Source organism: Haemophilus parainfluenzae T3T1 (genome assembly GCF_000210895.1).
In the GTDB taxonomy this organism is placed as follows: domain Bacteria; phylum Pseudomonadota; class Gammaproteobacteria; order Enterobacterales; family Pasteurellaceae; genus Haemophilus_D; species Haemophilus_D parainfluenzae_A.
On the sequence record NC_015964.1, the window covers coordinates 461,371 to 825,000 of the forward strand.

A 363,630-nucleotide genomic window follows, 5' to 3' on the forward strand; every position below is an offset into this window, starting at 1 on the left:
AAATCGCCTCAAATAAGCTGATATGTTTTTCCTGTGCCAACTCGCCTAATTTTTGTAGAGTTGCTGTACCAATTTCCCGTTTTGGTGTATTCACGATACGCAAAAAGGCTGCATCATCATCTTGATTCACCAACAAACGCAAGTAGGCCATCATGTCCTTAATTTCAGCACGGGAGAAAAAAGATGTTCCGCCAGAAATTTTGTACGGAATGCGGTTTTGCATCAGCACTTTTTCTAATAGACGCGATTGATGATTACCGCGATATAAAATGGCATAATCCTTGAATTTGGTTTTACGGCTAAAACGATGAGCGATTAATTCCGCCACAATCCGTTCGGCTTCATGCTCCTCATTTTTCGCCTCAATCACTTGCAGTTTTTCACCTTCGCCCAAGTTGGAAAAAAGCTTTTTATCGAACACGTGCTCGTTGTTATCAATCAAAATGTTGGCACAATGCAAAATACGATGAGTAGAACGATAATTTTGTTCTAATTTAATGACTTGCAAACGCGGAAAATCATCACGCAAGCGCACCATATTTTGTGGACGAGCACCTCGCCAAGAATAAATGGATTGGTCATCATCGCCTACTACGGTAAAACAAGCCCTCTCTCCAACGAGTAATTTGATGAGTTCATATTGGCTAGTATTGGTATCTTGATATTCATCCACCAATAAATAGCGGATTTTCTCCTGCCATTTTGACCGCACTTCTTCGTTCTGTTTGAAAAGCAAGGTTGGCAACATAATTAAATCATCAAAATCCAACGCATTGTAAGCACGAATTTGCGCTGCATAACGCTCATAACATTTTGCAAAGGTCTGATATTTTGCATCTTTCGCTAAAGCATAAGCCTGTTTTGGTGAAACCAAATCATTCTTCCAGTTGGAAATAACTGAGATTAATTCACGCAGTAAGTCTTTATCTTCCTGTAGCACATCCGCCGTCAGTTCTTTTAGTAAGGCAAGTTGATCGTGCTCATCAAACAAGGTCACATTGGATTTAAAGCCTAAAGCTTTATATTCCCGTTTGATAATGTCGAAACCTAAGGTATGGAAAGTGGAAACAATCAATCCTTTGGATTTTTCTTTACCAATGGAATGGGCTACACGCTCTTTCATTTCACGCGCGGCTTTGTTGGTAAAGGTCACGGCAGCAATCTGTTTAGGCAAATAACCACAGTGTTCAATCAAATGAGCAATCTTATTGATGATCACGCGAGTTTTGCCCGAGCCAGCACCAGCCAGCACCAAGCAAGGCCCACTGACATATTCGACAGCCTGTTGTTGTTGAGAATTGAGTTTCATATCTTAATTCAAATTAATTTGACCACGCATAAGGCAATAATGCGGTATCTAATAAAAATGACAGTGGCAAATCTAAAATAGGTAAGCCCCATTTTTGTGCCATCTCTAAATCATAAGCCGCACCAGCATAAGGTGTGTATTTTTCTGATGGATCGATTAATTTCACCACCGTACCACAACCAGTTAACGCTAAAAGTGCGGTTAAAATCAGAAGTGTTTTTTTCATTCACGACGTGCTTTTAAGGCTAAATAGACAGCTTCCGGCACCAATTCTTTCACATCGCCATGATGCAAATAAATTTCTCGTACAATCGTGGAAGATACAAACGCCCATTTTTCTGTTGGAGGGAAGAACAAACTATCCACACCATCGGTTAATAAACGGTTTAACGCTGCCAGCTGTAATTCATATTCGAAGTCCGTCGTTGTGCGCACGCCACGGATAATGGCGGTAATTTTTTTCGCTTTGATTTCATTTGCGAGTAAATCAGAGAAGCCAAATACTTCCACATTGGGCAAATGAGCGACCGATTGACGCACCAGCTCAACGCGTTCTTCCAATGAGAACAATGGCTTTTTGCTCGGACTATTCGCAACCGCGACAAAAACTTTCGGAAAAATGACCGCACTTCGCGCAATGATATCTAAATGCCCGTTGGTAATCGGGTCAAACGTGCCAGGGTAAATTACGCTTGTCATTTATTGTTCTCCGAAATATGGGTTAAATAAGGATGAAGCAAATCTAAAAGACGCTGTAATGCGCCACGATTTTCGATTAATACCTCGTAACCTGCATTGCCTAAACGTTGACGCGCCCCTTTCGAATTCAATAACTTATCAATAATCTCTGACAATGCTTTTTCTGTTGAGTTGATTTGCAACACACCTTGCACTTCTAAGAGCGAAGTAAAAACTTCAGGGAAATTGAAGGTATGCTTTCCACTCACAACGGGTAATTTAAATGCCAAAGGCTCTAAAGGATTATGTCCCCCATGTTTGACCAAACTTCCGCCAACAAACGCAATATCTGAAATACCATACATCAACATCAACTCGCCCATGGTATCACCCAGAATCACTTGAGTATTTTCTGAAGGAATCTCACCTGTTGAACGACGAATAAAGTTAAAGTTGGCTTTTTCAATTAAATCCGCCACAGGATTAAAACGTTCAGGATGACGAGGCACTAGCAATAACAGCAAGTTTGGATGTTTTTTCAGTAACAAATGATGCGCTTGTAAAATGAGTTCTTCTTCCCCTTCGTGCGTACTCGCGGCAATCCAAATCTGACGATCTTTCGCCCAGCTCTCATGAAGTGTTGCAATGTCTTTGAGTAATTCATCACTGACCACAAGATCATATTTAATATTGCCGGTTAATTGCAGACGATCTTTCTCATAACCTAACTCTAAATAACGTTTTCCGCTGATGCTATCTTGTGGCGCAATCAAGCTGATTTGAGAAAGCATATACTGCAAGTGTTGTTTGACTTTGCCATAGCGTCTGGCTGAACGCGCAGAAAGGCGTGCATTCGCCACAATGAAAGGAATATTTCGACGAGCCAAACAATCAATCAAATTTGGCCAAAGTTCCGTTTCAATGACAATGAATACTTTAGGTTGAATAAAATCAATAAAACGATTGATGACACAAGGTAAATCATAAGGCAAATAACAATGCGTCACAGTTTCCCCGAACGCAGCTTTTACGCGTTCAGAGCCTGTTGGCGTGACCGTTGTAAACGTGATCGGTAAATTCGGGTATTCCTTCTGAATACGTTTTACTAGCGGTGTAGCGGCAATCACTTCCCCTACCGATGCAGCATGAATGACGATCCCATCTTCTGCAGGCTTAACAAGATTCGCATAAATACCATATCGCTCGCCTAAACGCTTGCGATAATTAGGAGCCTTGAGACTTCGTAGCAGCATGAAGAACAGCACAAAAGGCTGAATCAGATACATCAGGCCGGTATAAAAAAAACGCCACATAAAATAAATTCGGTTATACTTACAAAAGTTTCGGCTAGTATAACAAAAAAAGGATCAAAATATGCCAACAATTAGCGTTGCCATGATTGTCAAAAATGAAGCGGCAGATCTTGCTCAATGTCTTGATACGGTAAAAGATTGGGTAGATGAAATCATTATTGTCGATTCAGGCAGTACTGATAACACGCAAGAAATTGCGGAACAATATGGTGCAAAATTTTATTCGCATCCTGATTGGCCAGGTTTTGGCAAACAACGCCAACGTACACAACAATATGTCACCAGTGATTATGTTTTGTGGCTAGATGCCGATGAACGTGTCACACCGAAACTGCGTGAATCTATTCAACAAGCGATTCAACAAGATGCACCAAATACGGTTTATGATATTCCTCGGGTGAGTGAAGTGTTTGGGCGCGAAATTCGCCATTCAGGTTGGTATCCTGATTATGTAGTGCGTTTATATCGCACAAATTATGCAGGATATAATGATTCTCTGGTACATGAAAAAGTGGTTTATCCTGAAAACACGAAAGTACAGAAATTAACTGGAGATCTGGAGCATTTTACCTATAAAAGCATTCATCACTATTTGGTGAAATCTGCGGGCTACGCCAAAGCCTGGGCAGATCAACGCCAAGCCAAAGGTAAAAAAGCGACCTTATGGCAAGGTGTCAGTCATGCCATCGGGTGCTTTGTCAAAATGTACATTTTAAAAGCCGGTTTCTTAGATGGAAAACAAGGTTTCCTGCTGGCGGTACTTTCGGCCCACTCCACCTTTGTGAAGTATGCTGATTTGTGGGAGAGAGAGCAGAAATAAATTATTTCCAATATTGTCGATAATAAAAAAGTTGGATTCCTTTGAAATCCAACTTTTTTACATTTAGAAACTTTTACCGACTTCGATAAAGACTTGGTTTTTATCGTATGAATAAATCGCCATATTACTTTTCGTTTTACTATACGACCAAGTTACTTTTGGTGTAAAACCAGCATAGTGGAATTGTTTATGCCAAAGGGAAACAGAAGCACCATATTCATTATTATGTTGTTTTACACTACTAAATGATTGAGCAAGGTAATGACGTTTGGCGTACCCAAGTGTTGTACTGGTTGTAATACCAAGTGGCCACTCTTGTCCCCAAGTTAAACGCGTACCAATACGATTATAAGCATTCGATCTATCCGCTGCATATTTCTTTGTCAAATCTAATGAAACTGACCAGAATTGAGTTGAGCTAGGAATAAACATCAATGAATTCGTTAAAGAATGAACGGCACCATTATAATTTCGTTTATCGATTTCTTTTTTGTAGCGTTCATAACCAAAATTATAAAGCGCAGAATACTTAAAGTTTTGGCTTAACCAATACCCCATAGATAAACTTGCACCATAAGTATCGGTATACTGCTTTAAACTATCTCCGCCATTTAGACCACCACCATACCAACGTTTGCTGATATATGGTGTCACTTGCACATTAAAACGAGCATCAGAATAACCATACCCTAAGCCAATATGTCCGATTAAATCATTATATTTTTTATTATCCCAGTAATATCTGGAACTCATACTGCTATCAAAAGCAACGTATTTTCCGTTAGATAAACTCCAACGTTTATCCGCACCAACAGACAAACCAAGACCTTGACCTGTTTGACGAGGGGTATTATAGGTTACCTCGCCACTACCAACAGCCATCTTAGTCCCTTATTTCGCAGAGTTTGCTAAGTTTTTATCATTTAAGAAAGTTGTTGAAAAAGAGAAATTCCAGTTTTCTTTGCTATCAATGACTTCAATAAATTTATCAAATACTGCAACATCTTGAGAGTTTTGAGTTGAAGCACGAAGTCTTTCAAACTGTGTTTTTGCTGCTTCGTATTCTTGATTATAGAACAAGGTTTCAGCAAGTTGATAGCGGATAAAATTATTTTCAGGGAAATCAGAAATAAGTTTACGGTATGAAGCAACGGATTTATTCAAATCCTCTTCTCTTTCAAGAATCGCTTTTCCCCAATCAATTAAAGAAAGATCAGCATTAGGAACAGATTCATAAATTTGGATATAAACAGGTAGAACCGCTTTGTTTGGATTCACTAGCGCCTCTAAAAATAAACGTTCTAACAGGGCTGGATTTTCAGCTAATTGCTTTCCTGTAAATCTGGCAACACTATTACCATTAGCTTGATTTTCTTGCGCCATCGCATTTTGCTCAGACAAACGCTGTTTTCTCAGCAAGTCTTCTTTTAGATTTTGTTGATTAATATTTGGCATGCTCGCTTCATTTTGCAATGGATCTCTTTCCTGTACGGGAGCGGGAGAAGTTTGAGCATAAGTCGGTAATGCAATACTTGCAAGTGTCAGTAATAATGTTGATTTTTTCATATTTCCTCAACGATAGAAAAAAACAGCCCATGTAAATGGGCTGTCTAGGTTTAAAATATAACTGAAAAAATTATTTTCTGTTATTTTGGTTTGTACTTTCACCCCAAGCTGGAACTGTAGGTGGAGTAACTACAGCTGGTGCTTGATATGGAGTATTTTGCACTTTAGCACCGAATGATGCACCCCAGTTGTTCGCAGTGTCATTACTTGAAATCACACCACCTAACTCTTGTGCTTGTGCACCGTATAAGCTAGCTTTTAACACACCTTGAGCACCATCGTGTTTAGTTGCACTACCAGAGATGCTACCGTTATTTGCTAATGTACCATTGAAGTTAGCTAACTCAACATTATGCGGTTTAACTTGTTGTTGAGTATTAGTTTCTTCCCATACGTTGTATAGGTTACCAGTTACATTTTTGCTTGCTAAATCAATGTCAGCTGCAACGTGAGTACCACTAATTAATTTGTATTCAGCACCTAAAGCGTTTGGAAGACCTGCATCAATTTTGTAATCTTTATCTAGGTTATAAGTAACTGCGTGACCTTGATAGTGTAATTTACCCGCTGGTGCTTCAGGAGCGAAGTAAATATTTTTAAGATCGCTTGCTAAAGTTGCGCTGTATGGAGTGTTGTTTACACCACGGTAGAAGTAGTTATCTTCTGTACCGTCTTGACCATACAGACCATAGCTAGCTACTTTAGTACCGTATTGAGCAACATCTTTACCATCTTTAAGATCAGCTTCTTTTACTGCGTGTAATTTAGAGGTTACACGACCGTATTGAACATAGTCCAATTTAGAACCTGCAGTATAATATTTATCATTAGCATCTTTTTTTGCTGTGAATGGCGCATTCGCTAAGTTAAGCTCATCATTTGCTGGGTTTGCTGTCTCAGACTCACCCTTAACGAAAGTTCTGTGACCATATACTTCTGCAACAGACTTAGCTAGCGCTGCATTAGTACGAGCTGCGTGGTCAGTATCAGCTACGTTTTTACCCTCTGTACGAGTATAGTTTAAACGACCTTCTTCGTAAACAAATGCTTTACCATCTACATCCTTTTCACCCATAGACGCTGTTTTAGTTGCTGATTCACCATCTACACGACCACGAGTTGTATCTTTTGTAGTACCATTCATGTAGATGTGTTTTAAAACGTGCTCACCAGATGTGTTAGCTTCATTACCACGGAAATCAAAATCTTCTAAATAAGCTTGTTTTGCATCACCCTGTAATGGAATCGCAACAACGATAGTATCTAAGCTTGGGTGTAATTCAACTGTCATGTTAGTTGGAGAAACAGAAGATTTGCTGTTAGTTTCTACACCTTCACCAACGTTTAAGTTAGATTGAGTTTTCTTAACAAATTTAGCACCTACATCTTTTGTTTTTGCAACTAATGCTTCTGCAGCTGCTGCTTTTTCTGCTGCTTTTTCTGCTGCTTGTTGTTTAGCTGCTTCTTCAGCTGCAGCGTTGTTGCTACCACCGCTAGAACCACATGCAGCTAATACTGCTGCACACGCTACTGTTAAACTAAATTTAATGAATTTGTTGTTTTTCATAATGTATGTAACCTTATAAAATTGGTTAGCCAATAGACTTATGCTATTACACGCTTGTGTTATAGCACCTTTTGTATACAAAAGGCTAATAAAAGCCTTTCTGGGCGAGTTCTAGCAAAAGGAAAATAACGTTGCAACCTTGAAATGTCATATTCTTATCTCTTTTATCAACATTTAAGGTAAATTTTTTGTAAATTTACGTAAATTTCTTTAAGTTTACATATAACAATATATCAACACTTCTTCTATATATTATTACCTCGGCACGCCTCTCAATAAAGGGATTGGCTCAAACGGCGCAACTGAAGTTGGCGCAGGAATATCATTAAAAATTAAGATAAATGGTTTAGGTGGCAAGATTTTTTCATTTCTCCACAAGCTTCCCATGCCGACTAATTGAATATCATCGGGTAAATTTTTGATTCCTGATTTTAATACGGCTACGGTATTTGGACGAGGGTGCCCAATAGCAATGGCTGTGCCATGTTTACGTGCATATTGAATGGCATTCTGAAATTGGCGTTGTACATCCACTAAATTATCACTATCATCTAAAAAGATATGGCGATCTAATACGCGTACACCTTGCTCTTTTGCTATTTTTCCCGCGACTGATTTTCCGATAGTACGGCTATCTAAAAAGAATAAATGTTGCTCGCGAAGTGCGGACATTAAATAAGTCATTAATGTGGTATCGGCTGTGGCTGCACTGCCCATATGATTATTCATTCCGATTGCGTTTGGCACAATAGATTTGGCCTTTTTCACTCGCTCATTCACTTGCGCTTCAGATAACCCTAAAGTCAAACCACCTTCCTCAATTTTAATATTGCTGACAGGCTGCATTGGCATATGAATAAGAATATCGTGATTCTGCGCTTTCGCTTGCTGATTGCGAATTTTGGCATAGGGCGCAGCAGGAATGATGGCGACAGAGATTTCTTTTGGCATAGCCAAAATTTCCGCATCTTCTTTCGGATGATAGCCAATATCATCAATCACAATGGCTAGCTTACCTTGTGCAAAAGTCAATGCAGAGAAAAGTGTGATTGAAAAAATAATCGTATTTTTGACCGCACGTTGAAAGAACCTTGCCATTATTTAATCCACCCAGCCGGATTTACAGGCACTCCTTTACGGCTGATACCAAAGTAAAGCGCTGGTTTAGAGAGTTCACCTGTATTCCCCACTTGTGCAATGGTTTGTCCTGCAGACACCAGCTGACCTTGTTTCACAAATACCGCTTGGTTGAAACCATACAGACTCAAGTCGCTGTCGCCGTGCTTCACAATCACCATATAACCATAACCATTAAGATGGCCGGCGAGAATAACACGACCACTTGCAATGGCTTTTACCGCTGTACCCGTTGGTGCGCCGATAACCATACCTTTCCAGCGCACTTCGCCTGCTTGGATTGAGCCAAAGGAATGCAATGTTGGACCGGAAACTGGACGACTGTATTGACGAGCTGCCGTACCTAAACCACTGGTGCTATTAATCAACTTACGCTCTTGATCGGTTGGTTGATAAGGTTTTGAGGTCCGTTTTTCTTCCTCTTGTTTTTTCTGAGCAAGGGCTTCACGCTCACGTTGTTCTTGTTGGCGAGCGGCTTGTTCTGCACGTTGAATTTCTTGGCGAAGGGCATTTTCGTTCGCTTTCAACGTTTCCAGCTTGTTCTGATCTTTGGTTAAGTTTTTGTTGAGTTCATTTAACGTAGATTGGCGTTCTTGTTGCGCTTTTTGTAATTCTTGCTGCTGTTTCTTTTGCGTAGAAAGCTGATCGCGATGATTTTTTTGTTGCCCTGAAATCGCTTCGCGTTGTTTCGCTAAATTATCTTGTGTCGCTTTCAGATTGTTAATCATATCAATGCGAATTTGATTTAAGTGCTGATAATACACTTTCATGCGTTCCGCTTTTTTCGCATCTTCCGAAAGCATTCTTTCCAAGGTAGAAGGATTGACACCTGAGCGATAGATGGCATCTACTTGCTTTGCGAGCTTCGCTTTTTGTACACGTTCTTGCTTTTCTAATTGCTTGATTTGCTTTTCGGTTTCCGCCATTTGCTTGCGAATTTCTTTTAAGCTTAATTCTGTTTCACGTAATTCACCGACAACGCTATTAATTTTGCTTTCTTGATCTTTAAGACTGGCTTGGAGTTTAGCTTGTGCGCGTTTTTGCTCGGCGATCTTCGATTCTTGTTGTTTAATTTGTTTTTGAATTTGAGTGAGGTCGTTGCCTTGCGCGAAAGATGAAAAGCCAAGCAGACCACAAGCCAAAAGTGCGGTCAGTTTTGATAAGATTTTTTTTCTACAATTGCTTTGCTGCATACATCTAAACTTGAGAGAAATTAAGGGGCGAATAAAGCTTAAATACTAGCATTATTTTTGAGTGGCTAAAAGTTTACAGGCGATTTTTTGCGAAAGATCAGTAAATACCGCCTTTTTACTTTTAAACATAACGATTTTTTGCTATAACAGAGCCATTCATTTTTTTATTAATACTTAGGAGATCCTTATGGAATTAGTATTCATTCGTCACGGTTTCAGTGAGTGGAACGCAAAAAATTTATTCACCGGTTGGCGTGATGTGAATTTAACTGAGCGCGGTGTTGAAGAAGCAAAAGCAGCGGGTAAAAAATTGTTCGAGAAAGGCTATGAGTTCGATATCGCCTTCACTTCTGTTTTAACTCGTGCAATCAAAACCTGTAACATCGTGTTAGAAGAATCTCACCAATTATGGATTCCTCAAGTGAAAAATTGGCGTTTAAATGAGCGTCACTACGGTGCATTACAAGGCTTAGATAAAAAAGCAACCGCAGAACAATACGGTGACGAACAAGTTCATATCTGGCGTCGTTCTTATGACATTTCTCCTCCAGATTTAGATCCGAAAGATCCAAATTCTGCACATAACGACCGTCGTTATGCAAACATCCCATCTGATGTTGTACCAAACGCAGAAAACTTAAAATTAACCTTAGAACGTGCATTACCATTCTGGGAAGATCAAATTGCTCCAGCAATGCTTTCTGGTAAACGTGTTTTAGTGGTTGCGCACGGTAACTCACTTCGTGCATTAGCAAAACACATCATCGGTATTTCTGATGCGGAAATCATGGATTTTGAAATCCCAACTGGTCAACCGCTAGTGTTAAAACTTGACGATAAATTAAACTACGTAGAACACTACTATCTTTAATTTATAAATGATTTCAAAGTGCGGTTAATTTTGACCGCACTTTTTGTTTAAGGAGAATAACGGATGAAAAAATTACTCGCGGTGATTTTTGCTTTTTTACCTGTTTTGGCCTTTGCTGCATCGCCAAATCATACGGCAAAATCAACTCAAACTAAGTCAGTGAAAACGGCAGTTAAAAAAGTGGAAGCCAAGAAAGCAACCACACCTAAAGCCGTAGCCAAAACAGCTAATAAAAAAGCGGATGCCAAAAAAGCAGAAGCGAAAAAGCCCGCTAAAATTGTGGAAGCAAAAAAAGCGGTAACAAAAAAAGAAAAAATAAAAAATAAAACGACAACTAAAGCCGCTAAAGCAGAGCCGACAAAAACGAAAGGCAAACAGTCAGTAGAAAAAACGAAGCAAACTGTAGTAAAAGACAAAAAGGCTGCAGCTAAGAGCAAACAGAGTGTAGTTAAAGAATCAGCTAAACCTGAAAAGATGATTGCTAAAAAAACACCCGCAGTTAAAACTGAAGTGAAGAAAGCGGAACCAAAAGCTGTTGAAAAAGTGGCTGAAAAGAAAGTAGATGCTGTCGCACAAAAAACAGCGAGTATGGTGACAAAATCTGTCGTCGTACCAAGATGTAATGATTCAAAAGTTTTTGCGGTATTATCTGATGCCTTCAAAAAACAAGGCGCTGCTACTAACACCCAAATGACAGTGAAACAAATCTCGCAAGCCCGTGAAACGCAATCTTATCCACAACAAGGCATTCGCAGCTGTAATGCGATAGTGGAAACCAACGGCGTTAAATATGTTACCGATTACAGCATTATCTTGAATGATAAAGGCTTCTTCGTGCAAGTGGAAAACGCGCAACCTGCTCAACGTTTCTAATCTTAACGTGCGTTATTTAAATGAAGTTGTTTGAATAACGCACGCATTTCTTCTTTATTTAAACAACGATATTCGCCATTGCCCAATCCATCAAGCGTTAAATGGCTCATTTGATAACGGATAAGTCGTAATGTCGGAAAGCCGATATGTGCCGTCATTCTACGCACTTGTCGATTACGCCCTTCACTGATTTTGATTTCCAACCAACTTGTCGTAATGCTTTGACGTTCACGAATAGGTGGATTGCGAGGCCAGAGAAAATCCGGTTCTGAAATCAACCGCACTTTTGCCGGCTTCGTCATCCCATCTTTCAATTCAACACCTTTGCGGAGTTTGTCTAAGTCTGTTTCTTCAGGAATACCTTCCACTTGCACAAAATACGTTTTTTCTGTTTTAAACTTAGGATCCGCCAAACGATGTTGCACTTCACCATTATTCGTTAAAATCAGTAACCCTTCGCTATCGCGATCCAATCGCCCTGCCGCATATACATTAGGAATGGTAATAAAATCTTTTAACGTCGCTCGGCCGTTTTCATCGGTGAATTGTGTCAGTACATCAAAAGGTTTGTTAAATAAAATAACGATTGTTTGTTCTAATGTAAGTGGCTTCGCTTTAGGCTTAAATGAACGAGTGGGTTTTACCGTTCGTTTGGTCGTAAATGAGCGAGAAGAGAAAGATTTCGACATATTATTTATTCAGTAAAAAGAGAAAAAGGGCGGATTTTACTCCGCCCTTTTATATTACCATTTATTGTAATAACGCTACCAGATGAATAATCCCAAACTTCGTCATAGTCATTCCAAGAACAATCTCTAAAATAGCGAGAAGAAAAATAAAGACTGAACGACGTTCTCGAATTTGCACAGAAAATTGACTGTAATCTACAGGCTTTTTGATTATGATATCAGCAATGGCGGCTTCTGCTTTCTCTATAATATTTCCTTCACCAGCTAGTGAAAGAAGATAGTTTCCTTCTTCTGCTCGGAACCAATATAATTCCATCCGCCCTTTTACAAATCCACTCGATGAAGTTTTCAGAATGCTAACTGACAGGGGAACTGTTTTCCCTGTCTGCAGGTTGATTATTTTGAAACCTACTTTTCCTATAGGGGATTTGGTAAATAATTTTCCGCTAAGCCATATTCCATACATTCCCTTCGGCAAGAAAAAAGTTCCTTCTTTGTCTACACATGGCATTTCATATAACAACTTTGTATTGACTAAACGGGGTATCGTTTTAACGCCAATAATCAGCAGTATTATTCCTGCTACCATCAATAAAAAATATAAATACTGCATTTTGTTCCTTTGCTTATCCTGTCGTCAGGAGAAATTACAAAAATTCAGTTCTGCCCTAGAAATCATAATTTCTATGAACACTATTATTACACCGCAACGCTAATGTCATAACAGTTAAACGATCATGGAAAGTGCGGTCAAAAATTTTCTTGTTTTTATATTACTCTTTTCAATACATAAAAAAAGCCAACTTATTAAATAAGTTGGCTTAGATTTTCTTAATTTAAGTTATTAACCTGCAACAGCGATACGTTTCATATCTGTCATGTAGCCACGTAACTCTTGACCGATTAATTCAACCGGGTGGTTACGGATTGCATCGTTTACATCACGTAAAGTGATGTTGTCGATAGCTACTGCTGGTGTTGGTTCACCTAAATCACCTTTTTGTAAGGTTGGGATGATTTCTTTTGCAAGAATTGGGGTTGCTACGTTAGAGAATAAGTAGTTACCGTATTCTGCAGTATCAGAAATTACCACGTTCATTTCGTATAAGCGTTTACGTGCGATAGTGTTGGCGATTAACGGTAATTCGTGAAGTGATTCATAGTAAGCTGATTCTTCATAGATACCGCTTGCTACCATTGCATCAAAGGCTAATTCAACACCCGCTTTCACCATTGCTACCATTAATACGCCGTTATCAAAGTATTCTTGCTCAGAAATTTTGATGCCGTCTGCTTTTGGTGCGTTTTCAAAGGCAGTTTTGCCAGTTGCTTCACGCCATGCGAATAAGTCTTTATCACCATTCGCCCAGTCAGCCATCATGGTCGCAGAGAAGTGACCGCTGATGATGTCATCCATGTGTTTGTAATATAAGAAACCAAGGCTTTCTTTGATTTGCTCAGCAAGTTCAAATGCACGTAATTTTGCGCTGTTTGATAAGCGATCCATCATTAATGTGATACCACCTTGTTTTAAGGCTTCAGTAATGGTTTCCCAACCGTATTGGATTAATTTACCTGCGTATGCTGGATCTTTACCATCAGCAACAAGTTTGTCGTAACATACGATAGAACCTGCTTGTAACATACCACAAAGAATGGTTTGTTCACCCATTAAGTCAGATTTTACTTCTGCGACGAATGAAGATTCTAATACGCCTGCACGGTCACCACCGGTTGCAGCGGCCCATGCTTTCGCAATTGCCATACCTTCACCACGTGGGTCATTTGCTGGGTGAACCGCGATTAATGTTGGCACACCGAAACCACGTTTGTATTCTTCACGTACTTCAGTACCTGGACATTTTGGTGCACTCATCACCACAGTGATGTCTTCACGGATTTGCTCACCTACTTCAACGATATTGAAACCGTGTGAGTAACCGAATGCTGAATCTTTTTTCATTAATGGCATCACATCAGCTACGACTTTAGAGTGTTGTTTGTCCGGTGTTAAGTTGATCACTAAGTCTGCAGTTGGAATTAATTCTTGATAAGTGCCCACTTTAAAACCGTTCTCGGTTGCACGTTGGAATGATGCACGTTTTTCAGCAATCGCTTCAGGGCGTAATGCATAAGAAATATCTAAGCCAGAGTCACGCATATTTAAACCTTGGTTTAAACCTTGTGCACCACAACCTACGATAACGATTTTTTTGCCTTTTAAGTAGTTGCAACCGTCAGCAAATTCGCTGCGATCCATAAAACGACAACGACCTAATTGATCTAATTTTTCGCGTAAATTTAATGTATTGAAATAGTTAGCCATTTTTCATCCTTAATATGATGTTGATTAATGTGTATGAGGTTGTGTTTGAATATAGTTTTTTGTTGTGTCATGGATTATAAGATTTTTAATTATTGCGTAAAGTGATATTATTGGTACTTAGTGTTGCAATTTTTGCAACTATATTTACATTTTAATGATACATATGAACTTTCAAGACCTTCAAATATTTCTTCATCTTGCTGACACGCAAAATTTTGCTAAAACCGCTACGCAAAATCATATGTCACCGTCTACGCTTTCACGCCAAATTCAACGCATGGAAGAGGAATTAGAACAACCTTTATTTATTCGTGATAATCGACAAGTGCGCTTAACCGAACAAGGCGAGAAATTTCTGCAATTTGCGAAAACAGAATGGCAAAACTGGCAGCAGTTTAAGCGCCAACTGCGAGATAATTCAGCGGAATTAAGCGGAGAGTTGCGCTTATTTTGCTCAGTAACGGCTTCATATAGTCACTTGCCACAGGTATTAGCCAAATTTCGTTCGCGTTATCCTAAAGTCGAAATTCAACTGACGACTGGTGACCCAGCCTCTGCGGTGCAATTCATTCAATCGGAACAGGTGGATCTTGCTTTGGCGGGGAAACCCAATAATCTGCCGACAGGATTGGAATTTTATAAGATTGATGATATTTCCCTTTCATTAATTGCACCACGAGTCGCTTGTTTAGCCACACAATTATTACAGGAAGAACCTATCAATTGGCAGCAAATGCCTTTCATTTTGCCGTTAGATGGAATGGCACGTCAGCGTATCGAACAATGGCTACGTAGCAAACACATTAAACATCCCAAAATTTATGCCACTGTGGCGGGGCATGAAGGTATCGTACCAATGGTGGCACTTGGTTTTGGATTAGCAATGTTGCCCGATGTGGTGATTGATAATAACCCTATGTCAAAAGACGTGTCTCGTTTAAATTTAGACAATTCCGTTGAGACGTTTGATTTAGGTGTTTGTGTGCAAAAAAGAAATTTAGCGAACCCCCTAATTCGTGCATTTTGGGAGATGTTAGACTAAAATAATAAGCAGAATTAACCTAAGGATTTATTATGTTAAGAGGCATACTTATTTCACTTTTAGCCTCGCTTTTATTTGGCTATATGTATTATTTTTCCACGCTACTGAAACCGCTCAGTGGCACGGATATTTTCGGCTATCGAATGCTGTTTACATTCCCTTTCGTTGCCCTTTCCGTCATCATGTTTAAACAAAAACAAGCTTTGGTTGAGCATTTAAAACGCATTAAAAATAGACCGCTCTTTGCCCTTTCCTATATTATTTGTGGCGCATTAATGGGGTATCAAATGTGGCTCTTTTTGTGGGCACCCAATAATGGTAGCTCCTTAAGTGTTTCTTTCGGTTATTTATTATTGCCAATTGTGATGGTGGCTGCGGGGCGGATCATTTTTAAAGAGCGAATTTCAACATTGAAATTTATAGCTGTGGTAATTGCGGCGGTTGGAGTGATTTCTAACATCGTTTTAAAAGGCGGATTATCTTGGGAAGCCATTGTTATCTGTGTGGGGTATACCACCTACTTCTCGATACGAAAAGCCTTAAAAAATACCGATCTTGGTGCCTTTTGCTTAGAAATGATCGCATTATTGCCAGTTAGCGTTTACTTTGCTCTTCAAACCGATTTTGCCACCGTGCAGGAATCGAATCCTAACATTTGGGGATTATTGGTATTGCTCGGGCTTATTAGTGGCTCTGCATTGATTGCTTATGTGATCGCCAGCAACATGCTGCCAATGAATTTACTTGGCCTTCTAGGCTATGTTGAAACCATTTTGATGGTAATTATTTCATTTTTAATTGGAGAGAAAATGGATGCGGACAGCTATCCATTATTCATTTGTTTAGTATTGGCGATGAGCCTGATTATTTTTGATGGCGTGTATAAACAGCGCGTAAAAGGAACAAACCATGTCGTTTAAAGAAATTAGCCCGGAACAAGCTTGGGAAATGGTGCAAAATGGCGCCATGCTTGCTGATGTTCGGGACCCTCAACGTTTTACCTATTCCCATGCGAAAGGGGCGTTTCATTTAACTAACCAAAGCTTTTTACAATTTGAAGAACTGGTGGATTTTGACTCCCCAATTATCGTGAGTTGTTATCATGGCGTGAGCAGCCGAAATGTGGCGACTTTCCTCGTTGAACAAGGCTATGAAAATGTGTTTAGTGTCATTGGTGGATTTGATGGTTGGGTAAAAGCTGGTTTACCGATAGAAACGGCTTATTAGTATTTTTTGATTTAAAGTGCGGTGAAATTCACCGCACTTTTCTTTTTGTCTCGCTATTGCTTATCCACAATCGCTTTCAACATCGTGTAAGATTGAGCTTGTTTTTTCTCATCAAAAATATAGCTTACCGCCATAATTTCATCAAAATGTACCCGTTCACGTAGTTGCTTGAGTTGAAATTCCACGCTTTCAGGACTACCGATAAGCGAACAAGCGGTCATTTGTTCCACCACTGCGCGTTCTTGGTTGTAAATCGGGATTTCCTCGAAATCGACCGGTCCAAAGTGCGGTTTCTTTTGAGCATGCATTTGGGCTTTCCAAACATCTTCTTCTGATGCCATTGGCGGTTGTAAATTTTGTTGCGCATTAGTTACCACGTTTAAGAAAAATAGTGTTTGTGTTGTCGCCAGTTGTTTCGCTTCTTTATCGGTTTCGGCAACGATCGCGTTCACACCTAAGATGACATAAGGCTCAGCAAGATAGGTAGAAGGTTTGAAGTTTTTGCGGTAAATCTCCACTGCCATTTCCATCATTCGTGGCGCAAAGTGTGAAGCAAAGGCATAAGGCAAGCCAAGTTCTGCCGCAAGATAGGCACTTTCGGTGCTAGATCCTAAAATATAAAACGGTATATTCAAGCCAGCAGAAGGATACGCAGAAACCGGGTTGCAATCTTTAAAGTAACCGCGAAGTTCCGCAATTTCCGCAGGGAAATCCAGACTGTTTCGTCCTCGACGAAGTGCTGCAGCCGTTTGCATATCCGTTCCTGGCGCACGCCCTAAACCAAGTTCAACACGGTTTGGATAAAGCGTCTCCAGTGTGCCATATTGCTCGGCTACCACATAAGGCGAATGATTCGGTAACATTACGCCACCTGACCCTACGCGCAAGGTCTTCGTATTGGCTAGCGTATGCTGAATTAAAAGTGCGGTCGCTGAACTCACCAAATTTTTCATATTATGATGCTCCGCAATCCAATAACGCTCAATGCCAATGTTCTCAGCGTGTTTTGCAAGATTGACCATCGATTCAACCGCTTGCAAATAAGTTTGTCCTTCTCGAACAGGGGCGAGATTAAGAATAGAGAGCTTCATTTTATTTCCTCATGATTGATTTGTTGAGCGTCATTATACGTGTTTTTTCGGGCAGAAATATCGATAAAATTGGAATAGACTGTTCCGAGAAAAGGAAAAATATTGCAAAATAGGCACAAATTCAGATGTATTCGAAAAAATGATTGTATTTAATAATATTTCCCTAAAGCGCGGGCAAACCGAATTGCTCGAGAATGCCACAGCAACTATCAATCCGAAACAAAAAGTCGGTTTGGTGGGTAAGAATGGTTGCGGTAAGTCGTCTCTTTTTGCCCTATTAAAAAAAGAATTAACGCCAGAGGGCGGCGAGGTTACTTATCCATCCAACTGGCGGGTATCTTGGGTGAATCAAGAAACGCCGGCATTGGATATTCCTGCCATTGATTATGTAATTCAAGGGGATCGCGAATATTGCCGTTTGCAGCTGGAACTTGAACAAGCAAATGAATGTAATGATGGTCATGCAATTGCGCGCATTCACGGGCAGTTAGAAACCTTGGATGCTTGGACGATCCAATCTCGCGCGGCTTCCTTATTGCATGGTTTAGGCTTTAACCAAGAAGAAATCACTCAGCCTGTAAAATCCTTCTCCGGTGGTTGGCGAATGCGCTTGAATTTGGCGCAAGCATTGCTTTGTCCATCGGATTTATTATTACTGGATGAGCCAACCAACCATTTGGACTTGGATGCAGTTATTTGGTTAGAACGTTGGTTAGTGCAATATCAAGGTACTTTGGTATTAATTTCCCACGACCGTGATTTTCTCGATCCGATTGTGACAAAAATCCTCCATATCGAAAATCATAAGCTCAACGAATACACGGGCGATTATTCTTCCTTTGAAGTGCAACGGGCAACCAAATTGGCACAACAAACGGCGATGTATCGTCAGCAACAACAAAAAATTTCCCATTTACAAAAATATATCGACCGCTTTAAAGCCAAGGCAACCAAAGCTAAACAGGCGCAAAGCCGTATGAAGGCATTGGAACGTATGGAACTGATTGCACCAGCTTATGTGGATAATCCTTTTACTTTTGAATTCCGTCCACCACTATCCTTGCCGAATCCTTTGGTGATGATTGAACAGGCGAGCGCAGGTTATGGCAGAGGTGAAAGTGCGGTAGAAATTTTAAGTAAAATTAAACTGAATTTAGTACCGGGTTCGCGCATCGGTTTGCTCGGGAAAAATGGTGCTGGGAAATCAACGTTGATTAAATTGTTAGCGGGAGAGCTCACGGCGCTTTCAGGTACAGTACAATTAGCTAAAGGCGTGCAACTCGGCTATTTTGCTCAGCATCAGCTAGATACCCTACGCGCAGACGAATCCGCTCTCTGGCACATGCAGAAACTCGCACCAGAGCAAACGGAGCAACAGGTTCGGGATTATCTCGGGAGTTTTGCGTTCCATGGTGACAAAGTTAATCAAGCGGTGAAAGCCTTTTCCGGTGGGGAAAAAGCCCGTTTGGTACTTGCGCTAATTGTTTGGCAACGTCCAAACCTATTACTGCTCGACGAACCAACAAACCACTTGGATTTGGATATGCGTCAGGCATTAACCGAAGCACTGGTGGATTACGAGGGCTCTTTGGTGGTGGTTTCTCACGATCGCCACTTACTACGTAATACCGTGGAAGAATTCTATTTGGTGCACGATAAAAAAGTGGAAGAATTCAAAGGCGATTTAGAGGATTATCAAAAGTGGCTGAATGAACAAAATAGCGCACCAGAAAATAAATCCTCGGAGAAAAATGACGACAACGAAAATTCCATGCAAAACCGCAAGGAACAAAAACGTCGTGAGGCCGAACTACGCCAACAAACCGCGCCTCTTCGTAAACAAATCTCTCAATTGGAGGAAAAAATGAGTAAACATTCCTCCAAACTTGCGGAGATTGAAAACCAATTGGCAGATTCCGAACTATACAGCGCGGAAAATAAAGAAAAATTGACCGCACTTTTGGCACAGCAAGTAGAGATGAAAAAAGCCTTGGAAGAAGTCGAAATGGATTGGTTAGCGGCCCAGGAAGAATTGGAAGCAATGCTACAAGCATAGGGACAGCGTATGACTCAAAGTCTTTTCCAACACACAAAACACGAAGAATACTGCCCACAATGCGGCGCACCTTTGCAAATGAAACAGGGTAAAAAGGGGCTGTTTTTAGGTTGTACCGCATATCCCGCCTGTGATTATTTGCGTCCACTAAATAGGGTGGAACATAAGGTGTTGAAAGAGCTTGATGAAACCTGCCCACAATGTGGCAATCCACTCCAACTCAAACAAGGTGCCTTTGGCATGTTCATCGGTTGCAGCCATTATCCCGATTGTGATTTTGTGGTGCATGAGCAACAGGATGATGAACAATCCATTGACTGTCCGGAATGCCATAAAGGACATTTGGTTGCCCGTCGCGGACGACAAGGAAAAATCTTTTATGGTTGCGATAACTTTCCCCATTGCAAATTTTCCTTACCAGCAAAACCCTATGCCATGCCTTGTCCACAATGCCATTTTCCACTTGCGCTATTAAAAAGTGAAAATGCCGAACAGCAAGTCTGGCAATGCGCGAATAAAGGCTGTCGACATATTTTTGAGAACGAAAAATGAATGTACAACAAATTGCCGCCCGTTTAATGCAAGACGAAGTCGTTGCCTATCCTACTGAGGCGGTATTCGGTCTCGGCTGTAATCCGCTAAGTGAAAGTGCGGTCAGAAAATTGCTTGATTTAAAACAGCGTCCGATTGAAAAAGGCCTTATTTTAGTCGCGCCGAGCTTGCATTTTTTGCAGCCTTTTGTTGATTTTTCCCGTTTGTCTAACGAACAGCTTGCACGCTTACAGGCACAATATGAACATCCAATCACCTGGGTGGTGCCGGCAAAGGCAGAAGTCCCACATTTTCTGACGGGGCAATTTGATAGCATTGCGGTGCGTTTATGTACTCATCCTGCCGTCAAAGCTTTATGCGAAACAACAGGCTTCGCTCTCACCTCGACCAGTGCGAACTTAACCGGTTTATCACCTTGCCGTAGCGCAGATGCTGTGCGTTCCCAATTTGGGGCTGATTTCCCTGTGCTTGATGAAGCTGTTGGTCAAGCACAAAATCCATCGGAAATTCGTGATTTGCTCACAAACCAACTTTTCAGACAAGGATAAAACATGCAGCACTATGCCGTTTGGGGCAATCCGATAGCCCAAAGTAAATCCCCGTTGATTCATAGCTTATTTGCCAAGCAAACCCAGCAAACGATGGAATATGTTGCCAAATTAGGTGACCTTGAGGATTTTGAGCAGCAATTGCAGGCCTTTTTTGCTGAAGGGGCACAAGGTTGCAATATCACCGCACCATTTAAAGAGCGCGCCTATGCGCTCGCCGAAGAACATAGCGAACGGGCGAAACTGGCAGAAGCCTGCAACACACTAAAAAAATTATCTAACGGTAAACTCTATGCGGACAATACCGATGGCATTGGTTTAGTGACGGATTTACAACGCTTAGGTTGGATTCAGCCACAACAACGCATTTTAATTTTAGGTGCCGGCGGGGCAACCAAAGGAGTATTACTGCCTTTATTGGAAGCACAACAGCAGATTGTCTTGGCTAACCGTACCCTAGAAAAAGCGCAACAACTGGCAGATAAGTTCAAGCCTTACGGCACAATTGAAGCTGTCGCGATGGATGCGATCCCCGTACAAACCTATGACTTGGTGATCAATGCAACTTCGGCAGGATTAAGTGGGTATACCGCCGCTGTTGATGGATCAATCTTATCGTTGTCCCGCGCCTGTTATGACATGCAATATGCCAAAGGTAGTGACACGCCTTTTATTGCCTACTGCAAATCCTTAGGTCTGAATAATGTCAGCGATGGTTTTGGTATGTTGGTGGCGCAAGCGGCTCATTCATTCCATTTGTGGCGCGGGGTGATGCCTGATTTTATCGCAATCTATGAACAACTCAAAAAGGATATGGCATGAGTACAAGATGCCCTTGGGTGGGCGAACTTCCGATTTATATCGACTACCACGATAAAGAATGGGGTAAGCCACAATTTGACAGTCAAAAGCTGTTTGAGAAAATCTGTTTAGAAGGGCAACAGGCGGGGCTTTCCTGGATTACTGTATTGAAAAAACGTGAAGCCTATCGGGCTGCATTCCATCAATTTGATCCTGCCAAAATCGCGCAAATGACCGAACAAGATATTGATCGCTGTATGGAAAATGTCGGACTTATTCGCCATCGGGCAAAACTGGAAGCCATCGTGAAAAATGCCAAAGCCTATTTAGCTATGGAAAAGTGTGGTGAAAATTTCAGTGATTTTGTGTGGTCGTTCGTGAATCATCAACCGATTATCAATGATGTACCCGATATTTCTGTGGTACCCGCCAGAACTGAAACCTCAAAAGCAATGTCAAAAGCGTTGAAAAAGCGTGGTTTTGTTTTTGTTGGGGAAACGACATGCTATGCCTTTATGCAATCGGTGGGATTAGTCAACGACCATACAAATAACTGTTGTTGTAAATGATGTTCCAGTATAATCCCCCTAATTTCATCTGAATAAGAGCTGAATTATGAATAAAAAATATACCTTAATTTCAATCTCAATTCTGACCGCACTTTATAGTCAACAAAGTTTGGCAGATCTGCATGCTCAATGTTTACTTGGTGTGCCTCATTTTACTGGTGAGGTCGTGAAAGGAGATGTCAATAATTTGCCGGTTTATATTGAAGCAGATAAAGCAGAGATTAATCAGCCAACTCAAGCGATTTATCAAGGCAATGTGGATTTGAAACAAGGAAACCGCCATTTAGTTGGTAATTCAGTTGAAGTTAAACAAACAGGTGAAGGCAAACAAGTTCAACGTTGGGCTTATTTACGTGGTGGATTTGATTATAAAGACAACCAAATCAATCTATTAGGTAATGATGCGAGTTTTAATTTAGATAGCAAAAATGGTAATGTAACCGATGCAGACTACCAACTTGTAGGACGTCAAGGCCGCGGTAAAGCACAAGAAATTGAGTTAGGTGATGATTACCGCTTAATGAAAAACGCGACATTTACCTCTTGTTTACCCGATGATAATGCTTGGGCGGTAGATGCCTCTGAGATTCGTCAGCACATCAAAGAAGAATATGCCGAATTTTGGCATGCGCGTTTTAAAGTATTAGGTGTGCCGGTATTCTATACCCCTTATCTGCAATTACCGATTGGTGATCGTCGTCGTTCAGGTTTATTAATGCCAACAGTCGGTCACTCTAGTCGAGATGGTTATTGGTATAAACAACCGATTTATTGGAATATTGCACCAAATTACGATGTGACGATTGCACCAAAATATATGTCACGCCGTGGCTGGCAATTAAATAGTGAGTTTCGTTATTTAACACCGGTTGGTGAAGGTAAACTTGCAGGCGAATATTTGGGGCGTGATCGCTACGATGAATACATCAGTGATAACCGTAAACGTCATTTATTCTATTGGAATCACAGTTCTTCTTTTCTTGAAAACTGGCGTTTAAACGTTGATTACACCAAAGTCAGTGATAAACAATATTTCACCGATTTTGATTCTGATTATGGTGACAGTACTGATGGTTATGCGAATCAATATGCACGTATTGCGTACTATCAACCAAACTATAATGTAGCCATTTCCGCACGTCAGTTCCAAATCTTTGACGAAGTGGATATCGGTCCTTACCGAGCCATGCCACAAATCGATTTCAATTATTATAGAAATGATTTAGCAAATGGTTGGTTAGATTTTAAATTATTCTCACAAGCCGCACGTTTTGATAATGACAGCGCATTAATGCCAACGGCTTGGCGTTTCCATACTGAGCCGAGTTTGACGACAGTAATGTCAAATAAATACGGAAACTTGAACATTGAAACCAAACTTTATGCAACGCATTATAATCAGAAGAAAGGGTCTTCTTCTGCGGCGGAAGAAGTGCAAAAATCGGTGAATCGTGTATTACCGCAATTAAAAGTGGATTTGCAAACTGTTTTAGCCACCAACAAAACTTTATTTGATGGCTATACACAAACACTGGAACCACACGCACAATACTTATATCGACCATATAAGGATCAAAGCAATATTGGCTCTAAGTTAGTTAATGACTATCTTGGCTTTGGTTATGATTCTGCTTTAGTTCAGCAAGATTATTATTCATTATTCCGCGATCGTCGTTATAGTGGTTTAGACCGTATTTCATCTGCTAACCAGATAACGCTTGGTGGTACAACTCGTCTTTATGATAAAAATGCCGATGAGCGTTTTAACTTCTCTGCAGGGCAAATTTATTATTTAACCGCCTCCAGAATTGATGATAATCCAAGTAATCGTACACCAAAATCCTCTTCTTCTTGGGCGTTGGAATCTAACTGGAAAATTAGTAATAAATGGAATTGGCGCGGTAGCTACCAATATGATACGTTGCTAGATAAAGCATCATTAGCAAATAGCAGTTTAGAATTTAATCCGATGAAGAACAATCTGATTCAGTTAAATTATCGTTACGCAAGTAAAGAGTATATCAACCAAAACTTGGGAGCTTCCGCAAACCGTTACCAACAAGATATTAAACAGGTCGGTGTCGTAGCAGCATGGGAAGTCTCGGATAACTGGGCGCTTGTCGGAAAATACTATCAAGACATTGCGTTGAAAAAGCCAGTTGAGCAATATGTGGGTGTTCAATATAACTCGTGTTGTTGGTCTGTTGGCGTAGGAGCAAGACGTTATGTAACGAGTCGACAAAATCAACGTGACGATCAAGTGATTTATGACAACAGCATTGGTGTCACCTTTGAATTACGCGGCTTGGGTGAAAATGACCACCAAAGTGGTATCGAAGACATGCTGAAGAAAGGTAAACTGCCTTATATTCAAGCATTTAGCTTATAGTTAAATGAATAAAGGCTACCGAAAGGTAGCCTTTTTGTTTATAGGTGCGGTTAAAAAAGATGACGATTTTTGACCGCACTTTGCTTATTTTTTTCGTTTTGCTCGAGGATGGGCTTGATCATACACTTCCGCAAGATGTTGGAAATTTAAATGCGTATAAATTTGCGTGGTGGATAAATTACTGTGCCCTAAAAGTTCTTGAACGGCACGCAAATCTGAACTCGCTTCCAACATGTGAGTGGCAAACGAGTGACGCAGTTTATGCGGATTGAGATGGCTGTTTAATCCTTGTCGAATGCCCCAGGTTTCCATTCGTTTTTGAATAGAGCGATGAGTAAGGCGATTTCCCTGTTGGCTAACAAAAAGGGCGTCATCCTTTGGATTAAATAAAGGGCGTACTTTTAACCATTGCTGAATTGCATGAGAAGCATAGCGTCCAAAAGGCACAATACGTTCTTTGTTTCCTTTACCAATCACTCTGACTTCACGTACACGCGTGTTAATGCTATTAAGGTTTAATCCTTGTAATTCAGATAAGCGAAGCCCTGAGCTATACATCAATTCCATCATCGCACGATCACGCAAATCAATCGGATCTTTGCTGTCATTTGAAAGTAATTTTTGGACCTGTTCAGCATCAATATTTTTCGGTAAATGCTTGCCTTGTTTCGGCGCTGAGATGCCTGTTGCTGGATTCACTTTCATTTGCCCTTGTTGCACAAGATAGCTGAAAAACTGACGAAGGGCAGACAAACGTAATGCCAAGCTCTTTTCTTTTAAACCTTGCTTTCGACTTTCCGCCAAAATAAGACGAACCACACTTGGATTCACTTGCTGCCAGTGTTGAATGCCTTTTTCTGCTAGAATCGCTAAAATCGCATCCAGTTGATGTTGATAATTGGTGAGAGTATGTGGGCTTACTTGTCGTTCAATTCGCAAGTAATCCCAATATTGATTGAGGAGTGTATGCATTAGAGAGTTAATTCAAACAAACTTTTTTTCGTGTTTAGCTTAAATCCTTCGCGTTCTAAAATGTTCTGTTGCGCTTGGCTTAATTCCGCTACTAAACGGTTAGATTGTGTATAACGGACAAACTCTTTTGCTTTAGAAATAAGGGCTGCATAAATCTCGGCTTGATGTTTATCTTCTTTGACAAAAATATCGGTTAATTGCCAATAGCGTTGTAATTGCAAAGAGGATAAGCGAGGATAAAGTTGAACAAAACCAATCGCTTGTGCATTTTCGTTTACGGCAACAAAAAACATGCTTTCATTAAAACGTATACGATTTGTTAGAAAGGTTAAAGTGCGGTCAGGATTTTCACTCATTCCGTTGGCAAGTCGATAGGCTTCAAAGAGTGGAGCAAGCACGTCTATATTCCATTGTTCGGCTTTGAAAATTTTCATTGTTACCAGACCTATTTTCCGTTTATTTATAAAATTGTTTATTTTTTATCGGTTCCGTACAGTAGATTGTAGCTTTTTAGCACAAAATAATCATCATTTACCCAAAAAAATTTTCAAAATGTGATTTTGCACAAAGAAATCTGCCCAAAGTTTGGTATAGTAAACACACTTTTTATTTATTCAATATGGAGAAACAAAAATGGCACGTCGTCCTTTAGTGATGGGTAACTGGAAATTAAACGGTTCCAAAGCGTTCACCAAAGAATTAATCGAAGGATTAAAAGCAGAATTACATGATGTAACAGGTTGTGATGTGGCAATTGCCCCACCAGTTATGTATTTAGGTACGGCTGAAGCGGCACTTTCCGGTTGTGGTTGCAGCTGTGGCGGTAAAAGTGTGATTCAGTTAGGTGCACAAAACGTAGATATCAATGTGAAAGGTGCATTTACCGGTGATATTTCTAGCGAAATGTTAAAAGATTTTGGTGCAAAATACATCATTATCGGTCACTCTGAGCGTCGTACTTACCACAAAGAAAGCGATGAATTCGTAGCGAAAAAATTTGGTGTATTAAAAGAAGCAGGTTTAGTACCAGTATTATGTATTGGTGAAACTGAAGCTGAAAACGAAGCGGGCAAAACTGAAGAAGTATGTGCGCGTCAAATTGATGCAGTCATCAATGCATTAGGTGTAGAAGCATTTAATGGTGCAGTGATTGCTTACGAACCAATTTGGGCAATCGGCACGGGCAAATCAGCAACTCCAGCGCAAGCACAAGCTGTTCACGCATTTATCCGTGGCCACATCGCAGCAAAATCACAAGCTGTAGCAGATCAAGTGATCATTCAATACGGTGGTTCAGTAAATGATGCTAACGCAGCAGAATTATTCACTCAACCGGATATCGATGGTGCATTAGTGGGCGGTGCTTCACTTAAAGCGCCTGCATTTGCAGTAATTGTGAAAGCAGCGGAAGCAGCGAAAAACTAATTTTTCTTGCTTTAAAAGAAATAAAAAGTGCGGTCAAAATTGACCGCACTTTTTTATATTCTAAATTTGACCTATCGACCATTTCGCTCAAAGAACAAGACAGTTGCCGCAACGCGTGAATGCACGTTGAGTTTACGAAGTAAGTTACGAATATGCACTTTAACCGTTTCTTCAGAAATAAAAAGCTGGCCTGCAATTTGTTTATTCGATAAACCTGTTGCGATTAAACGTAATACATCCATTTCACGATCAGTGAGTGAATCCATTGGATCAACGGTATGTTTGCGTTCTAAAAGAAGATTTTTAATTGAATCACTTAAAATCACTTCACCTTGTGCAATACGTTTAATTTGCTCAAGTAACACATCAGGTTCAGTGTCTTTTAATAAATAGCCATCTGCGCCAGAATCAATCAAAGTGAAAATATCATTTTTCGCATCAGATACGGTTAAGATCAAAATTCGTGCATCAACACCTTCTGCACGCAATCCTTTAAGGGTATCTAAACCAGAAAGACCTTTCATATTAAGATCTAAAATAATTAAATCCGGGGATTCTTGAATCGCAATGGAAATGCCTTCTGTACCGCTTCCTACATCAGCGACAACTTCAAAATTCTCTTCTAATTCAACTAATTGTTTGATACCACGACGCATTAATGGATGGTCGTCGATAATTAATACTTTTAACTTTTCTTGCATAATATTCTCCAAGAGATAAGCGGACACCATTCTATTGCCTGAAGGCAAAACATCCACTGCCTTAGATTACTTTTCAATAGATTTTTGACCGTGGGATTCTATCGGGATTTTGCCCATCTTCCAATGCATATTTACAGATAAACTTGATTTATCTCAAACAATGCTTGTTTTGATTTAGCTATTCGCAAGTCCTTTTGCTTTTAAATTTGAACGGCATAATACGCATGCCGCTTTCAGTTGAGTGCAATTGATAAAATTGCGGATAATTAAAATTCCGTTGCACCATTTTATACGGATTTTCACAATCATTTGAACCAAGCGATTGATAAATACGATTTATTTCGCGTACTTTATCATCTTTTGAACCTTCACATTGACGATAAATTTCAAGACGATTCTTCTCATCTAACAAATAAACGTTAAAGCTATTATCGGCATTATCTTCAAAGAAGAATTGTAAAAAACCTTCACTGGCAAACAAATCAATTTCAGGTGGATACCGACGTGCTTCTGGGATAATCTCTTTCTCTTCCAACTGGGTTGGTAAAACGTCTTCAAAATTGTCCGCACTTTCTTTTCCGCCTTCAATAGGTTGCAAACTGATCCCTTTTTCTTCAAAGAAGAATTGCCAGTTTTTCCCTGCTACACGCAGACGAGAATGGGTTGTTGGGCGACTATCCCCTAATTGAATGCTGATACAACGGTTTACGAGTACACTCACCAAGTTTCGCAATGTGCGGTTGTAATGTTTACTGTAACAGAAAACCTGCACAGAACGAGGCTGATTCACCCCTTGATCAATTTTATTAGAAAGCACTTTTAAGGCAAGCAAAATCGCATTTTGTCCTTCAAAATGTAAGGTTCGAATTTCATTCCACACATTACGGTAAGTGAAATCAATGCTTCCTACCAAACTCTGTTCTAACTGACCAAAACTGAATAAATCACTTGGCGAAATATTGGATTTAAGCTCTTCGACTTGTGCGGTTGGGTCATTCACCAAATTCACCGCAATAAACAAATCACGGATTTCGCACTGCGAAGAAAGTGCCTCATTTGTCGGAACTTGGCTATTTGTATGCGGAAAAAACAACCGCAAATCAGCCACAAAATTACGTAAAGTAAGTTGGTCGATATTTTGGCTGATTAAGTGCAAATGGGTTTCAGCCGTCAACAAGCGATTAAAATAAGCCCACGCAACCACTTTATTTAAACTTTCGCCATATTCAATCACGCGTTCTTTCGAGAACATAATGTGGTGCGGCGGCTGATTTACCATATACCACCCATCTTTAAAGCGCTTATTGCCGTGAACTTCGATGAACGTGAGGTGTTCTTCTGTTAAGTTATAGGAAATTTGTGAATTTAGTAACGTAATTTTACCCGGCAATTCTTCAAAGGCAGTATAAAGTTTGCGAGAAAGCACCGTGATATCTTGTGGAATTACGCTAGAGTTAATTTTATGTTTACGCGCAAAATCCACTAGATTTCGATAACTCATCATCAAGAAATTCACCAAATTATTGTGACTTTCTTTCACCCGTTTAATTTTCCAATTTGGACGCTGATCTAATTCTTCAATACGTTCTTTTGACCAACCCCATTCTTGGGCCATCATTTTCATATAAGAAATACGCCAGTTTGAGGCGTGATATAACGCAAAGTCTTCTGTGGCTTTCACATAAAAACAAGAACGTACAAAATCAAGACGCTTAAATTCTGAATGTGCGGTCAAATATTGGCTAATTCTCTCTAAAATCGCAATATAAGGATCGAAATGATGTATAGCCGTACTGTGACCAGAAAGCAAATCCTCTTTAAATTGGCGAGCAATTAACTGGGCATTTGGGTATTCTTGGGCATAGGTTTCCAACAACAAGATTTTCATCACCGATTTATAAGGAGAATCAATACCTTTATAAAGTTGCCATAAGCTTGCACCAAAATATTCGCTTGCAGAGAATTGCCCTAATCCGCCAAAATCAACCCAATCATTTAAATTAAGCTCACCAGCCGCGACTAAACGCGCAACTTCGGCCTCATATTGCTTTTCATCTTCCACCCACAAGTGCAGCCACAACAATGGTTTACCCGCAAGGCGTACAGCGGAGCGATAAAATTCTTCCAGTAACAGCATATATTGGGCAGAACCACTGTTTTCTTTAGTTAGTGGATCGGAATAACGTTCGTTACGGAAACGTTGTTGTGTCATCAAATAGAAATGCATTTCCACATGATATGTGGATGCCCATTGGCTAATTTTCTTCGTTTTTTCCGCTAAGCGCTGCTGTTCTTGTTCAGATAAATCATCTTGATGGCAGATCCAAATATCCAAATCCGAAGCTGAAGTTTGGCTAATGGAGCCAAAACTCCCCATCACATAAATACCTAAGATCGGTGTGAAAACAGCATCAGAATTGACCGCACTTTGCACATCTTCGACAAGTTCGGGATGTTCTTTTGAGAGAAAATTTTGCTGATAATTGGAAAGGATAAAATCGGCAATGCCTGTAGGGGCATCTTCCACATAACCCGGCAGAGCTGGATGATTAAGATGCAACAACAGCGGCACCAAAGAGACGATGTGTCGGAATGCATCACCAGAGCCCAATAATGCACGATCAAAACGACGTTTATCTAGAGTTTCGATACATTTTCGGGCTTGAGTGAGATCGTATTTCAAGGCTTCCTACCTATGACCATATAACTGATATTACTGTACCACTTAGCTCATCAGAAATCAAAAATTTAAATGATCTGACTTTTTGCCCTAAAAATGGTAGCATAGACCATATTTCTATTTAAAATCAGCGGTATTTATGGCAGCACTTAAAACCTTAAAAATTGCGACCCGTCAAAGCCCTTTAGCGCTTTGGCAGGCGAATTTTGTAAAAGATCAATTAGAAAAATTCCACCCAACACTTTCTGTTGAATTAGTTCCGATGGTGACGAAAGGCGATGTAATCTTAGATTCCCCTTTGGCTAAAATTGGTGGAAAAGGCTTATTTGTTAAAGAGTTAGAAAACGCTTTACTTGAAAAACGTGCTGATATTGCCGTCCATTCAATGAAAGATGTGCCAATGGAATTTCCAGAAGGTTTAGGGTTAAGTGTGATCTGTAAACGTGAGGATCCGCGCGATGCTTTCGTGTCTAATACATACCGTTCATTAGATGAATTACCACAAGGTGCCATCGTTGGAACATCAAGCTTGCGTCGTCAATGCCAATTAAAACAATTACGCCCTGATCTTGATATCCGCTCCTTACGCGGCAATGTGGGAACCCGATTAAGTAAATTAGACAATAGCGAATACGATGCCATTATTTTAGCCTCAGCTGGCTTAATTCGTTTAGGGCTAGCGGAACGTATTGCCTCGTTTATTGAAGTGGAACAGTCGTTACCGGCTGCCGGACAAGGCGCGGTAGGCATTGAGTGCCGTGTTGATGATGAAGAAGTAAAAGCATTACTTGCTCCACTTTCAGATGCCACCACGACGACTTGTGTTTTGGCTGAGCGTGCAATGAATACTCGCTTACAAGGTGGCTGCCAAGTGCCAATCGGTGGCTATGCCATTGAGCAAAATGGCGAAATTTTCTTGCGTGCACTCGTCGGCGAAGCTGATGGCTCTGCGATTATTCGCGCGGAAGGTAAAAGTGCGGTTGAAAATGCCGAAGCATTAGGCGTGACCATTGCTGAACAGCTTCTAGCACAAGGCGCAGATAAGATTCTGACGAAGATTTACTCAGCATAGGAAATCACCATGGCCGTACTAGTCACTCGCCCAGATGAACGAGGAAAAGCCCTCGTTGATCAGCTGAATCAAGCCGGTGTGGTTGCCTTGCATTTGCCTTTGCTTTCTATTGAGGCGGGTGCTGAGTTGGCACAATTACCAACGAAACTTAATCAGCTAAAAAGTGGTGATTATGTGTTTTTGGTATCCAAAAGTGCGGTCGATTTTGCGGATAAAACCCTGAAAGATATTGGCTTTAGCTGGCGTCAAGATTTACAATACTTTACAGTTGGACATAGAACGGCACAGCATTTTTCCTGTCAAACTGAATGTACTGTTCGTTATCCAATCACGTCGGAAAATACTGAAGGCGTACTAAATTTACCGCAAATGGCAGAATTAACAGATAAAAACTTGTTAATTTTACGCGGCAACGGTGGACGAGAATTATTACGCGAACAGACCACACTACGCGGCGCAACTGTTGAGACAGTCGAATGTTACCAACGCACGCCGATTAGTTATAATAACGAAGAGCAAACCAGTATTTGTATTCGTTCTGGCGTGCAAACCCTTGTGGTAACAAGCCTTGAAATTTTGCAGGCGTTAATCGAATTTGTACCTGAAAATGAACAAAATTGGCTAAAAAATTGCTGTTTAGTCACGGTAAGTCAACGCATTGCGGATGTTGCAATACAACAAGGTTGGCATAATGTGGTGGTTTCCGCCGGTGCGGACAATCAAAGTTTACTTAATACCTTACTTCTTAATGAAGTAACTCCCCTTTCTCACTAAGGAAAAGATATGGCGAAAGAGAAATTAACCCCTGAAACGACAGATGAAATCCAAGAAACAGATGCAGTGGAAATTCAAACTGAAGATCGCGAGCCTGTTGCGCCACGTACACAAACCGTTGTGAAGAAAAGTGGTACTGGATTAAGTTTATTGGCTATTCTCATTGCACTTGGCGTGGGTGGTGCAGGTTATTATTTTGGCCAACAAAAAGTGGATGAATTCCAACAAAAATTGACCGCACTTGAAGCTCAAATCAATAATAAAACGGTGGTTTCAGCACCTGCTCAAGAAGTAAAATTTGATACTACACAGCTTGCTCAATTAGAGTCTGCGAATAAAGCAACGCAAAACAAAATTGCGCAAGTAGAAGAGCTAATCAATGCCAAATCACATGAGTTAGTTGGCTTACAATCACAAATCAATAAAGTGAGCGCTCAAGCTAATGCTCAACAACCTACTGATTGGTTATTCTCAGAAGCGGATTTCTTGCTCAACAATGCATTGCGTAAATTAGTGTTAGATAATGACGTGGATACAGCGGTTTCACTCTTAAAACTCGCTGATGAAACTCTTGCTAAAGTGAATAATTCACAATCTGCGGCTATTCGTAGCGCTATCAATCAAGATCTGAAACAACTTCTCTCCGTAGCTGGCGTTGATCAAAATGCGGTGATGCAAAAATTATCGCAATTAGCTAATACGGTTGATGAGTTACCTGTGTTAGATGTGAATTTTGGTGATGATCAAAATGCAACAAAATTATCAGATTCTCTGTCTGACTGGGCGGAAAACGCAGAAAAAAGTGCGACTTCCTTCTTGAATCACTTTATCCGTATTTCACCGAAACATGGTGCGGATCGCAAAGAATTATTGGCGCCAAACCAAGATATCTACTTGCGTGAAAATATTCGTTTACGCTTACAATTAGCGATTATGGCAGTGCCTCGTCAGCAAAATGAACTTTATAAACAATCTTTAGAAGCCGTTGCATCTTGGATTCGTAGCTATTTTGATACCAATGCTGAAGTGACTCAAAGTTTCTTAAAATCAGTGGATGAATTATCTGAAGTATCCATCTATGTGGATGTGCCAAGCCAATTACAAAGCTTAAGCATGCTTGATAAATACTTAAATCGTACACCTTTAGATGTGCAGAAAGTGGAAATTGAAGCAGAAAAAGCGGTTGATAATTCACCAAGAAAAGAAGACGTAAAACCGGCAACTGAAGCGAAAGCGGAAGAGCCAAAAGCTGAAGAAAAACCCGCTGAAGCACCAGCTGTACAACCGGCAACTGAACCCCAACAATAAGGATAGATAATGTTTAGAGTTCTCTTTTTAATGATCGCCTTACTTGCCGGATTAATTGCAGGGCCTTACCTATCCGGTCAGCAAGGTTATGTCAGAGTTGAAACGGCAAACACCGTATATGAAATGTCACTCACCACATTAGTGATTCTCTTTGTGGTCACGCTTGCAGTGATTTATTCGTTAGAGTGGTTGGTGACCCGTTTCTTCCGTTTAAGTAGCAATACCTATAACTGGTTCTCTCGCCGTAAACGTGTGAAAGCACAGCGTCAAACCCTTGAAGGCTTGATGAAGATGAATGAAGGCGATTATGCCAAAGCAGAAAAACTGATTGGTAAAAATGCGAAACATTCTGCAGAGCCAGTATTAAATCTGATTAAAGCGGCTGAAGCTGCACAGCAACGCGGTGATGAATTCAGCGCAAACCGTTATTTAATTGAGGCGACTGAACTTGCAGGTTCAGATAACCTAGTTGTCGAAATTGCTCGCACCCGTATTTTATTACAACAAAATAAATTACCGGCTGCGCGCAGTTCCGTTGACAGTTTGCTTGAAATGTCAGATCGCAACAAAGAAGTATTAAAACTTGCTGCTGAAATTTATAGCCGCTCCAAAGCTTATCAAGCTTTAGATGAAATCTTAGATTTAATCGAAGGTTCAGGCTTATTCTCAGCAGAAGAATTTAAAGCGCTTCAACAAGAAACAGAAAATGGCTTGTTAGATGAAAAAATGAATGAAGAAGGCGTTGAAGGTCTGCTTGCATGGTGGGAAGCTCAACCACGCCGTCGTCGCAATGACTTAGAGTTAAAAACAGCTTTAATTCAGCGTTTAATTGATTGTAACGATCATGAGTCAGCTTATGAATTCACGCTTGAAATCATGAAAAAATTGGGTGATAACACCCCAATTAGTCCTGAACTTTGCACGCAAATCACTCGTTTACAAGCAGAAGATAACAGCAAACTGCTCAAACTAGTGGAAAAACGTGCAAAACGTGCGGATGAAAGCCAACGTTGTTGTCTCAATCGTGCATTAGGCTATCTTTATGTGCGTAATAATGACTTCGCTAAAGCAGCAGAAGCATTTAAAGAAGTTACTGCTTGCCCAACCCAGCTCCAACCAAATGATGTCATGATGGCCTCTTATGTGTTCGAACAAGCTGGCGACAAAGTGGCAGCGGAAAAAATTCGTCAGGACAGTTTAAAATCAGCCATGTCTATTCAAGACAAACCGGCTGAAATACAAAATGAACCAAAAACAGAAGAAGAACCAACCGCACTTATTGCGAAACGTGATTAAAATAAACAACGACGGGGCTGAATAAAGCCCCGTTTTTTAATTCCCCACCGCCACTTATTTTATTTAAAACCCATTTCTTATTACATTTCTTTATAAGTAATAAATTTCCATTCTTTTCTCACCGATTAAAAATTTTTTACTATATCGCCACACAAACGATTAAATCATGAAAAATGAATTGGGATTATATTTTAAGTGTCACACCACGTTTTATTCATGCCACGCTGATGACGCTTCATCTCGCCTTTTGGGGCATTTTATTGTCGCTGGTGATTGGTGTGATTTGTGCGGTGATTACCACCTACAAAGTCAAATCATTAACTTGGCTAGTAAAAGGCTATATTGAGCTTTCTCGTAATACGCCTTTATTAATTCAAGTATTTTTTCTCTATTTTGGGCTGTCTAAAATTGGCCTGAAATTAGATGGTTTTACTTGCGGCATTATCGGCCTGGCATTTTTAGGTGGAAGCTATATGGCAGAAGCCTTTCGTGGTGGTTTGGAAGCGGTATCAAAAGGACAAATTGAATCAGCCTTAAGTATCGGCCTAACTCCTTATCAAGCTTTTCGCTATGTCATTTTCCCACAAGCCTTTGCGATTGCTACCCCTGCAATTGGCGCAAATTGTTTGTTCTTAATGAAAGAAACCTCAGTGATCAGCGCTGTCGCCGTCGCTGAACTCATGTTTGTAGCGAAAGAAGTCATCGGGCTCGATTACAAAACCAATGAGGCCTTATTTTTATTAGTGGTGTTTTATTTGATCATTCTCTTACCGATGTCTCTGTTCATCGGTCATTTAGAACGCCGTACTCGGAGAGCAAAATATGGGGCTTGAGTTATTATTCCAAGGTAGCAACATTGAACGCTTGCTCAACGGTTTATGGGTGACGGCTGAGATTGCGTTTGTTTCTGTCTTCTTCGCTTGTATTTTAGGTGTGATTTTTGGCGTAATCATGACGAGCAGAAACCCAATTATCAATACCATTTGCCGCTTTTATTTAGAATTTGTACGCATCATTCCATTATTAGCGTTACTTTTTCTCGCTTATTTCGGTTTAGCAAAGTGGTTTGATATTCACTTAGATGGCATCTCTGTATGTATTTTGGTGTTTATTTTCTGGGGAACGGCAGAAATGGGGGATTTAGTGCGTGGCGCATTAACTTCCATTGAAAAACATCAAGTGGAATCAGCCTACGCTTTAGGTTTAACGCCGTTTCAAACCTTTGTGTATATTTTACTGCCACAAAGTTTAAAACGTGTGACACCAAGTGCTATTAACCTCTTTACCCGCATGGTAAAAACCAGTTCTTTAGCGATGTTAATCGGTGTAGTAGAAGTCATTAAAGTCGGTCAACAAATTATCGAGCATTCATTATTTAGTAATCAATCGGCGGCGCTTTGGATTTACGGTGTCATCTTCGGCTTATATTTTGTGATTTGTTACCCGCTATCCTTATTTTCCCGTTATTTAGAAACCCGTTGGGAAAGTTAATTGTAATTAGGAAAACACATGGCGTTATTAGAAATTAAAAACCTCGTCAAAAATTACGGTGATGTAGAAGCCCTCAAAGGCATCAATCTTTCTATAGAGAAAGGCGAAGTGGTCGTTATTTTAGGTCCATCAGGTTGTGGTAAAAGTACTTTTTTACGCTGCCTAAATGGACTAGAAGAAATAAAGCACGGTCAGATTTTGCTGCAAAATGCAGGCGAATTAGGCAAAGACATTCCTTGGGTCAAAGCGCGTCAACGCATTGGGATGGTATTCCAAAGTTATGAACTCTTCGCTCATTTATCAGTGATTGACAATATTTTACTCGGCCCTTTAAAAGTACAAAAACGCGATCGTGCAGAAGCTGAAAAACAAGCCGATGAGTTACTTAAACGCGTAGGTTTATATGACCGAAAAAATGCCTATCCACGTGAACTATCCGGTGGACAAAAACAGCGAATTGCCATTGTACGTTCACTTTGCATGAACCCTGAAATTATTCTGTTCGATGAAGTGACCGCAGCCCTTGACCCTGAAATGGTACGTGAAGTACTTGATGTGATCTTAGGTCTTGCCAAAGATGGCATGACGATGCTCATCGTTACCCATGAAATGAATTTTGCCCGTCAAGTGGCTAATCGCATCGTGTTTATGGATAAAGGGCAAATTATTGAACAAGCAAAACCGGAAGATTTCTTCACGAATCCAACCACGGATCGTGCGAAAACATTCTTAAATATCTTAAATTATGAACCGAGAGGGACAAACTATGAAGAAAACATTTAAAACATTGACCGCACTTTTCGCTACTGCCACCTTAGCATTTGGCTTAACCGCATGTAATGATAAAGAACCCGCTAAAGACGGGGCAAAAACAGTTTCAAGCCTTGAGCAAATACAAAAAGATGGCAAAGTGCGCATTGGTGTATTTAGCGATAAACCACCATTTGGTTATGTAGATGCGCAAGGCAAAAGCCAAGGCTTTGATGTTGAAATTGGTAAAGCGATCGGTAAAGATTTATTAGGTGATGAAAACAAAGTGGAATTTGTTTTAGTGGATGCCGCAAACCGTGCTGAATACTTACTTTCTAAGAAAGTTGATATTATTCTCGCCAACTTTACTGTAACCCCAGCACGTAAAGAAGTGGTGGATTTTGCGAATCCATACATGAAAGTAGCACTCGGTGTCGTCTCAAAAGATGGTTCTGTGATTACTGACCTTGAACAATTAAAAGGCAAAACTTTAATCGTAGATAAAGGTACTACTGCTGATATTTTCTTCACCAAAAACTATCCAGATGTGAAGTTATTAAAATTCGAACAAAATACAGAAACCTTTGAAGCCTTACGTGATGGTCGTGGTGATGCATTATCTAATGACAATACCTTCTTATTCGCTTGGGCAAAACAAAATCCAGGTTATACCGTAGGCGTAAAAAACTTTGGTGATCAAGATGTTATTGCACCAGCTGTTCGCAAAGATGCACCTGAATTGTTAAATTGGTTAAACAACGAAATCCAAACCTTAGGCAAAGATGGTCGTTTAAAACAAGCTTACGAAAAAACCTTATTGCCAGTTTATGGTGATACTGTCAGCGAAAGCGATATCGTGGTTGAATATAAATAATTCTCCCACATTCACTTCTCCTTTAGTCCAACTCAAGGAGAAGTGAAAACTTACTAAGTTTTGACCGCACTTCCAATTTTAAATGCGAAATATGTTTTTTCTAGATATATGCCTATTTTACCCTTCAACAGCATTTCTTGTATTATCACTTTATAACATCTAAACTTGATAATAATTCTTATTTATGGTAATGTTCTGATGTTTTATTCAGACAGGAGTTTATATGCAAAAAAAATCAACAATTCGTTTAATTTTGGCCGTTCTATTACTGACTTTTGGTATCACTACTCAAGCAGAAATAAAAACAATCAAAGATGTATTAGGACGAGAAGTTAACGTTGATGTGCCCGTAAAAAATGCCGTGTTAGGCTTTTACTATCCTGATTACATTGCTGTTACGGGTGTTGAAAATTTTAAATATGTTAAAGGTATCTCACGTGAATTTTGGGAAAAATTTAATCCAGGAAGTTGGGCATTGTTTTCTGAAAAAATCCCTGAACTCAAAAATATTGCTGATATTGGTAATGTAAATACAGGAACTTTCTCAACCGAAAAAACCTTGGCATTAAAACCTGATGTATTGATTCTTGCAGAATGGCAATATCAAACTATTGGTTCCGAACTACCAAAGTTAGAACAAGCTGGCGTTCCAATTATTGTTGTCGATTTTAATGCTCAAAGTGTAGAACGACACACCCAAAGCGCAAAGATTTTTGGGCAACTTGCAGGTACCGAAGAACGAGCAAATAAAATTGCAGATGAATATGCTCAAGGCATTACTGATATTCAAAAACGTGTAAAAGAGGCTAACCTACCTAAACCTAAAATCTATGTAGAATTTGGCAATAAAGGTCCTAGTGAATATAGCTTTACCTTTGGTAAAAATATGTGGGGTGCTATTGCTGAAACTGTTGGCGGGAATAACGTAAGCGCGCCTTTTGTCGAAAATTGGGGACCAATTAATCCAGAACAACTTCTTGCCGCACAACCTGAAGTGATCATGATTTCTGGCACAGAAATGGGGCATGAAACTAACGATGAAATGATGGCGATGGGAATAAACATCAATGAACAGGATGCACAAAAACGCCTAAAAGGTTTCTTAACCCGTGCAGGGTGGCAAGATTTACCTGCAGTTAAAAACCACCGTGTTTACGGTATTTATCATACGGCTTCTCGCTCACTAAGTGATCTAGCAGCCGCTCAATTTATGGCAAAAGCACTTTACCCAAAACTTTTTGAAGACATAGACCCACAAAAAACCTTTATGGATTTCCATAAAAACTATTTGCCTATCATACCTAGTGGTACGTTTTTTATTAAATTGAAAGATTAAACAATTCATAAGGTGAGCGATGCTCACCTTTTTTATATTCTCACTGCCTTTCATAAGTGAAAACTCCTTTATTTTTGACCGCTCTTTGAAAGATGCGGTGTAAATCTCGCCTTTAATGGCATTCGTTCCTGAATACGTTCCCGATTAATCTGCAATGCAGCTTCTGTAGCTTCATAGTCTAACCATAAACTTGGGTCATCGGGTAATGTTTCATTCCAAATATACTGCACGTTAAATCCGCGCGCTTTACATTCCGCATGCAATGCATCATACCGTTTCTTTAAAAATGACAATTTATTAAAGAAAAAACGTACATGCCCTTCCCCCAACTTATATTCTGCAGGCTGTCCTTTTAAGTGATATTTACCTTTCGCCACGGCGTTAGGAATACGGGTTAATTCACGATGTTCAGCTAAAAGATGTTGATCACAAAGCTCCTCAGGCGGAACAAGATTAATTCGAGTCATAAGTCATACCAAAGAAAAAGAAACATAGTACGGGGCGTAAAGGTATTTGTCTATTATTTGCCTATCTCTTTAAGAAATATCCTAGTATTTTAGAAAAACATTTATCTGAGCATTTTAATAAAGTATTGATCTATTCTAAATAAACAGTATGATCGTCTTCATATTAACGATTTATTATGGTCCACAAAAGCAATATTTCCCTACTTTTGAGATATTCCAATATGAAATTTTTACTTTTTTTAACGCATTTCATCGTCTTGTTATTTAGTGCTTATTTCTTGTTCAACTTTGGCGTGCGTTGGGTGCAAGTCATTGGTTATAATTTAGCATTCAACGAGCCTGTGGCTAATAGTCTACATCATTCTATTAATATCTATTTTAAACTTATTGCCATTACCACTTTTAGCTATCTCTTTTTTGCTATTTTTCAACGTTTTTATCGTCGCTTTGCGATGTTACTATGGATGGCGGAAGCTGGAGTATTCGGGAAATATTTATTTAATTTGAATGGGCTACAAGGCACCAATTATGATGGCATATTCCAAACCTCATCGGTTTATATTTATTTTTTATGCCCATTATTGTTAAGTTTATTATCCTACCTTTATTGTAAGAAACAAAACAAGTAAACTCATAACCTAGCAATTCAAAAGGGGTTGCAAGCGGTTAAATTTTGTAGGCATTTTACCAATCTCTCCATTCAATAAGGATTCATCATGAAAAAATTATTTGTATTCGCTTTATGTACGTTCTCTATTTCTAGCTTTGCCTTAACCCCGCAAATAGAAACAGCATCAAACTCAGACTCTTTCATCAGTTTCCGCACGGCTAATGACGCTATTTATTGCTCTGGCGACCTTCCTGGTCTAAACCCCCAAGTTGAATGTGTTACTAAAATTAAAGGAAAACCGATTTTACCGCGTCCGAAAGATTGTGAATTCGAATGGGGCGAGCTATTTTCTGTTGGCGCGACAGGAAAGGCTTCACTTGTTTGTGCAAGTGATACCCCCGCTGTACCAGACTCACCAATCTTAAAAGAGGGCGAAACAATTAAAGGCAAAGGCTGGCAATGCACTGCTTCGGGCGATTCATTAACTTGTTCAAATAAAGAAAAACACGGTTTTAAAATTAGCCAAGCAAAACAAAAATTGTTTTAGCTTGCAGCGTATTTGAAAAATACACAATACGTTAATTGCCTTACTACAAGAGCGGTCAAATTTTTCTCACTTTTTACAAGGAACACCAATCATGAAAAAGTCTCTTCTCTTAACGATTCTTTGTCTTCCATTTATGGCTCAAGCCAACGACAGTACGGGAACAGTCTCTACTGGTGGTGTGGAATATATTAAAAATGAGCATATTGCGATGCAAAAAGAAAACCTATTTATCAGCCAAGATAAAATTAAGGTGGAATATGAATATCGCAATCTGACCGATAAAGACATTACTGAGACGGTGCTATTCCCATTACCGGAAGTGATGCTGCACGATTACGGTGATTTTGCCGACACCCAAAGTTTAATCAATTCTTTTAAGATTTATGCGAATGGCAAAGAAATCAAACCGACAACTCATGTACGCGCGTTCTTTTACGAAACCAAAAATGCAGATGATGCAGAGAAAAGAGAATTGGTTTCTCACGATGTCACGGACATTCTTCGTGCCTGTGGTTTAACTGAAGAAGAGTTAATGGAGCCTTGGTTGCGTAAATCTGATTCTGCAGATAAGAAAATCTTGAAATGTCAGGACCCACGTCTTGCCAAATTCGCATACAAAGACTCTGAGGATAGCGAAGATATCACTTGGGGTGGACAAATCATTTATAGCTGGCAACAAACCTTTAAAGCTAATTCGATTACTCAAATTCAGCACGAATATGTCCCTCTTTTAGGATCTGGCATGGGGCTTCATGATCTCGTGGATTATAAAAAGTTTGCCGATACTTTTTGTATTGATCCATCATTTAAAAAATCAGTAAAAGCAAAATCTAATCAAGGGATATACTACCGTGAGCTAGGTTATATTCTCAAAACTGGAGCAAACTGGGCAAAACCTATTGCGGATTTTACGCTTACCATTGAAAGACCCAAAGATCAGATTGTTTCTTTCTGCTGGAAAGGTAAAGGCGAAGTGAAAAAAGTACTGCAAAATGACAAAGTTGTGCAATATCAAGTAAAAGAAAAAGACTTCTTACCACAGCATGATTTAGATGTGCTATATGGTATAGATGCAAAGTTTTTTAACTAAAAGCTTGCTTAGTAATATGCTTTTACAATAAAGAGAAGATAAACCTCACAAAATTTTTCACAAGAAATAAAAATGAAAAAATCACTTACATTGGCTTTATGTGCTTTATCCGTTTCGGCTTTTGCAACAACACCTTCAATCGAAGATCAAATGTCGTATCCACCACCACCGCCACTTCTAGATTTTCCTAATTGGTGGAGTGTAATTGCTTATAATCCACAAAATGGTGCTTTTGGTTATGGCGAGGGAGGTATGATAAAGGCTGCTCAAAATAAAGCACTAAAGGATTGCGAGCTTGCTTCAAATGATGCAAATAAACAACATTGCCAAATTGTCACAGAAGCTAATCATGCTTGTGTTGCATTGGCAACAGGAGATTCTCCTGAAAAATATGCTGCAGTTCGCAATTTCAGAATGAAGCGAGAAAAAGCTGAACAAGAAGCCTTAGCAGCCTGTAAAATGAATTCAGCGAATTGCACAATCACCTTCTCTGCTTGCGAAAGATAATCTTAAAAAAGGAACGCTCTATGAAAAAAACCTTACTTTGCCTGTGTCTCTTTTCTTCTGCCGCTTACGCTAACCAATGTGAAATCATTGATACAGAATTAGCAGCAAGTTATTCAGAGATGAAAACCTACGGCAGCTATAACGAAAACAATGAAGAAAAATACCAGTCTTCAGAAAAACGTTTTAAAGAGGCGTTAGCCAAAATTGAAAATTTAGAAGGCAAATTCTGCGATTGGGAAAAAGCACCTAAAGCGGGGGTTGGCGTGCTCACGTCAAAAGACAATAAGCTTCAGATTCTGACTTGGGATTGGCAATCTGGCGGCACAATGCACGAATATGGCAGCATTTGGCGTTATCAGTTACCTAACGGCACTTGGAAAACGGAATTTAATGAGTTAGGCTCTGATATAACCAGCCTAACAGCCCCTAAATTGAATGAAAAACCTTACTATTTTATAGAAACTGCTGACATCTACAGTCAATGCCATCATGCACTCGCAGCGAAATTTTATCAAATTACGGAAAAAGGTTTAGAAGAAGCCAATCTGATTCAAGGCAAAGCACCGACTTCTAATATTGGTGTATCGTATATCTCATATACGAATAATGATTTACCAAAATCGAATGCCTATTTTGATTACGACTTGAAAAATAACCGCTTTAGCTTCCCTCTTGTACATGAATTTGAAGAGACCTGTGGTAACGGGAAAATGACCTCTGAACGCATTTATTATCGTTTTGATGGCAAACACTTTGTAAAAGAGAAAAAGACTAAAAAATAGATCTATTCCTGTACTCACATAAAAAAGGGGGCAAATTCTTATCAAACTTATCCCCCTTTAAGTAAATAGTCATGTCTGTAAAAACATTTGAAAAATTGACCGCACTTTTAGATGAACATCAAGCACACTACCGTGTGGTTGAGCATCCGGCTGCGGGAAAATCAGAGGAAGTGGCTAAAATTCGTGGTACAGAATTAGGGCAAGGGGCAAAAGCGCTAGTATGCAAAGTGAAAGGAAATGGCGTAAAACAAGCTGTGTTAGTTATATTGCCGGCCGATCAACAATCTGATTTGAGTAAGGTAGCGGCCTATTTAGGCGGCACGAAAGCCTCGCTTGCTAGTCCAGTAGAAGTAGACGCCCTAACTGACTGTGTATTTGGTGCAATTCCGCCTTTTAGCTTTCATCCTGATTTGTTGCTAATTGCTGATCCTAGCTTACTGTCTCGTTATGATGAATTAGCATTTAATGCAGGCACCTTGGAGCGCTCTATTATCCTTAACACACAAGATTATGCCTCAATCGTTCAGCCCACATTAGTGGATGTAATAAAAACCGAATAGAGAAAAGATTGGTTGTCTTTCATTTGATTGATACAATGCTTCCGTTTTTCTATTAATTGGACATCTCATGAAAAAATATCTTAAAGCATTTATTCTTTTTCCGTTGATTATTCAAATTATTGGCACTGTTGCCTTAACATTCTCGAATAATGATACTGAGCAAATTCAGAGCTCAGTGCTTTCTGTCTTTATTGTGGCTGCAGTGCCGACTTTTCTCATTACGCTGTGGGCGGCATTTCACCGTTATGCAAGCTACAACGTAAAAGCTATTGCATTAATTGCAGGATTAATCGGATTTAGTTACACAGTCGTGGCAGGATTCTTTTATGCCACACTAGTTAATGACATGGGATTTGGCGAATGGTTACGCGCAGGAGGATTAGAAATTACCTGCTTAATGGCCGCAGGTTTGGCACTTTATTCTGTCATGGTACTACCGCTCTTGTTACCGAAAGAACGCCCACTATAAGGCGATTTGAGGCGAATATTGAGCAGTTAAATCCACCAAATCTGTTAATGAAATTGACCGCACTTGATTGTTTTCTGGCAAAAGTGCGGTTAAATTTCGGGCTAAAACATCCTGTTCCAACATAAAACATTGCCCTTTGCATTGGGTAAACATTTCCCCGTACTTTACCGCTAGCAACACGCCATCTTGCCATAAAACCACCGCATCATTTTCCGTGATTTCAGTCAAATAACATTGAATGTCTGTCTCAGAATAATGAGCTAGAGAAAAGGTATAAAGCATAATATTCCTTAAAACGTAAACACTTTTTCTGCTTGGCTAAGTTTATTGATCAGCGAAGTGCGGTCAATTTTTTCAGCAGAAATAATGAGTTGTTCTGTTTGCAAATTGTATTGGTCGAGTGAAGTGGCACAGACAAAGCGCTGTTCAATATCGTATAAATCTAATAATTTAAAGGTACGAATAAAATCTTTTTGTAACAATAACTCAGAATTTTGCCCATCGAGTAAATTTAATACGCCATCATCGATAAAAAAGACACCGATTTCCTCTTCATCACAAAATGCTGTCGCAGCAAGCAAAGCATCTAAACCTTCACGAGAAATCGCGTTTCCATGCGGTGCGGTACGAAATAAGAATGCCAGCTTCATAACGTCACCACCCGATCTGCTTTTAATGCCATCGCCATAAACTCGCCTAAGCCTGTAATCTCAAAACCTTCTGCCAAATTGGTTTTATCAGTCTCTTTTGCCGTAAGTGCATCCACCACACCACGACGTTGTGAAGCGGCTACACATAAATGCAAAGGAATATGATGTTGCGCTGAAAAGGCTTGCCAAGCTTGCGTGAGATTAAATTCATCATTGGCAGGATAAACCAAGCCATTGCCATTACTCACACCGTCTTGGAAAAAGAAAATTTGGCTAATGGCATGCCCTTTTTCGAGTAACGCTTGGGCGAATTGATAGGCAAGAAAAGCCCCTTGTTTTCCATAAACAGGACTTTTCACGGCGAAAACATAGTTCATTACTCTTGCTCTTGTTTGATTTGACGAATATATAAATACACGGTGTGGCGAGAAATCGCTAGGCGATCAGCCACTAAATTGATGGCATCTTTAATATCAAAAATGCCTTTTTCGTAAAGTGAAACTACAATTTGACGGTTCTTATTGTTATTCGAAACCGAGCGATCTGCATTTACTTCTTCAATGGTTTTTTCTACCGTTTGTGCCACCAATTCTTCCACTGAACTTGCAAAATTGACGGAAGAGGTTTCATTTTGCTCCTGCGTTGGCATAAAGGCCTGCATAAATTGAGAGACCGGCACATCCAAATTAATATTGATACAAAGTAAACCAATAATGCGCTGTTTACCATTTCGAATCGCAATGGTGACAGACTTCATCAACACATTACCTTTCGCACGCGTAAAATAAGGCTTAGACACACTTTCACTTTGCATATTACGCAAAGATTTCAAGGCTAAATCCGTAATCGGAGAACCCACTTGGCGATTGGTATTATGCCCGTTGGCGATACAAATGGCGGAATGCTCAATATCTTCCAAAGAGTGTAAGACGATTTCACAATGCTCGCCAATCAACGCGCTCACGCCATCAACTACCGCTTTATAGGAAATCAGAATGGTACGATCTTCATCGGTGAAAGGTTGTCTATCGGTTAATATCATTTTTCAAATCTGGTAGGGAAAATGACCGCACTTTGGACAAAGTGCGGTTGAATTAAGGATTATTTTTTAGGGTTAACGTCTAATACTTCAACTTCGAAGTAAAGTGTTGCATCAGGTGGAATTGAATCGCCTGCACCTTGTTTGCCATAAGCTAATTCAGGTGGAATCACTAATTCGATTTTACCGCCTTTCTTCACTAACTGAAGACCTTCAGTCCAACCTTTAATCACTTGGTTTAATTTAAACTCGACCGGTTGACCACGTTCAACAGAGCTATCAAATACTTTACCATCTGGTAATTTACCGGTGTAATGTACTTTTACAGTATCTGTTGCTTTAATTGCATCACCTTTACCTGCTTCAGTGATTTTGTAAAGTAAACCATCTTTGGTACTTTTCACGCCGTCTTTTTTCGCAAATTCAGCGCGGTATTTATCACCTTCTTCTTTTGCGGCTTTCGCTTGTTGTTCTACTTTTGCTTTCGCTGCAGACACTAATTGCTCTTGAATGCCATCTAAGGTTTGTTGAATTTTTTCGTCTTTACGAACATCAACTTTACCTTCTAATGCATCTTTTAAGCCATCTAAAATACGCGCATTGTCGTATTGAATCACTTCTTTTTGAGCATCCACTAAATCTTTTACTTGGTTACCCATTAATGCACCTACAGCATAAGACGCATCACTTGCGCTTGGCGCTGCTTTATCTTCTGCAAAAACAGAACCTGAAACGACCGCACTTACCATAAGTGCAGCAAGAGAAAGCTTTTGAATTTTCAACATTTTGCTTGATCCTTTATAATAGAAACGGAATAGCGAATAGGTTAGATCGGATTGACCAAATTCACAACATTTTTTTAAAAATTAGAGAAATTTTATGCAAAATCAACAAATTTTAGAAGATCGCATTGCTGAACTTGAAATGAAAATTGCGTTTCAAGAACAACTTTTAGACGAGCTAAACCAAGCATTAGTTCAACAACAGTTTGATATGGATAAAATTCAACTTCAACTCCGCTATCTCGCCAGCAAATTAAAAGATATGCAACCTTCTAATATTGCCAGCCAAGCAGAAGAAACGCCGCCTCCGCATTATTAAAATGTAATAAAACCATATTTTATCTAAATGCGTGATCTTCATCACAAATTCATAAAAAATATTTTTATTTTATTGAAAAAATAACCAAGTGTTTTATGGTTACCTCTATAGTTGTATAGCCAAATAGAGGATGTAAAAATGGCAAAGTTAGAAATAAAAAATATTACAAAAAAATTTGGTGACTTTTACGCAGCAAATAATATTACTTTTACCGCTGAAGAAGGCGAGTTTGTCACCTTATTAGGACCAAGTGGCTGTGGTAAAACCTCCTTATTAAAATTAATCGCTGGATTTCATGTGGCTGACGAAGGTGAAATCCTTATCGGAGGAAAAAATGTTAACAATGTTCCTCCAGAAAAACGCAATACAGCCATGTGTTTCCAATCTTATGCCCTTTTCCCTCACCTCAACGTTTCTCACAATATTTGCTATGGTTTAAAGCAACGTAAAATTGATATTGAAGAACAAAAACAGCGTTTAGATCTCGCATTGAAGCAAATGGATTTAGAATTTCATAAATTGAAATTACCTAATGAGCTTTCTGGAGGTCAACAACAGCGTGTCGCATTAGCCAGAGCCATGGTCACTCGTCCAGATGTAATTTTATTTGATGAACCGCTTTCCAACTTAGATGCCAAATTACGCGAAAGTGTACGTTTTGAAATTAAGCAACTCTCAAAACAATATAATTTAACTAGTATTTATGTGACTCACGATCAGGCTGAAGCCCTAACTATGTCAGATAAAATCATCGTGTTAAATAAGGGCTCTATTGAGCAAATTGGCTCTCCTCAAGATATTTATCATCATCCTAAAAACCGCTTTGTGGCAGATTTTATTGGCATTGCCAATATCACGGAAGCTAATGTGAAAAACATTGGTGATAACCTTTATGCTGTTAGTTCTATTTTTGGCGATTTCACCGTATTTTCTGAGAAAAAACCGGAATCAGAACGAATTTATATTTGCTTTCGACCAGAAGACATTGAATTGTTACCAAACGCACAAACGGAAGCGGAAAACCAAATTACAGTAGATATCATCAACACCGCTTTTATGGGCAATATCACGGAAGTGCAAGGAGTCATTAAGCGTAATGATGAAGAGAAAAAATTACGCCTGCAACTAACAAAATGCCCGAATTTGAGCGATAAACTCACCTTTACGGTTCCCCGCCATGCGATTAAATTCTTGGAGTCCGTAAAATGAAAAGTCTCAAAAATGATGTAAAAGCATGGTTATTGCTATGCAGCGGTTTAGGTACGATCCTATTTTTAATGGGGTCCACATTCTACATTGTCGTCTCTCAAAGCCTTGGTTTATACAGTATGGGCGGGGAAGAAAGTCAATTTAGTTTGGAATATTGGCAAGCCGTATTAAATAGTCCTGTATTCCAAAATTCGTATATTTATTCCGTAAAAGTGTCTTTATTAGGGGCCATTTTATCCATCATCGTGGCTTATCCCATTGCTATGTGGTTGCGTAAAAAATTACCAGCCAAAGTAACCATTATCACCATTTTACGAGCGCCTATGTTGGTGCCAGGATTAGTTGCAGCCTTCTTGTTCGTCAATATGATCTCTTACCACGGCATTCTTAATGAGGTATTTGTTTATTTAGGTATTTGGGACGAGCCAAAAACCTTACAAAATGACGAATTTGGCTGGGGGGTAGTGATTTTACAAATGTGGAAAAACATTCCCTTTGCTTTAATTCTTATTGGTGGAGCAGTCAATTCACTGAAAACTGATTTATTAGATGCGGCAGCTAATTTAGGTTCGAGCCCTTGGCAACGTTTTCGTTATGTGATCTTCCCACTAACCTTAGGTGCGGTACAAGTTTCCTTTATTTTAATATTTATCGGCGCACTCGGTGATTTCGCCTTTTATAGTATTGCAGGTCCTCGTAGTACCTATTCTTTAGCACGTTTAATGCAAATGTCTGCCTATGAATTTGAAGAGTGGAATCAAAGTGCGGTCATGGCATTAACGATTATGTTGACCTCTGCCTTCTTCACCATCCTAGTGTCATTATTGATTAAACCATTAGCCGTCAAACGTGGAGAAGTAAAATGAGCAGTTCCGCACAAATCACAACGAAAAATGGTCGATTAATCGCACGTATTTCCTTAACTTTCTTCATTCTTGCGAATTTTATTTGGTTGTTCCTACCCTTTTTAATGGCAGGTTTATGGTCATTGGTAGATCCCGCTAAACCGTGGAGTTATCCAGATATTTTCCCTCAATCATTATCTTTTGAGCGTTGGAAAATCGTCTGGGAAACCACCTCTTTACCTGAAGCAATGTTTAATAGCTATACCATTGCGCCTACGGTTTCTCTGATCACTATTTTACTCTCTCTCCCAACAGCTTATGCATTTGGACGTATGGACTTTAGAGGTAAAAAATTAGCAGAATTATTAACGCTGATTCCATTGGTTATTCCAGGCATGATTATTGCCCTATTCTTTAGCCGTATGTTATTGGATTTAAATATTAACAATCCATTCATCGGCATTGTTATTGGGCATGTTGTACTCACGTTACCTTATGCTATTCGGATTTTATCCGCGGGCTTTTCTTCTGTACCACAAGACCTCATTGATGCTAGCCGTGACTTAGGTGCATCTAAATTTACCGTTTTCAAAGACGTATATATGCCGATGTTAAAACCAAGTTTTTTAGCATCAATTATTTTCTGTTTAGTGAAAAGTATTGAAGAGTTTGCTATCGCTTTCGTTATCGGCTCACCAGACTTTATTACCGTGCCAACCATTTTATATTCTTTCCTCGGTTATTCTTTTATTCGTCCGAATGCGGCCGTTGTATCGATTATTTTGTTGGTACCAAACATTATTTTGATGATGATTATCGAAAAATTGTTGAAAGGGAATTATCTCTCTCAATCCACAGGAAAAGCATAATTTTCACAAGGAGCACCTTATGCAAAAAAATATCCGTAAACTTCTATCCATTGGTCTTACCGCGGCTGCCTTAGCTGTCAGTAATTTTGCTTCAGCTTCCACGGACTTAAGTGGTAAATCTTGGAGTGAAATCGAAGAACTCGCTAAAAAAGAAGGAAAATTGACAGTTAGCGTTTGGTATTTGCAGCCGCAATTCCGTAATTTTGTCAAAGAGTTTGAAAATCAATACGGTATTAAAGTCAAAGTACCTGAAGGCACCTTGGACGGTAATATCAATAAACTGATTGCTGAAAAAAATCTAGAAACCGGCAAAATGGATGTGGTTGTGTTAAATGCTGACCGTTTAGGCAACGTAGCGAAAAATGACATTCTTGTAAAACTCAATAACTTACCAAATTTCGATAAACTAAATCACCACTTACAAGGTGTTGAATTAGGCGATATGGCTGTAGGTTACTGGGGTAATCAAACCGGTCTAGCTTATGATCCTATGCGAATCAAAGAAGAGGAATTGCCACAATCTTGGGCAGACATGGAAAGCTATATTGATAAAAATCCAAAAAAATTCGGATATTCAGATCCAAATGGCGGCAGCTCTGGTAATGCCTTCATTCAACGAGCTTTAGTGTACATCAATGGTGATTATGATTATCGTACCGATAAAGTCGATGAAGCACAGATTGCTAATTGGAAGAAAACCTGGGATTGGTTCAGCAGTAAAAAAGATGCGCTAATCCGTACAGCTTCGAATGCTGATAGTTTAACCCGTTTAAACGACGGTGAGTTAGTAATTGTCTCCGCATGGCAAGATCACTTGTTCAGCTTGCAAAAACAAGGTGCAATTACTGATCGTTTAAAATTCTATGTACCAAAATTTGGGATGCCTGGCGGTGGTAATGTTGTAACCGTAGCAAAAAATGCGCCGAACCCAGCCGCATCACTTGTTTTCGTGCATTGGATTACTTCGCCTGAAGTACAACAGAAATTAAGCCAAGAATTCGGTGTTCGTCCACTCAATAGTGAATCTGGCTTGAAAGATACTATTTTCTTCTCAACACCATGGCGTAAAGCCGAAATGGAAGCCTTCACAAAAGAGGTTATTTCGAGATAAACAATAAACCGCACTTTAACGTGCGGTTTACTTTTATAGGCTAATAAAGTGCGGTCAATTTTAACCACATTTACAACCACACAAAATAAGTCATGCTGCCGATGATGGCGATACAGAATAGATTTAAAATCAAACCGACTTTGGCCATATCAAGTTGTTTCACATTGCCTGTTGCAAATACAATAGCATTTGGCGGTGTAGCGATTGGTAGCATAAATGCACAACTTGCCCCACAAGCGATAATTGCGGCTAAAGCGATAGGCGGTAAATTCATGGATTGTGCAACTGAAATCACAATTGGCATAATCAATGCAGCACTGGCGGTATTTGATGTGAATTCTGTTAAGAAAATAATAAATGCGGTTATCACAAAGCAAAGTACCCAAAGCGGTTTGGTTTGTACAAACTGAACGATGCTATCCGCCATAATCTTACTGGCACCCGAATCTTTCATCACAATACTAAGTGTCAAACCACCACCGAATAAAACGAGCACGCCCCATTCAACACGTTCTTGAATTTCTTTCCAACTTGCGACACCTGAAACACAAATAAAGATCACAACGCATAGCGCAATCACCGTATCAAAGTTTTCGATTTTTTTCGGTAATTCAAGGAAAGCACTAATCCATGGGTTTAAGAGAGAGCTGAAAAGTAACATAATCGCCATACCGATAAAGATCACTAAGGTAATGATATTTTTTCGGTTAAAACTGACTTTCTCAAGCGACGGATTAAATTCAACAGAAAAATCTGGACGTAAAATCACCCATAAAGAAAAAATCATTGAAGGCACAAGTAAGATCATTACCGGGAAACCGTAGCCTAGCCATTCAGTGAAGGTCACTTGAATTTGAGATGCCAAAATCGCGTTTGGTGCACTTCCCACCAACGTACCAATACCACCGATACTGGCACTAAATGCCATACCTAACAAGACAAAAGCATACAATCGATGATTTTTCTCTGCATTGATACCTTTTAACATCCCCATAGTGAGCGGTAACATCATGGCTGCCACAGCGGTGTTGTTAATCCACATGGAAAGGAATGTCGTTGCGGTGAAAAGGTAGGTTATAGAAAGCTTTAAGTTTCCTTTGGCCAAACGGATAATGTAATTCGCAATAATCTTGTCTAGGTTCTGAATTTGCAGCACCGCAGCTACCACAAATCCCCCAAAGAACATATAAATAATTGGCGTGGAGAATGGGGCAAGGGCTTTTTGTGTATTAATCAAGCCTAATCCAATAGCAACAACAGGCACCATGAGGGATGTCACGGTAATATTAAAGGCTTCCGTTAACCATAAAATCCCAATAAAAATCAGCAAGGCTAGCCCGCGATTCTCTTGAGCAGAAAACGGCAGTATTTTGATTAACACCAACATGAAGACAAAGTCTAAGGCAAGAATAATGAGACTTTTATATTTAGAGAGAAAGGTTTGTTGAGTTTGCATATACAATCTCCTATAAAACGATAGGGGAGATTATTAATTAGCATTTAACCGAAAAAATTGAAACATATTTTTAACAAATTTGTGACACGCTTCAAACTATTTTTGTATAAACAACAAACCGCACCTAAAAGTGCGGTCTGTTTTGCTTTCGTTTTTTATTGTTGCATACGAGCTTGAATACGTTCTGGCAATCTTAATCCAACGAGAGCAACAAGGACAATTGTCCAGAATAAGGTGACATACACAAGGGCTGAACCAAGTCCTACTCTTTCGCTAATTGCCGCGGCAATCACTGGAGATACCCCTCCACCAATCGCGGCAAAGTTATAGATGAAACCAATACCTGTGCTTCGCATTTCAGCTGGGAAGAAAGTCGCCATATATTTTGGTACTAAACCCGCAATCCCTAAGTTAGTTGCAAGTAAGAAAAAGAGCAACGCGCCAAGGGCTAATACATTATTTTCTGGCAAATAGAATACAGGGAAGAGGAAGAAAAGTGATAACAATAAGCTATACACAAAGGTTTTCTTCTCACCCAATTTATCACCGATAAAGCCTGCAATTAAGGTACCAATGAGGATACCAAATCCAGCCCAGAACATCAGTGATTTCACATTTTCAGCATAGCCGTTTTCTTTGAGATAAAGTGGAAGCAGCCCTACTACCGGCCAGTTTACGGAGAAAATTGAATAACAAACTAAGAAAATAATTAAGGTAATTGGTAATTGTTTTTCAGTGAATAGGTCAGTAAGTGGAACTTTATTCACTTTACCCGCCGCTTTTGCTTGTGCCCATTCTTCACTTTCAGGTGCATGGCGGCGAACGTAAAGCACTAAGGCGACTGGCGCTAAACCGATGAAGAAAGCCATACGCCAACCATAAGTTTGAGACACCCAAGGGATCACTTGAGAAGCAAGAATATTACCAATAGAGAAGCCACTTACTAAAAATGCACTGGCTTTTGTACGTAAATGTTGTGGCCAACTTTCAATGGCATAAGAGGAAGAACAAGCATATTCACCCGCCATCCCCATACCAATAATCATACGGAAGATGAAAAGCCAAATATAACTGGTGGATAAACCGCACAAGAATGTGCCAACGGAATACGTGATAATGGAAACAATCATCGCCAAACGACGACCATATTTATCGGCAAAACTACCAAAAATCGCCCCACCTAATGGACGTGCGACGAACGCTGCAAGTAATAATGTAGATGTTTCCGTTGTGCTCATGGCGAATTCTTTTTGAATATCCAAAAGCACATAAGTGATAAGCATATAATCGAAGCCATCAAAAACATAACCTAACCAAGCCGCAAATAACGCTTTTTTTTGCGTAGGACTGACTTCTTTATACCATGGTAATGATGTTGCCATAACAACCTCCCTTCCTTGTATTTGAGAATTTTGTGGTATAGATCACAGAATTTAAAATCACTGCTAATTTCTGCTTGCATAAATAAAGATAAGACGTATGATGTCTTATGTCAATTAGAGAGAATGAGAGCTGGATCACAAATTCAGAAAATAGATTAGAAAATGAGAACAGAAATGAAAAAAACAAGTAAAAAAGAAGCAAGTCTCGTTTTGCAGGATAAAATCAAATCGCTCATCATCAAACAAAATCTTAAATCTGGCGATTTGATGCCAACAGAAAATGAGCTGATTGAACAGCTTGGTGTGAGCCGTTCCAGTTTGCGTGAAGCCATTAAATCTTTAGAGGCGCTACACATTTTAGACATTCGCCATGGCGTCGGCACCTTTGTGAGTGAATCCTCTCTTGTCCCCATGATTCGTGGATTAAGCTTTCACACCCAACTGAATTTGCATAATGATCATAATCAGCTGATTAATATTTTGGATATTCGGGAAATTTTGGAATACGGTTTTGCTCCGATGGTGTTGGGAAAAATTAGCCAAGAACAGACCGCACTTTTGCAAAAATCAGTAGCCAATATGGAAAAAAATGCCCGTGAGCAAAAATTTTCCCCTAAAGATGAATACCACATTCATTTAAAACTTTATGAACCATTAAATAACCCGTTACTGATTCAATATTTAGATGCGTTTTGGCAAATTTATCAGCAAGTAGAAAAAGGCCTACCGCCACCAACACTTTCTCCTGAAAAATTAGCCATGCAACACCGTGAATTAATTGATGCAGTAGAAGCACATGATTTGGTACGCATGCAACGCGCGATCTTGCAATATTTCCAAAGTATTCGCCAACGCTTACAACAAGGAGGGCATGATGCAAACTAATGGATTAAACATTGCCTTAATCGGCTGCGGCTTTTTTGGTGTTCAGTTGGCTTCAGCATTTGATAAAGCCCAAGCAAACTTAATTGCAGTGACGGATATCAATCCTTCTCTTGCACAAAAACTCGCCGACCAATATGGCAGCCAAGCCTTTTTCAGTGTAGAAGAAATGTTGGCTGAAACCAAACCTGATTTAGTCGTTATCGCCACGCCAAACTATGCTCATTATTCTCCGGCTATCTTAGCGTTAAACGCTGGCTGTCATGTCTTTATTGAAACGCCTTTTACCTTAAGCTCTTCTCAAGGCCAACATTTACGCCGTCTTGCCGAAGAAAAAGGTAAAGTCATTTTTGTGGGCCATTTAGAACGTACGTTGCCTGGCATGTTGAAAGTCAAAGCGGCTTTAGAACAAGGAAAATTAGGCCGCATTACGGTTGCACGTGCTATGCGTCAGCGTTGGATTGAAAATCTACCAAACAAAGAATGGTGGAAATTAGATGCCAATCTTACGGGCGGTGAGCTTTTCCACCTCATTCATGAGCTGGATTTACTCTGTTGGTTATTAGGCGATATTGAGGCGGTCTTTGCTCAAGCCGCTAACCAAGCGCATCACGATACGCCAGACAGCCGTGATGTGTTGCAGTTGTTATTGCGTTTTAAAAATGGCGTGTTAGGTTCGCTCGAAATGGGTACGGCTTATCGATTACACCAATGGGGCATTCAAATTCATGGTGAAAACGGTGTAATTGAAGTCAATTTCTTTACCTCAAGTGTCACATTTAATTATCTAGATGGAAAAATAGAACACGTTGATTTATTTGATGAATTTGAGGCTGATTTATCTCTACGCGAAAGTGCCAAAGGCACACAGCAATATAATGTCACCCACGCACCTTGCCAACTTTGGTTAAGCCGAGCGGCTGAAATCGAAGTGCAAAGCGTGGTAGAGCACTTAACGCAAGGAAAAACCAGTCCATTAAGTCTATGTTTAACTGAAGCCATCGAAGTTGCAGAAGCAGCGAAGCAATCCATGGTAACGGAAAAACAAATCTCAGTGAAAAAATAAGGAGTTTATTATGATGCGATATGGTGTTGTTGGCGTTGGCTATTTTGGTGCAGATTTAGCCCGTTTCATGAATGAATTTGATGATGCACAGATTACCATGGTATACGACCCTGAAAATGGTGAAACCATTGCTCAAGAATTACAATGCGTAGCGGCAAAATCTCTTGAAGAATTGGTCACTTCCCCTGAGGTGGATTGCGTAATTGTCGCCACTCCAAACTACTTACACAAAGAACCAGTAATCCTTGCCGCGAAAAATAAAAAACACGTTTTCTGTGAAAAACCAATCGCCTTAAGTTATCAAGACTGTGACGACATGGTGCGCGCTTGCGAAGAAAATGGCGTCACCTTTATGGCTGGCCATGTGATGAACTTCTTTAACGGTGTTCACCATGCCAAAGAATTAATCAATCAAGGCGTGATCGGTAAAGTGCTTTACTGCCATACCGCACGTAACGGCTGGGAAGAACAACAACCAACTATTTCATGGAAAAAAATCCGTGAAAAATCTGGCGGTCACTTATACCACCATATTCACGAATTAGACTGCGTACAATTCATTATGGGGGGCATGCCAAAAACCGTTACCATGGCAGCCGCCAATGTTGCACACAAAGGCGAAAAATTTGGTGATGAAGACGATATGATTTTTGTCACCATGGAATACGATGATAATCGCTTCGCTGTTCTAGAATGGGGTTCCGCTTTCCGTTGGGGTGAGCATTATGTATTAATCCAAGGAGAAAAAGGCGCGATCAAACTTGATATGTACAATACCAAAGGTACCCTTCGCGTGGATGGAAAAGACACCTATTTCCTCATTCACGAAACCCAAGAAGAAGATGATGACCGCACCCGTATTTACAACAGCACAGAAATGGACGGTGCGATTCAATACGGTAAACCAGGTAAACGTACACCGCTATGGTTGAGCTCTATCATGAAAAAAGAAATGCGTTATTTAAATGACATTCTCCATGGAATGGAACCAACTGAGGAATTTGTAAAATTACTCACCGGTGAAGCTGCTCGTGCCGCCATCGCCACTGCCGATGCGTGTACCCGTTCTCGTTACGAAAACCGCAAAGTTGATTTAGCAGAAATCATCGGTAAATAAAATAAGATAAAAATAAACCGCACTTTGGTTGAAAAAACAAAGTGCGGTTGTTTTTTATGACCTTGTAAAAAATAGATTGAATTTTTACGTAAAAAACTGTAATTTCAATAATCTATATAGATTATCAATAGGAATTTTCTATGAAAAACATTTTAACTAAACTAATTTTTATTATTGGATTAGGTGCTATGCTTTCTGGCTGCGCAACCTCCACACTTTGGACAAACACAAATGATCTTGCAACTGGCGATAAAACCGAAACAGTAACAAGAGAGAAAACTATTGATAGCGATGAAATTATTGCATTAGGACAAGATAAAAACTCTGGCAGAGTGCTCATTTTTGGAAAAAAATATCTTATTCATTTGCATGAAACAAGTTCAGAAGAAATTCAAAAACTGACCAATGCTAAATTCAGTAATCCTTTTTATATAAATAATGCCATCGAAGTTATCTCGAAAGATGATACAGAACTCAAGTATGTGCAAGCCGATTTTTCATTACAATACAAAGTAACGAATGAATTAGAAAAAGGAAAAATGAAGAAACTCGGCTTCATGTGTGATGAAGCTTCCTGTGCTAAAAATTTAGAACTTACAGGTGATATTTATTCATTAACAGACAAAGCGCAAATTCATCGCCCAAGTAAACAACTAGCTAAATCATTACCGTTTAAATTAAAACAACAAACATCAAATATAAGATATAAAACCTCTTCTCAAGCAGAAGGCGTAGTAAAAGCTGTAGGTCTCACACCTTTAGCGTTACTCTTAGATGTTGTGACTTTACCGATACAAATTATGTTTTTAACCAACAACTAAGTTCTAGCTTGAGTCTTTGGATACCTAAGCGGTCTAATTTTTAGTTATATCATTTCTATCTAAAAATGACCGCTCTTTACTTTCTAATCTATCCCTAGTTTTCTGTTGCTGCAATTTTATTCTTTGGCGGTATCGGTGCAAAATAGCCAACCACTAGCAATAGTAAGCCCACAACAATAAATGAAACAATCCTTGCCTCCTCCACTATTGCTCAATTCAATCAAGAACAATGTGATTTCCATTAAAGATGACAAAAACTGGATTATCTCAAGGCGCTTACGGTGATAATCTTTCTCTCTCCCATTTTCCGTCATTGAATAAATAACAAATTCTGTCATGTAAACGACTTGGGCGACCTTGCCAGAATTCGATGCGATCAGGAATCACAAGATAACCGCCCCAATGTGGCGGGCGTGGGACATTTAATGGGTGTTTTGCTGCAATCAGTGCCGCTTTCGCTAATAAAGATTTGTGGCTAGAAATGACCGCACTTTGCTCACTGGCCCAAGCGCCAATTCGGCTGGTGTAAGGTCGAGTCGCAAAATATTCATCTGATTGTTCAGGCGAGATTTTTTCGGCTTTGCCCTCAATACGAACAGAACGTTCTAATTCTGGCCAAAAGAATGTCAGGGCGACGAAAGGATTATGTTCTATGGCGCGACCTTTTCGACTGTGATAATTCGTGAAAAATACAAAGCCTTGTTCGTTCACTTCTTTCAACAGCACCATTCGACTTGTTGGGCGGCCGTCTGCATTGACTGCCGCAACATTAACACCTGTCGGCTCGTTTACTTTAGCCGTAATCGCTTCGTTGAGCCATTTTTCAAATTGTTTTATTGGATTGGGATCGCAATCATGCTGAGAAAGCGCCTGTTTGCAATAATCCTCACGAATATCATGTAAGTCCATTTTCTTTCTCCTTTTGCTTGAAAACAAAAAGCCCTTGCAACTGCAAGGGCTAGTATAGTCCGTTAATTATTTACCATCAACACTCACGCCATAAAACGCATCATAGCCAAATGGACTTTGTACGTAGCCTTTTACGCGAGGGCTAAGTGGTGCGAAACCAACAGAATGCGCAACTGGAATCCATGGTGCTTGATCATGGAAAATTACTTGTGCTTGTTTATAAAGCGCCGCACGTTCTTCTTTATTCGTTAAGCCAATTGCTTTATCTAATAAGGCATCAAATTCTGCATTTTTGAAACGAGCAAAGTTTGAGTTGCCAGCGTTAGCACTTGCAAGTAATGGAGAAAGGAAGTTATCCGGATCACCGTTATCACCTGACCAACCAAAGATACCTGTCGTTAATTCGCCTGCTTTAGCACGTTTTTGATAGTCAGCCCATTCAAATGTGACTGGATTTGCTTTTACGCCAACTTTCGCCCAGTCTGCCATCACAAGTTCAGCCATACGTTTTGGATTTGGGTTAGACGCACGTACCACTGGTTGAATCCAGAAGTCCGTTTCAAAGCCGTTTGGATAACCTGCTTCCGCTAAAAGCTGTTTCGCTTTCTCTGGATCATACGGATAATCTTGGATTTCGTCGTTATAACTCCAGATTGTTGGTGGTAGTGGGTTTTTCGCTGCCGTACCCGCACCTTGATAAACCGCTTCAATAATTGCTTTTTTATCTACAGCATAGTTCAATGCTTGGCGCACTTTCACGTTATCAAACGGTGCTTTTTCCGTATTGAATGCGATATATGCCACGTTCAAACCTTTTTGTTCCAAAAGCTGTACTTTCGGATCAGTTTTCATTTTGGCTAAATCCGCCACATTCGGGAAGAGAATTAAATCACAAGAACCCGCTTGTAACTTCGCATAACGCGTAGTCGCATCTGGAACGATGCTGATGACTAAACGATCAAGCGGTGTACGACCTTTCCAATAGGTTTCATTTGCTACATATTGCGCAGCTTGGTCAGTTTTGTAATCCACAAAAATAAACGGACCTGTACCCACAGGTTTGTTATCGATCGTTTCTGGTTTACCCGCTTTCAACATCGCATCTGCATATTCAGCTGAGTAAATAGAGATAAAGTCCATACCCAAGCTTGCTAAGAAAGTCGCATCTTTTTTATTCAAAGTAATACGAACGGTGTTGTCATCCACTTTCTCAACTGATTTTAATAAATCTGGGAATTTCATTGCTTTGAAATACGGATAAGTCCCTTTTGATACATTGTGGTAAGGGTGGTTAGGATCTAACTGACGTTGGAAAGAAAAGATCACGTCATCTGCATTAAAATCACGTGTTGGCGTAAATTCTTTTGTCGTATGGAATTTCACCCCTTTACGCAAATGGAACGTGTAAGTTAAACCATCATCACTGATCTCCCAACTTTCAGCCAATGCAGGCTCAAGGTCAGTTGAACCTTTTTTGAATTCAACCAAGCGGTTATACACTTGTTGTGAACTCGCATTGTAAGATGTGCCTTCCATTACCAATGCTGGGCTAAAGCCAAGTGGTGCTTTTGCCGTACAGTACACAAACGTGTTATTGCCTGAAGGTTTTGCTGTTTCTGCTTTCGCATTTTCTTTTGCCGCAGAACCAGATTGATCACAAGCTGCTAAAAACAAACTGGCTGCAATAAGAGTTAAGGTCGCTTTTAATTTCATAAGTTTTCCTTCTTTAATCGGGTGTAACACCCAAACATAAATATAAAATTTTACCTAAGATATAAGCAAATCAAACTTTTACGAAATAAGAAAAAGATCTTTCTTATAACAAATTAGACTAAGGCATTCAATATCAACGTTTTTTCCGCAAATGATCCCCGTCTGTTTTACGTAAATAACTCAATATCCAAACTAATGCGATGGCAAAAACAGACGTGGTCAGAAATGTATAACTGAAAGCATGTTGTAACGCTTCACCTTCATTACCAATAAATTGACGGTATAACGTCAAAATAATAGATGCCACAGCGATACCAAATCCGATTCCTACTTGTTGCACAATACTCAGCACCGTTGAGCCTACACCGCTTTGTGCCTGTGATAGATCGCCAACGGTAAGTGTGTTAATTGAGGTAAAAATCATCGACATGCAGGCACCATACCACATCAGATTACATATAATCCACGTCGTTGATGATGAGGTATCAAGCCATGACATGGAAACCGTTGAGCCTGCCATTAAAAGTGACGATAAAATTAACGTGGTTTTATAACCTAAAATATTTAAGATGTGCCCAATAAAACGTTTAAATACGACAGACATTAGCGCAATGGGTGCAAGCAACCAGCCTGACTCTTCAGCTGAATAGCCAAAAGAAAGTTGGAACATTAATGGTAATAAGAACGGCACAGCCGAACCGGAAAGGCGAATAAAGATATTGGCTGCAATACCTAATCGGAATGTTCTCGTATTGAAAAGAGATAACGGTAAAATGGCACGTTCATTACCTTTTGCATAAAAATAATAGGCCACCAATAATGCAATACCAATCGACAATGCACTATATGTAGTCATATTGTTACGGTGACTTTCGCCCAGTAAATCAAGCCCGAGCGTTAAACCAACTAAACCAAATGCAAAGAGTAAAAAGCCTGTCCAGTCTAACTTACTCGCATTGCCCTTATGATTTCCCATCACTTTAGCCGCCGCCCAGAAGCCTAACATACCAATAGGAATATTGATTAAGAAAATCCAATGCCATGACGTATGCACCACAAGCCAACCGCCTAAAATCGGGCCAAGAATCGGGCCGATGAGTCCTGCTGTTGCCATTAAATTCCAGGCATTAATTAATTGATTTTTCGGTACCGTTTGAATAATGGCAAGACGGGCAACGGGCATCATAAATGCCCCGCCAATACCTTGGATAATTCGTGCGAGCACAAGAGTCTCGAGAGACGTTGCCATCGCACAAGCGACTGAACCCAATACAAAGGTAAAAACAGCTGAACGGAAAACCGTAAGCGTACCAAATTTCGCTGCCGCCCAAGCGGTTAAAGGAATAAATAAAGCAACGGCAAGAGAATAGGCGATAATCGCCATTTGCATTTCAAAGACAGGGGTTTGCAGATCTGTTGCGATGGTGGGTAAGGCAGTATTTAAAATAGTCGCATCCAAGCTTTGCATAAACAAAGCCATGGAAGCCACCCAAGCCAGCCCTTTATAGTGCTGACGTTCTATTACTGCGTCTTTTTCCACCATTGATAAATAAACTCAGCGATTTGTTCAATGTGATTAATATCTAATAAAGTGCGGTCAGTTTCAAGCGAATAATCGGTTGCTAAAGCCAACACGTTTTCATCTAATTCCGGCAACGGTTTTGTCATCTCTTGTCGATGCAATAGAATCTTTGGAATAGGTTCTTGTTTAAATCCTTCCACTAACACTAAATCCGTTAAATGACGATCAAATTGTTGGCTTAAATAGGCTAATGAAACTGGTTCTTGAGGGGTTTCTGTCATCAATGCCCAGCGAGTATCACAAGCCATAATAACTTGCGCAGAACCCGCCTCTTTCATTCGCCAACTGTCTTTTCCTTCTTTATCCACATGGGCGTTGTGATGGCTGTGTTTAATCACTGAAACACGTAAACCTTTTTTAATTAATTGAGGAAGTAATTTTTCCAGTAATGTGGTTTTGCCACTACCGCTGTAACCCGTGATGCCAAGAAGGGGAAGGGAATTATTCATTGTAAAAACCTTAAGAAAAATGACCGCACTTGATAAAACAAAACCCCGCAGGACGGGGTTTAGCTATCAAAATCCATTAGGTGAAGAAAGTATAGCAAGGGAAAACAAAATAGCAACTTTCTCACTGTTACTGAATTATTTTAAGAATGTTACGCCTTGCACAATTCGCTTAGCTGCGGCAATTGGAAGCTGCCCTATAAAGGTTATTTCTTTATCGCCCATGACTTCACTGTAAATCGTGTAAGCCCCTTGTTTCCATGTGTTTTCTTTTGCATCGGTACTGTCAGCTTTGTTAACATAAAGCGTGAAAGTGAAAAGACCATCACTAAATAACGCATTTTCAATCACTTCACCATCCATCACATCTTGATTTTGACGAATTAAATCAAAACCTTGTGGTAACCAATCGGTTTTCCAATTGATTGAAAGAGATGACTCTTGTTTCCCTTCACTTAAAAGTGGTGGCATCGAGACTTTATTAAGGTAATCGGTTAAACCACGTAGACGATCATCGATATATAACGTCACCACACGGAATTGATCCAATAACTTGCCTTCACGATCAAGCATATCGCCACGCAATAACAAACCATTTTCTTCATCTAAGAAAACGAGGTATTGATAGCGAAAATCGTCTTTGGGCACAATACGAATAGTATCAACAAATCGGCCTGCAATTCGGTCTTTTCCAAGCTTAATAAAATCGTAATTCTGACTCAGCTTGCTAAAATCAGTACGAATTACTGCCGAAAGCGCATCCACAATCTCACCACTGTTAATCGTGAAAGCACGTGAATCCGGCTGGAAATAGCTGACTAAATTACCGCGCTGGATGATTTCTTGCTGTTCACCATCTAATGTCACCAACTGTGCATACACTTTTTGCCCTTGCTTAATATGACGATAACGGAACGAGTCCATATTCGTTGGTGTCGTTTGCACAAAAGCAATCTCATAATTTAAATCTCGCATGGCTTGCGACATTTTATTTAATGACTGGATTGGCTCTTCTGCAAATGCCGTGAAAGGCAACAAGAATAAGCCTAAAAGTGCGGTTAATTTAAGAAACGTTTTTTTCATAAATAAATCAATTGATCCATAAAAAAATTCACCACGCCTAAGGTGGTGAATTATCGATTAATTGCTGTAATTATTTCGCTTGGTTGCTACCCACATTTAAGCTATCTGCATGCATACGACGCTGTAATTCATAGTTTTGCAACATCGTACCAATACGGCGATTTTTTTGCTCAACCTGTTCCGAAGTGGCTACATCTTTGGTCGGAGCGTTGTAACTTACTTCTTGAACAGAATTATTAAATGGTAAGGTTTGTAAAACTGGGTTTTCAGGTGTAACTGAGGTGCTTTTCGCATTGAATGATTGCACACCTACTACTGCCACTAAACACACCCCCGCAGCCACAGCAATTTGTGTCATTGGCGCAAAGAATGCTTTTAATTTTTGCACGAATGGTAAGCTGTCTGCTTCTTCTGGTGTTGGTTGAGAAACAGTAATCTCTACGTGTTTTACTTCTTCTAATTCAATTAAATCAGCCATTTTCGCGGTAAAGTCAGCACCTAATAACACTGGTGACTCTTTACGCATAACCGATCTTACTGTGTGATATGCCGCCCAAGATTCTTGTGAATCTTTATCCTGACAGAGTTGTTCCGTCAACTCGGCACTGACTTCTTCTCCGTCCATATAGGCTGAAAGTAACTCTTTTTGCATTTTATAAACTCCGACTTTATTTTAACGTTGCATAAGCGGTTGTATTTTGTTCTCAATCACTTCCCGAGCACGGAAAATGCGAGAACGTACAGTGCCTACTGGGCAATCCATTATCTCTGCGATCTCTTCGTAACTTAACCCTTCAAGCTCACGCAGGGTAATCGCGGTTCTTAAATCTTCTGGCAAACTGTGAATGGTATCAAATACCACTTTTTCTAATTCGCTAGATAACATTTCATTTTCAGGGGTATCTACATCACGTAGATGAGTTCCCACATCGTAGCTTTCGGCATCTTCAGCCAAAATATCCTCGCTCGGTGGACGGCGCCCCTGTGCCGTTAAGTAATTTTTTGCCGTATTAACGGCAATTCGATATAGCCAAGTGTAGAATGCACTATCGCCCCGAAAGGATTCAATGGAACGATAGGCCTTAATAAAGGATTCTTGTACAACATCTGGAATGTCGTTATGAGAAATGTAGCGGGTTAAAAGTCCGGCTACTTTGTTTTGATAACGAGAAACCAATAAATTAAAGGCTTTTTTATCGCCTTGCTGTACTCTTTCTACCAAAGCCTGATCTGTTAGCTGTTCAGCCATATATCTCCTATGCTACGTCTAACACGCCTTCATATATTCAAGACAGCAAGCTATTGTTGCTCTATCAGACAGAGTTAAAATTGAAAAGTTCCTTATGTATAAAAAATTTTAAAAAAATTAACGGACATTCGTTTTCTGCACATCTTGGATATATTCAACCATCGCTTGCACTTCGGCATCGTCTGATTGACTGCCATTAAAAAACCACGAAAAAAGTTGTAAATCCGTGGCAGCAAGTAAACGAATAAAAATATCTTTTTTGTCGTCAGTCAGTTGGTCAAAATGCGCTTTATAAAAAGGCATGATGATTTTATCCAGCTCAAGCATACCTCGACGACAATCCCATTCAATACGGAGTTTATTGTATTTATCCATAATTTCTCCCTAAATCATTGTAATTATACCTGATAAATGAAAAGTGCGGTTAAAAATTACCGCACTTTTTAATCAAAGAATCAATTATTCTGTCGCCTTCGGCTTAATCACCGCATAAACCACACCGGTTAATAATGCCCCCGTTGCGATTGCACCTAGGTAGAGTAATGGTTCAGAAACAAACGGAATCACAAATAAACCACCATGTGGTGCTTGCAGAGAAATATTTAATGCCATTGAAATAGCACCGGCTGTTGCACCACCAATCACCGAGCTAATAATCACACGTAATGGATCGGCTGCTACAAACGGCAATGCTCCTTCAGAGATAAAGCATAAGCCTAAGACAAAAGAAGCTTTACCTGCATCACGTTGATTGCTGGTAAATTTACTGCGTGCAATCCAGGTTGCAATCGCCATCCCAATTGGCGGCACCATACCAGCCGCCATGGCAGCAGCCATTGGTGTATGAACTTGAGAGGCTAACATTCCCACGGAGAACGTATAAGCCGCTTTGTTTACTGGACCGCCCATATCAATACACATCATGGCACCGATAATCGCACCCAATACCATCGCATTGACTTCCCCCATGGATTTTAACCAATCACTTAAGGTCGTCATAATTTGTGAAACCGGCGGGTTAATCACATAAATCATGGCAAGACCGACAATCAAGGTACCAAAGAGCGGGAGAATTAGAATCGGTTTTAAAGAGGTTAAACTCGCTGGCAATTTAATGGTTGCATTTAACCCTTTCACCACATAACCCGCTAAGAAACCCGCGATAATACCACCTAAAATCCCTGCGCCCGCCGTGGTGGCTAACATACCGCCAATAAGACCTACTGCAAGCCCCGGACGATCTGCGATAGAAAAGGCCACATAGCCGGCAAATACCGCAATCATCAGATGGAATGCGGCGCCACCGCCGATATCCATTAAGGCTTTTGGAATACCATGAAAAATTGTTTCATCTTTGAAGGCTTCGATACCAAACATGAAGGAAATCGCGATTAACAAACCACCGGCAACCACCAACGGCAACATGTGCGATACACCTGTCATCAAATGTTTATAGACGCCTTTTTTCTCGCCGCTTTCTTCTGATTTCGCAGAAGATTTTGCTGCGCCGCCTTCATAAATTTTTGCTTCTTTAAATGCCTTATCGAATTCTTGTGCGGTTTTCTTTAACGCCAAACCGGTCGATGTACGATACATCGGTTTTCCTTGGAATTTATCTAACGGCACATCAATATCCGCCGCAACAAAGACTAAATCTGCTGCAGCGACTTCTTCAGGGGTAATTTCATTACCAGCGCCCACTTGGCCACGCGTTTCGACTTTTACCTGCCAACCTTGTTTTTTCGCATAGGTTTCAATGGCTTCAGCAGACATAAAGGTATGCGCAACCCCTGTCGGACAAGCTGTCACTGCGACAATATTTTTGACGCCAGAAGCGCAGCCAAATTCAACCGCACTTTGAACTGGTTGAACATAGTCCATTGCTTGATTAAGCGCATTCGTCAGCGTGACTTCAGGTGATGCAATTGCCGCATCTTCATTGGCTAAAAAGACTTTTTTGCCCACAAATTCAGCAGAGTTTGGCAAAGTAGATCCGAAAACAATCACTAAATCCGCCTCTTTGGCTTGCTCAACCACAGTATGATTGGCTTTTTTCGCTGCCATGCCCAATGCTTGGCGAAGTAAATAGGCTTTTGCCGCACCAATTTGCGGAGATTGAGTTAAAAACAAATTCATTACATTATCCTTCAATCACAGAAATTTTGACATTCGCCAGAATTGGCTCAAGCAAGGCGATATCGCTCACCCCTACGTTACTTTGCGAAACCGCAAAGGCTGAAACAGCACTTGCAAACGCTAAAGTTTCCGCTTGAGACAAGCCTTTTTCAATACCGTAAATTAAGCCAGCCACCATAGAATCACCCGCTCCTACGGTGCTCACCACGTTTTCACATTTAGGTGGTTGAGCTTGAATAACAGCTTGATCACTCAGCCATAAAGAACCATTCGCGCCCATCGAAATAATCACATTAGCAATGCCTTCTGCTTTAAGTTTTTTAGCTGCCGCAATAATTTCATCAAGAGAATTTAACGGATGACCAATCCACGCTTCTAATTCGCGATGATTTGGTTTTACCAACCAAGGATAGGCTTTCAAACCTGCTGTGAGTGCCGCATTACTGCTATCTAATACGACTTTAACACCGGCTTGATGCAACTGATTAAGCCAATCCGCGAATAATTCAGGACTGACACCACGCGGTAAACTGCCACATACCGCAACAATATCAAAGTTTTGGCAATACGCTAATGAATCTGCTGTAAATTGCTGCCAAGCTTCTGGGGTGATTTGATAACCTAAGAAATTTAGGTCTGTCACATCGGCTTCGGTTTCCGTAATTTTTACGTTAATGCGAGTTTTACCTGCTACTCGATGAAATTTGTCTTCTAATCCTTGTTTTTTAAATAGCGTTTCAAAATCACCGACGTTGTCTTCCCCTAAGAAGCCACCAACGGCCACCTCTACGCCCAAATCTTTTAATACCTTAGCGACATTGATGCCTTTGCCGGCAGGGAAAATACCGAGTGTTTCAACAGTGTTCACTTCGCCGATTTCAATACGAGGCAAACGCCCAACTAAATCATAAGCGGCGTTTAAGGTAATTGTTGCTACTTTTGCCATCACTTACCCCCGACCTTCGCCTAAACCACTTTCAATGACTGCACCAATACCCTCAATCGCTTGCTGAGCTTCTTCACCACTCGCCACAAAACGTAGGCGGTGACCTTTCACGACACCGAGTGCCACAATTTTCATCAAACTTTTCGCGCTGACTAATTGGGTGTTACGATCTAAGTTTTGTACCGCAACCGACGCATTATATTTTTTCACTTCATTAACAAGCACCGCACTTGGACGAGCGTGCAAACCGTGTTCATTACGAATCATAAATACCGCTTCAATGGCATCGGCTGGTAAGCCCGTGTTTTCTTCGTGGATTTGTGGTGCATGCTCGCTGCTTACTTCAATAGTATCTGGTTCAGCCGGTGGTACGGCAGATACGCTTTCGCCAAGCCCACTCGCAATAATCTTACCTAAGGCTTCAATGGCTTGTTTCGCATCATCACCTTCCGCAACAAAACGTAAGCGATGACCTTGAGTCACACCTAATGCCACGATTTTCATTAAACTTTTTGCACTAACTGGTGCGGTTTCTCGAGTAAGATTTTGTACCGTAATTTTGGAGGTGAATTTTTTCACCTCATTGACAAGCACCGCACTTGGGCGAGCATGCAAGCCATGTTCATTACGAACAGTAAAGGTGCCAATCACTGCACCTGTAGCGATTTGGTCTTCAGATTGAGTTGCTGCAACTGGCACTTTACCGCCATTAAGTACGGTCAAAATTTGCTGCGTATTACCACTTAATAAAATATTTTGGACTTCATCATCCAATAAACGCGCTAATGTCTCATTGATTTGATCGTTAACCGCCGAAATCGTCAACACGCCTTTCACCGCTTTGCCATTATGATTAAAAATGGTTTTCGCACGACTGAATGCTAAGGCATTTTTCACATTACCTGATACGGCATCGGTTACCCATAACCCTTTACCAAGCGGCAGAGCAGAATTGGATACCACTTCAGAAACAAAGCTATTTTCAACCGCACTTTGCTGTTGTAATTTACCTGCATTGATGGCGGTAAGGGTGAGCAAACTTTGCGTTTCAATATCTAAACTTAATGTTTCTTCAGCAATGCTAAAAGCATCGCTTTCACCTAACAAAATCGCACGGAATTTTTCAACATTTGTTAATGTCGCTAACTGTGCCGCAGTGTCTTCATCACCTAAAACATGCGTTAATTGACGAAGTAAAGCAAGATGCTCATCAGAACGGGCAGCAATACCAATCACAACATAAGCAATATTGCCTTCTCCCCACTCAATACCTTGTGGAAATTGGAAAACTTGCACACCGGTTTTTTTCACCATCGAACGGGTTTCTAATGTACCGTGTGGAATCGCAATCCCATTGCCTAAAAAAGTGGAGGTTTGTTGTTCACGTCCAAGCATGCCTTGCAAATAGCCTTGTTCAACATTGCCAGCTTGCTCTAACGCACTTGCAGCCATTTCAATAGCTTGCAGCTTATTTGTTGCCGTAGCATTTAAATGAATGTTGCTTTCCGAAAGTTCTAACATTCTAGCTCCTTCACATTGATGATTTAAAAAAAGAAAAGCTGCTGATGAGATCACTCATCAACAGCTCAAATTGATTATTGGCCGGCACAGGCTTTGAGTAGCATTTCGCTACCTTGGGAAATGTAGGCGTCATTTTCACCGCGTTCTTTACCTTTTTGCAAATCACGCATAGCATCGTAGATCCCTTGCGTCACACTTGGAGAATCCACTTTTTGCCAACAATTTGTACTTAAACGGCTGAAGTTAGTTTGTAATGCCTCTGCATGTAATACACCACTGTAATAAGCATACACATCAGAATCATGACCACCTGTGTAGAGTTTATCTTGAATTTGTTTGATTGGTACAACAATACGACCGAGATACCAGTCATTTGCACCACTTGCAAAATTATCCACAAAGAAGTTCTTTGTCACGCGATCTTTATAGGTTGCTACGGTCGCCTCATAAGCCGCCGCATAAGATTTTTGGTCGATTTTATCTTTATCTAAATCAATGACCTTTTTGTCTTTACCCATAAATGGAATGTAAGAGGTCATATCCGAAATCGAAGAACAACCCGCAAGCATTACTGCCACAAAGAATACCGAGATTTTTTTAAACATTAAATTTTCCTTATTTATAGGCGGTTAAAACCGCCGTTAATTATACTTAGAATGGGAGGTTAAGCAAGGCAGCACCTAGTACTACGCTGATTCTTTGCTCACGCCGTTGTCTTTGACAATCGAAACTAAAATTTGATCAATTTTGAAGTTTTCGGTATCAATAACTTCAAATTTATATTTATCGTATAACACAAAATCGGTTTTTTTCGGAATTTTGCGTAACATATACATCATAAAGCCACTAATAGTCTCGTAATTTTCTGAATCAGGGAAAGATTCAATATCCAAAACGCGCATCACATCTTCAAGTGGCGTTGCCCCATCAATTAACCAAGAGTTTTCATCGCGGCTAACGATTTGCTCTTCTTCGTTAGAAACCAATTCTCCCATCACAATACTCATCACATCGTTCAAGGTAATTAAGCCCATTACAAGCGCATATTCATTGACGATAATCGCAAAATCTTCCCCCGTAGATTTAAACAACTCCAATACTTCATATAACGACAGCGTATCTGGGATAAATAACGCTTTACGCAATAAACGGCTATCCGTTAAATCTACCACTTCTTGTTGAAGATAGAGTGTTAATAAGGTATGTGATTCCACATAACCTAAAATCTTATCCAAACCATTATCACAGATCACTAATTTAGAATGAGAGTCTGCCGATAAGGTATTCAACACTTCCTGACGGGTGAAAGTGCGGTCTAAAAATACGATGTTCTCACGAGTCGTCATGGTTGAAGACACAGTGCGCTCTTGCATTTCAAAGATGTTTTCAATCAAATAATGCTCTTGTGTTTTTAGCACGCCCGCTTCAGCACCAGCCTCCACAATCGCCACAATGTCTTCTGGAGTCATATTATCTTCGCGCTTAGTGGATATCCCCATTAAATGGAAGAAGATATTAGAAAGACCATCAAAAAACCATACAATAGGTTTTAAGAAGAAAATGAAGACTTGCATAATGCCAATAGTCCGTAACGCAACACCTTCAGGATTAATCAATGCGAGACGTTTCGGAATTAAATCGGCTAATAAAACAAATGTTGTGGTTACCATGAAAAAAGCAATCCAAGAGGAGGCTGGCTCAACCCATTCTGCCGTGGTGTATTCATGTAAAAAACTCTGTAAGTGAAGACTAATTGTTGCTTCACCAATCACCCCACCAAGTACGGCAACCATATTAAGTCCAATTTGTACTACAGTAATGAAACGCCCTGGCTGTTCCTGTAATTTTAAAACTTTCTCCGCTTTGATATTGCCTTCATTGGCCAACGCTTGTAGTTTAATGCGTCTTGCACCCGCGAGAGAAATCTCAGCTGATGACAAGATTGCACTGACAATAATTAATACGATTAAAATAAAAATCGCTGCAGATAAACTCATAATGTTCTCTTTATTGGTTTTAAAGTGCGGTCAATTTACCGCTGGTTTTTAGGTTAGAAATGTTATTATTAAATTGTGAGGGCGTTCTATGACGCCCTATTTAAGAAACGCTAATTTTCGCTGTCGAACCAGCCGCGTACAAATTGTATAGAAAGGAAAAGGGTAACGAATAGGAATGCATAGAATACCCAAGATAAAATCGGATGACTTGGTGTCACATCGCCGCTTATTTCTTTTACTGACAAGGCATTACGATATTCATCAAACATCGTCATCCGCCAGCCGTAATACTTGATTTGTACTAATTTGTTTTCATTACCCAAGGCTTGAACTTGAGCCTGTAAGTTTGCTGAACCAAATTTAAAGTAGAATGGAAAACCCCAACGGGTATCTTCATTACGATACACCATGATTTTGCCATCATCATTTTGTGTATTGATAAAATACACATCGCGCGTTGGACCATCAGCCGGATTCGATTTTGTAATCGGACCATCTTTATCCACACGTTTCACTTCCACACCCGTTACTCGCGTTACATCATAGTGTGGGAAAACGTAGTCCACCACAGCAAACATAAAGCCGTGAAAAACAAAGACCACTAAAAATAAAAAGTATTTAAAAAACTTACGCATAACACTCTCTCATTTAAATCGATGATTTATTGTACATTAATTTTAAATAAACGCTCGAAGTTTTGTGTACTAATTTGTGCAAATTCTTCCATAGACAGCCCTTTTAACGCTGCCACATATTCACACACCTCTCGCGTATAGGCAGGTTGGTTCTCTTTGCCACGATAAGGCACGGGTGCTAAGTAAGGCGAATCCGTTTCAACTAACAAACGATCTGCTGGTACATAACGAATGGCTTCGCGAATACTTTCCGCGTTTTTAAAGGTAATAATGCCAGAACAAGAGATGTAAAAACCTAAATCAAGCGCCTTTTTCGCAAAATCTAAGGTTTCCGTAAAACAATGAATTAATCCACCGCACTTTTCTGCCTGGTGCTCACGCAACATAGCAATGGTATCTTCTGTTGCTGAACGCGTATGAATAATCACGGGTTTATCCACTTCATTAGCAATTCTGATTTGATCCGCAAAAACCGTTTGCTGCAACGCTTTATTATCCGCGCTGTAATAATAATCCAAACCAATTTCGCCAATTGCGATCACTTTTTTATCTTGGGATAAACGTAATAAACGATCGGCATCGTAAGGTTCTTCTTCAAGATCTAATGGATGCACGCCGCAAGCTAAAGACACATTCGGAAATTTTGCTAACTCAGGGTAAGCTTTTTCAAAACGGCTTAATGTTACGCCAATCGCCAACAAATGCTTCACATCTCGTGCTTGGGCTTTGGCCACCACATCAGCAATATCTTTGTGTAAATTTTCATAATCCAATGCATCTAAATGGCAATGGGAATCTACGATAAACATAATTTATTTAGTCCTTAAATACGTCGGTAATTAACTTCGTCAAACCATCTAGTAACATTAATTCCGTGTTAACGCCATTAATGGTAAGTAAATCCGAGCGTACTTTTTGCATAATTTTATTCGCGGTTAATAACCCAAGCGCTGTTTGCTCATCTGCAAATTGAGTTACACCTGTTTTAAGATCAAGTGTTTGCCAGCCACTTTGTATTTCGAGTTTGTATTTAATGGCATCGCTTAAAAACGCTAAAATCCAATCCACTTGCTGTATGGTGCGTTCTTTTTCAAAGAAAGGCAAAATTTCCAAAGGCGAACGGCGACGATAAAACAGCCAAAATTGACGTAGGAAATTCTTCCGTTGTTCAATTAATCCTTGCTGTAGTGTTTCTAATGCTAACAGCGGACGCCCCAAATTCATCGCAAGTGCGGTCAATAATTCTGATGTTTCTGCCTGAAATTGAGAAGAAAGCCAGGTTAAGGCTTCCGCTTCTGTTGGCAAAGGAACATTCCACACTTGGCAACGGCTGTAAATAGTCGCTAACAATGAAGAGGATGGCTCTGTTTGCAACAAGAAATACGTGTTCGGACGTGGCTCTTCCAAAGTTTTAAGCAACGCATTCGCTGCTGCTTCCGTAAGACGTTCTGCATCTTGGATATACACTAATTTATTGCCGTTTTGTTGCGCGTGTTGGCTGACAACTTCATTAATCGCCCGTACCTGATCAACGCCAATGTCTTTGCCTTCTTGAGAGGCTAAAACATGAAAATCGGGGTGACTTTGCGCTGCCATTAAGTGACAAGCATGACAATGCCCACAAGGTGCATTATCTGGCGTTTGACACATAATGCGTTTTGTCAAAGCCTCAAACAAACCTTCAGCACCGAGACCTTGATCAGCTTTAATCAATAATGCATGATGCCCCAAACCTTCGCTAAAAGTTTGGCTAATTTTGTGATAAGTAGGCACTAACCAAGGACAAAGTTCGCTCATTTTGCTTGTGAAACCCACCAACTTTTGACCGCACTTTGTATGTCTGCTTGTACTTGTGCCAAAGCCTGACCTGCATTAATAATCGCAGCTTTCGGATTGTTTTGCACCAATTCCAAATAACGTTGGCGGGTACGATGGAAGAAATCGAGTCCTTGTTGTTCAATGCGGTCTAATTCACCACGACCTCTAGCACGAGCAAGCCCTTCTGCAGGATCAATGTCTAAATACAGTACAAAATCAGGCTCAAAGTCGCCTAATACCATATTTTTTAAATTCGCCATAAGCGTTTGGTCAAACTGACGCCCACCGCCTTGATAAGCCTGTGAAGACATATCATGGCGATCACCCAGCACAATTTTACCTTCTGCCAATGCTGGCTTAATCACATTTTCTACCAATTGAATTCGTGCCGCATAAAGCATCAACAATTCCGCTTTATCGGTAACAAGCTCTGCTGTTTCATGCTTGATTAAATGGCGTAATTTTTCGGCTAACGGTGTGCCACCCGGCTCACGAGTAAACACAATATCGTTTACACCAAGAGATTTTAATGTATCCACCACCGTTTGCATGGCGGTACTTTTACCTGCACCTTCCAGCCCTTCAATAACGATAAATTTGCCTTGCATTAGTTGGCTCCTTTTTGTTGGTTACGATACCAACGTAAATATTCTTGCACTGCTTTATTATGCTCGTTCAGATTACGAGTAAATTTATGACCGCCACTTCCATCAGCAACAAAATAATAAAAATCTGTTTTTGCTGGATGCGCCACAGCCTGTAAAGCACTTTCACTCACCATCGCAATTGGTGTCGGCGGTAGCCCCTCAATCATATAGGTATTGTACGGGGTCATCGTTTCCAAATCTTTTTTACGAATATTGCCGGTATAACTCTCACCCATTCCATAAATCACGGTTGGGTCAGTTTGTAGTTTCATATTGGCTTTTAAACGATTAATAAATACGGAAGCCACTTGTGGACGCTCCGCCGCAATACCCGTTTCTTTCTCCACAATAGAAGCCAAAATCAGCATCTGATACGGATCCGCTAAAGGGAGATTTTCATCACGTTCATTCCACGCTTTATCTAAGGCTTTTTGTAGACGGGTAGTTGAACGTTTTAATAATTCAAGATCAGTCGAGTTTGGCGTGTAATTATAGGTATCTGGATACAACCACCCCTCCATGTTATTCCATTCGTAAACGGCTTTTGAAACGGCTGGAATATCTAATAACGCCATAATCTCTTTATCCGTTTTACCTTGCAAGGTTTGTTTTAAGTGCGGTGCATTTTCAAGGTTTTTACGCCATTCCTTGAACGTTTTACCCTCAATAAACTTCACACTAAATTGTGCTTCCTTACCGGAATTAATCATATCTAATAAATCTTGCAACGTTTTTACGCCCGTTAAAGAATAAGTTCCCGCTTTCACTTTGTTGAGCTGAGGTTGTAATTTCAATAACCAAGGTAATAAATCGGCATTATCAAGAATTTTTTCCTGCTCTAATAACGCAGCGAGTTTACCGCCTGTGGTTCCTCGCTCAATCGTAAGCAATTGATCTTGCTTGACATTCACTGGCGTATGAACAAAACTTGTTAGTTTTTGATAACCCCAAAAACCAACACCGCCAAGAATAAGCAGAAGAATCAGTAAAAAGACAAAAAATTTTTTCATGCGTCACTCATTTTATAAAAACGACAAAAGGGGCAAAATGCCCCCTTATTCTAACGTTTTCTGTTATTTATCGAAATATTGAATATCAGCATTTTTACGTAATGCTTTCACCCAGTCTTTGGTTGCTTCTTGTAATTGGCTATTCACGATTTGTTCGTAAGCTTTTTGACGATAGGCATCTTCTGTTTTATCGCCATCACGAGTACCGGTTACTTCGAGAATATGCCAACCAAATTCAGATTTAAACGGTGCTGAAATAGTACCTTGTGGGGTTGTTTCAACCATTTTTGCAAATGGACCTACATAAGCTTCTGGGAAAGCATAGCCTAAGCTTCCGCCATTCGCACCAGATAAATAATCTTTAGAATATTTTAATGCGGCATCGGCAAATGTCATTTTGCCAGAAATAATCTCGCTACGAATACGTTCTAATTCTGCTTTAGCTTGTGCATCATTCAGCAATGGGTTTAATTTTAATAAAATATGACGAACTTCATACTCTTTGCCCATCACTTTTTGCGCTGTGCCTTTTGCTTTTGCTTCATCGAGCATTTGTTTACCCAATGCATCCACTTGCTCGCGAGTCACATCTACGCTGTTTTGAATAGCATGGTTACGCACACCCGCCATTAACATTTGGCGAGAAATTTGTTGTTTAAATGCATTTAAGGAAATGCCTTGATAATCGAGCGCATCTAAGAATTGACCATAAGTTAAACCATTTTTTGCCGCAATATCTTCTACGATACGGTTTACTTCAGCTTGGTTTACTTTTACACCTGATTCTTTGATAGCTTTCTCTGTCAGCATATCATCAATAATCTTATCTAATGCTGCACGTTGGCTACCTTTCTTGCCCATTACGGCATTCACTTGGCTTTGTAAAATTGGTGTACCATTTACGGTCGCCACAACGCGTTCTTCTGCTTGTACTTGAGAAAAAGTAAACAGACCGATCATGGCAAATAAAAGAGATTTTAACATTGATTTTTTCATTTTAGTTGTCTTAAAAAATAATAGGATAATGCTCGTTAGATTATCAATTTTATCAAAGGTTCACAATAGGCTGACAGTTATTTAGGCAATAAGGCCACTTCATAACAACCATCGTATTTTAATGTGCGAACCTGAACTTGTTCATCACGGGAAGTCGGCACATTTTTACCTACATAGTCTGCCCGAATTGGTAATTCACGGTGTCCACGATCCACTAAAATCACCAATTCAATTTTAGCTGCTCGACCAAAATCCGTTAACGCATCCATCGCGGCACGAATGGTTCTTCCAGTGAATAGTACATCATCGATCAAAATGACTTCTTTCCCCTGAATATTCATATAACTTGAGGCACCGCTATACACAGGGGTTGGATTTTCAGGTTCAACATACTCTAAGTCATCGCGGTAAAATGTGATATCCAATTCCATCATTGGAAGACTCACACCATTCAACTCTTCAATGCGACGTTGAATCAATTCGGCAATTTCAGCACCACGGCGTTTCACCCCAACTAAAATCACATTATTGAAATCTTGGTGCTTTTCAATAATTTCATGGGAAATACGCGAAATAGTGCGTAAAAATCTGTCTGCATCAATAATGATTTTTTCCATTTTATCTCTCGCTTTATTTATCTCACCTAAAGTGCGGTTAAAAAACACTGATTTTTTGACCGCACTTTTACTGGAATATTAACCAAATTCTAGCTCTACCGCATTTTCGCCGAGCAAATTCACCAATTCTGTTAGAATCTCATCCGTTGGCGTAATCGACCATTGAATCCCTAAACGCAATAACGCACGACCTTTTGCGCTTTGATAATATACGTTAATTGGTAAAGTACCGCCACTAACCGGTTCTAACATTTCTTTCAGTTTCTTAATAAAACTTGGGCTAATCTGCTCCTCAGACAAACTGATAGCCAAAGATTTTGCATAACGGGAACGCGCTTCATCTAAGGTCATTAAATCCCGTACCGACATTTTTAGTCCGCCTGAAAAATCGTCAAAACTCACTTGGCCAGATACCACCACAACTGTATCTTTTTGCAGCTTTTCACCAAATTGATCTAAGCTTTCCCCAAACAGGGTTAAATCCAAACGTCCAGAACGGTCATCAATGGTTGCGATACCGATGCGATTGCCTTTTTTCGTTGTCGCGAAGCGAGTTGAGACTAGCAAACCGGCTACCGTACTAATTTGCCCACGGCGATTTGGCGTAAGATCTTTTAATCGCGTAGAACTGTAATGAGAAAGTTCTTTTAAATAACGACTCACAGGATGGCTGCTTAAATACAAACCGAGGGTTTCGCGCTCACCATCTAAAATTTGTTTTTCTGTGTAAGGTGGCGTATGGGCGTAAGCATTTTCCACTTCTTCGTGTGTTTCTGTCAGCACACCGAACATATCGGTTTGTCCCATGGCCTCATCTTTTGCATGCTGATCTGACGCTTTGAGTGCATCTTCTAGATTCTTAGATAACGCTGCACGGTGTGGCCCTAACTTATCAAATGCGCCCGACATAATCAGACTTTCAAAAGTACGACGGTTAATTTTTTTCAAATCAACGCGAGCACATAAATCAAATAAATCTCTGAAAATCCCACCTTCATTACGAGCGGTAATCAATGCATCAATCGGACCTTCACCCACACCTTTAATGGCGCCGATACCGTAAACAATCTCACCATTTTCATTCACACTGAAATGATGTTTTCCTACATTGATATCCGGTGGGGTAACTTTTAAGCCCATACGCAAACATTCATCATATAAGCCAACAATTTTATCGGTATTATCCATTTCCGAGGTCATTACCGCTGCCATAAACTCAGCAGGGAAATGGGTTTTCAGCCAAAGGGTTTGATAAGATACTAACGCATAAGCGGCAGAGTGCGATTTATTGAAACCATAGCCGGCAAATTTTTCCACCAAGTCGAAAATTTTCATGGAAAGCTCACCATCAACACCATTTTTTTCAGCGCCTTCTTTAAACACAGAGCGCTGTTTCGCCATTTCCTCTGGCTTTTTCTTACCCATCGCACGACGTAATAAGTCTGCACCGCCAAGAGTATAACCCGCTAATACCTGAGCAATTTGCATGACTTGCTCTTGGTACAAAATAATACCATAAGTTGGCTCTAAAATCGGTTTAAGGCTTTCATGTTGATAGTTTGCGTCAGGATAAGACACTTCTTCTCGACCATGTTTACGGTCAATAAAGTTATCCACCATGCCCGATTGTAATGGACCTGGTCGGAATAACGCCACCAACGCGATAATATCTTCAAAACAGTCTGGCTGCAGGCGTTTAATCAAATCTTTCATCCCGCGCGATTCCAACTGGAATACGGCAGTCGTTTCAGATCGCTTCAGCAACTCAAAAGATTCAGGATCATCTAATGGAATAGCGGCAATATCGACTAACGGTTTGCCTTCACGAGTAAGGCGGGCATTAATCATATCTAGTGCCCATTTGATAATGGTGAGTGTACGCAAACCTAAGAAGTCAAACTTCACTAAACCGGCATATTCCACATCATTTTTATCGAAGTGGGTAACAGGATGAAGTCCCTCGTTGTCGCAATAAAGTGGTGCAAAGTCTGTAATCAAAGAAGGGGAAATCACCACGCCACCTGCGTGTTTACCTGCATTTCGCGTGACACCCTCTAGCTTACGCGCCATATCAATCAAGGCTTTGACTTCTTCATCTGAATCATATGCTGTTTGTAGTTGCGGTTCAGCCTCAAAAGCCTTGGCTAAGGTCATACCTGGATCAGGTGGAATCATTTTCGAAATACGATCCACAAAGCCATAAGGATGACCTAACACACGCCCCACATCTCGAATTACCGCTTTGGCCGCCATGGTACCGAAGGTAATAATTTGTGATACCGCACCACGACCATAGGTTTCTGCGACATGATCGATAACGCGATCCCGTCCATCCATACAGAAATCCACGTCGAAATCGGGCATGGAAACACGCTCTGGATTGAGGAAACGCTCAAAAAGAAGATCGAATTCAAGGGGATCTAAATCGGTAATTTTTAGTGCATACGCCACCAATGAACCTGCACCAGAACCACGTCCAGGCCCTACCGGAATATCATTGTCTTTTGACCACTGGATAAACTCCATAACGATTAAGAAGTAACCCGGGAAGCCCATTTGGTTGATCACATCGAGTTCGACTTGAAGACGCTCATCATATTCCGGTCGTCTTTCTGCCCGCACTTTTTCATCGGGGAATAAAAACGCCAACCGCTCTTCCAAACCTTCTTTGGATTTCATCACCAAATAATCTTCCGTACTCAGATCACCTGTTGGGAATTTTGGAAGGAAATACTCACCCAAACGCAAAGTGACATTACAGCGTTGCGCAATTAATACCGTATTTTCAAGCGCAGAAGGAATGTCCGAAAATAAGTCACACATCTCTTCTTCTGAGCGGAAATATTGTTGTTCGGTATAACGTTTTGGACGTTTCGGATCGTCAAGGGTATAGCCATCATGAATAGCAACTCGAATTTCGTGTGCCTCAAAATCATCAGGCGCAAGAAAGACAACATCGTTGGTTGCGACAAGTGGTAAATCATGGGCTTCAGCAAGTTTTAATGCGGCTTGAATATAACGCTCTTCATCTGGACGACCCGTTCTGGAAAGTGAAAGGTAAAAATGGTCAGGAAAAAATTCTTGATAAAAACTGACCGCACTTTCAGCTTCAAAGCTATTTTCTTTAAGAAGTTTTTTCGCGATATCGCCTTGTGTGCCACCTGATAAAACAATTACACCCTCACGGTGTTCAATCAACCATTCCTGGTCGATATAAGGCAAGTCCACATAGCCGCGTTGATAGGCTTTTGAAAGCAGTAATGTGATGTTTTTATAGCCTTCATTGTTCTTGGCAAGTAAAGTGAGGGTGAATAATTCCTCACCACATAGCTCGCTTTTAACATGAACATCTGCGCCAATAATCGGTTTAATCCCCGAAGAAAGGGTTTCACCATAAAAACGCACTACACCGCAGAAATTGGTAAAATCCGTTAATGCCAACGCAACCATATTGTTTGCAGCACACGCTTTGACCAATGGTTTCACTTTCACGATACCATCGATCATTGAAAAATCGGTGTGTGTACGAAGATGTACAAAACGCGGTTGAGTTGACATGAATAATCCTTATGTTGATAGTTAAAACAGATAACTTAGGCTTTTTTAATATCTATTCTAGCTAAGCCTTCTTTAAAAGCGAATCCATAACGTCTTGGTATTGATGCTTCAAATCTACCATTCTCTACGGTAGTTTCATAGCTGCAAACTTTAAATTCAGGCACACGAATAAAGGAATAATCGACATTGACCATAGGCGATATTTTTGAATATAACGTCCATCTGACTTTGCACCCTTCTTCAAAAGAGGTTTTCGCATCAAAAACGCTTGCCCCTTCGCAATGCGCAATTTGGTAATTAGGGTAAAACTCCCCAGGGAAAGGTTTTGCATTACAGAAATTAAATACCCTATCATGTGAGAATACATCTTGACGAATATAGCCCCACAAGTCTTCAGCAAGGAAATCCTGATCAGCAAAATGACGAGAGTCATAACCCTTATCCACAAAACGTTGAATTCTTGCTTCCATATCTGGCACCGCACCAGCTTTAGCCCCCCACATCCCCGCTAAAATAAGTGCGGTATGGGAGCCAGAATCACGCATTGTATGGAATGAACGACCACTTTCAATCCATTCGGCCACGGCTTCAGCTTCCCGGTGAGAGACCACGGAGTCAGCACCTCGGAAGATCACATACTCAGCTTCAGGGTCATTAATTGCAAGAAAACGCCACATTGCACCAGGCCATTTATTCACAGGTGAAGTGACATAAACCACTTCTGCATCATTATTTTTTAATCGTTGAATCGTTTCAGATGAGACCGAATCATCCACATAAAAACGGCATACCCAACCAGGGAATAACATCGGAGAAACCTGTGTATTTAATACTGCCGGCTCAATATATTTAGAGTTATTACCAAATAAAGAAAACGCAATAATTCGTTTACCATTTTTAGGCGCAGGCGCAGGAACCATTTCCTGTTTTGGAATGGGAATGGCTTTATCTTTCAACTCAAGGGCTAAACTACCATAAAAACCTGAGCGTTCCCAATCATCTACTGCACCATAAGCATGTGCCAATAAATCTAAAGCCGGAATATATTGCGCATCTACTTTTAATGTTTTTAATTCTGCTTCGATCGCTTCTTGCCATTTTAATTGTTGCAAATAAACATAAGCAATTTTATGAGGGTATTCAGGATTATTGGGATCAAGTAAGCAAAGCTTTTCAGCCAGCTTGACTGCTTCATTATATTCTTTGTTTTCAAGGGAAGAAACGTAAGAACGCTCTAGCGCTTTTTGTGCGTCCATATTATTCATAATCAAAATAAATTGGTCATAATTATTACGCCGGAACTATAAAGTACCGGCGTAACGAAATTTTATATTCAAGTTTTATTATTTTCTTGCCAATGGTGGCACGAAAGTTAAACCTAAATCCCAAGGTTGTTCAATCCAAGTGTTTTGCGGAATATCAATCACATAATCATCCACTAACTCAGCACCTGCAGGTTTTGCGAATACCGTAACAAATTTCGCTTTTGGATACATTTCACGAATTGCACGAGCAGTGTTGCCGGTATCCACTAAATCGTCTACCACGATCATTCCTTCACCATCACCACTTGCACGGTGTAATACTTTTAATGCACCTTGTTCATCGTGATCATAACTCGCAATACACACGGTTTCCACGAAACGAATATTTAATTCGCGAGCAAGTACCGCTGCTGGGAATAAACCACCACGGCTTACTGCGATAATACCTTTCCACTGAGTGGCAGGAAGTAAACGTTCCGCTAATTTGCGGGCATGCATTTGGAACATATCCCAAGTCACAACATATTTTTCGCTCATAACAAATCCCTTCAACTTTGTCGCTAAATAAAAAAATTGCAGAATTTTAACCCGAAATGGCGTTTTATGCTATGATTTCCGCAAAAATTTTAATGAAAAAAGGAGTTCATTATGTCAGAAATTACCACATTACAACCGCAATTACTTTGGAAATGGTTTGATCAAATTTGTGCAATTCCACATCCTTCTCATCACGAAGATGCGCTCGCGACCTTTATTGTCAACTGGACGAAAGAAAAACAGTTTTTTGCTGAGCGTGATGAAGCCGGTAATGTATTAATTCGTAAACCTGCCACAGCAGGTATGGAAAACAGCCAACCTGTTGTGTTACAAGCACATTTAGATATGGTTCCACAAGCGAATGAAGGCAATCCACACAACTTCGCTCAAGACCCAATTCGCCCTTATATTGATGGCGATTGGGTAAAAGCACAAGGCACCACACTTGGCGCGGATAACGGTATCGGTTTAGCCTCGACCTTAGCGGTATTAGAAAGTACCGATATTGCACATCCACCACTTGAAGTGTTACTCACCATGACTGAAGAAACCGGCATGGATGGTGCCGTACACCTCCGTCGTAACTGGTTAAAATCGGAAATCTTAATTAATACCGACACTGAAGAAATCGGTGAAATCTATATTGGTTGTGCTGGTGGGGTGAATGCTAATGTTGAGCTACCTGTTCACCGTGAAACCAATTCATTCAACCATACTTTGCAAATTAACTTAAAAGGTTTGCGAGGCGGTCACTCTGGTTGTGATATTCACACCACTCGTGCAAATGCAATTAAAGTATTAGCGCGTTTATTAGCAAAACTCTCACAAAATCAACCGCACTTAGCACTTTCAGAAATTCGTGGAGGCTCAATTCGTAACGCGATTCCACGTGAAGCGGCCGCAACCATTTGCTTCAATCATGATGTTGAAAGCGTAAAAAGCGCGGTCAAAAATTTTGAAGTTTTATTGAAAGATGAGCTTGCTATCGCTGAACCAAACTTAACCTTAACCGCTGAGCTAGTTGAAAATCCACAACAAACCTTCACGCTTGAAACCACCAAAAAAGTGATTAATTTGCTGAACGTCTTACCAAATGGCGTAATCCGCAACAGTGATGTAATCAAAAATGTCGTGGAGAGCTCGTTAAGCATTGGTGTATTAAAAACCCTTGAAGATAAAATCAAAGGTACGATTCTTATTCGTTCGCTTATTGAAAGTGGTAAAGAGTATGTAGGAGAAACCTTAACTTCACTCGCTGAACTCACTGGCGCAACGGTTGAATTCTCAGGTTCTTACCCTGGTTGGAAACCGGTAAACGACACGGCAATTTTAGCCTTAATGAAAAAACATTATGCAGAAGTGCTTGGCAAAGAGCCGGTTATTAAAGTGATTCATGCAGGGCTTGAATGTGGCTTATTGAAAGAACATTATCCAAATATTGATATGATCTCTGTGGGCCCAACGATTCGCAACGCGCATTCACCTGATGAAAAAGTCCAAATTTCAGCAGTACAAACTTACTGGGAATTACTCACCAAAGTCTTAGCAGACATTAAATAATCCATAAATAAAAAGGGCTAAATATTACATTTAGCCCTTTATTTTTTATCTTTTATAAACTACGTAATGCTTCGATACGTTTTTCAAGTGGAGGATGGCTCATAAAAAGTTCGCTACGTTTGCCGTTAATCATAAAGGCATTAAGTGAACCTTCCATCTCTTGCGGCTCATGAATTTGTTGTAAACGTTGCAATGCCGCAATCATTTTTTCTTTTCCAACAAGCTGTGCAGAACCTGCATCTGCTCGGTATTCGCGATAGCGTGAGAACCACATCGCGATAATGCTCGCTAAAATACCAAACAAGATTTCTAACACCATTGAGACTAAGAAGTAAATGCCTGAACTACGACTTTCTTCATCGCCATTACGAGAACTTGCTACCACATTGGCGATCACACGAGATAAGAAAATCACGAAGGTATTCAATACGCCCTGTAATAAAGTCATTGTCACCATATCACCGTTCGCGATGTGTGAGACCTCATGAGCCAATACCGCCTCAGCTTCTTCTTCCGTCATAGAGTTTAATAAACCCGTACTAATCGCCACTAAAGAATTATTTTTAGTTGCACCCGTAGCAAAAGCATTCGCATCATTAGAATGATAAATCGCGACATCTGGCATTGGAATACCCGCTTGTTGTGCTTGACGGCGTACCGTTTCTACTAACCAACGCTCCGCTTGATTACGCGGTTCAGTAATCACTTCCGCACCCACAGAGCGCAATGCCATGGTTTTTGATAAGAATAATGAAATCAATGATCCAGCAAAACCGAAAAGCATTGCCATAATTAAAATGCCACCTGTACTATTTCCTGCAATACCGGTCACATTTAAAATAATCCCTAACACAAGCATCACAGCAAAGTTAGTGGCTAAAAATAAAAGGATTCGCATCATAATAAAGTTCCTCAATAAAATAGAAAGTAAACACTGTAATAATGGAGAATTTTTTACAAAATTCAAGGTTAAACAAATAATTTATTGTAAATCTTCTAAGGTATTAAAATTTACAAATCGTCCTTCTTGTTCGCCAAACTGGACAGCAACCGCACCATTTTTGTTCATAAATTGTAATAGACGGCGTTCGCCTTCGTTTAAATAAGCGCGTAACTTCTCTTTAAGCTGAACTGACATCAAACAAAATGTCGGGTGTTCACGCTCCTTATCTTTTGCATAAGCAATTAAAGTGCGGTCATTTTTAACCGCGCTTTTTAGTTTTTCTAATAAGTTTTGTGGAAAATACGGACTATCACAAGGCACAAAAAGTACAAAATCTGTTTTAGCTTGTTCGAGTGATGTTAGCATACCACTCAACGGTCCCTGAAAATCAGGCAATTCATCTGAAAATACGGGAAACCCCCATTGAGCATACTCCGTATGGTGACGATTAGCATTAATCGATATATCAACTACTTGGGGTTGTAAGCGCTCAATCACATGACTAATTAACGGTTTATTTTGTAAAAGCTGTAAGCCTTTATCCGCCCCATTCATTCTCCGTGCTTTTCCGCCAGCCAAAATAACCGCACTTATTGTGTATTCCATATTTTCTTATTGCCTTATTTGAAGTATGATCTAGCCTTATTTTTCTCCATTTAAAAGGAAATAGCAATGAAATGTAAGCGTTTAAATGAAGTTTTGGAACTTTTACAACCTTACTGGTCTAAAGACCCAGATCTTAGCTTGCTACAAATTTTGCAAAAAATTGCTGATGAAGCAGGTTTCGATAAGCCAGTGGCAGAATTATCTGATGAAGTGATTATTTATCATTTAAAAATGCATGGCACAGATAAGTTTGAGCCAATTCCTGGCATCAAAAAAGATTATGAAGAAGATTTTAAAACCGCATTGTTAAAAGCGCGCGGAATTATTAAATAAGGAAAACAAATGAAAAAATTTTTATTTTTACTCGGTGCTTTATTTTCATTTAACGCATTCGCAGCTAATTTAGAAGAAGGTAAACAATACGTTCAAGTGGGTCAAACCGCTTCTGCACAGCCTGAAGTGATTGAATTTTTCTCTTTCTACTGCCCGCATTGCTATGCCTTTGAAATGGAATACCACATTCCAAAACAAGTTGCAGAAAGCTTACCAAAAGGCACTGAATTTAAACAATATCATGTTAACTTCTTAGGTCGTCAATCTGAAAACCTCACTCGTGCATGGGCATTAGCGATGGCACTTGGTGCAGAAAGCAAGGTGAAAGCGCCTTTATTTGAAGCCGCACAACAAGATAAATTAAGCTCAATGGACGATATTCGTAAAATCTTCATTGATAACGGGGTTACAGCTGAACAATTTGATAACAACATCAACAGCTTTGCTGTAAACGGTTTAGTGAATAAACAAGTAAATGCAGCGGAACAGTTCCAAGTACGTGGCGTACCTGATTTCTATGTCAATGGCAAATACCGTGTAAACCCTGAAGGCTTAAATTACGACGATTTCGTCAAAGATTATGTAGAAACCGTGAAAGGTTTATTGCAAAAATAAAAAAAAATTGGTTTAATGCCTGCCGTTTTTAAATATAAAGAAGAGAGATGATTATGGCTGCTAGTTTCAGTGTTACTCGTCGTTTTTTTGACGACAAAAACTACCCACGCGGATTTTCCCGTCACGGTGATTATACAATCAAAGAATCCCAAGTATTAGAGCAATATGGTCAAGCGTTTAAAGCATTAGATTCAGGCGAGCGCAAGCCAGCGACAAAAGAAGAAAAAGAATTTGTTGCATTTTGCCGTGGTGAACGTGCACCAGAAACTTTCTTCGAAAAAACCTGGAATAAATATCGTACTCGCATTAACACAACAAAACGTGTTTACACCTTATCTGGTGATGTGAGCGAAGCGGCTTCTGGCGGCGAAGATTATTCTGGCGAATAATACATTTTAAAAGGCAGGCAGAAGCTTGCCTTTTGCTTTTTTACTCAATCCCCATGCTTGCCAAGGGCTGTGGGATATTTATCATTCAAACGTAAACATCAATGCAACTACCCATTTCCCAATATACCGAACTCCTGCAAAAAAAGACTGAAAAACTGACCGCACTTTTGCAGCCCTTTAACGCCCCAGAAATAGCCGTGTTTGATTCGCCGACTAGTCATTATCGGATGCGTGCAGAATTTCGTATTTGGCATGATAAAGGCGATTTTTATCACATCATGTTTGATCAAACCACCTTGCAACGTTATCGAGTGGATGAGTTCCCGATTGCCAGCGAGCTGATCAATCGCATGATGAAAGCCTTACTGCCATTATTAAAAACGCAGGAAGTATTACATAAAAAACTGTTTCAAATTGATTATTTGAGCACACTCAGCAATAAGATCATTGTAAGCCTACTTTACCACAAGCAACTCACGGAAGAATGGCAAAGCGCTGCAGCAAACCTAAAAGGTGAATTACAACAACTTGGTTTTGATGTGCAGTTGATTGGTCGAGCGAGTAAACAAAAAATCTGTTTAGAACAAGATTTTGTTGATGAAGTATTACCGGTAAAAGGGCGTAATTATGTTTATCGCCAAGTGGAAAACAGCTTTACCCAGCCTAATGCAGCTGTAAATTGTAAGATGTTGGAATGGGCGATTGATTGCACTCAAGGTTCGCAAGGGGATTTATTGGAGCTGTATTGTGGTAACGGAAATTTCTCTATCGCCCTTGCACAAAACTTCCGTAAAGTGCTTGCTACCGAAATTGCCAAGCCATCAGTGGCTGCCGCACAATTTAATATTGCGGAAAATGGTATAGATAATTTGCAAATTATCCGTATGTCGGCAGAAGAATTTACCCAAGCAATGAATGGCGTACGTGAATTTAATCGCTTAAAAGGCATTGATTTAAAAACCTATCAATGCAATACGATTTTTGTTGATCCACCACGAGCAGGGCTTGACCCTGACACGGTAAAACTGGTGCAGAATTACGATCGTATTTTGTATATTTCCTGCAATCCACATACCCTTTGCGAGAACTTGCAGACCCTAAGCCAAACCCACCGCATTGAAAAAGCGGCGCTGTTTGATCAATTCCCTTACACAGATCATATGGAAAGCGGCGTATGGCTGGTGAGAAAATAAAAATTCAACTGTTTGCCGAAGTAGGAACATTGTCAGAATTGACCGCACTTTGTTCCCCTTTTGGTATCGAGCATTGTACTGAAAGCCCGCTTGCATTGGTGCGAACCGAAACCCACCTTGCCCTACGTAAACTGGATGAACCCAAGTTGGGCGATGTCTTTGTAAATTTCGTAGCCGGCGCAATGGCTCATCGTCGTAAATTTGGCGGTGGACGTGGCGAAGCTGTTGCCAAAGCTGTAGGCATCAAGGGCTCAGAATTGCCTTCCGTGATTGATGCTACAGCCGGGCTTGGTCGAGATGCCTTTGTTTTAGCTTCTATCGGTTGCCAAGTGCGTTTAGTGGAACGCCATCCCGTGGTGTATTTGCTATTGCAGGATGGACTCAACCGCGCCTATCAAGATGCAGAAATAGGCGAAATGATGCAACAAAATATGCAATTATTGGGCGTTCATCATATTGCCGAACTCAATCCAAAAACAGAGAGTGCCGATGTGGTGTATTTGGATCCAATGTATCCGCACAAGCAAAAATCTGCCTTAGTTAAAAAAGAAATGCGCTTATTCCAACATTTAGTTGGTGCCGATTTGGATGCCGATGAGCTCTTGACACCTGCGTTACAATTAGCTCGTAAACGCGTGGTGGTAAAACGTCCTGATTATGCGGAATTTTTAGCGCAAAAAGCGCCCCATGTCAGTCGTGAAACCAAAAACCACCGCTTTGATATTTATATGGGAGAAGCACAATGCTAAAAGAAAGTGCTGTTGTAATGAGCTATGATGCGGAAACAGGTCTTGCTAAAGTGAAATGTCAGTCACAAAGTGCTTGTGGGGCTTGCTCGGCTAGAGAAGCCTGTGGAACAGCCTCCCTTTCTGAACTCAATGGAAAACGAGGCGAGCATATCTTCACGTTAGAAACAATCACGCCACTGCGCACAGGTCAAATGGTGGAAATCGGTCTAGAAGAAAAATCCATGTTATTTTCTGCATTATTAATGTATATCGTGCCACTTTTCACTCTATTGGTTGCAACATTGCTTTCTAACTATATCAGTGAAAATGAACTCGTCCGTGCGATTTTAATCTTTATTTTGACCGCACTTTCTTTTTTGATGGTTAAGCGTTATACCAAAAAACTCGGCCAACAAACAGAATTTCAGCCTATTTTGTTGAGAGTGTTGTCCTAAATAAAAAGAGCGGTTGAAAACAAATTAATTTTCAACCGCTCTTTTATACTTTAAGTTTATTGCAACTCGAAAGGCCTACATTAAGATGTAGGCTTTTCTTTTTTAATTAAGCTTGAGATTTTTTAAGGTCAAATTTGTAAGAAACAAAACCATACAATGTCCAACCGATAAAGGTCACAATTGAACCGTATAACATCGCTTGTTCACCTGCAGCATAAAGTGCATAGATACTATAGACTGAACCAATAAAGGCAACAAGTACAGTTTTTTTGTATTTTTGGTGAGGAACATTTTCAGTTTTCAACAATACGGCAAGTGCTGCCATTGAGAGCAAGTATGGAATAACGTTCGTTACTACCGCGAGGTCCACCAACACATTGAATTGTTTATTTAATGATGGGCTGATTGTCATTAATGATAGTAATGTTTGTAACGAAGTGATGGTTACCATACCAACGATTGGTGCATCTTTGCTAGTAACTTTTTTGAAGAATGCTGGGAAATAACCTTCTTCCGCTGAAGATTTGAATACTTGAGCGATAGTGAACTGCCAACCTAATAATGAACCGAAACAAGACATCACCATTAAGCCCATGATGACTTTACCGATTGTTTCATTAAACATATGAGCAAAGGCTAAACCGAACGGTGCTGTTGAATTAGCAAGTTCAAGGTTAGGAACAATACCTGCGATAACGTTAGTAGAAACGATATAAATTACCGCTGCACCTAAAGTACCACCAAGTACCGCGATTGGTACGTTTTTCTCTGGATTTTCAACCGCATCAGAGTTCGCACAAGCAGACTCTAACCCTAAGAATGCCCATAATGTCATTGAAATAGATACACCGATCGCTTCAAAAGTAGGCACGTTGTGTGGGTTCCAAGAATTTACATACATTGAACCATCAAACCATTTCCAACCGATGATTGAAATACCCACCACAGGAATAATTACACCCCAAATGGTGAATGAACTGATGTTACCCGTAATTCTTGCGCCACCGAAGTTAAGAACAGTCGCAAGCCAAAGAGTGAAGATCGTCCATAATGCGATAGAAAGTGGAGAAAGGGTTGCACCGAGGAACTCAGAACCATAACCAACAGCAGAAATCGCAATCGCAGTATTCGCAATAACTAACGACACACCATAAGTATAGTTCGCCATGAAGTTACCAGCTTTACCGAAAGAGTATTCGGCATAGCCACCCATACCACCGGATTTTCTACTAAACATACCGCATTGTGCGAATGCATAAGCTAAGGCTGTTGAACCAACTGCGGTTACAAGCCAAGAAACGATAGAAATAGTCCCAATTTCGGCTAATTTGGTCGGTAACATAATGATACCAGAACCCATCATATTAACCATAGTCAGAATGGTGAGTTGAACCACACCAATTTTATTACTTTTAGCACTCATAATTTATACTCCCTAAAGTGCGGTCAAAAAATCAGATGTTTTTAACCGCACTTTTTTTGTTTGTGCCGAGAGGGTTATGAGGAAAAACCTCATAACCACACTTTATTAATAGTCAGTTAAAACATAGCCATATGCACGAGTACGTCCATCAGGGTCTTTTTGTAAGTAAACCCCTTGGATTTCAGGTGCGAAACCAGGTAATGTGTTGATACCTTCTTCTAATGCGAGGAAGTATTTTTGTGCAGTCGGACTCCATCTTTCCCCTGGAACCACACATAACACACCTGGAGGATAAGGTAATGCACCTTCCGCAGCTACGCGACCAACAATGTCAGTTAATGCAACAAGTTCAACTTTGTTACGAACGAATTCAATATTCGCATCGTGTGGATTTAACGCATATTCCGGTAATGTTGCTTTGCGGAATAGGTCTTTTTGAAGTTGTTTTACATTGCGGCTTACATAAAGGTCATGCATTTCTTGGCATAATTGACGGATTGTGTAGCCTTTGTAGCGGTCTTCGTTGTTTTTGTACACGGTTGGCAATACATCTTTTAATAAAGAGTTTTGTTTAATGTGTTTTTCGAACAAGGCGATTTGAGCGACCAATGTTTGCATTTTGGTAAGAGTTTCTGCCGGAGTGAGCAAGAATAAGATAGAGTTCAAGTCACATTTTTCCGGAATAATACCGTTTTCACGTAAGTAGTTTGCAAGAATGGTTGCTGGAATACCGAAGTCTTCATATTCACCATTTTCTAAGCTGATACCTGGAGTGGTAAGTAAGAATTTACATGGGTCAACGAAGTATTGTTCATCCGCATAGCCTTCAAATTTATGCCATGTATCAGTTGGGTGGAATTTGAAGAATTCGAGGTTGGTTGCGATTTCTTCTGTGTCATAATCTTGCCATTTTTTACCTTTCACTGTTGTAGGGATGAATGGACGGATTAAATCACAGTGATTCAACACTAATTTACGTGCTTCGATACCCACTTTCACACATTCATGCCATAAGCGAAGACCTGCTTCACTACCTTGGATTTTCGCGTTCACATCTAATGTTGCAAACAATGGATAGAACGGACTGGTTGAAGCATGTAACATGAAGGCGTTATTGAAACGTTTATGGTTTACATAACGATCTTGACCTTTGATATGTTTATCTTTTTTATGGATTTGTGAAGCTTGTGAGAAACCAGCTTGTTGTTTGTGAACAGATTGTGTCACTAAAATACCAGGGTCATTTTCATTTAATTCAAGCAATAATGGAGAGCAATCTTTCATCATTGGAATAAACTGTTCATAACCTACCCATGCAGAGTCGAATAAGATGTAATCACAAAGGTGACCGATTTTATCCACAACTTGGCGTGCGTTATAAATCGTACCGTCATAAGTACCTAATTGGATAACTGCTAAACGGAACGGACGTTTTTGGTTTAATTTTTCAGGTGCCACTTCTTTGATTAATGATTTTAAGTAATCTTCTTCAAAACAGTGACTATCAATACCACCGATGAAACCAAATGGGTTACGTGCAGTTTCCAAGTAAATTGGCGTTGCACCTGCTTGAATTAACGCACCGTGGTGGTTTGATTTGTGGTTGTTACGGTCAAATAATACTAAATCGCCTGGAGAAAGCACTGCGTTTAATGCTACTTTGTTTGCAGATGAAGTACCGTTTAATACGAAGTAGGTTTTATCTGCATTGAATACTTGAGCGGCATATTTTTGTGCATCACAAGCTGCACCTTCATGAATTAACAAGTCACCTAATTTGACGTCCGCATTACAAATATCAGAACGGAAAATATTTTCACCAAAGAAATCGTAAAGGAAACGACCTGCTGGGTGTTTACGGTAATATTGACCACCTTGATGTCCTGGACAGTCAAAAGCGATATTACCCATTTCCACATATTCACTTAACATTTTGAAGAATGGAGGTAACATTTTTTCTTCATAAAGTTTCGCTGCAGTTTCGATTTGACGGCTATAAAGTTTGATGTCATAACCGTTTAAATCTTGGATATGATAAATAGAATCATAGAATTTTGGATCCACTTGTTGTTCTTCTGTTTGAACAACGAATACTGGAACGCCGAATTTTGTTGCTTGAATTCGACCGAGGTATTCTCCTACATCACCTGAACTTAATACGATAGCCGCAACATCTGTAAAGTCTGTTTTGGCAATCTCAACTAATTCTCTATTTGTAGAGAAATATTGTTCAACTTTTGGACTATATGCAATTTTTAAGTTTGGCATAATAAACTCCTTTATTTATTTTTGACGTAAAGTTACCCTGCATTATTAATTTTAATAACGCAATAGATTTATTTAGAATAAAACAACCCTCTCTAGATTTTAATAAAAAAAACTAAAGTAAGAATTTATTTATTTTAAATTAAATAAGATTAAGTTAATTTCACAAAATATTTTTTACCTGTCCTAGACAATGTAAAAATATTCAGAAATTAATCTGTGGAGACTCTCTAAACAGAGAGAACAACTCTGTTTAGAGAGCCGTGTTGGATGGTTTATTTTGAGAAGCAAATACTGAATATGAGAAGCAAGAGCGATGCGATGGCATCATAATATGGCGTGTACGACGGATGTGCGCCATCAAAGAACGACCTTTTATCGGATTAAACCGTAAAAGTCTCAATACTTTCGTATGGACGTATCTGTGTATATATGTACGAAGTAGCATAGAAAAATTTCCTCTTTCTATCTAAACTAACCTTAGTTGGGTATATTCTCTGCTTGTGTAAATGTCATGTCAATAATATTTTTCAAAAAATGTGATCATTATCAAAAAATAAATTTAATTTTTCACATAAAAAAATAAAACCACAAGAAGTATGGAAATAAATTATTCTTAAAATAGATGATTAATAAATGTACTCATTTATCGAGATCTTCCCTAAGCCAAACTCGCTACCATGACTGCTTTAATCGTATGCATACGGTTTTCTGCTTGATCAAATGCAATATTCATCGGCGATTCAAACACCTCTTCAGTCACTTCAATGCCGTTTGCTAATTCAGGATACTTTTCAGCAATTTGGCGACCCACTTTCGTTTCACTATTATGGAATGCAGGTAAACAGTGCATGAATTTTACTTTTGGATTACCCGTACGCTTCATGAGTTCAGGCGTTACTTGATAAGGAAGCAATAACTTAATGCGTTCTGCCCAAGCGTCTAATGGTTCGCCCATTGAAACCCAAACATCAGTATGCACAAAATCGGCACCTTTTACTGCTTTATCAATATCTTCAGTTACGGTAAGGCATGCACCACTTTCTTTAGCAAAACCTTCACACATCTCAACAAAACCGGCTTCTGGTAATAAAGCTTTGGGACCGCAAATACGCACATCCATCCCTAGTTTTGATCCAATTAGTAAAAGAGAATTCCCCATGTTATTACGTGCATCACCAATATACACATAACTAATTTGACGAAGTGGCTTGTCACAATGTTCAATCATCGTAAGAACATCCGCGAGCATTTGTGTAGGATGAAACTCATCCGTTAAACCATTAAACACCGGCACACCTGCATAATCCGCAAGTTCTTGCACGGTACTTTGTTTAAAGCCCCGATATTCAATCGCATCATACATTCTCCCAAGAACTCGAGCTGTATCCTTCATGCTTTCTTTATGTCCAATCTGAGAGGAGTTTGGATCAATGTAAGTCACTCTAGCACCTTGATCATAAGCAGCGACTTCAAAAGCACAACGAGTACGAGTTGAGGTTTTTTCAAAAATAAGTGCAATATTTTTACCTTTAAGTTGTTGCTGCTCTGTTCCTGCATATTTAGCACGTTTCAAATCACGTGATAAATCTAACAAATAATTAATTTCGCGTTCTGAATGATGAACAAGACTCAATAAGTGTCTATTTTTAAGATTAAAAGCCATAGCGCTCTCCTTATCGGATGCCATCAATAAATGCGGGCTACCTTACTGTGAATAACTTAATTTTTAGCGGATTGGATGTTCTATTTTTGTCCCAAACGTGAAGTTTTGCAACCAAATTCAATCCCTTATTTTGTGATGCATATCACACTTCATTTCATAACTTTATATTGCGCTTTCTTTATATATAAAAGAGCTTTAAAATCTTGCCGATTCTTACATAACAGGAGCTCATATGATCAACAGAAGAGATTTCATCCAACTTGGCGCAAGCAGTATTTTAGCGTTAAGTACTAGCCGTTTTGCTTTTGCGAAAAGCGATACACAAGTCGATTTACGTATTGTGGCAACGACCGATATTCACAGTTTTTTGACTGACTTCGATTACTACAAAGATGCACCTACTGAGAAATTCGGTTTTACCCGTGCAGCAAGCTTGATTCGTCAAGCACGTCAAGAGGTGAAAAACAGCGTTTTAGTTGATAACGGTGACTTAATTCAAGGTAACCCAATTGCTGACTATCAAGCAGCTAAAGGTTATAAAGAAGGCAAATCAAACCCAGCCGTAGATTGTTTAAATGCAATGCACTATGAAGTAGGGACATTAGGTAACCACGAGTTTAACTATGGCTTAGATTATTTAGCCGATGCGATTAAACAAGCGAAATTCCCTATCATCAATGCTAACGTAGTGAAAGTCGGTACTGAAGAGCCCTATTTCACGCCTTATGTAATCCAAACAAAAGAAGTGGTCGATAGCCAAGGTAAAACGCATAAACTAAACATCGGTTATATCGGTTTTGTACCTCCACAAATTATGGTGTGGGATAAAGCAAATTTACAAGGCAAAGTTGAAACTCGCGATATCGTGAAAACCGCACAAAAATATGTGCCAGAAATGAAACAAAAAGGCGCAGATATTATTGTGGCACTTGCACACACTGGCCCATCTGATGAGCCATATCAAGAAGGTGCAGAAAACTCTGCATTCTACCTTGCTGATGTACCACACATTGATGCGATTGTTTTCGGTCACTCTCACCGTTTATTCCCAAATAAAGAGTTTGCAAAATCACCAAATGCGGATATTGCTAAAGGTACTGTGAAAGGCGTGCCTGAAAGTATGGCAGGCTACTGGGCAAACAACATCAGTGTAATCGACTTAACCCTTGCTCAACACAACGGCAAATGGTTAGTAGCTGATGGTAAAGCGGTACTTCGTCCAATTTATGATGCCGAAAACAAAAAAGCAACCACAGAAAGTGATGCAGAATTGACCGCACTTTTAAAACCTGTGCATGAAGCCACCCGTGAATTCGTAGCACAACCAATCGGTAAAGCGACCGATAACATGTACAGCTACTTAGCCCTAGTGCAAGATGACCCAACCATTCAAATTGTAAACCAAGCACAAAAAGCTTACGTTGAAAAAGTGGCACCAAGTGTTGCAGCAATGGCAGGCTTACCAATTTTAAGTGCGGGCGCACCGTTTAAAGCAGGCGGACGTAAAAATGACCCTACTGGCTATACAGAGGTGAACAAAGGTGAATTAACCTTCCGTAACGCAGCAGACTTATACCTCTATCCAAATACCTTAGTTGTGGTCAAAGCAACCGGTGAAGAATTGAAAGAATGGTTAGAATGTAGCGCAGGTATGTTTAAACAAATCGATCCAACAAGTGACAAACCACAATCGTTACTTGATTGGGACGGTTTCCGTACTTATAACTACGATGTGATTGACGGCGTAAATTATGAATTCGACCTGACTCAACCACCGCGTTATGACGGCGAATGTAAATTGATTAACCCGAACTCACATCGTGTAGTGAATTTAACTTACCAAGGTAAACCGGTTGATCCAAAAGCAGAATTCTTAATTGCGACTAACAACTATCGTGCTTACGGTAATAAATTCCCAGGCACTGGCGATGCGCATATCGTTTACGCTTCTCCTGATGAAAACCGTCAAATTCTTGCGGATTACATCAAAGCAGAAAGCGAGAAAAATGGCCATGTAAACCCAAGTGCGGATAAAAACTGGCGTTTTGCACCGATTAAAGGTAACGATAAATTAGACGTGCGTTTTGAAACCTCGCCAAGCGAACAAGCCGCGAAATTTATTCAAGACAATGCTCAATATCCAATGAAGAAAGTCGGCACCGATGAAGTTGGCTTTGCGGTATATCAAATCGATTTATCGAAATAACAAAAAAGGGCGTGCTCAGCACGCCCTACTTATTTCAAAGTGCGGTCAATTTTGACCTTATTTTTCTTCTTTTGGAAGTCTGATTAAAGCAAAGATCAAGCCACCCCAAATCACAAGAAGCGCCACAATCATCATTGCAATTGCAATACCTGTCATCTTTATTCTCCTTTTTCTTCAAGATTGAGGTTATCTTCATTTTTCCATTTTAAACGAGAAAGAATGAACGAAACGACTACTAGCGAAATTGCCATGCCCCAACCAAAGATATTTACGAACCAACTTGGATAACCTTCGTAGCCTTCTGTAAATACCTTCGCACCTTCACTCAATAACATAAAGGCAAGAATACCCGTGGTGATTACAATGCATAAACGCCATAGGAAACCGACTTTGAATGAAGAGCTTTCATTTAAGTGGTTACCTAATAAGCCAAGTTTTTCATTTGCTACAATCACAATTAATGAAACAAATGCTACCGCTACAATACCAAAGTAGTTTACAAATTTATCCAACACATCAAGCATTGGTAGACCTGTTGTGGTACCGAATAAAATTACTGATACCACCATCATTGGTAAACCAACAACAAAGGTCGCTTTTGCTCGACGTAAACGGAGTTTATCTTGAATCGCTGAAATGATTACTTCAATAACAGAGATAAATGAGGTTAATGCCGCAAAGGTTAATGAACCGAAGAATAATACCCCTAATACTTCACCGAATGGTGCTTTGTTAATAATAGTTGGGAATGCAAAGAAGGCTAAACCAATACCACCTTTTGCCACTTCGCTCACTTCTACGCCTTGTGCATTTGCGATGAAACCTAATGCCGCAAATACACCGATACCAGCAAGTACTTCAAAACTTGAGTTCGCAAAACCAACAACTAAACCGCTACCAGTTAAATCTGAATCTTTTTTCAAGTACGATGCATACGTGATCATAATTCCGAAACAGATGGAAAGAGAGAAGAAGATTTGACCGTAAGCCGCAATCCACACGCTCGGATTAGAGAGTTTTGACCAGTCTGGTGTAAATAATGCGTTCAAGCCTTTTTCTGCACCTGGTAAGAATAAAGAATAAACGACCAACGCCACAAACATCACCACTAAAACAGGCATTAAGATATCTGAAGATTTAGAAATCCCTTTTTGAATACCTAAAGAAAGTACGCCTAACGCCACTAACCATACGGCAATTAATGGGCCTGTTACCATACCGACAAACTCAAAGCTCACACCATTACTGATATCGCCCATTTTTAAGAATTCGTGTAGGAAGAAATCAATAGGTTGGTCGCCCCAAGCAGAATTAAGTGAGAAATAAGTATAGCTTGCCGCCCAACCTAATACTACGGCGTAGTAAAGACCAATGATGACATTCACCATTACTTGCCACCAACCAAACACTTCAAAGTGTGGGTTAAAACGACGATAAGAAAGTGGTGCACCACCACGATGGCGATGACCGATTGCATAATCTAAGAAAAGTAATGGAATACCGGCGGTTAAAAGTGCAATAAGATAAGGGATAATAAATGCACCGCCCCCGTTTTCATAAGTGGTGTAAGGGAAACGCCAAATGTTTCCTAAACCAACGGCGGATCCAATTGCCGCCATAATAAATGCTTTCCGACCAGAGAAGGTCTCACGCTTTGCGTTTGACTGCGTCATATTAAGTTCCTTTTTAATGAAGAAAGATTTCAATATAATGAATTCTAAAACCGAGTCAAGGACTTGGTTTAAAGAGTGGTTAAAAAAGTGAATTTTTTTTAAAATTTACTGTCTAAAGGCCGAATTTAATCTCTATTAACAACCAAAAGGAAACATTTATGGATCTCAACAGCATTTTAAATCAAGTTTTAGATGTGGCTAAAAACTCTGCAAGCAAACTTGAAACTGGTAACCAAACTATCGACTCTATTACAAAAGTAGGTGGTGGCGCAGCGTTAGGCGGTATCTTATCGATGATTTTAGGCCGTAGCGGTGGTGCAAGCTTAGCAAAATTAGGCTCACTTGCCGTTTTAGGTAACCTTGCTTATCAAGCTTACCAAAACTATCAAAAATCCCAACAAAGCAGCCAACCAAACATCTCAGAAAATGCGTTTGATGTATTAAATTCATCAAGCCATGTCGATGCGGGTGAATTAATTTTACGTACTATGATCGCCGCAGCGGCAGCAGACGGTGAAATCACTGAAGATGAAAAACAAACTATCGCAAATGAAGCGGGTAACAACCCTGAATTAGCGCAATGGCTTGAACAAGAAATTCAAAATCCAATTTCTATCAACGAGATTGCTCGCTTTGTAGGTAACGATACTGCACTTGCAAGCAATGTGTACTTAGCGGCGCGTTTAGTAAGCAAAGACTTATCTCGCAAAGAAATCATTTTCTTAGCTGACTTAGCACAAGCGTTAGGTTTAGACGATGCGCTTGTTGAACAATTAGAAAAACAAGCAGGCTTCTAATTTTACGCACAGAAAACATCACGTTTGCTGACCGCACTTTTCATTCAAAAACACGATAATGCTTGTTATCGTGTTTTTTTCATTGGTTTTTTCGCGAAAACCTAACCAAAGGCGAAAAATTCCGCTACAATGCTGAACTTCAGTGTTTATAAAATTATTCAATAATCATAAAAACGGGAAGCAACATGACAGGCGCACAACTCATTATCCAATGTTTAAAAGCGCATGGCGTAACCGATCTTTTCGGCTACCCAGGCGGGGCAATCATGCCAACCTACGATGCAATTTATGACTCAGGTCTTGACCATCTTCTTTGCCGTAACGAACAAGGTGCCGCAATAGCCGCAATTGGTTATGCTCGCTCTACGGGTAAAGTTGGCGTATGTGTCGCAACGTCAGGCCCTGGTGCAACTAACTTAGTAACAGGTTTAGGTGATGCCTTTGCTGATTCTGTACCAATCGTGGCATTTACTGGTCAAGTGGCAGCCCCACTTATCGGTACGGATGCTTTCCAAGAAGCCGATGTTTTAGGTTTATCCCTTGCGTGTACCAAACACAGCTATATTGTTCAATCTGTTGAAGAACTTCCTGAAATTATTGCTTCTGCTTTCCAAATTGCACAAAGTGGCAGACCTGGTCCAGTTCTCATCGATGTGCCTCGCAACATCCAAGTGAGCGATGTACCTGAACATGTAAAACCTATTGTCAAACCAGTCGTAAAACCAACCGCACTTTCAGAATTAAAATTAACTGAAGCAAAAGCATTATTGGCACAAGCGAAAAAACCAGTACTTTATGTAGGTGGTGGTGTAGGTATGGCGAAAGCCACACAAGTGGTCAAAAAATTCCTACAAATCACCAAAATGCCATCCGTTTCAACATTGAAAGGTTTGGGCTCAATTGACCCAACCGATCCCGTTTATATGGGCATGATTGGTATGCACGGCACAAGAGCTGCAAACGTAGCCGTACAAGAATGTGATTTATTGTTAGTGTGCGGTGCACGTTTTGACGACCGTGTGACCGGTAAATTAGACAGTTTTGCACCACACGCGAAAGTGATCCATTGTGATATTGATGCAGCAGAAATCAACAAACTCCGTGTAGCAAATGTCGCCCTTCAAGGTGATTTAATTCAAGCCTTAGAAGCTTTAAGTATTCCACTTGCGATTGATGATTGGCGTGCGCATATTCAAGCGCTGAAAGCCAAACTCGATTTCACTTATATCGACAATGCAGGCAACCGACCGATTGACCCTTGGTCATTGCTCAACACACTTTCACAGCGTAAACCTCAAAATGCGGTGATTTGTACCGATGTTGGCCAACACCAAATGTGGTCTGCGCAACATATGCGCCATTTCGCACCAGAAAACTATATTACCTCTGCGGGTTTCGGCACCATGGGATTTGGTTTACCTGCAGCGGTAGGTGCGAAAAAAGCACGCCCTCATGATGAAGTGATTTTAGTAACAGGCGATGGTTCATTGATGATGAACATTCAAGAATTAGGTTCAATCAAACGCGGCAAATTACCTGTGAAAATTTTGCTGTTAGATAACCAACGTCTTGGTATGGTGCGTCAATGGCAAGACCTTTTCTGGAATAAACGCCGTTCTGAAACCATTCTAGAAGATAACCCTGATTTCGTGATGTTGGCAAAAGCCTTTGATATTCCAGCTGAACGCATTGAGCGCGCTGATGACGTGGATACGGCACTTAGTCGCTTATTAAATAGCGAAACCGCCTATTTATTGCAAGTATGCATTCCACCTGAAGAATGTGTATGGCCATTAGTGCCGCCGGGTGCATGCAATACAGATATGCTGGAGGAAATTTAAGATGAACCAATATACTTTTGACTTAACCGCTCAACACCGCCCAGAGGTTTTAGAACGCGTATTACGCGTTATTCGTTTACGTGGCTTTACTGTAACTAACATGGATATGGCATTGGTAGAAACCAAAGTGCAGTTAAAAATCACTGTAAAATCTGACCGCACTTTTGATTTGTTGGTGAATCAATTGGCTAAACTGCCGGATGTGATTGAAATTAAGTAACGGAACTTAAAAATGAAAAAGCTCTTATCATTCATAATGCTATGTTCATTATTTTGTTTGTCAGCATGTACTGTAGATAAAAATACAGAGTCTGATGTAACGTCAAGTAAAGAACCAATTCAAATGTTTATGTTTAGCCAAGATGGCAGACTTTTTGTTTTTACTGATAAAGAAAGTTTTGAATTTAAAGGGCAAGGCGTTTCTAATTTATCGACATTCCTTAATAGCCCCCATGCAAAATCAATAGAAGAAGTATCACCTAAACTTTATATATATTTGAATGAGGAGAAAAAGCAATGGGCTTCATCATACTTAAAAGTGCTTGTTAAAGCAGATAAATTAACGAAAAAACAACAGGATGAACTAGTCAGTCAATTTAACTTTACACAAGCATCTCAAGCAAAAGACAAGGTTAAACAAGGGATAAAAGAAGATTTTGGTATTTCATCTCAACTTGATGTTTTTTATATTAAAACGTACAAGGCAGATGGCATTATCCAAGAATATAAAAATCGTGATGAATTACTAGCAAAATATAAACTGACAAAGCCTATTATGGCGACAGTTTATCGTGCGACTTATACCACCAGTAAATCATATAGCCTTTCGGACACTGGTGAAAATATACTTACGGCGCCACTAATAATCTTAACGGCTCCATTGTGGATTCCGGTTGCGATGATAGGTTGTCTGAATGAACGAAGAGGATTCATTGATTTATGTCCATTCCGTTAAATAACAATAAAGTGCGGTTAAAATTCATAGTGAAAAACAACCACACTTTGGATTTACTAGTGAAGCGGTTGGGAAAATAACTGAAGATTATGAAGGTAAAAAAATGAAAAAAATGCGTTTATTTATTGGGATGTTGATAGCTACGTTTTTATTGGGCTGTGTAACAGCAGATCAACAATATAAAGAATTATCATCAAAAAAAGAAGTGATCAAATCTTTCTTTATTGCTGACAATCGGATTTATGCTATTGGGCAACTTAATAGTTATCAATTTAATAGTAAAGATAATGGGAATACGGCTCAATTGATTAAATTACTTGAGTCACCTTATACTAAAAATATTTCTTCTGTGAAGATTGATGAGATAAGAAAAAATGTTAAAACCAATGAAGTAGAGGCATTCTTATCAATATATTTTAACCACCAAAATTTAACAAAAGCTCAACTTGATGAACTTTATAATATAAATTCTCCTTATAGAGATGGACGTAGAATGTTTTTTTCAATGAATAATGGAAATCTTGTTGATATAAAAAATAAAAATGAGATTTTGCAAAAGGCTAAACTTATTCAGCCATTAGAAACAAAATATGTAGAGTTTAGCAATGAAAAAGAAATTAGTATTAATAAATTGAACAAAGAAGAGGCTGCACTTTCAGCTATTATTATTCCTTTTGCCATCATAGGACTACCATTTGCAATCGTTGAGAAAGTTCTTACGACTGTTACTTCTCCGTAAGGTACATGGATTTTTAATATAAACAAAACAATGTGATATCTGTAGAGGCAAATGTATGTAATTTGTCCCTACACTGTGAAATACAGAAGCTATATTTAGCAATAAATTTACTACTTGGAGAGATTATTTATGCCAAAACTACGTTCAGCGACCAGTACACAAGGTCGTAATATGGCGGGTGCACGTGCCTTATGGCGTGCAACAGGGATGAAAGAAAATGACTTTGGTAAACCGATTATTGCGGTGGTGAACTCATTCACCCAATTTGTACCAGGGCATGTTCATTTAAAAGATATGGGACAACTGGTTGCAGCTGAAATTGAAAAAGCTGGCGGCGTGGCAAAAGAATTCAATACTATCGCAGTAGATGACGGTATCGCGATGGGCCACGGCGGGATGCTTTATTCCTTACCAAGCCGTGATTTAATCGCAGACAGCGTAGAATATATGGTTAATGCTCACTGTGCTGATGCAATGGTATGTATTTCCAACTGTGACAAAATCACTCCGGGAATGTTGATGGCGGCAATGCGCTTAAACATTCCAACTATCTTCGTTTCAGGTGGCCCAATGGAAGCGGGTAAAACGAAATTATCTGATCAGCTTATTCGCTTAGACTTGGTTGATGCGATGATTGAAGCGGCAGATCCAAATGTAAGTGATGAGCGTATTGATGCGATTGAGCGAAGTGCTTGCCCTACTTGTGGTTCTTGCTCAGGCATGTTCACCGCTAACTCAATGAACTGCTTAACCGAAGCGTTAGGTTTATCTTTACCGGGCAATGGATCGATGTTAGCGACCCATGCTGACCGTAAAGAATTATTCTTAAAAGCTGGTCGTCAAATTGTTGAGCTTTGCAAACGCTATTATGAACAAGATGATGAAAGCGTCTTACCTCGTTCAATTGGCACCTTTGAGGCCTTTGAAAATGCCATGAGTTTAGATATTGCGATGGGTGGTTCAAGTAATACCGTTTTACACTTATTAGCGGCTGCTCAAGAAGCTGGCGTAGATTTCAAAATGGCAGATATTGATCGCTTATCACGCGTTGTGCCTTGCTTAAGCAAAATTGCACCAAATACTAATAAATACCACATGGAAGATGTGCACCGTGCAGGTGGCATTATGGGCTTATTAGGTGAATTAGATCGTGCAGGATTAATCCATCGTAATACCAAAACCGTATTAGGAACAACACTAGAAGAACAATTAAATCAATACGATATTATTCGCAATAAAGACGAAGAATTACACAAATTCTTCCGTGCCGGACCTGCAGGTATTCGTACCACGCAAGCCTTCTCACAAGATTGTCGTTGGGATAGCGTAGATGATGACCGTGTAAGTGGATGTATCCGTAACAAAGAAAATGCGATATCTCAAGAAGGTGGTCTAGCGGTATTGTTCGGTAACATCGCTAAAGATGGTTGTATCGTAAAAACGGCGGGTGTAGATGAGTCTATCTGGAAATTTACCGGTCGAGCAATCGTATTTGAAAGCCAAGAAGATGCGGTAGCCGGTATTTTAGGTGGCAAAGTGAAAGAAGGCCATGTGGTAGTCATCCGCTACGAAGGTCCAAAAGGTGGTCCTGGTATGCAAGAAATGCTTTATCCAACCAGTTACTTAAAATCGATGGGCTTAGGTAAAAAATGTGCTTTATTAACAGATGGTCGTTTCTCTGGCGGTACATCTGGTTTATCGATCGGTCACGCCTCTCCTGAAGCAGCTTCTGGCGGTGCGATCGGCTTAGTACATGATGACGATATTATCGAAATCGATATTCCAAATCGCGCGATTAATCTCAAAGTCAGCGATGAAGAATTAGCAAAACGCCGTACCGAGCAAGATGCCAAAGGCTGGCAACCAGCTCACCGTGAACGTGAAGTGTCTTTTGCATTAAAAGTATTTGGTCACTTCGCTACTTCTGCGGATAAAGGTGCCATTCGTGATAAAACACTTTTAAAATAGTGTCTGATTCTCCCTCTCTTTTATGAGAGGGAGAAATAAAACAAAGAAAAAATTAACCGCACTTCATCATAAACAACAAATATCATGAAAAACCTACTCACCAATCCTCAACCCTCTCAATCGGATTACATTAACGCGATTGTTAAACTTGGCTCCAGAGTATATGAAGCCGCTACCGTAACTCCACTACAAAAAATGGGCAAATTGTCTGATCGCCTACATAATAATATTTGGATTAAGCGTGAAGACCGCCAGCCAGTAAATAGCTTTAAGCTTCGTGGTGCTTATGCAATGATTTCCAGTCTTTCTGATGAACAAAAACAGGCAGGTGTCATTGCAGCTTCCGCGGGCAATCATGCTCAGGGCGTTGCTTTATCAGCTAAACAGCTTGGCTTAAAAGCATTAATTGTTATGCCACAAAATACACCGAGCATTAAAGTGGATGCTGTTCGTGGTTTTGGTGGTGAAGTGTTGTTACACGGGGCCAATTTTGATGAAGCAAAAGCTAAAGCCATTGAGCTTTCAAAATCTAAACATATGACATTTATCCCGCCGTTTGATCATCCATTGGTCATCGCCGGTCAAGGCACATTGGCAATGGAAATGCTACAACAGGTGGCTGATTTGGATTATGTCTTCGTGCAAGTCGGCGGTGGCGGTTTGGCGGCCGGTGTGGCAATTTTACTCAAACAATTTATGCCGGAAATTAAAGTCATCGGCGTGGAATCCAAAGATTCTGCCTGTCTAACTGTCGCATTAGAAAAAGGCGAACCGACGGATTTAGCACACGTTGGCTTATTCGCCGACGGCGTAGCGGTAAAACGTATTGGTGATGAAACATTCCGTTTATGTCAAAAATATTTAGATGGTATGGTATTGGTAGACAGCGATGAAGTTTGTGCGGCAATGAAAGATTTATTTGAAAATGTGCGTGCTGTCGCAGAGCCATCTGGCGCCTTAGGATTAGCCGGTTTGAAGAAATACGTGAAACAAAACAATTTGGAAGGCAAAAATATGGCGGCAATTCTATCTGGCGCCAACCTTAACTTCCATACATTGCGTTATGTTTCAGAACGTTGTGAAATTGGTGAAAACCGTGAAGCTTTATTGGCAGTAACTATGCCGGAACAACCGGGTAGCTTCTTAAAATTTGCCCATGTCATCGGCAACCGTGCAGTAACAGAATTCAGTTATCGTTATGCAGATAATCAAAAAGCCTGTATTTTCGTTGGTGTGCGCACGGCTAATGAAGCTGAAAAATCGGAAATTATTGCTGATTTAACGAAAAATGGCTTTGATGTGGAAGATATGTCTGATGATGATATTGCGAAAACTCACGTGCGTTATTTAATGGGTGGACGAGTTTCCAATCATCATGAAAGACTTTATAGCTTTGAATTTCCAGAACAAAAAGGCGCTTTACTTAAATTCTTAGAAATTTTGGGTAAACGTTGGAATATTTCATTATTCCATTATCGTGCACATGGAGCCGATTACGGTAATATTCTTGCGGCTTTCCAATTAGGCGAAAAAGATAACGCAGAATTTGAACAAGCTTTAGCAGAACTCGGCTATGTTTATGAAGATGTGAGTGAAAGTAAAGCGTATCGATATTTCTTACGATAGAAAAACAAAAAGAGCGGTCAAAATAACCGCTCTTTTTTATTATCATTAACTTATCGTTTTGATTTAACGAGTTTTTCTGTAAGTTCGTAAGCACGAAGTTTTGCTAACTCTTTAGAAAGTTTAGCCACAAGTAAATCATGATCCACATCAACTGCGTGATTCACAATATTTTCTTCCGCTTTACGTTTTGCTTCACGAATACGATCTGCATCTAACTCGCTACCGCGAATTGCAACATCGGCAAGTACCGTTACTACTTTAGGTTGAACTTCTAAGAAGCCGCCTGAAACATAGATAACTTCTTCATTGCCATCTTCAAGGGTGAATTTAACAATCCCTGGCTTAATCGCCGTCATCAAAGGGGTGTGGTTTGGTAAAATACCAAGTTCACCTTCCACACCTGTTGCTTGGATTTGTTTCACAGCACCTTCAAAGATTTTTCGCTCTGCGCTGACTATTATTAGGTTAAATGTCGCCATTTTTGTTCTCCTTCAAATGACTTGAAGTGATTACATATTTTTGGCTTTTTCTAGCGCTTCGTCGATTGTACCGACCATGTAGAACGCTTGTTCTGGAATATGGTCGTATTCGCCGTTTAAAATACCTTTAAAGCCGCGGATAGTTTCTTTTAAAGAAACGTATTTACCTGGAGTACCGTTAAATACCTCAGCAACGAAGAACGGTTGTGATAAGAAACGTTCAATTTTACGTGCACGTGCTACCACAAGTTTGTCATCTTCAGATAACTCGTCCATACCAAGAATTGCGATAATATCTTTTAATTCTTTATAACGTTGTAAGATACCTTGTACGCCACGCGCTACATCATAGTGCTCTTGACCAACAACGAGTGGGTCTAATTGACGTGAAGTTGAATCTAATGGGTCAACCGCAGGGTAAATACCTAAAGATGCAATTTGACGACTTAATACAACTGTTGAGTCTAAGTGCGCAAAGGTTGTCGCCGGAGATGGGTCAGTCAAGTCATCCGCAGGTACGTATACCGCTTGAACAGAGGTGATAGAACCTGTTTTGGTTGAAGTGATACGTTCTTGTAACACACCCATTTCTTCTGCTAATGTTGGTTGGTAACCTACCGCAGATGGCATACGACCTAATAACGCAGATACTTCAGTACCAGCAAGAGTATAACGATAGATATTATCCACGAAGAATAATACATCACGACCTTCGTCACGGAATTTTTCAGCCATAGTTAAACCAGTTAACGCAACACGTAAACGGTTACCTGGTGGCTCATTCATTTGTCCGTAAACTAATGATACTTTATCTAATACGTTAGAATCTTTCATCTCATGATAGAAGTCGTTACCTTCACGAGTACGTTCACCCACACCCGCAAATACGGAGTAACCTGAGTGCTCGATCGCGATGTTACGGATTAATTCCATCATGTTAACGGTTTTACCTACACCCGCACCACCGAATAGACCAACTTTACCACCTTTTGCGAATGGACAAATTAAGTCGATAACTTTGATACCAGTTTCTAATAATTCCGTACTGTTAGATTGTTCTTCGTAGCTTGGTGCTGGACGATGGATAGCCCAATTTTCTTCCGCGCCAATATCACCTTTCTCATCGATTGGTTCACCCAATACGTTCATAATACGGCCTAGCGTTTTAGTCCCTACTGGAACTTGAATTGGGTTACCAGTATTTTCTACTTTTAAGCCACGTTTTAAGCCGTCAGATGTACCTAATGCGATACAGCGAACTACGCCGCCACCTAATTGTTGTTGAACTTCAAGGGTTAAACCTGATTCAACTTTTAATGCATCGTAAACTTTTGGTACTGCATCTTGTGGGAATTCAACGTCAATCACCGCGCCGATGATTTGTACAATTTTTCCTGCTGACATTACCGTTCCTCTTTTATTAAATCGCTGCCGCGCCGGCGACGATTTCGTTTAATTCATTTGTAATACTTGCTTGACGGGCTTTATTGTAAACTAATCGCAAGTCATTGATTAAATTACCTGCATTATCAGTTGCCGCTTTCATTGCTACCATTCTAGCAGCTTGCTCGGAAGCAAGGTTATCTACCACAGATTGATACACTTGTGATTCCAAATAACGAGTAAGCAAACTGTCTAATAAGACTTTTGGCTCTGGCTCGTAAAGGTAATCCCAGGTGCTTTGTCTTTGCTCTAAATTATCGGTTTCTAATGCCGGTAATGGTATTAATTGTTGATAAACGGGTTTTTGTGCCATTGTATTAACGAATTTATTGTAGGCAATATAAACTGCATCTACTTCGCCGTCTTTATAGACATCAAACATGTCGTTTGCGACCCCGATTAAATCTTCCATTGCCGGATTATCACCCAAACCGGAAAGTTGTGCACGAACAGGTAATCCTAATGAGCGGAAAAAGCTAATGCCTTTTGAGCCAATTAAGCCCAATTCAACAGTAACGCCTTTATCTTTCCATTGTTTGATTTCTGTCATCACAGTTTTAAACAAGTTAATGTTTAAACCGCCACACATTCCGCGGTCAGTCGAGACTACTAAGATCCCGACTCTTTTTACTTCGCGTTGAATTAAAAATGGGTGTTTATAACCAACAGTTGCTTTAGAGACGTGGCTGATAACATTTCGTATTGTTTCAGAATACGGACGAGAAGCAGCCATACGATCTTGCGTTTTACGCATTTTCGAGGTTGCCACCATTTCCATTGCCTTAGTAATTTTTTGTGTACTTTGTACACTGGCAATTTTGGTTTTTATCTCTTTTGCACCTGCCATCTTATTTCTCCGTTACTTTTACCACGCGCTATTGGCTTTAAAGTTATCCAAAATCGCTTTCAATGATGCTTTAACTTCATCATTGTAGTTACCGGTTTTGGTCAATTCAGCCATAAACTCGCTGTGGTTACGGCGAGCATAATCTAAAAGTGCGGCTTCAAAACTTGCAATTTTTTGCAATTCCACATCTTCTAAATAGCCAAACTCAACCGCGAAAAGCAACACAGATTGGTCTGCTACGCTAAGCGGTACATATTGTTTTTGTTTCAATAATTCAGTAACTTTTTCACCGTGAGAAAGTTGTTTACGGGTTGCATCATCAAGGTCAGATGCGAACTGAGCAAACGCCGCTAATTCACGATATTGAGCCAATGCAGTACGGATACCACCAGCTAATTTTTTCACTACTTTAGTTTGTGCAGAACCACCCACACGAGATACCGAAATACCAGGGTTTACCGCAGGACGAATACCAGCATTAAATAAGTTAGATTCTAAGAAAATCTGACCATCGGTAATCGAAATTACGTTAGTTGGAACGAATGCTGAAACGTCACCCGCTTGAGTTTCAATAATAGGAAGAGCGGTTAAAGAACCTGTTTTTCCTTTTACTGCGCCTTGAGTGAATTTCTCTACGTATTCTTCACTTACACGTGCAGCACGTTCAAGTAAACGTGAGTGTAGATAGAATACGTCACCTGGATATGCTTCACGACCTGGTGGACGACGTAATAATAATGAAATTTGACGATAAGCAACGGCTTGTTTTGATAAGTCATCGTAAACGATTAACGCATCTTCACCGCGATCACGGAAATATTCACCCATTGCACAACCAGCATAAGGCGCTAAATATTGTAACGCAGCTGATTCAGATGCAGATGCCGCAACAACGATAGTGTTTTCAAGCGCACCGTGCTCTTCTAATTTACGCACTACGTTTGCAATAGTCGACGCTTTTTGACCGATCGCTACATATATACATTTAATACCTGAATCACGTTGGTTAATGATTGCGTCGATTGCTAATGCTGTTTTACCCGTTTGACGGTCACCGATGATTAACTCACGTTGACCACGACCGATTGGAACCATGGAGTCAACCGCTTTATAACCAGTTTGTACAGGCTGATCAACAGATTTACGATCGATAACACCTGGCGCAATAACTTCAACAGGAGAGAAACCATCGTTTTCAATTTCGCCTTTGCCATCGATTGGTTGACCAAGTGTGTTTACCACACGACCTAATAAACCACGACCAACTGGTACTTCAAGGATACGGCCAGTACATTGTACTTCCATACCTTCCGCTAAGTCTGCGTAAGGACCCATTACTACCGCACCAACAGAATCACGTTCAAGGTTAAGTGCCATTGCGTAACGGTTGCCTGGTAAGGCGATCATTTCGCCTTGCATCACATCGCTTAAGCCATGAATACGAATAATCCCGTCACTTACAGAAACAATTGTCCCTGTATTACGGGCTTCGCTCACCACGTCAAATTGAGCGATGCGTTTTTTAATCAATTCACTAATTTCAGTTGAATTTAGTTGCATCTTGTATTCCTCTTATAATTGCAACTCATTTGCGAGACGAGCAAGTTGTCCACGACTACTTCCGTCAATCACAAAATCTTCTGTACGAATCACTACACCGGCAATCAGTGAGCTATCTACATTGCAATTTAATTTCACTTTGCGAGCTAATCTTTTTTCCATTGCAGCTGCAATTTTTTCGATTTGTGTTGCATTCAATGGTTGTGCTGAAGTTACTTCAACTTCTGCAATAGCTTGATGTTCTTCCACATAATGTTTAAATTCTTCAAACACGGTAGGAATCGCACTCAAACGCTTATTTTCAGCCATTAACCGAATAAGATTTTGCCCATATTGATCCAATTGTTCGCCACAAATAGAAATTACTGTATCAGCTAATTTCTGTGCAGAAAGAGAACTACTTAAGTAAGCTTTTACCGTTTCATCTTCAGCTACGGCTGCAGCAAAACCTAACATTTCAGTCCATTTTTCAACCGCACTTTGTTCAATGGCAAAGTCGAATGCAGCTTTTGCATAAGGGCGAGCTATTGTAGTTAATTCTGACATAAGCTAAGCCTCTTATAACTCTGCAACTAATTTATCAATAATGTCATTGTTTGCCGCTTCATCAATAGAACGACCCACAATTTTCTCAGCACCCGCTACTGCTAATGAAGCCACTTTAACACGTAATTCTTCTTGAACACGTTTACGTTCTGCTTCTACTTCAGCATAACCTTGAGCAATAATTTTTGCTTTTAGTTCTTCAGCTTCTGCCTTCACTTCGTCTAACACTTCATTGCGACGTTTATTCGCAGCATCTAAAATTTCTTGAGCTTGTACTTTTGCAGATAGAAGTTCTTGTTCAACAAGATTTTTAGTATCTGCTTGCTCTTTTTTCGCTGCTTCAGCTGACGCTAAGGCGTTCGCAATTTGGCTTTGACGTGTTTCAATCGCATTAATAATTGGTGGCCAAACAAACTTCATGCAGAACCACACGAAAAGTGCGAATGCAATAAGTTGACCAATCAATGTTGCATTTAAATTCACAACGTCCTCCTTACTATGCTTGTTTTACGTTGATAAGCAAATAAGGTGATTAGTGTAATAAACCGATGAATGGGTTTGCGAAAATGAAAAGTAATGAAATACCAACAGCAATCATTGCAATCGCATCCAAAAGACCAGCCACGATAAACATTTTAGTTTGTAGGCTAGATGCTAATTCAGGTTGGCGAGCAGATGATTCTAAGAATTTACCACCTAAGATCGCAAAGCCGATTGCAGTACCTAATGCAGCAAATGCAAGAAGAATTGATGCACCAATGATTGTCGCTGTAATTACAGTTTCCATAATGTTCTCCAATAGATAGAAGTTAAGTTTAGCCCTAGAGCCGGTTAATAAAAATTAATGTTCTGCTTTGTTATAAGCAATACTTAAATAAACCACCGTTAACATCATAAAGATGAATGCTTGTAACGTAATAACCAAAATATGGAAAATAGCCCAAGCTAGGTGTAATGGGATTCCCAATGCTGCTATGGCCACATTTGCAGAGTACATCACAGCGATAAGAATAAAGATTAATTCCCCTGCATACATATTACCGAAAAGACGGAAAGCAAGAGAAATAGGTTTCGCTAATAAAGTTACAGTTTCAAGAATAAAGTTTACAGGAATAAACGCCCAATGATTAAAAGGGTGGAGTGTATATTCTTTAACTAAACCACCAAAACCTTTTGATTTAATTGTATAGAAAAGAATGAGGAAGAATACACAGATTGACATACCTAATGTTGCACTGATATCTGCTGTTGGTACTGCTCTTAAATAATGAATACCAAAAAGACCGGCAAATTGAGGAAGAAAATCAACTGGGATCAAGTCGATAGCATTCATAATGAATACCCAGCAGAAAATGGTTAAAGCAATTGGTGCTACCACATTACGCGGACCATGAAAGTTTTCTTTCACAATACCATCAACCCAACCTACAACAATTTCAACCAAACATTGCATTTTGCCTGGTACGCCTGTCGTAGCATTTTTTGCAACACGAGAAAAGATAAACAAGAAAATCACTGCCGATACAATTGAGAAAAAAAGCGTATCGAAGTGAACGTTCCAGAAACCATCACCTGTCTTCAAGAAAGACAAGTGGTGACTAATATATTCGGAAGTTGTTTGTCCAGACATAGTCAACCCTTTGTAGAAAAAATTAAGATCTATTTAACAAAAACGGAATAACATTATTCAACGCTAATGCCGTAAAAAAACCAACAAAAAACAAAATAAAATGTGAGATAGAAAGCCATTTAAAGGACACACCCACAAGCACAATCGTCAGCATAAATTTCAATGTTTCACCACGATAAAATGCCGTTAATTTTGTTGAGAAATCTTGTTTGCGAAAAAAAACAATATAAGCAAAAGCACAAAATGGCACAAAAGCACAGATAAATCCTAAACTAAAATCTACCGCACTTTCACCTTGCCAAAGCGCAACTAACGAACCAAAAACAACAAGACAAACTGATTCAATGATCATCGCTTTTTGATATCGATTTTTGGCCTGCGTTAAAACCTTAGACATTATCTTATTTTTTTAAAATACAAAAACTACCTAATTATACCCGTGCTACAAAGAGTTTCAACTTTTTAACCACTAAAAAATGTTAAACAAATCACACTTTTAAAAAATAATTAACAAAATAGCCGTAAAAAAAGTGTGTTTTATCGTAAAACGATTAAATGTCGTTCACCTACAAGCTCAGGGACATGTAAAGTTATCACGTCTTTTACTTCGAATTTTTTGTCTAATTCTTGAACTTCATCTTCGTGATAAATGCCTTTCAAGGCATAAAAATATCCATCTTTCTTTGGCAAATGATGACACCAATCTGTCATATCTTTTAACGAAGCAAATGCACGACTTAATACACCGTCGAATTTTTGTTCAGGTTGGTATTCTTCGACACGGCTAAGAACGGGTTCTACATTTGTTAGTCCTAACTCACGTACTGCATTTCGAATAAAGCTAATACGCTTACCTAAACTATCTAACAAGACAAATTGCTTGGTAGGATTAATAATAGCTAAAGGCAGGCCTGGCAAGCCTGGACCGGTTCCCACATCAATAAAATGCTCCCCTTGTAAATAAGGACTAACAACAATACTATCCAAGATATGTTTTACTAACATTTCTTGTGGATCACGTACAGAGGTTAAATTATAAGCCTTGTTCCATTTATTGAGTAATTGTACCAACTGAATCAGCTGATCTTTTTGTTGATCTGTTAATTGAATTTCTGCTTGAGCCAGTAAATTTTCGAGTTTTGCTTTCATTTTTCTATCTATCTTGTCTGTTTGTCATCATTCTACTTGAAAATGCCTAGCTTGAAACATTATTTCTTCTGGCTTGCCAAAATATTCCCTAAATTCGTTTCCAACCAGTCCACCAACTCAAACATCTTATTAGAAGCTTCTGTTCCAAATTCTGTTAATGTATAATCCACTTGCGGTGGCACGGTATTATAGGATTTACGAATTAACATACCATCAGCCTCCAATTCCTGCAGGGTTTTAGTCAACATACGTTCACTTATGCCATCAATCGCACGGCGAAGTTCACTAAAACGCTTGGTACCAGAATGCAAACTCACCAACACCAATGCGCCCCAACGGCTGGTTAAATGTTGCAAAATTTGGCGAGAAGGGCAAGTTGAAGCCAGAACATTCCCACGATTTAAATTTTTTTTCATTTTTAATTCCTTAAAAATCAATAAGTTAAAAATTATTTTTTAAAAATTCCAAAACTTACGTTTACGTAAGTACTTCTCAAAAGTAAGTATTAAAATATAATACGCCACATCAAGCGAACAATCAAATGTTCAAATATCATTTCAACTTAACGAGAAGGAAAACATCATGACAACTAAAACTATCGCAATTACTGGTGCAACAGGTCAATTTGGCGCAATCGCATTAGACTTATTAAAAGCAAAACAAGCAAACGTCATCGCGCTTGTACGCTCTCCAGAAAAAATTTCAGGTGTAGAAGCCCGCAAATTTGATTATTCAAAAACAGAAGGTCAAGTAGAAGCATTACAAGGCGTAGATACTTTAATTCTTGTTTCAAGTAGTGAAGTCGGTCAGCGTGCATTACAACACAACAACGTAATTGAATCAGCGAAAAAAGCGGGTGTGAAACATATTATCTATACCAGTTTACTCGGCGCAACAAACGATAATACCGTAAAATCCCTTGCCGGTGAGCACGTTGAAACTGAAGCCGCATTAAAAGCTTCGGGTATTACTTACACTATTTTACGCAATGGTTGGTACACCGAAAACTACACAGCTTCAATTCCGGCAGCATTAGCAAACAATGCTTTCTACGGTTCAGCAAAAAACGGTAAAATTTCGTCTGTACTTCGTGCAGAACTTGCTGAAGCAGCAGTAAACGTCGCATTAAGTGAAGGTCATGAAAACCAAACTTACGAACTTGCCGGATCAACCAGCTGGACATTAGCCGACCTTGCAGCAGAAATCAGCAAACAAACAGGTAAAGATATCCCTTACGTGGATATTCCTGCAGCAGATTATGCCGCAGCACTTGTACAAGCAGGATTAGATGAAGGATTTGCAGGCTTAATTGCACAATGGGATGTAGATGCATCAAACGGTGCATTATTCTCAGAAGACAAAACCCTTGAGAAATTGCTTGGTCGTCCAACAGCAGGATTGGATGTAGCAGTGAAACAAGCTCTCGCCCATTAATAAGGTTCTTTAAATTTAATCATAAAAAAGTGCGGTTAGTTTTAACCGCACTTTTCATTTTTAAACATTATTCGCCGCGTTTCAACATACCTTGTTTTTTCAAATTCACCAGAATAATTGAAATTGCCGCAGGAGTAATGCCTGAAATTCGGCTCGCTTGACCAATTGAAACTGGACGATGCTGTTCCAACTTCGCACGTACTTCATTAGATAAACCGGAAACTTTGCTGTAATCAAAGTTAGCCGGGATAGCTGTATTTTCGTGGCGTTTTTGTTTTTCAATTTCTTCTTGTTGATGCTCAATATAGCCTTGATACTTAATGGCAATTTCCACTTGTTCTACGGCTTCTCGGTCTTCCATTGCCGGTTTGTATGGCGTTAAAGAAGTCAAAATATCGTAAGTTATTTCCGGACGGCGTAATAAATCTTCACCGTTGGCTTCACGCACAAGTGGGCTGCCAAGCACTTTATTGGCTTCTTCTAAATATTCAGAACGCGGATGTAACCAAATACTGCGTAAGCGTTGGCGTTCCTGTTCAATATTTTCCATTTTTTGATTAAAGCGTGCCCAACGAGCCTCATCAATCAAACCTAATTCATGGGCAATTGGCGTTAAACGAATGTCCGCATTGTCTTCACGTAATAACAAACGGTATTCCGCACGAGAAGTGAATACACGATACGGTTCTTTGGTACCAAGCGTGCAAAGATCATCCACCAATACACCAGTATAAGATTGATCGCGACGTGGATACCATGCCTCTTTCTCTTGCACGTAAAGACCTGCATTAATCCCCGCCAATAAGCCTTGTGCCGCCGCTTCTTCATAACCGGTTGTACCGTTAATTTGACCCGCAAAGAATAAACCCGAAATTGATTTAGTTTCTAACGTTGGTTTTAAGTCACGTGGATCAAAATAATCGTATTCAATGGCATAACCTGGTTTAATAATGCGCGCTTTTTCCAAACCTTTCATGGAATTCACAATGCCCATTTGTACGTCAAACGGCAAACTAGTAGAGATCCCGTTTGGATACACTTCATTACTGGTTAAGCCTTCTGGTTCCAAATAAATTTGATGTGAATTACGATCCGCAAAACGCATCACTTTATCTTCAATAGATGGACAATAACGTGGACCGATCCCTTCTATCACACCAGTATACATTGGACTGCGATCCAAGTTATTACGGATCACTTCATGGGTTTGTTCATTAGTGTGAGTGATATAACAAGGAATTTGTTGAGGGTGATCATCCACTGAGCCCATAAAAGAGAATACCGGTAATACGGCATCACCATGTTGTTTAGCCAATATATCGAAATTGATCGTGCGTGCATCAATACGTGGTGGCGTACCTGTTTTTAAACGATCAACGCGTAAATTCAGATCACGTAAACGATGAGAAAGTGTAACAGATGCTGGATCACCAGCTCGGCCACCTTCATAATGTTCTAAACCAATATGGATCTTACCCGCTAAGAAAGTACCGGCTGTTAAAATCACCGATTTAGCACGAAATTTAAGTCCCATTTTGGTTTCCACACCACAAACGCGATCTTGCTCAATTAAAATATCGGTTACTTCTTGTTGGAAAATATCTAAATTAGGTTGATTTTCTAGTGCGATGCGTACGGCTTGACGATATAACACGCGGTCAGCTTGAGCTCGGGTTGCACGTACAGCAGGTCCTTTACTGCTATTTAAAGTACGAAATTGAATCCCCGCCTTATCTGCAGCATGCGCCATTAATCCGCCCATGGCATCCACTTCTTTCACTAAATGGCCTTTACCAATACCACCAATAGCGGGGTTACATGACATTTGTCCAAGGGTATCAACATTATGTGTCAATAATAGGGTTTTTAATCCCATGCGTGCCGGAGCCAATGCGGCTTCTGTACCGGCATGACCGCCACCAACAACGATCACATCATAATTTTCGGTGTAAAACATATATCTCTCTTCGTCTTCAATTTGATCTTCGATCTAAAAATAGGCGCTATTCTACTGAAAATTACGTGTGCTTGAAAGCAAGAATTCAATCTGTGATAAGAGAAGATCGAGAGGTAATAAAGATAAGATCTATTTATATATAAAGATCTTATTATTGTTACTATTAGGATCCTTTTACCTTGTGAATAAGATCCTTTTCCTTTTTTAAATAAAGAAGTTAGATCGTTTTAGACTGTGTTGAAATGTCGTCAGTTTGGAGGCTTTTTCTTGTGGATAACCTTTAATTTTATCCACAGTTAAAACAATCATCAGATTTACTCAGTGGAAAAGAACAAGTTTTTGACAGGTTTTATTAAAGTTATCCACAGGTGATTTTTTGGGATAATGGATAAAGAAAAAGCGATAACTCAAATTATCGCTTTATTATGACTAAAGTGCATTTATAAATTGTGGTAGCCAATCTTCAGCAAATTGCTCTTGATCATCAACATGTAAGACATCGATTTTTAAACTGTCGCAAATTTTGACCGCACTTTTTTCACTTAATTGTGTTTCAACTTTATTCACGGCATGACAGAATGTATCGTAATCTGAATTGCCTAAGCCTACAACGGCAAACCGGAGAGAAGATAAATCTTTATCTGATGCTGCAATTTGTTCAAAGAGTGGTTTTAAATTATCAGGCAATTCACCTGCGCCATGTGTTGAAGTGACAATTAACCAAATATTTTCATCAATCACATCATCAAGTTCTGGTCCGTGGAAAAGTGCGGTAGAAAAATTTTGTGTTTTTAACACATCTTCCAAATGCTCCGCCACATATTCAGCGCCGCCTAATGTGCTGCCTGAAATCACGCAAATATTCATATTGTTTCCTAATAAGAAAAAAGGCTTAGATTTTCTAAGCCTTTATAGTCATTATACGTTGTCGAATTTACCCAACAATGAACGAATGTGTTCTTGCCAGTTGCGGTGTTCATTTCTAAGTTGCTCGTTTTCATGTTGCAACGCTTCTACCGCTTGTTGAGATTGATTTTTTTGTTCTTTTAATTCTTCTACTTCAAGTTGAAGTAATTGAATGGTTTCTACTGCTTGTCTAATTTTTTCTTCAAGCTGATCTAAAATTTCTAAAGACATAGTGATTTCCTTTTTTAAAATAAGTCCGAAACGGCTTTATTCTACCCACTTAATCCTATTTTTAAAAGCCTCTTGTCAAAAATTATTATGCAAACGTTTGCTTAATGATAAAATAACGAGACTTTTTGCATTGGGAGAGAAAAATGAATCGTGCATTAGCTATTGAATTTTCAAGAGTAACCGAAGCAGCTGCATTAGCAGCTTATACTTGGCTTGGTCGTGGTAATAAAAATGCGGCAGATGAGGCGGCAGTCAAAGCCATGCGTTATATGCTGAATTTAATCCATATGGACGGTGAAATTGTGATTGGTGAAGGGGAAATTGACGAAGCACCAATGCTTTATATTGGCGAAAAAGTGGGCTCAGGTAATGGTGAACTCGTTTCTATTGCGGTTGATCCGATTGATGGCACAAGAATGACCGCAATGGGCCAATCAAATGCCATTTCAGTGTTGGCTGCTGGTGGTAAACGTACCTTTTTAAAAGCGCCTGATATGTATATGGAAAAATTGGTTGTTGGTCCTGAAGTAAAAGGCATGATTGATTTAAGTTTACCGATTGAACAAAACCTTCGCCGTGTGGCTTCTCGTTTAGGTAAATCCTTATCAGATTTAACCGTGATGGTGCTCGCTAAACCGCGCCATGATGAAGTGATTAAGCAAATGCATAATCTAGGTATTCGTGTGATGGCTATTCCAGATGGTGATGTTGCGGCTTCGGTTTTATGTTGCTTACCTGATGCTGAAGTGGATATGGTTTATGGCATTGGTGGTGCACCTGAAGGTGTGGCAGCTGCCGCTGCAATTCGAGCATTAGGTGGAGACATGCAAGCTCGCCTTATTCCACGTAATGAAGTGAAAGGAGATACAGAAGAAAATCGTAAAATTGCCGCTGAAGAAGTTCAACGTTGTGAAGCCTTAGGTGTGAAGGTCAATGAAATCTTAAAATTAGAAGATTTAGTGCGTGATGATAATCTTGTTTTTGCTGCAACGGGAATTACGCACGGTGAATTACTAAAAGGGATTTCTCGCCGTGGCAACTTGGCAACGACAGAAACCTTATTAATTCGTGGTAAATCACGCACCATTCGTAAAATCCAATCCATCCATTATCTTGATAGAAAAGATTCTGAAATCTATGAGATTTTAAGAAATTAGTGAAAATAAAAGAGCGGTCAAAATCTAATAAATTTTTTGACCGCTCTTTTTATTTCTTACAGCATTTTCTTCAATTGATACAGATAAGCTAAGGCTTGTTTTGGACTTAACTCATCTGGATCAAGCTGCTCAATGGCTTCACGTAAAGCATCCGGTTCCGCTTCAAAAGCCAATTCACCTTGATGTTGATTTAACGCTCTTAAATGTTGAATTTGTTGATCACCATTTTGTGCCGACAATTTTTCTAACTGATGTAATTTTTGCTTCGCCAGTTTAATCACGGATTGAGGCACACCAGCCAGCGCTGCAACAGCAAGACCATAACTTTTACTTGCTGCACCGTCTTGAACCGCGTGCATAAAGGCGATGGTATTGTTATGTTCTAACGCATCTAAATGAATATTGGTAATGCCTTCAATTTGTTCTGGCAGCGCGGTGAGTTCAAAATAATGGGTCGCAAATAACGTAAGTGAACGGGTTTTCTTCGCCAACCATTCAGCACAAGCCCAAGCTAAAGAAAGTCCATCATAAGTAGACGTCCCGCGTCCGATTTCATCAATAAGAACTAAACTTTGTGAAGTGGCTTGATGAAGAATATTCGCCATTTCTGTCATTTCTACCATAAATGTAGAACGGCCAGATGCTAAATCATCAGAGGCACCAATTCGAGTAAAAATACGATCAATTTGCCCGATAACCGCGCTATCAGCTGGCACAAAACTGCCTATATAGGCCATTAACGTAATTAAAGCTGTTTGACGCATATAGGTACTTTTACCACCCATATTTGGACCGGTAATAATCAGTAAATGACGTTGCTGATTGAGATTCACAGGATTGGCAATAAAGGGATCTTTTAAGACTTGTTCCACCACAGGGTGGCGACCATTTTCAATTTTTACGCCAATTTCATCACTAAATTGTGGTGCAACATAATTTAAGGTTTCTGCTCGTTCTGCGAGGTTAACTAACACATCCAATTCAGACAATGCCAAGCTGGCTAATTGTAATTGACCTAAATGTGGCAACAATAAATCAAATAATTCATCATAAAGTTGCTTTTCTAAAGCAAGCGCAGCCCCTTTTGATTTTAAAACCTTATCTTCATATTCTTTTAATTCAGGAATAATGTAGCGTTCGGCATTTTTTAAGGTTTGGCGACGAACATAATGAATCGGTGCTTTATGGGCTTGTCCTTGGCTAATTTGAATGTAATAACCATGCACCGCATTAAAGCCAATTTTTAAGGTATCAATACCTGTACTTTCTCGTTCGCGTTGTTCTAAATTTTCTAAATATTGTGTTGCGCCAGCGGAAAGGGTTCGCCATTCATCTAATTCGGCATTATAGCCTTCAGCAATGACTCCACCATCGCGAATTAATAACGGAGGAGTTTCAATAATTGCTTTTTGAAGTAGCTCGATTTGCGCGGAAAAATCATCAATTTGTGCAGAAAGTGCGGTTAAATTTGACAATGTTTTTGTGTGAATCAGTGATTTTATCGGTTCAATTTGTTCTAATGCGGTGCGTAAACGCGTGAGATCACGAGGACGTGCAGAACGCAGTGCTACACGCGCAAGAATACGTTCCATATCGCCCACTTGTTGCAAATAAGGCTGCAATTCGTGATACAAATCTTGCTCAATAATTTCACCAATGGTTTTTTGGCGTTTTAATAGAATGTCTGTTTGACGGATAGGTTGATGAATCCAACGTTTTAATAAACGGCTACCCATTGGCGTAACACATTTATCTAATACCGAAGCCAGCGTGTTTTCTGTGCCACCCGCAAGATTTTGAGTGAGTTCTAAATTTCGGCGTGTTGCAGCATCTAATTGAATATTATCGTTATTTTGAATAACACTAATGCTTTGAATATGTGGAAGAGAAGCACGTTGTGTTTCTTTTGCATATTGCAATAAACAGCCTGCTGCTGCCAAGCCAAGAGGTGATTTTTCTACACCAAATGCACATAAATCTTTCGTACCAAATTGACGATTAAGTTCTGAAATCGCGGTTCTAAGTTCAAATTCCCAAATTGGACGACGGCGTAGGCCTTTATAAGGTTCGATAATGGCCATTTCAGCAAAATCTTCACAATAAAGTAATTCTACAGGATTAATACGCTGTAATTCAGCTTGCAAGGCTTCTTTTGAATGAGGTTCACAAAGCTGAAAGCGTCCAGATGTCATGTCTAATGTGGCTAGACCAAATTTTTCTTTTTCCTGATAAACCGCCACAATTAAGTTATCTTGGCGTTCTGGTAAAAGTGCTTCATCACTTACCGTACCTGGCGTCACAATTCGTACAATTTTACGCTCAACCGGTCCTTTTGATGTGGCGGGATCACCCACTTGCTCACAAATGGCCACAGGTTCACCTAATTGCACTAATTTTGCTAAATAGCCCTCTACCGCATGATAAGGCACGCCCGCCATGGGAATGGGATTACCTGCTGATTGTCCACGTTTAGTTAAAGAAATATCTAACAATGCTGCCGCTTTTTTTGCATCATCATAAAAAAGCTCATAAAAATCCCCCATTCGATAAAATAACAAAATGTCAGGGTTTTCTGCTTTTAACTTGAGATATTGCTGCATCATCGGCGTATGTTGCTCGAAATTATCTTGTAAATTCATGATGTTATCCAGTTTAAATATTTAACTTTTTATCTAGCAAGTATAGGTTTTACGATAGAAGTTATGTGTTATTTTAATTTTCTACATCCACACTTAATACTTCATCTTCTGTTTTTAACAGTGTATAAACATCTTTTAGCATTTCATTATCAATGTTGTAGCATCGCACTTGTAAGCGAACTTCGCCACTTGCTTGGTCTTTTACCGAGATATTTTCAATGCGATAGTCATGTTTGAGTAATAAATCTGTGACTTTACTAATACCGTTCGCAGAACTCAGTTGAATAGCCAATCGAGTACGTTTTTTATAGGTTTTACGACGAACATAACGCTGCACAATCGGGCTGATACGGATGGCGATTAAAATCATTAAAGTGGCAATAATCGCATCAAAAATAAAACCAGCACCTGTTGCTACACCAATAGCCGCTGCTGCCCAAATAATGGCAGCAGTGGTTAAACCTGAAATAGCATCATTTTTCTTGTGTAAAATTACCCCTGCACCTAAGAAACCGATGCCACTGATTACTTGTGCGGCAAGTCGCATAGGGTCAGTTCGAATGTTATCTGAAACTTGCGCATAATGTTCTGCAGCTTGAATGGAGACAATCGTCAGTACACAAGTCGTCACCGCAATAATGGCACAGGTTTTGACCCCAACCGGTTTGTGTTTAAGTTCACGTTCTAAGCCAATAATCCCGCCAAGTACAAGTGCGAGTAGCATTTTCCCTAGGATAAGTAAATAAGCCGTCTGTTCAAGAGCGGTCGAAAAAAGAAAAGAATTTTCCATGTTAATAATGAATATGAGTAAATAAAAAACGGGCATTATTCTACCTGAAAAAAGGACTTTAATGGGCAAATTTACAATCAATTTACCTTTAATTTATCGCCTTTCGGCTTGAAATTGAGTAAAATCTAAAGTTTTGAAAGATGATGATAGCTGAGAATAAATTTATGCAAAAATCAACGCCGAATATTGGCTTTGTAAGTTTAGGTTGTCCTAAAAATTTAGTGGATTCCGAACGTATTCTGACTGAATTACGTACTGACGGGTATAACATTGTGCCAAGTTATGAAAATGTGGACTTGGTCATTGTGAATACTTGTGGCTTTATTGATAGTGCTGTACAGGAATCTCTAGAAGCTATTGGAGAGGCGTTGGAAGAAAACGGACGCGTGATTGTGACCGGCTGTTTAGGGGCGAAGGAAGATCAAATTCGCCAAGTTCACCCAAAAGTATTGGAAGTGAGCGGTCCGCACAGTTATGAAGCAGTCATGGCACAAGTACACAAGTACGTTCCAAAACCAGAGCATAATCCTTACACCAGTCTTGTACCAAAACAAGGGGTGAAATTAACACCTAAACACTATGCTTATTTGAAAATATCAGAAGGCTGTGATCACCGTTGTACATTCTGTATAATCCCTTCATTACGTGGGGATTTGGAAAGCCGCTCTATCACGCAAGTATTGGATGAAGCAAAACGTCTTGCTGATGCGGGTGTGAAAGAATTGTTGGTCGTTTCACAAGATACCTCTGCTTATGCGATGGATACACAACGTAAAGAAGGTGGCGTGAAAACGGCTTTCTGGAATGGTATGCCAATTAAAAATGACTTAATGACCTTGTGTAAACAGCTTGGAAAATTAGGCATTTGGGTACGTTTACACTACGTTTATCCTTATCCTCACGTGGATGATTTAATTCCATTAATGGCGGAAGGTTTATTATTGCCTTATTTGGATATTCCATTACAACATGCGAGTCCGAAAATTTTAAAAGCAATGAAAAGACCAGGAAAAATTGACCGCACTTTAGAGCGTATTAAGCAATGGCGTGAGATTTGTCCAGATTTAACTTTGCGTTCAACTTTTATCGTAGGTTTCCCGGGTGAAACAGAAGAAGACTTTCAAATGTTATTGGATTTCTTAAAAGAAGCACAACTTGATCGCGTGGGCTGTTTCAAATTTAGCCCAGTAGAAGGCGCACCTGCAACTGAAATGGCTGACCAAGTGCCTGAAGATGTAAAAGAAGAACGTTTCCACCGCTTTATGCAGTTACAACAAGAAATTTCGGCTGAACGATTAAAACAAAAAATTGGCCAAACGCTTGATGTCATTGTGGATGAAATTGATGACGAAGGTATTATCGGCCGTACAAAAGCCGATGCACCCGAAGTTGATGGCTTAGTTTATATTGAAAATCTAAGTGGCACGCCTGTGAAAGTGGGCGAATTTATTAAAGTAACCATTACTCATTCAGATGAATACGATCTGTGGGGAACCTGTTAATTATTAATCTTATTTATTTTTTACCAAAGGAATTAAAAAATGGCAGAAACACAAAAACAACCAAGTGTTATCCGTTTTGAACAAGAAGTTGCGGCAAAAAATTATGAAGCAGCTTGCGTAGAATTGCTCGATATTTTAAGCAAAATTGATACTAATTTTGGTGGCGTTGAAGGCATTGAAATTGATTATCCTAGTCAATTAAATGATGAATTAGTACAAGATAAAATTAAGCATTTTTGTACCCGTGTAGCGGTAGCAATGAGCGAGCTATTTTCTGATCCTCAATTAGATATTTCTGAAGGTGGTGCACAACGTTTCTTTACCTTGCAACGTTGGATTAATATGATTTTTGCATCATCACCATTTGTGAATGCGGATCATGTTTTACAAGCTTATAACCGCAATCCAGATAAAACCAATTTATCCGATTTCCATTTAGATAATACGAGATCATCATTAATTAAATTCTGTATTTTCTATCTGCCTGAATCTAATGTGAATGTTAATCTTGATGCTTTATGGAATTTAGATCCAGAGTTATGTGCATCCCTTTGTTTTGCATTGCAATCACCACGTTTTATCGGTACTGATCAATCGTTCTCTAAGCGTGGTACGCTTTTACAATGGTTCCCTGAAAAATTAGCGACAATTGAAAACTTAAATAATGTACCGAGTGCAATTTCACACGATGTGTATATGCATTGCAGCTACGATATTGCTGAAAATAAACATTGGGTGAAAAAAGCATTAAACCAAGTCATCCGTCGTCATTTATTGCAAGGTGGATGGACAGATCGCGATGTCACTAAATTAGGTGAGCGTAATGGCAAACCCGTCATGGTGGTGTTATTGGAGCATTTCCATTCATCTCATTCAATTTACCGTACGCATTCCACTTCAATGATTGCTGCACGTGAGCGTTTTCATTTAATTGGTGTGGGTAATGAAGCTGTAGATGCAGCAGGCCAAGCGGTGTTTGATGAATTCCATTTATTAAAAGGCGATAATATTTTTAGTAAATTGAATGAATTAAAAGAGATTTGTGAAAAAAATGGTGCAGCCGTTCTTTATATGCCAAGTATTGGGATGGATTTAACCACCATTTTTGCAAGTAACACGCGTCTTGCACCGGTTCAAGTGATTGCTTTAGGCCATCCAGCGACCACACATTCTGATTTTATTGAATATGTAATTGTAGAAGATGACTACGTTGGTTCTGAAAAATGCTTCAGTGAGCAATTATTGCGTTTACCAAAAGATGCTCTTCCTTATGTGCCTTCAGCGCTTGCACCGCAACACGTAGAATATCGCTTACGTGAAAATCCTGAAGTGGTGAATATTGGTATTGCTTCAACTACAATGAAGCTTAACCCATATTTCTTGGCGGCATTAAAGGCTATTCGTGATCGTGCGAATGTTAAAGTTCATTTCCACTTTGCTTTAGGTCAATCCAGTGGTGTGACCCATCCTTATGTTGAGCGTTTTATTAAATCTTATTTAGGCAATGATGCGACAGCTCATCCACACGCGCCTTATGATCAATATCTTCGTATTTTGCATAACTGCGATATGATGGTAAACCCATTCCCATTCGGGAATACGAATGGCATTATTGATATGGTGACATTAGGTTTAGTGGGCATATGTAAAACCGGTGCAGAAGTTCACGAACATATTGATGAAGGGTTATTCAAACGTTTAGGTTTACCGGAATGGTTAATTGCAAATACGGTAGATGAATATGTTGAACGTGCAATTCGTTTAGCAGAAAACCATCAAGAACGTTTAGAACTTCGCCGTCATATCATTGAAAATAACGGCTTACAAACCTTATTTACAGGCGATCCAAGCCCAATGGGTAAAGTGTTACTTGAAAAATTTGAGGAATGGAAAGCAGCAAATTTAGCTGAAAAGCCAAAGAAAAAAGCGACTAAATCCGCAACGACAAAAGAGAAGACTACAAAGTCTACCACGACAAAGAAAAGTGCGGTCAAATCTGAAGGTAAATCTGAGCCGAAAAAAACGGTAAAGAAAACCACGAAAAAAGCAGATAAATAATCAATAAATCCCCGAAAGGGGATTTTTTATTGAGAAAAATTAAACAAAGCCTCATTTTTTCTAAAAAAGCTTGATTTTGTGGCGTAAAGCCTGTAATTAATAGACCCGTTCAACACAACATAAAATAAGGAAAAACTCATGAAAAACGTCGGTTTTATCGGTTGGCGCGGAATGGTCGGTTCCGTATTAATGGATCGTATGGTGCAAGAGCAAGATTTTGCCAATATTAATCCAGTTTTCTTCACCACTTCTCAAGCAGGTCAAAAAGCCCCTGTATTCGCAGGCAAAGAGGCGGGTGAACTTAAAAGTGCATTCGACATTGAAGAACTTAAAAAATTAGACATTATCGTGACCTGTCAAGGTGGCGACTATACCAATGAAGTTTATCCAAAATTAAAAGCAACAGGTTGGGACGGATATTGGGTTGATGCAGCTTCTGCACTACGTATGAAAGATGATGCAATTATCGTGCTTGATCCTGTAAACCAACACGTGATTTCTGAAGGTTTGAAAAAAGGCATTAAAACTTTCGTGGGTGGTAACTGTACCGTGAGCTTAATGCTTATGGCTATCGGTGGTTTATTTGAGAAAGATTTAGTGGAATGGGTATCTGTCGCAACTTACCAAGCGGCTTCAGGTGCAGGCGCAAAAAATATGCGTGAATTGCTTTCACAAATGGGTTTATTAGAACAAGCGGTTTCAAGTGAATTAAAAGACCCTGCTTCATCTATTTTAGATATTGAACGTAAAGTGACAGCAGAAATGCGTTCTGATAGCTTCCCAACGGATAACTTTGGTGCGGCATTAGGTGGTAGCTTAATCCCTTGGATTGACAAACTTCTCCCAGAAACAGGACAAACTAAAGAAGAATGGAAAGGCTATGCAGAAACCAACAAAATCTTAGGTTTAAGCGACAATCCAATTCCTGTGGATGGTTTATGCGTACGTATCGGTGCATTACGTTGCCACAGCCAAGCATTCACCATCAAACTGAAAAAAGACTTACCATTAGAAGAAATTGAACAAATTTTAGCGTCTCACAACGAATGGGTGAAAGTGATTCCAAACGACAAAGAAATCACATTACGTGAATTAACCCCAGCTAAAGTAACAGGTACATTAAGCGTACCAGTTGGTCGTTTACGTAAATTGGCAATGGGTCCGGAATACTTGGCGGCATTCACTGTGGGTGACCAATTATTATGGGGTGCTGCAGAGCCAGTTCGCCGTATCTTAAAACAATTGGTGGCATAAGTTTACTTTCACTACAAAGGGCGTATTTACTACGCCCTTTTCATTACTAAAAAAGATAATATGCTACGATCTATCTTTGTTTTTATTACAATTTCTTTAATGACATTTGTTTTGCAATATTGGTTTGTCTCACGCCTTGGTTATCCTGAAACCTTTGTAACAACATGCCAAAATTACACGGGTGAATTTTTGTATGAAGCGCGTTGTGAATATACGTTTAATATATTATTTACAACGATAACTGTTGCGTTTTTAGCATTATTTCCTTTTATTTTTTCTCAGAAATTATCTTACTTTATTATCGGTTGTTTGTGGCTTGGGCTTTTATGGCTATTGGGTTCAGTTTTTATCACCTTTGATAGTACTGATTTAGGAAATACACTTGAGCTTTCAAGCTTATTTCACTATGCTTGGATCGAATTAAAAATACCTTATATCATCATATCTGTTATTACTATCCCTACACTATTTTTTGTTAAAAAATTATGATCAGAGAACCTCATTTTCATCAATTTGCTCTTGCAGAGTTATTGCCTTTTTTTGAGCAATTTCCGACGCAATATCTTTCTGGTGAACGAAATATCAAATTAGCTTATCGTCATTTGGTTCAGCCTGAAAGTGCGGTCAGAAAATTGATGATTTTGGTGAATGGTCGAGCAGAAAATATGCTGAAATGGACTGAGTTGGCTTATGATTTTTATCAACAAGGTTATGATGTTTTGCTTTTCGATCACCGAGGACAAGGCTATTCACAGCGTATTATTCCTCAAAAAGGGCATTTAGATGAGTTTCGTTTTTATACCGATGATATGGCAAAAATCATTGAAAAAACGACCGCACTTTATGCTTATCAAGCGCAATATATTCTCGCACATTCCCTCGGCGCTTTAATTTCCACCTATTATCTGGCCAATTACGATCATCAGATTAAAAAGTCTGTACTTTCTTCGCCTTTCTTTGGTGTTCCCATGAAACATCCGTTACGAGATGAAGTTATCATTGCAACGATGATGGCATTTGGCCAAGGTCATCGCTATGTTTTTGGTAAAGGACATTACAAACCGGTAGATTTAAACCTTAATGAACTTAGTCATTCTAAAACGCGAATGAAATGGATGAACCGAGTTAATCGAAAACGCGCTGCTATTCACTTAGGCGGCCCGACTTTCCGTTGGGTACATTTGTGTTTAAATGCAATAAAAGCGCTTCCTAAAATCATTCCAAGAGTGGAAACACCTGTGCTTATTTTACAAGCGGAAAAGGAAAAAATTGTAGATAACAAAAATCTTGAAAAATTGACTGCACTTTTTCCGCATGCAGAATCCATGCTTGTACCTCAAGCAAAACATGAAATTCTTTTTGAAAAAGATAACGTGAGAAAAGCCGTGCTTGAACGCGTGAATCAATTTCTTCATTCTTAAAAAAACCTAAAAAACGACCGCACTTTGATTTGTATCTCAAAAGTGCGGTCATTTTTATCTGTATTTTGGCTTAATCATCCCAGTCGTCATCCCAATCACGGTGTTTTCTATGGTGGTGATGTCTTTTATGTTTTTTATGATGGCGATATTCTCTGTCATCGTAGTCTCCGCCTTTGTTCACTTGACTACCAATTACACCACCTAATGCTGCGCCGCCGAGTGTTGTGGCAATATCACCACCTAATAAACCACCGGCTACGCCACCGATTGCTGCACCTGTTGCAGTATGACGTTGTTGTCTGTCCATTTCACAAGCGGTTAAGCTTCCTGCTAATGCAACAATCACTAACCCTTTCATCAATTTAGATTTCATAAATCTACTCCTTTATTTTTGTCGGGATTGCTTGCCTAAGCACTTATGCAATCCGGCGTGTAAAAGCATTCCTTTTACGATTGCTTTGACTATGAGGAAAATTAGTTAGTTCAAATGGCTTGTTCAATTGGTTTAAGAATGAGCAATTTTTGGTATGATTGTTGAGAGGTTTAATAGGTGATTAAACTAGATTTGTGAAATCCATTTCACTAATTGAAGTTAAGGATTAATAATGTTTGGTATTTTCTTTAAAGATAAAGGCGTGTCCATTAATAATGAAAATGGAATGCATGTTTTGGCCTCGATCTCTTTGGGTGAATATGTAGAAGAATTGCATATTCCAATAGACTACTGGGGTATTGAAGAATATAAAAAGAGCTGGGCTACATCCATAGCTGATGGGATAGAAAAAAAGAAACATTCAGTGCTTATTACATCTATGCATGAGCCAGAATCTTTAAATTTTATTTCTGTATGGATTATTTATTATGATGGGGAACTTTCTTATGTTCAAAATAAGATAATATTTGTAGATGATTTCCCAGAGTTTGATACATTTAAAATCAATGAATATGTAAATAAGCGAGAGATCTTTAATGAAGATGGTTTTAAGATATCTGAATGGATAGTAAAAACAAAAGATGTAATTGATTTTTATGATAGCATTATCGGTTTAATTTGACTAATTGATTCTAATAATTTTGGGATAAGTAATGAGGTCAATTGAAGGTAATAAAAAGGATTTTGGAATTTATTGGAGTGAGAGTTTTTCAATTGATGATTATGTGTACGGTAATATTAAAATAAGAATAGGTGACAGGTTATATCCTGAAAATAATGATTCTTATGATAATTATACCTTATGTACAGTATTTTTTAATTTAAAAGACTCATTTATTAATAAATACTATCATGGCGGTTGTACAAATGAAGATTTTGGTGAAACTGAATTTAATGCCATGAAATGGCATAATGGAGAATTACCTAATGTTTTTCTAATTGATACAACAGAGTTGGGTGGTTATGAAAATATAAATACACTTTATTTATGTATGGCATATTCAGGGGATACTGAGCGCTTATTTTATAGTGTAGATAATGGAGATTCTTTCAGTGAGATTAGATATCCTAAAGGTACTATTGAGAGAGTGATATATCAATTACCTACATATTAGAATAGAAATATATGGGGTTAGAAGTATATCTAATCATTTAAGTTTTTAATATTAAGTTATCTCTAGATTTTAAACTATTTAAAAATTCTAGATTTAAGGTGTTTAATATAAATTGCGGTCAATTTAAAAGAGTTTTAAAACCTCTCAAAAATTGACCGCACTTTTGTATTTTTGATGCTTCTTCTACCGAAATATCCCCCTCTCATAGCAATCCCGCCTGTAATACCATTCCTATGTCCACTTGTTCTATTGAGAAAGCTGGTTAGTCCAACTCGCTTGTTTACTTGCTCTAAAAATTAGTATGTTTATGATATTTTGATATAAAATTATCAAATAAAAATATTTTTGCATAAATTTGATAAAATTTTATCGATTTGTGACTTTGATCACAGTAATGCAGAAAAAAATTCAGTATTATGCACGCAACTCGATGATAGATGTTTTTTAATAGCGGGTTAATAATCATTTGGACTTTAAACCTAATCATAATAGGAGATTCATTATGGCATACTATCCAGCAGAACCGTTCCGTATTAAAAGTGTTGAACCAGTTTCAATCCTACCAAAAGCAGAACGTGAAAAAGCAATGAAAGAAGCAGGTTTCAATACCTTCTTACTTGATTCAGAAGATGTTTACATTGACCTTTTAACTGATAGCGGCACTAACGCGATGAGTGACCGTCAATGGGCTGGTATTATGATGGGTGATGAAGCTTATGCAGGTAGCCGCAACTTCTATCATTTACAAGAAACTGTTCAAGATTTATTTGGCTTCAAATATATTGTGCCAACTCACCAAGGACGTGGTGCAGAAAACATTCTTTCTCGTATCGCGATTAAACCAGGTCAATACGTACCAGGTAATATGTATTTCACCACTACACGTTTCCACCAAGAAGCAAATGGCGGTATTTTCTACGATATCATTCGTGATGAAGCGCATGATGCAACATTAGATATCCCATTCAAAGGTAATATTGATGTTAAAAAATTAGAAAATTTAATTAATGAAAAAGGTGCTGAAAATATTGCTTATGTGTGCTTAGCGGTAACTGTAAACTTAGCAGGTGGTCAACCAGTTTCTATCGCAAATATGAAAGCCGTTCGTGAATTAACAGCGAAACATGGCATTAAAGTATTCTATGATGCAACACGTTGTATTGAAAACGCATACTTTATTAAAGAGCAAGAAGAAGGTTATCAAGATCGCTCAATCAAATCTATCGTTCAAGAAATGTTCAGCTACGCAGATGGCTGTACAATGAGTGGTAAAAAAGACTGCTTAACCAATATCGGTGGTTTCTTATGTATGAATGATGAAGAATTGTTCATGAAATCTAAAGAGTTGGTTGTAGTATTCGAAGGTATGCCATCTTACGGTGGTATGGCTGGTCGCGATATGGAAGCGATGGCAATTGGTTTGAAAGAAGCAACTCAAGAAGAATACATTGAACACCGTGTTAAACAAGTACGTTACCTCGGTGAAAAATTAAAAGCAGCGGGCGTACCGATTGTTGAGCCAATTGGTGGTCACGCAGTGTTCTTAGATGCTCGTCGTTTCTGTCCACACTTGAAACAAGAAGAAGACTTCCCAGCGCAAGCATTAGCAGCAGCAATTTATGTTGAGTGCGGTGTACGTACAATGGAACGTGGTATTATTTCAGCTGGTCGTGATATCAAAACTGGCGAAAACCACCATCCAAAACTTGAGACAGTACGTATTACTATCCCACGTCGTGTTTACACCTATGCACACATGGATTTAGTTGCTGATGGTATTATCCACTTATTCAAACATAAAGAGGATATTAAAGGGCTTCGTTTCGTGTATGAACCAAAACAATTACGTTTCTTCACTGCACGCTTTGAACAAAAATAGGCCTACTAGCCCTTACTTCGGCAACGAGGTAAGGGCTTTTTGTATCTAAAACATTTGGTTAATGAGAAAAATGCGAAAACATTCTAATGACATTGTAGTTTGATGTATTGTCAAGTAAGGAAGTGACTAGCCTTTCTACGATAATCGGAAAGGAGAAAACTCATGAATAAAACATTGGGAAGTACCTTAATTACCTCAGGGACGATGATTGGCGCAGGGATGCTTGCTATGCCTCTCACATCTGCTGGAATAGGTTTTACGTTTACAGTCGTTCTACTTATTCTTTTATGGATCCTACTCACTTATAGTGCATTATTATTTGTTGAGGTTTATCAAACCGCTGAACATGATGTCGGCATTGGTACACTTGCTGCACAATATTTTGGCCGACCAGGACGAATTGTCGCAACCAGCGTATTAATGATTTTCCTTTATGCATTGCTTTCCGCCTATGTGACCGGTGGTGGTGCAATTCTTGCTTCAACTTTACCTGATTTTGCTGCTCCTGATTTGAAAATGAAAGGTTCTATCCTTGCATTTACAATCTTATTTGGTGTTTTCGTGGCAATTGGTACAAGCTTTGTGGATGCGCTAAATCGCTTTTTATTTATTGCGATGATTGCCGCTTTATTTATCGTACTTGGATTGATGATCCCAGAAATTAAAATCGATAACTTAATGGCCATGCCAATTGATAAAGCCTTATTAATTTCAGCTAGCCCAGTTTTCTTTACCGCTTTTGGTTTCCATGGTTCGATCCCTTGCTTAAATAAATACTTAGAAGGTGATGTAAAAGCCTTAAGATTTTCGATTATTGTGGGCTCTGCAATCACATTAGTGGGTTATGTCTTATGGCAATTTTCAACTCATGGTGTATTAAGCCAAACTCGCTTCTTAGAAATCCTTAATCAAGATCCAACATTAAATGGATTGATTGAAGCGGTTCGTGTGATTACAGGCAGTACCATTATTGCTGCTATCGTGAAAATCTTCTCTGCCTTAGCACTGATTACCTCGTTCTTAGGGGTGGCACTCGGTTTATTAGAATGTATTGACGACTTGTTAAAACGTGTATTCAATTTTTCTGCAAACCGTTTAAGTTTAGGTTTCTTAACGTTCCTTCCGCCATTGCTCTTTGCATTCTTCTACCCAGAAGGCTTCATCCTTGCATTAGGTTATGCAGGACAAATGTTTGCTTTCTATGCAGTGGTATTGCCGGCAGCATTGGTTTGGAAAGCTCGTCATCAACATCCAAACTTACCTTATCGTGTGCCAGGTGGTTCAGGGGTTCTACTCTTTGCCTCAATTTTAGGGACAATTATTGTGTGTATCCCATTCCTAATTAAATTAGGTGTATTGCCTCCAGTAGTGGGTTAATAACACGGATTAAAATAAAAAGTGCGGTTAAAAATCAGTATGTTTTTAACCGCACTTTTTATTGATATAAGACCATAAAGAATAGATTAAATATTGTTGCTTTTATCTAAATAAGATTTATTTTTTAATAATTTTCCTTCTTTACTAAAAAACAACTCAATATAAAAATCACGTCTATTACCTAAGTAACCATCCCCTTTTTTATAGTGTGCAAACAGTTTATTATCTTTTTCTAAAATTTCAAACTGGTCCGAAATTAAATCGCTTATTTCTTTCTTATCCATTCCTGAATGAAGGTATTTGGAGACAATATGACTAACATCCGCACGTTGACTTGCAATGTCAGTAATACGGGTTTTAAAAACCTCATCTAGCATTAAGTTTAAATCTGTTGCATTACTTTTTCTGTCTGAAACTGAAGATTGAAACCCAGAATGATTCTTATGGCTACTTGCTTCGCAGCCAATTGAAACTAGGGAAAGTAGAGCAAGGGATATTGTGAGTAATTTTTTCATGTTAAGTACCTTTTATATTTCTTGGGTTTCAGTTTTCAGTATCTTCTATAATTTGATGTTCAATAGCTAATGAATCCATTCCTTTTTTAGGTGAAATAACAATATGATAAATGCGTTTTGCTCGACCACTTCCTGAGCTATGTCCAGTAAGTTTCGTTCTAATATATCCTGAATACTCGCAAATTTCTTTTCCTGCTTCACAAGTCATGCCCATTTGGGAAACCGCTTTTTTGATGCTATCAGCACGATTATCACCATCTAAATGAGCATAAATCAATTTGCTTAGCACTTCTTTTTCCGGCTCATTAGGAAATCTTTTCGTAATATATTCTTTAATTTCCCCTTGGGGTAAATTATCGTAATTAACGGTCATTCTGGGAAAACCTAAATCACAAGCTGTTAAAAGAAGAGATACCCCTAAAATAATGATACCTTTTTGCATATTAAAATACCTTTAATTGATAGTAACTCAAGGCATTATAGCAATAAAAATTTATTTTCCGATAATAAATCATTCTATTATTTTGGGTAATTACAGAGGAAAATTATAGTGTTCTAAATAACATGGAAAGAACATAAAGAATGTGGTAGGTAGGGTGTGAAACGTTGCTTCATACACATTTTTAGCATAATTAGGCAGTTATTCTAACGCTATACTTTCTCTTTGATCGCTTTGAGATAGCGATATACGCTAGGTTCTGAGATTTTTAAATATTTAGCGACCATCGGGATGGCGCCTTTGATATTGAAAATACCCTTATCAAATAAGACTTGAACGGCGTTTTCCCGCTGTCTTAAGCTGAGTGGTTTATCGGAATGTAATAGGGTGAAATCAAGGTATTCACAAAGGATATCTTCGATAGAGTTTTCGAGTTTTTCTTTATTAATTATTTCGGCTTCTTCCACTTCGGCAAAGGCTGCATCAATACCTAAAATATTGACGAAGTTTCCGAGATTCTCCAGTGAAATCAATTTCGTCATCACATCAACCAACTCAGAGGTATCATGATTAATACAAAGGATGCCTTCTAATTTATCCCCGTTTTTAATGAAATAAGTTGCACCTCGAATGACCTTTTCAGAATCTGCCACGGCTTTGTAGTTAAAGATAAAATCTTTATCTAAATATACTTTATCTTGCAACAAACTAGAACCAAAAGAACTAAGTGGAGAGGAAAGTGTTCTCCCACTGACGTGGCTATTCGCAATGGCTTCCATATGAGCCTTCTTTTTATCAAAAGAATGAAATACGACTTCGTATTTAGGGCCTAGAACACTTCCCAAAAAATGGGTTAGACCAATAAAATATTTCTTTTGTACATTGTTCATATCGAGCCAATCTCATTAATTACCATTTGCTTGTTGTGGCTATTTTATAGCACTTATTTTTTATAGCAAATACATTGTAAAAAATGACAGGTTATTTATGGCATTTTGCTTTAGGTGAATCTTATAATGCATAGTAGGATGGGTTAGACAATACTTCTGTGGTATTCTTTGGGGTTGGGATTTGTATCTTTAAGACATTTCAAGTGAGCCTTGTAAGAAATGCTAAAGATTCTATCCTCATTATTAAGGATTGTTACATATGAGATGATTACTAAAGTACATGATGAATTAAAATAAAAGGAGAAGTAGACATGAGATATTTATTACTTATTTTAAAGAGATCTTTTTTGATGACTATCATTCTACAACTTATTTTTTATATAAATGCATGGTTTATTAAGGGAAGTGTTGATCAGATTGATTTTTTTGTAAGTAAAGAGCATTTATTCTTTAGTTTAAAGATATGGCTTTCTCTATTTGTTTTATTTTTATTAATATATTATTTAGGTAATAATAAATATTAATGACTTACTGATTATGCAAGAATGAGATGATTAAGGTGTGACAATGTTTTATTTATTAGAAGAATATGAAGATGAATTGTTATGGTCTGGAGATATATTTAGAGTTTTTATCCAGAATAAGGGTGAGAATTATTACACAGATCGAGTTGTGGACTTTATTATCTTTGAAACAGAGGATGTTGATAGACCGCTTGGGTTGTTATCTATATCTGGTTATAAGGCTGAAAAAATAGCGTTTATCTTTCCTAAAGAAGCTTTTAAAAAAGACGCGATTTATTCTTTAGATAAGAATTGGATAGAAAAAAATATATATGATTATTTATATCTACACAAAGAGTGTGACAAAGTTTTTATATCAAAAAATGATTCAATACTTCCATTCTAATGTCTAGATTAAACTTACATAAAATAAATCGTTGGATATAAAGTGCGGTCAATTTTCAAAGCGTTTTTAAACCTCTCAAAAATTGACCGCACTTTTGTATTTTCAACGATGCTTATGTTAAGCAAACCTTATAATTTCACATCCAACTTCGCGTAAGCACGTTCTACTTTTTCTAATGCTTTTTCTACGGAAATATCTCGGGCGAGTAAGACACCTAAACGGCGATGGCCATTGACTTCGCCTTTGCCGAAAATGCGAATATTGGTGTTTGGTTCAGCCAATACTTCGGCGATATTGCCAAATTGCACGTTTTTCGATTGACCTTCTACCACAATGGCTTTGGAAGCCGATGGGCTAATTAAGGTGATTTCTGGAATAGGTAAGCCTAAAATTGCACGGGCGTGTAAGGCAAATTCAGATAATTCTTGAGAAATTAGCGTGACCATACCGGTATCATGTGGGCGAGGGGATACTTCATTGAAGATAACCTCATCACCACACACAAACATTTCCACCCCGAAAATACCACGACCACCTAATGCAGTGGTGATTTTCTCTGCGACATCTTGTGCTTTTTTCAACGCTACATCAGACATGGCTTGTGGTTGCCAAGATTCGCGATAGTCACCATCTTCTTGACGATGGCCAATTGGCGCTAAGAAGCTGGTGCCATTGATGTGGCGAACGGTGAGTAAGGTGATTTCATAATCGAATTTAACAAACCCTTCTACAATCACGCGTCCTGCGCCTGCACGGCCACCTTGTTGCGCATAATCCCAAGCTTTTTGTAAGTCGTCTTTGGATTTTAAAATACTTTGGCCGTGGCCAGAAGAGGACATAATCGGTTTCACCACGCAAGGAATACCGATTTTTTCAACTGCACTTTGGAAGTCAGCAAAGTTATCGACAAATTGATAAGGTGAGGTTGGCAATTTAAGCTCTTCTGCTGCTAAGCGACGAATGCCTTCGCGATTCATGGTGAGCTTAGTAGCTTTGGCGGTAGGAACAACATTAAAACCCACTTGTTCTAATTCCACTAGCGTATCCGTCGCGATGGCTTCCACTTCCGGCACGATGTAATCTGGGCGCTCTTTTTCCACTAAGGCTTTGAGTGCGACACCATCTAGCATGGAAATCGTATAAGCACGATGTGCCACTTGTTGTGCTGGGGCGTTTTCATAACGATCGACGGCAATCACTTCCACGCCTAAACGTTGTAATTCAATCACCACCTCTTTGCCCAGTTCACCAGAGCCAAGCATCATCACTTTAATAGCATTCGGGGTTAATGCTGTACCTAGGGTTGTCATGTTGTGTCCTTATTTTAAGAAAGATTCATCAAGTGCTAAATCGTCATTTTTATTAATCCCCACACCGCGAGCAATCACATTTTTAGCAATATCATGTGCTTCTTCTAAAGAATGTTCGGTGTAAGTCCCACATTGGTATTCGTTTAATTCAGGAATTTGGTTTTGATCTTGCACGGTTAAAATATCTTTCATGGAAGCTAACCATGCATCAGCCACTTGTTGCTCGTTTGGTGTGCCAATTAATGACATATAAAAACCTGTGCGACAGCCCATTGGGGAGATATCGATGATTTCTACATTGTCATTGTTTAAATGGTCACGCATAAAGCCCGCAAATAAATGCTCAAGGGTGTGAATCCCTTTTGGTGGGAGAATTTCTTTGTTTGGAATGCAAAAACGAAGATCAAAAACAGTGATGTCATCGCCCTTTGGGGTACGCATCGTTTTGGCTACACGCACGGCAGGTGCGTTCATACGGGTGTGATCTACTTTAAAACTGTCGAGTAATGGCATATTTATTTCCTTGAAAATCAGTGATTTGTAAATTAATTGCAAGTTTTTGTAAATTTTTTTACATTTTTTTACAATTTCTTTGAACTTTTCTTTTTTGCGTCGGTCTTATAGAACAAGCAACTTGCAGTTGTTTTAATAAAATTGGTTCCTTAGGTTATTTGCCCCTTACTCGATAAGGGGCGTTTTTTTATCTGTTGAATATCAATTCGTCGTTATTCTAGCCCACAACCAGGTTATGCACAAAGGCTATTCTCGGCTATGACACGAAAGGTAAACTGAAAAAGAGCAAGGCAATATAACGCAGTCCTTTTCCAATCGCCATAAAAATCAAACAACTTAGCCAATTCAAACGAAGCCAACCAGCTACCGCACAAAACACATCCCCGATAATAGGCAACCAGCTCAATAATAAAGTGATGGCACCATAGCGTTGTATTTTGTTTATTGCCCATAAAGTGCGGTCATTTTTGCTGCCAATTTTCGGAAACCATCGTCCAATCCAATAAGTGGTGAGGCTACCTAGTGTGTTTCCTGCAGTTGCCATAAAAACAAGCCAAAAAATATCCGCACTTAATAAAGATCCAACCAATACTTTTGGCGCAGCCAGGGAGACAAACACGATTTCTGAATTCCCCGGCAAGATGGTGGCACTTAAGAAAGCGCTGAAAAACATCAGCCACAAGCCATGGGTTTGCCAAAAATCAGCCCAAAAGCTGAAAGAGAAAATGTCCCACATTAGGCTCTAATAATCTCTCGCGTTCTAACATCAAACACATCCATCCCTGCATTTAATCCCGCTTTTACGCCGAGATCGGCATCTTCAAAGACGATACAACGTGATGGTTCGGCTTTTGCCAGTTCTGCGCAGCGTAAAAAGGTTTCTGGATGCGGTTTATGTTCTTTCACATCATCTGCGCTGACAATGGCGTTAAAGTAATGTTTGATATCTAATTTTTGCATCAACATATCAATCATTTGGCGGTTTGAACCTGAGCCAAGTGCAATTGGCTTTTGTTGATAGTAATGACGCACCACATCAAAGGTCGGGAGTAATTTTGATTCTGTTGGAATCAATTCATAAGAAAGTTTGCGTTTTGCTTGTATCACTTCATTTAAACGTTCTTGTGGCATACCGGCATCTTGCATAATGGCTGAGGCAATAGTGCTCACGGTTGCGCCACCTAAATCATACATAATTTGGCTGTTAAAACGATAACCAAATTGTTCCCCTACCATGTTCCATGCGCGTGCATGCACTGGCATGGTGTCGATTAAGGTGCCATCCATATCAAAAATTAGGCCATCATATTTTTCAAAAAGTCTGTTATCTATCATTTATTGCTTTCCTAGTTCGTAAATTTTTTCACTTTGTTTCAATTTTGTGATCTGTGCACTGGTAATTTTGTGAAATAGCGGTAAAGTTATCCTATCTCAAAAAGGAATGTTATGTCATTACTCAAACAATTAACCCGTTGGAAAATTCGCGGTCAGATTGATCAGGACGTTATTGATATTATTCTGACCTTGCAAAGTCGCCTAGAGCATCATTGGCGCATTGATGTGTCTATTCCGACTGTCATCACACTCTTATTGCATATTGCCAACAGCCTTGCCCGTTTAAAACGAGGGGGTTGCGTTTCCCCGCTTCATCAAGCCTTTTATGATGAAATGCAAAGTGCGGTCATTTTTCCTGATGTTTTGGAAATTCACCACGATTTGCTTTCTTTTATTCCGCAAGAAATTCCCGAAGCAGAGCAGAGTTATTATCTCGCCAATATTTATAGCTTGCTGTTGGAGCAAGATAAAAAATAAGGGCATGAAAGCCCCTATTCTATCAGTTAAAAATCAAACTGAGTTCTAAATCTTTGAGTAAATTGCTTTCTAAGCGCAATTCATTCCACACTAACGGATTATTATCCAAGTAATGTTTCTCAAAAGTCAGTTCCCAAGTCTGCAAAGAGCGGTCAATTCTGAGATTAATTTTATCGGTGCTGTCTGTCGCTTGGCGAGATTTATTTAAAATCACCGAAATGCGTAAAAGAATAAGTAAAACAAGGACATCTTCATCCGCATAACGAGCAAAAATCGGTAAATCATTCTTTTTAAATGCGCCCGTGTGATAACGAACTAAATTCACCAATAAGCGTTGTTGCTCACGATCAAAACCCGGTAATTCCATATTCTGCAGAATATAAGCGGAATGTTTTTGCACATTGCGATGATTGATCACAATGCCCACTTCCAATAAACGTGCTGCCCAAATTAACAGATTTTTCATTTCATCAGCAAGATGCGGTTTTTGCCAATGGGTGTATTGGTCAATTAAGGTTTTCGCACTATTGGCTACGCGATCGGCTTGCGCCAAATCTAAGTTAAATTGTTCGGCAAGCCCTAATGCGGTACGAGTACGGATGTCTGAAACTTGGAAGTTTTTTTCTAAGCTGTAAATCACCCCTTCACGCAAAGCGCCGTCAGAATAGCGCATATTTTCTAAGCCAAAAACGTCAAAAACAGCACTTAAAATGGCTAAGCCTGGCACAAAGACATCCACGCGATCAGGGTTTAATCCTGCGATATTCAGCTCTTCAAAATGGGAAGCTTGCAAGGTTCGTTCAATTAAATTTTGTAAGCGTTCAGCAGTGATGATGCCGTTCGGGTCAAGGGTTGCGGTAATCACTTGATAGACGGTTTTGATCGTGCCCGATGAACCGAGTACTGATTGCCAACCGAGCTTGCGATATTCCCAGCTTAAATCTTCAATTTTATTGACCGCACTTTGGCGAGCTTGCTCGAAGTTTTCTTTTGAAATTTCGCCATTCGGGAAGAATTTTTTGGCAAAGCTCACACAACCCATATGACGACTTTCTGCCACTAAGGGCGTGAAATCATCACCAATGATCATTTCGGTTGAACCACCACCAATATCGATGACCAGTTTACGTCCGCTTTCGGGTTGAGTGTGGCAAACGCCTGCATAAATAGTTTTGGCTTCCGTTTGACCGCTAATGATATTAATGGGATAAGGAAAAACGGCAGCAGCCTGACGTAAAAATTCGTCATTATTGACCGCTCTTCGTAGGGTATAGGTGCCGACGACATTCACATCTTTCGGCTCAAAGCCTTGTAGGCGCTCAGCAAAAAGTGCAAGGCAATTTACACCTCGCTCAATGGCTTCTTGGCTTAATACATTGTGCTCGTCTAAGCCGTCGGCGAGCCTTACTTTTTGTTTTAAACGAGACAGCACCTGGATTGAGCCATTGATAATCCGCGCCACTATCATGTGGAAGCTGTTTGAGCCTAAATCAATGGCGGCAATCTCCCGGGCCTCACCTCGGTGATAAGGTTCTGCGAGTTGAGCCAGTTGCTTGTCGTTATGCATGTCCTTTCCTAAAATTCAAATTTATACAATAAATCAAAAACTTGGTTTGTGCTGGTTACTGATTGGAAATAAAGTTGTGGCATTAAGCGGTAACGCAAGGTCACTTCGGCTAAGCCATCAAACAATCCTACACCATATTTCACTTGTAAGCGTTTACCAATATTACCACTAACTTGTACTTTGGAGCTATCCCCAACACCGGCAGTGCCTAAGTTTAAGTCTTGAATACCAAAGGCTTCCCCAATACCGCCGACTACTTTACCACTTTTCGCTAAACCTAAGCCAAGTAATGCCGCACCCACAGAACCACTGGAACCTGCTTCACCGCTGTTTTCTAATGAGCGACCGGTTAATAAATAAGAAAGTGCCTGGTCTTGAGATTTGGCTGGGTCAGAGAAAATGGTGACTTGTGGACTAGATGCCATACCAATCACTTTTACCCCCGCGGTTACTTTACTGTCTTCCATCGCTTCTGGGTTACGAATTGCTTCAATATTTAACATCGGTTGTGAAGGTAAACCGGAGAAACTGATTTGGCCTTTACGAATTAATAAGTCCTGTCCAAAAGAGGCATAACGACCATTTTTCAGGTTAATTTGACCAAATAAACCTAATTTGCCTTTATCCTGTTTCACAGAAAGTAAACCATCCAAATTCGTTTTTAAACCATAGGCATTTAAATGCACATCATCGCCGATTTTAATTTTTAAATCAGATTGAATTTGCATGCCCGATTTAGTTTCGGCTGCAAATTGGCGATTGATGAGCTCTTCTTCACTTTTTCTTGGACCATTTAAAATCACTTCATCTTCACTCACCGGTTCAGCATTGTCTGGTAAGCTTTCAATAGCAATTCTTGCCCACGGAATATCCACATTACCACTCAAATCTAAGAGTTTTGGTGAGGCTTTGACAACCACATTCGGGCTGACTTTTAATTTCGCCATAGACGGAATATCGACTTTGAAATTATCCGCTTGCGCTCTAACTTCTGCCGTCCAGTTATCTATGTTAGCCCAGTTGGCTTGTCCATTAATATTTAGCTTACTATCTGGTGTTTGAACATGGCCATTTAAGGTTGAAGAGGTGCCATTAAAGCGGATTGCCACTTGACCATCAGTTACGTCAAAAGGCAGACTTTTTAGTTTCGTTTTTACATTGCGGATATCAAAATTACCATTTAATAATGGCTTTTCTAAATTACCGCCGAAACTTAAGCGTGAGACCACTTCACCATCTATGCTTTCACCGCTGGAGAAAAGTTGATTGGCTAAGGATAAGCGTAAACCTTCAATGGCAAAGGTGCCGCCTAATTGACGACCTTTACTTAAATCATTAATTTTTAAGTCTGTGCCGATTCGACCTTGATTTTGAACGTTAATGTCTGATTTCAGGGTTAAATTGTTATTTTGAATATCGGCATTCACACTTAATTTAGGAATATCTAGCTTAAAGGTTCGGTAGTCTAATTTTTGTGCCACACCAATGTTATTTCCTTCCACTGCCACATTCAGTTGTAACGGTTTATCTGTGAACCATGCCACTTTACCTCGGCTTTGTAACTGGCCTTTGAGCGTGTCTTGCCCCATCAATTTATTCACTAAATCTAAATTAATGCGTTTAAGCTCAAAAGGGACTTCGCCGTTTTTTCCTGCCATAAATTGTTGAGGAAAACAGAGATCTAAGTCTTGGTTAACCCAGCAATGAGAACCGATGGTGGCTTGGATTTTTTTATTGTCATAAGTCACCGGAATAGTTTGATTCACTTTAAAATCACCGATAGGTGAGTTTAGGTTCACTTGGCTTAAATTACCTTTCCATTGCTGAGAAGTGCGGTCAAAATTCCCCACGATTTGTAAATCAGCTGCAACAGGTTCACCTTTTGATTTTAAGGTGAGCGTATGATGTTTTTCATCACCCGATGCATTCAAATCAATATTATGCAATTTGATGCTGTCGCCATAGCGGAAGTTTTCCGCTTTGACAGTGAGTTCACCTTTCACTTGCGGTTCACTCACAACATTACCTTTAATTAAGGCTTTGGATAAGTCTAACCCTTCGAAGTGTAAGCCTTGTACGGTTAAATCGGTATTAATGGTTGGCGCAGTAAGTTTGCCTAAAATCTGTGCTTTGCCTACCACGGAGCCCGCTAAATCTTGCCACAGACCACGTAAGCTTGGTGCGTTGATATCTAAATCTAGGTTTGATTTATCACCTAATATCCCTTTTGCCGCAATGCGGTTATCGCCATAGTTCAGCAATAAATTTGGAATGTTTAATAAGGTTTCATTACTTAAAAAGACACTACCTTTTAAGCTTAATGGGCGAGAAGAGAGACTACCTGTTAAATCCACAGCTGGCACATCTACTTTCCAATGATTAGAATCAGCGGAACCTTTTGAGCTCACTTTGCCCGATAATACGGCTGGCATGGCTGGCACATAAGGGCGAATGTTCATTTTGTTTAAATCAGCGGTTACATCCCATTGCGCGCCATCTTTCCAGTTTGAGGAACCCGTTAAACGTGCCGTACCATCGAGGGCAGCAAGTTTTAATTCGTTGATGGTAACTTCATAGAGTTTACCGTCTGCATTTAAATCGACGTGAGTATGAGGGATATGATCCATCCCCTCCACGCCACCAACAACTTCTGCGTGATAATTCAATAAATCGCCTGTGAGTTTGATATCAACATCGTTAATTTTGAGCGGTGCTAGGCTGTCTGCAAAAGCATATTGACCTTTTTTTGCTTTTAACTGCAGATTTAATGGCATTTTATCTTCGGCCAGTTTCACATCACCCGTTAAGGTGGCATCAAGCACCCCCTGTGTGGTTAACGAAAGTTCGGTCGTTTTTTTCAAGGAGCCCGATAAATTGAGATCAACTTTGCTGGCAGGCAGAATGGTTTTGTCTTTTGATTTAAATGCTTGGAGATCAGATTTTAATGTGAGATCAACTGGAAAATCGTCATTGAGCTGGAGTTGCCCTTGGCTAGAAAGTGTACCAAGAGAGCTGTCAATGTCGAGTTTTTGTAATTTCACTAAATGATCGGTGGCATCTGCTTGCAATTCCACTTTAGGCACAGTGATTTTTTGGATTTCTTCGCCTTTTTCATTGAGCGATTGATATTGCCAGTTTGTACCCAAAAAACTTGGAATGTGCATATCAAAAGGCAAGTTCACCGCATTTAAATTACCTAAAAAAGCCGGTGTGAGTGTTTGCTCAATTTGCGCCCAGTCAACGGGTTTAGCCGGTTCTTTTTGCTCGGGCTGAGGGGGATTCGGTTGAGTTTGGGAGACCGTTGAGAAAAGCACATCTGAAAGCGTGGTGGGCTCAAGAGTAAGGCCTGATTCATTGTTTAAACTGACCGCACTTTGAAATGACGAAAAGGTAATATTGCTTTGATCGAGTTTCATATCAAAGTCAGTAATCGCCACATTTTTCACTTGTACAGAAACCGGTAAATGGATTTTTTCCATTGGACCACTTTCCGTTTGTTTCTCTTCAGAAGGTGGCATGACACTGGTATCAATGGCAATTTTCGGCTGCGTTAAGCTAAGATCATCAACAATAATATCTCCCGACAGTAAACGAGCTAAATTCAGTTGTAAGCGCGTTTTAGGAAGAGCCACATCTACGCCGGTTGTTTTAAAACGTAAATTTTCTAAGACTAAACCATTTTGTAAGCCACCGCTGACTTGCTCAATAGATAAGCTATCGAGCATTTTATCGGCGAGTTGAATAAGTGCACGTTGTCCACTATCAAAAGAAAGTGCTGTGACTAAGCCTAAAACAGGAACAAAAATGACCGCACTTCCGACACATAAAATTTTACGGCAGGTCTTTTTCTTTTTAACGGGTTGTGTGGTTTGGTTATCTGGTTGTTTTTCTTGTTCAGACATAGTCATACCCTAAATTTCAGCCCCTAAGCCAATGTAAAATTGAATGTTTTTGCTGTTATCTTTATCTCGAATTGGCGTCGCAATATCAAATTTGATAGCGCCAACTGGCGATGCCCAACGTACACCAAAACCTGCGCCGTAGCGTAACTCATTTGCTTTGTAAGCATCTGCGGCTAAGCCTGTATCCGCAAACACCGCTCCCCACCAATTTGGATAAACTTGATATTGATATTCAAGGCTACCTGTTACTAAGCGAGAGCCACCGACTAATTTCCCCTCTTTATTTTTTGGTGAAATTTTCTTATAGCCATAACCTCGCACGCTGCGATCGCCCCCCGCAAAGAAACGTAGTGCAGGTGGAATTTTTCGAATATCAGGCGTATTTAAATAACCAATTTCTGCACGGGTAATAAAACGGTGATTGTCTGCATAAGTACGAATCCAGGCGGTAGAAGCTTGAACTTTAAAGAAATTGGCTTCTGACATCCAAAGCTTATTCCCTAAGTCGACGGTGATTTTTTGGGTATCTCCCCATATTGGGAATTGGCCACCTTTTAAACGGGTACGGTTAAAGCCCCCAGTTGGATAAACCAGGAAGGTTTTATCGGTGAAATCAGCTTGTGTGTAGCTGTCATAACGGACACGAAGACCTGCAAAATATTGCCAACCCTCGCTATTATTCCAATAACGTAATGCAGCAAAAGTGAGGGCTTTGGTATCCGTATCATTTTTATTTTCTTTTTCATAACCGGTTGAAAATTCATAATAATAATTTAATGGATTTTTCAACAATGGTATTTTATAAGTGGCTTCAAAGTTTTGCTTTGGTGCTGATACGTAAAGATTTGTACGGAAACTATGGCCTCGGCTATTAATCCAAGGTTTTGTCCAGCCAATTTGGACATGGGGGCCCGTATCGGTTGCAAAACCGACCCCGAGTTCCATTGAGTTTTTCTTACGTGGATAAAGTAACAGTTCGATATCCACTAATTTTTCTTCTTCGCGAACGTGAGGTTGTAAAAGTACGGAGCTAAACCAGTTGGTGGAAGAAAAATTATTGGTTAATTCAGATAAATCGCGGACTAAATAAGGATCGCCTGATTTAATGTTGAGCATATTTTGCAAATAGTCTTCGCGAATTTGGGAATGGTTGAATGTGATGTTCCCGTAATGATAACGCACACCACTATCAAACAGCATACGCCACCATGCCTCATGGGTTTCAGGGCTGATTTCTAAGCGAGAAATTTGGAATTTTCCGTCAAGATAACCGCGAGCAAGAGCAAGGTTTGAAATACTGCTTTTATAATCATCGTATTTTTGATGCTCAACTAACTCACCTTGTTTTGGCAAGTTTTTACGGAGTGCCGTGAAGTTTTCGTCTTCTGCCGCTTCGCCTGTAATTTCAACGTCTGTTCCTGCAATTTTACTCGGTTCACCAGGTTTTACATTAGCAATGAGTAAGTCTCGCTGACCTTTGCGTTTTTTCAATTCAAAGGTCACGGAAGAACCATAATAACCAAAGACTCGAAGGCCTTTATCGACAGCATCTGAAACTAATTGTTTATACCGATCTGAGCCATCCATCTCGCCTTTATCAATGAGATTGACATTCATGTCAGTATTGCGAATGGCGCGTTCACCCTTGATCCCGCGGATCTCAATATCTACGGTTTGTTCTGCAAAGGCTGAAAAACTTATCCATCCAAGCAAAAGTGCGGTTATTTTTAACGAAATTTTTTTCATTTTATTACAAGCTAAACTTTAAGAAGATCCACATCAAACCGCCTTAGTTTACCCATAAAATAAGGGGATTAGCAACGCAATTATGAATGGGATTTGAAATTGTTATATGCGTGTGAGCGTTAATACGACAATGCGATCAAAGAAAGAGTTTCCTTTGCTTTGAAAAAAATAGTGATTGTTCTCTTTATTCAGACATTTAACCAAAATGTAACCGGGCCATCATTGGTCAGCGTTACTTGCATATCTGCTGCAAATTGTCCGTTGGCAACAGTGACTTTTTCTGCACATTTTTGCGAAAAATACTCATACAATTCGTTAGCCAACACAGGTGCCGCACCTTTAGAGAAACTTGGTCGTAAGCCTTTTTGCGTGTCAGCGGCTAGGGTGAATTGGGATACCACAAGCACTTCACCACCGATTTGTTGCACATTTAAATTCATTTTGTCATTTTCATCGCTGAAAATACGGTAATTTAAGACTTTCTCAGCGAGTTTATCCGCTTTGGCTTGGTCGTCTTCTTTTTCTACACCTAATAAAACCAATAATCCCTTGCCGATTTGTCCCACAATTTGGCCTTCAACTTCTACTTTTGCTTGTGTCACACGCTGAATTAACGCAATCATTTTACTTCCTCTAAATTTGTTTGATTCGTTGACCGCACTTCTGCAAGCACTGCGGCTAATTGCGCACCCAATAACACTACTGTCCAGCTGATTTGAATCCACAATAACATGATTGGCAGCGTCGCCATGGCACCATAAATTAATTGATAAGACGGGAAGGTGGCGATGTACCAAGTAAAGGCTTGTTTTCCTAAGGTAAAGAAAATTGCCGCAATTAATGCGCCTGCTGCAGAGTGTTTGATGCTCACTTTCTTATTTGGCACGACCATATAAATGAGCGTGAAGATAAACCAAGTAGAAAGAAATGGCACAAAACTGAGGAGTTTTAAGCCAAAAGAGAGCGTTTCCGATTGCTCGAACATGGCTTTAACATAGGAACTTGCCGCAATGCTAGTACCGATTAAAAGCGGACCGAGCGTTAAAATGAGCCAATAAATAGCAAATGACGTAAAAATTGGGCGATTACTGGTGTCTTTCCAAATGCCATTGAGTGTACGGTCAATGGAGTTAATCAGCATTAATGCCACTAAAATCAAACTCACAATCCCCACGGCGCTCATTTTCTTTGAATTATAGACGAATTCATCAATATATTGTCCCACAACATCACTCGCGGAAGGAGCGAAATTGGTGAAGATGAATTCTTTCAATGCACCAGTGACTTCGTTAAAAACGGGAAAAGCAGAGAAAATTGAAAACACCACCATAATTAATGGCACAATCGCGAGCATGGTGCTGTAGGTGAGTGAACCGGCAGCTTGCGTTAATTTGTTTTCTTGAGAACGCTGCCAGAATAATGCGAGAAAAGACGTTAAGGTCATTAGAGCAAGCCTCCGCAACAATGTTTAAATTTCTTCCCTGAACCACAAACACAAGGTTGTTTATTACTTGGGAGTGGCACAGTGGGATCAACAAAATACCAACGACCATCGATTTTTGCAAAAAGTGAATATTCGTGATGCACTTGCGGCTGTTCGCTGCCTTGAAAATGTGCTTTAAATTCAACCGCACTTTGTGTTTTGGTTAAGGTTTCTGCTTTGACAATGTCTAAACCAAGCCATTGCGTTTCATCAGCCCAATCTTGCAGGGCTTTTTCATCTAATAAGGTTTGTTGGCTTGGTACCGTGGTTTGCACAATATAGGGAATATTTTTGAGCACAAACGCTGAATAGCGGGAACGCATAAGTTGTTCCGCTGTTTCTGGAAACATATTGCCTGTATGAAAGCGTCTGCAACAATCTTCGTAAGAAAGCGAAGATTGGCATGGGCAAAGTGCGGTCGTTTTAGCCGACATTTTTAGCCGCCTGTTGTAAATTATGTAATTGTGAATTGATCGAACGTTTAAACGCAGGCGCTAATTCTTCAATGGCTAAGGCTTCTTCTAGTTCTACAATACTTGAAGGCGAGGAGAGTTGCGTATTTAGACGACGAATTGTCCATTCTGGATAAGGACGGTGTTGCAAGATGAGTTCATCACCTTGATGAATTTCCCCTTCTTCAATCACACGCACATACCAACCTGTCCAACCGGACTGACGAATTACCTCTCTTGTATTCTCATTCTTGGTATTATGAGATAAACGTTCGCAAGGTTTACGTGGTTGAGACACTTCTAAAAGCGTGGTGCCAATTTTGTAACGATCGCCTATACAGACATTATCTTCATGTAAGCCGGATACCACAAAGTTTTCACCGTAAATCGCGTTGCCGTGAAAATCAAACTTTTCACCAAGTAGCTCATTTAAAGCGTCGAAAGACACATCAGACATAAAAAACAAGGCTTTGTCAACACCACCATGATGGGCTTTTAAACCCACATCGTTACCTTCTGCACCCAGTGTGTGCACTTTTACCATCGGTACCGGTTTTTTACGGATGGCACTTTCATATGAGCTACCATCAGGGAATGTTAAGGTTTCTATCAATCCTGTTTTAATAATAAGAATGTTGGCGTTTGACATCTATTTTTCCTGCTTTGAGTTAGTTTTGAGAAATTATACCGTAAAATCACTTAAATTTTGACCGCACTTCGTTTTTTCCTTATTATTCGTTTAAATAAAACCAACAAAACAAAGGAATCTTTATGCAATATTCTCTCGCGCGTACCGAACAAGGTCAAACCCTTGGTATTACCGCAAAAATGGCAAACCGTCATGGTCTGATCGCTGGGGCGACAGGGACGGGGAAAACCGTGACATTACGTAAAATGGCGGAAGCGTTCAGTGATGATGGCGTGTCAGTCTTTTTAGTGGATGTAAAAGGCGATTTGTCCGGTTTAGTCAAAGCGGGCACATTCAGTGGCAAAGTGGCAGAACGCATTGAGCAATTTGATTTAGGTGGCGAGAGTTATTTAAATGGCTATCCTGTGTCATTTTGGGACGTATTTGGTGAAACCGGTATTCCGCTTCGTACCACAATTTCTGAAATGGGACCATTATTACTTTCCCGTTTATTAAATTTAAACGCAACTCAAGAAGGCTTATTAAACCTCGTATTCCGTGTGGCAGATGACAAAGGCTTGTTACTTATCGACTTAAAAGATTTACGTGCAATGCTTAAATTTGTAGCGGAGAATGCAAAAACCTTCCAAGTAGAATACGGTAATGTTTCAGCCGCAAGTGTGGGTGCGATTCAGCGTGCTTTACTGACCCTTGAAAATGAAGGGGCGACCAATCTTTTTGGTGAACCTGCATTAAATCTTGAAGATTGGTTACAAACCCGTGATGGTCGTGGTGTGATCAATGTTTTAAATTCTGAAAAATTAATTAATTCCCCAAGAATGTATAGCGCATTCTTGCTTTGGTTGATGTCTGAATTATTTGAGCAATTACCAGAAGTCGGCGATCCAGATAAACCAAAATTTGTGATGTTCTTCGATGAAGCACACTTACTCTTTGATGGCGCACCAAGTGTGTTGGTGGACAAAGTGGAACAAGTGGTTCGTTTGATTCGTTCTAAAGGTATAGGGATTTATTTTGTGACCCAAAACCCATTAGATTTACCGGATACCGTGTTAGGCCAATTGGGTAACCGTGTACAACATGCGTTACGTGCTTTTACACCACGTGATCAAAAAGCAGTGAAATCCGCAGCAGAAACATTTCGTTCTAACCCTGCTGTCAATGTGGTGGAAACCATTTCAACTTTAGGTGTGGGCCAAGCATTGATTTCATTCTTAGATGAAAAAGGTATGCCAACGCCTGTTGAAGTGGCTTATGTTTACCCGCCGAAAAGCCAACTAGCACCGATTACTGAAGAAGAGCGAGCAGCGTGGGTGAAAGACGATGAACTTTATGCCTTCTATAAAGATTATGTGGATAATGAATCCGCTTTCGAAGTATTAAATGCGCAAGCGGATTTAGCGGCAGTACAACAAAAACAAGCCGAACAAGCGCAACAAGAGGAAGAAAGCGGTTTATTTGGTAGCTTAAGCCGTATGATTTTTGGAACACAAAAACGCGGGGATAAACTTTCTCCGACAGAACAAATTGTGAATAGCGTGGCAAAATCAGTGGGCCGCAATATTCGTAATGAAGTGACCAAACAAATCATGCGTGGTATCTTAGGCGCATTGAAAAAATAACGAAAATTTGACCGCACTTTGCGGCAAGAATGAAAAAGGAGATTGTTATGTCTGATGTATTTCACTTAAACCTGACTAAAGCACAACTGAAAGGTGCCACATTAGCTATCGTACCAGGCGATCCTGCACGTAGCGAACGTATTGCTAAAAAACTTGATAATCCTGAGTTTCTTGCAAGTACCCGTGAATACACGTCTTGGTTGGGCTATTTAAATGGTCAACCGGTGGTGGTGTGTTCAACCGGTATTGGTGGCCCTTCTACGTCTATCTGTGTGGAAGAGCTGGCTCAGCTTGGCGTGCGTACATTCTTACGTATTGGTACAACAGGCGCGATTCAACCACATATCAATGTAGGTGATGTTCTTGTTACAACGGGCGCAGTCCGCCTTGATGGTGCAAGCCGTCACTTTGCCCCAATTGAATATCCAGCAGTGGCAAATTTTGAATGTACTACGGCACTTTTCAATGCAGCTAAAGAAAAAGGCATTGAGCCATTTGTAGGAATTACAGCTTCTTCAGATACCTTCTATCCAGGTCAAGAACGTTATGATACCTACAGCGGCAAAGTGTATCGTGATTACCAAGGCTTGTTAAAACAATGGCAAGATCTCAATGTGATGAACTATGAGATGGAGTCAGCTACATTGTTTACGATGTGTAATGCCCTTGGCTTACGAGCAGGTATGGTAGCTGGTGTGATTGTAAACCGAACACAACAAGAAATTCCAAATGAAGCCACCATGAAAGATACGGAAGACAAAGCAGTATCAGTGGTAGTGGAAGCAGCAAGAAAATTGTTAGCGTAAAACTCAGATAAAAAGAACCGCACTTTTTTAGAAGTGCGGTTTATTTTTTAACTATTTTTTCGAGCAAAAGCGGCGGCTTCGGCGATTAATTGGTCATCAGGTCGAATGCCTGTGTAGAGCTCAAATTGTTCAACGGCTTGTAGCACAATCACTTCAGCACCAGAAATCGTTTGTTTACCTTGCTGTTGAGCAAATTGGATAAACGGTGTTTCAGCAGGAATCGCCACTACATCAAAAGCGGTTTGAGCTTGTTGAATAAGATTTTCAGGAAAGGCGAGATCAAATTCTTCTTTTCCACCTTTCATCCCAATTGGTGTAACGTTGACTAAAATGTCTGCTGATTGATTGGCTAAAGATGGGATATATTCATAGCCATAAAGTGCGGCTAAATTTTTACCTGTTTTTTCATTTCGAGCAAAAATCTTAAGATGCTCAAATTCACTGTTTTTAAAGGCTGCAACGACGGCTTTAGCCATACCACCACTGCCTCGTACAATTACGCGACTCTTTTTATCTAATTGATATTCTTTGATAAGTTTAACAATGGCAATATAGTCGGTGTTGTAAGCACGAAGAAAACCTTGCTCATTCACAATGGTATTCACAGACTGAATGGCTTGTGCAGAAGGGGAGATTTCATCTAAAAATGGCATGCAGCTTTCTTTGAAAGGCATCGAAACGGCACAACCTCGAATACCAAGTGCACGAATACCTTTGACTGCACTTTCAATATCTGTGGTGGTAAAGGCTTTATAGATAAAATTAAGCCCGAGTTTTTGATACAGATAGTTATGGAATGTTGTGCCAAAATTGCCCGGCCTGCCAGAAAGGGACATACAAAGTTGGGTGTCTTTGTTAATCATATCGATTCCTTAAATATTTAGATTTATATCATCATCGATAAAATATTGATTCATTTCAAATGCTGGTTTTGCCGCTTTGTCTTTGCCGACAATACGAGCAGGCACACCTGCAGCGGTGGCATATTCCGGCACAGGTTGAAGTACAACAGAATTGGCGCCGATTTTGGCATATTTGCCCACTTCGATATTGCCGAGAATTTTTGCGCCCGCTCCAATCATTACGCCTTCTCGTACTTTTGGATGGCGATCGCCGGATTCTTTACCTGTACCACCAAGGGTGACGCCTTGCAAGATAGACACATCATTTTCAATTACCGAGGTTTCGCCCACGACAATACCGGTGGCATGGTCAAACATAATGCCGTGTCCAATTTTTGCCGCAGGGTGAATATCTACATCGAAAGCCACTGAAATCTGATTTTGTAAATAAAGTGCGAGTGCTTTTCGATTTTGGTTCCACAAATAATGGGTAATGCGATAGCTCTGAATAGCGTGAAAACCTTTTAGGTAAAGCAATGGGGTAGACCATAATTCCACGGCAGGATCGCGGTGGCGTACGGCTTTAATATCACAAGCAGCACAGTCAATGATATTGGGCTCGGCCTGATAGGCTTCTTCAATAATTTCACGTAGCGAAATTGCCGGCATGATCGGGTTAGCCAGTTTATTTGCAAGTAAATAACTCAAGGCACTGCCAAGATTTTGATGTTTTAAAATAGTGGAATGAAAAAAGCTTGCGAGCATTGGTTCGCATTCTGCTAATTCTTTTGCCTCTTGGCGAATGTGTTGCCATACTTCTAACGTCATTTTTTCTCCTTATTCGCCTTTTCGTTCACGACCCAATAAGCTCAGTGCGACTTCTTGTGCACTTTTACCACAAAAGAGCATTTGGTAAATTTGTTCTGTAATCGGCATTTCCACGCCTTGTCGTTGGGCTAATAAATAAGTTTCTTTGGTGTTATAAAACCCTTCCACCACTTGACCAATTTCATCCATGGCTTGTTGGCTATCAGTTCCTTTACCAAGCATTAAACCAAATCGACGGTTACGGGATTGGTTATCGGTACAAGTGAGCACTAAATCACCTAAACCAGACATGCCCATAAAGGTTTGCGTATTCGCTCCCATGGATACGCCTAAGCGAGTAATTTCCGCAATCCCACGGGTAATCAATGCAGTTCTGGCATTGGCACCAAATCCCATACCATCTGAAATGCCCGCACCAATTGCAATAACATTTTTAATGGCACCACCTAATTGAACGCCAATCATATCTTGGTTTACATACACCCGGAAATGCTGACTGCAATGAATCCGCGCTTGAAATTCTAAGGCAAACTTTTCATTACAAGAGGCAAGGGTAATCGCCGTAGGTAAACCTTGAGCCAGTTCTTTCGCGAAAGTGGGACCAGAAAGTACAGCTGTCGGAATTGCTTTACCTAAGGTTTCTTCCACCACTTCTTGTAGTAATCGGCCGGTGTTGCGCTCTAATCCTTTAGTTGCCCAAATTAAACGATGATAAGGTTTTAAGTGCGGTCGAATTTTTAAGAGAATTTCGCCGAAAGCATGGCTTGGCACCACAATTAAAATATCTTTCGATTGCTCAAGTGCAGTTTTCAAATCTAATTCTAAATGCAAACTTTCTGGAAATTCAATATCAGGCAGAAAACGGCGATTTTGACGTTCCTGTTGCATTTGATGAATATGATCGGGATTGTGCCCCCAAAGATAGGTTGGAGAGCCATTGCGAGAAAATGAGATAGCGAGTGCTGTTCCATAAGAACCGCAACCAAGAATGGTAATTGGAGATTGGGATGCGTTCATTTCAATCACCTTTAAAATAAAAGGGCAGACGGTATCGCCTGCCCTTATCACAATTAATGTTGGGTTTCTTTATTTTCTTCCGCTTCGGCTGCAGCTTGCTGCTTGTTCATGTAATCAATGAACAATGCATCAAAGTTTACCGGAGAAAGATTTAATGCCGGGAATGTACCGCGATTTACTAAGTTAGAAATCAATTCACGTGCATAGGGGAAAAGCATATTTGGGCATTGAGATGTTAAGCAGTGTGCCATTTGAACATCTTCTAAACCGCTGATTGTAAATACACCAGATTGTTTCACTTCACAAATAAACGCCACATCACCAGAATCTTCCATAGTGGTTTCCACGTTAATGTTTAACGTCACTTCGTATAAATCTTCACCCACTTGAACGGCTTCAGTGCTTAAGTCGAAGCCGAGTTTTGGTTTCCATTCTTGGTGGAAAATATGAGGAAGATTTGGCGCTTCAAAAGAAACATCTTTTACATAAATACGTTGAATTTGAAGTACGGCTTCTTGTTGCTCTTCAGCGGTTACTTCAGGTTGTTGATTTTGTTCAGACATAGAGGATCCTTACTTATGTTTTTTTACTAATGGTAAATTTGCACCCGCCCAAGCCGCTAAACCATCTTTTAACACATAAACTTTTTCAAAGCCTTGTTTGGTTAAAAGTTCTGCGGACGTAGCAGAAGAAACACCGTTAACATCTACAATGATAAGCGGTTTTTCTTTGTGATGTTCAATTTTGCCTACATTTTGATTTTTAATTTCAGTTGGAAGCAAGTTTACGCTACCAATGATATGGCCGCGTTGGAATTCATCAATAGGACGTAAATCAATCACCACGGCTTCTTCATCGTTCATTAAGCGAACCGCTTCAGGGTTGGTGATGACGCGATATTTTTGTGTCGCACTTTTAAAAAAGGTGAAAAGTGTCATAAAAAGGACAGCAAACCATGCGATCGTTAAAAAAGTGTGTTTTTGAGCAAATTCAATTGCTTGAGGCATAAATTCTTGCATGTTGTTCTCAACTTAATTTTTGATAATGAATAAGAGTTTATCTTCACATGAAATAAAGGCTTAAGTATAACCGCACTTTGGTTATCTTTCAAAAAAATTCTGAAGGAAACGTGGGGTTGGCGAAAGCTTATACAATCAAATAGCTAAAAATATGATCGGGATCATAAATCTATTATCTTAGTGTTTATTCTACGTCTAATTAAGTAGAGAATAGCCAAGTTTAGATTATTTAACGTAAAAGGAGACAAGTATGAAATTAAAAAAATTAACGGCACTTATGATGCTCGGATTCGGTTTTTCGGTCGCACAAGCTGCGGAATTACCTAATATTACAATTTTAGCAACGGGCGGCACGATTGCCGGAAGTGGTGAAACTGCCGTTTCTTCTGCTTATAAAGCAGGGCAACTCAATGTTGAAGCGTTAATTGATGCCGTGCCTGAAATTAAGCAATTAGCCAATGTGAAAGGTGAACAAATTGTGAAAATTGGTTCACAAGATATGAGCGATGATGTGTGGTTAAAATTAGCGAAAGCGATTAATGCACAATGTAAAGATACTGATGGTTTCGTGATTACTCATGGTACCGATACCATGGAAGAAACCGCTTATTTCTTAGATCTTACCGCAAAATGTGAAAAACCAATTGTATTAGTGGGTGCAATGCGTCCTGCGACAGAAAAAAGTGCAGATGGTCCGTTAAATCTTTATAACGCCGTCGTGGTGGCAACGGATAAAAAATCATCTGGTCGTGGTGTGCTAGTGGCGATGAATGGTGAAGTACTAGGTGCGCGCGATGTGACCAAAATGAGTACCACTGCAGTGCAAACATTCCATTCACCAAACTATGGTACCTTGGGTTATATCCATAACAGTAAAGTGGATTATGAACGTTCACCTGAAAGCAAACACACCGTGAATACACCATTTAACGTAGATAAATTAGACAGCTTGCCGAAAGTAGGCATTATATATGCTTATTCTAATGCACCAATTGAGCCGTTAAATTCATTATTGGATGCGGGCTATCAAGGTATTGTTTCAGCGGGTGTGGGTAATGGTAACGTGAATGCCGCACACTTAGAACGTTTAGAAAAAGCGGCGAAAGATGGCGTTGTGGTGGTACGTTCATCTCGTGTGCCAACCGGTTACACCACGCGTGATGCTGAAGTGGATGATTCTAAGTATGGTTTTGTGGCTTCAGGTACATTGAATCCACAAAAAGCACGTGTGTTATTGCAATTAGCCTTAACACAAACAAAAGATCCAAAAGTGATTCAACAATACTTTGAGGATTTCTAAGAAAGCCATTGAAAGTGCGGTCAGAATTTGAATCAAATTTTAACCGCACTTTCGGATAAAATAGACTAATCCAATTAATAAATATAGATAATGCACTAGTTTGTTGTTAATATATGTTCCGGAATTATTTTTAAAATTAATATGGAGAAAATATTATGATTTGGGCTCAACTTTTAGTCGTCCTACTCTTTATTTACCTAGGGGCTAGATTAGGCGGTATTGGTATCGGTTTCATGGGTGGTATGGGTGTTGTTGCACTTTCACTACTTGGCTTAAAACCGGGCGCCATTCCGTTTGATGTAATTTCAGTTATCATGTCTGTAATCATGGCGATTGCGGCAATGCAAGTTGCGGGTGGTATGGATTTCTTAGTAAAAATGGCTGAAAAAATCCTACGTAAAAATCCAAAATACATCACTTTCCTTGCGCCAACGGTGACTTATTTTATGACTGTACTTGCAGGTACTGGTCACACAGCGTTCTCAACACTTCCAGTGATTGCTGAAGTGGCAAAAGAACAAGGCATTCGTCCTTCACGTCCACTTTCTATTGCGGTTATCGCTTCACAAATTGCGATTACAGCGTCTCCAATTTCTGCTGCGGTGGTATTCCTTTCTGCTGAATTAGAGAAAAACTTTGGTTTAAGTTACTTACAATTATTAGGTATTTGGATCCCAACTACTTACGCAGCATGTATGATTACTGCGGTGATTTGTAACTTCCTTGGTAAAGATTTGAAAAATGATGAAATTTACCAAGATCGTCTCGCGAAAGGTTTAATTACTATGCGTGGTGAAATGCAAATTGAGATCAAACCTTATGCAAAACGCTCTGTTGCAATTTTCCTTATCGCAATTTTAGTGGTCATGCTTTATGCCACTGCAATCAGTAAAACAGTTGGTTTAATTCAAAATCCAATTCTTTCTCGTGATAACGCCATTATCTCTTTCATGCTTGCGACTGCAGCCATTATCACTATGGCATGTAAAGTGGATACTGCAAAAATTACTAATGCGGCAACTTTTAAATCCGGTATGTCTGCGGTAATTTGTGTGCTTGGTGTAGCATGGTTAGGTAATACTTTCGTTGAAGGCCATATCGATCAAATTAAAGCGGTATCAGCTGAGTTCTTACAACAATACCCTTGGAGTTTAGCGGTAATCTTGTTCTTCGCAAGTACCTTACTTTACTCACAAGCTGCAACTGCAAAAGCATTATATCCAACTGCAATTTTATTAGGCGTTTCACCGGAAGCCGCGATTGCAGCATTTGCCGCAGTATCAGCATTATTCATTCTTCCTACTTACCCAACCTTAATTGCGGCAGTAGAAATGGATGACACCGGTTCAACTCGTATCGGTAAATACGTATTTAACCACCCATTCTTAGTGCCTGGTGTGATTGCAATTGCTTTATCTGTTTTATTCGGTTTCTTAATGGCAGGTGCAGTTTTATAATCTCCCATTAAGCTAACATAAATGAAAACCATCTTGTCTGCGGATAAGATGGTTTTTTAATGGGGAACTTCTTCTCACTGTGATACTCTAAAGGGCAACCTATTTTTATATAAGGAAAACCAATGAAGTTATTTAAAATCCTTTTTGCTGCATTAATTGCTTATGTGCCAACAGCATGGTCTGCGGTGGATTATAATATTAAATACAGTTCTAATTATGTCATGCCTGCGTACGTGCATTTTAAGGCTGATGGTTCACAGTATTCAGTCAATGCAAAAATTAATATCCCGTTATACAACATTGTGTTTACTTCTCGTGGTTCACAAACTGCGAGTCAATTTAAAATGGTGAATTATCAAGATGTGCGTAATGGTAAGCCTTATGCCATTTCTAAAATTTCACCAACAACCATTGAATACGGTAAAGTGAAAAATGGGTTAGAAACCGAACCGTTAACATTACCGACTTTTGACTTATTCACCATGGCATTTCAGTTGAGCTATTACGATAAATTGCCAACCAGTTTCCAAATCACAAATGGTAAAAAACTTTACCCAATGGAAAATGTGAATGTGAAGAAAGTGGAAAAACAGATCCAATATAACAAGCAAACTGTCACTGAAATCACTTATTCATTTAAAACAGGTAATAAGGATATTATGGTGAAGAAATTCTCAGGTGAACAATTTCCACGTTATATCAAATACACCAGAGATGGTGATGATTATGAGTTAGAGTTTGATGAGTTTGTTAAATAACATCAGATGAGAAAAAGAAGCCACGCTAGATTGCGTGGCTTTTTATTTTATTGCTTAGTGTGCATACATAAATACTTGAACGAGAAGAAGTATCGATGAGATAACAAATTGACAGCCCACGATTGGCATGACAAATTTCAGCCATTTATTGAATGGAATACCAAGCATTTGTAGCGTGACAAGGACCAATCCTGTTGGCGCAAGGAATAACATAATATATTGTCCCCAGTTGTAAGCCGATACGACGATATCTCTTGGAATGCCAACAGTATCAGCCAGAGGTGCCATAATTGGCATAGCGAGTACGGCAAGGCCTGAAGAGGAAGGTACAACCAGCCCTAAGAAGATGAAGATAAGGAGCTGACCAATAATAAAGACGCCGCCATTCATTCCATCGACAAGATGTGTCATATAATCGAGAATGGTGTCAGAAATCATCCCTTGTTCCAGAATAATATTGACTGCTCGAGCGAGTCCGATAATCAATGCTACACCGACTAATTCAGAAGCTCCATGAGTAAAGCCATTTACGACATCTTTTTCAGGCAATCCACTGATAAACATAATAATGATGGTAATGGCTAGGAAGGAAGCCGCCATTTGAGGAAACCACCAGCCCCCAAACATAACACCCCATACCATGAGAGGAAAGGCGGCGCTAAATAGAATCAGAATCAGTTTTCTTCTAAAGGTAAATTCAACGGTTGCATTGGGATCGATATCTTTCATATAGAGATCATAGAAGGCTTGGCGATCGTCATAGGTATAAGAAAATTCAGGATTAGCACGCAGTTTTTTACAATACCAATACATGTAAGCAATCACACACGCACCACCAAGAATCAGACCCAGTGTACGAAATCCCATTCCTTCCGTGAATGGAATCCCTGCCGCATTTGAAGCGATGACAACGGAGAAGGGATTGATTGTTGAGAAGGCAGTGCCCATCGATGCTGCGAGGAATATGGCGCCAACACAGACAATCGAATCATAGCCTAAGGCTAAAAAGACAGGAACAAGAATTGGGTAGAAGGCTACCGCTTCTTCCTCAATACCACAAGCCGTACCGCCTAACAGCATTAACACACAGACAGCAAAGACAACGGAGAATTCATTTCCTTTCGTTTTTTTGGTGAGAGACATTAATCCGGCATTGAATGCTCCTGTTTTGTTTATGACACCAATCATTCCACCGAGTATGAAGATAAAAATCATAATATCCGCGACTTCAATGGTGCCATCCACCATGGCGTGAATCATATCGGTAATGCCTTTTTTGTGTTGTTCAATGCGTTGATAGGTATTGGGGATAGCAATCGGCTTTTTGATAATGCCGTTGGTGAAATTAGAAAGTTGAATTTTGATATTGAGTTGATTAAGGGTTTGTTCTGTTGCTGGATAGCTTTGATCGGGAATTCCGTGAGTTTTGACAATAAAATGATGTTCGGTGGTGTCGTAGGAAAGTTTAGAGTAGGACCCTGAGGGAATAAGCCAAGTAAGACCAATAGCAATAAGAAGAATAATAAAGAGAATGCTAAATGCGGAAGGGAATTTCATCTTTTTCTTTGATGCTTCCATTATGGAGAACTCCTTGTGTTCGGATTAGTGAATAAGCCGAGCGCGTATTCTACACAAAACGAGCAAAAAAGCAAAGAGTGATTTTTGAAAGAATGCAATAATATCAGTGTGGGCAATCGTTTACCTGAATTAAATTCTATGTAGTGGGATTTAATTTAAAATTGATTTGTTCAGAAAAATTAGAGGTGTATAGCATTTGATTATTGCGCCTTTATGATTTTTGATTGTAGTTCTTAAAAAAGTACCAAATAGCAAATGCAATGATTGCCACAATCCAATATACCGTAATGTATCCCCATGTACTGATCAATCTGAGTGAAATAAAACCAGCTAAATATGCTCCTAGTAATGCAACAGAAAATTGTAGTGAACTATCCAATGTGGCATAGGCTTTAGATGAATAATCAAGGATAATAGCCAGCAAGCATGGCACAAGCAATGCGTAAGTAATGCTTAATAATAAGATTGGTACGGCGATAAGATAAGGAAAATCTGTGCCGACATATTCAAATAGAATAAATAAGCAGAAGGCAAAAATTTGGCTAAGTAATACCCATTGGCTGACGGAAACCCGAGAGTATTTTTTGAGTAATATACCGCTTAGGGGGGGTAAATGCGATGGCACAAAGTGGTTCAAATACGGAAAGCAATAAACCAATGTGTTGGCTACTCCAGCCTAAGGCATTTAGGCGTGGGATGAAACTGCTGACCACCATACCACTGGGAATAAACACCAGCAACAATAATATCGGCCAGCTGAGCGGAATATGAGGTTGTCGCCAAAAGTGAAAAAAACGCGTAAATAAAAAACGCAATTGGTTATTTTGCGCTTCAGTGGTGGTTATAGGTTCAGGGTATAAGCTGATTTGCAGGATAAGTAGTAGTGCAAAAATACCCATTAAATCCACCGCACTTTGCCAGCCGTAATGATGATAAATTAACAATACCAATCCGCCAGCATTTTGCCAATACGTCCGGCAATAACCTGAATGACACCGCCAAAGCCACGTTGTTCAAAAGGCAGGATGGCACAGGTTAATCCTAGCGTTGCACAACCGAAAAATAGACTGCTTAGGTTCAATAGCACACATGCCACCATAAGCAGTATAAAATCCCGTTGCAGTTGGATGAAATGCAACATAAATAGGGCAATAAAAATGATTAACGAGGAAAGGCATAGCCAGCCGCGAAATTGCCCGATACGCTTGAGACGATAGCGTTCAATTAACGGTGAAACGATGAATTTCGCCATTTCCATCCCACCAAGTAAATAGAACCAACTAAGCTGTTTAAGATCGAATCCCAGCTCTTTTAACATGGTGATGAGACCAATCATATAAAACGCCACTACGCAGAATTTAAAGCCGGCAGTCGTGGCAAGGATCGCCCAATCCTGTTTATTGAGTGATGTTGCCTTGTTGGCATTGCCAAAACGCTGCATAACGTCCTTTTTGTTCTAAGAGTGTTTGATGCGTGACTACTTCGGCGCGCACACTTACGAACGTACCGACAAACCACGCGGCGAATTCTTCCACACCAACTGGACAGGTCGCGGCGGCAACACCGCATCCACCACGTATGATGTCTAAGTAAAAAACGTGCGATAAACCGACCGCACTTTGATCTGCACCTTACACATTGACGCTGGATCAAGCTGTGTAATGTGCAGATTTTTTCACGGTGAGTTTCGGATTTATCTTAAAAAGCGTATGGAGCCATTTGTGAATTGGCATGCTAGTAAATACTTAATAGAGAAAATTTATTAAAAAAATATTTAATTCGTTGCTATACTCATGGTCTCTTACTCACGATAAATAGGATGATTTATGAAAAAATTACTCAGTATTTTATTACCATCACTTGTTTTAATCGGTTGTTCATCAAGCAATACTTCCGATTCCAATAAATCCATGACGCCGAAAACGGAAAAAGAAGAATTTTTGGCTGCATTTGAGAATTGCAAAGCGAAACTAGGTGGAAAGATCATGAATAAAGATATTCCAATGCTTGATGCTTGTATGGCTGAACATGGTTTTAAGAGAGTAGAAGAGACGCAGAAAGTTGCGCCTGAGCCGAAAACAGTAAAAAAGAACAAAAAAACACTCAATGTAAATTAATGTAAAGTCCATTGTGTGGTATTGATTTAATTGTTGCTTTTTGTGTTTTGAAATGCTAGCATTTAGATCGAAAGGCTTTATGTAGCCTTTTGTATACAAAAGGGGTTACCAGCGATAAGCTTGTTAACCATAAAGTTATAATAACCAATTTTATAAAGGTTAAAAACATGAAAAACAACAAACTTGTTAAATTTAGTCTAACATTAATCTGTTCAGCTGTATTAGCAGCTTGTGGTTCAAGTGGCGGTAGCGATAATTCAGCCGCTCAACAACAAGCTCAACAACAAGCTCAACAACAAGCAAAAGCAGCAGCTGAGAAAGCAGCAGCAGAAAAAGCAGCAGCAGAAAAAGCAGCAGCAGAAAAAGCAGCAGCAGAAAAAGCAGCAGCAGAAAAAGCAGCAGCAGAAAAAGCAGCTCAAACAACTTCTAGCGAGTCTAACCCAGGTTACTTACTTTCTAAAAAGAACGCATCTGATTTCATCGTAAATAAAAATGGTGATAAAGTTGACTCTACTCAATCTGCTCCATTGCCAATGACTGTTCAAAATTTAGAGCCTCGTCTAGATACTATCGTTGTAGCTTACCCACACGAAGGTGCTGAGTCTAAAGCGATTGCTTATATTGAAGATTTCCAATTTGTTGGTAATGACAAACAAGATGGTAAATTTACTTTAACTGGCATTTATAACGACTCAATAGATCGTAGTACTACTGGTGGCACTCCACGTCCAGAAAGCCGTACTAAAACTGATACACAAGGTACAGAGTCTGGTGCTGCTTTAGTTTACGAAAAAGATCGTATTGCTTACTTTGACCGTGCAGACAGAAATGCTGAGGGTAAAGATACATTAGCTGAAGTTTACGGTTTAAGAACCAATTCCTATGAAGATGGTAAAGAATTAAAAGATACTGATGCAAATAACCTACCATTAGTAAAAGAAACTAATAAATTAGCTGCTCAACAAGATGGTCAATTACGTTTTGTTCAATATGGTCGTGTAACAACTAAATTACATGACCTTACTGAAAAAGATCTAAACGTATACAAAAAAGGTCTATTGGACGATAAAAACAGTAACGTAACAAGTAACGTTATTGGTTTTGCTAACTATGGTGAAGCAGGTACTGAAAACTCTTACTTCTATCGTGGTTTAAACAATACTACTGGTGAACAATTAGCTAAACTTTCTGGTGAGCTTGTATACCACGGTCACGCAGTAGCTTATGGCTTAAACAATGACTACCGTCCGGGTGAAGCTAATAAAACTGGCGCGCCAAATGCTATCGGTGTAGAAAAAGAAGTTGACGCACTAAAAAGTGGTTACCATGTTTTGGCTAAAGTTAACTTAGCAGATAAAAATGTTACTGGTTCTATCTATAACACTTGGAATAACGACAAAAAAGGTGACTACAATGTTGATTTAGTTAACTTTAATGGTAAGTTAGACAACTACGGTAACATCGCAGGTACTTCTGCATTAGCATACGAAGATGCAAATAAAGACGGTTCATTTAACGCAACTTTATTTGGTTCTCAAGCATCTGAGTTAGGTGGTAATGTTGCAGGTAGCAAAAATGCTGATACCACTGTAACACAATGGGGTGCGGTATTTGGTGCTAAGAAATATGAAGAAGCTGTATCAACACCAGAAAAAATTGTTAATAAACCTTGGGCGGCTCGTGCTGACGAAAATACTGCTGGTCAAGTAAAATAATTTCATTAATTTGAAATTTTAATTATAAAACAGCCCGCTTTGTCGTGGGCTGTTTTAGTTTTAAACGCTAAATTAGGAAAAAGATATGAAGCAACCTCTTCTTTATGGCATTGTTTTTTCATTGCTTATGCCACAATGTGTTGATGCCAATGAGCAGAATCAAAATGATCAAGCAAAACTTAATCAAGCCATTAAAACTGAGCAACAAACATTGCAAAAAGCGCTTTTGAATAAACAAAGTTTAGAAGAGTCAAATGTCAGTCGTAAGGATGATTACACTCGTTTTACGGGCAAATATTTAGTAGAACACCCAGAAATTTTAGAAAAAATTCTTGTAGAATCACTTATTAATACGAATAAGCAAGTACTTCCTACACTTATTGCTTTATATAAACGTGTGCCTAATAGAGATGAATCCCTACTTGAATGGGGAAATGCAATTCTGTTAACTGATACCAATTTAAATGATTCTGTATCAGAATATAGAAAGCTCCTGGCTAATTTTCCTGATAATAATTTTATTCGTTTTCAGTTAGCTCGAGTTTTATTTTTTAATCAGGAATTTGACGCGTCAAAGAATCAATTTGAGAAATTACGTGCTGCAGATAATGTATCGGCTCAAGATAGAGAAGTGTTTAACCAATTTATCTCAGCAATTAATGAAAAAAGCCAATGGACTTATTCTTTCGGTATTACTTATCTTAATGATAAAAATTTAAGTAACTCTGCAAAAGAGGGGACTATCGTTGTTTTACCTAATGGTCAAACAGCGGTTTATAACACACCTCGTCAGAAAGGGAATGGGGTAGGTATTTCTCTTGGTGCCAATAAACAATGGGCATTATCAGGCGGAAAATACATTGTGTTGAACACGGGAATGAATACTAAATATTATTGGAATAATAAAAATTATAATGATTTAACAGGTGTGTTTGGTCTTGGTTTAGGATATTCTGATGCTCGATTTAATATAGAAGTACAACCTTATGTTAATAAACGTTGGTATTCTGGTGGTGTGAATGGCTCAGAAAGTTTAAAACAATATTATGATACCTATGGTGTATCGCTTTCCACTTCCTATTGGTTAAATCAAAGCTTTAAGTATTCATTTTACTACGATTATGGATATGAGAAATATAAACAGGAAAATTATGCTACTCAATATCAAGGCGGTACGCATTTAATTAGTAATAGTTTGATGTATGTTCCTTCACCAACCCAATATTGGGCATTATCTTTAGATTTTATGACGAAAAATGCAAGAGATAAAAGTAATTCCTTCTTAAGAGAAGGTGCGCGCTTAAGCTGGGGACAAGAATGGCCTTTAGGTATTTCTACTAATACATCCTTTGGTATTGCAAAAAGAAATTATAAAGAAGCGTCTTTCTTAGGAAAACAAAAGAATAATGAATATAATGCTTCCATCTCCATTTGGAATAAAAAAATTCATTATGCTGGGTTCACGCCGCGCTTAACGTGGATTTATACTAAAACGAACAGTAATATTTCTCTATATACATATGATAAAAATCAAATGGTTATAGAAGCGACGAGAACATTCTAAAAGATAAAGTTTGAATTATCAGAGTAGATTTGTTTGATCTGCACCTTACACATTGGCGCTGAGTCAAGCTGTGTAAGGTGCAGATTTTTTTATGCGTATTTTGTCTGCCGTAGGGCGTGGAATCTATTCTGAAGCTCAGAATGCTTCTTTTCGGCATCCAAAAAAGCGCCATATTCCAACGGCAATGACGGTGGCGACGAGGTAAACTGTGAGATAACCAAAGGCATGCGCGAGGCGGAGGGAGATAAAGCCTGCTAGGTAGGCGCCGAAGAGGGCGACGGAGAATTGCAGTGCACTGTCCAGCGTGGCGTAAGTTTGAGTGGATTTGTCCATAATCATGGCGAGCAAGCACGGAACAAGTAATGCGTAAGTTATACTTAATAATAAGATTGGTACGGCGATAAGATAAGGAAAATTCGTGCCGACATATTCAAATAAAATGAATAAGCAGAAGGCAAAAATTTGGCTAAACAACACCCATTGAGTGACGGAAACCCGAGAGTATTTTTTGAGTAATATACCGCTTAGGGGGGTAAATGCGATGGCACAAAGTGGTTCAAATACGGAAAGCAATAAACCAATGTGTTGGCTACTCCAGCCTAAGGCATTTAGGCGTGGGATGAAACTGCTGACCACCATACCACTGGGAATAAACACCAGCAACAATAATATCGGCCAGCTGAGCGGAATATGAGGTTGTCGCCAAAAGTGAAAAAAACGCGTGAATAAAAAACGCAATTGGTTATTTTGCGGTTCAGTGGTGGTTATAGATTCAGAGTATAAGCTGATTTGCAGGATAAGTAGTAGTGCAAAAATACCCATTAAATCCACCGCACTTTGCCAGCCGTAATGATGATAAATTAACAATACCAATCCGCCACCAAGCATTTTGCCAATACGTCCGGCAATAACCTGAATCACGCCTCCAAAGCCACGTTGCTCAAAAGGCAGGATTGAACATGTTAACCCTAATGCCGCACAACCGAAAAATAAACTGCTTAGGTTCAATAGCACACACGCCACCATAAGCAGCGTAAAATCCCGTTGCGGTTGGATGAAATGCAACATAAATAGGGCAATAAAAATGATTAACGAGGAAAGGCATAGCCAGCCGCGAAATTGCCCGATACGCTTGAGACGATAGCGTTCAATTAACGGCGAAACGATGAATTTCGCCATTTCCATTCCACCAAGTAAATAGAACCAACTAAGTTGTTTAAGATCGAACCCAATCTCTTTTAACATGGTGATGAGGCCAATCATATAAAACGCCACTACGCAGAATTTAAAGCCGGCGGTCGTGGCAAGGAGCGCCCAATCCTGTTTAGTGAGTAATGTTGCCTTGTTGGCATTGCCAAAACGCTGCATAACGTCCTTTTTGTTCTAAGAGTGTTTGATGCGTGCCTTGTTCGGCAATGCTGCCGTTTTCCAACACATAAATGCAATGCGCACCCACAATGGTGGAAAGTCGGTGAGCAATAATCAACACGGTTTTGTCTTTAACCAACTGATCTAGCGCTTTTTGTACTGCTAGCTCATTGCGGGTATCCAACGATGCCGTCGGTTCGTCTAAAATGAGAATCGGCGCATCTTTTAAAATTGCGCGGGCAATAGCAAGTCTTTGCTTTTCACCACCGGAAAAATTACTCCCAATTTCATTAACTTGCGTTTGGTACCCTTGTGGTAATGCCTGAATAAAATCGTGGCATTGGGCAAGTTTACAGGCGTGAATCACTTCTTCATCAGTGGCATTGGGTTTTGCCATTCGGATGTTATTTAATACGCTGTCTTGGAATAAATACACGTCTTGAAACACCACAGAAATTAAGCGCATGAGCTGTTCTTGGCTAACATCCCGAATATCGATACCGCCGATCGTAATTCGTCCTGATTGCGGATCAGCGTAACGCAACAGCAAGCGGAGTAATGTTGTTTTACCACAACCGCTAGTGCCTACAAAGGCATTGAGGCTGTTAGGTTTTATGTCCAGATTAATGTCATTTAGGATGGTTTTTTCGGCATTGTAACCAAAACTGACATGCTCATAACGAATGAGATAATCTGTGGGTAATCTGCTTCCATGATTTTCCATCAATTCAGGTAATGCCATCAGTTTTTCAAATTTTTCACAGCTGATCACAAAAATTTCTAAGAGCGAAGACATTTGCACAAAGAAGTTCAATACATCTGAAATTCGTGCAATTAAAATCAGTACTGTGGCTAACAATACCCAATGAGCGCTACTAGAAATCACCCAAAATGTGCCAACAATTAATACGGCAATAAGACTTAATTGAATGCTTGAGGTAATAATCAAATTCGGACGTTCGCCTTTTTTTGTGCCAATGCGTTGAATGTTGGCCACATCTTCAATCACACGGTTGAAAATATGTTGTTTGTTGTCAGTCTGCCCCGTTGATTTCAGAATTTCCAAGCCTTGTACAAACTCAATGGTTTCGCCTTTAAGTCGCTGATTAGCTTCTGCCAAAATACTAAATCCACGACGGAAAGCTTTTCTCCTCCATAAATAAAGTGGCACGATAAGCGGAAAAATAATGAAGATCAGCAGCCCAAAGCGGTAATCAAAGAAACAAAGACAAAGGGCAGCAGACACTGGTGTTACGATGCCATAAATTAGAATACTGATTAAACTGAATGCGTAATTTGTGGCTTCATTAATACTTTGGATGGCAACGGCACTGAGTTCGCCTGCACGAAATCCACTGAGGACGGCAAGAGATACGCGGCGGAGTTTTTCGCCCAGTTGACGTCTTAATTGATATGTCGCCAAAAATGAATCGCCTTTAGTGTCATAATATTCCGCCCAAATGCGGAAAAGGAGGCTGGCGACTAAAAGCATGCCACATAAAATACTCCAAAAAATGACCGCACTTTGCCCTGCTTCAGTTTGTTCTAATGCCAGAAGCAGCGGATAAAGCAAGCCGATAGCCACGCCGAATAAAATTGCAGACAGTGCCGCAAAAGCGAGACAGCGTAAGAATGCGCTTTGTTGCTGTTGGGCGGCGGCAAATAAGGCGTGATAAGTTTGCCACAGGTTTTTTACACGTTGAGTTTCGGGATTAAAGTAAGATTGCATAACATTCTCTAATGTATCGTCCAAGATTTTGCCTGTTGATATTCCGCCCAAAGGGCTTGATAGGCAACATTGGTTTGCAACAAGGCTTGGTGATTGCCTTGAGCGATGATTTTTCCGTTCTCTAAATAAATAATTTGATCGGCTTGGGTAATGCTAGACAGGCGATGCGCTACCATGATCACTGTTTTATTTTGCATCAGCGCATGAAAGGCCTGCATTAAATCCGCCTCGTTTTTTGCATCGGAAAAGGCTGTGGGTTCGTCTAACAATAAAATCGGGCGATTTTGTAAAAAGGCTCGGGCTATACTGATGCGTTGTTTTTGTCCACCTGACAATAATTGTCCGCGTTCCCCCACTTTCGTTTGATATTGCTCCGGCAAGGTCATAATAAAGTCGTGAATACGGGCTTGTTTGGCGGCATTGATAATGGCTTCTTCCGTCATATTTTCTATGCCGTAAGCGATGTTTTCGGCAATAGAGCAAGAAAATAAGAAGTTATCCTGAAATACGACCGAACAATATTTCATGAGTTGATCCTGTTCCATATGACGAATATCCGCACCACCTAAGGTGATTTTTCCGCTATCGACATCCCAAAAGCGCAACAGCAAATTGAGCAAGGTAGTTTTGCCGGAGCCTGAAGTGCCAATAATCGCGGTAAAGCTATTTTGCGGCACAATAAAGTCAATATTTTTCAGCGTCGCTTTGTCGGCATCATAGCTGAAATTAACCTGTTCAAATTGAACAGCATACCCCTTCGGTGTTTGTAACGGCAAAAGTGCGGTGGCATTTTCCAACGTTTTTATTTCGTTAATGCGTTCAATGGCAGCGCGGGAGCGTTCCAACAAATGAAACAGCCCCATGTATGGATGCATGGTTTCAATTAAGCCGGCGGCTAACACTAAAAAGGCAAAAAAGCCAAAGGTGGAAAGCAGCGCAAGTGAGTGTAAATACACGCCTAACACGATCAAAAACAACATGATCGGCATTGGCGTAAAGAGCGAACGGGCAAGACGTGTTGGGGCGCCCACTTTGGCTAAAAAAGCGAAGATAACCTGATTAAAATTTTCCAATGCGGTGCTAAAACGGCTGTACGAACTTTGTCCCGCATCAAAGGTACGAATCGTGCTCATACCCTGAATATATTCAATAATCGCGCTATTGATTTGACTCACAGCAGCACCGTAATCACGATAATTCAATCGACTTTTTTGCATTAAACGTTGCAGAATCGTAAACAACACGACAAGGAAAATCACCACAGCCAATGCCATGGGCCAATTTAACCAAAACAATGCTGCTAATACAAAAATTGGTGTGGAATAAGCCTCCGCTTTAAGTGGCGGTGCATCGGCAACAAAAGTGTGCAATTCGTTTACGTCATCGCACAGCACTTTCGTTAAACCGCCAGACCCAATTTCATTGACTTTGCCTAACGATAATTGACTGATTTTTTTTGTAAGCTGTTGGCGTAGCATTTTTTCCAATTCAAAGGCCGCATAATGAGATTTGTCGTGCGCTTTAATTTTGCAGGTGTAATACAAAATGGACGTGAAAAGTAGCGCGAAAATCTGCCAATAAGGAAACGTAAGAAATTGGCTGACGGTGAACACAATGTGGATCATCAAAAGCCAAATCCCGATTTTTAAGCCTTGTGCGAAGGTTGCCAACCACATTGAGGCACGTAATTGCGCGGCAACAGGTTGGCAAATTTGTTGGTGCTGCTTACTCATTGCTTAGAATCTTAACTCGGTAGAAAGCCCAATTTGGCGTTCTGGTTGACGGGTAATGTCGCCTGAGCGCGGTACGAGTAAGATATCTTTGCGTGAGTTAAGCACGTTGTCGGCATAGAGCGTGATTTTGGCGTGCTTAAAGTCGTATGCTAAATAAACATCAAGTTGGTCATAATGTCCTACTTTACCATTGGCTAAGTTGTCGGCAGTGGAATAATAACTACTGTTGTAGCTGTAATTGGTACCAATCTCTAGATGGTCAAGAAGACGATAATTGGCCCCTACTTTTCCACTAAAACTTGGTGCACGAGCGAGTTTATTCCCTTCAATGCCGCTGTTTGGATAACGTTTGATATCGGTTTTTAACATCCCGATGCCCGCATTAAGTGCCAGTTTCTCCGTGGCCTGCCATTCGGTATTGATTTCCGCACCATAGGTAACGACCTTATCGGCATTGCGGATCACGATGGAATTTGGACCAAGGGTGAACGGTAACTGCATGTCTTTGTAGTCGTTATAGAATAGGTTGCTGTTAATGCGTAGGCGTTTATCTGTGGATGTCCAACGATGATAAAGTTCGTAGTTCCAGACATATTCAGCGTCATATTCATAGCTAGTGTAGGGCACACCGAAGGTCACCCCTGCACCACCCGGGTTGTAACCTTTGCCTACTTTAAAGCCTAAGCGTTGATCGTCGTTAATTTTCCATGCAATGTCTGCTTTTGGCAGGAAGACATTGTATTTCTTATCCCGGTTGATGGAAAACATCGCACTTTTGCCTTTACGCTGATGATGTTCCTGTTCATAGCGAGCAGAAAGCGTCAATTCAAACGGAATATCCGGCGTAAAGGTAATTTCACCAAAGGCCGCCTTGGTTTTCGTTTTATCATTAAAATTTGTCGTAATCGGCGTGCGAGCAATGCGTCCGTTGAGCATCGTAACACTTTCATCTTGTTTCGCATTGAAATAGAACAAACCGAATAAACCACGGTATTTTTCGCTTTCGTATTTTACAATGGGTTCAATTTGGAATTCATTGCCATCAACACGAGCCGGAACACCTCGACGATTTGGCGGCAATGCGGTGTTGAATGGCGAAGTTGTTTTTCTATCGTGAATAAAGTGGGTATAAACCAATTTATTTTCCCATTTCCAATGGTCTGAGAGTTGATAACCAATGTCCCAAATAGTGCTGGCAGAGCGTGTTTGGAATACCGGGCGTTCCGGCGTGTAACGTGGTGAATTAGGTTGTAATTCCGTTTCACTTTGTGGCGCTCTTGCGTTTAAATGATTGAACGTTAAACGGCTATAGAGATCCGGCAAGGCAGACGGGGTCCACAGTAATTTGGCGCGGGTATTGGTGGCTTTAAACCAACGTGGGTTACCAACGGGATCATAATGCGGTAAATCCACAGCCGTTTCTCGTTGTTGATGATCTACGCTTAAACGAAACGCTAATTCGTCTTTCACTACCGGGCCTGAAATCAGGGCTGCCGTTTGTGCCAATCGATGATTCCCCACATTTAATTTCGCGGCACCTTCCCATTCTTGCGTTGGGTCATTACTGGTCATGACCACCGCACCGGCAATAGCATTACGCCCTTGGGCATAGCTTTGCGCCCCACGATAGATTTCTACCTGTTTCATATCCCAAAGGGATTTTGTACCGAACGCCAGTTCGTTATAGCTGGAAGTTCTGCCATCAATTTGCATATTTAAACGTGGACGTGAACCTGCAAAAAATGCTACCGCACCTACTGCTGGACCGGAACCGTCAATGCCGCGCACTGTAGGTAAATCATTGCCCAAACCGGTGTCTAAAATATTTACATCGCGTTTTAATAATTGGGTAGCAGACAGTAAATTGGCTTCTTGTTTGAGTTGTTCGGCGGTTACCACAGAGGTGCTTGAACCGGTAGATGATTGACTACGCTCGAATTTTTCACCGATCACAGTGATTTCGTCTAGTACTGTGGTCTGTTGACTTTCTTCGGCATGGGTAGAAAAAGAGTAGGCACTCATCAGGCAAAGGCTAATGAGGCTGAGTCGTGGGGATAACTTGTTCATGGGTTCTCCTAGGCTTCATTTTAGTTTAAAGTTTACACTTTTTGCGTTAACTAATTAATAATGTAAACCTAACACAATCATAATACGAAAGTAAATAAGAATTTTTCTCAAATTTGACATTTGACAATTAAAGGCTTTCGGCTATGTTATTGCTACTTAAGGAGTTGGTTATGAAAAAAGATGTTTTATTAAAGCAAGTTGCGACGAAATTGTTTTATGAACAAGGCTGGATATTAACCTCTGTAGCAGAAATTTGTCGGGCAGCAGGGGTGAGTCGAGTAACATTTTATAAATATTTTCCTACTAAGCAGGCACTTGTGAAGTGTATCTTTGAAGAACAGAAAAATAAGATGCGAGAAGGTTTTGATAATTTGTTAGATACTCAATCAGATCTAAGTCAAATTATTACAAAAATTTTATCAATGCAGCAAGATTCTATGGAAACGTTATACTCAGTACCAGTCTTACATGATTTACATCATGAACAGGATAGAGAATTACGGGAGTTTTTTAAAGAAATGGAGGAAGAGAAGTATCAATACATGCATTATTTTTTTGGTACTTTACAAAAACGCAAGATTATCCGTGATGATTTCCCTACCATGTTAATTGATCTCTTTATTCAGAAAATAGATGAAATATTAAATTCTGCCAGCCTCCAATCCAACTATAAAGGAAGGGAGCAAAAGCTTTTTAAAGATGTATTACAACTTTTTATATGTGGTATTCGATATTGATAGATGATTGTTTTTATATTTATTTGTACTTAGTCTAAAAAGAAACACGGAATTAACCGTGTTTACTTTCAAAATTTGAAATATCCTTGGACATTTCATCCAACATTTCATAACGTTTTCGGTACATAGAACGTTTTTTACTGGCGATTTCTTCCAATGGTTTGCGGGCGCTTTCAAGCGGTAATTGCCAATATTGACCATTTAATTGCCCTTGGTTTTCTTGCCAGAATTCATCATAATTGAATAGGATTTTACTGCGAGCAGATAAACGGTATTTACCTTGTGAAGTGTGAGGGATACCGATTAATTCACATTGCCATTTTTCAGCTAACAAGCGGAAAACATTCATCAACATAAACATTGGACGAACACCGTGTAATTCTTTTGTGGCTTGTTTCACAGCTTCTTGCGCCTCTTCATAAGAAGGGCCTTGAATTGAGGCGATAAGTAATTTATTTGGCTTTAAGAAGGTGAAAGAAGCATCATAAATGCTACGCCCATCATTGTCTTTTAAGTTAATGGAAAAATAACCTTCAAAAGGGTCAATCTGGTTGATATTGAAATAGATACCAAGTTGATCCGTTAATTGTGCTAATAAAAGGGATTTTTCTTGTAGCAATTTCTTACAAAATTCAACGCCCATTTTTTCTTCAAGCATTAACAGATTATTGGTAATGGCATTGAGTCGATCTGTAGCAGAAAAACGTTTGTCACAATAGGTCGCAAGTAATGCATTAAAACGATATGGATTTTGTTGAAAAAGCGGAATCCAGGTTTGATGAGTATTTAAGAAATCAACCAGAGCATCACATTGTTTTTTAAATAAAAATTTGCGTCCGTAATAACGGGCTTTATCCCTTAATTGTTTTTTTAATGGATGATTACAAGAATCGGGTAGTAATTCTTGAAAGGTCGCGAAAGTAATAGTTTGTTTTGCTGTCATAGTGGATAAAGTGCGGTTATTTTTTCAAACGTTTTTATTGGGTAAAATCATGCTGATTTCTGACCGCACTTATTGTACCTGTATTCCATGGTTTTTCCAATTAAGCATCAATAAAGGTGGTTCTTTACTTGCCTATTTTTCGATTTCTCCTTAATATGCCAAATCCTACCTTGAATTTATGCAACTCATCCCCATATTCAATGAAATTATAGAATTGATGTAAGAGAGATAATTATGAACGCCAAAAGAACTCAACAACGTACACTTCCTGTATTGCCATTACGGGATGTCGTCGTTTTCCCTTATATGGTGATGCCACTTTTTGTTGGGCGCGCAAAATCCATTAGCGCCCTTGATGAAGCCATGAATGAGGGCAAACAATTATTATTGGTGTCACAAAAGCAAGCTGATTTAGAAGAACCTACCGTTGATGATGTATTCGATGTCGGGACGATTGCGAATATTATTCAATTATTAAAATTGCCAGACGGCACAGTGAAAGTGTTGGTAGAAGGGCAGCAGCGCGCGAAAATTAATCAATTAAATGATGGTGAAGACCATTTTTCAGCAGAAGTCACGCCGATTGAAACCACGTTTGGTGATGAAAAAGAATTAGATGTGGTGAAGGCAGCCGTTTTAAATGAATTTGAAAGCTATCTTCAACTTAATAAAAAAATCCCTGCAGACGTTTTAGGGGCATTACAACGCATTGATGATGCCGATCGTTTAGCAGATACCATGGCTGCGCATATTCCAGTGACCGTTCGTCATAAACAAAGCGTGTTAGAACTGGCAGATGTGCAAGAGCGTTTGGAATACTTGCTCGGCATGATGGAATCTGAAGCAGATATTCTTCAAGTTGAAAAACGCATCCGCGGCCGTGTGAAAAAACAAATGGAGAAAAGCCAGCGTAACTATTATCTTAGCGAACAAATTAAAGCGATTCGCAAAGAAATGGACGAAGGCGAAAGCGAAGATACCATTGATGAAGTTGAGCAACTTCGTCAAAAGGTTGAAGCTGCAGGTATGCCGGCAGATGTGCGCGAAAAAGTAGAGAGTGAGTTACAAAAACTTAAAATGATGTCAGCGATGTCTGCGGAAGCAACGGTGGTGCGTAGCTATGTTGAGTGGATGCTTCAAGTACCATGGCATAAACGTACTAAAGTGAAGAAAGATATCGCAAAAGCACAACAGGTTTTAGATGCAGATCACTATGGTTTAGAACGTGTAAAAGAACGCATTTTAGAATACCTTGCAGTGCAAGCACGTCTAAACAAAATCAAAGGTCCAATTCTTTGTTTAGTAGGGCCGCCAGGGGTGGGTAAAACCTCACTGGGTCAATCTATTGCCAATGCAACAGGTCGTAAATATGTGCGTATGGCATTAGGTGGGGTACGTGATGAAGCAGAAATCCGTGGTCACCGTAAAACTTATATTGGTGCATTACCGGGTAAATTGATTCAAAAAATGGCAAAAGTTGGCGTGAAAAACCCACTCTTCTTGCTTGATGAGATCGATAAAATGTCTTCGGATATGCGTGGTGATCCTGCGTCAGCCTTGTTAGAAGTGCTTGATCCAGAACAAAATACCACCTTCAATGATCACTATCTTGAAGTGGACTACGATTTGTCTGATGTGATGTTTGTGGCAACCTCAAACTCCATGAATATTCCTGGTCCATTGTTAGATCGTATGGAAGTCATTCGTCTTTCTGGTTATACCGAAGATGAGAAACTCAATATTGCGATGCAACATTTGTTACAAAAACAAATTGAACGTAATGGATTGAAAAAAGGCGAATTAACCATCGAAGAAAATGCCATTTTAGATATTATCCGTTATTACACCCGTGAAGCCGGTGTGCGTGGATTAGAGCGTGAGATTTCTAAAATCTGTCGTAAAGCGGTGAAGAATTTATTGGTCAATCCAAAAGTAAAATCCATTACCGTTAATTCAGACAACTTGCATGACTATCTTGGTGTGAAACGTTTTGAATTTGGCAAAGCGGATACGCAAAACCGTGTGGGCGAAGTAACAGGCCTTGCGTGGACTGAAGTGGGCGGTGACTTACTGACCATTGAAACTGCTTCAGTAGTAGGTAAAGGTAAATTAACCTTCACTGGTTCATTAGGCGATGTGATGAAAGAATCTATCCAAGCAGCGATGACCGTAGTCCGTGCACGTGCGGAGAAATTGGGTATCAATTCTGAATTCCATGAAAAACGTGATATTCACATTCACGTACCAGATGGTGCTACACCAAAAGATGGCCCAAGTGCAGGTATCGCAATGTGTACTGCATTGGTTTCTTGCTTAACGGGTAACCCAGTGCGTGCTGATGTCGCGATGACTGGTGAAATCAGCCTACGCGGTAAAGTATTACCAATTGGCGGATTGAAAGAAAAATTACTTGCGGCACATCGTGGTGGCATTAAAACTGTATTGATTCCAAAAGATAACGTGAAAGATTTGGAAGAAATTCCAGATAACGTGAAAGAAAATCTTGCGATTCATGCGGTAGAAACCATTGATGAAGTGTTAGGCTTAGCGTTAGAGAATCCACCAGAAGGCATTGAATTCGTGAAAGTGGAAACGAAAGCGAAAGCACCACGCCGTAAAGCTGCGACTAAAACAGCAAGAGCGGTCAATTAATGACTCATTTTTAGGGCTTGTGAAAACAAGCCCTTTTGACTTTTAATTATGCAAAAATTTCCCCCTCTTTCCCTTTATGTACATATTCCTTGGTGTGTACAGAAATGCCCTTATTGTGATTTCAATTCGCATGCACAGAAAGGCGCAATTCCTGAACAAGAATATGTGCAACATCTGATCGCCGATCTTGAGGCAGGCTTAGATAAATATCAGGCTAGTATTCAAAATCGTCCACTTCATTCAATTTTTATTGGTGGTGGCACGCCGAGTTTATTTTCAGCGGAAAGTATCAAGTTGTTATTGGCAGAAATTCAACGTCGCATTCCTTTTTCAGAGAATATAGAAATTACCATGGAAGCCAATCCTGGCACTGTCGAAGCGGAGCGTTTTAAAGGCTATGTGGATGCTGGTGTCACACGTATTTCCATGGGCATCCAAAGTTTTAATGACGATAAATTACAACGTTTAGGGCGTATTCATAATGCGGCGGAAGCTAAAAGTGCGGTCAGTTTGGCGAAAGTTTCAGGCTTGAAAAGTTTCAATTTGGATTTAATGCACGGCTTGCCAAACCAAACACTTGAGGAAGCTCTAGATGATTTACGACAAGCTATTGAGCTTGCTCCGCCACACCTTTCTTGGTATCAGCTCACCATTGAACCCAATACCATGTTTGCTTATCGTCCACCTAAGTTGCCGGATGATGATGAACTTTGGGATATTTTTGAGCAAGGCCACCAACTTTTAACCGAAGCCGGTTATCAACAATATGAAACATCTGCTTATGCAAAACCAGGTTTTCAATGTCAGCATAATTTGAATTATTGGCGATTCGGGGACTATTTGGCGATAGGTTGCGGTGCGCATGGAAAACTCACTTTTCCTGATGGCGATATTTTACGTTTTTCTAAAACGAAGCATCCAAAAGGCTACTTGCGTGGTGAATACCTTTATGAAGAAAAAAACGTGGAAAAAAATGACCGCGCTTTTGAGTTCTTTATGAATCGTTTTCGTTTATTGGAAGCCGTGCCAAAACAAGAGTTTGAACATTACACGGGGCTTTCGCAAAGTGCGGTCAAAAATCAAATTGATTTTGCGATCCAGCAGAATTATATTGTGGAAACACCTGATTATTGGCAGATCACCGAACATGGGAAATTGTTTTTAAACGAGCTATTAGAGCTTTTCTTAGATGAATAAAATTTTTTCATCATCACGAATAAATTTTTACACTTGTTTATTTAATAGGGTCGTATTAAAGTAAAGCAAACGTTTACGTTATTATTCAAAATTTAAAAGGGACAGAGAAATGGATCAACTAGAAATGAAAAAATTAGCTGCACGTGCGGCGTTAAAATATGTTAAGCCCGATACCATTGTTGGCGTGGGAAGTGGTTCAACAGTGAATTGTTTTATTGAGGCTTTAGGCGAATTAAAAGATCAAATTCAAGGTGCAGTAGCGGCATCTAAAGCTTCAGAAGAATTATTGCGTAAACAGGGTATTGAAGTATTTAGCGCTAACGATGTATCAAGTTTAGATATTTATGTGGACGGCGCAGATGAAATCAATCCACAAAAAATGATGATTAAAGGTGGCGGTGCGGCATTAACTCGTGAAAAAATTGTGGCTGCTTTAGCGAAAAAATTTATTTGTATTGTGGACGCTAGTAAACAAGTGGATGTGTTAGGTAGCACGTTCCCATTACCAGTAGAAGTAATTCCAATGGCACGTTCACAAGTTGGTCGTAAATTAGTCTCTCTTGGTGGTGCCCCGGAATATCGTGAAGGTGTGGTGACTGATAACGGCAATGTGATTTTAGATGTACATAATTTTGCGATTTTAAATCCAGTGGAAATGGAAAAAGAATTGAATAATGTCGCGGGTGTAGTAACAAATGGTATTTTTGCCTTACGTGGGGCAGATATTGTGATTGTTGGTACACCAGGCGGCGCAAAAATTATTGATTAATAAAAATAAGGAAGCAAACATGACAAACAAAGTCTCACTCGACAAATCAAAAATTAAATTTGTGCTATTAGAGGGCGTGCACCAAAGTGCATTAGATACCTTGCATGCAGCGGGCTACACCAATATCGACTTTTACAAAAAAGCTTTAGATGGTGATGAGCTAAAAGAAGCCATTAAAGATGCGCATTTTATCGGCTTACGTTCACGTACCCAATTAACCGCTGAAATGATTGAAGCTGCGCCGAAGCTTATTGCTATTGGCTGTTTCTGTATCGGTACCAACCAAGTGGATCTTAATGCAGCAAAAATGCGTGGGATTCCAGTATTTAACGCGCCATTCTCTAATACACGTTCTGTGGCTGAATTAGTGTTGGGTGAGATTTTGCTCTTAATGCGCAATATTCCTCAAGCGAATGCAGATGTGCATCGTGGTTTATGGAATAAATCAGCAGTGGGTTCTCATGAAGTGCGCGGCAAAAAATTAGGTATCGTGGGTTACGGCCATATTGGTTCGCAATTAAGTATTATTGCGGAATCTCTTGGGATGGATGTGTATTTCTACGATATTGAAAGTAAATTACCATTGGGTAATGCAAAACAATTACACACACTTGAAGAGTTATTAGGTTCTTGTGATGTGATTTCGCTTCATGTACCCGATTTACCTTCAACCCGTAATTTAATGAGTGCTGAACGTATTGCGCAATTAAAACAAGATTCTATTTTAATCAATGCAGCACGCGGTACGGTAGTGGATATCGATGCTTTAGCTGCAGCGCTTGAGCAAGGTAAAGTTCGTGGTGCGGCGATTGACGTATTCCCTGTTGAGCCTGCATCAATCAATGAAGAGTTTGTTTCGCCACTACGTAAATTTGATAATGTTATCTTAACCCCGCATATCGGTGGTTCAACCGCGGAAGCGCAAGAAAACATTGGTTTTGAAGTAGCGGGTAAATTTGTGAAATATTCAGATAACGGTTCAACCCTTTCTTCTGTGAATTTCCCTGAAGTATCCTTGCCAGAACACGTTGGTACAAAACGTTTACTTCATATTCACGAAAACCGTCCTGGTGTATTAAACAAATTGAACCAAATTTTCGTTGAAGCTAATCTCAATATTGCAGCACAATACTTACAAACTGATCCGAAAATTGGTTATGTGGTTGTGGATGTTGAAACAGATGATGCATCACCATTATTAGCGAAACTTCGTGAGATTGAAGGCACAATCAAAGCGCGTGTGTTGTATTAATTTGAAAAATTAAGCAAAAATTGACCGCACTTTGTGTGGGATGTAAAGCAAAATGGGCAAAGTAAGTTATTTTACTTTGCCCATTTTTATTAACTGTTTGCAGATAACATTTATTTGATCATGGCCTTAAATAGATTACGGCGATCAGAATTAAATGTCGGCGGTGCGGTTGGGATGGATAAAACCATACGCAAACAATCTTGTGTGAGTTGAACTGCTTGCTCGTTAGTCAGATTTGGGTCGAGTGGTGAATGTAAGGAGCAACTTAAATATTGCGGTACATTTTCAAGACTACTAACGGTGAAAGTGAGTGCTTTGTAAGGTAGTTGCACAGTGAGTTTATCACCTAATTCACGTGGTTCCCATTGTTGTTGAGGGCCAGGTAGAATCACCACACTCATCATCCATGGCGTTAATACTGTGCCAATCCATTGGTCTTCGAATAAAACAAATTTAGGGCAGAAACACTCGACGCCTTTGTGATAAAAAGGGAGATCTTGCATTTCAGGTACAATGTTTTGCATTTCGGCAAGGAAAATCTCCGTTGGGTTTTCTTCAAAGCCAGTAACAGAGGTTAAAAGTGCGGTAGAGTTTTTAGGTGTTTTTTCGTGTCGATACATGGTTTATTTTTCAATATTAATAAGATTAAAGAATTGTGGAGAAACCTTAAAGAAAATTCCCCTCTTTTGTAAAGAGGGGTTAGGGGAGATTTAACACTTGTCTCGATTAATTAAGTCAAATCTCCCTCAGCCCCTCTTTTCTAAAGAGGGGAGTCTAGATTCAAACCATATTCAGCAATTACTTGATTTAACGTTTCAAAAACCTTTGGCAACACATTTTGTATCGTTTCAGTCAAGCCAATTCCAGATTCTAGCGATTCTGGTTGGATGCCGATGAGACAAAGGTGTTTGGGGAATTCGTCCGTTAATTTCATTGCAGAAAGTACATCACAAATGCCGAGTTGGTGTGGCGAAATTTTGCGAGAGAAAAAGGTGGGCACTTGCTCATCATGTAACACGACAATCTCACCAGGCTGTTTGTTAGCAAGCACGGCATCGACAATAATCAAATGCTCGCGATTTGCCATCGCATCCAGTAATTCCATGCCACAAGTACCACCATCGATGACGTCAAAGTGCGGTTGAATTTCAGGGCGTTTTTCAAGCTCCTGCACAACGCGTACACCGACACCTTCATCGCTTAACAAAATATTGCCGACGCCAAGAATTAACGGCTTCATTACAACACCTTCACTTCAGTCACTTCACCGTTTTCGGTATTAACTACGTGCACGGCACAGGACATACAAGGGTCGAAAGAGTGAATGGTTCTGACCACTTCCAATGGCTTAGTTGGATCTGCTACCGGTGTACCAATAATGGAAAGCTCATAAGGACCCATTTGGTCTTGTTCGTTACGCGGACCCGCATTCCATGTAGATGGAACAACTGCTTGGTAGTTTTCAATGCGACCGTCTTTGATGACAACCCAGTGAGAAAGCATACCGCGCGGCACTTCACCAAAACCAACACCACGGAACTCGCCGCTTGCTGGGATGTCCGTTTTGATATAAGCCGTCATATCACCTTTAGCGATATTATCAATGAGCATTTGCCATTGAGCACTTAAAATATCGTTAAGCGCACAGCAATGTACGGTACGACCGATAATACGTCCAAGGGTAGAATGTAATTGATCGGTGGTTAAAGTATTACCAGTCAATTTTTCATAAATGCCTTTTAATTCGTTGAAATGGTTTACCGTTGGTGTGTCATTTGCTGCCAAACCACAAATTAAATAGGCGAGCGGGCCCACTTCGACAACTTTGCCGTAGAAGGTTGGCGCTTTTACCCAAGAATATTTACCGTCATCTTGCCAGCCTGTGTATTTAGGACGAGTTAAACCAGCCCAAGGTTCTAGTGGTTCATCATCTTCGTACCAAGCGTGTTTACCGCTCTCTTTAATTCCTTTTACAACGAACTCATCTTTTTGTTGATCGATAGGACGGAAAGTGGATAAATCAGCATTTTCAACGTAACCACCTTTCAACATGAATTTAGAATTGTCCGCATCAATTGGGTATTCTGGTACAGATAGGTAGTTACCCGATGTCTTACCCAGACTCAACCATTCAGGATAGTAAGCAGCAAATACCGCCGCATCCACTTTATATACCTGGTTAATGAAGTCAGTTAAGCGATCGATACAAGCTTTCACGAACATGAGACGTTCATGGTTTAGTACCGCTTGGGAATCCAAGTTAATTGGGTTTGCCACACCACCGATTGCTAAGTTTTGAATATGTGGTGTTTTACTACCAAGTAATGCCACTACACGGTTAGCATCACGCTGACATTCAAGGGCTTGCAAATAGTGTGCTACGGCAATGAGGTTCACTTCTGGTGGAAGTTTCATTGCAGCATGGCCGAAGTAACCGTTAGCGAAAATACCAAGTTGTCCGCTGTCCACTAATGCTTGGATTTTTTTCTGTACGTTGCGGAATTCGTTAGCGCTGTTTAATGACCATGTAGAAACGCCTTTTAGCATATCTGCCGCTTTTTCAGGATCAGCTTGTAGCGCAGCGGTGATATCTACCCAGTCCATCGCAGAGAGTTGATAGAAATGCACGATATGGTCGTGAATGCTGTGTGCAGCAAGAATCATGTTACGAATGTACTGAGCATTGACTGGTACTTTAGCACCGATAGCATCTTCTACAGCACGCACACTGATAATCGCGTGTACTGTGGTACATACACCACAAATACGTTGCATAATCATCCATGCATCACGTGGGTCTGCACCTTTTACGATATTTTCCATACCGCGCCACATGGTACCAGAGGACCAAGCATTGGTGACAACGCCGTTTTCAATTTCGCAATCAATACGTAAATGACCCTCAATACGGGTAATTGGGTCAATTGAGATACGTTTTTTTTCTGACATTATTCTGCTCCGCTAACTTTTTTGCTGAATGCCGCTTTTTCGGCAATAATTTTTTCTGAGTCTTCGGTATGTTTTTCTTTAAATACCGGTAATACAGGGAATAAACGAATGATTAAAATATAGGCACATACTTCAATAGATACGAAACCGATTGAAATAAGCAATTCTTCCGCAGATGGGAAATATTGATAGCCGTTGCCCGGATTATACATGATAAGCGAGTAGTTCATACGCCATAATGCTGCACCGAGTAACATGCTTAATGCCGAAATAAATAACCAACGGGAATCTGATTTTTTCTCCCCAAGGAAGAGGGTTAGTAATGGTAATACCATCAACCAGACTTCCATCCAGAACATCCATGCTTCAAATTTAGTTAATTTATCGAAACCTACAACCATTTGCAGTTTGTCGTGATAAATCAACTCGCCAAAACGCACCGCTAAGAAACAGAAAATTAATCCTGCGGTAACGCGTGCCAATTGAGTAAATAAATGACGTTCATCTGGCGTTTTTCCTGCAAGACCCGCTTTAACTAAAGAACCCTCAAAAATCACAATAGAGAAGCCCATAATGAAAGCTGTCAGCAAGGAGAGAATTGGTAGCGCTTCATAGCTTTGCCATACCGGATGGACTTTGTGACCAGCTACAATCATCAAGGAACCCATTGAAGATTGGTGCATCATTGGTAACAAGGCACCCAAGGCAATAATGAAAAACATGATTTTATTGAGTTTATTAAACCATTTTTTCAAGCCGAAGAAACCAAGCCATACAGGGGCAAACTCTAGGGTTACCACGATGATATATACCGTCATACAAAATGCCGTTTCGAATAGAACGGAATTCGTGTTGAACTGGCCTGGAATGTAGAAATACGGTAAATGCCAATAACGTCCCATATCAATGGTGATAGATAAACCACCAAGGGAATAGCCGAATAAACTTGCAAGCAATGCTGGGCGAACAAGAGCGTGATATTTCCCTTTATTGAAAATATACACGGTCCAAGCGAGTGCCCAACCGCCACAGGCAAATCCTGTACCGACAAGTAAGTCAAAGGCAATCCATAAACCCCAAGGATAACCGCCATTAAGTGCGGTTACAGAACCGATACCAAACACTAAACGTTTTAAAATTAATAAAACGCAAAGCACGGCAAGTGGTGCAAAAAAGAGAATTGCGGCAGAAATAAGGCGACCGCCCACCGGACGTGGATTACTCATGATGCTCATCCTCCGCTTCTTCCATTTCCTTGCGTGCCTGACGCATGGCTTCTTTTTGTGCTGCTATACGCTCAGCAATTTTATCGCCGTGCATATTTTTGTAAGTCATAAAGGTTAAACCAGCAAGTGCGACTAACGGTAATGCTAAACCGCGATACAAGAAGTGTTGTAAATGCGCGGCACGAGAACCTGTTGCGACTTCATCTAAGTCTGGTAAACCAAGGTTAGCAAAAGGTACACCACTTAAGGCAAGTACTTGTGTACCACCACCTTCTTTTTCACCGTAGATGTGATATTGATATGCTGGCACAGTAGCACGGTATTTATCTGTGCTATTGACACTTTGACGTGGGTAATCATATTCGGTGCCACGTAATAAGCTTAAACGACGTTTCGCTTCTGCCAATAATTCTTCACGTGTACCAAAAATAATGGCACCAGTTGGACAAACATGACAGCAACCAGGTAATTCGCCTTTATCTAAACGTTCAACACCTTTTTGGTTACAGAGTTCACATTTGCTGATTTCACCGAATGGATTGTCATAATCGTATTTTGGTACATCAAAAGGACAGCCAACCATGCAATAACGGCAACCAGTACAGATATCGGGATCATATTTTACGATACCGGTTTTTGGATCTTTGGTAAGCGCTTGAACCGGGCAAACCGCAACACAGTTAGGGTCAACGCAATGCATACATTGTTTTTTCACGTAAGCATAGCCGTTTTCTGTTTTGTCTTTATTTGTGCCGTCACCATCACTCCATACTTGAATCACGTTGCGAGTAAACGGTGTGAGTTTGTCGTTATTTGACCAAGTTTGATCACCTTTTGGATTCACAGGTGTGTGGTTTACGTTTTGGCATTCAGCCACACATGCTTGACAACCTACACAAAGGGTAGAGTCGTAAAGCATTCCTAGTGCGCCAGGAATGGGCTCAACCGTTTCCGTTGCCTGCGCACTCGACACAGGCAAGGTGGAAGCGATTCCGCCAAGCATACCTGCTTTTAGAAATTTTCGTCTATCCATCTTATTTACCTGTATGTTGTTCTTTCTCTGCGGCTTTAGCTTCGGAACGAGCTTTATGTTGAGCGCTTAATTCGCGTAAGGTCACAACACTCACGCCTGCTAGGATTGCAGCGGCACCACCTAATAAACCAATGGCGGTCATGGTTGCACCTGAACCTTCGGTATTATTCACATCTGGTTTTTCAACGCGTGGTGTTGGGTTTTCTACGCCCGCTAATTGGAAAATACCTTTGGTAAAGCCGACGCCTTTTTCGTTACAGCCATAACAAGGGTGTCCGATACCGACCGGCCAGTTATTACCGCCTACATCACAGAATTCTAAAGTAGAGCAGTTACCGTAAGTTTCTGGTCCTTTACAACCGAGATGATACAAACACCAACCGTTGCGGTGACCGTAATCGCCGTATTCTTTAGCGAAGCGACCCGCATCAAAGTGTGGACGACGATAGCAGTTTTCGTGAATTAAGCGATCGTAAGCGAATAATGGACGATTTAATTTATCCATTACGGGTAGTTTCTTATAAGTAAGAATATAAGCGACAGTTGCAAGGAAGTTGTGTGGATTGGGTGGACAACCTGGAATATTAATCACTGGAGTGCCTTTTGGTAATACTTCAGATAAGCTGCTTGCACCAGTTGGGTTACCGCCACTAGAAGGTACGCCACCCCATGCCGCACAAGAACCGATCGCAATAATCGCCGCAGCCCCTTTAGCGGCTTCTTGGATGTGTTCTACAATCGGTTTACCTGCTACCATACAATAGACGCCGCCGTCTTTCACCGGAATAGATCCATCTACGACTAAAACATATTTTCCATAATACTGTTTAATTGCATTGTGTTTGTTATCTTCAGCTTGTTCCCCGAAGGCTGCAGAAAGGGTTTCGTGGTATTCTAAGGAAATCATTTCCAACACTAAGTTTTCTACTGTTGGGTGGGTGGCGCGTAGCAAGGATTCAGTACAACCCGTACATTCTTGCGCACCAATCCATAATACTGGTGGACGTTTAGGTTCGGTTAAAGCAGCGGTCATTTCTGCTCCCGCTTTTGAACTTAACCCCATAGTCGCCGCAAGTGCGGTACATAACTTCATAAAATCCCGACGGGAAACTTCTGCTAAAGCAGAAAATAATCCATCACTTCGTTGCATATAATCACTCCAAATTGGCACGTTACTTGTATGGTTAATTTACCTATGATATGCCTTGATGAAGGAAATTTATTTGATCGTAATCAAAAATATCCTTATTTCCCTTACAAAATAAGTGGGTAAGTGATTGTTTTTACTTGATTATTGAGAATGATTGTTATTTGTTGGCGCCACATTCACTTGGAGTCCATTTTTTGTACACTAAATCATAATAATAAAGTAAGGATTTGGGCTCAGAAAAATCTTCGTGAAATTTGACCGCACTTTGCGTCGATATGAATAGGAAGTGAATAAGTTAAATTCTTGGTTTTGTTTATTTTTATTGATTTTTATCAACAAAAAATTGTCTAAGAGAATGGATTTTATTACGCTTTTCCCTATACTAAGCAGGGATAATTTTTTATGGAGAAAATAATAATGAGTGTAGTCGCAGGTATTGTTGTTGTAACTTTAGCTTTCACCATTTCAATGTATAACAAATTGGTTATGAGACGTAATCAAGTGAGCAGTGTTGAGGCAAGCGTGGATGTTCAGTTAAAGCGTCGTTATGATTTGTTACCAAACCTTGTTGCCACAGCAAAGGAATATATGTCGCATGAGCGTAGCTTGCTTGAGCGTATCGTGACGTTACGTGAAAGTGCTAAGTTAGCTCATACTACAAGTGAAAAATTCCAACTCAATAATGAGATTTCGGGGGTATTACGTCATTTACAGGTTCGTCTAGAAAATTACCCTGATCTCAAGGCCAATCAAAATCTTTTGCAAATTCAGACCACACTTAGTGATGTGGAAGAGCAAATTTCTGCAGCGAGACGTACTTATAATTCAGCAGTTGAAGAGTATAACAATGCGGTGGAAATGTTTCCGTCGAATTTAATTGCAAACTTGTTTAATTTCCAGAAAGGAACATTTTTCGATATTCCTCAGAATGAAGCGGAAGTCCCTAATGTGGGTAATTTATTTAAACAATAAGTGGACAAACCATGAATACACCAAAAGAGATTGAAGGGATTCGTTTCCTGGGGTTGGAAAAATTAGATGAGGAACGCTTAGCCGTCAAATCACTTATCAACAAATCGATAATTGGGTTGTGTTTTGGGTTATTTTTGCTTCTCGGTGTGATAGGGAGTGAGAATCTATTAAGTACGGCATTGATTCTTGGTGTGCTCATTTATTCTTTCCGTCGCTTATTTTTTAGATATAAACGCTTTATTGCAGAATTTAAAACTCGGGTAATTAACACGATTGTCCAGGAGTTTGGCTTCCACTTTAGACCAGACCGGGGGCTTCATCTTAATGATTTTTTCTCAGTTTACGATAGTTATCCGGCGAGTTATCGTAGTGAGGATTTAATTTTGGGTGAGCTTGACCAGACTGAAGTTGAAATCTGTGATTTTGCAGCGTTTAATATGGAACCGAGCGGAAAAATGATGAAAGGATTAAGGACCACGACCTTTCAAGGCATTTTATTTAAAGCGACCTTCCCTAAAGAACTGGCCCATTGGGTTTATGTTTGCGATAAGAAGGAGGGGTGTTTAAGAAAAGAAGGTGAAATTGCTTTGATGGATAGTCCATCTTTTAATCGTTATTTTGATGTGTTTACTGAAGATCAAATCTTAGCCAGATATGCCTTATCGCCTAAGTTAATGGAACGCTTTTGCAGCTTGAAAGAGAAATTTAATTGTCCTATTTCGATGGTGCTTCGTAACCGAGAAGTGATTATTGCCCTTAATTTAGGAAAGAATAGTTTTGAACCGTCCTTTGAAAAGTCATTGTTAGAAGACAATACGATTCGTGATTATATTTCGAGTATCAAAGGCTTTACCGATATGGTGAAAGAACTTGGGTTAAATAACCATATTTGGAAATAAGTGTTAATGCAATAAAAAAGACGAGCTTAAATAATAAACTCGTCTTTTTGTTTATATGCTATGTACTTGTTTATTGGTTTTTTAACACCGAAAATTTTGACCGCACTTTTATTTCGCAAAATAGTCAGTTTTTTGCTATAATTCCGCACAATTTTCATTACAAAATAGAGAAAAACTATGTCAGAAACACCGGTTACAGAAAATGCTTATGGTGCATCAAGTATTAAAGTCTTAAAAGGGCTTGATGCGGTTCGGAAACGTCCGGGCATGTATATTGGGGATACCGATGATGGAACAGGCCTACACCATATGGTGTTTGAGGTGGTGGATAATGCGATCGATGAAGCCCTTGCGGGTTATTGTTCCGATATTATCGTGACCATTCATGATGACAATTCTGTTTCTGTACAAGATGACGGTCGTGGTATTCCGGTAGATATTCACCCAGAAGAAGGGGTTTCTGCGGCAGAAGTTATTATGACCGTGCTTCATGCGGGTGGTAAATTCGATGATAACTCTTATAAAGTATCAGGTGGTTTACACGGCGTGGGTGTTTCGGTAGTAAATGCACTTTCTGATAAATTGCAATTAACCATTCGTCGCCAAGGTCATGTGTACGAGCAATTCTATCATTTAGGTGAGCCTCAAGGGCCTTTAACTATTATCGGTGAAACGCAAGCGACGGGTACAACGGTGCGTTTCTGGCCAAGTCCAGAAATCTTTGCAATTACAACTTTCGATTACAAAATTTTAGCAAAACGCTTACGTGAGCTTTCATTCTTAAACTCTGGTGTATCGATTCGTTTAATCGATAAACGTGATGGTACAGAAGATCACTTCCATTACGAAGGTGGTATTCAAGCGTTCGTTGAATATTTAAATAAAAATAAAAATCCAATTCACCCAAAACCATTCTATTTTTCAGCTGAAAAAGACGGCATTGGCGTGGAAGTCGCATTGCAATGGAATGATGGTGTAAACGAAAACGTTTATTGCTTTACCAATAACATTCCACAACGTGATGGTGGTACTCACTTAGCCGGTTTCCGTGGTGCATTAACGCGTAGCTTAAATAACTATATGGAAAGCGAAGGGTTACTGAAAAAAGAGAAAGTGAGCACATCAGGTGACGATGCGCGTGAAGGTTTGGTCGCGATTATTTCGGTGAAAGTTCCGGATCCTAAATTCTCTTCGCAAACAAAAGACAAATTAGTGTCTTCTGAAGTGAAAAGTGCGGTTGAATCTGCCATGAATGAGCGTATGCAGGAATATTTATTAGAAAATCCAGCCGATGCGAAAATCATTGTAAATCAAATTATTACGGCTGCACGAGCACGTGAAGCTGCACGTAAAGCCCGCGAAATGACCCGTCGCAAAGGCGCATTAGATATTGCAGGTCTTCCGGGTAAATTAGCTGACTGCCAAGAAAAAGATCCAGCACTTTCAGAACTTTACCTCGTGGAGGGGGATTCTGCGGGGGGGTCCGCAAAATCGGGTCGTGATCGTAAAACTCAAGCGATTTTGCCATTAAAAGGTAAAATTCTTAACGTCGAAAAAGCACGTTTTGACAAAATGCTTTCTTCTCAAGAAGTGGGTACATTAATTACAGCGCTTGGCTGTGGTATTGGCCGCGATGAATATAATCCAGATAAATTACGTTATCATCACATCATTATCATGACCGATGCGGACGTGGACGGTTCACACATCCGTACTTTATTGTTGACTTTCTTCTATCGTCAAATGCCGGAATTAATTGAGCGTGGTTACGTGTATATTGCTCAGCCGCCACTTTATAAAGTGAAAAAAGGTAAACAAGAGCGTTATATCAAAGATAACGACGAAATGGTGCAATATGAATTAATGCTTGCGTTAGATGGTGCAGCATTACATATCAGTGCTAATGCACCGGCAATGAATGATTTAGTGTTCGAGAAATTAGTGAGTGAATATAACAATGTTCAGAAATTAATTACTCGCTTAAGTCGTTACTATCCAGAGCCATTATTACAAGGTTTGGTTTATCAACCACAATTAACCGTTGATTTAATGCGTAATGAAAGTGCGGTCGAAAATTGGGCAAATGCTTTTGTTGCATACTTAACTGAAAAAGAAACAGAAGCGCATTTATATTCAGCGAGAACGCAATTTAACAGCGAACGCCAAGTATATGAAGCCGTCATTACCGTTCGTAAACACGGTATTGATACCGATTACTTCATCAACTTTGATTTTGTGACGGGTAATGAGTTTGCGAAGATTACTGCCTTCGGTCAGCAAGTGAATGGCTTGCTAGAAGAGGGCGCTTACGTCACACGTGGTGAAAAAACACAACCTGTTCAGTCATTTGAACAAGCTGTTGAATGGTTGATGAAAGAATCTCGCCGAGGCCTAGAAATCCAACGTTATAAAGGGTTAGGTGAAATGAACGCTGAGCAACTTTGGGAAACCACCATGGATCCAAATGCTCGTCGTATGTTAAAAGTATCGATTAAAGATGCTGTCGCTGCAGATCAACTCTTCACCACATTGATGGGTGATGAAGTTGAGCCTCGTCGTGAATTTATCGAAATGAATGCCTTGCGAGCAAACTTAGACGTTTAGTCTAATACTCAAAAATATCACTAAAAATGACCGCACTTAGGGAAACCAAGTGCGGTATTTTTTTGCCTTATCTAGAAATAAAAATAATTTTCAATTAGATCTGTTATTTGTGTGTATTCTTTACTATAATTTTCACGATTTTTATCGCTTAATGACAATGATACGAAATAGACTCGTTTTTTGGTTGTTAGATTGGTAGCAAAGTACGCATAGTAATGTGCGTACTTCTTTTTTGTTTTTAGGAGCAATCATTATGATGATAGATAAACGCCTAATTAACACGGTGGCCGACAGTAAAAAATGGATTGGCATCACGGTGTTATGGAATTGGGTGGCGTTAATTGGTGGGATTATTAGTGCCGTCGTGTTTTCCTATATTTTACAGGCGGCTTATTTTAATGAATTGGGCCCGATAAGTGCGGTCATTTTGGGCATCGTTTTAATTGCTGCTTTGGCGTTGCGTGCCTTTGCGGGTAAAAAATCGGTGCAGGCCTCTTATTTTGCTAGTACGAAAGTCAAACATGAGCTGCGTAGCCTCATCTATCGAAAATTGGCTTCGATGCCACTTAACCAAGTGAATCAACAATCCACGTCAAACATCATTCAAGTGGCTTCAGAAGGTGTGGAGCAGCTTGAAATCTATTTCGGACGTTATTTACCTCAGCTTTTTTATAGCTTGCTTGCCCCGCTCACACTCTTCGCTTTTCTGATCTTTTTCAGCTTTAAAACAGCCTTAATCTTGTTGATTTGTGTGCCACTCATTCCAATGTCGATCATTGCAGTGAATAAAATTGCGAAAAAACTCTTGGCAAAATATTGGTCCATTTATGTGGGATTAGGCAGCAGTTTCTTAGATAACCTACAAGGTTTAATCACGCTGAAAATCTATCAAGATGATGCTTATAAAGCGAAAGCAATGGATGAGGAAGCAGAACATTTCCGCAAAATTACCATGAAAGTACTGACCATGCAGCTTAACTCGGTATCACTGATGGATTTACTTGCTTACGGTGGTGCAGCAATCGGGATTTTAACGGCTTTATTGCAATTCCAGGCCGATCAATTAACCGTATTAGGCGTCATTTTATTTATTCTGCTTTCTTCTGAATTCTTTATTCCACTTCGTTTATTGGGTTCTTTCTTCCATGTGGCGATGAATGGTAAAGCGGCATCCGATAAGATCTTTACATTGTTAGATACGCCAGTGGAAACTCAAACACAAGCGGTCAATTTTACAGCGAAAAATACCATTCAGGTGGATATTCAAGATCTGCATTTTGCTTACAGCGAAGAGAAACCAGCAATTACAGGTTTAGATTTAAGCATCTTACCAAATCAGCTTACGGTATTTGTGGGTAAAAGTGGTTGTGGTAAATCCACTTTGGTTTCATTGCTAATGGGCTTTAATAAGGCGCAACAAGGCAAAATTCTATTCAACGGCCAAGAAATTCAAGAGATTGATCGACATTCGTTTTATGAAAAAGTCTCTTTGGTGAGCCATAGCAGTTATGTGTTTAAAGGTACGCTGCGTGAAAATATGATGATGGCGAAAATTGATGCCACAGATGAGCAAATTTATGCGTGTTTAGAACAAGTCAATTTGGCGCAATTCGTTCGAGATAATGGTGGATTAGAGATGCAGTTATTAAGCCGTGGTGCGAATTTATCTGGCGGACAAATTCAACGTTTAGCGTTAGCTCGCGCGTTATTACACAATGCGGCGCTTTATATTTTTGACGAAGCGACCAGTAACATTGATGTGGAAAGCGAAGAAATTATTTTGCAGTTCATTCAGCAATTTAAACAACAGAAAACCATTGTGATGATTTCTCACCGCTTGGCGAATGCCGTGAATGCCGACTGCATTAATGTGCTTGAACAAGGCAAATTAATTGAGCAAGGCACACATAAAGAGCTCATGGAAAAACAAGGTGCGTATGCTGAAATGTTCCAACAACAAAAAGATTTAGAACAAATTAGAGAGGTGGCAAATGCGTAAAAATGGTTTTGTTGTGATGGGGCATTTGTTGAAATTAGTGACTCCATTGGCGCATATCATGGCGTTTACTATCACGATGGGAACGCTCGGTTTTCTTGCTGCCATTTTTATTATGGTGCTTGGGGCGATGGGTTTAGTAAATTTATTAAACTTTGACACCCACTTAAGTTTTTCTGGAATTTTGACCGCACTTATCGTATTGGCGGTGGCCCGTGGCGCATTGCGTTATTTAGAGCAAATGTCAGGGCACTATATTGCTTTTAAATTATTGGCATTATTGCGTGATAAAGTGTTTTCTTCTTTGCGCCGTTTGGCTTTTGTGAAGTTGCAAGACAAACAAGCGGGGCAATTAGTGTCATTAGTCACCAATGATATTGAATTGCTCGAAGTGTTCTATGCGCACACTATTGCACCGATTATGATTGCGTTCTTTACTTCTGCGATTTTATTGTTGGTCTTTGCTCATCTTTCAGGCTGGTTTGTGGTTGTGGCATTAGCCGCTTACTTAACAGTGGGTGTGATTTTACCGATTATCACCACTAAATTAGCGCGTGAAGATGGCAGACGCTATCGTGAATTAGTAGGCGAAATGAATGATTTCTTCCTCGACAGTGTGCGTGGTATGAAAGAGATCCAACTTTTCGGCTACGCAAAACAACGTTTAGATGAAATTCAACAACGCAGCCAAAAAATTGATACGGCTTTTGAACGCATTAAAGACCAAGAAGCGAAAGTACGTGTTTACACTGAAGTGGCGGTATCGGCGTTTAACATCATTATGTTATTCATGGGTTTAATTTTGTTTAGCCTAGATAAAATTGATTTTTCTGCCTTTTTAATTGGCGTGATTTTATTGATGTCGAGCTATGGCCCGGTTATTGCGTTAAGTAACCTTTCAAGCAACTTGTTACAAACCTTGGCTTCTGGTGAGCGTGTATTGAGCTTGCTAGCGGAAGAACCCGAATTAAAAGACGTAGAAAGTGCGGTCGATTTGAAGGATGTTTCTCGCATTGATGTTGAGAACGTAAGTTTTGCTTATGGTGAAGAACAAATTTTATCGGATGTTAGTTTATCAGTGAAAAAGGGTGAAATTTCAGGTATCCACGGCAGAAGTGGAAGCGGTAAAAGCACCTTGTTAAAACTGCTGATGCGTTTTTACGATCCTAAATCGGGTAGCATTAAAATTAATGGCGAAACCTTACCGAATATCAACACCCGTAGTTTGCGTGACAATATGGCGTACATCACTCAGCAAACCTATATTTTCAACGAAACCATCGAGGAAAATATCCGTCTTGCGCGCCGTGATGCAACACTAGACGAAATTATGGAAGCCGCGAAGAAAGCGTCAATTCATGATTTCATTTTGAGCTTGCCAGAAGGGTATCAAACGAAAATGACGGAATTGGGCGGTAACTTGTCTGATGGTGAAAAACAACGTATTGGTATTGCTCGTGCATTTTTGCACAATGCACCGATTATTTTACTTGATGAACCAACCAGTAATTTGGATAGCTTAAACGAGGCGATGATTTTGAAATCGTTATTGAATGTGAAAGCAGAAAAATTGATTATTCTTGTGAGTCATCGCCAATCGACTATGGCTATTTGTGATCAGGTGATTGGCATTGAGAATGGTAGAATGTCGTAAGGCAGTGAGAAAAAGAGCGGTCAAATTGACCGCTCTTTTTTATTTTCTTAATTTCACTAACTCAACTTCGTGATTTTCACCTTTTCTAAGAATCAGATTAGCGCGTTCACGAGTTGGCAGAATGTTTTGTTTTAAATTCAATCCGTTAATGTTATCCCAAATGTTGCTAGCAGTTTCAATGGCTTCCTGCTCAGAGAGATTGGCATAATGTTTAAAATAGGAATCCGGATTAGTGAAAGCACTTTGACGGAATTTTAAGAATCGCTTGATGTACCATTCTTTGAGCAAGTTCTCGTCTGCATCAACGTAAATAGAGAAATCCACAAAATCAGACACGAAGGTTTGATTCGCTTTGTTTGAACCTGTTTGAAGAACATTTAGTCCTTCTAAAATTAAAATATCCGGTTGGTCGACAATATCAAATTTATCAGGAACGATATCGTAAGTCAGATGAGAGTAAATAGGCGATTTTACAGATGGCTTGCCTGATTTGATATCAGCTAAAAAACGAATTAATTTGGCCGTATCATAAGAAATAGGAAAGCCTTTTTTCTGTAGCAAATCATCTTTTTTAAGTTTCTCTAATGGATAAAGAAAACCATCAGTAGTAATTAGATCAACTTTTCGTTCGGTAGGCCAGTGGGTCAGCAAAGATTGCAAAATACGTGCTGATGTACTTTTCCCGACTGCAACACTACCCGCAATACTAATGATGTAAGGGACTTTAGGGCTTTGTCCGCCTAGAAAACGATTTAAAACCGTTTGGCGACGAAGATTTTCATCAATGTAATAGTTAATCAGACGTGCAAGTGGCAGATAAATGGTGCTCACTTCATCAAGAGAAAGCTCTTCATTAAAACCTAAAAGCGGTTTAAGATCTTGCTCCGTTAATTTTAGCGGAACAGATTTTCTTAATTCAGCCCATTGTTGACGGCTAAAGTTCAGAAAGGGCGTGAGTTGTTCGATGATTTCCACGGTGTTTTATGTTTAGAGTGAAAAAAAATTGGACAAAATATACCCTATAAATGAGTTGTGATCATTGTTTTTTATTAAAACTGGTGAGATTTAAAGCAAGAATGTGGCTTTTTGCTTGTAAATTAGACGAATAGTTAAAAAAAACGTATTTTTCATAAAAAAAACTTGTCAGGCATAAAATTTTCCATATAATACGCCTCACTTGCTTACAACACGCCGACTTAGCTCAGTAGGTAGAGCAACTGACTTGTAATCAGTAGGTCACCAGTTCGATTCCGGTAGTCGGCACCATCCTTTAGTAAACAAGTATTCATTTAGCGTGGAGGGGTTCCCGAGCGGCCAAAGGGGGCAGACTGTAAATCTGTTGGCTCAGCCTTCGAAGGTTCGAATCCTTCTCCCTCCACCATTTTCTAAATGAATTCTGATGGGACAGATGAATTTAGGACTGCGGGCATCGTATAATGGCTATTACCTTAGCCTTCCAAGCTAATGATGCGGGTTCGATTCCCGCTGCCCGCTCCAAACGCTGATATAGCTCAGTTGGTAGAGCGCACCCTTGGTAAGGGTGAGGTCGGCGGTTCAAATCCGCCTATCAGCACCAGCCTTCCAAATTCCTCTTTCCTTTATTAAATAGTAATGATTTTATTGGTTAATGTGGTTTAATTTACCCATCGATAACCGTGTCTATTTAGAGGGACTCTTTAAATGTCTAAAGAAAAATTTGAACGTACAAAACCGCACGTAAACGTGGGTACAATCGGCCACGTTGACCACGGTAAAACAACTTTAACAGCAGCAATCACAACCGTATTAGCAAAACACTACGGTGGTGCAGCTCGTGCATTCGACCAAATCGATAACGCGCCAGAAGAAAAAGCGCGTGGTATCACCATCAACACTTCACACGTTGAATACGATACTCCAACTCGTCACTATGCACACGTTGACTGCCCAGGACACGCGGACTATGTTAAAAACATGATTACCGGTGCGGCGCAAATGGACGGTGCTATCTTAGTAGTAGCAGCGACAGATGGTCCAATGCCACAAACTCGTGAGCACATCTTATTAGGTCGCCAAGTAGGTGTACCTTACATCATCGTATTCTTAAACAAATGCGACATGGTAGATGACGAAGAGTTATTAGAATTAGTAGAAATGGAAGTTCGTGAACTTCTTTCTCAATATGACTTCCCAGGTGACGATACTCCAATCGTACGTGGTTCTGCATTACAAGCATTAAACGGCGTTGCAGAATGGGAAGAAAAAATCCTTGAGTTAGCAAACCACTTAGATACTTACATTCCAGAGCCAGAGCGTGCAATTGACCAACCGTTCCTTCTTCCAATCGAAGACGTGTTCTCAATTTCAGGTCGTGGTACAGTAGTAACAGGTCGTGTTGAGCGTGGTATCATTCGTACTGGTGATGAAGTTGAAATCGTTGGTATCAAACCAACAGCGAAAACAACAGTAACTGGTGTTGAAATGTTCCGTAAATTACTTGACGAAGGTCGTGCAGGTGAAAACATCGGTGCATTATTACGTGGTACCAAACGTGAAGAAATCGAACGTGGTCAAGTATTAGCGAAACCAGGTTCAATCACTCCACACACTGATTTCGAATCAGAAGTTTACGTATTATCAAAAGATGAAGGTGGTCGTCACACTCCATTCTTCAAAGGTTACCGTCCACAGTTCTATTTCCGTACAACTGACGTAACTGGTACAATCGAGTTACCAGAAGGCGTGGAAATGGTAATGCCTGGTGATAACATCAAAATGACAGTAAGCTTAATCCACCCAATCGCGATGGACCAAGGTTTACGTTTCGCAATCCGTGAAGGTGGCCGTACAGTAGGTGCAGGCGTTGTTGCGAAAATCATCAAATAATTGATGTATTAACTGTAACAAGTTAGATTAAGAAGGCGTATCGAAAGATACGCCTTTTTGTTTTTTATCAATGAATGTTGTTTTTATGATAGAAAGTGCGGTCAAAAATTGTGTTGTTTTGGTATGATACAGACTCATTTTTTATACAGGTGGTTTTATGCAACAACTTCCATTTAAAGCCGTTGTTTCTGATCTTGACGGTACATTACTCAATGCTAATCATGTAATTGGTGATTTTACAATTGAGATATTAAATAAATTAGAACAAAAAGGTGTTGATATTATTTTAGCGACAGGCCGTAATCACACGGATGTTTCTTCTATTTTAGGGAAGATTGGAGCGGAGCATGCTGTAATGATCACTTCCAATGGCGCGAGAGTACGCGATCTAAAAGGTAATCTTATTTATAGCAATAGTCTTCCAGAAGAAATCGTGCTTGAGTTGTATAAAATCCCTTTTGATCGTACCAAGATTTGTATCAATACTTATCAAGATGATGGTTGGTTTATCAATACAGATGTGCCTGAATTAGCAAAATATCATAAGGATTCAGGCTTCATGTATGAGGTGGTTGATTTCACAAAACACCATGGAAGAGGAACTGAAAAAGTATTTTTTATTGCTCATGATCCTAAAGAACTAATAGAACTAGAAAATTATCTCAGAACACATTTCGGGGATAAAACCACAATTGTTTATTCAGCGGTAACTTGCTTAGAGGTCATGAACAAAAATGTATCGAAAGGTGATGCATTAGCTCATCTATTAGAAAATAGAAATTATGAATTAAAAGATTGTATTGCTTTTGGCGATGGCCAGAATGATGTTGAAATGCTTTCTTTGACTGGTAAAGGTTATGTGATGGCAAATGCTGATCCTCGTTTAAAAGAAGCTTGCCCTGAATTGGAAGAGATTGGGTTCAATAAAGACGAAGCGGTAGCCAAACATTTGGCGGAGCTTTTTGGTATCAAATAAATGTTTCAGTCGCTTATTCTTGTTAGCACAGGCGCAGCCATCGGAGCATCCTTACGATGGGGATTGGGTCTTTGGTTGAATTCACTATTTAGCACACTTGCATTTGGTACACTTGTGGCGAACTTTATTGGCTGTTTTTTGATGGGGATTTTAGTGGCCGCCTTTTGGTTATTTCCTCAATTTAGCCCTGAATGGCGATTATTCTTAGTGACTGGATTTCTTGGTGCTCTCACCACCTTTTCTTCTTTTTCAGGCGAAGTAATAGAACTCTTTTTTAAAGAAGAGTGGGTAAATGGATTGTTCGTTTTAGTGAGCCATTTAGTTGGTTGTTTAATTTTTACCGTATTAGGGATTTATTTCTTTAGGCTCATCAGTCTTCTATTCCATTTCCGATAAAATCGCTAAATTCTTCAGAATAAAATCCATGAGAGAGCATATACTGCCAAATTTTTTGTTTGCTTTTGATTGGTTGAGGTTCTGCATAATTAGGAAACTTTTTGTGTAGAACCTTTTCTGCTATTTCAATCCAATTAATTTCACTTTCTGCGAGAACTTCATTGATTACATCTGAAGATACACCTTTCAGTTGACGTAATTCTTGTTTGATACGATTTGCACCATACCCACGTTGCGAACGTGCGTGTAAATAATTTTCAGCAAATCGCTTATCATTTTGCCAGTTTTTTTTCTGACAGTAAGCAATCGTTTCATCGATCTCATCTTCTGTAAATGCTTTTTCCTGCATTTTATTGCGTAGTTCAAATTCGCTATATTCACGTCGAGCAAGTAAATTAACAACATAGCTCAAGGAAAGAGAAGACATAAAAATTCCTTTTAGGTGAAATACGGGTGAAATGAAAAGTGCGGTCAATTTTGACCGCACTTTTAGTGATTAGAAATCGCTTTCTGCGTCATCATTAGATTGTTCAATGTCCGCCATTAATGCTTGTTCTGGGTTAGCGACTAATTCAGCACGAAGCTTCGCTTCAAGTTCATCTGATTTTGCAGGGTTTTCATGTAACCACTTCATTGCATTGGCTTTACCTTGGCCAATTTTTTCACCGTTATATGCATACCATGCACCGGATTTCTCAACAAGTTTGTGTTTAACGCCAAGTTCAATTAATTCGCCAGCTTTAGAGATACCTTCTCCATAAAGAATTTGGAAATCTACTTGGCGGAAAGGTGCGGCTAATTTGTTTTTAACTACTTTTACACGAGTTTCGTTACCAATAACCTCATCTCCATCTTTAACTGAACCTGTACGACGGATATCTAAACGAACAGAAGAGTAGAATTTTAGCGCGTTACCACCAGTTGTGGTTTCTGGGTTACCAAACATGACACCAATTTTCATACGAATTTGGTTAATGAAGATAACAAGACAGTTTGCATTTTTGATTTGACCGGTTAATTTACGTAGTGCTTGAGACATTAAACGCGCTTGTAAACCCATGTGTGAATCTCCCATTTCACCTTCAATTTCAGCTTTCGGGGTAAGTGCAGCAACTGAGTCTACAATGACCACATCTACAGCTCCAGAGCGTACTAAGGCATCACAAATTTCAAGTGCTTGTTCACCATTGTCTGGCTGGGAGACTAAAAGTTCTTTCACATCAACGCCAAGTTTTGCTGCATAAATAGGATCAAGTGCATGCTCCGCATCGATAAACGCACAGGTTTTACCTACTTTTTGTGCTTGAGCGATAACAGATAAAGTTAAGGTTGTTTTACCAGAAGATTCAGGTCCAAAAATTTCAACAATACGACCCATTGGTAAACCACCAATACCAAGAGCGACATCAAGACCTAAAGAACCCGTTGAAACAGATTCAACATCAAGGGCTTGAGTATCGCCCAATTTCATAATTGAGCCTTTACCGAATTGCTTTTCAATTTGACCAAGTGCTGCGGCGAGCGCTTTTTGCTTTTCTTCTTGAGTTGCCATATAAAACCTTCTTGAATAGAGTTATCTAAATTTGGCCAGATTATATCTGTATTGATGTACAGTATCAAGAGAAAATTTTTTCCTTGATGAAAAAATGTGAACTAGATTCCAAACTTGAGAAATAGTTTATTTAAAATCAACTTCTTAAGTATTTTTTTAGATCTTGAATTTGTGCTGAAAGAATTTTTTCACCCAGTTCATATACAGTTCTTATTTTGGTTTCATCTCGTTCTAATCGACCTATATTGAGTGATACATTTGGGCGAATTACAAAGATTTTATTTTCTTTTTCTAAACGAATAATTTCTTCTACTTGTTCATTATAAGTGCGGTAGCGATTTTCTAAGGTTTTAACTAAGTGTGGATAGTTGCGATAAAAAAGCTTGAATAAAAAAGAAGAAGATTTTGTTTTACGGTAGTCGATAGGTTGGGTTAAAACAACGATGATTTTATCACAACCGAGATCTTGTGCTTTTTCAAATGGAATACTATCAGCAATTCCGCCGTCTAGATATTTTTGTCCATTAATTTCCACAAATTTTGAGACGAAAGGCATCGCAGAGGTTGCTCTGAAGTATTCCATTTCTTTGAAAACATTTTCGATTTTGAAATATTCAGCTTTACCATTCTCAATGTTTGTGGTGGCTAAATAGAAATCAATGTGAGATTTTTCAAATTCATTTTGATCAAAAGGATCGAGATTAAAGGGGAGATCATAGAAAGCAAAATCTTTATTGACAATGTTGCCAGTTGTAAAAAGGCTATTAAATCCCATATAACGTTTATCTTTAAGATATTTTAGGTTATATCTCAACGCTCTTTCTTTTTGATTGGATGCATAATTTATGCCAAATAATGCGCCCGCAGAAACGCCAATAATTTTATCTATCTGAATGTTTTGTTCCATGAGGGCATCAAGAACGCCTGCGGTAAACATTCCTCTCATGCCGCCACCTTCAAGAACGAGTCCTACTGTCATTTTTACTCCTGTATTCTAAAAAATTTTAATGATTAAATATTAAACTATAAGCTTATTTTTTCTTATCTAGTTGTTTATCAATAAATAAATTTTACATTTGCGATCTTTCTCACAAATTTGAAATTTTATATTCGTCACCTTTAACTGATTATGATATAACCATTTTTGAGAAGTACTTCTTGGTATAGTCGTATGTGATTAACCTTAAGTAAGGAGGAGTTTTAAAATGAAAACTCTCATAATCCCAAATGATCATATCAGTAAAGTATGTGATTTGTTAAATCAACTTATCGGAGATGTAACAAGTAAAAATCTATTTACGGGATATGGCTTGTTTCATAAAGAAAAAGATATGTTTGCTGTTTGGGCAAATAATAAGGTTTACTTACGAGCTAAGGATGAGCTTTCCATAAAACTAAAAGGACTTGGATGTAAACCTTTTACAACAAATGAACTCAATAAGCGCTTCGTATTATCTGATTATTATGCTTTAACTGAAAGTATCTTGAAAGATAATGTCTTAATGAGAACCTTGATCATTCTTTCAATTACTCAAATAAGGAAGGAAAAACTCGATTCTGCACTCTCTAAGATTGGACGGATTCGTGATTTACCGAATTTATCGGTTAAGTATGAACGAGCATTAAAGAAAGTGGGTATTGATAATGTCGATATTTTACGACAAATAGGTGCTGAAAATGCAATTGTTCGTTTGAAGAAAGCGGACATTGGTGCAACTGAAGCTTTTTATTGGCGACTTCGTGGCGCTTTAGAAAATCGTAATTGTGAGTTTTATACTGAGAAAGAAAAGGAGAGAGGGCTTAATAAACTTAATGAAATACTTTCTGCAAATGGATTTAGGCGCTGTAAACGAACTTTAAAAAAGGTTTAATAGCATAACTTAAAGGTGTTTGCGTCTAAAAAATCATCTATCGATAAATTTTTTTTAAAAAGTGCTTGCGTGGATTTCAAAAATCCCTATAATGCACCCCACACAACGACGCGCTGTTGTGAATCTTTAATAAAACCAGTGCGTCGTTGTTTTTTGCTCTTTAACAATATATCAGACAATCTGTGTGGGCACTTGTTGATTGACTTGTTTTAAAAATATTTTTTAATTTTGAAGTCTTAATAGGTGCTAACTAGAAATTCATAATACTTTTTTAAGTAGTGACATTTTATGTCAGCAGTATTGAGCGATTGAACTTGAATTGAAGAGTTTGATCATGGCTCAGATTGAACGCTGGCGGCAGGCTTAACACATGCAAGTCGAACGGTAACATAAAGAAGCTTGCTTCTTTGATGACGAGTGGCGGACGGGTGAGTAATGCTTGGGAATCTAGCTTATGGAGGGGGATAACTACGGGAAACTGTAGCTAATACCGCGTAATATCGAAAGATTAAAGTGTGGGACCTTCGGGCCACATGCCATAGGATGAGCCCAAGTGGGATTAGGTAGTTGGTGAGGTAAAGGCTCACCAAGCCGACGATCTCTAGCTGGTCTGAGAGGATGACCAGCCACACTGGGACTGAGACACGGCCCAGACTCCTACGGGAGGCAGCAGTGGGGAATATTGCGCAATGGGGGCAACCCTGACGCAGCCATGCCGCGTGAATGAAGAAGGCCTTCGGGTTGTAAAGTTCTTTCGGTAGCGAGGAAGGCATTTAGTTTAATAGACTAGGTGATTGACGTTAACTACAGAAGAAGCACCGGCTAACTCCGTGCCAGCAGCCGCGGTAATACGGAGGGTGCGAGCGTTAATCGGAATAACTGGGCGTAAAGGGCACGCAGGCGGTGACTTAAGTGAGGTGTGAAAGCCCCGGGCTTAACCTGGGAATTGCATTTCATACTGGGTCGCTAGAGTACTTTAGGGAGGGGTAGAATTCCACGTGTAGCGGTGAAATGCGTAGAGATGTGGAGGAATACCGAAGGCGAAGGCAGCCCCTTGGGAATGTACTGACGCTCATGTGCGAAAGCGTGGGGAGCAAACAGGATTAGATACCCTGGTAGTCCACGCTGTAAACGATGTCGATTTGGGGGTTGAGCTTTAAGTTTGGCGCCCGTAGCTAACGTGATAAATCGACCGCCTGGGGAGTACGGCCGCAAGGTTAAAACTCAAATGAATTGACGGGGGCCCGCACAAGCGGTGGAGCATGTGGTTTAATTCGATGCAACGCGAAGAACCTTACCTACTCTTGACATCCAGAGAACTTTCCAGAGATGGATTGGTGCCTTCGGGAACTCTGAGACAGGTGCTGCATGGCTGTCGTCAGCTCGTGTTGTGAAATGTTGGGTTAAGTCCCGCAACGAGCGCAACCCTTATCCTTTGTTGCCAGCGATTAGGTCGGGAACTCAAAGGAGACTGCCGGTGATAAACCGGAGGAAGGTGGGGATGACGTCAAGTCATCATGGCCCTTACGAGTAGGGCTACACACGTGCTACAATGGCGTATACAGAGGGAAGCGATAGTGCGAGCTGGAGCGAATCTCACAAAGTACGTCTAAGTCCGGATTGGAGTCTGCAACTCGACTCCATGAAGTCGGAATCGCTAGTAATCGCAAATCAGAATGTTGCGGTGAATACGTTCCCGGGCCTTGTACACACCGCCCGTCACACCATGGGAGTGGGTTGTACCAGAAGTAGATAGCTTAACCTTCGGGAGGGCGTTTACCACGGTATGATTCATGACTGGGGTGAAGTCGTAACAAGGTAACCGTAGGGGAACCTGCGGTTGGATCACCTCCTTACCAAAAACGAGAGACAATAAGTGTCCACACAGATTGATTGATATATTGTAGAAAATGAATGAAGAGAGAAAAGTGCGTAAGCAAAATGTAAGATAGAGTATCTTTATTTGTTGTCCCCATCGTCTAGAGGCCTAGGACATCGCCCTTTCACGGCGGTAACCGGGGTTCGAATCCCCGTGGGGACGCCAAATAAAGATAACTTTATTATCTTCTGTTCTTTAACAACCAGGAAACAAGCTGAAAAACTGAAGAGACTTTCAAGTCCTTTAAGGATAAGAAAAAGTCTGAGTAAGAATAAAATCTTGATTGAACAAAAGCAATCAAGTGTTTAGTTGAAAACACAACATCAAGAATTTTTGAGGTTGTATAGTTAAGTGACTAAGCGTACAAGGTGGATGCCTTGGCAATCAGAGGCGATGAAGGACGTGCTAATCTGCGAAAAGCTTGGATGAGTCGATAAGAGGCGTTTAATCCAAGATGTCCGAATGGGGAAACCCAGTAGATGAAGAATCTACTATCACTTACTGAATCCATAGGTAAGTGAGGCAAACCGGGAGAACTGAAACATCTAAGTACCCCGAGGAAAAGAAATCAACCGAGATTTCGTTAGTAGCGGCGAGCGAACGCGAAGGAGCCTGTTAGTGATAATGACAGAGACAGAGGAACAAGCTGGGAAGCTTGGCGATACAGGGTGATAGCCCCGTACTCGAAGTCCAGGTCATGGTACTAAGCTAACGATAAGTAGGGCGGGACACGTGATATCCTGTTTGAAGATGGGGGGACCATCCTCCAAGGCTAAATACTCCTGATTGACCGATAGTGAACCAGTACTGTGAAGGAAAGGCGAAAAGAACCCCGGTGAGGGGAGTGAAATAGAACCTGAAACCTTGTACGTACAAGCAGTGGGAGCCCTTTTAAGGGTGACTGCGTACCTTTTGTATAATGGGTCAGCGACTTATATTTTGTAGCGAGGTTAACCGAATAGGGGAGCCGAAGGGAAACCGAGTCTTAACTGGGCGTCTAGTTGCAAGGTATAGACCCGAAACCCGGTGATCTAGCCATGGGCAGGTTGAAGGTTGGGTAACACTAACTGGAGGACCGAACCGACTAATGTTGAAAAATTAGCGGATGACTTGTGGCTGGGGGTGAAAGGCCAATCAAACCGGGAGATAGCTGGTTCTCCCCGAAATCTATTTAGGTAGAGCCTTGAGCGGACACCTTCGGGGGTAGAGCACTGTTTCGGCTAGGGGTCCATCCCGGATTACCAACCCGATGCAAACTACGAATACCGAAGAGTGATACTCAGGAGACACACGGCGGGTGCTAACGTCCGTCGTGGAGAGGGAAACAACCCAGACCGCCAGCTAAGGTCCCAAAGTCTATATTAAGTGGGAAACGAAGTGGGAAGGCTTAGACAGCTAGGATGTTGGCTTAGAAGCAGCCATCATTTAAAGAAAGCGTAATAGCTCACTAGTCGAGTCGGCCTGCGCGGAAGATGTAACGGGGCTCAAATATAGCACCGAAGCTGCGGCATCAGACGAAAGTCTGTTGGGTAGGGGAGCGTTCTGTAAGCGGATGAAGGTGGCTCGAGAGGGCTGCTGGACGTATCAGAAGTGCGAATGCTGACATAAGTAACGATAAAACGGGTGAAAAACCCGTTCGCCGGAAGACCAAGGGTTCCTGTCCAACGTTAATCGGGGCAGGGTGAGTCGGCCCCTAAGGCGAGGCTGAAAAGCGTAGTCGATGGGAAACGGGTTAATATTCCCGTACTTGGATAAACTGCGATGTGGGGACGGAGCAGGTTAGGTTATCGCACTGTTGGATATGTGCGTTTAAGTTTGTAGGTGTGAAGTTTAGGCAAATCCGGACTTCTTTAACACTGAGAGATGATGACGAGGCTCTACGGAGCTGAAGTAACCGATACCACACTTCCAGGAAAAGCCACTAAGCTTCAGGTTTATCTAAACCGTACTGAAAACCGACACAGGTGGTCAGGTAGAGAATACTCAGGCGCTTGAGAGAACTCGGGTGAAGGAACTAGGCAAAATAGCACCGTAACTTCGGGAGAAGGTGCGCCGGCGTAGATTGTAGTCCCTTGCGGGCGAAGGTTGAACCGGTCGAAGATACCAGCTGGCTGCAACTGTTTATTAAAAACACAGCACTCTGCAAACACGAAAGTGGACGTATAGGGTGTGATGCCTGCCCGGTGCTGGAAGGTTAATTGATGGTGTAATCGAAAGAGAAGCTCCTGATCGAAGCCCCAGTAAACGGCGGCCGTAACTATAACGGTCCTAAGGTAGCGAAATTCCTTGTCGGGTAAGTTCCGACCTGCACGAATGGCATAATGATGGCCAGGCTGTCTCCACCCGAGACTCAGTGAAATTGAAATCGCCGTGAAGATGCGGTGTACCCGCGGCTAGACGGAAAGACCCCGTGAACCTTTACTATAGCTTGACACTGAACATTGAATTTTGATGTGTAGGATAGGTGGGAGACTATGAAGATGATACGCCAGTATTGTTGGAGTCGTCCTTGAAATACCACCCTTTAACGTTTGATGTTCTAACGAAGATTACGAAACGTGGTCTCGGACAGTGTCTGGTGGGTAGTTTGACTGGGGCGGTCTCCTCCCAAAGAGTAACGGAGGAGCACGAAGGTTTGCTAATGACGGTCGGACATCGTCAGGTTAGTGCAATGGTATAAGCAAGCTTAACTGCGAGACAGACAAGTCGAGCAGGTACGAAAGTAGGTCATAGTGATCCGGTGGTTCTGAATGGAAGGGCCATCGCTCAACGGATAAAAGGTACTCCGGGGATAACAGGCTGATACCGCCCAAGAGTTCATATCGACGGCGGTGTTTGGCACCTCGATGTCGGCTCATCACATCCTGGGGCTGAAGTAGGTCCCAAGGGTATGGCTGTTCGCCATTTAAAGTGGTACGCGAGCTGGGTTTAGAACGTCGTGAGACAGTTCGGTCCCTATCTGCCGTGGGCGTTGGAGAATTGATTGGGGCTGCTCCTAGTACGAGAGGACCGGAGTGGACGCACCACTGGTGTTCCGGTTGTGTCGCCAGACGCATTGCCGGGTAGCTAAGTGCGGAAGAGATAAGTGCTGAAAGCATCTAAGCACGAAACTTGCCAAGAGATGAGTTCTCCCTGTCTTTAAGACAGTAAGGGTTGTTTAAGACTAAGACGTAGATAGGTCTGGTGTGTAAGCGGTGCGAGCCGTTGAGCTAACAGATACTAATTGCCCGAGAGGCTTAACTATACAACGCTCAAGGGTTTTGGGTGTTGAGAAGACGAAACAAACTCAGAGAAGAAAGAGAAAGTTTTGAAGTTAAATCAGCTTGTTTGGTTGTGAGCGCTAGAGATAGCGGAACAGAAAGAAATAGAGTTATTAAAGGAATAATCCTGGCGGCGATAGAGCGGTGGTCCCACCTGACCCCATACCGAACTCAGAAGTGAAACGCCGATGCGCCGATGGTAGTGTGGGGCTTCCCCATGTGAGAGTAGGACACCGCCAGGTACTGAATAGAAGAACCCCGAGCTGAATGGCTTGGGGTTTTTTTGTTTATGGAGTTTTAGCAAAGTGTTGATTCTATGATACAATCACCGCCGTAATTTTAATAAAACAAGAGAAAATATGACCGCACTTAATGTATTAATTTATCCAGATGATCACCTTAAGGTTGTTTGTGAGCCAGTTGTAGAAGTCAATGATGACATTCGTAAAATTGTAGATGATATGTTTGATACGATGTACCAAGAAGAAGGCATTGGTCTTGCTGCTCCACAGGTAGATATCTTGCAGCGTATTATTACGATTGATATTGAAGGTGACAAACAAAATCAATTAGTGTTGATTAATCCAGAAATTTTGGCTTCTGAAGGTGAAACAGGCATTGAAGAAGGTTGTTTATCTATTCCTGGATTCCGTGCTTTAGTGCCTCGTAAAGAAAAAGTCACGGTAAAAGCGTTAGATCGTCATGGAAAAGAATTTACGCTTGATGCGGATGGTTTATTAGCAATCTGTATTCAACATGAGATCGATCATTTGAACGGTATTTTATTTGTGGATTATCTTTCACCGTTGAAACGTCAACGTATCAAAGAAAAATTAGTGAAATATAAAAAACAAATTGCAAAACAATAATCAAAAGTGCGGTATAAAATGACCGCACTTTTCCTATCAACGCCATAACGTAGAACATTATGAAACCATTGAATATCATCTTTGCCGGTACGCCGGACTTCGCAGCACAACATCTTGCTGCACTCTTAAATTCACATCACAATATTATTGCTGTTTATACGCAGCCAGATAAACCGGCTGGCCGCGGTAAAAAATTGCAGGCGAGTCCTGTAAAGCAATTAGCAGAACAGCATCAAATTCCTGTTTATCAACCAAAATCCTTGCGTAAAGAAGAAGCACAAGCAGAGCTTAAAGCGTTAAATGCCGATGTGATGGTTGTTGTCGCTTATGGTTTGATTTTACCTCAAGCAGTGTTAGATATGCCTCGTTTAGGTTGTTTAAATGTGCATGGCTCTCTGTTGCCACGTTGGCGTGGCGCTGCACCTATTCAGCGATCTATTTGGGCTGGAGATCAACAAACAGGTGTGACAATTATGCAGATGGATGCAGGCTTAGATACTGGCGATATGTTACACAAAGTGTATTGTGATATTGATGCGCAAGAAACCTCCGCCTCGCTTTACCATAAGTTAGCTGAAATTGCGCCGTCTGCATTGATTGATGTTTTGGATCATTTGGAAGAAGGGAAATTCATTGCAGAAAAACAAGATGATAGCCAAAGTAACTATGCAGAGAAACTTTCCAAAGAAGAGGCTAAATTAGATTGGTCGCTATCGGCAGTCCAGCTTGAACGCAATATCCGCGCGTTTAATCCTTGGCCGATTAGTTTCCTACAGTTAACTGATGAGCAAGGTAATGAACAAACCTTAAAAATTTATGCTGCAGCGGTATTGCCACATGTGGATAAACCAGCTGGGACGATTTTAAGTGTCGATAAAAAAGGTATCCAAATTGCCACGAAAGAAGGCGTTTTAAATTTATTGCAACTTCAGCCCGCAGGCAAGAAACCTATGTCTGTGCAAGACTTCCTCAATGGTCGAGCAGATTGGTTCCAGGTTGGTAAGGTTCTAAACTAATGGTATTTCAACGAAAAAAAACGGAAAAATCGACCGCACTTTCGGTACGCGCTATTGCTGCTCAAGTGATTTTACAGGTTTTAGATCAAGGTAAGTCCTTATCAACGTTGCTTCCTGAAGTGCAATCGCAGGTAAAACCACAGGATTTACCTTTATTACAGGAAATCACCTTTGGTATTTGTCGCGTATTGCCTCGTTTAGAAAATATTATAAAAAAACTATTAGATAAGCCATTGAAGGGGAAAACCCGCATCGTGCACTGCTTGCTATTGGTGGGATTGTACCAATTACTTTATATGCGCGTGCCCGCTCATGCGGCGGTAGATGAAGTGGTGAACGCCACAAAATCATTAAAATCAGATAGTTTCCGTGGTTTGGTTAATGGTGTACTGCGTCGTTTCTTACGGGAGCAAGAGGATATTCTTGCTGTAGTAGATAAGCATTGGCAAACGCTTCATCCTGAATGGTTTGTGAATAAACTCAAAAAAGCTTATCCGAATTGGCGTGAAATTATTGAGGCGAATAACCAAAAGCCACCAATGTGGTTACGGGTCAATCAACAGCAAAATAACACGAAAACTTACAGCACTTTGTTGGAAGAGCAAGAGATAGCAGCATTTGAATGTGATAACCCACATGCTTTGCGTTTAGCTCAACCACTTTCTGTCTCAAAACTACCAAATTTTGAACAAGGTGCAGTAACTGTTCAGGATCTCAATGCGCAATGGTCGGCCTTATTGCTTGAGCCACAAAATGGTGAATTAATTTTAGATGCTTGCGCGGCGCCAGGTGGGAAAACTACGCATATTTTAGAAATGGCGCCACAAGCGAAAGTGATTGCGCTTGATGTCGAGGCTCATCGCTTAAAACGCGTCGAAGAAAATCTTACCCGTTTGAATCAACAGGCGACAGTCGTTTGTGGTGATGCGACCGAGCCTGAAAAATGGCTTTCAGAAATAGGTTTAAATGGTGCATCCTTTGATCGTATTTTATTAGATGCACCTTGCTCAGCAACGGGCGTGATTCGTCGCCATCCAGATATTAAATGGTTACGTCAAGAAACAGATATTGCTCAATTGGTTGCCTTACAAGGACAAATTCTAAAAGCGCTTTGGGCAAAATTGAAACCTAATGGCATTTTGCTTTATGCGACTTGCTCGGTGCTTCCCGATGAGAATAGTCAGCAAATACAGCATCTTTTAGCTGAAACATCTGATGCAGAATTAATGCCATTGCCGTTTGAACAAACGGAAAATACGATTGGAATCCAATTCTTACCACAAGAGAATGGCGGGGATGGTTTCTATTATGCAAAATTGAGAAAACGGTCAGCTTAAATGAATTTGCCTTTAATTGATGTCGTCATTCCTTGCTATAACGCTGAACAAACGCTTGTTCGTGCAGTAGAGTCTGTGTTGCAGCAAAATAATCTTGGTCTCCTTTGGCTGATTGATGATGCCTCGACAGATAATACATTAGCATTAGCCTTACAGCTTGCAAAACAATATCCAGACAGAATTTCTGTCGAACAAATGCCGAAAAATAGTGGCGTTGCGATGGCTCGAAATTGGGGGGCGATGCTCTCTGCTAAAAGTGCAGTCGATTTTGTCGCATTTTTAGATGCGGATGATGCATACGAACCTGGAGCATTGGAAGTGGCTTCGGCAACATTTTATTTTCAGCCAGATACTTCGGTCGTGAGATTAGCATTAAAGCCGATAAATTTAGCCCAACATTATGCGGAACACCCTAATTTTGATCAGGCATGGCAATATATGCGCATGACCTGCGGGGGAAATATCGTTTTCAATAAAGCTTTTTTCTTAGCGTGTGGCGGATTTCCTACACATCAATTATTCCGAGAGCTCGGCGGTGAAGATGGCGCTTTAGGCATTGCAACCACTAAAACGGCAAAAGTAGCGACATTATTTGAAGATGTAGGCGTGTTGCATTTTTGTCGTGAAGGGATGCATGCAGAACGTTTGCTCGATGGTCTGTTATTTGGTAAACAAGATTCTTCGATTACTTCAGAAAAAATGGCAGAAGCAGAACAAGTAACGGCGACCATTTGTCGCCGCATTGAAACATTAAAGTGCGGTCTAAATTCAGCTGAAATTGGTATCCGACCTTTGGTTGTGGAGAGAACAGAATGAAAATAATCATCTTAGGTGCAGGACAAGTAGGCACAACACTTGCGGCAAATTTAGTGAGTGAAGATAACGATATCACACTAGTCGATAATGAATCTCAACATTTGCAGAATTTGCAAGATAAGCATGATTTACGTGTGGTTAAAGGTTCGCCTTCTTCACCCAAGATTTTACGAGATGCTGGGGCAGCAGATGCAGACTTGATGGTTGCCGTAACCGCATCTGATGAAACTAATATGATTGCTTGCCAGTTGGGATATACACTTTTCAACACACCAACTCGTATTGCACGTATTCGTAATGCGGAATATTTGCGTGAGAAAGATAAATTATTTAATGATGAAAACGTGCCCATCGATCATCTGATTTCGCCAGAGAATTTAGTTACAGATGAGATTACACGCTTAATTGCTTATCCAGGTGCGTTGCAAGTGGCGCATTTTGCCAATAATCGAATTAGCATTGTGATCGTAAAAGCGTATTACGGCGGTCCATTAGTAGGCTATGCGTTATCCGCTTTTAAAGAGCATATGCCACATATTGATTGCCGTATCATTTCAATTTTACGTAATGATAAATTAATTCGCCCGCAAGGTTCGACCATTATTGAGGCGGGAGATGAAATCACCTTCATTTGTGCGACAGAACACATTAAAGCGGTAATGAGCGAATTGCAACGCCTTGAGAAAACTTACAAGCGTATCATGATTGTCGGCAGCGGGAATATTGCCTCTGGTGTTGCAAAACAGCTAGAAGATAAGTATCAAGTAAAACTCATTGAGCGTGATGGTGAAAAAGCAAAAGTGTTGGCAGAGAAACTCTCTAAAACCCTTGTTTTCCATGGTGACGCCTCTGATCAAAACCTACTTTTTGAAGAACATATCGAAAACGTCGATGTCTTTTTATCATTAAGTGCGGACGATGAAGCCAATATTATGTCGGCGTTACTGGCAAAACGTCTTGGTGCTAAAAAAGCCATGGTACTGATTCAGCGCATGGCATATATCAATTTGATTCAAGGTGGAACCATTGATATTGCGGTTTCACCACAACAAGCGACAATTTCCGCTTTATTAGGACATGTGCGTAAAGGGGATATCAAAAACGTGGCATCTTTGCGTCATGGTACTGCGGAAGCCATTGAACTTGTGGTACATGGCGATTCGACCACATCCAATGTGGTTGGAAGACAGATTGGCGATATTAAACTTCCAGTTGGTGCAATGATTGCGGCAATTTTACGTAAAAATGAGGTTATCATTGCACGTCGTCAGGTGACCATTGAAGAAAGTGATAGTGTCATTGTTTATATTAATGACAAGAAATCTGTGTCAGAAATAGAAAAATTATTCCAACCAAGTGCATTTTTTATTTAAATAATAGTTTACTTTTTAATCTGAAAATCTATAATACGCACTCTTTTAATTTTTTAAACCAACACAAAAGGAAATTTTATGAGCTTTCTTAAAGAATTCCGCGAATTCGCAATGCGCGGCAACGTAGTAGATATGGCAGTCGGTGTGATCATCGGTGGTGCTTTTGGTAAAATCGTAAGTTCACTTGTCGGTGACGTAGTAATGCCTGTATTAGGTATTTTAACTGGTGGCGTAGATTTCAAAGATTTAAAAATCACGTTAGCAGAAGCGGTAGGTGAAACTCCTGCAGTAACATTAAACTACGGTGTATTTATTCAAAACGTCTTTGATTTCATCATTATTGCATTTGCAATCTTCATGATGATCAAAGGTATCAACAAAGTGAAAAAACCAGTAGAAGAAGTAAAAGGTCCTTCACAAGAAGAATTACTTACTGAAATTCGCGATTTATTAAAAAAATAATAAGAATTTAATCTAAATAAAGAAAGGTTGGTATTTTACCAACCTTTTCTTTTACCTAAAATTTAAGCTTTTAATAATAATGCGACGGCCTCGCAAGCAATGCCTTCACTTCTACCGGTAAAACCAAGTTTTTCTGTTGTGGTTGCTTTCACGTTTACTTGCTCAATATCACAATGTAAATCTTCTGCAATTTTCGCTCGCATTGCATCTATATGAGGACGCATTTTAGGGGCTTGAGCAATAATGGTTACATCCACATTACCGACCTTATAGCCTTTTGCTTGTACTTGGCTGAATGCTTCTCGTAATAAAACACGGCTATCTGCATTCTTATATTGCATATCGGTATCAGGGAAGAGTTTACCAATATCACCTAATGCTACTGCACCTAATAAAGCATCTGTTAAGGCATGTAAGGCGACATCACCATCAGAATGGGCAATAAACCCAGTGTGGTAAGGCACTTCAACGCCACCAATAATTAAAGGGCGGTCTTCACCAAAGGCATGAACATCAAACCCATGTCCGATTCGTATCATAGCGTTTTCCTTGTTAAATAAAATTCGGCTAAAGCTAAATCTTCTGGACGCGTGACTTTAATATTATCACTTCGTCCTGCGACTAAGTGCGGTTGAAATCCGGCTAGTTCCATCGCAGAGGCTTCATCTGTAATATTGGCGCCTTGAGAAAGCCCCTGTTTAAGTGCATTTCTTAATAGATCGCAACGGAAAAATTGAGGCGTCTGAGCAAGCCAGAGTTCAGTGCGATCTTCTGTTTTAATAATATTTTGTTGTTTATTCGCGCGTTTAATCGTATCGACCGCTGGAATAGCTAAAATAGCACCTTGCTCATCATCGATTTGGAGCAATTTATCTAAATCTTGATGTGTTAAACAAGGTCTGGCTGCATCATGCACCAACACCCAAGCATGGTCATTTTTGATAGCGTTGAGTCCATTTAGAACTGACTCTGCTCGTGTTTCTCCCCCTTCAACTAGGGTGATATTTTGATGAGGGAATAAGGTAATTTCAGAAAGATAGGGATCATTTTTTCCCACCGCAAGGATAACGTGATTGATTGCAGTATGGGATAGAATGACTGAGAGCGTATGTTCCAGAATCGTCTTGTCTAGGATTTTTAGATATTGCTTCGGTTTGTTTGCCTGCATACGGCTTCCAACGCCTGCAGCAGGAATGACGGCAATAATTTCGCGGCTCATTATTTATGCTCTTTGACGATGTGATAGAACACTTCGTTTGGTTTGACCATATCATGGCTCATGCGTGCACGCTCTTCAATGGATTCAAAACCTTTTGTTAATCCTTGAATTTCGGCGGAAATCATTTGATTTCTTTGTGAGAGCTTTTCATTTTCAGCTTTATTCTCTTTGATTTGAGCTTCGACATCTTTGTAGTCAAAATAGCCATTTTTACCAAACCAAAGATCGTACTGAAATAGCACGAGAATACCCACTAAAATTCCAATGAAAAGACGCATAAATTACCTATTATTTCTGAAAACTGGGGATAGTTTACCGTGAAATACAGCGAAATGCGATGAAAAAGTGCGGTTAAAAAATAAGATGATTTTTGAAGTGATTTCATCGGGCTTGTTAGATTACTTCAGAATGAAAAATGTGATCTATCTCACAAATTAGTTATAAACTTTGATAAATCCATAGTCACTGCCCAAATAGGCTTGCTATACTTTTGTCTGTCATTATGACTTTTTAACAAGAAGGAACAATCAATGAAAACAACATTAAAACTTACCGCTATTGCAGCGATGTCAGCATTTATTTTAACGGGTTGCGCGACTCAAAATAAAAGTGCAGAAGCTGATGCACAGCTTCAACAACAAGCGGTATTAGGTCTAAACTGGATTCAACAATCAGGTGAATACCAAGCCCTTTCTTACCAAGCATACAATGCGGCAAAAGTAGCATTTGATCACGCTAAAGTGAAAAAAGGTAAGAAAAAAGCCGTTGTGGTGGATTTAGATGAAACCATGTTAGATAACAGCCCTTATGCAGGTTGGCAAGTTCAAAACAACAAACCATTTGATGGCAAAGACTGGACTCGTTGGGTAGAAGCGCGTCAATCAGGTGTGGTACCAGGTGCAGTAGAATTCAATAACTATGTAAATACCCACGGCGGTAAAATGTTCTACGTTTCTAATCGTAAAGAAAGCAATGAAAAAGCAGGTACGATTGATGACATGAAACGTTTAGGTTTTAATGGTGTTGAAGATTCAGCGTTTTACTTGAAAAAAGATAAATCACCAAAAGCAGCACGTTTTGAAGAAATTGAAAAACAAGGCTATGAAATCGTCGTTTATGTGGGTGATAACCTCGATGACTTCGGCGATGAAATCTACGGTAAACAAAATGCAGAACGTCGTGATTTCGTGGCACAAAACAAAGCGAAATTTGGTAAAACATTCATCGTTTTACCTAACCCGAACTACGGCGGTTTTGAAGGTGGTTTAGCGAAAGATTACTTCAAAGGCGATTCAAGCAGCAAAGTGAAAGCACGTTTAGATGCAATTAAGGCTTGGGATGGTAAATAATTCCCTTTTTTAGATAAAGTAACACCCGCAGAGATGCGGGTGTTTTGTTTTAGTCGAAAAGTGCGGTCTATTTTCGCATCATTTTTTCTTTATGCGCTGCGAAGTCGCCACCTTTGGCAAGCATACGAAGTTGTAAGATAACGCGCTCTTTTAGCAAATCTTGTTCAGCTTTGGTCATGTCTAAGGCGTTGGAGCCAGCCGTGAATACGATGGTTACCATGCCTTCTGCCTGTACATAAGACACATATTGAGAATAGTGATTTTTCTTCGCAATATATTCAGCCAATTCATCAACAAAGTGTTTGATTTCACGGGCGGCTGCGGTACGGAAAGCTTGAGAAGTGCCTGAACTTTCACGTAAAAGCAAACGGAACACGTTGGTGCTGTGAGTGATAAATTCAAAAAAGGTTTCAACAGAAACACGGATGACACTACCGCCGGCATCAATGCGCTTACGTGCTTGACGCATTAATTGGCGAAGCGTTAAGCCAGCCTCATCAACCATTTCTAATCCGAGCTCATCCATATCGCTAAAGTGGCGATAGAAAGAAGTTGGTGCAATGCCCGCTTCTCGCGCAACTTCGCGTAAGCTTAAATTAGAAAAGCTTTTTTCTGCACTTAACTGATTAAATGCTGCGTCAATTAAGGCTCGACGGGTTTTTTCTTTTTGAATTGCTCGAACACCAGCCATTTGGTTTTCCTCAGCTTATGATAAATTATTTTTTCTTCGCTAAAATCGATTTAACTTGTTCACTGACCGCACTTGCAACACGTTCGTAGCGATTACGTAATGGTGAACCTGGGCGGTAAACGAGAGCAATAGTACGAGACGGTTCTGGTGAATGGCAAGGAATATATTTTACGCCTTTACGTGTGCCTTCATTTAATACAGCAAGTTCTGGCATAAAGGTAATACCTGCATTAGCTGCCACCATATTGCGTAAAGTTTCTAGACTCGTCGCTTGGAAGTGAGAGTCTTCTTTCGCACCGGCCGTAAAACAATAATCCAGTGCTTGATTACGTAAACAGTGCCCATCATCTAACATGAGCATTTCTTGCCCTTTTAAGGTATTCATGGCAATTTTGCTTTCTGATGCCCATGGATGTTCTTCTGAAACAGCAAGTAACATTTTTTCATCAAAAATGGGTACTTCGATAAAGGCTTCCGTTTCGGGGACACGAGCCACAATCGCACAATCTAAGCGACCTGTTTCTAATTGCTCTAATAGTTGATGTGTTTGAGCTTCGTAAAGAAAAACTTCTAAATCTGGGAAAGTTTCTTTTAATGTTGGTACAATGTAAGGAAGTAGATAAGGACCAACAGTTGGGATGAGTCCGATGTGTAATGGACCCGTCATTTCTTTGCCTTGATTGCTGGCCATTTCTTTAAGTAATTTTACTTCACGTAATACGGTGCGAGCTTGTTCAACAAGTAACATGCCCGATTGAGTGAAGAGGACTTTACGGCTAGTACGTTCAAGTAAAATAATGCCTAACTCATCTTCGAGTTTGCGGATTTGACCACTTAAAGTTGGTTGGCTAACATTGCAAGAATCCGCCGCACGACGGAAATGTTTGAATTCAGAAAGGGCAACTAAGTATTCTAAATCACGAATATTCATAGGGTTCTCACTTTATAGAATATGTCAATTAAAAGGATAGAATTAATTGATTGTAACTATATCACAAAACTTTCTATAATGCCTACCAAGTTTTTAAGGCAAATTCATTTAACTAACAGAGGAGACACATTATGTCTAATATGGAAGGAAAAAAAGTCCCACAAGTTACATTCCGTACTCGTCAAGGTGATCAATGGGTTGATGTAACCACATCTGAATTATTTGATAACAAAACTGTTGTTGTTTTCTCATTACCAGGTGCGTTCACGCCAACTTGTTCATCTTCTCACTTACCACGTTATAACGAGCTTGCACCCGTTTTCAAACAACATGGTGTAGATGATATTTTAGTTGTATCAGTAAATGATACGTTTGTGATGAATGCTTGGAAAGAAGCTGAAGAAGCACATAACGTAAAATTCATTCCGGATGGTAACGGTACCTTCACTGAAGGTATGGGCATGTTAGTCGGAAAAGATGATTTAGGTTTTGGTAAACGTTCTTGGCGTTATTCTATGCTCGTGAAAAATGGCGTAGTGGAAAAAATGTTTATCGAACCAAATGAACCAGGCGATCCGTTTAAAGTATCTGATGCCGATACCATGTTGAAATACATTGCACCAGATTATCAAGTGCAAGAATCAATCGCAATCTTCACTAAACCAGGTTGCCCATATTGCGCGAAAGCAAAACAACTTTTACGTGATAAAGGTTTAAGCTTTGAAGAAATCGTATTAGGTCAAGATGCAACTATCGTGAGTGTACGTGCGGTTTCTGGTCGTGCAACTGTGCCACAAGTATTCATCGGTGGTAAACATATTGGCGGTAGCGACGATTTAGAAAAATACTTTGCATAATTGATTGCAGGTAGGAATTTTTTATATTTTTGATTATTAGGAACATAATTTAAAAGGGAGCGAAAGCTCCCTTTTTTGTTGTCTATTGTATTGTTATGTTCTTAAGCGTTAAAACCAATGTAGCAAACCGAGATTAAAACGACGTAGAAAATGAGCGCACTTAGCAGTAATAATTTTACGGCAAGTTTAGGTTTGTGCTGATGCAACTTATAAAGTAAACGTGCAATCAAAACCAAAACAAAGGGGTAAACCCAAAAGATAATCGAGAAAAGATCGATCTGAAAATCGCTCAGTGTAGGGTTTTTCACAAAAGAAGTAGAAAGCAAAGAGGCCATAGGCCACAGTAAAATGGGTAAACAAAATGCCGCGATTCCCCAAGCGAAGCCACTAAATCCTGTCGGCATAGTTTGTTTTTTCATAATGAACCTTATATGATTGACGAAAAATAAAAAGGAATATAACAAATGCCGTCTTTATTTGATAGTGAAACCGATGCGCCAGAAGAGAGAAAAGTATTGAAACGCACATTGAGCGCACAAAAAATCACATTTATTTTGACTGCACTTTGCACGGTGATTTATCTCTTGCAGAATATCGGATTTGAAGAGCCGATTATGGATTTATTCCATTATCCGGCTTATTCTTGGGAAGATCAGGAAGTATGGCGCTATTTCACTCATGCTATCGTTCATTTGTCGGTACCGCATATTTTATTTAACCTTTCGTGGTTTTGGTTATTCGGTGGTGCGATTGAACGCCGATTTGGTTCTCTCCATTTTTTATTATTAGTTTTAGTCTCTGCTGCAGTGAGTGGCGCGGTACAGAATTATTTTACCGGTCCCGCCTTTTTCGGGCTATCTGGTGTGGTTTATGCCGTGTTAGGTTATGTGTTGGTGGTGGACAAATTGCACCCGCATAGTTTTGACTTACCAGAAGGCTTTTTTACAATGTTACTGGTAGGGCTTGTATTTGGCTTTATTAGTCCGCTTTTTGGTATTAATATAGGGAACGCTGCCCACATTTCAGGCTTTATCTTAGGATTGGTTTGGGGATTTCTGCAGACTAAAATTAAGGCTAAATCGTTTAGCTAATTCAAATTTATAGGCATTTATATGAAGCAATCATTACGCCATCAGAAAATAATTGAGCTTGTGAAGCTAAAAGGGTATGCCAGTACAGAAGAACTGGTTATCGAACTGGAAGTTAGTCCTCAGACTATTCGACGCGATCTGAATATCCTTGCAGAACAAGATTTAATTCGTCGTCATCATGGTGGTGCGGCCCCTTCTTCTACCGCAGAAAACTCTGATTACATTGAACGTAAACAATTTTTCCCTTCCCAAAAAAGTGCGATTGCACGAGAGGTGGCAAAACGTATTCCAAATGGTGCCTCCTTATTTATTGATATTGGTACGACACCAGAAGCCGTGGCAAATGCTTTGTTAAATCATGAACGCTTACGCATTGTGACAAATAATCTCAATGCTGCTCATTTATTACGACAAAATGAAACCTTTGATATTACGATGGCAGGCGGTTCCTTACGTAAGGATGGGGGAATTATCGGCGAGGCAACGGTTAATTTTATTTCGCAATTCCGTTTAGATTTCGGGATTCTGGGTATTAGTGCGATTGACCTTGACGGTTCATTATTGGACTATGATTATCACGAAGTTCAAGTAAAACGCGCCATTATAGAAAGTTCGCGTCAAACTTTATTAGCGACCGACCATTCGAAATTCTCTCGACAAGCTATTGTGCGATTAGGGGAGCTCAAAGACGTGGATTATCTTTTCACGGATGATGTGCCAAAACAAATTGCAGATTATTTAGAAAATAGCAACACAAAGTTAGTGATTTGCAAATGATAGAAATGGGAAGTGCGGCCAAAATTGACCGCACTTTTTTTGTAGGCATCCATGCTTAGCCACTGCTGTTTCGACCAATTCAAAATTAACCCCATTCATGCCAATATCCTTATTAATATGAGATAAGGTTAATTTTGCTGCATATTAAATTGTTAAATTTTGGGGATAAAAACGGACGGCAAATCATTCGACTGCCAATTCTTTATTTAGGACTACGGGGAAGGTTTGCTTGAAGAGTCAAGAAAGACAAAAGCTTGATAGATCAAGTGGAGTACATCGAGATCCCTCTCTAAATGTAATTTATTTATACTGCTGTTTTTAAAAAAAGGGAATATTAAAATTACAAATATGTGATCGAGATCACAATTTAAATGCAAAAAGAAAGCCGCTTATTTTTGTTTAGAAAATAAGCGGCTATTTTACTGATTTTTTATCGATTTAAATTTACCGCGCCTTCATAACCAAGTTGTCGCCATGCCTCGTAAATCGTCACGGCTACTGAGTTGGATAAGTTCATGCTACGGCTATTTGCTGTCATAGGAATACGGATTTTTTGCTCCATTGGCATCTTATCTAAAATAGACATAGGAATACCACGTGTTTCAGGGCCAAACATCAAATAATCCCCTAATTCAAATTGCACTTCACTATGTGCGGGGCTGCCTTTGGTTGTCAGTGCAAAAAGACGTTTCGGTTTTTCGCTTTCTAAAAAGGCTTCAAAGGTTTTGTGTTTTTTGATTTCAGCAAATTCATGATAATCCAAGCCGGAACGACGTAATTTTTTATCATCCCATGTAAAGCCAAGTGGCTCGATTAAATGAAGGCGAAAGCCAGTGTTCGCACAAAGGCGAATAATATTTCCCGTATTTTGTGGAATTTCAGGTTCGTATAACACAATATCTAACATAATAATTTCCTAATCTTTTTGATACAGGCGGTAGCTCACCATACCTGCGGTTTTTTCTTTCAGTAATTGCCAATTGTCAGGCACGCTAAGCGGTTTGTCTTTTTCTGTTTCAACATAAATCAATGCATGAGGTAAGAGCCAATTCTTTTCCTCTAATAGGGTAATTGCTTGTTCGGCTAAACCAAAATGGAAAGGCGGATCTAAAAATACCACATCAAAGTTCGGTTGATTTTGCGCTTGTTTTAAAAATTCCAAACTATTTTGATTGATCACCTGAGCTTGTTCACTCGTTATTTTTAGCGTTTGCAAATTTTTCTTTAATTGGTTTGCCACGCTTTTATCTAACTCTAAAAACGTCACCTGTTTCGCTTGGCGAGAAAGGGCTTCAAAGCCAAGTGAACCACTGCCCGCAAAGCAATCAAGACAATGGCTATCCACAATGTAAGGCATCAACCAGTTGAATAAGGTTTCTTTTACGCGATCGCCTGTTGGACGCAAACCTTCCGCATTTAAAACCGGTAATTTTCGTCCACGCCAAAGACCTGCGATGATTCGAACTTCGCCTTTGGCATTTTGAACTTGCATTTTTTTCATAAAGAAACAGATTTTTAGTGAAAATTGTGCTTAGTTTAGACGATTTTTTGCTAGAATAGACAGTATTTTTTACAGATTTGTGTTTAAGAGAAGAATTTATGTCAGAAGAAAAGAAAAAAGGTGGATTTTGGGCCTCCCTTTTTGGTCGCAATAAAAAGCAAGAAGAACAAAAAATTGAGCCAATTATTGAAGAGCCATCTGTCGAACCTGCCGATGTTTCACCTGAGGAAGAAATTGTTCACGTTGAAGAGAACGTTCAATTAGAACAAGTTGAACAGGAAGAATTACAGGAATTAGCTGAACAACTGCAAGAAGATAAAGCAGAAGAGGTCGTTGTTGAGCATCTTGAACCTATCGTAGAACAAGTGATTTCACCTGAAAGTGCGGTCAATATTGAACCTGTTTTAGATACACCGGTGATTGAAACAATTGACGAAGAAACGGTAAAAACAGAAGAAATTTCAACCGCACTTCCTACAGCAGAGCCAGCAGAAAGCATTATTGAACAAAATAATGTCATTGAAGATCTTCCTGTGGTTGAAGCTGAGATTGAGCCTGAAATTGTTGACGATGTTAAAGACGAATTACGTTCAGATATCAATACCGAAACGCAAGAAAAACCAAGTGAAGGCGGCTTTTTCAGTCGTTTAGTCAAAGGCTTACTCAAAACCAAGCAAAATATTGGTGCAGGTTTCCGCTCTTTCTTTTTAGGCAAAAAAATTGATGATGATTTGTTTGATGAGTTGGAAGAGCAACTTTTAATTGCCGATATTGGCGTGCCAACAACGAATAAAATCATTAAGAATTTAACGGAGCATGCAAGTCGTAAACAATTACAAGATGCGGAATTACTTTACCAACAACTTAAAGTTGAAATGGTGGAGATCTTAAAACCTGTCGCGCAGCCGCTAGTTATTGATACGACTAAAAAACCGTATGTTATTTTAATGGTTGGCGTGAATGGTGTAGGTAAAACAACCACAATTGGTAAGTTAGCTCGTAAATTCCAAAATGAAGGAAAATCAGTCATGTTAGCAGCGGGGGATACTTTCCGTGCGGCAGCAGTAGAACAACTTCAAGTATGGGGCGAGCGTAACAATATTCCGGTGGTGGCACAAAGTACAGGGTCAGATTCTGCGTCGGTGATTTTTGATGCGATGCAATCTGCCGCAGCACGTAACATTGATATTTTAATTGCGGATACGGCAGGACGTTTACAAAATAAAAATAATCTCATGGATGAATTGAAGAAAATTGTTCGTGTCATGAGAAAATACGATGAAACCGCACCGCACGAAATTATGCTTACCTTAGATGCAGGTACAGGACAAAATGCGATTAGCCAAGCTAAACTCTTTGATGAAGCAGTTGGACTAACCGGTATCTCATTAACCAAGTTAGACGGTACAGCAAAAGGTGGGGTAATTTTCGCCATTGCAGATCAGTTTAATTTACCAATTCGTTATATTGGTGTGGGTGAAAAGATTGAAGATTTACGCGAATTTAATGCAGAAGAATTTATTGAAGCATTGTTTGTTCACGAAAATGAAGAATAAAAAGGAATAATAAAGTGATTCGATTTTCAAATGTCTCTAAAGCTTATCACGGTGCGACTCAGCCGGCCTTGCAGGGTTTGAATTTTCATCTTCCTGTCGGAAGTATGACTTATCTTGTTGGTCATTCAGGTGCGGGTAAAAGTACCTTGCTTAAATTAATTATGGGAATGGAAAAGGCGAATGCCGGTAATATTTGGTTTAATGGTCATGATATTACGCGTTTGTCGAAATATGAAATCCCATTTTTACGCCGCCAAATCGGTATGGTTCACCAAGATTACCGTCTATTGACGGATCGTAGCGTAGCAGAAAATGTGGCGTTGCCATTGATTATTGCGGGAATGAACCCGAAAGAAGCACATACGCGTGCATTGGTTGCGCTAGATCGTGTGGGCTTACGTAGTAAAGCGAATTATATGCCGCCACAAATCTCAGGTGGGGAACAACAACGTGTAGATATCGCACGTGCAATCGTACATAAACCGCAACTTTTATTAGCGGATGAGCCTACAGGTAACCTTGATGATGAACTTTCCTTAGGGATTTTTAATCTTTTTGAAGAGTTTAATCGTTTAGGCATGACAGTCTTGATTGCGACACACGATATCAATTTAATTCAAAAAAAACCAAAACCATGTCTTGTACTTGAACAAGGCTATTTACGCTATTAAGGATAAAAAATGACAAGACGTATTGATGCTTCTTTTGGCGTGCAAACTGCCTATACTTTGCGTTCTGTTTGGGGCGATTTGGTAAAACGTAAATTTGGTACATTGCTAACAATTTTAGTCATTGCCGTGTCTTTAACGATTCCAACGGTGAGCTATTTGTTATGGAAAAATTTACATTTAGCGACGACCCAATTTTATCCGGAAAGCGAACTCACAATCTACTTACACAAAAATTTAAGTGAAGAAGATGCCAACTTGGTGGTGGAAAAAATTCGTCAGCAAGAAGGTGTGGAATCTTTAAATTATGTATCTCGTCAAGAAAGCTTAAAAGAATTTAAGAGTTGGTCTGGTTTTGGTGAAGAATTAGAAATTTTAGATGATAATCCATTACCAGCCGTCGTGATGGTGAAGCCCTCTAAAGACTTCAATGCATCTGAAAAACGAGCAGAATTACGTACCAATTTAAATAAAATTAAAGGTGTACAAGAAGTTCGTTTAGATAACGATTGGATGGAAAAATTGACTGCACTTTCGTGGCTATTTGCGCATGTGGCAATTTTCTGCACGGTCTTGATGACTATTGCGGTATTCCTTGTTATCGGAAATAGTATTCGCTCTGATGTCTATAGTAGCCGAGCAAGCATTGATGTGATGAAACTATTAGGCGCAACGGATCAATTCATTATTCGTCCTTATCTTTATACAGGCATGATTTACGCGGTGTTGGGCGGCTTGATTGCCGCGCTGTTTAGTAGCCTTATTGTCGGGTACTTTACTTCAGCGGTGAAGTATGTGACGGATATCTTTGCGGTTACATTTGAGCTCAATGGATTAGGCGTAGGCGAGCTGATCTTCTTATTAGTAAGCTGCTTGATTATGGGCTATGTTGGCGCTTGGATTGCAGCAACAAGACATATTGCAATGTTAGATAACAAACTATAGATTTCATTTATATTAAAGTGCGGTCATTTTTTGTCGTGTTTTCAGCTGAAAAACATTCGGGAAAATGACCGCACTTTTTGTATGTGGAAATTAATTGAACAAAAAGCTTGCATAATTAGGTGTTTTTGTGTAATATCCACGAGCTTTCAGATATTGAAAGCCGTTTAATGTAATCATTTATTAGACGAGTATTGCGATATGTAATACTAACAATGTTTCCGATTTGGAGACTATATAACAGGTAACTTACACCTCCTTTTCTATTTTGAAGTTAGAATTGTGATTGGTGTTAGTTTTTTATTAGCTAAATTTTATTGGAGCTCTGGTCTAATGCAGAACCAAAGAATCCGTATCCGCTTAAAAGCTTTCGATCACCGTTTGATCGATCAATCTACTGCGGAGATCGTAGAAACAGCTAAACGTACTGGTGCACAAGTTCGTGGTCCAATCCCTTTACCAACTCGTAAAGAGCGTTTCACCGTGTTGATTTCTCCACACGTGAACAAAGACGCGCGTGATCAATACGAAATTCGTACACACAAACGTTTAGTAGATATCGTAGAGCCAACAGAAAAAACTGTTGATGCATTAATGCGTTTAGATTTGGCTGCCGGCGTGGACGTGCAGATCAGCCTAGGTTAATTAAGAGGTTATTACAATGATTGGTTTAGTCGGTCGTAAAGTTGGTATGACCCGTATCTTCAATGAAGACGGTGTTTCAGTACCAGTTACCGTTATCGAAATCGAAGCCAACCGCGTAACTCAAGTTAAAACTCTTGAAAACGATGGCTATACTGCAGTTCAAGTTACTACTGGTTCTAAAAAAGCGAATCGTGTAACTAAACCTGAAGCAGGTCATTTCGTGAAAGCAGGTGTTGAAGCTGGTCGCGGTTTATGGGAATTTCGTACTGAAGGTGAAGAATTCACTTTAGGTCAAGAAATCAATGTTGACATCTTTGCAGATGTTAAAAAAGTAGATGTTACTGGTACTTCTAAAGGTAAAGGTTTCCAAGGTGGTGTTAAACGTTGGAACTTCCGTACTCAAGATGCTACACACGGTAACTCTTTATCACATCGTGTACTTGGTTCTATTGGTCAAAACCAAACTCCAGGTCGTGTGTTTAAAGGTAAAAAAATGGCAGGACATTTAGGTGCTGAGCGTGTAACCGTTCAATCACTTGAAGTTGTTCGTGTAGATGCTGAGCGTAAATTGCTATTAGTAAAAGGTTCTGTACCTGGTGCTATCAATGGCGATGTTATCGTTAAGCCGGCAGTTAAAGCATAAGTCTAGGAGATAGAGATGGAATTACAAGTTGTAGGTGCAAACGCACTAACTGTTTCTGAAACTACCTTCGGACGTGAGTTTAACGAAGCTTTGATTCACCAAGTTGTTGTTGCTTATGCAGCAGGTGCTCGTCAAGGTACTCGTGCACAAAAAACTCGTGCTGAAGTGTCTGGTTCAGGTAAAAAACCTTGGCGTCAAAAAGGTACAGGTCGTGCTCGTTCTGGTGATATCAAATCACCAATCTGGCGTTCTGGTGGTACAACCTTCGCGGCTAAACCACAAGATCACAGCCAAAAAGTGAACAAGAAAATGTACCGTGGTGCTATCAAAAGCATTCTTTCTGAATTAGTTCGTCAAGACCGTTTGGTTGTTGTTGAAAAATTCGAATTAGATGCACCAAAAACTAAAGTTTTAGTACAAAAATTAAAAGATTTAGCAGTTGAAGATGCGTTAATTATCACAGCAAGTTTAGATGAAAATCTATTCTTAGCGGCACGTAACTTATATAAAGTTGATGTACGTGATGTTCAAGGTATCGATCCAGTTAGCTTAATCGCTTTCGATAAAGTGATTGTTACTGTTGACGCTGTGAAACAAATTGAGGAGATCCTAGCATGAGTCAAGAACGTTTGCTAAGCGTGCTACGTGCACCGCACATCTCTGAAAAAGCAACTAACAATGCTGAAAAATCTAACACTGTTGTACTTAAAGTTGCTTTAGATGCGAACAAAGCTGAAATTGCTGCTGCTGTTGCTCAATTATTTGAAGTAAAAGTTGACTCAGTTCGTACTGTGGTTGTTAAAGGTAAAACTAAACGCCGTGGTAACAAAATGGGTCGTCGCAGCGACTGGAAAAAAGCTTATGTAACTTTAGCCGAAGGCCAAAACTTGGACTTCGTGGACAGTGCAGAGTAATCGGAGGAAATTAGAGAATGGCTATCGTTAAATGTAAGCCGACCTCCGCTGGTCGTCGTCACGTTGTTAAAATCGTGAACCCTGAATTACACAAGGGTAAACCTTACGCGCCTCTTCTAGATACCAAATCTAAAACTGGTGGTCGTAACAATTATGGTCGTATTACCACTCGCCACATCGGTGGTGGTCATAAACAACATTACCGTTTAATCGATTTCAAACGTAACAAGTTAGATATCCCAGCGGTTGTTGAGCGTTTAGAATATGATCCAAACCGTTCAGCTAACATTGCTTTAGTGCTTTATAAAGATGGTGAACGCCGTTATATCTTAGCACCTAAAGGTTTGTCAGTTGGCGATCAAATCCAATCTGGCGTTAACTCACCAATTAAAGTGGGTAACTCATTACCAATGCGTAATATCCCAGTTGGTTCAACAGTACATAACGTTGAATTAAAACCAGGTAAAGGCGGTCAAATCGCTCGTTCTGCTGGTGCTTATGTACAAATCATCGCTCGTGAAGGCAACTACGTAACTTTACGTTTACGTTCAGGCGAAATGCGTAAAGTATTAGCTGAATGTGTTGCTACAATCGGTGAAGTTGGTAACTCAGAACATATGCTTCGCGTATTGGGTAAAGCTGGTGCTAACCGCTGGAGAGGCATTCGCCCTACAGTCCGTGGTACTGCAATGAACCCAGTAGATCACCCACACGGTGGTGGTGAAGGTCGTAACTTTGGTAAACACCCAGTAACTCCTTGGGGCGTTCAAACTAAAGGTAAGAAAACTCGTCACAACAAACGTACTGATAAATTCATTGTACGTCGTCGTGGCAAATAATTTAAATTAATAAGAGGATAAGCCATGCCACGTTCTCTCAAGAAAGGTCCTTTCCTTGACCTACACTTGTTGAAGAAGGTAGAGAAGGCGGTGGAAAGCGGGGATAAAAAGCCAATCAAAACTTGGTCCCGTCGTTCAATGATCATTCCTTCAATGATCGGATTGACCATCGCAGTCCATAATGGTCGTCAGCACGTTCCTGTTTATGTATCTGATGAAATGATCGGCCATAAATTAGGTGAATTTGCACCGACTCGTACATACCGCGGTCACGCGGCAGATAAGAAAGCTAAGAAATAAGAGGTAAATAGATGGAAACTATCGCAAAACATCGTTACGCTCGCACTTCTGCCCAAAAAGCTCGCTTAGTTGCCGATTTAATTCGTGGTAAAAAAGTTGCGCAAGCATTAGAAATCTTAACTTTTACTAACAAAAAAGCTGCGGCTTTAGTGAAAAAAGTATTAGAGTCAGCTATTGCTAACGCAGAGCATAATGATGGTGCAGATATCGATGATCTTAAAGTTGCTAAAATCTTCGTTGACGAAGGTCCTAGCATGAAACGTGTTATGCCACGTGCTAAAGGTCGTGCAGATCGTATTTTAAAACGTACTAGCCACATCACTGTGGTTGTGTCAGATCGTTAATAAGTAGAGGAATAGCAATGGGTCAAAAAGTAAATCCAAATGGTATTCGCCTAGGTATTGTAAAACCTTGGAACTCTACTTGGTTCGCGAATACACAAGATTTCGCCGACAATCTTGACGGTGACTTCAAAGTACGCAAATTCTTAACTAAAGAATTAGCAAACGCTTCGGTTTCACGTATTACTATTGAGCGTCCAGCTAAAAGTATTCGTGTAACAATTCACACAGCTCGCCCTGGTATCGTTATCGGTAAAAAAGGTGAAGATGTTGAAAAATTACGTAACGCAGTATCTCAAATCGCTGGCGTTCCGGCTCAAATCAACATTGCTGAAGTGAAAAAACCGGAATTAGATGCAAAATTAGTTGCAGATAGCATCGCTTCTCAATTAGAACGTCGTGTAATGTTCCGTCGTGCTATGAAACGTGCGGTACAAAGCGCAATGCGTTTAGGTGCTAAAGGTATCAAAGTTGAAGTTAGCGGTCGTTTAGGTGGTGCAGAAATCGCACGTTCTGAATGGTATCGTGAAGGTCGTGTACCTCTACATACTCTTCGTGCGGACATCGATTATAACACTGCAGAAGCTCATACTACATACGGCGTAATCGGCGTTAAAGTATGGATCTTCAAAGGTGAAATTTTGGGTGGAATGGCTGCAGTTGCGCAATCAGAACAACAACCTGCCGACAAGCCTAAAAAGGCTCCGCGTGGCAAAGGTCGTAAGTAAGGAGAAACGCTAAATGTTGCAACCAAAACGTACAAAATTCCGTAAAGTTCACAAAGGCCGTAACCGTGGTATCGCGGGTGGTACTGAAGTTAGCTTCGGTACATTCGGGTTAAAAGCAGTTGGTCGTGGTCGTTTAACCGCTCGTCAAATTGAAGCGGCTCGTCGTGCAATGACACGTGCAGTTAAACGTCAAGGTAAAATCTGGATCCGTGTTTTCCCAGATAAACCAATTACTGAAAAACCATTAGAAGTCCGTATGGGTAAAGGTAAAGGTAACGTTGAGTACTGGGTAGCCTTAATCCAACCGGGTAAAGTACTTTATGAAATGGATGGTGTGTCTGAAGAGATCGCAAGACAAGCATTTGCATTAGCAGCTGCTAAATTGCCAATCAAGACTACCTTCGTAACTAAGACGGTGATGTAATGAAAGCTCAAGATTTACGTACAAAAAGTGTTGAAGAGCTGAATGATGAATTAGTGAACCTTTTAGGTGAACAATTCAAATTGCGTATGCAAACAGCCACCGGTCAGCTTCAACAAACCCATCAGGCTAAACAAGTGCGTCGTGATATCGCACGCGTTAAAACCATTTTAACTGAGAAGGCGGGTGAGTAATGACTGATAAAATTCGTAGCGTACAAGGTAAAGTTGTTAGCGACAAAATGGAAAAATCTTTCGTTGTTGCTATTGAACGTAAGGTAAAACACCCGTTATACGGTAAATTTATCCGTCGTACAACTAAATTACACGTACACGATGAGAACAACGAAGCCAAATTAGGTGATGTAGTAGAGATTCGCGAATGTCGCCCTCTCTCTAAAACCAAATCTTGGACTTTAGTTCGTGTTGTTGAGAAAGCAGTTATTGCTTAATTAACAAGTTAAAAAATAAAAGCCAATGGTTTATACCGTTGGCTTTTTTCTTTCTAAGACTTGCTAAAAAATAATGAAAATTTGACCGCACTTTAAACACTCTGATTTAAGTATAAAATTTTGATTGCGTTTCTAGCTTGATTTTGGTAAACTCCGCCACCTATCCGCCATATATCTTTATAAGGTATGGATAGGTTCGTCCCGCAAGGGTGTATTATTAACTTAACGGAGCATAAAATATGATCCAAGAACAGACTATGCTGGATGTTGCCGATAACTCTGGTGCTCGCAGTGTAATGTGTATCAAGGTTCTAGGTGGATCGCACCGTCGTTATGCTGCTATTGGTGATATCATCAAAGTTACTGTGAAAGAAGCAATTCCACGCGGTAAAGTTAAAAAAGGTGATGTATTAAAAGCAGTTGTTGTGCGCACCAAGAAGGGTGTTCGTCGCCCAGACGGATCAGTCATTCGCTTCGATGGTAACGCTTGTGTAATTTTAAACAATAACACAGAGCAACCAATCGGTACTCGTATTTTTGGACCGGTGACTCGTGAACTTCGTTCTGAGAAATTCATGAAGATCATTTCTTTGGCACCAGAAGTACTGTAAGGAGAAGTGAGAAATGGCTGCAAAAATTCGTCAAAACGATGAAGTAATCGTACTTGCCGGTAAAGACAAAGGCAAGCGTGGCAAGGTAACTAAAGTGTTACCAAACGGTAAAGTGTTTGTTGAAGGTATCAACATCATCACTAAACATGAAAAACCAGTTCCTGCTTTAGGACAAGCTGGTGGTTTAGTGAAAAAAGAAGCGGCTATCGATGCTTCTAACGTTGCGATTTTCAATCCAAAAACAAACAAAGCTGACCGTGTAGGTTTTAGATTCGAAGACGGTAAAAAAGTACGTTTCTTCAAATCTAACAATGAAATTATCTAACAAACTGGAGTAATGCGATGGCGAAACTGCATGATTACTACAGAGATCAAGTAGTAAACGAGTTAAAAAATAAATTCGGCTACAAATCTGTCATGCAAGTCCCACGAATCGAAAAGATTACCCTGAATATGGGTGTGGGTGAAGCATTGACCGATAAGAAATTGCTAGACAACGCAGTAGCGGACTTAGCAGCAATTAGCGGTCAGAAACCTTTAGTAACTAAAGCTCGTAAATCTGTTGCTGGCTTTAAAATCCGTCAGGGATATCCAATCGGTTGTAAAGTAACACTACGCGGTGAGCGTATGTGGGAGTTCTTTGAACGTTTAATTACAATTGCTGTTCCACGTATTCGTGACTTCCGCGGTTTAAGCGCGAAATCATTTGATGGTCGTGGTAACTACAGCATGGGTGTGCGTGAACAAATCATCTTCCCTGAAATCGATTACGATAAAGTAGATCGTGTACGTGGTTTAGATATCACTATCACAACTACCGCTAAGAATGATGAAGAAGGTCAAGCACTACTTGCTGCCTTTAATTTCCCATTCCGTAAATAAGGCAGGTTATAATGGCAAAACAATCAATGAAAGCACGCGATGTAAAACGCGTTAAATTGGCTGAAAAATTCTTCGCTAAACGTGCAGAATTAAAGAAAATCATTTCTGATGTCAATGCCTCTGACGAAGATCGTTGGGATGCAGTGTTAAAGTTGCAAACTTTACCACGTGATTCTAGCCCTAGTCGTCAACGTAACCGTTGCCGCCAAACTGGACGTCCTCACGGCGTTTTACGTAAGTTTGGTTTAAGCCGTATTAAGGTTCGTGAAGCTGCTATGCGCGGTGAGATCCCTGGCCTTAAAAAAGCGAGCTGGTAATATACCACTTTATTTTGGAATCGGAGAAAAAGTACAATGAGTATGCAAGATCCAATCGCAGATATGTTGACCCGTATTCGTAACGGTCAAGCTGCGAACAAAGTTGCAATCAATATGCCTTCTTCCAAGCTAAAAGTGGCAATTGCCAACGTATTAGCTGCTGAAGGTTATATCGAAAGCGTTAAAGTTTTAGAAGGTGCAAAACCTGAATTGGAAATTACTTTAAAATATTTCCAAGGCAAACCGGTTGTAGAAAGCATCCAACGTGTAAGCCGTCCTGGTCTTCGTATTTACAAACGTAAAGACGAATTACCAAAAGTTATGGGTGGTTTAGGTGTTGCTGTAATTTCTACATCTAAAGGTGTTATGACTGACCGTGCAGCTCGTCAAGCGGGTTTAGGCGGTGAGATCATCTGTTACGTAGCTTAATATAGGGGTAGGAAAATGTCTCGTGTTGCAAAGGCACCTGTTAATATTCCTGCCGGCGTTGAAGTTAAACTCGACGGTCAGCTATTAACAGTAAAAGGAAAAAATGGCGAGTTATCTCGCACAATTCATCACTCAGTTGAAGTTAAACAAGATAATGGTCAATTTACTTTCACTCCACGTGAAGGTTTTGTTGAAGCGAATGCTCAATCGGGTACAGCTCGTGCATTAGTTAATGCAATGGTTATCGGTGTTACTGAAGGCTTCACTAAGAAATTACAACTAGTGGGTGTTGGTTACAGAGCTCAAGTTAAAGGCAACGTAGTTGCATTAAGCTTAGGTTTCTCTCACCCTGTGGAGCACACTTTACCAGCAGGTATTACTGCTGAATGCCCTTCACAAACAGAAATCGTTTTAAAAGGTGCTGACAAGCAGTTAATTGGTCAAGTTGCAGCAGATATTCGCGCTTATCGCCGTCCTGAACCTTATAAAGGTAAAGGTGTACGTTACTCTGATGAAGTAGTACGTATGAAAGAGGCTAAGAAGAAATAATTAAGGTAACACTATGGATAAGAAATCAGCTCGTATCCGTCGTGCAGCTCGTGCACGTCATATGATGAGAGAGCAAGGTGTAACTCGTCTAGTTATTCACCGTACTCCGCGTCATATCTACGCACAAGTTATTGCACCAAACGGTTCAGAAGTGCTTGCCGCTGCTTCAACTGTTGAAAAAGCAATTCGTGAGCAAGTTAAATATACCGGTAATAAAGATGCCGCAGCAGTAGTAGGTAAACTTGTTGCTGAGCGCGCATTAGCAAAAGGCGTTAAAGACGTTGCTTTTGACCGTTCCGGTTTTAAATATCATGGTCGTGTCCAAACTTTAGCGGACGCTGCACGTGAAGCTGGTCTACAGTTCTAATGAGGTAAATTGAGATGTCAAACATCGAAAAACAAGCTGGTGAACTGCAAGAGAAGCTAATCGCAGTAAACCGTGTATCAAAAACTGTAAAAGGTGGTCGTATTATGAGCTTTACTGCTTTAACAGTAGTAGGCGATGGTAACGGTCGCGTAGGTTTTGGTTATGGTAAAGCTCGTGAAGTTCCGGCAGCGATCCAAAAAGCGATGGAAAAAGCACGTCGCAATATGATTAATGTCGCTTTAAATGAAGGTACATTACAACACCCAGTTAAAGGTGTTCACACTGGTTCTCGCGTATTTATGCAACCAGCTAGCGAAGGTACAGGTATCATCGCAGGTGGTGCAATGCGTTCAGTGTTAGAAGTTGCTGGTGTACGTAACGTTCTTTCTAAAGCGTATGGTTCAACCAACCCAATCAACGTTGTTCGTGCAACTATTGATGCATTAGCAAATATGAAATCACCAGAAATGGTTGCTGCTAAACGTGGCAAAACCGTTGATGAAATTTTGGGGTAATTGATAATGGCTAAAACTATTAAAGTAACTCAAGTTCGTAGCTCAATTGCTCGTTTACCGAAGCACAAAGCTACCTTGCGTGGTCTTGGTCTTCGCCATATGCACCATACTGTTGAGTTAATCGATACTCCGGCAGTACGTGGTATGATTAACCAAGTTTCATACATGGTTAAAGTGGAGGAGTAAGAGAATGCGTTTAAATACTCTATCTCCGGCTGAAGGTGCTAAGCACAGTGCAAAACGCCTTGGTCGTGGTATTGGTTCAGGTTTAGGAAAAACTGGTGGTCGTGGTCATAAAGGTCAAAAATCTCGTACTGGCGGCGGTGTTCGTCGTGGTTTCGAGGGTGGTCAAATGCCATTATACCGTCGTTTACCAAAATTTGGTTTCACTTCAATGAAATCAGCTGTAACTGCTGAAGTTCGTTTAAACGAATTAACAAAAGTTGAAGGAAATGTTGTCACTTTAGAAGCATTAAAAGCTGCAAACATTTTAACTAAAGATATTCAATTCGCTAAAGTTATCTTAGCTGGTGAAGTGAAATCTGCAGTTACTGTACGTGGTTTACGTGTAACTAAAGGTGCAAAAGCAGCAATCGAAGCTGCTGGCGGTTCAGTTGAGGAATAATTAGCAAATGGCTAAACAACCAGGTTATCAAAGCAGAAGTACTAATAGTGGTACTGGTGAACTAAAAAGCAGATTGCTTTTTGTATTAGGTGCACTTATCGTTTATCGTATTGGTTCTTTTATTCCGCTTCCTGGTATTGATGCCGCCGTGCTAGCTCAATTAGTTGAACAACAAAAAGGCACCATCATTGATATGTTAAACATGTTCTCTGGTGGTGCATTGAGCCGAGCATCAATTTTAGCATTAGGTATTATGCCGTATATCTCGGCATCTATCGTGATGCAATTGCTTGCTACGGTTTCACCTGCCTTAGCAGAATTGAAAAAAGAAGGTGCAGCAGGACAAAGAAAAATCACCAAGTATACTCGTTATGCAACGGTGGTTTTTGCTACTATCCAAGCAATCGCTATTTCTACCGGTTTACCGAATATGTTGCCACAGCTAGTGCCAAACATCGGTTTTACTTTTTACTTCACGGCAGTAGTGAGTCTTGTAACCGGAACCATGTTCTTAATGTGGTTAGGTGAGCAAATTACTGAAAGAGGTATTGGTAACGGTATCTCAATTCTTGTTTTTGGTGGTATTGTTGCAGGATTGCCACATGCAATCATCGAAACAGTTGAGCAAGCTCGTCAAGGACAAATGCATCCTTTAGTTCTTTTACTAATCGCTGCTATTGTTTTTGCAGTAACTTACTTTGTTGTCTTCGTAGAACGTGGACAACGTAGAATTCGTGTTGAATATGCTAAGCGTCAACAAGGACGTCAAATTTTAGGTGGTCATTCAACTCACTTACCATTAAAAGTTAATATGGCAAACGTAATGCCAGCAATTTTTGCTTCAAGCATTATTTTATTCCCTGCTACATTGACACAGTGGTTTGGTCAGAATGATAAGTTTGAGTGGTTAAATGACTTATCAATGTTGTTGAATCCAGGACAACCTCTATACCTCCTTGTTTATGCGGTAGCGATTATTTTCTTCAGTTTCTTCTACACTGCAATGCAATATAATCCACGTGATACAGCAGATAATCTAAAAAAATCTGGTGCATTTATCCCAGGAATTAGACCAGGTGAACAAACATCTCGTTACATTGATAAAGTAATGACTCGCTTAACATTAATCGGCGGTCTTTATGTAACGTTCGTATGTTTAGTCCCTTATATTATGACATCAGCATGGGATGTTAAATTCTACTTCGGTGGTACTTCCTTATTAATCGTTGTTGTTGTAATTATGGATTTTATCGTGCAAGTTCAGAGTCACTTAATGTCGTCTCAATATGAATCTGCGTTAAAAAAAGCAAACCTTAAAGGTTTTGGACAGTAATTGTTCATTTAAGTAAAAAGGATAAGCAATGAAAGTTCGTGCTTCCGTTAAGAAGATGTGTCGTAACTGTAAAATTGTTAAACGTGAAGGTGTTGTTCGCGTATTATGTAGCGACCCTAAACATAAACAACGTCAAGGTTAATTAACATTTCTTCTTGCAAAGAACCGGTTGAGTAGTTATACTACTCAACTCATTTATGTCCTTGGTATTCTGTTTGAGTATCCTGAAAACGGGCTTTTCAAGATCAGAATACCAAATTAGTTAAAATAATAGGAGTGCATAGTGGCCCGTATTGCAGGCATTAACATTCCTGATCACAAACACGCTGTAATCGCTTTAACTGCAATTTACGGTATCGGTAAAACTCGTTCTAAAAGCATTTGTGCTGCAGCGGGTATTGCTGAAGATGTTAAGATCAGCGAATTGTCTGAAGAGCAGATTGACAAACTGCGTGACGAAGTTGGTAAATTTACCGTTGAAGGTGACTTACGTCGTGAAGTAACACTAAACATCAAACGTCTTTTAGACTTAGGTTGTTACCGTGGTTTACGTCATCGTCGTAGTTTACCGGTACGTGGTCAACGTACTAAAACTAATGCGCGTACCCGTAAGGGTCCACGTAAGCCGATCAAAAAATAGTCGGGGTAAATAAAGAATGGCTAAAACACCAGTTCGTGCACGTAAACGTGTAAAAAAACAAGTTGTAGATGGCGTAGCACACATTCACGCATCTTTCAATAACACAATCGTTACCATTACTGACCGTCAAGGTAATGCTTTAGCTTGGGCTACAGCAGGTGGTTCAGGTTTCCGTGGTTCTCGTAAATCTACCCCGTTCGCTGCACAAGTTGCTGCAGAACGTTGTGCTGAAATCGTTAAAGAATTCGGCTTAAAGAACTTGGAAGTTATGGTTAAAGGTCCGGGTCCGGGTCGTGAATCAACAATCCGTGCATTAAATGCAGCGGGTTTCCGTATCACGAACATCACTGATGTGACTCCGATCCCTCATAACGGTTGTCGTCCACCGAAAAAACGTCGTGTTTAATGGCGTAATAGGATAGTTGGAGAAAGAAAATGGCAAGATATTTGGGCCCTAAACTCAAGCTCAGCCGTCGTGAAGGCACTGATTTATTCCTTAAATCAGGTGTGCGTGCGATTGATTCAAAATGTAAAATTGATATAGCACCAGGTCAACACGGTGCTCGTAAACCGCGTTTGTCTGACTATGGTAGTCAATTACGTGAAAAACAAAAAGTTCGTCGTATCTATGGTATTTTAGAACGTCAATTCCGTAACTACTATAAAGAAGCAAACCGTTTAAAAGGTAATACTGGTGAAAACTTACTAGTATTATTAGAAGGTAGATTGGATAACGTTGTTTATCGCATGGGATTTGCTGCAACTCGCGCAGAAGCTCGTCAATTAGTGAGCCACAAAGCGATTGTCGTAAATGGTCGTGTTGTAAATATCCCATCTTTCCAAGTTTCTGTAAATGATGTCGTTGCTGTTCGTGAGAAATCTAAAAAACAAGCACGTATTAAAGCATCATTAGAATTAGCAGAACAAAGAGAAAAACCAACTTGGTTAGAAGTTGATTCTGCGAAAATGGAAGGTGTGTTCAAACGTGTTCCTGAACGTTCTGATTTATCAGCAGACATTAACGAACATCTGATCGTTGAGCTTTACTCTAAATAATAGTTAAGCTTAAAAGCAAAGAGAGGATAAAATGCAGGGTTCTGTTACAGAATTTTTAAAACCACGCTTAGTAGATATCGAGCAAATTAGCTCTACTCATGCTAAGGTGATCTTAGAACCGTTAGAGCGTGGCTTTGGTCATACTCTAGGGAATGCATTACGTCGTATCCTTCTGTCTTCAATGCCAGGTTGTGCTGTAACTGAAGTAGAAATTGATGGCGTACTGCACGAATATAGTAGTAAAGAAGGTGTTCAGGAAGATATTCTTGAAGTTCTTTTAAACCTTAAAGGTCTAGCGGTTAAAGTACAGAATAAAGATGATGTTATTCTGACATTAAATAAATCTGGAATTGGCCCTGTTGTTGCAGCTGATATCACCCATGATGGTGATGTTGAGATTGTTAATCCATCACATGTAATCTGTCACTTAACAGACGAAAATGCATCTATTAATATGCGTATTCGTGTTCAACGTGGTAGAGGTTATGTACCAGCATCTGCTCGTACTCATTCACAAAATGAAGATCGTCCAATCGGTCGTTTATTAGTGGATGCTTGTTATAGCCCGGTTGACCGTATTGCTTACAATGTTGAAGCAGCACGTGTTGAACAACGTACTGACTTAGATAAACTAGTTATCGAGTTAGAAACTAATGGGACTATTGATCCGGAAGAAGCAATTCGTCGTGCAGCAACAATTTTAGCAGAGCAACTCGATGCATTCGTTGATTTGCGTGATGTTCGTCAACCTGAAGTCAAGGAAGAAAAGCCGGAATTCGATCCGATTTTGTTACGTCCTGTTGATGACTTAGAGTTGACAGTTCGTTCTGCTAACTGTTTGAAAGCAGAAACAATTCACTATATCGGTGACTTAGTACAACGTACAGAAGTTGAGTTATTAAAAACGCCTAATCTTGGTAAGAAATCTCTTACTGAAATTAAAGACGTTCTCGCTTCACGTGGCTTGTCACTTGGTATGCGCCTTGAGAATTGGCCACCAGCAAGTATTGCTGAAGACTAGTTTGGTCATAGGTTAAGATTTTTCTGAGAAGGATAAGATCATGCGCCATCGTAAGAGTGGTCGTCAACTAAACCGTAATAGCAGCCATCGCCAAGCGATGTTCCGTAACTTAGCAAGTGCTTTAGTTAGTCATGAAATCATCAAGACAACTTTACCAAAAGCTAAAGAATTACGTCGTGTAGTTGAACCGTTAATTACATTAGCAAAAGAAGATAGCGTTGCAAACCGTCGTTTAGCATTCGCTCGTACTCGTAACATCGAAACTGTTGCGAAATTATTCAATGAATTAGGTCCACGTTTTGCTCAACGTGCAGGTGGTTACACCCGTATCTTAAAATGTGGTTTCCGTGCAGGTGACAACGCTCCAATGGCATACATTGAGTTAGTTGATCGTCCAGAAGTTGCAGAAGCAGCAGCGGAATAATAATTTGTTATAAAATAAAAAGGCTCACTGATGTGAGCCTTTTTTATATTTATTTTTCTAAAATTCAGCTTCAGCTCTGAACGTCATTTTTTCACCTGTGATAGGGTGCATAATCGTAAGTTCTTCTGCATGTAAGCATAAGCGAGGCGACATCGATTTAGCTTGTGGGTGAGAATAAAACTTGTCCCCTAAAATCGGATGTCCAAGTGCGAGCGTATGTAAACGCAGTTGATGTGATCTTCCAGTGATTGGTGTCAGTTTAACTCGAGTACAGTTAGTTGGTAACCGCTCTAAAACTTCATAAAAAGTGACCGCTCTTTTGCCAAATACAAAATCAATGCGTTGACGCGGGCGATTTTCCCAATCACAAATCATAGGAAGATTAATTTCCCCACTATCTTGTTCTAAGTGTCCCCATACTAAAGCTTGATAATATTTCTTTGGCTCACGTTCACGAAATTGACGTTTCAACTCTTTATCTGCCGCTTTACTTAATGCAAATAGAATAATCCCACTTGTGGCCATATCTAAACGATGTGCAGGTTCACAAAATCCAAATTTCTCTTTTACCCGACTCATTGCACTGTCATAGTATTCTGGCTGATTGCCAGGGACTGAAAGTAAACCGCTCGGTTTGTTTACTACGCAGATATGATTATCTTGGTAGATAATATCTAAATACGGTTCTAAAGGGGGATGGTATTCAATAAGTGCCATATTATTCCTTGTTTGTCACTATTACCCGAAGACTATCTAGTCGCCAGCTTGCTTTACTTAATTCTTCTAGAGAAACTAAACGTTGTTTTTCTAATACATCAATTTCCACCTGGCGAATATTTTTATTTACTGCTTTCAAGGCTATAAGTCTATTGAGCTCAGTGCTCAATGTTTGATCTGCTAATCTACTAGCTTCTCGAATTTGAGCTTGTGCAATTTCAGTTATTTTGTGATTACCTATTTTTATTAATTGCTCAATATTTGGACGAGCCATTTTAACCATTTTATTCGCAATGTCTTTGCTTAGCGGTTTAAGTTTATTTTGCAACGTATTAAAGTTGACTTGTTCAGCAAGATTGTTTCCTTTGCTATCCAGTAATAATCGAACAGGTGTAGGCGGAAGAAAACGATTCAGCTGCAAACCTTTTGGTGATTGGCTTTCAATCATATAAATCAATTCAACCAGCAACGTGCCAGCAGGCAGCTGTTTATTGACTAATAATGCCATCGATGCTTTGCCAATGTCGCCGGAAGCGATTAAATCAATGCCTTGACGTATCATTGGATGATCCCAGGTAAGAAATTCTAATTCTTCACGTGCAAGGGCAAGTTGTCGGTCAAAGGTTACTGTAACACCTTCTTCTTTTAGCCCTGGAAAATCAGGAACAAGCATGGTGCCCGTTGGTGTGATAACAATGCTGTTTTCACCTAAATCATCTTGTTCTACGCCAATAATATCAAATAAATTCAGTGCAAAATTGACTAATTGTGGCGAATTATCTGTTTGAGCAATTTCTCCCGCAAGTCGTTGTGCCTTTTCACCACCATTAGAATTTAATTCTAACAAACGATCACGACCTTTTTCCAAGGCTAAACGCAATGCTTTTGCTTGTTTTTGCGTTTGGAGAATGAGTTGCTCAAAATCTGCTTTATTTTCTGACCGCACTTTTAATAAAGTTTCATATTGTTCAAACAATGCCATACCAATAGGGCAAGTTTGTTCAAAAGCATTTAATCCTTCATGATACCAACGTGCTAAATCTTGCTGTGCAGAACCTGATAGGCAGGGTACATAAATTTGTACATCTCGCGTTTGCCCGATGCGATCTAAACGGCCAATACATTGCTCAAGTAAGTCAGGATTTTCTGGTAAATCGAAGAGTACGAGATGGCAAGCAAATTGGAAGTTTCTCCCTTCAGAACCAATGCTTGAACTCAGTAAAACTTGTGCGCCATTATCAGTATCTGCAAAATAAGCCGCCGCGCGATCTCGTTCAATGATTGACATTCTTTCATGGAAAACAGCACTGCGAATGGCTTCTTTTTCTCGTAAAATTTGCTCAAGTTGAATTGCTGTTTGTGCAGTTTTACAAATGACTAAGATTTTTTCATTTCGGTGTGATTTTAGAAAATCAATTAACCAATGAATTTTTTCGTCTACTTCAGCCGCATCAATCGTTATTTGATGGTAAACCCGATGCAGGAAACCTTTCACCCCTTGGCGTGTATTGCGAAATAAAATACGGCTTGTACCGTGTCGATCGATGAGATTTTTAATGAGCTCTTGTCGCGCAGCTTGCTTCTCCTCATCATTATGACAGGCTAAAGCTTTAAATAATGGTTCGACATCCTGCTCATGAAGTAAATCAGAAATATGATTTTTTTCGACCGCACTTAGCGGCTTCTCTGAGAGTAAAGATTGTACAGCATCCGCAACAGGTTGATAATTTTCCTGTTCCTTCAAAAATGCTTGGTAATCATAAAAACGTTCAGGATCAAGCAAGCGCAAGCGTGCAAAATGGCTTTCCAAACCTAGTTGTTCAGGCGTTGCAGTGAGTAATAAAACGGATGGAATAGCCTTCGCTAATTGTTCCACCAATAAATAAGCGGTACTTGGTGCATTTTCAGACCAAGCCAAATGATGCGCTTCATCGACAATTAAACAGTCAAATTCCGCTTCAATGGCTTGTTGTACGCGATGAGGGTGAGCTTTCAACCAATCTAGTGCACAAATAATTAAGCTTTCAGTACTAAATGGATTGATCGCTTGTTCGGCAAAATCTTCACAACGTTCTTCATCAAATAATGAAAAATGTAAATTAAAACGACGAAGCATTTCGACAAGCCATTGATGTTGCAAGGTTTCCGGTACAATAATTAATACACGTTGTACTTTTTCAGCAAAAAGCTGGTTTTGCAAAATCATCCCAGCTTCAATGGTTTTACCTAACCCTACTTCATCCGCTAAGAGCACGCGAGGATTGATACGATTTCCTACCTCTTGCGCAATATGAAGCTGATGAGGAATTAAACCCGCACGATTGCCTCGTAAGCCACGCAAAGGCGATTGAAATTGAGCTTGTTGATGCAGAAGAGTTTGATAGCGCAACGCAAAATGTTCACTACGGTCAATTTGTGATGAAAAGAGGCGATCTTTCGCTTGGCTAAAAGAAATTATCGAAGAAAGTTCTTTTTCATTGACGATAACGTCTTCGCCTTGTGCATTTTTGACTAAATAAAATAAGAGACCATTCATTTCCTGAACATCAAGGACTTCACCTTGCCAGCCAGCTTGGTGATGAAGTTGTTCTCCTTTATTCAATGTAATTCGGGTTAATGGTGCTTGTGCTACCGCATAAATTCGGGTTTCATCTGTGGCAGGAAAGTGAAGGGTAACAGAACGGAAATCTAAGGCGGTAATCATCCCTAATCCGAGGCTATTTTCTGTTTCACTAATCCAGCGTTGACCGATTGCAAATGACATCATCTTCCTCTTAATGAATCTCTTAAAATGGGGCGATATTGTAGTCTGATTATAAGGGAAAGCAAGGTAGGGACATCTAAAAGTATGAAAAATAAAGTGTGATTTTTCTCACAATAATTAAATTAAATGTCACCTAAGCTTTACTTTAAAAAAGTGCGGTGTAAAAATGGCATACTTTTTCATAAAACAGGAGTGTTCCATGAATTGGACAGAACAACTTAAAGAAGAATTTTTATCAGGTTGGAAACCTTTTGAAGTGGTATGGGTAGTTATTTTCCTTGCTGCACAAATTATTGCTTATGTTCTTATGCCGGATAGCCCATTAGGCATGATTTCGGGTATTGCAGGTATTCTCTGTGTGGTATTGGTGAGTAAAGGAAAAATTAGTAACTATTTCTTTGGGCTTATTTTTGCTTATACCTACTTTTATGTCTCCTGGGGAAGCAATTTTCTTGGTGAAATGAATACCGCACTCTATGTATATATCCCATCACAATTTATCGGGTATTTCATGTGGAAACAAAACATGCAAAACGATAATGATGGTGAAAGTGTGATAGCCAAAGCCTTAACAGCGAAAGGTTGGGCAATTTTGCTTGTGAGTGTTGGAATTGGTACCCTCTGTTTTGTACAGGCTTTAAAAGCAGCGGGTGGGAGTTCTACAACGCTAGATGGTTTAACCACAATTATCACTGTAGCGGCGCAATTATTGATGATTTTGCGTTATCGTGAGCAATGGTTATTATGGATTGTCTTAAATGTGCTTTCCATTTTGCTTTGGGAAGGGCAGCCAGCGATGTATTTAATGTATAGTGCTTACTTACTTAACTCATTGTATGGTTATTACAACTGGACGAAACTCGTCAAAGTGGAAAGCCACTAATCACACCAATAAAAAAGGGCATAGTAATATGCCCTTACATTTTTAAATAAAATGCCTTCGTCAATGCAATAAATGCTTCGGTGTATTGATTGTTTTCGTTATAAATCACTAAGCTATCTTTTACCTGTGGTACATGCTCTCGGCTAAACGTGAGTAACATTCGTTGAGGTGCTTTCCCTATTTTTGTAATGACATCAGTCTGCTTGATGCAATAAAGTGCGGTTGAATTTATCAATGTTTTTCCCGCCTCATAAGGCAAGACAAAACTGATTTTTCCTTTTTCGGATAAACAACTCGCCGCCCAATTTAACCAATCTAAATGGCTTTGTTGAACATAACGGGCAAGCGCACGCTCATCATTTTTACATTCCACACCTTGCGCAAAATAAGGCGGATTAGCCACAATTAAATCAAATTGATGTGCTGTTTGTAGGCAATAGGTTTGCACATCTTGGCGTGTTAAATGAAGGCGATTGTGCCATGGTGAGGCCTTAAAGTTTTCTTGCGCTTGTTGTGCGGCAAGGGGATCAAGTTCAACGGCTTCAATTTTGCAATGCTCATGACTTCGTTGGGCGAGCATTAATGCAACTAAGCCTGTGCCAGTTCCCATATCAAGAATATGCTGACAGTCAGACACATCTGCCCAAGCACCCAGTAAAATGCCATCTGTGCCGACTTTCATCGCACAATGTTGTTGATTAATATGGAATTGTTTGAAGGTAAAGCTGCTCATAAAATCTTGCGGAAAATGACCGCACTTTCAGGTATAATCAGCCCCAATTTTAACAAATTAACGCAAAATAATGAATTTATCCCCATTTGAAGAATTCGATCTTTCCCCTGAATTATTAAAGGCCTTAGAAAAGAAAGGTTATACCCGCCCAACCGCAATTCAATTAGAAGCGATTCCGGCTGCAATGGAAGAGCGTGACGTGTTAGGTTCTGCACCAACAGGTACAGGCAAAACTGCTGCATTTTTATTGCCAGCGATTCAGCATTTATTGGATTATCCACGTCGTAAACCTGGCGCGCCTCGCATTTTAATTTTAACGCCAACCCGTGAGTTAGCAATGCAGGTTGCAGAGCAAGCAGAAGAACTGGCGCAATTCACGCATTTGAAGATTGCTACCATTACTGGCGGTGTGGCTTATCAAAATCATGGGGAAGTGTTTAATTCAAATCAGGATATCGTGGTAGCAACACCGGGGCGTTTATTGCAATACATCAAAGAAGAGAACTTTGATTGTCGTGCGGTAGAAATGCTGATTTTTGATGAAGCAGATCGCATGTTGCAAATGGGCTTTGGCCAAGATGCAGAGAAAATTGCCGCTGAAACGCGTTGGCGTAAACAAACGCTCCTTTTCTCAGCAACATTAGAAGGGGAGTTATTGGTTGATTTTGCAGAACGCTTATTGAATGATCCCGTAAAAATCGATGCCGAACCAAGTCGTCGTGAGCGTAAGAAAATCAATCAGTGGTATTATCACGCTGATAGCAATGAACATAAAATTAAGTTACTTGCACGTTTTATCGAAACCGAGAAAGTGAGCCGTGGTATTGTGTTTGTCCGTCGTAGAGAAGATGTGCGTGAGCTTTCTGAAACTTTGCGTAAACGTGGTATTCGCTCTACTTATCTAGAAGGCGATATGGCACAAACGCAACGTAATAATGCCATTGATAAATTGAAATCAGGTGTTGTTACGGTGTTAGTGGCCACTGATGTGGCTGCTCGTGGGATTGATATTGATGATGTCACACATGTCATGAACTTTGATTTGCCTTATAGTGCAGATACATATTTACATCGTATTGGTCGTACTGCTCGTGCAGGGAAAAAAGGCACCGCCGTTTCTTTTGTAGAAGCCCATGATTACAAATTGCTCGGTAAAATTAAACGCTACACGGAAGAGCTGTTGAAAGCGCGTATTTTAGAAGGCTTAGAACCTCGCACTAAACCACCGAAAGATGGGGAAGTAAAATCCATGTCTAAAAAGCAAAAAGCGCGTATTAAAGAAAAGCGTGAAGAAAAGAAAAAATCAGAGGTGAAGAAGAAAGCCAAACTTCGTCATAAAGATACGAAAAACATTGGTAAACGTCGTAAACCAAGCGCAGAAAAAACAGCCGAGAAATAATAAAAAAACAACCGCACTCATTAAGTGCGGTTATTTTTTTGACTATTTATTGACTTGGCTACCGATTACGCCACCTAATGCGGCACCACCTAATGTGGTTGCGGCATTACCACCAAGCATATAGCCTGCTGCACCACCGATAGCGGCGCCAGCTGTTGTATTTTTTTGAGTACGACTCATATTTCCACATGCAGCAAGAGAAATAACAGTCATCGCGATAACAAGTGATTTTCCAATTAATTTCATAGGATCTCTCCGTGTTTAACATATAAAACTATCTATCATGATAGCAATCCGTAAGACAAACAGAGATGAATGAAAGTTCAGAAATATGCTTTTTCGATGATTTTTTAAACAACCAGATGTATTAATCTTTCGTTTGATCTAATACTTTCGCAACGACTTTCAAATATTCAATTGCCAAACTATGGTGTCCTGTACTGGCATTAAATACTAAATCTTCACTTAATACACCACAAGGCATATCCTCTGGGATCTTACCGTCCTCATAAGCTTGATAATCGTCTCGCCAGTCACCATCAAAATAATAGTGCTCTAAGGTTTTCATTTTGGGTAAGAAGGCTTGCCATTTTTCAAGAAATTGTTCCGCTTTGACTAAGAAACTTTCCGCTTCATTGAGAAGGTTTTCCATTTCTGAAATTTTATCTAAGCGTGATTGAGGTAACATAGGTTTCTCCACAATAAGGTAAAAATAAACCGCACTTTATGCGAACAAAGTGCGGTGAGTTTATTATGCGTTTTTAGATTTACACATCATAAGTGGTGGATGCTGTATTACCACCGCGACCCGTCCAGTTGGTGTGGAAGAATTCACCGCGTGGTTTGTCGGTACGCTCATAAGTATGTGCGCCGAAGTAGTCACGTTGTGCTTGCAATAAGTTTGCCGGTAAACGAGCTGAAGTGTAACCGTCTAAGAAGGTAATCGCAGAGGCCATACAAGGCATTGGAATGCCTACTTCGATAGATTTTGCCACCACTTTACGCCAGTCGCTTAATGCGTTTTCTAAAATGCCTTTGAAGTAGCTATCTGAACCTAAGAAGATTAAATCTGGATTTGCTTCATATGCATCACGAATGTTACCTAAGAAACGGCTACGGATAATACAACCTTCACGCCATAATAATGCCGTTGCACCATAGTTGATGTTCCAGCCAAATTGTTCAGAGGCTTCACGAATCAGCATAAAGCCTTGTGCGTAAGAAATGATTTTAGACGCCAATAATGCTTTACGTACCGCTTCAATCCACACTTTTTTATCGCCTTCAACAGGTTGAATTGTTTTACCGAATAATTGGTTAGCGGCAACACGTTGATCTTTAAAGGAAGATACGCAACGAGCAAAGACAGATTCAGTGATTAAGGTTAATGGAATACCGAAATCTAAAGCATTGATACCCGTCCATTTACCAGTCCCTTTTTGACCTGCTGTATCTAAGATTTTTTCAACTAATGGCTCACCATCAACGTCTTTATAACCAAGAATATCGGTGGTGATATCGATTAAGTAGCTATCCAGTTCAGTTTTTTTCCATTCTGCGAAGATAGTTTGCATTTCTTCATAGCTTAAGCCTAAACCTTCTTTTAAGAATTGGTAAGCTTCACAGATTAATTGCATATCACCATATTCGATACCATTGTGAACCATTTTTACAAAGTGGCCTGCACCTTCGCCGCCAACCCAGTCACAGCAAGGTTCGCCTTGTTCTGTTTTAGCAGAGATTGCTTGGAAGATTGGTTTAACATATGGCCATGCTTCGTGGTTACCACCCGGCATGATAGATGGTCCATGGCGCGCACCTTCTTCACCACCCGAAACACCCGAACCGATAAAGCGAATTCCTTTTTCAGCCAATGCTTTTACACGACGGTTAGTATCAGGATAGTTTGAGTTACCACCATCAATAATAATGTCGCCTTCTTCTAAGTGCGGTAATAATGCCTCAATGAATTGATCCACTACATCACCCGCACGCACCATTAACATCACTTTACGTGGTTTTTCTAATTTAGAAGCTAAATCTTCTAAAGAGTATGCGCCGATAATATTGGTGCCTTTTGCCGCGCCTTGTAAAAATTCATCCACTTTTGAAGTGGTACGGTTATATGCCACAACTTTAAAGCCATGATCGTTCATATTTAAAATGAGGTTTTGCCCCATTACGGCTAAGCCGATAACACCGATGTCGCCTTTTACTGACATTGTTTTCTCCTGTTCTTAATTAGTTATGCTGGTTGCATTGTTTAAATTTTTAGTAGGTAGGGCTCAAATCCTAGCTGTCACTCTGCTACTTAATTAATATTTAGAAAATACATCTATATCATCGGAAACCAACCCAATGAGATTATCTCCCTCAGAAACAATCGTATCAAATTTATCTAAATATAATTTTTTATTTAATAACGGATGATCCTCATCTAATAGGTATTGTATATATCCTCTTTCAGCCTGATCTAAAGCATACTCTAAACAATCTTTTCTTACTTTAATTTCGGCGAACACGAACATTTTCTTACCTTGTGGAGTATCCTCCAATCCTTCTACCAATTTCAATGAGTTACTGTGTTGTTTAAAACGCTCACGGATATTCTGAGATTGTCCTACGTAAAGAGCTTCCTCCTCCCCCGATTTAGTTTGGCGATAAAAAATATAAATACCCGCTACGTTAGGAATGGTTTTAAAATCAAAATTTTTAAAAGTTTGACGAAGTGTTCCAGAGGAACCAAGTTCAATAGGTTCATGCCAATGTAATTTAATTTGCATTTCTTATCCTTAAAATTAATTATATTTATTCCACGATAGCACACGCTATGAAGCGTGTGCTATCAGTAATTAATCTTCTTTATATACAAAAGTGCGGTTACTTTTCCAAGCATTTTTAACTCTTCGTCCACGCACTCATATGCTGCGTAAATCCAATATGCGGATAATAATCCACTGCTTGCGGAGCAGATAAAAGCACAATTTTGGCTTGTGGATGTAAGACTTATTTAGTGTGCTTAATCAACTGCAAGATGATACCTTGTTTCAGATATTCTATAGCCAAACTTCTTTTAAATTTCTCTAATTAAAGAGCTGCCTTGTTCTAACGTGTCTAGCCACTGCCATTTTTCATGACCGATGAGTTTACTTTCTTCTAAAGAAAATGTTGTACAGCAACGCCCCAAACGATTTTCTAGAGATTGATTTAAATGTTGATACGTAAATTCAATTTGAGTATCGTCAATCCATTTTCCAATTAAAAAGCCTTTTAAAATTTCACCGCCACCATATTCTGCCCAAATCATTTTACCTTGTTGGTGGTAATGAAATTCTGTTTGGCTACTGACCTCACCATTTGCGGTGTTTTCAACAGCAATAAATTTTTTATTATCTAAATTCAACATTAAAGTCACTCCGCATCTGATATATCTATATTTTAATTTAACTTTAGTCCGTACAATGCTAATAAATTAACTCTTCGTCCACGCACTCATATGCTGCGTAAATCCAATATGCGGATAATAATCCACGGCTTGCGGGGCAGATAACAGCACAATTTTGGCTTGTGGATGTAACGCCTGTTTGGTGTGTTCAATTAACTGCAAGCCGATACCTTGTTTTTGATATTGTTCGTCCACCGCCAAATCAGATAAATAACAGCAGTAGGAAAAATCCGTCACGGAACGTGCCACACCCACTAATCGTTCATCATCCCAAGCGGTCACTAATAAATCTGCATGGTGTAACATTGCCGCGACACGTTTTTCATCTTCTAACGGACGGCGTGTACCTAAAGTCGTTTTATTTAGCAGTTCAATAAATTGTTTGACTGAAATCGGTTCATTAATTTTATAGTCAATCATTTGTTACTCCAGGTATTAAAGGTTAAATAGATAAATTATTTAACCGTTCTATGACTCACAAAAGTCGGTAATCCACCCCATGCTCCACCAATAAAGCCTTTACCAGAACCAGAAGTATATTCCGCTGTAGTGATGAAAGTTTTGCCATTCCATGCTGCTTCGTAGCCATACCAGCTCTCAGCAAGGCCACTAGATTTATATGACCCTTCTACAATTAAAGCATTAAGCTTCTCATCATAATATGCAAAGGTGTATTGACCTTCCAATACTTGTTCTACTTTGCTCAATTTATTGTCCATGACCGCATAATAGCCGGTGTAAGCTGCACTACCACTGATACACACTGCCTCAGCTAACACTTTTCCCTGAGTAAGTGAATAAAGTGTAATTGTCTTCTGTTCAGAATCATCATGAAGAGACAAACAGTAATCAATTGCACTACTATCAGCACTTTTACGCAATAATGCTAATACAGCATCAAATTGTTTTTCGCCTCGTTTTAATTCTGTTTTGCTAGGGTTTTTAATATAGGCAACTTGAATTTTGGGTGCGGCTTGTGGTGCTAATACCGCGTGTTTCTCTTGTCCCTTACGAATTAACGCTGATGGCGTATTTAAACGCTGTTGGAATTCATCCATTTTGAGCATGGCTGCCGCTGCACCTTTGTCTGACACTTTGAGCGTGGTTTTTCCATAGGTGAGACGAATTTCGCTTTCTTTTTTCAATCCGCTAAGTAGTGCCTTAGTTTGCGCCTCAGTGAGTTTATCTGGGTTCTCATCGGAAATATGTTTGACTGTGCCTAATGATTTGCCATTTAGCCAAATTTCAATGTCTTGACCGACTTGAACATCACGGTCGGCTTCACCGAATGGTGAAATAGTGAGTTTCCCTTCAACAGCAGCATTTTCACCTGCTGCGCGAGTAAATAAAATAGAAACTGGATCGTCTCCTTCCTCTTGATAACCTGCCATACGACAAGTGCCAAGATTATCACAAATTAAATCCCAGTCTTGATAAGTCTTTTCAAACCCTTTTAACGATGGCGCAGCCATTACAGTAAATGGTAATAATGAGAGAAGAAGAAATTTTTTCATGTTATAAATTCCTAAAAGAAGATTTGCAAAAAGTTCGTCAAATCTAAGCGCTTGTAAGCACGTGTTGTTGATTTATTTTACGATGATATCACTGACGAAAATCGGTAACTGCCATGCGCCACCAGTAAAACCTTTACAAGATCCCGTTGTCCACTCTGAAGTGCGGATAAAAATTTTGCCATTCCATACTGCATCTTCACTGTTCCAGCAATCACCTATTACTCGCCCCTTGTAAATGCCTCTTACAAACGCATAACCTTGTTTTTCATCATAGCCTGCTTCGTTGTACTGATCCGCCAACACTTGTTCTACTTTGCTCAGTTTGTCATCGAGTACAGCATAGTAATTAGTGTATTGATAAGCGGCTCTGGCACAGATTGCTTCAGCTAATACCTTGTTTTGTGTTAAGGGATAAAGCGTTATATCTTGGCTTTCTAAGTCTTCATCAACGCAGCCATCGTGGGCTTTACGTAACAGTGCTAGAACATGATTAAATTGTTTTTCACCGCGTTTTAATTCTATTGTTTTGCGGTTGTTCACGCTAACAGCATCAATTTTGGATTCAGCTTTTGGCGCTAATACCGCATGTTTTTCTTGACCTTGGCGAATGAGTGCAGAAGGCGTATTTAAACGTTGTTGAAACTCATCCATTTTGAGCATCGCAGCGGCTGCACCTTTATCAGATACTTTTTCCTTGAACTCACCAAACACCACTTCAATATCTGCATTACCTTTCAGCGCCGTGAGTAATTCTGTTGTTTGTTTTTCACTTAATTTTGCAATTCCCTCTTCTGAGATGTTTTGGATTGCACCGATTGATTGACCATTTAAGATAATTTCAGCCGTTTTATTACCCACATCTTCAGGTAATAATGCCAACTGTGCGCTCACAGGTGCTTGCTCACCCGCACTTCGAGTAAATAAAATCGAAACAGGGTGCTCAGAGCCATCCCCTTCTTCTTGATAACCCGCCATATTACAAGTGCCGGTATTATCACAAATCAAATCCCAGTCTTGATAAGTCTTTTCAAACCCTTTTAACGATGGTGCAGCCATTGCAGTGAGTGGTAATAATGAGAGAAGAATGACTTTCTTCATGTTATAAATTCCTAAAAGAAAATTTGCAAAAAAATCGTCAAATCTAATTACTTGTAGTAATCGTGAGTTTTTATTTTACGATAACGTTACTAACAAAAATAGGCAATTGCCATGCACCACCAGTAAAACCTTTACAAGAGCCGGTTGTCCATTCTGAAGTACGGATAAATATTTTGCCATTCCAGGCAGCTTCTTTCCTAATCCAACAATCACCAATCCCCCGCGACTTAAATGAACCTATTACAGCTAAGACGGGGTTTCTATTATCATACATAACATCGTTATATTGACTTGCTAGTACTTGTTCTACTTTGCTGAGTTTTTCATCCATAACAGCATAATAATTAGAGTATTGATAAGGGCCACTCCAACATATTGACTCTGCTAACACTTTGCCATTGGTAAGAGTATGAATTGTTATATCGTCACGCCAAGTATCATCTTTATGCAACTCAGGGCAGTAATTCTCTGAATTTTCATTCGTCCCATTACTTTTACGCAATAACGCTAATACAGCATCAAACTGTTTTTCGCCACGCTTTAACTCTGTTGTTTGGAGATTTTTCACGCTGACAGCATCAATTTGGGGTGCAGCCTGTGGTGCTAATACCGCATGTTTTTCTTTGCCTTGGCGAATAAGTGCGGAAGGCGTATTTAAACGTTGTTGAAACTCATCCATTTTGAGCATCGCGGCAGTTGCACCTTTATCAGATACTTTTTCCTTGAACTCACCAAACACCACTTCAATATCTGCATTACCTTTTAGCGCCGTGAGTAATTCTGTTGTTTGTTTTTCACTTAATTTTGCGTTCCCCTCTTCTGAGAAATTTTGGATCGTACCGAGTGATTGACCATTTAAGATAATTTCAGCCGTTTTATTACCCACATCTTCAGGTAATAATGCCAACTGTGCGCTCACAGGTGCTTGCTCACCCGCACTTCGGGTAAATAAAATCGAAACAGGATGTTCGGAACCATCTCCTTCTTGATAGCCCGCCATATTGCAAGTGCCGGTATTATCACAAATCAAATCCCAGTCTTGATAAGTCTTTTCAAACCCTTTTAACGATGGCGCAGCCATTGCAGTGAGTGGTAATAATGAGAGAAGAATAATTTTTTTCATGTTATAAATGCCTAAAAGAAAATTTGCAAAAAATTCGTCAAATCTAACCGCTTGTATTAAGTGTTGTTTGTTTATTTGACGATGACGTTACTAACAAAAATAGGTAACTGCCACGTACCTCCGGGAAGCCCTTTACAAGAGCCTGTTGTCCACTCTGAAGTACGGATAAAGATTTTGCCATTCCATACTGCGTCTTGCCCAGCCAAACAATCACCTAATGCTCGACCTTTGTAAGAACCTCTTACAAACGCATAACCTTGTTTTTCATCATAGCCTGCTTCGTTGTACTGCTCCGCTAAGACTTGTTCTACTTTGCTCAGTTTGTCATCGAGTACAGCATAGTAGTTGGTGCCTTGATAAGCGCCTTTAAAACAAAGCGCTTCAGCTAATACCTTATTATGCGTTAACGGATAAATCATTATATCTTGGCTTTCTAAGTCTTCATCAACGCAGCCATCGTGAGCTTTACGTAATAGTGCGAGCACGTTATCGTATTGTTTTTCACCGAGTTTTAATTCAGTTGTTTTGCGGTTTTTCACACTTACAGCATCAATTTTGGGTTCAACTTTTGGCGCTAATACAGCATGTTTTTCTTGACCTTGACGAATAAGTGCGGAAGGGGTATTTAATCGTTGTTGATATTCATCCATTTTGAGCATGGCTGCCGCTGCGCCTTTATCTGACACTTTAAGCGTGGTTTTCCCATAGGTTAGACGAATTTCGCTCTCTTTTTTCAATCCGCTAAGTAATGCCTTGGTTTGCTCTTCAGTCAGCTTATCTGGCGCGTCGTCAGAAATATGCTTGACTTTGCTTAATGATTTACCGTTTAACCAAATTTCAATGTCTTGACCGACTTGAACATCACGGTCGGCTTCACCAAATGGTAAAATAGTAAACTTTCCTTCCACTGCAGCATTTTCACCTGCTGCGCGAGTAAATAAAATAGAGACTGGGTCACTACTTTCATCCTGATAACCCGCCATACGACAAGTGCCCGTGTTATCACACACTAAATCCCAATCTTGGTAGTTTCCAATACCTTTGATTGAAGTGGCCATTGCAGCTACTGGCAATAACGTCAATAACAATACTTTTTTCATCTCGAAGTTCCTTTTTTGATGGGCGTATTACAATAATACTGCCGCCGCTTTATCCAAATACCATTCCGTCACCCCATTTTTTGCTTTAATTTTGGCTGCGGGATAAGGTAGGTTTTCAGCTGGCGTTGTTTGGATTTCTTTTAAAATGTCTGCTTTGCTTTCGCCAGTGACTAAATAGGTAATGCGTTTCGCTTGTTCAATGAGTTTGGCTGTTTTCGAAATGCGAATTTGACCGCTTTCAGGATGTTTCGCAATGACCGCAAGATTTGCATCATCAAAATGGGTTTGATGTGGGAAGAGAGAAGCGGTATGACCGTCAGTCCCCATACCTAAAATGATCCAATCAAAAACACCATTTGGAATGACCGCACTTAATTCTTCTTCGAAGCGTTTTAATTCAAAGTGCGGTTCATTTTCACCACGAATTCGGTGGATATTTTCTGCGGGAATTTGAATATGATCGAATAAGCGTTTTTGCACTTCGCCATAGTTGCTTTCTGAATCGGTTGGTGGAACCATGCGATCATCACCCCACCAAAAATGTAGATTTTTCCAGTTAATTTGTTCTGCATAAGGCGCTTTGGCTAAGGTTTTAAATAACAACTTAGGTGTTGAACCACCGGAAAGGGAAATGTGTACGGGATGATTTAATTGGCTATAAATCACAAATTCTTGGGCGATCTTTTCAACAGCGTGTTGAGCCGTTGGGAAGGTGATGGTGTTCATGTTTGCTTCTCTTTATATTGGATATTAGCCTTCTTCCGCTTGTAGGGAAGAAGGCTTGCGATTAATGATTAAACCTTTTTCTTCATTTTGCCACTTGGTTTACGCCATACGCGACCGCTTTTCGCAATGAGTTTTTCGGCTGCAACTGGTCCCCAGGTGCCGGCTTCATATTCGTAAACTCGACCGCCTGCTTCTTTGTAATTCAAAATTGGCTGCACAAATTTCCATGCGGCGTGCACCGCATCCGTACGCGCAAAGAGTGTGGCATCGCCTTTCATTGCATCAAGCAATAAGCGTTCATAAGCCGTGAGCACTTGCTCATCGGCCAAATCGGCATAACGGAAATCCATTGAGACTTCTTTCGCTTCGAAGCCTGCACCTGGTTTTTTCAAACCGAAGCGCATTGAAATGGCTTCATCAGGTTGAATACGGATGATCAATTTATTTTCTGGTGCATTTTGACTGAATACTGGATGTGGCGTAGTTTTGAAATGAATCACAATTTCAGTCACACGTGCTGGTAAGCGTTTACCTGTACGAACATAGAAAGGCACACCAGCCCAACGCCAGTTTTCGATTTCACAGCGTAAGGCCATAAAGGTTTCAGTGCGAGAGTTAGCTGGCACACCTTTTTCTTGTAAATAGCCTTTGACTTCTTTTCCATCAATTTCTGCTGCAGTGTATTGACCAAGCACTAGGTTGTGTTCAACATCATCTTGCGTTAATGGACGTAAAGAATGCATGACTTTGGCCACTTCATCACGCATTGAGTTCGCATTGATGATTGCGGGCGGTTCCATAGCAACCATGGCTAAAACTTGTAATAAGTGGTTTTGGAACATATCACGCATTGCACCGGATCCATCGTAATAGCCACCACGTTCTTCCACGCCAATCGCTTCAGCACCAGTAATTTCCACATAATCAATGAAATTACGGTTCCAAAGCGGCTCGAACCAACCATTTGAGAAACGCAAGACAAGCAAGTTTTGCACGGTTTCTTTACCAAGATAATGGTCGATACGGTAGATTTGATGTTCTTCAAAGAAACGGTGAATCTGTACGTCTAATTGTTTTGCTGTTTTCGCATCATAACCGAATGGTTTTTCCACAATAATGCGTTTCCAACCGTCTTCTTCGGTGTTTAAACCATGTGCAGCAAGACATTCAGGAATCACACCATATAAGCTTGGAGGAGTGGACATGTAATAAAGCGTGTTGCCATTCGTTTGATATTTTTCATGTAATTCGTCTAAACGTGGCACTAATTTGCCATAATCAGCGGCATCTGATGTATTTACCGCTTGATAATAGAGATGGCTACAGAACTCTTCGAGCGTTTCAGGCGTAGTTTCTTCTGTTTGAAGAAGTGCTTCGCGCATTTTCTCACGGAAAGTGTCATCGTTTAATTCTGTACGAGCAACACCCAATACAGAAAATTGGTTTAAACGCCCAAATTTGAAAAGATTATAAAGTGCTGGAATGAGTTTGCGGTGCGTTAAATCACCAGAAGCACCAAAAATCACGATACAATTATTATTCGTTTGCATATTGTTCCTTATTGTTCCGAGTAGTGTTTTTAAATAATGCAATATATTACTGCACTTTACCAATCGAACCAATCAATTAAATTGAAAGACAGATGCCCAATTTTGTGTATTATCTGACACCATCACAAAGTTTGGATTAATTAAACTTTCACGCTGGTTATAGGTGAGTGGCTGAAATTGTGGATCGAAAATTCCCCCATTGATTTCAGCTAATAAAATTTCAGCGCCCGCGGTGTCCCATTCGCCGGTTTTACCGAGGCGAACATAGCAATCAACCGCCCCTTCTGCGACCAAACCGCTTTTCAAACTACTCGAACCAACTACCGTAAATTCGCATGCCAAATTCTTCGCTAAAATTGACCGCACTTTTTCTTGTGAGGTGGTGGCGCCTACGGCGATTTTTAACGGTTGAGTAAGATCGATTTTTCGTGGTTGTAAGGTTTTTATCTCTTTGTCACTCTGTTTGAATGCGCCGAAACCTTTCATGGCGTAATAGGTAATATCCAAAATAGGGAAGTGAATAACCCCCAGTACAGGTTGATGATTTTGTACGAGTGTAATCAAAACGGAAAATTGATCCGTACGATCAATAAATTGCTGTGTGCCATCAAGGGGATCGATCAACCAATAGGTTTGCCAAGTTTGGCGTTTTTCAAAGGGGATATTGCAGTTTTCCTCTGAAAGAACAGGAATATCGGGGAAAAGTGCGGTCAGTTTTTCGATTAAAAACTGACTGACAAATAAATCCGCCTCTGTGACAGGTGTGTTATCCGATTTGGTTTGTATTGCCACATCCTGTTGGTAAAAACGAGCCAAATGTTTTCCTGCTTCATTGGCAAGCGTGCGGACTTGATCGAGAAGAGATTGAGATAATTGCATATTTATTCTCTACTTTGATTTCGGTAATAACAAGGAGAGGAAAATTGTCGTATAGATTGCCATGATGGAAGATCCGCCTAAGATGAAGGATATACGGTCAGTGAGGTATTTTGTATTTGGTGCGATCACGACATTACCGATACTCCAATAACAAAAAATAATGATAAATGAAAAAAGGAGAATTTTCTTCCAGTGATGGCGTAGATAGCCTCTGCATTTGGCAACGTAAGCATTGATTATTGCCGGAACAGTGAGAGGCCAAAATGTCAGAAAGAAACCAAATAACGCAGAGTCGAAATAACCTTCTCTGTAGTCGTCTAGGTCGAAAAGGACATAAGCGATAACACTGCCTATCAGCTGCGTAACTAGTGGGAAGATAATAATCGCTTTTAAATAAGGGGATTGAGTTGACACCTTAAGCTCCTAGAAAAATAGGCTATCCGAGGACAGCCTATTTTCATCCATTATTTTGATTTCTTCGCACGTAATACACGAGAAACGAAAATAAAGACACCGAAGATAAACACGGCAAGACCGAGTAATTCGCCTATATTATCCCAGTTTTCTAATGCTAAGGCTAATGGTGCTTCAGAACCACCTGATGTCACAGATGCCGCAATAATGAAGGCTAAGATAACGCCCATTAAACTTTCACCGACAATTAAACCTGCCGCGAAAAGCGTACCGAAACGTTCTGCTTTTTTCTCCACTTCTGTATCATTAGTGCGTTTTGCGTAGCGCTTAATATTGCGTGTGAGAAGCCATGCCATCACTGCACCGACCACAACCGGCATATTGATTGATGGTGGAAGGTAAATACCAATACCGACTGCTAATACTGGTAGCGCGAAGCGGCTGTTACTCGTTTTACGCATAAGCGCATCAATAATGATTAATACCACACCCAAACCTACACCACTTAAAATGTAAGTCCATTCTAATTGATTGGTGAAAATACCTTTTGAAATAGTGGTCATAATGGTCGCTTGTGGCGCTGAAAGTGCTTGTGCTGGATCCATGTCTGGACGTGGTAATGCCCCCGTGAAGCCATAAGCGTGGTATAAAATTTCTAATACCGGTGCAATCACTAGTGCACCAACGAAACAACCAATGATTAACGCAACCTGCTGTCTCCAAGGGGTTGCTTCAACTAAAAGACCGGTTTTTAAGTCTTGTAAGTTATCGTTTGAAATAGTTGCAGTGGTTAATACGATAGATGCCGTGAATAAGGTCAATGCGGTTAAGAATTTTTGACCGTCTACCGTTTCAAATAAGCCACTGCTTTTACCAATGGTCACTAAAACAAGTGAAATGACGATAACGGAAATAATCCCGATACCTGAAATTGGGCTTGAAGATGAACCCACTAATCCCGCCATATAACCAGATGCCGCTGCAACGAAGAAACCAATTAACACCGCAAGTAGAGTACAAACCACCACTAATAACACGGCAAGTTCAGCAGAAATTGGTGCCGCTGCAACGAAGTGATATAAGGAAATCACGATTAATACGACAGTCGCCAATAAAATATAAATAATGGTTTTTGGTGATAAGTCGATATCAATACGATTTTCTGATTCAGCTTGTGAGCCTTTTAACATACGGAAAGAATGAACCATCCCTTCAATCATTGGTTTGAGAAGGATTAATAATGTCCAAATCGCTGCAATACCGATAGTACCCACACCAATAAAGCGAACTTTGGTTTTCCATTCGGTCATCGCATAGCTCACGATTGACGCGTCGGTTGGCATATCACCTGTTGCGGTGAAATAAGGCACAGCCACACCCCAAGCGAGGAATGTACCAAATAACATCGCAAGACCGCCTACGATACCAATTAAGTAACCCGCACCCACTAAGGCAAGAGAGAAACCCATCGGTAATTGGAAAACGGCTTTACCGTTAGAGAACCATGCGCTTGCGCTGTCAGACATGACACGTAATGCATTAGTTAAGAACGCAACAGTTCCCGCGAAAATACCACCGTAAGCAATATCTTTTACGCCGCTGTCACTTTCCTCATTATTGCCTGCTTTTAAGATTTCAGCCGCAGCCACACCTTCAGGGTAAGGTAAGTCGCTGTTTACCACCATCGCACGACGTAATGGAATAGTGAATAGTACGCCCAACGTACCGCCAGAGGCACAGATAAGTACAGTTTGCCAGAATGGGAATTCCTGCCAGTAACCCATCATTAATAGACCTGGAAGAACGAAAATAACAGAAGATAATGTCCCCGCTGATGAAGCCTGGGTTTGCACCATGTTATTTTCTAAGATACTGGAATCCTTGAAGAATTTTAAAATTGCCATAGAGATTACGGCAGCTGGAATGGAGGAGGCGAAAGTCATCCCCACTTTAAGACCCAAATAAACGTTAGATGCAGTGAAGATCACTGTAATTAACGCCCCAAGGAACATTCCTCGGAAGGTCAATTCTTTTAAATTATCATGAGACATAAATTTTCCTATTTATTTTTGAAAAATGACTATACATTCTCAAAAAAAGAATAATTATTCAAGTTTTATTTAAAGTTAATCGCTTGCGATTAGAATTTATCTAAATTTCTTCGATTTATTTACGTTTTTTTAAATAATCTCGCAAAGTATAAAGTGCGGTTAGGTTTCTTGCCTCATTAAATTCATCACTGACCAAAAGTGCATCAAGTTGCGATAAAGGATAACGCACGATTTCTAATGGTTCAGGCTCATCCCCTTCTAGTTGATTTGGATACAGATCTTCGCCTAATAAAACGTGCATTTTATGCCCCATAATTTGTGGATTGATTTTCATGGTACGTAAAAATGTCCATTTTTTTGCGCCGAAGCCAATTTCTTCCTGTAATTCTCGATTGGCACTTTGTTCGGGCATTTCCCCCATATCCATTCCACCTTTTACAAAGCCTAACTCATATTGTTCTGTTCCGACCGCGTATTCACGAACAAGAAGTAAATCTTCGCCATCAATCGCAATCACCATCACGGAATCTCGATTGAAAGGGCGAAAACGTTCATAAGTGCGGTCAATTCCATTGGAGAATTTGAGATCGACAGCTTGAATTTCAAACAAGCGGGATTTTGCCACGGTGGAAAGGGAGAGAATGTGTGGAAGTTGTTTTTTCATGATATTAGCCCTATTATCTTGTTATTGGCTCATCATACGCAAAGTGAGAGAAATAGGAAGAGTTATGGCTGAAAATAACGAAGTACGATTAGATAAATGGCTTTGGGCGGCGCGTTTTTATAAAACTCGTAGCATTGCGAAAGCAATGATTGAAGGGGGCAAAGTTCATTACAATGGCCAACGTGCAAAAGTAAGCAAAAATGTAGAAGTCGGTGCTATGATTAAGCTACGTCAAGGCAACGATGAAAAAGAAATTGAAGTGATTGCTTTAAGCGATCAACGCCGTGGCGCCCCTGAAGCCCAATTGCTTTATCAAGAAACGGCACAGAGTGTGAAAAAACGCGAGGAAATGGCATGGGCAAGAAAAAATAATGCACTTTCGATGCCACATCCTGATCGTCGTCCAAACAAAAAAGAACGTCGAGATTTATTGAAATTTAAACACCAAGATGAGTTCTAAAAAACAAAAGTGCGGTCAATTTTGACCGCACTTTGTGTATTAATGGTTTTTGTGACTTGTACTGTATAGGATTTTGTCGGTATAAGCCATTGCAATTGCCGAAATCAAAAAAGAAAAATGAATAATCACTTCCCACATAATTGTTTTTTCAGGAATTTTTGAGGCATTCACAAAGGTTTGCAATAAGTGAATCGAGGAAATGCTGATAATTGACATAGAAAGTTTGACTTTCAGCACAGTCGCATTCACATGGCTCATCCATTCAGGTTGATCAGGGTGGTTTTTCGTGCGTAGTTTTGATACGAAAATCTCATAACCGCCTAATGTCACCATCACCAATAAGTTAGCAATCATCACCACATCAATGAGATTGAGTACGGCGAGCATAATGGTGTCTGCATCCATTTCATTAACATTGGTGATGAGATACCACAAGTTTTTCATAAACTTGTAGGCATAGATGCCTTGTACAACAATTAGACCTAAGTAAATAGGTACTTGTAACCAACGACTTGCAAAAATCGTTTTGCTTAGAAAAGTGGTTTGTTCATTATATTTTGCACATGGATCCGTGATTTCTTTTTGTTCCGTTGCCATAAAATTCCCCACAAATAAAAATTAAAATAAAAAAGCGGCAAGAAAATAGCCGCTTTTAAAGAAAAATTCAACCGATGTTTTTTATTTTACCTCATTCTCGGTAGTGATAAGGGATAGGCGCGTTAAATCCACGTCATTATTGAGCAACTCAACGTTTGGCATACTCTTGTTAGCTTTCGCTGACAAGTCTTTAAAGCGTTCCACTTTCCCCACTAAACCTTGTTGTCCCACAAGGGCGGTGACGGTGCTGTTGTATTGATTGCTCACAGTGGAAAGGGTGTTGCCTAGTTTGTTTAAGCGTTCGGCCACCAAGCAAATCTGGTTGTAAATTTCACCTGCTTTTTCCGCGATTTCTTTAGCCTCAGCATTACCTCGTTCGATACGCCACAAATTCGCCACAGTACGCAAAATTGGCATGAGAGTCGTGTGTGAAACCATAATGACATTTTTCTCATAGCCATAATTAAACAGACTTGGGTCTAATTTTAAGGCTTCAATATAAGCGGGTTCCACTGCGATGAACATCAAGACAAAATTAGGGCTGCGCATGCCAATCAAATTGCTGTAATCCTTGCGGTGCAAGTCATCAATGTGATTTTTCAGGGCTTTAATATGCTCCCTTAGTAAACGCTCACGTTCAAATTCATCCTCAGAATTGACCGCACTTTCATAAGCATTCAATGACATTTTGCTATCAATGATGATATTTTTCTCATCGGGCAGATTCAGCACAAAATCAGGATAGTTTCGTCCGCCTTGCTCATCTTTAAAATGCGCTTGTGCACTGTAATGCACGTTCTCAATTAAACCAGCCAACTGAAGTGCGCGCTCAAGTTGCACTTCTCCCCAGTTACCTAAGGTTTTCTTTTCTCCTTTTAGTGCAGAGGTTAAATTATTGGCTTCTTTCGACATGTTTAAGCCAATTTCCAACACCTTTTTGATTTCCGCTTCTAAACCCGCATTGCCTTTCACCGATTCCGAATGGATTTCATTGACTCGTTTTTGAAAGCCTTCGATTTGTTCACGGAAAGGCTTCAACAAGGTTTCCAATGCGGTTTGATTGGTTTGATTAAAGGATTGGCTTTTTTCTTCCAAAATACGGTTGGCCAGATTTTGGAATTCCACGCCTAGCTGTTGTTTGGATTGCTCAATATGCTGTTGCTGTTCAGCAAAATGTTTTTCTTTTTCGGAAAGGGTGGTTTTGAGCTCCGTTAATTCTTGTGAAAGTGCGGTCAATTTTTCCTGCGTTTTTTGCTGCTCTTGTTCTTTTCTAAGTAGATTTTCCTGAGCTTGTTGTAATTGCCCTTGCAAGCTTTCGGCTTGTGCAGATGCTATCCCAAAACGTTCTTTTAATGCGGTGATTTGCCCGCCAATTTGATCGTAACGGAGTTGCTCTTCATCTAATTCTTTTTCTAAATATTGGATTTTTTCATCACGTTCATTAAGGCGAGTTTGCAAACCTTCTGCATGAGTTTGTGCTTTAACGGCTTGCTGTTCTAATTGATTTTTGACCGCATTTAAAGAATCAAAACGCTCCGCTAATTGATTGTAATCGCCGATAGTTTTATTGAGATCTTGTTGTAATTCTTGCGTATCTCGTTTGCTGCGGCTTAATAGAAAAAGCATCACAATACTGATAAAAACCAGCACGGCAATGATGATTAAATATTGATTAGAGGTGAGTTCTGACATAAATAGGCTCCTGGATACAGAAAAATTTTAGCATATTCCCAGAAACTTTTTAAAAATTAAGATTGTTAATTAGGTAAGAAAAGTGCGGTCAAAAATAACCGCACTTTTTTAGGAAGATTAGTAGTTTGAGTTAATCAATACTTCTTCACCGTAGCCACCAAGGGTTGGCATTGGTTGGTAAGTAGAGTTTGCTGCACGCATTAAACGAATACCACGAATACCTGCTTCTTTTGCGGCTAGGATATCGTCATCGCTGTCACCATAGTGAATACTCACTTTGTGCTCAATAATACCCGGTGTTTTGTTATATTTAGTTGGAAGTTTGCGACCGCCCATGAATTCTACAGGGTGCATATCTTTAATATTAAAGGCTTTTTGTAGCACAGGTGTCACACCATCTTTATCGCCAGCTGTACGACCGGTAATAAAATAAATTTGGTCACCACGTGCTTGGTGCATATTAATTAAATCCACCGCAATTTGTTTTGGAATGGAATATTGGTCACAACCTGCATTCACTTCATTCCAGAAATCTTGATTTTTTAAGTAATCATTTTTACCTGGTGAGTATTTTTCTTGGCCGTGGTAGAAACAAGGGCTACTGAAAAGTACAGTATCATCAATGTCGAAGCTCACATTAATGGGTGCTTTGCCTTCTAATTCTTTTTTCAACTGCTCAACAGAGATCCAGTGAATCGGTTTTTGCTCTGTCATTTCACGAGCATTCGTACCTTGTTCAGTGTAAGGTTCTTTGTTTGATGCAAAAGTAGAGACTGCACTTGCCGCTAAAATTGCAATGGCAGAAAGTTTAAGTAAATTTTTCATGTTTTCCTCATTAAGTAGTTTGTTTTACTTGTAACAAATCATATCCTTTTAAAATATGGGTGTGAAATGATAGCAATCGTTTGCTATTTAAAAAAGTGATCTTTATCACATTTTTTTGAGATGATTGTTTAATAAAGCATCAAAAAAATTACCCCTTGAATTTGGCGGAATCGAACGCCATATAACGAATAACTTTTCTTAAAAGAAGGATAAAAAGAATGACAACAATTGTAAGCGTACGTCGTAATGGCCAAGTGGTTGTTGGGGGCGATGGACAGGTTTCATTAGGCAATACCGTCATGAAAGGGAATGCCCGTAAAGTACGCCGTTTATATAATGGCAAAGTTCTAGCCGGTTTCGCAGGCGGAACAGCGGATGCGTTCACCTTATTTGAATTATTTGAGCGAAAATTAGAAATGCATCAAGGGCATTTGTTAAAAGCCGCCGTGGAATTAGCCAAAGATTGGCGAACCGATCGTGCGTTACGCAAGTTAGAAGCGATGCTGATTGTGGCGGATGAAAAAGAAAGTTTAATCATTACCGGTATTGGTGATGTGGTGCAACCGGAAGCCGATCAGATTTTAGCCATTGGTTCTGGCGGTAATTATGCATTATCGGCAGCCCGTGCGTTGGTGGAAAATACCGATTTATCAGCTCGTGAAATTGTGGAAAAATCTTTAAAAATTGCCGGTGATATTTGCGTGTTTACCAATACAAATTTCACTATCGAAGAATTACCGAATAAATAAGGAAAAATTATGTCTGAAATGACCCCTCGTGAAATTGTTTCCGAATTAGATCAACATATTATCGGCCAAAAAGAGGCGAAAAGAGCGGTTGCAATCGCATTACGTAACCGTTGGAGAAGAATGCAGTTACAAGAGCCACTTCGTCATGAAGTGACGCCTAAAAATATTTTAATGATTGGGCCAACGGGTGTGGGTAAAACCGAGATTGCGCGTCGTCTTGCAAAATTAGCCAATGCGCCATTCATTAAAGTGGAAGCGACCAAGTTCACCGAAGTGGGCTATGTGGGGAAAGAAGTGGATTCCATTATCCGTGATTTAACGGACAGTGCGATGAAATTAGTTCGCCAACAAGAAATTGCGAAAAATCGTGCGAAAGCAGAAGATGCAGCGGAAGATCGTATTTTAGATGCATTATTGCCTCCACCGAAAAATCAATGGGGTGAAGTCGAAAACCACGACACCAACAGTAGCACTCGCCAAGCGTTCCGTAAAAAATTACGTGAAGGGCAATTAGACGATAAAGAAATCGAAATTGATGTGTCTGCGGGCGTTTCAATGGGCGTAGAAATCATGGCGCCTCCAGGCATGGAAGAAATGACGAATCAGTTGCAATCCATGTTCCAAAGTCTGGGGTCGGATAAAACCAAAAAACGCAAAATGAAAATTAAGGATGCATTAAAAACCTTAATTGACGATGAAGCGGCCAAATTGATTAATCCGGAAGAATTGAAGCAAAAAGCCATTGATGCAGTTGAGCAAAACGGTATCGTGTTTATTGATGAGATTGACAAGATCTGTAAAAAAGGCGAATACAGTGGTGCGGATGTTTCTCGTGAAGGTGTGCAACGTGACTTATTACCATTAGTGGAGGGCTCAACGGTGAATACCAAACACGGGATGGTAAAAACTGATCATATTCTCTTTATTGCATCGGGTGCCTTCCAAGTGGCGCGTCCATCGGATTTAATCCCAGAGTTGCAAGGTCGTTTGCCGATTCGTGTTGAATTATCAGCATTAACGGCAGAGGATTTTGAGCGTATTCTAACTGAGCCAAATGCGTCTTTAACGGAGCAATATAAAGCGCTCATGGCAACAGAAGGTGTGAGCATTGAGTTTACACAAGATGCCATTAAGAAGATTGCTGAAGCCGCCTTCCGTGTGAATGAGAAAACAGAGAATATCGGTGCAAGACGTTTACATACCGTGATGGAACGTTTAATGGATAAAATCTCATTTGATGCGAGTGAAATGGACGGTCAAACTGTTAATATCGACGCAGCTTATGTGAGTGAGGCATTAGGCGAAGTGATTGAAAACGAAGATTTAAGTCGATTCATTCTGTAATGAAAGTTTAGATAAAGAAAAAGTGCGGTTATTTTTAACCGCACTTTTTTTATCTCTTAAATGAAGATTAGTGACCGCCGCAACCACAGCCGCCATGACCGTGTCCGTGATCATGATCGTGATGATGACCACCGCCACAGCAACCGCCGTGTCCATGATCGTGATCATGGTGGTGATGACCGTGACCGCCGCAACCACAACCATGACCATCTTCATCATCGTGATGGTGGTGATGATCGTGTGCACCATGCACGTGACCGTGAGCAATTTCTTCTAATGTTGCTTCACGGATGCCAACAACCTCAACAGTGAAGTGTAATTCTTGACCCGCTAACATGTGGTTACCATCAACCACCACTTCATCGCCATCCACTTCAGTGATCACAACAGGAACTGGGCCGATATCTGTATCTGCTAAGAAACGCATACCAACCACCACTTCATCTACACCTTGGAATACATCTTTTGGTACACGTTGAACCATGTTTTCATTGTATTCGCCGTAGCCTTCTTCTGGTTGAACACGAACTTCAAATTTGTCGCCAACTTCTTTACCTTCTAAGGCATTTTCAAGACCAATGATTAAGTTATTGTGGCCTTGTAAATATTCTAATGGTTGATTTGCTGGAGCTTCATCAACTAATACACCGTCTTGAGTACGTACTTGGTAAGCGATACTCACAACCGTATTTTTTGCTACTTTCATATTGTTTTCCTTATTAAAAAAATCGTCATTCATTGTATAGAAAATTATTCTTTAAGCAATGCAATTCGCGCATTCACACTGACTTTAATTTTCTCTTTGCCACTTTGAGTGTAAGTTTCATCTTTCCCACTCGAGTATAAACTTTTAGAGCTTAGTTCGGCTGCAGCATAAGGGCGGAAATCAGCGACTGAATCATTAGCTGAGGAAATTTCAAGGTTCTGTATGCGATAACCTTTCACCTGCAAGGATTCTTGAACTAAGAGTGCTTTATCTTTAAGTTTTGCTAAAGCTTCTTTGGTTAATTCATTTTCTAAACTACTTAATTTTTCACGAGAAACAGAGGCATTGACCTGAGCAATGGCCAATACGCCATCTAGTTCATTTACTAATGTTGATAATGCTTGAGAGTCTTTACTTTCTAAGGTTAATCCTGCATGCGCAATCCAACCTTGCTGTTTGCCTTTATTATCGTAACGAACCATGGTATTACGAGAATTATCAGTAATTTCGACCGAGCTCTGTGCTTTCGCTAATTCAATGGCTTTATTCATTTTTTCTGCCATGGTTTTATTGAGCGCGGATAAATCATTGCCTTCCGCTTGGTAAAAAAGGGAGACTTGCAATAAATCACGTTCTACTGCTTTTTCTGCTTCAACAGTAAAGGTTACATCAGCTGGATAATTCGGTACGGGTTCTTCTGCAAAAGAAGCGATAGGTAAGGCAAGTAATGCAAGAGAAAGTGCTTTGAGTTTCATTTTTTCATTCCTATTTGGGTAAGATAAAAATTAAGGGCGATTAACTCCCCCCACATTATTAATGTAAACGTTCGTTGTCGTCTTCGACATCTTCGTCATCGAAAAATTCGCCATCATCGCCGTATTCATCATCTTCCGCATTCGGATCTTCAAAATACGTGCCCCAGCCATCATAAATGCCTTTGTATTTTTCCACTAATGGTAAAATTTCTTTTTGTTGTGCATCGATAATTTCGGATTTTAATTCCACTTCACTGATGATATCAAAACAGAAAATCACCTTGCCATTTTCATCTTCGAATTCTTCTGCTTCTGACACTTCATAGCCTGCTTTGAAAGCATCCACGGCAATTTTTTCTAAGGTATCAAAATCATAATGAGCGATGTGATGTTCGATAATATAAAGGGCATCCGGATCGCTGCCGTCATTTAATAAATCTGTAATGATTTCACGGGTTTCTTCTTGAAGTTCGTTAAAGTTCGTCATAAGGCATTCCTTTTGTCAGAAAAAGTGCGGTCATTGTAGGGGATAAAGATGAAAATGTCGCTAAAAATTTATGCTCATTTCAGTTTGCCTTGACGGGGAGGAAAGGTTAAAATTCTGCGCGAATAAATTGTGCTTAACATGCCCAGCTGATCACGCTATTTATTGCAGCGAAAAAAGTTGGGCTTTCTTATTTTAGAACGAAAAAAATGGTCAAACATCTCCCTTATTTCACCTTAAAAACACCGCCAAAATCAACCGCACTTTTAAAGCAAGAGTTTGCTGATTTTATCGTTAAAGAAGATCTTGGCTATGAAATGTCAGGCGAAGGCGAATTTGTGGCGGTAAAAATCCGTAAAACGGATTGTAATACGTTGTTTGTGGGCGAAAAACTTGCCAAGTTTGCGGGTATTTCTGATCGAAATATGGGGTATGCCGGTTTGAAAGATCGTCATGGCATCACCGAACAATGGTTTTGTTTGCAAATGCCGGGAAAGGAAACGCCAGATTTTAGCCAATTTCAATTAGAAGGTGTCGAGATTTTAGACGTTACTCGCCACAATCGTAAAATTCGTACGGGGAGTCTTCAAGGAAATACCTTCGAGATTTTATTGCGCGGTGCAAAAGAAAGTGATGAGTTGAATGAACGCTTAAATTTTGTGGCGAAATACGGTTTCCCTAACTACTTCACTGAACAACGTTTTGGGCGTGATGGGCATAATCTGACTCAAGCGATTCGTTGGGCGAAAGGGGAGATTAAGGTCAAAGATCGTAAAAAACGCAGTTTTTATCTTTCCGCCGCTCGCAGCGAAATTTTTAATTTAGTTGTGGCAGAACGAATTGAACAAAATGTGGCAGATCAGGTTCTAAGAGACGATATTGTACAGTTAAATGGATCGCACAGTTGGTTTAAGGCTGATGAAAATGAAGATTTAGCGGTTTTACAGCAACGTTTGAACGAGCAAGATATTTTGCTCACCGCGCCTTTAATTGGCGAAGAAAATTTATCTGCAAGTGCGGTTGAAAATAAAGTGGTTTTGGAACATCAGGTTTTCCAAGAGTTAATGAAACAAGAGAGAATGAAACCCGCTCGCCGCCCTTTATTAATGCAGGCAAAAGATTTCCATTGGACGTTTGTTGAAGAAGGATTGAAGCTCTCATTTTATTTACCGGCAGGGAGTTATGCCACTGCATTGGTGCGAGAGTTAGTGAATATTAAGGAAGAAGAATAATGCGAATTTTAGTCAGCAATGATGACGGTTTTCACGCCGAAGGGATTCAAGTTTTAGCAAAAGAATTACGAAAAATTGCCGATGTGGTGATCGTCGCGCCTGATCGTAATCGTAGCGCGGCATCAAGTTCATTAACACTTGTTGAGCCGCTTCGCCCTCGTCATTTAGATTGCGGTGATTACTGCGTGAATGGCACCCCCGCAGATTGTGTGCATTTGGCTTTAAATGGTTTTTTATCTGGTCAAGTGGATCTTGTGGTGTCTGGTATTAATGCGGGTTGCAATATGGGGGATGATACAATTTATTCTGGCACCCTCGCCGCTGCATTGGAAGGGCGTCATTTAGGATTGCCAGCCATTGCCGTCTCTTTAGATGGTCGTCAGCATTATGAAACAGCCGCTCGCGTGGTGTGTGATTTAATTCCGAAATTACATCCTCAATTATTGAATAAACGAGAAGTGATCAATATCAATGTGCCAGACTTGCCCTATGAAGAACTTAAAGGCATTAAAGTCTGTCATTTAGGCTATCGCACATCTGCGGCCGAAGTGATTAAACAAGAAGATCCTCGTGGCGAAAATATCTATTGGATTGGTCCGTCAGGCTTGCCAGAATATGATGGTGAAGGCACAGATTTCCATGCAGTAAAAAATGGTTATGTTTCCATTACGCCAATTCAAGCAGATCTTACGGCTCATCAGTCAATTGCTGCTTTACAAGATTGGCTGGAAAGTGAATAATGTGCCATTTTGATACGAATTTTCCCTATTGAAGCAATAAAGGATAAGTGAATGAATATTTTTGGTGCGATGTACGATAAAACGATGCAATGGTCAAAACATCGCTTTGCCGTGTTTTGGTTATCCTTTGTAAGTTTTATTGAGGCCATTTTCTTTCCAATTCCACCCGATGTGATGTTGATTCCAATGTCAATGTCAAAGCCAAAAAGTGCGTTTCGTTTTGCGCTTTATACAGCGGTCGCTTCAGTAGTGGGGGGAATGATTGGTTATGCTATCGGCTATTATGCCTTTGATTGGGTGCAAGGTTATATTCAACAATGGGGCTACCAAGCCGCTTGGGAACAAGCTATGGCGTGGTTTAAGGAATGGGGCGTGTTAGTAGTCTTTGTTGCCGGTTTTAGTCCTATTCCTTATAAAGTTTTCACCATTTGTGCCGGCGTGATGCAAATGGCATTTATCCCCTTTGTGATAACCGCATTTGTATCGCGTTTTGCTCGTTTTATTTTAGTGGCAAAACTGGCCGCATGGGGCGGAGAAAAATTCGCCGCGAAATTACGTAAATCCATTGAAGTCATTGGTTGGAGTGTCGTTGCTTTAGCCGTCATTATTTATATTATTTTAAAATAATAGGATGACCTTTTTTATGAATAAATTACTCTTTATTATCTCGAGTGCATTGCTGGTTTCAGCTTGTACGGGAGAGCCGAAAAAACAAGATCCCGACGCATTGCCAGATGGTATTATGCAACCAGTAGAGGGAACGGGAGCCGTTGCCGGTGGTAGCTTTATGCCGGAAATTGAAAAGAATTCAATGCCAAATCAAATGAAATAAATTTAATTTTAAAGGAAGAATAAATGAAAAAATCGTTTTTATTGCTCCCTGTGAGTATCGCTATTTTAACGGCTTGTAGTTCAAATAGCCCTGCACCAATTGAAAATGTGGATGGCACACTTTCTCCAGGTGTAATGCAGCCTGTCGATAATAACTCTAGCGGTACATGGCAGCCAGAAATCCAACAAAATACCATGCCAAGTACAATGGGCGGCAGCGTGCCAACGGGAACTCAAACACCACAGCCAAGTTTCCAACCAACTTATCAACCGGTACAACAGCCTGCAGCAACTCAACCACAGCCTGCTCCAGCACCGGTTCAACCGCAAACTAAGACGGTAACTAAAACGGTTTCTGATTGTACCAGCTCTGGTGCAATCAACGTGCCACGTAATCCAAATACGAACGCACCAGATTACAGCCAAATTCAAAAAGGTTCATACAAAGGAAACACCTATAAAGTAAACAAAGGCGACACCATGTTCTTAATCGCTTACTTGACGGGGATGGACGTAAAAGATTTGGCAAGCATGAACAATATGAAAGAGCCTTACAGCTTAAGCGTGGGTCAAACATTAAAAATTTCAAATTGTTCAACAAAAACAATCACTACAACGGTTCCAGTGAAAACTACCGCACCAGCGGCACCTGCTGAGCCAGAAGTGACTTATACACCAGGTGCAAATGGCACACAAATTGGTTCTGATGGTACGGTAATTGGTCCTATTAAATCAGGTGTGGGTAACGGTGAACCTTCAAAACCAGTTTTCACAAACAATACGCCTAGCACACCAGCAACGACGACAACACAAGTAGAAACCACAAACAATACACCAGTTAATGCGAATGTTGTGGCACCAGTTGCGTCGAATATCGCATGGCAATGGCCAACTCAAGGTAACGTGATCCAAGGTTTCTCTAATACCGATGGTGGTAACAAAGGGGTTGATATCAGTGGTTCACGCGGTCAAGCCGTTAAAGCGGCAGCGAACGGTCGTGTTGTGTATGCGGGTAACGCATTACGTGGCTATGGTAACTTAATCATCATCAAACATAACGATGATTTCTTAAGTGCTTATGCGCACAACGACAAGATCCTTGTGAGCGATCAACAAGAAGTGAAAGCAGGTCAAGAGATTGCGAAAATGGGTAGCACAGGAACCAATGCTGTGAAACTTCACTTCGAGATCCGTTATAAAGGTAAATCTGTGGATCCAGTTAGATACTTACCGAGAAGATAATCTTTTCACAGAAAAAAGTGCGGTTAAAAATGACCGCACTTTTTGTTATACTCTTACCAATTTTTTCTCAATGCTTAGAATCTAAGGTTAATTCAATGCGTACAAGTCAATATTTATTCTCAACATTAAAAGAAACCCCAGCTGAAGCGGCTATTGTGAGCCATCAATTAATGCTTCGTGCGGGGATGATTCGTCCTCTTGCTTCAGGTCTCTATAACTGGATGCCAACTGGCTGGCGTGTGCTCCGTAAAGTAGAAAAAATCATCCGTGAAGAAATGGATAAAAGCGGCGCACTTGAAATCAAAATGCCAGTCGTGCAACCAGCAGAATTATGGGAAGAGTCAGGTCGTTGGGAACAATATGGCCCCGAATTACTTCGTTTTGAAGATCGTGGTAATCGTCACTTTGTTTTAGGTCCAACACACGAAGAAGTGATTACGGATTTAGTTCGCCGCGAAGTGTCATCATACAGACAACTTCCAATCAATTTATACCAAATTCAAACTAAATTCCGTGATGAAGTGCGTCCTCGTTTTGGTGTCATGCGTTCACGTGAATTTATCATGAAAGATGCCTATTCTTTCCATGCAGATCATGCGAGTTTGCAACAAACTTATGATGTAATGTACCAAACGTATAGCAATATTTTCAATCGCTTAGGTTTAGATTTCCGTGCAGTACAAGCGGATACCGGTTCTATCGGAGGGAGCGCCTCACATGAATTCCAAGTGTTAGCAAACAGCGGTGAAGATGATGTGATTTTCTCTACTGAATCTGACTATGCTGCAAACATCGAATTAGCGGAAGCGGTGGCAATTGGTGAGCGCGCAGCACCAACGAAAGCGATGGAATTAGTTGATACGCCAAATGCCAAAACAATTGCTGAGTTGGTGGAACAATTCAATTTGCCAATTGAGAAAACGGTTAAAACCTTAATTGTAAAAGGGGCAAGCGAAGAGCAACCGTTAGTGGCATTAGTCATTCGTGGTGACCATGAATTAAACGAAATCAAAGCAGAAAAATTACCTGAAGTGGCTTCACCATTTGAGTTTGCAGATGAAGCTGTTATCAAAGCAAAAATTGGTGCCGGTGTGGGTTCATTAGGCCCTGTTAATCTCAATATTCCAGTGATTATTGACCGTTCAGTGGCATTAGTGTCTGATTTCAGTGCAGGTGCAAACATTGATGGTAAACATTACTTCAATATCAACTGGGAACGTGATGTAGCGTTACCAAAAGTGGCGGATATTCGTAACGTGGTTGAAGGTGATCCGAGCCCAGATGGTAAAGGTACCTTATTGATTAAACGTGGTATCGAAGTGGGGCATATCTTCCAATTAGGTAAAAAATACTCAGAAGCGATGAATGCGACTGTTCAAGGTGAAGATGGTCGTCCAATGGTCGTAACCATGGGATGTTACGGTATCGGAGTAACACGTGTGGTGGCTGCGGCGATTGAACAGCATTTTGATGAGCGCGGTATTGTGTGGCCAACAGATGAAATTGCGCCATTCACCGTAGCCGTCGTGCCAATGAATATGCACAAATCTGAAAGCGTTCAAGAATATGCCGAAGAATTGTACCGCACTTTACAAGCACAAGGTGTAGAAGTTATCTTTGATGACCGTAAAGAACGCCCAGGTGTGATGTTTGCAGATATGGAACTTATCGGTGTACCACACATGGTGGTGATTGGTGAGAAAAATCTCGCAAACGGCGAAATCGAATATAAAAATCGCCGCACGGGTGAAAAACAAATGATTGCAAAAGATCAGTTGTTAGATTTCTTGAAAGGGCAAATTAAAGCTTAATCGAAAGTTAAAATTCATGGCATAGCTTTAATGGCTATGCCAAGGATGTATTTAATTTATAATAAACAAAACGGTTGTTGAGTTTGTCTCAGCAACCGTTTTTTGTGGTTAAAATGTTTTACTCATTTCTAAGAATACACGATTTTTATCGTAACCATAGAAAGGATGATTACTTTTTACTTTTTGGTAGGACCATGTAATTTTAGGCGTAATCCCCCAGAAATAGAGATCGCGATGCCATAATGTTAACGTTGAAGCATATTCTCTATTATTCTGACGGATGTTAAAGAAATCAGCCGCTTGATAATGACGTTTAGCATATGAAAGCGTGACTCGGCTTGATATTCCCCATGGCCATTCTTGTCCCCAACCAAGGCGTACACCTGCTCGTTGGTAGGCGTTATCTTTGTCTCGAGTATTTTCACGAGAATAATCTACCCCAGCAAACCAATGTTGTCCGCTTTTCGGAACATAGAGTAATGTGTTGGAAAATAAATAATTGTTGCCGTTTAAATGTTTTCGCCAATCATAGCGTTGTTCGCCATATTCCAAAGCAGATGAAATTTGCCAACGAGGATTAAGCCAGTAGCTAATATCAAAACGTACGCCAGAGTTTTTAGAGTATTGTTTGAGTGCATCGCTACCGTTTGAGCCACCACTATACCAACGTTTTTCGGTAAATGGTGTTAAAGCCAATTCTAAATGGGAAGTTTGATAACCTAATCCCCAACCTAAGCGCGCATTTAATTCGTTATATTTTTTGTTATTCCAGTAGTATTTACCATTTCCATCTAAGCCTAATTTGGTGAAAAAGTTATGTGCAAGAGACCATTTTTTCTCAACACCTAATGAATAAGAAAGCCCTTGTGCACTTTCTTTACTCCAAGCTTTCCAGTTACCAATATGAGTACCTGCTTTGGGTGCATTGTTGATATTGCTTTCATTGAGGTAACTTACACCACCATAAAATTTCCATTGATCGCGTTGATTTAATGCAGATAAATATTGATCAATAACGGCAGTCATTTCAGGCGTCATTTGCTCCGCACGTAATTTTTGGAACTGATCTTTTGCTGCTTCGTTATCATTATTTAAAAAGAGTGCTTGAGCAAGCTGATAACGTAATGGAAGGCTATCAGAATGTTGGGTGAATAGCGTACGATAGCGTTGTGCAGCTTCACTATAGTTGCCTTTATGACGCGCATCAATAGCTTCAGCCCAGCTCAATAACACAGGATCTTTTTCTGGAAGTTCTCGATATAAAGGCAACAGAAGTGAAACTGCTTCTTCGTTATTTTGTAATACAGAAGGAATCATCCCACGTACGATTAAATCAGGATGACGAGCTAGCTCTTCTTTAGTCATTGAGACTGAGCCTTCATTATTTGTCTTCGGCTGGATCGCAGGTGCTTGAAGCTTTGGCGCTGCAACCTGAATATTTTTGTCTAATGTGTCATTTTTAGATTGTGCTACCTCGGCATTTGCCCACTGAGCACATGTTATGCTTAATACTGTATATAAAAAAGTTTTTGTAAATTTCATTTTTTTATCGAAAGAGAAATAAAGCAAGCACTAGGCTTGCTTTATTATGTCAGGATTAAAACTAATTATTGTTTTTGAGCGCCGAATACCCCAAGGTAAGAGGCTTTTTCATTTACATAGCTACCAGCTAACTCACTAGCGTTATTTCCGTAGAAACGACCGACAGCTTCTGTACCTTCAGCAGTTTTACCGTTAAATTGGTTACCATCAATTTTCGCAGAAAGTTTAACCGCGTTGATATTGCCAAATGCTTTTCCATCATCTGGAGTAATAGAGCCTTCAAATGATTTATCAGCAAAATTTACATTAAATTTTGCGTTACTTAAGCGATACGTATCAATAGCTGAACCACTATCTGCATAACCGTGTACACCTTGTCCTACATAGGTAGCGCTACCGCTAGTTGGCATGTTGGTTGTAGGATTGATACCGTAAGAGACTAAGTAATAATTATTTAAGCCATCCTCTGTAATTAATCCCCAACGTACATTTTTATATAATGAACCGTTAACTATGCGGGTAATATTGTTGGCCGTGATTTTGAGAACCTTTCCACCCCCCATCCCGGCAGGAATTATATTAATACTTTTACCTTCAACATCTAGCACATAAAGATTTGGATTGCCAGAAATGGATGCGGTTTGAATAGTTCCGCCTTTTTTAGGTATGATGAAACCAACATGTTTATCTGTGAGTGCTCGATTAGTATTACCACTTTGAGTATTAGGGGTTGATGGTTGAGCTACATTTTCAGCTGGAGTAGATTGGCTTGGTGTTGTCTGATTATTTGTAGACGTAGTAGTACTTGATTGCTGAGTCGTATTATTGGCAGTAGTACTTGGTTGCTGAGTCGTATTATTGACAGTAGTGCTTGGCTGAGTTTGCTCAGTTTTATTGGTTGGAACTGAAACATTTGAGTCATCACTACCACCGCCGCTGCTACCACACGCAGATAATACTAAAGCAGCTAATGCTGTTGTACCAAATTTAAAAATATGATTTAAAGAAGACATACTAATATTCCTTATTTAAAAAGTAGAAGTAAAATACCTTTGAAAAGTATCTCGTAAAGCCTACCATTTCAACTTCAGTTTGTCTATAAAGCTAGTTGATTTTATAAGATTAAGTATTTTAATTTGAAAATAAATTACAGTGTTTATATTATACTTTTGTAAGTTTATTATTTATGTCAAAAGAGAAATAAAGCAAGCCTAAGGCTTGCTTTACTATACCTAAAATAACACTAATTATTGTTTTTGAGCACCGAATGCAGCAGCCCAACTGTTATCATTAGCCTCTGCTAAGCCAGCAAGTTGTTTTGCTTGTTCTCCATAAAATTTACCCTCTACATTTGCTACTGATGATGGTAATAAAGAGGTTTTTGCATACCCGTTAAAACTGTTCCCTGAAATAGATGCATTAATATTTACATATTGAATGTCGTTGATCCCTAATGAACCACTTAATGATTTATTACCAAAATCAACACTAAATTGAGAGTTACCAATATGGTAGTCGTCCTCATCCGATTCAGTGATATCTATTGCAAGGATAGATTGACCAGAATAAGAAGCGCTACCGCTTGTTGGCATATTAAGAGTTGGGTTACCATTATAGAATAAATAAAATTTGCCATTGTCATCTAAGCTATCGTTAATACCGAAACGAATATCAGAATAACGTCCACAGCATACATCTATGCGTCGGTCATTGGCAGTAGTCTTAGCCCACCCCCCCGCTAAAATGTCTGGAAATCCAATTTCTAGATTGATTCCCTCAACATTGATACTCGTTGTATTATAGCCATTGATTGGTGCACGACGAAAGGAACCATTATCATCAATAAATGCAGTACCTGTTTTTTTATTGGCTTGTTGTTGAACTACATTGTTATTAACAAGAGTATTTGATTGATTTAATTCATTGTTATTTACGGGTGAACTATCTTGATTATCACCGCCACCACCGCTGCTACCACAAGCAGATAATACGAAAGCGGCTAATGCAGTGGCACCAAATTTAAAAACATGATTGAAAGAGAGCATAATAATATTCCTTATTTAAAAAATAGACGAAAATACCCTTAAAATTATCAGAGAGACTATCATTTCAGTTTTAGCCTGTCTATAAAGTTTAAGGTTAAATATTTTGTTGTATTAAACCTCCCACCAAATCAACGCCCATTTGCGTTGTCCGTGCTTTATCGGTTCATTATTTATTTGTTTTTGTTGATAGAATTGGGCTAAATCTTGTTTTTCTTTTTCGGTGAGATTACCGAGAGAAAACTCCACAGAATTTAATAAATCCTCAAAGGTTTCACCTTGGAAATGACCAGATTCAGTTTCAATAAAACTTACATTTGCGAGAATGCCTTTTTGGTAAAGACGATTGACTAAATAAATATAAGTTGGGAAGCCCACATCATCACGACCAATGGCTTCAAATACGCCTTCATCAAGAAAATGGCGTTGTGTCACTGAGGTTAAAAAGACGCGTTTTTTAGCCTTGCTTTGCAGCTTTTCAATCATGTCATCCAAATCATCTACAAGCGTAGAACGAGAGGCGAGTATTACATCGGCTTGAGGCACATCATCCCAGTTATCGGACCATGATTTATGTAGAAGGGTAATATTATTTAGTTGGTGCTTTTCTTTGTATTGCTGCACCATATTCAACATCCCTTGGCTGTAATCGAGAGCATACACAGCTTGGCATTGTTGGGCTAAAGGAATCACAAACGTGCCGGGGCCACAGCCAATATCTAACACCGTTTCATTGGGTTGCACATTCATGGCCTTCAGCAACGTCTCGTTATAACGGCTTGGTTTACCCACTAAATTCTCGGCCATTTTGGGTGCTTTTTTATCCCACTTTGTTGGTGGAAGATTATAGTGATTACAGGCTTTCAGATGCTGTTGGTAGAGATCGTTGAAATTGATGTCATTAATGATCATAGTTGCGCCTCAAAGTGCGGTTAGTTTTTGGATTGTTTTTGAATTTGCTTGATGATTATATGCTTTCTCTTACTTAAAATCATTGAAAATGATTGACGCAAACGTTTTCGTTTTGGTGTTTTTCCTTTATAATAGCCCGCGATTTTTACCTCAAACACAACTCAAAGGTACCCGTATGTTTCAAACTTTTCGTGGCTCACCCGCCCTTTCTGAATTCCGTATCCAAGGCTTAATGCAAAAATTCCAACAAAATCAATTACCGGTGAAATCGGTTTATGCGGAATATTTGCATTTTGTGGAATTAAATCGACCGCTTGTTAGCGAGCAGGAAGCAAAACTAAAAGCGTTGTTACATTACGGCCCAACTTTGGCAGAACACGATGCCAAAGGTGAAACCTTTATCGTGATTCCACGCGTTGGCACGATTTCTTCTTGGTCTTCTAAAGCGACGGATATTGCGCATAACTGTGGTTTAAGTGAAGTGGAGCGTATTGAGCGTGGTTTGGCGTATTATTTTGAGTTAAGCCAACCGCTTGATGAAAAAACAACAGAAAAATTGACCGCACTTTTACACGACCGAATGATGGAAACCGTGGTGCGTCATCCAGAAGATGCAGAGATTTTATTCCGTCATCAAGATCCGAAACCGTTCAAAACAGTAGATATTTTGAAAGGTGGACGTGAAGCCTTAGTGACAGCCAACGTAGAATTAGGCTTGGCACTGGCAGAAGATGAAATTGATTATTTGGTGGAAAATTTCACCCAATTAGGGCGCAATCCGCACGATATTGAACTTTATATGTTCGCGCAAGCCAACTCTGAGCACTGCCGTCATAAAATCTTTAATGCGGATTGGATTATCGACGGCAAAAAACAGGATAAATCCCTGTTTAAAATGATAAAAAATACCTTTGAGAAAACTCCTGATTTCGTGCTTTCAGCCTATAAAGATAATGCTGCGGTAATGGAAGGCTCAAAAGTTGGCCGTTTCTTTGCGGATCAAGATGGGCAATATCGCTATCACAATGAAGATGCCCATATCTTAATGAAAGTGGAAACCCATAACCACCCAACCGCAATTTCGCCATTCCCTGGCGCAGCAACCGGTTCGGGCGGTGAAATTCGTGATGAAGGTGCAACAGGTCGTGGTGCAAAACCTAAAGCAGGTTTAACCGGTTTCTCGGTATCAAACTTAGTCATTCCAAACTTTGAGCAACCTTGGGAAAACCCACTTTCCAAACCAAACCGTATTGCTTCAGCCTTAGATATTATGATTGAAGGCCCATTAGGTGGTGCAGCATTTAACAATGAGTTTGGTCGTCCTGCATTATTAGGTTATTTCCGTACCTATGAAGAGAAAGTTAATAGCTTCAATGGTGAAGAAGTGCGTGGTTATCATAAACCGATTATGTTAGCCGGTGGTATTGGTAATATTCGTGGCGAACACGTTCAAAAAGGCGAAATTCCAGTTGGCGCGAAATTGATCGTATTAGGTGGCCCTGCCATGAACATCGGCTTAGGCGGTGGTGCGGCTTCATCTATGGATAGCGGTAAATCAAAAGAAGATTTAGATTTTGCTTCTGTTCAACGTGAAAACCCAGAAATGGAACGTCGTTGCCAAGAAGTGATTGACCGCTGCTGGCAATTAGGCGCAGAAAACCCAATTCTCTTTATTCACGATGTGGGCGCAGGTGGTTTGTCTAACGCCATGCCTGAATTAGTACATGATGGCGAACGTGGTGGTAAATTTGATTTACGCTCCATCCTTTGCGATGAAAAAGGCATGTCGCCATTAGAAATTTGGTGTAACGAATCACAAGAACGTTATGTCTTAGCGGTTGCGCCAGAAAAACTCGAATTATTTACCGCACTTTGTGAACGTGAGCGCGCGCCATTTGCGGTCATCGGTGAGGCAACGGAAGAGAAACATTTAACCTTGCACGATAGCCATTTCGACAATAATCCAATTGATTTGCCAATGAATGTGTTATTAGGCAAAACCCCGAAAATGACGCGTGAGGTTTCGTCAAAAACTGTCGAAAATCGACCGCTTGCAACGGAAAATATTCAATTAAAAGAAGCTTTCCATCGTGTATTACGCTTACCGGTGGTGGCTGAAAAAACGTTCTTAATCTCCATTGGTGACCGTTCGGTAACCGGTATGGTGGCACGCGATCAAATGGTCGGTCCGTGGCAAATTCCGGTGTCTGATGTGGCTGTGACAACCGCTTCATTAGACAGCTATCACGGTGAAGCCATGGCAATGGGCGAACGCGCACCTGTAGCATTATTAGACTTTGGTGCTTCTGCACGTTTAGCGGTAGCTGAATCCATTACCAATATTGCAGGCACCAACATTGGCGATATTAAACGTATTAAACTTTCTGCAAACTGGATGTCTGCAGCCGGTCATGGTGGTGAAGATGCTGGCTTATATGAAGCCGTAAAAGCAGTCGGTGAAGAGCTTTGCCCTGCGTTAGGCATCACCATTCCAGTGGGGAAAGACTCGATGTCGATGAAAACCACTTGGGAAGAAAATGGCGAGAAAAAATCAGTAACAGCTCCGCTTTCTTTAGTGATTTCATCTTTTGCTCGCGTGGAAGATGTCCGCAAAACTGTGACACCTCAATTACGTACAGACAAAGGCGCAAGCCGTTTATTGTTGATTGATTTAGGCGAAAGAAAAAATCGCTTAGGCGCGACCGCACTTGCGCAAGTGTATAAACAATTAGGTGACAAACCAGCCGATGTGGTGAATGTTACCAAACTGAAAAACTTCTTTGATGCAATGCAAGCATTGGTGGCAGAGCGTAAATTATTGGCTTACCACGACCGTTCCGATGGTGGTTTAATTACCACCCTTGCAGAAATGGCATTTGCGGGGAACTGCGGTGTAGATGTGGATATCTCTGCATTAGGCGATAATGATTTAGCCGTGTTATTCAATGAAGAATTAGGCGCAGTGATTCAAGTATCAGAAAGTGAATTAAGCGCCGTGCGTGAGGTATTAAAAGCCCATGACTTGCTTGGTTTAACTTATGAACTCGGCTCTGTAAGCTCAGAAGATCGTTTTGAAATCACGCGTGGTAGCAAAAAACTATTAAACGAAAAACGCTCTGAATTACGCGGTATTTGGGCAGAGCTCACTCACCAAATGCAACGCTTACGTGATAACCCAGAATGTGCTGACCAAGAATTTGAAGCGAAAAAAGCAACAGACAATAAAGGTTTATCTGCTCACTTAACTTATGATGTGAATGAGGATATTGCTGCGCCTTATATCAGCAAAGGCGTGAAACCAAAAGTAGCCGTATTACGTGAACAAGGTGTAAACAGCCACGTTGAAATGGCAGCCGCTTTTGATCGAGCAGGCTTTGCGGCGATTGATGTTCACATGAGTGATTTAATGGCAGGCCGTTACAACTTAAACGACTTCAATGCGATGGTCGCCTGTGGTGGCTTCTCTTACGGTGACGTATTAGGCGCTGGTGGTGGCTGGGCGAAATCCATTTTATTTAACCCACAATTACGCGATCAATTTACCCAATTCTTCGCTAATGAAAACACCCTTTCATTAGGGGTATGTAACGGCTGTCAATTTATCTCCACCCTTGCGGAAATTATCCCAGGTGCAGAAAACTGGCCACGTTTCGTGCGTAATAAATCAGAACGCTTTGAAGCGCGTGCTGCGATGGTGAAAATCAACGACACCAACTCATTATGGTTTAAAGGCATGGCAGGTTCACATATGCCGATTGCCGTTTCTCACGGTGAAGGTCGCGTAGAATTCAAAACACCTGAGAATTTGACCGCACTTCAAGCCCAAAACTTGATTGTGGCGCAATATATCGACAGCCATTTGAATGTAACTGAAACTTATCCGGCTAACCCGAATGGTTCGGCATTAGGGATTACTGCAATCTCTAATGTGGATGGTCGTATTGCCGCGATGATGCCTCACCCTGAGCGTGTATTCCGTGCTGTGAGCAACTCATGGTATCCAGAAGATTGGTCTGAAGATGGTGCATGGATGAGAATTTTTAGAAATGCGAGAGTGAATTTCAAATAATGTGAGATTACTCACAGTAAATTAATACAGAATAAGAGATACTAAGAAATTGGTATCTCTTTTTTATTACATAAATTTTAGTAATAAAAAATGCCAACAATATTAGAGAGTAATATTGTTAATAATTTATATAAATATTTTATATGAAAATTCTTGGGCATTATGCCCGTTATATCCATTGAACTATATAAGGAGTTCTTAATGAGTAGTTTAGTTACATTGCTAGCTAATATTGTTGCGCCATTGCAACGCCAATTTATTAACTTTATCCGTATTGCGATTTGTGTTGTGATGGTTTGGATTGGAGGTTTAAAAGTTTGCCAATATGAGGCAGATGGTATTGCACACTTTGTGTCAAATAGTCCTTTCTTAAGCTTCCTTTACAAAAACGGTGCGAATGAAGTGACAAATGATAAGGGTGTTTTAGTGAAAGAATACACCTTATATAAAAACCCTGAAGGCAAAATGGTTGCAAAAAATATCGAATGGCATAAAGCCAACGGCACCTACACAGCTTCTTATATTATTGGTGCAATCATTGTGACAATTGGTATTTTAGTATTAGCGGGGATTTGGTCTCCAACATTAGGTTTATTCGGAGGCTTACTCACCTTTGGTATGTCGATAGTCACGTTGTCGTTCCTGATATTTACGCCAGAAACCTGGGTACCGAATTTAGGTGGGGACTTCCCAACACCTAATTATGGCTTCCCATATCTCTCAGGTGCTGGCCGACTCGTGATTAAAGATATTATTATGATGGCAGGTGGCTTAGTTGCTGCAGCAGAATGTGCGAAACGTTATTTAGAGAATAAAAAACAGTTTGCTTAATTATTTTATTTAAAAGGCTTGCTGGGATAAATGGCAAGTCTTTTTGTTATTAAGATATAAAAGCTTAATAATAAAAAACCGAATAGAAATAGTCGGTTTTTTTATTAACATTGAATTTTATTCAAATTGAATTGAACCGTCAGCACTGGCCTTAATGATTTGTTTGCCAGGGATGAGAATCATCGGCTCAGATCTTTTAGCTTCTGAACTTGGTGCAATTTTAGATAATGCTCGTTCTCCTGCAAAGTAGTAACCGTCGGAAAAGTTTGCTCTATCGCTTGGCGTATTTAATCGAACATTTTGTAGCGTGTATTTTTTAGCATTTAACCCTTTTTGAATAATTTCAGCTTTGTGTTGGAATTGCTGGATGATTTCTAGGGTCATTTCATCTTCCAATGAAGCCAATTTTTCTTTAGACACGCTAAATGAAACATCTTCAATAGTTATATTATCCTCTAGACCTTCTAATACTTTTGCCATTGATTCTAAATCTTTACTTTTTAGCACCAATTCCCCTTCAGCAATCCAGTGTTCAATCAGGCGTTTGCCATTTTTCTGCGTATAATAATTAGGGTAAGTACGAATACCATCGCTACGGACTTCAATAGATGGATATTGTTTGATTAAATCCATCACTTTATTGAGTTTTCCGTTCACTTCAGATTTTAATTCTTTAACCGATTTACCTTCTTTGCTACTAGATAGGATGGCTTTCATTAAATCTTGTTCTATTTCACGTGTCACATCAGTACTGAAATGGAACTCGGTTTTGTTGGTATCATTTTGGGCTTGTTCTTCTGCTTGAACCATAAATGGTGTTGCAATAGTTAATGGTAGTAAGGCCCAGTATTTTTTTAGATTTAGTTTCATAAAGTTTCCTTTTTATTTTATAAAATCAATTTGTTAGAGTTATCTATTATATAAAAGTTCCGGATTTAAAAAAGCGGTCAAAAATCACAACAAATTTTGACCGCTCTTTTTATTAGTTTTACTTACGTATTATTTTTGTTTTTTCAAAAATTCAACGCCAGTGTCTGGGAAGTCGGTGAATACACCCGTTGCACCAGATTTATTCAATAATGCATCGTACATTTGATTTACGTCAGTGAAGAATTCAGGTAACGCATCTTTACGCACGGTGTATGGGTGTAATTCCACTTTGTATTGTGCGAGTTCTTTCACTAATGGAGTGTACACGATGTTGCCTGGTTTAGATTTTTCTTTATCCACTAACATGTACCAGCCTGGGCCAACACCATCAGCATATTTCACCACTTCTGCCATTGCACCTGGTTTGAACATCCAATCGTAATCGTAATTCACCCATTTGCCTTTCGCATCTTTTTCTTCAGTTTCATGCCAGTCGGTGTATGCCACTAATTGAACAAGTTTTAAATCCATGCCCATTTTTGGTAGCAATTCGTTTTTGATACGTTTTAACTCATTGAAGTCGAAGGTTTGTAAGTAAACCATGTCTGATTTCTTGTCGTAACCGTATTTTTTCAACACTTTAAGGGTTTCAACTGCAATGTCTTTGCCATTTTGGTGGTGGAACCAAGGTGCTTTGATTTCAGGGTAGATACCCACTTTTTTACCGGTAGATTTTTCTAAACCTTGGATGAATTCTAACTCATCTTCAAAAGTATGGATTTTGAAGTGTGATTTCCAAAGTGGGAAACGACCTGGATATACTGCAACTTGTTTACCATCTTTGGTTTCAAAGTTTTCAGTCATATTTAAACTTTGAATTTCTTTTAAGGTGAAGTCGATTACATAATAACGACCATCTTTACGATGACGATTTGGGAATTTTTGTGCGACGTCAGTTAAACCATCTAAGAAGTGGTCATGGATAACCACTAAACGGCCGTCTTTTGTCATCGCTAAGTCTTGTTCTAAGTAGTCTGCGTGTTGTGCAAATGCAAGCGCTTTAGACTCAAGTGTATGCTCTGGTAAGTAACCACTTGCACCGCGGTGAGCAATGATAATTTTGTCTGATTTCATAGTGTCCACAGAAGAGTGTGCGCTACATCCTGAAAGTACGCCTGCAGCTAATAAAGAAAGCGCTAGAGTTTTGAGTTTCATTGTGTGTTCTCCTTGATTTACTTATTACATCTTGGTTTCATGTCGTAAAAATAGATTTCACTAATTTCACGGTCATATCCTGGATAAAATCCTTTTGGCATCCCTAACACAATTTGTTTGCCTCGGTTTGCATGGACAAGTAGTTGTTTCGTTTTCGGATTCACATTCAAGCCTTCGACTTCGCCGACATCTCGAATGTCATTCAATGTTTTTTCTAAAACAACGGGAGCTTCATTATTTTTATCTGAAATTTCTACACGATAAATATGATCGGGTTCTTTTTCATCTGCCGTACCATCATCAGATGTGACGTAGAGATCACCGTTGTAGGCATAAACCCCTTGAATCCATTGTGGAACAGGTTGTAAATGCACTTTACGTTTATATTTACCGGTTGAAAGATCATATTCATATAAATAACGGCCGCTTTCTTCACCTACCCAAGATGCCATCCAAACGGAATTATGAACGGTATCTACGGTGATGCCAGAAACTTCGACTTGACCTGACTCAGGATTAAAATCAACTGATCTTTTTAATGCGAGGGTTTCGGGATCGTGAATCGCAATTTGAATATTTTTACCTACGCCGGCATCAAACCATTCAGAGGAAACATAAAGTTCATTGTTGTAGATATCAATGTCGCCAATGTGATTGGCTTCTTTTTGATAGCCGACAAAAGGATCTTTATTTTCTTTAATCAGTTTTCCATCCATATCGTATTTGGCGAGCGTTTTACTGCCCGATACATATAAATATTTGCCATCAGTGGTAATCCCTTGACGTCCGTTGACTTCGAGTACTTTGTCTAATTTATAAGTATAAGCGGGGAGGGCTGAACGATAGGGCGCTTCACAAGTTTGATTTGCGAATGCTGCATTTGCCATAATTGCCGCGCCTAACATAATGGTTAATTTATTCAATTTCATCACATTATCTCCTTTTAAAGTGCGGTTAAAAATTCAGTTGTTTTTTGTAATAAAAAAGGCGGCAAGCCTTCGCCTGTCGCCTTTAATTTATAGATTATTTACCGTAGGTATCGCCTAATTTAGCTTTATGTTTGCCTTCTTCAACCATTACGATGAAGAGTAATAACACCGCTAAGATACCACCGCCGATCATGACGTAGAAACCGCCGTCCCAGCCGTAGTGTTGAGCTGCCCAACCGATAACAGCTGAAGCTGACACAGTACCACCTAAGTAACCGAATAAACCGGTGAAACCTGCTGCTGTACCTGCTGCTTTTTTCGGTGCAAGCTCAAGAGCGTGTAAGCCGATTAACATTACAGGACCGTAGATTAAGAAACCGATTAAGGTCATTAAGATGAAGTCAGTTAATTGATATGGGTTTTCATACCAAGCTGCATAGTTTGCAAGCTCTGCTTCAGGTGTAGCTGGGTTCATCCAGTATGCTACAACTGCTGCGGTAGTTAAGATCATGAAGATGAAACCGGTTAAACCACGTTTACCTTTGAAGACTTTATCTGATACCCAACCACATAATAATGTACCTGGAACTGCTGCTAATTCATAGATTGTGTAAGCCCATGCGGTACCTTTGATGTTGAAGTGTTTTACTTCACTTAAGTAAACCGGAGACCATTTCAATACGCCGTAGCGGATTAAGTATACGAATACGTTAGCAATCGCGATGTACCATAACAATTTGTTTTTCAATACATAAGTGACGAAGATTTCTTTTGTACTTAAATCGTTTTCGTAAGTTTTTTCGTTATAGTCATCTGGGTAGTCATTACGCCATTTTTCGATTGATGGTAAACCACAAGATTGTGGAGTATCACGCATCACGAAGTAAACTGGAATTGCACAGAGCATTGCCGCAATACCCGGATAGTAGAGGGATTGTTGCCAAATATCTTTTGCTTGCGCTTCGACACCATGAGTGCTGAAGAAGACGGCACTTGCTAATAGCACCATTGCACCCGGCATCATACCACCGATGTTGTGCGCGGTATTCCAGATAGATACGATAGTACCGCGTTCTGATTTAGACCACCAGTGTACCATTGTACGACCACATGGAGGCCATCCCATACCTTGGAACCAACCATTTAAGAAGATCATTACCCACATGATGGCAACGCCAGAGGTTGCCCATGGGAATAAACCCATCATGGTCATACAAAGACCAGAAAGCAATAAACCAAATGGTAAGAATACGCGAGGGTTCGAACGGTCAGACATACCTGCCATGACGAACTTAGATAAACCGTAGGCAAGACCAGCCGCTGAGCCGATAACACCTAGTTGCGCTTTTGTGTACAAGCCCTGTTGAATTAAACCGGGTTGTGCTAAGTCAAAGTTTGCACGTACAAAATAGTAAGCGGCATAACCAAAGAAGATCCCTGCAAACACTTGCCAACGTAAGCGTTTATACGTGGAATCAATTTTCTCCGCAGGAAGTTCCGCAATATGCGGTGCGGGTTTAAATGGTCCAAACATAATTTTTCTCCAAAATCATTTTAATTATGAGTCCACCCCGATAATGGGGATAGCGTGCATGATAAAATAAAAATAGAAATTAAAAAGAGAAATAATTCAAAAATGTGATGTATTTCACAAAAAAAAATTTAACAAATGAGCGAATACGAAAATTATGTGATCTACTTCACAAAATAGCTTTCTTTTTCGCTCAAAATGTTGTGAATTTAACCGCTCTCCCATACAATAGCCATGGAATTTGTAACAGTTTTTACGTTTCTTTTTATTAATATTTTGGCTTTGGGGGTAACAATGGGATTATCGCCTAATATGTATCGTGATGTGGGTGATTTTTCACCTATTTCGACGGATGTGATTATCATTGGTGGCGGTGCGACAGGTGCGGGGATTGCTCGTGACTGTGCATTGCGTGGAATTAACTGTATTTTATTAGAGCGTCGTGATATTGCGACAGGCGCAACAGGTCGTAACCACGGTTTGTTACATAGTGGTGCGCGTTATGCCGTAAACGATCAGGAATCCGCAGAAGAATGTATTAAAGAAAATAAAATTCTGCGCAATATCGCTCGTCACTGTGTGGATGAAACAGAAGGTTTATTTATTACCTTACCTGAAGATTCCCTTGATTATCAAAAAACCTTCATCGAAAGTTGTACCAAATCCGGTATTGAAGCTGTCGCCATTGATCCTAAACTTGCCCAAATTATGGAGCCATCAGTAAACCCAGATTTAGTGGGTGCCGTTGTTGTACCAGATGGTTCAATCGACCCTTTCCGTTTAACGGCTTCTAACGTGATGGATGCCACCGAAAATGGCGCGAAAATGTTCACTTATTGCGAAGTGAAAAGCTTAATTTGCGAAGGTGGCAAAGTAATCGGTGTGGATGTCTACGATCACAAAAATCGCGTAAATCGCAAATTCTTTGCACCATTAGTCGTCAATGCAGGTGGTATTTGGGGACAAGGCATCGCAGAATATGCCGATCTCAAAATCAAAATGTTCCCAGCAAAAGGCGCATTACTTGTTATGGGGCACCGTATCAACAAAATGGTGATTAACCGTTGCCGTAAACCTGCGGATGCGGACATTCTTGTGCCAGGGGATACCATTTGTGTTATCGGTACAACCTCTAGCCGTATTCCTTACGATCAAATTGATAACATGGAAGTCACTCCTGAAGAAGTGGATATTCTGTTCCGTGAAGGGGAAAAACTTGCGCCAAGCTTGCGTCATACTCGTGTATTACGTGCTTATGCCGGTGTGCGTCCGTTAGTCGCGTCAGATGACGATCCATCAGGTCGTAACGTAAGTCGCGGTATCGTGTTACTTGACCACGCAGAGCGTGATGGCTTAGATGGCTTTATCACGATCACTGGCGGTAAATTAATGACTTATCGCTTAATGGCTGAATGGGCAACGGATCTGGTTTGTAAAAAACTCAACAAAACAGCACGTTGTACGACTGCTGAGCGTCCATTGCCGGGTTCAACCGAAAGCCGCGCAGAAACCAATCAGAAAGTGATTTCACTTCCAAGTACAATTCGTTATTCAGCCGTGTATCGTCATGGTTCTCGCGCCACTCGTTTATTAGATAAAGAACGTCTCGATCGTTCAATGGTGTGCGAATGTGAAGCCGTGACAGCGGGTGAAGTCCGTTATGCCGTTGATGAATTAAATGTGAATAACTTAGTGGATTTACGTCGCCGTACTCGTGTGGGTATGGGGACTTGCCAAGCTGAGCTTTGCGCATGTCGTGCAGCGGGTTTAATGAACCGTTTTGAAGTGGCAACACCTCGTCAATCTACCACTCAATTAACCGCTTTCATGGAAGAGCGTTGGCGCGGTATTGAGCCTATTGCATGGGGTGAGGCGATTCGTGAAGCGGAATTTACTTCATGGATGTATGGCAGTGTGTTGGGTTTAAATGACGTTCAACCGCTTGAAACTGACAAACAGCAAGGGACGGATAACAATGAATTTTGATGTAGTGATTATTGGTGGCGGCCTTGCAGGTTTAACTTGCGGCGTCGCCCTACAAGAACAAGGCAAACGTTGTGTCATTATCAATAACGGCCAAGCAGCGATTGATTTTGCATCCGGCTCATTAGATTTATTAAGCCGTTTACCAAATGGTGCGTTTGTTAAAAATATTCCTGAAAATTTGACCGCACTTTCCGCTCAATTACCACAACACCCTTATAGCATTATGGGTGCTGAACGTGTATTAGCGAAAGCGCAAGATTTCGAGAAATTAGCGGAATCGTTAAATTTAGATTTAATTGGTTCAACCGTAGAAAATCATCTTCGTGTAACGGGTTTAGGTAGCTTACGCGGTGCATGGCTTTCACCAAATAGTGTGCCAACCGTGCAAGGCGAAACCCCATTCCCTTATAAAAAAATTGCGGTTTTAGGCATTGAAGGCTATCACGATTTCCAACCAGAATTATTGGCAGATAACCTCACACTCAATCCACAATTTGCACATTGTGAAGTGAAAACCGGCTTTTTAAATATCCCTGAATTAGATCAGTTACGTGCAAACTCTCGTGAGTTCCGCAGTGTAAACATTGCTCAAGTTTTAGAATATAAACTGAAATTTGATGATCTTGTAGCTGAAATGAAAGAAGCGGCGAAAGGTAATGAAGCCATTTTCTTGCCAGCATGTTTCGGCTTAGAAAATCAAGAGTTTATGGAATCACTTCGCAAAGCAACTGGCTTACCATTATTTGAATTGCCAACTTTACCGCCTTCTTTATTAGGTATGCGTCAACGTATTCAATTACGTCATCGTTTTGAGAAATTAGGCGGACTCATGCTGAATGGTGATAGCGCATTAAAAGCACATTTTCATGGCAACAAAGTTCGTGCTATTCAAACGCGTTTGCACGAAGAGGAAGAAATCACAGCAGAACATTTTGTCTTAGCTTCTGGCAGTTTCTTCAGTAAAGGTTTAGTTTCTGAATTCGATAAAATCTACGAACCCGTATTCCATTCTGACATCATCGGTGTGGAAGGTTTTAACGATACGGATCGCTTTACTTGGACTGATCACCGTTTCTCAAATCCACAACCGTACCAATCTGCGGGCGTGGCGATTAATGCGCAATGCCAAGTACAAAAGAGCGGTCAATTTTTAACGAATTTATATGCGGTGGGTAATGTGATTGGTGGTTTCAATGCCCTAGAGCTTGGTTGTGGTTCTGGCGTAGCAGTGGTAACAGCGCTTGCTGTTGCTGATGAAATTCTTCACAACACACATTAAGGAGGCGTTATGAACATTCAACAATTAATTGATAATGCAAAACAATCCCTTAATGCGCCACAACATCATCATGCATTTGATGAAAGCTTTGAGAGCTGCATTAAATGTACGGCGTGTACTGCAGTATGTCCGGTTTCGCGTCAAAATCCAAACTATCCAGGTCCAAAACAATCAGGCCCGGATGGTGAGCGTTTGCGCTTAAAATCAGCCGAACTTTATGATGAAGCATTGAAATACTGTACTAACTGTAAACGTTGTGAAATTGCGTGTCCGTCTGATGTGAAAATTGGTGACATTATCGTTCGTGCAAGAAATAAATACCTTGCTCAACAACACAAACCAGCCGTGCAAAAATTACGTGATGCGATTTTAAGTAACACCGATATTATGGGGTCACTTAATACACCACTTGCGCCGATTGTTAATACCATCACAGGTTTGAAAACAACAAAATTTGTGTTGGAAAAAGCGTTAAAAATCAGCCGTCATCGTACATTACCAAAATATTCCTTTGGTACGTTCCGCAGCTGGTATATGAAGAAAATGGTGGAAAGCCAACAAAAATTCGAACGCAAAGTGGCGTATTATCACGGTTGTTATGTGAACTACAATAATCCACAATTGGGTAAAGAATTTATTCAAGTATTCAATGCCATGGATATTGGCGTGGTGTTATTGGAAAAAGAAAAATGCTGTGGCTTGCCATTAAGCGTGAACCAATTCCCAGAACGAGCGAAGAAAATCGCACAATTTAACACCGATTACATCAGCAAAATGGTGGATGAAAATGGCTTAGATGTGATCAGTGAAGCATCAAGTTGTTCTCTAAATTTACGTGATGAATATCATCATATTTTAGGTATCGACAATGCGAAGGTTCGTCCACATATTCACATGGTGACACCATTCTTATATCAACTCTTTAAAGAAGGTAAAACCTTACCGCTTAAACCATTGAAATTGCGTGTGGCTTATCACACCGCATGTCACGTGGATAAAGCGGGTTGGGCGCCATACACCTTGGAAGTGTTAAAACAAATTCCAGGTTTAGAAGTGGTGATGTTACCATCACAATGTTGTGGTATTGCAGGGACATACGGTTTCAAAGAAGAAAATTACGAGGTTTCCCAATCTATCGGTAAAAACTTATTCGATAACATCAATGCAGGCGGATTTGATTACGTGATCTCTGAATGCCAAACTTGTAAATGGCAGATCGATATGTCATCTAACGTGACTTGTATCCATCCATTGACGTTATTATGTATGTCGATGAATCAAGCTTAGTGGAAAGAGCGGAAACTGATAAAAAAGTGACCGCTCTTTTTGTTATTCAATCCAATATGGAGAATTAATTATGCAAAAAATCTTCAAGGTTTCCTTGTCTTGTAATTGAAACGGTAGCGGCATTAGATAAACCGTTAGATCAGTTACAAAAAATCACGGAGAAAGACTTGCTGGGTATCTATCGTGACAGCTTAAAAACCATGGGATTGCCAATGTTTAACAGCGGGCCATTGCAAGATTAATTAATCTTTCCAAAAACAAAAGTGCGGTGAATTTTCACCGCACTTTTTTATTTTCTCGTTCGATTAAAGAATATGTTGATATTGTTCTAACATTTCTTTTGGCCATACGCTTGATTGCACTTCACCAATGTGTTTTTTGTGAAGTAAAAGCATTGCCATACGTGATTGACCGATACCACCACCGATGGTGAGAGGTAATTTTCCGTTTAATAAATCTTGGTGCCAATCCATTTTTAAGCGATCTTCATCACCGGTTAAACCAACTTGTAAACGTAATGCAGATTCATCTACACGAATACCCATTGAAGAAAGCTCAAACGCTTTACCTAACTCAGAGTTCCACACCAAAATATCGCCGTTTAAACCTTTGTAGCCGTTTTCTGATTCAGTTGTCCAGTCATCGTAGTCTGGTGCACGACCATCATGTGGTTTGCCGTCTGATAATTTGCCACCAATACCGACTAAGAACACTGCACCATATTCTTTACAAATGGCGTTTTCGCGCTCTTTGCTTGAAAGATCTGGGTATCGTTTAACTAAATCTTCACTATGTACGAAAGTGATTTCTTTTGGCAAGCTTGATGGGATATCAAAGCGCGCTTCTACGGCTAATTCAGTTAAACGGATTGCACGATAAATAGAACGTACCGTTTCTTTTAAATAAGCATAGTTACGATGACCTTCAGGAATCACTTTTTCCCAGTCCCATTGATCCACATAAACAGAGTGAGTTTGATCCAATGAATCTTCGTCTGGACGTAATGCTTTCATGTGAACAAATAAGCCTTCCCCTTCTTTGAAGTGGAAACGTGCGAGAGTATGACGTTTCCATTTAGCCAATGAGTGAACCACTTCATAAACCGCATTAGGGATACATTTCACGTTTACTTGAACTGCTTTCTCAATACCTGATAAGTTATCTTGCATACCATTGCCAACCTCACTAAGGATTGGACCTTGCACTTCGATGATGCCAAGTTGCTCAATTAAGTTTTGAGTAAAGGTGTTCTTCACAAAGCTAATTTCTTGTTGTTGTAAAATAAACGTCTTTTTCATATTTATCCTTCTTTTTATAATAACTGGTAAGATTTGTTGTGCATTATTCAATAAAATCGCAATTTGTTTCAAGTAATTTCTTTACATTGTTTTAAATATTGAATATTATCAAAAATAAAGAAGATATTTTAAAAAAGATCTAACAGGGGGCTATATGCACAATATCGATACGCTCGATCGACAAATTCTCCGAGTGCTGACTAAAGATGCGCGTACACCTTATGCCGAAATGGCGAAAAGCTTTGGCGTGAGCCCCGGTACGATTCATGTTCGTGTAGAGAAAATGCGTCAGTCTGGTCTGATTGAAGGCACAAAAGCGATTATTGATGAGCGTAAACTGGGTTATGATGTTTGCTGCTTTATTGGCATTATTTTGAAAAGCGCAAAAGATTACGAAAAAGTGATTAAAAAGCTAGAGACCTTTGATGAAGTGGTGGAAGCCTATTACACCACGGGAAATTATTCTATTTTTATCAAAGTGATGACACACACCATTGCTGAATTACATTCCGTGTTGGCGACTAAGATCCAGTTAATTGATGAGATTCAATCAACGGAAACCTTGATTTCCATGCAAAATCCTATTTTACGAGACATTAAACCTTAAATGTCATCGAAACAATAAAGGCGTGTTTGATACACGCCTTTGCTTTTTTTGATTAACGATAACGATCGAGGAATTTGTAATAGAGTACGCCGATCTTGGTGGCTAAGTTTTTGAGGGATTTTCCACCGTAAAACGAAGGCACTTTCAATCCTTCAAAAATTCTCAAACGTTCGTCATTGCCTAAAATTGCTTCTGCAATAATGCGTCCAGCAAGTCCAGTGAGTGCGACACCGTGTCCAGAATAGCCTTGAGCAAAATAAATGTGCGGTGAGATACGCCCGAAATGTGGGGTAGCGTTCATTGTCATATCAATCGGTCCAGCCCAGCCATAGTCAATTTTGACGTTTTCCAATTGAGGGAAAACATGCAACATATTACCGCGCATAATTTGCACCATATCTTTTTCAGAACTCGAGTCACTGCCGAATAATAGACGGTTATCTGCACTTAAACGATAGTAATCGAGCAAAATATTGTTATCGCAAACAGACATGCCATTGTTGATCACGGAGTCAGCCGTGGCTTGATCTAAAGGTTCGGTCGCAATAATAAAACTTTCTACTGGCAAAATTTTACGATTAATGCCGCGATGAATGGATTTTGGTAGCGCATCAATATAAGCGTTGGTGGCTAAAATAACATCTTGAGAAATGACCGCACTTTTATCGGTTTTGACTTCAATACAACCTGATTTTTCCACTAAATCCACAACGGGCGATTGTTCGTAAATCTGTACGCCTAAATCCAAACAGGCTTTTGCTAAACCTAAGCAATAATTTAATGGGTGTAGGTGGCCAGAATTGCTATCGTATAACCCGCCTACATAAATATCACTGCCTAGATGTTGTTTCAGTTTGGCTTTATCCCAAAGTTGCATTTTGTCATAGCCAAAAGTTGCGTGGCTGGCTTTTTCCATTTCAATGAGATCGTCCATACGACGTTCATTTAAAGCCAATGTGGCATAGCCTTTTTTCCAATCACATTGAATACCATATTTAGCAATGCGTTCATCAATAATATCAATGGCTTCTAGCGACATATCCCAAAGTTTTTTCGCTTTATCAAAGCCCATTTGAGCAATATATTCATCAATGCCTTCTTCAAAACCATTGATAGCTTGACCGCCACTTCTGCCAGAAGCGCCAAATCCCACTCTTGCACCTTCTAACACAATGACTTTCTTGCCTTTTTCTGCTAATTCAAGGGCGGCAGATAAACCGAAGAAACCCGCACCAATAACACAAACATCCGCTTCTTCTTGCTGAGTGAGAGGCGGCAATTCGAAGGTTTGGTTTCGACTGTCGAAATAATAAGATTTGATATGTTCTTGATGAGCGAATTCGAGCATGATTGATGCCTAATTTATTAACATAAAATTGAAATTGAGGGAATCTTACCCTGATGGGAAAATATGTCAAACCTTTTGCTAAAAAGGTGCTATACTCCCCCCAAGTTTATACAAGTAAACGATTACTTAAGGTTTATTTTGATTGTCCTGAGGAGGTCAATAAATTGAAAAAAAATGCTGTTCAATACATCAAATCACTTTGTCTTTCTGCCGTTGCATTTGCTGCAACTTCTGCTGCTCTTGCTGCTGAAAAATTGTATGTTTATAACTGGACTGACTATGTGCCATCTAATTTGGTTGCGGAATTCACCAAAGAAACGGGCATTGAAGTGATTTATTCAACATTTGAAAGTAATGAAGAAATGTATGCTAAATTGAAGCTGACCTCTAGTACAGGTAGTGGTTATGATTTAGTTTTCCCATCAAGCTATTACGTCAACAAAATGGCGAAAGAAGGCATGTTACAAGAGCTTGATCACAGCAAATTAAGTAATTTTAAACAAATTCCAGCAAATTTATTAAACAAGGAATTTGACCCAAATAACAAATATTCTCTGCCTTACGTTTATGGCTTAACCGGCATCGGCGTGAATGCGGATGATATTGATCCAAGCAAAATCACAAGCTGGGCTGATTTCTGGAATCCAGAATATAAAGGTAAAGTATTATTAACCAGTGATGCGCGAGAAGTGTTCCATATTGCATTACTTTTAGATGGAAAATCACCGAATACTAAGAATGAAGAAGACATTAAAGCTGCTTACGAACGTTTAGTGAAATTGTTACCAAATGTGGTGACCTTTAACTCTGACTCGCCAGAAGTGCCGTTTGTTCAAGGTGAAGCTTCTATCGGTATGTTATGGAATGGTTCGGCTTATTTAGCACACAAAGAAAATCCAAGTATCCAATTTGTGTATCCAAAAGAAGGCGCGATTTTCTGGATGGATAACTACGCGATTCCAAAAGGTGCGAAAAATACAGAGGGCGCTTATAAATTTATCGACTTCTTACTTCGTCCTGAAAATGCGAAATTAGTGGTTGAAAAAATGGGCTTCTCAATGCCAAATGAAGGCGTGAAAGCGTTACTTTCACCTGAAATGGCGAATAACCCAACCTTGTTCCCATCTGCTGAAAACATTGAAAAAGGCATTATGCAAGGCGATGTGGGTGAAGCAGTGGACATTTACGAAAAATATTGGAATAAATTAAAAACCAATTAATCAAATATTGATGAAAAGTGCGGTGAGTTTGACCGCACTTTTGCTTTGTAAAGGATGACAAATGAGTTTTCTTGAGCGACTTTTTCACGCAATCTTGTTTGAAACTACGGTTGTGTTGCTTTCTGTTTTCGCTTTGTATTTCTTTACAGAAGAAAGTGTTTCTATTCTCTTTGGGTCCATGGTACTGGTTTCCTTAACAGCTATGCTCTGGAATCTTATCTTTAATTATTTCCTTGATAAAGTGTTTACGGGACCAAGAGAAAAGCGAGGCGTCATATTTCGTACTTTACATGCCATTTCATTTGAAGGCGGTTTGCTTATTTTCACCGTGCCGATCATTGCTTACTTTTTAAAAGTGGATTGGATTACAGCTTTTATGATGGATTTCAGCTTAACGGTGATGGTGACCGTTTATACCTTTATTTTTAATTGGGTGTATGATCACGCGCGATTGCTATTTATTAAGCGTGAATGATGAAACAGGAAATGTTTGAATAAGGAATAAAAAGTGCGGTCAAAATCTAAGATGTTTTTGACCGCACTTTTATTTTTTAGGGCATGAAAACTTTATTAAAGTTTTTCCACTAACTCAATGGCTGCACCAATATAGGTTGCAGGAGTGAGTTGTTGTAAACGTGCTTTTTCATCGGCTGGGATAGCCAGTTTTTCGATGAATTCACGCATTGCTTTTTCATCAACACGTTTACCACGAGTCAGCTCTTTTAATTTTTCGTATGGTTTTTCAATACCATAGCGACGCATCACGGTTTGGATTGGTTCAGCTAAAACTTCCCAGTTTTGGTTGAGTTCATCACGGAGATGTTGTTCGTTCACTTCTAATTTGCTGATACCTTTACGCGTTGCGGCATACGCAATTAAGCAATAACCTAAACCCACACCTAAATTACGTAATACAGTGGAGTCGGTTAAGTCACGTTGCCAGCGAGAGATTGGTAATTTTTGACCTAGGTGAGTCATCACCGCATTGGCTAAACCTAAGTTACCTTCTGAGTTTTCGAAGTCGATAGGATTCACTTTATGCGGCATGGTGGATGAACCAATTTCACCCGCGATAGTGCGTTGTTTAAAGTGATTTAACGCAATGTAACCCCATAAGTCACGGTCGAAGTCGATGATGATGGTATTAAAACGAACCACGGCATCAAAGTATTCAGCAATGTAATCATGAGGTTCAATTTGCGTAGTGTATGGGTTCCAGTCTAAACCCAATGAAGTGACAAACTCTTCGCTAAATTTGTGCCAGTTAATATTTGGATAAGCTGATAAGTGCGCATTGTAGTTACCTACTGCACCGTTGATTTTACCTAAGATTTCATTTTGTTGGAGTTGTTTGAATTGGCGTTTTAAACGGTAAACCACGTTCGCCATTTCTTTACCTACAGTACTAGGTGAGGCAGGTTGGCCGTGTGTACGAGAAAGTAATGGGATGGTTTTGTATTCGTTCGCTAGACGGGTGATTTCATCAATCAGTTTTTGCCATTCCGGTAAGATTACTTCTTCACGCGCCGTTTTTAACATTAAGGCATGAGAAAGGTTGTTAATATCTTCCGAGGTACAAGCAAAGTGGATAAATTCAGAAACTTTGGCTAATTCTGGTAAAGCTTTGCTTTTTTCTTTTAAGAAATACTCAACCGCTTTGACGTCATGATTCGTGGTGCGCTCAATTTCTTTGATACGTTCAGCATCTTGAAGACAGAATTCTTCCACAATTTTATTAAGGTAATCGTTTGCTTCTTTGGACAAAGAAGAAACTTCTTGGATTTCAGCGGTCGCCGCCAATTTTTGTAACCAACGTACTTCCACGGTGACACGGAATTTAAGCAAGCCAAATTCACTGAAAATACCACGTAATGCGGTGGCTTTATCTTGATAACGACCGTCAATCGGGGAAAGAGCGGTTAATGCGGAAAGTTGCATAAGAGTTCTCCAAGGATTAATTTAAAGTTGAGTAGAGTTGTCGTGCCGCTTGCACTAATTTTTTACGATGAAATAACAGCTGCCATTTGCTGCCACCGACTTGACGCCACAAAACGGCAGAGCGAATGCCAGCTAGCAAACACGCACGAATTTTGTCTTGCACATTTTGTTGCTGTAAATGATATGCCGAACCAATAATATGAATGCGTTTGCCTAAAGGACTAATTGTATCCACATAAATGTTTGCCATGATTGAAAACATCTCATCATCAAATTGATTGTCATGATAAGCAAGTTGTTCCGGTAAGCGAGCAATACGGCGGCCAAGTTCTTGTTTGATTTCAGGTTGTTTGTTTAATTTGCCCTCTAACGCTAACAAGCTACCCCAATAATTTAATAAATTTTTGTCGTTTAATTGGGTGAGTTGCTCGATAAGCGTGTTTAATCCCACTTTAAGATGTTGAACATCACCGCCAAATACGGCTAATGTATCTTCGGGTTGAGTAATGAGAAGAGAATGAATGGTCGTTTGGAATGCATCTTGGTTATCAACTTCGCCTTTTTGAGCTAATTGACTGATTAATAAGACTGATTGACAAACACCGGCAAGTGCCAGAGCCATATCATTATAATTTTTCATTGGGATTATAAATTGTGAGCTGCAGAAATTTTTGGCGTAATATAGCATTTTTACACATTGTTTTGAACTCAATCATTAAAAAACGCCCTATCTTTTGTTATCATAGCGCCAATTCAGTTTACAGAATAAAAGGATAACCAATGACAAAACCAATTGTATTCAGTGGCGTGCAGCCTTCCGGCGAATTAACTATCGGGAATTATTTAGGTGCACTTCGCAACTGGGTGAAAATGCAAGAAGATTATGAATGTATTTTCTGTGTGGTGGATTTACATGCCATCACTGTACGTCAAGATCCTGTAGCACTTCGCAAAGCCACCCTTGATGTGCTCGCCCTTTACTTGGCTTGTGGCATTGATCCGAATAAAAGCACGATCTTCGTGCAATCTCATGTACCAGAACATACTCAACTAAGCTGGGTATTAAACTGCTACACCTATTTTGGTGAGATGAGCCGTATGACTCAATTTAAAGATAAATCAGCACGTTATGCCGAAAATATTAACGTGGGTTTATTTGATTATCCGGTTTTAATGGCAGCAGATATCTTACTTTACCAAGCGAAAAGCGTGCCGGTAGGGGATGACCAAAAACAACATTTAGAAATCACTCGTGATATTGCCGCTCGTTTTAATGCCCTTTATGGTGATATTTTCACGATCCCTGAAATCTTCTTGGGCAAAGCCGGTGCGCGTATTATGTCTTTGCAAGATCCTGATAAAAAAATGTCTAAATCAGATGATAACCGTAATAACGTGGTGACCTTGCTTGAAGATCCAAAATCGGTGGCGAAAAAAATTAAACGTGCGGTGACAGATTCTGATGAACCGCCTGTTGTTCGTTATGATGTGAAAAACAAAGCGGGCGTGTCTAACTTATTAGATATCCTTTCTGCAGTAACGGATAAATCTGTGGCAGACCTTGAAAAAGAATTTGAAGGCAAAATGTACGGACACTTAAAAACAGCGGTGGCTGACGAAGTGTCAAACTTACTTGCAGGTTTACAAGAACGTTTCTATCAATATCGTAACGATGAAGCACTTTTAGACGAGATTTTACGTCAAGGTGCAGAAAAAGCCCGTGCAAGAGCAAAAGCAACCCTTGCCAAAGTGTACGAAGCCGTCGGCTTTGTTGCAGCAAAATAATTTTAAACTTAATAAGCTGTGTTATATCACGGCTTTTTTAGATAAGGAGAAAAATATGGCCATTCAAACTGAAAAACCAATTGAATGTGTAGGTTGTAATACTTTCGATATGAAATCATTGTTTGATAACAGCGATTGTAGTTTACCTATCGAACAGTTTTACGCCACTCGTCAAGACGCGGAAGGTGCATTGGAATATTTCACGTTAAAAGCGCGTGATATCGAAAGTGAGCCTTGTCAAATTCAGTCTGAAATTCAACAGGTTGAAGATGGATACTTGCTTAAAGCGGTTTTCACATTCTGCTGCCAAGCGGAATTAGTGATTTTCCAAATGAAACTTTCGTAAGTAATGACTTACTCTAGAAAACCGCGTTTTTTGTGACCGCACTTTCTGATATTTATGTTCCCCTGCATCGTATTATTCCTTTTTCTAATGTAGAAGGGCAGGGGAATCGTACCAGTATTTTCTTACAAGGTTGTAAGTTAAACTGCCTTTATTGCCATAATCCAGAAACCATTCCTCGTTATGCAGAAGGCGCTCATCAAGTCAGCCTGCAGTATTTGTATGAGCAAGTGATGGATGCGGTACCTTTTATTCGTGGTGTAACGGTTTCCGGCGGGGAACCCACCATTCATCATAAAAAACTTGTTCCATTGTTCCAAAAGCTACGTGAGGAAGGGCTAACTTGCTATTTAGATAGTAGTGGTTTCTTTGAATTTGACGCAATTCGTCCTTTAATTGAGGTTACAGACAAATTTCTCTTTGACCTGAAAGGAGAAGGGCTTGGCTTGCAAAGTTTGTGCTTTGATAGACAAAATCGCCAAGGCATTGTCCCGAAAAACATCATCCCTACTCATCAACATATCAAGCAAGAAAACTTGGATCGTAATTTGAAGAACTTGGCGCAATTATTGCCATTAAATAAAGTGGAAGAAGTGCGGTTAGTTTATGTAGCAAATTTTTTTGATGCAGAAAAGTTAGTGGAGAAAGTCGCATCTTTATTGAAAGATTATCCGGATGTGTTGTTCAAAATTATCCGAGTGCACACAAAAGGTGCACGAGACGCTGAAGGGCTCACCCCTTATGTCCCAACTGTTGAACAGACACAAGCGCTTGAAAACCATGCGAAATCTTGTGGTCTGACCAAAATTGTGACCATTTTATAAGCAAACATACCAAAAAGTAGCAAAAATATTCCGACTTTTTACCGAAAAACAAGTAGAATAGGACAATTTTATTCACTTACTTATCTAACCAACCTAGGGGAAAAAAATGGGTATTTTAGGTAGCGTTTTAGGCATTGTCGTATTACTGATCATTGCCGTATTATTCTCAAATAATCGTAAGGCGATTAATTTACGTACTGTATTAGGGGCTTTGGCGATCCAAATCGGATTTGCGGCCCTTATTTTGTATGTGCCGTATGGTCGTGATGCATTACAAGCGACAGCAAATGGTGTATCCAATGTTATCGCCTATGGTAATGAAGGGATTAACTTCGTCTTTGGTGGCTTAGCGGATCCTTCAAATGCCGGCTTTATCTTTGCGGTGAAAGTGTTACCAATCATCGTCTTTTTCTCTGGTTTAATTTCTGTGCTTTATTACTTAGGCATTATGCAAGCTGTCATCAAAGTGATTGGTGGTGCATTGCAAGCCGCATTAGGCACATCTAAAGCAGAATCAATGTCTGCAGCCGCGAATATCTTCGTTGGTCAAACTGAAGCACCTTTAGTGGTTCGTCCTTACATTAAAAATATGACCCAATCTGAATTGTTCGCTATTATGGCAGGTGGTACTGCTTCTATCGCGGGTTCAGTAATGGCAGGTTATGCAGGAATGGGCGTACCATTGACTTACTTAATCGCAGCCTCTTTCATGGCTGCACCAGCAGGTTTATTATTTGCGAAAATTTTATTCCCACAAACTGAACAATTTAACGATAAACAACCTGAAACGGATGATAGCGAAAAACCGACTAACGTGCTTGAAGCAATGGCAGGTGGTGCGAGTGCAGGTATGCAATTAGCGTTAAACGTAGGTGCGATGTTAATCGCATTCGTGGGTTTAATCGCTTTAGTTAACGGTATTTTAGGTGGTGTAGGCGGCTGGTTCGGTTACGCTGACTTAACGTTACAATCAATCTTCGGTTGGGTATTCAAACCATTAGCATACTTAATCGGTGTATCTTGGGAGGAATCTGCTGTTGCAGGTCAAATGATCGGGCTTAAATTGGCAGTAAATGAATTCGTGGGTTACTTAGAATTTGCGAAATACTTACAACCAGATGCAGCAGTTGTATTAAGTGAAAAAACTAAAGCCATCATTACTTTCGCATTATGTGGTTTTGCTAACTTCAGCTCTATCGCAATCTTAATCGGCGGTATCGGTGGTATGGCACCAAATCGTCGTGGTGATGTGGCTCGCTTAGGTTTAAAAGCAGTTGTAGCGGGTACATTAGCTAACTTAATGAGTGCGACTATCGCAGGTTTATTCATCGAGTTAAGCGGCGTAGCAATGTAATTAAAATGTGGTGAATTCTGACCGCACTTTATCTCTCAACACCACGAATCATTCGTGGTGTTGTACTTTAAAGCAAGCGAAAACGTTTGCTTAAATGACTTTTTATTTATCAACAAGAGGAAAAAATAATGACTCCACATATTAACGCTCCTGAAGGCGCATTTGCAGATGTTGTATTAATGCCAGGCGATCCGCTTCGTGCAAAATATATTGCTGAAACATTCTTAGAAGATGCGAAAGAAGTGACTAACGTTCGCAATATGTTGGGTTATACCGGTACTTATAAAGGTCGTCGTATCTCTGTTATGGGTCACGGTATGGGTATCCCATCTTGCTCAATTTATGCGAAAGAATTAATTACTGAATACGGCGTGAAAAAAATCATCCGTGTTGGTTCTTGTGGTGCCGTACGTATGGACGTTAAAGTACGTGATGTTATCATCGGCCTTGGTGCATGTACCGATTCAAAAGTAAACCGTATCCGTTTCAAAGATAACGATTTTGCAGCGATTGCTGATTTTGATATGGCACAAGCAGCGGTTCAAGCAGCGAAAGAAAAAGGTAAGCCTGTTCGCGTAGGGAATCTTTTCTCTGCAGACCTATTCTACACGCCAGATTTCGAAATGTTTGATGTGATGGAAAAATACGGCATCTTAGGCGTAGAAATGGAAGCGGCTGGTATCTATGGCGTGGCAGCAGAATATGGTGCAAAAGCACTTTGTATCTGTACCGTTTCAGACCATATTCGTACACACGAACAAACTACAGCAGAAGAACGTCAATTAACCTTCAATGATATGATTGAAATTGCGTTAGAGTCTGTATTAATTGGTGATAAAGCATAATTTATCTGATTGATAGAATAAAAAAGAGCGGTCAATTTTGACCGCTCTTTTGTTTTTCTACTTCGCTATTTTTCATACCAAATTCGGTTCACATAAAGCACCACTTTGCCCGAGGGTGTTTCCACATGAATTTCATCATCAACGCCTTTTCCGATTAAGGCACGTGCGACGGGAGAATCAATGGAAATCCAGTTTTTAGCGGGATCGAATTCATCGCAGCCGACAAGGCGGTATTGCTTCACTTCACCTTCTTCATCTTCTAGCTCAACCCAGGCACCGAAAAACACTTTGCCTTCTTGTTTCGGATGGTAATCCACGATTTGTAACACTTCTAAGCGTTTGGAAAGGAAACGCACACGGCGATCAATTTCACGTAAACGACGTTTACCGTAAATATATTCTGCGTTTTCACTGCGGTCACCAAGCGCAGCAGCATCTGAAACCGCTTGGGTAACTTTAGGCCGTTCTTCTTTCCACAAAAATTTCAGTTCTTGGTCAAGTGCAAGCCAGCCTTGACGGGTAATGTAATTTGATTTTGCCATGATAAAAATAAAAGAAATTTTTTTGAATTATATTTGAGCCTGTTGTCTAAAACCAGTATTCTATTCCCGTTTTTATCGAATCCTTTAATAACAAAGAAGTATGACAATGTTAAATCAACAAATTAGCCAAATTATTGCGGCAGAATTAACCGTTCAACCCCAACAAATCCTCGCCGCCATTCAATTATTAGATGATGGCAACACCATTCCATTTATCGCCCGTTATCGTAAAGAAGCCACAGGTGGCTTAGATGACACCCAACTTCGTCATTTTGAAACCCGTTTAATTTATTTACGTGAATTAGAAGATCGTCGTCAAACCATTTTGAAATCTATTGAAGAGCAAGGGAAATTGACCGATGAATTGCGTGACAAAATCCATGCGACACAAAGCAAAACCGAATTAGAAGATTTGTATTTGCCATACAAACCAAAACGTCGTACGAAAGGGCAAATTGCGATTGAAGCCGGTCTTGAGCCATTGGCTGATTTACTTTGGAATGAACCGAAAAATGACCCTGAAACGGCAGCAGCTGAATTTGTAAATGCTGATAAAGGCGTAACAGACACCAAAGTCGCGCTTGATGGCGCACGCTATATTTTAATGGAGCGTTTTGCTGAAGATGCGGGTTTATTAGCGAAAGTTCGTGATTATTTAGCAAAAAATGCCGTTATCGTATCTAAAGTGATCGAAGGCAAAGAAACAGAAGGCGCAAAATTCCAAGATTATTTCGATCACCAAGAATTATTGAAAAATGTGCCTTCTCACCGTGCATTAGCCATGTTCCGAGGACGTAATGAGGGCATTTTACAATTAAGCTTAAATGCGGATCCTGATGCAGAAGAGGGAAGTCGTCAAAGTTATTGTGAAGAAATTATTCGTGATTATTTAGATGTCCGTTTCACGGGACAGCCTGCGGATAAATGGCGTGAGCAAGTGATTGCGTGGACATGGAAAATCAAAGTGTCGTTGCATTTAGAAACGGAATTAATGGCAAGTTTACGTGAAAAAGCGGAAGAAGAGGCCATTGATGTTTTTGCTCGAAATCTGACCGCACTTTTAATGGCGGCACCGGCTGGCGCAAAATGCACCATGGGCTTGGACCCGGGCTTGCGTACAGGGGTTAAAGTCGCGGTGGTGGATAACACGGGTAAATTATTAGATACCACCACCATTTATCCACACACGGGTCGTGAAGCCGAAGCGCAAGTGGCGATTTTCAGCTTGATCCGTAAACATAACGTGGAATTAATTGCCATTGGTAACGGTACGGCTTCTCGTGAAACTGAACGTTTTGCGAAAGAAGTGATTAAAGAAATCAAAGAAAATAAACCGCAAACCGTTGTGGTGAGTGAAGCGGGCGCATCGGTTTATTCAGCTTCTGAATTTGCGGCAAATGAATTCCCGAATTTAGATGTATCTTTACGTGGTGCGGTATCTATCGCCCGTCGTTTACAAGATCCATTGGCGGAGTTAGTGAAAATCGAACCGAAAGCTATTGGTGTAGGGCAATATCAACACGATGTAAATCAAACCCAACTTGCGCGTAAACTCGATGCGGTGGTGGAAGACTGTGTAAACGCGGTAGGCGTAGATTTAAATACCGCATCTGCACCATTACTTGCTCGTGTGGCGGGGATGACGAAAACCTTAGCGCAAAACATTGTGGAATACCGTGATGAAAATGGTCGTTTTGAAAGCCGTACTGAATTGAAAAAAGTGCCGCGTTTAGGACCAAAAGCCTTTGAGCAATGTGCGGGCTTTATGCGTATTGCAGGCGGGAAAAATCCACTTGATGCTTCCGGTGTTCACCCAGAAGCTTACCCTGTGGTCGAAAAAATCTTGCAAGCTACCGCGCAATCTATCCAAGATTTAATGGGAAATGCGGGTGTGGTTCGTCAGCTTGATGCGAAACAATTCATTGATGAGCAATTTGGTTTACCAACTGTTCAAGATATTTTTAAAGAATTGGAAAAACCGGGGCGCGATCCGCGTGGTGAGTTTAAAACTGCAGTATTCGCAGAAGGCGTGGAAGAAATCACCGATTTAAAACCAGGTATGATTTTAGAAGGTACCGTCACCAATGTGACCAACTTCGGTGCATTTGTGGATATTGGTGTTCACCAAGACGGTTTAGTACATATTTCATCATTAAGCGATAAATTCGTAGAAGATCCACATCAAGTGGTGAAAACTGGCGATATCGTGAAAGTAAAAGTGTTGGAAGTGGATGTGCCACGTAAACGTATTGCGTTGACGATGCGATTAGATGAAAGTGCGGTCAAAAATGACGGCAAATCTGACCGCACTTTAAGTGCAAAACCAAGAAGTAATGCACCTCGTCAAGATCGTAATCCAAAAGGAAATAGTGCGATGGGTAATGCCTTTGCCGATGCGTTGAAAAATTGGAAAAAATAATTTCGTCATTTAGATGAACATTGTGGCCAAATAGGCGTACAATGGAGGGGATCTGGTCAATCATCCAATCCCCTTTTTTATTTCAACGAAAGGAATATTCTTATGGAAAAAGGTATTCTTGGGCCGCATGAAGGCAAGGAGCTGGAATTAATGTTAAGGGGCGAAAAGCAAGTGGCATTATTCAATCAGGAACTCGGTATTCCTGACGCCTTTCTCCCTTATCTTGAGCTAGGAATGCTTCATTCAAAAACAGTGCAACGTCATGTCAATGATGTTTGCTTAACTGATTTTATTGTCTATTTACCTCAATCTCTTGCACTCGCTGAACAAATGGAAGTATTACTTCCTGCAAGCACTGTGAATGGTTTTGATCCTAAAGTTGAACGTGAAATCGGCCGAATTCTTGGCTACCGAGAAAAAGATATCGAGTACTATATTCAGCATTTTCAAGATAATTTAGAGAAGTATCGGCAGCAGTATAGTTGATAATTAATGATGTGAAAGCGTGATAAACATTTTATCTCTATCAGAGATACGTCCAGCTCTCTCGTAAATGGAGAGAGCTAAGTTTTATTAGGTTATTTGACTTTTTTGCCGCTGCTTACTTGTGGCCAGCATTCTACATCTGTTACACCAGCAGATATTGCGCCGCCAACAACCTTGCAGTTATATTTTTTTCCTGCTACATCAGCATTATAAGTTCCTTCAACAACACCGTTATTAAAATTAGAAATTTGCACTTGGCTAGCATCAACACCCAATTTAAATGCGGTATCTTTTTGAAGAGATGATTGGGTTACGCAAGCTGAAAGCGCACTTGCAGAAAGAATAATAAGAAATAATTTTTTCATAATACTCACTTAATAAAAGGTTAGATATATTTCTCAAAATGAGAAGTGGTGATCGGTTGACCAATTCTTATACTATAGTATTTTTGTCAGCTTCTCAAGTATGGCATTAATGTTGTAAAGAGCTTTAGAGATAATAAAAGTGCGGTCAAAAACATAAGCGATTTTGACCGCACTTTTGTTTCCAAAGATGATTATTCTAAGTAAATATTATAATTTCACATTCCCTTTTTCTGTAGAAATATCACTATAGATAGCATAACAAGTCAAAGTAGTAAATTAGGTAATTGTTTAATGTATACTAGATCTAAAGGAACTAATATTATTGTTAATAAGGTAAATTGATATGACGAAACCTAAAGCTGCTTTTGTTAGAATTAATAAAGATTTCTTATTGGTTACCTCTTTTATTAGAGGAATGATTGCAATGACAGATCCAGATCAAGATTTTATTTTTAATGAAGTTGATATTTCTGATTTAGATCTAGGAAGGTTAATTAAAGAAAAGCTTAATGAAAGTAAAGAAATTTCGTTCGAAGAGTTTCAGGCTATCTTTAATTCTGAAAAAATGAAAGGACTACAAAAAAATCTCGAAGATGAGATGAAAAAACGCTATGGATACAAAAATAAAAAATCTATCTATAAGGATATGTCTTTTTTATCTTTAGAACAGGATGCTAGTTTTATAATTATAGCGCCACTTCACCAGGATTCTCTTGGTGGGTATTCAGGAATTTCACTTCCTGACAATTCAGCATTAGAATTTAAATATGATAAGAGTATTTCGGATGAAGAATTAGGGAAAGCCATAAGACAATCCCTGACGTATTGTACGAGTATTTATCGGTAAGATATTTTCCTCAAAATATAAAGTGCGGTCAATTTCCAAAGAGTTTTAAAACCTCTCAAAAACTGACCGCACTTTCTGTATTTTCAAAGATGCTTATGTTAAGTGAATTAACTATTATAGCAGGTGTAGATAAATCAAATGGTAAAGTTGTGTTATTACCAGTTAGAGTTCCTAATAAGAAGTAGTCATACGAGGTCAATATGGAAAAATATCAAGTGTTTTTAGGTAGTGATATTGCAAAGACTTACAGTGATGCTAAAAAATTTACCTGGGAACGGGTTAATTCGTTTTCAGATAATTCTTATCTCGTATTATTTCAAAGAATAAAATTAATTGATGAGTTTCGTGGAGATGTGTTTTTTTCAATTGGTTTATTAGATGACTATCATCGTGCATTAGCCTCTAAGTATTTATTAGAAAATGATATTTCAGGATTTAAAGAAAATGCTTCTATTGCTGGTTTCTTAGGTATTTTGTCTGAATATGATTTTCAATGGGCGTACAACGGAATTAATACAAATTTCTTTTTTATGAGTTTGCTTTCAGATAATCAAAAGTTGATTGATTATTTAATTAAACATCGTGATGAAATTGTCGATATTTCAGTACCTTATAAACGAACTGATACCAGACCTTTTTTTAATGCGAACACTTTATTGGCGTTAAGTGGCGATTGGCAATTATTAAAAGAGCGCGCACTCACGTTCTTAAATGATGAGAAAAAAGCCCGTAGTGATTTAAAGCGCATTCCCGATCATGAATTTTATGTGGGACTAGCAGATAAAAATATAAAAGGAATGCAAGAGGCTTTAGATAAATTACTCGAACTTAAGTTTGCGAAACGAGCAGCAAAAGATACACTTTTACATTTTGATTTTTACTTGCAACCGCAAGTTTTAATGTATGCCAAAATCGCAGCAATCCACGGTTTTGATTTGGGTATTGATAGCCCTATAGCGCCCAAAGAATTGATTGATATAAATCCATTAGCGGAATATAAAATTCCTTATGATTTTATGAAATTATTTGATTTTGATGCCCCTCATCAAGTTTGGGTAAATTATGTCAAACAAAGAATGGAAGAAGCGAAGCAAAAGAAAGTTGAAAATAAAAAAGGATTTTGGGCTTCATTATTTGGTAGATAAGTCGGGAATGATAATAAAAGTGCGGTCAAAAACACAAGCGATTTTGACCGCACTTTATTATTGCTCAGGAAGGATTATTCCGCGTCTTCTTTTGCCCATTCTAATGAGCGTTTAACCGCTTTTTTCCAGCCTTTATAACGACGTTCACGTTTTTCTTCGTCATTATCAGGTGTGAAGGTACGTTCTACACGCGCTTTGTCGTGAAGCTCGTCTAAATCTTTCCAGAAACCAACCGCAAGACCAGCAAGATAAGCTGCACCAAGTGCAGTCACTTCTTTCACGACTGGACGTTCTACGTTCACATCTAAAATATCCGCTTGGAATTGCATTAAGAAGTTATTGTTGGTTGCACCGCCATCAACACGTAAATATTGTAAGCGTTGACCTGAGTCAGATTGCATTGCTTCTAATACGTCACGGGTTTGGTAAGCGATAGATTCAAGGGTCGCACGTACAATATGGTTGCGGTTAGAACCACGAGAAAGACCAAAAATTGCACCGCGTGCATACGGATCCCAATATGGTGCGCCTAAACCAGTGAAGGCTGGTACGACATATACCCCGTTGCTGTCAGGAACTTTTTGTGCAAAGTATTCGGAGTCGTGGCTGTCATGAACGATTTTGAGTTCATCACGTAACCATTGGATTGAAGCGCCCGCGATAAATACCGAACCTTCAAGTGCGTATTCAGGTTCACCTTTGGCGTTACACGCGATGGTGGTTAATAGGCCATTTTTAGAGGTAATGGCTTTATCACCGGTGTGAAGCAACATAAAGCAGCCTGTACCATAGGTATTTTTTGCTTGGCCTGCGCGTGTGCAAAGATGGCCGTAAAGTGCTGCTTGTTGGTCACCCGCGATACCCGCAACAGGAATACGCACGCCGCCTTTACCCCCGATGTTGGTTTGGCCATACACTTCGGAAGAATTACGCACTTCAGGCAACATTGAGCGTGGAATATTTAATAATTCCAACATTTTGTCATCCCATTTTTTCGTATGGATGTTAAATAACATGGTACGGGATGCGTTGGTGTAATCCGTTACGTGAACACGACCCTGCGTTAATTTCCACACAAGCCAGGTATCTACGGTACCGAATAGAAGCTCACCGCGTTCCGCTTTTTCGCGCGCGCCTTCTACATTGTCCAAAATCCATTTTACTTTGGTACCTGAGAAATAGGGATCCACCACTAAACCTGTGGTGTTGCGGATATATTCTTCATGACCATCCGCTTTAAGTTTGTCTGTAATATCTGCAGTACGACGACATTGCCACACAATCGCATTATAAACCGGTGTGCCAGTTGCTTTTTCCCACACAATGGTGGTTTCACGTTGGTTAGTAATACCAATTGCCGCAATTTCATCTGAGGTAATACCTGCTTTTGCAACCACTTCGTTTAATGTTGAACTTTGTGTTGCCCAAATTTCCATTGGATTATGTTCCACCCAGCCTGCGCGTGGATAAATTTGTGTAAATTCACGTTGGGCGATTTCGACAACATTCGCATTGTGATCTAATAATACTGCACGAGAGCTTGTGGTACCTTGGTCCAAAGCGATGATGTATTTTTTGTCTGTCATGGTTCTATTCCTTAGAGTGCTTGGCACTCGTTAAATGAATGAAGAAACTTTGAGCTTAAACGAACAAATTGCGAGCCTAACTTAATTGAATTCGAATCTAATTGGAACAAGCAATGTTGGGTTTTGTGATTAGCATCACAGATTTCGCCCCGAAAATATGTAAACGATTGCGTTAACGCACAAAATAATGTGATCACTCTCTCATTTTTAGAAAATAGATCGGTTTCATCTATTGAATTAATTGGTGAAAACTAGATAATGAAGCCGCTCACTTTGAGTATCTCAATATTTGATCAAACAACGAACGTAATTGCAAAGCAAGATTTCTTTAATGAAATCATTAAGTTAATCATTATTTGGAGATTCTCTTATGAATGCCTATTTTGCAGAGTTTTTTGGCACAGCACTTCTCATCTTGTTAGGTAATGGTGTGGTAGCCAACGTATGTTTAAATAAAACGAAAGGGCAAAGTTCTGGTTGGATTGTGATTACTACCGCGTGGGCATTTGCAGTGTATGTGGCCGTCGTTGTGACAGGCCCTTACAGTGGGGCGCACTTAAATCCAGCGGTAACGCTTGGTGTGGCAATGAAGGGTGCATTTGCTTGGGAACTGGTACCAGGCTACATCGCGGCACAAGTTGTGGGGGGCATGGTAGGTGCGTTGTTGGTTTACATTATGTATAAAGATCACTTTGCAGCGACCGAAGAAGAGGGCTTAAAACGCGCTTGTTTCTGTACTGAACCAGCAATTCGTAACTATCCAATCAACTTAGTTAACGAAATCGTTGGCACCTTCGTACTTGTCTTCGTAATTTTCTATCTTGCAGGGGCAAACATCACTTTACCTGGCACGGCAGAAAGTACACCAATTGGTTTAGGCTCTATCGGAGCATTACCAGTAGCGATTTTAGTTTGGGCAATTGGTTTGAGCTTAGGTGGAACAACCGGTTATGCGATCAACCCTGCTCGAGATCTTGGTCCGCGTTTAACCTTAGGTCTTTTCCTGGGTGGTACATTAAAAACTAAAGCTGACTGGGGATACAGTTGGGTTCCTGTTGTGGGTCCATTTATTGGTGCAGCGTTAGCGGCAGTATTCTACAACGCCATTATGTAATTTATTCAAATAGAAAGAGCGGTCAAAATTCATGGTGTTTTTTGACCGCTCTTTTTATATTTAGAAGTTTGATTAAATACAATAATCTTCGAATTCCATTGGCATTTTAGCTTGCAATAAGAACTGCTTTGTACGTTCTTGTTGAGGGCGGCTGAAGAAGTTTGCCGCTGTATTTTGTTCAACAACTTGACCATTTTCCATAAGAATCACACGATCAGCCACGTCTTTGGCAAAATTCAACTCATGGGTGACAATAATCATTGTCCAGCCTTCTTGTGCGAGCATTTTGAGTGCCTGTAACACTTCACCGACGAGTTCAGGGTCGAGAGCGGAAGTAGGCTCATCTAACAAGATAATATCAGGTTTAACTGCTAAAGCACGGGCGATCCCGACACGTTGCTGTTGACCACCAGAAAGTTGAGAGGGATATAAATCTGCTTTCGCTTTTAAACCAACTTTTTCCAATAATGCTAAGGCTTTTTCACGCGCAATCTCTTTCGCTTGTTTTTGTACAACTACCATGCCTTCCATCACATTTTCGAGTGCTGTGCGATGGGGAAATAGATTGTATTGTTGGAACACCATTGAGGAGCGACGACGCAATTTTAGTTCATCGGCTTTGCTGATCTTCTTGCTGAAATCAATGGTTAAGCTTCCATCAGTAAATGCTAATACCCCTTTTTCTGGGCGTTCGAGCAAATTTAAACAGCGTAAAAAAGTTGTCTTGCCTGAACCTGATGGACCCAGAATGGCAACCACTTCGCCTTTATTAATTTCAAAATCAATGCCTTTTAATACATGGTGGCCATTAAAACTTTTCTGAATATTCGTGACTTTTAACATAAACAGTCCTTATAAATGGCGAGAAAGGCGTTTTTCTAAACGGGTTTGTCCCATCGACAGCACAAAACAGAATACCCAATAAATGAGAGCCGCTTCACTATAAATTAAAATAAATTCGTAGTTTTCGGCGGTGATATTTTGCGCCACACGGAATAATTCCGCAATCCAAACGAGTGAAGCAAGGGATGTATCTTTCACTGTGCTAATGAAGGTATTTGATAGCGAAGGGACGGAAATACGTAAAGCTTGCGGCATAATGGTACGCACGAAAGCTTGTGTGTAATTCATGCCTATCGCATAAGAGGCTTCCCATTGACCTTTAGGAATCGCAAGAATGGAGGCCCTCACCGTTTCTGCTGCATAAGCACCAATATTAATGGAGAATGCAATAATTGCAGTTGGGAAAGGCTCAAGTTTGATGCCAACTTCAGGTAAACCGTAGAAAATAATGAAGATCTGCACCAGCATTGGCGTGCCGCGAATAATTGAAATATAAGTGCGACAAATGCCTTGCAGAATTTTGGTCATTAAATTGGGATGTGGCAATGTGCAAATCACAGCTACGATAACCGCAATGAATAAACCGCAAAAGAAGGAAATGACCGCAAGGGGGATCGTATATAAAATTGCCCCTTCCATCATAGGCCAAAACGAGCTGATTACATAATCAGCTCGTTCTGCGGTCATAAATGGAAGGCTGGCTAACCAATTATTGAGTAATGTCATCGCCAAACCATTTGATTGAAAGTTGTTTTAAAGTTCCGTCTTTGCGTAGTTCTTCAAGTGCTTGGTTCACTTTTGCAATAAGCGGTTCTTCACCTTTCAAGAAAGCAAAACCGGTTGGGATTTTTTTATCACTTTCTACAGCAATTTTTAAGCCTGCATTAGGTTGTTTTTTGAAGTAATCTAACACTGCTAATTTATCGTTTACTGTTGCATCAACACGACCTTGTTTTACCGCCTCAAGGTTTTGAGCCAAGCTATCTACAGTCACGATAATTGCACCATTATCACGTGCGTCTTTGCTCCAGTTACTGGTTGCAGATTGTGCAGATTTTTTACCTTTTAAATCAGGGAATGATTTAATGCTATCGTTATCGGCTTTCGTCACGATTACGCCAGCAGAGTAGTTGTAAGGTGCACTGTAATCATATTTTTTTAAACGTTCTGGGCTTGGATTGGTTTGGTTCGCAATAACATCAAAGCGTTTTGCATTTAAACCTGCATACATGCCGTCCCAAGCGGTTTCTTTAAATTCAACTTTCCAACCTAATTTTTGCGCAACTTTTTCGATAATTTCCACATCGAAACCGGTTAACTTGCCATCTTTGTCGTGGAAAGTGAATGGTGCGTAAGTTCCCTCAGTACCGACTAATAAGGTTTTAGTTTGTTCAACGCGATCAGCAATTTCACCTGCGTTAGCAAAAGTAGAAAGGGCTAATCCTGCCGCTAAAAGTGCGGTGCTAAAAAATGATTTTTTCATAAGTATTCCTTTTTTAGATAAATAACGAAAGTGAAATGAATTATAAGAAGCGAAAAAGAAAAGAAAAGTATTATTTATTTATGAATTATTTCCTTTAGTTATATTAAATAGAAATTGTTTAATTAATAAACAAAAAAGGTCTGTAAAAACAGACCTTAGATAAAATGAATTCAATCAATAGATTAAGCCTCAATTCCTTCAAATAATGCCGTACTTAAATAACGTTCAGAGGCAGAAGGTAAGATCGCGACGATTAATTTATCTTGGAATTCTGGTAGTTTTGCTAAGCGGTCAGCTGCTGCCACAGCGGCACCTGAAGAAATACCCGCAAGAATCCCTTCTTCAGCCATTAAGCGACGAGCGGTCGCAATTGCCGTATCGCTATCTACAGTTTCCACGCGATCGATGAGCGATAAATCCAAGTTTTTAGGAATAAAGCCCGCACCGATACCTTGAATTTTGTGTGGACCCGGTTTTACTTCTTGGCCTGCAAGGGTTTGGCTAATAACAGGTGATTCTGTTGGTTCAACCGCCACAGAGGTGATTTTTTTACCGTGATCTAATTTGATCGCACGGGAAATACCAGAAATTGTACCGCCAGTACCCACACCAGCCACTACGACATCCACTTTACCTTCAGTGCCTTTCCAGATTTCTTCACCGGTAGTTTGACGGTGAATGTCAGGGTTAGCCGGGTTTTCAAATTGTTTTAGCATCACATAATGGTTTGGATTAGATGCCACAATTTCTTCCGCTTTGGCAATCGCGCCTTTCATCCCTTTTGCCCCTTCGGTAAGCACGAGATTCACACCTAAACCTCGTAATAAACGTTTACGTTCAAGGCTCATGGTTTCAGGCATGGTTAAGGTGATTTTATAACCGCGCGCAGCTGCCACATAGGCCAAAGCGATACCAGTGTTACCGCTTGTTGCATCTACAATTTCTTTACCAGCCGTTAAAATGCCATCTTTTTCTGCTTGCCAAATCATATTGGCACCAATACGGCATTTCACGCTGAAGCTTGGGTTACGACCTTCAATTTTTACGACAACGTTACCATTGTGTCCGAAGTGTTTTAAACGAACTAATGGCGTATTACCGATTGAGTATGAGTTATCTGCATAAATTGTCATTTTACTGTCCTTTTATATTTTGGAATGAGTTGATGCAGTAGTTATAACACTGGCTTTTATATAAAAAAAATAGTTAATAGCTATATTTTATAACTAAATGCTATTTATTCACGATGCTGTTTCCCGAAGGCTTAATTTCCGTACTCGTAGAACGTGTCACAATTTGTGTTGAACCTGAAGTGCGGTCAAAATTCATATCAAATTTTAATTGTGAGCGATAATTTTCCACCCACATTACCGTTGCACCACAGACCGCCACAGGAATAATTACTAAGTTCACGATCGGCAATGCGGTACAAAGGGTAATTAATGCCCCGAATGTCAAGCTTTGAGAACGTCTTTCGCCTAACGCATTTTTCATAATGCCAAAAGAAATTTTATGGTTATCAAACGGGTAGTCACAGTACTGAATCGCCATCATCCAACAAGTAAATAGGAAGGTGAGTACTGGAATAATAGTTTGTCCAATAACAGGGATAAAACTTAATAAGAACAAGCCCACAAATTTCGGTAAGCTGTACCATAGTTTTTGCCATTCACGATTTAGCATACGTGGCACATCTTTCATAATTTCGGCAAAACCATCATCATTAACGGCTTCACCAGTCAGCATTTTTTCGACTTTTTCTGCCAATAATCCATTAAACGGCGCGGCAATAAAGCCTGAAAGCGTTGTAAAGGCAAAATAGAAAAATAAGAGAATTGAGCCAATAGACAGCACGAGCAAAATCACGCTTAAAAAGCTTAGCCAATCTGGAATAAAGCTCATCACCCAGTCAATCATCGTGGATATTTGTGAGACAAATAGCCAGAATAAGCCTGTAAGCAGAACGACGTTAAGTAAAATCGGCATAATCACAAAACGGCGCAGACCTTTTTGCGTAATGAAATGCCAACCCATCACGAAATGATTGAAAGCAGATTTTATTTCATTTTGATCGATCATCATTGTTCCTTTAAATTGAAAAGTAAAAAATACAAAATGTCACAGAAAGACAATATTTTTTGAGAAAAATTCCATCTCATCCCTTTTAATATCTTGTTTGCTTTCCTATTTTTTCACCTGTGGAAATGTGATAGGATTAGCAAAAATCATTGCGTTAAGGAGCAACAAAAATGGACTTAAATACCATTTTGATTATTTTAGGGGTAATTGCTTTAATTGCCTTAGTGGTACACGGATTATGGTCAAATCGCCGTGAGAAATCAAAATATTTTAAAAGTGCGAATACATTTAACCGCACTTCTAAAAACGGTGAGGTCAATCCTTTTTCGCAAGCTGCTGATCCTAATGCGGATATTCGTTTAACACATCGTGCTCAAGCGGCGCAGCCAGTACAACAACATGTTCAACCTAAAGTGGCACCGCAGGCGGCAAACCAACAGCAATTTAATTTTGATGAGCAACGTGCTCAAGTGGATGCGCGTCAAATAGAAAAAAGCGTGGATGATATTAAAATCTCTTTACCAAATCAGCCAGTTTATGAGATGAATACGACGCAACCTGCTCCAGCGCCAGCTCCACAACCTGAACCCGTGGTTTATCCTGAAACGAATGTACAACCAAAACTGCGTGTAGCAGAAATGACAATTGAAGAATTAGAAGCACAAAGCAATGATTTTGATGGTGTGAATTCTTCTTCGCCTGAATTGCGTGAGCAATTAGCCGAGATGTCATTAAATCCAACTCAAGAACCTACTCATGAGAACGTGCATTTCAACTATCACGAACCAGTAGAAGTGGAAAAACCAAAACAAACCACTGGCTTTGTTCAACTTTATGTGATTTCAAATCAAAATCGTGAATTTTATGGTCCGCAGTTATCTCAATCGTTAGAAAACTTGGGATTCATTTTTGGCGAGCGTCAAATGTATCATCGCCACTTTGATTTAAGTGTGGCAAGCCCAGTGTTATTTAGTGTGGCAAATATTGAACAGCCCGGTACGTTTGATTATTACAATATGGCCGAGTTTTCAACCATGGGTGTGGTACTCTTTATGCAGTTGCCATCTCCAGGTAATAATTTGGCGAACTTACGTATGATGATTCGCGCAGCGAAAACCATCGCGGAAGATTTAGGTGGCGTGGTATTGACTGATCAGCAAGAGATTTTTGATGATATGGCTGAGCAGGATTACTTATCTCGCATCGCATAAAACGCACGAAAAAATAACCGCACTTTGGGCGAGCCGATGGTTCGCCCATTTTAATTCAATGAGTAAACCGTTAGAGAACATTATGAGCCTTCAGCAACAAATTGATACATTACGTCAGGATCTTCGTCGTTATGAATATGAATATCACGTGTTGGATAATCCAACCATTCCTGATGCAGAATATGATCGTTTATTTCACCAACTTAAAGCCTTAGAAGCCGCCCATCCGGAACTCATTACGGCAGATTCACCTACTCAACGTGTGGGCGCCAAACCACTTTCAGGTTTTGCACAAATTCGTCATGAAATTCCAATGTTGTCTTTAGATAATGCATTTTCAGACGAGGAATTTTATGCATTCGTAAAACGCATTGAAGATCGTCTTATTCGTTTGCCTGACCCGCTTACTTTTTGTTGTGAACCGAAATTAGATGGTTTAGCGGTGAGTATTTTGTATGTGAATGGCGTACTGACTCAAGCGGCAACCCGTGGTGATGGAACAACAGGGGAAGATATTACCGCGAATATTCGTACGATTCGAAATATTCCCTTGCAGCTTTTAATGGACAATCCTCCCGCTCGTTTAGAAGTGCGCGGTGAAGTGTTTATGCCACATGAAGGCTTTGAGCGTTTAAATCAACAGGCTTTAGAGAAAGGCGAGAAAACCTTTGCTAACCCACGTAATGCAGCGGCAGGATCGTTGCGTCAGCTTGATCCTAAAATTACGAGTAAACGTCCATTGGTCTTGAATGCTTATGGTATTGGCATTGCGGAAGGCGTAGATTTGCCGAATACGCATTATGATCGTTTGCAATGGCTGAAGTCTATTGGCATTCCGGTAAACCCAGAAATCCGTTTATGTAACGGCACAGATGAAGTGTTGGATTTTTATCGTGATATTCAAAATAAACGCAGTTCTCTTGGCTACGATATTGATGGTACCGTGCTAAAAATTAATGATATTGCGTTACAAGAGAAATTAGGTTTTATTTCCAAAGCGCCGCGTTGGGCAATTGCTTATAAATTCCCTGCACAAGAAGAATTAACTCGCCTAAATGACGTGGAATTCCAAGTAGGCAGAACGGGGGCGATTACACCAGTGGCAAAATTAGAACCGGTATTTGTTGCTGGTGTCACGGTGAGTAACGCCACATTGCATAACGGTGATGAAATCGAACGCTTGGACATTGCGATTGGCGATATGGTAGTGATTCGTCGTGCAGGGGATGTGATCCCACAAATTATCGGCGTGTTGCACGATCGTCGCCCAGCGGATGCGAGACCGATTGTTTTCCCTGAGACTTGTCCTGTATGTGATTCGGCAATTGTTCGTATTGAAGGCGAAGCGGTAGCGCGTTGTACAGGCGGTTTATTCTGTGCAGCACAGCGTAAAGAAGCGCTTAAACATTTCGTTTCTCGCAAGGCCATGGATATTGATGGCGTAGGGGGGAAATTAATCGAGCAGTTGGTGGATCGTGAGTTAATTCATACACCCGCCGATTTATTTAAGTTAGATTTAACCGCGCTGACTCGCTTGGAAAGAATGGGTACAAAATCAGCTGAAAATGCGTTAGCGAGCCTTGAAAAAGCAAAAAATACGACGTTAGCACGTTTTGTTTTTGCTTTAGGGATTCGTGAAGTGGGTGAAGCAACGGCATTGAATTTAGCGAATCATTTTAAAACCCTGGAAGCCTTGCAAAATGCAGATTTAGAAGCCTTACAGCAAGTGCCTGATGTGGGCGAAGTGGTGGCTAATCGTATTTTAGCATTTTGGCATGAACCACATAATGTCGCGGTGGTGAATGATTTAATCGCTCAAGGCGTACATTGGGAAACTGTAGAAGCCAAAGAAGTGATAGAAAACCGCTTCAAAGGCAAAACGGTTGTATTAACCGGAACTTTAACTCAAATGGGGCGTAATGAAGCTAAAGCCTTATTACAAGATATGGGCGCGAAAGTGAGTGGATCGGTTTCAGCAAAAACGGATTTTGTGATTGCCGGTGATGCGGCGGGTTCTAAGCTCACAAAAGCACAGGAATTAGGTGTTACCGTTCTAACGGAAGAAGAATTTTTGGCTCAGATTTAACCGTCTCAATCGAAAAAAAACTAAAAAAATGACCGCACTTCATCTCATCTCAAGATTAAGTGCGGTTTAACTTTTCTTCTTAATAAACGATAGCGGACATTTTAAGCTCTTAATTTACTGGCTCCGCGTTCCAGTTGTTTTGCCAAGCATTCTTTTGAAGCAATAATCTGTTTACCAAAACGTTTATATAAACGTTGTTTTAATTTTGCCAACCCTTTCACTTTAGCACTTTTTTCTGCCCCAAATAACTGCTTAATATGGAGTGTCACCTGACCAATCTCTTGTAAGGCTATACCTGTTTTGGTTTTTAATTCGTTTAATTGGAACGTGATTTTTTCCTGTACATGCTGTTCCAATCGTTGCGTTAATTCTGTCGTATCGGCGGTTTCATTTTGACACAACTGTTCAAATTCGGCGATTTCTGTACTGAAATCTAGCTGTAACCCTTGTTCCAGTTCAATTAATACTGCCGTGCCGTATTCCAATTGTGATGTTAATTGCTGTTGGCTTTGAACTAATTGATTTTGAATGGCTTCACTTTGCTCAATACATTCATTTAATGACTGTTTCATTTCTGTTTGTTGCTGCATGGCAGAGGCTTTTATTGAATCAATTCGTTGTTGAATTTGCTGCATAAGATCTGACATTGTTTGTACGTTTTCCATTTTCTTCTCCTTTGGGATTTTTAACCGCACTTAAGAAAAGTGCGGTCATTTTGTTACTTATTTTTTGATGATTTGTTTCACATCCACTTCTGTTTTATTCCATTCTTTATCGACTTTACCGATAATTTGAATGTTATCTTGAGGTGCTATTGTTTCACCATTCCATGCTTTTTTGCTGACTTCAATTTGAATTTCTTTTCCACTTGCGTCTTTAAATAAGAAATCCTTTTTACCAATTTGTTTTACAATTTGTCCGTCTAAACGAACTGGAGTGTCATCATTGGCATTTAATGCATCATCAACGGTTTTTACAATAACACTTTCATCGACAAAACCTTGTTGGGTGTTGTGCTTGTGACCATCATTAAATCCTTGTGCTATTGCGGTGTTATATACGGCAACAGAAGATAATGCGATAGCTGCAACAGTAAGTAATTTTTTCATAGTTTGTTCTCCTAAATAAGATAATCATAAAGTAAGTTGAAAGCTTTGCTTTCAGATGTATTAAATCATTCAAATCTTAATCTTTTCTTAAGTGATTAACATTTTTCAGATTTATTTATCGATTGGATTGTTTGCCTTTCGATGAGTGTATTTAAACAAGAGAATCTTAAGGAAAGATTAAGAGAGGTAAAAAAATGAAAAATTTTTGAAAATAAAAAATAGGGCGTTTAAGCCCTACTTTTATGAGAAAAATGCCCTGGAAATCTACCGCACTTTAGCCTGCTACTGCAGGTAAATAACCTGCTTGAATTAAGAATGGTACGATCATAATGATTACGCCAATTACTAAGGCTATCACTAAGGTTACGTTTCCACCGATTACACGATAAGGCAGATTTGGATTTGCTTGACGTGTTTTCCATGCGAGACCAATAGGTAAAATCAAGCAGTAGAACGCACAGAGTAAACCCGCATAGCTTAATGCAGCGATAAAGCCTTCAGGATAATACAAGGCAAATGCAAGTGGTGGCGTAAAGGCTGCAATGGTAAGTGTTAAACGGTTGTGTGGCAATTTGTAACGTTTAAATAAATCGCCTAAACCTTCAAATACCCCTAGCATCACACCAAGAAAAGAAGTGATTAATGCAAGTGCAGAGAACACACGTACGATTTCACCCATAATGTGGGAGTTCGTGATTTGACGAGTTGCATTGACCAAGCCGTTAAGGGTTGGATCCGCTTGTAATACTTGTATGAATTCATTTTGGCTTAATACACCGTGAGTCGCTAATTGCCACACTAAATAAGCTACAAGTGGAATTGCGGTACCAATTAAAATCGCTTTACGGAATTGAGTCACACTACCATCTAAATAGCTGTTTACGCTACCCATGATGATGTGGAAGCCAAAGGAGGTAAAGAAAATTGGCGCCGCAGAGATCACGAAAGCATAATTTAAAGGTAAGGCCATCAGGTTATCGACAGACACTTTGGGTAACATCATGAACAACACAAAAGCAAAGGCAATTAATTTACCGATGAACAGAATACGGGTGGCACCATCAACGCCTCTTGTACCTACAACCACAAAGGCACCGAGTACGACGGTAAATAAAATGATTGAAAGTTCGGAGGAAAGATTTTCAAAACCAAAAGCGGTTGGTAAACCCGATAATAATGAACCGCCCCCGGTGATATAGGCCGCAGAAAGGGCATAAAGTAAAATGAGCAAACTAAAGGTGGCTAAGACACGCCCAGTGATGCCGAAGTATTTCTCAGCGAGAGTCGCCACGCCATCATTCAAGCGATCGGCTGTTTGATAGACTTCAACAAAAAGTAAACCGCTGTAAACCAAAAGTGCCCATAAGCCGACTAATAAGAAAACGGTGTAACCAAAACCAATACCGGCAGAGGTTAATGGCATCGCAAGCATTCCTGCCCCGATGGTCGTGCCGGCAATGATCAAGGCACTGCCGAATGTTTTGTTTTTTAGCATAAAATTGTCCTCCGAGTATAAAATTGAAAAATGAGGTTAAAGCTGACCGCACTTTTCTTTGTAATGATAGCGGCAAACCGAAAGATAGGAGTCGTTTCCACCAATTTGGATTTGTTCCCCTTCCTTAATGACTTCACCTTGTTCATTTAAACGTAAAACGAAATTGGCTTTACGCCCACAATAACAGATTGTTTTTAATTCTTCTAGTTGATCTGCCCAAGCAAGTAAATACTTACTGCCTTCAAATAGCTCTGCTTGGAAGTCAGTACGCAAGCCATAACAAAGCACAGGAATCTTCAGTTTATCGACGACATCACTTAATTGATAGACTTGTTGTTTCGTTAAAAACTGGGCTTCATCAACCAAAACACAATGAATTTTTTCTTGTTGTAAATGTTGCCTCACTTCGGCAAAAAGGTCACTCGTTGACGTAAATAAATTGGCATCTTCATGAATACCAATACGTGACGTGACTTTGCCTAATCCAAAACGGTCATCAATGGCAGCCGTATAAACCATGGTGTTCATATTGCGTTCACGGTAGTTATAGGAAGACTGCAGCAACGTGGTTGATTTGCCCGCATTCATCGTAGAGTAGTAAAAATAGAGTTTTGCCATTATTTAATCACCCATTTCCAGAAATAATAGGCAATAAATCCTGCAACAGGCGGGCAGGCAGCTAGCATAAAGGTCCCGTAAGTTGCACCGCCGCCAACCATTTTTCCGGCAGCTGAAAGCGCATTAACGATATCGCCACTTGGTGTGGTAAAAATCCATCCACCGATAATCGCGAGCACTAAAAAACAAGCGATACCGGCTGCACGCATGGCTCTTACTTTAATCATATTTTCCATATTTTTTCCTTAAATTGCAGGGAGTTCTGTCATCGCCCAACGTGGTTTAACATCAATGGCGAGATCGCTATGCTGACCTTGTTTTAAGCGTAAAAAGCCTGTGTAGGCAATCATGGCACCGTTATCGGTACAAAATTGAGGTTGCGGATAAAATACTTCACCACCAAGATTTTTCATCATAGCGCCAAGGGTTTCACGTAATTTTTTGTTTGCACTCACCCCGCCAGCAATCACTAAACGCTTATAGCCGGTTTCTTTTAAGGCACGTTTACATTTAATTGCGAGCGTATCCACGACGGAATCTTGGAAGGCAAACGCAATATCCGCTTTGGTTTGTTCGGTTAATTCCCCTTCTTGTTTGATCGCCTGATTAATGGTGTTTGCTGCTGAGGTTTTTAAACCTGAAAAGCTAAAATCAAGACCAGGGCGATCCGTCATTGGTCGAGGAAATACAAAACGATCTGGCGCTCCTTTTTCGGCTAAACGTGAAAGTGCCGCACCACCAGGATAATCTAATCCTAATAATTTCGCGGTTTTATCAAAGGCCTCACCAGCCGCATCATCAATGGATTCGCCAATGACTTCATATTTCCCTACGCCATCAACGCGTACTAACTGTGTGTGTCCACCTGAAACTAGGAGAGCAATAAACGGAAAGTGCGGTCGATTTTCATCAAGCATTGGGGCAAGTAGATGACCTTCCATGTGGTGTACGCCAATAGCGGGCACATTCCAGGCATAAGCCAGTGAACGCGCGATCGTTGCGCCCACTAATAATGCCCCCACTAAACCTGGGCCACTTGTATAGGCGATACCATCAATTTGATCAGCGGTTAAATTAGCTTCTTCTAATGCTGCTTTAATTAATGGTGCTGTTTTGCGAATGTGATCGCGAGAAGCCAGTTCTGGCACCACACCGCCGTAATCCGCATGCAAGGCAATTTGCGTGTAGAGTTGATTAGCAATTAAGCCTTTGTCTTCATCATAAATCGCGACACCTGTTTCATCACAGGAGGTTTCGATCCCTAAAATACGCATTTTCTTCTCATTTTATTAAAAAAATTGGCAAAGATTTTACCTTGTTTAGCCCGCTTAAACCAGTTCAAACGCCAAATTTTCAGCAAATAGGCGATCTTTCCTTTGCTTTTGCAGGGAAGATCGATTAGAATTGCGTCCTTTATTGAATTTGCCGTTCATTCGGCAGTAATAAAAATTTAAAATTGCAATTAAATTAAACTCATTGAGGTGATTGGCTTATGCCTGTAATTAAAGTACGTGAAAACGAATCATTCGACGTAGCTTTACGTCGTTTCAAACGCTCTTGCGAAAAAGCTGGTATTTTAGCAGAAGTTCGCGCTCGTGAATTCTATGAAAAACCAACTACAATCCGTAAACGTGAAAAAGCAACTCTTGCTAAACGTCACGCTAAACGTAATGCTCGCGAAAACGCGCGCAATACCCGTTTATACTAATTTGTAGTATTTTCTAACTCGAGTTAAGACAAACCGTGAAACCTTTTGGGTATCACGGTTTTGTTGCTTTAAATTCATCGAAAAAAGTCACGCAAAATCAACCGCACTTTCGCATCGTATTCAAGGAGGCAAGGCAATGAAAGGCTCTATTCCACGCCAATTTATTGATGATCTGCTCACAAAATCGAATATTGTCGATGTGATTAATGCGCGTGTGAAACTCAAAAAAGCGGGACGAGATTATCAAGCTTGCTGTCCGTTTCATCACGAAAAAACACCCTCCTTTACGGTAAGTGAAAAAAAACAATTCTATTATTGCTTCGGCTGTGGCGCGAAAGGCAATGCGATTTCATTTTTAATGGATTATGACAAATTAGAATTTGTTGAAGCCGTTGAAGAACTTGCTGCTTCGGCAGGACTTGAAGTGCCTTATGAAAAACGCCCAAATCAATTCGGTAATAAACCGGATGTGAGCTATCAGACAAAACGTAATTTATACGATTTGATGCAAGAGATCGCGTTGTTTTATCAATCTCAACTCCCGCTAAATATTCCTGCTCAAAGCTATCTTCAGCAACGTGGTTTATCGCCCGAAATTATCGATCGTTTCCAAATCGGTTATGTGCCCAATGCGATGGATACGGTGTTGCGTCAATTCGGCAAAAATCGAGAAGAACAGAAAAAACTGTTTGATTTAGGTATGCTTTCTCGAAACGATCGTGGCAATGTGTACGATAAATTCCGTAATCGTATTATGTTTCCGATTCGGGATAAACGTGGTCGTACGGTTGCCTTTGGTGGACGTGTTTTAACGGATGAAAAACCCAAATATCTAAACTCACCCGAAACCATTACATACCATAAAGGAAATGAGCTTTATGGCTTGTATGAAGCCTTACAAATTAATGATGAGCCAGAAAAATTACTGGTGGTTGAAGGCTACATGGACGTGGTGGCATTGGCGCAATTTGGTGTCAATTATGCGGTGGCTTCTCTTGGGACATCAACGACATCGGAGCAAATTCAATTATTGTTTCGTTCAACAGAACAAGTCATTTGTTGCTACGATGGTGATAGAGCAGGGCGTGATGCCGCTTGGCGAGCACTTGAAAACGCCTTACCTTATCTGGAAGACGGACGACAAATTAAGTTTATTTTCTTGCCAGATGGAGAAGATCCGGATACTTATATTCGTCAATATGGTAAAGAAAAGTTTGAAGAATATATCGATCAAGCTCAGTCCCTCACAGAATTCTTATTCGCACATTTAAGTCCACAGGTGGATTTTTCGACGCAAGAAGGACGAGGCAAGCTAGTAGCGCTGGCGGCGCCTTTAATTCGTCAAATTCCTGGTGATATGCTGCGCCTTTCATTGCGAAATATGCTGGCACAAAAGCTTGGGATCTTTGATCAATCACAGCTTGAAAGTTTAATTCCAAATCAAATAGGCAAAGCCGAACCAAAACCTAAAACACCACAAAAAACCATTAAGAAAACGCCAATGCGTGTGGTGATTTCGCTGTTATTACAGAATTCACAGTTAGTGAATCGTATTTCGGATGTGGGGTTGCAAGCCTTAAAGCATGAGGCAGGCTACGAATTACTCGAAAAATTGACCGCACTTTGTCGTGAACGAGAAGGCATTACAACAGGGCAAATTTTAGAATATTTTCGTGATACAGAATTCAGTAAACCCCTTGAAATATTGGCGTCTTGGGATCATCTATTAGACGACTTAGAAATCATTAATGCATTCTCTCAAAACTATCGTCGATTGAATATTCAAGCAATTGAACGTGATATTGAGATGCTTATCGCCAAAGAAAGGGCGGAAGGCTTAACTGATCAAGAACGAGCAATTTTAGTGAATTTGCTCAAGGGAAAAGAAGAGCAGAAAAAACAGTTAGTTAATCCGTCATAACAATGGTAAAATGTCCTGTTTAAAACAAGGGCTTTTATCTTCTAAAAATAACGCAAAACGGGAATAAAAATGGAACAAAATCAACAATCTACCGCCGAGCAATATTCAGAACAAATTGAACAGCTTATGGAATTGGGTCGTACGCAAGGTTATTTAACCTATGCAGAGATTAATGACTTGCTTCCAGAAGATTTGATCGATCCAGAATATTACGATAAGTTGTTGCAAACTTTACAGCATGATGCTGGTATTCCGGTTCTGGATGAAGCACCGGAAAGTGACGAAATGATGTTGAATGACACGATTCCGGATGAAGATGCAGTGGAAGAAGCAACGCAGATTTTATCAAATGTGGAATCTGAAATCGGTCGTACAACCGATCCTGTGCGTATGTATATGCGTGAAATGGGAACGGTTGATCTTCTTACCCGTGAAGATGAAATCAGCATTGCAAAACGTATTGAAGAAGGGATTGACGAAGTTCAAACTGCTATTGCTGCGTACCCAGAAGCGTTAACTGAATTATTGGATAATTATGATCAAGTTGAAGCAGGAAATTATCGTTTAGCTGATTTAATTACCGGATTTGTGGATCCAAATATTGCCGCAGAAGAAGTCGTGAATGTTGATGAGAATTTTGCTGACGAAGAGGTGAGTGTTGGAGCCGCAGCAGATGTTGATGATGAGAGCGATGAGGAAGATGAAAGCGATAGCAGCTCAAGTTCTGATGACAGCGATTCTGATAATAGCATCGATCCTGAAGTAGCGCGTGAAAGATTTTCGGCATTAAGAGAGCAACACACTAAAACATTAGCAACTATTGCCAAACACGGACGCAGTGGTAAACGCGCAAAAGACCAAATTGCTCAACTTGCAGATATTTTTAAACAATTCCGTTTAGTGCCAAAACAATTTGATACACTTGTTTTATCAATGAAGAATATGATGAAACGTGTACGCGCAGAAGAGCGTCAACTACAAAAAGTATTAGTTGATATCGCAGGTATGCCAAAAGATGAATTTGAGGCACTGATTGTTGCAAATGGCAGCAGTGATGCATGGGTAGCAAAAGCATTAAAATCAACAAAAGCTTGGGCAAAACGCTTACCAAAATATGAAGAGCGTATTCGTTTATCTTTAGATAACCTAGCGAATATTGAGCAACATACGAATCTCACCATCCAACAAATGCGTGAGATTTGTGATGCGGTATCTCGTGGTGAACAAAAAGCTCGCCGTGCGAAAAAAGAAATGGTTGAAGCCAACTTACGTTTGGTCATTTCTATTGCGAAAAAATATACTAACCGAGGTTTACAATTCTTGGATTTAATTCAAGAAGGGAATATCGGTTTGATGAAGGCGGTAGATAAATTTGAATACCGTCGTGGTTATAAATTCTCCACCTATGCAACCTGGTGGATTCGTCAAGCAATTACGCGTTCCATTGCAGACCAAGCGCGTACAATCCGTATTCCGGTTCATATGATTGAAACGATTAACAAATTAAATCGTATTTCTCGTCAAATGCTACAAGAAATGGGCCGTGAGGCGACACCAGAAGAGCTTGCTGAACGCATGGGTATGCCAGAAGATAAAATTCGTAAAGTACTTAAAATTGCGAAAGAACCTATTTCTATGGAAACCCCAATTGGTGACGACGATGATTCACATTTAGGTGACTTCATTGAGGATTCAACCCTTGAATTGCCATTAGATTCTGCAACCGCACAAAGCTTAAAAGTAGCGACACATGAAGTGTTAGAAGGCTTAACCCCTCGTGAAGCGAAAGTGTTACGTATGCGATTTGGTATTGATATGAATACTGACCATACACTCGAAGAAGTGGGTAAACAGTTTGACGTAACCCGTGAGCGTATTCGTCAGATTGAAGCGAAAGCATTGCGTAAATTACGTCATCCAAGTCGTTCAGAAACATTGAGAAGTTTCTTAGATGAGTAATTATTCATTTATGTAAAAAAGAAAAGGCAGAAATATCTGCCTTTTTTATTTGATTAAATTTGGTTATTTACCGCGAAATCACATTCCTTTAAAATACGCGCTTTTCGTCATTCAAAAAAACAAAAAGGAACTTTATGGAAGAATCTCAAGAACTAGAAAAATTGCCGCGAGTGATTACCGGTGTATTAAAAGTAGTATTAAGTTTTTCACTTATTGCTTTGGCTTTAGTGTTGATTATTGCTTTAGCTAAAATCACGTACACTTTAGCGATTATGGTATTTAATACATCAAGCGTCGTGCCTTATGAAGTCGCTGAACAAGCCGTGATGTTTTTCTTATACTTCGGTTTTATTGGCCTTATTGTGCAATATTTTAAAAGTGGCTATCACTTTCCTTTGCGTTATTTTATTTACGCGGGGATTACCGCCATGTTGCGCCTGATTATTGTGAATCATGAAAGTTCAGTTGATACCATCTTATTCGCAGGCGCGATTTTAATTATGGTTATTGCACTTTGTTTAGTGTTGTATTCCAATAAAATTAAAATTTAAAAGTGCGGTCATTTTGACCGAGGTTTTGGAATGGATTATTCCGGCACAATCCATTCCACTGTCCAACTCCCCGTACCTTCCGGGACGAGTGTTTGAGTCAAATAAGGCAAAATAGCTTTCATTTGCTGTTCTAATTGCCAAGGTGGATTAATCACCACCATTCCACTTGCGGTCATACCACGTTGATCGCTATCAGGGCGAACAGCTAGTTCAATTTTCAATATTTTACGAATTCCCGTTGCTTCTAATCCTTTAAAAATGTGTTTTGTTTGTTGGCGTAGAACCACTGGATACCAAATGGCATAAGTACCTGTTGCAAAGCGTTTATAACCTTCTTCGATCGCTTTCACCACCAAATCATAATCCTCTTTTAATTCATAAGGCGGATCAATAAGCACTAAACCGCGGCGCTCTTTGGGAGGAAGCGTCGCTTTGAGTTGTTGGAAACCATTTTCTGATTTTGTCGTGATATTCTTGAATTCTTTAAAGTTATTCCGTAATAATGGAAAATCACTCGGATGTAATTCTGTCAGTAATGCACGATCTTGAGGACGCAATAATTGCGCGGCAATCATTGGTGAACCTGCATAATAGCGTAATTCTTTACCGCCATAATTGAGCTTTTTAATGAGAGCTACATAACGAGCCACCTCTTCAGGTAAATCTGTTTTTTCCCAGAGTCTGCCAATTCCTTCTTTGTATTCGCCGGTTTTTTCTGATTCATTAGAACTTAAACGATAACGACCAACACCAGAGTGGGTGTCGAGATAGTAAAAACCTTTTTCTTTTAGAGAAAGGTTTTCCAAAATCAACATTAATACAATGTGCTTCAATACATCAGCATGGTTGCCAGCGTGGAAACTGTGACGATAACTTAACATGGTTTGTCCTTTTGACGTAAAAAAGTGCGGTCAAAATTAACCGCACTTTTAGTATTTAAATCGTTAGAATAATTCTTCTGGTTGCGTTGCTGGAATCGCGTCTTTGGTTTTGCCTGTTCCACCATTTAAGCGTTGTTGCAACTCTGGTGGGACATAATAACCGCGCTCTTGCATTTCTGCAACATAAGTACGTTTAGGCTCAGTACCAACGATAAAGTATTCTTTACGACCACCACCTTCAGAAAGTAAACCCGAGTTACTATCAATAGTTTTTTCCATGATATTTGGTGGAAGTTCAAGTTGACGTTCTGGTATATCAGAAAGTGCAGCTTTCATATAAGCGACCCACGCAGGCATTGCGGTTTTTGCACCCGCTTCACCTTTACCTAATACGCGTTTGTTATCATCGAAACCAACATAGGTTGTGGTGACTAAGTTTGCACCAAAACCTGCATACCAAGCCACTTTCGCACTATTGGTGGTACCGGTTTTACCACCGATGTCACTACGTTTAATACTTTGAGCAATACGCCAGCTGGTACCTTTCCAACTAAGTCCTTGCTCACCATAAATCGCCGTATTTAATGCGCTACGGATTAAGAAGGCTAATTCGCCACTAATCACACGCGGTGCGTATTCTTGTTTCGCTGCACCATCTTTCGCATCCGCCATTAAATCAACAGAACCATCATTTAATGCAGATGTTTGAAGTTCTGGTAAGTCTGGTACATTGTCTGGTTGCTGATCTCCCTCACCTTCATCTGTATCGGTATTGCTATTACCTTTGGCTGATTTTAGCTTATCTGGATTAGCTACTTCTGCCACATCTTTAAAGCCATCAATTTTATCTTCAGTTTCACCATAAATTACAGGAATATCATTACAGGTGATACAAGCAATTTTTGGGTTCGCAATAAATAAATCTTTACCGGTATTGTCTTGAATTTTTTCGATAAGGTAAGGATCAATTAAGAAACCACCGTTATCAAATACCGCGTAAGCACGCGCCATTTCCAATGGCGTGAAGGATGCCGCACCTAATGCAAGCGCTTCACTGGCAAAATATTGATCACGTTTAAATCCAAAACGTTGTAAGAAATCAGCAGTGAAGCCAACACCTGCGGTTTGTAGTGCTCGGATTGCAATCATGTTTTTAGATTGACCTAACCCCACACGTAAACGCATTGGACCGTCATAACGATCAGGTGAGTTTTTCGGTTGCCACAAGGGTTGTCCTGGTTTTTGAATGGAGATAGGACTATCTTGCAATACGCTTGAAAGAGTTAAACCTTTTTCTAATGCCGCAGCATAGATAAATGGTTTAATCGAAGAACCCACTTGTACTAAAGATTGGGTTGCTCGGTTAAATTTACTTTGTTCGTAACTAAAACCACCCACCATGGCTTCAATTGCACCATTATCTGAGTTTAATGAAACTAATGCAGAGTTAGCCGCTGGAATTTGACCTAAAACCCATTCGCCGTTATCACGTTTACGAATCCAAATCTGTTCACCCACTTTAACGGGTGATTTACCTGCCCAACGCATTGCGTTTGAAGACAGCGTCATCGTTTCATTGTTAGCTAAAAGTAATTCCGCCCCATTTTTACCCAATGCGGTTACCGCTGCTGGAATAAAAGGTTCTGAATCAGGTAATTTTTTCAAGAAAGCGACAATGCGCTCGTTATCCCATACAGCTTCACCTTTTTTCCATAGTGGCGCGCCACCACGCCAGCCATGACGCATATCATAATCGATCAGGTTATTACGTACGGCTTTTTGTGCTTCGGCTTGATCTTTTGACAGTACAGTTGTAAAGACTTTATAACCTTTGGTGTAAGCATCTTCTTCACCAAAACGTTTCACCATTTCTTGACGAACCATTTCAGTTACATAGTCTGCACGGAATTCAAATTTTGCACCGTGATAACTCGCGACGATTGGCTCTTTGATGGCTGCATCATATTCTGCTTTGGTGATTTTGTTTTCATCCAACATACGACCTAATACCACATTACGGCGTTCTTCCGCACGTTTTGGTGAATATAATGGGTTCATTGTTGAAGGTGCTTTTGGTAAGCCTGCAATCACAGCCATTTCAGAGAGCGTTAATTCATCTAAGTTTTTACCAAAGTAGGTTTGTGCAGCGGCTGCGACACCATAAGAACGATAGCCTAAGAAAATTTTATTCAAATAAAGCTCTAAAATTTCCTGTTTGCTCAAGGTATTTTCAATTTCAACCGCTAATACCGCTTCACGTACTTTACGAATAAGTTTTTTTTCTGGGGTTAAGAAGAAGTTACGCGCAAGCTGTTGTGTAATGGTACTTGCACCTTGAGAGGCTCCACCATTGCTGACTGCAACATAAATTGCACGGGCAATACCAATTGGGTCTAAACCATGATGGTCATAAAAACGACTATCTTCCGTTGCTAAGAAAGCATCTTGCAAACGTTGAGGCACGTTTTCTAATTTCACCGGAATACGGCGTTGTTCACCCACTTCACCGATTAATTTTCCATCAGCCGTATAGATTTGCATTGGTTGCTGCAATTCAACGGTTTTTAAGCTTTCTACCGACGGTAAGGAGGATTTTAAGTGAAAATAAAACACTCCACCGGCAACTAACCCCAGTATACATATCGTAAATAGGGTACTTAATATTAATTTTGCGATCCGCATCGTAAAATTCTCTCTGGTTTAATGAATATTCAAAAAATCAAAATTATGATTTTGGCTGCTAAGTATAAAAGATTAATCCCTTAAAGAATAGGAAAGAATATGGGAATAGCCAATAGAAAGCAGCAAAAACTACAAATTGGTGTGAGTAAACAACAAGATAACCTCTATTTTGTTTGGCTAGATGAATTACACAAAGTTCAATCAATTTGTTTAAATACGCAACAAAAAGATATTTTTTCCCAGTTATTGCCTCATTTGCCACAAAAAAACAGTCAATGCTGTTTTGTTGGCGCCATTTCGCCCCACTTAACTTGGTCTAAAACACTTATTCTACCACAAACACTCAATGCCCAGGAATGTGAACAACAATGTCGTTTTATTTTGCAAAAAGAATTACCGATTCCTTTGGATGAATTATGGTTTGATTATCTGACCACGCCATTAAAACAAGGTTTTCGTTTGGATATAACGGCGATTCGACAAGAAAGCGCCAATGCTGAATTAGCAAAATATTTACCGTTAAAATTGACCGCACTTGATTTACTGAATCACAGTATTTTACGTTCATTTTATGCCATTTTAGGTCAAGAGCCGATTAACACCTTATTTTTATATCAAGATCAACAAGGGTGTCTCGCCGTTTGTGAACGCTTACAACAACGACAAGTTTTGCAATCTCAAAGTGATTTATCTGAGCTTTATCAACAATTTATCCAGCGTTTTCCTGAAACGATAGAACAGATTTATGTGTATCAAACGCCCGATATGTTGAATTCAGACACCATCGAATTACAGCCTAAGGATTGGCAGCGTATCGAAACAGATCTTCCTTTCATTGCTTTAGGTAATGCACTTTGGCAAACCGATTTAAAGCTAGTGGATTTATCTTTAAAACTGCCCGTACTTTCGCCTCCAATTAATCGGGAGAGTGGTGATGTTTAGCCTTAATTTATTACCTTGGCGCTTAGAACAACATCAAAAGGCCTTTCGTCGTTTTATGTGGCAAGGTTTCATTTGGCTAGCTTGCTCAGTTTTGATTGTCATTGGATTGAACCAACTCAATGAACAACAAGGGCAAGCCCTAAGTCAGACAAAAGAAAAACTGACACAAATAACTCATCAAGTCCATCAGAAACGCATTCAGGTTCAGCAACTACAAAGTAGTCTGAAAGAAATGAATGAGCTGACAGAAATGGGTACAGAATATGTGTATCGCTTGCTTAATTTATTAAGTGAGCTGCCATTAAAACAGGGCGAGTTAGATGAATTTACGCTCAATGCTAAGCAAATTGTCCTTTCAGGCATGACAGAAAGCCAACAAGAGTTTGAGGAGATACATCAATTTCTCAAACGCCATTTTACAGAGGTTAACTTAACTAAGTTTCAGCCAGTGCAACAGCAGTTATTTTTTCAATTTGATATTCATTTATCGGAGTCTGTGCAATGAGGAACTTTATCAATGAGCTTGTTCAAAAAAGTGCACAAAGTTGGTTTGGGAGATGGCTTCGATTACCTCAAATAGTCCATGCAGCCTTTTGGTTGAGTGCATTAAGTGCGGTCATTTTTTTACCTGTTTTTCGTTACGTTGAAAATAGCAACGAACGACATCGACTTGACGCAGAATTGAGTTTGCAGCAGCAAGAGTGGGAGAAACAGGAAAAGATTTTACAAACTTTAAGGCAAAAGTCAGACAGCCGACAACTTTCTCCTGAACTAGCTAATTCGGTGTTGCCGATTAATCAGCATGTACAGGCGCTGTTAAATGGGCGACTTCGAGCGTTGGATTTACGTTGGGATTTTTCTCAACATACTTTGTTGCATTTGTCGTTACAAGGCTATTTTGTCGATTTACAGCAATTTTTGACCGCACTTTTAAACAATGTTCCTACACTTTCTTTAACTCAATTAAACATTGAGAAATTAGATGAAGAGGAAAATGCCTCTATTACATGCGAGTTAATTTTCCAACTGAATAAGGACAAATAATGAAAAAGTTCTTCTTAATCTTGATAGCGTTTTTTTCTGTATCAGCATTTTCGCAAGATCCTTTTGATCGTAAACAAAGAGAACAAACCGAATATCCAAAAGAGGGGCTTACCCTACCGCCGGTGTCGACTTGCGTATATTCGGAGCCGAGACTGGCGGAGGAACGCCCATTGGCTCAGCTACATATTGTGGGAGTCGTGCAATACGGTAAACAGGCAGAAGTGTTATTTAATGATGATGGGCATATTCTTTCTGCTCAAGTCGGGCAGAGGATTGGAAAAGAAGGCTATTTAATCGAAAAAGTGAGTAAAAACAGCGTGATGCTTCAAGGTTATAAAGTAGGGCAATGTGAACAAACAACCTCAATCATAATGAGATTTTAAAATGGTAAAGCAGAAAATAAAAACAAAGTGCGGTCAGTTTTTAATGTGTTTTTTGATCCTATGGACAACTTACTCAGCGGCAGAAAATCGCATATTTTCACTTCGCTTAAAACAGGCGCCAATGGTGGCGACACTCCAGCAACTTGCTCTTGAGCAAAATACCAATTTAATGATTGATGATGAATTAGAAGGAACACTTTCATTACAATTAGATAGCGTCGATTTTGATCGTTTATTGCGTTCTGTCGCAAAAATCAAAGGGCTCTCTTTTTATCAAGAAAAGGATATTTATTATTTGGGTAAGCCTTCTCAACATGAACAATATGCAGAGAAAATGGTAGAACCGATGACGATTAGCGGAGAAAGTTTGCCTAGTGAAACACCACTTGTGAGTGCAACGGTTAAACTGCATTTTGCCAAGGCCGCTGATGTGATGAAATCGTTAACAACAGGGAGTGGTTCTTTGCTTTCACCTAGCGGCACAATTACATTTGATGACCGAAGCAATGTGTTACTGATTCAGGATGATGCACGTTCTGTCAAAAATATTAAAAAATTGATTGCAGAGCTGGATAAACCCATTGAGCAAATTGTCATTGAAGCACGTATTGTGACGATTACCGATGAAAGCCTAAAAGAATTAGGTGTGCGTTGGGGTATTTTTAATCCTACTGAGGCTGCTCATCGAGTGAGTGGCAGTCTAGATGCGAATGGCTTTAGTAATATCGGTGATAATTTAAACGTGAATTTTGCGACAACGGTCACGCCAGCTGGCTCATTAGCACTTCAAGTGGCTAAAATTAATGGTCGATTATTAGATTTAGAATTGACCGCACTTGAACGTGAAAATAACGTAGAAATTATTGCAAGCCCTCGTTTACTCACAACTAATAAGAAAAGCGCAAGCATTAAACAAGGGACAGAAATTCCTTATGTAGTGACAAATGGTAAAAATGATACACAGTCAGTAGAGTTTCGCGAGGCAGTCTTAGGATTGGAAGTCACACCACATATTTCGAAGGATAATAATATTTTATTGGATTTATTAGTCAGTCAAAATTCCCCGGGAAATCGCGTGGCTTACGGGCAAAATGAAGTGGTGTCCATTGATAAACAAGAAATTAATACACAAGTTTTTGCCAAAGATGGCGAAACAATTGTATTGGGAGGGGTATTCCACGACACAATCACGAAAGGTATCGATAAAGTACCATTATTGGGCGATATTCCCGGTATTAAGCGTCTATTTAGTAAGGAAAGTGAACGACATCAAAAACGCGAACTCGTTATTTTTGTGACCCCTCATATTTTGAAACAAGGTGAAAGAATGGAAATGGCTAAGAAAGAAAAGCATTTTAAGCAAGTTGAAAAAGTGAAAAAATAAAGTGCGGTCAATTTCTCTTATGTTTTCCTATTTTTTTCAGTTTAGTTGTGTGCATTGTAAGCGATCTATTCATTTAGGTCGAAATGGATTGTGTAGTCGATGTCAGAAACAAATTAAAACTTTCCCTTATTGTGGGCGATGTGGTTCACCTTTGCAGTATTATGCAATGGGCTGTGGCCATTGTTTGAGAAATGAACCCGCTTGGGATCGTATTGTGATTATCGGGCATTACATAGAACCGCTTTCTTCACTTATTCATCGTTTTAAATTCCAAAAACAGTTCTGGTTAGATCGCAGTTTATCGCGTTTGCTTTATCTTGCGGTGCGAGAGGCGAGACGAACACATGGGCTCTCTCTGCCACAGGCGATTATTCCGGTGCCGTTATATCATTTTCGGCAGTGGCAACGGGGTTATAATCAGGCGGATTTATTGGCTAACTGGTTGAGCCGTTGGTGTGATGTGCCTAACTGTCATCATGTGGTGAAACGGATTAAACATACTCATACTCAACGAGGCTTAACCGCAAAAGATCGGCGACAGAACCTTAAAAATGCTTTTGCTGTGAATACCCAAAAGCCCTTTCCTTATGAGCGAGTTGCCTTGGTAGATGATGTGATTACAACTGGTTCAACGTTAGCAGAGATAGCCAAACAGCTTCGAAAATTAGGTGTAAAAGAAATACAAGTATGGGGCTTAGCGAGAGCTTAAATTTTTAAAGATAGGATTTATCTATATCTATAAAAATAGGAATAAATGTAGAAAAAATTGCCGCATAGGAGTATCATTCTTGATATATTGCATCAAGTATTAGGATTTTATTTATGGAACAAATTTTTATTTCAGATGCTGCACAAGCACATTTTCGGAAACTTTTAGATACACAAGAAGAAGGTACAAATATTCGTATTTTTGTCGTGAACCCTGGTACCCCTGGAGCTGAATGTGGCGTGTCTTACTGTCCGCCAAATTCAGTTGAAGCGACTGATACCGAAATGAAATACGATACTTTTTCAGCATTTGTGGATGAAATCAGTTTACCGTTTTTAGAGGATGCGGAAATTGATTATGTAACAGAAGAGCTCGGTGCTCAATTGACTTTAAAAGCGCCTAACGCAAAAATGCGTAAAGTTGCAGATGATGCGCCTTTAATTGAGCGCGTAGAGTACGTGATTCAAACACAAATTAACCCACAATTAGCCAGCCATGGCGGTAAAATCACGTTAATTGAAATTACTGATGATGGTTATGCTGTTCTACAATTCGGTGGTGGCTGTAACGGTTGTTCAATGGTTGATGTAACCTTAAAAGATGGTGTAGAGAAACAATTGGTCGCACTTTTCCCAAATGAACTAAAAGGTGCACGAGATGTAACAGAACACCAACGTGGTGAACATTCTTATTATTAAGCATAGAAGATAAATAAGGGCGAATTATTCGCCCTTTTATTTTTTAAGCGGCAGATAATTTCTGTAACAACCGATCCATCGCTCGATATCCTAGTGCTTCTGCTAAATGGGGTTGTAGTATCTCTTTTTCGCCATTCAAATCGGCAATTGTACGTGAGACTTTTAAAATCCGATGATAGGCTCTTACTGAAAGTCCGAGTTTATTTAAAGCATTCTCTAAAAATTGTGCATCTTTATCTTGTAATTTACAGTCTCGTTCAATTTCTTTGCTTGAAAGATATGCATTAATTTTACCGGCTCGAGCAAGTTGAATCGCTCTCACTTTTAATACTTTTTCTCTTACTTGTTGGCTGGTTTCACCTCTATCCCCTGTATTTTGTAGACTACCTTGCGGCAGAAGAGGCACTTCAATGGATAGATCAAAGCGATCTAAAAATGGTCCTGAAAGGCGATTTAAATAACGCATCACTTGTTGTGGCGAGGTACGATTATGTGTTCCGGTATAATGCCCCGTTGGACTTGGATTCATCGCCGCAACGAGTTGAAAGCGAGCAGGAAATTGGATTTTTGCATTGGCACGCGAAATAATAATTTCTCCACTTTCTAAGGGTTGTCGTAGAGCGTCCAGTACTTTACGCTCAAATTCAGGTAGCTCATCAAGAAAAAGTACACCATTATGTGCGAGCGATATTTCGCCTGGTTTTGGAATGGTTCCTCCACCCACTAATGCAGGCAAAGAAGCACTATGATGTGGCGCTCGAAATGGACGTTGTTTCCAGTTCTGAAAATTTAATTCATTTTGTACTAAGCTTGTGACCGAAGCGGTTTCAATGGCTTCTAAATCAGTCATTTCTGGGAGTAATGCAGTGAGACGACTTGCCAACATAGTTTTACCTGTCCCTGGTGGGCCTAAAAAGAGCAGATTATGTTGACCTGCAGCCGCAATTGTTAGGACTCGTTTAGCATGTTGCTGACCAATAATATCCGTCAAATCTAAGTGATTTTTAGCTGAAAATCCGACCGAACTTTCTTGTGCAAGTAATGAAGCCAAAGGTAATTTTTCTTGATTATTTAAGAATTGCACGACTTCCAAAAGGTTTTTAGCAAAATAAGTCTCTTGCTCTGAGACAAGTGACGCCTCATTAGCATTTTGATAAGCGATAATGGGGGCTCGTTTCGCTCTTTGTGCCGCTAAAATGGCGGGGATCACGCCATGTACACCACGTAATTCACCTGTTAATGCGAGTTCGCCAACGAATTCAAATTGTTTTAAACGGCTATCGTCGAGTTGATCCGATGCAGCTAAAATACCTATTGCAATAGGTAAATCAAATCTCCCTCCTTCTTTGGGTAAATCAGCTGGTGCAAGGTTGACGGTGATGCGTTTAGCAGGATATTTGAACTGGGCATTCATTAACGCACTTCTGACACGATCTTGCGCTTCTTTTACAGTTTTTTCGGGTAGACCAACTAAGGTAAATCCAGGCTTCCCGTTACTTAAATGTACTTCAATCGTAACAAGAGGGGCTTGTACACCCATCGATGCACGGCTGTAAACAATAGCAAGAGACATTCAGATTCCTTAAAGTGCGGTCAAAAATAATCAGATTTTCGCACTATAAAAAAAGCACAGAATGAAATCATCCATCCAGTGCTTTTTTTGCGATCTTGATCGCAGAAATTATTTTTTCTTGATAAAAAACTACACGAAAAGTGGTGCAAACCAACTATCTAATTTAGCCGCTAATTTATCAATACCAATTTTATTTTGTGCAGAAAAGGCTTCGACTTGAATATCGCCTTGAAATGGCAAAATCGCTTCACGTACCATTTTGACTTGTTTGCTACGCGCACTTTGACTGAGTTTATCCGCCTTGGTTAAAAGTAACATAACCGGTAAATCAGCAGAAACGGCCCATTCGATCATTTGCTGATCGAGATCTTTTAACGGATGACGAATATCCATCAGAACAACAAGCCCGCCTAAACATTCCCGTTTTTGCAAATATTCCCCGAGGGATTTTTGCCACTCGATTTTCATTTTCTCGGGAACCGCAGCATAGCCATAACCGGGTAAGTCTACCAGTTTACAATTAGGCTCTACTTCAAAAAGGTTGATGAGCTGTGTCCGACCAGGGGTTTTAGAAGTTCGAGCTAAGCTTTTCTGATTGGTTAATGCATTAAGTGCGGTTGATTTTCCTGCATTTGAACGCCCTGCAAACGCAATTTCAATCCCTGTATCTTCTGGGATGGAACGAATATTGGGGGCGCTCGTAAGAAAATGCGTTTTATGATAATTCAGTTTAATTTCAGACATAATTGTTCCTTTCATTAATTGCGCCTAGCATATCACAAATAGAAAAATTGCTGAAATTATGCGAGAATGCGCGCTTTGCATTGATTTAAAGCATCTTTAATTATTTTTTACTATGGAATCTCAAGAGAATCAATATCGCTGGCCAAAAGCGGAAGCCGTTTATCCCGATAGACCAGGGCGTTCTTATGCGCTTAAGCGCCTACGTTATCGTCTTCGTTCTTTTTTACATCGAGGATCAATTGCTCATTTTGAGCAATTTATTAATCAGCATCCTTTTCTTGTCACATTATTAAATGAATATGTGGATTATAGCTATCCATTAGTTTATCGTTTTTTAGATAAACGTTTTAATAGCAAACAGCGTTTCGAAGCTATCTGCGACAATCTACTTTTTTTACCTGAAAAATTGACCGCACTTTCAGCCCCCATTTATAAAACGCCATTAAGTTTTGGTGAGGTAATTCCTGATTTTGAAATGACATTATCGATGACTACACATCAACCGATGGAAGGTTATTGGGTATTGGAGTTATGGCATAAACCACGTAATGAATTAGTGTATTTGCTTACTTTTGCCAAACTTGGTGAGGCATTGCTTATTTCTGTGGTGCAGGGACCCAATTTTGAAGGTTCCAAAGAGATGGTGAAGCAACTCACAAAAACGTGTCATGGTTTACGCCCTGCTTATTTGATGGTGGAAACGATGAAAGCATTGACGAAAGCATTAGGCTTTAATCAATTGTTAGGTATTCCACAAAAATATCAAAATAAATCGCGTTTTATTCAAAGTTCACATTATGTCGTAGATTATGATGCGATTTTTGTTGAATCAGGAGGACAGTTGAAGGACTATTGGGAATTACCTTTAGAGATAGATAGAAATCTTGATGAGGTACCGAGTAAGAAACGCTCAATGTATCGCAAACGTTATGCGATGCTAGATGATTTGGCTAAAGTAATCGAAGAAAAGCTAGAATTGTAAAAGTAAAAAGTGCGGTGAATTTTGACCGCACTTTTTGTTTTTATAAGACCTTTAAACAAGCCACAAAATGGCTGTTGTTTTGGCTAGTGAAAGGTGGTTTTTGTTTCGCACAATTTTCATCGGCTTTTAGACAGCGAGTACGGAACACGCAACCGGACGGCGGATTAATTGGCGAAGGCAAATCACCTTCAAGTAATTCGATGGACTTATTGCGTTCCAATTTTGGATCGGGAATTGGAACTGCAGACATTAAGGCTTTGGTATAAGGATGTTTGGTATTGTTATATACCTCCTCATCACTGCCTAATTCCATTGCATTGCCTAAATACATCACTAACACACGGTCAGAAATGTGTTTTACCACTGCTAAATCATGGGCGATGAAAATTAAGGAAAGCCCCATTTCTTTTTGTAGGGATTTCAATAAATTTACCACTTGAGCCTGAATCGATACATCTAACGCAGAAACGGGCTCATCACAAATGATCATTTTCGGCTCAATGATTAAAGCACGAGCAATACCGATACGCTGACATTGTCCACCAGAAAACTCATGCGGATAGCGGTTAATCAAGTTCGGTAAAAGCCCGACTTTCAACATCATTGCTTGCACTTTTTCTTTCACTTCTGCAGCACTTAAGTGCGGTTGGTAGATCTTTAATGGCTCAGCAATGATTTCGCCAATATTCATTCGCGGATTGAGAGAGGCGAGCGGGTCTTGGAAAATCATTTGAATGTCTTTACGCGTTTCTTTCCATTGTTTTGCTGATTGTTTTCGTAAATTTTTACCAAGCCACAAGATTTCCCCTTCACTTGCTTCGACTAAACCGATAATAGCACGTGCAAGTGTGGATTTACCGCAACCGGATTCACCCACTACACCGAGAGTTTCACCTGCGTAAAGTTTAAAAGAGACATCCTTCACCGCTTTTAAGGTTTGCGGTTTGGCGAAGAAAAGGGATTTCTCATTTTTAATTTTAAAACTAACGCCTAAGTGATTGACTTCAAGAAGTAATTCTTTGTTGTTCGAGACTGTCATAGGTTAAATTTCTCCGCAGGTAACCAACAATTACGTAATTGACTGTGATTAAATGTAGTCAGTTTTGGCGCAGTTTGGCATTGTTCGGTAGCAAATTGGCAACGTGGTGAGAATGGACAACCTTTTGGCAAATGCAATAAATTCGGTGGATTGCCAGGAATAGTTACTAAGTGTTCTTCATTGCCATCTAAGCGAGGAATTGCATCCATTAAGCCAATAGAATAAGGATGAGTTGGATGATAGAAAATTTGTTCTGCAGTGCCGTATTCCATGGTTCGTCCAGCATACATCACCATAACTTGATCGCAAATACCCGCTACCACGCCCAAATCGTGAGTGATCATGATGATGGCAGTGTTAAATTCACGTTTTAACTCATTTAATAAGGTCATGATTTGCGCTTGAACGGTCACATCCAAAGCGGTTGTTGGTTCATCGGCAATGAGTAGTTTTGGTCGGCATAATAAGGCCATCGCGATCATCACCCGTTGACGCATACCACCTGAAAATTCGTGAGGATACATACCCATGCGTTTTTTGGCTTCCGGCATTTTAACTGCATCTAACATTTTCACGGATTCAGCAAAGGCAGTTTGTTTATCATAGCCTTTGTGTAATTGTAGTACTTCCATGAGTTGTTCACCGATTTTCATGTAAGGGTTGAGTGATGTCATCGGATCTTGGAAAATCATGGAAATTTGTTCGGCACGGATTTTATTCAACTCAGCATTCGGTAAATTAACTAATTCTTTCCCTTCAAAAATAGCTGAACCTTCGACTTCACCGTTGGCTGCCAATAAACCCATTAAAGCAAAGGCTGTTTGTGACTTGCCTGAGCCACTTTCGCCTACGATGCCGAGCGTGCTCCCCGCATTGAGCGTGAAGTTTAAGTCATTCACCGCTGTGACGACACCATCCGGTGTTTTGAAGCGAACGTAGAGATTTTTTACATCTAATAAAGGATTCATATTCGCTCCTATCTATCTTTCGGATCGAGTGCATCACGCAACCCGTCACCGATAAAGTTAAAACAAAATAGGGTAAGGCAAAGGAAAAATGCCGGGAAAATTAATAACCAAGGCGACACTTCCATTTGCGCAGCACCATCACTTAAGAGTGCACCCCAGCTACTCATCGGTTCTTGAGTCCCTAATCCTAAGAAGCTTAAGAATGATTCAAATAGAATGAGCCCAGGTACTTCAAGCGAGGCATAAACTGCCACTAAGCCTAATACATTCGGAATAATGTGTTTCAAAATGATTTGGCGACGAGGTACGCCACAAACGATGGCAGCTTCGACGAATTCTTTATTTTTCAGGCTGAGCGTTTGTCCGCGTACGATACGTGCAAGGCCAAGCCAAGCAATGGCCCCGATAGCGATAAAAATTAAGAAAATGTTTTGGCCAAAAAGAGTCACCAACAAAATCACGAAAAACATGAATGGAAATGAGCTGAGAATCTCTAAAAAACGCATCATTAACATATCTGTTTTACCGCCTACATAACCGGAAATCGCCCCATAAATTGTGCCGATAGTCACGGAAATGAAGGCACCAGCAATACCGACCAATAAGGAAATGCGTCCACCGATAGCAGTGCGTACCAACAAGTCTCGACCCGAGGCATCAGTACCGAAGAAGTGATAGCCTTCCATTGTTGGTGCGGTGCTCATCATATTCCAATCGGTATCTTCATAGGTAAATGGGAAGAACCAAGGTGCTACGGTAATAAATATAATAATAAACGCCAAAATAATCAGACTGGCAACGGCCGCTTTGTTGCGGAAAAAACGGCGTTTCGCATCTTGCCATAGACTGCGGCCTTCCAGTTGCATTTCTTCAATACGGTCAGCCACTTGTTCCACAAAATCCGCATTTTTCTGATTAATCGGCTGAGTACGATAATCTGTCATAACTTATCCTTAATAACGAATTTTTGGATCGATGATGGCGTATAAAATATCCACAATCGCATTAAATAAAATGGTTAATGTACCCACTAAAATAGTGAGACTTAAAACTAAAGAATAGTCGCGATTCAATGCGCCGTTTACAAATAATAACCCCATGCCAGGTAAACCAAATACGCTTTCGATGACCATTGAGCCGGTAATAATCCCCACGAAAGCAGGGCCTAAATAGGTAATCACAGGTAAAAGTGCTGGGCGCAAAGCATGTTTTAAAATGATTCTCGACGTGGAAAGTCCTTTAGCTTTGGCTGTCCGAATAAAGTTGGAGTGCAGCACTTCAATCATCGAGCCACGCATGATACGCGCAATCCCTGCAACATAAGCGATAGTTAAGGATGCTACGGGTAAAATAATGTACATTGCTGAACCGCCATTCCAACCGCCAGCGGGTAACCACCCCAAATAAATGGCAAAAATCAGTACTAAGACTGGTGCGAAGACGAAACTTGGCATAATTACGCCAAGCATTGAGAAACTCATCAAAATATAATCCCAACGGCTATTTTGATTGAGTGCGGCAAGCGTACCCGCTGTGACACCTAACACAACAGCAAAGGCGAAAGCCACCATCCCTAATTTTATGGAAACAGGGAAAGCAGACGCGATTAAATCGTTCACTGATTGGTCTTTATATTTAAAAGAGGGACCAAAATCTCCTTTGGAAAGATTTTCTAAATAAAGGAAATATTGTTTATATAATGGTTCATTTAAATGATACTTCGCTTCGATATTAGCCATGACTTCTGGCGGATAAGCACGTTCAGAGGTGAACGGGCTGCCAGGGGCGAGGCGCATTAAAAAGAAAGAAAAAGTAATCAAAATAAACAGCGTCGGCAAGGCTTCCAACAGCCGTTTAAAAATAAACTTGAGCATAACAACTCCAACCAAAATGGGCGAAAAGTGCGGTCAAAAAATAAGATAATTTTTAACCGCACTTAAATACGAGCAACGAATTAATGTTTAATAATATAAAGGTTGCGTAAGTAAATATGATCTTGTGGATCTTTGCCTGAATAGCCTTTTACGTAAGGCTTCACTAAGCGTGGATTCACATAGTTAAAGATTGGCACGATACCGAAATCTTTTGCAAGAATTTCTTCGGCTTTCGCGTAGGCTTTTGCACGACCTTCCGCATCCGTTGCGACATAAGATTCAGCAATGGCTTTATCATATTCTGGGTTCGCATATTTTGCAGTGTTGTTACTCGAATTAGATAAGAAATAGTTGCCGAATGTTGTGGCTTGGTTGTAATCCGCATTCCATCCTGCACGTGCTGCATCGTAACGGCCTGCACGACGGCTATCAATGTAGGTTTTCCACTCTTGGTTTTCTAATTTCACATCAATTAAACCTTTGGTGTTCGCTTTCCACATAGATGCTGCAGCAATGGCCACTTTTTTGTGGTTTTCATTGGTGTTGTAAAGAATGCTGAATTTCAACGGATTCGCTTTGCTGTAGCCAGCTTCTTCTAAGAGTTTAATGGCTTCTTCATTACGTTGTGCCATTGGTTCTTTTGAATAAGCAGGTTGTTGAATGAGCTGACCTTCTTCGATGTAAGTCGGCGTAAACACATAGGTTGGTGTTTGACCTTGACCTAAAACTTTATCGGTGATCACATTACGGTCGAGGGATAAGTTCAAGGCTTTACGAACATTCACGTTATCAAAAGGCGCTTTCTTATTGTTTAACTCGTAAGAATAGGTCGCAAGCGTACGTGTCGTGAATACTTCACCAGGCAATTCTTTTTGTAATTTCGCAAACTGTTCTGGTGGTAAGGCGTAGCTTGTTATATCTAAATCACCTGCTCGATAACGCGCTACATCAGTACTTGGGTTTTCAATCGCAAGGAATGTTGCGCTGTTAATGACAGTCTCTTTATCGTTCCAGTAGAGTGGGTTACGTTCAAATTCGATTTTTTCATTAATAATGTGGTTCGCCAGTTTATAGGCACCATTACCCACGTAATTTTCTTTTTTCACCCATGCGTCACCCAATTTTTCGACCACTTTTTGCGGTAATGGCAATAAGGATTGGTGAGTCGTTAAACTGACTGCATAAGGCACAGGATTGGTTGCATGAACGACAAAGGTATAATCATCTTTTGCTTCAACACCTAATTCAGCCGGTTTTTTCTTACCGTCAATGATGTCTTGCGCATTTTCCACTTGTAAGTAACTTAAGTAACTTGCATAAGGGGCTGCTGTTGCAGGATCCACTAAACGACGCCAAGCAAACACGAAATCGTGCGCGGTAACAGGATCACCATTTGACCATTTGGCATCTTTACGTAAATGGAATGTCCACGTTTTGAAATCCGGCGTGTTTTCCCAGCTTTCAGCCACACCCGGTTGAAGTTTACCTTCAGAGTCTGAGGTGACGAGGCCTTCAAGTAATTGATAAGCAACGTTAGATTCAGGGACACCTTCGGTTTTTTGCGGGTCAAAACTTTGTGGTTCAGCCCCATTATTGATCACGATATGTTGTTTTTCATCTAATTGCGTTCCTTCAGGCACTATAACTGCTTGAGCAGAATAGGAAAGAGCAAGCGCAATGGCAGAGAAAAGTAGTTTGTGTTGCATTTGAGCCTCCTTGTCATTAGGCGATATTTTTATAAAGGGTCCTTCTCTTATTAGCTCAAAAATTCATGTTTGTAAAGATTTGTAAGGTAATTATTTAAAGAAAAATAACGTTTTGTGATTTGTATCTAATAAATCGCGAAAAAATTGCTAAAAGTGATGGTATGAGAGGATAAATTTAGAATGCATTGGTTTTCCCTATCGTAAATATTTTCCTGGACGAATTACCTTTTTAAAGCTAATTATGCTATCGTAAGACAGTCGAATTCAAACAAATCCATTCAAGGAGAATATAATGACAACTCAGTTAGATTCACTTCGTAGTATGACCGTCGTCGTGGCTGATACGGGCGATATTGATGCTATTAAAAAATACCAACCGCAAGATGCAACAACAAACCCATCTTTAATTTTAAGTGCTTCAGCATTACCACAATATGCACCATTAATTGATGAAGCGATTGCTTATGCCAAAGCGCAAAGTGCAGATAAAGCGCAACAATTAATTGATGCTGAAGATAAATTAGCAGTAAACATCGGTTTAGAAATTTTAAAAATTGTCCCAGGACGTATTTCAACTGAAGTGGATGCACGTCTTTCTTACGATACCCAAGCAACCGTTGAAAAAGCACGTAAACTTATCGCACTTTATAATGCGGCAGGTATTTCAAATGATCGTATCTTGATCAAAATTGCGTCAACATGGCAAGGTATTCGTGCAGCAGAGATTCTTGAAAAAGAAGGCATTAACTGTAACTTAACCTTATTATTCTCTGAAGCACAGGCTCGTGCGTGTGCTGAAGCGGGTGTTTATTTAATTTCACCATTCGTCGGCCGTATCTTAGACTGGTACAAAGCAAATACTGATAAAAAAGAATATGCTCCAGCAGAAGATCCAGGTGTCATTTCTGTAACCAAAATTTATAACTACTACAAAGAATACGGTTATAAAACCGTGGTAATGGGTGCAAGTTTCCGTAATGTCGGTGAAATTATTGAATTAGCAGGTTGTGACCGTTTAACTATCGCACCTGCTTTACTTAAAGAATTACAAGAAAATTCAACCGCACTTGTACGTAAACTAGACTACAAAGGTGAAGTAAAAGCGAAACCTCAACCATTAACTGAAGCAGAATTCTACTGGCAACATAACAGCGATGCGATGGCTGTTGAGAAATTAGTAGAGGGGATTCGCAAATTTGCAGTTGACCAAGAGAAATTAGAAGCAATGCTTTCAGCAAAACTTTAATTTTAAAAACATGAAAGTGCGGTTAGAAATAACCGCACTTTTTGTTTATGCAGAGAGCAAAAGTGATTTTTTGAAAACTAAAAAATACGATTTCAATAATGGCTAACAGAAAGAGCAATATTAAGGCTTAAATAAATTCTTTTGTAGTTATCTTTCAAGTTGGTTAGAATGAAGACAATTTTTTGTAATAGGAAAGTGGAATGAAAAAAGCACCTTTACTTGCGGTAGGCTTAATGGCAACGACTATTTTAACAGGTTGTGCAACCAAAGCTGATGGTGAACGCAATGATAAATTAGAAGGTTTTAACCGTACGATGTTTGATTTTAACTATAAAGTCATGGATCGCTATGTGTTGGAACCAGCAGCAAAAGGCTGGCGTGATTACGTGCCGACACCGGTCACAAAAGGTTTATCCAATGTGGCAAACAACTTGGATGAGCCAGTGAGCTTTGTTAACCGTTTATTAGAAGGTGAACCGAAAAAAGCCTTTGTTCACTTTAACCGTTTTTGGATTAACTCAACCTTTGGTATCGGTGGCTTATTTGACTTTGCAAGTGCAAGCAAGGAATTACAAGTTTACGATCAACGTAGCTTTGGTGAAACATTGGGCACCTATGGTGTAGATGCAGGCGCTTATATTGTATTGCCAATTTATAATGCAACGACACCTCGTCAATTAACGGGGGCAGTAGTCGATGCAGCTTATACCTATCCGTTCTGGAATTGGGTAGGCGGTCCGTGGTCACTTGTAAAATATGGTGTGCAAGCGGTAGATAAACGCTCGAAAACATTGGATCAAACCGAGTTGCTAAATCAAGCACAAGATCCTTATGTTACTTTCCGCGAAGCTTATTATCAGAATTTAGAATTTAAAGTAAATGATGGCAAAGTGAAAGAAGGTTCACAGAAAGAACTCTCTGATGATGTATTAAAAGAGATTGATTAAGAATACTCATATAAGTATTAAGACACTTATATGTTAGGATAGCAAGCGTGTTTATACGTCAAGATTAAAGGAGAATATCATGACTAAAATCATTCATACAGAAAAAGCCCCAGCAGCAATCGGCCCTTATGTTCAAGCGGTAGATTTAGGTAATTTGGTTTTAACATCAGGTCAAATTCCGGTTAATCCAGCAACGGGTGAAGTGCCGAAAGATATTGTGGCACAAGCTCGTCAATCTTTAGAGAATGTGAAAGCGATTATTGAACAAGCGGGTTTGACCGTAGGTGATATTGTGAAAACCACTGTGTTTGTGAAAGATCTGAATGATTTTGCAGCAGTAAATGCAGAGTATGAGAAGTTCTTTAAAGAAAATAATCATCCTAACTTCCCTGCACGTTCTTGTGTAGAGGTCGCTCGATTACCAAAAGATGTAGGTGTGGAAATCGAAGCAATTGCGGTAAGAAAATAATAGCAAAGTGCGGTTAAAATCTGCAGATTTTTTCTACAATAGACTTTACAAGAGCGAGATTAATCACTATAATCTCGCTCCTAAATTACGCTTAGCGTAAAATTTCTGGTTGGTGCTTGACCTATTCAAGCCCCGTCCAAGACCGTAGGGAATGGTTAGCAATAATCGTCTTAATAATCCTACGTAGATGGTGAACAGAATAAGAATATTTCTTGCTTCTGGGCACCGAAGTCGTCCTAGTCTGAAAGATAACTCTTTCGATGAGGTAAATTAATTCCGAGAAATCGGAGTGTATTCAGGAGCTAAAAGCCAATGGCATTAAATCTTCAAGACAAACAAGCAATTGTTGCTGAAGTAAATGAAGCAGCCAAAGGTGCACTTTCAGCAGTAATCGCGGATTCTCGCGGTGTAACTGTTGATAAAATGACTGAATTACGTAAAGCAGCTCGTGAAGCTGGTGTAACAATGCGCGTTGTTCGTAATACTTTATTACGTCGTGCGGTTGAAGGCACTGATTTCGAATGCTTACAAGATACGTTTGTAGGTCCAACACTTATCGCATTCTCTCATGAACACCCAGGTGCAGCAGCACGTTTGTTCAAAGATTTTGCTAAAGCAAACGATAAGTTTGAAATTAAAGGTGCAGCCTTTGAAGGTAAGATCCAAGATGTTGAATTCTTAGCAACATTACCAACTTACGAAGAAGCAATTGCACGTTTAATGGGCACAATGAAAGAAGCTGCGGCAGGCAAACTTGTTCGCACTTTTGCGGCATTACGCGACAAATTACAAGAAGCAGCTTAATCATTAAGCGTTTCTTACTTCATTTAACTTTATTAATTTTAGGAATTGATTGTTATGTCATTAACTAACGAACAAATCATTGAAGCGATTGCTTCTAAATCTGTAACTGAAATCGTTGAATTAATCGCAGCGATGGAAGAAAAATTCGGCGTTTCTGCAGCAGCAGTAGCAGCAGCTCCAGTAGCTGGCGGTGCAGCAGCAGCGGCAGAAGAAAAAACTGAATTCGACGTAGTTCTTGCTGAAGCTGGTGCTAACAAAGTAGCAGTTATCAAAGCAGTACGTGGTGCAACTGGTTTAGGCTTAAAAGAAGCTAAAGACTTAGTTGAATCTGCTCCAGCTAACTTAAAAGAAGGCATTTCTAAAGAAGAAGCTGAAGCACTTAAGAAAGAATTAGAAGAAGCTGGTGCAAAAGTAGAAATCAAATAATTTTTGATTTACTTATGTCCTGTTTCTCAGGCTTAATGGCTGGTGGTTTACCATCAGCCATTTTGTGCTATCAAAAACAGCACAAAAAACAGATAGGCATTTTCCGTTTAATGGTATCTGTTTCCACTTAAATTAATCAGACGTTTTAATTTAAGTAGCCCACTACAGAAGTAAGGTTCAGAGTGCGGTATCCGAAACGGCGTCAATCCCCGATATAAATAAAAGCGTCAATCAATTTGACCGCACTTTTTTATATCAACTCGGTCTCACTAAAATTTACAGAGGAAAACCAATAATGGGTTACTCCTATACTGAGAAAAAACGAATTCGTAAAGACTTCGGCAAACGTTCGCAAGTTTTAAATGTACCTTATTTATTAACCATCCAATTAGATTCTTTTGATAAATTCATTCAAAAAGATCCTGAAGGTCAACAAGGCTTAGAAGCTGCATTCCGTTCTGTTTTCCCAATCGTAAGCAATAACGGTTATACAGAATTACAATATGTTGATTACCGTTTAGAAGAGCCAGAATTTGATGTACGTGAATGTCAAATTCGTGGTTCAACTTATGCAGCAGGTTTACGCGTAAAATTACGTTTGGTCAGCTACGATAAAGAATCTTCATCACGCGCAGTCAAAGACATTAAAGAAAGCGAAGTATATATGGGTGAAATCCCATTAATGACTGACAACGGTACTTTTGTTATCAATGGTACTGAGCGTGTTATCGTTTCACAATTACACCGTAGCCCGGGCGTATTCTTTGATTCTGACAAAGGTAAAACACACTCTTCAGGTAAAGTGCTTTATAACGCACGCATTATCCCTTACCGTGGTTCTTGGTTAGATTTCGAATTTGATCCAAAAGATAACTTATATGCGCGTATTGACCGCCGCCGTAAATTACCGGCAACCATTATTTTACGTGCGTTAGGTTACACCGTTGAAGAAATCTTAAACTTATTCTTCGATAAAGTAACTTTCGAAATCGCTGGCAATAAATTACTCATGACATTAGTGCCAGAACGTCTACGTGGTGAAACGGCAACATTTGATATTGAAGCAAATGGCAAAGTCTATGTAGAACGCGGTCGTCGTATTACAGCTCGTCACATCAAAGCATTAGAAAAAGATAATGTGACCCAAGTTGAAGTGCCAACTGAATATATCGCAGGTAAAGTTGCAGCGAAAGATTATGTAGATCTTGAATCAGGTGAAATCATTTGCCCAGCAAATGGCGAGATTTCTTTAGAAGTGTTAGCGAAATTATCGCAAGCAGGCTATAAAGTGATCGAAACATTATTCACCAATGACTTAGATTACGGTCCATATATCTCTGAAACATTACGTGTTGATCCAACTTACGATCGTGTAAGTGCATTATATGAAATCTATCGTATGATGCGTCCAGGTGAACCACCTACACCAGAATCTTCAGAAGCATTATTCAATAACTTATTCTTCTCTGCAGAACGTTATGATTTATCTGCAGTAGGTCGTATGAAGTTTAATCGTTCGTTAGGTATTCCTGAAGGCGAGGGTACTGGTATTTTAAGTAACGACGATATCATTCGTGTGATGAAAAAACTCATCGACATTCGTAATGGTCGTGGTGAAGTGGATGATATCGACCACTTGGGTAACCGTCGTATTCGCTCAGTGGGTGAAATGGCTGAAAACCAATTCCGTATTGGTTTAGTTCGTGTAGAAAGAGCAGTTAAAGAGCGTTTATCTTTAGGTGATTTAGATGCGATCACGCCACAAGACTTAATTAATCCAAAACCAATTTCTGCGGCAGTGAAAGAATTTTTTGGTTCTTCACAACTTTCGCAATTCATGGACCAAAACAACCCATTATCAGAAGTAACACATAAACGTCGTATTTCTGCATTAGGTCCAGGCGGTTTGACGCGTGAACGCGCAGGCTTTGAGGTACGTGACGTACATAACACCCACTATGGTCGTTTATGTCCAATCGAAACCCCTGAAGGTCCAAACATCGGTTTGATCAACTCACTTTCTGCGTTTGCTCGTACGAACGATTACGGTTTCTTAGAAACTCCATATCGTAAAGTGGTTGATGGTCAAGTAACCGAAGAAATCGAATACTTATCTGCAATTGATGAAGCAAACTACATCATTGCACAGGCGAACTCAAACCTTGATGAGAATAATCGCTTTACAGATGCATTCGTTACTGCACGTGGTGAACGCGGTGAATCTGGTCTTTATAAACCAGAAGAAATTCACTATATGGACGTTTCAACTCAACAAGTGGTATCTGTGGCTGCAGCGTTAATTCCATTCTTAGAGCATGACGATGCGAACCGTGCCTTAATGGGTGCGAACATGCAACGTCAAGCGGTTCCTACTTTACGTGCTGATAAGCCGTTAGTGGGTACAGGTATGGAAAAACCAATCGCACTTGACTCAGGTGTGGCGGTTGTAGCGAAACGTGGTGGTATAGTTCAATATGTTGATGCTTCTCGTATCGTTATTAAAGTAAATGAAGACGAAACTGTAGCAGGCGAAGCGGGTATTGATATTTATAACTTAATTAAATACACCCGTTCTAACCAAAATACGTGTATCAACCAAATTCCTTGTGTGAATTTAGGCGATCCAATTAACCGTGGTGAAGTGTTAGCAGATGGTCCTTCAACAGACTTAGGTGAATTAGCATTAGGTCAAAATATCCGTGTGGCGTTCATGCCTTGGAACGGTTATAACTTCGAAGACTCAATGTTAGTTTCCGAGCGTGTTGTACAACAAGACCGCTTCACGACAATCCACATTCAAGAATTATCTTGTGTGGCGCGTGATACTAAATTAGGTTCTGAAGAAATCACTGCGGATATTCCAAACGTAGGTGAATCTGCATTAAGCAAATTGGATGAATCTGGTATCGTGTATGTGGGGGCTGAAGTAAAAGGTGGCGACATCTTAGTCGGTAAAGTCACCCCTAAAGGCGAAACTCAATTAACACCAGAAGAAAAATTGTTACGTGCAATCTTCGGTGAAAAAGCATCTGATGTGAAAGACTCTTCATTACGTGTACCAAATAGCGTAAGCGGTACTGTAATTGACGTTCAAGTCTTCACCCGTGATGGCGTAGAAAAAGACAAACGTGCATTAGAAATTGAAGAAATGCAGTTAAAACAAGCTAAGAAAGACCTTTCTGATGAATTAGAAATCTTAGAAGCTGGCTTGTTTGCTCGTGTGCGTAATCTACTTATCGCTGGTGGTATTGATGCGGCTCAATTAGATAAAATGGATCGCACCAAATGGTTAGAACAAACCATTTCAGATGAAGAAAAACAAAACCAATTAGAACAGCTTGCTGAGCAATATGAAGAATTACGTAAAGAGTTTGAACACAAACTTGAAGTAAAACGTAAGAAAATCATTAAAGGCGATGACCTCGCACCAGGCGTGTTAAAAGTGGTTAAAGTTTACCTAGCGGTGAAACGTCACATTCAACCGGGTGATAAAATGGCGGGTCGTCACGGTAACAAAGGTGTTATCTCAAAAATCAATCCAGTGGAAGATATGCCATACGATGAAAACGGTCAACCGGTTGAAATCGTATTGAACCCACTGGGTGTACCATCTCGTATGAACATCGGTCAGATCTTAGAAACTCACTTAGGCTTAGCTGCTAAAGGTATCGGTGATCAAATCAATACGATGATCAAACAAAAACAAGATGTTGAGAAACTTCGTGGCTATATGCAAAAAGCATACGATTTAGGTCATGGTGCACAAAAAGTGGATTTAAGCACCTTTAGTGATGACGAAATCATGCGTTTAGCAGAAAACCTACGTAAAGGTTTACCGGTAGCAACACCAGTGTTTGATGGTGCTGATGAGCAAGAAATCAAAGAAATGTTGAAACTTGGTGGCTTACCAACTTCAGGTCAGATCACGTTATACGATGGCCGTACTGGTGAGAAATTCGAGCGTCCAGTAACCGTAGGTTATATGTACATGCTCAAATTGAACCACTTAGTTGATGACAAAATGCATGCTCGTTCAACAGGTTCTTATAGTCTTGTTACTCAACAACCACTTGGTGGTAAAGCACAATTCGGTGGTCAACGTTTCGGTGAGATGGAGGTATGGGCACTTGAAGCATACGGTGCTGCTTACACCTTACAAGAAATGTTAACTGTGAAATCCGATGACGTGAACGGCCGTACGAAGATGTATAAAAACATCGTCGGTGGCAACCAACAAATGGATCCGGGTACACCGGAATCTTTCAACGTAATTATGAAAGAAATCCGTTCACTTGGTTTGAATATCGAGCTAGACGAAGAGTAATCGACAAACCGGTCTTCCCCTGTACGCAGGGGAAGCAAAAGGAAGAAATCGCCGAAGTGCGGTTAAAAAACAAAATATTTTTGACCGCACTTTGAAACCCTTAACTCCGACAGGAGACTATTTGTGAAAGACTTAGTTAAGTTTTTAAAAGCACAATCAAAAACCAGTGAAGATTTTGATGTGATTAAAATTGGGTTAGCTTCTCCAGACATGATCCGTTCTTGGTCATTTGGTGAAGTTAAAAAACCTGAAACAATCAACTATCGTACGTTCAAACCTGAGCGTGACGGTCTTTTCTGTGCACGTATCTTCGGGCCAGTAAAAGATTACGAATGTTTATGTGGAAAATATAAACGCTTAAAACACCGTGGTGTGATTTGTGAAAAATGTGGTGTTGAAGTAACACAAACTAAAGTGCGTCGTGAACGTATGGGCCACATTGAATTGGCTTGTCCTGTGGCACACATTTGGTTCTTAAAATCACTTCCGTCCCGTATCGGTTTATTACTTGATATGCCGTTACGTGATATTGAGCGTGTGCTTTACTTTGAAATGTACATCGTAACCGAACCGGGTATGACCGATTTGGAACGTGGACAGTTATTAACTGAAGAACAATTCCTTGATGCAGAAGACCGCTGGCAAGATGAATTCGAAGCGAAAATGGGTGCTGAAGCAATTCAAGATTTACTTAAAGGTATTGATCTTGAAGTGGAATGTGAAAAATTACGTGAAGAGTTACAAGAAACTAACTCTGAAACCAAACGTAAGAAAATCACTAAACGCTTAAAATTATTAGAAGCTTTCCAACAATCTGGTAACAAACCAGAGTGGATGGTGATGACTGTATTACCAGTACTTCCACCAGATTTACGTCCGTTAGTACCATTAGATGGTGGTCGTTTTGCAACTTCTGACTTGAACGATTTATATCGTCGCGTGATCAACCGTAACAACCGTTTAAAACGTTTATTGGATTTAATCGCACCAGATATTATCGTGCGTAACGAAAAACGTATGTTACAAGAATCTGTTGATGCGTTATTAGATAATGGTCGTCGTGGTCGTGCGATTACGGGGTCTAACCGTCGTCCATTGAAATCACTTGCGGATATGATCAAAGGTAAACAAGGTCGTTTCCGTCAAAACTTATTAGGTAAACGTGTTGACTATTCAGGCCGTTCTGTAATCACTGTAGGTCCATACTTGCACTTACACCAATGTGGTTTACCGAAGAAAATGGCATTGGAATTATTCCGTCCGTTTATCTACGCAAAATTAGAAAGCCGTGGTTATGCAACTACAATCAAAGCGGCTAAGAAAATGGTTGAGCGTGAAGACGCGATCGTTTGGGATATCTTGGCAGAAGTTATTCGTGAGCACCCAATTCTATTGAACCGTGCACCGACACTTCACCGTTTAGGTATCCAAGCGTTTGAACCACTTCTAATCGAAGGTAAAGCAATCCAGTTACACCCACTTGTTTGTGCAGCGTTCAACGCGGACTTCGATGGTGACCAAATGGCGGTTCACGTCCCATTAACACTTGAAGCTCAGTTAGAAGCGCGTGCGTTAATGATGTCAACCAACAACGTACTTTCACCTGCAAACGGTGATCCAATTATCGTTCCATCACAAGACGTGGTGTTGGGTCTTTACTATATGACCCGTGAAAAAGTAAACGGTAAAGGTGAAGGCATGTTATTGCAAGATCCGCGCGAAGCTGAAAAAGCATATCGCACAGGTGAAGCAGAGTTACATTCTCGCGTTAAAGTACGTATTACTGAATATGTGAAAAATGAAGCTGGCGAATTCGAAGAGAAAACCACATTAACCGACACCACTATCGGTCGTGCAATCTTATGGATGATTGCACCAAAAGGTATGCCTTATTCATTGTTCAACCAAACATTAGGTAAAAAAGCAATTTCTAAACTTATCAACGAAGCTTATCGTCGTTTAGGTTTGAAAGAAGCGGTAATGTTTGCTGACCATATTATGTATACCGGTTTTGCTTATGCTGCTCGTTCAGGTTCTTCTGTGGGTATCGACGATATGGTTATCCCAGAGAAAAAATACGAAATTATTTCTGCAGCGGAAGAAGAAGTGGCAGAAATTCAAGAACAGTTCCAATCTGGTCTTGTAACAGCTGGCGAACGTTATAACAAAGTCATCGATATTTGGGCTGCGGCGAATGAGCGCGTAGCGAAAGCGATGATGGAAAACTTATCTCAGGAAGAAGTAATCAACCGTGAAGGTAACCCTGAGAAACAAGCTTCTTTCAACAGTATCTTTATGATGGCTGACTCTGGTGCGCGTGGTTCTGCAGCTCAGATTCGTCAGTTAGCAGGTATGCGTGGTTTGATGGCGCGTCCAGATGGTTCGATCATCGAAACCCCAATTACAGCGAACTTCCGTGAAGGTTTGAACGTACTTCAGTACTTTATTTCAACCCACGGTGCGCGTAAAGGTTTGGCGGATACCGCATTAAAAACAGCAAACTCTGGTTACTTAACTCGTCGTTTAGTTGACGTGGCACAAGACTTAGTGATCGTTGAAGATGACTGTGGTACACACGAAGGCTTAGTCATGACTCCATTAATTGAAGGTGGTGATGAGAAAGTTCCACTTCGCGAATTAGTGTTAGGTCGTGTTGTAGCTGAAGATGTGTACAAACCAGGTACAGAAGAGGTCTTAATTGCACGTAACACTTTATTAGATGAAAAACTTTGTGATGTGTTAGATGCAAACTCAGTGGACAGCGTAAAAGTACGTTCTGTTGTAACTTGTGATACTGACTTCGGTGTATGTGCGAAATGTTACGGTCGTGACTTAGCGCGTGGTCACCTCATCAACCAAGGTGAAGCAGTTGGTGTTATCGCTGCTCAATCTATCGGTGAGCCAGGTACACAGTTAACCATGCGTACGTTCCACATCGGTGGTGCAGCTTCTGCAGCAGCGAAAGAATCTAGCGTACAAATCAAAAACAACGGTACTTTACACCTTGCTAACGCGAAATTCGTTGTTAATGACGAAGGTAAATTAGTTTTAACTTCTCGTAATACTGAATTAACCGTTACAGATGAATTTGGTCGTACGAAAGAACACTATAAAGTGCCTTACGGTACTGTGTTGAATAAAGCAGATGGTCAAGAAGTATCAGCGGGTGAAACAGTAGCAAACTGGGATCCACATACCATGCCAGTTGTCTCTGAAGTATCAGGTTTTGTGAAATTCATCGATATCGTGGACGGTTTAACTGTAACTCGTCAAACGGATGAATTAACTGGTCTTTCTTCTATCGTGGTACAAGACGTGGGTGAACGTGCAACTGCAGGTAAAGATTTACGTCCAACCATCAAATTAGTTGATGCAAAAGGTAACGATATCTTCTTACCTGAAACTGACGTTATTGCACAATACTTCTTACCAGGTAAAGCAATCGTAAGTTTAGATGACGGTGCGGAAGTGAAAGTGGGTGAACCACTTGCACGTATTCCACAAGAATCTGTGGGTACTAAAGATATTACCGGTGGTCTTCCACGCGTTGCTGATTTATTCGAAGCACGTAAACCGAAAGAGCCAGCAATCTTGGCTGAAATTTCAGGTATCGTGTCCTTCGGTAAAGAAACCAAAGGTAAACGTCGCTTGTTAATCACCCCAACTGAAGGTGAAATCTACGAAGAAATGATTCCAAAATGGCGTCAACTCAACGTATTTGAAGGCGAGATGGTAGAACGTGGTGATGTGATTTCTGATGGTGCAGAGACTCCACACGATATCTTACGTTTACGTGGTGTTCGTGCTGTAACTGAATATATCGTGAACGAAGTGCAAGAAGTTTACCGCTTACAAGGGGTAAAAATTAACGATAAGCACATCGAAGTAATCGTACGTCAAATGTTACGTAAAGCAGTCATCACTAAAGCTTATGACAGCGAATTCCTCGAAGGGGAACAAGTTGAAGTGGCTCGCGTGAAAATTGTGAACCGTAAACGTGAAGCGGAAGGTAAACCACCAGTTGAATTCGAACGTGAATTACTTGGTATTACCAAAGCGTCATTGGCGACAGAATCCTTCATTTCTGCGGCATCGTTCCAAGAAACCACTCGCGTGCTTACTGAAGCAGCGGTGGCGGGTAAACGTGATGAATTACGTGGCTTGAAAGAGAACGTAATCGTAGGTCGTTTAATCCCTGCAGGTACTGGTTTTGCGTATCACCAAGGTCGTCATAAAAAACGTATTGTAGATGATGTTGTGATTAAATTGTCTGAAGACGATGAAGCAGCAATTGCTGATGAATTCGTGATGACAGCAGATGATGCAACAACTAACTTGGCAGAAATGCTTAATATGGCAGATGATGCAGAGTAATCGCTAATCGATAAAATAAAACCCGAGTTTAGGCTCGGGTTTTTTATTATCTCAATAAAGAAAGTGCGGTCAGTTTTTAATGAATTTTTCTTTTGGAAAAGTATTGTAAAAACTGACCGCACTTTCTTTTCATCAATAAAAGGCCACCTTGTTGGTGGCCTTAAAATATTGAGTTTAAGCTAAGATTACCAGCCTTTTACAACACCATCTTTAAAGTGTTTTTTCGCTTCTTGGTAAACTTCTTCAGTTTGGTATGCTTTCACGAAATCTTGGATCGCTTTACTGTCTTTGTTATCAGTACGCGCAACGATGATGTTTACGTATGGAGAATCTTTGTCTTCTACAAATACGCCGTTATCTTGTGCATTTAAGCCAACTTGACCAGCATAAGTGTTATTTACAACCGCAAGATCAACATCATCTAATGCACGAGCTGCAACAGAGGTATCTACTTCAGAAATTTTTAAGTTTTTCGGATTTTCAACGATATCTGCGACAGTTGAAAGAAGATCGTTAGAATTTTTAAGTTTGATTAAACCTTGTTTTTCAAGAAGGATTAATGCACGACCACGGTTTGATGGGTCATTTGGCACAACAACTTTCGCGCCATCTTTTAATTCATTTACATTTTTGATGGTTTTAGAATAGCCAGCAAGCGGGTAAACAAAGGTGTTACCAACGATCACTAGATTGTTTAAGTTTTTCGCTTTTACATCTTCATCTAAGTAAGGTTTGTGTTGCATTGCGTTAGCATCTAAATCACCTTTAGATACAGCAGTATTTGGTAACGCATAGTCATTGAATAAAACAAATTCAACATTTAAGTTGTATTTATCTTTTGCCACTTTTGCAGCAGTTTCTGCAACTTGGTGTTCAGGACCCGCCATTACACCAACTTTGATTGATGTTGCTGCAGGCGCAGTTGACACTGCATCTGCTTTTTTCTCTTCTTTACAACCTGTTAATACTAATGCTGACGCGATAGCGGTTATAGCAAATAAGTTTTTTAATTTCATGTTTTTTCCTTGTTGTGAATAAAATGGTATAGAAAATAATTAACGGTGATCCACTCGTTTTGCGAGCGTATCGCCTAATTTTTGGCTGAGCATCACGATAATCACGATAACAATCGTTGCCGCCCAAGTTACCGATGGCATATTACGATAGACACCATAGTTAATGGCGAGGCTTCCTAAGCCGCCACCACCTTGCGTTCCCGCCATTGCGGTATAGCCAATTAATGTCACGAAAGTGAGCGTAATGGCATTAATAATCGTTGGTAATGATTCAGGTAAATAGAATTTACGAATAATTTGCCAATTGGTTGCGCCCATTGCTTTTGCGGTTTCTGTTAAACCGGTTGGAATCTCAAAGAGTGCATTACTTGTTAGGCGAGCAAAAAATGGTGTTGCCGCTGCACTTAATGACACAATTGCAGCATTAGAACCAATACTACCGCCAGGAAGTAACCAACTGGTAAGCGGAATTAAAGCAAGTAACAAAATAATATAAGGGATTGAACGTCCGATATTAATAATGACGTTTAAGAACGCATTGAGTTTTTTGTTTTCTAAAATCGCCCCTTTATTGGTTAAGAAGGTTAAAAAACCCAGTGGTAAGCCTAATAAAGCCGCAATTAATGTCGATAATACTGACATATAAATTGTTTCAACGGTCGATACCGTCAGTAAACTCGCGAAGTTATCGGGGAATTGTTGGCTAAATGTTGCCCATAACTCATTGAACATAGCCTAGCACCTCTACTCGAACGTTATTTTCCATTAAATAAACTTTGGTTTGTGTAATTGCATCTTCATCACCTTCAACTTCAGCAATCGTAAAGCCAAATTTAACGCCACCGGCATAATCAATTTGTGATGTTAAGATACTGAGTTCCACACCAAACTTTTTCGATGCTTGAGAAAGTAATGGCGCATCGACGGAACGACCGGTAAATTCAAATTTGATGATTGGATACGATTTAGCGTGTTTTGGCGTATCAGATAAATTTTCTAAATATTCTTCTGGCAACGTAATGTGGAAGGTCGAGCTGATAAACTCTTGGGCCAATTCTGTTTTCGGATTAGAGAAAATCTCACTAACCGTGCCTTGTTCAATCAGGCGGCCTTTATCAATCACGGCAACTTGGTCGCAGATACGTTTAACCACTTCCATTTCATGGGTGATAAGAAGAATGGTGATACCTAAAGTGCGGTTGATTTCTTTTAATAATTTTAGAATGGATTGAGTTGTGGCCGGATCCAATGCGCTGGTGGCTTCATCACAAAGTAAGACTTTTGGATCGCTTGCAAGTGCACGCGCAATCGCTACTCGTTGTTTTTGACCACCAGAGAGATTAGCAGGATACACATTATGTTTATCACTTAATCCTACAAGCGCTAAAAGTGCGGTCGTTTTTTCTTGAATTTCTGCTTTCGATTTATTTTCTAATTCAAGTGGCAATGCTACGTTTTCAAAAACGGTTCGAGAGGTCAATAAATTAAAATGTTGGAAAATCATGCCGATTTGGCGGCGTGTTTTCACTAATTCAGCGTCAGAAAGCTGAGTCAGATCCACATCATCGATGAGCACAGCACCGTGAGTCGGTCTTTCTAATAAGTTTACACAACGGATAAGTGTACTTTTACCTGCACCAGAGGCACCAATGACACCACAAATCTGCCCCTTCGGCACATGTAATGAAACATTATCAAGTGCGGTCAGTTTTTTATCCGGAAGTGTAAAAATCTTCGTAATGTTATTTAGCTTAATCATATAAGCCCTTGTTCTCAGTTAATATTTGAATTTCATTTGTATTCTAGACGTCTAGAATGCTGTGTCAATATGTTACGGGATCTTTTTTAGACGGATCGGTTATGACTTATTATTGCTTATATTAAGGATAAA

The 363,630-nt window shown here is 39.9% G+C and carries 360 protein-coding genes, 5 tRNA genes, 3 rRNA genes and 5 pseudogenes (1 of these 373 only partly in view); 189 read left to right on the top strand and 184 right to left on the bottom strand.

Annotated features, from left to right (window positions below; genetic code table 11):
• The 4 genes in view from rep to waaA are tightly spaced (at most 13 nt apart) and all read right to left on the bottom strand, a layout consistent with a single transcriptional unit that may run on beyond the window.
• Positions 1 to 1,309, bottom strand: partial view of a DNA helicase Rep gene (gene rep / locus PARA_RS02345; RefSeq protein WP_014064369.1) — the 5' portion only. It extends 704 nt beyond the left edge of the window; only the first 1,309 of its 2,013 coding nucleotides appear in the window; it begins with the start codon at positions 1,307 to 1,309; its stop codon lies off the left edge, out of view.
• 13 nt (positions 1,310 to 1,322) lie between these two features.
• The gene (locus tag PARA_RS02350) at positions 1,323 to 1,535 is read right to left on the bottom strand and encodes a lipoprotein (RefSeq protein WP_005694824.1); all 213 of its coding nucleotides are present in this window, start codon (positions 1,533 to 1,535) and stop codon (positions 1,323 to 1,325) included.
• Positions 1,532 to 2,008, bottom strand: a complete 477-nt coding sequence (gene coaD, locus PARA_RS02355; RefSeq protein WP_014064370.1) for a pantetheine-phosphate adenylyltransferase — start codon at positions 2,006 to 2,008, stop codon at positions 1,532 to 1,534. The genes PARA_RS02350 and coaD overlap by 4 nt, the downstream gene beginning before the upstream one ends.
• A complete protein-coding gene (waaA, locus tag PARA_RS02360; RefSeq protein WP_014064371.1) occupies positions 2,005 to 3,300 on the bottom strand; it encodes a lipid IV(A) 3-deoxy-D-manno-octulosonic acid transferase in 1,296 nt (431 codons plus the stop codon). Before waaA ends, coaD begins: the two co-directional genes overlap by 4 nt.
• A gap of 61 nt (positions 3,301 to 3,361) precedes the next feature.
• Between waaA and PARA_RS02365 the strand changes: the two genes are divergently transcribed.
• Entirely contained in the window at positions 3,362 to 4,120 is a 759-nt protein-coding gene (locus tag PARA_RS02365; RefSeq protein WP_014064372.1) for a glycosyltransferase family 2 protein, read from the top strand.
• A 63-nt stretch (positions 4,121 to 4,183) separates the two neighbouring features.
• Here the strand turns inward: PARA_RS02365 and PARA_RS02370 are convergent, their stop codons facing one another.
• The 5 genes from PARA_RS02370 to envC all read right to left on the bottom strand — a co-directional run bounded on the left by PARA_RS02370 (position 4,184) and on the right by envC (position 9,583).
• Positions 4,184 to 5,002 carry a surface lipoprotein assembly modifier gene (locus PARA_RS02370; RefSeq protein ID WP_041918202.1) on the bottom strand — a complete coding sequence of 273 codons (819 nt, stop codon included), beginning with the start codon at positions 5,000 to 5,002 and terminating at the stop codon, positions 4,184 to 4,186.
• Between the two features lie 9 nt (positions 5,003 to 5,011).
• The gene (locus PARA_RS02375; protein ID WP_041918203.1) at positions 5,012 to 5,686 is read right to left on the bottom strand and encodes a hypothetical protein; all 675 of its coding nucleotides are present in this window, start codon (positions 5,684 to 5,686) and stop codon (positions 5,012 to 5,014) included.
• Between the two features lie 70 nt (positions 5,687 to 5,756).
• Positions 5,757 to 7,253: a transferrin-binding protein-like solute binding protein gene (locus PARA_RS02380; RefSeq protein WP_014064373.1), complete on the bottom strand. Its 1,497-nt coding sequence runs from the start codon at positions 7,251 to 7,253 to the stop codon at positions 5,757 to 5,759.
• 255 nt (positions 7,254 to 7,508) lie between these two features.
• Positions 7,509 to 8,351 (bottom strand): divergent polysaccharide deacetylase family protein, encoded by an 843-nt coding sequence (locus PARA_RS02385; RefSeq protein WP_014064374.1) that lies wholly within the window; start codon positions 8,349 to 8,351, stop codon positions 7,509 to 7,511.
• Positions 8,351 to 9,583 carry a murein hydrolase activator EnvC gene (envC, locus tag PARA_RS02390; RefSeq protein WP_014064375.1) on the bottom strand — a complete coding sequence of 411 codons (1,233 nt, stop codon included), beginning with the start codon at positions 9,581 to 9,583 and terminating at the stop codon, positions 8,351 to 8,353. Before envC ends, PARA_RS02385 begins: the two co-directional genes overlap by 1 nt.
• A 187-nt stretch (positions 9,584 to 9,770) precedes the next feature.
• On the opposite strand from envC, the gene PARA_RS02395 reads away from it, so the two are divergent.
• Both PARA_RS02395 and PARA_RS02400 read left to right on the top strand, forming a co-directional pair.
• Positions 9,771 to 10,454, top strand: coding sequence for a 2,3-diphosphoglycerate-dependent phosphoglycerate mutase (locus PARA_RS02395; protein WP_005694847.1), 684 nt, complete (start codon positions 9,771 to 9,773; stop codon positions 10,452 to 10,454).
• Positions 10,455 to 10,517: 63 nt separating this feature from the next.
• A complete protein-coding gene (locus PARA_RS02400) occupies positions 10,518 to 11,327 on the top strand; it encodes a hypothetical protein (protein WP_014064376.1) in 810 nt (269 codons plus the stop codon).
• Positions 11,328 to 11,329: 2 nt separating this feature from the next.
• Here PARA_RS02400 and PARA_RS02405 read toward each other — a convergent pair whose 3' ends face one another.
• From PARA_RS02405 to ilvC, 3 genes are all read right to left on the bottom strand, one after another.
• Positions 11,330 to 12,016 (bottom strand): rRNA large subunit pseudouridine synthase E, encoded by a 687-nt coding sequence (locus PARA_RS02405; RefSeq protein ID WP_014064377.1) that lies wholly within the window; start codon positions 12,014 to 12,016, stop codon positions 11,330 to 11,332.
• A gap of 61 nt (positions 12,017 to 12,077) precedes the next feature.
• Entirely contained in the window at positions 12,078 to 12,629 is a 552-nt protein-coding gene (locus PARA_RS02410; RefSeq protein WP_014064378.1) for a hypothetical protein, read from the bottom strand.
• Positions 12,630 to 12,860: 231 nt separating this feature from the next.
• Positions 12,861 to 14,342, bottom strand: coding sequence for a ketol-acid reductoisomerase (ilvC, locus tag PARA_RS02415; protein ID WP_005699209.1), 1,482 nt, complete (start codon positions 14,340 to 14,342; stop codon positions 12,861 to 12,863).
• Positions 14,343 to 14,505: 163 nt separating this feature from the next.
• Here ilvC and ilvY point away from each other — a divergent pair, with 163 nt between their 5' ends.
• From ilvY to glpE, 3 genes are read left to right on the top strand one after another with little or no spacing between them, the layout of a single operon-like run.
• Positions 14,506 to 15,384, top strand: coding sequence for an HTH-type transcriptional activator IlvY (ilvY, locus tag PARA_RS02420; protein WP_041918204.1), 879 nt, complete (start codon positions 14,506 to 14,508; stop codon positions 15,382 to 15,384).
• A gap of 32 nt (positions 15,385 to 15,416) precedes the next feature.
• Positions 15,417 to 16,304 carry an EamA family transporter RarD gene (gene rarD, locus PARA_RS02425; protein ID WP_014064380.1) on the top strand — a complete coding sequence of 296 codons (888 nt, stop codon included), beginning with the start codon at positions 15,417 to 15,419 and terminating at the stop codon, positions 16,302 to 16,304.
• Entirely contained in the window at positions 16,294 to 16,611 is a 318-nt protein-coding gene (gene glpE / locus PARA_RS02430) for a thiosulfate sulfurtransferase GlpE (protein WP_005694839.1), read from the top strand. Before rarD ends, glpE begins: the two co-directional genes overlap by 11 nt.
• A 53-nt stretch (positions 16,612 to 16,664) precedes the next feature.
• Here the strand turns inward: glpE and PARA_RS02435 are convergent, their stop codons facing one another.
• The gene (locus PARA_RS02435) at positions 16,665 to 17,702 is read right to left on the bottom strand and encodes an LLM class flavin-dependent oxidoreductase (RefSeq protein ID WP_014064381.1); all 1,038 of its coding nucleotides are present in this window, start codon (positions 17,700 to 17,702) and stop codon (positions 16,665 to 16,667) included.
• 139 nt (positions 17,703 to 17,841) lie between these two features.
• Between PARA_RS02435 and PARA_RS02440 the strand changes: the two genes are divergently transcribed.
• From PARA_RS02440 to lptD, 6 genes are read left to right on the top strand one after another with little or no spacing between them, the layout of a single operon-like run.
• The gene (locus tag PARA_RS02440) at positions 17,842 to 19,758 is read left to right on the top strand and encodes an ABC transporter ATP-binding protein (RefSeq protein WP_014064382.1); all 1,917 of its coding nucleotides are present in this window, start codon (positions 17,842 to 17,844) and stop codon (positions 19,756 to 19,758) included.
• Positions 19,759 to 19,767: 9 nt separating this feature from the next.
• Complete coding sequence (locus tag PARA_RS02445) at positions 19,768 to 20,310, top strand: type I DNA topoisomerase (protein ID WP_014064383.1); 543 nt, start codon at positions 19,768 to 19,770, stop codon at positions 20,308 to 20,310.
• Positions 20,307 to 20,858 carry a Sua5/YciO/YrdC/YwlC family protein gene (locus PARA_RS02450; protein WP_014064384.1) on the top strand — a complete coding sequence of 184 codons (552 nt, stop codon included), beginning with the start codon at positions 20,307 to 20,309 and terminating at the stop codon, positions 20,856 to 20,858. The genes PARA_RS02445 and PARA_RS02450 overlap by 4 nt, the downstream gene beginning before the upstream one ends.
• A gap of 3 nt (positions 20,859 to 20,861) precedes the next feature.
• The gene (aroE, locus tag PARA_RS02455) at positions 20,862 to 21,680 is read left to right on the top strand and encodes a shikimate dehydrogenase (RefSeq protein ID WP_014064385.1); all 819 of its coding nucleotides are present in this window, start codon (positions 20,862 to 20,864) and stop codon (positions 21,678 to 21,680) included.
• Positions 21,677 to 22,228 (top strand): DNA-3-methyladenine glycosylase I, encoded by a 552-nt coding sequence (locus PARA_RS02460; protein ID WP_014064386.1) that lies wholly within the window; start codon positions 21,677 to 21,679, stop codon positions 22,226 to 22,228. The genes aroE and PARA_RS02460 overlap by 4 nt, the downstream gene beginning before the upstream one ends.
• Before the next feature lie 46 nt (positions 22,229 to 22,274).
• A complete protein-coding gene (gene lptD / locus PARA_RS02465; protein ID WP_014064387.1) occupies positions 22,275 to 24,617 on the top strand; it encodes an LPS assembly protein LptD in 2,343 nt (780 codons plus the stop codon).
• 84 nt (positions 24,618 to 24,701) lie between these two features.
• On the opposite strand, the gene xerC is transcribed toward lptD, so the two are convergent.
• Complete coding sequence (xerC, locus tag PARA_RS02470; protein ID WP_014064388.1) at positions 24,702 to 25,589, bottom strand: tyrosine recombinase XerC; 888 nt, start codon at positions 25,587 to 25,589, stop codon at positions 24,702 to 24,704.
• Entirely contained in the window at positions 25,589 to 26,023 is a 435-nt protein-coding gene (locus PARA_RS02475; protein ID WP_014064389.1) for a GNAT family N-acetyltransferase, read from the bottom strand. The genes xerC and PARA_RS02475 overlap by 1 nt, the downstream gene beginning before the upstream one ends.
• A 199-nt stretch (positions 26,024 to 26,222) precedes the next feature.
• Between PARA_RS02475 and tpiA the strand changes: the two genes are divergently transcribed.
• Positions 26,223 to 27,014, top strand: a complete 792-nt coding sequence (gene tpiA / locus PARA_RS02480) for a triose-phosphate isomerase (protein ID WP_014064390.1) — start codon at positions 26,223 to 26,225, stop codon at positions 27,012 to 27,014.
• A 71-nt stretch (positions 27,015 to 27,085) separates the two neighbouring features.
• On the opposite strand, the gene PARA_RS02485 is transcribed toward tpiA, so the two are convergent.
• Positions 27,086 to 27,715 carry a response regulator gene (locus tag PARA_RS02485; RefSeq protein WP_041918205.1) on the bottom strand — a complete coding sequence of 210 codons (630 nt, stop codon included), beginning with the start codon at positions 27,713 to 27,715 and terminating at the stop codon, positions 27,086 to 27,088.
• Positions 27,716 to 27,893: 178 nt separating this feature from the next.
• Positions 27,894 to 30,398 (bottom strand): class I adenylate cyclase, encoded by a 2,505-nt coding sequence (locus tag PARA_RS02490; RefSeq protein WP_014064392.1) that lies wholly within the window; start codon positions 30,396 to 30,398, stop codon positions 27,894 to 27,896.
• Positions 30,399 to 30,534: 136 nt separating this feature from the next.
• Between PARA_RS02490 and hemC the strand changes: the two genes are divergently transcribed.
• From hemC to PARA_RS02535, 9 genes are all read left to right on the top strand, one after another.
• The gene (hemC, locus tag PARA_RS02495; RefSeq protein ID WP_014064393.1) at positions 30,535 to 31,467 is read left to right on the top strand and encodes a hydroxymethylbilane synthase; all 933 of its coding nucleotides are present in this window, start codon (positions 30,535 to 30,537) and stop codon (positions 31,465 to 31,467) included.
• Positions 31,468 to 31,476: 9 nt separating this feature from the next.
• On the top strand, positions 31,477 to 32,241 hold the full coding sequence (locus tag PARA_RS02500; protein WP_014064394.1) for a uroporphyrinogen-III synthase: 765 nt from the start codon (positions 31,477 to 31,479) through the stop codon (positions 32,239 to 32,241).
• A gap of 9 nt (positions 32,242 to 32,250) precedes the next feature.
• On the top strand, positions 32,251 to 33,549 hold the full coding sequence (locus tag PARA_RS02505; RefSeq protein WP_014064395.1) for a uroporphyrinogen-III C-methyltransferase: 1,299 nt from the start codon (positions 32,251 to 32,253) through the stop codon (positions 33,547 to 33,549).
• Between the two features lie 9 nt (positions 33,550 to 33,558).
• Positions 33,559 to 34,845 (top strand): heme biosynthesis protein HemY, encoded by a 1,287-nt coding sequence (locus PARA_RS02510; RefSeq protein WP_014064396.1) that lies wholly within the window; start codon positions 33,559 to 33,561, stop codon positions 34,843 to 34,845.
• 173 nt (positions 34,846 to 35,018) lie between these two features.
• Complete coding sequence (locus PARA_RS02515) at positions 35,019 to 35,678, top strand: amino acid ABC transporter permease (protein WP_014064397.1); 660 nt, start codon at positions 35,019 to 35,021, stop codon at positions 35,676 to 35,678.
• Positions 35,668 to 36,336: an amino acid ABC transporter permease gene (locus PARA_RS02520; RefSeq protein ID WP_014064398.1), complete on the top strand. Its 669-nt coding sequence runs from the start codon at positions 35,668 to 35,670 to the stop codon at positions 36,334 to 36,336. Before PARA_RS02515 ends, PARA_RS02520 begins: the two co-directional genes overlap by 11 nt.
• Positions 36,337 to 36,354: 18 nt before the next feature.
• A complete protein-coding gene (locus PARA_RS02525) occupies positions 36,355 to 37,119 on the top strand; it encodes an amino acid ABC transporter ATP-binding protein (RefSeq protein ID WP_014064399.1) in 765 nt (254 codons plus the stop codon).
• Positions 37,103 to 37,960: a cysteine ABC transporter substrate-binding protein gene (locus PARA_RS02530; RefSeq protein ID WP_014064400.1), complete on the top strand. Its 858-nt coding sequence runs from the start codon at positions 37,103 to 37,105 to the stop codon at positions 37,958 to 37,960. Before PARA_RS02525 ends, PARA_RS02530 begins: the two co-directional genes overlap by 17 nt.
• A gap of 223 nt (positions 37,961 to 38,183) precedes the next feature.
• The gene (locus PARA_RS02535) at positions 38,184 to 39,296 is read left to right on the top strand and encodes an ABC transporter substrate-binding protein (RefSeq protein ID WP_014064401.1); all 1,113 of its coding nucleotides are present in this window, start codon (positions 38,184 to 38,186) and stop codon (positions 39,294 to 39,296) included.
• 68 nt (positions 39,297 to 39,364) lie between these two features.
• Here PARA_RS02535 and PARA_RS02540 read toward each other — a convergent pair whose 3' ends face one another.
• Positions 39,365 to 39,763, bottom strand: a complete 399-nt coding sequence (locus PARA_RS02540; protein ID WP_014064402.1) for a pyrimidine dimer DNA glycosylase/endonuclease V — start codon at positions 39,761 to 39,763, stop codon at positions 39,365 to 39,367.
• A gap of 221 nt (positions 39,764 to 39,984) precedes the next feature.
• On the opposite strand from PARA_RS02540, the gene PARA_RS02545 reads away from it, so the two are divergent.
• From PARA_RS02545 to PARA_RS02575, 7 genes are all read left to right on the top strand, one after another.
• Positions 39,985 to 40,392 (top strand): hypothetical protein, encoded by a 408-nt coding sequence (locus PARA_RS02545; protein WP_014064403.1) that lies wholly within the window; start codon positions 39,985 to 39,987, stop codon positions 40,390 to 40,392.
• Between the two features lie 87 nt (positions 40,393 to 40,479).
• Positions 40,480 to 40,920, top strand: coding sequence for a DUF6636 domain-containing protein (locus tag PARA_RS02550; protein ID WP_014064404.1), 441 nt, complete (start codon positions 40,480 to 40,482; stop codon positions 40,918 to 40,920).
• A gap of 91 nt (positions 40,921 to 41,011) precedes the next feature.
• Positions 41,012 to 42,010, top strand: a complete 999-nt coding sequence (locus tag PARA_RS02555; protein ID WP_014064405.1) for a DUF4424 family protein — start codon at positions 41,012 to 41,014, stop codon at positions 42,008 to 42,010.
• A gap of 72 nt (positions 42,011 to 42,082) precedes the next feature.
• Positions 42,083 to 42,517, top strand: coding sequence for a DUF4189 domain-containing protein (locus PARA_RS02560; RefSeq protein WP_014064406.1), 435 nt, complete (start codon positions 42,083 to 42,085; stop codon positions 42,515 to 42,517).
• A gap of 20 nt (positions 42,518 to 42,537) precedes the next feature.
• Positions 42,538 to 43,299 carry a hypothetical protein gene (locus PARA_RS02565; RefSeq protein WP_014064407.1) on the top strand — a complete coding sequence of 254 codons (762 nt, stop codon included), beginning with the start codon at positions 42,538 to 42,540 and terminating at the stop codon, positions 43,297 to 43,299.
• A gap of 71 nt (positions 43,300 to 43,370) precedes the next feature.
• Complete coding sequence (locus PARA_RS02570; protein ID WP_014064408.1) at positions 43,371 to 43,859, top strand: YbaK/prolyl-tRNA synthetase associated domain-containing protein; 489 nt, start codon at positions 43,371 to 43,373, stop codon at positions 43,857 to 43,859.
• 67 nt (positions 43,860 to 43,926) lie between these two features.
• Positions 43,927 to 44,328, top strand: a complete 402-nt coding sequence (locus PARA_RS02575; protein ID WP_014064409.1) for a hypothetical protein — start codon at positions 43,927 to 43,929, stop codon at positions 44,326 to 44,328.
• Here PARA_RS02575 and PARA_RS02580 read toward each other — a convergent pair.
• Genes PARA_RS02580 through fkpA form a run of 5 tightly spaced genes read right to left on the bottom strand, consistent with a single transcriptional unit; the run spans position 44,323 to position 46,802 of the window.
• Positions 44,323 to 44,610: a DsrH/TusB family sulfur relay protein gene (locus tag PARA_RS02580; RefSeq protein ID WP_014064410.1), complete on the bottom strand. Its 288-nt coding sequence runs from the start codon at positions 44,608 to 44,610 to the stop codon at positions 44,323 to 44,325. The two genes, PARA_RS02575 and PARA_RS02580, sit on opposite strands and share 6 nt — an antisense overlap.
• An 8-nt stretch (positions 44,611 to 44,618) precedes the next feature.
• Positions 44,619 to 44,978 (bottom strand): sulfurtransferase complex subunit TusC, encoded by a 360-nt coding sequence (gene tusC / locus PARA_RS02585; RefSeq protein WP_014064411.1) that lies wholly within the window; start codon positions 44,976 to 44,978, stop codon positions 44,619 to 44,621.
• Positions 44,975 to 45,355 (bottom strand): sulfurtransferase complex subunit TusD, encoded by a 381-nt coding sequence (tusD, locus tag PARA_RS02590; protein ID WP_014064412.1) that lies wholly within the window; start codon positions 45,353 to 45,355, stop codon positions 44,975 to 44,977. Before tusD ends, tusC begins: the two co-directional genes overlap by 4 nt.
• The gene (locus tag PARA_RS02595) at positions 45,355 to 46,020 is read right to left on the bottom strand and encodes a helix-turn-helix transcriptional regulator (RefSeq protein ID WP_014064413.1); all 666 of its coding nucleotides are present in this window, start codon (positions 46,018 to 46,020) and stop codon (positions 45,355 to 45,357) included. The genes tusD and PARA_RS02595 overlap by 1 nt, the downstream gene beginning before the upstream one ends.
• A 59-nt stretch (positions 46,021 to 46,079) precedes the next feature.
• Positions 46,080 to 46,802 carry an FKBP-type peptidyl-prolyl cis-trans isomerase gene (gene fkpA / locus PARA_RS02600; RefSeq protein ID WP_014064414.1) on the bottom strand — a complete coding sequence of 241 codons (723 nt, stop codon included), beginning with the start codon at positions 46,800 to 46,802 and terminating at the stop codon, positions 46,080 to 46,082.
• Positions 46,803 to 46,896: 94 nt separating this feature from the next.
• Between fkpA and PARA_RS02605 the strand changes: the two genes are divergently transcribed.
• The 5 genes from PARA_RS02605 (at position 46,897) to PARA_RS02625 (ending at position 51,152) form a co-directional block, all read left to right on the top strand.
• Positions 46,897 to 47,118: a SlyX family protein gene (locus PARA_RS02605; protein WP_014064415.1), complete on the top strand. Its 222-nt coding sequence runs from the start codon at positions 46,897 to 46,899 to the stop codon at positions 47,116 to 47,118.
• Between the two features lie 138 nt (positions 47,119 to 47,256).
• The gene (locus PARA_RS02610; RefSeq protein ID WP_041918206.1) at positions 47,257 to 48,327 is read left to right on the top strand and encodes an ABC transporter ATP-binding protein; all 1,071 of its coding nucleotides are present in this window, start codon (positions 47,257 to 47,259) and stop codon (positions 48,325 to 48,327) included.
• Positions 48,324 to 49,193: an ABC transporter permease gene (locus tag PARA_RS02615; RefSeq protein ID WP_014064417.1), complete on the top strand. Its 870-nt coding sequence runs from the start codon at positions 48,324 to 48,326 to the stop codon at positions 49,191 to 49,193. The genes PARA_RS02610 and PARA_RS02615 overlap by 4 nt, the downstream gene beginning before the upstream one ends.
• Positions 49,190 to 50,041, top strand: a complete 852-nt coding sequence (locus tag PARA_RS02620) for an ABC transporter permease (protein WP_014064418.1) — start codon at positions 49,190 to 49,192, stop codon at positions 50,039 to 50,041. The genes PARA_RS02615 and PARA_RS02620 overlap by 4 nt, the downstream gene beginning before the upstream one ends.
• Positions 50,042 to 50,060: 19 nt before the next feature.
• A complete protein-coding gene (locus PARA_RS02625) occupies positions 50,061 to 51,152 on the top strand; it encodes an extracellular solute-binding protein (protein WP_014064419.1) in 1,092 nt (363 codons plus the stop codon).
• A 70-nt stretch (positions 51,153 to 51,222) separates the two neighbouring features.
• Here PARA_RS02625 and PARA_RS02630 read toward each other — a convergent pair whose 3' ends face one another.
• Together PARA_RS02630 and PARA_RS02635 are read right to left on the bottom strand one after the other, a co-directional pair.
• The gene (locus PARA_RS02630) at positions 51,223 to 52,608 is read right to left on the bottom strand and encodes an SLC13 family permease (RefSeq protein ID WP_014064420.1); all 1,386 of its coding nucleotides are present in this window, start codon (positions 52,606 to 52,608) and stop codon (positions 51,223 to 51,225) included.
• 155 nt (positions 52,609 to 52,763) lie between these two features.
• Positions 52,764 to 53,990, bottom strand: a complete 1,227-nt coding sequence (locus PARA_RS02635; protein WP_014064421.1) for an MFS transporter — start codon at positions 53,988 to 53,990, stop codon at positions 52,764 to 52,766.
• A gap of 174 nt (positions 53,991 to 54,164) precedes the next feature.
• On the opposite strand from PARA_RS02635, the gene PARA_RS02640 reads away from it, so the two are divergent.
• The 4 genes from PARA_RS02640 (at position 54,165) to PARA_RS02655 (ending at position 57,876) form a co-directional block, all read left to right on the top strand.
• The gene (locus PARA_RS02640; protein ID WP_014064422.1) at positions 54,165 to 54,875 is read left to right on the top strand and encodes a FadR/GntR family transcriptional regulator; all 711 of its coding nucleotides are present in this window, start codon (positions 54,165 to 54,167) and stop codon (positions 54,873 to 54,875) included.
• The gene (locus tag PARA_RS02645; protein WP_005699319.1) at positions 54,865 to 55,938 is read left to right on the top strand and encodes a Gfo/Idh/MocA family protein; all 1,074 of its coding nucleotides are present in this window, start codon (positions 54,865 to 54,867) and stop codon (positions 55,936 to 55,938) included. The genes PARA_RS02640 and PARA_RS02645 overlap by 11 nt, the downstream gene beginning before the upstream one ends.
• Positions 55,939 to 55,948: 10 nt before the next feature.
• A complete protein-coding gene (locus PARA_RS02650) occupies positions 55,949 to 57,055 on the top strand; it encodes a Gfo/Idh/MocA family protein (RefSeq protein ID WP_014064423.1) in 1,107 nt (368 codons plus the stop codon).
• 140 nt (positions 57,056 to 57,195) lie between these two features.
• On the top strand, positions 57,196 to 57,876 hold the full coding sequence (locus PARA_RS02655) for a hypothetical protein (protein ID WP_014064424.1): 681 nt from the start codon (positions 57,196 to 57,198) through the stop codon (positions 57,874 to 57,876).
• A gap of 276 nt (positions 57,877 to 58,152) precedes the next feature.
• On the opposite strand, the gene pdxH is transcribed toward PARA_RS02655, so the two are convergent.
• The 23 genes from pdxH to gpt all read right to left on the bottom strand — a co-directional run bounded on the left by pdxH (position 58,153) and on the right by gpt (position 82,541).
• Positions 58,153 to 58,785, bottom strand: a complete 633-nt coding sequence (gene pdxH, locus PARA_RS02660; protein ID WP_014064425.1) for a pyridoxamine 5'-phosphate oxidase — start codon at positions 58,783 to 58,785, stop codon at positions 58,153 to 58,155.
• Between the two features lie 66 nt (positions 58,786 to 58,851).
• Positions 58,852 to 60,498, bottom strand: coding sequence for an ABC transporter substrate-binding protein (locus PARA_RS02665; RefSeq protein WP_014064426.1), 1,647 nt, complete (start codon positions 60,496 to 60,498; stop codon positions 58,852 to 58,854).
• A gap of 133 nt (positions 60,499 to 60,631) precedes the next feature.
• The gene (locus PARA_RS02670) at positions 60,632 to 62,041 is read right to left on the bottom strand and encodes an MDR family MFS transporter (protein ID WP_050797951.1); all 1,410 of its coding nucleotides are present in this window, start codon (positions 62,039 to 62,041) and stop codon (positions 60,632 to 60,634) included.
• Entirely contained in the window at positions 62,020 to 62,529 is a 510-nt protein-coding gene (mobB, locus tag PARA_RS02675) for a molybdopterin-guanine dinucleotide biosynthesis protein MobB (RefSeq protein ID WP_041918207.1), read from the bottom strand. Before mobB ends, PARA_RS02670 begins: the two co-directional genes overlap by 22 nt.
• A 135-nt stretch (positions 62,530 to 62,664) precedes the next feature.
• Positions 62,665 to 63,609 (bottom strand): sigma-E factor regulatory protein RseB, encoded by a 945-nt coding sequence (gene rseB, locus PARA_RS02680; RefSeq protein WP_014064429.1) that lies wholly within the window; start codon positions 63,607 to 63,609, stop codon positions 62,665 to 62,667.
• A 70-nt stretch (positions 63,610 to 63,679) separates the two neighbouring features.
• Entirely contained in the window at positions 63,680 to 64,261 is a 582-nt protein-coding gene (locus tag PARA_RS02685; protein ID WP_014064430.1) for a sigma-E factor negative regulatory protein, read from the bottom strand.
• A 21-nt stretch (positions 64,262 to 64,282) separates the two neighbouring features.
• Positions 64,283 to 64,858 carry an RNA polymerase sigma factor RpoE gene (gene rpoE, locus PARA_RS02690; RefSeq protein WP_014064431.1) on the bottom strand — a complete coding sequence of 192 codons (576 nt, stop codon included), beginning with the start codon at positions 64,856 to 64,858 and terminating at the stop codon, positions 64,283 to 64,285.
• 117 nt (positions 64,859 to 64,975) lie between these two features.
• On the bottom strand, positions 64,976 to 65,233 hold the full coding sequence (locus PARA_RS02695; RefSeq protein WP_014064432.1) for a succinate dehydrogenase assembly factor 2: 258 nt from the start codon (positions 65,231 to 65,233) through the stop codon (positions 64,976 to 64,978).
• Positions 65,234 to 65,317: 84 nt separating this feature from the next.
• Positions 65,318 to 66,994 carry a fructose-specific PTS transporter subunit EIIC gene (locus PARA_RS02700; RefSeq protein ID WP_014064433.1) on the bottom strand — a complete coding sequence of 559 codons (1,677 nt, stop codon included), beginning with the start codon at positions 66,992 to 66,994 and terminating at the stop codon, positions 65,318 to 65,320.
• A 4-nt stretch (positions 66,995 to 66,998) separates the two neighbouring features.
• Entirely contained in the window at positions 66,999 to 67,940 is a 942-nt protein-coding gene (gene fruK / locus PARA_RS02705; protein WP_014064434.1) for a 1-phosphofructokinase, read from the bottom strand.
• Between the two features lie 3 nt (positions 67,941 to 67,943).
• Positions 67,944 to 69,461, bottom strand: coding sequence for a fused PTS fructose transporter subunit IIA/HPr protein (gene fruB / locus PARA_RS02710; protein ID WP_014064435.1), 1,518 nt, complete (start codon positions 69,459 to 69,461; stop codon positions 67,944 to 67,946).
• Positions 69,462 to 69,535: 74 nt separating this feature from the next.
• On the bottom strand, positions 69,536 to 70,066 hold the full coding sequence (locus tag PARA_RS02715; RefSeq protein ID WP_014064436.1) for a hypothetical protein: 531 nt from the start codon (positions 70,064 to 70,066) through the stop codon (positions 69,536 to 69,538).
• An 81-nt stretch (positions 70,067 to 70,147) separates the two neighbouring features.
• Complete coding sequence (locus PARA_RS02720) at positions 70,148 to 71,458, bottom strand: hemolysin family protein (protein WP_014064437.1); 1,311 nt, start codon at positions 71,456 to 71,458, stop codon at positions 70,148 to 70,150.
• A gap of 110 nt (positions 71,459 to 71,568) precedes the next feature.
• Positions 71,569 to 72,093, bottom strand: a complete 525-nt coding sequence (locus PARA_RS02725) for a DUF1523 family protein (RefSeq protein WP_014064438.1) — start codon at positions 72,091 to 72,093, stop codon at positions 71,569 to 71,571.
• 26 nt (positions 72,094 to 72,119) lie between these two features.
• Complete coding sequence (locus PARA_RS02730; protein WP_014064439.1) at positions 72,120 to 72,902, bottom strand: YchF/TatD family DNA exonuclease; 783 nt, start codon at positions 72,900 to 72,902, stop codon at positions 72,120 to 72,122.
• A 7-nt stretch (positions 72,903 to 72,909) separates the two neighbouring features.
• Positions 72,910 to 73,890 carry a DNA polymerase III subunit delta' gene (locus tag PARA_RS02735; RefSeq protein WP_014064440.1) on the bottom strand — a complete coding sequence of 327 codons (981 nt, stop codon included), beginning with the start codon at positions 73,888 to 73,890 and terminating at the stop codon, positions 72,910 to 72,912.
• A complete protein-coding gene (gene tmk / locus PARA_RS02740; RefSeq protein ID WP_014064441.1) occupies positions 73,887 to 74,519 on the bottom strand; it encodes a dTMP kinase in 633 nt (210 codons plus the stop codon). Before tmk ends, PARA_RS02735 begins: the two co-directional genes overlap by 4 nt.
• Positions 74,519 to 75,568: an endolytic transglycosylase MltG gene (gene mltG, locus PARA_RS02745; protein ID WP_014064442.1), complete on the bottom strand. Its 1,050-nt coding sequence runs from the start codon at positions 75,566 to 75,568 to the stop codon at positions 74,519 to 74,521. Before mltG ends, tmk begins: the two co-directional genes overlap by 1 nt.
• Positions 75,569 to 75,631: 63 nt before the next feature.
• Positions 75,632 to 76,564, bottom strand: a complete 933-nt coding sequence (locus PARA_RS02750) for a peptidylprolyl isomerase (protein ID WP_014064443.1) — start codon at positions 76,562 to 76,564, stop codon at positions 75,632 to 75,634.
• Between the two features lie 77 nt (positions 76,565 to 76,641).
• Complete coding sequence (gene pyrR / locus PARA_RS02755; RefSeq protein WP_041918208.1) at positions 76,642 to 77,181, bottom strand: bifunctional pyr operon transcriptional regulator/uracil phosphoribosyltransferase PyrR; 540 nt, start codon at positions 77,179 to 77,181, stop codon at positions 76,642 to 76,644.
• Positions 77,182 to 77,259: 78 nt separating this feature from the next.
• Positions 77,260 to 80,739 carry a DNA polymerase III subunit alpha gene (gene dnaE, locus PARA_RS02760; protein WP_014064445.1) on the bottom strand — a complete coding sequence of 1,160 codons (3,480 nt, stop codon included), beginning with the start codon at positions 80,737 to 80,739 and terminating at the stop codon, positions 77,260 to 77,262.
• Positions 80,740 to 80,774: 35 nt separating this feature from the next.
• Positions 80,775 to 82,004 carry a tetratricopeptide repeat protein gene (locus tag PARA_RS02765; RefSeq protein WP_041918209.1) on the bottom strand — a complete coding sequence of 410 codons (1,230 nt, stop codon included), beginning with the start codon at positions 82,002 to 82,004 and terminating at the stop codon, positions 80,775 to 80,777.
• A gap of 78 nt (positions 82,005 to 82,082) precedes the next feature.
• A complete protein-coding gene (gene gpt, locus PARA_RS02770; protein WP_005699092.1) occupies positions 82,083 to 82,541 on the bottom strand; it encodes a xanthine phosphoribosyltransferase in 459 nt (152 codons plus the stop codon).
• Positions 82,542 to 82,652: 111 nt separating this feature from the next.
• Here gpt and PARA_RS02775 point away from each other — a divergent pair, with 111 nt between their 5' ends.
• Complete coding sequence (locus PARA_RS02775) at positions 82,653 to 84,101, top strand: aminoacyl-histidine dipeptidase (RefSeq protein WP_014064446.1); 1,449 nt, start codon at positions 82,653 to 82,655, stop codon at positions 84,099 to 84,101.
• Positions 84,102 to 84,153: 52 nt separating this feature from the next.
• On the opposite strand, the gene htpX is transcribed toward PARA_RS02775, so the two are convergent.
• A complete protein-coding gene (gene htpX, locus PARA_RS02780) occupies positions 84,154 to 85,005 on the bottom strand; it encodes a protease HtpX (protein WP_178162576.1) in 852 nt (283 codons plus the stop codon).
• Between the two features lie 78 nt (positions 85,006 to 85,083).
• Positions 85,084 to 85,650: a molybdenum cofactor guanylyltransferase MobA gene (gene mobA, locus PARA_RS02785; RefSeq protein ID WP_014064448.1), complete on the bottom strand. Its 567-nt coding sequence runs from the start codon at positions 85,648 to 85,650 to the stop codon at positions 85,084 to 85,086.
• Positions 85,651 to 85,716: 66 nt separating this feature from the next.
• Between mobA and PARA_RS02790 the strand changes: the two genes are divergently transcribed.
• The 6 genes from PARA_RS02790 to PARA_RS02815 all read left to right on the top strand — a co-directional run bounded on the left by PARA_RS02790 (position 85,717) and on the right by PARA_RS02815 (position 89,363).
• Positions 85,717 to 85,983, top strand: coding sequence for a YihD family protein (locus PARA_RS02790; RefSeq protein ID WP_005699179.1), 267 nt, complete (start codon positions 85,717 to 85,719; stop codon positions 85,981 to 85,983).
• 9 nt (positions 85,984 to 85,992) lie between these two features.
• On the top strand, positions 85,993 to 86,598 hold the full coding sequence (gene dsbA, locus PARA_RS02795) for a thiol:disulfide interchange protein DsbA (protein WP_014064449.1): 606 nt from the start codon (positions 85,993 to 85,995) through the stop codon (positions 86,596 to 86,598).
• A gap of 53 nt (positions 86,599 to 86,651) precedes the next feature.
• Positions 86,652 to 86,987: a DUF413 domain-containing protein gene (locus PARA_RS02800; protein ID WP_032804166.1), complete on the top strand. Its 336-nt coding sequence runs from the start codon at positions 86,652 to 86,654 to the stop codon at positions 86,985 to 86,987.
• Between the two features lie 101 nt (positions 86,988 to 87,088).
• The gene (trmA, locus tag PARA_RS02805) at positions 87,089 to 88,180 is read left to right on the top strand and encodes a tRNA (uridine(54)-C5)-methyltransferase TrmA (protein ID WP_014064450.1); all 1,092 of its coding nucleotides are present in this window, start codon (positions 87,089 to 87,091) and stop codon (positions 88,178 to 88,180) included.
• Positions 88,162 to 88,929: a class I SAM-dependent methyltransferase gene (locus tag PARA_RS02810; protein WP_014064451.1), complete on the top strand. Its 768-nt coding sequence runs from the start codon at positions 88,162 to 88,164 to the stop codon at positions 88,927 to 88,929. Before trmA ends, PARA_RS02810 begins: the two co-directional genes overlap by 19 nt.
• Positions 88,923 to 89,363 carry a SoxR reducing system RseC family protein gene (locus PARA_RS02815; RefSeq protein WP_014064452.1) on the top strand — a complete coding sequence of 147 codons (441 nt, stop codon included), beginning with the start codon at positions 88,923 to 88,925 and terminating at the stop codon, positions 89,361 to 89,363. Before PARA_RS02810 ends, PARA_RS02815 begins: the two co-directional genes overlap by 7 nt.
• Before the next feature lie 106 nt (positions 89,364 to 89,469).
• On the opposite strand, the gene potE is transcribed toward PARA_RS02815, so the two are convergent.
• From potE to PARA_RS02830, 4 genes are all read right to left on the bottom strand, one after another.
• Positions 89,470 to 90,786: a putrescine-ornithine antiporter gene (gene potE / locus PARA_RS02820; protein ID WP_014064453.1), complete on the bottom strand. Its 1,317-nt coding sequence runs from the start codon at positions 90,784 to 90,786 to the stop codon at positions 89,470 to 89,472.
• Between the two features lie 105 nt (positions 90,787 to 90,891).
• Positions 90,892 to 93,054, bottom strand: a complete 2,163-nt coding sequence (speF, locus tag PARA_RS02825) for an ornithine decarboxylase SpeF (protein WP_014064454.1) — start codon at positions 93,052 to 93,054, stop codon at positions 90,892 to 90,894.
• Positions 93,055 to 93,304: 250 nt separating this feature from the next.
• Positions 93,305 to 93,499, bottom strand: coding sequence for a leader peptide SpeFL (speFL, locus tag PARA_RS10505; protein ID WP_197534114.1), 195 nt, complete (start codon positions 93,497 to 93,499; stop codon positions 93,305 to 93,307).
• A 213-nt stretch (positions 93,500 to 93,712) separates the two neighbouring features.
• Positions 93,713 to 94,717: an ornithine carbamoyltransferase gene (locus PARA_RS02830; protein ID WP_014064455.1), complete on the bottom strand. Its 1,005-nt coding sequence runs from the start codon at positions 94,715 to 94,717 to the stop codon at positions 93,713 to 93,715.
• Between the two features lie 232 nt (positions 94,718 to 94,949).
• Here PARA_RS02830 and cpdB point away from each other — a divergent pair, with 232 nt between their 5' ends.
• Complete coding sequence (cpdB, locus tag PARA_RS02835; protein ID WP_014064456.1) at positions 94,950 to 96,923, top strand: 2',3'-cyclic-nucleotide 2'-phosphodiesterase; 1,974 nt, start codon at positions 94,950 to 94,952, stop codon at positions 96,921 to 96,923.
• Positions 96,924 to 96,980: 57 nt separating this feature from the next.
• On the opposite strand, the gene PARA_RS10260 is transcribed toward cpdB, so the two are convergent.
• A complete protein-coding gene (locus tag PARA_RS10260) occupies positions 96,981 to 97,079 on the bottom strand; it encodes a methionine/alanine import family NSS transporter small subunit (protein ID WP_041918210.1) in 99 nt (32 codons plus the stop codon).
• Between the two features lie 2 nt (positions 97,080 to 97,081).
• On the bottom strand, positions 97,082 to 98,596 hold the full coding sequence (locus PARA_RS02845; protein ID WP_014064457.1) for a sodium-dependent transporter: 1,515 nt from the start codon (positions 98,594 to 98,596) through the stop codon (positions 97,082 to 97,084).
• Positions 98,597 to 98,754: 158 nt separating this feature from the next.
• On the opposite strand from PARA_RS02845, the gene PARA_RS02850 reads away from it, so the two are divergent.
• The 7 genes from PARA_RS02850 (at position 98,755) to ilvA (ending at position 106,522) form a co-directional block, all read left to right on the top strand.
• The gene (locus PARA_RS02850; RefSeq protein ID WP_014064458.1) at positions 98,755 to 99,393 is read left to right on the top strand and encodes a tellurite resistance TerB family protein; all 639 of its coding nucleotides are present in this window, start codon (positions 98,755 to 98,757) and stop codon (positions 99,391 to 99,393) included.
• Positions 99,394 to 99,578: 185 nt separating this feature from the next.
• A complete protein-coding gene (gene ilvG, locus PARA_RS02855) occupies positions 99,579 to 101,234 on the top strand; it encodes an acetolactate synthase 2 catalytic subunit (RefSeq protein ID WP_014064459.1) in 1,656 nt (551 codons plus the stop codon).
• Position 101,235: 1 nt separating this feature from the next.
• Positions 101,236 to 101,454 (top strand): acetolactate synthase 2 small subunit, encoded by a 219-nt coding sequence (gene ilvM / locus PARA_RS02860; RefSeq protein WP_014064460.1) that lies wholly within the window; start codon positions 101,236 to 101,238, stop codon positions 101,452 to 101,454.
• A gap of 12 nt (positions 101,455 to 101,466) precedes the next feature.
• Entirely contained in the window at positions 101,467 to 102,189 is a 723-nt protein-coding gene (locus PARA_RS02865; protein WP_231844653.1) for a hypothetical protein, read from the top strand.
• A 103-nt stretch (positions 102,190 to 102,292) separates the two neighbouring features.
• Positions 102,293 to 102,928, top strand: a complete 636-nt coding sequence (locus PARA_RS02870; protein WP_014064462.1) for a hypothetical protein — start codon at positions 102,293 to 102,295, stop codon at positions 102,926 to 102,928.
• 129 nt (positions 102,929 to 103,057) lie between these two features.
• Positions 103,058 to 104,896, top strand: a complete 1,839-nt coding sequence (gene ilvD / locus PARA_RS02875) for a dihydroxy-acid dehydratase (RefSeq protein WP_014064463.1) — start codon at positions 103,058 to 103,060, stop codon at positions 104,894 to 104,896.
• Between the two features lie 84 nt (positions 104,897 to 104,980).
• On the top strand, positions 104,981 to 106,522 hold the full coding sequence (gene ilvA / locus PARA_RS02880; protein ID WP_014064464.1) for a threonine ammonia-lyase, biosynthetic: 1,542 nt from the start codon (positions 104,981 to 104,983) through the stop codon (positions 106,520 to 106,522).
• Between the two features lie 50 nt (positions 106,523 to 106,572).
• On the opposite strand, the gene PARA_RS02885 is transcribed toward ilvA, so the two are convergent.
• From PARA_RS02885 to PARA_RS02935, 11 genes are all read right to left on the bottom strand, one after another.
• Complete coding sequence (locus tag PARA_RS02885; RefSeq protein WP_005699104.1) at positions 106,573 to 107,001, bottom strand: F0F1 ATP synthase subunit epsilon; 429 nt, start codon at positions 106,999 to 107,001, stop codon at positions 106,573 to 106,575.
• A gap of 30 nt (positions 107,002 to 107,031) precedes the next feature.
• The gene (atpD, locus tag PARA_RS02890; RefSeq protein WP_014064465.1) at positions 107,032 to 108,405 is read right to left on the bottom strand and encodes a F0F1 ATP synthase subunit beta; all 1,374 of its coding nucleotides are present in this window, start codon (positions 108,403 to 108,405) and stop codon (positions 107,032 to 107,034) included.
• 16 nt (positions 108,406 to 108,421) lie between these two features.
• Positions 108,422 to 109,291 (bottom strand): F0F1 ATP synthase subunit gamma, encoded by an 870-nt coding sequence (gene atpG / locus PARA_RS02895; protein ID WP_014064466.1) that lies wholly within the window; start codon positions 109,289 to 109,291, stop codon positions 108,422 to 108,424.
• An 18-nt stretch (positions 109,292 to 109,309) separates the two neighbouring features.
• A complete protein-coding gene (gene atpA / locus PARA_RS02900; RefSeq protein WP_014064467.1) occupies positions 109,310 to 110,851 on the bottom strand; it encodes a F0F1 ATP synthase subunit alpha in 1,542 nt (513 codons plus the stop codon).
• Positions 110,852 to 110,863: 12 nt separating this feature from the next.
• Positions 110,864 to 111,397: a F0F1 ATP synthase subunit delta gene (gene atpH / locus PARA_RS02905; protein ID WP_014064468.1), complete on the bottom strand. Its 534-nt coding sequence runs from the start codon at positions 111,395 to 111,397 to the stop codon at positions 110,864 to 110,866.
• Positions 111,398 to 111,409: 12 nt separating this feature from the next.
• Positions 111,410 to 111,880, bottom strand: a complete 471-nt coding sequence (atpF, locus tag PARA_RS02910) for a F0F1 ATP synthase subunit B (RefSeq protein WP_005699161.1) — start codon at positions 111,878 to 111,880, stop codon at positions 111,410 to 111,412.
• Between the two features lie 49 nt (positions 111,881 to 111,929).
• The gene (gene atpE / locus PARA_RS02915; protein ID WP_005629249.1) at positions 111,930 to 112,184 is read right to left on the bottom strand and encodes a F0F1 ATP synthase subunit C; all 255 of its coding nucleotides are present in this window, start codon (positions 112,182 to 112,184) and stop codon (positions 111,930 to 111,932) included.
• A gap of 54 nt (positions 112,185 to 112,238) precedes the next feature.
• On the bottom strand, positions 112,239 to 113,027 hold the full coding sequence (gene atpB, locus PARA_RS02920) for a F0F1 ATP synthase subunit A (protein WP_014064469.1): 789 nt from the start codon (positions 113,025 to 113,027) through the stop codon (positions 112,239 to 112,241).
• Between the two features lie 22 nt (positions 113,028 to 113,049).
• Positions 113,050 to 113,424, bottom strand: a complete 375-nt coding sequence (locus PARA_RS02925) for an ATP synthase subunit I (RefSeq protein ID WP_041918211.1) — start codon at positions 113,422 to 113,424, stop codon at positions 113,050 to 113,052.
• Between the two features lie 140 nt (positions 113,425 to 113,564).
• A complete protein-coding gene (rsmG, locus tag PARA_RS02930) occupies positions 113,565 to 114,176 on the bottom strand; it encodes a 16S rRNA (guanine(527)-N(7))-methyltransferase RsmG (protein ID WP_014064471.1) in 612 nt (203 codons plus the stop codon).
• A 59-nt stretch (positions 114,177 to 114,235) separates the two neighbouring features.
• On the bottom strand, positions 114,236 to 114,592 hold the full coding sequence (locus PARA_RS02935; RefSeq protein WP_041918212.1) for a winged helix-turn-helix transcriptional regulator: 357 nt from the start codon (positions 114,590 to 114,592) through the stop codon (positions 114,236 to 114,238).
• Positions 114,593 to 114,758: 166 nt separating this feature from the next.
• Here PARA_RS02935 and PARA_RS02940 point away from each other — a divergent pair, with 166 nt between their 5' ends.
• On the top strand, positions 114,759 to 115,610 hold the full coding sequence (locus tag PARA_RS02940) for an SDR family oxidoreductase (RefSeq protein WP_014064473.1): 852 nt from the start codon (positions 114,759 to 114,761) through the stop codon (positions 115,608 to 115,610).
• 67 nt (positions 115,611 to 115,677) lie between these two features.
• Here PARA_RS02940 and mnmG read toward each other — a convergent pair whose 3' ends face one another.
• The 3 genes from mnmG to PARA_RS02955 form a co-directional block, all read right to left on the bottom strand.
• Complete coding sequence (gene mnmG, locus PARA_RS02945) at positions 115,678 to 117,567, bottom strand: tRNA uridine-5-carboxymethylaminomethyl(34) synthesis enzyme MnmG (protein WP_014064474.1); 1,890 nt, start codon at positions 117,565 to 117,567, stop codon at positions 115,678 to 115,680.
• A gap of 429 nt (positions 117,568 to 117,996) precedes the next feature.
• The gene (mioC, locus tag PARA_RS02950; RefSeq protein ID WP_014064475.1) at positions 117,997 to 118,434 is read right to left on the bottom strand and encodes an FMN-binding protein MioC; all 438 of its coding nucleotides are present in this window, start codon (positions 118,432 to 118,434) and stop codon (positions 117,997 to 117,999) included.
• Positions 118,435 to 118,485: 51 nt separating this feature from the next.
• Positions 118,486 to 118,704 (bottom strand): cell division protein ZapB, encoded by a 219-nt coding sequence (locus PARA_RS02955; protein ID WP_014064476.1) that lies wholly within the window; start codon positions 118,702 to 118,704, stop codon positions 118,486 to 118,488.
• A 143-nt stretch (positions 118,705 to 118,847) separates the two neighbouring features.
• Here PARA_RS02955 and glpX point away from each other — a divergent pair, with 143 nt between their 5' ends.
• Positions 118,848 to 119,861, top strand: a complete 1,014-nt coding sequence (glpX, locus tag PARA_RS02960; protein WP_014064477.1) for a class II fructose-bisphosphatase — start codon at positions 118,848 to 118,850, stop codon at positions 119,859 to 119,861.
• 56 nt (positions 119,862 to 119,917) lie between these two features.
• Here glpX and mutS read toward each other — a convergent pair whose 3' ends face one another.
• Positions 119,918 to 122,500, bottom strand: a complete 2,583-nt coding sequence (mutS, locus tag PARA_RS02965; protein ID WP_014064478.1) for a DNA mismatch repair protein MutS — start codon at positions 122,498 to 122,500, stop codon at positions 119,918 to 119,920.
• 73 nt (positions 122,501 to 122,573) lie between these two features.
• On the bottom strand, positions 122,574 to 123,290 hold the full coding sequence (locus tag PARA_RS02970) for an MgtC/SapB family protein (protein WP_014064479.1): 717 nt from the start codon (positions 123,288 to 123,290) through the stop codon (positions 122,574 to 122,576).
• A gap of 164 nt (positions 123,291 to 123,454) precedes the next feature.
• Here PARA_RS02970 and rimO point away from each other — a divergent pair, with 164 nt between their 5' ends.
• The 5 genes from rimO to PARA_RS02995 all read left to right on the top strand — a co-directional run bounded on the left by rimO (position 123,455) and on the right by PARA_RS02995 (position 129,525).
• Entirely contained in the window at positions 123,455 to 124,792 is a 1,338-nt protein-coding gene (gene rimO, locus PARA_RS02975; protein ID WP_041918213.1) for a 30S ribosomal protein S12 methylthiotransferase RimO, read from the top strand.
• Between the two features lie 39 nt (positions 124,793 to 124,831).
• Entirely contained in the window at positions 124,832 to 126,850 is a 2,019-nt protein-coding gene (locus PARA_RS02980; RefSeq protein WP_014064481.1) for an adhesin, read from the top strand.
• A 138-nt stretch (positions 126,851 to 126,988) separates the two neighbouring features.
• Complete coding sequence (gene asd / locus PARA_RS02985; protein ID WP_014064482.1) at positions 126,989 to 128,104, top strand: aspartate-semialdehyde dehydrogenase; 1,116 nt, start codon at positions 126,989 to 126,991, stop codon at positions 128,102 to 128,104.
• A 60-nt stretch (positions 128,105 to 128,164) separates the two neighbouring features.
• Positions 128,165 to 128,593, top strand: coding sequence for a hypothetical protein (locus tag PARA_RS02990; protein WP_231844654.1), 429 nt, complete (start codon positions 128,165 to 128,167; stop codon positions 128,591 to 128,593).
• Positions 128,590 to 129,525, top strand: a complete 936-nt coding sequence (locus PARA_RS02995; RefSeq protein WP_014064484.1) for an alpha/beta fold hydrolase — start codon at positions 128,590 to 128,592, stop codon at positions 129,523 to 129,525. Before PARA_RS02990 ends, PARA_RS02995 begins: the two co-directional genes overlap by 4 nt.
• Before the next feature lie 70 nt (positions 129,526 to 129,595).
• Here PARA_RS02995 and PARA_RS03000 read toward each other — a convergent pair whose 3' ends face one another.
• Complete coding sequence (locus PARA_RS03000; RefSeq protein ID WP_014064485.1) at positions 129,596 to 129,898, bottom strand: hypothetical protein; 303 nt, start codon at positions 129,896 to 129,898, stop codon at positions 129,596 to 129,598.
• 232 nt (positions 129,899 to 130,130) lie between these two features.
• Between PARA_RS03000 and PARA_RS03005 the strand changes: the two genes are divergently transcribed.
• The 4 genes from PARA_RS03005 (at position 130,131) to PARA_RS03020 (ending at position 134,329) form a co-directional block, all read left to right on the top strand.
• Positions 130,131 to 130,580, top strand: a complete 450-nt coding sequence (locus PARA_RS03005) for a hypothetical protein (RefSeq protein ID WP_014064486.1) — start codon at positions 130,131 to 130,133, stop codon at positions 130,578 to 130,580.
• 31 nt (positions 130,581 to 130,611) lie between these two features.
• Positions 130,612 to 131,073: a hypothetical protein gene (locus PARA_RS03010; RefSeq protein ID WP_014064487.1), complete on the top strand. Its 462-nt coding sequence runs from the start codon at positions 130,612 to 130,614 to the stop codon at positions 131,071 to 131,073.
• A 502-nt stretch (positions 131,074 to 131,575) separates the two neighbouring features.
• Positions 131,576 to 132,952, top strand: a complete 1,377-nt coding sequence (locus PARA_RS03015) for a tyrosine phenol-lyase (protein WP_014064489.1) — start codon at positions 131,576 to 131,578, stop codon at positions 132,950 to 132,952.
• Between the two features lie 162 nt (positions 132,953 to 133,114).
• On the top strand, positions 133,115 to 134,329 hold the full coding sequence (locus tag PARA_RS03020; protein ID WP_014064490.1) for an aromatic amino acid transporter: 1,215 nt from the start codon (positions 133,115 to 133,117) through the stop codon (positions 134,327 to 134,329).
• An 86-nt stretch (positions 134,330 to 134,415) separates the two neighbouring features.
• On the opposite strand, the gene PARA_RS03025 is transcribed toward PARA_RS03020, so the two are convergent.
• The 3 genes from PARA_RS03025 to PARA_RS03035 form a co-directional block, all read right to left on the bottom strand.
• On the bottom strand, positions 134,416 to 134,844 hold the full coding sequence (locus tag PARA_RS03025) for a hypothetical protein (protein ID WP_014064491.1): 429 nt from the start codon (positions 134,842 to 134,844) through the stop codon (positions 134,416 to 134,418).
• 28 nt (positions 134,845 to 134,872) lie between these two features.
• Positions 134,873 to 135,286, bottom strand: a complete 414-nt coding sequence (locus PARA_RS03030) for a hypothetical protein (protein WP_014064492.1) — start codon at positions 135,284 to 135,286, stop codon at positions 134,873 to 134,875.
• 209 nt (positions 135,287 to 135,495) lie between these two features.
• On the bottom strand, positions 135,496 to 136,173 hold the full coding sequence (locus PARA_RS03035; RefSeq protein ID WP_041918214.1) for a helix-turn-helix transcriptional regulator: 678 nt from the start codon (positions 136,171 to 136,173) through the stop codon (positions 135,496 to 135,498).
• 567 nt (positions 136,174 to 136,740) lie between these two features.
• On the opposite strand from PARA_RS03035, the gene imm45 reads away from it, so the two are divergent.
• Positions 136,741 to 137,082, top strand: a complete 342-nt coding sequence (gene imm45, locus PARA_RS03045) for an Imm45 family immunity protein (protein ID WP_014064495.1) — start codon at positions 136,741 to 136,743, stop codon at positions 137,080 to 137,082.
• Between the two features lie 128 nt (positions 137,083 to 137,210).
• On the opposite strand, the gene purT is transcribed toward imm45, so the two are convergent.
• From purT to PARA_RS03065, 4 genes are all read right to left on the bottom strand, one after another.
• Complete coding sequence (gene purT / locus PARA_RS03050; RefSeq protein ID WP_014064497.1) at positions 137,211 to 138,392, bottom strand: formate-dependent phosphoribosylglycinamide formyltransferase; 1,182 nt, start codon at positions 138,390 to 138,392, stop codon at positions 137,211 to 137,213.
• A 9-nt stretch (positions 138,393 to 138,401) separates the two neighbouring features.
• On the bottom strand, positions 138,402 to 138,905 hold the full coding sequence (gene luxS, locus PARA_RS03055) for an S-ribosylhomocysteine lyase (protein WP_005694994.1): 504 nt from the start codon (positions 138,903 to 138,905) through the stop codon (positions 138,402 to 138,404).
• A 256-nt stretch (positions 138,906 to 139,161) separates the two neighbouring features.
• Positions 139,162 to 139,641 (bottom strand): YqaA family protein, encoded by a 480-nt coding sequence (locus PARA_RS03060; RefSeq protein ID WP_014064498.1) that lies wholly within the window; start codon positions 139,639 to 139,641, stop codon positions 139,162 to 139,164.
• Positions 139,641 to 140,240: a beta-phosphoglucomutase family hydrolase gene (locus tag PARA_RS03065; protein ID WP_014064499.1), complete on the bottom strand. Its 600-nt coding sequence runs from the start codon at positions 140,238 to 140,240 to the stop codon at positions 139,641 to 139,643. The genes PARA_RS03060 and PARA_RS03065 overlap by 1 nt, the downstream gene beginning before the upstream one ends.
• A 111-nt stretch (positions 140,241 to 140,351) precedes the next feature.
• On the opposite strand from PARA_RS03065, the gene PARA_RS03070 reads away from it, so the two are divergent.
• The gene (locus PARA_RS03070) at positions 140,352 to 140,717 is read left to right on the top strand and encodes a hypothetical protein (RefSeq protein ID WP_005694998.1); all 366 of its coding nucleotides are present in this window, start codon (positions 140,352 to 140,354) and stop codon (positions 140,715 to 140,717) included.
• A 22-nt stretch (positions 140,718 to 140,739) separates the two neighbouring features.
• Here PARA_RS03070 and ppx read toward each other — a convergent pair whose 3' ends face one another.
• The 7 genes from ppx to PARA_RS03105 form a co-directional block, all read right to left on the bottom strand.
• Complete coding sequence (gene ppx / locus PARA_RS03075; RefSeq protein WP_014064500.1) at positions 140,740 to 142,284, bottom strand: exopolyphosphatase; 1,545 nt, start codon at positions 142,282 to 142,284, stop codon at positions 140,740 to 140,742.
• 8 nt (positions 142,285 to 142,292) lie between these two features.
• Positions 142,293 to 146,192, bottom strand: a complete 3,900-nt coding sequence (locus tag PARA_RS03080; protein WP_041918215.1) for a translocation/assembly module TamB domain-containing protein — start codon at positions 146,190 to 146,192, stop codon at positions 142,293 to 142,295.
• Between the two features lie 3 nt (positions 146,193 to 146,195).
• The gene (locus PARA_RS03085; protein WP_014064502.1) at positions 146,196 to 147,932 is read right to left on the bottom strand and encodes an autotransporter assembly complex protein TamA; all 1,737 of its coding nucleotides are present in this window, start codon (positions 147,930 to 147,932) and stop codon (positions 146,196 to 146,198) included.
• Between the two features lie 188 nt (positions 147,933 to 148,120).
• Positions 148,121 to 148,555: a D-aminoacyl-tRNA deacylase gene (dtd, locus tag PARA_RS03090; protein WP_014064503.1), complete on the bottom strand. Its 435-nt coding sequence runs from the start codon at positions 148,553 to 148,555 to the stop codon at positions 148,121 to 148,123.
• Entirely contained in the window at positions 148,552 to 149,376 is an 825-nt protein-coding gene (locus PARA_RS03095) for a virulence factor BrkB family protein (protein WP_014064504.1), read from the bottom strand. Before PARA_RS03095 ends, dtd begins: the two co-directional genes overlap by 4 nt.
• Positions 149,376 to 149,849: a YchJ family protein gene (locus PARA_RS03100; RefSeq protein WP_014064505.1), complete on the bottom strand. Its 474-nt coding sequence runs from the start codon at positions 149,847 to 149,849 to the stop codon at positions 149,376 to 149,378. Before PARA_RS03100 ends, PARA_RS03095 begins: the two co-directional genes overlap by 1 nt.
• Complete coding sequence (locus PARA_RS03105) at positions 149,839 to 150,516, bottom strand: MOSC domain-containing protein (protein WP_014064506.1); 678 nt, start codon at positions 150,514 to 150,516, stop codon at positions 149,839 to 149,841. Before PARA_RS03105 ends, PARA_RS03100 begins: the two co-directional genes overlap by 11 nt.
• Positions 150,517 to 150,638: 122 nt before the next feature.
• On the opposite strand from PARA_RS03105, the gene PARA_RS03110 reads away from it, so the two are divergent.
• Entirely contained in the window at positions 150,639 to 152,138 is a 1,500-nt protein-coding gene (locus PARA_RS03110; RefSeq protein ID WP_014064507.1) for a helicase HerA-like C-terminal domain-containing protein, read from the top strand.
• A 47-nt stretch (positions 152,139 to 152,185) separates the two neighbouring features.
• Entirely contained in the window at positions 152,186 to 152,944 is a 759-nt protein-coding gene (udp, locus tag PARA_RS03115; RefSeq protein ID WP_014064508.1) for a uridine phosphorylase, read from the top strand.
• Between the two features lie 47 nt (positions 152,945 to 152,991).
• Here the strand turns inward: udp and PARA_RS03120 are convergent, their stop codons facing one another.
• Genes PARA_RS03120 through PARA_RS03140 form a run of 5 tightly spaced genes read right to left on the bottom strand, consistent with a single transcriptional unit; the run spans position 152,992 to position 156,650 of the window.
• Positions 152,992 to 153,807: a shikimate 5-dehydrogenase gene (locus tag PARA_RS03120; RefSeq protein ID WP_014064509.1), complete on the bottom strand. Its 816-nt coding sequence runs from the start codon at positions 153,805 to 153,807 to the stop codon at positions 152,992 to 152,994.
• A 9-nt stretch (positions 153,808 to 153,816) separates the two neighbouring features.
• A complete protein-coding gene (gene cysE, locus PARA_RS03125) occupies positions 153,817 to 154,614 on the bottom strand; it encodes a serine O-acetyltransferase (RefSeq protein WP_005695011.1) in 798 nt (265 codons plus the stop codon).
• 9 nt (positions 154,615 to 154,623) lie between these two features.
• Complete coding sequence (gene gpsA / locus PARA_RS03130; protein ID WP_014064510.1) at positions 154,624 to 155,631, bottom strand: NAD(P)H-dependent glycerol-3-phosphate dehydrogenase; 1,008 nt, start codon at positions 155,629 to 155,631, stop codon at positions 154,624 to 154,626.
• Positions 155,632 to 155,684: 53 nt separating this feature from the next.
• Positions 155,685 to 156,194 (bottom strand): protein-export chaperone SecB, encoded by a 510-nt coding sequence (secB, locus tag PARA_RS03135; protein WP_014064511.1) that lies wholly within the window; start codon positions 156,192 to 156,194, stop codon positions 155,685 to 155,687.
• Positions 156,195 to 156,203: 9 nt separating this feature from the next.
• Complete coding sequence (locus PARA_RS03140; protein WP_014064512.1) at positions 156,204 to 156,650, bottom strand: rhodanese-like domain-containing protein; 447 nt, start codon at positions 156,648 to 156,650, stop codon at positions 156,204 to 156,206.
• Between the two features lie 250 nt (positions 156,651 to 156,900).
• On the opposite strand from PARA_RS03140, the gene ansB reads away from it, so the two are divergent.
• From ansB to PARA_RS03155, 3 genes are all read left to right on the top strand, one after another.
• Entirely contained in the window at positions 156,901 to 157,950 is a 1,050-nt protein-coding gene (ansB, locus tag PARA_RS03145) for an L-asparaginase 2 (RefSeq protein WP_014064513.1), read from the top strand.
• Between the two features lie 155 nt (positions 157,951 to 158,105).
• Entirely contained in the window at positions 158,106 to 159,407 is a 1,302-nt protein-coding gene (locus PARA_RS03150) for an anaerobic C4-dicarboxylate transporter (protein WP_005695017.1), read from the top strand.
• 122 nt (positions 159,408 to 159,529) lie between these two features.
• Entirely contained in the window at positions 159,530 to 160,165 is a 636-nt protein-coding gene (locus tag PARA_RS03155) for a hypothetical protein (protein ID WP_014064514.1), read from the top strand.
• A 54-nt stretch (positions 160,166 to 160,219) separates the two neighbouring features.
• On the opposite strand, the gene PARA_RS03160 is transcribed toward PARA_RS03155, so the two are convergent.
• The 4 genes from PARA_RS03160 to PARA_RS10445 all read right to left on the bottom strand — a co-directional run bounded on the left by PARA_RS03160 (position 160,220) and on the right by PARA_RS10445 (position 163,184).
• Entirely contained in the window at positions 160,220 to 161,743 is a 1,524-nt protein-coding gene (locus PARA_RS03160) for a YfcC family protein (protein WP_014064515.1), read from the bottom strand.
• Between the two features lie 211 nt (positions 161,744 to 161,954).
• Complete coding sequence (locus tag PARA_RS10435) at positions 161,955 to 162,368, bottom strand: MFS transporter (RefSeq protein WP_231844655.1); 414 nt, start codon at positions 162,366 to 162,368, stop codon at positions 161,955 to 161,957.
• Positions 162,286 to 162,693: a hypothetical protein gene (locus PARA_RS10440; protein WP_231844656.1), complete on the bottom strand. Its 408-nt coding sequence runs from the start codon at positions 162,691 to 162,693 to the stop codon at positions 162,286 to 162,288. The genes PARA_RS10435 and PARA_RS10440 overlap by 83 nt, the downstream gene beginning before the upstream one ends.
• Positions 162,681 to 163,184 carry a hypothetical protein gene (locus PARA_RS10445; RefSeq protein ID WP_231844657.1) on the bottom strand — a complete coding sequence of 168 codons (504 nt, stop codon included), beginning with the start codon at positions 163,182 to 163,184 and terminating at the stop codon, positions 162,681 to 162,683. Before PARA_RS10445 ends, PARA_RS10440 begins: the two co-directional genes overlap by 13 nt.
• A gap of 31 nt (positions 163,185 to 163,215) precedes the next feature.
• Here PARA_RS10445 and PARA_RS10265 point away from each other — a divergent pair.
• The 4 genes and pseudogenes from PARA_RS10265 to PARA_RS03180 form a co-directional block, all read left to right on the top strand.
• Positions 163,216 to 163,332 (top strand): annotated as a pseudogene (locus PARA_RS10265) (hypothetical protein); the annotation flags it as partial.
• A gap of 237 nt (positions 163,333 to 163,569) precedes the next feature.
• Complete coding sequence (locus PARA_RS03170; RefSeq protein ID WP_014064517.1) at positions 163,570 to 163,860, top strand: hypothetical protein; 291 nt, start codon at positions 163,570 to 163,572, stop codon at positions 163,858 to 163,860.
• A 167-nt stretch (positions 163,861 to 164,027) separates the two neighbouring features.
• Positions 164,028 to 165,575 carry a transferrin-binding protein-like solute binding protein gene (locus PARA_RS10395; protein WP_014064518.1) on the top strand — a complete coding sequence of 516 codons (1,548 nt, stop codon included), beginning with the start codon at positions 164,028 to 164,030 and terminating at the stop codon, positions 165,573 to 165,575.
• A gap of 85 nt (positions 165,576 to 165,660) precedes the next feature.
• Complete coding sequence (locus PARA_RS03180) at positions 165,661 to 167,139, top strand: surface lipoprotein assembly modifier (RefSeq protein ID WP_014064519.1); 1,479 nt, start codon at positions 165,661 to 165,663, stop codon at positions 167,137 to 167,139.
• A 135-nt stretch (positions 167,140 to 167,274) separates the two neighbouring features.
• On the opposite strand, the gene PARA_RS03185 is transcribed toward PARA_RS03180, so the two are convergent.
• From PARA_RS03185 to PARA_RS03200, 4 genes are read right to left on the bottom strand one after another with little or no spacing between them, the layout of a single operon-like run.
• Positions 167,275 to 168,507, bottom strand: a complete 1,233-nt coding sequence (locus PARA_RS03185; protein WP_014064520.1) for an MFS transporter — start codon at positions 168,505 to 168,507, stop codon at positions 167,275 to 167,277.
• Positions 168,464 to 170,260, bottom strand: a complete 1,797-nt coding sequence (locus PARA_RS03190; RefSeq protein ID WP_231844658.1) for an ABC transporter ATP-binding protein — start codon at positions 170,258 to 170,260, stop codon at positions 168,464 to 168,466. Before PARA_RS03190 ends, PARA_RS03185 begins: the two co-directional genes overlap by 44 nt.
• Positions 170,245 to 171,969, bottom strand: coding sequence for an ABC transporter ATP-binding protein (locus tag PARA_RS03195; RefSeq protein WP_014064522.1), 1,725 nt, complete (start codon positions 171,967 to 171,969; stop codon positions 170,245 to 170,247). The genes PARA_RS03190 and PARA_RS03195 overlap by 16 nt, the downstream gene beginning before the upstream one ends.
• Positions 171,970 to 171,972: 3 nt before the next feature.
• Positions 171,973 to 174,036, bottom strand: coding sequence for a TonB-dependent receptor (locus tag PARA_RS03200; protein ID WP_014064523.1), 2,064 nt, complete (start codon positions 174,034 to 174,036; stop codon positions 171,973 to 171,975).
• A gap of 170 nt (positions 174,037 to 174,206) precedes the next feature.
• Here PARA_RS03200 and PARA_RS03205 point away from each other — a divergent pair, with 170 nt between their 5' ends.
• Complete coding sequence (locus PARA_RS03205) at positions 174,207 to 174,773, top strand: TetR/AcrR family transcriptional regulator (RefSeq protein ID WP_014064524.1); 567 nt, start codon at positions 174,207 to 174,209, stop codon at positions 174,771 to 174,773.
• 52 nt (positions 174,774 to 174,825) lie between these two features.
• On the opposite strand, the gene PARA_RS03210 is transcribed toward PARA_RS03205, so the two are convergent.
• On the bottom strand, positions 174,826 to 175,716 hold the full coding sequence (locus PARA_RS03210; RefSeq protein WP_014064525.1) for a VirK/YbjX family protein: 891 nt from the start codon (positions 175,714 to 175,716) through the stop codon (positions 174,826 to 174,828).
• Between the two features lie 234 nt (positions 175,717 to 175,950).
• Between PARA_RS03210 and lon the strand changes: the two genes are divergently transcribed.
• The 4 genes from lon to serA all read left to right on the top strand — a co-directional run bounded on the left by lon (position 175,951) and on the right by serA (position 181,586).
• Positions 175,951 to 178,368 carry an endopeptidase La gene (lon, locus tag PARA_RS03215; protein WP_014064526.1) on the top strand — a complete coding sequence of 806 codons (2,418 nt, stop codon included), beginning with the start codon at positions 175,951 to 175,953 and terminating at the stop codon, positions 178,366 to 178,368.
• A 48-nt stretch (positions 178,369 to 178,416) separates the two neighbouring features.
• Positions 178,417 to 179,565, top strand: a complete 1,149-nt coding sequence (gene hemW, locus PARA_RS03220) for a radical SAM family heme chaperone HemW (RefSeq protein ID WP_014064527.1) — start codon at positions 178,417 to 178,419, stop codon at positions 179,563 to 179,565.
• 109 nt (positions 179,566 to 179,674) lie between these two features.
• Positions 179,675 to 180,334, top strand: a complete 660-nt coding sequence (rpiA, locus tag PARA_RS03225; protein WP_014064528.1) for a ribose-5-phosphate isomerase RpiA — start codon at positions 179,675 to 179,677, stop codon at positions 180,332 to 180,334.
• A gap of 19 nt (positions 180,335 to 180,353) precedes the next feature.
• Positions 180,354 to 181,586 (top strand): phosphoglycerate dehydrogenase, encoded by a 1,233-nt coding sequence (gene serA, locus PARA_RS03230; protein ID WP_014064529.1) that lies wholly within the window; start codon positions 180,354 to 180,356, stop codon positions 181,584 to 181,586.
• A 110-nt stretch (positions 181,587 to 181,696) separates the two neighbouring features.
• Here serA and hybE read toward each other — a convergent pair whose 3' ends face one another.
• The 6 genes from hybE to hybO all read right to left on the bottom strand — a co-directional run bounded on the left by hybE (position 181,697) and on the right by hybO (position 187,944).
• Positions 181,697 to 182,206: a hydrogenase-2 assembly chaperone gene (gene hybE / locus PARA_RS03235; RefSeq protein WP_014064530.1), complete on the bottom strand. Its 510-nt coding sequence runs from the start codon at positions 182,204 to 182,206 to the stop codon at positions 181,697 to 181,699.
• A gap of 140 nt (positions 182,207 to 182,346) precedes the next feature.
• Positions 182,347 to 182,826, bottom strand: coding sequence for a HyaD/HybD family hydrogenase maturation endopeptidase (locus PARA_RS03240; protein ID WP_014064531.1), 480 nt, complete (start codon positions 182,824 to 182,826; stop codon positions 182,347 to 182,349).
• On the bottom strand, positions 182,826 to 184,535 hold the full coding sequence (gene hybC, locus PARA_RS03245) for a hydrogenase 2 large subunit (protein WP_014064532.1): 1,710 nt from the start codon (positions 184,533 to 184,535) through the stop codon (positions 182,826 to 182,828). Before hybC ends, PARA_RS03240 begins: the two co-directional genes overlap by 1 nt.
• The gene (gene hybB, locus PARA_RS03250; RefSeq protein WP_014064533.1) at positions 184,535 to 185,761 is read right to left on the bottom strand and encodes a Ni/Fe-hydrogenase cytochrome b subunit; all 1,227 of its coding nucleotides are present in this window, start codon (positions 185,759 to 185,761) and stop codon (positions 184,535 to 184,537) included. Before hybB ends, hybC begins: the two co-directional genes overlap by 1 nt.
• Positions 185,754 to 186,794 (bottom strand): hydrogenase 2 operon protein HybA, encoded by a 1,041-nt coding sequence (hybA, locus tag PARA_RS03255; RefSeq protein ID WP_014064534.1) that lies wholly within the window; start codon positions 186,792 to 186,794, stop codon positions 185,754 to 185,756. Before hybA ends, hybB begins: the two co-directional genes overlap by 8 nt.
• Before the next feature lies 1 nt (position 186,795).
• The gene (hybO, locus tag PARA_RS03260) at positions 186,796 to 187,944 is read right to left on the bottom strand and encodes a hydrogenase 2 small subunit (protein WP_014064535.1); all 1,149 of its coding nucleotides are present in this window, start codon (positions 187,942 to 187,944) and stop codon (positions 186,796 to 186,798) included.
• 417 nt (positions 187,945 to 188,361) lie between these two features.
• Here hybO and PARA_RS03265 point away from each other — a divergent pair, with 417 nt between their 5' ends.
• The 5 genes from PARA_RS03265 (at position 188,362) to cydC (ending at position 196,069) form a co-directional block, all read left to right on the top strand.
• Complete coding sequence (locus PARA_RS03265) at positions 188,362 to 188,916, top strand: LemA family protein (protein ID WP_014064536.1); 555 nt, start codon at positions 188,362 to 188,364, stop codon at positions 188,914 to 188,916.
• Positions 188,917 to 188,927: 11 nt separating this feature from the next.
• Positions 188,928 to 189,815, top strand: a complete 888-nt coding sequence (locus tag PARA_RS03270) for a DUF3137 domain-containing protein (RefSeq protein WP_014064537.1) — start codon at positions 188,928 to 188,930, stop codon at positions 189,813 to 189,815.
• Between the two features lie 177 nt (positions 189,816 to 189,992).
• Positions 189,993 to 192,419, top strand: a complete 2,427-nt coding sequence (gyrB, locus tag PARA_RS03275) for a DNA topoisomerase (ATP-hydrolyzing) subunit B (protein WP_014064538.1) — start codon at positions 189,993 to 189,995, stop codon at positions 192,417 to 192,419.
• 253 nt (positions 192,420 to 192,672) lie between these two features.
• A complete protein-coding gene (locus PARA_RS03280; protein WP_014064539.1) occupies positions 192,673 to 194,418 on the top strand; it encodes an ABC transporter ATP-binding protein/permease in 1,746 nt (581 codons plus the stop codon).
• Positions 194,411 to 196,069: a thiol reductant ABC exporter subunit CydC gene (gene cydC, locus PARA_RS03285; protein ID WP_014064540.1), complete on the top strand. Its 1,659-nt coding sequence runs from the start codon at positions 194,411 to 194,413 to the stop codon at positions 196,067 to 196,069. Before PARA_RS03280 ends, cydC begins: the two co-directional genes overlap by 8 nt.
• A gap of 39 nt (positions 196,070 to 196,108) precedes the next feature.
• Here cydC and coaA read toward each other — a convergent pair whose 3' ends face one another.
• Positions 196,109 to 197,044: a type I pantothenate kinase gene (coaA, locus tag PARA_RS03290; RefSeq protein WP_014064541.1), complete on the bottom strand. Its 936-nt coding sequence runs from the start codon at positions 197,042 to 197,044 to the stop codon at positions 196,109 to 196,111.
• Between the two features lie 215 nt (positions 197,045 to 197,259).
• On the opposite strand from coaA, the gene PARA_RS03295 reads away from it, so the two are divergent.
• From PARA_RS03295 to crcB, 7 genes are all read left to right on the top strand, one after another.
• Positions 197,260 to 197,335: transfer RNA gene (locus PARA_RS03295), tRNA-Thr, on the top strand.
• Between the two features lie 30 nt (positions 197,336 to 197,365).
• Positions 197,366 to 197,450 (top strand) — tRNA-Tyr (locus tag PARA_RS03300).
• A gap of 41 nt (positions 197,451 to 197,491) precedes the next feature.
• A tRNA-Gly gene (locus PARA_RS03305) sits at positions 197,492 to 197,566 on the top strand.
• Between the two features lie 3 nt (positions 197,567 to 197,569).
• Positions 197,570 to 197,645: transfer RNA gene (locus PARA_RS03310), tRNA-Thr, on the top strand.
• 104 nt (positions 197,646 to 197,749) lie between these two features.
• Positions 197,750 to 198,934: an elongation factor Tu gene (gene tuf, locus PARA_RS03315; RefSeq protein ID WP_005635637.1), complete on the top strand. Its 1,185-nt coding sequence runs from the start codon at positions 197,750 to 197,752 to the stop codon at positions 198,932 to 198,934.
• Between the two features lie 157 nt (positions 198,935 to 199,091).
• Entirely contained in the window at positions 199,092 to 199,910 is an 819-nt protein-coding gene (locus PARA_RS03320) for a Cof-type HAD-IIB family hydrolase (protein ID WP_014064542.1), read from the top strand.
• Positions 199,911 to 200,306, top strand: coding sequence for a fluoride efflux transporter CrcB (crcB, locus tag PARA_RS03325; RefSeq protein WP_014064543.1), 396 nt, complete (start codon positions 199,911 to 199,913; stop codon positions 200,304 to 200,306).
• Here the strand turns inward: crcB and recX are convergent.
• From recX to PARA_RS03340, 3 genes are all read right to left on the bottom strand, one after another.
• Positions 200,281 to 200,733 carry a recombination regulator RecX gene (recX, locus tag PARA_RS03330; protein ID WP_014064544.1) on the bottom strand — a complete coding sequence of 151 codons (453 nt, stop codon included), beginning with the start codon at positions 200,731 to 200,733 and terminating at the stop codon, positions 200,281 to 200,283. The two genes, crcB and recX, sit on opposite strands and share 26 nt — an antisense overlap.
• A gap of 69 nt (positions 200,734 to 200,802) precedes the next feature.
• Positions 200,803 to 201,858, bottom strand: coding sequence for a recombinase RecA (recA, locus tag PARA_RS03335; protein ID WP_014064545.1), 1,056 nt, complete (start codon positions 201,856 to 201,858; stop codon positions 200,803 to 200,805).
• 136 nt (positions 201,859 to 201,994) lie between these two features.
• Entirely contained in the window at positions 201,995 to 202,837 is an 843-nt protein-coding gene (locus tag PARA_RS03340; protein ID WP_014064546.1) for a patatin-like phospholipase family protein, read from the bottom strand.
• 226 nt (positions 202,838 to 203,063) lie between these two features.
• On the opposite strand from PARA_RS03340, the gene PARA_RS03345 reads away from it, so the two are divergent.
• From PARA_RS03345 to mscL, 11 genes are all read left to right on the top strand, one after another.
• Entirely contained in the window at positions 203,064 to 203,729 is a 666-nt protein-coding gene (locus PARA_RS03345; protein WP_014064547.1) for a TfoX/Sxy family DNA transformation protein, read from the top strand.
• A gap of 316 nt (positions 203,730 to 204,045) precedes the next feature.
• Positions 204,046 to 205,585: ribosomal RNA gene (locus PARA_RS03350) — 16S ribosomal RNA — on the top strand.
• Between the two features lie 112 nt (positions 205,586 to 205,697).
• Positions 205,698 to 205,773, top strand: a tRNA-Glu gene (locus PARA_RS03355).
• 180 nt (positions 205,774 to 205,953) lie between these two features.
• A 23S ribosomal RNA gene (locus PARA_RS03360) occupies positions 205,954 to 208,852 on the top strand.
• Positions 208,853 to 208,994: 142 nt separating this feature from the next.
• A 5S ribosomal RNA gene (gene rrf / locus PARA_RS03365) occupies positions 208,995 to 209,110 on the top strand.
• The 16S, 23S and 5S rRNA genes sit together here with 1 tRNA gene alongside, the layout of an rRNA operon.
• 117 nt (positions 209,111 to 209,227) lie before the next feature.
• The gene (gene def / locus PARA_RS03370) at positions 209,228 to 209,737 is read left to right on the top strand and encodes a peptide deformylase (RefSeq protein WP_014064548.1); all 510 of its coding nucleotides are present in this window, start codon (positions 209,228 to 209,230) and stop codon (positions 209,735 to 209,737) included.
• Between the two features lie 59 nt (positions 209,738 to 209,796).
• On the top strand, positions 209,797 to 210,753 hold the full coding sequence (fmt, locus tag PARA_RS03375; protein WP_014064549.1) for a methionyl-tRNA formyltransferase: 957 nt from the start codon (positions 209,797 to 209,799) through the stop codon (positions 210,751 to 210,753).
• On the top strand, positions 210,753 to 212,090 hold the full coding sequence (gene rsmB / locus PARA_RS03380; RefSeq protein WP_014064550.1) for a 16S rRNA (cytosine(967)-C(5))-methyltransferase RsmB: 1,338 nt from the start codon (positions 210,753 to 210,755) through the stop codon (positions 212,088 to 212,090). Before fmt ends, rsmB begins: the two co-directional genes overlap by 1 nt.
• The gene (locus PARA_RS03385) at positions 212,091 to 212,906 is read left to right on the top strand and encodes a glycosyltransferase family 2 protein (protein WP_014064551.1); all 816 of its coding nucleotides are present in this window, start codon (positions 212,091 to 212,093) and stop codon (positions 212,904 to 212,906) included.
• A complete protein-coding gene (gene trkA / locus PARA_RS03390) occupies positions 212,903 to 214,279 on the top strand; it encodes a Trk system potassium transporter TrkA (RefSeq protein ID WP_014064552.1) in 1,377 nt (458 codons plus the stop codon). The genes PARA_RS03385 and trkA overlap by 4 nt, the downstream gene beginning before the upstream one ends.
• Positions 214,280 to 214,357: 78 nt before the next feature.
• Positions 214,358 to 214,741: a large-conductance mechanosensitive channel protein MscL gene (mscL, locus tag PARA_RS03395; protein WP_014064553.1), complete on the top strand. Its 384-nt coding sequence runs from the start codon at positions 214,358 to 214,360 to the stop codon at positions 214,739 to 214,741.
• A gap of 62 nt (positions 214,742 to 214,803) precedes the next feature.
• On the opposite strand, the gene ispF is transcribed toward mscL, so the two are convergent.
• The 3 genes from ispF to ftsB are packed head-to-tail and all read right to left on the bottom strand — an operon-like array spanning position 214,804 to position 216,238.
• Positions 214,804 to 215,280, bottom strand: a complete 477-nt coding sequence (gene ispF / locus PARA_RS03400) for a 2-C-methyl-D-erythritol 2,4-cyclodiphosphate synthase (RefSeq protein WP_014064554.1) — start codon at positions 215,278 to 215,280, stop codon at positions 214,804 to 214,806.
• On the bottom strand, positions 215,277 to 215,960 hold the full coding sequence (ispD, locus tag PARA_RS03405; protein WP_014064555.1) for a 2-C-methyl-D-erythritol 4-phosphate cytidylyltransferase: 684 nt from the start codon (positions 215,958 to 215,960) through the stop codon (positions 215,277 to 215,279). Before ispD ends, ispF begins: the two co-directional genes overlap by 4 nt.
• Complete coding sequence (gene ftsB / locus PARA_RS03410) at positions 215,960 to 216,238, bottom strand: cell division protein FtsB (RefSeq protein WP_014064556.1); 279 nt, start codon at positions 216,236 to 216,238, stop codon at positions 215,960 to 215,962. The genes ispD and ftsB overlap by 1 nt, the downstream gene beginning before the upstream one ends.
• Before the next feature lie 252 nt (positions 216,239 to 216,490).
• Here ftsB and PARA_RS03415 point away from each other — a divergent pair, with 252 nt between their 5' ends.
• Positions 216,491 to 217,309 carry a 5'-nucleotidase, lipoprotein e(P4) family gene (locus tag PARA_RS03415; protein WP_014064557.1) on the top strand — a complete coding sequence of 273 codons (819 nt, stop codon included), beginning with the start codon at positions 216,491 to 216,493 and terminating at the stop codon, positions 217,307 to 217,309.
• A 67-nt stretch (positions 217,310 to 217,376) separates the two neighbouring features.
• On the opposite strand, the gene fabR is transcribed toward PARA_RS03415, so the two are convergent.
• Entirely contained in the window at positions 217,377 to 218,000 is a 624-nt protein-coding gene (fabR, locus tag PARA_RS03420; protein ID WP_014064558.1) for an HTH-type transcriptional repressor FabR, read from the bottom strand.
• Between the two features lie 25 nt (positions 218,001 to 218,025).
• Positions 218,026 to 218,931, bottom strand: a complete 906-nt coding sequence (gene oxyR / locus PARA_RS03425) for a DNA-binding transcriptional regulator OxyR (protein ID WP_014064559.1) — start codon at positions 218,929 to 218,931, stop codon at positions 218,026 to 218,028.
• Between the two features lie 131 nt (positions 218,932 to 219,062).
• On the opposite strand from oxyR, the gene pgdx reads away from it, so the two are divergent.
• Positions 219,063 to 219,788, top strand: a complete 726-nt coding sequence (pgdx, locus tag PARA_RS03430) for a hybrid peroxiredoxin PGdx (RefSeq protein WP_014064560.1) — start codon at positions 219,063 to 219,065, stop codon at positions 219,786 to 219,788.
• Positions 219,789 to 219,889: 101 nt separating this feature from the next.
• Here the strand turns inward: pgdx and PARA_RS03435 are convergent, their stop codons facing one another.
• Complete coding sequence (locus PARA_RS03435) at positions 219,890 to 220,207, bottom strand: DUF5389 domain-containing protein (RefSeq protein WP_014064561.1); 318 nt, start codon at positions 220,205 to 220,207, stop codon at positions 219,890 to 219,892.
• A gap of 96 nt (positions 220,208 to 220,303) precedes the next feature.
• Here PARA_RS03435 and PARA_RS03440 point away from each other — a divergent pair, with 96 nt between their 5' ends.
• Together PARA_RS03440 and PARA_RS03445 are read left to right on the top strand one after the other, a co-directional pair.
• Complete coding sequence (locus PARA_RS03440; RefSeq protein WP_014064562.1) at positions 220,304 to 220,879, top strand: rhomboid family intramembrane serine protease; 576 nt, start codon at positions 220,304 to 220,306, stop codon at positions 220,877 to 220,879.
• A gap of 21 nt (positions 220,880 to 220,900) precedes the next feature.
• Positions 220,901 to 221,656 (top strand): DeoR/GlpR family transcriptional regulator, encoded by a 756-nt coding sequence (locus tag PARA_RS03445; protein ID WP_014064563.1) that lies wholly within the window; start codon positions 220,901 to 220,903, stop codon positions 221,654 to 221,656.
• A gap of 430 nt (positions 221,657 to 222,086) precedes the next feature.
• Here the strand turns inward: PARA_RS03445 and trmL are convergent, their stop codons facing one another.
• Together trmL and rsmD are read right to left on the bottom strand one after the other, a co-directional pair.
• Complete coding sequence (gene trmL / locus PARA_RS03450) at positions 222,087 to 222,563, bottom strand: tRNA (uridine(34)/cytosine(34)/5-carboxymethylaminomethyluridine(34)-2'-O)-methyltransferase TrmL (protein ID WP_014064565.1); 477 nt, start codon at positions 222,561 to 222,563, stop codon at positions 222,087 to 222,089.
• A 9-nt stretch (positions 222,564 to 222,572) separates the two neighbouring features.
• Positions 222,573 to 223,157 (bottom strand): 16S rRNA (guanine(966)-N(2))-methyltransferase RsmD, encoded by a 585-nt coding sequence (gene rsmD / locus PARA_RS03455; protein ID WP_014064566.1) that lies wholly within the window; start codon positions 223,155 to 223,157, stop codon positions 222,573 to 222,575.
• 98 nt (positions 223,158 to 223,255) lie between these two features.
• On the opposite strand from rsmD, the gene ftsY reads away from it, so the two are divergent.
• The 31 genes from ftsY (at position 223,256) to rplQ (ending at position 240,374) form a co-directional block, all read left to right on the top strand.
• The gene (ftsY, locus tag PARA_RS03460; protein ID WP_014064567.1) at positions 223,256 to 224,713 is read left to right on the top strand and encodes a signal recognition particle-docking protein FtsY; all 1,458 of its coding nucleotides are present in this window, start codon (positions 223,256 to 223,258) and stop codon (positions 224,711 to 224,713) included.
• A gap of 14 nt (positions 224,714 to 224,727) precedes the next feature.
• On the top strand, positions 224,728 to 225,384 hold the full coding sequence (gene ftsE, locus PARA_RS03465; protein ID WP_014064568.1) for a cell division ATP-binding protein FtsE: 657 nt from the start codon (positions 224,728 to 224,730) through the stop codon (positions 225,382 to 225,384).
• A 9-nt stretch (positions 225,385 to 225,393) separates the two neighbouring features.
• Positions 225,394 to 226,326: a permease-like cell division protein FtsX gene (gene ftsX / locus PARA_RS03470; RefSeq protein WP_014064569.1), complete on the top strand. Its 933-nt coding sequence runs from the start codon at positions 225,394 to 225,396 to the stop codon at positions 226,324 to 226,326.
• Between the two features lie 330 nt (positions 226,327 to 226,656).
• Positions 226,657 to 226,968: a 30S ribosomal protein S10 gene (gene rpsJ, locus PARA_RS03475; RefSeq protein WP_001181005.1), complete on the top strand. Its 312-nt coding sequence runs from the start codon at positions 226,657 to 226,659 to the stop codon at positions 226,966 to 226,968.
• Between the two features lie 16 nt (positions 226,969 to 226,984).
• Entirely contained in the window at positions 226,985 to 227,611 is a 627-nt protein-coding gene (rplC, locus tag PARA_RS03480) for a 50S ribosomal protein L3 (RefSeq protein WP_005632753.1), read from the top strand.
• A gap of 15 nt (positions 227,612 to 227,626) precedes the next feature.
• Positions 227,627 to 228,229 carry a 50S ribosomal protein L4 gene (gene rplD, locus PARA_RS03485; protein WP_005695085.1) on the top strand — a complete coding sequence of 201 codons (603 nt, stop codon included), beginning with the start codon at positions 227,627 to 227,629 and terminating at the stop codon, positions 228,227 to 228,229.
• Positions 228,226 to 228,525, top strand: coding sequence for a 50S ribosomal protein L23 (gene rplW, locus PARA_RS03490; RefSeq protein ID WP_005632756.1), 300 nt, complete (start codon positions 228,226 to 228,228; stop codon positions 228,523 to 228,525). Before rplD ends, rplW begins: the two co-directional genes overlap by 4 nt.
• A 17-nt stretch (positions 228,526 to 228,542) precedes the next feature.
• Positions 228,543 to 229,364: a 50S ribosomal protein L2 gene (gene rplB / locus PARA_RS03495; RefSeq protein WP_014064570.1), complete on the top strand. Its 822-nt coding sequence runs from the start codon at positions 228,543 to 228,545 to the stop codon at positions 229,362 to 229,364.
• 24 nt (positions 229,365 to 229,388) lie between these two features.
• Positions 229,389 to 229,664 (top strand): 30S ribosomal protein S19, encoded by a 276-nt coding sequence (gene rpsS / locus PARA_RS03500; RefSeq protein ID WP_005539416.1) that lies wholly within the window; start codon positions 229,389 to 229,391, stop codon positions 229,662 to 229,664.
• Between the two features lie 11 nt (positions 229,665 to 229,675).
• The gene (gene rplV / locus PARA_RS03505) at positions 229,676 to 230,008 is read left to right on the top strand and encodes a 50S ribosomal protein L22 (protein ID WP_005625897.1); all 333 of its coding nucleotides are present in this window, start codon (positions 229,676 to 229,678) and stop codon (positions 230,006 to 230,008) included.
• 17 nt (positions 230,009 to 230,025) lie between these two features.
• Complete coding sequence (gene rpsC, locus PARA_RS03510) at positions 230,026 to 230,733, top strand: 30S ribosomal protein S3 (protein ID WP_005640982.1); 708 nt, start codon at positions 230,026 to 230,028, stop codon at positions 230,731 to 230,733.
• Between the two features lie 13 nt (positions 230,734 to 230,746).
• A complete protein-coding gene (gene rplP, locus PARA_RS03515; protein ID WP_005695088.1) occupies positions 230,747 to 231,157 on the top strand; it encodes a 50S ribosomal protein L16 in 411 nt (136 codons plus the stop codon).
• Positions 231,157 to 231,348 carry a 50S ribosomal protein L29 gene (gene rpmC, locus PARA_RS03520; RefSeq protein ID WP_014064571.1) on the top strand — a complete coding sequence of 64 codons (192 nt, stop codon included), beginning with the start codon at positions 231,157 to 231,159 and terminating at the stop codon, positions 231,346 to 231,348. Before rplP ends, rpmC begins: the two co-directional genes overlap by 1 nt.
• Positions 231,348 to 231,605, top strand: a complete 258-nt coding sequence (gene rpsQ, locus PARA_RS03525; protein ID WP_005695091.1) for a 30S ribosomal protein S17 — start codon at positions 231,348 to 231,350, stop codon at positions 231,603 to 231,605. The genes rpmC and rpsQ overlap by 1 nt, the downstream gene beginning before the upstream one ends.
• Positions 231,606 to 231,844: 239 nt before the next feature.
• Positions 231,845 to 232,216 (top strand): 50S ribosomal protein L14, encoded by a 372-nt coding sequence (gene rplN / locus PARA_RS03530; RefSeq protein ID WP_005619403.1) that lies wholly within the window; start codon positions 231,845 to 231,847, stop codon positions 232,214 to 232,216.
• Positions 232,217 to 232,229: 13 nt separating this feature from the next.
• Positions 232,230 to 232,541 (top strand): 50S ribosomal protein L24, encoded by a 312-nt coding sequence (gene rplX / locus PARA_RS03535; RefSeq protein ID WP_005695092.1) that lies wholly within the window; start codon positions 232,230 to 232,232, stop codon positions 232,539 to 232,541.
• A 17-nt stretch (positions 232,542 to 232,558) separates the two neighbouring features.
• Positions 232,559 to 233,098 (top strand): 50S ribosomal protein L5, encoded by a 540-nt coding sequence (gene rplE, locus PARA_RS03540; RefSeq protein WP_005695093.1) that lies wholly within the window; start codon positions 232,559 to 232,561, stop codon positions 233,096 to 233,098.
• A gap of 11 nt (positions 233,099 to 233,109) precedes the next feature.
• Positions 233,110 to 233,415 (top strand): 30S ribosomal protein S14, encoded by a 306-nt coding sequence (gene rpsN / locus PARA_RS03545; protein ID WP_014064572.1) that lies wholly within the window; start codon positions 233,110 to 233,112, stop codon positions 233,413 to 233,415.
• A gap of 36 nt (positions 233,416 to 233,451) precedes the next feature.
• Positions 233,452 to 233,844 (top strand): 30S ribosomal protein S8, encoded by a 393-nt coding sequence (rpsH, locus tag PARA_RS03550; protein ID WP_005625877.1) that lies wholly within the window; start codon positions 233,452 to 233,454, stop codon positions 233,842 to 233,844.
• A 15-nt stretch (positions 233,845 to 233,859) separates the two neighbouring features.
• On the top strand, positions 233,860 to 234,393 hold the full coding sequence (gene rplF / locus PARA_RS03555) for a 50S ribosomal protein L6 (RefSeq protein ID WP_005698881.1): 534 nt from the start codon (positions 233,860 to 233,862) through the stop codon (positions 234,391 to 234,393).
• Between the two features lie 13 nt (positions 234,394 to 234,406).
• The gene (gene rplR / locus PARA_RS03560) at positions 234,407 to 234,760 is read left to right on the top strand and encodes a 50S ribosomal protein L18 (protein ID WP_005695097.1); all 354 of its coding nucleotides are present in this window, start codon (positions 234,407 to 234,409) and stop codon (positions 234,758 to 234,760) included.
• Positions 234,761 to 234,774: 14 nt separating this feature from the next.
• Positions 234,775 to 235,275, top strand: coding sequence for a 30S ribosomal protein S5 (gene rpsE, locus PARA_RS03565; RefSeq protein WP_005695098.1), 501 nt, complete (start codon positions 234,775 to 234,777; stop codon positions 235,273 to 235,275).
• A gap of 6 nt (positions 235,276 to 235,281) precedes the next feature.
• On the top strand, positions 235,282 to 235,461 hold the full coding sequence (gene rpmD / locus PARA_RS03570) for a 50S ribosomal protein L30 (protein ID WP_005543631.1): 180 nt from the start codon (positions 235,282 to 235,284) through the stop codon (positions 235,459 to 235,461).
• A gap of 4 nt (positions 235,462 to 235,465) precedes the next feature.
• Positions 235,466 to 235,900, top strand: a complete 435-nt coding sequence (gene rplO, locus PARA_RS03575) for a 50S ribosomal protein L15 (protein WP_005695100.1) — start codon at positions 235,466 to 235,468, stop codon at positions 235,898 to 235,900.
• A 7-nt stretch (positions 235,901 to 235,907) separates the two neighbouring features.
• On the top strand, positions 235,908 to 237,233 hold the full coding sequence (secY, locus tag PARA_RS03580) for a preprotein translocase subunit SecY (protein WP_005695101.1): 1,326 nt from the start codon (positions 235,908 to 235,910) through the stop codon (positions 237,231 to 237,233).
• A 28-nt stretch (positions 237,234 to 237,261) separates the two neighbouring features.
• Positions 237,262 to 237,375 carry a 50S ribosomal protein L36 gene (gene rpmJ, locus PARA_RS03585; RefSeq protein WP_005625868.1) on the top strand — a complete coding sequence of 38 codons (114 nt, stop codon included), beginning with the start codon at positions 237,262 to 237,264 and terminating at the stop codon, positions 237,373 to 237,375.
• A gap of 141 nt (positions 237,376 to 237,516) precedes the next feature.
• Positions 237,517 to 237,873 (top strand): 30S ribosomal protein S13, encoded by a 357-nt coding sequence (gene rpsM, locus PARA_RS03590; RefSeq protein ID WP_005548758.1) that lies wholly within the window; start codon positions 237,517 to 237,519, stop codon positions 237,871 to 237,873.
• Positions 237,874 to 237,889: 16 nt separating this feature from the next.
• Positions 237,890 to 238,279, top strand: coding sequence for a 30S ribosomal protein S11 (gene rpsK, locus PARA_RS03595; RefSeq protein WP_005543603.1), 390 nt, complete (start codon positions 237,890 to 237,892; stop codon positions 238,277 to 238,279).
• Positions 238,280 to 238,308: 29 nt separating this feature from the next.
• On the top strand, positions 238,309 to 238,929 hold the full coding sequence (gene rpsD, locus PARA_RS03600; RefSeq protein WP_014064573.1) for a 30S ribosomal protein S4: 621 nt from the start codon (positions 238,309 to 238,311) through the stop codon (positions 238,927 to 238,929).
• A 31-nt stretch (positions 238,930 to 238,960) separates the two neighbouring features.
• Positions 238,961 to 239,950 carry a DNA-directed RNA polymerase subunit alpha gene (locus tag PARA_RS03605; protein WP_005695102.1) on the top strand — a complete coding sequence of 330 codons (990 nt, stop codon included), beginning with the start codon at positions 238,961 to 238,963 and terminating at the stop codon, positions 239,948 to 239,950.
• A gap of 40 nt (positions 239,951 to 239,990) precedes the next feature.
• Positions 239,991 to 240,374, top strand: coding sequence for a 50S ribosomal protein L17 (gene rplQ / locus PARA_RS03610; protein ID WP_005695104.1), 384 nt, complete (start codon positions 239,991 to 239,993; stop codon positions 240,372 to 240,374).
• Between the two features lie 57 nt (positions 240,375 to 240,431).
• Here rplQ and rluA read toward each other — a convergent pair whose 3' ends face one another.
• Both rluA and rapA read right to left on the bottom strand, forming a co-directional pair.
• A complete protein-coding gene (gene rluA / locus PARA_RS03615; RefSeq protein ID WP_014064574.1) occupies positions 240,432 to 241,091 on the bottom strand; it encodes a bifunctional tRNA pseudouridine(32) synthase/23S rRNA pseudouridine(746) synthase RluA in 660 nt (219 codons plus the stop codon).
• Position 241,092: 1 nt separating this feature from the next.
• Positions 241,093 to 243,855, bottom strand: coding sequence for an RNA polymerase-associated protein RapA (gene rapA / locus PARA_RS03620; protein ID WP_014064575.1), 2,763 nt, complete (start codon positions 243,853 to 243,855; stop codon positions 241,093 to 241,095).
• A 199-nt stretch (positions 243,856 to 244,054) separates the two neighbouring features.
• On the opposite strand from rapA, the gene pnuC reads away from it, so the two are divergent.
• Complete coding sequence (pnuC, locus tag PARA_RS03625; RefSeq protein WP_014064576.1) at positions 244,055 to 244,738, top strand: nicotinamide riboside transporter PnuC; 684 nt, start codon at positions 244,055 to 244,057, stop codon at positions 244,736 to 244,738.
• Between the two features lie 34 nt (positions 244,739 to 244,772).
• Here pnuC and PARA_RS03630 read toward each other — a convergent pair whose 3' ends face one another.
• The gene (locus PARA_RS03630) at positions 244,773 to 245,471 is read right to left on the bottom strand and encodes a tRNA1(Val) (adenine(37)-N6)-methyltransferase (RefSeq protein WP_041918216.1); all 699 of its coding nucleotides are present in this window, start codon (positions 245,469 to 245,471) and stop codon (positions 244,773 to 244,775) included.
• Between the two features lie 70 nt (positions 245,472 to 245,541).
• On the opposite strand from PARA_RS03630, the gene srmB reads away from it, so the two are divergent.
• Complete coding sequence (srmB, locus tag PARA_RS03635; protein WP_014064578.1) at positions 245,542 to 246,870, top strand: ATP-dependent RNA helicase SrmB; 1,329 nt, start codon at positions 245,542 to 245,544, stop codon at positions 246,868 to 246,870.
• A 42-nt stretch (positions 246,871 to 246,912) separates the two neighbouring features.
• Here the strand turns inward: srmB and PARA_RS03640 are convergent, their stop codons facing one another.
• The 17 genes and pseudogenes from PARA_RS03640 to nudE all read right to left on the bottom strand — a co-directional run bounded on the left by PARA_RS03640 (position 246,913) and on the right by nudE (position 261,434).
• Positions 246,913 to 247,116: a hypothetical protein gene (locus PARA_RS03640; RefSeq protein ID WP_005699726.1), complete on the bottom strand. Its 204-nt coding sequence runs from the start codon at positions 247,114 to 247,116 to the stop codon at positions 246,913 to 246,915.
• A gap of 121 nt (positions 247,117 to 247,237) precedes the next feature.
• A complete protein-coding gene (locus tag PARA_RS03645) occupies positions 247,238 to 247,558 on the bottom strand; it encodes a DUF4298 domain-containing protein (RefSeq protein ID WP_014064579.1) in 321 nt (106 codons plus the stop codon).
• 79 nt (positions 247,559 to 247,637) lie between these two features.
• Positions 247,638 to 249,092, bottom strand: a complete 1,455-nt coding sequence (gene gnd / locus PARA_RS03650) for a decarboxylating NADP(+)-dependent phosphogluconate dehydrogenase (protein WP_014064580.1) — start codon at positions 249,090 to 249,092, stop codon at positions 247,638 to 247,640.
• Positions 249,093 to 249,185: 93 nt separating this feature from the next.
• Positions 249,186 to 249,653 (bottom strand): GIY-YIG nuclease family protein, encoded by a 468-nt coding sequence (locus tag PARA_RS03655; RefSeq protein WP_014064581.1) that lies wholly within the window; start codon positions 249,651 to 249,653, stop codon positions 249,186 to 249,188.
• Between the two features lie 115 nt (positions 249,654 to 249,768).
• Positions 249,769 to 249,927, bottom strand: a pseudogene (locus tag PARA_RS10450) (GNAT family N-acetyltransferase); the annotation flags it as partial.
• Positions 249,928 to 249,943: 16 nt separating this feature from the next.
• Positions 249,944 to 250,276 carry a hypothetical protein gene (locus tag PARA_RS03660; protein WP_014064582.1) on the bottom strand — a complete coding sequence of 111 codons (333 nt, stop codon included), beginning with the start codon at positions 250,274 to 250,276 and terminating at the stop codon, positions 249,944 to 249,946.
• Positions 250,277 to 250,342: 66 nt separating this feature from the next.
• Entirely contained in the window at positions 250,343 to 250,735 is a 393-nt protein-coding gene (locus tag PARA_RS03665) for a GNAT family N-acetyltransferase (protein WP_014064583.1), read from the bottom strand.
• Between the two features lie 35 nt (positions 250,736 to 250,770).
• Positions 250,771 to 251,829: a DUF1176 domain-containing protein gene (locus PARA_RS03670; protein WP_014064584.1), complete on the bottom strand. Its 1,059-nt coding sequence runs from the start codon at positions 251,827 to 251,829 to the stop codon at positions 250,771 to 250,773.
• Positions 251,830 to 251,901: 72 nt separating this feature from the next.
• Positions 251,902 to 252,927: a DUF1176 domain-containing protein gene (locus tag PARA_RS03675; protein ID WP_014064585.1), complete on the bottom strand. Its 1,026-nt coding sequence runs from the start codon at positions 252,925 to 252,927 to the stop codon at positions 251,902 to 251,904.
• A gap of 70 nt (positions 252,928 to 252,997) precedes the next feature.
• Positions 252,998 to 254,050, bottom strand: a complete 1,053-nt coding sequence (locus PARA_RS03680) for a DUF1176 domain-containing protein (RefSeq protein ID WP_014064586.1) — start codon at positions 254,048 to 254,050, stop codon at positions 252,998 to 253,000.
• A 71-nt stretch (positions 254,051 to 254,121) separates the two neighbouring features.
• The gene (locus PARA_RS03685; RefSeq protein WP_014064587.1) at positions 254,122 to 255,150 is read right to left on the bottom strand and encodes a DUF1176 domain-containing protein; all 1,029 of its coding nucleotides are present in this window, start codon (positions 255,148 to 255,150) and stop codon (positions 254,122 to 254,124) included.
• 27 nt (positions 255,151 to 255,177) lie between these two features.
• Positions 255,178 to 255,876, bottom strand: a complete 699-nt coding sequence (pgl, locus tag PARA_RS03690; protein WP_014064588.1) for a 6-phosphogluconolactonase — start codon at positions 255,874 to 255,876, stop codon at positions 255,178 to 255,180.
• Positions 255,877 to 255,944: 68 nt separating this feature from the next.
• Positions 255,945 to 257,426: a glucose-6-phosphate dehydrogenase gene (gene zwf, locus PARA_RS03695; protein ID WP_014064589.1), complete on the bottom strand. Its 1,482-nt coding sequence runs from the start codon at positions 257,424 to 257,426 to the stop codon at positions 255,945 to 255,947.
• A gap of 72 nt (positions 257,427 to 257,498) precedes the next feature.
• Positions 257,499 to 258,305, bottom strand: coding sequence for a 3'(2'),5'-bisphosphate nucleotidase CysQ (cysQ, locus tag PARA_RS03700; RefSeq protein ID WP_014064590.1), 807 nt, complete (start codon positions 258,303 to 258,305; stop codon positions 257,499 to 257,501).
• A gap of 9 nt (positions 258,306 to 258,314) precedes the next feature.
• On the bottom strand, positions 258,315 to 258,719 hold the full coding sequence (locus tag PARA_RS03705) for a hypothetical protein (RefSeq protein WP_014064591.1): 405 nt from the start codon (positions 258,717 to 258,719) through the stop codon (positions 258,315 to 258,317).
• A 50-nt stretch (positions 258,720 to 258,769) separates the two neighbouring features.
• On the bottom strand, positions 258,770 to 260,770 hold the full coding sequence (locus PARA_RS03710) for an OPT family oligopeptide transporter (RefSeq protein ID WP_014064592.1): 2,001 nt from the start codon (positions 260,768 to 260,770) through the stop codon (positions 258,770 to 258,772).
• A 115-nt stretch (positions 260,771 to 260,885) separates the two neighbouring features.
• Positions 260,886 to 261,434 carry an ADP compounds hydrolase NudE gene (nudE, locus tag PARA_RS03715; protein ID WP_014064593.1) on the bottom strand — a complete coding sequence of 183 codons (549 nt, stop codon included), beginning with the start codon at positions 261,432 to 261,434 and terminating at the stop codon, positions 260,886 to 260,888.
• A 64-nt stretch (positions 261,435 to 261,498) separates the two neighbouring features.
• On the opposite strand from nudE, the gene hslR reads away from it, so the two are divergent.
• The gene (gene hslR / locus PARA_RS03720; RefSeq protein WP_014064594.1) at positions 261,499 to 261,894 is read left to right on the top strand and encodes a ribosome-associated heat shock protein Hsp15; all 396 of its coding nucleotides are present in this window, start codon (positions 261,499 to 261,501) and stop codon (positions 261,892 to 261,894) included.
• Positions 261,895 to 261,933: 39 nt separating this feature from the next.
• Here hslR and PARA_RS03725 read toward each other — a convergent pair whose 3' ends face one another.
• The 3 genes from PARA_RS03725 to aphA form a co-directional block, all read right to left on the bottom strand.
• Positions 261,934 to 262,491 (bottom strand): TIGR00645 family protein, encoded by a 558-nt coding sequence (locus PARA_RS03725; protein ID WP_014064595.1) that lies wholly within the window; start codon positions 262,489 to 262,491, stop codon positions 261,934 to 261,936.
• 81 nt (positions 262,492 to 262,572) lie between these two features.
• A complete protein-coding gene (rmuC, locus tag PARA_RS03730) occupies positions 262,573 to 264,183 on the bottom strand; it encodes a DNA recombination protein RmuC (RefSeq protein WP_014064596.1) in 1,611 nt (536 codons plus the stop codon).
• Positions 264,184 to 264,300: 117 nt separating this feature from the next.
• Positions 264,301 to 265,008 carry an acid phosphatase AphA gene (gene aphA / locus PARA_RS03735; protein WP_014064597.1) on the bottom strand — a complete coding sequence of 236 codons (708 nt, stop codon included), beginning with the start codon at positions 265,006 to 265,008 and terminating at the stop codon, positions 264,301 to 264,303.
• Between the two features lie 218 nt (positions 265,009 to 265,226).
• Between aphA and hslV the strand changes: the two genes are divergently transcribed.
• Together hslV and hslU are read left to right on the top strand one after the other, a co-directional pair.
• Positions 265,227 to 265,757 (top strand): ATP-dependent protease subunit HslV, encoded by a 531-nt coding sequence (gene hslV / locus PARA_RS03740; protein ID WP_005695137.1) that lies wholly within the window; start codon positions 265,227 to 265,229, stop codon positions 265,755 to 265,757.
• Between the two features lie 9 nt (positions 265,758 to 265,766).
• Complete coding sequence (hslU, locus tag PARA_RS03745) at positions 265,767 to 267,101, top strand: HslU--HslV peptidase ATPase subunit (protein WP_014064598.1); 1,335 nt, start codon at positions 265,767 to 265,769, stop codon at positions 267,099 to 267,101.
• 67 nt (positions 267,102 to 267,168) lie between these two features.
• Here hslU and slyD read toward each other — a convergent pair whose 3' ends face one another.
• Genes slyD through rraB form a run of 3 tightly spaced genes read right to left on the bottom strand, consistent with a single transcriptional unit; the run spans position 267,169 to position 269,049 of the window.
• Positions 267,169 to 267,807 carry a peptidylprolyl isomerase gene (gene slyD / locus PARA_RS03750; protein ID WP_014064600.1) on the bottom strand — a complete coding sequence of 213 codons (639 nt, stop codon included), beginning with the start codon at positions 267,805 to 267,807 and terminating at the stop codon, positions 267,169 to 267,171.
• Between the two features lie 44 nt (positions 267,808 to 267,851).
• Entirely contained in the window at positions 267,852 to 268,562 is a 711-nt protein-coding gene (locus PARA_RS03755; RefSeq protein ID WP_014064601.1) for an SIMPL domain-containing protein, read from the bottom strand.
• Positions 268,563 to 268,620: 58 nt separating this feature from the next.
• Positions 268,621 to 269,049, bottom strand: coding sequence for a ribonuclease E inhibitor RraB (gene rraB / locus PARA_RS03760; RefSeq protein ID WP_014064602.1), 429 nt, complete (start codon positions 269,047 to 269,049; stop codon positions 268,621 to 268,623).
• A 206-nt stretch (positions 269,050 to 269,255) separates the two neighbouring features.
• Here rraB and truD point away from each other — a divergent pair, with 206 nt between their 5' ends.
• From truD to proS, 6 genes are all read left to right on the top strand, one after another.
• Complete coding sequence (gene truD / locus PARA_RS03765; RefSeq protein ID WP_014064603.1) at positions 269,256 to 270,278, top strand: tRNA pseudouridine(13) synthase TruD; 1,023 nt, start codon at positions 269,256 to 269,258, stop codon at positions 270,276 to 270,278.
• Positions 270,278 to 271,018, top strand: a complete 741-nt coding sequence (surE, locus tag PARA_RS03770) for a 5'/3'-nucleotidase SurE (protein WP_014064604.1) — start codon at positions 270,278 to 270,280, stop codon at positions 271,016 to 271,018. Before truD ends, surE begins: the two co-directional genes overlap by 1 nt.
• 51 nt (positions 271,019 to 271,069) lie before the next feature.
• Positions 271,070 to 271,645 carry a YqaA family protein gene (locus tag PARA_RS03775; protein WP_014064605.1) on the top strand — a complete coding sequence of 192 codons (576 nt, stop codon included), beginning with the start codon at positions 271,070 to 271,072 and terminating at the stop codon, positions 271,643 to 271,645.
• Between the two features lie 16 nt (positions 271,646 to 271,661).
• A complete protein-coding gene (locus PARA_RS03780; RefSeq protein ID WP_014064606.1) occupies positions 271,662 to 271,850 on the top strand; it encodes a hypothetical protein in 189 nt (62 codons plus the stop codon).
• A 23-nt stretch (positions 271,851 to 271,873) separates the two neighbouring features.
• Positions 271,874 to 273,091: a murein hydrolase activator NlpD gene (nlpD, locus tag PARA_RS03785; protein ID WP_014064607.1), complete on the top strand. Its 1,218-nt coding sequence runs from the start codon at positions 271,874 to 271,876 to the stop codon at positions 273,089 to 273,091.
• A 95-nt stretch (positions 273,092 to 273,186) separates the two neighbouring features.
• Positions 273,187 to 274,902 carry a proline--tRNA ligase gene (gene proS / locus PARA_RS03790; RefSeq protein WP_014064608.1) on the top strand — a complete coding sequence of 572 codons (1,716 nt, stop codon included), beginning with the start codon at positions 273,187 to 273,189 and terminating at the stop codon, positions 274,900 to 274,902.
• Positions 274,903 to 275,010: 108 nt separating this feature from the next.
• Here proS and PARA_RS03795 read toward each other — a convergent pair whose 3' ends face one another.
• The 4 genes from PARA_RS03795 to PARA_RS03810 all read right to left on the bottom strand — a co-directional run bounded on the left by PARA_RS03795 (position 275,011) and on the right by PARA_RS03810 (position 279,398).
• A complete protein-coding gene (locus PARA_RS03795; RefSeq protein ID WP_041918311.1) occupies positions 275,011 to 276,444 on the bottom strand; it encodes a surface lipoprotein assembly modifier in 1,434 nt (477 codons plus the stop codon).
• Positions 276,445 to 276,509: 65 nt separating this feature from the next.
• Complete coding sequence (locus tag PARA_RS10190) at positions 276,510 to 277,457, bottom strand: transferrin-binding protein-like solute binding protein (protein ID WP_014064610.1); 948 nt, start codon at positions 277,455 to 277,457, stop codon at positions 276,510 to 276,512.
• Positions 277,458 to 277,691: 234 nt separating this feature from the next.
• Positions 277,692 to 278,489 (bottom strand): Slam-dependent surface lipoprotein, encoded by a 798-nt coding sequence (locus tag PARA_RS03805; protein WP_014064611.1) that lies wholly within the window; start codon positions 278,487 to 278,489, stop codon positions 277,692 to 277,694.
• A 111-nt stretch (positions 278,490 to 278,600) separates the two neighbouring features.
• Positions 278,601 to 279,398 (bottom strand): class I SAM-dependent methyltransferase, encoded by a 798-nt coding sequence (locus tag PARA_RS03810; protein WP_014064612.1) that lies wholly within the window; start codon positions 279,396 to 279,398, stop codon positions 278,601 to 278,603.
• Between the two features lie 175 nt (positions 279,399 to 279,573).
• On the opposite strand from PARA_RS03810, the gene purL reads away from it, so the two are divergent.
• Together purL and PARA_RS03820 are read left to right on the top strand one after the other, a co-directional pair.
• Positions 279,574 to 283,467: a phosphoribosylformylglycinamidine synthase gene (purL, locus tag PARA_RS03815; protein ID WP_014064613.1), complete on the top strand. Its 3,894-nt coding sequence runs from the start codon at positions 279,574 to 279,576 to the stop codon at positions 283,465 to 283,467.
• A 201-nt stretch (positions 283,468 to 283,668) separates the two neighbouring features.
• Positions 283,669 to 284,298: a YkgB family protein gene (locus PARA_RS03820; RefSeq protein WP_005646193.1), complete on the top strand. Its 630-nt coding sequence runs from the start codon at positions 283,669 to 283,671 to the stop codon at positions 284,296 to 284,298.
• Positions 284,299 to 284,415: 117 nt separating this feature from the next.
• Here PARA_RS03820 and PARA_RS03825 read toward each other — a convergent pair whose 3' ends face one another.
• The 4 genes from PARA_RS03825 to glpT form a co-directional block, all read right to left on the bottom strand.
• A complete protein-coding gene (locus tag PARA_RS03825) occupies positions 284,416 to 285,168 on the bottom strand; it encodes an SIMPL domain-containing protein (RefSeq protein ID WP_014064614.1) in 753 nt (250 codons plus the stop codon).
• A gap of 129 nt (positions 285,169 to 285,297) precedes the next feature.
• Positions 285,298 to 286,383 carry a glycerophosphodiester phosphodiesterase gene (gene glpQ / locus PARA_RS03830; RefSeq protein ID WP_014064615.1) on the bottom strand — a complete coding sequence of 362 codons (1,086 nt, stop codon included), beginning with the start codon at positions 286,381 to 286,383 and terminating at the stop codon, positions 285,298 to 285,300.
• Between the two features lie 17 nt (positions 286,384 to 286,400).
• Positions 286,401 to 287,312 (bottom strand): YncE family protein, encoded by a 912-nt coding sequence (locus PARA_RS03835; protein ID WP_014064616.1) that lies wholly within the window; start codon positions 287,310 to 287,312, stop codon positions 286,401 to 286,403.
• Between the two features lie 94 nt (positions 287,313 to 287,406).
• Positions 287,407 to 288,846, bottom strand: coding sequence for a glycerol-3-phosphate transporter (gene glpT, locus PARA_RS03840; RefSeq protein WP_014064617.1), 1,440 nt, complete (start codon positions 288,844 to 288,846; stop codon positions 287,407 to 287,409).
• A 291-nt stretch (positions 288,847 to 289,137) separates the two neighbouring features.
• Here glpT and glpA point away from each other — a divergent pair, with 291 nt between their 5' ends.
• From glpA to PARA_RS10285, 4 genes and pseudogenes are all read left to right on the top strand, one after another.
• The gene (glpA, locus tag PARA_RS03845) at positions 289,138 to 290,829 is read left to right on the top strand and encodes an anaerobic glycerol-3-phosphate dehydrogenase subunit A (RefSeq protein ID WP_041918217.1); all 1,692 of its coding nucleotides are present in this window, start codon (positions 289,138 to 289,140) and stop codon (positions 290,827 to 290,829) included.
• Positions 290,819 to 292,108, top strand: coding sequence for a glycerol-3-phosphate dehydrogenase subunit GlpB (glpB, locus tag PARA_RS03850; RefSeq protein WP_014064619.1), 1,290 nt, complete (start codon positions 290,819 to 290,821; stop codon positions 292,106 to 292,108). Before glpA ends, glpB begins: the two co-directional genes overlap by 11 nt.
• Before the next feature lie 9 nt (positions 292,109 to 292,117).
• Positions 292,118 to 293,395 (top strand): anaerobic glycerol-3-phosphate dehydrogenase subunit GlpC, encoded by a 1,278-nt coding sequence (gene glpC, locus PARA_RS03855; protein ID WP_014064620.1) that lies wholly within the window; start codon positions 292,118 to 292,120, stop codon positions 293,393 to 293,395.
• 104 nt (positions 293,396 to 293,499) lie between these two features.
• Positions 293,500 to 293,637, top strand: a pseudogene (locus PARA_RS10285) (transporter); the annotation flags it as partial.
• A gap of 63 nt (positions 293,638 to 293,700) precedes the next feature.
• Here PARA_RS10285 and asnA read toward each other — a convergent pair.
• Positions 293,701 to 294,693 carry an aspartate--ammonia ligase gene (gene asnA, locus PARA_RS03860; protein ID WP_014064621.1) on the bottom strand — a complete coding sequence of 331 codons (993 nt, stop codon included), beginning with the start codon at positions 294,691 to 294,693 and terminating at the stop codon, positions 293,701 to 293,703.
• A gap of 154 nt (positions 294,694 to 294,847) precedes the next feature.
• Here asnA and asnC point away from each other — a divergent pair, with 154 nt between their 5' ends.
• Positions 294,848 to 295,300, top strand: a complete 453-nt coding sequence (gene asnC, locus PARA_RS03865) for a transcriptional regulator AsnC (protein WP_014064622.1) — start codon at positions 294,848 to 294,850, stop codon at positions 295,298 to 295,300.
• 52 nt (positions 295,301 to 295,352) lie between these two features.
• Here asnC and PARA_RS03870 read toward each other — a convergent pair whose 3' ends face one another.
• Complete coding sequence (locus PARA_RS03870) at positions 295,353 to 296,648, bottom strand: NAD(P)/FAD-dependent oxidoreductase (RefSeq protein WP_014064623.1); 1,296 nt, start codon at positions 296,646 to 296,648, stop codon at positions 295,353 to 295,355.
• Positions 296,649 to 296,836: 188 nt separating this feature from the next.
• Here PARA_RS03870 and PARA_RS03875 point away from each other — a divergent pair, with 188 nt between their 5' ends.
• Both PARA_RS03875 and PARA_RS03880 read left to right on the top strand, forming a co-directional pair.
• Complete coding sequence (locus PARA_RS03875; RefSeq protein WP_374042313.1) at positions 296,837 to 297,868, top strand: extracellular solute-binding protein; 1,032 nt, start codon at positions 296,837 to 296,839, stop codon at positions 297,866 to 297,868.
• 61 nt (positions 297,869 to 297,929) lie between these two features.
• Positions 297,930 to 298,343, top strand: a complete 414-nt coding sequence (locus tag PARA_RS03880) for a PACE efflux transporter (protein ID WP_014064625.1) — start codon at positions 297,930 to 297,932, stop codon at positions 298,341 to 298,343.
• Between the two features lie 95 nt (positions 298,344 to 298,438).
• Here the strand turns inward: PARA_RS03880 and purB are convergent, their stop codons facing one another.
• Positions 298,439 to 299,806, bottom strand: a complete 1,368-nt coding sequence (gene purB / locus PARA_RS03885; RefSeq protein ID WP_014064626.1) for an adenylosuccinate lyase — start codon at positions 299,804 to 299,806, stop codon at positions 298,439 to 298,441.
• Positions 299,807 to 299,822: 16 nt separating this feature from the next.
• Positions 299,823 to 300,446: a high frequency lysogenization protein HflD gene (gene hflD, locus PARA_RS03890; RefSeq protein ID WP_014064627.1), complete on the bottom strand. Its 624-nt coding sequence runs from the start codon at positions 300,444 to 300,446 to the stop codon at positions 299,823 to 299,825.
• Positions 300,447 to 300,586: 140 nt separating this feature from the next.
• Between hflD and trpS the strand changes: the two genes are divergently transcribed.
• The 5 genes from trpS to deoD all read left to right on the top strand — a co-directional run bounded on the left by trpS (position 300,587) and on the right by deoD (position 304,957).
• Positions 300,587 to 301,591 (top strand): tryptophan--tRNA ligase, encoded by a 1,005-nt coding sequence (gene trpS / locus PARA_RS03895; protein WP_014064628.1) that lies wholly within the window; start codon positions 300,587 to 300,589, stop codon positions 301,589 to 301,591.
• 55 nt (positions 301,592 to 301,646) lie between these two features.
• On the top strand, positions 301,647 to 301,937 hold the full coding sequence (locus PARA_RS03900) for a YfcZ/YiiS family protein (protein ID WP_014064629.1): 291 nt from the start codon (positions 301,647 to 301,649) through the stop codon (positions 301,935 to 301,937).
• 32 nt (positions 301,938 to 301,969) lie between these two features.
• A complete protein-coding gene (locus PARA_RS03905; RefSeq protein ID WP_014064630.1) occupies positions 301,970 to 302,758 on the top strand; it encodes a 4Fe-4S cluster-binding domain-containing protein in 789 nt (262 codons plus the stop codon).
• A gap of 106 nt (positions 302,759 to 302,864) precedes the next feature.
• A complete protein-coding gene (locus PARA_RS03910) occupies positions 302,865 to 304,112 on the top strand; it encodes a NupC/NupG family nucleoside CNT transporter (RefSeq protein WP_014064631.1) in 1,248 nt (415 codons plus the stop codon).
• A gap of 128 nt (positions 304,113 to 304,240) precedes the next feature.
• Entirely contained in the window at positions 304,241 to 304,957 is a 717-nt protein-coding gene (gene deoD, locus PARA_RS03915; protein ID WP_014064632.1) for a purine-nucleoside phosphorylase, read from the top strand.
• Positions 304,958 to 305,022: 65 nt separating this feature from the next.
• On the opposite strand, the gene greB is transcribed toward deoD, so the two are convergent.
• Positions 305,023 to 305,499 carry a transcription elongation factor GreB gene (greB, locus tag PARA_RS03920; protein WP_005697419.1) on the bottom strand — a complete coding sequence of 159 codons (477 nt, stop codon included), beginning with the start codon at positions 305,497 to 305,499 and terminating at the stop codon, positions 305,023 to 305,025.
• A gap of 106 nt (positions 305,500 to 305,605) precedes the next feature.
• Here greB and PARA_RS03925 point away from each other — a divergent pair, with 106 nt between their 5' ends.
• Both PARA_RS03925 and PARA_RS03930 read left to right on the top strand, forming a co-directional pair.
• Positions 305,606 to 307,918 carry a Tex family protein gene (locus PARA_RS03925; protein WP_014064633.1) on the top strand — a complete coding sequence of 771 codons (2,313 nt, stop codon included), beginning with the start codon at positions 305,606 to 305,608 and terminating at the stop codon, positions 307,916 to 307,918.
• A gap of 102 nt (positions 307,919 to 308,020) precedes the next feature.
• Positions 308,021 to 308,404 carry a hypothetical protein gene (locus PARA_RS03930; RefSeq protein ID WP_005694761.1) on the top strand — a complete coding sequence of 128 codons (384 nt, stop codon included), beginning with the start codon at positions 308,021 to 308,023 and terminating at the stop codon, positions 308,402 to 308,404.
• Positions 308,405 to 308,496: 92 nt separating this feature from the next.
• On the opposite strand, the gene PARA_RS03935 is transcribed toward PARA_RS03930, so the two are convergent.
• A complete protein-coding gene (locus tag PARA_RS03935; RefSeq protein WP_014064635.1) occupies positions 308,497 to 308,769 on the bottom strand; it encodes a hypothetical protein in 273 nt (90 codons plus the stop codon).
• A gap of 343 nt (positions 308,770 to 309,112) precedes the next feature.
• Here PARA_RS03935 and PARA_RS03940 point away from each other — a divergent pair, with 343 nt between their 5' ends.
• Both PARA_RS03940 and PARA_RS03945 read left to right on the top strand, forming a co-directional pair.
• Positions 309,113 to 309,616, top strand: a complete 504-nt coding sequence (locus tag PARA_RS03940) for a contact-dependent growth inhibition system immunity protein (RefSeq protein WP_014064636.1) — start codon at positions 309,113 to 309,115, stop codon at positions 309,614 to 309,616.
• A 200-nt stretch (positions 309,617 to 309,816) separates the two neighbouring features.
• Positions 309,817 to 310,761, top strand: a complete 945-nt coding sequence (locus PARA_RS03945; RefSeq protein ID WP_014064637.1) for an Imm49 family immunity protein — start codon at positions 309,817 to 309,819, stop codon at positions 310,759 to 310,761.
• Between the two features lie 74 nt (positions 310,762 to 310,835).
• On the opposite strand, the gene glpK is transcribed toward PARA_RS03945, so the two are convergent.
• Positions 310,836 to 312,347, bottom strand: a complete 1,512-nt coding sequence (glpK, locus tag PARA_RS03950; protein WP_005694750.1) for a glycerol kinase GlpK — start codon at positions 312,345 to 312,347, stop codon at positions 310,836 to 310,838.
• A 370-nt stretch (positions 312,348 to 312,717) separates the two neighbouring features.
• On the opposite strand from glpK, the gene PARA_RS03955 reads away from it, so the two are divergent.
• A complete protein-coding gene (locus PARA_RS03955) occupies positions 312,718 to 313,461 on the top strand; it encodes an MIP/aquaporin family protein (protein WP_005697447.1) in 744 nt (247 codons plus the stop codon).
• Between the two features lie 72 nt (positions 313,462 to 313,533).
• On the opposite strand, the gene PARA_RS03960 is transcribed toward PARA_RS03955, so the two are convergent.
• The 5 genes from PARA_RS03960 to cysZ all read right to left on the bottom strand — a co-directional run bounded on the left by PARA_RS03960 (position 313,534) and on the right by cysZ (position 317,866).
• Positions 313,534 to 314,304, bottom strand: a complete 771-nt coding sequence (locus PARA_RS03960; RefSeq protein ID WP_014064638.1) for an amino acid ABC transporter ATP-binding protein — start codon at positions 314,302 to 314,304, stop codon at positions 313,534 to 313,536.
• A 9-nt stretch (positions 314,305 to 314,313) separates the two neighbouring features.
• Positions 314,314 to 315,030, bottom strand: a complete 717-nt coding sequence (locus PARA_RS03965) for an amino acid ABC transporter permease (RefSeq protein ID WP_005697396.1) — start codon at positions 315,028 to 315,030, stop codon at positions 314,314 to 314,316.
• Positions 315,014 to 315,787: an amino acid ABC transporter substrate-binding protein gene (locus PARA_RS03970; RefSeq protein WP_005694744.1), complete on the bottom strand. Its 774-nt coding sequence runs from the start codon at positions 315,785 to 315,787 to the stop codon at positions 315,014 to 315,016. Before PARA_RS03970 ends, PARA_RS03965 begins: the two co-directional genes overlap by 17 nt.
• Before the next feature lie 182 nt (positions 315,788 to 315,969).
• Positions 315,970 to 316,920, bottom strand: a complete 951-nt coding sequence (gene cysK / locus PARA_RS03975) for a cysteine synthase A (RefSeq protein ID WP_014064639.1) — start codon at positions 316,918 to 316,920, stop codon at positions 315,970 to 315,972.
• A 100-nt stretch (positions 316,921 to 317,020) separates the two neighbouring features.
• The gene (gene cysZ / locus PARA_RS03980; protein WP_014064640.1) at positions 317,021 to 317,866 is read right to left on the bottom strand and encodes a sulfate transporter CysZ; all 846 of its coding nucleotides are present in this window, start codon (positions 317,864 to 317,866) and stop codon (positions 317,021 to 317,023) included.
• Positions 317,867 to 318,036: 170 nt separating this feature from the next.
• Here cysZ and zipA point away from each other — a divergent pair, with 170 nt between their 5' ends.
• The gene (gene zipA, locus PARA_RS03985; protein WP_014064641.1) at positions 318,037 to 319,077 is read left to right on the top strand and encodes a cell division protein ZipA; all 1,041 of its coding nucleotides are present in this window, start codon (positions 318,037 to 318,039) and stop codon (positions 319,075 to 319,077) included.
• 82 nt (positions 319,078 to 319,159) lie between these two features.
• On the top strand, positions 319,160 to 321,163 hold the full coding sequence (gene ligA, locus PARA_RS03990) for an NAD-dependent DNA ligase LigA (protein ID WP_014064642.1): 2,004 nt from the start codon (positions 319,160 to 319,162) through the stop codon (positions 321,161 to 321,163).
• A gap of 101 nt (positions 321,164 to 321,264) precedes the next feature.
• On the opposite strand, the gene PARA_RS03995 is transcribed toward ligA, so the two are convergent.
• From PARA_RS03995 to tsaD, 6 genes are all read right to left on the bottom strand, one after another.
• Complete coding sequence (locus tag PARA_RS03995; protein ID WP_014064643.1) at positions 321,265 to 321,828, bottom strand: hypothetical protein; 564 nt, start codon at positions 321,826 to 321,828, stop codon at positions 321,265 to 321,267.
• 57 nt (positions 321,829 to 321,885) lie between these two features.
• A complete protein-coding gene (locus PARA_RS04000) occupies positions 321,886 to 322,272 on the bottom strand; it encodes a YgiW/YdeI family stress tolerance OB fold protein (RefSeq protein ID WP_005694737.1) in 387 nt (128 codons plus the stop codon).
• 274 nt (positions 322,273 to 322,546) lie between these two features.
• Entirely contained in the window at positions 322,547 to 323,767 is a 1,221-nt protein-coding gene (locus PARA_RS04005) for an aromatic amino acid transport family protein (protein ID WP_014064644.1), read from the bottom strand.
• Between the two features lie 36 nt (positions 323,768 to 323,803).
• Positions 323,804 to 324,385 carry a thymidine kinase gene (locus PARA_RS04010; protein WP_014064645.1) on the bottom strand — a complete coding sequence of 194 codons (582 nt, stop codon included), beginning with the start codon at positions 324,383 to 324,385 and terminating at the stop codon, positions 323,804 to 323,806.
• On the bottom strand, positions 324,385 to 324,621 hold the full coding sequence (locus PARA_RS04015) for a hypothetical protein (RefSeq protein WP_014064646.1): 237 nt from the start codon (positions 324,619 to 324,621) through the stop codon (positions 324,385 to 324,387). The genes PARA_RS04010 and PARA_RS04015 overlap by 1 nt, the downstream gene beginning before the upstream one ends.
• Positions 324,622 to 324,630: 9 nt before the next feature.
• Complete coding sequence (gene tsaD, locus PARA_RS04020) at positions 324,631 to 325,659, bottom strand: tRNA (adenosine(37)-N6)-threonylcarbamoyltransferase complex transferase subunit TsaD (protein ID WP_014064647.1); 1,029 nt, start codon at positions 325,657 to 325,659, stop codon at positions 324,631 to 324,633.
• Between the two features lie 218 nt (positions 325,660 to 325,877).
• Between tsaD and rpsU the strand changes: the two genes are divergently transcribed.
• The 4 genes from rpsU (at position 325,878) to psiE (ending at position 330,524) form a co-directional block, all read left to right on the top strand.
• Positions 325,878 to 326,093 carry a 30S ribosomal protein S21 gene (gene rpsU, locus PARA_RS04025; RefSeq protein ID WP_005694732.1) on the top strand — a complete coding sequence of 72 codons (216 nt, stop codon included), beginning with the start codon at positions 325,878 to 325,880 and terminating at the stop codon, positions 326,091 to 326,093.
• A gap of 136 nt (positions 326,094 to 326,229) precedes the next feature.
• Positions 326,230 to 328,014, top strand: coding sequence for a DNA primase (dnaG, locus tag PARA_RS04030; RefSeq protein WP_014064648.1), 1,785 nt, complete (start codon positions 326,230 to 326,232; stop codon positions 328,012 to 328,014).
• 69 nt (positions 328,015 to 328,083) lie between these two features.
• On the top strand, positions 328,084 to 329,973 hold the full coding sequence (rpoD, locus tag PARA_RS04035; RefSeq protein WP_014064649.1) for an RNA polymerase sigma factor RpoD: 1,890 nt from the start codon (positions 328,084 to 328,086) through the stop codon (positions 329,971 to 329,973).
• Positions 329,974 to 330,107: 134 nt separating this feature from the next.
• Positions 330,108 to 330,524 carry a phosphate-starvation-inducible protein PsiE gene (gene psiE, locus PARA_RS04040; RefSeq protein WP_014064650.1) on the top strand — a complete coding sequence of 139 codons (417 nt, stop codon included), beginning with the start codon at positions 330,108 to 330,110 and terminating at the stop codon, positions 330,522 to 330,524.
• A gap of 35 nt (positions 330,525 to 330,559) precedes the next feature.
• Here the strand turns inward: psiE and PARA_RS04045 are convergent, their stop codons facing one another.
• From PARA_RS04045 to PARA_RS04050, 3 genes and pseudogenes are all read right to left on the bottom strand, one after another.
• Positions 330,560 to 331,405, bottom strand: coding sequence for a 23S rRNA (adenine(2030)-N(6))-methyltransferase RlmJ (locus PARA_RS04045; RefSeq protein ID WP_014064651.1), 846 nt, complete (start codon positions 331,403 to 331,405; stop codon positions 330,560 to 330,562).
• 63 nt (positions 331,406 to 331,468) lie between these two features.
• A pseudogene (locus PARA_RS10515) lies at positions 331,469 to 332,161 on the bottom strand (penicillin-binding protein 1A); the annotation flags it as partial.
• A 75-nt stretch (positions 332,162 to 332,236) separates the two neighbouring features.
• Positions 332,237 to 334,087 (bottom strand): annotated as a pseudogene (locus PARA_RS04050) (penicillin-binding protein 1A); the annotation flags it as partial.
• Positions 334,088 to 334,186: 99 nt separating this feature from the next.
• Here PARA_RS04050 and PARA_RS04055 point away from each other — a divergent pair.
• The 7 genes from PARA_RS04055 (at position 334,187) to nfuA (ending at position 339,247) form a co-directional block, all read left to right on the top strand.
• Entirely contained in the window at positions 334,187 to 335,029 is an 843-nt protein-coding gene (locus PARA_RS04055; protein WP_014064653.1) for a hypothetical protein, read from the top strand.
• Complete coding sequence (locus tag PARA_RS04060) at positions 335,022 to 335,534, top strand: hypothetical protein (protein ID WP_014064654.1); 513 nt, start codon at positions 335,022 to 335,024, stop codon at positions 335,532 to 335,534. Before PARA_RS04055 ends, PARA_RS04060 begins: the two co-directional genes overlap by 8 nt.
• Positions 335,531 to 336,073, top strand: a complete 543-nt coding sequence (locus tag PARA_RS04065) for a hypothetical protein (protein WP_014064655.1) — start codon at positions 335,531 to 335,533, stop codon at positions 336,071 to 336,073. Before PARA_RS04060 ends, PARA_RS04065 begins: the two co-directional genes overlap by 4 nt.
• Positions 336,073 to 336,456: a pilus assembly protein PilP gene (locus PARA_RS04070; protein WP_014064656.1), complete on the top strand. Its 384-nt coding sequence runs from the start codon at positions 336,073 to 336,075 to the stop codon at positions 336,454 to 336,456. The genes PARA_RS04065 and PARA_RS04070 overlap by 1 nt, the downstream gene beginning before the upstream one ends.
• 1 nt (position 336,457) lies before the next feature.
• Entirely contained in the window at positions 336,458 to 337,840 is a 1,383-nt protein-coding gene (gene pilQ / locus PARA_RS04075) for a type IV pilus secretin PilQ (protein ID WP_014064657.1), read from the top strand.
• Positions 337,841 to 337,859: 19 nt separating this feature from the next.
• Entirely contained in the window at positions 337,860 to 338,549 is a 690-nt protein-coding gene (locus PARA_RS04080) for a ComF family protein (protein ID WP_014064658.1), read from the top strand.
• 113 nt (positions 338,550 to 338,662) lie between these two features.
• Positions 338,663 to 339,247, top strand: coding sequence for a Fe-S biogenesis protein NfuA (gene nfuA / locus PARA_RS04085; protein ID WP_014064659.1), 585 nt, complete (start codon positions 338,663 to 338,665; stop codon positions 339,245 to 339,247).
• A gap of 43 nt (positions 339,248 to 339,290) precedes the next feature.
• On the opposite strand, the gene PARA_RS04090 is transcribed toward nfuA, so the two are convergent.
• A complete protein-coding gene (locus PARA_RS04090; protein WP_014064660.1) occupies positions 339,291 to 340,820 on the bottom strand; it encodes a YifB family Mg chelatase-like AAA ATPase in 1,530 nt (509 codons plus the stop codon).
• Between the two features lie 129 nt (positions 340,821 to 340,949).
• On the bottom strand, positions 340,950 to 341,564 hold the full coding sequence (yihA, locus tag PARA_RS04095; protein ID WP_014064661.1) for a ribosome biogenesis GTP-binding protein YihA/YsxC: 615 nt from the start codon (positions 341,562 to 341,564) through the stop codon (positions 340,950 to 340,952).
• A 112-nt stretch (positions 341,565 to 341,676) separates the two neighbouring features.
• On the opposite strand from yihA, the gene PARA_RS04100 reads away from it, so the two are divergent.
• On the top strand, positions 341,677 to 342,546 hold the full coding sequence (locus PARA_RS04100) for a VirK/YbjX family protein (RefSeq protein ID WP_014064662.1): 870 nt from the start codon (positions 341,677 to 341,679) through the stop codon (positions 342,544 to 342,546).
• Between the two features lie 40 nt (positions 342,547 to 342,586).
• On the opposite strand, the gene oppF is transcribed toward PARA_RS04100, so the two are convergent.
• From oppF to PARA_RS04125, 5 genes are all read right to left on the bottom strand, one after another.
• The gene (gene oppF / locus PARA_RS04105; RefSeq protein ID WP_014064663.1) at positions 342,587 to 343,585 is read right to left on the bottom strand and encodes a murein tripeptide/oligopeptide ABC transporter ATP binding protein OppF; all 999 of its coding nucleotides are present in this window, start codon (positions 343,583 to 343,585) and stop codon (positions 342,587 to 342,589) included.
• Entirely contained in the window at positions 343,582 to 344,553 is a 972-nt protein-coding gene (locus tag PARA_RS04110; RefSeq protein ID WP_014064664.1) for an ABC transporter ATP-binding protein, read from the bottom strand. Before PARA_RS04110 ends, oppF begins: the two co-directional genes overlap by 4 nt.
• Positions 344,554 to 344,561: 8 nt before the next feature.
• Positions 344,562 to 345,497 carry an oligopeptide ABC transporter permease OppC gene (oppC, locus tag PARA_RS04115; protein ID WP_014064665.1) on the bottom strand — a complete coding sequence of 312 codons (936 nt, stop codon included), beginning with the start codon at positions 345,495 to 345,497 and terminating at the stop codon, positions 344,562 to 344,564.
• Between the two features lie 9 nt (positions 345,498 to 345,506).
• The gene (gene oppB / locus PARA_RS04120) at positions 345,507 to 346,427 is read right to left on the bottom strand and encodes an oligopeptide ABC transporter permease OppB (protein ID WP_014064666.1); all 921 of its coding nucleotides are present in this window, start codon (positions 346,425 to 346,427) and stop codon (positions 345,507 to 345,509) included.
• An 80-nt stretch (positions 346,428 to 346,507) separates the two neighbouring features.
• Positions 346,508 to 348,133 carry an ABC transporter substrate-binding protein gene (locus PARA_RS04125; protein ID WP_014064667.1) on the bottom strand — a complete coding sequence of 542 codons (1,626 nt, stop codon included), beginning with the start codon at positions 348,131 to 348,133 and terminating at the stop codon, positions 346,508 to 346,510.
• 292 nt (positions 348,134 to 348,425) lie between these two features.
• Between PARA_RS04125 and tal the strand changes: the two genes are divergently transcribed.
• The 7 genes from tal to rpoC all read left to right on the top strand — a co-directional run bounded on the left by tal (position 348,426) and on the right by rpoC (position 360,723).
• Complete coding sequence (gene tal / locus PARA_RS04130) at positions 348,426 to 349,379, top strand: transaldolase (RefSeq protein ID WP_014064668.1); 954 nt, start codon at positions 348,426 to 348,428, stop codon at positions 349,377 to 349,379.
• 200 nt (positions 349,380 to 349,579) lie between these two features.
• Entirely contained in the window at positions 349,580 to 350,326 is a 747-nt protein-coding gene (locus tag PARA_RS04135; RefSeq protein ID WP_014064669.1) for a VacJ family lipoprotein, read from the top strand.
• A gap of 79 nt (positions 350,327 to 350,405) precedes the next feature.
• On the top strand, positions 350,406 to 350,795 hold the full coding sequence (locus PARA_RS04140) for a RidA family protein (protein ID WP_014064670.1): 390 nt from the start codon (positions 350,406 to 350,408) through the stop codon (positions 350,793 to 350,795).
• A gap of 312 nt (positions 350,796 to 351,107) precedes the next feature.
• On the top strand, positions 351,108 to 351,599 hold the full coding sequence (gene rplJ, locus PARA_RS04145) for a 50S ribosomal protein L10 (protein ID WP_014064671.1): 492 nt from the start codon (positions 351,108 to 351,110) through the stop codon (positions 351,597 to 351,599).
• Positions 351,600 to 351,653: 54 nt separating this feature from the next.
• Positions 351,654 to 352,025 (top strand): 50S ribosomal protein L7/L12, encoded by a 372-nt coding sequence (rplL, locus tag PARA_RS04150; protein ID WP_014064672.1) that lies wholly within the window; start codon positions 351,654 to 351,656, stop codon positions 352,023 to 352,025.
• Between the two features lie 295 nt (positions 352,026 to 352,320).
• The gene (gene rpoB, locus PARA_RS04155) at positions 352,321 to 356,349 is read left to right on the top strand and encodes a DNA-directed RNA polymerase subunit beta (protein WP_014064674.1); all 4,029 of its coding nucleotides are present in this window, start codon (positions 352,321 to 352,323) and stop codon (positions 356,347 to 356,349) included.
• Between the two features lie 123 nt (positions 356,350 to 356,472).
• On the top strand, positions 356,473 to 360,723 hold the full coding sequence (gene rpoC, locus PARA_RS04160) for a DNA-directed RNA polymerase subunit beta' (protein ID WP_014064675.1): 4,251 nt from the start codon (positions 356,473 to 356,475) through the stop codon (positions 360,721 to 360,723).
• A gap of 185 nt (positions 360,724 to 360,908) precedes the next feature.
• On the opposite strand, the gene PARA_RS04165 is transcribed toward rpoC, so the two are convergent.
• The 3 genes from PARA_RS04165 to metN are packed head-to-tail and all read right to left on the bottom strand — an operon-like array spanning position 360,909 to position 363,498.
• Positions 360,909 to 361,739: a MetQ/NlpA family lipoprotein gene (locus PARA_RS04165; protein ID WP_014064677.1), complete on the bottom strand. Its 831-nt coding sequence runs from the start codon at positions 361,737 to 361,739 to the stop codon at positions 360,909 to 360,911.
• Positions 361,740 to 361,778: 39 nt separating this feature from the next.
• A complete protein-coding gene (locus tag PARA_RS04170) occupies positions 361,779 to 362,471 on the bottom strand; it encodes a methionine ABC transporter permease (RefSeq protein WP_014064678.1) in 693 nt (230 codons plus the stop codon).
• Positions 362,461 to 363,498 carry a methionine ABC transporter ATP-binding protein MetN gene (metN, locus tag PARA_RS04175; RefSeq protein WP_014064679.1) on the bottom strand — a complete coding sequence of 346 codons (1,038 nt, stop codon included), beginning with the start codon at positions 363,496 to 363,498 and terminating at the stop codon, positions 362,461 to 362,463. The genes PARA_RS04170 and metN overlap by 11 nt, the downstream gene beginning before the upstream one ends.
• Between the last annotated feature and the right edge of the window lie 132 nt (positions 363,499 to 363,630).

Coding starts and splice junctions, on each gene's coding strand:
- PARA_RS02350 (WP_005694824.1), bottom strand. CDS start 1,535: ATGAAAAAAACACTTCTGATTTTAACCGCACTTTTAGCGTTAACTGGT.
- coaD (WP_014064370.1), bottom strand. CDS start 2,008: ATGACAAGCGTAATTTACCCTGGCACGTTTGACCCGATTACCAACGGG.
- waaA (WP_014064371.1), bottom strand. CDS start 3,300: ATGTGGCGTTTTTTTTATACCGGCCTGATGTATCTGATTCAGCCTTTT.
- PARA_RS02365 (WP_014064372.1), top strand. CDS start 3,362: ATGCCAACAATTAGCGTTGCCATGATTGTCAAAAATGAAGCGGCAGAT.
- PARA_RS02370 (WP_041918202.1), bottom strand. CDS start 5,002: ATGGCTGTTGGTAGTGGCGAGGTAACCTATAATACCCCTCGTCAAACA.
- PARA_RS02375 (WP_041918203.1), bottom strand. CDS start 5,686: ATGAAAAAATCAACATTATTACTGACACTTGCAAGTATTGCATTACCG.
- PARA_RS02380 (WP_014064373.1), bottom strand. CDS start 7,253: ATGAAAAACAACAAATTCATTAAATTTAGTTTAACAGTAGCGTGTGCA.
- PARA_RS02385 (WP_014064374.1), bottom strand. CDS start 8,351: ATGGCAAGGTTCTTTCAACGTGCGGTCAAAAATACGATTATTTTTTCA.
- envC (WP_014064375.1), bottom strand. CDS start 9,583: ATGCAGCAAAGCAATTGTAGAAAAAAAATCTTATCAAAACTGACCGCA.
- PARA_RS02395 (WP_005694847.1), top strand. CDS start 9,771: ATGGAATTAGTATTCATTCGTCACGGTTTCAGTGAGTGGAACGCAAAA.
- PARA_RS02400 (WP_014064376.1), top strand. CDS start 10,518: ATGAAAAAATTACTCGCGGTGATTTTTGCTTTTTTACCTGTTTTGGCC.
- PARA_RS02405 (WP_014064377.1), bottom strand. CDS start 12,016: ATGTCGAAATCTTTCTCTTCTCGCTCATTTACGACCAAACGAACGGTA.
- PARA_RS02410 (WP_014064378.1), bottom strand. CDS start 12,629: ATGCAGTATTTATATTTTTTATTGATGGTAGCAGGAATAATACTGCTG.
- ilvC (WP_005699209.1), bottom strand. CDS start 14,342: ATGGCTAACTATTTCAATACATTAAATTTACGCGAAAAATTAGATCAA.
- ilvY (WP_041918204.1), top strand. CDS start 14,506: ATGAACTTTCAAGACCTTCAAATATTTCTTCATCTTGCTGACACGCAA.
- rarD (WP_014064380.1), top strand. CDS start 15,417: ATGTTAAGAGGCATACTTATTTCACTTTTAGCCTCGCTTTTATTTGGC.
- glpE (WP_005694839.1), top strand. CDS start 16,294: ATGTCGTTTAAAGAAATTAGCCCGGAACAAGCTTGGGAAATGGTGCAA.
- PARA_RS02435 (WP_014064381.1), bottom strand. CDS start 17,702: ATGAAGCTCTCTATTCTTAATCTCGCCCCTGTTCGAGAAGGACAAACT.
- PARA_RS02440 (WP_014064382.1), top strand. CDS start 17,842: ATGATTGTATTTAATAATATTTCCCTAAAGCGCGGGCAAACCGAATTG.
- PARA_RS02445 (WP_014064383.1), top strand. CDS start 19,768: ATGACTCAAAGTCTTTTCCAACACACAAAACACGAAGAATACTGCCCA.
- PARA_RS02450 (WP_014064384.1), top strand. CDS start 20,307: ATGAATGTACAACAAATTGCCGCCCGTTTAATGCAAGACGAAGTCGTT.
- aroE (WP_014064385.1), top strand. CDS start 20,862: ATGCAGCACTATGCCGTTTGGGGCAATCCGATAGCCCAAAGTAAATCC.
- PARA_RS02460 (WP_014064386.1), top strand. CDS start 21,677: ATGAGTACAAGATGCCCTTGGGTGGGCGAACTTCCGATTTATATCGAC.
- lptD (WP_014064387.1), top strand. CDS start 22,275: ATGAATAAAAAATATACCTTAATTTCAATCTCAATTCTGACCGCACTT.
- xerC (WP_014064388.1), bottom strand. CDS start 25,589: ATGCATACACTCCTCAATCAATATTGGGATTACTTGCGAATTGAACGA.
- PARA_RS02475 (WP_014064389.1), bottom strand. CDS start 26,023: ATGAAAATTTTCAAAGCCGAACAATGGAATATAGACGTGCTTGCTCCA.
- tpiA (WP_014064390.1), top strand. CDS start 26,223: ATGGCACGTCGTCCTTTAGTGATGGGTAACTGGAAATTAAACGGTTCC.
- PARA_RS02485 (WP_041918205.1), bottom strand. CDS start 27,715: ATGCAAGAAAAGTTAAAAGTATTAATTATCGACGACCATCCATTAATG.
- hemC (WP_014064393.1), top strand. CDS start 30,535: ATGGCAGCACTTAAAACCTTAAAAATTGCGACCCGTCAAAGCCCTTTA.
- PARA_RS02500 (WP_014064394.1), top strand. CDS start 31,477: ATGGCCGTACTAGTCACTCGCCCAGATGAACGAGGAAAAGCCCTCGTT.
- PARA_RS02505 (WP_014064395.1), top strand. CDS start 32,251: ATGGCGAAAGAGAAATTAACCCCTGAAACGACAGATGAAATCCAAGAA.
- PARA_RS02510 (WP_014064396.1), top strand. CDS start 33,559: ATGTTTAGAGTTCTCTTTTTAATGATCGCCTTACTTGCCGGATTAATT.
- PARA_RS02515 (WP_014064397.1), top strand. CDS start 35,019: ATGAATTGGGATTATATTTTAAGTGTCACACCACGTTTTATTCATGCC.
- PARA_RS02520 (WP_014064398.1), top strand. CDS start 35,668: ATGGGGCTTGAGTTATTATTCCAAGGTAGCAACATTGAACGCTTGCTC.
- PARA_RS02525 (WP_014064399.1), top strand. CDS start 36,355: ATGGCGTTATTAGAAATTAAAAACCTCGTCAAAAATTACGGTGATGTA.
- PARA_RS02530 (WP_014064400.1), top strand. CDS start 37,103: ATGAAGAAAACATTTAAAACATTGACCGCACTTTTCGCTACTGCCACC.
- PARA_RS02535 (WP_014064401.1), top strand. CDS start 38,184: ATGCAAAAAAAATCAACAATTCGTTTAATTTTGGCCGTTCTATTACTG.
- PARA_RS02540 (WP_014064402.1), bottom strand. CDS start 39,763: ATGACTCGAATTAATCTTGTTCCGCCTGAGGAGCTTTGTGATCAACAT.
- PARA_RS02545 (WP_014064403.1), top strand. CDS start 39,985: ATGAAATTTTTACTTTTTTTAACGCATTTCATCGTCTTGTTATTTAGT.
- PARA_RS02550 (WP_014064404.1), top strand. CDS start 40,480: ATGAAAAAATTATTTGTATTCGCTTTATGTACGTTCTCTATTTCTAGC.
- PARA_RS02555 (WP_014064405.1), top strand. CDS start 41,012: ATGAAAAAGTCTCTTCTCTTAACGATTCTTTGTCTTCCATTTATGGCT.
- PARA_RS02560 (WP_014064406.1), top strand. CDS start 42,083: ATGAAAAAATCACTTACATTGGCTTTATGTGCTTTATCCGTTTCGGCT.
- PARA_RS02565 (WP_014064407.1), top strand. CDS start 42,538: ATGAAAAAAACCTTACTTTGCCTGTGTCTCTTTTCTTCTGCCGCTTAC.
- PARA_RS02570 (WP_014064408.1), top strand. CDS start 43,371: ATGTCTGTAAAAACATTTGAAAAATTGACCGCACTTTTAGATGAACAT.
- PARA_RS02575 (WP_014064409.1), top strand. CDS start 43,927: ATGAAAAAATATCTTAAAGCATTTATTCTTTTTCCGTTGATTATTCAA.
- PARA_RS02580 (WP_014064410.1), bottom strand. CDS start 44,610: ATGCTTTATACCTTTTCTCTAGCTCATTATTCTGAGACAGACATTCAA.
- tusC (WP_014064411.1), bottom strand. CDS start 44,978: ATGAAGCTGGCATTCTTATTTCGTACCGCACCGCATGGAAACGCGATT.
- tusD (WP_014064412.1), bottom strand. CDS start 45,355: ATGAACTATGTTTTCGCCGTGAAAAGTCCTGTTTATGGAAAACAAGGG.
- PARA_RS02595 (WP_014064413.1), bottom strand. CDS start 46,020: ATGATATTAACCGATAGACAACCTTTCACCGATGAAGATCGTACCATT.
- fkpA (WP_014064414.1), bottom strand. CDS start 46,802: ATGTTGAAAATTCAAAAGCTTTCTCTTGCTGCACTTATGGTAAGTGCG.
- PARA_RS02605 (WP_014064415.1), top strand. CDS start 46,897: ATGCAAAATCAACAAATTTTAGAAGATCGCATTGCTGAACTTGAAATG.
- PARA_RS02610 (WP_041918206.1), top strand. CDS start 47,257: ATGGCAAAGTTAGAAATAAAAAATATTACAAAAAAATTTGGTGACTTT.
- PARA_RS02615 (WP_014064417.1), top strand. CDS start 48,324: ATGAAAAGTCTCAAAAATGATGTAAAAGCATGGTTATTGCTATGCAGC.
- PARA_RS02620 (WP_014064418.1), top strand. CDS start 49,190: ATGAGCAGTTCCGCACAAATCACAACGAAAAATGGTCGATTAATCGCA.
- PARA_RS02625 (WP_014064419.1), top strand. CDS start 50,061: ATGCAAAAAAATATCCGTAAACTTCTATCCATTGGTCTTACCGCGGCT.
- PARA_RS02630 (WP_014064420.1), bottom strand. CDS start 52,608: ATGCAAACTCAACAAACCTTTCTCTCTAAATATAAAAGTCTCATTATT.
- PARA_RS02635 (WP_014064421.1), bottom strand. CDS start 53,990: ATGGCAACATCATTACCATGGTATAAAGAAGTCAGTCCTACGCAAAAA.
- PARA_RS02640 (WP_014064422.1), top strand. CDS start 54,165: ATGAAAAAAACAAGTAAAAAAGAAGCAAGTCTCGTTTTGCAGGATAAA.
- PARA_RS02645 (WP_005699319.1), top strand. CDS start 54,865: ATGCAAACTAATGGATTAAACATTGCCTTAATCGGCTGCGGCTTTTTT.
- PARA_RS02650 (WP_014064423.1), top strand. CDS start 55,949: ATGATGCGATATGGTGTTGTTGGCGTTGGCTATTTTGGTGCAGATTTA.
- PARA_RS02655 (WP_014064424.1), top strand. CDS start 57,196: ATGAAAAACATTTTAACTAAACTAATTTTTATTATTGGATTAGGTGCT.
- pdxH (WP_014064425.1), bottom strand. CDS start 58,785: ATGGACTTACATGATATTCGTGAGGATTATTGCAAACAGGCGCTTTCT.
- PARA_RS02665 (WP_014064426.1), bottom strand. CDS start 60,498: ATGAAATTAAAAGCGACCTTAACTCTTATTGCAGCCAGTTTGTTTTTA.
- PARA_RS02670 (WP_050797951.1), bottom strand. CDS start 62,041: ATGGTGGAAAAAGACGCAGTAATAGAACGTCAGCACTATAAAGGGCTG.
- mobB (WP_041918207.1), bottom strand. CDS start 62,529: ATGAATAATTCCCTTCCCCTTCTTGGCATCACGGGTTACAGCGGTAGT.
- rseB (WP_014064429.1), bottom strand. CDS start 63,609: ATGAAAAAAACGTTTCTTAAATTAACCGCACTTTTAGGCTTATTCTTG.
- PARA_RS02685 (WP_014064430.1), bottom strand. CDS start 64,261: ATGCAAAAAGAGTTACTTTCAGCCTATATGGACGGAGAAGAAGTCAGT.
- rpoE (WP_014064431.1), bottom strand. CDS start 64,858: ATGGCTGAACAGCTAACAGATCAGGCTTTGGTAGAAAGAGTACAGCAA.
- PARA_RS02695 (WP_014064432.1), bottom strand. CDS start 65,233: ATGGATAAATACAATAAACTCCGTATTGAATGGGATTGTCGTCGAGGT.
- PARA_RS02700 (WP_014064433.1), bottom strand. CDS start 66,994: ATGAATTTGTTTTTAACTCAATCTCCGCAAATTGGTGCGGCAAAAGCC.
- fruK (WP_014064434.1), bottom strand. CDS start 67,940: ATGGCAAAAGTAGCAACAATTACCTTAAACGCCGCTTATGATTTAGTT.
- fruB (WP_014064435.1), bottom strand. CDS start 69,461: ATGTTAGAACTTTCGGAAAGCAACATTCATTTAAATGCTACGGCAACA.
- PARA_RS02715 (WP_014064436.1), bottom strand. CDS start 70,066: ATGTTTAAAAAAATCTCGGTATTCTTTGTGGCAGTAATGCTTGCGGGT.
- PARA_RS02720 (WP_014064437.1), bottom strand. CDS start 71,458: ATGAGTTTATCTGCAGCGATTTTTATTTTAATCGTATTAATTATTGTC.
- PARA_RS02725 (WP_014064438.1), bottom strand. CDS start 72,093: ATGCGTAAGTTTTTTAAATACTTTTTATTTTTAGTGGTCTTTGTTTTT.
- PARA_RS02730 (WP_014064439.1), bottom strand. CDS start 72,902: ATGTTTATCGTAGATTCCCATTGCCATTTAGATGCATTGGATTATGAA.
- PARA_RS02735 (WP_014064440.1), bottom strand. CDS start 73,890: ATGAGCGAACTTTGTCCTTGGTTAGTGCCTACTTATCACAAAATTAGC.
- tmk (WP_014064441.1), bottom strand. CDS start 74,519: ATGCAAGGCAAATTTATCGTTATTGAAGGGCTGGAAGGTGCAGGTAAA.
- mltG (WP_014064442.1), bottom strand. CDS start 75,568: ATGAAAAAATTTTTTGTCTTTTTACTGATTCTTCTGCTTATTCTTGGC.
- PARA_RS02750 (WP_014064443.1), bottom strand. CDS start 76,564: ATGAAAAAATCAATGTTAAAATCTCTTTTATTTGCCATGATCGGTCTG.
- pyrR (WP_041918208.1), bottom strand. CDS start 77,181: ATGGAAAAAATCATTATTGATGCAGACAGATTTTTACGCACTATTTCG.
- dnaE (WP_014064445.1), bottom strand. CDS start 80,739: ATGTCAACTCAACCGCGTTTTGTACATCTTCGTACACACACCGATTTT.
- PARA_RS02765 (WP_041918209.1), bottom strand. CDS start 82,004: ATGAATAATATGGACGCACAAAAAGCGCTAGAGCGTTCTTACGTTTCT.
- gpt (WP_005699092.1), bottom strand. CDS start 82,541: ATGAGCGAAAAATATGTTGTGACTTGGGATATGTTCCAAATGCATGCC.
- PARA_RS02775 (WP_014064446.1), top strand. CDS start 82,653: ATGTCAGAAATTACCACATTACAACCGCAATTACTTTGGAAATGGTTT.
- mobA (WP_014064448.1), bottom strand. CDS start 85,650: ATGGAATACACAATAAGTGCGGTTATTTTGGCTGGCGGAAAAGCACGG.
- PARA_RS02790 (WP_005699179.1), top strand. CDS start 85,717: ATGAAATGTAAGCGTTTAAATGAAGTTTTGGAACTTTTACAACCTTAC.
- dsbA (WP_014064449.1), top strand. CDS start 85,993: ATGAAAAAATTTTTATTTTTACTCGGTGCTTTATTTTCATTTAACGCA.
- PARA_RS02800 (WP_032804166.1), top strand. CDS start 86,652: ATGGCTGCTAGTTTCAGTGTTACTCGTCGTTTTTTTGACGACAAAAAC.
- trmA (WP_014064450.1), top strand. CDS start 87,089: ATGCAACTACCCATTTCCCAATATACCGAACTCCTGCAAAAAAAGACT.
- PARA_RS02810 (WP_014064451.1), top strand. CDS start 88,162: ATGGCTGGTGAGAAAATAAAAATTCAACTGTTTGCCGAAGTAGGAACA.
- PARA_RS02815 (WP_014064452.1), top strand. CDS start 88,923: ATGCTAAAAGAAAGTGCTGTTGTAATGAGCTATGATGCGGAAACAGGT.
- potE (WP_014064453.1), bottom strand. CDS start 90,786: ATGAGTGCTAAAAGTAATAAAATTGGTGTGGTTCAACTCACCATTCTG.
- speF (WP_014064454.1), bottom strand. CDS start 93,054: ATGCCAAACTTAAAAATTGCATATAGTCCAAAAGTTGAACAATATTTC.
- speFL (WP_197534114.1), bottom strand. CDS start 93,499: ATGCTACTTCGTACATATATACACAGATACGTCCATACGAAAGTATTG.
- PARA_RS02830 (WP_014064455.1), bottom strand. CDS start 94,717: ATGGCTTTTAATCTTAAAAATAGACACTTATTGAGTCTTGTTCATCAT.
- cpdB (WP_014064456.1), top strand. CDS start 94,950: ATGATCAACAGAAGAGATTTCATCCAACTTGGCGCAAGCAGTATTTTA.
- PARA_RS10260 (WP_041918210.1), bottom strand. CDS start 97,079: ATGACAGGTATTGCAATTGCAATGATGATTGTGGCGCTTCTTGTGATT.
- PARA_RS02845 (WP_014064457.1), bottom strand. CDS start 98,596: ATGACGCAGTCAAACGCAAAGCGTGAGACCTTCTCTGGTCGGAAAGCA.
- PARA_RS02850 (WP_014064458.1), top strand. CDS start 98,755: ATGGATCTCAACAGCATTTTAAATCAAGTTTTAGATGTGGCTAAAAAC.
- ilvG (WP_014064459.1), top strand. CDS start 99,579: ATGACAGGCGCACAACTCATTATCCAATGTTTAAAAGCGCATGGCGTA.
- ilvM (WP_014064460.1), top strand. CDS start 101,236: ATGAACCAATATACTTTTGACTTAACCGCTCAACACCGCCCAGAGGTT.
- PARA_RS02865 (WP_231844653.1), top strand. CDS start 101,467: ATGAAAAAGCTCTTATCATTCATAATGCTATGTTCATTATTTTGTTTG.
- PARA_RS02870 (WP_014064462.1), top strand. CDS start 102,293: ATGAAAAAAATGCGTTTATTTATTGGGATGTTGATAGCTACGTTTTTA.
- ilvD (WP_014064463.1), top strand. CDS start 103,058: ATGCCAAAACTACGTTCAGCGACCAGTACACAAGGTCGTAATATGGCG.
- ilvA (WP_014064464.1), top strand. CDS start 104,981: ATGAAAAACCTACTCACCAATCCTCAACCCTCTCAATCGGATTACATT.
- PARA_RS02885 (WP_005699104.1), bottom strand. CDS start 107,001: ATGGCGACATTTAACCTAATAATAGTCAGCGCAGAGCGAAAAATCTTT.
- atpD (WP_014064465.1), bottom strand. CDS start 108,405: ATGTCAGCAGGAAAAATTGTACAAATCATCGGCGCGGTGATTGACGTT.
- atpG (WP_014064466.1), bottom strand. CDS start 109,291: ATGGCAGGTGCAAAAGAGATAAAAACCAAAATTGCCAGTGTACAAAGT.
- atpA (WP_014064467.1), bottom strand. CDS start 110,851: ATGCAACTAAATTCAACTGAAATTAGTGAATTGATTAAAAAACGCATC.
- atpH (WP_014064468.1), bottom strand. CDS start 111,397: ATGTCAGAATTAACTACAATAGCTCGCCCTTATGCAAAAGCTGCATTC.
- atpE (WP_005629249.1), bottom strand. CDS start 112,184: ATGGAAACTGTAATTACAGCGACAATCATTGGTGCATCAATTCTTCTT.
- atpB (WP_014064469.1), bottom strand. CDS start 113,027: ATGTCTGGACAAACAACTTCCGAATATATTAGTCACCACTTGTCTTTC.
- PARA_RS02925 (WP_041918211.1), bottom strand. CDS start 113,424: ATGTCTAAGGTTTTAACGCAGGCCAAAAATCGATATCAAAAAGCGATG.
- rsmG (WP_014064471.1), bottom strand. CDS start 114,176: ATGAAAGCAAAACTCGAAAATTTACTGGCTCAAGCAGAAATTCAATTA.
- PARA_RS02935 (WP_041918212.1), bottom strand. CDS start 114,592: ATGAAAAAAAATTTAAATCGTGGGAATGTTCTGGCTTCAACTTGCCCT.
- PARA_RS02940 (WP_014064473.1), top strand. CDS start 114,759: ATGACAACTAAAACTATCGCAATTACTGGTGCAACAGGTCAATTTGGC.
- mnmG (WP_014064474.1), bottom strand. CDS start 117,567: ATGTTTTACACCGAAAATTATGATGTGATCGTTGTTGGTGGCGGTCAT.
- mioC (WP_014064475.1), bottom strand. CDS start 118,434: ATGAATATTTGCGTGATTTCAGGCAGCACATTAGGCGGCGCTGAATAT.
- PARA_RS02955 (WP_014064476.1), bottom strand. CDS start 118,704: ATGTCTTTAGAAATTTTAGATCAGCTTGAAGAAAAAATTAGACAAGCA.
- glpX (WP_014064477.1), top strand. CDS start 118,848: ATGAATCGTGCATTAGCTATTGAATTTTCAAGAGTAACCGAAGCAGCT.
- mutS (WP_014064478.1), bottom strand. CDS start 122,500: ATGAATTTACAAGATAATTTCGAGCAACATACGCCGATGATGCAGCAA.
- PARA_RS02970 (WP_014064479.1), bottom strand. CDS start 123,290: ATGGAAAATTCTTTTCTTTTTTCGACCGCTCTTGAACAGACGGCTTAT.
- rimO (WP_041918213.1), top strand. CDS start 123,455: ATGCAAAAATCAACGCCGAATATTGGCTTTGTAAGTTTAGGTTGTCCT.
- PARA_RS02980 (WP_014064481.1), top strand. CDS start 124,832: ATGGCAGAAACACAAAAACAACCAAGTGTTATCCGTTTTGAACAAGAA.
- asd (WP_014064482.1), top strand. CDS start 126,989: ATGAAAAACGTCGGTTTTATCGGTTGGCGCGGAATGGTCGGTTCCGTA.
- PARA_RS02990 (WP_231844654.1), top strand. CDS start 128,165: ATGCTACGATCTATCTTTGTTTTTATTACAATTTCTTTAATGACATTT.
- PARA_RS02995 (WP_014064484.1), top strand. CDS start 128,590: ATGATCAGAGAACCTCATTTTCATCAATTTGCTCTTGCAGAGTTATTG.
- PARA_RS03000 (WP_014064485.1), bottom strand. CDS start 129,898: ATGAAATCTAAATTGATGAAAGGGTTAGTGATTGTTGCATTAGCAGGA.
- PARA_RS03005 (WP_014064486.1), top strand. CDS start 130,131: ATGTTTGGTATTTTCTTTAAAGATAAAGGCGTGTCCATTAATAATGAA.
- PARA_RS03010 (WP_014064487.1), top strand. CDS start 130,612: ATGAGGTCAATTGAAGGTAATAAAAAGGATTTTGGAATTTATTGGAGT.
- PARA_RS03015 (WP_014064489.1), top strand. CDS start 131,576: ATGGCATACTATCCAGCAGAACCGTTCCGTATTAAAAGTGTTGAACCA.
- PARA_RS03020 (WP_014064490.1), top strand. CDS start 133,115: ATGAATAAAACATTGGGAAGTACCTTAATTACCTCAGGGACGATGATT.
- PARA_RS03025 (WP_014064491.1), bottom strand. CDS start 134,844: ATGAAAAAATTACTCACAATATCCCTTGCTCTACTTTCCCTAGTTTCA.
- PARA_RS03030 (WP_014064492.1), bottom strand. CDS start 135,286: ATGCAAAAAGGTATCATTATTTTAGGGGTATCTCTTCTTTTAACAGCT.
- PARA_RS03035 (WP_041918214.1), bottom strand. CDS start 136,173: ATGAACAATGTACAAAAGAAATATTTTATTGGTCTAACCCATTTTTTG.
- imm45 (WP_014064495.1), top strand. CDS start 136,741: ATGTTTTATTTATTAGAAGAATATGAAGATGAATTGTTATGGTCTGGA.
- purT (WP_014064497.1), bottom strand. CDS start 138,392: ATGACAACCCTAGGTACAGCATTAACCCCGAATGCTATTAAAGTGATG.
- luxS (WP_005694994.1), bottom strand. CDS start 138,905: ATGCCATTACTCGACAGTTTTAAAGTAGATCACACCCGTATGAACGCA.
- PARA_RS03060 (WP_014064498.1), bottom strand. CDS start 139,641: ATGTGGGACATTTTCTCTTTCAGCTTTTGGGCTGATTTTTGGCAAACC.
- PARA_RS03065 (WP_014064499.1), bottom strand. CDS start 140,240: ATGATAGATAACAGACTTTTTGAAAAATATGATGGCCTAATTTTTGAT.
- PARA_RS03070 (WP_005694998.1), top strand. CDS start 140,352: ATGTCATTACTCAAACAATTAACCCGTTGGAAAATTCGCGGTCAGATT.
- ppx (WP_014064500.1), bottom strand. CDS start 142,284: ATGCATAACGACAAGCAACTGGCTCAACTCGCAGAACCTTATCACCGA.
- PARA_RS03080 (WP_041918215.1), bottom strand. CDS start 146,192: ATGACTATGTCTGAACAAGAAAAACAACCAGATAACCAAACCACACAA.
- PARA_RS03085 (WP_014064502.1), bottom strand. CDS start 147,932: ATGAAAAAAATTTCGTTAAAAATAACCGCACTTTTGCTTGGATGGATA.
- dtd (WP_014064503.1), bottom strand. CDS start 148,555: ATGATTGCGTTAATTCAGCGTGTGACACAAGCAAAAGTAGAAGTTGAA.
- PARA_RS03095 (WP_014064504.1), bottom strand. CDS start 149,376: ATGACCTTAACGTCTTTTCTCGCATTATTCTGGCAGCGTTCTCAAGAA.
- PARA_RS03100 (WP_014064505.1), bottom strand. CDS start 149,849: ATGTCGGCTAAAACGACCGCACTTTGCCCATGCCAATCTTCGCTTTCT.
- PARA_RS03105 (WP_014064506.1), bottom strand. CDS start 150,516: ATGTCAAACGCCAACATTCTTATTATTAAAACAGGATTGATAGAAACC.
- PARA_RS03110 (WP_014064507.1), top strand. CDS start 150,639: ATGCAATATTCTCTCGCGCGTACCGAACAAGGTCAAACCCTTGGTATT.
- udp (WP_014064508.1), top strand. CDS start 152,186: ATGTCTGATGTATTTCACTTAAACCTGACTAAAGCACAACTGAAAGGT.
- PARA_RS03120 (WP_014064509.1), bottom strand. CDS start 153,807: ATGATTAACAAAGACACCCAACTTTGTATGTCCCTTTCTGGCAGGCCG.
- cysE (WP_005695011.1), bottom strand. CDS start 154,614: ATGACGTTAGAAGTATGGCAACACATTCGCCAAGAGGCAAAAGAATTA.
- gpsA (WP_014064510.1), bottom strand. CDS start 155,631: ATGAACGCATCCCAATCTCCAATTACCATTCTTGGTTGCGGTTCTTAT.
- secB (WP_014064511.1), bottom strand. CDS start 156,194: ATGTCTGAACAAAATCAACAACCTGAAGTAACCGCTGAAGAGCAACAA.
- PARA_RS03140 (WP_014064512.1), bottom strand. CDS start 156,650: ATGCAAGAATTTATGCCTCAAGCAATTGAATTTGCTCAAAAACACACT.
- ansB (WP_014064513.1), top strand. CDS start 156,901: ATGAAATTAAAAAAATTAACGGCACTTATGATGCTCGGATTCGGTTTT.
- PARA_RS03150 (WP_005695017.1), top strand. CDS start 158,106: ATGATTTGGGCTCAACTTTTAGTCGTCCTACTCTTTATTTACCTAGGG.
- PARA_RS03155 (WP_014064514.1), top strand. CDS start 159,530: ATGAAGTTATTTAAAATCCTTTTTGCTGCATTAATTGCTTATGTGCCA.
- PARA_RS03160 (WP_014064515.1), bottom strand. CDS start 161,743: ATGGAAGCATCAAAGAAAAAGATGAAATTCCCTTCCGCATTTAGCATT.
- PARA_RS10445 (WP_231844657.1), bottom strand. CDS start 163,184: ATGCAGCGTTTTGGCAATGCCAACAAGGCAACATCACTCAATAAACAG.
- PARA_RS03170 (WP_014064517.1), top strand. CDS start 163,570: ATGAAAAAATTACTCAGTATTTTATTACCATCACTTGTTTTAATCGGT.
- PARA_RS10395 (WP_014064518.1), top strand. CDS start 164,028: ATGAAAAACAACAAACTTGTTAAATTTAGTCTAACATTAATCTGTTCA.
- PARA_RS03180 (WP_014064519.1), top strand. CDS start 165,661: ATGAAGCAACCTCTTCTTTATGGCATTGTTTTTTCATTGCTTATGCCA.
- PARA_RS03185 (WP_014064520.1), bottom strand. CDS start 168,507: ATGCAGCGTTTTGGCAATGCCAACAAGGCAACATTACTCACTAAACAG.
- PARA_RS03195 (WP_014064522.1), bottom strand. CDS start 171,969: ATGAGTAAGCAGCACCAACAAATTTGCCAACCTGTTGCCGCGCAATTA.
- PARA_RS03200 (WP_014064523.1), bottom strand. CDS start 174,036: ATGAACAAGTTATCCCCACGACTCAGCCTCATTAGCCTTTGCCTGATG.
- PARA_RS03205 (WP_014064524.1), top strand. CDS start 174,207: ATGAAAAAAGATGTTTTATTAAAGCAAGTTGCGACGAAATTGTTTTAT.
- PARA_RS03210 (WP_014064525.1), bottom strand. CDS start 175,716: ATGACAGCAAAACAAACTATTACTTTCGCGACCTTTCAAGAATTACTA.
- lon (WP_014064526.1), top strand. CDS start 175,951: ATGAACGCCAAAAGAACTCAACAACGTACACTTCCTGTATTGCCATTA.
- hemW (WP_014064527.1), top strand. CDS start 178,417: ATGCAAAAATTTCCCCCTCTTTCCCTTTATGTACATATTCCTTGGTGT.
- rpiA (WP_014064528.1), top strand. CDS start 179,675: ATGGATCAACTAGAAATGAAAAAATTAGCTGCACGTGCGGCGTTAAAA.
- serA (WP_014064529.1), top strand. CDS start 180,354: ATGACAAACAAAGTCTCACTCGACAAATCAAAAATTAAATTTGTGCTA.
- hybE (WP_014064530.1), bottom strand. CDS start 182,206: ATGTATCGACACGAAAAAACACCTAAAAACTCTACCGCACTTTTAACC.
- PARA_RS03240 (WP_014064531.1), bottom strand. CDS start 182,826: ATGAAGCCGTTAATTCTTGGCGTCGGCAATATTTTGTTAAGCGATGAA.
- hybC (WP_014064532.1), bottom strand. CDS start 184,535: ATGTCAGAAAAAAAACGTATCTCAATTGACCCAATTACCCGTATTGAG.
- hybB (WP_014064533.1), bottom strand. CDS start 185,761: ATGAGTAATCCACGTCCGGTGGGCGGTCGCCTTATTTCTGCCGCAATT.
- hybA (WP_014064534.1), bottom strand. CDS start 186,794: ATGGATAGACGAAAATTTCTAAAAGCAGGTATGCTTGGCGGAATCGCT.
- hybO (WP_014064535.1), bottom strand. CDS start 187,944: ATGCAACGAAGTGATGGATTATTTTCTGCTTTAGCAGAAGTTTCCCGT.
- PARA_RS03265 (WP_014064536.1), top strand. CDS start 188,362: ATGAGTGTAGTCGCAGGTATTGTTGTTGTAACTTTAGCTTTCACCATT.
- PARA_RS03270 (WP_014064537.1), top strand. CDS start 188,928: ATGAATACACCAAAAGAGATTGAAGGGATTCGTTTCCTGGGGTTGGAA.
- gyrB (WP_014064538.1), top strand. CDS start 189,993: ATGTCAGAAACACCGGTTACAGAAAATGCTTATGGTGCATCAAGTATT.
- PARA_RS03280 (WP_014064539.1), top strand. CDS start 192,673: ATGATGATAGATAAACGCCTAATTAACACGGTGGCCGACAGTAAAAAA.
- cydC (WP_014064540.1), top strand. CDS start 194,411: ATGCGTAAAAATGGTTTTGTTGTGATGGGGCATTTGTTGAAATTAGTG.
- tuf (WP_005635637.1), top strand. CDS start 197,750: ATGTCTAAAGAAAAATTTGAACGTACAAAACCGCACGTAAACGTGGGT.
- PARA_RS03320 (WP_014064542.1), top strand. CDS start 199,092: ATGCAACAACTTCCATTTAAAGCCGTTGTTTCTGATCTTGACGGTACA.
- crcB (WP_014064543.1), top strand. CDS start 199,911: ATGTTTCAGTCGCTTATTCTTGTTAGCACAGGCGCAGCCATCGGAGCA.
- recX (WP_014064544.1), bottom strand. CDS start 200,733: ATGTCTTCTCTTTCCTTGAGCTATGTTGTTAATTTACTTGCTCGACGT.
- recA (WP_014064545.1), bottom strand. CDS start 201,858: ATGGCAACTCAAGAAGAAAAGCAAAAAGCGCTCGCCGCAGCACTTGGT.
- PARA_RS03340 (WP_014064546.1), bottom strand. CDS start 202,837: ATGACAGTAGGACTCGTTCTTGAAGGTGGCGGCATGAGAGGAATGTTT.
- PARA_RS03345 (WP_014064547.1), top strand. CDS start 203,064: ATGAAAACTCTCATAATCCCAAATGATCATATCAGTAAAGTATGTGAT.
- def (WP_014064548.1), top strand. CDS start 209,228: ATGACCGCACTTAATGTATTAATTTATCCAGATGATCACCTTAAGGTT.
- fmt (WP_014064549.1), top strand. CDS start 209,797: ATGAAACCATTGAATATCATCTTTGCCGGTACGCCGGACTTCGCAGCA.
- rsmB (WP_014064550.1), top strand. CDS start 210,753: ATGGTATTTCAACGAAAAAAAACGGAAAAATCGACCGCACTTTCGGTA.
- PARA_RS03385 (WP_014064551.1), top strand. CDS start 212,091: ATGAATTTGCCTTTAATTGATGTCGTCATTCCTTGCTATAACGCTGAA.
- trkA (WP_014064552.1), top strand. CDS start 212,903: ATGAAAATAATCATCTTAGGTGCAGGACAAGTAGGCACAACACTTGCG.
- mscL (WP_014064553.1), top strand. CDS start 214,358: ATGAGCTTTCTTAAAGAATTCCGCGAATTCGCAATGCGCGGCAACGTA.
- ispF (WP_014064554.1), bottom strand. CDS start 215,280: ATGATACGAATCGGACATGGGTTTGATGTTCATGCCTTTGGTGAAGAC.
- ispD (WP_014064555.1), bottom strand. CDS start 215,960: ATGAGCCGCGAAATTATTGCCGTCATTCCTGCTGCAGGCGTTGGAAGC.
- ftsB (WP_014064556.1), bottom strand. CDS start 216,238: ATGCGTCTTTTCATTGGAATTTTAGTGGGTATTCTCGTGCTATTTCAG.
- PARA_RS03415 (WP_014064557.1), top strand. CDS start 216,491: ATGAAAACAACATTAAAACTTACCGCTATTGCAGCGATGTCAGCATTT.
- fabR (WP_014064558.1), bottom strand. CDS start 218,000: ATGGCTGGTGTTCGAGCAATTCAAAAAGAAAAAACCCGTCGAGCCTTA.
- oxyR (WP_014064559.1), bottom strand. CDS start 218,931: ATGAATATTCGTGATTTAGAATACTTAGTTGCCCTTTCTGAATTCAAA.
- pgdx (WP_014064560.1), top strand. CDS start 219,063: ATGTCTAATATGGAAGGAAAAAAAGTCCCACAAGTTACATTCCGTACT.
- PARA_RS03435 (WP_014064561.1), bottom strand. CDS start 220,207: ATGAAAAAACAAACTATGCCGACAGGATTTAGTGGCTTCGCTTGGGGA.
- PARA_RS03445 (WP_014064563.1), top strand. CDS start 220,901: ATGAAGCAATCATTACGCCATCAGAAAATAATTGAGCTTGTGAAGCTA.
- trmL (WP_014064565.1), bottom strand. CDS start 222,563: ATGTTAGATATTGTGTTATACGAACCTGAAATTCCACAAAATACGGGA.
- rsmD (WP_014064566.1), bottom strand. CDS start 223,157: ATGAAAAAAATGCAAGTTCAAAATGCCAAAGGCGAAGTTCGAATCATC.
- ftsY (WP_014064567.1), top strand. CDS start 223,256: ATGTCAGAAGAAAAGAAAAAAGGTGGATTTTGGGCCTCCCTTTTTGGT.
- ftsX (WP_014064569.1), top strand. CDS start 225,394: ATGACAAGACGTATTGATGCTTCTTTTGGCGTGCAAACTGCCTATACT.
- rpsJ (WP_001181005.1), top strand. CDS start 226,657: ATGCAGAACCAAAGAATCCGTATCCGCTTAAAAGCTTTCGATCACCGT.
- rplC (WP_005632753.1), top strand. CDS start 226,985: ATGATTGGTTTAGTCGGTCGTAAAGTTGGTATGACCCGTATCTTCAAT.
- rplD (WP_005695085.1), top strand. CDS start 227,627: ATGGAATTACAAGTTGTAGGTGCAAACGCACTAACTGTTTCTGAAACT.
- rplW (WP_005632756.1), top strand. CDS start 228,226: ATGAGTCAAGAACGTTTGCTAAGCGTGCTACGTGCACCGCACATCTCT.
- rplB (WP_014064570.1), top strand. CDS start 228,543: ATGGCTATCGTTAAATGTAAGCCGACCTCCGCTGGTCGTCGTCACGTT.
- rpsS (WP_005539416.1), top strand. CDS start 229,389: ATGCCACGTTCTCTCAAGAAAGGTCCTTTCCTTGACCTACACTTGTTG.
- rplV (WP_005625897.1), top strand. CDS start 229,676: ATGGAAACTATCGCAAAACATCGTTACGCTCGCACTTCTGCCCAAAAA.
- rpsC (WP_005640982.1), top strand. CDS start 230,026: ATGGGTCAAAAAGTAAATCCAAATGGTATTCGCCTAGGTATTGTAAAA.
- rplP (WP_005695088.1), top strand. CDS start 230,747: ATGTTGCAACCAAAACGTACAAAATTCCGTAAAGTTCACAAAGGCCGT.
- rpmC (WP_014064571.1), top strand. CDS start 231,157: ATGAAAGCTCAAGATTTACGTACAAAAAGTGTTGAAGAGCTGAATGAT.
- rpsQ (WP_005695091.1), top strand. CDS start 231,348: ATGACTGATAAAATTCGTAGCGTACAAGGTAAAGTTGTTAGCGACAAA.
- rplN (WP_005619403.1), top strand. CDS start 231,845: ATGATCCAAGAACAGACTATGCTGGATGTTGCCGATAACTCTGGTGCT.
- rplX (WP_005695092.1), top strand. CDS start 232,230: ATGGCTGCAAAAATTCGTCAAAACGATGAAGTAATCGTACTTGCCGGT.
- rplE (WP_005695093.1), top strand. CDS start 232,559: ATGGCGAAACTGCATGATTACTACAGAGATCAAGTAGTAAACGAGTTA.
- rpsN (WP_014064572.1), top strand. CDS start 233,110: ATGGCAAAACAATCAATGAAAGCACGCGATGTAAAACGCGTTAAATTG.
- rpsH (WP_005625877.1), top strand. CDS start 233,452: ATGAGTATGCAAGATCCAATCGCAGATATGTTGACCCGTATTCGTAAC.
- rplF (WP_005698881.1), top strand. CDS start 233,860: ATGTCTCGTGTTGCAAAGGCACCTGTTAATATTCCTGCCGGCGTTGAA.
- rplR (WP_005695097.1), top strand. CDS start 234,407: ATGGATAAGAAATCAGCTCGTATCCGTCGTGCAGCTCGTGCACGTCAT.
- rpsE (WP_005695098.1), top strand. CDS start 234,775: ATGTCAAACATCGAAAAACAAGCTGGTGAACTGCAAGAGAAGCTAATC.
- rpmD (WP_005543631.1), top strand. CDS start 235,282: ATGGCTAAAACTATTAAAGTAACTCAAGTTCGTAGCTCAATTGCTCGT.
- rplO (WP_005695100.1), top strand. CDS start 235,466: ATGCGTTTAAATACTCTATCTCCGGCTGAAGGTGCTAAGCACAGTGCA.
- secY (WP_005695101.1), top strand. CDS start 235,908: ATGGCTAAACAACCAGGTTATCAAAGCAGAAGTACTAATAGTGGTACT.
- rpmJ (WP_005625868.1), top strand. CDS start 237,262: ATGAAAGTTCGTGCTTCCGTTAAGAAGATGTGTCGTAACTGTAAAATT.
- rpsK (WP_005543603.1), top strand. CDS start 237,890: ATGGCTAAAACACCAGTTCGTGCACGTAAACGTGTAAAAAAACAAGTT.
- rpsD (WP_014064573.1), top strand. CDS start 238,309: ATGGCAAGATATTTGGGCCCTAAACTCAAGCTCAGCCGTCGTGAAGGC.
- PARA_RS03605 (WP_005695102.1), top strand. CDS start 238,961: ATGCAGGGTTCTGTTACAGAATTTTTAAAACCACGCTTAGTAGATATC.
- rplQ (WP_005695104.1), top strand. CDS start 239,991: ATGCGCCATCGTAAGAGTGGTCGTCAACTAAACCGTAATAGCAGCCAT.
- rluA (WP_014064574.1), bottom strand. CDS start 241,091: ATGGCACTTATTGAATACCATCCCCCTTTAGAACCGTATTTAGATATT.
- rapA (WP_014064575.1), bottom strand. CDS start 243,855: ATGTCATTTGCAATCGGTCAACGCTGGATTAGTGAAACAGAAAATAGC.
- pnuC (WP_014064576.1), top strand. CDS start 244,055: ATGAATTGGACAGAACAACTTAAAGAAGAATTTTTATCAGGTTGGAAA.
- PARA_RS03630 (WP_041918216.1), bottom strand. CDS start 245,471: ATGAGCAGCTTTACCTTCAAACAATTCCATATTAATCAACAACATTGT.
- srmB (WP_014064578.1), top strand. CDS start 245,542: ATGAATTTATCCCCATTTGAAGAATTCGATCTTTCCCCTGAATTATTA.
- PARA_RS03640 (WP_005699726.1), bottom strand. CDS start 247,116: ATGAAATTAATTGGAAAATCACTTGTTATCGCGATGACTGTTATTTCT.
- PARA_RS03645 (WP_014064579.1), bottom strand. CDS start 247,558: ATGTTACCTCAATCACGCTTAGATAAAATTTCAGAAATGGAAAACCTT.
- gnd (WP_014064580.1), bottom strand. CDS start 249,092: ATGTCAGTAAAAGGCGACATCGGTGTTATCGGCTTAGCCGTAATGGGG.
- PARA_RS03655 (WP_014064581.1), bottom strand. CDS start 249,653: ATGCAAATTAAATTACATTGGCATGAACCTATTGAACTTGGTTCCTCT.
- PARA_RS03660 (WP_014064582.1), bottom strand. CDS start 250,276: ATGTTGAATTTAGATAATAAAAAATTTATTGCTGTTGAAAACACCGCA.
- PARA_RS03665 (WP_014064583.1), bottom strand. CDS start 250,735: ATGATTGACTATAAAATTAATGAACCGATTTCAGTCAAACAATTTATT.
- PARA_RS03670 (WP_014064584.1), bottom strand. CDS start 251,829: ATGAAAAAATTTCTTCTTCTCTCATTATTACCATTTACTGTAATGGCT.
- PARA_RS03675 (WP_014064585.1), bottom strand. CDS start 252,927: ATGAAGAAAGTCATTCTTCTCTCATTATTACCACTCACTGCAATGGCT.
- PARA_RS03680 (WP_014064586.1), bottom strand. CDS start 254,050: ATGAAAAAAATTATTCTTCTCTCATTATTACCACTCACTGCAATGGCT.
- PARA_RS03685 (WP_014064587.1), bottom strand. CDS start 255,150: ATGAAAAAAGTATTGTTATTGACGTTATTGCCAGTAGCTGCAATGGCC.
- pgl (WP_014064588.1), bottom strand. CDS start 255,876: ATGAACACCATCACCTTCCCAACGGCTCAACACGCTGTTGAAAAGATC.
- zwf (WP_014064589.1), bottom strand. CDS start 257,426: ATGCAAACGAATAATAATTGTATCGTGATTTTTGGTGCTTCTGGTGAT.
- cysQ (WP_014064590.1), bottom strand. CDS start 258,305: ATGCAATTATCTCAATCTCTTCTCGATCAAGTCCGCACGCTTGCCAAT.
- PARA_RS03710 (WP_014064592.1), bottom strand. CDS start 260,770: ATGTCTCATGATAATTTAAAAGAATTGACCTTCCGAGGAATGTTCCTT.
- nudE (WP_014064593.1), bottom strand. CDS start 261,434: ATGAAAAAACAACTTCCACACATTCTCTCCCTTTCCACCGTGGCAAAA.
- hslR (WP_014064594.1), top strand. CDS start 261,499: ATGGCTGAAAATAACGAAGTACGATTAGATAAATGGCTTTGGGCGGCG.
- PARA_RS03725 (WP_014064595.1), bottom strand. CDS start 262,491: ATGGCAACGGAACAAAAAGAAATCACGGATCCATGTGCAAAATATAAT.
- rmuC (WP_014064596.1), bottom strand. CDS start 264,183: ATGTCAGAACTCACCTCTAATCAATATTTAATCATCATTGCCGTGCTG.
- aphA (WP_014064597.1), bottom strand. CDS start 265,008: ATGAAAAATTTACTTAAACTTTCTGCCATTGCAATTTTAGCGGCAAGT.
- hslV (WP_005695137.1), top strand. CDS start 265,227: ATGACAACAATTGTAAGCGTACGTCGTAATGGCCAAGTGGTTGTTGGG.
- hslU (WP_014064598.1), top strand. CDS start 265,767: ATGTCTGAAATGACCCCTCGTGAAATTGTTTCCGAATTAGATCAACAT.
- slyD (WP_014064600.1), bottom strand. CDS start 267,807: ATGAAAGTAGCAAAAAATACGGTTGTGAGTATCGCTTACCAAGTACGT.
- PARA_RS03755 (WP_014064601.1), bottom strand. CDS start 268,562: ATGAAACTCAAAGCACTTTCTCTTGCATTACTTGCCTTACCTATCGCT.
- rraB (WP_014064602.1), bottom strand. CDS start 269,049: ATGACGAACTTTAACGAACTTCAAGAAGAAACCCGTGAAATCATTACA.
- truD (WP_014064603.1), top strand. CDS start 269,256: ATGGTCAAACATCTCCCTTATTTCACCTTAAAAACACCGCCAAAATCA.
- surE (WP_014064604.1), top strand. CDS start 270,278: ATGCGAATTTTAGTCAGCAATGATGACGGTTTTCACGCCGAAGGGATT.
- PARA_RS03775 (WP_014064605.1), top strand. CDS start 271,070: ATGAATATTTTTGGTGCGATGTACGATAAAACGATGCAATGGTCAAAA.
- PARA_RS03780 (WP_014064606.1), top strand. CDS start 271,662: ATGAATAAATTACTCTTTATTATCTCGAGTGCATTGCTGGTTTCAGCT.
- nlpD (WP_014064607.1), top strand. CDS start 271,874: ATGAAAAAATCGTTTTTATTGCTCCCTGTGAGTATCGCTATTTTAACG.
- proS (WP_014064608.1), top strand. CDS start 273,187: ATGCGTACAAGTCAATATTTATTCTCAACATTAAAAGAAACCCCAGCT.
- PARA_RS03795 (WP_041918311.1), bottom strand. CDS start 276,444: ATGAAATTTACAAAAACTTTTTTATATACAGTATTAAGCATAACATGT.
- PARA_RS10190 (WP_014064610.1), bottom strand. CDS start 277,457: ATGTCTTCTTTAAATCATATTTTTAAATTTGGTACAACAGCATTAGCT.
- PARA_RS03805 (WP_014064611.1), bottom strand. CDS start 278,489: ATGCTCTCTTTCAATCATGTTTTTAAATTTGGTGCCACTGCATTAGCC.
- PARA_RS03810 (WP_014064612.1), bottom strand. CDS start 279,398: ATGATCATTAATGACATCAATTTCAACGATCTCTACCAACAGCATCTG.
- purL (WP_014064613.1), top strand. CDS start 279,574: ATGTTTCAAACTTTTCGTGGCTCACCCGCCCTTTCTGAATTCCGTATC.
- PARA_RS03820 (WP_005646193.1), top strand. CDS start 283,669: ATGAGTAGTTTAGTTACATTGCTAGCTAATATTGTTGCGCCATTGCAA.
- PARA_RS03825 (WP_014064614.1), bottom strand. CDS start 285,168: ATGAAACTAAATCTAAAAAAATACTGGGCCTTACTACCATTAACTATT.
- glpQ (WP_014064615.1), bottom strand. CDS start 286,383: ATGAAACTCAAAACTCTAGCGCTTTCTTTATTAGCTGCAGGCGTACTT.
- PARA_RS03835 (WP_014064616.1), bottom strand. CDS start 287,312: ATGAAATTGAATAAATTAACCATTATGTTAGGCGCGGCAATTATGGCA.
- glpT (WP_014064617.1), bottom strand. CDS start 288,846: ATGTTTGGACCATTTAAACCCGCACCGCATATTGCGGAACTTCCTGCG.
- glpA (WP_041918217.1), top strand. CDS start 289,138: ATGGGATTATCGCCTAATATGTATCGTGATGTGGGTGATTTTTCACCT.
- glpB (WP_014064619.1), top strand. CDS start 290,819: ATGAATTTTGATGTAGTGATTATTGGTGGCGGCCTTGCAGGTTTAACT.
- glpC (WP_014064620.1), top strand. CDS start 292,118: ATGAACATTCAACAATTAATTGATAATGCAAAACAATCCCTTAATGCG.
- asnA (WP_014064621.1), bottom strand. CDS start 294,693: ATGAAAAAGACGTTTATTTTACAACAACAAGAAATTAGCTTTGTGAAG.
- asnC (WP_014064622.1), top strand. CDS start 294,848: ATGCACAATATCGATACGCTCGATCGACAAATTCTCCGAGTGCTGACT.
- PARA_RS03870 (WP_014064623.1), bottom strand. CDS start 296,648: ATGCTCGAATTCGCTCATCAAGAACATATCAAATCTTATTATTTCGAC.
- PARA_RS03880 (WP_014064625.1), top strand. CDS start 297,930: ATGAGTTTTCTTGAGCGACTTTTTCACGCAATCTTGTTTGAAACTACG.
- purB (WP_014064626.1), bottom strand. CDS start 299,806: ATGCAACTTTCCGCATTAACCGCTCTTTCCCCGATTGACGGTCGTTAT.
- hflD (WP_014064627.1), bottom strand. CDS start 300,446: ATGAAAAATTATAATGATATGGCTCTGGCACTTGCCGGTGTTTGTCAA.
- trpS (WP_014064628.1), top strand. CDS start 300,587: ATGACAAAACCAATTGTATTCAGTGGCGTGCAGCCTTCCGGCGAATTA.
- PARA_RS03900 (WP_014064629.1), top strand. CDS start 301,647: ATGGCCATTCAAACTGAAAAACCAATTGAATGTGTAGGTTGTAATACT.
- PARA_RS03910 (WP_014064631.1), top strand. CDS start 302,865: ATGGGTATTTTAGGTAGCGTTTTAGGCATTGTCGTATTACTGATCATT.
- deoD (WP_014064632.1), top strand. CDS start 304,241: ATGACTCCACATATTAACGCTCCTGAAGGCGCATTTGCAGATGTTGTA.
- greB (WP_005697419.1), bottom strand. CDS start 305,499: ATGGCAAAATCAAATTACATTACCCGTCAAGGCTGGCTTGCACTTGAC.
- PARA_RS03925 (WP_014064633.1), top strand. CDS start 305,606: ATGTTAAATCAACAAATTAGCCAAATTATTGCGGCAGAATTAACCGTT.
- PARA_RS03930 (WP_005694761.1), top strand. CDS start 308,021: ATGGAAAAAGGTATTCTTGGGCCGCATGAAGGCAAGGAGCTGGAATTA.
- PARA_RS03935 (WP_014064635.1), bottom strand. CDS start 308,769: ATGAAAAAATTATTTCTTATTATTCTTTCTGCAAGTGCGCTTTCAGCT.
- PARA_RS03940 (WP_014064636.1), top strand. CDS start 309,113: ATGACGAAACCTAAAGCTGCTTTTGTTAGAATTAATAAAGATTTCTTA.
- PARA_RS03945 (WP_014064637.1), top strand. CDS start 309,817: ATGGAAAAATATCAAGTGTTTTTAGGTAGTGATATTGCAAAGACTTAC.
- glpK (WP_005694750.1), bottom strand. CDS start 312,347: ATGACAGACAAAAAATACATCATCGCTTTGGACCAAGGTACCACAAGC.
- PARA_RS03955 (WP_005697447.1), top strand. CDS start 312,718: ATGAATGCCTATTTTGCAGAGTTTTTTGGCACAGCACTTCTCATCTTG.
- PARA_RS03960 (WP_014064638.1), bottom strand. CDS start 314,304: ATGTTAAAAGTCACGAATATTCAGAAAAGTTTTAATGGCCACCATGTA.
- PARA_RS03965 (WP_005697396.1), bottom strand. CDS start 315,030: ATGACATTACTCAATAATTGGTTAGCCAGCCTTCCATTTATGACCGCA.
- PARA_RS03970 (WP_005694744.1), bottom strand. CDS start 315,787: ATGAAAAAATCATTTTTTAGCACCGCACTTTTAGCGGCAGGATTAGCC.
- cysK (WP_014064639.1), bottom strand. CDS start 316,920: ATGACAATTTATGCAGATAACTCATACTCAATCGGTAATACGCCATTA.
- cysZ (WP_014064640.1), bottom strand. CDS start 317,866: ATGATCGATCAAAATGAAATAAAATCTGCTTTCAATCATTTCGTGATG.
- zipA (WP_014064641.1), top strand. CDS start 318,037: ATGGACTTAAATACCATTTTGATTATTTTAGGGGTAATTGCTTTAATT.
- ligA (WP_014064642.1), top strand. CDS start 319,160: ATGAGCCTTCAGCAACAAATTGATACATTACGTCAGGATCTTCGTCGT.
- PARA_RS03995 (WP_014064643.1), bottom strand. CDS start 321,828: ATGGAAAACGTACAAACAATGTCAGATCTTATGCAGCAAATTCAACAA.
- PARA_RS04000 (WP_005694737.1), bottom strand. CDS start 322,272: ATGAAAAAATTACTTACTGTTGCAGCTATCGCATTATCTTCTGTTGCC.
- PARA_RS04005 (WP_014064644.1), bottom strand. CDS start 323,767: ATGCTAAAAAACAAAACATTCGGCAGTGCCTTGATCATTGCCGGCACG.
- PARA_RS04010 (WP_014064645.1), bottom strand. CDS start 324,385: ATGGCAAAACTCTATTTTTACTACTCTACGATGAATGCGGGCAAATCA.
- PARA_RS04015 (WP_014064646.1), bottom strand. CDS start 324,621: ATGGAAAATATGATTAAAGTAAGAGCCATGCGTGCAGCCGGTATCGCT.
- tsaD (WP_014064647.1), bottom strand. CDS start 325,659: ATGCGTATTTTAGGGATCGAAACCTCCTGTGATGAAACAGGTGTCGCG.
- rpsU (WP_005694732.1), top strand. CDS start 325,878: ATGCCTGTAATTAAAGTACGTGAAAACGAATCATTCGACGTAGCTTTA.
- dnaG (WP_014064648.1), top strand. CDS start 326,230: ATGAAAGGCTCTATTCCACGCCAATTTATTGATGATCTGCTCACAAAA.
- rpoD (WP_014064649.1), top strand. CDS start 328,084: ATGGAACAAAATCAACAATCTACCGCCGAGCAATATTCAGAACAAATT.
- psiE (WP_014064650.1), top strand. CDS start 330,108: ATGGAAGAATCTCAAGAACTAGAAAAATTGCCGCGAGTGATTACCGGT.
- PARA_RS04045 (WP_014064651.1), bottom strand. CDS start 331,405: ATGTTAAGTTATCGTCACAGTTTCCACGCTGGCAACCATGCTGATGTA.
- PARA_RS04055 (WP_014064653.1), top strand. CDS start 334,187: ATGGGAATAGCCAATAGAAAGCAGCAAAAACTACAAATTGGTGTGAGT.
- PARA_RS04060 (WP_014064654.1), top strand. CDS start 335,022: ATGTTTAGCCTTAATTTATTACCTTGGCGCTTAGAACAACATCAAAAG.
- PARA_RS04065 (WP_014064655.1), top strand. CDS start 335,531: ATGAGGAACTTTATCAATGAGCTTGTTCAAAAAAGTGCACAAAGTTGG.
- PARA_RS04070 (WP_014064656.1), top strand. CDS start 336,073: ATGAAAAAGTTCTTCTTAATCTTGATAGCGTTTTTTTCTGTATCAGCA.
- pilQ (WP_014064657.1), top strand. CDS start 336,458: ATGGTAAAGCAGAAAATAAAAACAAAGTGCGGTCAGTTTTTAATGTGT.
- PARA_RS04080 (WP_014064658.1), top strand. CDS start 337,860: ATGTTTTCCTATTTTTTTCAGTTTAGTTGTGTGCATTGTAAGCGATCT.
- nfuA (WP_014064659.1), top strand. CDS start 338,663: ATGGAACAAATTTTTATTTCAGATGCTGCACAAGCACATTTTCGGAAA.
- PARA_RS04090 (WP_014064660.1), bottom strand. CDS start 340,820: ATGTCTCTTGCTATTGTTTACAGCCGTGCATCGATGGGTGTACAAGCC.
- yihA (WP_014064661.1), bottom strand. CDS start 341,564: ATGTCTGAAATTAAACTGAATTATCATAAAACGCATTTTCTTACGAGC.
- PARA_RS04100 (WP_014064662.1), top strand. CDS start 341,677: ATGGAATCTCAAGAGAATCAATATCGCTGGCCAAAAGCGGAAGCCGTT.
- oppF (WP_014064663.1), bottom strand. CDS start 343,585: ATGACAGTCTCGAACAACAAAGAATTACTTCTTGAAGTCAATCACTTA.
- PARA_RS04110 (WP_014064664.1), bottom strand. CDS start 344,553: ATGAATCCTTTATTAGATGTAAAAAATCTCTACGTTCGCTTCAAAACA.
- oppC (WP_014064665.1), bottom strand. CDS start 345,497: ATGACAGATTATCGTACTCAGCCGATTAATCAGAAAAATGCGGATTTT.
- oppB (WP_014064666.1), bottom strand. CDS start 346,427: ATGCTCAAGTTTATTTTTAAACGGCTGTTGGAAGCCTTGCCGACGCTG.
- PARA_RS04125 (WP_014064667.1), bottom strand. CDS start 348,133: ATGCAACACAAACTACTTTTCTCTGCCATTGCGCTTGCTCTTTCCTAT.
- tal (WP_014064668.1), top strand. CDS start 348,426: ATGACAACTCAGTTAGATTCACTTCGTAGTATGACCGTCGTCGTGGCT.
- PARA_RS04135 (WP_014064669.1), top strand. CDS start 349,580: ATGAAAAAAGCACCTTTACTTGCGGTAGGCTTAATGGCAACGACTATT.
- PARA_RS04140 (WP_014064670.1), top strand. CDS start 350,406: ATGACTAAAATCATTCATACAGAAAAAGCCCCAGCAGCAATCGGCCCT.
- rplJ (WP_014064671.1), top strand. CDS start 351,108: ATGGCATTAAATCTTCAAGACAAACAAGCAATTGTTGCTGAAGTAAAT.
- rplL (WP_014064672.1), top strand. CDS start 351,654: ATGTCATTAACTAACGAACAAATCATTGAAGCGATTGCTTCTAAATCT.
- rpoB (WP_014064674.1), top strand. CDS start 352,321: ATGGGTTACTCCTATACTGAGAAAAAACGAATTCGTAAAGACTTCGGC.
- PARA_RS04165 (WP_014064677.1), bottom strand. CDS start 361,739: ATGAAATTAAAAAACTTATTTGCTATAACCGCTATCGCGTCAGCATTA.
- PARA_RS04170 (WP_014064678.1), bottom strand. CDS start 362,471: ATGTTCAATGAGTTATGGGCAACATTTAGCCAACAATTCCCCGATAAC.
- metN (WP_014064679.1), bottom strand. CDS start 363,498: ATGATTAAGCTAAATAACATTACGAAGATTTTTACACTTCCGGATAAA.